The following is a 461373-nucleotide window of genomic DNA, read 5'->3' as shown; positions in this document are numbered from 1 at the left end:
GAGAGTGCGTCGATGGCCGGACCCGACTGCAGCAGGGCCACGCCACCACCGGCGACGATGCCCTCTTCGACGGCAGCCTTGGCGTTGCGCACGGCATCTTCGATGCGGTGCTTGCGCTCCTTGAGCTCGACCTCGGTGGCCGCGCCCGCCTTGATGACCGCAACACCGCCGGCCAGCTTGGCCAGACGCTCCTGCAGCTTCTCACGGTCGTAGTCGGAGTCGCTGTTCTCGATCTCGCCACGGATCTGCGCCACGCGACCGGCGATGGCGTCGGGATCGCCCGCGCCCTCGACGATGGTGGTCTCGTCCTTGGTGACGACGACCTTGCGGGCGGTGCCCAGCAGCTCGACGCCGGCGCCCTCGAGGGTCAGGCCGACCTCTTCGCTGATGACCTCGCCACCGGTGAGGATGGCGATGTCGGCCAGCATGGCCTTGCGGCGGTCACCGAAGCCCGGAGCCTTGACGGCGACGGACTTGAAGGTGCCCTTGAGCTTGTTGACGACCAGGGTCGAGAGGGCTTCGCCCTCGACGTCCTCGGCGATGATCAGCAGCGGCTTGCCGGCCTGGATGACCTTCTCCAGCAGCGGCAGCAGGTCCTTGATGGTCGAGACCTTGCCCGAGACCAGCAGGATGTACGGGTCGTCGAGGACGGCTTCCTGGCGGTCTGCGTCGGTGACGAAGTACCCCGAGATGTAACCCTTGTCGAAGCGCATGCCCTCGGTGAGCTCGAGCTGCAGGCCGAAGGTGTTGGACTCCTCGACCGTGATGACGCCTTCCTTGCCGACCTTGTCCATCGCCTCGGCGATGAGCTCGCCGATCGAGGGGTCGCCGGCCGAGATGCCTGCGGTCTGAGCGATCTGCTCCTTGGTCTCGACCTCCCGGGCGCTCTTCAGCAGCGACTCGGTGACGGCCTCGACGGCCTTCTCGATGCCGCGCTTCAGACCCAGCGGGTTGGCACCGGCAGCGACGTTGCGCAGACCCTCGCGAACGAGAGCCTGGGCCAGAACGGTAGCGGTGGTGGTGCCGTCGCCCGCGACGTCGTCAGTCTTCTTGGCGACCTCCTTGACGAGCTCGGCACCGATCTTCTCGTACGGGTCCTCCAGCTCGATCTCCTTGGCGATGGACACACCATCGTTGGTGATCGTGGGGGCGCCCCACTTCTTCTCCAGCACGACGTTGCGACCCTTGGGTCCCAACGTCACTCGGACTGCGTCGGCGAGGCTGTTGAGGCCCCGTTCGAGGCCGCGACGGGCCTCTTCGTCGAACGCGATTTGCTTGGCCATGGGTAAGTGATCCTCCGAAGGGGGTGACACTAGGTTCGTATGGCCGGAACTCGGTGCCCGCGACGGACGACCGGTGTGTCTCGGTACCGGTCTCACCGTCCCGACCTGGCACTCACAGCTCGCGAGTGCCAACCTTGTTTTTAGCACTCGACCAGTGCGAGTGCAAGGTAGGCTCGTCACCGGCACCGCCACGACCGCATCATTCACCTCGCCGACCTGACTGTCCTGGCGAATCCCGATAGGGTCTGCGGCGTGGAGTATCTGCTGATCATCATCGTCGCGCTGCTCGCGATCATCACGGTGATCGTCGTCTTCAACTTCCTCGGCAAACGCAAGGCGGCGCAGGCCCAGGCCGACGCCCTGCGCGACCGCACCTACCGCCCGGGCGACCCGTTCTCCTCGGCCGATGACGACTCCGTCTACGGCGATCCGCGCAACCTCAAGCCGAGCGACCTCGTCGAGCTGCGCGGTGAGACCTACGCCGTGCGCGGCACGGTGCGGCTCACCCAGGACGGCTACACCTGGACCGAGAACTTTCTCGACACCGGCCTGGGCACCAAGGCATGGATCTCGGTCGAGGACGACCCCGACCTCGAGGTCGTGCTGTGGCAGGAACTGACGGGGGTCGCGGTGACACCGGGGGCCGACACCGTCGAGATCGAGGGACGGAGCTACCGATCCGAAGAGGCCGGGACCGCACGGTTCACCTCGGCGGGCACGACGGGACTCGCGGCGTCGGGCCGGATGGCCTATCACGACTACCAGGCGGGTGATGACCGGCTGTCCTTCGAGGACTACGGCAGCGGCTGGGAATGCGCGCGCGGCGAGGTCCTGCAGCGCGCGGACTATCGCATCTATCCGAGCAACCCGGCGCCCGAGACTCCCTGAGCGCACGCCCGACTCCGCCGCCCATCCCGCACGCACGTCTGATCAGGAAAGACACCCCACCCTCATGTCAGACCTCCCCGAAAACGCCGAACACCTCGGTGACCCGGCCGCCACGCTGGCCGTCACCTACGCCGACACCAGTGCCGCGCAGCTCGGCTTCTCCCTGAGCGCGCCACTGCAGGAGCCCCTCGCCCAGGAGGACGGCGAGATCGACGGCATCTCGGTGTCGGTGCGGCTACTCGGCGCCAGCCACCAGGTTCTCGTCGAAGATGGTTCGCAGCGGATCTGCGAGACGGTCGCCTGCCTCCCCGAGGTCACCTCGGCCCTGCCGCAGAGCTTCCAGGAGAGCGGTTACTACTTCAGGTCCCGCATCGAGCAGGCCACGCCGGATCAGTTCGCCGCGCTGGTCGAGCAGCTCGCGGCGCGGGTGACCGAGCAGATGGCGACCGGGCATCCGAGTGTGATGGGACGGTTCCCCGGTGAACCGCTCGCCGTCACCGTGATCGTGACCGAATCGTCGGACAACACGGTCACCTGGCACACGTGGCACACCTATCCGCAGGCCGGCGAAGTGGTGATCACCTCCAGCCGGATCGACCGGGGGCCGATCGACCGCGGCCCGGCTGCCCGTCCATGACCCAGCCGCCGCCCGGCGGTCCGACCCCGGACCCACGTCGCCGCCTGAACAGAATCCGCAACATCATCATCGGCGTCATCGTCGTGGTCACGATCTTCGCGCTCCTCGGCGCATGCGGCACCCGCGCACTGCGCGGCGACGGACTCGGCGGGTCGGCGCGGGACCACATCACGCAGAACTATCAGCGTGAGACGGCCCTCGACGACGGTGACGTGGACGCCTACATCGCCGACGGCACACCGGCCGAGGTCGCCGACGAGCTCCGCGATGCCGAGCGGCCCGCCGACCAGCGAGGGGGTGCGGCAGGTGCAGGCAACGTCGCCGGCACACAGTTCCTGCAGTACCCCGACTACCTCGTCGGCCTGTTTCCCTACGCGGCCGGTCAGACCCGCGTGATGCTCAGCCGCGACTACCGGTCGGGCTACAACCACTACCACAGCTACGTCGGCGCCTTCTGGGTCCCGACGCCGCGATATTCCGGCAGCGGCAGCGGAAATCGCGGCGGCGGCAGCGGAGGCGGCGGCAAATGACCCAGCCCGATCCGGCAACCGGACACCAACCCCCTCGATCAACCCACGGAGATGATGATGCTCGCTGATATCGTCGAGAACGCCTACGCCGCAGGCGCTTACGCCGGTGTCGGCGTGATCCTGATGATCGTGTCCTTTGCGATCATCGATCTGCTGACGCCCGGCAAGCTGCGGCATCAGCTGTGGGCCGACCGCAATCGGAACGCCGGAATCCTCGTGGGCTCCAACCTGTTCGCCGTGGCGATCATCGTCACCGCGGCGATCGTCGCCAGTGAGGGCCGCCTCGTCGAGGGCCTCACCTACACCGTCGTGTACTCGGTGATCGGCCTCGTGGTGATGGCGGTGACGTTCCTCGTCATCGACCTGCTGACCCCCGGCAATCTCGGGGAACTGCTGGTCCATCCGGAGAGTCACCCGGCGGTCTGGGTCCAGGGCATCGCGCACATCGGCGTGGCGATCATCGTCGCCGCGTCCATCTTGTGACACCGGCACCGCACTCCCCCGTACCCGTATGACCGTCGACGACGCCACCGGCGAACCAGCCGCCGAAGCATTCGACGCCGCAGCATCCGACGCGCCCGTCGACGCGCTGGCCACACGGCCGCGGTTCGCCCGGACCGCACTGCTGGCCGTCGTGTTCGTCTGTGCCGCCTGCGGTCTGGTGTACGAGCTGGCCCTGGTGTCGCTGGGTTCGTTCCTGATCGGCAACACCGCCACGCAGGCGTCGATCGTGCTGGCCGTGATGGTCTTCGCCATGGGTATCGGCTCGCTCGCCGCCAAACCCCTGCAACCGCACTCGGTCACGTCGTTCGCCGTCATCGAGTTGCTGCTCGCACTGCTCGGCGGATTGTCGGTGATGGCGCTGTACGCCGCCTTCGCCTACCTCGAGCTGTACACGCCGGCCCTGATCGTGGTGGCCTTCGTGCTGGGTCTGCTCATCGGTGCCGAGATCCCGCTGCTGATGGTGCTGCTGCAACGGATCCGACGGCAGGAGGCCGGCGCGGCGGTCGCGGACATGTTCGCGGTCGACTACATCGGCGCGCTGATCGGCGGCCTGTGCTTCCCGTTCCTGTTGCTGCCGTTTTTCGGGCAGCTGCGCGGTGCCCTGGTGGTGGGACTGGTGAATGCGGCCGCGGGATGCTTCCTCGTCTTCGTGATCTTCCGGAAGTCGTTGCGTCGCACTCAGCTGGTACTGCTCTCCGCGGCGGCGATCGGTGTGGTCGCCGCTCTGATCGCCGGTCTGGCGCTGTCGTCCCGGTTCGAGGTCACCGCCCGGCAGGCCCTCTACCGCGACCCGATCGTCGCCGCGCAGCGCAGCGCCTACCAGGACATCGTGATCACCGAGAGCCGTAACGGCGCGGGGGCCGACACCCGCCTCTACCTCAACGGCGATCTGCAGTTCTCCTCGGTCGACGAGCACCGCTACCACGAAGCCCTCGTACACCCGGCGATGGCGGGCAGGCACTCGTCGGTCCTCGTCCTCGGCGGCGGTGACGGACTCGCGCTACGTGAGGTTCTCACCTACCCCGGCGCCACCGACGTGACCCTCGTCGAGCTCGACGCGGAGATGATCCGGCTGGCCCGCACCGACTCCCGGCTCACCGCCCTCAACCGGGGTTCGATGACCAGCCCGCGCGCAGATGTGGTGACCGCCGACGCCTTCAACTGGCTGCGTGGGTCGGATGAGCGATTCGACGTCATCGTCGTCGACATGCCCGACCCCGACGATTCGGCCACCGCCAAGCTGTACTCCACCGAGTTCTATGCCATGGTCCGCGCCCATCTCGCGCCCGGAGGACGCGTCGTGGTGCAGGCGGGATCGCCTTACTTCGCGCCGAAGTCGTTCTGGTGCATCGCATCCACGATGCGCGCAGCGGGCCTGCCCGCCACGCCGTATCACGTCGACGTCCCGGCCTTCGGCGACTGGGGCTTTCACCTGGCCGGAACCGACGGGCCCGTCGCCCCGATGGTGGACGCCCCGACCCCGTTACGATTCCTCAGCCCCGAGCAGCTCAGCGCGGCAACGGTGTTCCCCATCGACCGCCAACCCCTGGACCTGCCACCGTCAACCCTGATGGACCCGCGCATACTGCGCTACGCCCAGGGCGAGTGGGCCACCTACTGAGATCGGGTGCGGTTGCCTCCGCCCGGCGACCGGCGTTCGGTCGCCCACCGCCGACGGTATGGTTGGGCGATGACCTCCCCCGAGGCAGCGGTGCGCACCGCCGTGGTCTCGACGATCACCCCGGTCTCGACGATCGCCGCTCCGTCGAGGCGCGCCGATGTCTAGCGGCGTGGCCATCGCGCTGGCGGTGCTCGGCGCGCTCGCGTGTGCCGGTGTGGTCGTCCTCATCCGCACCCGCCGGGTCGTAAGGACCCCGACCGAGCGGGCCGTCCATTCGGCCCTGCACACGGCGTCGCTGGCTGCGCGTTCACTACGGACCGGGCTGTCGGCGGAGTCCGCCCGTGAGGCGCTTCCCCATCTGCACACGCTGACCGGCGCCGACGCGGTCGCGCTCTACGACGGCGAACCCGATCGCCTGGCCCACAGACCCGACGGCGAGGACATCTGGGACGCCGAGATGCTGGCGCATGCCGATCGAGCGGCGGCGTCGGCGCTGGGAGACCTGCGACGCGTCCTGCTCACCGACCCGAGCGGCGCCGACTCCCCGGTGCGCGCCCTGGTGGCGCAACCCCTCGTGGCCGACGAGGCAGGCGTCGGTGTGCTGGTGGTGGCGACGACGCACCGCCCCGGCCCCGGCATGCTGGGCGCCATCGCCGAAGTCGCGCGGTACGCGTCGAGCCAGATCGAACTCGCCGACCTCGACGCCTCACGTGCCAGACTCAACCGCGCCGAGGTTCTCGCCCTCCGCGCCCAGATCAGCCCGCACTTCATCTACAACGCGCTCAACACCATTGCGTCGTTCGTGCGCACCGATCCCGACCGCGCCCGCGAACTCGTCCTCGACTTCGCCGACTTCACCCGCTATTCGTTCCGCGCCGCAGGCGAATACACGGTTCTGGCCGACGAGTTACGCAACATCGACCGCTACCTGACGCTCGAACGCGCGCGATTCGGCAACGCTCTCGATGTCAGACTTCACGTGGCGCCCGAGGTCCTGAACGTCGCCGTGCCGTTTCTGGCACTGCAACCGCTGGTCGAGAACGCCGTGCGCCACGGCCTCGCGTCGAAGGGCGGGGGCACCATCACGATCGTCGCCGCCGACGAGGGCTCCGACTGTCTGATCACCGTGGAGGACGACGGCGTGGGCATGGACCCCGAAGTCCTGCGCAGCGGCGCGCTGGACGCACTCGACCACAGCGAGGGCGCGCACGTGGGCCTGACCAACGTCGACCACCGGCTGCGCGCCGCGTTCGGCAACGACTACGGACTCGTCGTCGAGACCGCCGTCGGCGCCGGCACCAAGGTCGGCATGCGCGTGCCGAAGTTCCGTGCGGGCATCCGGGCGTGACCACGGCACCGCCCCGTGCACCCCGTCCCGGGCCGCGCGAGATGAATGGACCGAACGGCTCGGCGCCGTTCGGTCGTGACGGTAGGCTCCCAGGTGTCGATCGGGACGCAGGTGGCCCGTAGAGGTCGGGAGGTGGCAGATGACCGCGATGGTGGTCCTCGCCGTCGACGACGAACCGCCCGCCCTCGACGAACTCCGCTACCTGCTCGACCGGCAGGACGACGTCGGTGAGGTGCTCGTCGCCTCCGACGCGACCGGCGCGCTGCGCGAACTGAACGAGCACCGCGTCGATGCGATCTTCCTCGACATCAACATGCCCGGTTTGTCGGGCCTCGAGCTCGCCGGAGTGCTCGCCAATTACGCCTCACCGCCGGTCATCGTGTTCGTCACCGCGCACGACGACAAGGCTGTCGACGCCTTCGAGGTCGGGGCCGTCGACTATCTGCTCAAACCTCTTCGCGAGCAACGTCTCACGCAGGCGATCGTCCGGGTTCGGGCCGGCCTGGACCGGCGCGGCCACACCCGTGACGAGTCCGGCCCCACCACGCAACCACGACCGGCGACCCGCGCCGATCAGCGCGGCGGGCCCGACGAGGTCATCCCGGTGGAGATGAGCGGCGTCACCTCCCTGGTCCGACGCGACTCGATCTCCTGGGTCGAAGCGGTGGGCGACTACGCCCGCCTCCACGCCGAGTCCGGCGCCCACCTCGTTCGCATACCGTTGTCCACCCTCGAATCACGCTGGCAGGAAGAAGGGTTCGCGCGGGTTCACCGCTCCTACCTGGTCGCCCTGTCGATGGTCACCGGCCTACGCACCTCGGGCAACGCCACCGTGGTCTGCGTCCGATCCAACGGCGCGTCGGAGGCCACCGAACTCCCGGTGAGTCGACGCCAGGTCCGCGAGCTCAAGGACCGGCTGATCCGTGACCCGTTGCGCAACTACCGGTCCGCCGCCGGCCGGGGCGATGACTGAGTACCCACCCCAGCGCGAACGCGTCGTGCTCTCCACCCGCCGCGGGGCGCGCATGGTCCGAACCCGCGTCGAGGTGCAGGAACAGACCGAAGTCGGTGACGCACTGGTCCGCGGCCTGATGCGCGCCCAGCTCGGGCTGGCGCTGCGCCTGGGCGGCAGCGCGCTCGTACTGTTCATGGCGCTCCCCCTGGTGGCGTACGTGTTTCCCGGTATCGCGGAGGCGACGGTCTTCGGGATACGCCTGACCTGGATCAGCCTGGGCCTGCTCGCCTTTCCGGTCCTCTACCTCACCGGCGCGCTGTACGTGCGCCTCGCCGAACAGGCCGAACGCGACTTCATGGGACTCGTGGACGACGACATGACCGATTCCGCGGGCGACGACCCGGCCGCCCCGGCCGACGGGTCCGGGCTCGACGGGTTTGGGCGGTCGTGACAGGCGGGGTCGACCCACTCACCGCCGTGGGTCTGTTCGCCGCCGCGATCACCACGATCGCCGTCGGCGCATGGGGCGGACGCTTCTCGCGGACCACCTCGGACTTCCTGGTGGCCTCACGCACCGTCGGCTCCCGCTGGAACGCCGCGGCCGTGTCCGGCGAGTATCTCTCGGCGGCATCGTTTCTCGGCGTGGCCGGCCTCGTGGCCAAATACGGCACCGACGCGCTGTGGTATCCGGTGGGTTTCACCGCCGGATACCTGGGCCTGCTGCTGTTCGTCGCGGCCCCGCTGCGTCGTTCCGGGGCGTACACGGTGCCCGACTTCGCCGAGTTCCGGCTCGCCTCGCCCGCGGCGCGCAAGACCGCGATGGTCGTCGTGGTGATCGTGTGCGTGCTGTACCTCATCCCGCAGTTCCAAGGCGCGGGCCTCACTCTCAACATCCTTCTCGGCGCACCGGTCTGGGCCGGCGCGGTGGGTGTCGGGCTCATCGTCGTGGTCAACGTGGTGGGCGGCGGGATGCGGTCGATCACCTTTGTCCAGGCATTCCAGTACTGGCTCAAGCTGACCGCGATCGCGGTGCCGGCCTTCGTGCTCATCGGGGTGTTCGCCAACGACCCCGCCCCCGTCGGAGAGCCTGCGCCGCCGCGCATCACAGCCGCCACCACCGTCGACGTCACGACCGACGTGTCGGTGACGGTCGCGGAGACCGACGGTGTGCGGGTCACCGGCACCCTCGACGGCGTCGCGGTCCACAACGCGCCGATCGCCGAGCCGGGACGACACGACATCGGCGCGCACTCCACGATCTTCCTCGATGCCGGCGCCGCGACCCCCGTGGTCGCAGGCGCCCCCACACGCGGCTCGGACTGGATCTCCCCCGGCGGCGGTTTCGGCGGCGATCACCCACTGTTCCAGGTGCTCTCGCTGATCATCGCGACGTTTCTCGGCGTGATGGGCCTGCCCCACGTACTCGTGCGCTTCTACACCAATCCCGATGGCCGGTCGGCGCGTCGAACCGCGCTCGCCGTGATCGCGTTGCTCTCGCTGTTCTATCTGTTCCCCATCCTGCTCGGGGTGTTCGCCCGGCTCTACATACCCGAGTTGCTGATCACCGGCACCGCCGATGCCGCGGTCTTGTTGTTGCCCAGCGCCGCTGTCGGCGGCCTGGCCGGTCAGATCCTGGCCGCCCTGGTGGCCGCGGGCGCGATCGCGGCGTTCCTCGCGACGTCGTCGGGCCTGCTGGTGTCGGTCGCCGGCGCACTGGCCACCGATGTCCTGCGCGGTCGCGTGCGGGACTTCCGGGTGGCCGCCGTCATCGGCGGACTGATCCCGATCGGACTGTCACTGGCGGCGTCGTCGCTGGAACTTTCCCGGACCGTCGGACTGGTGTTCGCGGTCGCCGCGTCGACGCTGTGCCCGCTACTGGTGCTGGGTATCTGGTGGCGCGGCCTGACATCCGTCGGGGCGATCGCCGGGCTGGTCGTCGGCGGGGTGTCGTCGGGATCGGCGACGATGCTGGCCATCGCCGGCGTCGTCGACGACGACGCACTGGGCGGCTGGCTCGCCGTCGTGATCGGCTATCCGGCCGCCGTGACCGTGCCCCTCGCGTTCGGGACGATGGTGCTGGTCAGTGCGGCCACCCGGAGTCGTGTGCCCGGCGACCTCGCCCGCACGTTCGCGCGGATGCACGTACCCGAACGGGTCGGCATGGGCCTGGACCGTACTCCAGGACGACCCCCGGAGAACCCGGGAAGCGACTGACCACTCGCCGTTCGTCGGATCTGATCGACCGTCCGTCGCACAGTCGGCGATCTTCACCGTGTGACCCAGGACACCTTCTTGCGGTGTGATCTGTCACTCAACGACGCTTTCCTCCGAAGTGCCATCACAAGTGGCCCCATCACTCTGGGAGGAAATGTGTCGACCACCGACCAACCACCACCGGCGCCGCACGCGCCGACCGGCGAGGAATTCGTCGACATGCAGGCGAGCCCGGAGTTCCAGGAACTCCGGCGCGCCCTGCGCAGGTTCGTGTTCCCGCTGACCGCGTTCTTCCTCATCTGGTACTCGATCTACGTACTGCTCGGCGCGTTCGCCCATGACTTCATGGCGATCGAGGTGTGGGGCAACATCAACCTCGGCCTGATCCTCGGCCTCCTGCAGTTCGTGACCACCTTCGTCATCACCGGCCTGTACGTGCGCTTCGCCAACCGCGAGCTCGACCCCCGCGCCGAGGCCATCCGCACCGAGATGGAAGGCGGCCCCTCGCTGTGAACACCACTGGAGTAACCAACCTCGCGGCGACCGTCGGCAGCCCCGTCGCCAACATCGCGATCTTCGCCGCCTTCGTCGCGGTCACCATGTTCGTGGTGATCAAGGCGAGCAAGAACAACAATTCCGCCGCCGACTTCTTCACCGGAGGACGCGGATTCACCGGTCCGCAGAACGGTATCGCCATCGCCGGCGACTACCTCTCGGCGGCCAGCTTCCTCGGCATCGCCGGCGCCATCGCGGTCTACGGCTACGACGGCTTCCTCTACTCCATCGGCTTCCTCGTGGCCTGGCTCGTCGCCCTGCTGCTCGTGGCCGAATTGCTGCGCAACACCGGCAAGTTCACCATGGCCGACGTCCTCAGCTTCCGCCTGAAGCAGCGTCCCGTGCGGCTGGCCGCGGCCATCTCCACCCTCACTGTGTCGCTGTTCTACCTGCTCGCCCAGATGGCCGGAGCCGGTGGCCTCGTGGCCCTGCTCCTCGACATCGAAGGTCGTGTGGGGCAGTCGATCGTGATCGCGGTCGTCGGTGCGCTGATGATCGTCTACGTCCTCATCGGCGGCATGAAGGGCACCACCTGGGTGCAGATCATCAAGGCCGTTCTGCTCATCGCCGGCGCCGGCATCATGACCTTCATCGTCCTGGCGAAGTTCGGCATGAACCTGTCGTCGATCCTCGGTGCGGCGCAGGATGCGGTCACCAGCTCGTCGAGCGAAAAGGTCGCTTCCCGAGACGTTCTCGCACCCGGTGCGCAGTACGGCGGTTCGATGACGAGCCAGATCAACTTCATCTCGCTGGCCATCGCCCTGGTCCTGGGTACCGCGGGTCTGCCGCACGTGCTGATGCGTTTCTACACCGTGCCCACGGCGAAAGAGGCTCGCAAGTCGGTGGTCTGGGCCATCGCACTCATCGGCGCCTTCTACCTGTTCACCCTCGTCCTGGGTTACGGCGCGGCCGCCCTGGTCGGACCGGACAAGATCCTCGCCGCGGCCGGCGGACAGAACTCCGCAGCACCGTTGCTGGCGTTCGAGATCGGCGGCGTCGTCCTGTTGGGCGTCATCTCGGCGGTCGCCTTCGCGACGATCCTCGCCGTGGTCGCCGGCCTGGCCATCACCGCGTCGGCGTCGTTCGCCCACGACATCTACGCCTCGGTCATCAAGCGCAACAAGGTGAGTGAGGACGACCAGGTCCGGGTGTCGCGCTACACCGTCGTGGTGCTCGGCATCCTCGGCATCGTGCTCGGCATCCTGGCGAACGGCCAGAACATCGCCTTCCTGGTGGCGCTGGCCTTCGCCATCGCCGCCGCGGCCAACCTGCCGACCATCGTGTACTCGCTGTACTGGAAGCGATTCAACACCCGCGGTGCGCTCTGGAGCATGTACGGTGGCCTGATCTCCACGATCGTGCTGATCATCTTCTCCCCGGCGGTGTCCGGGTCGTCGACCGCGATGCTCTCCGGCGCCGACTTCGCCTGGTTCCCGCTGGCCAACCCGGGTATCGTCTCGATCCCGCTGGCCTTCGTCCTCGGCATCGTCGGCACCCTGACGAGCCCGTCGGACAACGGTACGCCGGAACGCAACGCCGAGATGGAGGTTCGCTCCCTCACCGGTATCGGCGCGGAGAAGGCCGTGCAGCACTAGCGGATTCCGCACGCACCACCATCGACACACCCACTCCCTGATTTCGGGAGTGGGTGTGTCCATCCCTGTGGGGCGTGCGGCCATGAGCGGTCAACATAGGTTGACATGCGCGACGACCACGGGCACCCTGGATCGTATGCGCACCGCAGTGGATTCAGACGATCAGGGCGAGACACCCATCGACGCCCTGCTACGCGTAGCCGCGCATCGACGCGAGGTCACCCGCGACGAGGAGGTGGCGGTCCGCCGCGCCCGCCTCGCCGGCATGACTTGGGCCGAGATCGGCACGTTCCTCGGGGTGTCGAAGCAGGCGATGCACAAGAAGTACCGGAAGGTCGGCTGACCCTACCCGCCGGCGCCGTCCTGGATCCGCGCGAAAGGTTGCGCCGCTTCGAGTTCGAAGGCCAGCTCGAGAAGTGTCCGTTCGTTGCCGAGGTCGGCCGCGAAGTGGACCCCGATCGGCATACCCGACGTCGACTGTCCCAGAGGCAGACTGATGGCCGGGGTGCCGGCGGTGTTGTTGGCGGGGGTGAACGCGATGAAGCGGATCAGGCGATCCATCGCCTCGTCGAAATCGAGTGCCGGATCGAGGTATCCGAGTTCGGGTGTGGCGTGCACGACGGTCGGGGTGAGGATCACGTCGAACCGATCGTGCAACGCGCGGAATGCGGCCGTCGAACGGCGCAGCCCGCGGATCGATCCCGGCATACGGTAGAAGTGCCGCACACAGTTTCGCGACAGTCCGCGCGTGAACGGGTCGAGCTGCGAGCGGTCGAATCCCTTGTCGATGACGCGTTTGCCGAATCGGTCGAGCGCGAATGCCAGCAGCGACCAGTAGTCGACGAACTGCTGGACGTAGGCGCGGTCCACCGGCGGCGGGACCATCTCGGTGCGATGGCCCAGTGATTCGACCAATTCGGCCGCCGCGGTGACACATCGCTGTGTGTCACGATCGAGGAGTCCGCCGGTCAGCGGTTCGGTGATCAGCGCGATGCGGAGACGTGTGGTTCCCGGGCCCTCGACGAGGCCAACGGGAGGCAGGTCGGGAGCCGGATGGAAACCCTGCGTGTCGGCGAGGAAGTGTGCGGTGTCCCGTACCGACCGGCTCACGATTCCGTTCGAGATGAGGTCGATGGGCGCATCCCTGCCCTCTTTCGACGGTTCGACGCGGCCGCGACTCGGCTTGAGGCCCACCAGGCCGCACATGGCAGCGGGGATCCGGATCGACCCGCCGCCGTCGTTGGCGTGCGCGATCGGCAGGGCGCCGGCGGCGACGAGCGCAGCCGACCCGCCCGACGACCCGCCGCTCGAGTAGTCGGTGTCCCAGGGGTTGCGTGTCGGTTCGCGGTCGACGAACTCCGTCGTCGAGGTCAGCCCGAAGGCGGGCATCGTCGACGCCCCGACCACGTTCACCCCGCTGGCCAGGAACTGGTTGGTGAAGGCCTCGTTCGCCTGTGCCGGGTGAGCGGGCACCGCGGCCGATCCGTGACGGGTGGGCAACCCGGCGAATTCGGTGTTGTTCTTGATGATCGAGGGCACACCGATGAACGAACCCAGCGGGAAGTCGTTCTCGACGGCGCGTTTGCGCGCCCGTTCCCGATCGTCGAAGGCGACCGCGTTCAGGTGCGGGTTGACGGCGTCGATCCGGGCGATGGCCGCCTCGGCCGCCTCGGCCGCCGAGATCTCACCGGAGGCGATCGCGGCCGCGATGCCGACGGCATCACGATCGCCGAGCGCGTCGTCGCCGAAAGCGTGGACGTTCTTCATGTCCGGAGACCCTATCGTTCCCGGGCTCGCCCCCGGGCGCCTTCGGACATCGACAGGACATCGCCGATCAGCACGGAGACGTAGTCGGAGTCGAGGGCCAGGCCGAACACCGCGTGGTGATAGAGCGGAGCGATCACGTGGTCGAGGAGCTGCTGCACCGTCGGCGTCGTCTCGCCGCGCGCCTGCGCCCGCTCGATCATCTCCGCGGCCTGCTCGCGGCGGATCTCCCAGCACGGGCACACCTCGACGAGGCCGTCGCGGGCCGCGACCATCGCCCGCAGATAGGCGCGGCGCTTCGGACGACCGATGTCGGCGGCGATGATCTGTGCCCACTCGGCCAGGTCGGCGTCGAGCGCGCCGTTGTCGGGGAGCGGTTCCCCCTGCGTCAGGGCCGCGACGGCGACCTCGCCGAGCAGGTTGTCGATCGATCCCCAGCGCCGGTAGATGCTGGTCGGGTTGACCCCGGCCAGGTCGGCGACCTCGGGGATGGTCATCGTGTCGCGCTGACCGGCGCCGACGAGTTGCCCGACCGCCGCGTAGACCGCGGACTGCACCCGGGCACTGCGACCGCCGGGCCGCTTGGGCCGGGACGCAGGTGCGTCGGCACTGCCGGGCGCGGGTGTGCTCGCCGTCGTCATGCGTGCCATTATTGCAAAGACAATTGCTTTTGCGCACAGACTCCCGTTAGCTTCTTAATGCAACAGTGCTTGCGTTAAGGAGACGAACTTTGGCACCGCTTCATCCGCACCGCGCATTCTGGCTGATCGCGGCGACCTACCTGATGGTCCTGTTCGCCTCCGCGGCGCCATCCCCGCTGTACCCCGTCTATCAGGAGCTGTGGGGATTCTCCGCCCTGACCCTGACGCTCGTCTTCGCGGTCTACGTGGTCACGATGCTGATGAGCCTGTTGACCGTGGGGTCGCTCTCCGACCACATCGGCCGACGCCCCGTCCTCGCCGTCGCGCTGGTGCTGCTGATCGGCAGCATGATCCTGTTCGTCGTGGCCGAGGACGTGGGCACCCTGATGGCCGCCCGCGCCCTCCAGGGACTGGCGACCGGCGCGGCGATGGGCACCCTGACCGCGACCACCGTCGACCTGCAGCCCACCGTGCGCCTCGGGTCGGCCACCGTCGGCGCCGCCCCGGCGCTCGGTCTGGGTTCCGGGGTGGCCGTCGCCGGGCTGCTCGTCCAGTACGCACCCGCGCCCCGAATCCTGATCTACGAGGTCATTCTCGGCCTCTTCGCCGCGCTGCTGATCGCACTGCTCGTCGTCCCCGAGACCCGCGAGCGGGTCGGCTTCGACTCCCGGCGCCACCTCGCGTCGACGATCGCACCGCAGGTCGCCGTCCCGCGACCGGTTCGACGCGTGTTCCTGGCCGCGGCCCCCGCGCTGGTCGCCACCTGGTCCCTCGGCGGGCTGTACCTGTCGCTCGGCTCGTCGGTGGTCTCGCGCGTCTTCGGCGTCACCAATCACGCCACGGCAGGCGTGCTCCTCGGCACGTTCTTCGCCTGCGCGGCGCTCACCTCGCTGCTCATCACCGGCCGTCCGTCGACCACAAAGCTCGCGTTCGGTTACCCGGCGCTGGCAACCGGTGTCGTCCTCTCATTGGCCGGCGTCCTGGTCGAGTCGCTGCCGTTCTACGTGCTCGGATCGATCGTGGCCGGATCCGGTTGGGCGGCCACGTTCCTCGGCGCCATGGACAGCATCACCGCCGCGACCCCGCCCACGCAGCGCGGTCAGGTCTACTCCTCGGTGTTCGTCGCGAGCTACCTGGCCTTCAGCGTGCCGGCCGTGATCGCCGGAATCCTCGTGTCCCACATCGGCTTACGCGACACCATCGTCGGATATGTCTGCTACGTACTCGCCGTGGCGGTGATCGGAGCGGTGGCCGCCGCGGTGGTCAGCCGACGCCGGGGAACACCGGAGACCCTCACCGACATCGCCGCGGACACCCCACCGCGTCGACCGGTGCCGTCCGGCGAGGTGTGACGGCGCGCGTTCGCCGCGCCGGTGCTCACCCGTCCGACGGCGCGGGCCCCGGTCGCCAGCCGACCATCCGGATCGCGAGATCGGCGTAGAACTCCCCCATCTGATCGGGAGACAGCGAGCCGCGGGAGCCGTACCACCGGGCGACATCGATCCCCATCGACAGCATGGCGTTGGTGGTGGCGTGGGCGTCGACCACATCGAACTCGCCCGACACGATGCCCGCGTCGATGATCTCGCGCACGCGACGGGTGATCTCGCGCCGCAACGCCATCACCGTGTCGAGATGGTCGGGCGCCAGCGACGCCAGCTCGTAGTTCACCACCCGGGCCCGGACGTGCTCACTGGCGTGGTGTGAGGTGAACGCGCCGACGACCGCACGCAGCCGATCGGCGGGCGCGGCGGCCGGGTCGTCGGCGTCGTCGATGATGCCGAGGATCGCGCGATGGCCGGTCTCGGAGATCTCGAAGAGCAGCTCTTCCTTCGACCGGAAGTGCACGTACACCGCCGCCGAGCTCATCTGCGCGCGGCCGGCGATGTCCCTGGTCGTCGTCGCGTTGAAGCCCTTCGCCGCGAACGCCTCGACCGCGGCGCGCAGAAGTCGCGGCCGCGCCGCCATCGGCTGCACGCCGGGCGTCGAAGACGCTGATGAGACCACGTTCACCCCTCGGTTCCGCTCGGACAGCACCCGCACCACGGACGTTGACAGCGTCCGGGCAGCGGGGCATAGTGCAACCTATCACTAAGCAAGCGCTTAGTCAGCGGTCGTTCACGTGGGCTTTCACCCGTACGAGCGCCGCGAAAGTTGCCGCTGTCACCGGCAAGCCCCGACAGGAGTAGAGAAGAACCCATGCACCTGAAGTTCAGCCCGGAAGAAGAGGCGTTCCGCGAGGAACTGCGCGGCATCTTCGCAAAGGTCCCCGAGGACGTCCGCAATCGGAACGAGGAAGGCAACCTCAAGTACCCCGATGACGTCGTCGCCTCGGCACGCGTTCTCAACGAGCACGGCGTGCTCACCCCCAGCTGGCCGAAGGAGTGGGGCGGCAAGGACTGGACCCCGATCCAGCACCACATCTACCGCGAGGAGATGAGCCTGGCGTTCGTCCCCGACCCGCTGCCGTTCAACATCAGCATGATCGGTCCGGTCATCGCCCAGTTCGGGTCGCAGGAGATGAAGGAGAAGTTCCTCCCCAAGACCGCCAACCTCGACATCTGGTGGTGCCAGGGCTTCTCCGAGCCCGAGGCCGGCTCCGACCTCGCCTCCCTCAAGACCCGCGCGGTGCGCGACGGCGACCACTACGTCATCAACGGCCAGAAGACCTGGACGACGCTGGGCCAGTTCGCGGACTGGATCTTCCTGCTCGCCCGCACCAACCCCGATGTCAAGAAGCAAGCCGGCATCAGCATGTTCCTCATCCCGATGGACACCCCCGGCATCGAGCTGCGCCCCATCCAGCTCATCGACGGCAGCTACGAGGTCAACGAGGTCTTCTTCAACGACGTCCGCGTGCCCGCCGAGAACATGGTCGGCGAGGAGAACAGCGGCTGGACGCAGGCCAAGTTCCTGCTCGGCAACGAGCGCAACGGCATCGCGCGCGTCGGCTACACCAAGTCCAAGCTCGCGCGCGCCAAGGAGCTGGCCAGGCAGACCCGCACAGCCAAGGGCACACTGCTCGACGACCCGCTGTTCGCCACCCGCCTCGCGGAACTGGAGAATCAGCTGCTCGCCCTCGAGATCACCCAGCTCCGCGTCGCCGCGTCGTCGGCCGACGGCAAGCCCAACCCGGCGTCGTCGCTGCTCAAGCTCACCGGCAGCCAGCTGCAGCAGGCCGCCATGGAGCTCATCGCCGACATCGCCGGCCCCGACTCGCTCCCGGTCGCCGAGGTCGACGCGGAGGCCGCGAACGGCACCGCCCAGGTGAGCTCCCCCGAATGGGCACAGCTCTCGGCACCGACCTACCTGAACTACCGCAAGGTCTCGATCTACGGCGGCTCCTCGGAGGTCCAGCGCCAGATCATCGACAAGGCCGTCCTCGGTCTCTGACCGTCGGCTCCGGCCCGCCAAGACCTTCCAGACGACTTCATAACGCAAGGAACACAATGGATTTCGAGCTTTCCGAAGAACAGGGGATGCTGCGCGACACCGTTCGCGAGGTCCTCACCAAGACCTACGACGTGGAGACCCTCCGCAAGGTGACCGACACCGACCTCGGCTGGAGCGAGAAGGTGTGGAAGTCCCTGGCCGAGATCGGCATCCTCGGCCTGACCTTCCCCGAGTCCGAAGGCGGAATGGACGCCGGCCCGGTCGAGTTCACCAGCGTGATGACCGAGCTCGGTCGCGCGCTCGCCCCCGAGCCGTACCTGGATTCGGTTCTCGTCCCCGGCTCGCTCCTCGCCATCGCCGACGACGAGACCCGCGCCGAGCTGCGTGGCGGCCTGGCGTCGGGCGAACTGCTGATGGCGTTCGCGCACACCGAGGCCGGCGACCGCTGGCCCGAGGCCAAGGTGGAGACCACCGCGACCGCCGAAGGCGTTCTCAACGGCACCAAGACCCTTGTCGGACATGGCGATTGCGCACACAAGCTGATCGTGTCCGCTCGCGTCGACGGCGAGGTGGGACTGTTCCTCATCGACGCAGACAGCCAGGGCGTCACCCGTACGCCGTACCGCACGCATGATCGTCGGCGCGGCGCAGAGTTCACCTTCAACGACGCACAGGCCACGCGCCTGGGCACCGGCGACGCCTCACAGCTCATCGCCGACGCCGAGGTCGGCATCCAGACCGCGCTGTGCGCCGAGGCCGTCGGAGCCATGGAGCGCAGCCTCGACCTGACCGTCGAATACCTCAAGTCGCGCAAGCAGTTCGGCGTTCCCCTGTCCACCTTCCAGGCACTCACCCACCGCGCTGCGGACATGTACGTCCAGCTCGAGCTGGCGCGCAGCATGAACCTGTACGCGACGACGGCACTGTCCGACGGCATCGCCGACCCGGCCATCGCCTCGCGGGCCAAGCTCCAGATCTGCCGCTCGGCGCGTCTCGTCGGCCAGGAGGCCATCCAGATGCACGGCGGTATCGGCATGACCGCCGAGTACCCGATCGCCCACTACGTGAGCAGGCTGACCGCCATCAGCCACACCCTCGGCGATGCGTCGGATCACCTCACCCGGCTGGCAGCGGATCTCGACTCCTACGAGATGCTCACCGTCGGCTGAAGCAGGGCGCGCGTCCCGCGTTCGACGCCGGATGACAGACACGCGGTAGCGGGCTCTCCGGGCTCGCTCACCGATACTGTTCTTCAGCGAAGGTCGGCGAACGAGAGGGACTCGGATGGAACTGTTGCGGAACAACCTGGCCGCTGGAGCCTCTTTCAGCCTGGTCGGGATCACCCTGCTCGTCGTCGGTTTCGTGGCGCTCGACGTGGTGACTCCCGGCCGGCTGCGGCGGCTGGTCTGGATCGACCACAACCGCAACGCCGTCATCCTGACGACCTCGATGGTGATCGGACTGTCCATCGTCCTGGTCTGTTCGGTCGTCGACACCGAACTGCTCGAGTTGTGGCGGGCACTGCTCTACACCGTCGCCTACGCGGTCCTGACGATCGCGGTGATGATGTGGTCGTTCGTCCTCATCGACTGGCTCACCCCGGGCAAGTTGGGCACCGTCCTGCTCGACGACGACGAACACCCGGCCGGCTGGATCACGGCCGCGGTGTTCGTCGGCGTCGGCGCGGTCATCGGGATGACGTTGCTGGTCTGACGCGTTTTCGCCGGCGGGCACGACGCCGGGACGCCTTATTGACTGTCCGCCAACAAGCTATTGACGGTCCGCCAACAAGCCCATAGGGTGAGCGACCATGACCGCAGCACTCATCGAAGAGTCCATCGACATCGACGCCACCCCCGAACAGGTGTGGTCGGTGATCTCCGACCTCAAGCGCATGGGCGAGTGGAGCCCGCAGTGCAAGAAGATGATCATCCGCGGCGGCTCCGTCGGGTTGGGCACCAAGACGATCAACATCAACCGCCGCGGGCCGCTGGTGTGGCCGACGACCTCGAAGGTCATCCGGTTCACCCCGAATCAGGAACTCGGCTTCCGCGTGGTCGAGAACCACACGGTGTGGAGTTACACCATCACCCCGAAAGACGGGGGCGTGACCGTGACCGAACGCCGCGAGGTCAACGGGTCCACCACCAAGGTGTCCTCGGTCCTCGTGGACAAGCTCTTCGGCGGCGCGGACTCGTTCGAGGCCGAACTCAAGGTCGGGATGGCCGAGACGCTCGGCAAGATCAAGCGCGCGGCCGAGGCCACCAACCGCCAGGCCGCGTAGGCGTCCGAGAGGTTCAGGTTCCGCTGATCTTCGCGATCAGTTCGGGGAGGTCGGCGATCGAGTCGATGACGTGGTCGGGATAGGGCCCGAACTCGTCACGCTGCAATGCACGCAGCGCCTCCTCGCGGAACTTGCCGGTGCGCACCAGCACACCGATCAGCGCCGCGGCCTGCGCACCGAGGACATCGTTGTGCATGTCGTCGCCGACCATCACCACCTGGGTCGGCTCGAGCCCCAACAATTCGGTGGCCGACCGGAATCCCACCGGCGACGGTTTGCCGATCGCCTTGATCTTCTTGCCCGACGCCTTTTCCAGACCTTCGAGGTAGACGCCGGTGTCGATGCACAGACCGCCGGACGTCGCCCAGGTCATCGACCGGTGCATGGCGATGACCGGCACGTCGGCGAGCATCATCTCCAGCACCTTCGACAGGGTCGCGTGGGTGAACACCGGACCCGCACCGCCGAGCACCACGACCTCCGCGGCCGACGGATCTTCGGTGAGTTCGACGCCGCTCATGTCCTCGGCGATCGGCCCCTCGTTGAGCACCCACACGCGTTTCCCGGGATAGGTCGACGCGACGTACTCCGCCGTCAGCTTCGCCGCGGACAGGATCTCCTCCGCATCCACGTCGAACCCGCATTCGCCGAGGGCCTGCGCGATCTCGCCGCGCGAGCGGGACGTCGTGTTGGTCAAGAACATCCGCGGAATCCCCAGCTCGGCGAGTTCGGTCACCGCCTCCACCGCGCCGGGCAGCGCCTTCCACGAGGTGACCATCACCCCGTCGATGTCGAGCAGCAAACCCAGTGCCATGGGCACGAATGTAGTCCGCGAGTTGCCGGGCCGCAGAACGGCCTCACCGCGGTCTGGGCCGACGGCGGGGGCGGAACCCGAGCACCTGGCATGCTGAGCGCATGCGTTCCGTCGTAGAGCATCAGGCCGTCGTCGCGGCACTGTTCGACACTCCCCGGCCCGTGCGGGTGTCCCTGCCCGAGGCGCTCGGCCTGGCATCACTGGCCGATGTCGAGGCGCCGCTCTCGCTACCCGGTTTCGACAACTCGGCGATGGACGGATTCGCCGTGCGCGCCGCCGATCTCGCGGACGCGACCGAAGCCACCCCGGTCACCCTGCCGGTCGCCGCCGACATCCCGGCCGGCCGCACCGACGACCTCACTCTCGCACCGGGTACCGCGCATCGCATCATGACCGGCGCCCCGATGCCCACGGGCGCCGATGCGGTGGTTCCGGTGGAGCTCACCGATGCCGTCGTCGGCCCGGTCGCCGCGGCCGCGACGGTCACCTTCACGGCCCCCGTCGAGGCGGGCAGGCACATCCGCCGCGCCGGCTCCGACATCGAACGCGGCACCAGGGCACTGCCCGCGGGCACCGTGATCGGCGCACCGCAGATCGGACTGCTCGCCGCTCTGGGCATCGCCGACATCACCGTCGCACGGCCCCTGCGGGTGGTGGTGCTCTCGACCGGTTCCGAGCTCGTCGAACCCGGAAACCCGTTGCGGCACGGGCAGATCTACGAGTCCAACGGTGCGATGCTGACCGCCGCCGCCACCGAGTCGGGCGCGCTCGGACGTCACGTGCACTTCGTCCCCGACGACACCGGCGACTTCCTGTCCCGCCTCGGCGAGGTGGCCGACTCCGCAGACCTGATCATCACCTCCGGCGGCGTCAGCGCCGGCGCGTTCGAGGTCGTCAAGGATGCGCTGTCGGCGACCGGTTCCGTGGACTTCGTGAAGGTCGCCATGCAGCCCGGCATGCCGCAGGGCTGCGGCCACTTCGCCGGCCCGCGGGGGTCACGGGTCCCGATCATCACCCTGCCGGGTAACCCGGTGAGCGCGCTGGTGTCCTTCGAGGTGTTCATCCGGCCCGCGCTGCGCGCCGCCATGGCTCTGCCCGCCCACCGGGAGCGGGTGTCGGCCCGACTCGGCGCCGACATCCGATCGCCCAGGGGCAAACGGCAGTTCCTGCGCGGAGTGCTCGGGGAGGCACAGCCCGGGTCCGGCATCGTCGTGAACCCGATCGGCCCGCCGGCGTCGCACCACCTGCGCTACCTCGCCGAAGCCGACGCCCTCATCGACGTGCCCGCCGACGCCGACGGGGTGGCCGCGGGTTCGCAGGTCGACGTGCTGGTACTGCGCTGACCGGAGGGCGCCGGCCGGAGGTCGACGGCCCGGGCCTCTAGAGTGGACGCCGATGCACCAGGCGATGTGGTGCACTCCGTTCCCATCCGGCCGTCACCGGCCAGAGGAGGTTGATCGTGGCCCGACGTCCGCGTCCGGACGGCACCGGCGACACCGGCCGTGTCGTCCATTTTCTCGACCTGGCCCGTGAGACCATCCCACCGATCCACCCCGCAGGGGTGCCGTTCGTCGCGGCGCCCGCCGCGGTGGCGCTGCTCGGTCGCAAGCACAGCTGGATCGCGCGGCCGGCCGCGCTGACCGCAGGCGCGTGTGCCGCGTTCTTCCGCCATCCCAAGCGGGTGCCCCCCACCGAGCCGGGCGTGGTCGTCGCCCCTGCCGACGGGACGATCGCGCTGGTCGACGAGGCCGTTCCGCCGGCCGAGGCCGGACTCGGGACCGAACCGCTCCCCCGGGTCTCGACCTTCCTCTCGATCTTCGACGTGCATGTCCAGCGCGCGCCGATCGCCGGAACCGTCACCGGGGTCACGCACACGCCGGGCGCTTTCCTCTCCGCCGACCTCCCCGAGGCCAGCCGCGACAACGAGCGCACCACCATGACCATCCGCACGACGAGCGCCGACGGCGCGCCGGGACCCGAGCTGGCGGTCGTCCAGATCGCCGGACTGATCGCCCGTCGTATCGTCTGCAAGCCGCAGGCCGGGGATGCGCTGCGTATCGGCGACACCTACGGTCTCATCCGATTCGGGTCGCGCGTGGACGTGTACTTCCCCGCGGGCACGCGGCCCCGGGTGTCGGTCGGACAGCGCGCGGTGGGCGGCGAAACACCGTTCGCCCACCTGGACCACTAACCCGAGCCCGCGGTGACCCCTCCTTCGATGAACCCACCCGGACCTGCCGCCGGGCGCCGGTCGAATGCGCGTACCTCGCGGACCCCGACGGCGCGCTCGGCGCGACGCCAGGCCCAGTCCACCCAGTCCGCCGCGCCGGAGGTGCCCGAACGCCGGCGTCTGCGTCGGCAGGCGCAGGCCGGTCGCATCCTGGTGCCGTCGTCGTTGACGATCCTGGCCATCTGCGCCGGCCTGACCGCGATGCGAATGGCCACCACCGGCGAGATCGCCGCCGCGATGGGACTTCTCGTCGCGGCCGCGTTCCTCGACGGCATCGACGGCCGGGTCGCGCGGCTCATGGGCGCGACCAGCCGCATGGGCGCCGAGATCGACTCGCTGGCCGACGCCATCAACTTCGGCGTCGTCCCCGCGATGATCATCTACTTCCATCTGCTCGACGGCCATGACCTCGGGTGGGCGCTGGCCCTGGTCTACTGCTGCGCGATCGTGCTGCGTCTGGCCCGGTTCAACACCCTGCTCGACGACGACGAGGCACCGGCCTACACCCGCGATTTCTTCGTCGGCGTCCCGGCACCGGCCGCGGCGATCTGCGCACTGTTGCCGATCGGCCTGGAACAACAGTTCGGCGAGGGCTGGTGGACGTCGCTGCCCGCGGTCGGCGGCTGGCTGGTGCTGCTCGCCTACCTGGCGATCAGCCGCATCCCGACGTCGTCGTTGAAGACGGCGAAGATCCCGCCGGGCGCGATCGCCGGACTCATGGTGCTCGTGGCCGTCTGCGCTGCTCTGCTGGTGACCTTCCCTTACGTCCTGATGATGATCGTGATCGCCGGGTACGCGATCCACATCCCGTTCGCGTGGCGCGCACGACGCTGGGTGGCGTCCCGGCCGGAGTTCTGGAACGACAAACCGGCCGAACGCCGCGCCCAGCGTCGCGAGCTCGCCCGCACATCCCCGGGCGGCCGGCGCCGCCGACCGGTGCTCAATTCGATGGGACGTCTGGGCCTCAACCGCCCGACGGGAGCGTCCGCCCAACGGCCGGGAACCGAGAGTGATCGCGGATGAGCTCACCGGTCTCGCTGACCCTGACCGCGCGCCACAACCCGTCGGCCGCCGAGGCCCGCCGCGGCATCATCCGGGTGCATCCCGAGGTGCTGACGGCGTTGTCGTTGCGCGAGTGGGATGCGGTGTCGATCACCGGTGCCCGCGTCACGGCCGCGGTGGTCGCGGCGACCGACGCGTCGGCGCCGACCGGCGTGGCGTTGCTCGACGAGATCGCCTTCTCCAACGCCGGTGTCCGCGAGAACTCGCCGGTGGTGCTGGCGCCGGTCGTCGTGCAGGGTGCGGGTCGTGTGGTCGTCAGCGGTTCGATCCTGGCCACACAGTCGATCACCGAGTCGACACTCCGCCGCGCGTTGCTGGGCAAGGTGCTGTCCGTCGGCGACGCGGTGTCGTTGCTGCCCCGCGACCTCGGTCCCGAACTCGCGGCGACCGAGGCGACCCGCGCACTGGCCCGTTCGGTCGGAATCACCTGGACCACCGAACTGCTGACCGTCACCGCCACCGATCCCGGTTCTCCCGTCAGCGTGCAGACCAACACCGCCGTGTTGTGGTCGACGACGGCAGGTGAGGTCCCGCCGCTGGTCGACCGTGCCCGCCCCGGCTCGCCCGGAATCCCCGGCGCCCTCGGCATCGTGCCCGACGCCGGGCCCGGCCGTTCGGTCTCCACCGCGTCGACGCCGACTCCCGCCCCCCGTCCGGCCGACGACGTCCCGGTGCGGCCGGTCGCGGAGCTGGTCGGGGTCGACTCGCAGGTCACCAAGCTGACCGAATGGCTCGCGATCACCCTCGACGAGCCCGACGTCCTGCGCGCCCTGGGAGCCGCGCCCCGTCTCGGCGTGCTGGTGACCGGGCCGGCGGGCGCGGGCAAGGCCACGCTCGTGCGATCGGTGTGCGCCCCCCGGACGCTGGTGACGGTCGACGGCCCGACGACGGGAGCGACCGAGCCGAACGCTCGGCTGCGGACCGTCGCCGACGCGGTGGCCCGTGCACGCTCGGCCGGCGGGGTCCTGCTCATCACCGACGTCGACGCACTGCTGCCGTCCGAACCGGAGCCGGTCGCCACCCTCATCCTCGACGAGCTGCGGGCCGGCATCGCCGACGGTCGTATCGCGCTGATCGCGACCACCGCCGAGCCGGTCCGGCTCGACGCCCGGCTGCGCGACCCGGCGCTGTGCGACCGCGAACTCCTGATCGGGCTGCCCGATGCCGCCACCCGCGCGCGCCTGCTGTCGGCGATCCTGTCCGCGGTCCCGACCGAGGGCGACCTCGACCTGACCTCGGTGGCGGCACGTACGCCGGGCTTCGTCGCCGGTGACCTCGCCGCGCTCGCCCGCGAGGCGGCGCTGCGCGCGGCCACCCGGGCCAGCAGTGAGAAGTCGAAGCCGTCGCTGCGCACCGAGGATCTCCTCGGGGCGCTCGATGTCATCCGTCCGGTGTCGCGGTCCGGTTCCCCCGAAGTCGCGTTGGGTTCGATCACCCTCGACGACGTCGGCGACATGGTCGAGACCAAGCAGGCGCTCACCGAGGCCGTGCTCTGGCCGCTGCAGCACCCCGACACCTTCGCCCGGCTCGGCGTCGACCCGCCCCGCGGTGTGCTGCTGTTCGGTCCACCCGGCTGCGGCAAGACGTTTGTGGTGCGCGCGCTCGCGGCGTCGGGTCAGCTGTCGGTGCACACCGTCAAAGGTGCTGAGCTGATGGACAAATGGGTCGGATCTTCGGAGAAGGCGGTCCGCGATCTGTTCGCTCGCGCCCGGGAGTCGGCGCCGTCGCTGATCTTCCTCGACGAGGTCGACGCGCTCGCCCCCCGGCGCGGTCAATCCAGCGATTCCGGCGTCGGCGATCGCGTGGTCGCTGCGCTGCTCACCGAACTCGACGGCGTCGAGCCGCTCCAGGACGTCGTCGTGCTCGGTGCCACCAACCGTCCCGATCTCATCGATCCGGCCCTGCTGCGTCCCGGACGGCTCGAGCGGCTCGTCTTCGTGCCACCGCCGGACGCCGCGGCGCGCGGCGACATCTTGCGCGCCACCGGCCGTGACGTCCCCCTCGACGGCGTCGATCTCGACGAGCTCGCCGCCGATCTCGACGGGTACTCGGCGGCCGACTGCTCGGCGGTGTTGCGCGAGGCCGCGCTCTCGGCGATGCGTCGCGACATCGACGCCGCCGCGGTCACCGCCGTCGACGTCGAGGAGGCCCGCCGCCGGGTCCGGCCGTCGCTGGACGCCGCCCAGGTGGAGAACTTGCGAGCCTACGCCGACAAGCGACTCGACTGAGCCTGCGCTCGCTGCGGCCGCCCGGCTGGAATAACCCTCGATAGTTGTCGGTTGCAACCAACACCTATATAGTTGCACCGTTCAACAAATCGGACGTCGCCCGACGCGCGTGCCGGTTGCCGGAGGCCCGCTCGCACGGGCTTCCCCACATCCCGGAGGTAGTTTTTCCATGAGTTCACCCGCCTCGGTGGCGGCGCCGGCCGTAGACGTGCCGATGACCCACCGGCAGCGCATCGAGGCCCTCATCGGCCTGCTGCTCGGCATGTTCGTCGCATTCCTGTCGTCGACCATCGTGTCCAACGCCCTCCCGACGATCATCACCGACCTGCACGGCACCCAGGACCAGTACACGTGGGTCGTCACCGCCACCCTGCTCGCATCCACCGCGACGACCCCGATCTGGGGCAAGTTCTCCGACCTGGTGAGCAAGAAGCTGCTGGTCCAGGCCGCCCTGCTCCTGTTCACGCTCGGATCGGTCCTCGCCGGATTGGCCCAGTCGGTCGACATGCTGATCGGCTTCCGCGTCATCCAGGGCCTCGGCCTCGGCGGCCTCCAGGCGCTGGTCGTCATCGTCGTGGCGACTATGTTCAGCCCGCGCGAGCGCGGCCGCTACCAGGGCCCGATGGCCGCGGTCATGTCGGTCGCCACCGTCGCCGGCCCGCTGATCGGCGGCGTCATCGTCGACACCAGCTGGCTCGGCTGGCGTTGGACCTTCTACGTCTGCGTGCCGTTCGCCGTCATCGCCCTGTTCGTCATCCAGCGCACGCTGAATCTCCCCGTCGTCCGCAAGAAGGTCGCCATCGACTACGGCGGCGCACTGCTCATCGCCTCGGGCGTGAGCACGCTGCTGATCTGGGTCACCCTGGCGGGCAAGAACTTCGACTGGGCATCACTCACCTCGTACGGACTCGTCGCGCTCGGCGTCGTCCTGCTGGTCGTGGCGGTGATCGTCGAGTCGAAGGTGTCCAGCCCGATCATCCCGCTGTCCATCTTCCGGGACCGCACGACGACGCTGGCCACGCTGGCGAGCATCGCCGTCGGCGTCGCCCTGTTCGGCGGTGCGGTGTTCCTCGGCCAGTACTTCCAGATCGCCCGCGGCTACTCCCCGACGGCGGCGGGCCTGCTGACACTGCCGATGGTCATCGGCTCGCTGCTGTCGGCCACGGTGTCGGGAAGTCTGATCACCCGGTTCGGTCGCTGGAAGCGGTTCCTGGTCCTCGGCGCGGCCTTGATGACAGTCGGCTTCGGACTCCTCGCCACGATCGATGCGCACACCGACATGGTCGTCCTCGGGGTCTTCCTGTTCATCCTGGGCGCCGGCATGGGCATGACGATGCAGAACCTGGTCCTCGCGGTGCAGAACAACGTCGGTCCGGAGAACCTCGGCGCGGCGACGTCGACGGTCACCTTCTTCCGCTCGCTCGGCGGCGCAGCGGGTGTGTCGGTGCTGGGCGCGGTGCTGTCCAACCACGTCACCGACCTCATCGCCAAGGGGCTGGGCGCCCTCGGCATCGGTACAGGGCAGACAGGCGGCTCGGCGGCCGGGCTGGCGAACCTCAACGAGCTCCCCGCCCCGATCGCGGCCGTCGTCCGGGGCGCCTACGGCGACGGCACCGCAAGGCTCTTCCTGGTCGCAGCGGTGATGTCCGCGCTGAGCTTCATCGCGATCGCCTTCATCAAGGAGGTCGCACTGAAGACGATGAGCAGCGACGAGGAGCGGCGGGCGCAGGCCGCCGCCGCGGTCACGCCGGATGCCACGGCCGTCACCGGCATCTCGACCGATGACCGGGTCACCGCAGGCGCGGCCCGCAGCACCGCACCGGGCGGCACCGACGGGGGCAGCACCGACGGCGGCAGGGGCAGCATGGGCGCAGTCGACCCACGTCCGCGATGACCACCATCGCCGTCGGGGTGGACCTGAGCGACGAATCCGAGGCGGCCGCCCAGTGGGCGGCCGCCTCGGCCCCGCATGAGCACCTGCTGCTCGTCCACGGGTACGCGGCGTCCATGGCCCTCGCGCCGCTCACCGAGTTCGACATCGACTCCACCCGTGACGCCACGGTCGCCCACGTGGCCGGTATCGCCGATCTGCTCCGCGCCGAGCATCCCGGGCTCGAGGTCAGCACGGTCGTCGAGCACGATTTCGCCATACCCCTGCTGACCCGGCTGTCGCAGCACGTCGACATGCTGGTCCTCGGCCATCACCGGCCGGGCCTGATCGAACGACTGACCACCGGCAGCATCAGCGCCGCGCTGTCGGCACGGGCGCGGTGCCCGGTCGTGACCGTTCCCTACGGCAATCTCACCGCGCGCGGTCCGGTCGTCGTCGCCGTCGACGTCGACGCTCCGTCGGATCTCGCACTGGACGCCGCATTCGAGTTCGCCCGTACCACCGGACACCCGATCTCCGTGATCTGCGCGATCCCCGACGCGGCGACGCCTGCGAGGATCGCCGACATCTACGCCCGGGCCGAGGCGGTGGTCGAGCCCTGGCGTCGACGGTTCCCCGAGTGCACCGCCACGCTGCAATTGGTCAACGGTGCCCCTCATCGTGCGGTGGTCCGGGCCGTCCCCCAGGCCTCACTGCTGGTGGTGACCCGGCCGCGCGGCGGGACCTCATTCCCGGTGTGGGGCAATTCGGTGACGCGGGCCGCGCACGGCGCCTCGTCGTGCCCGATCGCGGTGGTCGATCACAGCTCGTAGCCGGCCCGGCGACCCGGCGCCCACGTGGACATAGACTGGGCCCGAAACTACGCTTGTTAGGTCAGATGACCGGCGCCGAGAGGGGCAGAAATGGCACGGCCGTCCAAGCCGTTGATCAGTCGCGATGCCGCCGTGACGGCATCGATCGAGATCATCGACTCCGAAGGGCTCGACGCCTTCAGCCTCCCCAAGCTCGCCAAACACCTCGGGGTGCGCGCTCCGTCGCTGTACCACCACTTCGACGACAAGAACGAGATCCTCACCGAGGTCGCCCGCTACATCGCCGGTACCGCGGTCCGACGCCCCCGGATCAAACCCGGACCGGACTGGCCGGAGTTCTTCGTGAGCCTGGCGCTGAACTTCCGGCAGTCGATCCTCCGTCACCGCAACGCCGCGCCGGTTCTGCTGCAGTACCTGCCCCGCGACCTGTTCACCGCCACCTACGAGGACACCGCGAAGTTCCTGCTGGAGTCTGGAGTGCCGGTCGATCTCCATGTCCGCATCCTGGACGGCATGGAGACACTCGCCATCGGCGCGGTCCTCATGGAGGCGACGCGGCCGCCGCGTCCCCGTTCGGCGATCTTCCCCAACGTGTCGGCCGACTCGCAACCGCTTCTCGCAGAGGCGTTGTCGAAGAACGAGCTCACCCAGAAGCAGCTGTTCGAGACGATGGTCCGAAGCTTCCTGCACGGCATCATCCGGGACCACGGGCTCCCGGGGGCGGAGGGGCGCTTCTCTGCTCCCTGAGTAGCCCCGGAGCTTGCGGAGGGGCGTATCGAAGGGACGTCAGAGATCGAGCACCAGCCGCGCCGAGCAGCTGCGTGACACACACACCATCATGCAGTCGTTCGCGGCCTGTTCGTCGTCGTCGAGCACGGAATCCCGATGGTCCGGGACGCCCTCGAGAACCGGCTGTTCGCAGGTGCCGCAGGTGCCCTCGCGGCAGGAGAAGTCGACGTCGACGCCGTCCCGCAGCAGCGCGTCGAGCACCGTTTCGTGGGCCCCGACGGTGACCGTTCGTCCACTACGGTCGAGAACCACGTCGAATGTTGTTGCCTCTGAATCCGACCCCTCCGGCACGGCCTTGGGTGCGAAGCGTTCGAGGTGGAGTTCGATGCCGCTGCGAGACCCGCACTTGTCCTCGATCGCCGCCAGCAACGGTTCGGGACCGCAACAGTAGACGGCGGTGCCCGGGCTCGCCGCGTCGAGCGCTCCGTCGAGGTCGAGCAGACCGAACTCGTCCTGCGGTCTCACCCGGACGCGATCGGAATATCGTTGCGCCAGCACATCGGCGAAAGCCATTCCCGACGCGGTCCGACCGCCGTAGAGCAACGTCCACTCGGCACCCCGCGCGTCGACCTCGGCGATCATCGGCACCAGCGGGGTGATGCCGATGCCGCCGGCGACGAACAGATACGACGGCGCATCGACGAGCGGGAAGTTGTTCCGGGGTCCCTTGACCGCGATCAGGTCCCCGACCGAAACGTCCTCGTGCACACTTTGCGAACCGCCGCGACTCGCCGGTTCGCGGAGAACCGCCACCCGGAGACAGCTTCGGTCGTACGCGTCACCGCACAGGGAGTACTGGCGGATCAGGCTCTCGCCGAGTACCAGGTCGAGGTGGGCACCCGGGGACCACTCCGGCAGATCGCCGCCGTCGGGCTCGGCGAGGACGAGTGACACGACCCCCTCGGCCGCAACCTCTTTCGCAACCACGCGCAGCTTGTGGTTGTCGAGCGCGGCTGCCTCGGTCCGGTTGTCGTTCATCAAGGCCTTCTCACATATCGGAAGTCGTGTCAGCGAAACGTCGGCGGCGGGCTCGAGCTCTCGCCGAGCTGGTAGCAGGAGTGCACATCTTCCTGCTCGTAGCCGAGCAACCTGCACATCCGGACCGCCCCCGCATCGTCGGGATCGATTCGTAGCGTGGACACCTTGACGCCGGCGTCGAGTTGGTGCCAGAGCGCACCGAGCAACAGGGCGGTCCCGATGCCTCCGCCCCGCGCGGCCGAGGTGAGCACCAGCGCGTCGACCGGTGCGGCACGCAGTTCGAGGTGGCGGCGATGCTCGGTCGAGAACCACACGAACCCGAGAACTTCCCCGTCCTCGTTCCGCGCGTCGACGACCAGCCCGCCACCGAGGCGCAGGTCGTCGGAGATGCGATCACGATGCCGCGGTGCGAGTTCCGAGGACGCGAGGACGCCGGCGATCACCTGATCGTCGGCGGCGAGCTCCCGTGGCTCGGCGACGCTGACCCCGGCCGGGACCTCGGGCTTGTCGAGCGGCAGCGCGAAGGGGCCGGTCAGGTGCCGGACCAGCGTCCACTGGCGGCTGACCGCCGGTATCCCGAAGCGGCGCGTGAGGCGTCCCGACGCGGGGTGCGTCGAATACGCCCAGCAGCGAAGTGCTCTGGCCCCGGTGTGGTCCCAGCCGGCCACTCCGTCGGTCTCGAGACCGATCTCCTCGACGAGCAGTGTGGTGATGCCCCGGGACCGATACTCGGGGTGGACCACATAGGCGACGGTGCCCAGCCCGTCGGCGTCGACCGCAAGATGCAGGTACGCCACGATCACCATCGGGGCATCGTCGAGCGGGCTGAGGTCGCGCCGCGCCTTGATGGGCAGGTGCGCGACGGTGCGGCTGCCGTCACCGACCTCCCGGACGGTGGTGGGATCGATATGCGAGAACCCTGCCTCCTCGTCGTATTCGGCTGCTGCAGTGACGAGTTCGATCACTTCGTCGAGCTCGTCACCCTCGAGGCGAGGCCGCCATTCATACGTGATCATCGTGCACTCTCCTCGAGTGGCTGGAGGATACCGGCGGCGACGCATCGCTCGTACTCGGCTTCGTCGAGGCCGAGCAACCCGACCGCGACCTCATGCGTGTCGGCACCGGGCAGGGGTGCCGGGTGCAGCGGCGCATCGGGGATCGACGTGAACCGTGCGACACGCACCGCCGTGGGCAGCGGCGCCGGGAGCAACGGATGTTCGAGCGAGGTGTAGGCATCCCGCGCCACCAGATGGGGGTCGGTCAGCAACTCGGGTAGGCGGACCATCGCACCGGCGGGGACGCCTGCCTCCTGGAGTGCGGTCATCGCCTCGGTGGGCGTCCGCTCCGACAACCATTCCGTCAGGACCTTGTCCGCCTCGTCCCGATTCTCGATCCGCCTGTCCGCGAGCCCGAATCGGACGTCCTCGGCAAGATCGTCACGCCCGATGACACGGGTGAGGTTGCGCCAGTCACGATCGTCGCGGACCGCGACCACGCACCACTCGTCGTCGCCGGTACACGGGTACACGCCGGCCGGTGCGGCGAACGGATCGGTGTTACCCACGGCCGACACCGATCCCGGTGCCAACGATTCGCGGACGAGCTGGCCCCCGAGCGCGACGAGAGCCGTATCGGCCTGTGCCACCTCGATCTCGGCACCGCGTCCGTGCGCCAGCCGGGCGATCAGGGCGGCGAGCACGGCCACCGCGGCCACCTGTCCGCCGATGTGGTCGGGGTACACCGTCGAGCCGTCGCTCAGTCCCGTGTCGGAGCCGGAATACCGCCACAGCGCCGAGACGCCGCAGGCCGCACGTACGAGAGGACCGTAGCCGAGTCGGGTGTTCCACGGGCCGGTGCTACCGAAGGCGCTGCCGTCGGAGACGATGATGCGCGGATTGATCTCGCGCAGTTCTTCATAGCCGATCCCCATCGAGTCGAGGGTCCCGGGTTTGAAGTTGGCGAGGACCACGTCGGCGTCCGCGGCGAGCTGCCGGAACAGCTTTCGGCCCTCGTCGGTACGGAGGTTCACACCCAGAGAGCGGCGGTTGCGGTGACCCCAGGCGACCGACGCGGCGAGCGAGGACGCCTTCTTCGACTGCCGCAGACCATCCGGGAAGTCTCGGTTCTCGACCTTGATCACGTCGGCGCCGTGGTCGGCGAACTGCCGTCCGAGTTCGGCCCCGAACACCACGACCCCGAGATCGAGCACGCGCAGTCCGGTGAACGGATGGGTGCCGGGCTCGCCCGCGTCCGGTGTGAGATCGCGGGCGTCGGTCGTACCGGACCAAGCGTCCACGACCTCGACCGCCTGCGCATGGTGCCGGAATCCCGCTCGCTGTCCATCGATCTTGACGTAGCCCGACGGGATGCGGGCCGTGACACCGGGTGCGAGCTCGGCGTCGACGAGTGTCCCGGCGGCGGCGAAGTGGTCGTTGTCGAGCACCTCGGAGGGACGCAGCACGCCGCCGATCGGAATGCCGCGCACGGCACCCTCGGCGACCAGCTCGTCGCGCGTGTGTCCGGCGAACAGTTCCTCGATCAGCGGATGCAGGCGGTCCGCGGCCGCGAAACGTGCCGGGATGGTGTCGAAGGCGGGATCAGCGAATTCGGCGGGCTCGCCGAGCCAGGAGAACATGGCGCGCCACTGACGCTTCGCCAGCAGGCAGATCCGCACCTGTCCGTCCGCACAGCGCAGCACCGGGTAGAAGTTCGCGGCGTCGGGGCGGCCGCGCGGGAAGTCGTCGCGGCGACCCGCCGCGGCCGAGCCCTGCACACCGAAGCCGGGATCGAAACCGTGGACCACCGCCTCGAACGCCGAGATGTCGACGAGTTGTCCACGGCCGGTGCGCAAGCGGTCGTAGTACGCGAGCAGCGCCGACCAGGCCGCGTGCACCCCCACCGACTGTTCGACGAGTCCGGCCGGGGGCAGCAGCGGCTCCCGGCCCGGCTCGCCGGACCGCGACAGCACTCCGCTCATCGCGTAGATCACCGATTCGGTTGCGGCCCAATCGCTATAGGGGCCGGTCTGACCGAATCCGCTGATCGAGACGGCGACGAGTTCACGGTGGCGATCCAGGTGCTCGGTCGGCGACAGTCCCAGTCCGGCAGGCGATCCGGGCGGTGTGGTCTCGATGAGGATGTCCGCATCCCCGACCAGATCGACGAATCGGGACCTGTCGGCGTCGGAATCGAGGTCCAGCACGACGACCCGCTTGTTCGCGTTGTTCAGTGCGAAGGGAATGCTGATCCCGGACTCGATCGGCTCGTTTCGACGCGACGCCGAACCCCCCGGAGGTTCGACACGGATCACCTCGGCGCCCAGGTCGGCGAGGAACCGTCCGCACGACTCGCCGAGACCATCGGTCACGTCGACGACCCGTACTCCGTTGAGGGGCAGACCCAACATGTCACTCCTGTCGAAACTCAGATGATCAGCGGGTGGCGAAATACACCGATTTGGGGGCGAGGTAGGGCGCGAGGCCCTCCGGCCCGAGTTCGCGTCCGAGACCCGACGCCTTCACGCCGCCGAACGGTGCGGTGAGCTCGAGGGCGTAGTGGTTGACGCCGACGGTCCCCGTCCTGATCCGGCGGGCCAGTTCGAGGCCGCGCCCCTCGTCCGTCGTCCACACCGTGCCGCCGAGTCCGTACACGGAGTCGTTGGCGATGCGCACCGCGTCGTCGATGTCGGAGTACTCGGTGATCGTCAGCACCGGACCGAAGATCTCCTCCTGCGCGATGGACGCAGAATTGTCGACGCCGACGAACACCGTCGGTTCGACGAACCAACCCTGCGGGAGATCGCCGGGAACACCGCCCCCCGTCGTGATCTGGTAACCGTCGGCCCGGCCCGCCCCGATGTGGCCGAGGACCCGGTCGCGCTGTGCAGCGCTGACGAGCGGACCGATGGCGGTCGTCTTGTCGAGCGGGTCACCGACGCGTAGAGCGCGGACGGTCTCGGTGACCGCGTCGACGACCTCGCCGTAGCGTGACCGCGGGGCCAGAATTCTTGTGCTGGCGTGGCAGGTCTGCCCGTTGTTCACGAGCGACACCTCCAGCAGGTGACCGGCGAACACATCCAGATCGGCGTCGTCGGCGACGATGGCGGCCGACTTCCCGCCGAGCTCCAGGGTCACCGGACGCAACAGGCGGCCGCACACCTCTCCGATCGCACGTCCGGCGGCGGTCGACCCGGTGAACGCCACCTTGTCGACGCCCGAGTGCTCGACGAGGTGCGCTCCGGCCTCACGGCCGCCCGGGACGACGTTGAGCACACCGGCAGGCAGACCGGCTTCCTGTGCCGCGTCGGCGAAAACGAAAGCGTCGAGCGCGGTTTCGGGTGCGGGCTTGAGGACGACCGTGCAACCCGCCGCGAGGGCGGGCGCGATCTTCATCGCGGCGAGCGGCTGCGGGTAGTTCCACGGCGTGATCGCCGCGACCACCCCGACCGGCTCACTACGGACGACGGTACGACCGCCCAACGCACCGGGTCGCACCTCTTCGTCCTCCGCGGCCCGGATCAGGCCCGCGTAGTAGGAGAGCATCGCCGCGGGACCGTAGCCGTTCGTCGGCTTCGCCAGGCTGATGGGCATCCCGTTCTCGCGACTGACCAGCTCGGCGGTGTCGCGGGCCCGGGCGGTCATCGCCGCGGCGAACCGGTCGAGGACATCGGCGCGCTCGGCCCTGCTCATCGATCCCCACGGCCCGTCGAGCGCGGCCCGTGCGGCCGCGACGGCGGCATCGATGTCCGCGGTCCCCGCCATGGCACTACGGCCGAGCACCTTCTCGGTGGCGGCCTCGATGACGTCGCCGTACTCCCCCGACGACGGCGGAGCCCAGTTCCCGTCGATGAACAGCTCGTTGCGATCCAACATGATGACCCTTCGGTGTCTGCGTGCCTGGCTAGAGCGTGTCTTCGTGGCCGAACAACACCGAGCTGACCAGCGGCGCCATCGGACCCCCGATGAAGAGCGAGCACTTGGCGTCGGAGACCTGGTTGGTCGAGGTGCCGCGGATCTGGCGCACGGCCTCCGCCGCGAGGTTCAGACCGTTGATGAACGAGTCCGCCAGGTTGCCGCCGCTGGTGTTCACCGGGAGCTTCCCGTGTGGTGCGGTCAGGTTCTCCACCGTCATGACCGTGCCTGCCGCTTCTCCGGGCGGACACAGGCGATGGTCGATGAGTGCCGCGACCGCCGGGCCGCTGAAGTTCTCGTAGACCTGCACGACGTCGACGTCGTCGGGGACGATCCCCGCGGAAGACCAGAGACGTTCGGCGACACCGGGTTTGCCGTTGTTCGCCGGGCCGAAACCGGCGGTCGAGTACTGCTCGTCGTTGTCGACGCGCTCGCAGTAGCCTCCCGGCGCGCCCTGCGCACCGGCGATGACATACGCCGGGTCGGAACGGAGTTCGCGTGCCCGGTCGGCGGAGACCAGGACGAGTGCCACCGCACCGTCACTCTCCCGCGAGCAGTCGTACAGATGGAACGGTTCGGCGATGAGCCTCGACGATTCGTAGGTCTCCTCGTCGAGCGGTCGACCGTGCCCCTGGGCCGTGGGGTTCTGTTGCGCGTGCTGATACGCCGCCAGCACGAGCGAGCGCATCGCCGATCGCGGAACCCCGTCGTGCTCGAGCATCCGCTGCGTCCGCATCGCACAGATCTGTGCGGGCGAGCCGACGCCGTGCGCCAGGAAGTGCGGGCCGTAGTGGTACTTGGCGTAGCCGAGTCGTCCGGTGTCGGCCTGCGACATGGCGCGGTACACGACGACGCAGTCCGCCTGCCCCGACGTGATCGCAACGGCCGCGTTGGTGATGGCCGCGGCCACGCTGCCTCCACCGCCGCCCCACATCATGTTCGACCACCGCAGCTCGTCGACCATCAGAGCCGCGCCGAGGATGGGGCCGTCGTTGGAACCGCCTGCGTACGAGACGAACCCGTCGATCTCCCGAGGCGATACCCCGGCGTCGGCACACGCATCGAGGATGGCCTTGATGGTCATCTGCTGCTCGGTCATCGGCGATTGGCCACGCTTGTAATGCATTTCGGCGACCCCGACGACGGCGGTCGCGCCGCGAATCGATCCGGACATCAGCGTCCTCCCCGCATCGAATCGGCTGCGGCCGAATCGTTCCGGCGCCACCTCAGCAGCGGCCAGGGTTCGCCTTCCTTGTGCTCGAAGACACCGATGACGGACTCACCGATCCTCGGCGTCCGCTCCACATCGTCGACGAGCAGGCCGAGGACACGGCGGCCACCGGCGTCGGCGAGTTCGACGAGAACGCTGATGTAGGGCATCCGGTCGGAGAGTTCCTCGATGTACGGATACCAGCTCCGACTCCAGCTGTAGACGGTGCCGACCGGTTCGACGCTGCGCCATTCGAGGTCGAAGCCGTGGCAGTTGCTGCACACCGACTGCGGGCTCCAGATCCAGGTCCGACACGTGCCGCAACACTGCAGACGCAGTTCACCTGCGAGGAGACCCTCCCAGTACGGTGCGTCGATACCATCCACAGCAGGACCCCACGGGACGTCGGTCGTCGTGGCGGTCATGCCCCATCACCCGGCGGGAAGTTCTCCAGGGCGGCGGCCAGCCAGGTGCCGTCGCGGCGTTCCCAGACCGAGCGGAGCCCGACCCGACGGCCGTCGAATGTGTAGACGGCCTCGCCGATCATCCGGTCGCCATCCGCACGGACACCGACGATTCGATGGTCCTCGATCGCGCCACGGGGCACGTCGACGCCCTCGAACACGGTCGGGAGGTTCTCCTGGACCATCTCCGCCAACGCGGATTTCATGTCTCCGGCGGCGACGTGGCCGACGTGCTGCGCATAGCGCGCACGAAAGTCATCGATCTCGCTCATCGCGTCTCTCCTTCACCGCCGGATGCCCGGCGTCTGTGCAATAAACCTTACGTCGTTAGGTATGTCGGGTCAATCGAGCCGGGCCGTCCCGGACTCCTCGACCCGCAGCGAGCGGCCGGCCATCTCGGCGTCGGCGAACTCGTCGAGGTCCCCCCGGTCGGTGACCACCGCCAGCGTCCGCGCACCGCCCGGCACCCGCGCCGCGACAAACGCCTTGTCGGGCTCACCCTCCCGGCCGAAAGCGACTGTCCAGGATTCGATCTCGGCTCCACCGTGATGGGTTTCGGCCACCGCCGTCGTGGGCTCGGCGTCCACCTCGGCCTGGACGTTCTCACGCCGGAAGCCGCCTTCCGGAGGCTCGGTGCTGTACACGCCGAAGGCGTGCTTGGTGAGGTACCCGCTGTTCGCGGTCACCAGACCGTAGGTGCCCGGCGATTCCCGCAGCCGCGACGCCACCGTGGCGATGGCGTGCGTGCTGTAGTTGTTCCACGGTCCACCGGCGAAGGTGAGGCCACCGGTGCAGGTGAGGGGTCGCTGAGTACCACTCGGATCGAGCCCCAGCTCGATGGCGGCCACCTGCACCGCGGACGGGAAGCAGGAGTAGATGTCCAGGAACGAGACGTCGTCGATCCCCAGGCGGGCCAGTTCCAGGGCGCGGTGTGCGCCGATCCTGATCGCCGCCGACCGGTCGAGCGCTCCGCGTGCCGCGACGGCGTCGGTATCCTTCGATTCGGTACCGCTGTGCGGGAACACCCATTCCGAGCGAGGCACACCGAGTCGCTCCGCGGCCCCGGCCGAGCACAGGATCAGGGCGGCGCCCTGGTCGACCATGTTGTTGGAGTTGAGCAACTTCAGGTAGGGAGTCGAGATCCAGCGGTTGTTCTCCGACGCCGTCGCCAGTTCGGTGGCGACGTAGGACCGCTGCGTCCAGGCGTACGGGTTCGTCGTGGCCACCTCACTGAACGACGACCAGAGCGCGCCGAGGTGCTGAGCATGCTCGACGATGCCCCGACCGGCCGAGATCCTCAGCGCCTGCTCGAACAGCGGATAGACGAACGACGGGCGGTCCAGCCCGATCCGACGCTCGCTCTCGGCCTCCATGGGCACGTCGGGCACGACGATCTCGGCCGGCGGCACCGAGTCGTCCTGCCTGGTCCACGCCGGACGCTCACCCCTGGCACGCAACTTCATCCGCGTCCGCCAGGACTCCGCACCGCCGATCAGGATGACGTCGGCCCGTCCCGCGGCGATGTCCTCGGCGGCGTCGTTGACCAGCACCTGTGGAGTACTGCCACCGTTGCCCGTGTAACCGGTGCGCTTCGGTGTCGCGCCGATGCGGTTCGCCACGAGCGCACCGGGATCGCGGTAGCGCCAGGAGAGCAAACCCACCACACGCACCGCGTCGACGACCTCGAGCAGCTTGGGCGCGCCGGCCTGCGCTGCGGCCTCTCGTGCGGCACGCACGATCAGATCGACGGGTTCGACCCCACCGTCTCGTTCGTTCACCTGCCCACCCCCCACGAGGACAGGTGTACGGGGATCAATTCTCATGAACGATTCGCCTCCACTTCAGGCATGGGTACTCGTGAGGAGTTCACGGCCCGGCACGGAACCTAAAACCTAACATCTATAGGTAGCGGGCGTGCGCGGGCCGCGACGACGACGCTGCGCCGGACGCGCTCTCAGACCCGGGGCAGGACCTGAGTGGGTCCGTCCTGCCAGTCCCGCCCCCTCGGCCCGGCGACGCCGCCGGCCACATCCGCCGCATGGGCGTCGCCCTCGGCACGGATGCGGTCCTCTTCCTCCATGCTGCGGCGGACCGCTTCCTGCGCGTGCGGCGGGAGCTCCGGCAGCAGTGCGTGCACCCGCTCGCGGTGGCGGGCGACGGCCTTGCGTTCGGGCATACCAGGATTGGGCTGCACCTGCGGGATGATCTCGGTGAAGTCCTCCTTGGTACCGCCACCGGAGATACCCGCAGCCTGCATCGCAGCCTCCTGCGCGGCAACCGCGTCGTCCTTCTCCTCCGACATACCGATCGGACCGAACCGGTCACCGGAGAGGAACTGCTTGACCACCGGCTGCTCCGAGGTCAACAGCTGCTCACGCGGACCGAACATCACCAGCTCCTTGCGGAACAACATGCCGATGTTGTCCGGGATGGTCCGGGCGATGTTGATGTTGTGCGTCACGATCAGGATCGTCGCGTCGATCTGCGCGTTGATGTCGATCAACAACTGCGAGATGTAGGCCGTACGCACCGGATCCAGACCCGAGTCCGGCTCGTCGCACAGGATGATCTGCGGATCCAGCACCAACGCCCGCGCCAGGCCGGCACGCTTGCGCATACCACCGGAGATCTCACCGGGAAGCTTGTCCTCGGCACCGGTCAAACCGACCAGGTCGATCTTCTCCATCACGATGTCGCGGACCTCGTTCTCCTTCTTCTTCGTGTGCTCACGAAGCGGGAACGCGATGTTGTCGAACAAACTCATCGAACCGAACAGCGCACCATCCTGGAACAGCACACCGAACAGCTTGCGGATCTCATAGAGCTCCTTGGCCGAACACTGCGTGATGTCGGTGCCATCGACGATCACCGAACCCTGCTCCGGATGCAGCAACCCGATCAACGTCTTCAGAAACACCGACTTACCGGTACCCGACGGACCCAGCAGCGCAGAGACCTCACCCTCCGGGAGTGTCAACGACACGTCCCGCCAAATGTTCTGGGAACCAAAAGACTTCGTCAGATTCTCGACACTGACCTCAACACCCATGGCGATTCACCTCCTCCTCAGTCGTGTTCAGTTGCCCGGGACCGCGGGTGCGGGCTGACCGGGTGCCTGCTGTGCCGGGGCCTGCTGTGCCGGGGCCTGCTGTGCCGGGGCCGGGGCTCCACCCTCGTTGGCGTCCAGGTTCGAGCCCGTGCTGCTGATGGCGGTGATGAGCCAGTCCTGACTCTTGTCCAGGGTCATCCGGTAGGTCGCCGTCGACTCGATGCCCGACGGTGCCTGCACGTTCTTGGTGCGCACGTTGACGAAGGCCACCACCTGGTAGGAGTCACCGTCGACCGATTCGACCTTCGCCGCAATGGGTTCCGCGGTCGATGACCACTGCAGCGGACGCAGCAGCTGTTCCATCTGGGTCGACGCCTGGCGCAGGCGTTCGGACAGTTCCGGCGAGGTCCCCTCGGTGAGGCGACTCCGCCAGTCCTCCGGGTTCTCGAAGCTCATGTTCGCGGCGCCCTGCGCGTAGTCGAGGGCGACCTGCTCTGCCTTCGCCTGATCCGCCGAGGCCGCCTTCAGGTCGTCGACCTCGTTCGAGGTGCTCCACAGCTGCCAGCCCATCAGCGCCAGGGCGGCCACCACCAGGACGGCGATCGCGCCCACGAGGACGGAGCGCAGCGACACCGAACGCCCGGCCAGACGGGACTTCGGCTCATGCGTCTTCGCAGCGGACTTCTTCGCAGCGGACTTCTTCTCGGCGGACTTCTTCGCAGCGGACTTCTCGTCAGCCGTCGTATCGGTGACGTTCTCTTCGACCACCGGATCGTCCGCGGCGGAGTCGGTCTGGTCGTTGGCGGGGCGAGCGTCGGTCTTCATGGGATTCTCATTTCAGATCAGGGGTTTCGACGTGGCTGCGGAGGATGACGGGGCTACGCCCGTCTGTGACATCGAGGCGACGGAGCCGAGGCTACGCCCGTCCCGCCTGTCTTCGACGCGGCATCATCGACCTCCCACCGGGATCTTGACGTCGATCGCTCCGGAATCCGTTGCGTTCAACAGGTTGTCGAGGAACCGGCCCATGTCGACGGTCCGCAGCGAGGCCGCACCGGACTGGGCCGCGGGCAACAGGTTGTCGCCGATGACCTTCAGATCCGCTCCGCTGTCATCGAGGAACTTCTGCAGAGCCGCCACGAGAGGCGATGCGCCAGTGGTGATGCCGGTGTACATCGGACCGCTCCAGTCGACGGCATCCTTGGTGCCTGATGCCATCGCCGAGAACCCCAGACCGAATCCCTCGAGGTTCGGCGCGGTCGCGCGCAGCAGGCCGGGGAGCGGTGTGGACCGCATCAGCAGCGGCTGCATCGTGGCCAGCAGCGTGGTGAGTTGATCGGCCTGCTGGATGAACTCGGACGTCAGGAGCCGTCCGGCGCGATTGAGGTCCTCGATGACCTCCATCCCGTCGGGCAGACCCAGGTCGAGTTCGGCGAACACCCGCTGAACCTTCTCCGGGTCGGTCTGGCCCAGCACCTCGGTCACCCGCTCGGAGAGTTCCTTGAACGTCGCCGAACTGGAGACGCTCTCGCCGTCGACCAGAGCGTTGTCCTGCAGGTACGGTCCGCCGGCCGTACTCGGCATGACGGCCACGTAGGCCTCGCCGAGCGCCGAGAGGTTGTCGACCCGGAACTCCGACTCCACCGGAACATTCTCCGATTCGTCGTAGTCCCAGGTGATCTGGGCTCCGTCCGCGGACTGCCGGATCGAGGTGACGTGCCCGATCTCGATACCGCGGAGCAGCACACGCGAACCGATGAGGATGCCGTTGGTGTCGGGGACGGTGATCGTCGCGTGCTTCGCCGACGGCGACTTGACGTGCAGTCCGACGTTGAGGATGTAGGCGATCGACAGGACGGCCAGCGCCAGCATGGCCACCACCGACACGCAGGTCTTCGTGATCATCGGATTGCTCCCAGCATGCTCAGCAGCAGCTTGGTGTCCCCGAGGAGCTGCTTCTTACCCGCCGTTCGCACCGAACCGCTGTCCGTGGCGGTGACGCGAACCGACGAGACGTTGACCGAGGGGTTCTTGGCGAACGGGATCAGCGTGTTCTCGAGGAACTTCGCCATCGCGGCGCCGGTGGACGGCGCCTGATCCCACATCCCGCGGCCGGCCTCGCCGGTGTCGGCGAGGGAGTTCAGCAGCGGCACGAGGAACAGCCCACCGGTGAACACCGACCCCACCGACGGGAGCAGCGTACTGATGTGGGCGACCAGCGATTTGGCCACGGTCTTCCAGTAGTGCAGGCCCTGATCGGAGAAGACGTGGTCGATCTGGACCCGGCTGTCGTCGAAGGACTGGGACACGGCGTTGAGCGAGTTGATCGTCCGCTCGAGCTCGTCGGTGTTCCGCGACAGGTCGTCGAGGTCCTTCGACACGATCGCCGCGAGCTTCCGGACATCGCCGACCGGCGGCATCGTGCGGTTCAGGGTCGCCATCGTGTCCTGGACCTTCTGGATGCTGCCGCCGTTGACGAAGTACGCCAGGACGGCGATGGTGTCCTCGAGCGGCGGAGGCGAGGTCGTCCGATCGACCGGGATGACGCTGCCTTCTCGGAGATACTCGCCGGAGCTGTCACGGGCCGGCGGTTCGATGGCGAGGTAGGTGTCGCCGAGGGGGGTGTTCTGCCGGATGATCGCGGACGAACCGGCCGGCACCGCACGGTCGTCGGTCAGTCCGACGACGACATCGATGCCATCGGGAGTGGGCTTCGTCGACTCCACGCGGCCGACCTGGATTCCGTTCATCATCACGTCGGCGCCGTCGGGGAGGTTCAGAACACTGGTGAACTGCAGGGTCACCCGGTAGTCGAGCGGCACGCTGCTCTTCACCGACGGAAGGCGATTCGGGCTCAGCGACGAGCATCCGGTCAGGCCGACGACGATCGCGCAGACCGCGATCGCCGCGACGAGGATTCGTTTCGCGCTCATCTAGAAACCAGCCTTCTGCAGCAGGATCGACAACGGATTGACCGAGGTGGTGCCCTTCTCCTGATCGCAGGCTCCGCCGAGGGCCTTGCACTCGGCCTTGCTGACCGTGACCTCGGGTACCTGATACGGCACGGACAATGCACCGGCGGCCGACTCCTGCTCGCGCATCGCCGCCGCGATCGACGGCGTGACGCCGAGGAGCTCGGAGAGTTCCGGCGCGCGCTGCGCACCGTAGGCGACGATGTCCTCGACCGGCCCGTGTAGCAGCGGCCACAGGATGTCGTCGCCGTAGTTGCGCTGGATGTCGTACAGAAGGGCGATGGTCCAGCCGACGCCCTGACAGAACCGGGCGACGTCGTAGAACAGCGTGGTGCCCAGCGCCGAGACGTTCGGCGCCTGGTTCATGATCGACATGATCTGATCCCAGTTACGCACCGCGGAGTCGGTGAGCGGGGCCATGTCCCGGATCGACGTACCGATGTCGGCGATGAACGAGTCCGGGTTCTGCGCCGCGCGCGCAGCATTCTCGAACATTTTCGCCGCCTGCGTCCCGGTCCCGGCGAACGCACGGTCGGCGCCTTCGAGAACCTTCTCGAGGTCGTCACCGCCGTCGTCCGACAGAGCCTTCAGGAAGTCCGACGCCGAGCCGGCGACCTCGGAGATGCTCTTGGGCGTGAAAGAGTTGTCGACACCGATGCATCCGCCCTCGACGAGTGTGGGCCCGCCCTGGTAGTTGCCGACGAGTTCCAGGCTGCGGTCGGCGAGCAGCGACTTGGATCTCGTCACCGCCTTGACGCCGGCGGGATACTTGCGACCCGGATCGAGCGAGAACGTCACGCGCACATGGCTTCCGCGGTTCTCGATCTTCCCGACCTCGCCCACCGGGATACCCATCTGCGTGACCGGGTTCCCCTTGTACAGACCGATCGTGTCCGGGATGTCGGCGCAGAAGCCGTCACCACCGGCCATGTCCGGACCGACATCACGTGCGGAGGCCGCGCTCAGCCCGACCGTCGTGATCACGGCGGCCACCGCCACGACCGTTCCGAACGCGATGGCGGCCCGGCGACGCTTGCCGGCACGGTCGGCCCCGAGGCCGGAGATGATGCCCCTCATCAGCAGTTCCTTCCCGGAATCGGAATGCACACGTTCTCGGTCCACAGCGCGCCGCCACCGATCTCGCGCATGCCCTGCGGAGTGATCCACTGCGCCAGCTGCTTCCGCGTGGAGACCAGGCCGTCGATGGCCGGCCCGAGCTGCTGCTGGAGCCGGATGATGGTGTCCTTCATCTGGTTCACGTGCTGGGCGACCAGATCACTGTGGCCGAGGTAGAAGCGCATGAACGGGGACAGCTTGTACAGCACGTTCGCGAACAGCTTGTAGGCGTAGTTGAAGCCCGCCGAATTCACGTGATAGGTGCTCACCACCATGTCTATCTTGCGAATCAGCTCGAAGACGAATTCACGGTTGCCGTTGAAGGTCTGGAGGTACTCCGCGGCCAGCCCGGCGATCTGATGGACCTGCCCGCGCTGTTTGTCGAAGACCTCGGTGACCGACTCCAGACCGTCGACGATGCCCCGCAGGGAGGTGTCGTTGGAGCCGAGCGCTTTCGCGACCTGGTCCAGGTTCGAGTTGACCTCTCCGGCGTCGACCTCGTCGGTGGTGCTCGGCACCGCCTGGATGATGTCGCCGATCGAGTAGGGCACGGTGACCCGTTCTGCCGGAATGGGTGTGGCCAGTTCTTCCCGCCCCATCGGGATCATCGTGATCGCGTAACCACCGACCGGCGTGAGCATCCGGACTTCGAGGCGGGTCCGGTCGCCGACGAAGATCTCCTCGTCGATCCTTGCCGTCACCGTGACCCGGTCCGGCGCAAGTGCCACCTCGCTGACCTTTCCGACACTGACGCCGGCGACGCGGACGTCTTCGCCCGGTTCGATCGCCGACGCGTCGGTCACCTCGAAGGTGATCGACTTCTGACCCGGCGGCCTCAGGTAGATGACCACGAGGGTGCCCAGCAGCGCTGCGACGACCAGCAGGACCACCGCGCCGATCACGCCGTCGTGTGTCGAGAACCGGTGCAGCCGGCTCTTCTTCATCGCTGGCACAGGACCACCTCACTACCACTCATGAGCACACGGACATCGGCGGGGAGCTGCGCACGCCCGTTCGTGCACTGCTTCGAGAACGACGCGCGGGTGTCGATCCCCCGCAGGCCGGCCAGTGCATTCGGCATGAGCTGGAACGAGTTCAGCGCCTCCTGCATCGACTTGAACGAGGTCTGGAGGAACTCGTCGACATTGAACTGCTCATTGATGCCCAACGCCACCAGGAGACGCTCGACGGGTTCGAACAGGGCCGGGCCGGCACTCGCCGTCACAGCGAACTCGTCGAGCACCGTCATCGCATTGCTGATGGGCAGGTCCACGGCCTCCAGGAACCCCATCACCTGAGGTGAACGGCCACCCATGGTGTCGGCGATGCGCGCGAGATTCGCGGTGAGGGTGGAGATCAGCTGCTGCCGGTTCTTCGCGTACTCCGCCAGTTTCTGGGTGCTGTCGAGCATCGGTCCGAGACCGGAACCGTCGCCCTGCAACAAGGCGATCGCGTTCTCGCTGAACTGGTTGACCTCGTCGGCGTCCATGGTCGTCAGCACCGGTTGGAGTCCGTTGAACAGACCGGTGATGTCGAAGGACGGCACGGTCTGGGAGGTCGGCGCGTGGCTGACCATCTGGCCGGGGGCGTCCCCCGGCCGGACATCGAGGTATCGCACGCCGGTGAGGTTCTGGTACTTGATCGCGAGCGTGGTGGTCGACGTCAGCTTCTGCTGGTCTTCCATCGTGAATTCGACTCGGGCAAAGGGCTTTCCGTCGGCATCGCGCTGCAGATCCACCGAGGTGATCTTGCCGATGCGCTTGCCGCGGAAGCGAACGTCACCGTTCTCGTGCAAGCCGGATGCGTCGGTGAAGTCGGCTCGGTACTTGATCACCTGGGCGTCGACGGGGTTGCGCATCGCGTTGATCACCAGGATGAACAACAGGACGGTGATCACCGCGACGACCGCGACCTTGATGCCGGCGAAGAGCGTGTTGCGTGAGGTCAGCATCAGTTGCCTCCGGTGCGCGGGCCGTCGACGACACCCATGCGGGCCAGCGGACCCGCGACGGCGGGCACGGTGTCGAGGAGCAGACGGATCTGCACGGTCTTGGCCTTCTCGTCGCCCTTGAACGTGTTGCGCAACTGTTCGATTGCCTTTCGTGTCTTTGCCATCGACGCACCGCTGCCGATCATCTGCGGCACCGGGTCGACCAGGTACTTGATCGAGGTGACCACCGGGGTCAGATCCGTGGCATGCGAGCCCAGCAGGGTGCCGATGGCACCGAACAGTCCGTCGGCGGCGACGGTGAGCGAGCGGTCCATCAGGTCGTGGTAGGCCTCGTCCACTCCGCGTGAACCATCAGGCAGCTTGTTGAGGACGTTGTTGCTGATCGCATCGAGGCTCTTCATCGCCTCCCGGTTGAAACCGGGAAAGGCCTCGGCGAGGTCGTTCATCTTGCCGAGCAGCGTGCTCGGCATCTGGCGCTGCGTACGCGCCACCTTGTCGGTGAAGATGATCGCGGTCTCGATCAGCGGCGACAGGCCGTTTGCATAGCGCATCACCTCGTCGAGGCTGTCGATCATGTCGCGGGTCAGCGTCCCGTCCACGACGATCGAGCTGCGTTCGATCATGGTCGACATGGTGAAATCCGGTGCGGCCTCACGGCGTACGGTCTGACCGCTGCGCAGGCTCTCCCCACCCGGCATCGCCACGAGATTGACCGCGGTGACACCGAAGTAGTTCTGCGGCCGGTAGTCGAGCTGGAATGAATCCGTGAGGCTGCCTGCGGCCTGCTCGTCGAGGACCACGTCGACGTGGACGACGCCGGGCTCGGTGGAGTCGATGCCCGTCACCTCGCCGACCTCGGCCCCGCGGAGCAGGACCCTGCTCCCGTTCTCGACGCCGGGTCCCAGTGCCGGGAGAACCAGGTGCAGATCGGTTCCCCGGGGCGCGGTCGCGCGGGGGTAGACCACCGCGAACACCGCGATGACGACCACCAACACCACCAGTGCCGAGAGACCGGCGGTGACGAGCGTCCGGGACTGGCCCCGGACATCTCCTCTGATGAAGTCCTGACTGCTGTTCACTGACACGTCAACCCCTGAACGGAAGGACCGGATTGAGGCCCCAGATGGCCACGGTCATGAGGAAATTGAGAACGACGATGGCGACCAGGCTCGCGCGGATGGCGCGCCCGGATGCGGCGCCGACACCTGCCGGCCCGCCGGATGCGAAATAACCGTAGTAGCAATGGATGATGGTGATCACCGCGCAGAAGATGAGTGCCTTGGCGACCGATGCGAGAAGATCCGGTATCGAGATGAACTGCGCGAAATAGTGGTCGTAGGTGCCTTCGGGTTGATCGTGGAAGAGCTTCACGATCAACCCGCCGGTGATGAAACTGACCACCAGCGCCATGAGATAGCTCGGCAGCACCACGAGCATTCCGCCGATGAGGCGGGTTCCCACCACGAACGGGATCGCCCGCAGACCCATGGTCTCGGTCGCGTCGATCTCCTCGGAGATTCGCATGGCGCCGATCTCCGCGGTCATCCGGCAGCCGGCCTGCGCCGCGAAGCCGATGCCGGTGATGATCGGCGCCACCACGCGGATGTTGCCGAACGAGTTGATGATTCCGGTCAGCGCTCCGAACCCCAGGAGATCGAAGGCCATGAAGGCCATGATCGCGACCACCGAACCCACCGCGATGCCAAGGAAGAACATCAGGCTGACCACACCGCCGTCGACGATGATCGATCCACTCCCCCAGGCCATGTCGTTCATGGTCTTGAGCGTTTGCTTGCGATAGTGGCGAATCGTCGTCGGCAGCAACGCGAAGGTCTTGCCGACGAACACCACGATCTGACCGAAGGTCGCGATGGCCGCGGTCACGCGCTCGTTCAACGCCCGGCCCAGGCGGGTGATCCCCGGGGTGGCCGTAGCACTCTCTGTCGTCATCTGAGCCTCACGCCAGTTGGGCCGGGAAGAACATGGCCTGCAGCTGACTGACCGCCATGTTCGTCATGAAAATACACAGGACACTGAGGACCACCGAGGCGTTGACCGCGTTGGCCACACCCTTGGGACCGCCTTTGGCCTCGAGGCCGCGCAGGCTTGCGATGACCACGACGATGAAGGCGAACAACACGGCCTTCAGCACCGAGAACATCAGGTCGGTCGGGGTCGCGAAGGTACCGAAGGACTGCCAGAAGCTGGCCGGGACAACGTCGTTGACGTTCGCCGCGATTGCCAGGCCCGCGCCCACACCGGACGCGATGATCATCACGCAGAGCGCGGGCGCGATGGCGAGCATCGCCAGGAACCGCGGCACGATGAGCCGCTGGACCGGGTTGACGCCGATCACCCGCATCGCCTCGATCTCCTCGCGGATCGACCGCGCACCGAGGTCGGAGGCGATCGCCGAGGCGGCCGCGCCGCTCATCAGGAGGCCGGCGGCCATCGGCGCGCCCTGGCTCACCACGCCCAGACCCGACGCCGCTCCCGCGAGGGAGTTCGCGCCGACCTGATCCATGACGCCACCCACCTGCACCGACACCTCGGCACCGATGGGAACCGCCATCAACAGAGCGGGAAGTGCGGTGACCTTGAACAGTTTCCACATCTGATCGATCACCTCACCGCCGGCCAGGCGGAGTGTGAACGTATCGGTGATCGCGAACATGATCATCTCCGCGGCCAGCCGCGCCGAACGCCCGATGGTCGCCAGACTGCGGCTGATCCGGTCGGTCACACCGGCGCCGACCTTGCGTAGCGCCTCGGCCGATCTGATTCCCGGACTGCGCTCTCCCAGAGCACTGACAGTCATCACGGTCCTCTCGAATTCTTTGGGAGTGGTGACACGTTCGGGCTGATGCCGACACGAATCCCACGACCCCGGAGCGGGTCCTTTGGGCTGAGCCGCGCGCCGGTGTCGTCCAGAGGGCCTGGAAGCCTCCCCCGACGTAGGGCGTCACCCTATGGCCTAAACCTGTTAGGCGTATCGGTGTGATGCCCACCACTTGAAGCTTGCTCAGGTTAGCAGACATGAGACGTTACCTGTCAAGTGTCAGCAGCTCGAAATTCGCCAGACCGGCCAAAATGCCTGCTCGTCGCGTGACTTGAGCCAGAGTCACCATCTACTACCGTTAGATTAATTCCGACTGAATCCAGACAACCACGGCGACACCGCGCATTCTGGGCCCACCCGAGAACCACGAACCGACTCCCACGATGAAACTCAAGCGCCGCGCCGCCGCCGACAAATGCACCGCGGTGATCGGCGAAATCTACTCGGAGAGTCTGCCGTAACCGAAAGCGCCCCTGAAAACTACCCTCGGCAGCCGCGCCGGACACAGTGTCATCGGGCGGTCTGTGGAGGATGGATTTCAGGGGCGCACTTGGTTTTCGGGTCAGCGCTTGGCTGCAGCGGCCGGCACCGCACTCGGTAAAAACGACGGAAGTACGAAGTTCCGCAACATCTCTCGATGTTCCGGGTCGTCCGGGCGGTCGAAATCCAAACGGCCGACGAGGATGAACTGGACGAGTGCGATCCACTCGGCCATCTTCTCCTTGTCGAGATCCCGACGGATCTCGCCGCGCTCCATCGCCTGTTCGATGACCGGATCCCACATCTCCGCGGTCAGCCGGGCGGCAAGCCCCGACGCTCCGACGAGGGGTTCGGCCATCTGCATGTGTTCGGGACTGACCAGGATGCGGATCAACGGATCGCGGCGTCCGCGGTCGACCAGGAAGATGAGACCCTCGACGAGCTGGTCGGCGAAGGACTCCTTCTCCAGCAGGAACTTTCGCGCCTTGGCGAACAGCATGCGCGACCGTCGTTCGATGATGGCCGAGATGAGAGTGTCGCGGTCGCCGAAATAGCGGTAGACAGTCGGACGGGACACGCCGGCCTCACGACCGATGTCGTCCATCGTCGTCTTGGATACGCCGAATCGCTGGAAAACCTTCTCGGCAGCGACCATGATCTGTTTACGGGCCTCGTCGACGTCCTCGCTCAGGACGTTGCCCGTCTTCCTGCGTGCCACGTGAGTGCACCTCCCGAAAGCCATGCTACAACGGACAAACTGTGTCATATGTCCGCGAGGCTCAAAAAACGAGACAGCCTCGTCGGCCGTCGCGCCGAGCAGGCCGGCAAAGAAAAACGGCCGAGGTGCGGATGTCCTCCGCACCTCGGCCGCCTCACAACCAGCGCGTACCCGTCTAACCCGCGCGCACCCCTCAGCGCACGCGCTCGAAGCGAGTGTCCACATCCTTGTACTCGTCCCGGATCACCGTCTTGGCGATCTTCCCGCTGGGGAGACGGGGCAGCGGGTCCTGACGGATCACGACGTAGCGGGGCACCTTGAAGTCGGCCAGGACCTTCTCGCAGTGCTCGACGATCGTCTTCTCGTCGACATCGGCGGCGGCCGTCACGATCGCCGCCGGGGTCTCGCCGAACCGGTCGTCGTTCGCCGCGATCACGGCAACCTCCTGGACACCGTCGATGGCGCCGATCGCGATCTCGAGTTCCACCGGCGAGATGTTGATGCCGCCGGAGATGATGAGGTCCTTGAGGCGGTCGACGAACTTCACCCGGCCGTCCTCGTCGGCCTCGCCGAGGTCGCCACTGTGCAGCCAGCCATCACGGAGGGCCTGCGCGGTCGTCTCGGGGTCGTTCCAGTAGCCGGGCGTGACGCCAGGGCCGCGGACAACGAGTTCGCCCGCTTCTCCGGGAGCCGCTTCCTCACCCTTGTCGTTGAAGACCTTGACCTCGGTGAAGATCGACCCCGTGCCGCACCGATCCGGGAACTCGAAGGCCTCCTCGCGGATCGTCGCGGTCGCGACACCGCCGGCCTCGGTCATGCCGTAGATCTGGCGCAACAGGACACCCTTGTCGGCCCAGCGCTTCAGCAGCGGCACCGGTACGGCTGCGCCGCCCACGATCGCGGTCTTCAGAGCGCTCAGGTCCGCGTCGGCGAACTCCGGGGCACGCGAGATGGCCTCGAAGATCAGCGGGACGCCGAAAATTGCCTCCACCGAGTGCTTCTCGAGGAGCTTCACCGCGTTCGAGGGATTCAGTTCGGGTTCGACAACCAACGTGCCGCCCAGAACCGTCGTGATGAGGAGGCCGTACACCAGGCCCGGGGTGAAGGCGAGCGGCAGGACCAGCAGCGTGGTGGTTCCCGGCCGGAAACCCTCCTCGGTGAGGGTGTTCTCGAAGACGATCGACATGAGCGTCCGGTTGGTGAGGATCACGCCCTTGGACAGCCCGGTGGACCCGCTGGTGAACAGCACGGTCGTCGGCTCGTCGGGTTCGAGATCGACGCGGAAGCTGTCCGCGCCGCCGGCGCGCAGCGCCTCGAGCTCGGCGTAGGTGACAACGCCGAACGGTTCACCGATCGCCGCGGTGTCCTCGGCCAGCTGCTCGAAGCCCGGGGCCACGATCACGACGCCGATACCGGCGTCGTCGGCGATCTTCCGGAGCTCGGCGGGACGGTAGCGACTGTTCAGCGGAACCAGGACGCCGCCGGACTTCAGCGCACCGAGGGCCGCGACCGGCCACTCGAGCGAGTTCGGCCCGAGCAGACCCACCCGGGCGCCGGGAGCGACACCCTTGGCCTCCACGAGGAGACGGGCGATGCGACTGCTCCAGTCCCGCAGCTCACGGTAGGAGATCTCGGAATCGGAGAAAACCACAGCGGTGGTATCGCCCTTGGTACGGGCCCACCAGTCGAGCGCCTTGCCGATGGTTGTGGTCATGATCGTACTTTCTTCTCTGTCAACAGGTTCGATACGGCCGAGGGGTGCGGCCGCCGCAGGCGCAGAGCCGGCGGATCAGCCGGCCCCCACCCACCTAACGGTTATAGGATAAATCGGACTTTGCGGTCGCGGGCCGGTTCCGACGAACCCGGCATCCCGGACATCACGAGCCTGCGGCACGACCTTCGGCCACGAGTCGCTTGGTCTCACGCCGGAAGACCTGGTTGGCGATCTCGTTGCGGCCGAGCAACATGTCTCCCGCGTCGGCACTGCCCATGCCCTGCTGCGAATCCCGCAGCAACGGGAAGTCCTCCTGATGCAGGACCGCGAGCAGGATCTCCCAGTTCTTGTTCCACAGTCGCTCCCAGCGCTCCTGCTCCATGCCGCTGTCCTCGACGGTCGGCACCATCAGGCGCTGTTCCATCCGGGACTTGGTCGGGTCGGTGGGATGCGGCCGGAACGTCAAGAGCTGGAAGTGATCCGGTTGACGAAGCAGGGTGCTGTTCGGGCCGAGCCAGTGTGTCTCGGTGACGTACTTGTCCAGCGGGATGTCACCCGGATCCTCTTCGAGGAAGCGGTCGATCGACTTACGCGGCGCGATGAATCGACAGTGCCGACCGAAGTCCTCGAAGGCCATCACGTTGGTGTGGATGATCTTTCCAGCTGTGTTCGGGTGCGCGTACTGGATGTGGTAACCATCCAGGAACGCATCCTGCATTATCTTCCAGTTCGTGGGTTCGTCGAAACCCGCAGCCCGGAAACAGACCAGCTTGTCCAAGTTGTACTCGGCGAGCATCGGGTCGATCTCGGGACCGAGCCAGGCCGCGACGTCGATCTCGGCCGAGGCATTGTCGACGACCCAGATGAACCCGTGACGTTCCTCGGTCGGGATCTCGATCAACCCGTGGTCGGAACGGTCCACATCGCCGAAAGTCGAATCGCGCGTGATGGTCCGCAGCGATCCGTCCGGGTCGTAGGACCAGCGATGGTAACCGCAGGAGAAGATCCGGCAGCGCCCCTTCTCACTCTTCTCCAGCATCGCCCCGCGATGCCGACAGAGATTGACGAAGGAGCGGACGCTCCCGTCCTTCTGCCGCACCACGATGATGTTGTTCCGCGGCATCTGGACAGTCACGAAGTCGTTGGGCCGCGAGATCTCGCTACCGTGCGCGACGATCGAGGGGACGCGGCCGAAGATGTGGTCGCGCTCCTCCTTGGCGAGCGCCGAGTCGGTGAACTCCTCGGGCTCGAATTGCACGATCTCGTCGAACTTGTCGGTCGTCTCGTTGCGCAGGAGGTCGAGCGCACGCCGGATTCGATCTTGCCGGGGAAGCGAAGTGGTCATGATTCCCTCCGTGGAGGAGCGGTTGTCTACGAGTTGGGACGCACCCGTCCGGGCCTGGGCTGGTGCTCCAGTAAACCTACAGCAATAAGTTTTATGTGGCAATGACCCGGCCGCTCCTGGGACCGGTGCGGCGGGCGGGAACACAACCCGCCACACCGGTGGTCAGGGCACGCCGGGCCCGGTCAGGGCTCCGGGGTGAACCGGATCGGCATGCGGACGCAGCCGCGCACCTGACTGGAGTGGAACACCGGCGGATCCGATTCCACGAGCTGGAAATCGGGGATGCGGCGCAGGATCTCCTCGAGGGCGATCGTGAGTTCGATACGCGCCAGGTGCGAACCCAGGCATCGGTGCGGACCACCGCCGAAGGACAGGTGACGGTTCGGCTTGCGGGCGATGTCGAGCGCGCCCGGGTCCTCGAACTCCTTGTGATCCCGGTTGGCCGAGCACAGCATCAGGATCAGCTGCTCACCCTCGGAGATCTTCATCCCGCCCAGTTCGACGTCACGGGTGGCACGACGCCCGGGGACCACCGCGGCCTCGATGCGAAGGATCTCCTCGACCGCGGTCGGGACCATCAGCTCCGGGTCGTCGATGATCGCCTGTCGCTGCTCGGGATTGTTCACCAGGTGGACGATCGCCCAGGCCAGCGAACCCTGCACTGTGTGCAGGCCGGCGATGAGCAGCAGGAAGAACATCCGGTTCAGTTCTTCGTCGGTCAGCAACCGCAGACCGTCCTCGAGCTCCACCTCCGTGTGGATCAGCTGCGAGGTGACGTCGTCACCCGGAGTCGCGCGACGTTCGTCGACCATCTTCTGGAAGTAGCCCAGCATCTGCATACCCGCGATCGCGCGGGCTTCCAGCGACTCCTGTTCGGTCCCACCGGGCTTGCCGAACAGCACGACGTCGGTGGCCTCGGTGAACAGCGGCGCGTCCTCGACCGGCCAGTCCATCAGTGCCAGGAAGATACGGGCGGGGAGTTCATGGGCGAACGCCGAGATGTATTCGGCCTCACCCTTCTTCGCGAAACCGTCGAGCAGGTCGTTGACCACGCCGCGGATGTCTTCGGACAGCTTCTTCATCCGGGCCGGTCCGAACAGCGGCTGCAGCGCCTTGCGGTAGCCGGCGTGCTCCGGAGGATCGAGTTCGATCGGGATGAACTTGCCGAAGGCCTCGTTCGTCACCAGGTTGTTGGGGTAGCTGGAGAAGGTCTCCGCGTCGCGCAGGACCTCATGTATCTCGTTGTAGGAAGTGACGATCCAGTGCCCGCCGTGGGCGGTCGAGTAGACGACCGGCCCCTTCGCGGCGAGTTCTGCTGCGTACTCCTGGAATCGATCGATCGGGGCTGCGATGGACGGGTCGTACACGTCGAAGTCGACGGTGACGTCCTCGCGGGATCGTTCCGCTGTTGTCATTACTGGTCCTTGGTGGTCGTGGAGTTGGTGGTGAGCAGTGCCAGTGCCCGCTCGGGACACATCGACACCGCCTCGCTCGCCTGAGCCGCCTCGTCCGGCGTGAGAGTGCGCTCCGGGATCACGGGGTCGCCCTGATCGTCGGCGTCGATCAGATCAGGGGCGACCCCGTAGCAGAGTCCGTGTCCGGCGCACGCCACGCGATCCACAGTGAGAGTGGTGGGCTGCGGGGAGGACATGGTCAGACGTTCGGGTTCTTCTGGTCGAGGTCCTCGGGGAACCACATGCCGACACGCGACAGGGTTCCGCCGTCGCCGGAGGCGATGACCTGGCCGGACATGTAGGCCGAGTCGTCCGAGGCCAGGAACAGTGCGATCTTGGCGTTGTCGACCAGTGACGGCGGGCGGTTCAGCTTGAGCGGGATCGGCGAGACGAACGGATCCCACGGACCGGACACCTCTTCGTAGGACTGACCGACGACCGGCGAACCCGCGGGCATCAGGAAGTTCGGCGACATGCCGTGGACGGGCGCGATGCCGTTGACCCGGATCCCGTAGGGGCCGAGATCCAGGCTCAGGCCGCGCACCAGGCCGTTGACGCCGGCCTTGGTGGCCGAGTACAGCGCGATCTGGTGGTAGGCGAGGAGCGAAGCGGCTGACGAGGTGGCGATGATGGTGCCGCCACCGTTGCGCTTGAGAGCGGGGACCGCGGCCTGAGCGGTGAAGATGACTCCGGAGAGGTTGACGCCGAGGACGTTGTTCCAGTCCTCCTCGGTCAGGTCCTCGAAGTTGACCTGCTCACCGCCGGCGACGGAGGGAACGCCTCCGCGCGAGACGACTCCCGCGTTGGCCCAGGCGATGTCGAGCTTGCCGAACTGCTCGACCGTCTGGTCCACCGCGGCCGTGATCTCGTCCTTCTTGGCGACGTCGGCGGTGATGGCGATCGCCTCGCCACCCTGCTGCTCGACGAGCTTCACCGTCTGCTCGGCACGGTCACCGTCGATGTCGACGACCGCGACCTTGGCACCCTCCGCCGTGAACAGCTGCGACGACTGGCGGCCGAGACCCGAGCCCGCTCCGGTGATCAGTGCGACTTTGCCTTCGAGTTTCATGTTCGATCCTTGCTCTGGGGTGAGTGGCGAGTACCCGCCGGAGTGCCGGTGACGCCGGGACATCAGGGGCAGGCCGACTGACGCCGTGAAACGAGGTGATCCGCATCGTGACGGGTTGAGTCGATGTGATGACCGCCACCTTCATCACCCACCGTAAAGCGTTGAACATGAGACGTCAAGTGATATTTGTCAGCAGCTCGGAGATTCTTCTTTCGTTGTAGCGCAGCGGTTCTCAACGACGACGACCAGGCGTGACAGTGTCACGCCTGGTCATCCTGACTCGGTCGCACGCCGCTGTGGCGCCCACGGAGGGTCGCCACAGCGGCGTCGTTTCAGTTGTCCGCCATGCAGGTGTGGATGGGGTCGACCCCCATCCGCATCAGGACGGCTGGGGCGCCGGCAGGTGCACGGTCTTGATCTCGAAGAACTCCTCGAGACCCTCTGCACCACCCTCGCGGCCGACACCGGACTGCTTGTAGCCGCCGAACGGAAGCGTGAAGTCGAGCACCGAGGTGTTCACGTTGACGGTTCCGGTCCGGATACGTTGTGCAAGTTCGAATCCGCGCTCCACATCGGCGGTGAAGACGGCGCCGGACAGGCCGTAGACGGAGTCGTTGGCGATGGCCACCGCATCGTCCTCGTCCTCATAGGTGATGATCGAGATGACCGGACCGAACACCTCTTCCCTGGCGATCGTCATGTCGTTGCGGACGTTGTCGATGATCGTGGGCTGCACGAAGAAGCCCTGATCCCCGACGCGACCGCCGCCGTAGACCACCTCGCCGCCTTCGGCCTTGGCGGTCTCGATGTAGCCCTCGACGCGGTCACGATGACGTGCCGAGGTCAGCGGCCCGAGGAAATTCGTCTGCTCCCAAGGGTTTCCGATCGGGATCATGTCCAGTGCCGCCTTGTACGCCGCGACGATCTCGTCGTGGCGCTCACGCGAGACGAGGACGCGGGTCAGTGCGACACACGCCTGACCGGACTGCATACAACCGGCCATCGGCAGGTTGGCCATCACCGTGTTGAGGTCCGCGTCGTCGAGGATGATCGCCGCCGACTTGCCGCCCAGCTCGAGCGAGACCTTCGCGACGCGGTCGGCCGCGAGGCTCATGATCCGCTTACCGACCGAGGTGCTGCCGGTGAAGGTGATGTGGTCGACCTTCGGGTTGACGACGAGCGACTCGGAGACCTCGCGGTCGGCGACGAGCACGCTCAGGACGCCTTCGGGGATCGCACCCTCCGAGACGAGTTCGGCGACCACGTCGGCGAACACCGACGGCGACAGCGGCGCCTCCGGCGAGGTCTTGAGGACGACCGAACAGCCGGCGGCCAGCGCCGGGATCACCTTGAAGGCGATGCTGCCGATCGGGCCGTTCCACGGGATGATCGCGGCGACCACGCCGGTCGGCTCCTTGACGATGCGCGAGACGCCGCCATCGGCACGCGGCCGCTCCTCCACGACGTTCACGGCACGCGCCTCGGCGGCGACGGCACGGAACAGGCCGAGGACCATCTGCTGGGTCATGGCGCTGACCGGGGTGGTGACACCGACCTCGGCGATGCCGAGCGTCGTCAGCTCGGGAACGCGTGCCTCGAGACGGTCGGCGATGGTGTCGATGACGTCGGCGCGCTCGGCGGGCGACTTACGCGCCCACACACCGCGATCGAACGAGGCCCGGGCCACGTCGACGGCGCGGGCCACATCCTCGGCGGTGGCGGCGCGGACTCGGGCCGCGATGCGCTCGGAGTACGAGTCGATCACCTCGATCCATTCGTCGCCACTGGATTCCACCCAGCGTCCGCCGATGAAGACTCGGTCTCGGTCGGCGATGGTGGCGAGGGGGTCGGTCACCTGTTCGGTCGTCGTCATGGAGCAACTCCTCGATCCTGGTTGTGCATCGCTGCGATCCATCGCGGTCGACACGGTGGCGCAGTTCTGTGAAGCGGGTCACAGAGGAGAGTAATAACCGAATGGCTTTAGGTCAACACCTGACATGTTCTGTCATTTGTATCGCAGCTCTGGGCATGAAGCAGCCCCCGCCGCAGCGGGGGCTGACGCGGTCAGTTATTCGACGTTGACAAGGTAGAACACCGACGAACCACCACCGGCGGCCTGCGGGGAGGCCCCGATCTGAACCCAATAGGTCGATCCGCCCTTGGCGGCGGACAACACCACCACCGACTGACCGCCTTCCGACGAGCGATGCGACTCGACGTAACCGTCCTCGGTGAGCTTTTCCGCGGCGGCGTCGAGCTGGTTGCCTGCGTTCACCGGCCCCTGCACGGTGACCTCCCAGCCGTCGGTGCGGGTGCCGCTCGCCGAGAGGACGTGACCGTCGATCAGCGGCACCTGTGTGACGGGGAAATCCGACGGCAACGGCACCCCGTCCGGACCGGCCTGTTCCTCGCCGCCGCAGCCCGCGAGGAGACCGAGAACCAACAGAGCTGCAGCGATGAGCACGGCGGGACGCCGGAGCCAGTCGAACCGGGACATAGGGGCAACGGTAAGGTAATGACGCGGGTGATCGCCCGTGACACCCCGCCGGGAGAAAGACGGAGTGCCCTTTTGATTTCCGTGTTGGCTGCGTTGGCAGTGTGCGCACTGGTCGCGCCCGCGGTCATTCATTGGATGGGCACGAGGGGTTTCTACGTCCTCGCACTCGCCCCGCTCGGCGCGCTGATCTGGGTGCTGACCCATTGGCCGGCCCCCGAGTCCGACCGCGCCGTCGTCGAGACCGTGCGCTGGGTCCCGTCGCTCGAGATGGACATCGTCACCCGCTTCGACACCCTCGCGGCGATCCTGTCCGTGCTCATCCTCGGTGTCGGCTCACTGGTGCTCTGCTACTGCGCCCACTACTTCGACGACGCCCGCCCCCGCGTCGCGGTCTTCGGCGGCGAGATGGTGGCCTTCGCCGCGGCGATGTTCGGCCTGGTCATCTCCGACAACATGCTGGTGCTCTACGTGTTCTGGGAGCTCACCACCGTGCTGTCGTTCATGCTGGTCGGCTTCTACGGCGTGCGCGCCACCGCCCGGCGCTCGGCCACGCAGGCACTGCTCGTCACGACCTTCGGCGGCCTGGCGATGCTCGTCGGCATCATCATGCTGGGCGAGCGCAGCGGCACCTACCTGCTTTCCGAGATCATCGCGACCCCGCCGACCGGCGTCTACGTCGACATCGCGATCGTCCTGCTCCTCATCGGCGCACTCAGCAAGTCGGCCATCGTCCCGTTCCACTTCTGGCTGCCCGGCGCGATGGCCGCCCCGACCCCCGTGAGCGCCTACCTGCACGCGGCCGCGATGGTCAAGGCCGGCATCTACCTCATCGCCCGTCTCGCGCCCGCGTTCTCGGTGACGGTCAGCTGGCAGGTCGCCGTGATCGGCCTCGGCTCGCTGACGATGGTCCTCGGCGGCTGGCGGTCCCTGCGCGAACTCGACCTGAAACTCATCCTCGCGTTCGGCACCGTCTCCCAGCTCGGTTTCATGGCGGTGCTGGTGGGCATCGGCGACGCCAATGTCGCGATGGCCGGGCTCACGATGCTGGTCGCACATGCGCTGTTCAAGGCGTCGCTGTTCATGACCGTCGGCATCATCGACCACGCGACCGGTACGCGCGACGTCCGTAAACTCGCCCGGCTCGGCCATCGTCTCCCGGTGCTGGCCGTCACGGCCGCGATCGCCGGCGCGAGCATGGCCGGCATCCCCTTCACGCTGGGCTTCGTCGGCAAGGAGACCGCCTTCGCGTCGGTCTGGGACACCGGCGCGCTCTCGTCGTGGCAGGCGCACACCGTCGACATCGTGCTGCTGGTCGGCTCGGTCCTCACGTGCGCGTACACCCTCCGATTCCTGTGGGGCGCGTTCGGCCGCAAGGTCCGCCACAAGCCGAGCCCGGCCGTCGCCAAGCTGCACCCTCCGTCGTGGGCCTTCTACATCTCGCCGGTGGTCCTCGCCGTGGCCGGTGCTGCCGCGGGCCTGCTCAGCCCGCAGATCGGCAGTCTCTTCGAGCCCTACGCCGAGACCCTCGACAGCTACGGCCACAAGATCGAACACCTCGCGCTCTGGCACGGCTTCGGGCTGCCGGTGGTGTTCTCGATCATCGTCGTCGTCGGCGGCGTGATCGTGTTCTTCGGCGTCCGCCGCGTCCGCGACCGCGTGTTCGGTTCCCCGCCGCTGCTCAACGCCGACCGCATCTACGACGCCGCGCTGCGTTCCGCGGACACGATCTCGCTGCTGCTGACCCGCAACACCCAGCGCGGATCGCTGCCGGTCACCCAGGGCGTCATCCTGTGCACGGCCATCCTGTTCCCGACGATCGTGCTGTTCGTCGGCGCCCGGGACCAGCTGAACATCGACTACACCAACTCGCCGGTCCAGATCGTCATCGGCGGCATCATGGTGGCGTCGGCGATCGCGGCGGTCATCCTGCGCAACCGTCTCGCGGCGACACTCGTCGTCGGTATCACCGGCTACGGGTGCGGCATGCTGTTCGCGCTCTACGGCGCCCCCGACCTCGCTCTCACCCAGTTCCTGGTCGAGACGCTGACGCTGGTCATCTTCGTCCTCGTGCTGCGCAAGCTGCCCGCCGAACCGGAGAAGCGCCACGCCACCGGCTTCAAGCCGCTGCGGGCACTCATCGGCATCGCGTTCGGCGCGTCGCTGGTCGTGATCGGCCTGTTCGCCGCGTCGGCCCGCTCGACCGAACCCCTGCACGTCGACCTCGCCGAGGCGGCCTACGAGTTCGGCCACGGCGCCAACGCGGTGAACGTGCTCCTCGTCGACATCCGCGCCTGGGACACCCTGGGCGAGGTGTCGGTGCTGATCGCCGCGGCCACCGGCGTCGCGTCCATGGTGTTCCGCAACCGCCGTTTCGGTGCCGCTCCCCGAGTCGCCGACGCGGCTCGCCTGCAGGCCGGGATCGGCGGCGGCGACACCAACGGCGATGACGACGACGATCCGATCCCGCCCGACCGCACCACCTGGTTGCTCGGATCGGGACTGCGCGATCCGCGCCACCGGTCGATGGTGCTCGAGGCCACCACACGGTTGCTGTTCCCGACCATGGTCGTGCTGTCGATCTACTTCTTCTACGCAGGCCACAACGCTCCGGGCGGCGGCTTCGCCGGCGGACTCACGATGGGTCTCGCGCTGGTGCTGCGCTACCTCGCGGGCGGCCGCTACGAACTCGGCGAGGCGCTGCCCATCGAACCCGGCCGCATCCTCGGCGCCGGCCTGGCCGTCTCCGGCATCACCGCGGTGGTGTCGTTGTTCCTGGGCGCACCGGCGCTGTCGTCGGCGGTCTTCGAGATCACCGTCCCCGTGCTCGGCGACATCAAACTGGTCACCGCACTGTTCTTCGACCTCGGCATCTACCTCATCGTCGTCGGCCTGGTGCTCGACGTGCTGCGAAGTCTCGGCGCGCGCCTCGATGTCGAGACGACGATCGCCCGCGACGCCGAACGCGTCGTATCAGCCAGATCCCTGCCGTTGAAGACGGCGGACACGAGCGGGAAGGAACAGGTGGCACGATGAGCACCAATCTCTCGCTCCTGCTGGTCGTCGGCGTGATGGCCGCCTGCGGTGTCTACCTGCTGATGGAGCGCAGCCTGGTCCGGATGCTGTTCGGGCTGCTGCTGTGCGGCAACGCAATCAACCTGATGATCATCGTGATCTCCGGCGGCATGGGTAATCCGCCCATCATGGGCCGGTCGTCGGAGAACCGTGCGGCCGACGCCGACCCCCTCGCCCAGGGCATGGTGCTCACGGCGATCGTCATCACGATGGGCGTCGCAGCGTTCGTACTCGCCCTCGTCTACCGGTTGTTCGTGATCAACCGCGACGACGACGACCTCGAAGACGACGTCGAGGACCGCAAGATCCTGGCCCAGTCGCTGGGGTCTGCACCCGACCGCGACCGCAGCGACGACCCGGTCACCCTCTCAGACACTCTGACCGGCGACTACTTCGACGACAAGGGCAACCCCATGACGCCCGAGGAGGTCGCGGCCAGGCATTCCGCCCTCTACGAAACCGACATCATGCCGACCGACTCCGATGTCATCGACGAGGTCGGGGGCGGGGACGAGGAACCCGACTCCGACAGTGCCGCGGAGACCGCGTCGCGAGAAGCAGGCCCGGACGTGCACGGCCCCGGCGAACTGGGTCCGGACGAGGTGGGCCCCAAGGGCAGCGACGCGGACGCGGCCCCGACCATCGAGGCCGACACCGACGACACCGCCGAAGACGCAGACGAGACCACCGACGACACGACCGAGGGGGATGGCCGATGACCCCCCAGCCGTCGTGGATTCCGGTACTGATCGCACTGCCGACGCTGGTCCCGCTGCTCTCCGCCGCGCTGTCGCTGCTGCTGGGTCGCAGCCCCAGGGTCCAGCGGTTCGTCGCCATCGCCGCGATCTCGGTGGCGTTGGTCGCATCCTGCCTGATGCTCTACCTGACCAGTGAGCACGGCACCTTCGCCGTCGCGATCGGAGGATGGGGCGACAAGGGATACCCCAACGGGCCGCTCGGCATCACGCTGGTCGTGGACCAACTGGCTGCACTGATGCTGGTCGTGTCGACGATCGTGCTGCTGTGCGTCGTCGTGTACGCGATCGGTCAGGGTATCCGCGACGGCACCGCGCAACAGCCGACGTCGATCTTCCTGCCGACGTATCTGATCCTGACCGCGGGAGTGTGCAACGCCTTCCTCGCCGGGGACCTGTTCAACCTGTACGTCTCCTTCGAGGTGCTCCTCACCGCGAGCTTTGTGCTGCTCACGCTCGGCGCCAGCGAGGAACGTGTCCGCGCCGGTGCGTCGTATGTGATGGTCTCGATGGTGTCGTCGCTGATCTTCCTCGCGGGGATCGCCTTCGCCTACGCCACCACCGGCACGCTCAATCTCGCCGAGATGGCCATCCGCCTCGACGACGTGCCCGACGGCACCCGCAACGCGCTCTTCGCGGTACTGCTCGTCGCGTTCGGGATCAAGGCGGCCGTCTTCCCGCTGTCGACGTGGCTGCCCGACTCCTACCCCACCGCGCCCGCCCCGATCACCGCGGTGTTCGCGGGCCTGCTGACCAAGGTCGGTGTGTATGCGATCGTTCGGGCGCACACGCTGCTGTTCCCCGGTGGTTCCATGGACACGGTGTTGCTGGTCGCGGGTCTGCTGACCATGCTCGTGGGCATCTTCGGTGCGATCGCCCAGTCCGACATCAAACGTCTGCTGTCCTTCACCCTGGTCAGCCACATCGGCTATATGGTCTTCGGCATCGCCCTGTCCTCCGACCTCGGGATGTCGGCGGCGATCTACTACGTCGCCCACCACATCCTCGTGCAGACGACGCTGTTCCTCGTCGTGGGTCTCATCGAACGTCAGGCCGGGTCGGCGTCGTTGCGGCGCCTCGGCGGCCTGATAGCCAGTCCGGTCCTCGCGGTCCTGTTCCTCGTCCCCGCACTCAATCTGGGCGGTATCCCACCGTTCTCCGGGTTCATCGGGAAGGTCGCCCTGCTCGAGGCGGGCGCGCAGAACGGTTCGGCGCTCGCCTGGATTCTGGTCGCGGGTTCGGTCGTCACGAGCCTGCTCACCCTCTACGTAGTGGCGCGCATCTGGACCAAGGGGTTCTGGCGGCCCCGCGCCGACGCGCCCGAGGGCGAGCTGGCCGATCAGGGCCCGTCCGCGCTCATCGACGAACGTGACGACGGCGCCTACTCCGACCGTGAGGACGTCGGCCGGATGCCCGCGATGATGGTTGTCCCGACGCTGGCGATGGTCGTCGCCGGTCTGGTCCTGACACTGTGGGCCGGCCCCATCTTCGACTTCACCGACAGCGCCGCGACCGACGTCGTGGACCGTGGCGTCTACCTCGAAGCCGTCCTCGGCGCCGGGGGCACCCGATGAGCGCGAAGCCGGGCACCGGCACGGGCAACGCGGGCGATCCCGCCGGCGCCCCGAAACGACGCGCTCCCGTGGTCTCCACCAAGGGACCGGTGCTGTCCCTGCTCATCAACGCCTGGCGCCTGGCCCTGCTGTTCGTCTGCTGGCACCTCATCGGGGGTCTGGTCTGGCTGCGTTCGCACATCCGGTTGCCTGCCTGGCTCGGCAGCGACAGCCGCGAGGTCGCGGTCAGGTTGTGGACCATCGGCTGGCTGGCCTTTGTCTGGGTGCTGTTGTGGGGCACCGTCTCCTGGGCCAACATCCTCGGCGGGGTGGTGCTGGCGATGGCGGTGGTGACCCTGTTGCCGCTGCCCCGCGTGCCGGTCGAGGGGCGTATCCACCCCCTGTCGGTGCTGCAGCTGCTCGTCCGCCTGATCTACGACTTCATGGTGTCGAGCGTCCAGATCGGTTGGATGGCCATCCGCCCCGGGCGTCCCCCGCTCGGCGCCGTGGTGCGCGTGCGCGTCGCGATCAAATCCGACATGGTCCTGACCCTGGCGGTCGACTACCTCAATCTGGTGCCCGGCACGATGGTCCTGGAGATCGATCACCGGCGTCGTATGCTCTACGTCCACGTCTTCGACGTGCGGTCGGAGAAGAAGGTGCGTGCGTTCTACGAGCAGGTCGCCTATGTGGAGCGCATGTTCGTCAAGGCCTTCGAGCGCGACAGCGAATGGCACCCGAGCCCGTACCACGGCATCGACGAGGACTTCCACCACGTGCGGCCCATCGAGCCCGTCGACCGGGCACCGGCACAGGCGTCCACCGACTCCGCCGCCGAGCCGGAGGAGATCGCGGACGTCGAACCGGATGGGAGGCGGCCATGAGTGTCGTGTGGACGATCGCGGCGGCGATGCTGCTGATCTCCGCGGTCCTGACGACGGTGCGCATCCTGCGGGGACCGACCACGCTGGACCGTCTCGTCGCGCTCGATGTCCTGATCGCGCTGTGCATGTGTGGTCTCGGCGTGTGGGCCGCCTACAGCCGTGATTCGACGGTGGTCCCGGCGATCGTCGCGCTCTCGCTGTTGAGTTTCGTCGGGTCGGTCTCGATCGCCCGTTTCCGAGTACGGGATGACCAGACATGATCACCGACATCATCAGCGCCACACTGCTCCTCATCGGCTGTCTCATGGCGGTCACCGCGGCCATCGGCCTCGTCCGGTTCCCGGACACGCTGAGCCGGATGCACGCGGCCACCAAACCGCAGACGTTCGGTCTGCTGCTCATCCTCATCGGCGCGATCCTGCGACTCGGCGACAATGTCGACGTCGGCATGCTCGTCCTCGCCGGCCTGTTCGCGATCATCACCGCGCCGGTGGTGGCGCATCGCGTCGGTCGGCTCGCCTATCAGGAACAGCGCGCCCGCGACGGCCTCGTGGACAAGCGCGACACGGAGGCACCCGAGCGCGACTGACCCCTTCATGCCCCTGGGGTCGGCAGCTACGGGGCGGGCGGTCGGCGGGTCAGGGATGCGGGCGGTGCAGCTCGTCGACCACCGAGGCGACCACGTCGCGCATGGATCGGGTGCTGCGGTACACGGCACGCTGACGCTGGTAACTGGCGCCCCGAGCGATGATGCGCGCGACCCCGGCCAGTTCGTCGACGCAGTCGAGTTGGCGCGCAACGGGTTCGAGTCGTTCGAGTAAGTCGTGGAGGTCCTCGGTGACGAGCCTCTCCGTGCAGGCGGAGTCGAGGATGACGATGGCGTCGAGACCGTACCGGGCGGCCCGCCACTTGTTCTCCTGCACCAGCCACGGCGCCATCGTGGGCAGCTTCTCACCGGCGGTGAGCCGCCGGTCGAGGTCGACGACCAGGCAGTGGATGAGTGCGACCACCGCCGACAGTTCGGTCGGGTTGGTCATGCCGTCGCAGACACGGACCTCGATGGTGCCCAGATGCGGGGACGGGCGGATGTCCCACCGGATCTCGTTGAGATGGTCGATGATCCCGGTCGTCATCTGGTCGGCGACGAAGCTCTCGAACTGCTCCCAGGTCTCGAACTGGAACGGCAGGCCCGCGGTCGGCAGCTGCTGGAACATCATGGCCCGGTTGCTCGCGTAACCGGTGTCCGCGCCGGCCCACATCGGCGACGACGAGGACAGTGCCAGCAGGTGCGGATAGTAGTTCAGCAGCGAATCGAGGATCGGGAGGACCTTGTCGCGATGGCTGATCCCGACGTGCACGTGCACACCCCAGATGAGCATCTGCCTGCCCCACCACTGGGTTCGTTCGATGAGTTCGGCGTAGCGATGCCCCTCGGTGAGCAGCTGCGTCGAATACTGGGCGAACGGGTGCGTGCCGGCGCCGTAGAGGTCGACGCCGAGCGGCTCGGTGAGCCCACGGACGATGCCGAGGGTGTCGGTGAGGTCGGCGATGGCCTCGCCGGTGGTCCGGCAGATCCCGGTGACCAGCTCGACGGTGTTGCGGAGCAGTTCCTTGTGGATCTTGCCCGCGTGATCGGGATGGTGCTCGCCGACCGCGGCGAACAGCGCGGCCGCCGAGTTCGACAGGTCGCCGGTGACCTTGTCGGTCAGGGCGAACTCCCACTCGACCCCGAGGGTGGGATCGGGCGACCCGTCGAACTCGATCGGTGACACGTGTGGCCGCAGCCGTGGCGGGACCAGGACTCGCTCTAGTTCTGCTCTTCGATGACGCCACACGCGATGCGCGAGCCGGCGTCACCGGTCTTCAGGGTCTCGGCGTTGGGTCCGCCCGGGTACTTGTCGGCCGGGATGTTCCCGAAGTTGTCCGCCTTCTCGTGGATCATGATCGACTTGCCGAACAGCTGCTCGAGCTTGACGGTGTCGGTCGTGGTGACGGTGCGCCCGGTGTGATCTTCGAGGATGTTGATCGAGATGAGGTCGCCGCTGGCGGGATGGCTGGTGTTGCCGTCGACCTGCAGGTGGCCGCCGGCCGAGGTGAAGGCCTGCGCCCCACCGGATCCGGCGTCGCAGGTGCCGTTCTCGTGGATGTGCATGCCGTGGAATCCTGCCGGCAGGTCGCCGGAGGTGACGCGCACGCTGACGGTGACCGGCTCGTCGCTCTCGGTGGGTGCGGTGAAGGTGGCCTCGCCGACGACCTTGCCGGAGGTGTCCTTGATCTCGGCGGTCGCGATCTGACCGGTGGGCTCGTCGTCGACGTCGTCCACGGCACCCGGCGGCAGCGGCTGGTCGCTGATGACCGACGGGGTCGTGCCGGGCACGTCCGTGGGGTTCTGGTCAGGACTACACCCGGCCAGCGCAACCCCGATCAGGCCCGCGGAAGCCAGTGCGGCGAGGGCGCGCGACGCGGCGAGTTTGGAACGTCCGGACATGTCACTCCTTGTTTCGCAAAACTGTTTTTCTGGAAAGCGGATCTGCTCCGAGGCGCCTCGCACCGCGGGTGCACTGTTCATTTGTCCGAACGGGCAGGACCGGTCGACGCGGCTCACGAGCCGCTGACCGCAGTCACCATGATCACCGGGATGCCGCCCTTGCAGCGGGTGAAGCTCGAGGGTCGTTCCTCGACGGAGACCTCGCCGCCGAGCGCTTCGGCGACCTCTTGTGCCTGACCCCTGTCGGCTTCGGCGTCGTAGAAGACCGTGTTCTCGCTGAAACCGCCGGCGGTGTAGTTGCCGGGCTGCGCCATCTGGTAGCCCTTGGCCTTGAGCAGGTCGGTCACGTCCGCGGCCAGGCCGACGACCTGACCGGCGTTGATCACGCACACCCGCTTGCCGGTCGAGGCCGGTGTCGACGACGATGCGGCGGAGGTCGAGGGGGTCGGCGACACCGTCGAGGCGGCCTCACCGGCCTGCGGATCGTTGCCCGCGGTCGCCGCGGAATGCCAGCCGAGTCCGATGAAGACAATGGCAACGGCGAAGAGCAGCATCGCCCCCGCGCGGAGCGGCAGGCGATTGGGCTCACGGTCTGCATTCATCACCGACGACCTTAACGCACACGGAGAGGGCGACCGGGGTCAGCGTCTCAGGTGACCTCGAAGCCCAGACGGCGCGCGGCACGAGCCTTCTGCCGCGACGCCCGCAGACGACGAAGACGCTTGACGAGCATGGGATCCGCGGCCAGCGCCTCCGGCCGGTCGACCAGCGCGTTGAGCACCTGGTAGTACCGCGTGGCGGACAGGCCGAAGAGTTCCTTGATGGCCTCTTCCTTGGCCCCGGCGTACTTCCACCACTGGCGCTCGAACGCCAGAACATCGTGTTCGCGGCGCGTCAGGCCGTCAGCACCCACTTCGTGCGGGTCCGGCGCGGCCCCCGCCGTGGCGTCGGATGTTCCGTTGTCGGGGGTGGGTTGCTCGCCCTGCTTCTGGCTACGCGCAGCTGCGCTGTCCATCTCACTCCCTCACCGATAAATCTCGACGACCCTCACACCACCGCTGACGTGCGCCGATCGAAGTGGATTGCGGGGCAATCGTCCCCGACGCAGCGAACAAATGACAACGGTGTGGTTCGCAGCCAATCTAACCACGGCTGCCCATCGGATCGCGCTGTGACTCGCCACGGCGCGAAGTCGGCGAACACATCGTGACCGCGCCCACTGTTAGCGTTGCCTGACCACTCCAGGTCTACTTCGCGGGGGTAATCGGATGGGTACAGGCACGTCGCGGTGCGGCACGGGACGCCGTGCACTCGTCAGGAGCTTCACGAGGGCCACCCTTCCGATGGCGATGGCGATGGCGATGGCCGCCCTGTCGCTGCCGGCCACCCTGTTCGCCGCACCCGTCCAGGCCGCGCCCGGCAAGCGGATCGTCGTGATCGTTCCCGGCCAGCAGCTCTACGCGGGCGATCGCCAGAACGAGGAGACCTTCCGCCCCTTGGCCGATGCCGTTCGCGCAGCCGGCCACACGGTGATCTACGCACACGCCGGCGGTCGGGACGTCGAGTCGGACGCCCACCTGATCGACAGGGTCATCGACGCGGTCGCCGGGAACGCGGAGTTCATCGGCATCGTCGCCCACAGTGCGGGCGGTCTGGGCGCGCGGCACTACCTGAAGTTCCTCGGCGGTTCCGCCGTCGTCGACGAGTACGTCGCGATGGGCACGGCGCAGTACGGCTCACCTGGTGGGTGTTCGCAGCCGCGAGACGCCGGTTACGACACCTGCATGTACGCCGATGCGATCACCGGGCTCAACCTCGGTCCCGACGCCCCCGGGCCCACCCGCTACTCGGTGGTGCAGAGCGACGGCGAGTGGGCCGACGGCCGGCTCGACGGGACACCGCAGTGCCGGACATATTCGCCGGTACCGCTGGCCAACACAGGTGTCGATCACGCCATCGAGATGCGTGACCCGACGATCATCTCGGGGGTCGTGACCTCGCTGCGCGGTGAGTGTGCCGGCCGGGTCGTCACCGACCGGGTCGACGGTTTCGGTTGGCAGTCCACGCTGTTCCCGGGTATCCCCGGCGCGGCGGGTGACGCCATCCGCGACGCCGTACCCGGCGTCGTTCCTGCGCCCTGAGCAGCGCTAAGGTGATCGCCATGGCGATTCTCCCGATCTGCATCGTGGGCGAGCCGGTGCTGCACCAGCCGACCACCCCGGTCCCACTCGACGCGGACGGCCGTCCCTCGGATGAGGTCATCACCCTCCTCGACGACATGTACGAGACAATGGATGCCGCGCACGGCGTCGGTCTGGCCGCCAATCAGGTGGGCGTCGGCTCGCGCATGTTCGTCTACGACTGCCCCGACGGCGATCGCACCGCGACGCGCCGCCGCGGCGAGGTGATCAATCCGGTGCTCGAGACGTCCGAGATCCCCGAGACCATGCCCGATCCCGACGACAACGACGAGGGCTGCCTGTCGGTGCCGGGTGAGCAGTTCCCCACCGGCCGCGCCGACTGGGCCCGCGTCACCGGCGTCGACCGGACCGGCGCCGAGGTCGTCGTCGAGGGCAACGGCTTCTTCGCCCGCATGCTGCAGCACGAGGTCGGCCACCTCGACGGTTTCCTCTACGTCGATGTCCTCGTCGGCCGCAACGCACGTGCCGCGAAGAAGGCGATCAAGAGGAACAACTGGGGCGTGCCGGGTCTTTCGTGGTTGCCGGGCACTGTCGAGGATCCGTTCGGCTACGACGACGAAGACGACTGACACCCCAAGGATGTCGTGAACGTTCCGCTGTCTGGTGCAGTCGTCGGCGACCGCGTCGTCGTGCGCTATCTGCGCGGCGAGGCGACGCCCGCGGACTGGCGCGGGAATCCCGATGCCGCACAGTCAGATGTGACAGGCGTGTTGATCGACGACACCGACCCGCTGCGGCTCCGACGGAACGGCGAGGACGTCTCGATCCCGGCGGGCGCCATCACCTCGGTGCGCCTGCTGTCGGCGAAACCGGTGCGCAACAGCGAGATCCGCTCTCTGGAGCATGTCGCTGCCCGCTCCTGGCCCGGTGTCGACACGGACTGGATCAGCGGTTGGTTCGTCCGCGCCGGGCACGGTTTCAGCCGGCGCGCCAATTCCGCTGTGCCGCTGGACAGGTCCGCACATCCGGACGCGACCACACTGCGCCGGATCGACCGGTGGTACGCCGACCGGGGCCTCCCTCCCCTGATGGCCCTGCCGGAGAGGTTGATGCACCCCTCGACCGTCGCCGGCGTCGAGGGGATCGAGGTGCAGATGCTGACATGCGACACCGCGATGCTGCGCGAACGCCTCGCCCACCCGGGTTCCGGCCGGGTACGGATCGCTGAGCGGCCCGATGACGACTGGCTCGCCGCATACGCCGGCGAGCGCTCCGCTCACACCGACGTCGACGCCGTGCGAGCCGTGGTGACCTCGGGTGAGCCACCCCTCGCGTTCGCGAGCATCTCCAATTCGCCCGGGGCGGGCCCGGTGATCGACTCGAACGGAACGAACCCGGCGGGTCTCGCGGCGATCGGCCGTGGGGCGGTGACCGAATCCTCCGACGGCAGGCGGTGGTTGGGGCTGTCAGCACTGTGGACCGACCCGGCGCGGCGTCGCACCGGACTGTCCGCCGCGGTGGTCGCCGAGCTCGTGGCGTGGGGCGTCGAACAGGGCGCCGACGCCGCCTACCTCCAGGTCGAGACGACCAATCGTCCGGCCGGAGCGTGGTATCGCCGGCTCGGTTTCGGTCTGCACCACAGCTACCGTTACCTCACTCCCGGCATCCCGCCCGCCGACTCCGAGGGGGATCGCTGATGAGGATCGCCACATGGAACGTGAACTCCATTCGCGCACGATCGGAGTCGGTCGTCGCGTGGGCGGAGAACGCCGGCGTCGACGTCCTCGCGATGCAGGAGACCAAGTGCCATGACGACGCCTTCCCGCTGATGAGCTTCCTCGCCGCCGGATACGACGTCGCCCACGTCGGGCAGGGTGCCTACAACGGCGTCGCGATCGCATCGCGGGTCGGGCTCGACGAGGTCGAGATCGCATTCGACGGGGTCCCCACCCAGCTTGTCGACGGACAGCCGATCCGGGAGGCCCGCGCGATCTCCGCACGGTGCGCGGGAATCCGGGTGTGGAGTCTGTACATCCCCAACGGTCGAACCCCCGACGACCCGCACTACACCTACAAACTCGCCTGGCTCGACGCGCTGAGCAGTCACATCGCATTACGTATGGCCCACGACCCGGCGGCCGAGACCATGCTCGCCGGCGACTGGAACGTCGCACAGACCGATGACGACGTCTGGGACCGGGAGTATTTCGAGGGACGGACCCACGTGACGGCCCCGGAACGCGCTGCCATACAGGCATTCCTCGACGGCGGGCTCGTCGACTCCGCGTTGCCGTACGCCCCTGGATACACGTTCTGGGATTACACGCAGCTGAGGTTTCCCCGCAACGAGGGCATGCGCATCGACTACGCCCTGTGTTCGCCCGCGCTCGATACCCGCGTGATCGGTGCGCAAGTCGACCGAGACGCCCGAAAAGCCAAGGGCGCCAGCGACCACGCACCGGTCGTGTTCGACCTCGCCGATTGACGTCGACGCCGGCCCGGTCGGCCCCGGAATCGCGGGGACGACGGGCCGCGCGTTGCCCTACCCACTTCGGCGAACGTCTCTGTCGCCCCGCCACCTTCTTGCCCGGTTCCGCCGATCGCCCGAATTCACCCGAGGAGATGAATCTCCGTCTGCGCAGTGGTGCGCCTTCTGACAATTCCAGGCCCGTTCCTGTTGCAGTTGGTTACTCCTGTGACGAAAACGGACAAATCGAAGGTGTTTGTCTCACTTCCTGAGATTCTGAACCTGCTGTGGCGCAACGGATTCCCTGTGGATAGGTGTGGTGATCGCCGAGATGTTTCGATTACCTTGGAGTCATGCCCGATCTCAGCCATCTTCTCGACTCGCTCATCGAGTTGGAATTGCCCGCGGACGACTTCACCGGTCGCGCGACGTTCACCGAACTCGACATCCTGCGCCTGATGCGCAACGCGCTCGAGCACCAGATCGTGGTGCGCGCAGCCGAACTCGCACGATTGCGCGTTGCCGAACGCAGCCACTCGACACTGCCGAAACTGTTGATCGAGATGGGATTCGCACCCGCGGTCGCTGCACGCATCGTGCGTATCGTCGACGGGCTGGGCCGGTTGCCGAAGGTTGCCGGTCACGCCGCCGATGGCCGCCTGTCTGCCGAGATCGTCGACGCCGTTGTACGCGGCATGACGCACATCGAGAAACGTTCCCCTACAGAGCGCTCCGACGACGAGGTGTCGGCTTTCGAGACCGAACTGCTCACCCAGGCGCTGTCTGGGGCCACGCCCGCCGAAGTGCTGGCGCGAGCACACACACTCGGCAACATTGTCGCCGACGCCGACGGCGGGATTCCTGCCGCCGAGGACCGCGCACTCAACAGCGTCTCTCATACCCTCACCGACGACGGCCGCGTGGAGATTGCCGCTGACCTCACCCAGGTCATCGGGGAGAAGTTCATCGCCATGATCGACGAACGTTCGATTCCTCGCCCCGAACCCGACGGCGCCGAGGATCGCCGCTCACCCGAACAACGACGCGCCGACGCTTTCGAACTGATCCTCGACCACGCCGTACTCGGTGCCACCATCGACACCGCCGGAGCACCACGCACCCAACTGATCCTGACCATTCCTGCCGAGGCAACCGACCTGGGTGCGTTGCCGTGGACCGGGACCATCACCGACGCCACCGCCCGCTCACTCTCCTGTGACGGAACGCTGACCGAAGTCATCATCGACGCCGACACCGTGCCACTGCAGATGGGGCATGAGAAACGGATCTTCCCGCCTCACCTGCGCAAGGCTGTCGTCATCCGGGACCGATGCTGCATCAAATGCGGTGCCCCACCGTCACATACCCAGGTACACCATCTGCGACATTGGGCCGACGACGGGGACACGTCCCTCGATAACGGATGTCTGCTCTGTCAGCGCTGCCACACCCAGGTCCACCACAACGGCTGGGACGTCGTCCTCGGATTCGACCGGCATCCGTGGCTCATCCCACCGGTCGACATCGACCCACAACGCCGACCACTGCCCGCCTACAACCGCCGCACCATGCGACTCGACGACGCCGCCTGACAAACCACCACTCTTGCGGCAATTTGAACCGCATACCGGACCATACTGCCGCAACAAGCGGCCCCGAAACCGGGACCGCGCACGATCATTGACAACTCCACAGCGTGAGGTTCGCGGGCCTGGGGCCGGGTCACCGAAGTGGCCTCGATCAGGCGAAGGACTTGCCGACTATCCAGTAGGCCTGCGATTTCAGCGACTTCTTGGGCAACCCGTAGTCAGTTTTGAATACTCCGCACACCGCCCGGGTGGACACCGAATCCAATGCGACCCAACCGAAGTGCCCATGTGCGTCGAAGGCCGCGGAACGAACCGCGTCGACGAGGGCCGCGCCGTCACGTTCTCGTGAGATCCAGTGAACGGTGTCCTGTTCGCGTGCGCGCAGCGGAAGGGTCTTGTCGCTCTCGTGCTGATACTCGAACCAGATGGTGGCGCCGGCATCCGATGTCTCGCCGATGGCGTCGAGCAACGAGTTGACGGCCGGGAGCGAGGCAGTGTCTCCTGCGATCAGCCAACCCACCGGTGCGGGTTCGGGTATCGCGAACTTCGAGCCCATCAGTGTGGCGGCGATGGTGTCGCCGGGTTGCGCCTGCTGCGCCCACCGCGCGGCCGTGCCGTCGTGGATCGCGAACTCGACGGCGAACGTGTCGGTCGCCGGGTCGGGATCGACGAGTGTGTAGCCGCGTTGGTGCAGCTTGCCGGCGTCGGCGAACCAGAGCCGCACCCACATCGTCGGATGCGGCGCGACCGCGGTGAGCAGTCCCCCACCGGTGAACCACAGCCGCACATAGTGATCGGTCACCGGCTCGGTGGCGGCCACGGTGAAGGAGTAGTCGTCGGCGCCCATCAGTTTCATGACCGCGCCCTGCCAGCCGCGCCCCTTGGTCGAGACCGGATTCATCTGCGGTGCCTCCTCTACCGGGCTCGAACGTGCCGACCGCTCCTACTTGAACTCGCCGTTCTCGACCATCTGGCGGGTCTCGAGGCGGCGGATCTTGCCGGACGTGGTGCGGGGGACCGAGTCGGGCGCCACGAAGATCACCTCGGCGGGCATGATCCCGCACGCCGACGCGACCTCCGAGATGACCTCGGCGCGGGCCTTGTCCTGGTCCGCACCCTTGTACTCGGCGAGGATCACCAACCCGGGACGCGCCGATCCCTCACCGCGCGCCATCGCGACGACGCCGCCGCGTCGGACGCCCGCGACCTCGGCGGCAGCTCGCTCGATCTCGATCGGGAACAGGTTGCGTCCGGCGACGATGATGACTTCCTTGGCACGCCCACAGATGACCAGCCGGTCATCGACCAGGTAACCGAGATCTCCTGTCGAGAACCATTCGCCCGGTGCGAGATCGGTGTCGCCGAGGTAGCCGCGCATCATCGACGCCCCGCGAATTTCCACGTGCCCGACGGCGCGGCCGTCGATGACCGGGACGTCGACGTTCGGCTCGACGATCCGGATCTGCATGCCCCCCAACGGCTTCCCCAGAATCGCATAGCGGCGCCGGATGGGCTCGCCACCGCCGGGCGGGGTGAGGGTGACCTCGTCGTAGTGCGCACCCTCACCGACGGCCGGCATCGTGACCGCGCAGGCGGATTCGGCCATGCCGTAGGCGGGCGCGGCGGCCGACGGGTCGAATCCGAACGGCGCCGTGGCCTCGAGGAATTTGTCGAACGCATCGGCGTCGATGGGCTCACCACCGCTGATCGCCACTCGCAGGCGGGACAGATCGATGTCGCGCAACAACTTTCCGTAACGACCGAGAATGTCGTAGGCGAAGTTGGGTGCCGCGGTCACCGTCGTCTCGGTCTCGGTGAGCCATTGCATCCACTTGAACGGCGCGGCCGCGAAAGCCGTGTTCGGTACGATGTAGGTCGAGATTCCCGTCGTCATACCTGCGAGCAGGAACATGAGCCCCATGTCGTGGTAGAGCGGCAGCCAACTGAAACCGGTGTCGCGGGTGCGGTGGAGGCCGAGGCGACTGACGAGCTCGATGGCGTTGGAATACACCGCGGACGCGGGGAGCACAGCGGTCTTCGGTTCACCGGTCGACCCCGCGGTCCCCTGCAGGACGGCGACGGTGTTGCCGTTGACATTTCGCGCCACAAAGCCTGCGGTGTCGGCCGAGAGACCGTATTCGCCGGCCCGCGCGATCTTCAGCTGCCCGTCGACCTTCGTCAACAGATCCAGTTGCGACCCGCTGCCGAGCACGGTTCCGACGCCGATGGACACGAAACGGGTGTAGGTGTTCTGCGCCCAGCGCTCCTCGTCGGCGCCGCGGATCGGTCCGGGCAGGATGCTGACGGGTACGCCGGCGAGCCATGCGCCCTGGATCGAGGCGATCAGGTCCACGGTGGGGTCGCCGATCAAACCGAGTGCCAACGGCTCGTGGCGCTCGCTGTCGGCGAGAAGCTGGACCGCGACCTGCTCGGCGCGCAGGTGCACCTCACGCCATGGGGCCGTCACCCATTCCCCGGTGTCCGAGTCAAGCACGGAAAGACTGGTGTCCCCCGCGAGCATGGCCTCGCGCACCATCGCCGCCAGGGCATTGGTGGAGCCCGACTCTTCCAGGATCACGCTGTTCTGCGGCATTCTCGTTCCGTCCTCGCCATGGTGGTGGCGTCGGCCTGCGGGTCTTGGTGCGCTACCGAACACGTTCGGAGTGTCACCGACAAGTTGGTCTCGGCGAACGAAAACCGTTCGCGCCATTTGGGTAGGGTAGCCTAATATTCACCGGACACAAGCCTCGCCGTTCGAGCCGGCTGGTCCGTGATTCACGTCATTCGACGGAACCACAAGCGCTGACTTAGGCTAGCCTAACTCGCAACGGTCCCGAGGGCTCGGGGGATGTGGGCCCACGATATTGGGCGGAGCGACTAGTTAGTATAACCTACCCTAAATGCGGGTTCCCCAGGCCTGAGTAACCACGACCCCGATCTGCGAGAGGCGCCCTGGCTGATGGCCATGAATTCCCAGACCACGGACCTCGACACCCCGGCGCACATCCGCGCCGAGGTCGCCGCGGCCCTCGGCCTGTCGCCGGAGTCGATCGACCCCGACCAGGACCTCATCACCCAGGGACTCGACTCACTGCGCATGATGCGACTGGCCGGCACCTGGCGCAAACGGGGCATCGACATCGACTTCGCACGTCTCGCCGCCAACCCGACGATCAACGCCTGGGCCTCCCTGATCGGAACGTCATCCGCAGAGAACGGCGTCGCCGAGAACCCGAGCAGCGAGGCGCACACCGGTGCCGCGCAGCGCAGCGGCAGCACCCAGAGCACCGGTGTCCATGCCGACGACATCCGGGCGGAGGTCGCCGCGGCCCTCGGCCTCTCGCCGGAGTCGATCGACCCGCACCAGGACCTCATCGCCCAGGGGCTCGACTCGCTGCGCATGATGCGACTGGCCGGCACCTGGCGCAAACGGGGCATCGACATCGACTTCGCGCGTCTCGCCGCAGCGCCGAGCGTCACCGACTGGGCGACGCTGCTCGGCGGCGGCGCATCGACTCCCCCAGCCGAAGTACCCGCCACGTCTGAAACAGCCGATCCCGCAGCACCTTTCCCGCTGGCACCGATGCAGCACGCGTACTGGATCGGCCGGTCGAACAGCCACGCCTTCGGCAATGTCGCCGCCCACCTCTACATCGAGTTCGACGGCCGCGACATCGATCCCGGCCGATTCTCCTCGGCGATGACCGCACTGCTGGAACGCCACCCGATGCTCCGCGTGCGAGTACTGCCCGACGGCACCCAGCAGGTCGGGCCCGCACACCCGGAAGCCATTGCGGTACACGACCTCCGGTCGCAGTCCCCGGAGATGGTGGAGCAGATCCTGGCCGAGAAGCGCGCACACGGGACGCATCGCACCCTGCCGGTCGACGAGGGCGCCGTCATCCGGGCCGAGCTCAGCCTCCTCCCCGACGGGTGCACGCGTGTCCACCTCGACGTCGACATGATCGCGGCCGATGCCATGAGCTACCGGGTGCTCGTCGACGACTTCGCCCGCCTCTACCGCGGCGAGCGCCTCCCCGAGCTGGGGGTCACGTTCGCCACGATCACTGCCGACCGCACCGGCCGGGAGATCAGCGACGCCGACCTCGCCTGGTGGCGCGAACGCATCCCGCATCTGCCCGGTGCCCCCGAACTGCCCCTCGACGAGCGTGCCACGCGCGGCGAGGCCGAGCCGCACAGTGTGCGGCTACACCATTCGGTCTCCGCGTCGGACTGGAAGCGTCTCGAAGAGCACGCACATCGTCGCGGGGTAACGCCCGCGGCCGCGGTGGCCGCCGTCTTCGCCGAAGCCGTCGGCACCCATTCCGCGAGTCCACGCTTCCTGCTGACCGTCCCGTTGTTCGATCGGCCGCAGATCCACCCCGACGTCGAGCAGGTGGTCGGCGACTTCACCTCCTCGATCCTCATCGGCGTCGATCTCGGCGAGCGCGCCACCCTCGCCGAACGCGCCCGTCAGATGCGGACGTCGATGCACGAGGCCGCCGCCCACGGTTCGATGAGCGGCCTCGATGTGTTGCGCGAACTCAGCCGTGACCGTGGCGAACCGGTCGTCTCACCGATCGTGTTCACCAGCGCCCTCGGCCTCGGCGACCTGTTCTCGCAGCAGGCCACCGATGTCCTCGGCGACCCGTCGTGGATCGTCTCCCAGGGCCCCCAGGTACTGCTCGACGCCCAGGTCACCGAGGTGGCCGGCGGTCTGCTCCTCAACTGGGACGTGCGCGCCTCCGATCTCGAACTGAACACCGCGCGTGCGATGTTCGACTATTACGTGCTGCTCCTCGGACTGCTCGTCGACGGCGAGTGGGATGTGCCGGCGCCCGACCCGCTTCCCGCTGAGGTTCGCGCGCAACGCCTTTCGGTGGAGTCCGCACTACCCGAGACCGACACCTTCGACGGAACCCTGCACGGCACGGTGTTCGCACGCGCCGCCGAGCGCGCCGACGCGCCCGCCGTCATCACCGACGACCGCACCTGGACCCACGCCGAGCTCGCCGACGAGGCGCGCAGGGTGGCCGGCGCCCTCACCGCATCCGGGGTCCGCGCCGGCGACACCGTGATCACCCATCTCCCCAAGGGCGGCGATCAGGTCGTCGCTGCACTCGGTGCCCTGGCCGTCGGCGCCGCATACGTTCCCATCGCACCGACGCAACCCGCTGCCCGACGCGAGCGGATCGTCACCGTCGCGACGCCCGCCGCCGTCCTCACCCGCGACACCTCGTCCTGGATCGGCTGCGAGGCAAACGTTCTCGACATCACGGCCGCGCGCGGCGCGGCACCCGCCGACCCCGTCGAGGTCACCGGTGACGCGCTCGCCTACGTGCTGTTCACCTCCGGGTCCACCGGTCTGCCGAAGGGCGTGCAGGTGCCGCACCGCGCCGCGGTCGCGACCATCACCGACCTGGTCGACCGTTACGACCTGGGCGCCGATGATCGCAGCCTGCAGGTGTCGTCGCTGGAGTTCGATCTGTCCGTCTTCGACATCTTCGGACTGCTCGCCGTCGGCGGTGCCGTCGTGGTGCCCGGTGACGACGAGCAGACCAAGGTCGACGACTGGGCACGCCTGCTCACCGAACACTCGGTGACCGCGCTGAACTGCGTACCGTCGATCCTGGGCATGATCCTCGACATCGCCCCGCTGCCCTCGTCGTTGCGCATGGTCATCATGGGTGGCGACAAGGTCGACGTCTCGCTGCTCGATCGAGTCCACGCCCAGCTCCCGGACTGCCGTGTCGCGGGCCTCGGCGGTACCACCGAGACCGCGATCCACTCCACGATCTGTGAATCCGCCGACGTACCCGCCGGGATGGCGTTCGTGCCCTACGGGATTCCGCTGCGCGGCGTCCGTTGCCGCGTCGTCGACGAGACCGGTCGCGACCGCCCCGACCTCGTGCCCGGCGAGTTGTGGATCGGCGGTGCAGGGGTGGCCGACGGCTACCGCGGCGACCCCGAACGCACCGCCGACCGCTTCGTCGTCCACGAGGGCCAGAAGTGGTATCGCACCGGCGATCTCGCCCGCTACCTGCCCGGCGGATTCCTCGACTTCCTCGGTCGCGCCGACCACATGGTCAAGGTGCGGGGCTATCGCGTCGAACTCGGCGAGGTCGAGGCCGGCCTGCTCGGCCTGCCGGAAGTGGCTGCCGCCGTGGCCTGGTCGGACGGACGTGACCTGCGGGCGGCCGTGGTCCTCGCCGATTCGGTGGCCGCCGATCCGGTCACCGACGAAGCAGCTGTCCGCTCCGCCCTGGCGCACACGCTTCCGCCGCACATGGTCCCGCGCTCCGTCACCGTCCTGGACGCCCTGCCGCTCACCTCGAACGGCAAGTACGACCGCAAGGCGATCGCCGCACTCGTCGACACCTCAGACGATGCGGCCGACGCCGTGGCACCGCGCAATGCGGTCGAGGAAGCGCTGGTCCTGATCTTCGGCGAGGTCATCTCGGCCCGGCCGATCGGCGTCACCGACGATTTCATCTCGCTCGGCGGCGACTCGGTACAGGCCACCCGCGTGGTGGCACTGACACGGCGGTGGCTCGACGCCCCGGGACTGTCGGTGGCCGACATCTTCACCCACCGGACCGTCGCCGGTCTCGCCGACCGGCTCGTCGAACTCGACGGTCCGCGCGCGACACACGTCGCCCAGACGCTCCTCGACATCATGCAACTCACCGACGAACAGGTCGACGCCGAGATCGCGCGCGATCAGACGCAACGGACACCGGCGTCCACGGCAGCAGACATCACCACAGCGAAGGCACCATGACCACTTCTTCCGCACCCACCTACGACCTGAGCTCGGTCGAACTCGACGACGTGTCGCACGCCGCGACGGTCCACGGGTGGCTCACCCACCCCAAGGCCAAGTACTGGGACATGCTCAACAGCTCGGTGGCCGACGTGGAGAAGATGATCGCCGACACCGCCGCGGCCACCGCCGGAACTCCGTACGGGATGCGCCTGGGGTATCACGACGGTGTCCCGCAGTTCCTCTTCGAACTCTACGACCCCACCACGAGCGAACTCGCCGACCCCGCAAGCGGATACGTCCCGGCCGAGGGCGACATCGGCATGCACCTCCTGGTCGCTCATTCCGAGCAGTCACTGCCCGGCTTCACCGGCGCGGTGATGCTGCACATCATGCGGACCGCGATTCTCGAGGTCGGCGCCGCACGCGTGGTCGTCGAACCCGATGTCCGCAACACCGCAGTACACCGGCTGAACGCGAGCGTCGGCTTCCGCGTCGACGGCGACTACCCGGTCGGCAACAAAACCGCCCACCTCAGCTACTGCACGCGCGCGGACTTCCTCGAGGTCACCGACAACGGACAGTCCGTCGGCGCCGTCGAGGTCACGGATCTGGGGGCGTAAGACCGTTGACCATCCAGGAATTCGCGGTGCGCTCGCCCGGCGAACCGACCGGCACGTCGGCCTCCGGGAACCACCGGCAGACCTATCACACCAGGATCGCCAAGAAGATCCTCGCCGAGTTCTCCCACGAACGGGCCTTGCATCCCACCGAGACCGGCGACGGCAACTACGTCGTGACCTCGGCCGACGGTTCCACCGCATATCACTTCCGCGCCGACCGGTTGTCCCTGGACAGCTGGGCGATCGACGAGTCGTCGTTGCGTCGCGTGCGCGACGGTGCCGAACTCCCGGTCGACGCGATCACACTCGTCATCGATCTGGCGCCGATGCTGGGAATCTCCCCGCAGGCCCTGCCGGACTACCTCGAGGAGTTCATCAACACCCTCGCCATCAGCACCGATCGTCCCGACGAACGACGCATCGCCGCAGCCGATCTCGCCCGCGCCGACTTCCAGACCATCGAGAAGACGATGACCGAGGGTCACCCGTGCATCGTCGCCAACGCCGGACGTCTGGGTTTCAGCGCCGACGACATCGACCGCTACGCCCCGGAGGTGGGCAACCGCTTCCGGCTCGTCTGGGTTGCCGCGCGCCGCGAGGACTGCGATGTCGCGACGGTCAGCGACGTCGACTACGACGCCATGCTCGTCGAGGAACTCGGCGAACACACGCTGGCCGACTTCGATGCCACTCTGCGTGAGTCGGGTTGCGATCCGGCCGATTACCGCTACCTGCCGGTGCACCCGTGGCAGTGGGTGGAGAAGGTCCAGAAGCTGTACGCCGCCGACATCGCCGAGCGGCGCATCGTCGCGGTCGGTGAGAGTCCGGACCTGTACCAGGCCCAGCAGTCGATCCGCACCGTCTTCAACGCCTCGACCCCGACCCGCAACTATGTGAAGGTCGCCCTGTCGATCGTGAACATGGGCTTCACCCGGGGAATGTCGGCGGACTACATGCGCACGACGCCGCTGATCAACAACTGGGTCCGTGGACTCGTCGCCGACGATCCGTACCTCACCGCCATCGGGTTCGAGATGATCTTCGAGGTCGCCGCGATCGGTTACCGCAGCCCCACTTTCACCCCCATCACGCAGCCGGGGTCGGAGTACCGCAAGATCCTGTCCGCGCTCTGGCGTCAGAGCCCGGTCACCTTGGCCACCGCCGACGAACAGCTCTCGACGATGGCCGCGTTGCTCCACGTCGACCATCACGGCGCACCACTGGTGGGTGCCTTCATCGAGCGCTCCGGAATCCCTGCGTCGGAATGGGTTCGGCGCTACCTGCGGACCTACCTGCACCCGATCACCTATCTGCTCTACCGGTACGAGCTGAAGTTCTCCCCCCACGGCGAGAACCTCATCCTCATCCTCGACGACGGCATCCCGGTCCGCGCCATCCTCAAGGACATCGGCGAAGAGGTGTCGGTGTTCGGTGAGCCCGAAGGACTTCCGGCGAACTGCGCGCGCGTGCTCACCACCGAACCCGACGAGATCCGCAATCTCGGTGTGCTCTCGGATGTTTTCGACGACTTCCTGCGGCCGCTCGCCGAGGTGCTCCACACGCAAGGTCTCGTCGACGACGCCGAGTTCTGGTCGCTGGTGGCGCAGAGCCTGCGCGAGTTCGTCACCGCGCACCCCGATCTCGAGGACAAGTTCGCCAAGTGGGACCTGTTCGCACCGGAGTTCGGGGCGGTGCACATGAACGGCCTGCAGTTGCGCAACAACAAGCGGATGGTCGACATCGAGGACTCCTACGCCTCGCTGATCGACGCCGGGCACCGGCTGACCAACCCAATCGCCGAACGCGAACAGGTGGCCCCGAGATGACCGGTACCCCCACGGGGACCGTCCCGGCGTCGGAGATCCTCCGCGACGCCCACGGAATCCCCCACGTGCTCGCGGCCACCCCGGTCGGCGCACTGTACGGACAGGGTCGTGCGTGCGCACAGGATCGCCGGTGGCAGATCGAGTTCATGCGACTGCGCGCCGAGGGGCGTACCGCCGAGGTGTTCGGCGAATCCTGCGTCGAATGGGACACTTTCGCCCGTCGCGCGCAACTCGACGCGGTGGCGAAGAGGATCTTCGGGGCATCGTCGGACCGGACGCGCGCCCTCATCACCGCATACGTCGACGGCGTCAACAGCACCCTCGGAGACTTCGGAGACCGCGGGGCTGATTCGGACGCACCGGAACTCGCCGCGCTGAACCACCGGCCGGAGGCCTGGCAGCCCTGGACCCCGATCTCGGTGTTCATCATGCATCACGTGCTGTTCGGCCGGTTCACCACCAAGTTGTTCCGACTGCACGCGTGCCGGACGCTCGGTCTGGATGCGTTGCGGTTCTGGGATTTCGAGACCAGAGATCTCGACCCGACGATGCCGCCCATGCCGGACCAGGCGTTCCTCGACGAGATTCTCGCGCTCACCGAGCCCTCGGCGCCGCGAGACCCGGCGCCCGCCGTCGACCTCGGTGATCCGATGTCGGGCAGCAACGCCTGGGGAGTGGGCGCTGCGCGCAGCAGCACCGGTTCCCCGATCGTCGCAGGCGATCCCCATCGGTTCCTCGAGTTGCCGGGGATCTACCAGCAGTTCCACCTGGCCGCGACCGAATCGGACCCGGCTGGCGACATGGCGCCCTTCGACGTCGCGGGTTTCGCCTTCGCCGGTGTCCCCGGTGTGCCCCACTTCTGCCAGGGCGACGAGATCGCCTGGGGCATCACCAACGCCATGGGCGACTACCAGGATCTCTACCTCGAACGGCTGTCCCGGGACGACGCGGGCGTCCTGGTCGTCGAAGTGCCCGGTGGCGGCCGCGTCGAGGCCGCGGTCCACACCGAACAGATCACCGTCCGGAACGCCGAACCCGTTGCGGTGGAGGTCATCACCACACCCAACGGTGCGATCGTCTTCGGCGGTCCGGACGAGTCGTTCGCGATGAGCCTGCGTTCACCGATGCTGTCGGAGGACGTCACCTTCGACGCCCCGCTCGACCTGCTGTTCGCTCGGACGATGGCCGACGTCGAAGCAGCGTTGTCCTCGTGGACCGAGCCGGTGAACCGCGCCGTCATCGCCCACGCCGACGGCAGCGTCGCAACCCATGTGGCCGGCCGGGTCCCGGTCCGCGCGTCCGAGAACTACTGGCTCCCGGTACCCGGGTGGGAGGCCCGGCACCAGTGGCAGGGCTACGAGGCGGGTTCGCTCGGTGACCCGGACTTCGACGCCACCACCCCCGGTGCGGGCGTCACCGTCACGGCCAACCAGCGGATGTCCGACGTCCCACCGCTGCAACCGATGACGAGCGAATGTGTGGAACCGTTCCGCTCGGTCCGGATCACCGAACTCCTGGACGGGCTCGACTCGGTGAGTCCGCAGGACTGCGCCGACATCCACGCCGACATCCGCCTCGAGCAGGCCGAGGTGGTCCAGGAGCTGCTCTCGCGGATTCGTGGCACCAATGCCGAGGCCGAGGAGATCCGTCGACGCCTCGTCGCCTGGGACACGACGATGGCCGCCGACAGCACCGATGCCTACCTGTACGCCGAGTTCCGCACCCAGCTCGTCCTCGGCGTCGCGCGCACCGATGTGCTGGCCCCGCTGCGCGGACCGCACGGCTTCCCGGCCGTGTTCCAGCCATGGTTCGTGCCCGAGCCCCGCCTGGCCACGGCACTGACATCAGTGGTCGCCAACACCGACAGCATCGGCATCGACATCGAGGCCGTGGCGGTCGAGGCACTGACCGCGGTCCACGCGCGCATCGAGGCGCTCGGGACCATTCCCACGTGGGGCAGCGTGCACGTGCTCGCGCCGATCCACGGCTTCGATCTGGTCGGCGCCTCACCGCACCATCCGGAACTGTTCGCCGGTCTGCGCCCGGTGCCGTTGCCGCTGGCGGGTGACGCCGAATGCGTCTTCGCCAACGCCGCCGCGGTGGGCTCGCACATGTGCATCACCGGTGCGGCCGCGCGCTACGTGTGGGACCTCGCCGACCCGGGTGCGAGCCGCTGGGTCGTGCCTCTGGGCGCCTGCGGAGATCCACGTTCCGACCACTTCCAGGACCAGGCCCCGCTGTGGGCCCGGGGGGAGCTCATCGACGTCGTACGCGACTGGGACACGTTGCGTGCGCAGGCTTCCGCCGACCACACCGACCGCCAACTCGAGGGGGACCCATGCCGGAGTTGACCGAAGCGCGATACACGCTGCTGCGGCAGCGTCTCTCCCGCGCCGGCACCGGAATTCCCGATCAGGTCACGACCGCCGAGCCCGCAACCGGGGGTGTGCCGTTCGGGGAGTTCGGCATCGCCGAACGCCGGATGTGGAAGATCTATGAGCTCGACCCGCAATCGTTGTCCCACAACATCGGTCTCGTCCTCGAGTTCGGCGGCACCCGCACCGTCGGCTCGGTGGTCGCCGCGGCCGAGCTGCTCGTCGAACGCTTCGACGTGCTGCGTTCGGTCGTCGAGGTCGACGACTCCGGGGTGCCGCGTCGCCGTCCCGTGCAGCGCGCGGGCGCCTGGGATGCGTCGGGTTCGGTGTGGACGTGGGGCGGCGGCGCGACCGATGGCCCGGAGCCCGCCCACGCCGAAGACATCGACACCGACATCGACGTCGACATCGACACCGTCGCCACCCGCCTGACCCGCACCGCCTTCGACCTGTTCACCGAAACCCCGCTGCGACTGCGGGTCTCCGGCGTCGACGGCGCCGTGACGATGATCCTCGTCGTCCATCACCTCGCAGTGGACGACACGTCCTGGCCGCTGCTGTTGGGAACCCTGGTGTCCGGGTCGTGGCCGGGCGACCTCGGTGCCGACGCCCGGCCGGGTACCCCGGATACCGCCACGGCAGCCGATGCCGCCGAACGCGCTGTGCGCCACGCACTCACGACGTGGGCAGCCGACGACGTCCGTCATCCGCTGTCGGGAGAGCTGCCCACCGAGAGCGCCGAGGAGAGCTGGCTCTCCCCGATGGACGACCGCGAGGGCATCAAGGCCGCCGTCCCGGTGGCGCACGACTCGCTCACGGCCTTCACCCGGGTCGCCCAGACCGTCGGAGCGACACCGAACGCTCTGCTGATCGGCGTCTGCTCACTGGCCACGTACGCGCTGACCGGAGCCGCCGACCACGTCCTGGTGGTCCCCGCCGACAACCGGCACCGAGCACAGTCGCCACAGCACATCGGCTACTGCGGCAACATCATTCCGATGCGCTTCGGGATCGACCCGTCGGCCACGGTCGAGCAGAACCTGCGTGAGGCCGGTGCGGTCATCTACCGCGCGATGGAGCACGCCGGCACGGACTTCGGGCCGATCCTGACCGCACTGCGGCAGCAGGGTGGCCGCTTCCCGATCATGGAGATCATGGCGTCGGTGCGTCCGGCGCCGCTGCGCGGCATCCCGCAACCCGCCGACGCCCCGGTGACCTGCCGGTCGGTGTTCAACGGGATCGCCAACTACCCCCTGTCCATCGCCTTCGAGGCCGACGACACCACCACGCACGTGGAGGTCGATCACCAGCCGGGCGTCGTCGCCGACGAGGTGGCCGCACGCGCCACCGTCGTGCTCACCTCGCTCGTCGACCTGATCCCGGCCTCGTTGACCGACACCGTCTCCGCGCTGATCGGAACCGTCGAGCAGCGCGTCGCACAGAAACTCACCGTCGGATGACCCGCCGTTCATCCCGACCCACCGCATCAGAGGCAGCAGAGGGGAACTCAGTGATCGAAGACCGCCAGTCGACTTGGGGTGCTTCACGATTCGCTCGGCCGGGAGGCGGCTGGGCCGATGTCGGTCGCAGTCTCGCCGAGGCGGCGGCCGCGGTCACCGAGCACCACCACGGCGCACCCCTGCCCCCGGGCGACCCCGTCGCGGTCCTCGCAGCGGTCACCGCGTTGCTCGGCCCGCACGGGGTCCCCGAATCCGGCATCGGCGAATCCGAGGCCCTCACCCGGCTGGCGCATCTGGTCGCGGAGTACGGCCTCGACCTCACCCATCCCATGGCCGCTGCGCATCTGCAGCCTGCCCCGCTGTCGGTGGCGGTCGCCGCAGACGCGCTGGCCAGCGCGACCAACGCCTCGCTGGACACCTACGATTCCGGGCCCGCGACGCTCGCGCTCGAGACCTGGACCGTCCAGTCGCTCGCGCGCATGGCCGGGTTCGGTGAACGCGCCGGCGGAGTGTTCAGTCCCGGTGGTTCGATCTCGAATCTGCTGGCGCTCATGATCGCGCGCGATCACACCGCCGCTCGCAGGGGAATCGACGTCCGCCATGACGGGGTCGGCGCACTGCGCCGTCCGGTGGTGTTCTGCTCGCGCGTCGCCCACTTCTCGGTGCACCGCGCATGCGCCGCACTGGGACTCGGCGAGTCCGCGGTCATCCCGGTGGACGTCGACTCACAGCACCGGATGATCCCCGAGGCCCTCGAGGCAGCGATACGCGACGCCGGTGCGGCCACCCCGCTGGCGATCGTCGCCACCGCCGGAACCACCGACTTCGGCACCGTCGACCCGCTGCCCGAGATCGCCGACATCGCCGAACGTCACGAGATCTGGCTGCACGTCGACGCCGCCTACGGATTCGGTGCGCTGTTCTCCGACCGGCTGGCCGGCCTGCTGACCGGCATCGATCGCGCCGATTCGGTGACCCTCGACCTGCACAAGGTCGGCTGGCAGCCCGCCGCGGCGAGCGTCATGCTGCTGTCGGACGCCAATCGCTTCGTCTCGCTGAACCGTTCGGTCGCCTACCTCAATCCCGACGACGACGTCGAAGCCGGCTACAACGGCCTTCTCGGCCAGACCCTGCAGACGACTCGCCGCCCCGACGTACTGAAAGTCGCCGCAACGCTGTTGGCCTACGGCCGGAACACACTCGGAGAGATGCTCGAGCAGTGCAACGACCTCGCGGTCTACGCCGAGCAGCGCATCGCGACCGAGCTCCAGCTCGAGCTGATCGCGCCGGTCTCGCTGACCACCATCGTGTTCCGCTACCGTTGCGCCGACCTCGACGCGGTCAACGGTGAGCTGCGACGCCGCCTGATCACCGACGGCAAGGCACTCATCGGGCGCACACAGGTGCGCGTGCCCGGCGAGGACGAACCCCAGACCTGCCTGAAGCTGACACTGCTCAATCCGGAGACCTCCGAGAGCGACATCGACGAACTGTTCGATGAACTCCTGCGAGTTGCTCTCGAGGTGGAATCCGAAGGCACCGCCACCCAAGGCGACACAGTCCAGCGCGAAGAAATGCTGCGCGAAGAGATGATGAGAGTACCCGAATGAGCCCTGTTGAGAATGTAGACGTACTCGCGATCGGTTGCGGCCCCTTCAATCTGGGACTCGCCGCGCTCGCCTCCACCCTCGACGACGTCGACGTGCTGGTCGTCGACTCGCGCGAGGAGTTCCGGTGGCATCCGGGCCTGATGTTCGACGACGCGACACTCCAGGTGAGTTTCCTGTCCGACCTGGTGACGCTGGTCGATCCGACGCACCCCCTGTCGTTCCTGAACTACATGGCCGACATCGACCGCATGTACCGCTTCCTGGTTCGGGAGGACTTCTTCCCGACCCGCATCGAGTACGAGGCGTACCTGCTGTGGTGCGTGAATCGTCTCGACTCGCTTCGATTCGCCACCACCGTCGAGGAGGTCGTGTGGGACGCCGGGGCCGACGCCTTCCGCGTGACCATCCGCGTCGGTACGACGACCTCGACGGTGCTCGCCCGCCACGTCGTGGTCGGCATCGGCACCGAACCATTTGTTCCGCAAGCACTGTCGTCGGACTCACCGTCGGTGATCCACAGCTCGGACTACCTGTTCAACCAGGAGAAGGCGCTCGCCGCCGACACCGTCACGGTGATCGGTTCCGGGCAGTCGGGCGCCGAGATCGTCGTCGACCTGCTCGAGTCGAACCTGCGTGGCGGCCCCGCCGTCCGCTGGTGGACCCGCACCCCCTGGTTCGCTCCGCTGGACTTCACCAAACTGTCGCTGGAGATGACCACGCCCGCGTACATGGACTACTTCCACAGCCTGCCCGAGGCCGCACGGGACCGGGTTCGCCCGCAGCACTGGCAGTTCCACAAGGGCATCTCCACCGACACCCTTGACCGGCTCCACGATCTGCTGTACCGCCGTCAGCTGCAGGACAAGCTGAACCCGGTGCAACTGCGGATCTCCGTCGAGGTCGACGGTGTGGACACCCTCGCCGACGGCAAGCTGCAGGTACGCGGACGCCACCTCGACACCGGTTCCCAGCTGGCGCACACCACCGACATGGTCATCGCGTGCACCGGTTACCAGGCCCGCAAGGCTCACTTCCTCGGCCCCGTCGAGTCGTTCCTGCACCGTGATTCACGCGGACGGCTCGTCATCGGCGCCAATCACGAGATCGAGACCGAGCCCGCACTGACCAACCGCATCTTCGTGGCCAACGCCGAAGAGCACGCCCACGGCGTCTCGGCCCCCAACCTCGACATCGGTGCGGTCCGCAACGCGCGCATCCTCAACACCGTCCTCGGTCGTGAGGCCTACCGCCTGCCCAAGCAGACCGCGTTCACCAGCTTCGGTGCCACGGACGACGACGACGTCGTCGCGCCCTAGCCCCCAGACCGGAAGCCGAACGGCCGATTCGCATCGCGGATCGGCCGTTCATCTGTGTGGGAGCGGGCTGCTCTGAATCGGTCTGGTCGCCAGGTGGTTTCGACACGGCTCGACCAGCGGGGGCCTCCCGCCGGCCGAGTAGGTCCGAGCCATCGCACCCCACGCCGAACCGCCCGGGCCCAAGCAGCGCACCCCACGCCGGCCGAGTAGGTCCGAGCCCCCAGGGCGAGGGCCGCGATCGAGGCCCCGGAACCACAAACCGGCCCCGGCGTCGCACTGGCGACACCGGGGCCGGAATGGTCTGGGATGGGCGGGATCAGGCCGCGGCAGCCGCGAACGAGGGCTCGAGCAGATCCAAGACGTACGGGATCGAGTTCGGCGACGGCGCGTTGAGCCCGGTGATCTGCGACTGGGTCATGAACGTGACGGCGTTGCCTTTCACCGCTTTCAGGTTCTTGTATCCCGGCAGGCCACGCAGGGTCTCGGCCTGCTGCGGGGTGGCGGTCGCGACGACGAGCACATCGGCGTCGAGCATCGGGATGTTCTCCGTGCTCAGCCCGAAGCGCGGCTGGCCGGTGCGCTGGTACTCGGCTGCCAGCTTGGGCGCCATCTTCAGGCCGAGCTCGCTGAACAGCTTTGCCGCACCGTCGTTCTCGTCCCCGAGAACAGACAGCTGATCGTTGCCGTACATGAAGGCGAATGCGTAGGTCTTCCCGTTGAGCCCGGGGTTCTCCTCGCCGACCGCGGCGATCTTCGCCTTGGCGCCGTCGATGATCTGTTTCGCCTTCTCGGGCTCGTGCAGCACGGTTCCCATGACGGTGACCATGTCCTGCCAGGGGTCGATCTCCTGGCCGCTGATGGAGTTGACCGTCGGGGCGAGCTTCTCGATCTGCTGGAACTCCGGGCTGTTCGACGCGAAGCCGGGCGCGAAGATCAGGTCCGGGTCGAGCTTGGCGATGGTCGTCGCGTCGTCGCCCTTGGTGGGGTCGACGAAGGTGGCGTCGGCGAGTTTCTCGCCGTACCAGGGCTGCATCTCCCCCGTGGCCGACTTGGAGTAGTCGTAGTAGCCGACCGGGGTGACACCGAACGACAGCACGACGTCGGTCCACTGATCGCCCAATGTCACGATCCGCTCGGGAGTCTCCGGAATGGTGACCGACCGCCCGTCGGGCAGGTTGAGCTGCACCTGGCCGCCGGCCTCGTCATCCGAACTCGAGCAGCCGGCCAGCAGGCCTGCGAACATCAGCGCACTGGCGATGAGCGCGCCGAGGCGAAGTCGTGAAGTCACGGTGAAGATCTCCCAGTGGGTTGTTCGGTGTCGTCAGAGCAAGTGCCAGTCAGGCAAGTGGCCGCAGGGCAGGTCAGAGCGAGCAGGGAAGCAGCAGGAAGCCGGCGATGGTACAGACGCTCTTGTTGGACAGCTGCCACTTGGTGCCGTTCCACACCCACGTCATGGAGCGGTTCTGGCTGCCGCGTCCGACGATGCTGATCTGCAGCGGAGCGGTCATCGTCGTACCGCTGACCTGGACCGGATTGATCATCTGGTAGCTGAGGCCGACGTTGCCGTAGGTGGTGATCGCGGCCGCGACGGCGTCGATCTGGCGCAGCGCGCGCTCCCCGCCCTCGAGTTCGGCGATCCGCGCGGCACGGCTTCCGCGGGCGTCCATGATGATCTTGACCTTGGTGTTGAGTTGTCCCGGCGTGAGTGCCGTCGGCGCGGCGGCCGCCGCGGGTTGCTGCTGCTGCGGCGCGGTGGCCGCTCCCGGTGCGGGCGCCGGAGCCGGGGCCGGGTTGGCGGCCGGCGGAGCTCCGACGGTGCCGCCGCTCTCGGGTACGTTCTCGGCGGCCGGCGCGGGGGCCGGTGCCGCTGCGGGAGCCGGCTGACCGGGGACGGCGCCGGGCTGGTTGGCGCCGGCGACCGCCTGCGGCTGCATGGGATTCGCGGCGGCACCGAGGTTCATGACGGTCGGCTGGGCCGAGGTCGACGAGTCGTTCCGCTCGCTGACCACGAGACCGACGACGCCGATGGTGACGATGAGTGCGGAGATGACGGCAGCGACGCCTGCCGACGCCAGCACGGTGGGGATGTTGATCCCGCGCGACCGCTTCTCCGAACCCGCGTCCGGTTCATGGGTGTCGCCCACGGTCTCCGGGTCCTGGTAGTTGACGTCGTTGCGCATGGTGTTGTCTCCGTTGTGATGTTTTCGGTCGCCGGTGGTGTGGCCAGGTAGTGCATCGCGGCCGGGAACCCCCGGGTTACTAGGTGAGCCTAAGCTCGGTCGTCCGTCATGCTGACGGTAGGGCCTCCCGAAGGACTTCGTCGAGTGTCTCGACGAACTTTTCGGCGTACCCCGGTAGGGCTTCGGAGTCGGTGACGATCCCGAAGGTGGTGGTGTGTCCGAGGATGAGTGCGGTCACCGACAGCGAGTAACCCGCGAGCGGCGACAACGGCGTCAGGGTGACGATCGACTTGCCGAGCACCGATCGCACCCGCGAGAAGCCGGGATTGATGCCGACGTGGATGTCCGGGTGCATGTGCGACATCGACGCGTTCACGATGGCGCGCTGCAGGCCCCACAGCGGCGCGCGCGGCAGATCGTCGGCGGCGGCCAGGTAAAGCTCCGGCTTGCGTTCGGCGATGGTGCCCAATTCGCTTCGCGCCCGGTCGATCTGGCGAGACAGGTCTTTCTCGTTGCCCGGCAGGTTGAGGAGCGCGACAGACACTGCGTTGCCGGTGTGGCGGAACTCGTCGTCGAGAGTGACCGGCAGTGTCACACGGACGACCTCTGCCTGCGGTGCGGCGGGTGGGTTGATGCTGAGGGTGCGTCCGATGGCCGCGAGCAGGAACTCGTGGACGGTGGCGTCGTTGCGTTTGGCCGCCTTGCGCAGCGTGCGGGTCGACGCGGTGAACAGGGCGTGTTCGCGTCTGCCCGACTTCGTCAGGGCGGGCCATGCCCGCTTCTTGCCGCCGCCGGCGGCATGCTGGTCGGCGTAGGCCGCCTTCGCCTCCTTGAGCTTGTCCGGGTCGATGCCGCTGATGCGGAACCGGGGACTGGTGGCGAACCGCTCGAACTCGGCCAGATCCTCTTCCTCGCCGTCGGCGAGGAGCGCCGCGAACGCCGCGCCCGCGATGCCGTCGGAGATGCTGTGGTGCACACGCAGCAGAACCCACTGGCCGATGCCCTCGGCGCCGGCGGACGGGGTGAACAGCGTGATGTCCCAGAACGGGCGCGGCCGCGGCAGCGGGGTCTCCAGCAGCTTGGAGACCCTGCGGTTCAGGTGTGCGCGATCGGTGAAACCGAGCTCCGAGACGTGCTCGCCCGCATCCCAGCCCGCATCGGCGAGCACCACCTCGGGCTTACGCCACCGGCCGTTTCGAACGCCCATCCGGAAGATGTCGAACAGCCCGGCGCGTTCCCGCACACGTGCCCGCACCTCGTCGAGGCCGAGCAGCTCGCCGCCGGTGTCGAGTTCGAGGATCATCGACCAGTGCATGGGGGCACTGTCGGAATCCATGTGGAGATACGTGAAGTCCGGAGGCGCGAGTTCGGTCACGCGGGCATCTACCGGGGTGCTGACTGGACTGTTCATGGTGACCTCTGGTCGCGACGCCGGGGCGTCTGTGTGTCGGGGTGGACGCTCAGGGCGTCTGGTTGTCGGAACCGGAAAGCAGGGAACGGTAACGCTCGGTGTCGGGTTTCATCGCCGCGGCGACCAGTTCCCACAGGACCTCGTCAGTGCCGCCGCCGACCCGCGCCAGCTTCATGTCCCGCCACCAGCGTCCGATCGGTACGCCGGTGTCCAGGTAACCGATGCCGCCGAAGATGTGTAAGCACTCCGAGGCGACCTCCTCGCCGAGGTTGGCCGCCGTCGCCTTGAGGGCCGCCGCGGTCCGCAAGTTGATCTTGCCCTCGGCGGCAACACCTTTCAACGAATAGTCCAGCACGTCGACGCGGGCCTGCAGGTCGGCGATCCGCAGACGCAACGCCTGGTGGTCGTAGAGCTTCTTGCCGAACTGGGTACGGTCCATCATCCGGGCGAGGGTCACCCCGATCATCACCTCACAGGAGGCGGCGATCTGCGCGGCCACCGAGTAACGCTCGTGCGCCAGGCCCCAACTGATGATGGCCAGACCCGTTCCGGGGCGGGCGATCAGCGCCTCCTCCGGAATCCAGGCGTCGATCGTGACGGGCGCGGTGTCGAGGGGGCCGGCACCCAGCTTCTGGTATGGCTCGCCGACCTGGACCGAGTCGATGGGCACCGCGGCGAGTGCCACGTTGCCGCCCGCGTTCGCCAGGCCACCGTCGGGGCCGTCCTCGACGCCACGGCACACCACGAACATGTGGTCGGCGATGGGCGAGAGCGACACGAACTTCTTGTGCCCGACGACGCGGTATCCGCCGTTCTCGGGCGCGATCCGGGTCTCGGAGTTCTGCAGGTCCGAGCCGCCCTGCTCTTCGGAGGCACCGATGCACAGCACCGCCTCGGCGGTCATCGCGCGCTGGGCGAGGTCTTTGAGGTAGTCGGTACGACCGAAGCGGCGGAGGATGGCGATGGCCGAGTCGTGCAGGCTGACACCGACCCCGATGGCGCCCGAACCCAGCGCACCGAGGTGGCGTCCGAGCGCGAAGTGGTCGTGCAGGTCGGTGAGCTTTCGGTCCTCCCACTTGCGGGTGAAGACCCCTGCCTCACCGAGGTGCTCGAGGAGCGGCCGCGGGAAGCGGTGATCGCTCTCGGCCTGCGCGGTCCACGCGGTGACCCTCTCGTCGAAGGCCGCGTCGAGCAACTCTGCGTACGTCTGCGCTGTCGTGTTCGCGCTCTGGGCGGTGTCCACGCTCATCTGGGAGTTGCTGCGTCGGCCTTCGACCGGATCAGATCCTCGAGATCGCCGACCGTCTTGGACTCGAAGAGCTCGCGCTCGGACAGCTTCACGCCGAGACGCTCTTCGATGGCCACCACGCCGATGGCGAACGCCACCGAGTCCAGACCGAGGTCGTCGATCAGCTGGGAGTCGCGGCTGATGTCACCGAGCGCGAGGTCGAGGTCTTCCTCGAGGATGCCGCGCAGGGCTTCGGTGATGTTGTCGGACATGTGGTGACTCCTGAGATGGTGATGGTCGAAGGAACGTATCCGGTGATCAGCGTGCGATCACATAGGGGGCGACGCTGCCGAGCTTCTCGCAGGTCTCGGTGAACTCGCGCTCGGGCGTCGACTCGGCGACGATGCCGGCGCCGGCACGCAGCCACGCCCCGTCGACGGAGGAGAAGATGGTGCGCAGGGCGAGGGTCGCCTCGAGTTCTCCGGTCGACGACGCGGTCAGGATCGCGCCCGAGTACAGACCGCGGCGACGCGACTCGAGGCGGTCGATCGCCTCGACGGCCGGGGTCTTCGGTATGCCCGACGCGGTGATCGACGGGAACACGACCTCCAGTGCGCGCCAGGGTGTTTCGTGGTCGGCGAGGGTGCCCTGGACGGTGGATGCGAGGTGCTGGACGCTACCGCGCTCACGCACCTCCATGAACTCGCTCACCGCAGTGGTGGCGTCGACGGCGATCGAGGCGATCTCGTCGAAGCAGGCGCGCACCGACATGGCATGCTCGGCGATCTCCTTGGAATCGGAGAGCAGCTCGGCGCGGGCAGCCGCATCGCGTTCCACCGAGACCCCGAAAGCCCTTGTCCCGGCGAGCGGCTCGGTGACCACGGTGCGGTCGCCGTGCACCGCGACGACGAGTTCGGGACTGAAACCGGCGGCCTGCAGGTCGCCGAGGGAGAGCAGGTAGGAGCGTGCCGGATTGTTGTCGGCGCGGCCGCGCGCATAGGTCGCGGGGATGTCGACCTCGAAGGGGATGTCGACGGCGCGCGAGAGGATGACCTTCTGGTACCGCCCGCTGTGGATCTCGGCGATGGCCGTGGCGACGCGGCCGCGGTAGTCGTCGGGGTCGGCACTGACATCGACCGGCCGGGACTCGCCGGAAAGCTCTGCCGCCGAGGCGATCTCGAGGAGTCTGCGCGCACGGTCGGGGTCGGCGGTGCCGGTGTCGACGCCGTTCGCGTCGACGACCGCCTCGATTTCGGGGACGATCAGGTGCGCGAGCACGGTGTCGGCGGGAACGCGATCGAGGATGCCGTGGTACGGCGCACAGAAGTCGAAGCCGACCCAGCCGTACACGCGCCAGTCGGAGTCGGACAGCGCCGCGGTCGCGGCGGCGAGGGCGTCGGCCGGGTCTCCGTGCCATGCGGTGGTCGTGCGGTTGCCCTGGTCGTCGACGATGACCTCGTCCCGGGTGATCACGACTCGGGCGCGAACACCGGCCGCGAAGGTCCAGCGCCGGTTCCGCTCGTAGACGACGTGGTCACCGAACTCCCCGGAGCCCGCCCAGGCCGCCGTGATCCGTGCGGCGTCGGCCTCACTCAGCGGCGACGCGGGCGCCGGCAGGTCGACGAACCCCGCGGCGTGCGATTCGGTTGTCAGCGACATGTCCTTCGTTCCTCCGGTCGTGATGCGGTGAGGCACCGATGATCCTAGGGATCTTAGGGCAGCCTAATCAAGGTATCCCCCTGGGTCGACAGCGGAACGAACCCCCACTCGCGACGACCAGTAAGGTTACCCTACCCTGCGGCGTGTTTGAATGAACTCATGCCGACGCACCTCGACCACGTGACCGACCTGCTCGACGGCTTCACCCCGTATGCCCAGGCCGAGGCCCAGCGATACCGGGACGCCGGGATCTTCCGGGGCCTTCCGCTGTTCGCGGGCCTCGACCTCGCCACCGAACGCACACCGGACTCCCCCGCGGTCACCGATGCCACCGTCGACGGACCGCGGACACTCACCTACGCCGAGTTCCGCCGCGCGACGCTCCGGCGGGCGGCAGGCTTCGTCGACGCCGGGCTGCGTCCCGGCCTGCGCGTGGTCCTGCAGCAGAACAACTCCCTCGACTTCGCCGTCACCCTCGTCGGCCTGCTCCGCGCGGGCGTCGTGCCGGTGATGACGCTGCCCGCCCACCGGATCACCGAGATCGCCCATCTGGCCGCGGGCGCCGACGCCGTCGCCTACATCGGCGAGGACGGCCGCCGCGGATTCGACTTCCGCGACCTGGCGACCGAGCTGCAGGCCCGCGTCCCCGGCGTCGCCCAGATCTTCATCTCCGGCGATCCCGGACCGTTCGCCGCGATCCCCGACGCCGACCCGTCGGCCGTCGAACTGCCGGCCGACCCCGATCCGACGATCCCCGCGCTGTTCCTGGTGTCCGGCGGCACCACCGGGCTGCCCAAGCTCATCGCGCGTACCCACGACGACTACGACCTCAACGCCCGCCGGTCCGCCGAGGTCGCACGCCTGACCGCCGACGACACCTACCTCGTGGCGCTGCCCGCGGCGCACAACTTCCCGCTGTGCTGCCCGGGAATCCTGGGGACGTTCCTCGTCGGCGGCCACGTGGTCTTCACCGACAATCCGAGCCCGGACAACACCTTCGACCTCATCGAAGCCCACCGCGTCACGGTGACCGCCCTGGTCCCGGCCCTGGCACAACTGTGGTGTGCGGCGACCGAATGGGAGCCCGCCGACATCAGCTCGCTGCGGCTGCTCCAGGTCGGCGGCGCCAAACTGGCCCAGCCCGACGCCGTCGCGCTCGATGCGGCACTCGGCGACGTCGTACAGCAGGTGTTCGGCATGGCCGAGGGCCTCATCTGCTACACCCGGCCCGACGAACCCCGCGATCTCGTCCACGAGGTGCAGGGTTCACCGATGTCGGAGTTCGACGAGGTTCGCGTCGTCGACGAGGACGGCGCCGACGTGCCCGATGGCGAGGAGGGCGAGCTGCTGGTGCGCGGGCCGTACACGATCCGCGGGTACTACAGGGCCGCGGCCCACAACGAGAAGTCCTTCACACCCGACGGGTTCTACCGCTCCGGCGACAAGGTCACCCGCCTGCCCTCCGGCCACCTCGCGGTGACCGGGCGCATCAAGGACACCATCGTGCGGGCCGGCGAGAACGTCGCCGCCGACGACGTCGAGGAGAACCTCCTCGCCCACTCGTCGATCCGTCAGGTCGCGGTGGTCGGCTTACCCGACGACGCCCTCGGCGAGAAGATCTGCGCGGCCGTCGTGCTCTCCCACGAGCACCCGTCGGAACGGCCGCTGGAGCTGAGAACGCTTCGCACGTTCCTCGCCGAGCGCGGACTGGCGTCGTTCAAACTTCCCGACGTGGTCCGCGTGGTCACGACACTCCCGGTCACCGCGGTCGGCAAGATCGACAAGAAGGTGCTGCGGGAGACACTGCTGGCCACCGCCGACTGAGCGCGCCGAAGCTGCTACCTCGGCCACTCACACCGGCGCGAGGTCGACCACTCCCGGGTGCGTGTCGAGGTAGCGCTTGGTGAACGTGCACACCGGCCTCATCCGCGCACCCTGGTCACGGGCGTAGTGGATGACGGTGCGGGTGAGTCGCGTGGCGAGACCATGGCCGCTGTACTCGTCGTACAGAACCGTGTGCAGCACGGTGATCGTGGTTTCGCCGTCGACGGTCTCGGTCGAGTAGCCGGCGACTCCGACGAGGTCGCCGGCAACCCAGAGTTCGAAGCGGTCGCGGTCTCGGTTGTGCACCACCTGCGAGATCTGCTGCAGAATCGACTTCGCCGATTGCGGTGGCCGGTGACGATACTTGCGCCGCACCTACCCCTCCTCACCTCTGGGACACGTTGTCCGATCACGTTGCCCGGTCACTGTGTGCGCCGCCGCTTCTCGCGATGGGAGCCCACTTGTGACACGGATCACATAGTACCTTACGGAACCGTAACCGCTGTCTTTCGCACCCGATCGCGCGAAACACCTCCCCGGCGCACGCCGAGCGCGATGGATCTCGCAGCAGCAGGATGTATCGTGGCTGACGCACGACAACAACTACACACCGCGGGGGCTCTCACGATGACCGAGGGCTGAGATGGCGACGGGCGGTCGCCGACCGCTCGAACCTGTCCGGGTAATGCCGGCGTAGGGAGACAGCCATGGGCACACGTGTATCCGGCACTCGCAAGACCAGCGCACCAGCCGATTCGGGGTATCTCACCCTCGGCCCCATCGAGGGCAGCACCAAGCACTACCTCACCGTCGACCACCTGCGCGTCCCGAAACGACGCGTGCATCTCACGAACGGCGAGCACCTCGATGTCTACGACACCTCCGGTCCGTACACCGACGCCTCCGCCGAGATAGATCTCGCTCGCGGCCTGCCGCCGACGCGGCGGACCTGGAACTGTCCGGAACCCGTGGACGGGGCGAGTACCCAGCTCGCCTGGGCACGTGCCGGGATCGTCACCGACGAGATGAGATTCGTCGCCGCCCGGGAGGGCGTCGACGCCGAGCTCGTCCGGTCGGAGGTGGCGATCGGACGCGCGGTGATCCCGGCGAACCACCGTCACCCGGAATCCGAGCCGATGATCATCGGCAAGCGGTTCGCGGTGAAAGTCAATGCCAACATCGGCAATTCGGCAGTGCGCAGTTCCATCGCCGACGAGGTGGAGAAGATGGTGTGGGCCACCCGCTGGGGCGCCGACACGATCATGGACCTGTCCACCGGCGCCGACATCCACACCACCCGCGAGTGGATTCTGCGCAACTCCCCCGTCCCGGTGGGGACCGTGCCGATGTACCAGTCGCTGGAGAAGGTCAACGGCGATCCGGCCTCACTCACCTGGGAGATATACCGCGACACCGTGATCGAGCAGGCCGAGCAGGGCGTCGACTACATGACCGTGCACGCCGGGGTCTTGCTACGGTACGTCCCGCTGACGGCGCGGCGGGTCACCGGCATCGTCTCGCGCGGCGGTTCCATCATGGCCGCCTGGTGTCTGGCGCACCACCAGGAGTCGTTCCTGTACACCCACTTCGACGAGCTGTGCCAGATCTTCCGCCGGTACGACATCACCTTCTCCCTCGGCGACGGCCTTCGTCCGGGATCCATCGCCGACGCCAACGACAAGGCGCAGTTCGCCGAGCTCCGCACCCTCGGCGAACTCACCTCGATCGCGAAATCGCATGGCGTGCAGGTCATGATCGAGGGGCCAGGGCATGTACCCATGCACAAGATCGCCGAGAACGTGCGCCTGGAAGAGGAGCTGTGCGAGGAGGCGCCGTTCTACACACTCGGGCCTCTCGCCACCGACATCGCGCCGGCCTATGACCACATCACCTCGGCCATCGGCGCCGCGATGATCGCCCAGGCGGGCACCGCGATGCTCTGTTACGTGACACCGAAAGAACATCTGGGACTACCCGACCGCGACGATGTGAAGGTCGGCGTGATCACCTACAAGATCGCCGCGCACTCGGCCGATCTCGCCAAGGGACATCCGCGCGCCCAGGAACGCGATGACGCACTGAGCAAGGCGCGCTTCGAGTTCCGCTGGACCGACCAGTTCAATCTCGCGCTCGATCCCGACACCGCACGCGAGTACCACGATGAGACGATGCCCGCCGAACCGGCGAAGACGGCACACTTCTGTTCGATGTGCGGCCCCAAGTTCTGCTCGATGCGGATCTCGGCGGATGTGCGCGCCTACGCCGAGGAGAACGGACTCGTGACCGCCGAGGACATCGACCGCACCATCGCCGAGGGCATGGCCGCCAAGTCGGCGGAGTTCGCCGAGGCCGGCAACCGCGTGTACCTGCCGCTCGAGGCCAGTTCCGGAGGTGCTGTATGACCAGCAGGCCGGTGGCGAACGGGTTCGAGTTGCTCCCTGTCGCCGCACCGGGTCTGACGCCGGTGCGTGTGCTCACCATCGCCGGTTCGGATTCCGGCGGCGGCGCCGGGATTCAGGCCGACATGCGCACGTTCGCTCTGCTCGGATTGCATGGTTGTGTCGCGGTGACCGCCGTGACGGTCCAGAACTCGCTGGGCGTCAGCGGGTTCCAGGAGATCGCGCCCGAGACCGTGGCCGCGCAGATCGATTCGGTGGCAGGTGACATCGGTGTCGGTGCGACCAAGACCGGGATGCTGGCCTCGGCGCCGATCATCGACGCGATCGTCGACCAGTGCGCCCGGAGCGGGATCGGCCGGGACACCCCGGTTCCGCTGGTCGTCGACCCGGTGTGCGCCTCCATGCACGGTAATCAGCTGCTCGCCGATTCCGCACTCGACACACTGCGCCACCGACTCTTCCCGCTCGCCACCCTGGTGACCCCGAACCTCGACGAGGTGCGGCTCATCACCGGCATCGACGTCGTGGACGCCGCCACCCAGCGTGACGCGGCGAAGGCGCTGCTCGATCTCGGTCCCCGGTGGGCGCTCGTCAAGGGCGGTCACCTGCGTTCATCCGCTCAGTCACCCGACCTGCTCTCCGACGGCGAGGACTTCATCGAGCTCAGTCATGAACGCATCGACACCGCCCACGACCACGGCGCCGGGGATACCCTCGCGGCGGCGATCACCTGCGCTCTGGCGCACGGGTTCTCGGTACCCGATGCGGTCGGTTTCGGAAAGGGTTGGGTCACAGCATGTCTCGCCTCGGCATACCCGTTGGGTGCGGGACACGGCCCGGTGAACCCGCTATGGCGGGTCGGTGGCCCGGTCCCCGACGCTGCAACCGGTCCGTAGGAGTCCGAGACCACGTCGCAACCACCACCCGCCGGGGCGAACGACGTCCCCGGTGAGCGGCGCTGCGCAGCAATCAGACTCGGGTGAGGAGTTCTTCGAGGCGTTTCTCGATGACCGACGATGCGGGAGTCGTAGGAGTCGGCTGGTCGGCTGGGCCGGCCATGATGAATCGTTGGTCGATGATGCGGCGGGCGTACAGGCGTGGAGCATTGCCGGACGTCTGGGGTCCGTGGATGTCGTTGCGCACCTGTGCCAGGTGGCTGGCCAGCCGATCCGGGATATCGGGGCGCCGGTTGATGTGTTCGGGGTTGGGTGGTGCTCCTGGCTCGGCGTTGAGCCGCCACACGCAGCGGCCTTCGTCGGGGCCGGAGCGTTGCATTCGGGTGGTCCATTGGCCGGGTCGGTCACCGACCATGCGGTTGTGTGTGGGGCATGCGGGGGTGAGGTCGTCGATGTCGGTGAGTCCACCGGCGGCCCAGTCGAGTTGGGCGTGATGGATCTCGACGTGGGCGGCGGGTTGGCCGCAGCCGGGGGCCGAACACACCTCGCCGTCGGGCCGGGCGAAGGAGACCAGTCTCTGCTCGCGGGTCGCGAGGCGTTTGCCCTGGCCGAAGTACAGCGGGACGGCGGTGGCGTCTTTGAAGATCGCCAGCCATGGCTGCACGGTGGTGTTCGCGGCCATCTCGATCAGGTCGGGGATGGGGATGAGGGTGCCGGTGACGGTGGTGGCCAGTCCGGCTTCGCGGATCAGATCGGTGAGGTCGGCTTTGACGATCACTTGCACGGGCAGTCCGCGGTGGCTCTCACCGAGCAGCCCGTCGTCGAAGACCGCGGTCAGCAGGGCGTTGAGGGCGTCGTGGTTGATCTGGGCCGGGGTGCGGTCGTCGCGGGCCGCGGCGGTGTCGAGTTGTGCGGGGTCGGCATCGGTGTAGGCCCCGTGTGGACTGAGCGGGTCTTGGGGGTTGTTCATTCCGGGTTTGGCCCACACCGCCAGCAGCATCGTCACCCGGGCGGCGAGTTCGGGGGTGAGGGTGGCGGTCATCTTGGCGGTGCCGTCGGCGCGTTGGCGGTTGACCCACAGTTGGCGGCGGCGTTGGCGGTCGGTGTCGTCGGCCAGGGTGCCGTCGGGGTCGAGGTGGGCCAGGAGTCGGGCGCCGAGGTTGGTGATGTCGGCGGGGGTGTGGGCGATGGCGATCTCGGTCATCTGTCGTTCGGCCGCGACTTTGACGTCGTGCTCGACCGCATGCGGGATCTGGTCGAGCACATCGATGACGGCCCGCACGTGGGCGGTACCGACTTCGCCGTCGGCGAAGGCCTCGGCAAGTGTGGGGTGCTCGGGGTCGAGGGATTCGCCGAGATGATTGGTGAAGGTGGCCAGGGCGTTGCGGTGTGTGGTGCGCCGCAGCGGATCAGACACCCGTAGCCGGTGGGTCATGAACTGCGTGATGCTGCGGTGCCCGGTCTTGCCGGGGATGTCGCGGTCGATGATCGCCACGATCTGCCGGTCGCCGGCGGCAGTGATCCGGGCGATGGCCCGTTCGGTGCCGGCGGCTACGTCGACGAGCTCGGTGTCGGTGCAACGGGACAGGTCGGTGGTCTGCAACTCTGTGGTGATCCGGTGCAGTTCGGCCACCAACTCCGACGCTCGCGACAGTGGAGTGTCGACGTCGTTCACCTCTGCGGTGTCGGACATGACGGTCACCCCCCGGAGCCGATAGTTCGAATGTAGGTTCGATGCTATACCGACTTTCATTGTCCTGCAACGATTACCGCCGAGGCCTTGATCCCCAAAGATGTCAGTGGCTTGTGGTAGACGGCCGGATTGTCACTTCTCCCAGCCGATGTCCTCGATCGGCCCGACGTAGAACTGGCCGGCACCGTAGTTCGCGAGACCGCTCTTCACCGCGACCATCGCCGGACCGTTGAACAACGGCAGGTTGGAGTACTGCTCGAAGGCCTCGTGCTCGACCTTGTTGCCCGCGGCGATCTGGGCCATCGGATCACCGATCCGAGACATCGCGCGGATCCGTGCATCGAGTTCAGGCGTTCCCGCTCCGGCCGGGTTGAACTGTGAATCGCTGCACCACACCTGACAGAAGTACGCCATCCCGAACGGGTCGCTCGATTGGAAACCCATCATGAACAGGTCGAACTCCTTGTTCACCACCACCTTCGAGAAGTCCGACGACGGCCGCTGCTGCACGACCAGGTCGATACCGACCTTCGCCAGAATCGCCTGAAGGGCACGTGACAGGTTCAGGCCGGTGGTGTCGTCGCCCACATTGGGAAGCGTCAGCGACAGACGCCTGCCGTCCTTGGTCCGGATACCGTCGTCGGTGTCGCCGCCTCCGTTGCGCCACCCGGCACGCTCGAGCAACGCCGCGGCCTGGTCGGGGTCATAGGAGACCACCCCTGCCAGGTTGTCCCGATAGCCCGGCTGGAACGGATACAGCGACAGCGAGCCGGGCAGCTCCTCGGTGTAGTTGAGGCCGGTGAACCTGATGCGGGCCAATGTCGCCCGGTCGATGGCCTTCATGACCGCCTCCCGCACAACCGGATCACCGAGGATCGGAGCGTCGAGGTTGAGGACGAGCAACGCCTGTTGCGGTGAGGCGGCGGTTCGGATGTCGACGCCGTTCATCGTCAGCACCCGTGCGCGGGCGTCCTTCGCCGCGACCCCGGTGGCGTCGATCTCGCCGTTCTGGAAGGCGTTCAACGCCGCCTGCGACTCGAGCTGACGGAACACCCGACGATCGAGTTTGCCCGGTTCACCCCACCATTTCGGGTTGCGCTCGAACACCACGGTTCCGGCGTTCTTGTCATACGAGGCGATCGTGTACGGGCCGGCACCGAACTCCGGGTGCGGATTCTGGACGTATCCCTTGTTGTAGGTGTCGGCGTCGGCGGCCTTCGGGTGCAGCACGAGGTTGAAGAGGCCGTCGGGCCAGGCGTAGACGCCGTCGAAGCGGACGACCGCCTGCCGGTCGTCGACTCCGCGGGTCACCGAGTCGATCTGGCTGTATCCGTCGGTCGAACTCACGATGTACCGGTCGTCGAGACCTCTGCTGGTGCGCCACGTCTCGACGAAGGCACGGTAGTCGATCGGGGTGCCGTCGTTGAAGAACGCATCGGGGTTGATCGTGTAGGTGACCACCGTGTCACCGTCGACGGTCTCCGTACGCACATCGGTCAGGTAGTCGGGGTTCGGTGAGTACACACCGTCGGGTGAGAAGTAGGCGAGGACCGGGTTGTACCAGCGCCACAGCGCCAGCGTGTACGCCGACCCGTCGGCGTGGAAGGTGTTCCACTGCGGGGAGACCTCCGTGAGGGCTGTGGTGAGACTCCCTCCCTCCCGCAGGTTCTCGCGTGGTTGGGGATTGAGCGACGCTCCTTCGGTGTGGACCGCCTCGCCGACGTCCACCGCGGCGCCACAACCGGCGACACACGCGACGACCAGCCCCACCGATGCGATCAGGCACCACAGCCGTGTCACAGCTCCGCCTCCTGGAAATGGCAGGCCGCCCGGTGATCGGCGCCGGCGGCTCGCTCCTCGATCGTCGGCTGCAGAAGGGGGATCGTGGTGCGGCAGAGTTGCTGCTGTCCGTCGGCGAGCCTGCTGTACAACGGGCACCGCCCGGCGAAACTGCAACCGAGGATCTCCTCTGTCGCACTGGGTTGTTCACCGCGCAGGACGATCGCACGGCGTTCCCGCTCGATGCGGGGATCCGGGACAGGCACCGCGGACAGCAGGGCACGGGTGTACGGATGCGCGGGCCGGCCGAAGACCGCATCCGTCGGACCGGACTCGACGATCGCCCCCAGGTACATCACCGCGACCCGATCGGCGAGGTGGCGGACCACCGAGAGGTCGTGGGCGACGATGAGATATGCGACATCTCCGGCGGACTGCAGACGGCGGATCAGGTTGACGATCCCGGCCTGGACCGAGACGTCGAGCGCCGACAGCGGTTCGTCGAGGATGATCAGCTCGGGGTCGGCCGCCAGCGCCCGGGCGATCGCGAGTCGTTGTCGCTGTCCGCCGGAGAACGCCGCCGGGAACCGGTCGGAGTGAACATGGTCCAGACCCACCCGGGCCATCAGGTCGGCCACCCGTCTCTCCGTCTCGTCCTTCGGAATCCCCAGGGCTCGCAAGGGTTCGGCGACGATGTCGAACGCGGTGAACCGCGGGTCGAGCGCGTCGGACGGATCCTGGAAGACGATGGAGACCTTCTGGCGGAGTGCACGCGCCTGCCGTGAGCGCACCGACGCCGGATCGACGCCGCCGATGCGCACCACCCCGGCGGGCTGGGCGAACTCCATGATCTCGAGCAGGGTGGTGGACTTACCACTCCCCGACTCGCCGACGAGTGCCATTGCCTCGCCGCGCCTGATGTCGAAGCTGATGTCGTTCACCGCCCGCACCGAGCCGACCCGGCGCTTGAGCAACCCGCTGGTGAGCGGGAACACCTTGGTCATGTTCGCGATGTCGAGCACCGTCTGCCGATCGTCGCGTTCCGCACCGCTCGTGCCGGCCGGCTCGGTCGCGTCGGAATGATAAGCGGCAGCGGATGGTTCAGGAATCTCGAAGACCGGCCTGCCGTCGAGGGTGCCGTCGGCGTCGATCTCACCGACCCGGATGCATGCCACCCGGCGGGCGTCGCCCGCATCACGTAACTCCGGCTCGGTACTGCGACATTCGTCGATCGCGACCGGGCAGCGCGGCGCGAACTGGCACTCGTCGGCCACATCGATGAGGATCGGAGGGGTGCCGGGGATCGGGATCAGCGCGTCGGTTCGCCGGTCCACGCGTGGGACCGCCCCGAGCAGGCCGATCGTGTACGGCATCCGCGGCCGGGCGAAAAGTGTGTCGGCGTCGGCGGTCTCGACCGCGCGACCGGCATACATGACCACGACGTCGTCGGCGCTGCCCGCGACCACCCCGAGGTCGTGGGTGATCAGCAGCATCGCGGCGGAGGTCTCGCGCTGGGCGGTGCGCAGAACGTCGAGGATCTGCGCCTGGATCGTCACGTCGAGCGCGGTGGTCGGTTCGTCGGCGATGATCACCGACGGATCGTTGGCGATGGCCATCGCGATCATCACGCGTTGCCGCATGCCGCCGGACAATTCGTGCGGGAACGCCTTGGCCCGGCGGACCGGATCGCCGATCCCGACGAGGTCCAGCAGTTCCACTGCCCGCCCCCATGCCTGCGTGGAGGTGATCGACCGGTGGGCGCGCAATGCCTCGACGATCTGCGCACCGACGGTGTAGACCGGCGTCAACGACGACAGCGGGTCCTGGAAAACCATGGCGATGTCCTGGCCGCGGATGGCCGACATCTCCTTGTCGGACAAGCCGATCAGCTCACGTCCGCGCAGCGTGACCGATCCCGATACCCGTGCCGATTCGGGGAGCAGCCCGAGAACGGCCATGGCCGACACCGATTTACCCGATCCGGACTCGCCGACGATCGCCGTCGTCCGGCCGGGCCGGAGGTCGAAACTCAGGCCGCGGACGGCGTCGACGATCCCGGCCTCGCTCCCGAAGTCCACCCGCAGGTCCCGCACGGAGAGGAGAGTCGCGTCGGCGGTCATCTGCTCGCCCCTCGTCTCGATGAATTCCGCGCGTTGGCTTTCCTTCTCGATGCGCGGGAGGTCGGGTCGAAGGCGTCGCGCAGGCCGTCGGAGATCAGTGCCATCGAGATCGTCAGCAGCGACAGCACCGCCGCGGGGAACCAGAACAGCCACGGCGACGCCGCCAGCGTGCCTGCCCCCGCCTGCAACAGCGAGCCGAGGGTGACGTCGGGGATCTTGACGCCGAAACCGAGGAACGACAACCCGGTCTCGGCGAGCACGGTGGCCACCACGCCCAGGGCGAAGTTGATCACCAGCAGCGACGCGATGTTGGGCAGGATGTGACGCTGGATGATTCTCAGCGGGGACACTCCGAGATAGCGTGCGGCGGTGACGTAGTCGCGCTCACGCACCGTCAGCGCCAGCGAGTGGATGACCCGCGCCAGCATCATCCACCCGAACACCGTCAGCACGACGATCAGCCATCGCCAGTCGCCGCCGGTGCTGTTGGAGACCAGCGCGAGGATGAGGAAGGTCGGTACGACGAGGAGCAGGTAGACGGTCCCGAGAACGATCCGCTGGACCCAGCCGCCGAAATACGCGGCGAGCCCGCCGAGGAGCGCGGCGATCGCGGTGGTCCCGACCGATACCGTCAGCGCGATGGTCAGGGAGCGCTGAAGACCGTGTACCACTTGGGCGTACAGGTCGTTGCCGGCGTCATTGGTGCCGAACCAGTGTGCCCCCGCCGATCCCTGGGCCCCCGCCGATCCCTGGACCGACGGCGGGAACCCGATGGCCAGGAAATCGGTGTCGGTGTAGGAGTACGAGGTGAACAGTCCGCCGCAGAGGGCGAACAGCACCAGTAGGACGAACATCGCCAGGCCGACGACGGCAGAGGTGTTGCGCGCGTACCGGCCTGCGAAGATCTTGACGCGCCCGACCCGTCGCCGGGCCAGCGGCGTCGTGGTCGCATCGGTCTCGGCCAGCAGCCCACCGGTCTCGCCCATGATGGGTGCGGTCGCGTTCTGATGACCGGACTGTTGACCGCGCGGTTCGGGCGGCATCATCGCCATGTCAGCTCACCCGGACTCTCGGATCGAGGTAGACGACGGCGAGGTCGGCGAGGATCGCCCCGATCGCCGTGGCGAGCGCGCCGAAGGCGGCGACCGCCACCACACCGTGCACGTCGTTGGTGTTGATCGAGGTCACGAAGTAGCGTCCCATCCCCTCCCATCCGAAGATGGTCTCGGTCAGAACGGCCCCGGTGAACACGGCGGGGACCGCGAAGGCGATCCCGACGGCGACCGGGATGATGGCGGTGCGCAACGCATGTCGGCGTACCGCCACGCCGCGGGTCAGTCCCTTGGCGCGTGCGGTGCGGACGTAGTCGGCGTTGATCGTGTCGAGCACCATGGATCGTTGCAGCAGGTGCAGTCCCGCGTACTGCACGATGACGAGCGTGATGGTCGGCAGGATGAGGTGCTGGATGCGATCGAGCAGTACCGGGAAGAAACCCTCGACACCGACGGTCGACGCCCCGGACACGTACACGACGGAGGAACCGGCGAACTGGTTGACGGAGATGGCGGCCAGCACGATGCCGAGGCCGACCACCGGGACGGGCAGATTGATGGTCGCGATGGAGATGAACTGCCAGGCACGGTCGGAGAACTTGTACTGGCGCAACGCGGTGTAGACGCCCAGGGCGATCCCGACGAGCGTGGAGATGATGGTGGCCGCCGCGAGCAATTGCACCGAGGACATCAGGCGGAACCCGATCTCGGCGTTGACACTCTCGCCGACCGGCGTCGATCCCCAATCCCAATGGAGTACAACGCCGGTCAGCCACTCCCACCAACGCTGGAGCAGTGGGGTCTTGTCATTGAGGTTGTAGGTCTCGAGTGTGGCGTCGACGACGCTTTCCGGCAACGGGGGTCGCCGGATCGCGTAGTTCGACCTCGGATCGAGAAACCAGGTGGCCAGGAAGTAGGTGAGGTTGGTCGCGATGAACACCAGGACAGCCCATGTCGCCATGCGCCTGCACAGGTATCCGATCACGCGGGCTCACTCCTGGTCGCTACGCTTCACCTCCGTGGAGCTGACCGTAGCGCGGTTCAGGCGGCTCCGCTGAGCGCTTTGGCCTTCAGGTGTTCGAACTCCTGCGGCGTGATGGCACCGGAATCGAGCAGCGACTTGGCCTCGGTGATCTGCTGGGTCGGCGAGGTTCCGGCGACCGACTTGATGTACTCGTCGGATGCCTGCTTCGCCTCGGTGAAGGCCTCGCGCTGCCGTTCGGCCATCCCCTTGCCCTTGACCAGGAGATACACGATGGCCGTGAGGTACGGGAAGACGATCAGGAAGACCACCCAGACCGCCTTCTGCCATCCCGACGCCGCCTTGTCACGGAACAGGTCGGCGATGATGTGCCAGAGGACGATCAGGTATGCGACGAACGCGAAGATGACGATGGTGTACCAGATGAAGTCCCAGAACGAATCCCACATCGGGGATCTCCTTTGTCTAGAAGACGGGGTCTGCCGAGATGGCCCCCGAACGAATATGAGCATGTCACCCGCACGCCCTCGGGAATGCGACGTTTCCGAAAAATGTTGCCGGTGTGGCACGTCCGTGGCTTGAACGGACACAGATTTGCGCCTTCCCCGACCGATCCCGCCCGACCGATGAGAGAGCCGATGGAATCACCACCCGCACCGCATGACCTCGAGCCGCATGACCTCGAGCCGCATGACCTCGAACTCGGCCTCGACACTTTCGGCGACATCACCGCCGAGTCCGACGGCACCCTGCGCTCGGGCGCACAGACGCTCCGGGATCTGCTGGAACAGGCAGTTCTCGCCGACGAGGTCGGCGTCGATTTCCTCGGTGTCGGCGAGCACCACCGCGCCGACTACTCGGTGTCGGCCCCCGAGGTCGTCCTCGGCGCCATCGCCGCTCGCACACAGCGCATGCGGATCGGCTCGGCGGTCACCGTCCTCAGCTCCGACGACCCGATCCGCGTGTTCCAGCGGTTCTCGACCGTCGACGCCCTGTCGTCGGGGCGCGCCGAGGTGATTCTGGGCCGGGGGTCGTTCACCGAGTCGTTCCCGCTGTTCGGTTATGACCTGGCCGAGTACGAGGACCTGTTCACCGACAAGCTCGCACTCTTCGCGGAGCTGCGGACCGGTGACCCGGTGACCTGGTCGGGATCCACGCGTGGACCGTTGCGCGCGCAGCCGGTTTACCCCGAGCTCGAGAATGCCCCGCTACCGACATGGATCGCCGTCGGCGGCAGCCCGGAGTCGGTGGTGCGCGCGGCGTCGTACGGTCTTCCGTTGATGCTCGCCATCATCGGCGGTGACCCACTGCGTTTTCGCCCCTATGTCGACCTGTATCACCGCGCGCTCGGGGAGCTGGGCCGCTCGCCGCTCCCGGTGGGGGTGCATTCGCCCGGGCACGTCGCCGACACCGATGCGCAGGCCCGCGAAGAACTCTGGCCGCATTACCGCGAGTATGTCGGCCGGATCGGTCGTGAACGCGGCTGGCCGCCGCCGACCCGCATCGAGTTCGAGCGGTCGACCGGCCCCGACGGTTCGCTCTATGTCGGCTCGCCCGAGACGGTGGCCCGCAAGATCGCCGCGACGGCGCGGGCGCTGGGACTGAGCCGCTTCGACATGAAATACTCGCACGGAACACTGGGCCACCAGGAGCAGCTGCGCAGCATCGAGCTCTACGGCACGCAGGTCATCCCGCGGGTCCGCGAGCTCCTCACCGACGCGTGAGCGTCACACCGGGCTCCGACGCGTGAGCGTCAGACACTCCCCCGACGCGTGAGCGTCAGCTGGAAGTCGCCTGCCGGGTCGGTCCATGACGACGCGACTTCCAGCCGGGACTCCTCGAGTTCGGCGCACAGGGCCTGCGGTTGGAACTTGGTGCTGATCTCGGTGTGGATCTCGGTTCCCGCGGCCAGTCTCCACGAACGTCCGAGGACGCCGAAGTAGGCGTCGATGTCGCGGCGCGCACGCAGCCACATCTCGATGCGGTGCTCCGCGGGATTCCAGCGGGCGATGTGCTCGAAATCGTCGGCGTAGAGACCGCGCGCGTCGAGGCCGGTCCGCATCACCTCGATCATGTTGCGGTTGAAATCGGCTGTGACGCCGGACTTGTCGTCGTAGGCGGCGACGAGTCGGCCGGTGTCCTTGACGAGGTCGGTGCCGAGCAGGAAGAAGTCGCCCGGCGTGAGCGACGCCGCGAGACCGCGGTAGAACTCGGCGCGGGCCGCCTGGTCGAAGTTGCCGATGGTGCCGCCGAGGAAGACCGCCAGTCGCGGGCCGTCGGTCTCCGGCAGTGCGAGATCGGGTTCGGTGAAGTCGCCGATCACCGGCACGACGTCGATCCCCGGATAATCCGCGGAGAGCACTTCGGCTGCGGCGGTGAGCGTCTCGGCGCTGACGTCCACGGGGACATAGGTGAATCGGCCGCCGCGGCCGGCGAACGCGTCGAGCAGCAGCCGGGTCTTGGTGGAGGTGCCCGAACCGAGCTCCACCATCATCGTCGCTCCGGTCGCCGCGGCGATCTCGGTGGAACGTGCTCGCAGGATGGCGGTTTCGCGTCGTGTCGGGTAGTACTCCGGGAGCCGGGTGATCTCGTCGAACAGCTTGCTGCCGCGTTCGTCGTAGAGCCATTTGGTCGGCAGCGTCGGCGGGTTGCGCCACAGGCCCGAGAGAGCATCTGCCGCAAGCCCGGTGGTGACCTCGCTGTCGACGGTCATCGAGCGAGCCGCAGTCCCGAGAACACCCACCGCGACGGGGCCGGAAAGAAGTTGCGGTAGGTGATCCGCTCGTGACCGGCAGGCGTCACCGCACTCGCGCCGCGGAGTACGTGCTGGTCGGACATGAACTTTCCGTTGTACTCACCCACCGCGCCGTTGGCCGGCACGAAGCCCGGATACGGCAGGTACGCGCTGGACGTCCATTCCCACACGTCACCGACCATTGCCGAACCCGCGCTGCCGGGGTGACATCGCGTGGGGTCGAGGAGCGTCCCGCGTGCGTCTCCGAGTGCCCCGGCAGCGATCTCCCACTCGAATTCGGTGGGCAGCCGCGCACCGGCCCAGCGCGCGTACGCGTCCGCCTCGTAGAACGACACGTGAACGACGGGCTCGTCGGGTACCACCGGCCGCCGGCCGGACAGGGTGAACGTCGTCCACTCGCCGCCCTCCTCGCGCCAGTAACCCGGTGCGTCCCAACCGGTCTCACCGATTCGGGCCCAGCCGTCGGAGAGCCAGAACTCGTGACGTCGGTAGCCGTCGTCGGCCATGAACTCCAGCCAGTCGGCATTGGTCACCGCGCGGTCGGCGATCTCGAAATCCTCCAGATACACACGGTGGCGGGGACCTTCGTTGTCGTAGGAGAACCCGCTTCCCAGCGCCCCGACCTCGTGCACACCACCGGCGAATGCCCGCCAGCCCATGGGTTTTCCGGCACCCGGTTCGTCCGGTTCACGGTCGAGGAACACCGGATCGAAAGCGTGCGTGGAGAACAGGTGCTTGATGTCCATGAGCAGCAGTTCTTGATGTTGTTGCTCGTGGTTGCAGCCGAGTTCGACGAGATCGAGGCCCGCGTCGTCGAGCCGTCCGCTCTCGAGGACCTCGACCATCGCGGCGTCGACGTGCTCGCGGTAGCGCGTCACGTCGCGGACGCCGGGTCGCGTGACCAGGCCGCGGTCGGGCCGCGGGTGTCGTGCGCCGACCGCCTCGTAGTAGCTGTTGAACAGATACCGGAAGGTCTCGTCGTACACCGCGTAGTCGGGATCCCGACGCAGGATGAACTCCTCGAAGAACCAGGTCACGTGTGCGCGATGCCATTTCGCGGGACTGGCCTCGGTCATCGACTGCGGCGTCTGGTCCTCCGCGGACAGCCGCTGCGCCAGCGCATCGGTCAGCGATCGGACGTCGAGGAACCGGCGCACGGTGTCGGCGTTGGCGCCACCGGCTCCCGGAGTGCTCGTGGCCCCGGGGCGGACGGTGGGTTCGGTGATGCTCACTGGAAAACCTCCCGTGGCAAGGACTGGGTGGGGCACGAACGTCAGTGGGCGGGCGGTGGCGTCTTCGGCGATCTCCGCATCCATCGTCACGACGACCGCCGCTGCTGTCAACGATCGTGACCTTCGCGTCCGACCTCCGACCCGGGTCGGGCCCATCGTCAACCCGGGGTTGACGATGGGCATGCGTCAACCTATGGTTGACGCATGCCCCGGAACCCGCCCCCGATCCGCCTCGACGACCTCATCACCGCGATCCGCACGGTGCACGACGACCCGCTCGACCAGCTGGCCGACGCCGTGCTCGCCGCCCAGCATCTCGACGAGGTCGCCGACAGCCTGATCGGCCACTTCGTCGACCGGGCACGCCGCTCGGGCGCGTCGTGGACAGCGATCGGCGCGAGGATGGGTGTCAGCAAACAAGCCGCTCAGAAGCGGTTCGTCGACCGCGTGTCCACATCGGGCGATGCCGGCGCGCTCGCCGGTGAGGCGAACCCGTTCTCACGCTTCACCCCGCGTGCGGCGAATGTCCTGATGGCCGCCAACAGCGCAGCCGCCGCCGACCACGCCGAACATGTGACCGCAGGCCACATCGCGCAGGCCCTGAGCACCGAACCGCAGGCGCTGGTGTTCGCCGTTCTCGGCGAGTTCGGCGTCGACGCGGACACGTGGTCCGGCGCGACCGCACCACTGGTTCCGGCCCCGCGCGACATCCCCGCTGCCGAGGCGTCCACAGTGGTGCCCTACGACGATCCGGCCAAAGCAGTCCTGGAGGCGACGGTCGGCGCCGCCATCGACCTCGGGCACAACTACGTCGGCACCGAACACCTACTTCTCGGCCTGTTCGCCGACGAGAAGGTGGCCGAGGTCCTCACCGGCCTGGGACTGGCGAGCGACGCCATCCGCGACACGATCGTGGCCGCGCTCGCGCAAGTCACCACGCAGGCGCCGGAGTAGGTCCGGCGCAACCGAAGTGGCCTCGGGCCCGCCGACTACCGCTCCGGCTCCCCATCCGGCTCCCGCTCCGACTCCGGAATGAGGTGCACGGCAGCCTCCTCGGCGGAGGCGCCGGCGCCATCGATGCCGGCGTCACTGGCGACGGCATCGGGCTCGGTGTCGATGCCCGACCCTTCGTCGGGCGCGATCAGCCTCCCGGCGCGCCGGTCCCCGACCTCGTCGCCTGTGTCGAACTCGTCATCGGTGTCGGAATCGTGTGCGCGCCAGTCGGTTCGGCTACGCTCCTCGGCGGTGATCTCGTCGAGCGGATCCACCGCCCCGACGTCGGGTTCCTCCTCGGCCAGTCGCTCGTCGAGCGTCTCGCCGTCGGCCTGCTCGCGGGCGGTCAGTCCGTGGACCGCGCCCTTCGGCGCGTAGTCGGGCGGTGAGTAGCCCTCGTCGAGGACGTCGTCGATGCCACGGTCGTCGAGGGTGTCCTCAGGCTGCAGTTGATCGTCCTCGTCGAGGCTGAACTCGCCGTCTGAACCTTCCGGGGTGCTGCCGATGTCGTCCTTCACCCCTGCCACGATGCCAGTCCGTCGGGACCGCCGCCAGGATTGTGCGACTTCGATCAAACAGCGCATGGCGGGGACGCCGATCGAGGACAATGTCGAAGGTGATCGAGGAAATGCAGGCCGAGGCCCAGGCCCTGCTCTCGGCCGGTGAATACGACCACGCGCTGGCCGAGTTCTCCGTGCTTCGCGAGATCAGGTCACGCCGCGAGGGACCGTACTCGGCGATGTACCTGTCCAATGTGCACGACTGCGTCCGGTGCATGTCGCACCTGGCGTTGTGGTCGGACTCCAGCCATCTGTGCCGCGAGTTGCACGGCAAGTACGTGCGCACGCACGGCCGGGGCGAGTCCGACACCGTCGACGTCGCCAAACACTGGGCGTGGGCGATGGTGAACCTGCACGACTACCCGCCCGCCATCCGACTCTATCTCCTCACCGCCGACGCGCTCTGGGACTCCGACCCCGGTCAGGCGCAGCGTCTGCTCGGCGCCGCGGTGATCCACCGCCACGAGACCGACCCGCTCGCCCTGATCGGCCCCGGGCTCATCGACGGTGTGTGCCTGCGTCACGCCGACGAGGAACGCGCGATGATCACCGGCCTGGTCGCCGCACTCGACGACGCCCGCACGGCATCGAGAAGTGCGACGACCATCGACGGTCTCGCGATCGTCTGAGACGTCGAAGCCTCAGACGACTTCCCGACGCCGCCGGGGCATGATGTAGCTGTCGGCGGCCGCACGACCGGCCGTGGTGAAACCGACCGCGAGGAGTCCGGCGATCAGTGCGAGGGGCCATTCGTAGCCGCTGTCGGCGTTCCAGAATCCGGCGTCCCAGTGCACGAACACGATGGCACCGATCATGTCCGCGATCAGCAATGTGGCAACTATCGGCAACAGCAGCCCGAGGATCAGCAGGATGCCACCCACCAGCTCCACCCAGGTGGCGTAATACGCCGCCAGCTCGGGGTACGGCACGTCCATTCCGGCCGGCCCGAAGGCCACCTTCGTGGCGTCCATCCCCTGGGTGACCAGCTTCTGCCATCCGTGGGCGATGAAGATGATGCCGAGTATGAGTCGAGCGAGAAATTGCGTCACACTGCTGATTCCAGTCATTCCCTGCTCCTCGCATTGATCGGGCGGGCCGGTTCTACCGCCGCCAGGTACTCTCACAGTGTCCGTGACGGCATCGTCGTCGCGGGCGATACGACGAAATCGGGACATCGCCATTCAACCGCAACCGCCTCGTAACCGCTCACACAACGTCTGCGGCGCGGTTCGACGAGGTGAGCCGGCCGGCACATGACCAGCCGAGTAGCGCGGAACGGAGTAGGAGTCGAGAGTGCCGGGAAAGTCTGGCCTGGGTTCGCGAGGGAACTCCCGGCAGCCCCTGTTGGGCGCACCGACCGACGTGCTCGATCCGTACCTACCCGACAACGGGAACCTGGGCTTCCGCATCTCCCGGTACGACCTCGAACTCGAGTACAAGGTGTCGAGCAACCGGCTCGAGGGCACCGCCGTCCTGACCGCGACGTCGTACGCCGAGCTCAACCGCTTCACCCTCGATCTCGCGAACTCGCTGTCGGTGCAGCGAGTGTCGGTCAACGACAAGCGCGCCCGCTACAGTCACCGGCGCAACAAGCTCACCGTCACACCCGACACACCTCTCCCGCCGGGCGGAGCGATGACGATCACGGTTCGCTACCACGGTTCGCCGCGGCCGATCCGCGGACCTTGGGGTGAGGTCGGCTGGGAGGAACTCACCGACGGCGCGTTGTGCGCCAACCAGCCCAACGGTGCGGCGTCGTGGTTTCCGTGTGACGACCATCCGAGCGCGAAGGCGCCCTACCGCATCGCGATCACCACCGACAGCCCCTATCACGCTCTGGCCAACGGGGTTCTGGAGTCCAAGCGGGTCCGCGCGGCCCAGACCACCTGGGTCTACCAGCAGGTGGAGCCGATGCCGACCTACCTGGCGTCGATCCAGATCGGCCAGTACAAGCAGATCTCGTTGTCCGCCAAGCCGATTCCCGTCACCGGACTCATCCCGTCGCATCTCGAGGAGAACTTCACGATCGACTTCGGGCGACAGACCGAGATGGTCTCGGCGTTCGTCGAGATGTTCGGGCCCTACCCGTTCCCGCAGTACACGGTGGTGGTGACCGACGACGAGCTCGAGATCCCCATCGAGGCACAGAGTTTCTCCACCTTCGGCGCCAATCACTGTGACGGCAGCGAGCACGCCGAGCGACTCATCGCCCACGAACTCGCACACCAGTGGTTCGGCAATTCGGTGACCGCGTCGCGGTGGCGCGACATCTGGCTGCACGAGGGCTTCGCCTGCTACGCCGAGTGGTTGTGGAGTCAGCGGTCGGGTGGCCGGAGCGCCGACGAGTGGGCTCGCCACTACTACGAGAAGCTCGCCGCGACACCGGTACGCGTGCCGCTTGCCGACCCCGGCCCGCGCAAGATGTTCGACGACTGGGTGTACAAGCGGGGAGCCCTCACCCTGCACGCTCTGCGACTGACCATCGGCGACGGCGACTTCTTCGCCCTGCTGCATCGTTGGACCGACAAGTACCGCTACGGCTCGGTGAGCACCGAGGATTTCATCGCACTCGCCGCCACCCACTCGTCCGAGCCGCTCAGGAGCCTGTGGGACGACTGGCTCTTCACCCCCGAGTTACCCCCGTTCCCGGGGCCGTCCTGACCGGTTCGATGGCCACCGGCGCGACACCGGAGAGGCCGGACGCGGTTCGGCCCGGCGAGGCCAACGACCTCGATGCGGGTTCGCTCGGGCGCGTCACCGTCGCAACCGTCGTCGCCGCGGCGTCGGGGTATGTGGTGTTGCTGTTGGCCGCACGACATCTCGGCGCCCTCGGCTACGGCGTCTTCGCTGTCTTCTGGGCAGCGTACGGACTGGTCACCGGCGCGCAGAACGGCCAGCTGCAGGAGACGACGCGGACCGTGCGCGCGGCGGCGTCCGATGGGGTCGCGCGGTCGCGGCCACTCGTCGTCAACGTATGGATCGGAGTCGGACTCGCCGCGGTCGTGGCGGTGACGTCCCCGCTGTGGAGCGGTCACGTCTTCACCGACGAACGCGCGCTGTCGGTCGTGTTGCTGGCGATCGGTGTCGCGAGCTTCGCCGTCTACGCGCACCTGTGCGGTGCCCTGTCGGGGACGCTGAACTGGTCGTCGTTCGCGATGCTGCTGTCGGTCGACGCGGTGATCCGGCTGGTGGGAGCCGTGATCGCGGTGGCCGCGGGATGGGGTACCACCGCCTTCCTGATCATCACCGTCGCAGGTTCGGCGTCGTGGTGTGTGCTGCTGCTGACGTCGTCCGCCGCCCGACGCGCGGTCGGCGTCGGCGGCGACGTCCCCCGGCGTCGACTCACCACCAACACCTTGACCGCGATGGCCGCGGCCGCCGCGAGCGCGGTCCTGGTCATGGGGTTTCCGGTGCTGATCAACCTGACCACCTCCCTGCGGGGAACCCCGGACGCCGACGAGGCGCGGGTCATCGGTGCGCTGATCCTTGCCGTCACGCTCACGCGCGCACCGTTGCTGGTGCCGCTGAACAGCTTTCAGGGTGTGTTGATCTCCCGGTTCGTCGACCGTCGGGACCACCGGGTCGTATCACTCGCCGCACCACTCGGGATCGTCGGGGTCATCGGCGGCATCGGGGTACTCGGCGCGTGGCTGCTGGGCCCGTGGTTGCTGCGCGCGGTCTTCGGCGCCGACTTCGATCTCGCCGGCGGCGTGGTCGCCATGCTGATGGTCGGGGCGACGTGCCTGGCGCTGCTGACCGTGACGGGCGCCGCCGCCGTCGCCGCGGGCGCGCACCGCTGGTATGCGGCGGGCTGGTGGGTGGCGACGCTCGTGGCGGTGGCGATGATGCTGCTGCCACTCGACGTCGAGACCCGCACCTGTCTGGCACTCGTCGTCGGACCGCTCGTGGGACTCGGCGTGCACGTCGTCGGCATACTGCGAGCCGGCCCGGTCGAAGCCCTCTGAAACCACCCTCCAGAGGACGACCGACGACATGTCGGTCGGAACCGTTCTGGAGGGTGGTCTTCGGGGGGTTGATCTCGGGGGTGGATTGCGGTGGCTCAGCCCCGCAGCCGCCCCAGGCCTGCCCCGACGCGGGCCTGCAGGTGATTCAGTCTCGACGTCGCATGGAGTCGCGCCGCGCGCTCGGCCTTGCGCCAGCCGCGGGCGGCGCATCGTTCCGCCTCCCCGGCGAAGAACCGGTTCTCCTCGGCGAACCGCCGACCGTCGACCGCCTGCACCGAACTCACCGAGGCGCGGTGCCTGCGGTAGGAGAAGACCACCTCGGGGTCGAAGACCAGGGAGCCGCCCTCGCCGGCCAGGTCGACGAGGAGCGCCAGGTCCAGCACGATTTCCAGCCCCGGCCGGAACCCGACCTCCCGCACTGCCTCCGTCCGCCACAGCAGCGACGGGAAGTACGTCCAGTTCCCGCGGTAGAGGCTCGTCGCGAGCCGCTCCCCCGACAGCACGGTCGCGCGATTCGGCGCGAGGACCGACTTCATCCGGTCCCCCAGCGGGCGGACCGGCTGCCCGTTCTCGTCGATCACCTCGACACCGGGAGCGATGACCGACGCGTCGGGATGATGTCCCGCCAGCGTCCGCACCGTCGCGAGATAGTCCGGGTGCATGATGTCATCGCACCCCATCACCACGAACCAGTCGGCGGTGACGAGTTCGACGCAGCGCCGGAAGTTGCCGTTGACACCCAGGTTCGCGTCGTTGCGCAGGTAGTGGATGCGCGCGTCGCGCAGCGAGGTCAGCCATTCACGCGGCTCGGGATCGGGATAGCAGTCGTCGACCACCACCAGGCGCAGCTCGGGGTCGCTCTGCTCGATGACGCTGGTCACGGCCTGCTTGAACTGTGCGACATCGCCGTAGAAGGGCATCATCACGTCGATCGGCACCCGACAAGACTAGCCGGGCCGGGGAGGTCCGGTCGGCGTCAGGAGTGCCGGGCGACGAGGCGCGCCGCTCACCGGGTTAGGGTTGTTCACCATGGCCGACCCCATCACCAATGCCGACGTGTGGCTGGTGGTACCCGTCTTCAACGAGGGTCAGGTGATCCGCGAGGTCGCGGCCAAGGCACGCGAGACCTTCCCCAACATCGTCTGCGTCGACGACGGCAGCTCCGACGACTCCGCCGACGAGATCCGCGCCGCCGGAGTGCACCTGGTGCGTCATCCGGTGAACCTCGGCCAGGGTGCGGCGATCCAGACCGGCGTCGAATATGCCCGCAAGCAGCCGGGCGCCCGGTTCTTCGTCACCTTCGACGCCGACGGACAGCATCAGGTCGACGATGTGTCGGCGATGATCGCCCGGCTACGGACCGAACCGGTCGACATCATCGTCGGGACGCGCTTCGCCGACGGCCGCAGCGAATCGGTGCCGCTGCTGCGCCGGATGGCGTTGCGCACCATCGTGTTTCTCAGCCCGCGGACCCGTCGACTCGGATTGTCCGACGCGCACAACGGACTTCGCGCCTTCAACAAGACCGTCGCCGACGATCTCGACCTGCTGATGAGCGGCATGAGTCACGCGTCGGAGTTCATCGCGCTGATCGATCACCACGATTGGCGCGTCGCCGAACAACCCGTCACCATCCTCTACACCGAATACTCGCGCGCCAAGGGACAATCGCTCATCAACGGGGTCAACATCGTCGCCGACGGGCTCTTCCACACCCGGATGAGGAAGTGAGGACACGGTGATCTGGTTCCAGGTTCTCGCGATCATCGGCCTGGTCGCCCTCGTCGGCTTCTTCGTCGTGAATCGCGGTACGGCCCGCTCGTCGGCGGGCGTCAAACTGTTGTTCGTCGCGTTCGTCGGCTTCGGCCTCTACGCGATGCTGCGCCAGGACGACGTCACGTGGGTGGCCAACAAGATCGGCATCCAGCGCGGCCTCGACCTCGTCCTGTTCCTGCTGGTCATCGCGTTCGCGTTCACCACGGTGTCGACGTATCTCCGGTTCCGCGATCTCGAGGTCAAGTACGCGCGCCTCGCGCGGGCAGTCGCGTTGCAGAACGCAGAGGACCAGAACCGGCCCGGGCGCGACGACACGACCCACAGCTGACCTCGACCGACCCATTCGAGGTGGCCTCCAGAATCCGGACGTGAACTGCACGCAGCCATTGCGTCTACGTATACGTCTACTTATAGTGGGTTCATGCCCAACAAGACCATCTACGTCTCCGACGACGACGTCGCAGTCCTCGAGCGCGCCCAGCAGGTGTCGGGCGGCAACCTCTCCGGCGCCGTCGTCGAGGCACTGCGCGCCTACGTCCGCGCCGCCGATTACCGCGACGCGGGGTACGACGAGGTCGTGCTCCGGGACGGACCCGACGGCGTGCGGCGCAAACGGTTCTTCGGGCGCCTCCTCGCCGAGGAGACCGCGTACGACGAGAACACCGGCAACGCCACCAAACTCGCCGCATACGAGGGCCGCACCGGCAAGATCGTGCTGTCCGTCCACTTCGTCGACTGGGCCAACTACGGGGTGACGCACCGGCAGAAGACCGGCCACTGGCTCAAGGACCTGACCGGAATCCCCAGCGTCCGAAGTCTTTTCAGCTCCGAACTCCCCGACTGGGGCGACTACACCGTCGAGATCGTCGATGACATCGACGATCTCCGGAAGTTGGTGCCGCAGCGGTTCTTCGAACGTGCTGCCGCCGCACTGGCACCCGACGTCGAAGACCTCGACGTGTAAGCCACCCGAGAGACCCATTCCGACGACGTCCGCAAGACGTTCGTCTACCGAAACATGCATATATGCGCATACATTGATGCACTCTCCGAAAGGAAACCCCATGATCCGACCACCCGTCATCAGCGCGTCCGGGCTGATGAAATCGTTCGGCGACACCACTGTCCTCGACGGCATCGACATCTCCGTGCCCGCGGGCAGCGTGTTCGCGCTGCTCGGCCCCAACGGGTCCGGCAAGACCACGACGGTCAAGATTCTGTCGACGCTCGCCCAACCCGACGCCGGCGAGGTACGGATCGCCGGGCTCGACCCCGGATCCGACCGCGACGCGATCTGCGCCCAGATCGGCCTGACCGGTCAGTTCGCCGCCGTCGACACCCTGATGACCGGTCGCGAGAACCTCGCGATGGTGGCCCGCCTCCGGCATCTGCCCAGGCAGCAGGCACGCGAGCGGGTCGAGCGGCTGCTCGCCGACTTCGACCTCGTCGACGCCGCCGACCGCCGGGCCGGCGAGTACTCCGGCGGCATGACCCGGCGTCTCGACCTGGCGATGACACTCATCGGCGAACCGTCGATCATCTTCCTCGACGAACCGACAACCGGGCTCGACCCGCGGTCGCGGCGGGCGGTGTGGGACACCGTGCGCGAACTCGTCAGAGGCGGCACGACGATCTTCCTCACCACCCAGTACCTCGAGGAGGCCGACCATCTCGCCGATCGGATCGCCGTTCTCGACCGCGGACGAATCGTCGCACAGGGCACCGCAACCGAGCTCAAACGGCTCGTTCCCGGTGGTCACATCAGGATCGCTTTCGCCGACGCGGACGACCGTCAACGGGCACGGCGCGTGTTCCCGTCGTCGGTCGACAGCCAGGAGGAGAACACCATCGCGGTCCCCGGCGCGGCCGGCATCAACGCCATCCGTGAGGTTCTCGCGACTCTCGACGACGCCGGAATCGAGGCGACCGGCATCTCTGTGCACACCCCCGACCTCGACGACGTGTTCCTCGCCATCACCGGCCGCTCGGCCGCCACCCACTAGGAGACCCGATGTCCACCACTCTCGCCCACACGCTGTCCGATTCGTCGGTCATGGTGCGCCGCAATCTCATCAGGCTGCGGCGCTACCCCACCATGATGTTCTCCACCATCGCGATGCCGGTGGTCATCCTGTTGATGATGACCTTCTTCTTCGGTGGCGCGATCGAGAGCGCCCTCGCCGCCGGCGGCCCGCTCGACGGCAAGTACATCAACTACCTGCTGCCGGGCCTGCTCCTCTTCGTGCCGTCCTTCCTCACCGTCGCGGTGGCGGTGGCGGTGAACCAGGATGTCACCGAGGGGATCGTCAATCGCCTACGGTCGCTGGCGACCCCACCGACGGCCATCCTGGCCGGCCACTTCGTCGGCGCGTTGATCCAGGGGGCTGTCGCCGTGCTCGTCCTGCTCGGTGCGGCCTTCGCGCTCGGCTTCCGTTCGGACGCGGGCGGTCTCGACTGGCTGCTGGCCGGCGGGCTGCTCCTGCTGCTGACGGCCGGTCTGGTCTGGATCGCCGTGGCCATGGGAGTGGTCGCACCGAACCCGGAGAGCGCCAGCAACATGCCGCTGCCCCTGCTGTTCCTGCCCTACCTCGGCAGCGGGCTCGTGCCGACGGACAGCATGCCCGACGGCGTCCGGCAGTTCGCCGAGTATCAGCCGTTCAGTCCGATAGCCGACACACTGCGCGGCCTGCTCATGGGGCTCGACATCAGCGGTCGCTGGCCGTGGGCCGTGGGCTGGTGCGTCGTGTTCCTCGTCGTCGGCTACCTCTGGGCCGTCACCGCGTTCCGCCGATCCACCACCGGCTGACCCTGGTTGCGGCTCACCCCTGAACTGCTCGGTCGCGAACTCCCCAGTCACGAACTCCCCAGTCACGAACTCCCCGGTCACGAACTCCCCGGTCACGAACTTCCCGGGCACGAACTCCTCAGTCGCGCTGCGGGTCTGCGAGTGAGCGCAGATACGCGGTCACCTCGTCGTGGCGCGGGAGCAGCCCCGACGCCGCGGCTTCGTGCAATCCTGGTGCGGCAGTGTCCTTCTCGGAGAGCTCGAACTCCAGCGTCGAACCGTCCCGTCCGACGGTCGGCCACTCGATGCCGAGGTCGGGGTCGAGCGGGTTGATACCGTGCTCGGCACCCGGGTTGTAGCCGGTGGAGCACAAGTAGGTGACCGTCGAATTGTCCGCCAACGAGCAGAACGCGTGGCCGAGCCCTTCGGACAAGTACACCGCGCGACGGTCCACGTCGTCGAGGACGACGGTGTCGTAGGTGCCGAAAGTCGGTGAGCCCACCCGGATGTCGACGATGACGTCGAGGATGGCACCTGACGGGCAGGTCACGTACTTGGCCTGCCCCGGGGGCACGTCGGCGAAATGCACGCCGCGCAGCACGCCGGCCGCCGAGACCGACAGGTTGACCTGCGCGAGGTCGAAGCGGTGACCGATCACCTCGGCGAGAAGATCGGCCTTGAACGCCTCGGTGAACAGCCCGCGCGCATCGCCGTGCAGTACCGGGGTGAACTCCCAGGCACCGTCGATGGTGAGGGGTCGAACCTTCATGAGAGAGCCTTTCGCGCCGGGAGTCGGGTCTTGCGCATCAGAACCCCTTGCCGCGCTCGAGGAGCCCGAGCAGATAGTCACCGTATCCGGATTTGCGCAGTTTCTCGGCGCGGGCACGGACTTCGTCGTCGTCGAGGAATCCTCGCCGCCAGGCGATCTCTTCGGGGACGGCGATCTTGAGGCCTTGGCGTTGTTCGACGGTGCGGACGAAGTTGCCTGCGTCGAGGAGGCTGTCGAAGGTCCCGGTGTCGAGCCAGGCGGTGCCGCGGGGCAGCACGGTGACCGACAGTTTGCCGCGTTCGAGATAGTGGGCGTTGATGTCGGTGATCTCGTATTCGCCTCGGGCGCTGGGCTTCAGAGTGCGGGCGATCTCGACGACATCGTTGTCGTAGAAGTACAGACCGGGTACCGCGAAGTTCGACTTCGGTTGCGCGGGCTTCTCTTCCAGCGAGATCGCGGTGCCGTGGGCGTCGAAGTCGACGACGCCGTAGGCCTCCGGGTTGGCGACCCAGTAGGCGAACACCGCGCCGCCGTCCACGTTCTCGAACCCCTGCAGCCGGCTGCCCAGGCCGGGACCGTAGAAGATGTTGTCGCCCAGCACCAGCGCCACCGATTCGTCGCCGATGTGGTCGGCGCCGAGGGTGAAGGCCTGTGCCAGGCCGTCGGGTGAGGGCTGGGTCTTGTAGGTGAGGTTGATGCCGAACTGGTCGCCGCTGCCGAGCAGCCCCTGGAAGGCCGGGGCATCGTGCGGGGTGGTGATGACGAGGATGTCGCGGATGCCGGCGAGCATGAGCGTCGAGAGCGGGTAGTAGATCATCGGCTTGTCGTAGACGGGCACCAGCTGTTTGCTGACCCCCTGCGTGATCGGGTGCAGGCGCGTGCCCGTGCCACCGGCCAGAATGATCCCTCGCATGCCGCCCAGACTAGTGCCCGGGGCCCGGTGACACGCGTCCGGCCGATCCGGCCACCGGTGGTGGGGCACGCGCACGCCCGGCGCCGATATGCCTCTCGTCGGTAGAGTGATCTCCGACCACGGCCCTGACGGAAGGTTCGACGTGCGTGTTCTCGTGACCGGTGGTGCCGGTTTCATCGGCGCCAACTTCGTGCTGCGCACCCTGGCCACCCGCCCCGACGTGTCGATCCGCGTGCTGGACAAACTCACCTACGCCGCCAACCCCGAGACCCTGGCCCCGGTCGCCGACCAGATCGAACTGATCGAAGGCGACATCGCCGATGCCGCCCTGACCGAACGCCTCGTCTCCGACTCGGACCTGGTGGTCCACTTCGCCGCCGAATCCCACAACGACAACTCCCTGGCCGACCCGTCGGCGTTTGTCCACACCAACCTCGTGGGCACTTACACCCTGCTCGAAGCCGTACGCGCCCACCGGGTGCGCTACCACCACATCAGCACCGACGAGGTCTACGGCGACCTCGACCTCGACGACCCCGCCCGCTTCACCGAGGCCACCCCCTACAACCCGTCGAGCCCCTACTCCTCGACCAAAGCAGGCAGCGACCTCCTCGTCCGCGCCTGGGTGCGCTCGTTCGGCGTCGCGGCCACCCTGTCGAACTGCTCCAACAACTACGGCCCGTACCAGCACATCGAGAAGTTCATCCCCCGCCAGATCACCAACGTCCTCTCCGGTGTGCGCCCCAAGCTCTACGGCGACGGCCGCAACGTGCGCGACTGGATTCACGTCGACGACCACAACGACGCCGTCTGGACCATCATCGACAAGGGCCGGATCGGCGAGACCTATCTGATCGGCGCCGACGGCGAGGTCGACAACCGCACGGTCGTCGAAACCATCCTCGAACTCCTCGGCCAGCCCGCCGACGCCTTCGACTTCGTCACCGACCGCCCCGGCCACGACCGCCGCTACGCCATCGACTCCACCCGCCTGCGCACCGAACTCGGCTGGACCCCCGCCTACGTCGACTTCCGCGCAGGCCTGGCCGCCACCATCGACTGGTACCGCGACAACCCCGCCTGGTGGCAACCCGCCAAAACCGCCGTCGAAGAGAAATACGCCGCCACCGAACGCGTCACCGGCTGACCTCGATACGGACCTCGGGTGGCCCCTCGGCCCTACTCGGCCGGCATGACGGACGTCTCCCGCTGATAACCCCGGGTCCTACTCGGCCGGCCGTGGTGACACCCCTTCGCTGGTTGAGTAGGCGAGGAGCCTGCGACGAGCCGTATCGAAACCAGGACCAGCGCCGACGAAACAGACCCATCCCCTCGTTTGGCGTTCTCCCAGCTCCGCCGCCTACGGTGTTCACATGCGCGTACTCGTGAGCGGCGGCGCGGGCTATATCGGCTCGCACACCGTCATCCAACTGGTCTCGGCCGGACATGACGTCGTCATCGTCGACGATTTCAGCAATGCCAAGCCGACCGTCGTCGGCCGGCTGGAGGCTCTGACCGGGAGGTCCATCCCCGTCCACGCCTTCGATCTCGCCGATGTCGACAAGACCGAGCACTTCTTCGCCCACGAGGACGTCGACGCGGTGATCCACTTCGCCGGCTACAAGGCGGTCGGCGAGTCGGTGGCCAAGCCGCTGGACTATTACCAGAACAACCTGGGCACCACCTTCGCGCTCTTGCGTGCGATGGAACGCCACGATGTCCACACGCTGGTGTTCTCCTCGTCGGCGACGGTCTACGGCGCCGAGCCGCGGCTCCCGATGACCGAGGACCTCCCGACGTCGGCGACCAACCCCTATGGCTGGACCAAGGTGATGATCGAGCAGGTGCTGCGCGATGTCGCGGCCAGCTCCGACGCCTGGCGCATCGCCGCGCTGCGCTACTTCAACCCGGTCGGTGCGCACCCGAGCGGGCAGATCGGTGAGGACCCGTCCGGCATCCCCAACAACCTGATGCCGTTCGTGGCGCAGGTCGCGGTGGGTCGGCGCGAGAAGTTGTCGGTGTTCGGTGACGACTACGACACCCCCGACGGCACCGGCGTGCGCGACTACATCCACGTCGACGACCTCGCCGCCGGACACGTCGCCGCTCTCGCCCGGATCAGTACCGGCGACACCGGTATGTCGACCTGGAATCTCGGTACGGGTCAGGGCGTTTCGGTCCTCGAGGTGGTGCACGCCTTCGAGAAGGCAAGCGGACAGCCGATTCCGTACGAGGTCGCTCCGCGCCGCGCAGGTGACATCGCCGCCTCCTACGCCGACCCGACCCGCGCCAACGCCGACCTGAACTGGCACGCCACCAAGACCATCGACGACATGTGCGCCGACACCTGGCGCTGGCAGTCGGGAAATCCGACGGGCTATCCGGACGCCTGACCGCTGGACGTCAACTCGACTGCCGGACTTCGATCGAGGTCTGGTGGTCGGATCGACGTCCAGCGGTGACGTGGCGGGTCACCGGGGCGAGTGCGGATCGTCGGGATCGACGATCTCGTCGGTGACCCATCCGATGTAGCGCTGCGCCGACGACTCCACCACCGCACGGGCATCTTTCTCGACGACAACCCCGAAAGCGTCGTAGAGACGGTCGAATCGGAGATCGGTGACGCGGTCGACGATCTGCCGAACGAGCCTCGGAGACAGCGGGATCATGTTCGGGTAGCTGCGCATGAACGTCACCATGCCCGGCTGCAGAACGCCTTTGATGGTGTCTCCGGTCAACAGCGCTCCCCGCCCGTCAGCGGCGTTCGGCAGGTGCAGTACCCCGCTCCCGGGGAAATGCCCGCCGCACTGGACGATCCGCACACCGTCGAGGACCTCCGCACTCCCGGACCAGAATTCGAGCACCGGGTCGGGGCGGGTCACCCATCGGCGATCGAGATCGTTGTAGAACACCGGAACCCGCCCGAAGCGGTGGCTGAGTGAAATGCTCGCACCGACGAGATGCGGGTGGCTCGCGGCGATGGCCGCGACACCGCCGTTGCGCTCCAACCAGTCGACGAGCGACGGCCCGATGAAACCCGGCGGCTCCCACAGAATGTTCCCGGCGGGCCTGGTGACGACGAAGCCCTGCTGCCCGATGCCCACCGATGGTCTCAGCGACAGCCTCGTCAGGCCGGGTTCGGCCTCCGTCGCGGTGAGGGTGTTGTCAGCGTTGCCGTCCAGGCGGGTCCAACTCGGGCCGCTGACCGGAACCCACTGGCGGTCGTCGTCGCAGATCGGGCAACGGTCAGGCGGGGATGCGCTCGCGGGAAACTCGTTTCCGCAGAACACACAGATCCAAGGCTGCATGAATCAAACGCTAGCCTGACTGCCACTCCCTGCGATCGTGTTGCGTTTTCACCCGCAAACCGGGTCAAAACGCAACGCGATTCACATCGCTGCGCTCGTCAGGAAGGGGCGGGAACCGGCTCGGCGGGCGGGTACACCAGGTCGTTGACCCGGTAGATCACCGCATCACCTCGGCGGAAGACCTCGGTCAGGCCGGGCGCACCGTTCTCACGGAGCGACAGGAACGGGTCGCCCTGATGGCCGCGCTCCGGGTCGGGCCTGCCGCGCTGGAACTCCCAGTAACTGGGCGGGGAGTCGATGACGTAGTGCACGTTCATGTCTCGGACGATCTGATCGATCGCCGGGTTGGCGCCGATCTCGGCGACACCCCAGAACAGGTCGCGCTGGCGCTCGGAGAACTCGTTGGCCCGATAGAACGGGAACATCGGGGTGACGCCGGTGACCGGGTACAGCCACCCGGTTCCCTGGTCGAGGTTGTTGAGTACGAGCACATTCTGGGCGTCGGGTTGGGAGGCCAGCCACTCGTAGGCCGCCAGATCGTCGGGCCCGACGTACTTGCCGCCCCGCTCCTTGGACGCGATCTGGGCGTCGGGCGGGTAGCGCACGACCCCGGCACCGGCGATCAGCGCGAGCAGCACCACGTACGTCGCCGCAGCCAGCCACCGCCGGCGCGTCGTCGACGAGGTACCACCGGCCGTGTTGTCGGCGTCTGCTTCCGGGAGGTCTGCTTCCGGGAGGTCTGTTTCCGGGGCATCTGATTTCTGGACGTCTGCTCCGCCGGCGCCCGACGACCCCATTCGACGCCCGATCAGCCCGATGAGGGCGAGCGCCGCCACGCCGATCGCGACTCCCGCGGCTGCCGCCGAGACGATCGCGACGACGAAAGTGAGGCGGTGCGGAGAATTGTAGAAGTATCCGCCTATCGCGCCGAGGGGATAGGACAGCGGACCGAGAGAGACCATCGCGTTCGCGGTGACCAGTGCGAACACGACCCAGGTCGCGAGCCCCGCCCAGCATCGCAGCCACACGAGGACACCGAGCCCGAGGATGGTGACGATGATCAGCGGCCAGATCGGGAAATGGTTGAGCTCCAACGGGATCGTTCCGTTGAACGCACCCCTGGCGAGGCCGTCGAGGACTCCGATCGTGTCCTCACGGAAGTCGAAGAACGGCAGTTCGTTGGTGTCGGCCACCCGGATGGTCCCCAGGACGACCGGCGCGACGAGTACAAGTGTGACGACGGCGGCAACGGAAAGGGTCGCGAGATCGGCAAGTCGGCCGGCCACCGGGCGCCACAATCCCTCGCACAGCCACCACAGTGCGACGATGAGACCGACCACGATCAGGCCCGACGGGTGCGTGGCCGTCACCCCGGCCACCGCGAGAGCCGCGGGCAGCACTCGCGATCGATCGCGCAGGACGCTCAGCACCAGCACCGCGGCCACCGGAGCCAGGCTCACTCCGACGGCGTTGGGCACCGAGGTCAGCTGCACCTCGACATAGGGCAGCGACGGGAACAGCGCGCTGACCGCACCGGCGGTACCGGCGATCAGGGCAGACGCATCGACGTCGTAGCGATGCCGGGCAAACCAATAGGCCAGCGCCGCGACACCCAGCGGGACCGTGACTGCCAGCACCGCAGGTGAATACGTGTTGTACAGCTCCACCGGGGTGGCACCGGTCAGGGGAAACAGCAAGGCGCCGAGCGCATGCCAAGTGTTCGGGTAGTAGTTGAAACCGTGGGTGTCGTAGTTCATCAGCTCGCCCATGCGCATCGCCGAGCCGATCCCCGTCTCGTGAATCCAGCGCAGGGAGCTGGCGTGCCACAACGAATCCCACACCTGCGAGATGTTGCCCAGCCCGGCGAACGCGGTGTTGGCGACCGGACGGATGCACGTGATCGCGATGATCAGACCACCGAGCCCGAGGCCCGCCGCCACCCGCAGCATCGCGGTGAACCCGACGCGCGGTTGCCCGGAATCCGCGGGCACCGGCGCAAGGCGTCGACCGATCCCGGTGCGCAGCAGCGCCGAGTAGATCCAGGCACCACCGAAGACGAAGAGCAGGCCCACCAGAGCCGACACGGCGTTCCACTGGAAGCCGACGGCGGAGTAGAGCACGGTCAGGATCGACACCAGGGCGAAGGTGATGGGCGGCCCCGACGCCAGCGCGACCGGCCACGGCAGATTCATGCGGCGACCGACGACAGCCCCGGGCAAGATCAGCATCAGTGCGGTCACGACGACGACCCACGCCCCAAGCATCATCGCCCGCGCCTTTCCACACTCGCCTGCTGCACTCCACGATCGGGCCCGCATCGACCCCGCCGACTGCGACCGATCAAACCCTCAGCAGGGTACCGGGTGCGCTCACCCCGGCGTCGTGTCACCGTCGCCGCCCGGCGGCGATGTCCTCCTCGGCGGACAGCGCGTCGCCCGTGACGGTCTGCTCGATCGCCGGGCCGTGGCGTCGATGCCCGGCCAGCGCCACCGCCAGACACACCGCGGCGGCGACCCCGCCGAAACCGAACATCATCGGGTAGGTGATCGACACCCAGGTCTCCGAGATCCAGGCCAGCAGCGCAGGCATCGCGAATCCCAGGTAGGTGACGCTGTAGAACACCGCGGTCAGGCCGGCGAGGTCGTCTGGACCGGCGATGCGCTGCACCTCCAGCAACGCCACGATCAGCGCCATGCCGTACCCGCAGCCGAGCAGCGTCGCCGCCACCAGCGACACCCAAACGGTGAGGATCTGCGCGGCGATCGCGGCGACCACCATGCCGGCGATGAGCGTCGTCAGTGCGATGACCACGCCGCGCGGGCTACCCGGGCGGTCGATGCGTCGGCCCACCGACTGGATGGCGAAGCCTGCGCTGAGGCCGAGCACGCAGCACAGCGCCGCGAACGCGATGGGTGCGCCGGCCGTGCGCGCCGACATCAGCGCCGGGATGATCGCGTACGCCGACGCCGCGGCCCCGAACACCCACGGCGCGAGCGGCACCACGACGAACAGGAATCGACGTTGCCCGGCGGCCGGGATGCGCAGGTCGTCGCGCAGTCGGCCCGGCGTGGCCTGTCGCGGCCTGGTCTCCGGGACCAGCGCGATCAGGTTGCCCGCGATCACCGCGAGCACGATGTTCACCACGTAGGGCAGCACATGCGGCCACGGGCCCCACTCTGCCAGGACACCCGCAACGCCCGCGCCGATGCCGAATCCCGCGGTGAGGCTCATCGCGGCCCGGCCCGCCCCGGCACCGGTGCGCGCACCGTCACGGTCGGACAACTCCTTGATCCAGCTTCCGCCGACCGCCATCGACAGCCCCAGCGCGATCCCGCTGCACACGCGCCCCGCCGTCAGCAACGCCGCCGAATCGGCCCCCGCGGCCAGAAGCCCCGAGCCGACCGCGGCGAACACCGGCGCGGGCAGCATCAGTGGGCGTCGGCCCAGGCGGTCCGACAGCGGCCCTCCGACGAGGAGAGCAGGCACGATGCCGAGCACGTACGCGAATAGCAGTGCGTCGATGACGACCGGTGACAGGTCGGTGATCTGGCGGTACATCACCAGCAGCGGCGTGAACTCGTTGCCGCCCCATGCGGTCGCGAAGACGGCGAGGGCCACGGCAGGCCAGCCGAAGCGGGTGCGGTCGGCGCTCATGCGGATGCTCCCGGGAGATCGTGCCCAGAAAGATCCTGCACAGAAAGATCCTGCACAGAAAGATCCTGCACAGAAAGATCCTGCACAGAGAGATCGTGCCCAGAAAGATCGTGGACGGAAAGATCGTGGACGGCGGCGAGATGCCCGGCCAGCAGTCGGTCGAAACGGTCGGCGTCGGCGGCTTCGATGGCGTCGAGGAGTTCGACGTGGTCGGCGATGATGCGCGCGGCGACTCCCGAATCACGGTGCACCGACGCGGTCGTCATCCGACGATGCCGCTCCCCCAGCGTCGTGAAGAAATCGGCGAGCAGGGGGTTGTCGCCCGCGGCGGCGATCAGCTGATGGAACTGCGCGTCGACCTTCGAGAACGCGGCGAGATCGGCGGTGTCGGCACGGCGATGGGCGTCGAGGTTCTCGCGGAGCCGGGTGACGAGGTCGTCGAGCGCACCGCTCCGCGTCACGACCGAACGCACCGCGTGCCCTTCGAGGAGTCGGCGTGCATCGACGACGTCGCGCTTCTCACGCTCACCGATCGGCACCACGAGCGCGCCGCGCTTCGGGTACAGGCGCATCCAGCCCTCGGTCTCCAGGCGCAGGAACGCCTCCCGCACCGGAGTGCGGCTCACCGCGCACTGCGCGGCGATCTCACCCTCACTGATCAGCTCACCACCGGCGATCTCGTTTGTGAGGATTTGCTCTTTGACCTCGGCATATACCCGCTCAGCAGCGGATTCAGAGGTCGGATGCAACATAGACACGAGATGCATCCTAACAACGCCCATTGGGCCCCTCACCTGGGCCGACCCACCTGGTACCCGCATCCCACTCGGTGAGACACTTAATGCGGCCGTAACGAGCGTCACCCCGCTCACACGCCCTGATCGCGTCCGCTGAGCCACCAGCTCGCGTCGATGCTGATCACCAGCTCGCGGGCAGCGTGGCCGGCGAGACGATGCAATCCGCGTTTCGCGGCATTCAGGAGGACCCGACCGTGACGACCACGGAGGACAAGTCAGCTATGGGGGACAAGACAGCGATGAACCAGAATCCCCACACCGAACCGACGATCGCCGATGTCCCCATCACCGACGAAGAGATCTTCTCGGCTCACGTCGGCGGCAAGCTGTCGGTGGAATTGCGCGCCCCCATCGACACCAAGCGCGATCTGTCGATCGCCTACACCCCGGGCGTTGCGCAGGTCTCCCGCGCCATCGACACCGACGCCACACTCGTGAACAAATACACCTGGACCGAACGCCTGGTCGCCGTGGTCAGCGACGGATCGGCCGTCCTCGGTCTCGGCGACATCGGTCCGCGCGCCTCACTGCCTGTCATGGAGGGCAAGTCCGCACTGTTCCGCAGCTTCGCCGGGCTCAACTCCATTCCGATCGTCCTCGACACCAAAGACCCCGACGAGATCGTCGAGACCCTCATCCGACTCCGTCCGAGCTTCGGTGCGGTCAACCTCGAGGACATCTCGGCTCCACGCTGCTTCGAGATCGAGCGTCGTGTCATCGAGGCCCTCGACTGCCCGGTCATGCACGACGACCAGCACGGCACCGCGATCGTCGTCCTCGCCGCCCTCAAGGGAGCGACCACCCACCTCGGACGTGACCTCACCAGTCTGCGCGTGGTCATCTCCGGCGCCGGCGCCGCGGGCGTCGCATGCGCGAACATCCTTATGGCAGTGGGCATCTCGGACGTCATCGTGCTCGACTCGAAGGGCATCGTCTCGCAGGGGCGCGACGGGCTCAACGAGTCGAAGACCGATCTCGCCGCGCGCACCAACCCGCGCGGACTGGCCGGGGGCGCCGTGGAGGCACTCGCCGGAGCCGACGTCTTCATAGGCGTCTCCGCGGGCCTCATCCCGGAGGAGATCATCGCGTCGATGAACGACGACTCGATCGTGTTCGCGCTGTCCAACCCCGACCCGGAGATCCACCCCGAGGTGGCCGCCAAGTACGCGGCCATCGTCGCCACCGGACGCAGCGACTTCCCGAACCAGATCAACAACGTGCTGGCGTTCCCCGGCGTCTTCAAGGGCGCCCTCGACGCCGGGTCGCGTCGCATCAGTGAGGGCATGAAGATCGCTGCGGCCGAAGCGATCTTCTCGGTGGTCGCCGACGATCTCCGCGCCGATCGCATCGTGCCCAGCCCGCTCGACGACCGGGTTGCCCCGGCCGTCGCCGCCGCTGTCGCCGAGGTCGCCCGCGCGGAGGGTCACTGCTCGTAGCTGTTGATCCGTCGCCGTTCCGGCGCCGTCACGTTTCTCGTGGCGGTGCCGGGCCGGAGTCACCCTGCTCGAATGGCGGGCCTCGGTTGATCCGCCACCGAAAAACGCCCTAGCCCAAACGTTTACCGCACATTCGTCGTCACCGCCCGCAGGGAGGGCGGTTTCCCGGGGCGGACCCCGGTGAGTGTCAGTCTGCTCGGGACTGCCAGGTGCACAGACAGACCTCGTTTCCCTCCGGGTCGGCGAGTACCCAGAACGACGGCGCATGGTCATCGGAGAGCAGTTGTCCGCCTGCGGTGATCGCCGCCCGCAACCGCTCGTGGACAACGTCGTGCGGCACCCACAGATCGACGTGCATTCGGCTTCTCTCGGGACGGGCTTCGTCCATCTGCTGGAACCAGACGCCGGGGAGGCGGCCCGACGGATCGGTCAGGTCGACCGGTTCCTTCTCGTCGGCCTCTTTGTAGCCGAGGACCGCACTCCAGAACGGCCGGACGGCGGCGATGTCGAGGGCATCGATGGCCAGATCGAACTGCGAGACCGGCGCAGGTAACGGTTCCAGCGCCATCTCGGCGGCGATGCCGGTGATCCGGTTCGCGAGCGCCACATCGGCTTCGGTGAGTTGATGTGCACTGTGCGTGGTGAGCACGAGATGCACTGAGCCGTAACGCAGGTCGACATCGGGATGATGGTCCGCCTCTTCGGCGGCCGCGATGATCCTGGTGACGAACTCGCCGCCGGTGACCATCGATCCGGTGCGATAGGCGGCGACGAGTTTGTCGGCGATGACGCGCCAGGGATCGGCGACGACGTCGGTGGCTTCTGCAGCGGTGAGCGGTGCGCGCGTTGACCCGGTCATGAGGCCCATGCTGCCCCGTCCGCGGGGAATCCGAAAGGGCTTACGGTCCCGGCCGCCCCTGCTGCACTCGTTGGTTTGCCGTCGGCGTTGGTTCGTCGTCAGCGTTGGTTCGTCGTCAGCGCGGCGAGCTTCGTGATCGCCTCGTGTGTTCCGGGCAGGAATGCGCGCCGGGCCTCCGAATCCAGATAGGTCCCTGCTCCGATGACGGGGTCGTAGTCGAGGCCGATCACGCCGCCGACCGACCCAGACACCACGCCGACCAGCATCTCGGCCAATCCGTCGCGCTGCAGAGCCGGCACCTGCGAGGCGATCACGACGATGGTCTGCTCGAGTACACCCGCACGGTCCCACTCGGTGAAGATGACGCGCGACCGGTTCAGCAGGTCCGGCCGGGGTGAGATCACCAGGACGGGTGTGAGATTGGGGAGGTCGTCTTCGGCGAGCTCGGGCAGCAGGGTGAGCGGGTGAGCACCGGCGTCGACCACCGGGACCGCACCCTGACGCCACGCCTCCACCACCGCGTCAGTCGTCGTCGCATCGTCGGGCGGCAACCACAGCCCGGTCCCCGAAGACGTGCGGAGCAGTTCAGGATTGCCGGAACCGCGCAACCGGAGTTCGATGTCGCAGTCGTTACCCGACGCGTCGACCCACCACGACAACAAGCCCAGCGTCGACGACGCACGCTGCTCGGCAAGCAGCGCCGAGATCACCGACGTACCGACTCCGCCGGCGGTTCCACAGACGACGACGGCCCGCTCGGTCCAAGACTGCGGGTCACCGTCGCGTGGTCGCGTGGGGTCGGTCATCGACGATCAGGGAACCGCCAGGAAAGCACCGAAACCCGCCGATTGCTGGTTGATCAGCTCGCCCTTGGCGTGCGTCGTGTTCACCGTGAACGACACGACGCCGGAACCGGTGTGCACATCCCAGGTGCGCTTCTCACCCGGACGAGGACCGAAGGACGCCGGAGTCCAGTGGTGAAGCAGGTATCCGCGTGCACTGGTGAAGATGGTCCGAAACACCACCTTGCATCGCGGGGTGCGCTTCCAGGAGGTTCCATCTCCGGTGAAGCCATGCGACGTGGCGGTCACGCGGACGACACCGGGCTTGCGCGCCGGCGCCTGCAGACCGATGTGCACAGACCCGCGGCAGAACGAGTGGTTGCCGAACGTTCCGAAATCATTTCCGGTCGTGGTCAACTGGGCAATCGGCGCCGCCGACGCCTGACCCATGCCGAGCAGGCCCGTCAGACACGTGACTGTCGCGACAACTGCAGCGATCGTCGTCAACGTGAGCTTCCTCATGTGAATCCTCTCTCTGAACGCGTGAGTGTCGCGAATGCCTCTGAACCCGAACGCGCTGGGGAGTCAAACAACCCCGAGCATCCTTGCCAGGCCCTGTGACTACCTGGCACTTTCCTCGGCCGGCCAGAGCACTTCGCTCCCCGGGATCGCGTTCTTCAGACCGTCGGACTGCGCTCGGGTCCAATCGCGCACCGACTTCTCGGCCTGCGGACCGAACACCGCATACGGCGAACGTGCCTGGGCACCCGACCATGTGAACGCTGACGCCCCGACCGTGACGCCGACATCGCCACGATGATTGACGACGTAGTCGACAGCGGGCAGTCCCGACCGACGCGCCTCCTCAGGCGACAGATGGAACTCGAACTGATGTGACCCGTCGACGTCGGGCGCGGCGTGACGCGGACCGTTCTGGCGCCACGGCTCAACCGGATTCGCGCCCGGGTCGCCCGCGCCGAGCGCGTAAGCGACGAGTCCGCCGGCGGTTCCGCCGATCGCAAAGCCGACCACGGCCCCCGCCGCACCGGCACCGGCACCTCCGACCGCTGCGCCGATGAGCGCGCCTGTGCCTGTGTGGAGCAGCATCGGCGGGACTGCCGCACCGATCGCAGCACCGACCCCGGCACCACCGACAGCACCGATCACCGCCGACGGGATACCCAGTGCGACAGCACCTGCCGTGCCTCCGGCCATCACCCCGATGATCGTCGCCGCTGCCCGACGAGAAGCCTCGTCTTCGGGCACACCGAGCGACAACAACCCCTGAGCGATCTTCGCCTCACCATAGGCCGACCAGGCATTGATCGAGTTCACATCCTTCGTCGACAATCCCTCCGGGATGTCGGAGACGAAGTTGCCCACCCGGATCTTGTCCGGCGGCGGCGCGATCGGACGGACCGGAGGCGCCACGCGCGGCGCCGCACGATTGTTGATCAACGGGGTGTACGGCTGCTCATAGCCCTGCGATTCCGGTGCGGTGTACGCCCGATACGGCGCCTCCACCGGCGGACCGGGAACACTGCCCGGTCCGGGAACGACGATCGGTGCCACAGTGGCATCCGGACCCGCCGAACCGGGAGCAACATCACTCGGGCTGGTGCCGCCTTGGCCTGGTGCGCTGTCACCCGGGTCGGTGCCGCCCTGCTCCGGCACCGCGAACGCCACCCCGGCGCCGGCGGTGATCGACATCGCCACCACCGCCGATGTCACCGACAACAACGGCCCACTCGGCACACGACGCCTACGATGCCGCCCCCGACTCGAACTCATCTGCAACTGCCTTTCTGTGACCCCTACAGCGGGGGCCCGACTGGTATTCATCCGACGGACCGGATGGACTGGATGTAGGTCTTGTCGCCCGACGTCGTCGTGCGGATGACCTGGCGGTAGGTGATGGGTGCGGCGTCGGGCTGCAGTTCGGTGAGGACCACGGAGTACTCCTCGGGCGCACGCTCCGCGATCGTCAGGCAGTGACGCGTCCCCATCGGCCGCTGGTCGATGTACTGCTGCATCACATACTCGGAGGCGACCGCACCCGGTGTGGTCACTGCGCGTGCCGCTCTCGCCGATCGCAGGGCGTAGTAGGCGTGGTTGAACGCGCGGATGGCGCCCGGACCGGATCGCTGATCACCGGTCCCGTTTCCCTTGGACCCCGTGCCGCCCGATCCTTCGGGACGCTGCGTGCAGGCCGGTTCGCGAGCCGCGGAGGACGTCGACGCAGCGCCGGGGATCGTCGTCGACCCGGTGGCCGGCGTATCTGCCGCGTCCGGTTCGGGATCACCGCCGCCGACCAGCGCCAGCGCCCCGATGAGTGTGGCGACAATCACACTGATGGCGGCTGCCGCGCCGGCGATTCGCCGTGGCGGGCCGAGCCGCGTGCGCCATCCCGCCCCGTTTCCCGAAACTGCCTTCCGCTTGGCGCGCACCGCTTGTTCGGCCTCGGCGAGAAAGGAATCGAGATCCGACGACGGTCGCACGACAGCAGGTTCGACGGCTCGCACAGCAGCGGGACCCGGCCGCTGGAACGGGACCGCCGGGCGGCCGAGGACGGCGACTGCCGACCCGGCCGACAGCCCGTGAGCAGCGGAGACCGATCGGGAACGGCCCAGGTGAGCCGCAAGATCTGCGGCAGGAGTGGCGTCGGTCGCCGGCCACGGAGCGACGTCGGGAAACCAGAGAGAGGGCACGCGCGGCGGCACCAGAGACCCCTCCCCCCGGCTGGTGGTCATGCGTCGACCTGAACTTGTTCGAACGACGTTGCGACGCAGCGGGTTCCCCCGATGGCGTCGGCATTGCCGCTGCTGATGCCGGTCACCCTACAACAGCTCTCAGCTTTGTCTCAGATGTCACCCACACGGGTGACACAGCCTTGGGCGCCGCCCTCGCTGCACCGCACCGACGCCGCGACTAGGGTCGCGAATGTGCTTCTCACCGCTGCCGTTGTCCGTGGCGTCGCCGATGGGACAGTCGACCTCGCATTCCGCCGGTGGGGGCAACCCCGCATCCGGCCGGGGTCGAGTTTCATCGCATTGACGTATGTCATCGAGGTGACGTCCCTGGCGCGGGTGGACCCGTCCCGAATCTCGGCTCTCGAGGCTCGCCGGGCAGGTTTCGAGGATGCCGACGCGGTGCGTGCAACGCTCTGCGTCAACACCCACAACCCGACCTATCGGATCGGACTCCGATGTATCGGTGAGGACCCGCGTATAGCGCTGCGCGCCGACGACGACCTCTCCGACGACGACGTGGACGACATCCGGAAACGACTCGACCGCCTCGACGCGCGGTCCAAGCACGGCGCGTGGACGCGCGAAGTTCTCGATGCCATCGCGCGACGGCCGGGTGTCGTGTCCACCGAGTTGGCCGCCGAACTCGGACGAGATCGTGCCGCCGTGAAGCTCGACGTCACAAAGCTGAAGACCCTGGGTCTGACCGAGAGTCTCCCCATCGGTTACGAGTTGTCTCCGCGGGCCGTCGAATTTCTTCGGCGGGACGCCGTCACCTGAGACCAGCCCCCCGGTGGGCCGAAGCAGCTGAAGGAGAGCTGTCGAACGAACAGTACTCAGAAGCGTCGCACAACCACTCTCACCTGGGCATAATCGATCCATGCCCAGCGCCCATCCCGCGCGCCATCTGTTGCGGGCCAAGGATCTCGCCGACGTCCGGTTCGCCGAACCACTCACCGTCGACGACATGGCCGCCGCCGCCAAGCTGTCACGCGCCCACTTCTCGCGGACGTTCAGCGCGGCGTTCGGTCAGTCACCGCACACGTATCTGCAGACCCGGCGACTCGAGCGAGCTGCGGCCATGCTCCGGTCCACGGACCGATCCGTCGCAGACATCTGCATGGGGGTCGGCCTATCGAGCGTCGGATCGTTCACCACGAGCTTCACGCGGGCCTTCGGCAAGACCCCGACCGCCTACCGGGAGTCATTCCCACCCGCGGTCACCTACGCACAGGTCCCCGCGTGCGTACTGCGTGCCCACTCGCGGCCGGGGCCGACGAGCCGCGTGCACGCCGAGCGACGCGACAACACAGCACACGGGAAGAAGACCGCCCCGTCGCGGCGGACGTAGTTTGGGTTCACCACCGGGGCACAGGACCTCGACGAGACACTGAAAGTGATTGGTGAACAACATGATTCGTATTTCAAGCGCCCAACTGTGGGTGCACGACCAAGACGAGGCGCTCGAGTTCTGGACCACCAAGGTCGGGATGGAGGTCCGCTCGGACGTCACACTTGCCGAGCTGGACGACTTTCGCTGGCTCACCGTCGGGCCACCCGGTCAGGACGACGTCACGATCGTCCTGATGGCGATCCCCGGACCACCGGCCCTCGACGCCGAGATCGTCGGTGAGATCCACAGTCTGATGTCGAAGGGGTTTGCCGGGACGGTGTTCCTCACCACCAGCGACTGCCGGGCCGACTACGAGGCGCTCTCGGCCCGTGGCGTCGAGTTCACCGAGGTTCCCGAGGAGCGTCCCTACGGCATCGATGCCGGGTTCCGGGACCCGTCCGGCAACAGCATCCGCCTCACCCAGCCAGCCGAGATGTTCGTCTGAGTCGCTCTGACGGTGGGTTCGCCGGTTCCGTCGAACCCACCGCATCGCGCTGCCGCAGTCGGGACAATTGGCCCATGTCCCGAGCCCGATTCGGCTTGGCCGCCGTGGCCACCGCACTCGCGTCCGCCTGCGTCGTGCTCGGCGCGGGCGGCGCACAGGCCGTCCCGTTCCCGGTCACCACCGACGCGGCGAGCGCCATCGCCACCCGGTACCTCAGCCCGGCGTCGGAGTCGCCGCCGGGCGCCAACCGCTTCGCGTGCCGCGACCGCGAAGGCCGCGATCCGGTGCTGCTGCTGCACGCCACCGCGATGAACCAGAGCGCCAACTGGGCCTACCTCGCGCCGACCCTGGCGAACGCGGGCTACTGCGTCTTCAGCCTGACCTATGGCCAGACCAGCTGGAGCGGCAACACCGGCGGGCTGGGCAACAAGGAGAAGTCCGCGCGGCAGGTCGCGGCCTTCCTCGACCGAGTGCTCGACGCCACCGGCGCCGCCAAGGTCGACTTCGTGGGACACAGCCAGGGTGGGGCGATCGCCCAGCTGGTCACGCAGCTGACGGGGCGTGCGGAACAGGTCGACACGATCGTCGGGCTCTCGGCGTCGAACCAGGGCTACTCCCGCGTGGGGGCGCTCACCGACCGATTACCCGCCCGAGCCCCTGGCCAGAGCTACTGGGGGCCGAGACGCCCGTCGATCCGGTACGTCAATCTCGCAACCCGGTACGACGAGATATCCACGCCGTACCAGCTGACCCTCATGTCGCCCGGCGGCCCCAACGTCGTGAACTCGGTGATTCAGGAGGTGTGCCCGGCGTCGACGATCGGTCACGTCGGCATGGCCTACTCCCCGACCGTCGCCGCGCTGGTCCGCAACGCCCTCGACCCGAGGCACCGGACACCCGTCCCCTGCGGTCAGGACTATCCCCTCTGAGAGCACGGTCCGTGCAGGATCTCACCCTCCGGGGAGCCGGTTTTTGCTGCCGGCCGCGGACTCGCTAGACTCATCTGCGCTGCCTCGCGTAGCACGCCGCCCTAGCTCAGTCGGTAGAGCAATTCACTCGTAATGAATAGGTCAGGGGTTCGATTCCCCTGGGCGGCTCCATCTCGACCCGGCGTTCTCCCCGACCCGGTCGCCAGGCCGCAGGCCCGGGGATCCACAGCCAACGCTCTCGCGGACCGGGATCTGGCAAGGTCGTGATCGGTCCACGGATGGCGATCGCGGCAGACGCCATCCGCCCCACTGTTGCGGCACCGTTCGCCGGATGAACCGGCAGGGCGTCTCAGCTTGCGGGAACTCCGACGGGTCGACGGCCGACGACTGTTCATTCTCGAGCAGAGCGGTCCGCACATTGAGGGAAAGAACAGCCGCACCGTCAGCATCACTAACAATTAGTGTTATCCACTTCATGGCCCCGGCGCATCGGATAGTCAGAGAAAGAACAACTCATCAGACCGGTCAGCCGTGCCCTCTCCGACGCCCCATCGTCGCCATAGGATCGCCACTCCTGTTGCTGCCCAGCCACTTCGAGCCATCGTTTGATTAGTCCGTTAGACGAACTGAGCACGGTTTGTCTGAATTGATTCGTTCAGAGGACAGTGGGCCACACTTCGGTCGCTTACGCTTCGACCGACTGAGGGGGCCACGCGTGGCAGCACACCGGCGCGGTAGACACCGCGCCCGCAAGAATGACGTCGCTCGGCAGACCACCAGGTCGTCGCGACTGACCGCGACTTCGGTCACCCTGGGCGCTCTGGCGCTCGGCACCATCGTTCCGACCGCACTGGCCACGACCAACGTCGCCGAGGTCGTCGACGCACTCGTCGAGAGCGCGACGGTGTACGACGCGACTCAACCCGACAACGTGCGCGACGGGTTCGGCGGACTTCCCGAGGGCACCGTCATGGTCCTCACCCCGGGGACCGACGACGGCACCCTGATCGCACGCAATCTCCCTGTCATCGGCGACCGCACCACCTTGGTCGTCAACTATCCGCAGGCCTTCGGTCCGATCATCGCCGGCCGATCCGGCAAGCCGTCGCTGCTGTCTCCGAGTTACGATGTCTCGAAAGCCGTTGCGATGGAGCAGAATCTCGCCGTGATGACGGCGTTCGCCGGGATGGGTGACGATCGGCCGTTCGTCGTCTACACCGGCTTCTCGCAGGGCGCCGACGCTCTCGGCGATGCGGCAGAGGATGCGTTCGAGACCGGACTGATCCCGGCGGAGTCGACGGCGATCATTCTCGTCTCCGACCCGCGAAATCCCTGGGGAATCAAGGCCTGGCTTGCGACGACGCCTGTCCTGCCCGAGCTGGCAGGTCTGATCGGGATCGAATCCAACGGCGCACGCGATCCTCGGGGAACCGGCGACGTCGAGGTCACGTCGATCATCATCGTCGGCGACCCGATCGGCAACTTCCAGTGGGTGTGGTACCGCCCGGCCACTTCCGCCGCCGTCAATGTCGCGGGCTTCCTGACCATCCACTCCGGCAACGGAAGTCAGACTTACGGCGAGATCGACAGCCTCGGCACTCCGACACTGCTCACGAGCCGCAACACCACCTACGCGGTGTACGACGCCGCTCATCCGTTCGCCCTGCTCTTCCAACTCGTCCACGACGAGCTCGGAATCCCCTATTCCTCAGATGATTTCGACAAGTGGGATCGTCTGGCCGAGGCGTACTATCCCACCCATGCGCCCACCCCGGCGACCGCGGCGCCCGGCGTCTCGGTGACCGCCGGTACCGTTGCCGGTTCGGCCACAACGACAGCGGATGGTTACAGCGTGACCGTGCCGGCCGCCGTCGCGACCGGAACGGACTCCGCGCTCCCCCAGCCCGACATCATTGCACCCGGACCCGTCGATGGAGACGCAGCGTCGGACGCCGGTGACGACCCGGCCGGAGAAGTACCCTCCGACAACTCACCCTACGATGTCGATGATGCTGGGGCACCGTCGGATTCGGGATCGTCCGGCGATGGCGACCCCGGAGATCCCGCCGGTGACAGCTCGGACGGGACCGACGCAGACAACACCGACTCACACAGCGCCGACACCGCCGACACCGACTCGTCGAGCGGGTCCGACGCCGGCTCCGCCTCCGAGCCTGACTAGGGTTCCCGACCGACGACCCCTACTGACGGTCCGGTGTCACGTGGGTCCGTCACGGGATGTCGACCGCGCGGTTTCCTGACTCAGAGTCCGGGGATGAGTGAGCCCAGACTGCCGGTAGAGCCGGGGGCATCGACCGGCTCACCGGTCCCGGTGACGGTGTAGACCTGAGCTGCGCCGACGCCTGTCGGCAGGCCCAGAAGGGAGTCGGTCGAGGCGCAGTCCTGGTAGATCACATACGAGGAGTCGGTGCGCCCGGAGTTCCACGACGCGGACGACGTCGCCGACGCTTCGATGGTCTTGTCGGTCCAGAGCGTCGCGAGGGCGCCCGCCGCGACACTCGAGCGCAGCGCGGCGAGGTTGGCGGCACCGGCAGCAGTGAGCACCGTTCGGGCGAGTTCCGCGTTGACGGCATCGACGGTTGTGGTCAGCTGCGTACTGTCGGCCTCCCGATGGACGGACAGCTGGCAGCGCACCGAACGGGCCGTCGAGTTGGTCACCGCGACGGAGAGGACGCCGGCGGTCAGCGACGCGGTGTGACCGAACTTGCTGGGGTCCACCGTCAGGGCCGACGCGTCGCCGGCCCCGGCACCCATCAACAGCGTGACCGCCGAGGCAACCGCAGCCGCAGCCACGCCGATGTGTCGAGGTATCCGCATCTCGTTCCCTTCATCATCCGAGCACCGCAACCGATGACATCGACACGCCGACTTCGGATTTCAGTGAATATCGAGGCAACATTAGCAGCACTAAGTAGATCGGGCTGTCCGAATTGCCGGAAAAAAACGACCCGCTACCCCATCGCCTGATCGATCAGCACCCGAGCGGCCGAACGAGCATCGTCGGCCGGCTGCGTCGAGCCCACGATGGCGGCAGTCGTCTGCGCCCCCTCGGCGAGAATGGACAGCTGCGCGGCAAGACTCGGCGGACCACCGAGTTCGCCGACGAGTCCGGCCACATATTCCTGGAAGTCCGCCTTCTGCCTGCGGACAGCGTCGGCGACCGACGGCATCTCGGCGCCGAGCTCTCCGTAGGCGTTGATGAACGCACATCCCCGGAACTCGTCGGCGCCGAACCACCCGAGCAGGAAGTCGAAGATGGCCAGCAGTTTCTCCCGCGGCGCCGTCTTGCCGTCAGCACATTCGGCGATCCCGGCATTCCACTGCCGGCTCCGATCGTCCAGCACCGCGAGGATCAGCGCTTCCTTGGACGGGAACATCGAATAGATCTTCTTGAGCGATACTCCCGCCGCATCACGCACCTTGTCCATTCCCACGCTGTGGACACCGTTGGCGTTGAACAGCTGATCCGCAACACGTATCACCAGGTCACGCGGATCGGCCACGTCGCTCACAAAGCACCTTCTCTCTCAGATGTCATCCGACCCTTGCGCGGGGAACGATCGTTCTCTACTGTAGCAACCACCGTAGAGAACGATCGTTCTCCCGGCCAGGACCCACACCGGCCCGATCGGGTCGCCTCAGAAGAGAGAAGTGATCGCAATGGGTTACATCACCGTCGGCACCGAGAACACCACCGACATCGAGCTGTACTACGAAGATCACGGGGCCGGTCAGCCCGTCGTACTGATTCACGGCTACCCACTCGACGGCAACAGCTGGGAGCTTCAGGCCCGCGAACTGATCGACGCCGGTTACCGGGTCATCACCTACGATCGCCGCGGCTTCGGAAAGTCCAGCAAGGTCGGCACCGGCTACCACTACGACACCTTCGCCGCGGACCTGAACACCGTCCTGGAAACGCTCGACCTGCGCGATGTCATCCTTGTCGGATTCTCCATGGGGACAGGAGAACTCGCTCGATACGCCGGCAGGTACGGTACCGAGCGCATCGCCAAGTTCGCGTTCCTGGCCTCGCTCGAACCGTTCCTGGTCAAGACCGACGACAACCCCGAGGGCGTCGACCGGTCCGTCTTCGACGGAATCGCCCAGGCCGCCAAGGACAACCGCTACTCCTGGTACACCCAGTTCTACAAGGACTTCTACAACCTCGACCAGACCCTCGGCAGCCGGATCACCCAGGAGGTCGTCGACGCCAACTGGATCACCGCCGTGAGCAGCGCGCCGGTCGCCGCATACGCAGTGGTCCCGACGTGGATCGAGGACTTCCGCGGAGACGTTGCCGCGGTGCGTGATTCAGGGAAGCCGACGCTGATCCTGCACGGCACCGGCGACAACATCCTGCCGATCGATGCCACCGGCCGCCGCTTCCACGAGGCATTCCCGGAGGCCGAGTACGTGGAGATCGAGAACGCCCCGCACGGCCTGCTGTGGACGCATGCAGCCGAGGTCAACGAGGCGCTGTTGGGGTTCGTCAAGAGCTGAGCACATCTGGCACAACGGCCGCCGGGTGGAGTCACTGCCCGGCGGCCGCCCGTGGAGTTGTTCGACTACTTCGGCGACTCGGTCTCGGCTCGAGAAGCGTCATCGGCGGCGTCGACGTCCTCTTTGTCGTCAGTGTTGTCATTGTCGTTGTCATTGTGGTTGTCGGCGAGCGGGTCGTACCCCGGGACACCTTCGAGGACCGTCAGCTCCTGGTCGATGGCCGCCGACACCGCTTTGGCCTCGTCCTTGATCTTGCGGATGAAGTCCGACATGCGCGCTCCTTTGCTCATCGACCCCGGTCACTGCCCGGCACCGTGGACCCATGATAGGTCGCAGACGCGGGGTCACCTCTTGAGATCGGGGTTCTCCTCGTAGACCTCTTTGATCAGTGACATGTCGAAGATCTGCGCCGGCTTGATGTCGTAACCGGCCTTGGCCAGGGCTTCGATGTTCTGAGCGATGAGTTCGTCGGTCATCGTGAGCAGGCCGTTCGCCTTGGTGTCGTCGGAGACGACGAGTGCGTTCTGCGCGATCGCCTCCTTCGTCTGCTCGGCCTCGTCGAGTCCCAAGTCCTTGCCGTATTCGGTCACCGCCAGACGTGCCGAACCCGCGGGGTCGGCCACCGCGTCGTACCAGCCCTTGATGTCGGCCTTGAGGAAGGCCTTCAGCTTGTCGCGTTCGTTGTCGATGGTCTCCTGCCGCACCACCAGTGTCTCGGCGACGAGTGGCAGGTTGAAGTCGGCGAACAAGAAGTTGGCGTTCGGGAAACCGCTCTCCTCCAACGTGATCGGCTCGTTGGTCACGTAGCTGACCCAGCCGTCGACCTCGCCGTTCTTCAGCGGTGTCGGGTCGTACTGGACGGTGATCTTCTGGACGTCGGATTCGGTCATGTTGTTGGCCGTCAGCAGCGCCTTGAAGACGTTCTCGTTGGACGCCTGCACACCGATCTTGCGGCCCTTCATCTCTTCCGGGCTGAGGATCGGCCTGCCCGCCGACGACACGATGCAGAACGGGTTGCGCTGGAACGTCGCCGCGACCGTCATCAGCGCGGCGCCCTGCAGGATGACCGGTGCGGTCAGCTGCGGTGCGGTCATGCCGATCCACACCTTGTTGGCCGTCAGACCGGTTTCGACGCCGGTGCCGGCACCACCGCCGGTGATGAGCTCCGGCGTACCGAGCCCCTCGGCGTCGTAATAGCCGTTCTCGATGGCGAAGTACTCCCCCGCGAACTCGATGTTTTTCTGCCAGGACAACTGCACTTTCGGGTTCATCGACGAAGCGCCGCCACCGGAACCGCTGTCGCTGCTGCACGACGACAGCGCACCGGTGAGGCCCAGCGCGCCCGCGGCGCCACCGGCGATCATCGAATAGCGCAGAAAGGACCGTCGGTCGAAGGAGTTGGACATGTGAGAGTTCCCTTCCGAGATGACAACTGGGTCGTGCAGGCGCCCGACCTCAGGTTTGTTGCATTCCCATCTGTGCCAGCACGACCGTCTCGAAAACGCCGACAATCGCGTACAGGACGATCGAGGCCACCGTGATGACCAGTACCGAGGCCCACAGTTCGTCGTAGGCGGCGGCGGGCAGGGCCTGCTGCAACGACGCACCGAGACCCTTGTTGGTCCCCAGCCACTCGGCGACGGTCGCGCCGATGAGCGCGCCCGGTACCGACACCTTGGCCGCGCTGAACAGAGCGGGCACCGCAGACGGAATGGCCGCCCGGCGCAACGCGGTCCACCGGCTGCCGCCGTAGACGCTGATCACGTCGGTGATCTGCCGCGGCGCGTTGGCCAGGCCCGTCATGATCATCACGAGCGCGGGAAAGAACACGACGATGCCGCCCATCACCGCGACCACGGCAACACCACGTCCGACGATGACGGTGATCAGCGGGGTCATCGCGACCAGCGGCACCGACCGCAACAGCATCGCGATCGGCATGAAGGTCTGCGCCGTGGACCGGGACACCACGAACACCGACGCCGTCGCGACAGCGGCCAGCATTCCTGTCGAGAAGCCGATCGCCGCGTCCTGCAACGTGATCCACAGGTTGTCCAGGATCTCCGCACGCGATTGCGGTGCACCGGGGGCGACGAACAGATAGTCGAACACGTCGACCGGCGTACGTCCGATTATCGGCCCGATGTCGGGAAACGCCAGCAGGAACAGCCACCAGATCACCAGGATCAGCACGAACGACAACAACAGAGACCCGAGGAAACGCGCTGTGGCCCACAGTCCGCCGACCCGGATGCTCCCGACTGTGGCGCTCATCGGCCCATCGCCGTTCCGGTCGACCAGGTGGTCGCATACCTCGCGACCACCGCGACCACCGCGTACCCGAGACCGGCGACGGCACCACTGATGAGCGCGATCGCCCAGACCTGCGGAATGTTCCCGCTCTGCTGAGCGATGATCATCGCCGGACCGGCGCCGGTCTCGGGCATCGCGAGGAACTCACCGAGCACCGCGCCGAGAACGGCTGCCGGAGCGGCGATCTTGATCGCCGCGAGAGTGTTCGGGAGTGCGGCCACCGAGCGCACCCGCCACAACTGCGCGAAGCGGCCGCCGCCGTAGACCTTGACGAGGTCGATGCTGCCCGAGTGCGGTGACCGCAATCCCGACAACGCACCGATCATCGTCGTGAAGAACACCGAGATCGCCGCGAGGAAGACGATCATCGTCGACACCTCGGCGAACGCGACCTGGATGATCGGCGCGACCGCGATGATCGGCGTGCAGTACGACAGGATCGCGAGCTGGGTGGCGAGGCCCTCCGCCGGCGGCACGAGGATCACGACCACCGCCAACGCGATCGCGAGGGCGTTTCCCCAGATGAATCCGCGGAGAGCGAGTTCGATTGTGAGAGAGAAGTTGTCGATGTAGTATGCCGAGCCGGTCTCACCGATCTGCGCGAGAACGGACCACGGGGTCGGAATGGTCCCGCCGAACCACTCCAGCGCACCGGCGATCCACCAGAGCGCGACGAGTCCGGCGATCCCTCCGAGCCCGGCCAGCCATCGGCCCGCCCCGAATCTAGCCACCCACGCCCTCCGCGATCTGCGCCTCTCCGGCAGCTCTACCGAAGAGCAGCCCCGACAGATGGTCGTGGATCTCGTGGAACTCGGGCGTGCGCATCATCTCCGGTACGCGGGGTCGCGGAAGGTCGATCGTCACCGTCTCGACGACCCGCCCCGGACGCGGGCTCATCACCGCCACCACGTCGGAGAGGAACACCGCCTCGGCGATCCCGTGGGTCACCATCAGGGTCGTGGCCGGTTTCTCGGTCCAGATACGGAGCAGTTCGACGTTGAGCCGCTGACGGGTCATGTCGTCGAGCGCGCCGAACGGTTCGTCGAGCAGTAGTGCCGTCGGTTTCACGACGAGGGCGCGTGCGATCGAGACACGTTGGCGCATACCGCCGGACAGGGTGGCCGGTTTGGATTTCTCGAAGCCCTTGAGTCCGACGAGGTCGATGAGGTCGGCGATGAGGTCGTCGTCGACGGGCAGGCCGCCGACCTGCAGCGGCAGCTTGATGTTGGACTCCACCGACCGCCAGGGCAGCAACGCAGAATCCTGGAAGGCGATGCCCAGCTCCCGATTTCGCTGCAGGTCCTGCGGCGAGTGGCCGTTCATCAGTGCCGTTCCCTCGGTCGCCGACTCCAGGCCGGCAAGGATGCGCAGCACGGTGGATTTGCCGCAGCCCGATGGTCCGAGCAACGACAGGAACGAGCCTTCGGACGTGGTCAGCGAGACATCCGACAACGCGGTCACAGTCGAGCTGCCACGCAGCGAGCGAGAGGCGAACGTCTTGGTCAACCCGGAGACGTTGATCCCCGTACCCAGGGGGCGTGTCATGATCGGAGACGTTAGAGAGGCCGTGTTGCTGAAGCGTTAAGGATGCGTAACCCTCGTCGGCCCTGGCGCATTGGGCTCGCTCGGAGGACTCTGCACCGCCCTGCTCGGGCTCACTTGCCCTTGAGCGCCAAGCCGATGGTGGCCACGAGATCGTCGACGGCGAACTTCGGTTTCACATTCATGTCGAGGGCTTCTCGGCACGCGAGAACGGCCTCCACACACTGCAGCAGCTGCTCGGGTCTGGCGTATCCGGCGAGCGGGATCGCGATGTCGTCGGCCTTGTCCGGATGCATGGCCGTCACCTGCGCACCGACACCGACGACCAGGGCGTCGCGGAACAATGCGGCGAGGTCGACGAGAGCGCGGTCGAGGACGTCGCGGCCGACGCGGGTGGCCCTGGATTTCTGGCGCTTCTCCAGTTCCTTGAGCGCACCGGCGGTGCCGCGCGGCATCCGTGCGGTCCCCTTGCCGGTGCCGCCTGCACCGAGCGCGGTCCTCATGTCGTCGGTCTCGGCCTCGTCGAGTTCGGCACTGATGGCCTTGGCGGCCTGTTCGGCCGACCGCACCAGCTCCTCGGCTGCCGCGTACGCGGTCGAATCCCGAGACGCCGCCCGCGCCAGGCCCAGAGCCTTCTCACGCTGCGCCCGCGCGTCCGGATCGGTGGCGAGGCGACGGGCGCGGCCGATGTGGCCGCCGCACACCGAGGCAGCCCACCGAGCCTGCTCGGGGTCGAGCCCGTCGCGTTCGGCGAGGACCCGTTCGATGTCGGCGGTCGTCGGCGTCACCAGCGCGACGTGCCGGCACCGCGATCGCAGCGTCACCGAGATGTCCTCGGGATCGACCGACGGCGCGCACAGCAGGAACACCGTCCGCGACGGCGGCTCCTCGACGACCTTCAGCAACGCATTCGCCGCCTGCTCGGTGAGCCGGTCGGCGTCCTCGACGATGACGATCTGCCAGCGACCCGTGCCAGGGCGACGCGCAGCGGCCTGGACGATGTCGCGCATGGCCCCCACCGCAAGGCTCAACCCCTCCGGGACGACGTGGCGGACGTCGGCGTGGGTCTTGGCCATCACCGTCACGCACGCGCGGCACTCGCCGCAGCCGACGTTCGCGGCGTCGGGCGTCTGGCACTGCAGGGCAGCCGCGAAGCACATCGCCGCAACCGAGCGTCCGCTCCCGGGAGGCCCGGTGAAGAGCCAGGAATGGGTCATCGACGCGCGCGTCCATCCCGCGTCGACGCCCGGGATCTCGTCGTCGGGCAGGAACATCTCGCGCGCCGAGCCCGCGTCGAGACGCTTGGAGAGGACCCGCGCGGCCCGCGCGGCGGCACGCAGATCGTCGGCGATCGCCTCTTGCCCGGTCAGCCGATCAAAGACATTGGTCACAGCAACACCCTAATCCGCAGTTCGGACACGCCCCGGGGCCGGAACCATGTTTAACGATTGCAAGCAGGCAGCTACCGTGGTCCCGTGGTTGAACAACGGTCGCGGTGGTCAAAGGGCCTGCATCTGGCCCGATGGCTGATTCATACACCGTGGCCGATCCTCGCGCTCGACATGTTGCGCGCGAACCTCGTCGGCGCGCTGTTCACGTTCGCCTTCCTCCGGTTCGGCATGCCGATCCAGGATTCGATCAGCCTCGACGAGATCACCGCGCTGAACCAGGCCATCTTCGCGGCCTACCTGTTGATCGCGATGGTCATCGGCGGGTTCGCGAGCATCCAGTTGTCCCTGCCGGTACTCATCTGGCATCGCCGACGCACCCGGCTCGACAATGAGGCCGCACGACGCCGCGCCCTCGCCCTGCCGGTGCTGCTGACGCTCGTCAACGCCGCACTCTGGGGAGTGGGCGGCACGCTGTTCACCCTCGTCAACCTGACCGTGTCGTCGAAGAATGCGTTCATCGTCGCGATCGCGAGCGCGATCGGCGCGATGGTGACCTGCGCGCTGAGTTTCATGCAGGCAGAGAAGGTGCTCCGCCCGATCACCGTCGCCGCGATGGCCAACAATCCCGACAACGCCATCGCCCCCGGTGTCACCACCCGCATCACCGCGTTCTGGGTGATCAGCGTCGTCGCGCCGATGCTGGTGATCATCGGCATGATCGTCCTGCACCGGCTCGGCATCATCGAGGCCGATTCCACCGGCCTGGAACGACCGATCCTCTGGATGGCGGTCTCGGCGCTCGCCTTCAGCGTCATCGCGATCGTGCGGGTCGTCGCGGCCATCAACGACCCGATCAAGCAGCTGCGGCGCGCGCAGTCCAAGGTCAGTGCGGGCGACCTCAACGTCGCGGTGAAGATCTACGACGGCAGCGATCTCGGCCTGCTGCAGGCGGGTTTCAACGACATGGTCGCCGACCTGCGCGAACGCCAGGAGCTGCGCAACCTGTTCGGCCGGTACGTGGGCGAGGACGTCGCCCGCCGGGCCATCGAGACCGGAACCGAACTCGGCGGCGAGGAACGCTATGTCGGCGTGCTGTTCGTCGACATCGTCGGTTCGACGCGCCTCGCGGTCAACCGCCCCCCACACGAGATCGTCGAGTTGCTGAACGAGTTCTTCCGCGTGGTCGTGGGCGTCGTCGGACGCCACGGCGGCTTTGTCAACAAGTTCCAGGGCGACGCGGCACTGGCCATCTTCGGCGCCCCCCTCGACCTCGACGACTTCGCCGGTCGCGCTCTCGCGTCCGCGCGTGAGCTGCGGGCCGAACTGTACGAGACCCTCGGCGACACCGACATCGGGATCGGGGTGTCGGCCGGCAAGGCCATCGCCGGTCACATCGGCGCCGAACAGCGCCTCGAGTACACCGTCATCGGCGACCCGGTCAACGAGGCCGCCCGTCTCACCGAGCTCGCCAAAGACGAACCGACCCGGGTTCTCGGTTCGGCTCGCGCGGTGTTCCTGGCCTCGAATGAAGAGGCCGAGCACTGGGAGATCGGCGAGGGCGTCGAACTCCGCGGCCGCGGGATCGAGACGCTGCTCGCCCGGCCCCACATGGCGCCGTACAAGCACGACTGAGTCGTCGTCTCGGCTTCGGTGGCCTCGATCGCGGCCCTCGGGCCTACTCGACCACCCGAGGTTCAGCTGACAGGTTCTGCTGAGCGCCAGAGATTCAGCAGCCCACCAGAGGTTCACTCGACCACCAGAGGTTCAGCTGACCGGCCCGGCGGGTCACTCGTCCGCCGGGGCCGCCTTCTCGGGCGCGGTCTTCTTGGCCGCGGTCTTCTTTGCTGCAGCCTTCTTGGCCGTCGTCTTCTTGGCTGTGGTTTTCTTCGCTGCAGCCTTCTTCGCCGGGGCCTTCTTCGCGGCAGTCTTCTTGGCGGTGGTCTTCTTGGCCGCCTTCTTCGCCGTCTTCTTGGCCGGGCCACGCGCCCGACGGTCCGCCAACAGCTCCATCGCGCGCTCGGGCGTGATCGTGGCGACCTCGTCGCCCTTGCGCAGACTGGCGTTGGTCTCGCCGTCGGTCACGTACGGGCCGAAGCGGCCGTCCTTGATGACCATCGGCTGGCCGCTGACCTCGTCGTTCTTGCCGAGCTCACGCAGCGGCGGCGCGGCGGCCGCACGACCACGACGCTTGGGCTCGGAGTAGATCTTGAGCGCATCGTCGAGGGTGATCTCGAAGAGCTGCTCCTCGCTGCCGAGCGACCGCGAATCCGACCCCTTCTTGAGGTACGGCCCGTACCGACCGTTCTGCGCGGTGATCTCGTCACCGGATTCCGGGTCGACGCCGACGACGCGCGGCAAGGACAGCAGCTTGAGCGCATCGTCGAGGGTGACCGTGGAGATGTCCATGGTCTTGAACAGGGACCCGGTACGCGGCTTGGGTCCGGCCTTCTTCGCCGCCTTCTTGGCGGTCTTCTTGGCAGCCGGTTTCGTCTTGGTGGCGGTACCGCCGCCAGGCGCGTCGAGCGGGACCACGTCGGCGTCGGGCGACTCGGAGCCGCCTGCGCCGCTGCCGCTTGACGAACCGCCGTCGCGAGGCGTGGGTCCGGCGGGGATCGTCGCCGGCGCGGCACCGTCGTTCCCACTCTCACCGTCGTCATCGTCGTCATCGTCGGAAGGCAGGATCTCGGTCACGTACGGACCGAAACGTCCTTCCTTGGCGACGATCTCGTGTCCGGTCGCGGGATCGACACCGAGCGAACGGCCCTCTTGCGGTGTGGCGAAAAGCTTTTCGGCGACCGCCAGCGTCAGCTCGTCCGGGGTGATGTCGGCCGGCAGATTCGCTCGCTGCAGATCCGGTTCGGCGTCGGGTCCGGTGGCGACGTTTCGCTCGAGGTACGGCCCGAATCGGCCCACTCGCACATAGATCGGGCGCCCCTGCTCGTCGTCGAACAGGCGGATCGAGTTGACCTGCCGGGCGTCGATCTCCTCGAGATTGACGCCGACGAGCTTCTTGAGTCCGCCGTACTGTGCGATTGCCGAATGGGCAGAACGACTCTCGCCGTCGGCCCCGGCTTTCTCGTCACCGAAGTAGAACTCCGTCAACCACTTCGTGCGGTCCTCGTTACCGTTCGCGATCTGGTCGAGGTCGTCCTCGAGGGTCGCGGTGAAGTCGTAGTCGACGAGGCTCTGGAAGTACGCCTCGAGGAGTCCGACCACCGCGAACGCGATCCACGACGGGACCAGGGCATTGCCCTTCTTCACCACGTAGCCGCGGTCCTGGATGGTGCCGATGATCGAGGCGTAGGTCGACGGGCGGCCGATCCCGAGCTCTTCGAGCACCTTGACCAGTGACGCCTCGTTGAAGCGCGCGGGCGGATTGGTGGAGTGGCCGTCGGCGGAGAGATCGGTCGCGGTCAGCGACTGCCCCTCGGTGAGCTGCGGCAGCCGGTTCTCGGCATCGTCGGCCTGACCGCCGGTCTGCTCGTCGACCGTCTCGACGTAGGCGGACAGGAAGCCGGGGAACGTGATCGTGCGGCCCGACGCCGCGAAGGTGCAGCGCTCCCCCGAAGAAGCGGTACCGGCGATACGCAGACTGAGCGTGGTGCCCTTGGCATCGGCCATCTGCGACGCGACGGTGCGCTGCCAGATCAGCTCGTAGAGACGGAACTCGTCGGCCTCGAGCTGCCCGGCGACCTGACCCGGGGTGCGGAACGTCTCGCCCGCCGGGCGGATCGCCTCGTGCGCCTCCTGAGCGTTCTTGACCTTGCGTGTGTACTGCCGCGGTGTCGGATGGACAAAGCTGTCGCCGTAGAGCTCACGGGCCTGTGCGCGGGCGGCGTTGATGGCCGACTCACTCAGGCTCGTCGAGTCGGTACGCATGTAGGTGATGAAGCCGTTCTCGTACAGCCGCTGAGCGATGCGCATCGTGCGGTCGGAGGTGAACCGCAACTTGCGGCCGGCCTCCTGCTGCAGCGTCGACGTCATGAACGGGGCATACGGACGACGGGTGTAGGGCTTCTCCTCGACCGAGGTCACCGTCATCGCCGCGCCGCGCAGGCCTGCTGCCAGGGCCTCGGCACGGTCGGCGTCGAGGATGATCACGCCGTCGGACTTCTTCAGAGCACCCGACGGGCCGAAATCCCGACCCGTGGCCACACGGGCGTCGTCGACGTTGACCATCCGCGCCCGGAACGTCTGCGGATTGCCGTCGCCGCCGTGTGCGGTGCCTGCGTCCATGGTGGCGGCGATGTCCCAGTACTCGGCGGACACGAACGCCATGCGTTCACGTTCGCGTTCGACGATGATGCGCGTCGCCACCGACTGCACACGACCCGCCGACAGCTTCGGCATGACCTTCTTCCACAGCACCGGCGACACCTCGTAGCCGTACAGGCGGTCGAGGATGCGGCGGGTCTCCTGGGCATCGACGAGATCGATGTCGAGGTCACGGGGGTTCTCGGCCGCCGCGCGGATGGCAGGCTCGGTGATCTCGTGGAACACCATGCGCTTGACGGGGATCTTCGGCTTCAGCGTCTCGAGGAGGTGCCAGGCGATGGCCTCCCCCTCGCGGTCACCGTCCGTGGCGAGGTAGAGCTCGTCGACGTCCTTCATCAGCGCCTTGAGTTCGCTGACCGTCGCCTTCTTGTCCGGCGAGACCACGTACAGCGGTTCGAAGTTGTCGTCGACGTTCACGCCGAGGCGGGCCCACGGCTGGCCCTTGTACTTGGCGGGGACGTCGGCGGCGCCGCGCGGGAGGTCGCGGATGTGCCCTCGCGAGGACTCGACCACATAGTTCGACCCGAGATACCCGGCGATCTTGCGCGCCTTGGTCGGGGACTCGACGATCACGAGTCGTCTGATTCCCCCACTCGAGCGGGATGCGGTGCTGGTCTCTGCCACCGGGGCGTCCTTTGGTTGACTGGGTGGAGAACTTCCCTGCGTGTCAGTTCAGGTGTGTTCGATGGGTTTGTACCTTATGTATAGCGTCGATTGCACATCTGCATTCCGCGTCACACCGGCCGGTGTGACCAAAACGGCGCCCCTGAACTGCGTTTCACCAGGTCAACTGGGTGGGCAAAAAAATCACTAATGCAAATCGGCCGGTGGCCAATCCGCAACTGCCGCGGCGCGGGGCGGTGCACCGACGTACTCGTGCAAACGTGCCAGACGCCGATGCCCGGCGATCCGCAGAACCGGTGACTGGCCACGCGTACCGACGAGGGTAGGTGCGATCCCCACCCGCATCAAAGCCGTCGCGAGCTCGGCGTGCGATTCCGGGGCATGCGGATCGAGCCCGAGCTGGTAGCGCCCGTCATCGGAATGCCCGGCGGCGATCACCCACAGCCGCAGGGCACGATAGGTCGGCACCCAGCCCTTGGGCATCGCCTTCACCGCACCCGAGGACCAGGCCCGGTGCAGCGAATCGAGCTCATGGCACGACGCGGTGCGCGCCAGCGGGGTGCCCTCGTCGGAGGTGGTCAGCTCCGCGTCGAGCCCGGCCGCGTACATCTCCGCGACGATCTCCTCGGCACGCCATGGCTCGGCGACCACGATCGACACCCGCGTACCGGATTCCGAGCGGGCGGCCTGCCCATGAGCGGCGAGCAACCCCGCCAGATCGGAGTACGCGGGCTGTTCGGTCTCCGCAGAGAAGAAGGACAACTGACCCACGAGATCGAGGTTACTGTTCCGGGCCCCGCAAACCGACCTTTCCGCCGGCGGTTCGCACAGTGGGTGTTCGGAGCGGGACCGTCGGGGCAGGGGTGTCGGGGCCAGGGGTGTCGGGGCAGCGGTGGCGGGCGAGCGGTGTCGCCGGCCTCACCGGCGGCTGTCACTCGCCGGCGCCTCTACGACAAACCGCTCCCGCCTCGACGAGCGAGACGGGAGCGGTTGTCGGCAAGTGCGCATACGCAGTTGCGCGGGTGTTCTGAGCGAGTGTGCTCAGATGGCGCGAACGCCGGTGGCCTGGGGGCCCTTGGTGCCCTGCCCGACCTCGAACTCCACCCGCTGGTTCTCTTCGAGGGTGCGGAAACCGGCCCCCTGGACCTCCGAATAGTGGACGAACACGTCGTCGGAACCCTCATCAGGCGCGATGAAGCCGAAGCCCTTTTCCGCGTTGAACCACTTCACAGTTCCCTGTGCCATTCTCAGAATCCTTACTATCAACTGTCGCGACGCGATGGGTCACCGCGTCGTGGCCGGTTGACCGCCATACCTCAAAGAGCCCCGCGAAGATCTGCATCGATCCGCCAAACTAACCTCAGTACCACGGCTGCAACACGCTTGCCGCCCACCGTGGGAGATGGGGCGCGAAAGCTGCGGCCGCAACCAGTCAATCATGTCCGGAGCGTCAGCGATAGTCACAGCAACCAAAGAGAGCGAAAACCTCGTCAAACTTCAGACGGCAGTCACCAGTCGGTAACATCGCCGCCGGTTCCAGGCCCCAGGCATCATCATTTTGAATAGTTCTCACCAGAAAATGCAGTACTCCACATTCGGGACAGGTTTGCTGGCCCGAACTCTCGCGGGCACGGACACCGAGCCGTCGCCCCTCACCCATCTGTCGGTAATCCCGTCGCGCCCAGCAGCTTTCGCCGAGTGGCCGCAGTGGGTACCGCAACCGCTGCTCGACGCCTATGCCGACAACGGCATCGAACGGGTGTGGACGCATCAGGCGCGTGCCGCCGACGAGGCATTTCACGGTAATCACGTCGCCATTTCCACGGGCACGGCGTCGGGGAAATCCCTGACGTATCAAATGCCGATTCTCTCGGCGCTGCTGAACGAGAAGAATGCGACGGCGCTATATCTCGCGCCGACGAAAGCGCTCGGTGCCGACCAGATCCGTGCGGTCTCCTCGCTCATCGCGGGCCGGCCCGGCTTCGGACACCTGCAGCCCTGCGCCTATGACGGCGACACCGACCCCGAGATACGGCAATGGGCGCGCGCCCACTCCCGGTGGATCTTCACCAACCCGGACATGCTGCACATCGGCATCCTGTCCCACCACGCGCGCTGGCGACAGTTCTTCCGGCACCTGCGATACATCGTCGTCGACGAATGCCACCACTACCGGGGAGTGTTCGGCTCCCACACCGCGCTGGTGATGCGGCGGCTGCTGCGGATCGCCCGAGCGGCGGGTGCCGATCCGATCGTCATCGGTGCGAGCGCCACCGTCGCCCAACCGGCAGCGGCGCTCAGCCGTCTGATCGGTGAGCCCGCGGTCGAGGTCACCGAGGACGGGTCGCCGCGCGGCGAGCGGACCGTCGCACTGTGGGAACCGGACTTCCTGCCGGTCGTCACCGGCGAGAACGGCGCCCCGGTACGACGCTCGGCCGGCGCCGAATCCGCCCGTCTACTGGCCGATTTCGTGGTGGAAGGTGCCCGTACGCTGTGCTTCGCACGCAGCCGGCGCGGCGTCGAACTCACTGCGCTGAGCGCACGGCACCTGTTGTCGCAGAGCGCCCCCGAGCTCGAGTCCAGAATCGGCGCGTACCGCGCAGGCTACCTCGCCGACGATCGGCGACGCCTCGAGAGGGCGATCTCCGACGGGGAACTGCTGGGGGTCGCGACGACCAACGCGCTCGAATTGGGCGTCGACATCAGTGGTTTGGACGCGGTCATCGTCAGCGGATACCCCGGGACGGTCGCGTCGTTCTGGCAGCAGGCCGGCCGCGCGGGACGTCAGCGTGAGTCCGGCGACTCCCTCGTCGTGCTCGTCGCCCGCGACGACCCGCTCGACACCTACCTCGTGCACCATCCCGACTCGCTGCTCGGCAAACCCGTCGAGGCGACGGTGACCGACCCGGCCAATCCGTACATCCTCGGACCGCATCTGCTGTGCGCGGCGATGGAGAAGCCGCTGTCGGACACCGAGATCGACACCTGGGAAGCCCGCGACGTGGCCGAAGAACTGGCGGCCGACGGTCTACTGCGCAAACGCAAGTCCGGCTGGTACGTCACCGCCGGCGTCGAACCGCACGCCGACGTCGACATCCGAGGCGGTATCGGTGGACAGGTGCTGATCGTCGACACCACGACGTCGCAGCTGCTCGGTACGGTCGACACCGGACGTGCCATGTCCACGGTGCATCCCGGCGCGGTCCACATCCATCAGGGAGAGACCTACCTCGTCGACGAGCTCGACCTCGACGACGGACTCGCACTCGCCCACCCCGAAGATCCCGATTGGACGACGTCGGCCCGCGAGACCACCGACATCACGATCACCTCGGTCCTGGAGAGCGCGACGTTCGGCCCGCTGACCGTCGCGTTCGTCGGGGTCGACGTCACCCACCAGGTGGTCGGTTATCTGCGCACGCTGCGATCGGGCGAGGTGCTCGATGCCGTGGAGCTCGACATGCCCGAGCAGACGTTGCACACCCGCGCCGTGATGTACACGCTCACTCCGGAAGCCCTCGCCGACGCCGGGATCGACGAGACCCGTCTTCCCGGGTCGTTGCACGCGGCCGAACACGCGGCCATCGGTCTGCTGCCCCTCGTCGCGACGTGCGACCGCTGGGACATCGGTGGCCTCTCCACCGACGTCCACCCGGACACCGGGTTGCCGACGGTCTTCGTCTACGACGGCTACATGGGCGGGGCAGGCTTCGCCGAGCGCGGCCACTCCGCTTTCCTGACCTGGATCAACGCCACCCGGGACGCCGTCGCCAGCTGCGGATGCGAGAGCGGCTGCCCGTCGTGTGTGCAGAGCCCCAAGTGCGGGAACGGTAATGATCCCCTGGACAAAAATGGTGCAGTGGCCGTCCTGGACCTCCTACGTCGGGAATACTCGGGTCATGCATGACGAGGCATCCGACCGGGGACTCCACACACGACGGCAGATCATCCGGCCGTCGCGTGCCTTCTTCCTGCTCGCACGCCCGACCCTGAACACCGACACTCTGCCGTCGTCCATCGGCGAACGCGACGTGTTCTTCTCCGAGGAGGAGGCACTCGACGCCCTCGACCTGCACTACGGCTGGTGCGCAGCGCGGTCCGGCGGTTTCACCGATGTGGTGACCACCGCCCAGTGGTACCTGCAGACCGCCATGGTCGGGCCACGGATCACCGCGTCCCTCGGCGAGGTGTACCTGGCCTGCGCCGATGCCCAGTCCGGCGAGACCTGGGCCGCCGCAGGTGGATTCCTCACCGAGGGTGAGCTGATCCACTGGTCGTCGTTCGTCCGGTCGGTACGATCGTGGATCCCGATCAACACCGGCACCGAGACCCTCGAGCTCGCCTACCGCGGCGACACCGATGTTCACTTTCACCAATTGTGGTTCGCACCAATTCAATCGGTCCGCGTGTATCCCAAGAGGATCGTCGTCGAGAGTGGCGACGCGTAGTCGCCGGCTCTGCGGCCCGAGGCACGGTTCACTCGACCGGACCGGCACGTGCCTTCGCGGTGGCCGCGCGTACGCCGAAGGTGCCGAGGTCCACCGGTACCCGGACCGACACCACCACGTCTTCACCATCGACCCGGCACTCGACGAGATCGGCCCGCGGCTGCTGCGCCGCGGCCGACTGCCGCGCGGCAGCACACGGATCGGGCTCCCCACCGACGTGGTCGACGGCCGCGGCCAGCGCGGACAGATCCGCCGCCGATTGCGCACGATGGCGAGCGAGTACCGCGGCACCGACGTAGATCACCAACACCAGGATCGCGGCCAGCGCGGCAACGGCGAACGCCCCCAACAGGGTTGCGTTACCGCGATCGTCGGCGATCAGGCCGATACGACGACTCATGGGCCGACACCGGGCGCGAAGACCACCTGGTCCTCACCGCGCGGTTCCTTCGCGGCGATCGCTCGAGCCGACAACGTCAGCCCCGGCAGCAGGGGTACCGTCGTACGCACATCGACGACGACCCGTTCGCCGTCTTCGGAGATCGACACGCGCGCACCATCTCCGACGATCCTCTCCGCAACATGGCGTGCCGACGCATCGCCGGATGCGGTCAATCGCGCGCCCTCGCGGGCGGCGTCGGTGCACCGGATCTGCGCGGTCACCCCGGCGATCGCCCCGACAGCAAGCAACACCGCGACCACGATCGCCGAGATGGCATATGCTGCCTCGACAGTCACCATCCCGGCATCGTCGGCGCCGACGCGTCGATACGAACTCTTCGCCCGGGCAATCACTTTCGTCAGTGCACACGGTGTGGAAGCCGGCAGCGTCGGTGCGCACATCAGCCGACCGAGGTGTTGAGGGCCTTCCCGATGATCCCCGTCAAGGCACTGACGATGTTGTCACCGGTGACCACGGTGTAGAGGATGGCACCGAACGCGGCTGCCGCGATCGTCCCGATCGCGTACTCGGCGGTCGACATTCCCGCTTCGTCGGTGATGAGGCGGGTCATGTGGGCGCCGAGGCGATCGGCGAGTCCGATGTTCTCGGCTGCAGCGGGCTCACCCGCCCCAGCGGCGCGATCGTCAGCAGCGCGGGTGTCTGCACTCTGAACAGAGTTGTGGGTCATGGCTTCTCCTACGGGAATCGGCGGGATGACGAGATCGGTGAGCTATCAGCAATCACGTACTTGGACGCAGCGGGACTCCGATCGGATCCCTCCGATTTCGGCCGCCCCGCCGGCCCGGCCGCCTAGGAGGTCGCCCAGACCCCGAGTTCGTTGCCGCTCGGGTCGGTGAAATGGAAGCGGCGTCCACCGGGGAAGGTGTACGGCCCCTGGATGATCTGTCCTCCCGCCGCCCGGACCCGGTCCGCAGTGGCGTCGAGGTCGTCGGAGTAGAGCAGGACCAGGGGTCCGCCGCCGGTCGTCACCGAACTGGTGACCGCCAGGCCTCCGACCTCCGGGGCCTCTCGGCCCGCCGGGTTCACGACGCCCGCGTAGGTGGGGCCGTAATCATTGAACTCCCAGCCGAAGGCGCTCGCGTAGAACGCGCACGCGGCCGCCAGATCGGTGACCGCGAACTCCACGTAGTCGATCGAATGGTGTCGGTGCTTGTCGGTGTCACCCATACGTGCCAGTCTGCACCGTCTCACCGACGGCGGAGCGGCATCGGCTGGTCAGACCGACCCCAGCACCGTCGACGCCAGACCCACGACGACGGGAACGATCCCGAGGCAGATGAACGCAGGCAAGAAACACAGTCCCAGCGGACCGCTGATCGCGACACCCGCACGCTCGGCGGCTGCGAGGGAGTCGTCGTGGGCGCGGCGTCGAACGTCCTCGGCAAGCTCGGCGAGGCCGCCGGCGAGCGACGAACCCGCACGAGCAGTGCGGCGGGCCATCGCGCCGAGCGACTCCAGATGATCCACCGACGATGCACCCTTGGTGTCGGAGTCGGCGAGCAGCGCCGACCAGGCCGTGTCCGGGTCGGCGCCGAGCTGCAGCAGATCCGCGACGCGTGTCAGCGGTCCCGCCAGCGATGCCGGAGCGCGATCGGCGACAACAGACGCGGCGGTCCCCACCGGCAACCCGGCGCGCAGACACACCGCGAACAGATCGAAGGCCGACGCCACAGCGAAGGGGTCCTCCCGCGGCGGCCCCGCGCCGAGCCAGCGTGGCGAGCGGTCCGGTCCGGGCGGCGGGTCGATGACCCGGTACAGGTTCCACCGTGGCTGCGGCCAGATCCACACCGCGACCACGAGCAACCCGAGTGCCACCACGATCTCGGTGGCATCGATACCTGCCGGCCAGTTCATCGCGCCAGGACCTTGCCGGTGATCCGCTCGGACCAGGCGATCCCCGCAGCGGCCAGCGCGCACCCCACCACCAGCAGGATTCCGCCGAGTCCACCACCGAGCAGCACCTGAATCGGACCGGCACCGGTGGCCTGGCCCAGTGCGATTCCGAGCAGCGGCAGTCCCGCCAGAACCATCGCGGTCGCGCGTGGGCCCGACAGACCCGCGCGGGTGCGCTCGGTGAATCCTCGCCGCGACGCCAGGTCCGAGCGCAGCGCGGCGAGCATGTCGACCATGGGCAGTCCCTGACGTTCGGCGGTCTGCCAGGCGATCCCGATCCGCCGCCATGACGCGATGCCCGACGACGCTCCCCCCTGCCCTAGACCCACCGCCCCGGGACCCACCACCCCCGAACCCACCGCGGGAGCATCGATCACCGAGCCGCCGAGTGACGCCCGCCAGGCCATCGACTCCAGGCCGTCGGCGATCTCCGACCTCGTGCCGGGTGCGTCGCGTTCGCGCCGGCGGAGTTCGGCGACGGCGACCTCGCAGGCCCGCACCGGGGGCGCACCCACCGAGAGCTCGGCGACCATCAGCGACAACGCCAGCAACAGATCTTCCATCTGTTGATCGAAGCGTCTCTCCCACTGCCGCTTTCGGCGCACCCAGACCACGACCGCGACGATGATCCCGGCCGCCGTCGCGGCCGCGACACCGCCGATGAGGAATCCCGCAACCGGGACGGCCACCGGGATCGCGAGCACCGGATTCGACGACCGGCCGGTACCCGAGCGGCCGCAGACGGCGAGCATCCGAGATCTGGCCGGCAGCGGTGTCCACAGCAGCGTCGCGATCGCCGAGGCACCGAGGACAGGTGCGAGTGCCGCGAGCGGACTCAGCATCGCGGTACCGGATCATGTTGTTCGCGAACGGTTCCGCGTCCATCTCGCGCGACGCCCGGCAGCGGGTCCGGCCGCGGAGCCTCGGCCAGCGGCGGGACGCGCACCATCGTGTCGGCCACCAGGGCGTCGAAGTGGCGCATGTCTTCGGTGAAACCTCTGCCGCGCAGCCAGATCGATTCGATCGCGACCCGACCGTCCCGGCCTCGCCGGACGACGCCGATCTCCACGAGGCCACGTGCGCCGTCGGCATGGCGGGCGACTCCGAGCACCACCTGGAGCGCGGCGCCGAGCTGACTGTGAAGTGCATCCCTGCCCATACCTCCGAGCGCGGCAAGAGCTTCCATCCGTGCGGGAACCTCCGACGACGAGTTCGCGTGAACGGTGCCGGCGCTGCCGTCGTGCCCGGTGTTCAGTGCGGTCAGCAGATCGATGACCTCCCCGCCCCGAACCTCCCCGACGATGATCCGGTCCGGTCGCATACGTAGCGCCTGCCGGACCAGCGTCCGCACCGGAACCTCCCCCACCCCTTCGACATTCGATGTCCGCGCGACCAGGCGGACCACCTGCGGGTGACGAGGGTCGAGCTCGAGTGCGTCCTCGACGCACAGGACCCGCTCACGCGGGTCCATCGCACCGATCAGCGCGTTGAGGAGCGTCGTCTTCCCCGACCCCGTGCCTCCGATGACCAGGAAGGCCAGGCGGTGACGCAGGATGTCGGCGATCACCGGCACCACCTCCTGCGGGATCGCGCCGCCCGCTATCAGGCTGGGCAGGTCCTTCGACGCCGATCGCAGCACGCGCAACGAGATGCAGGTCCCGTCGGCGGCGAGCGGCGGGATGATCGCGTGCAGCCGGACCGTGTGGCCGCGACGGCCCACGTTCGACAGCTGCCCGTCGACCCACGGCTGGGCGTCGTCGAGGCGTCGGCCCGCGCTCAACGCCAGGCGTCCGGCGAGGCGACGCACCGATGCCTCGTCCGGGAACCGGATCGTCGTCGGTTCCAGGCCGTGGCCACGGTCGACCCACACCTCCTCGGGTCCGGCGACCAGGATGTCGGCGATGTCGGGTTCGGCGAGAAGTTGCTCGAGTTTGCCCGCCCCCGTCAGCTCGGTCTGCAGAAACCGAAGAGCCGCAAGCAGATCGGTGTCGCCGAGGACACCACCCGCCTCCGCGCGGATCGCCTCGGCGATGACCGCCGGGCTCGGGTCGGCGGCGTCGGCGGCCAGCCGGGAACGCACCCGATCGAGCAGTTCGTCGTCGGCACGGCCGGTTCCGCGCTGCCGACTCATGCCGCGTGCCGCCGGCCCGCAGTCGCGCGAGCGTGCACCGCGAGCGCGGCACGCCCGAGCGGGCTGCGGGGCTTCACCCTCAGCGGTCCACCTTCGAGGCGGCTCGCGAGACGCGGGTCGGGCCGGTAGGCGGCGACAAGCGGAAGCCCGATCGCATCGGCGACCTGCTGCGGGCGCAGACCACCCGGCGACGGCCCACGGACGGCGAGTTCGACGGCCACCTCGTCCCCGACGATCCGGCTGACGACGCGTCGAGCGGCCGCGCACCCCGCGACCGTGGGGCTGGTGACCACCACGACCAGGTCCACCGAGGAGATCGCCGCTCGTACCACCGGTCCGTCGGATCTGGGCAGGTCGATGACGACCAGGTCGCCGTGTGTGTGGCCGGCATCTATGACGGCGGTGACCGCGTCGGCCCGCAACGCGAGAGTCGGGACCCGCTCCGAGGTCAGGACCGCGAGCCCGTCGTTCACCCGCGGCAGCGCCTGGTGCAGAGCGGTCCCGCCGACGACCCCTCCGTCGAGTGAGAGGTCCTGCCAGCGCAGACCGGGACGCTGTTCGACGCCGAGTAGCAGGTCGGCGCCCGATCCGATGTCGTCGAGATCGAGCAACAGCGTGGGTGAGGCGCGCTGCGCGCTGGTCAGCGCGACCGCCGCGGCGAGGGTCGAGGCACCGGCACCGCCGTGGGCACCGACGACGGCGACGACACCCGACGGGTTGCGGCGCGGTACCCGCGACTCCGTCAGGGCTCTCACCAGGCGACTCTCGTCGGCGGGCAGTGTTGCGGCGTCTTCGGCGCCGAGATCCATCGCCAGTCGCCAGGTCTCACCGGCGGGATCGGTGCCGCTCACCAGGACCACCCCGCCACGGCGGGGAGGGTGGAGTCGCGAGAGGACGGCGATGGCGTCGGGATCCGCCACGACTGCACGGGCGGTGAGCCATTCCCGGCGGCAATCGTCGGCTCGGGCGGTGACCGTGCGGTACCCGGCCGCAGCCGCACATCGGGCGACGTCGTCGGAGAGGTCGGGATGGACGAGGACGAGTAGGTCGTCGGGCATGGCGTCGATGATGACGCCGACTGGCCGCCCCGGACGTCAGGTGGGACACCGCTGTGGAGACAGTGACGACCTGTGGACAACTTCGGAGAGGGTCCGGCGATCAGGGGTAAAAAAGACCCCAGACAGAGGACAACCCCGGCCAGGGGGGGAGGAGGCCGGGGTCGTCACGTTTCAGCCCCGGGGGGTCGGGCTGAAACGCACCGGTATCAGAACCGGGTACGGATGACTATACACACGCTTTCTGATTCTTCGCAAGCACAACAATCCCTTTCCGCAAATGCCCATTCTACCGATCGGTAACAAGAGCGACCAGTGAGACATCGCCCCCGATTCGGTATCCGACAGGTCGATTTCAGACATCGAATCGCTGCGCTCAGGGCCCTCTCGACCGAGACGCCGGGCGGCGCCGCGCCCGCCGGCCCCGGCGCACGCTCCGCAGACGTTCACGCGTCCCGGGGTCCGTGAGCCGATGCGGGACAACATCTCTCACTCCCCTGTCCATGTCATTCGACATTCAGACCCGGAACGCTTGATGTGACCGGCGTCACGGTGTAGAACAGTGGTTACGGAAACTCGGAGGGCCAAGCCCGATCCGGAAGAGAAGGAACGGACCCCCCGCCGAGCACTTCCCAGCACGGGCGGCAAGCACCCACGCGGAGCACGCCGCATATGGCAAAAGCGTTGTGCGCCTGCGACATCACAGCCAGGAGGATCGATCGCCATCACTCGATGCGCCACCTGCCTTCCCCTACGAGGCGCCAGGCCCGGGGAGGACGGCTCACAGTTGGCAGCACGTGGACGGTCGAGAGTCCTGACTCGTGGTCAATCGCCGAGGCGATACCCACAACCCACCAAGCACGCTTGGTAACTTGAGTCCGTGCTACGCGGGCGGCAACCTCGTCGGACACGACAGGGAGGCCGCCCGCAGTGCTGCTCCGGGGCGGTCGACTAGCCGGCCCGGGCGGCGTCGGCGATCGACTTGGCTTCCGCCGCACCGGCTTCCAAGGCCTCGCAGCAGAACACGATCCACCTTGCGAGGCCCGACGGTGAGCCCGTCGCGAATCCGGCGGCCAGTTCGCGATACTCCGCGACGCGCTTGAACCACGTCACCTCCGGCACTCCGAGGCAGTGCGGGTCCAGGCCGGTCGCGGCCCCGACCAGCCGCGACGCGGCTCGCGCGACAACTCCGTTCGCCGTCGGGAACGCCTCGAGCCCCAGGAGCTCCCCGTGGATCACGGCGGTAACCACCGGCGCGGGCACCGCCGTCGCACCGGTTATCAACTGCCCCAACAAATTGAGACGATTTGCCACATCTGTCCCACTTCGCGGCCGCCCCAGCTGATCAGGGTCGTCGACGAGGTCGGCCGCCGCCAGGGTGTGAAGTCGAGCAAGGGCCTGAGCCGGCGCCCGGCGTATCACCGCGGTCAATGTCTCCAGGGATTCACCGTCGAGCGCCTGGGAGACCCGCATCGCGCCGGCGAGAATCGGCTCGTCGAAGTCGCCGTCCCGACGCAGCTCGACGCTTCCGCCGTCGATCGCAGCCGACGATCGCCCCGCACGCCACGAGGCCTCGGTGGCCGTCTTGTCCCATCCGCGCAGGTTGGCCGGGTGTCGGTGCACCGCGGACAGGGCGTCACGAGCCCGGCCGGCGGCATCGGCGACGCCGGGAAGGTCCAGCAGGGGCGCCAGGGGATCAGTGGTCACACACCGACGATAGTTGCGTCGCCCGTCGTGGTCGGCCGCCGACCCGGGACCGGCCGCACCGACAGCGCAGTGACGTAGTGCGGAACCGAATGCTCGGGCGAACACATTGTTAGTGGCCGTTTCGAAAATGCGGACCGGATTGATGCGCGCCGCCTTTCCAGCGGCGTCGGAAACGAAGGGCACGACCGCTCGTCGTCCCGCGGATACCGCTCGTCGCGAATCACGCGCGCTCGTCTGGGAGCCGGTTACACCCGATCCGCCGCGGTGACTACGCTCACAGTGATTGCCCCTCCCGACACCGGGTCACCTCAGTGTGTTCGACCCCCGTCGACAGCGAAAGGCTCATGTCACCCATGTCCTCCACGACCGTCCAGGCTTACCCACCCTCCGACGAGTTCGCGGCACAGGCCAACGCCACCGTCGAGATGTATGACCGTGCCGACGCCGACCGTCTCGAGTTCTGGGCGCAGCAGGCCCGGCGCCTGGACTGGGCCACCGACTTCACCGACACCCTCGACTGGTCGAATGCGCCGTTCGCCAAGTGGTTCGTCGGCGGCAAGCTCAACGTCGCGGTCAACTGCGTCGACCGGCACGTCGCGGCAGGAAAGGGCGACCGGGTGGCCATCCACTGGGTCGGGGAGCCCGGCGACACCCGCGACCTGACCTACAGCCAGCTCCTCGCCGAGGTCAGCAAGGCCGCCAACTACTTCGCCTCGATCGGTCTGGTCGCCGGTGACCGCGTCGCGATCTACATGCCGATGGTCCCCGAGGCGCTGATCTCGATGCTGGCCTGCGCCCGACTCGGACTGACGCACTCGGTGGTCTTCGCCGGCTTCTCCTCGGGCGCGTTGCGCTCCCGGGTCGACGACGCCGAGGCAAAACTCGTCATCACCACCGACGGCCAGTATCGGCGCGGCGAACCCGCACCCCTGAAGACCCATGTCGACGAGGCGCTCGGCACCGGCGACGACGCCGCGAAGTCGGTCGAGAAGGTCCTCGTGGTGCGTCGCACCAATCACGACCCGAACCTGAACTGGGTGGAGGGTCGTGACGTGTGGTGGGACGACACCGTCGACGAGCAGTCCGAGACCCACGAGGCCGAGGCCTTCGACGCCGAGCATCCCCTGTTCCTGCTGTACACCTCGGGAACGACCGGCAAGCCCAAGGGCATCGTGCACTCCTCGGGCGGCTACCTCACGCAGGTCAGCTACACCTTCCACTACGTCTTCGACCACAAGGAAGGCAGCGACGTCTTCTGGTGCGGCGCTGACATCGGCTGGGTGACGGGCCACTCCTACCTCGTCTACGGACCGCTCTCCAACGGCGCCACCGAGGTGGTCTACGAGGGCACGCCCAACTCCCCCAACGAGCACCGCCACTTCGAGATCATCGAGAAGTACGGGGTGACGATCTACTACATCGCACCCACCCTGATCCGCACGTTCATGAAGTGGGGACGCGAGATCCCCGACGCCCACGACCTGTCCAGCGTGCGGCTGCTCGGCAGCGTCGGCGAGCCGATCAACCCCGAGGCGTGGAAGTGGTATCGCGAGGTCATCGGCGGGAACAAGGCGCCGATCGTCGACACCTGGTGGCAGACCGAGACCGGCGCCATCATGATCTCGCCGCTGCCCGGTGTGACCGCGACCAAGCCGGGCTCGGCGATGCGTCCGCTGCCCGGCATCAGTGCCAACATCGTCGACGACCAGGGCAACCCGGTCGGCGCGGGCGAGCAGGGCTACCTCGTGCTCGACGAGCCGTGGCCGGCGATGCTGCGCGGCATCTGGGGCGACGAGGACCGTTTCCGCGAAACCTACTGGTCGCGGTTCGCCGAGCAGGGCTGGTACTTCGCCGGCGACGGCGCCCGCTATGACGAGGACCACGCCCTCTGGGTGCTGGGTCGCGTCGACGACGTGATGAACGTGTCGGGTCACCGCATCTCCACCGCCGAGGTCGAGTCCGCGCTCGTCGGGCACTCCGGAGTCGCCGAGGCAGCCGTCATCGGCGCCGCCGACGAGACCACCGGCCAGGGCATCGTCGCCTTCGTCATCCTGCGGGAAGGCATCGAGAACACCGGCGACACGCTGATCGCCGAACTGCGTCAGCAGGTGGCGATCGAGATCTCCCCGATCGCCAAACCCCGCGAGATCAACGTGGTGCCCGAACTGCCGAAAACCCGCTCCGGCAAGATCATGCGTCGCCTGCTCAAGGACATCGCCGAAGGACGCGAGCTCGGCGACACCTCCACCCTCGTCGACCCGTCGGTCTTCGAGGCGATCCGCGCCAAGAAGGTCTAGACCCGCAGCCTCTGGCCCCGGACGGGGACCGACGCCAGGTGCGCCACCGGCAACCCCTCGCCGGTGGCGCACCGTTCGTTTCGACGCCCCCTGCCGGTGTGTACAGCGCGCCCTCGACGCCGCATCGACGGGTGGCTCGCCACCTCTCCGGCGCCCGCATGGCAACATATGGCCCATCAGCCGAACAACGGAGGATTCTGTGAGCCCCAACGAGCACGGCCTGCCCGAGGCGGGCCGGGACTCCGTCCCGTCGATCCCGCTCTCCGACGCCAACGCAGGCAAGAACGGCGAACCGTCCATCGGAAGCCTGGTCAAGGACGCCACCACGAGCGTCTCGACCCTGTTCCGGTCCGAGGTCGCCCTCGCCAAGGCCGAGCTGGTCGGTGAGGCGAAGAAGGCAGGCGCCGGCACGGGATTGCTGATCGTCGCCGGTGTCATGGCGCTGTATTCCAGCTTCTTCTTCTTTTTCTTCCTGGCCGAGCTGCTCGACGAGTTCGTGTGGAGGTGGCTGGCCTTCCTGATCGTGTTCCTCATCCTCGTGGTCGTGACCGTGATCGCCGCGTTCGTCGGCTATCTCTTCTTCAAACGGGTCCGCGGGCCGAAGAAGACGATCGAGTCGGTCAACGAACTGCCGACCGTGCTGCCTCACCGCACCCCACACGGTCAGGATGCGATCCATCCGAGGATTCCCCCGGCCCGCGAAGGCTGACCTGTGAGTGTGGCTCCTGACCCCTCGAGCGTTCGTCTTCCCGGCGACTGGGAGCACTTCGACGTCCGCGCGAACGGAGTCCGGTTCCACGCCGTCGAACCCCCCGGTGTTCCCGCGGACGGCCGGCCGCTCGTGTTACTGCTGCACGGCTTCGGCGAGTTCTGGTGGAGCTGGCGACACCAGCTGACCGCGCTGACCGCCGCCGGGTTCCGCGCGGTGGCCGTGGACCTGCGCGGCTACGGTGACACCGACAAACCCCCCCGCGGCTACGACGGATGGACGCTCGCCGGAGACACCAACGGCCTCATCCGGGCGCTCGGGCACACCAGCGCCACCCTCATCGGACACTCCGACGGCGGCCTGGTCTGCTGGGCGACGGCAACCCTGCATCCCCGCGTCGTGGACCGCATCGTCGTCATCGCGTCCCCGCACCCCCGGGCCCTGCGTCGACGCGTGTTGCGCGACAAGGCCCAACGGTCGCGGTTCCTGCCGGCGTTCCTGCGCGATCAGGTCCCCCGGCTGGGTGAACGTCAGGTCACCCGCGACGACGCCGCATTCATCGCCGACTACTTCGCACAACGGGCGTCGTCGGCCTGGCGAGGCGAACCCGACTACGCGCACACGGTCGAACTGAACAGGTCGGCCATGCTGATCCCGAACGTCGCGCACTGCAGCCTGGAGTATCGCCGCTGGGCGTTCCGATCCCAGTTCCGGCCCGACGGTGCACGATTCATGGACCTCATGGACCAGCGGCTGCACCTGCCGGTGCTGGCGCTGCGAGGCCACGACGACCCGTACATACTCCACGACGCCATCGCCGACGGACATCGCTGGGCCGCCCACCAGACCTACCGGCAGATCGAGCGCAGCGGGCACTTCGTCCACCAGGAACAACCCGCCGCGGTGAGCGGGCACATTCTCGACTTCCTGCGATCCGAGCCGGAGGCGACCTCCGACACCGTGCGTCCCTCGGCGCGCCGGATCAGGCGAGCACGCAGCGCTTGGTACTCACCCGGTCGTTTTGTCGCTCGGATTCGTCGAAGTCGGGCCGTACCTGACGCGCAGTGAGGACAAAGCCGGTCTCGTCGGCCGCGTTCTCGGCGGCACCGAAGACGACGCCGAGCACCTCACCCTCCGAATTCAGCAGTGGCCCACCGGAATTGCCCTGTCGGATCAGTCCGCGCACGGCATACACCTCACGGGTGACCTGCCCCGTGCGGTATATGTCGTCGCCGGTATGGGTGAACACCGACCGCACGCGCAGCGGACTGACGTAGAACGGGCCCGCCTCGGGGAAGCCCAGCGCGATGGCGTCGTCGCCGGTCGAGGCCGGCCGGGATGCGAACTTCAGGGCCGGTGCACGCAGACCCGGGACGTCGAGGACCGCGATGTCGTTGTCGCTGTCGAAGTGGACGACCTTCGCGGGGAGCCGAGCGCCGGTCGAGGTCTGGACCTCGAGGCGTTCGGTGCCCGCGACGACGTGCGCGTTGGTCATCACCCGTTCGGGCGAGACGACGAAGCCGCTGCCCTCGAGCGCCTGACGGCAGCTGGGCGCCACGCCCTCGATCTTGACGACGCTGGGGCGCGCCTGGGTCACCACAGGGAGGTCGGCGAGCGCCTGGTCGGGCGGGTCCACATTGGTCGACGGGGTGCTGACGAACGGGAACTTCGGCAGTCCCGAACTGTCGAGGAGCGCCTTGAAGTCCTCGGGAATGTCGCGAACCCACTGCGGCGACAACACGTCGACGCCGGTCAGCACCTTGGAGTCGCGGACCGGTCCGGCGATGGCCGGGTCGGCGGACTCGCGCAGCGGGATCGCGAGCAGGCCCGCAGCCAGCAACACCGCGACCACCTGGAGCAGCGACCCGACACCACTGTCGATCGCACGCAGACCCGGTGACCGGATGCCACCGCGGGCGGCACGTCCGAGGATCATGCCCGCGACCTCGCCGATGACCACCAACACCACCAACACCAGGATTCCGACGAGCACACGCATCCGGAGGTCGTCGAACTGCTCGATGAGATGGGGTGCGAGCAGCAATCCGGCGACCGCGCCGAGCGCGACACCGATGAACGCGAGGGCCGAGGCGACCGCACCCGATCGGTAGCCGCTCGCCGCGGCCAGCAGCGCGATCGCGATGACGATGATGTCCACCCACGTGGAACCTGCCATCAGGCACCGCCCGTCTCGGCACGCTTGTTCAACTCCACCGACTCCGGGTCTTCGGGACCCAGCACGTCGAACCCCGATTCCTGGCGACTGCCGGCCAGTTCGATCATCTTCTCCAGCGAACGCACGTCGTCGGGGTCCCACGGCCGATCCCAGCCGGACACCTCGCTGATCGCCGCGATCAGGCCGCCGGTGAAACCCCACACGAGCAGGCCGTCGACAAAGAAGGCGGGACCCTTGTACACGGTGCCCACGGCTTTTCGTCGAACCTGGAAGCGGTTCTCCGGCGCCAGCAGCTCCCGGAGGTTGACGCGGTCGACGCGGGCGGTCTCCCCTTCGTCGACGACACGCACGGAACTCGGGCGGTGCCAGTAGCCGATCACCGGCACGACGTCGAAGCCAGACACCCCCACCGGAAAACTCGGCAGACACGCGACGACATGCACGCCCGACGGGTCCAGACCGGTCTCCTCCGCGGCCTCGCGCAGCGCGGTGCCGACCGGGAAGTCGTCCCCCGGATCTTCGACGCCACCGGGGAAGGCGACCTGACCGCTGTGCTGACGCAGCGTCGAGGCGCGTTCGGTCAGCAGGACCTCGGCGTCGGCGGGCACCCCGCCGGGATGGTCGTCGGCGGCATCCCAGGAACCCGAGAACAGGACGAGTACAGCGGCCGAGCGCTTGCCCGGCACCAGCATCGACGCCCAGCGGGACCGGTCGCCGCCGCGATTCTCGACGCTCCTGCGGACCGCGGTCACGTCGGCCGTCAGGGTGTGCAGCCAGGGCGGGATCCGATCCGCCGGCACGAGCGGCCCCGCGTGGCCATCGTCCCGCGCGCTCACACCTTCACGCCCAGATACTCCGACACCGCATCGGCGATCTCCTCCGGGCTGTCGAAGACACCCGGATACACCTTGGCGACGGTGCCGTCGGGGCGGATGAAGACGGTCGAGGGGAACACGCGCGGCGCGTTGATGGCCGCGGCCACCCGACCGTCGGGATCGAGCACGGACGGCAAGCGAACTCCGATCTCGGTGAGCAGTGTCAGCGGGAAGAGCGGATTGCTTCCGCCCTCCTTGGCGTGCAGGGCGAGAACCGTGACTCGGTCACCGGCCCGGGCGGCGAACTCCTCGAAATAGGGCAGCTCGGTCTTGCACGGACCACACCACTGCGCCCACACGTTGATGACCAGGGGTTTCCCCGCGGTCGCGGCACCCAGGTCATAAGGGGCGCCGGTACCCAGGCACGGTTCGACGATCCCGGTCAGCGCCGAGCCGGGGGCGGCCGGAAGGCCGGTGACCGGGCAGTCGGCGAGCGCCGCGTCGACCCGCGCCTGCGCCACACGCGCCTCGTCGACCGGAGCGTCCAGCGGACGGGCCCCGCTCGCCGTCGGCGGCGCGCTCGTCATCGATCCCGGGGCATCATCGCGCGGCCAGATCGCGACGATCAGCGCGATCATCACGATCACGAAGACGACGGTCCAGCGCGCGGCGGGCGGAAACCGGGAGGCCTGAGGGGAGGGCGGGCTCCCGGCGCCGGTGTCATCCGGCCCGCTCGCTTCGCTCCCGGCGCCGGTGTCATTCGGCCCGCTCGCTTCGCTCCCGGCGCCGGTGTCATTCGGCCCGCTCGCTTCGCTCCCGGCGCCGGTGGTGTCAGTTGAGTCGTTCACGGGGCAGCGAGTCCCGCCAACGCCAGGAGATGCTCTGTCTCCGGTCCCTTCACCAGGGCGGCCGCCTCGGCCTTGTCCATCGGTCCGGTGCCCACCGAGGGGCAGTCCTTGGCGAGGACGCACACTCCGCACGCGGGTTTGCGCGCGTGGCAGACGCGTCTCCCATGAAAGATGATGCGGTGCGACAGGTCGGTCCACTCCTTTCGCTCGATCAGTTCACCGACGGCGTGTTCGACCTTGACCGGATCGGTTTCCTCCGTCCACTGCCAGCGGCGGACCAGACGACCGAAGTGGGTGTCGACGGTGATGCCGGGGACCCCGAACGCATTACCGAGCACCACGTTGGCGGTCTTCCGGCCGAAACCGGGCAGCGATACGAGGTCCGCGAGTGTGTTCGGGACCTCGCCGTCGTAGCGCTCCACCAGTGCCTGGCCGAGCCCGATGATCGAGTTCGCCTTGTTCCGGTAAAAGCCGGTCGAGCGGATCATCTCCTCGAGTTCTGTCCGGTCGGCCTCGGCGTAGTCACGTGCGGTCCGATACTTCGCGAACAGCGCGGGCGTGGTCTGGTTGACCCGGACGTCGGTGCACTGCGCCGACAGGATCGTTGCCACCGACAGCTCGAGCGGATTGGTGAAATCGAGTTCGCAATACACATGCGGAAACGCGATCTTGAGTGTCCGGTTCATCCGCCGCGCGCGCCGGACCAGCCCGAGATGGGTCTCCTGCTTGCGGCCCGCGACCGGCGTCGCGGGCACAGCCTTGCGTGCGCTCACCTGATTCAGGTTAGCGATGTGGTGGGAGAGTGCTCCCCACCACAGCCGCGGCCGACCCGACCCGCCACCAACGACGGGACGTCGTCGCAGGTCACAGGCCTGAGCCCGGTGTCGCCAGCCGCCGCGGCAACCGGTGGATCCCACTTCCCCCACAACTTACGGTCAGGTAACAAGTCAGTGACGTCGGGCGTTCCGATGGGGATTCCCGGGTGCAGATTGTGTTTACTGGTCCCCATGCATGGTCTCGCAGCGCTGCTATTCCCGGCTGTACTCATGCTCTTCGCGATGGGCATGGACAAGGTTCAGGCCAGGATCGACCGCTCAGCGGTCACCCGTGACGACGTGGAGGACTTCCTCGAATCCGCCGACTCCACGAACGTCGACACCCTCGCCCGCGAGGGAATGCCCGCGGCTCTGGACGAGCTCCGTACGCGTCGGGTCACCCGGCACGAGCCCGTCCTGCCCGAGGCGGTCCAGTCGCCGCAACGCGCAAGCTGACCACGACCGCCCCCCACACCGACGACGACGCCTCACGACAGCGCTCGCTCATTAACATCTGATCGGCGGGACACTCGCACAATGAGCCATCAGTGACCCATTCAACACATATGCTGGTGCGCGGGGTAGCGTATCCAAGGGCGCGATCTCAGACGTCGCTATAGCAAAGTTTTCGAGAAAGGTTCCCTAGGTGGAAGAAGTACTGGCGCGGGCGGGCATATTCCAAGGCGTCGAGCCTTCCGCTGTCGCGGCGCTGACCAAGCAGCTTCAGCCCGTCGACTTCCCTCGCGGACACGTGATCTTCCATGAGGGCGAGCCGGGTGACCGCCTCTACATCATCATGTCCGGCAAGGTGAAGGTCGGTCGACGCTCACCCGACGGCCGCGAGAACCTGCTGACGATCATGGGTCCGTCCGACATGTTCGGCGAACTCTCCATCTTCGACCCGGGCCCCCGCACGTCGTCGGCGACGACCGTGACCGAGGTCCGCGCGGTGTCGATGGACCGCGACGCGCTGCGCGCCTGGATCAAGGACCGTCCGGAGATCGCCGAGCAGTTGCTCCGCGTGCTCGCACGTCGCCTGCGCCGGACCAACAACAACCTCGCCGACCTGATCTTCACCGACGTTCCCGGTCGTGTCGCCAAGCAGCTGTTGCAGCTCGCACAGCGCTTCGGAACCCAGGAGGGTGGCGCGCTGCGCGTCACCCACGACCTGACCCAGGAAGAGATCGCCCAGCTCGTCGGCGCCTCCCGCGAAACCGTCAACAAGGCCCTGGCCGACTTCGCCCAGCGCGGCTGGCTGCGCCTCGAGGGCAAGAGTGTCCTGATCGCCGACTCCGAACGTCTGGCACGCCGGGCCCGCTGAGCCCACAAGCCGTTCCTTCAGGGAGCGGAAGAGGACCTTTCGACTTCACCCGCTCCCCCATCAGGAGCGGGTGAAGTCGTTTACTTACTCACCCCTCGCGCAGGTACTCCAGCTGGGCCTTCACCGACATCCGCGCGGCGGGCCACAGCTTCTTGTCGACGTCGGAGTACACCTTGCGCACCACCTTCATCGGCTTCGCGTCGTGTGCCGAGACCCCCATGGCGTCGAGCGCGGCCACGATCTGGTCGATCCGCTCCTCGCGATGAGCCTTGTAGAACCGGGCGACAGGCCCGAGGTCGGGATGGTCGGGACCGTGCGCCGGGAGCAGCGCCGCCCCCTCACCCTCGACGATGAGTCGGTTCAACGAATTCAGGTAGTCGCGGAGTCCACCGTCGGACGGGTCGAGGACCGTCGTCCCGCTCCCCAGGATGGTGTCGCCGGTCAGTACGGCACGCTCGCCGTCGTGTTCGACGACGAAGCTCACCGAGTCCCCGGTGTGGCCAGGGGTGTACAGCACCGTGATCCGAAGCCCGGCCACCTCGATGACCTCACGGTCACGCAGGGGTGACGCCTTACGGCAGTGCGCATCCAGTCGGGCCCGTACAGGGGTGCCAGTTCGCTTGTGCAGCCGCGAGACGCCGCCGACGTGATCATGGTGACGATGCGTGACCAGCGTGAGAGCAAGGCCGGGCAGTTCCGCGAGCCGGCGGGCGTGGTGCTTGTACTTGGGCGGACCGGGATCGACCACCACGCATTCGGCGCTTCCCGGTGCCCGCAGCACGTAGGTGTTGGTGCCGTCGAGCTCCATCATCCCGGAGTTGTCACACAGCAGGACCGACGCGAACGGCGTGACCTCCCGCAACACCCCGTACGCGGGATGGGTGGGCGCCTGCGCGGCAACATTGCGTGAGTTCATGGTGTCCGAGCCTATCGACCCCGGCCACTGCGTGAGTGAACGCCCGACGATCGACATCGCCACCACGCCGGTGCACCCGATGAGCGGCGAAGATGCCCATCCCTAGGCCACCGTCGCGGCACGGCGACCCCGAGCGCCGTCGACGACGACGTAGGCCGCGGTGATCACCGCGATCACACCCGCACCGAGAACGAGGGTCGGGTAGCCGAACGCCCCGACGACGACGCCGGCGAGCGCACCGGCCGCGGCACCGGCAAGGCTCATCGACGTGTCCGAAACCCCCTGTGCAGGTGCGCGTTCGTTGATGGCGACGCTGTCGGTGAGCAGTGTCGACGCGGCGACGGTCGACGCCGACCAGCCGACACCGAGCAGGATGAGGGCGACGACGAGCCCGCCCTGCGAATCGACGAACACGAAGCCCAGTACGCAGCTCACGAGGAGTACCGCCTGGCCGCCCAGGATCACCGGGATGCGCCCGGTCCGGTCGGCGAGCACCCCCATCACCGGTGCGAGTGCGTACATCCCGGCGATGTGCGCACTGATCGACAGGCCGACGAACGTCACCGATGCGCCGCCGTGGTGCATGTGCACCGGGGTCAGTGCCATGACGCCGACCATCACCGCATGTGCCGACACCACCGCCGCCATGGCCGCACGCGCCGACGGTGAGCGCCGGATCGCCGAGAACCCCTCGGACAGTGACACCTTCGACCGGCCACCCGTCACGTGTCCGGTGGCCACGACGAGCGGATCAGGTCGCAGGCAGACGACGAGTAGCGCTGCCGCGCAGCCACATCCGACGGCACCCAGCAGGAAGGGGCCCGAGAGGTCGGCCATACCGAACCACCCCGCCACCTCCGCCCCCAGCGGGACGAGTGCCGGCCCCACGACCGATCCGACCATCGTCATCCACACCACGAGCGACAGGTCTCTTGCCCGCGTCCGCGTCGATGAGAGATCCGTTGCCGCGAACCGTGCCTGCAGGCTCACCGCGGTCCCCGACCCGATGCCCGCCATCCCCGCCAGCATGAGGAGGAACCACCCTCGATCGACCCCGAACGCCACCACCAGTGCACCGGTTGCCGCGACCAACAGGCCGGTGCTCAACGCGGGTCGCCGACCCCGCGCCGATGCCAGCGCCGCCAGCGGGAGCCCCGCAGCGGCCGCGCCCAGCGTGAGCACCGTGGTCGGCAGACCGGCCAGCGACGAGGTCCCCGACAGTTCCTCGCCCAGGATCGCGCCCAGCGCCAGCGCCCCACCCAGCGACACGCCGCCCAGAATCTGGGCCAGACACAGCAGAAAGATGGTGCGCCGCTGCAGGGCTGCCCGGACGTGGGCGGCGTCGTCGATGTTCATTCAGACAGCATCGACGCCGGCGGACGCGTACGCAGTGCAGATCCATCAATCCCCCGGTCGGTCGTTTGCGGAAGTGCTGCCACGCCTCCCGTCATGCTCGGCGCTCGAGTAGTCACCTGATGGCGCGTCGGCGCGGTCCGGCGTCAGCCCGTGATCAGGTCGTACCCGAGCTTGCCGACCATCACCACGACCACCGCCAGCAGCACCCACCGCACGAATGAACTGCCCCGGCCGATCGCCATGTGCGAACCGATCTGGGCGCCAACGACATTGGCGACGGCCAGCCCCAGACCCAACAGCCACAGCACGTTTCCCTGCAGGCCGAACACCGTCAGCGCACCGAGGTTGGTGGCGGTGTTGATGACCTTGGCCATCGCCGAACTCTCGAGGAAACTCGTCCCCACCAGAGCGGTGAGGCTGATGATGAGGAATGTCCCGGTGCCGGGGCCCATCACCCCGTCGTAGAAGGCGACGACCACGCCCGCCATCACGAGCCCCGCGATGGTCGAGACGCGCGAGCGCGGTCCCGTCGAGGCGTCACCGCCGAAACCGGGATTGAGCGCGACGAACAACCCGACGCCGACCAGCATGACCAGCACGACCGGGGTGAAGATCTCGGTGGGCAGCGAGATCGCCACCATCGCACCGAGTGCGGAGAACCCCAGCGCCGCGACGAACACCGGGATGAGGCGCCGCAGATCGATCCGGACGTGCCGCACATACCGCACCGCCGCCGACGCGGTGCCGAAGACCGCCGCGAGTTTGTTGGTGCCCAGCGCGGTCGCCGTCGGCAGGCCGGGTTGCGCGATCAGCATCGCGGGGATCAGTACGAGTCCCCCGCCGCCGACCACGGCATCCACCCACCCGGCCGCGGCGGCCGCGGCGATGAGTAACGCGACGTCCAAGGCGGACGTCAGGCCACTTCGACGATCAGTTCGACCTCGACGGGGGCCCCGAGCGGCAGTTCGGCGACGCCGACGGCCGACCGGGCGTGCACCCCGGCCTCGCCGAAGATCTCACCGAGCACGTCCGACGCCCCGTTGATGACCTGTGGCTGACCGGTGAACCCGGGCGCCGAGGCGACGAAGCCGACGACCTTGATCACCCGAACCACCGAGTCGATGCCGACCAGCGAGTCGACGGCGGCCAGCGCGTTCAGAGCGCACACGCGTGCGGCGGCCTTCGCCTCTGCCGGACGGACGACACCTTCGGCGCCCTCGTGCACCTTGCCGTGTACCGAGAGTTCGCCGTCGACCATCGGCAGCTGACCCGAGGTGTAGACGAGGTTCCCGACCCGTACTGCGGGCGTGTAATTCGCCACCGGCGGCACCACGGTGGGCAGCATGATGTCGAGTTCGGCGAGCTGATCGCTCCAGGTGTTCGGCATCGTCAGCCCTTCGGTCGCTTCAGGTAGGCAACGTGCTGTTCGCCGGTGGGGCCGGGCAGCACAGAGACGAGCTCCCAGCCGTCGGCACCCCACTGATCGAGGATCTGTTTGGTGGCATGAGTCAGCAGTGGCACCGTCACGTACTCCCACGCGGTCAATTCAGTCATGGAGTCACCCTATCTGCCGGCGATGAATGGATAAGGTGTTGCGGTGGCCAATGAACAGGGCTCACGTTCCGGGTCGGGTGAGGCGATCGATTCCGGCGTGACAGACAACTCTTCCGTCAGAGCTATGCCAGGGAGCTCCACCCTCGCGGGCGACAACGAGTGGCCGGACGCGGCGTCACGCGCACGTCTGCACTTCGTGTCGGGCAAGGGCGGGACCGGCAAGACGACCATCGCCGCGGCGCTCGCGCTCGCGCTTGCCGCCGACGGCAAGAAGGTGCTTCTCGTCGAGACCGAGGGACGCCAGGGCATCGCACAGCTATTCGACATCCCCCCGCTGCCCCCGACCGACACGCGCATCGCCACCGCCGAAGGCGGCGGTGAGGTGTCCGCGCTGGCCGTCGACATCGAACATGCGCTGCTCGAATACCTCGACATGTTCTACAACCTCGGCTTTGCGGGCCGGGCGATGAAGCGGATCGGGGCGATCGACTTCGTCACGACCGTCGCTCCAGGTCTCCGCGACGTGCTGCTGACCGGCAAGATCAAAGAGCGCATCATCCACACCGACAAGCAGGGCAACCGGGTGTACGACGCGGTGGTCGTCGACGCTCCGCCGACCGGCCGGATCGGCAACTTCCTCGACGTCACCCAGGCGATGGCCGACCTCGCCAAGACCGGCCCGATCCGCAATCAGAGCGAGGGCGTGGTCCGTCTCCTGCATTCGGAGGAGACGATCGTCCACCTCGTCACCCTGCTCGAGGCGATGCCCATCCAGGAGACCGTCGAGGCGATCGACGAGCTACGTGCCAAGCATCTCAACCTCGGCAGCCTCATCATCAACCGCGTCAGCGCACCGCACCTGCCCGCCGAGGCGGTCGACGAGATCGCCGAGGGCGTCATCGACGCCCAGCGCGTCGAGCAGAGTCTGCGCGAAGCCGGCCTCAAGCTCGGCGAGGGCGACCTGTCCGGTCTGCTCACCGAGACGATCGAACACGCGACCCGCCTGCAGGCGCAGCAGATCGCGAAGGCACAGCTCGACGAGGTCGAGTTGCCGATGCTCGAACTGCCGTCCCTCGGCGATGGCATCGACCTGGGTTCGATCTACGAGTTGGCCGATCTCCTCCAGAAAGCGGGTGCATGATGCCACTCGATCTCAAGATGGGCGCTGTCCTCACCGACCCGGCGACTCGCGTGGTGATCTGCTGCGGTGCGGGCGGTGTCGGCAAGACCACCACGGCCGCGGCGATGGCGATGTATGCCGCCGAACAGGGCCGCACCGTCGCGGTGCTCACCATCGACCCGGCCAAGCGTCTCGCACAGTCGCTCGGGATGTCCGAACTCACCAACGATCCGCAGCCGGTGAAGATCGACGGCAAGGGCACTCTCGACGCGATGATGCTCGACATGCGACGCACCTTCGACGAGATGGTGCTCGAGTACTCCACTCCTGAACGCGCCGAGGCGATCATGGAGAACACCTTCTATCAGACGGTCGCATCGTCGTTCTCCGGCACGCAGGAGTACATGGCGATGGAGAAGCTCGGCAAGCTGCTCGAGCAGGACCACTGGGATCTCATCGTCGTCGACACCCCGCCGTCGCGGAATGCGCTCGACTTCCTCGACGCCCCACAGCGTCTGGGCTCGTTCCTGTCCGGCCGGCTGATGAAGGTGCTGGTCGGCGGCGGTCGCGGGGTGGGTCGGATGGTGACCGGCGCGATGAGTCTGGCGATGCGCGGTGTCTCGACCATCATCGGCGGTGACATGCTGCGCGACGTCGCCATGTTCGTGCAGTCACTCGACTCGATGTTCGGCGGGTTCCAGGATCGGGCCGCCAAGACCTACGAACTCCTCAAGCAGCCCGGGACGCAGTTCGCCGTGGTCGCCGCGGCCGAGGCCGACGCCCTGCGTGAGGCGGCGTTCTTCGTGGACAGGCTGTCCGAGGAGTCGATGCCACTCGCCGGACTCATCCTCAACCGGACCCACCCCAACCTGACGGCGATCCCCGAGGAGGCGGCTCTGGTCGCGCTCGAGTCGGTCACCGACAACCTGACCCGGGGCGTACTCCAGATCCACGCGGACCGCGCCGCCACCGGCAAGCGCGAACTCCATCTGCTGCAACGTTTCACCGCGTCGCACCCGCGGGTTCCGATCGTCGGTGTGCCGGCGCTGCCCTTCGAGGTGGCCGACAGGACTGCACTCCGCGCGGTCGCCGAGCAGATCACCGGCCGGGGCTGACGCCTCCGGCCGGTGGATGGGGTGATGTCAGACGGCGTCTCGATGCCGACGACGCTGGGCGGCGAAGAATGCCGACCAGGAGGTCACTTCCGGGTGTTGGCGCAGCAGAGCTCGACGCTGACGCTCCGTCATCCCGCCCCAGACCCCGAACTCGACGCGATTGTCGAGGGCGTCGGCACCACACTCGAGCTGCACCGGGCAGTGGCGGCAGATCGTCGCGGCCTTGCGCTGGGCCGCACCCCTCACGAACAGATCATCAGGGTCTCCCCCTCGACAACGCGCCTGAGCAACCCACGCCAGGCGATCTTCCTCGTTGGACACTGCCGCTGTCGCCATCGCCACCCCTACCTGTCGTCATCCGCGTCACTCCGAAAGGACTCAACCACGCTGCTCAAGACACATTTTCAGCGCACTGTTAGGTGAGTCACATTCTGCACTCAATCTAGGGTTGTGTGCATGGGGATGCAACCCCTGGAGCCGATAAAGTGGGACAACCGTGCAAACTCATCCGTTCGGAGGGGTTTGCTCCCGGGCCTTCCCCGCCCCGGACCTCGCCGGATACCCGACGGGCGAGGGAGGGCGATGTTCTTCCCGATCGCACGTATCCTGTCGGGGTGATGTCGAAGAAGCTGTGGTCGCTGGCCTGGGCGAGCCTGCTGGCCGGAGTTCTCGTCGCCGGCCTGATGTATCCGGTGGCCAGCGGAGTAGGGGTGGTCTCCAACCGGGCTGCCGCCGCTGTCGAGAACGTGTCCTCCGAGCTCCTCAACGGGACGTTGCCGGAGGTCACGACGATGACCGACGTCGACGGCAAGCCGTTCGCCGTGCTGTTCGACCAGTACCGCTATCAGGTCGGTTACAACGACATCTCGCCGGACATGATCCGCGCCATCATCTCGGTCGAGGACCGCCGGTTCCTCGAACACGACGGCGTCGACTGGAAGGGCACCATCCGTGCCGCGCTGAAGAACTCGTCGTCGGGCGAGGTCCAGCAGGGTGCGTCGACCCTCGACCAGCAGTACATCAAGAATTATCAACTCCTCGTGCTCGCCCGGACGGAGGCCGATCGCCAGGCGGCGGTCGAGACCACCCCGGCGCGCAAGCTGCGCGAGGTGCGCATGGCGCTGACCCTCGAGCAGAGCCTCATCGACCAGGCCAAGCGCGACAAGGGACTCGACGACGCCGCCGCCAAGCAGGAGGCGAAGAAGCAGATCGTCACCCGGTACCTGAACGTCGTGCCGTTCGGCAACAACGCCTACGGCATCGAGGCCGGCGCGCAGACCTACTTCGGCATCCCGGCCAAAGACCTCAGGGTCGAGCAGGCGGCATTGCTGGCGGGCATGGTGCAGTCGAGCTCCGCGCTGAACCCGTACTCCAACCCCGAGGGTTCGCTGGCTCGTCGAAACGTCGTGCTGGACACGATGATCGCCAACTTCCCGGAACGCCGCGACGAGCTCGTCGCAGCCAAGGACAAGCCGCTCGGCGTCCTCCCGCGCCCGCGAACTCCGACGCAGGGTTGTATCGCCGCGGACAACAACGGCTTCTTCTGCGACTACGCGCTGCAGTACCTGGCCGAGAACGGCATGTCGCGTAACTCGGTGCTGCGCGGCGGTTACATCATCCAGACCACACTCGATCCCGAGGTCCAGCGCTCCACCGTGCGCGCGGTGAAGGCGCAGGCCAGTCCCACGGCCGACGGCGTGGCGGATGTGATGAGCACTCTCCGGCCGGGTAAGAAGTCCCACGACGTGCTGTCCATGGCGTCGAGCCGCGACTACGGCCTGGATCTCGCCCGAGGCGAGACCATGCAGCCACAACCGTTCTCGACGGTCGGCGACGGCGCGGGTTCGGTGTTCAAGATCTTCACGGTCGCCGCGGCCATGGAGAAGGGACTCGGCGCCGGGTCGAACATCCCGGTCCCCGGATCCATCGCGGTCGAGGGCATGGGTAACAGTGACGGCGCCAACGGCTGCCCCGCGAACTCCTACTGCGTGAAGAACGACGGCCGGTACCCGGCATCGCTGTCGGTCACCAACGCGCTCGCGCAGTCGCCGAACACCGCGTTCGTGAAGCTGCTGCAGCAGGTCGGCGTCAAACCGGCTGTCGACATGGCCGTTCGCCTCGGCCTGCGCTCGTACACCATCCCCGGGTCGTCGGGCTACGGCGAGAAGAGCATGGCGCAGTACGTCAAGGACGGGAACTTCGGCTCGTTCACCCTCGGCCCGCTGCCGCTGAACGGTCTCGAACTCGCCAACGTGGCCGCGACGCTGGCCTCCGGGGGCACATGGTGCCCGCCCAATCCGATCAAGTCGATCAGCCGCGTCAAGCGCGATCAGTACGGCAATCCGGTGATGGGTCCCGACGGGCGACAGGCCCTCACCTCCATCCCGTTCAACTCGCCTCCCTGCGAGCAGGTCGTCGACGAGGGTCTGGCCAACACCCTCGCCAATGCGATGAGCAAGGACGACGTCGGCGGCGGCACAGCGGCCGGTGCTGCCGGAGCGGCGGGCTGGACGCTGCCGATGGCGGGCAAGACCGGAACCACCGAGGCCCACCGGTCGTCGGCTTTCGTCGGGTTCACCAACCAGATCGCCGGTGCGGCATACGTCTACAGCGACGGACCCAACCCGCAGGGCGTGTGCAGCAGCCCGCTGCGATCCTGCTACGACGGTGACCTCTACGGCGGTATGGAGCCCGCCCGCACGTGGTTCCAGGCGGTGAAGCCGGTCGCCACCAAGTTCGGGCCGGTGCGCCTGCCCCCGATCGACCGTGAGTACTGGAATGGCAGTGACCGCGGGCGTATCCCGCAGGTCAGCGGTCTCAGCGCCAGCGAGGCCACCTCGCGTCTGCAGAAGGCCGGCTTCAAGGTGAGCCAGCTCGACGTCGACAGCGGACGTCCGCAGGGCACGGTCGTGTTCACCGCGCCGTCGGATTCGGCGATGCCCGGCAGCACCGTGACGATCTATGTCAGCAACGGCCGCCGCGCAGGCGGTGGTGAGGGCAACGGCCCCACCGAGACCACCGTGGTGGTGCCCGGCGTCGGACCGGTCGTGATCCAGCTGCCCGGCTGAGGTCCGGCCGTACCGCCGTCGCCCCGTACCGCCGCCTCCTCGTACCGCCGTCGCCTCGTACTGCCGTCCCCGCGTACCTATTCGACGGCCCGCGGGCGAAGGCAGCTTGGCAGGCAACGGGCGTTGCGTATCCTGGGGGGATGCAGCACTCCGAACTCGACCCCCCACGCCTCGGCATCCCCCGCCTCGGTACGTCCGGTTCCGGGGTTCCCGCACGTGCGCTGGCCGGCGTCGCGGGACTCGCCGCCGCCGGGCTCTTCTATTCGACGGTCATCGAGCGCAACGCATTCACGCTGCGACACACCACGCTGTCGGTGCTCGAGCCCGGCGCCTCACCGCTGCGGGTGCTCCACATCAGCGACCTGCACATGATGCCCAACCAGCGGCTCAAGCAGGCCTGGATCTCCGAGCTCGAGGCCCTCGAACCAGACCTGGTGGTCAACACCGGTGACAACCTGGCCCATCCGCAGGCGGTGCCGGCGGTGATCCAGGCACTCGGCGGCTTGCTGTCGCGTCCCGGCCTGTTCGTGTTCGGGTCCAACGACTATTTCGGCCCCAAGCCGAAGAACCCGTTGAAGTACTTCAAGAAGGATCATCAGCGCACCCACGGTGAGCCGCTTCCCTGGCAGGACCTGCGCGCGGCGTTCACCGAGCGCGGCTGGCTCGACGCCACCCACACCGTCCGCGAACTCGAGGTCAGCGGAGTGCGAGTGGTCGCCGCGGGCGTCGACGATCCGCACATCGAGCGCGACCGCTACGAGACGATCGCCGGGCGCCCCAACCCGCTGGCGCATCTACGTCTCGGCCTCACGCATTCGCCCGAGCCGCGCGTGCTGGACAGTTTCGCCGCCGACGGTTACGACCTGGTCATGGCGGGCCACACGCACGGCGGTCAGTTGTGCCTGCCGTTCTTCGGCGCGCTGGTGACCAACTGTCAGCTCGATCGCTCCCGTGTGAAGGGCGCGTCGAGCTGGGGTTCGACGATGAAGCTCCACGTCAGCGCGGGCCTGGGCACGTCGCCGTATGCGCCGGCACGCTTCTGCTGCCGCCCCGAGGCGAGCCTGCTGACCCTTACACCGGTCTCCCACGGCGACGCCGACTACGACGCCGATCAGTCACTGCCGCAGCTGGCCCGCGAGACCCTGTGACACCTGACCTTCCGCTCGGCGTGAAGGTCCTGGCGTTCGACACGTTCGGCACCGTCACCGACTGGTTCACCGGTATCTCCGGAGCCGTCGGTGAGTCGGTGCCCGACGTCGACGCCGCAGAGTTCACCAAGGAATGGCGGCGGCGCTACGCACCCATCCTCGCGCGTGTGGAGTCCGGTGAGTTGCCGTGGCGGGGTCTCGACGACCTGCAGACCGAGACCCTGCACGACGTCGCGACGATGTTCGGTGTCGCGCTCACCCCGGGCCAGGCTCACACGCTGGTGCGCGCGTGGCGGCGGATCCCCGGCTGGCCCGACGCGTCCGAAGGTCTCCGCCGCCTCAAGCGGGATTTCATCGTCTGCGCCCTGAGCAACGGGAGCGTCGCGCTGCTGACCGAGATGGCCCGCCACAACGACTTCCGCTGGGACGTCATCGGCGGCTCGAACCTGTGGGGGCACTACAAGCCCGCACGCGAGACCTACTGCGGCCTGGCCGATCTCCTCGAGGTCGCGCCCGGCGAGGTGATGATGGTCGCGACGCATCAGAACGACCTCGACGCCGCCCGTTCCTTCGGGCTGCGTACCGCGTTCATCGAGCGGCCGGACGAATGGGGCGGGGACGCCAAAGACGATTCCGGCTCACCGGAGAACGACGTCCACGCAACCGATCTACTGGATCTGGCCCGGCAGCTGGGCTGTCCGGACAGCTGAGGGGCGCCACCGGCGACCGGCAGTCGTCCGAGGAACCGGTGGCCTGAGCCGACGGGAGATCCCCTCCGTCCGAAGCACTGTCGCGGGCCGGGTGGCCTGGTCCCGTTCGGACGCGAGTCACCCCGGTCATCGGCCGCTCATCCGCTCCTCCGCCGGAGTCTTCACCTGCGCCTTGGCGATCTTGCCGCCCGCGCCCACGCGCCACCAGGCCGGCTGCCTCCAAGCGCTTCAACCGGGGGATGATCGGTGGAGACAACATCCGCGCCGACCACAAGGATCCACCTGTGAAACTGTCGATCATCGACCTCGGAACAGTTGCTCCCGGAACCACCGAGACGGAGGCCCTCGCGGATTCGCTGGACACAGCACGCCACGCGGAAGACGCCGGATTCCACCGCATCTGGTTCGCTGAGCACCACCTGAGCCGATCAGGCGCCTCACATCACCCCGAGCTGCTGATCGCGGCCGCGGCAATGCAGACCTCCCGGATCCGTCTTGGTTCCGGTGCCGTGCTGATGAATCACTACAGCCCGTTCAAGGTCGCCGAGATGTTCCAGCAACTCGAAGCGATGGCCCCCGGCCGCATCGATCTGGGCATGGGCCGCGCGACCGCGGGTCCCGTACTGGATCTGGCCCTGCAACAGAACCGTGTACACCCCGCCCAGGTGGACCATCAGCAGCAGGTACTCGAGACCCTGTCGTGGTTGTACAACACCTTCCCCGACAAACACCCCTTCGCCGGTCATCAACTCATGCCGTCGGTGACATCGAACCCGCAGACGTGGCTGCTCGGGTCGAGTCCCAACGGGTCGAACCTCGCCGCCGGACTCGGCATCGGCTACACCTTCGCCGGGTTCATCCGCCCCACCGCCGCAGCGTCGGCACTACGCCGGTACCGCAAGAACTTTCAGGCCCAGGGCTTCGGACTCGAGTCCCCGCGCGCCATCCTGGCCGTCAACGTCTCCGTCGGGGAGACAAAGGCCGAGGGCGAATACCTTGCAAACTCCGCGAAGGGGTTTTATGCACGCCTGGGCCGCGCCGGACGCGGCGCCGGGTCGGTGACAGTTCCCTCCCCCGACGACGCGGCGCGGGAGATGACCGATGCCGAAAAAAGCGAGCCCACAAGCATCGTCGACGGCCGGTGGCCCCGGTTTGTAGCCGGCGGTCCGGACGATGTGCGCGCAACTCTGGAGCAGATGGTCGAAGAGAGTGGAGCCGACGAGTTGATGTTCCAAGACCTCATCGCCGACCCCACGGCCCGCCGCCACTCCCACCACCTACTTGCCCGGGTGTTTGGCCATTCGGCGCGGCAAGGTTCCATCAACGCGCCGGCGGGAGAGGCTGTTCGTTGAGGTTCGAAGACCATGTCGCCACCATGCAAACGACAGTCCGCTACGGCCATGCCCTCGATTCGGCAGGCACACCCTTCTACACCGTGGTCACCCAGGATGTCGTCTTCGATATGAGCAGGAGCGGCTGTGGGCCGTGCTGTCGCATGCTCGTGTCACAGCACCTCGAGGCCCGGAAAACGAGGAAGCCCTGACCGGATTTCTCCAGGTCAGGGCCTCTACTGCTTCTCAACCAAAGCGTCGGGGTGGCGGGATTCGAACCCACGACCTCTTCGTCCCGAACGAAGCGCGCTACCAAGCTGCGCCACACCCCGTGTGTAGCCTGCGATAGCTTATACCGGCGCCGTCCCGAGTACTAAATCGCCTGGTCACAGATTGACCGGAAGTGCGCAAAACGCTTCCCGACCGCCATCCGCCGTTAGATCCTTGGGATGGTCCAGCGCTGTACTGCCGTCGCGCCGTCGGCTGCGGACCTCGATGTCGGCGTCCACCAATCGAAAGGACACGCCAGTCATGAGCGCTCCCCCCGATCGACAGGCCAACACGTCAGCCAAACAGGGTTTCGCATTCGGCATCTCGATCGTCGCCGCCGCACTGCTGTTCGTGGCGGCCCTGGTCTCGATCTTCCAGGGCATCTCGGCGATCGCCAACGACGATCTGTTCGTCGTCGGCACCGACTACATCTTCGAATTCGACCTCACCACCTGGGGCTGGATACACCTGATCCTCGGCATCGTGGGCCTCCTCGTCGCCGGCGGCCTCGCCTTCGGCGCCGACTGGGCTCGGATCTGTGCGATCGTGATCGCCTCACTGTCGATCATCGCGCAGTTCCTGTGGCTGCCCTATTACCCGGCGTGGGCCATCCTGATCATCGTCCTGGACCTCATCGTCATCTGGGCGGTCTCCACCTGGAGCCCGAACAGCGTCTACAACGGCTGACCCCGGCGACAGGGGCTGCGGGGTCGTTCGCACAACCCCATCCGCGAGGCGCATCCGATCCGAATCATCTCCGTGGCCCACACCGGTGGGCCAGGAGACGGCCAAGCAACACCGACGGCCCGGAAAGGAACATCATGCGCGTCACTCGCACCCTCGCAGCCCTTGTTGCCGGCATCGTCGTCGCACTCGGATTCGCCATCGGGACGGGACCGGCACAGGCAGCACCGCTGGCGCCGGTGGCGAAGGTCGACGTCGATCGTTACCTCGGAAAGTGGTGGCAACTGGCCACTGTGCCGTCGTTCTGGGGTGTCACGTGCGCGCGCGACACCAGCGCGTTCTACACCCGGATCGACGCGAAGACCATCGGGGTCGACAACCGATGCACCGGCCCCACCGGGTTGCCGGGCGGCGTCGTCGGACGCGCGACCGTGGTGGACCCGCAGACGAATGCTCAACTGAGCGTTCGGTTCCCGCAGACCCCGGCGAGCATCAATCCCAACGGCGCACCGAACTACATCGTCGCCTACCTCGAAGACGGCACGACGCCCGACGCTCCGTACCGCTACGCGATCGTCGGCGATCCCACTCGCGCTTCGGGATTCCTGCTCTCCCGCGACAAGGTGGTGCCGAACTCGGAGTTGCGGCGGCTGACCAGGGAGATCGAGAAGGTCGGATTCAACCCCTGCACGTTGCTCGTCTCGCCGACCACCGGCGGACGCAGCGACTATTCACCGTTGTGCACCGTGTGACCAGCGGCCTGTGGGGGGCGGCCAACCGCGGTGAGCCGCCGAGTCGGCGCAAGTACCAAAGTACTTGCGCCGGCGTCGTTTCAGCTGGCCGCAGCGTCCTGAACCGGGGCCGGCGCCGCGCGACGGAACTCGTCGGGAGTGAGTCCGAATTTCGAGCGGAAGCGGTTACGCATGGTCGCCGTCGAGGCGAACCCCGACGCGTGGGCGACGGCCTCGAGTTTGAGGTTGCCCGGACCGGTGAGCAGGCCGCGCGCCCACTCCAACCGACGATCGGCGATCATCTCGGCGAGCGACGTGGTGCTTCCGGAAAGCACCCGGTACAGGTGCCGGCGGCTCACGTGCAGATGCCGGGCGACGACTTCGACACTGAAATCCGGGTCGCGGAAGTTGCGCTCGATGAGGTCGGTGACAGCGGCACGCAGATACCGCTCACTGGTTCGCACGTCCGACAACGATGTTCCCGAAACCTGTTCCGGCACACAGTGTATGACCTGCACGTCACGACCATTGGGACCCACGCCCACCTGTTTCCTTCCGCAAGAGAGATTGCTCCCACCCGCGCCTGAGTTTATCCGCGGTCACATTCGCGGTCTTGGGCCTTTGGTCCCAAATCCTCGGGTCCTCGTCCCAGGATTGTGCTGCGCGACGCGTATTCGGCGGGGGCGAGTCGACGCCGAAGTGGGCCACCTGTCCAATTCGTGGTGCGTCGTAGTGTGAACACGTGACCACCCCGGATCCCTTCGCCCGCCGTGCCGCGCTGCGGGCGGCCGCTCTCCGGATCGCGGACGAGGTCCTGTTCCCGTCGGCGGCGACGGTCGATCGGACGGGCGTCATCCCGGCCACACACTGGCAGCTCCTGGCCGACGCCGGGCTGTACGGTATCGCCGCCCCCGTCGAGGACGGCGGCCCCGACCTCCCGTTCGGTGAGCTCACCGAGATCCTGGAGGTCCTCACGAGCGGCTGCCTGGCCACCGCCTTCACCTGGATCCAGCATCACGGAGTGGTCATCTCGCTCGCGCGGACCACCAACCACTCCCTTCGCGAGGAGCTGCTCGACGCGGCCGTGGCCGGCACCCTTCGCGCCGGGGTCGCCTACGCCGGCGTCGTCCCCACACCGCCCCGGATGACCGCCACACGAGTCGACCACGGGTGGGTCTTCTCCGGACACGCACCGTTCGTCAGTGGGTGGGGCATGCTCGACCTCCTGCAGATCTCCGCCCGCGACGCCGAGACCGACGACGTCGTCGCCGCGATCCTGCCGGCGAGCGATCTGGCGGCATCCTCCGCCGCAGGACGGGTCCGTGTCACACCGATCGATCTCGCCGCGGCAGCCGCGACGCAGACGGTGTCCCTGGACGTCGACTCCCTGCCGATTCCCGACGGCCGGGTGGTCGGCCGGGTCTCCCTCGAGGAGTTCTCCGCCAACCAGAACGTCGGCGTCCGGCTCAACGGCACCCTGCCCTTCGGGCTGTTACGACGCTGTTCGGCACTCCTCGATGTGGCCGGCCGCCCCCACGAGGCACGGCGTCTCCGTGAACGCGCAGACGTCGCCCGCACGGCGCTCGACGACGCGATGGACGACGCCGCCGCGCTGCTGTCGGCAAGGGCCGATGCCGCCCAGCTCGCCGTGGACGCGACCGCGGCGCTGGTCGCCGCGACCGGCGGCCAGGCTCTCATCCGGGGTGCCGATGCCGAGCGCCTCTACCGCGAGACGTCGTTCGTCCTGGTCGCGGCCAGCCGACCGGAGCTCAAGCAGGCTCTGCTGCAACGATTCAGCGGAACCTGAGTCGACTCAGCCCGCACCGACTCAATCCGGTGCGCCTGCAGCCGGGGTCCCTGCGGTCCCGGCCACGCGGGCGGCCCGGTCGGCAAAGTCACGCAGGAAGATCGCCTCGGCCAGTGCGATCCGCTCGATCTCCGACGGGTCGACGCTCTCGTTCGGCGCGTGGATCAGGCACTGCGGTTCCTCGACCCCGAACAGCATGATCTCCGCATCGGGGAAGGTCTCCTGCAGGACGTTGCACAGCGGAATCGACCCGCCCTGGCCTTGGATCAGGACCTCACTGCCGTACGCCGTCGAGAGCGCGTCGGTGAGCGTCTCGTACGCAGGGCCGCTGGTGGAACCGACGAACGGCGAGCCGATCGCCTCGCGTTCGAAGGTCACACGGGCGTGCCACGGCGTGACCGCGGTCAGGTGGTCGATGAGCGCATCCTGCGCGTGGGCGGCGTCCATACCCGGTGGCACACGGAGGTTGATCCGGGCTCGCGCGCGCGGCTGAACAGCCGCCGACGATCCGACCACCGGCGGACAGTCGATGCCGAGGACCGTGGCTGCCGGGCGGGCCCACACCATATCCGACACCGACCCCGATCCGACGAGGTCAACACCGTCGAGAACGGTTGCGTCCGAACGGAACTGCTCCGGCGGGTAGGCGACGCCCGGCCACTGCGCGTCGGCGTCGAGTCCGGCGATGGTGGTGTTGCCGTGTTCGTCCCGCAGGGTGGCGAGCATCGAGATCAGCGCCGCGAGCGCGTCGGGCGCGGCACCGCCGAACATCCCGGAGTGCATCGCCGATCCCATGGTCTCGACCGACACGTCGATGTTCGCGATCCCGCGCAGGGTTGTCGTCAGACTCGGTCGGCCGACCGCGAAATTGCCGGAGTCGGCGATCAGGATCGCGTCGGCGCGCAGGAGTTCCGGGTGGTCGACCGCGAAGTGTTCGAGTCCGCCGGTCCCCTGCTCCTCCGAACCCTCACCGATGATCTTCACCGTCACTCCGGCCTGGCCGGCGAGCGCTCGGAGTGCGGTGAGGTGCACGGCGATGTTGCCCTTGCAGTCGGCCGCCCCACGGCCGTACCAGCGTCCGTCCCGTTCGGTGAGTTCCCAGACCGGAGAATCCCATTCGTCGTCACCGAGGGGCGGTTGCACGTCGTGATGGAAATACAGCAGCACGGTCGGCGAGCCCTCGGGGCCGGGGATGTGACCCGTGACCGCCTTGCTGCCGTCGCTGGTCACATGGGCGGCCACATCCTCGACGCCGAGCTCGCCGAAGGTCCTCAGCAGCCAGTCGACCATCCGGTCGCACTCCTCCGGGGGGAACTGTTGCGGGTCGTGCACCGATCGGAACGCCACCATCTCCGCGAGGTCCGACTCGGCCCGCGGCATCAGCTCGCGTACCCGCCGCCGCAGCGTCGCATCATCCATCCACGCACTCCCGTGTGTCGTCGTGACCCGGCTCAGTTCTTCGCGTCGCCGGCGAGGTCGTACACGTCCAGCTTGCCACGCTCGATCGCGGCCATCATGGCGGTGTGGTCACCGTCGTTGAGGTCGGCGTACTTCACCGAGAACTCGGCGATCGCATCGCTGAAACCCTTTGTCCCTTCCAGATATCGGGCGATGTCGAAGCGACTCGCGGTGCGCGCGTGCGCCTGCGCGAGTACCAGCCCGCACAGCTGCGCGTAGAGCTTCATGCCATCCGGCTCGAGCGCTTCGACCACCACGGACCCCTTGCCGTCACGCAGCTGACGCACATAGAAGTCGCGCCGTTCGCCGTTCTCGTCGGTGCCTGTCGACCAGCCCAGGAACAGGTCGCTGGCCGCCTGCAGGAGGCGCTGCCCCTCCACCACCCGCTGACCCTGATTGTCGAAACCGGACGCGGGCACGTGATCCGACAGAACCGATCGCTGGGCCTCCTTCACCTGGAGGACGAGCGGGTCGTCGAGGTTGCGACCTGTCATCAGCACGATCCACGCGCGGGTTCCGACGCTCCCCACGCCGACGACCTTGAAAGCGATGTCGACCATCGAGAACTGGGCGAGCAACGCCTGCACGTGCAGCGGGAGCGTGTCGCGGTAGCTGTCGACGCGTTCGCGGACGCGGGCTTCGACGACCTCGGCGGTCTCGGCCGGGAAGCGTTCGCTCAGCGGGACCAACAGCGGCGGGTCGCTTCGGATGTGGGCGGTGCCGTCGTCGTCGATCACGCAGAGCTTCGCCAGTGCCTGAGCGCTGTCGCGGTGGCGCGCCTTCTTCAACGCCTTCTGCGTCCGCTCACCCATGGACGTGTCGAGCCTGGGCCCGAACTCGGCCAGGAACGCCTCGACGTCGATCCCGTCGTACCAGCACTCGAGTGTCGTCTTCCCGACGCTGCGCGCGATCGCACGCCGATACGCCTTGGCCACGGTTTTCGCGATCTTGCGGTTGACCGCGTCGTCGAAGCCGTTGTTGCGCCCCGCGATCGCGAAGCTCGCCGCGAGCCGCTTGAGATCCCACTCGAACGGCCCGACGTGGGTTTCGTCGAAGTCGTTGAGGTCGAACACCATTCGACGTTCCGGACTGAAGAACAGCCCCAGGTTGCTCAGGTGCGCGTCGCCGCACAGCTGCGTGATGATGCCCGTGTCGGGGGTCTTCGACAGATCGTCGGACATCACCGCCGCGGCACCTCGGTAGAAGGTGAAGGGCGTGGCGGCCATGCGGGCGTGCCGGACCGGGATGAGGTCGGCGACGCGCGACTCCGCCTGTGTCGCGAGGATCTGTAGTGGGTCTGCCCGTTGCGCCGGCGTCGGGCACGCGCCCAGCTCGTCGGCGGTCGGACGGGTTGCCGTAGGTGTCCTCACCGATAGCCCCCTCGGTTTCGGCGCCCCCGGCTGCGCGCGGTTCCCCGGACGCCGGTCGGAACCCGGTGCGAAGGACCCGGTCGCGATCACCCGCGAGGATGGCCTTGTCCTCCGTGGAGGAATTCTCCCAGCCCGACCACACTCGCGTGGCGGATCGGTGACCAACGTGCGGCATGTTCGGCGTCGTTCTGCCCACGACAACGATTGCGCCCACAAGTGGCCGCGAGCAGCGCGACCACCGCGGGCTGTGACCTGGTTCACGAGCACGGACCGTCGGCTTGTACCGTGTGTCCCGTGGACTACTGGGGTGTGATGGTCGGGTTGGGACTCCTCGCGGCGTCGTTCGGGGTGATCGCCTTTGTGCGATATCGGGAACGGGAGGCGTCGACGCTGCAACGGCAGACGGTTCTGGCCCGCGAACTCCGCGACCTCGCCGGCGATGACGAGGTCCGGCTGGCCGCGGTCGACGAATTCTCTCTCGCCATCTACCAGCGACTCTTCTACGCCTCGGTGGTCGCGCCCTGGATCCGCAGCGCCGCGTGGGCGCTGCTGGGGACGGTCCTCGCGGGCGCGGGCGCGTTGGCGGTAGAACCACTCGACGGCGTGTTCGCCACCATCGCCTACATCTGCGCGATCGGCGTCGCCGCGATCTTCGCCGTCGCCACACTCGTGTGCGCGGGTACCGCGCTCTACCACTCGGCCACGACGCCGCGGGTCTCGTTCAGCGACTCCTACGCGGCCCAGGAGCCCGGCGACATCGTCCCTGCCGAAGCTCGCGGTGACACCCCCGCCGCGGACACCCCCGCCCCCGCGACCCCCACCGCAGACACCGACACCCCCGAGGTCAGCGCACCCAAGGTCGGCACGTCCAAGGACTGATCACCCACTTCCACTGACGCAGACGAACCCCGCCGGCCGGAGCCGACGGGGTTCGTCTGTGTGAGAGGGTCTTCGCGAGACGGGTCAGGCGACCTGCGCCTGCCACATCCAGTGCAGCTGCTCGAGCTTGGAGGCGAACGAGATCAGCAGGTCCTGGGTGACCGGGTCGGCCTCCTCGGTGATCTCGATGCGCTCGCGCAGACCGGACACGACGGACTTGAGGTTGGCCACGATGGCCTCGACCACGTCGCTGTCCTTGGTCCAGCCACCACCGATTCCCTTGGTGTGGGCCGTCTTCGCCACGGTCTCGGCCCGGCCGTCCGGGCTGACGCCGATGGCGGTGGCGCGTTCGGCGGCCGAGTCGGTGAACTCACGGGACACCGTGACGAGCTCGTCGAGTTCGAGATGCACCGAACGGAACTGCTTGCCGACGACGTTCCAGTGCGCCTGCTTGGCGATGAGTGACAGGTCGATGAGGTCGACCAGGGTCTCCTGCAACGCCTTTCCGGCAACGGACTGCTGCTCGTCGGTGAGAGTACTGGTGATGGGGTTGGTCATGAGCAAGAACTCCTTCTTGTCATATCTGTGAACACAGCAGCCGGGTGGCTGTGACTGCTGTTCTGCCGCAACACTTCTGCTTCGACGTGTCAGTTGAAATCAGCTGTGGCAACGAGTACTCGGTCAACAATTGTAGACAAATCACCGGCCGCGGGTCACGTCAGGCCGCGGACCACATCAGACGGCGACGGTGACCTTCGAGTCGATGTTGCCCCTGGTGGCCTTGGAATACGGGCAGACGGTGTGCGCGAGATCCGCGAGTTCCTTGGCCTTGGCCTCGTCGAGGCCGGGCAGCGAGACCTCGATGGCAACGGTGAGACCGAACCCGCCGTCGGCCGGATCCTTGCCGATGCCCACGGCCACGTTCACGGTGGCGGCATCGGGCACCGTCGCGTCCGCCTGCTTGGCGGAGGCGCGCAGCGCGCTGAGGAAACATGCCGCGTACCCCGCGGAGAACAGTTCCTCGGGATTGGTGCCCTCGCCGCCACCGCCCAGCTCTTTCGGTGGCCGCAGGTCGAGATCGATCTGGCCGCTCGCCGAGACGACCTCGCCGTCGCGCCCGCCGCCGGACGCCTTCGACGAGATGGTGTACACCGGTTCAATCGCCATTTCGAGATCCTCCGTCGATGTGTCGGTGCCGGGGTCGGGCCAATGGACTGTCCAACCACCCCGGGCCGGGAATCATTCCGGTCGGCACTCGGCGGCGACGCGGATTGTCGCGATACCGATCATCGCCCGCGCAGCACGCGGGTGGGCTTCATCCTCGTCGAATCGGGCAGCCAGCGGTTGACCGGCCGACGCAGCGTGAGGAGAGCCGCCACGATCAGCAGACCGAACTGGACGTAGCTCAGGACCACCATGCTCGACGAGACATCGGGATAGCGGAACAGCAGGTCGACGCCGACCGGGATACAGAGGAGATGCACCACGACTGCGGCGAGGAAGAAGTTGCGCAGGTGACGACTGTGATGAGTTGCCGCGTTGACCAGGAGCACGTACTCGATCACCAGGACGACGACGATCATCAGCAGCATGAACGGCGGGAAGAAGCCCGCCAGGGTGTCCACCTGTTCCTCCGGCGCGGAGTTGGCCGGATCGGAGACCACCCCTTCGAGGAGCCGATCGCGCAGATCGTCGGTGATCGTCCCCAGATTGAAGAAGCCGTAGATCGTCAGGACGAGACCGATGACGGCGGCTCCCCACCAGGCGACCCGAGCGTGCACCGCCAGCGCCAGCGGCGGCGCGCCCGGGTCGGCGGGGCGCGGCGGGTAGAGCGTGGCATGGTCACGGTCGCGGGACGACCGCTCGAGAGCGGCCATGTCCTCGGCGTCGAGCTCGGCCTGGGTGGGGATGCTCTCGGGTTCACGATCGGCGGGCTCCCCGAATGCGCCGCCCCCCGGTCCTTGCGGATCATTCATGCCCCGATCCTGCCACCCGGGCCGCCGGACGCACAGATGCGGCACCGCAGGCTTTCGCCCGCGCGGTTGCGCGTGCCGACAACGATCGCGACCTGCCGGGACCCGGTCAGCGGTTGAACTCGCTCAGCATGAACTCCATACCCGGGAGGAACGTACCCAACATAGGGACCACGTGGTTGATGATCGATTTCGGGAGTATCGACGGTGTCGGATCGGTGACGAACCGGACATCGGCACCCTTCGCACGCCAGTCGGCGGAGAGCTGCGCCACCTGACCGTGCGGGATCACGTCGTCGTTGAGCCCACCTTCGAGGAAGACCGGGGCGTTCGGCGTGAGCCGTCCGATCCGTTGATCGTCGACCACCTTCTGCAGGACCGGTGACCGCGCGATCAGCGCCGCCAAGGTCTCACCGGTGCGGGTCCATGTCTGCGTGCGCTGAAAACCGAAGGCCGGGATGATGTCCCCGATGCAGCTGCCCGCGATCTGCTTCAGCGCGGCCTTGCCGATCGGGTTGGTCTCCCGCACCACGAGGCGGTCGACCGTCGGGTACCGCTCGGTCAGACCGTTGATCGCGAAGCCGATGGCACCGGCGATGGTGCTGCCGTCGATGGCCGGGATCACCTTGCGCAGGTCCGCGGGCGGCGCGCCGGCATAGGTCGCGCGCACGTTCAGTTCGGGCGCGTAGGTTTCGGCGAGTTCGGCGGCCGATGCCGCGGCGCCGCCGCCCTGCGAGTAGCCGGCGAAGCCGACCGGCGCGCCCGCGGGTGCACCGGAGATCGCGAGAGCGGCACGGGCGCCGTCGAGCATCGCCTGCCCGGTCTCGGCCCTGTTGACATACGTGTGCACACCCGGGGTGCCCATGCCGATGTAGTCGGTGACGAACACCCGGATGCCGTTGACCAGCATGTAGTACATCTCGGGGGCGGTGTAGTTGACCGCGATGCTGGGTCTGGTGATGTCGACCGACAACGGGGAGGACAGCAGCTTCGACGGGGCGCACTGGTCGCCCTGGCCGATGGTTCCCGACCCCAAGACAACCGTCGGACGCGGCCCCTCACCGCGCCACGGCGCGGTCGGTTCGACGACGGTCCCGGTGACGGCCGCAGGCTTTCCGTCCTGGTAGCGCGAGGTGTACATGACCTTGCGTGCCGTTCCCGGCCACTGCCCGGTCATGCCCGGGATCTGCAGGAGCAACGGACTGGCCTGGCTCCGGATGACCGATCCGGGATCCGTCGCGAACGTCGACGGCGGAGTGTAGAAGTCTGCGGCGTGAGCGCCACCGACCGCCGCCGGCACGACGGACACCGCACACGCGGCCGCCACGCCCGTCGCGACCCCTGTCACCCGCAGCCCGAACCTGCGCTTTCCACTGCCACTAGTCACCCACTTGCGCCTCATGGCCGGGTAACTTACCGCACAGTAACTTGAGTCGGGTGACTGGGCTCTCAGCGTCCGCCGCTCAGACCACGAGGCCGAGTCCCATCACACGATCAGCCCCGAGGAGCGTGGGTGTCGCTGACATCATCGGTTTCCCTCTTCGGGCGGAAGATCGTCGGGCAGAACGTCGGCCAGCCCGACGGCCAGATCGTCGACGACGGCGTCCACGCTCTGGTCCACGTCGACGGTCAGGCCACGCTCGTCGGCGGCCAGGGGTTGGAGTGTCTCGAACTGCGAGGTGAGCAGCGCCGGGGGCATGAAGTGGCCCGGCCTGGACGCCTGGCGCCGCGCGATGACCTCGACCGAGCCGTCGAGATGGGCGAACACCACCGACGGCGCGTGCCCGCGAAGACGGTCACGGTACTCCCGCTTGAGCGCGGAGCAGCTCATCACCCCACCGTCGCCGTGCTCGGCGAGCCAGGTGCCGATGGCTTCGAGCCAGGGCCGGCGGTCGGCGTCGTCGAGCGGCTGACCGGCCGACATCTTGGCGATGTTCGCCGCCGAGTGGAAATCGTCGGCGTCGGCGAACGGCACGCGCAACCGCTGGGCCAATGCCGCGCCCACGGTTGACTTCCCGGATCCCGAGACCCCCATGACGACCACCGGTGATCGCATGTTCATCCTCACCTCCGCGCTGTGCTGCTGACCACGGAGACTCGGTGGCGGCTCGACGGCACCGACCGCGCCGAGTTCCTGGCGACCATGTCGGGGCGGTGAGACCGAGTCGGTGGTCGCCGCCTGGCGGAGACGACAGCGACCACCGCACTCACGAACTCAGACCAACAGCTCTGCGATCTGGATGGTGTTGAGGGCAGCACCCTTTCGGAGGTTGTCACCCGACACGAACAACGCGAGGCCACGACCGTCGGGCGCACCCGGATCCTGGCGAATCCGACCGACGAGGGAGGCGTCCCCGCCGGCAGCCGCCAGCGGCGACGGCACGTCGACGAGCTCCACTCCGGCTGCGGCGGAGAGGATCTCCTGCGCGCGGGCCACCGACAACGGATTGGCGAACTCTGCGTTGATCGACAACGAGTGACCGGTGAAGACCGGTACGCGTACACAGGTGCCGCTGACGAGCAGCTCGGGAAGGCCGAGGATCTTGCGCGACTCGTTGCGCAGCTTCTGGTCTTCGTCGGTCTCACCCGATCCGTCGTCGACGAGCGAACCGGCAAGCGCCACAACGTTGAACGCGATCGGCGCGACGTACTTCTCCGGCGCCGGGAAGGTCACCGCGGAGCCGTCGTGGACGAGCTTCTCGGCGTCGTCGGCAACGGCGCGCACCTGGGTGGCCAGCTCCTGGACACCGGCGAGGCCGCTACCGGAGACCGCCTGGTAGCTCGAGATGATGAGTCGCCGGAGTCCGGCCTCGTCGTGGAGCGGCTTGAGGACCGGCATCGCGGCCATCGTGGTGCAGTTGGGGTTGGCGATGATGCCCTTGGGCGGATTCTTCGCCAGTTCGCCGTTGACCTCCGAGACCACCAGCGGAACATCGGGATCCTTGCGCCACGCCGACGAGTTGTCGATGACGGTGACACCGGCGGCGGCGAATCGCGGCGCCTGCTCTCTCGACATCGTGGCGCCCGCGGAGAACAGGGCGATGTCGAGGCCGGCCGGGTCGGCGGTCGCCGCGTCCTCGACCACGATCTCCCCATCACCCCACGGCAGTTTCTTGCCCGCCGACCGCGACGACGCGAAGAACCGCACCTCGTCTGCGGGGAAGTTCCGTTCCGCCAACAGGTTTCGCATGACAGCGCCGACCTGACCGGTCGCGCCCACCACTCCGATACGTACACCCACGGTTATCGCCCCGTCCCGCCGTAGACCACGGCTTCTTCTTCGCCACCGAGGTCGAAGGCCGCATGCAGCGCGCGCACGGCGTCGTCGAGTTCGGTGTCGCGGCACAGCACCGAGATGCGGATCTCCGAGGTGGAGATCAGTTCGATGTTGACCCCGGCCTCGCTGAGCGCCTCACAGAACGTCGCGGTGACGCCGGGATGCGACTTCATTCCGGCTCCGACCAGCGACACCTTGCCGATGTGATCGTCGTAGAGCAGATCGGTGAACCCGATCTCGGCCTGGAGCTTGGTGAGCTTTTCCACGCCGAGCGGACCCAGCTCGCGCGGGAGGGTGAAGGTGATGTCGGTCTTACCGGTGTCGACCTTCGAGACGTTCTGCAAGACCATGTCGATGTTGATCTCGGCGTCGGCGACGGCGCGGAACACCCGGGCGGCGTAACCGGGCTTGTCGTCGAGGCCGACGACGGTGATCTTGGCCTCGCTACGATCATGTGCGACGCCGGTGAGAATGGCTTCTTCCACGGGAATGTCCTCCATCGATCCGGTCACCACGGTGCCGGGTTTGGTCGAGTACGACGAGCGCACGTGAACGGGAACGTTGTACCGGCGGGCGTATTCGACGCAGCGCAGCATCAGCACCTTCGCACCGCATGCCGCCAGCTCGAGCATCTCCTCGAAGCAGATCGTGTCCAGGCGGCGCGCATTGGGCACGATGCGCGGGTCGGCGGAGTAGACGCCGTCGACGTCGGTGTAGATCTCGCACACGTCGGCTTCCAGTGCCGCGGCGAGCGCGACCGCGGTGGTGTCGGAGCCGCCGCGGCCGAGGGTGGTGACGTCCTTGGTGTCCTGTGAGACACCTTGGAAGCCGGCGACCAGCACGATCTTGCCCTCGTCGAGCGCGCTGCGGACACGTCCGGGCGTGACGTCGATGATCTTGGCCTTGCCGTGGCTGCTCGTCGTGATGACACCGGCCTGCGAGCCGGTGAACGACTGCGCCTGTGCGCCCATCGAGCTGATGGCCATGGCGACCAGCGAGTTGGAGATCCGCTCACCGGAGGTGAGCAGCATGTCCATCTCACGCGCCGGTGGGGCCGGGTTGACCTGCTGGGCGAGATCGAGCAGTTCGTCGGTGGTGTCACCCATCGCCGACACGACCACTACGACGTCGTTGCCCTGCTTCTTCGTCTCGACGATGCGCTCGGCAACGCGCCGGATGCGCTCGGCCGTTGCGACCGACGATCCGCCGTACTTCTGCACCACGAGGGCCACGTCGAGTAATACCTCCCGCCGGCCAGCGTGCCGGTCGATAGACGTCAGCTTGCCGGGACAACCTTACCGGGGGGTCCGTGCGGACTCCGACCTGGTCACTGCGCGACCCGGGGACGGCGGGGTCCGCTCGGCTCGGACGATCCGATCTGGCCCTAGGATCGCTGACGTGGCCATCCCTACCGACGTCGGCGACTCGGGCCGTCGTCCTGACGATGAGCCGACCCGACCGGAAGGCGCCGGGTCCGGACGGACGAGCCGCGCAGCCGTCGGGGCGGGATCACGGGTTTCGACGCCGCGCCCGCTGTCCGGTCTGACGACACCGGTGCAGCGGTTTCTCCGCCGCCACCGCTGGTGCGTCGATGCGCTGCTCGTGTTCCTCGTGGTTCGGGCCATCGGGATCCTGACGCTCGCCCGGTTCGCCGATCTGCGCGACACCACTCTCGGGAACTCGCTGACCGTCTGGGACGGGCAGTGGATGCTCGCGATCGCCACCTACGGCTACGACGCCGTGCCGTTCACCCTGACCGACGCCCGCGGCCTGCACACCCTCGACACCGCCTACGCCTTTTTCCCCGGCTACCCCTACCTGGTCGGCGCGATCGCGAAGGTCCCCGGCGTGACCCCCTTCGGCGCCGCCATCTCGATCAACGTCGTCCTGGGCTGTGTGGCCGCGGTCGGCGCCGCCCGCCTGGGCATGGTGTGTGCACGGCTGATGGCGCGGCGCTCGCCGATCGGTCCGGCACCCGAACGGGCCACCGGTTTGTTCCTCGTCGTCCTGTTCGCCGCCACCCCGATGTCGATCGTGCTGAACATGGCCTACACGGAGGCACTGTTCTGCGCACTCGCGACGTGGGCCCTGGTCGGCATCCTCGAAAGGCGCTGGCTTCTCGCCGGCACGATGGCCGCGGTGTGTGGGCTCTGTCGCCCCACCGCCGCCGTCGTCATCGGCGTCGTCGTCGTCGCGGCGGCCTTGTTTCTCTGGAACACCCGGAAGTCCGACGCCGCGACCGCCGCGCGCGTCCGGGCGGGCGTGGCGATCGCCATCAGCCCGCTGGGCTACCTCACCTATCTCGGGGTCGTGTGGGCACACACCGGGTCGCCGACGGGCTGGTTCCGCATCCAGACCGAGGGATGGGACACCGGATTCGATTGGGGCGCCGCCGCTTTCGCCTTCGTCAACGAGATGCTGGCGCACTCCGCGGAGATCGCGCCGGTGGCGACGTCGTGGATCGTCCTGAGCACGCTGGTGATGCTCGGCGTCGCGGCGTGGTCACGATTGCCGTGGCCGGTACTTCTCTACGGTGCGTTACTGGTCGCACAGATCGTGCTGTCCAGCGGCTTGATGATGAGCAGGCCACGCCTCCTGCTGCCCGCATTCGTGCTGTTGATCCCGCTTGCGATGGCGCTGGCCCGGATGCGGCCGGCGGTCGCCGCTCTCCTCGTCGTGCCGATCGTCGTGGGCAGCTCCTGGTTCGGGGCGCACATGCTGACGGTGTTCCCGCACGCCATCTGAGGGCGGTCGCCCGCCTCAGCTCGCCGCCGCCCCGTCGGTCGCCGAGGCCGCGAAACCTTCGCACAGATACCCGACGCCCGCGTCGAGCCGGGCCCGTGGGTTCAGCAGTCGTGCCGCATCGGGACGTCCGGCGAGACGAGCGAGGTGCGGCGGGACCTCGATCTCGGACTCGCCGGAGATCACGTCGGCCAATCCCGCCGATGGTTCGAGTGCGTCGTCGTGGAGCAGCTCGTCGCTGACCATCACCAGCGCCACACCGTGTACGAAGCTCCAGACGGTCAGGGCCATGTCGGTGGCGCGTTCGATACCCACGCCGAGTTCCAGGAACCCGGCGGCGAGCCAGTCGAGACATTCCAGCGATTCCTCGCCGTAGCTGTGCCTCGGCGACGAGTAGGCCAGCACCACCCACGGGTGCTGGCGATACAGCTCCCAGTCGACGTCGACGGCGATCCGCACCCGCTCACGCCAGTCGGCGGCGGAGTCGACGGGGTAGGGAAAACGGCGCCCGACCTCGGTCGACATCGCTTGCAGGAGCGCATCCTTGTCCGCGACATGCCGGTAGAGCGACATGGCCCCCACCCCGAGTTCCTCGGCGACCCGGCGCATCGACAGCGCGCCGATCCCGTCCGTGTCGGCGACGACGATCGCCGCGTCGACGATGCTCGCCGGCGACAGCTTTGAGGTGTCGGACGTCACGTGGAGGTTCCTCCTGAACAGAGCGGGAATAAATCGATTGCGTACAGCGTACTCACACCCGTAGGCTGGTCCGCGTACGCCGTACGCGCGGTCGCTCGCGCCGGTATCCCGTCGCCGCACACGGTTGCGAGTCCGTGTAGCGCCGCCAAGTGTCGAATCCCAGGAGAACACCATGTCAACCCAGCTCGGCTCGCCGCATCGGCAACCCCGGAACTCCCCGGGTGGCGCCGACCGACGTGCATGGCTCGGACTCACGGTGCTCACCTTGCCGGTGTTCCTGGTGTCGATGGATGTCTCGGTGCTCTATCTGGCCATCCCGTCCATCACCGACGCCCTTGCCCCGTCGGCTGCCCAGCAGCTCTGGATCCTCGACATCTACGGCTTCCTGATCGCCGGACTCCTCATCACGATGGGCAATGTCGGCGACCGCGTCGGTCGTCGGCGCATTCTGCTCGCCGGGGCGGCGCTCTTCGGTTTCGCGTCGGTGCTGGCCGCGTTCGCACCGACCGCGGGCGTCCTGATCGCCGCGCGCGCCCTCATGGGCATCGGCGGCGCGACCCTGCTGCCCTCGAGCCTGTCGCTGATCGCCAACATGTTCCCCGACGCCCGCGACCGCGGTCGCGCGATCGGCGTGTGGACCGCGGCGTTCGCCGGCGGCAGCGCGGTCGGTCCGGTCATCGGAGGTCTGCTGCTGCACCACTTCTGGTGGGGCGTGGTGTTCCTGATCAACGTGCCGGTCCTGGTGATGCTCTTCGTCTTCGGTCCTCGACTGATCCCGGAGTACCGGGCTGCCACGACCGACCCGTTCGATGTGGTCGGAGTCGTGCTGTCGATGGGCGGCATTCTCCCGCTGGTCTATTCGATCAAGACACTGGCCAGCGACGGCGCGAGTGTGGGCGTCGTGGCGCTCGGTGTGGTCGGCGCTGCACTGCTGGTGGCGTTCCTGCTCCACCAGCGACGCGTCGCCGCTCCCCTGCTCGATCTCAAGCTGTTCACCAACGCCCAGTTCAGCGGATCGGTCGCGGTGGCGCTGATCGGCATGATGGCCCTCGCCGGGATGTCGTACCTGACCGGCGTCTACCTGCAGTCGGTGATGGACCACGACGTCCTCGCCGCCGCCATCGCCGGACTCCCCATGGCCGTCGCGGTCGCGGTGTTCTCCATCGGTGCCACGAAGGTCGCGGCGCTGGTGGGTACCCGTTTGGCTTTCGTCGGATCGATCGCGCTGGCCGCCGCGGGCAACCTCGGGCTCCTCGCGCTCGGCACCGGATCCCCGGTGTGGGTCTACGTGCTGTGCACGACGATCGCCGGCGTCGGTTACGGCATCCAGTTCAGTCTCGTGTCCGTCGTGGTGGTCGGTTCGGTCCCGCCCGAGCGTTCGGGAGCCGCGTCGGGGATCTCCGAGACGTGCTTCGAGCTCGGCACGGCGATGGGTCTCGCACTCCTCGGTTCGCTGGCGACCCTGATGTTCCGGGACGGCAACGACGGCTGGGTGTTCGGCGACACCCTCGGCGAGACGCTGCATCGCGCGACAGACATGGGCGCGGCGGGCGAGGGCCTGGCCACCGCCGCCAAACAGGCTTTCGTCGACGGCATGCACGCGGCCTCGCTCGTGAGCGGCATCGCCCTCGTCGTCCTCGGGGTGGTCCTGCTCATCGTGATGCGAGACGAGCCGGCCGATCCCGAAGCCGCACGGGCAGAGGTGAAGCTCCCCGACGCCGAGGAGGCCGCCGCCGCGCGCGCCGAGTCATGACGAACCTCGCGCGGCTACCCTCGGCCGGGTGCATGAACTGATCTCGACCCGCTGGAGTGCTCGTGGCTACGATGCGGCGGCTTCGGTGTCCGTCGACGACGTCACCACCATCGTCGACGCCGGTCGGTGGGCACCCACCTGGGGACGCGTGCAGCCGGTGCGGTTCATCGTCGGACTGCGCGACGACGCGACCTTCACCGCGCTCACGAGCATCCTCACCCGCGGCAATGCGGGCTGGGCGCCACGCGCGGCGGCATTGATCCTGGTGTGCACCACCAATGATCCCGACGACGAGAAGGCCCACACCTACGGCGCCGTCGACTGCGGGCTGGCCGTGGCGCAGATGATCCTCCAGGCAGAAGCGCTCGGCTTCAACGGACATCCGATGGCCGGATTCGACGCCGCAGCCGCCACCGCGCTGTTCGACATCCCGGCCGACAAACGCCCCCTCGTCCTGCTGGGGATCGGAGTGCTCGCCGCCGACATCGCGTCGGTGCCCGAGGAGATCCGCGCCCGCGACGAGAAACCGCGCACCCGCCTGGACCTCGACGAGGTCGCCTTCGCCGACCGCTGGGGACACCCGGCGTTCACCCACGACTCGTGACGCCGACCATCTCCGCCGCGGACACGCGCGGCGGAGACCGTCGAGAGATGTTGCGTCCCAACACGTCAGCCGACGAGCGACGGACTCCTGGAGTGGGCGTCGACATACCTACCCGAGATCGAGCGGGCCCGGGAGATCTTCGACGACGAGACACTCGGCCCACCCTCTTGACACCAGCCGAGACACCCCGCGACGGGGCCACACCGCAAGTCCCGAAAACGCCTCGACCTGCAGTTTTGGCTTGCCAGACGCCGAGGAGTACAGTCGTGCGCATGCAGCGTGCACTCCTTCTCGGTTGCCGCGGCGGGGTCTGAACCGACCGGCCCTCCGTCGCGGGGCCCAATCACGCGCCGGTCACTTTCCTTCCACACACGGAGAATGACCACCATGGCACCAGCAGACACCTTCACTTCCGGGGCGAGCCGAATCGTCGAGCCCTCTGGCCCGATTCCCGCCGACCAGCCCGTCTGGAATCCGCAGCGCAGTTCGGCAATGCCCGTACATCGGTATCGGCAGTTCGCCGACGAGGTCGAGACCGTCTCGCTTCCCGATCGCACCTGGCCCGACAAGGTCATCACCAAGGCCCCGCTGTGGTGCGCCGTCGACCTGCGTGACGGCAACCAGGCCCTGATCGACCCGATGAGCCCGGCACGCAAGCGCCGCATGTTCGACCTGCTGGTTCGTATGGGCTACAAGGAGATCGAGGTCGGCTTCCCGTCGGCCAGTCAGACCGACTACGACTTCGTCCGCGAGATCATCGAGGACGGGGCAATCCCGGACGACGTCACCATCCAGGTCCTCACCCAGTGCCGTGACGAACTGATCGAGCGCACCTTCGACGCCTGCCGCGGCGCGTCGAATGTGATCGTGCACTTCTACAACTCCACCTCGGTGCTGCAGCGCCGCGTGGTGTTCCGCGCCGACAAGGCCGCGATCACCAAGATCGCCACCGACGCCGCACACAAGGTGCTCGAGGTGCAGAAGAACTACCCCGACACCAACTGGCGCTACGAGTACTCGCCGGAGTCCTACACGGGCACCGAGCTGAGCTACGCCAAGGAGGTGTGCGACGCGGTCACCGAGATCATCGCGCCCACCCCGGAGCGCCCGATGATCATCAACCTGCCGGCGACCGTCGAGATGGCCACCCCCAACGTCTACGCCGACTCGATCGAGTGGATGCACCGCAACCTCGCCCGTCGCGACTCGATCATCCTGAGCCTGCACCCGCACAACGACCGCGGAACCGGCGTCGCCGCAGCCGAATTGGGCTACCAGGCCGGCGCCGACCGCATCGAGGGCTGCCTGTTCGGCAACGGCGAGCGCACCGGCAACGTCTGCCTGGTGACGTTGGGCATGAACCTGTTCAGCCGTGGCGTCGACCCGCAGATCAGCTTCTCCGACATCGACGAGATCCGCCGCACCGTCGAATACTGCAACCAGCTCAACGTCCCCGAGCGCCATCCGTACGGCGGCGACCTGGTCTTCACCGCCTTCTCCGGCAGCCACCAGGACGCGATCAACAAGGGTCTCGATCAGATGAAGATCGACGCCGACGCCGCGGACGCCGATGTCGACGACATCGTCTGGGCGGTCCCCTATCTGCCGATCGATCCCAAAGACGTCGGTCGCAGCTACGAAGCCGTCATCCGCGTCAACAGCCAGTCCGGCAAGGGCGGCGTCGCCTACATCATGAAGGCCGACCACGGCATGAACCTGCCGCGGCGCCTGCAGATCGAGTTCAGCCGTGAGATCCAGAAGATCACCGACGGCGAGGGCGGCGAGGTCAATCCCAAGGAGATGTGGGATGTCTTCGCGGAGAACTACCTTCACCCGGTCTGGCCGCTGGAGCGCATCCGCCAGAAGGTGGACGCCGCCGAGGTCGACGGCGGCGAGGACCACATCACCGCGGTGGTGAAGGTCGAGGGCAACGAGCGCGAGATCAGCGGCGCCGGCAACGGTCCGCTCGCCGCCTTCGTCGATGCGCTGGGCACCGTCGGCTACGACGTCCGCGTCCTGGACTACAGCGAGCACGCCCTGACCGCCGGCGGCGACGCCAGCGCTGCCGCGTACGTCGAGACCGAGGTCAACGGCGAGACGGTCTGGGGCGTGGGTGTCGCATCCTCGATCACCACAGCAAGCCTGCGGGCAGTGGTGTCGGCGGTCAACCGCGCCCACCGCGTCACCTCGGCCGCACCGGCCGCGCCGGCCGACGACGCCACCGCGCCGCGCACCTGGGCTCCGTAAGCCACCGCGACGCACACCACCTTCGACGCCGTGTCCGGGATGGGCCGGGTCCCGCGACGGGACCCGGCCCGTCCTGTCGTCGTCGAGAGCACCGGCAGTCCGCCGGCACCCCCAGTAGAGTTCACGTGTGCGCCACGGCATCTGCATCCTGCCCGATCAGCCCTGGAAATCGGCACGTCCGCTCTGGGTGCGAGCCGAGGAGATGGGCTTCGACCACGCGTGGACCTACGATCACCTGGTCTGGGGTGGTCTGCCCGATTCGCAGTGGTTCTCGTGCGTGCCCATCCTCTCGGCCGCGGCGGAGGCGACCAGCCGAATCGGTCTCGGTACTTACGTGGCGTCGCCGAACTTCCGTCATCCGGTCCCCTTCTCGCGCGAGGTCCAGACCCTCGTCGACATCTCCGACGGGCGGTTCCTGCTGGGCCTCGGGGCCGGTGGCGCCCCGGACGACGCCATCCTCGGTGAGTCCGAGCTGAGCGCGCGCCGCAAGGTCGACCGCCTCCAGGAATTCACCGATCTCCTCGCCCGCACACTGCGCGATGACCACGTCGACGCCGACGGCGAGTACTACACGGCGCGCGACATGCGCCTGGTCGGTGGATCGGTCCGCGATCGCGTGCCGCTGATCCTGGCCGGCAACGGGCCACGCACGGTCCGGTTCGCCGCGCGACACGGGGACGGCTGGGTGACGACGGGCCCGCGGGTCGACTCCCTCGACGAGTGGTTCGCCGGCCTCGCCCATCTGCGCGACGTACTCGACGACGAGCTGACTCGGCACGACGGGAGAACCGTCGACCGTTACCTGAACCTCGACACGGCACCTCGCAAACCACTGGAGAGCGTCGCGGTGTTCGACGACATGGTCGGCCGCGCAGCAGAACTCGGGTTCACCGACGTCGTCGTGCACTGGCCTCGTGAGACCGAGCCCTATCGTTCTCCGCCCGACGTGCTCGAACAGATCGCCAGTCGCGGACTGAACTCGGGATCGTCGCCGTGAGCGGGCCCGTGGTGCCGCACGGGAACAAAACGGACCGTGGTTTCATTTACGGATCATGAAGAAGATCGGTTTCCTGTCGTTCGGCCACTGGTCGGACGCGCATGGTTCGCAGGTCCGCTCGGCCTCCGACACGCTGCTCCAGTCGATCGACCTGGCGGTGGCGGCTGAGGAACTCGGCGTCGACGGCGCCTACTTCCGCGTGCACCACTTCGCGCGACAGCTCTCCTCTCCGTTCCCACTGCTGGCCGCCATCGGCGCCAGGACCAGCACCATCGAGATCGGCACCGGCGTGATCGACATGCGCTACGAGAACCCCCTGTACATGGCCGAGGACGCCGGTGCCGCGGACCTCATCTCCGAGGGCAGGCTCCAGCTCGGTATCAGTCGAGGGTCGCCCGAGCAGGTCATCGAGGGCTACAAGTACTTCGGCTACGTCCCGCCGGAGGATTCCACCGACGCCGACATGGCCCGGCAGCACACCGAGGTGTTCCTCCGCGTCATCGAGGGTGGCGGGTTCGCGCGGCCAAACCCCCGTCCGATGTTCCCGAACCCTCCCGGGCTGCTCCCCGTCGAACCACAATCACCCGGCCTGCGGAACCGCATCTGGTGGGGCGCAGGCTCCCGCGCGACCGCCGAGTGGACCGCCCAGCAGGGCATGAACCTGATGAGTTCGACGCTGCTCACCGAGGACACCGGCGTGCCCTTCCATCAGCTGCAGGCAGAGCAGATCCAGCGTTTCCGTAAAGCCTGGGCCGACGCAGGACACCCCCACGAGCCACGGGTGTCGGTGAGCCGCAGCATCTTCGCGCTCGTCGACGATCGGGACCGGGCCTACTTCGGGCGCGGCGGGGCCGAGACCGACCAGGTGGGGGTCATCGACAACACCGTCGCGAGGTTCGGGCGGAGTTATGCCGACGAGCCCGACAAGCTCATCGAACAGCTACGCGAGGACGAGGCGATCGCCGCCGCCGACACCCTGCTGCTCACCGTGCCGAATCAGCTCGGCGTCGAGTACAACGCCCACGTCCTCGAGTCGATCCTCACGCACGTGGCGCCCGGTCTCGGCTGGCGCTGAGGCTCTGGCCGACCACTCCGTCACCGGCATCTGCGACAGTGCCGCCGAGAAGCCGGAGCTCACCCGGACGGAGTAACGGCATGACGGATCTGTTGCGGTCATGACGTTCTCCTTGACGTGGCGGGAAGGTTTGGTGCGGCAGAGCGCCACGGTCATGATGAAACCCAGTGGTGCCAGGAAACCCAGTTCGCATCTCGTGCGATTGCCGGACACCGCGAACTCGGCCGTCAGAGCTCTGAGCGGTCGAACTGTCCGATAATCCTCAATGCCTGGTCCGTGGTTATCCGTTGGTATGACTGCGTGCGCGTTGATCCCGGACTGACGCGCGCCCGCTCCGCAGCCAGCAACAACCGCTCGTCACGACCGCATTCGTCCTTTCGACCGAAGGCGATGTCCGACCACCGTCGCAGATCTGACACGCTGCTCGGTCCGATCTCCATGTCGAGGAGCTCTTGGTCCGAGCGCGCGTCGAAGTAGTCCTTGGTGCCCTCGACGTCGAGTGTCCAGGTCGTCATCTTCTCGAGTTCGGCGTCGTCGCTGCGTATCACGACATCGCCTCCGTCGACCTGGCCGCTCGGCGAGTAGGTCAGGACGCTACGAAGTCGATCCTCGGCGGCGTAGCGGTCCGTCCACCCGCTGGGATGTGCGTATATGTAGTCCAGGGACGCGGAGTCGCTGTGCGGCAATAGCAGACGCGTGATGGCCCGGTCGTTGATTGCACCGAGTAGGTCGTACCCGCTGTCGACCCGGACCTCGTGGCGCTCCGGCCAGAAGTCGAAGTTGCTGTGGTCGCCGTGCAGGCGCCGAACGTGGAACAGATAGATCTGGGGATACTGCGGTGCTTGGTCTCGCCGGCTCGGTCTGGCGTCGTAGAACAGCGTCGTGGCGAGTTGCATGAGCAGACTCGCGCCCAAGGACCCAAACGGCTCGGAGACGGCGATCCCGATTCGGTCGTACTGGCTCCACTCGGGGAAGACGTCTTCGGAGCTCGCCGCAGACCCGGCGACCTCGATCTCGAACAAGCCCTGGTTCAGCTGGTTGGCGACATGCATGTGTGGTCCTGGTTCTGATCGGTGATGATATCGATGACGCGTTCCCTGTCCACAACACCAAGTTGTATTCCTTTCTCACACACAGGAATAGGAAGGTTACAGCCGAGAACCTGCTTGGCTGCATCGATCACCAGCATGTCCGGGGGAAGGTGGTCGCCCGACAAGTGTTCACCCGGCTCGGGGATACGCATCGCATCGCCGATCGTCAGCACCCGTGATTTCTGGACGTCACTGACGAACCTACGGACATAGTCGTCGGCGGGCGAAGAGACAAGCTCTGCACCCGTACCGATCTGAGCGATCTCACCGTCCCGCATGATCATGATCCGGTCACCGAGTTTCAGTGCTTCCTGCAGATCGTGGGTGACGAAGACCATCGTCTTTCCCACCACCTTGTGCAGGCGCTTGACCTCGTTCTGCATCTCGCGGCGAATCAATGGATCAAGCGCGGAGAACGGTTCGTCGAACAACAGCACGTCGGGATCGCCGGCGAGCGCCCTGGCGAGGCCGACGCGCTGTTGCATTCCGCCCGAAAGTTCTCCTGGATAGGAGTTTTCGTACCCGGTCAACCCCACGAGGTCGATGACCTCTCGCGCGCGCTTCGTGCGGGAGGCCTTGTCTTGACCGCGAACCTCGAGGCCGAATGCGACGTTGGCCAGGACGGTGCGGTGCGGTAGAAGTCCGAAGTGCTGGAAAACCATCGCCACCTTGGCGCGGCGAAGTGTTCGGAGCTGATCATCGGTTGCCTGCGTGATGTCCTCACCCGCCATCAACACGGCACCGAGTGTGGGCTCGATCAGCCGGGTGAGGCATCGGACCAGAGTGGATTTGCCGGAGCCGGATAATCCCATGATCACGAACATCTCACCCGAGGCAACTTCGAAGCTGACATCGCGCACCGCCACGGTGCATTGGGTTCGAGCCAAGAGTTCCGCCCGGCTCAATATCGACAGTGATTTGTCGTTCGGGATGCGTTCTGCCCCTGGGCCGAACAGCTTCCACAGCTTTCGCACATGGATCGACGGTCGCTCCGGCTGGGAGACGGCGGACGTGGCAGCGGTCTCGGCGGGCAGCGTCTCCGAAGGTGTTGTGTGCTGATCGTTTTCGTTCACATAGGTCTTGGCCACAGTGATACCACCATTCGTCATGAGATGGATTCGAGTGATTTTTCGATACGGCTTCGCGAAATCGAGGCCCGGAGCATCCGGTCTGCGACGAGTGCGAGGACAAGCATGCTCAGGCCTGCTTCGATCCCGGTGGCGAGGTCCACACGTGCAACCGAGACCAGGATCTCGGACCCGAGGCCTGGGGTACCCACGAACGCGCTCACCACGGCCATGGCCATCGCGAGCATGATCGTCTGATTGACGCCTACGAGGATGGTGGGCGATCCGAGCGGTAGATCAACCTTGCTCAGCATCTGCCACCGGGATACTCCGAGGCTCTCTGCCGCCTCGGACACACCAGGGTCGACCTCGCGGATGGCAACATTGGTCAGTCGAATGACGGGCGGCATACAGTAGAGAATCGTTGCCAGGACGCCGGCGACCGACCCTGAGCCGACGACGATCACGGCCGGTATCACCACCAGATAGATCGGCAGGGTCTGCATGGTGTCCAGCACCGGTCGAAGCGTCGCGGCGACGCGATCACTGGCGCTCATCGCGATTCCGATCGGCACCCCGATGGCAACGGCGCACACCACCGAGACGCCCAGAATCGAGATGGTCGCGATTGCCGCATGCCACATTCCGAGCAGACCGATGAACACCGCGCCCGCGGCGATGAGGATTCCGCCTTTCACGCCCAGCAGTACGCAACCGATGAGACCCAGCAGCACGACGACGACGGGCCACGGAAGCCATGTGAGCGTGCTCACGATCGGATCCAGGCCGAAGCTCTGGATTGTGTCGACGAGTATGTCGAAGGCACCGCCGAGGTTCACGTTCAACCACCCGACGGCACTGTCGACCGTGCCACGTAACGACATTCGCATGAAGTCGGGTGCCGGTGAGAAGTCGGCGGCCTGCAAGCTCGGCATCGCCAACACTGGAACGCACACCACGACAAGCGCGCACGCGGCGTGGATGGATCGCTTTCGGAGCTCGCCCTGCTGTGCGTTACCTACGCTCGCGCTCGACCTGTCCAACAGAATCGCCAGCAGGATGAGTGCGATGCCACCCTCGAGGGCGGTGCCGAACTGCAGCTGATTGAGACTTCGCCACACCGGTTGTCCGAGGCCGGACGCGCCGATCATGGCGGCGATGACGGCCATCGCCATCGCCGCCATGATCGTTTGGTTCGCACCCGCCAAGATGCTCGGACGGGCCAGCGGCAGTTGCACTTTGAACAGGAGCTGCCACGAGGTCATCCCGAGGGACTGTGCGGACTCGATCGTGTTCGCACCGATCGACCGAATACCGAGATCGGTCAGCCGTGCAGCGGGCGGAACCGCGTAAATGACGGTCACGAGCAGTGCGGAGGTGTTCCCCGGCCCGAAGACGAGGAGAACGGGCAGCAGATAGACCAGCACCGGAATCGCCTGCATGCCATCCAATACGACCGACACCACCGCCCGGGTCTTCGTTCCGCGTGCGCTCGCCACTCCGACAGCCACCCCGATCACGGTCGCAACGAGCGCAGACAACCCCATCAAGACCAAGGTCTCCAGTAGTGCGACCCAGAGGTCGAACGCAAGGACCCATGCGATCAATGCGACCGCGAGAGCTGCGATCCATTTCCCGGCGGCAAGGTAGGCGATCAGCACGATCGTTGCGGCCACCAAGGGTGCGGGGAAAACCTGTAGCCACAGCACGGTTTCGGTGAAGACCGTGGTGAACGCATCCCCCACCGGTTCGTACAGCCACCCGCCGCCGGCGACAAACCAGTCGGCAGCACTTTCGACCACGTCCCCGAGGGGAAGGCGAAAACGATCGGGGAACGTGCCGATGTTGGTGAAGAGCGTCGTGAGCAGCAGGGCAACCAGACCGCTCAGCAGAATCACCAAGGCTTGGGGTCGCCTTGCTGCTCTTGACACCGTCAATCCGCCTGAACTTGCGGAATCCAGGCCTGCCAGACGTCGGGGGACGCCTGCATCCACGCGTCCACGGCCTCGTCGACACTCATCCCGCCTTCGTCGACGTTCACCATCATCTCGTCGAGCGCCTCGATCGAGAGGGTGTAATTGTCGAGGAACTCGGCTGCGACGGGGTGCGCCGCGGCGAACCCGGCCGACGCCATCTTTCGGAGACTGATGTCTCCCCAGTTGCACGCATACGTGGTGCCCCAGCATTCGTCGGAGTATGGGGGGAACTCGACGCGAGTGAGATCGTACTTCGCGGTGAGGAAGTGGGGTGACCACATCAAACCGAGGACCGGTTCGCCACGCTCATAGGCACGGGTGAACTCGGCACCCAGCGCGGCCTCCGACCCGGCGAACGATATCTCGTAATCGAGGTCTAGGTTCTTGATCCGCTGAACGTCGCCGTACTGCTCACCCCACGCGACGTCGCCGGAGAAGTAGCGCCCCTTGGCTCCCGGCGTGGGTGCGAACACGTCCACGCAATCGTTAAGCGCTTCCCAATTCGGGAGTCCGGGGCACGTCGCCTCGATCCCACGCTCGGGGTCACCCTTGATGACGTAGGTCGGTACGTACCAGCCCTCCTCGGCAGTGGGACCTGTGTCACCGAGATCCACCACTGTTTTGTCGTTCTCGACGTAGTTCTCGATCAGTTCCTGCGATGTCAAGTCCCACAACTCCATGAGTACTGTGTCATCGGAGGTGGCCATTGCAGGGAAAGAGGCAGCCCAATCCACCGGGCTCAGTTGCACTTCCGCGCCCATCTCTTCGAGGACGCGATAGGCGAGCCGCGACTGGATGAGCTGACTCGTCCAGTTGTTCTGGATGAGCACCACCGGATCCTCCTCGGCGATGGCAGCTCTGACCGAGCTGGGGACCACGCCGTCGAACTCGCTGGACGCGTCGTCGCGTGGTGCCGCACAGCCTGCAGCCACCACTGTGAGCGCCGCCGCAGCCAAGGCGATCGCGGTCTTCGCCGTAAGGAAACTTCGCTTCTGTCTCAATGTAGGTCCGTTTCTCGGATTTCACACCGGCCCCCACGCTGTGATGCGCGTATTCGGAACCGGCAAAGGGCAGTCGGAATAGTTGCGGGAGTAGCAAACGCTGCAACACGAGCATCCACTGGGGGTGTTCGGTGTCAACTGCAAGGAAACCGAATAATGATGTCCACGAAGTTACAGTCGCGTCAGTACGTTGTGACGCGAGCTTCCGAAACATCCCGCGTGACCGCCGCCCAGAGGATTCCGAACAAGCGGGCAGGACGACGGCGATCGCCGCCACGGCACCGGGCGCGATGAGTGGTCCACGTGGGGGCGACCCTCCTTCCCGGACCCCTTCTTTGACTTCGCACCCTCCTTGCCGCCCTTCCCCGAGTTCCTCTTCGTCACTTTCGATTTCGACGCCTTCAGCTTCTTCGGCTTCTTGGGCTTCGCCGGATCGACGGAGTCGTTGTCACCGACGACCGACCCTCGGCTTCACTGGTGTCACCAGCGGCGTCCACGTCGGCGCGGGCGTCATCCACCGCGGTGGATACACCGGAGGCCGGGTGTCGGTCGCAGCTCGCGGGAGGTGAAGAACAGGTACTCGTAGGAGATGCCCAGAGAGTTTGCCGAGCGCATCGAGCTGCGGCGGGTCGGACATCATCGCCCGGCTTCAACTCGTCCGTCTTGGAGAGCATGTCGGTCATGTGGTCGGCCAGGGCGTCGAGGTGCCTCTGTCGCGAGGTCAAGGTGAGCAACAACAGATCTGCTTTGCCGGACGCGGACGCCTCCTGCCCGCCCGGTGACCCCCTCGACCCGACCGATGTTCACTCCGCGGTAGACGACGTCGGAACCCGATGTCAGACCGGAGGAGTCGGCGAGATCGACCGTGATGCTCGTGTGCTTCCGGATCGGGTCGACCGCCAGAACGCCGATGACGAGGTAGCCCACACCGAGCACCATCGTCATCATGAGCGCACCCGCCGACAACCATCCAGGGATTCGACTCATCGAACCGCTCCCGCCACACGGGCACGGAAATCCGGCATCAGCTGTAGTCGCATTGATACTTCGACTGTGTTTTGGCGTCTCACTTTCATCGTCCGGCGTCCCGGTGGTCCGGCACGCCCCGGTCGTCAGAACGGGGCACCCGACCCGAATGGGCAAACACCCCCGCCGGACGGGTCGCTCCCCTAACGTCACCGGAGGAACCGTCGCCGTGCGCCCACGGCAGCCGGACAGCCAACCAGAGTCCACGCACCACCCAGTCCACGTACAGAGGAGAAGTCCGACCATGGCCGAAGTGATCGTCGTCGCCACCATCTCGCCCAAACCCGGTGAGGAGCAGGCCGTGCGCGATGCCGTCCTCAAGGCGATTCCCCAGGTGCACGATGAGCCGGGGTGCGGCAAGTACGCGCTGCACGAGGCGACCGGTGACTCGACCGACCTGGTGATGATCGAGCGCTGGGAGTCGATGGAGGCCCTGGGCACCCACGGCGCCGCCCCCGCCCTCACCGAGCTCGGCAAGACGATCGGCAGCCTGCTGGCCGGTCCGCTCGACGTCAAGACCTTCACCGCGGTCCCCGCTGGTCACGCCGACAAGGGCACCATCTGACCCGAGTGCCGAGAGGGCCCTCGACCCGGCGCCACCGGGTCGAGGGCCGGCCCGTCCATCACCACATCGAGGCGACGGTGTTGATCCCCGGACATCGGCGTGCTAAACCGGTATAACGATCGTTAGATACAGTGACGGGCGTCATGCTGCGCTCAGCACTTCGCGATTCCACATGCCTCGAGAGGAATTCCATGCCTGAAGCCGTCATCGTCGACGTCGTCCGACTCGCATCCGGAAAGGGCAAGCCCGGCGGCGCGCTCTCTGCGACCAAGCCCGTCGAACTGCTCGCGCATGTTCTCCGCTCGCTCGTCGAGCGCAACGACCTCGACCCCGCCCTCGTCGACGACGTGATCGGCGGTTGTGTCGGCCAGGCCGGTGAGCAGGCCCTGAACATCTCCCGCTCGGCGCTCCTGTCGGCCGGCTTCCCCGAGTCGGTGCCCGCCACCACCGTCGACCGCCAGTGCGGGTCGAGCCAGCAGGCCGCGCACTTCGCCGCGCAGGGAGTCATCGCCGGGGCCTACGACATCGTCATCGCGGCAGGCGTGGAGTCCATGAGCCGCGTACCCATGGGCTTCTCGACGCAGGGACAGAGCCCCCACGGCCCGAGCATGGCCGCCCGCTACCCCGAAGGCCTGGTCAACCAGGGCATCTCGGCCGAACTGATCTCGGCCAAGTGGAAGTTCGACCGCGACACCCTCGACGCCTTCGCCGCGCAGTCGCATCAGCGGGCCGCGGCAGCAGCCGCCGACGGCTTCTTCGACCGTGAGGTCCTGCCGATCGACGTCGCCGACGCCGCCGGCGAGATCGTCACCCACCGCGTCGACGAGACGGTCCGCGCGTCGACCACCGCCGAGGGCCTGTCCGGTCTCCGTCCGTCCTTCTACACCGAAGAGACCGCCGCACGCTTTCCCGACATCAACTGGCTCATCACGCCGGGCAACTCCTCGCCGCTCACCGACGGCGCATCCGGTGCGCTCATCATGAGCGACACCATGGCCTCCAAGCTGGGCCTGACCCCGCGTGCGCGTTTCCACTCGTTCTCGGTGGCCGGCGACGACCCGATCTTCATGCTCACCGCACCGATCCCGGCCACCCACAAGGTCCTCAAGCGGGCCGGGTTGAGCATCGACGACATCGACACCTACGAGGTCAACGAGGCGTTCGCACCGGTGCCGCTCGCCTGGGCACACGAGTTCGGCGCGGACCCGGCCAAGCTGAACCCGCGCGGCGGTGCCATCTCACTCGGCCACGCACTGGGCTCGTCCGGCACCCGTCTGCTGTCGACGATGGTCAACCACCTCGAGGCCACCGGCGGCCGCTACGGCCTCCAGACCATGTGCGAAGGCGCGGGCATGGCCAACGCCACCATCATCGAACGTGTCTGAGGCCGCCAAGGCTGCCCCCGGCAAGAGGCTCACGATCGAGACCGAGGGATTGGACTGGCGGCGGCGCGAACCCGTGCCGCTGCCGGCCACCCTGGTCGCGGCCAAACACGCCTTCTACGAGCGCGGCTACCACGGCACCTCGATACGCGACATCGCCTCGCGTGCCGGGGTCTCGTTGCCGACGCTGTACTACCACCACGACAACAAGCTCGGCATCCTCGTCGAGTTGCTCGAAGCCGCGATGACCTCGGTTCTCGCGTGGGTCGGTGCGGCCATCGACCAGGGCAAGACCCCGAGCGAACAACTGTCGAATGCCATCGAGTCGATCGTCCTGCACATGACCAGCGACCTCGAACTGGCCAGTGTGGCAAGCGAGTTCCGGCATCTCGACACCGAGGACCCGCGACGTGAGCCCTACGTCGCCATGCGCACCGAGACCGAGAACCTACTGGCCGACGTCATCGCGAGGGGCGTCGAGACAGGCGAGTTCCGCTTCGACGAGGACCCCAAAGACGTCCTGCGCTACCTCTTCGGCGCATGCCAGGCGGTCACCACCTGGTACCGCCCGTCGGGTGCCCGCACGCCGGCCGAGGTCGCGGCGTCGTACGCGCTGATCTCGCTGCGGGTCGTGGGCGCCACCCCCACCGACAACACCGACAACAGCTGAACGACCAAGAACTGACGAAAGGGAGAAGCCATGAAACGCACCATCTTCGAAGACGAGCACGAGGCCCTGCGCGAGACCGCGCGGCAGTTCCTCATCCGCGAGTGCGGCCCGTACACCGAGGAGTGGACGCGCAACGGTCAGGTCGATCGCATCGCGTTCAAGAAGGCCGGTGACGCAGGTCTTCTCGGGTTCAACATCCCCGAGGAGTACGGCGGCGGCGGCGCGATGGACGACTTCCGCTTCAATGCGGTCGTCGTCGAGGAGTTCGCCAAGTTCGACGGCGCGGCACCCGGCCTCAGCCTGCAGAACGACGTCGTCGCACCGTACTTCGTGCACCTGGCGAACGACGAGCAGAAGAAGCGCTGGATGCCGGGCATCGCCAGCGGCGAGACGATCCTCGCCGTCGCGATGACCGAGCCGGGTGCGGGCTCGGACCTCGCGGGCATCAAGACCTCGGCCAAGCTCGAGGGCGACCACTACGTCCTCAACGGCAACAAGACCTTCATCTCCTCCGGCATCAACTCCGACCTCGTGGTCGTGGTGTGCCGCACCAATCCCGATCCCGAAGCCGGCCACAAGGCGTTCTCGCTGCTCGTCGTCGAGCGCGGCATGGAGGGCTTCGAGCGCGGCCGCAAGCTCGACAAGATGGGGCTCAAGGCGCAGGACACCGCCGAACTGCACTTCAACGACGTGCGCGTACCGGTCGAGAACCTGCTGGGACAGGAGGGCATGGGCTTCTACCACCTGATGCAGAACCTGCCCTCCGAGCGTCTGTCGATCGGCATCGGCGCGATCGCCGGTGCGCGCGCGATCTTCGACGAAACCCTGCAGTACACCAAGGACCGCAAGGCATTCGGGCGTCCGATCGGCACCTTCCAGGCGAACCGCTTCACCCTCGCCGAGATGTCCACCGAGCTCGACATCGCCGAGGTCTACATCGACCGTTGCCTGCAGGCCGTGCTCGACGGCGAACTGAACGCCGTCGACGCCTCCAAGAACAAGTGGTGGTGCACCGAACTCGCCAAGCGGGTCATCGACAGCTGCCTTCAGCTGCACGGCGGCTACGGTTACATGAACGAGTACCGCGTGGCCCGCGCCTACACCGATGCCCGCATCCAGACGATCTTCGGTGGCACCACCGAGATCATGAAGGACATCGTCGGCAAGAGCCTGGGCGTCTGACCGAGAGCCCCTGTCTGACAGACAATTCCGACCACAGATGATGGCCGGCAGCGCGGAGCGCGACTCCGGACTGTCGGCCTCATCTCTGCTCGGCGCCCGCCGACAACAGATACTCGACGACCCGCTGTGCCGCCGCGCGTGAACGCGGCCGGGTCAATGCCTCGTAGACCCGGGCCGCGCGAACCCCTTTGATCACGAGTCGTCTCACCCCGGGGTGGCGCACCGCGAAGCGCGGCATCAACGCGATCCCGTGACCTCCGGCGACGAGCGCCTCGATGGTGGTGAAGTCCAGCATTCGCTGCGTCACCCGGGGCGCGACGCCCGTCACCGCCGAGATCGACTGCAGCACATCGTCGACCGGGAACCCACCCTCGACGCTGATCCAATCGTGATCGGCCAGTTCGGTGACCGCGACCTCGTCACGAACGGCGAGCTCGCTGTCCGCGGCAACGATGACGTCGACCGGCTCGCGCATCAACTCGGTGACCCGCACCCGCGGCACGTTGACCGCGGGCGTGCGTTCGTCGCGGTGGGTGACGACGACGTCGAAGTCGGCGAGAGCCGGTGCCGCGCCCTGGTATCCGACGTCGAGATGAAAGGCGTGCACGTCGATACCGGTGGCGGCGGCCTGGTCGAGCACGGCGGGTAACAGCAGCGTCGAGCCCGACGGGAACATCGCGAGCCGCACTCTGGCCTTGCCGGACCGGTACGACGCCATCTCCTCCTGCGCCCGCTCCACGGCCGCGATGACATCGTCGGCACGAAGCACCAGGGCACGTCCCGCCTCGGTGAGGCGGATTCGCCGTCCGTCCGGCTCGAACAGATCGACACCCGCCTCGTCGGCGAGCACCTTGAGCTGTTGCGACACCGCAGAGGGGGTCATGTGCATCGCCTCGGCGACCGCGCCGATGGATTCCCGATCGGCGAACTCACGAAGCAGTCGCAGGCGCCGGATCTCCATTCGGCAAAGGTACTCAGAACCGCTCCGTACTGCGTGCTCGAGACCCGCCCGACCACCACCGTCCGATCGCCGACCTCGCGCCGGCGGACGGGCCAGGAATGTCCAGGACGCCGACGCCGTTGAGGCAGGCATGGCATCACAAGACATCACTCTCGAGACCTTCGAGGACACCATCTCCGCCGACGGCATCGTGCTGCTCGACTTCTGGGCGAGCTGGTGCGGCCCCTGCCGCAACTTCGCACCCGTCTTCGAGAAGGCCTCCGAGGCGCATTCCGACATCTTCTTCGGCAAGGTCGACACCGAGGCGGAGCAGCAGCTCGCCGGTAGCCTGGGCATCCGGTCGATCCCGACCCTCATGGCCTTCCGTGACGGCATCCTCGTCTTCAACCAGCCCGGCGCCCTCCCTGCCCCTGCGCTCGAGGAACTCATCGGCGCAGTCGAGGCGCTCGACATGGATGACGTCCGCGCAAAGGTGGCCGCCGCGCAGGACTGACGCCCGGAACCATTCAGCAAAACTGAATGGTCCCTCCGTCCAAATTCGATTGTTCTTCATCGGCGACGTGCCGACGATGGGAAGCATGTCCACTCGTGATCGCTGTCTCGCGCTGTTCGTCGTCGTTCTCTGGGGACTGAACTTCATCGCGATCCGTCTCGGGTTGGACCACTTCCCCCCGTTCTTCCTCGCCGCCCTCCGGTTCGCGATCATGGCCGTGCCGGTCGTGTTGTTCGTGCGTTTCCCGAAGGTCCGGCTGAAGTGGTTCCTGCTCTACGTCACCGGCTTCGGGACGGTGCAGTTCATGATGCTGTTCCTGGCGATGGAGCTGGGTATGCCCACCGGCCTGGCGTCGCTGGTGCTCCAGACCTCGGCGCCGTTCACCGTCGTGCTCGGCGTGCTCTTCCTGCGCGAGCGCATGACCTTCGGTCAGGTCGTCGGACTGTGCATCGCCGTCGGCGGTATGGCTCTGATCGCCGTCGACCGCGCACGCGGGAGCGACCTGGGCGGCGCCGCCCTGGTTCCCATCGGACTCACCATCCTCGGCGGCCTCAGCTGGGCGGCGGGCAACATCGGCGGGCGGCTCGCCCGACCCGACGACCCGCTGCGCATGACGCTGTGGATGTCCGTGGTCGCCACGCCGCCGCTGTATGCGGCCAGCCTGATCATCGAGGGGCCCGCCGCCGGGTTCGAGTCCCTGGCCACGCTGGGCACCGAGCCCGGACTCCGCGCACTGGGCGGACTGCTCTACCTGGCGATCTTCGGCACGCTCATCGGGGCGGGGATCTGGACGGCGTTGCTGAGCCGCAATGACGCCAGCCGCGTCTCGCCGATGTCGTTGCTCGTTCCGGTGGTCGGCATCTCCGCGGCCTTCGCATTTCTCGGCGAGGTCCCGACGACGGGCGAGATCGTGGGCGCCGTCATCGTCGTGGCCGGCTGCGCGGCCGGTGTCATGGCGCGCCCCCGGCGTCGAACACGACGCCACGACGAGAACCCGGCGCCCACCGCCGAGAACAACGCGAACCGGCTGGCCGCCGCCGGGGCCAGGTCCCGTTCAGTCCGAGAGTGACGCCGTGCCCGCGGACGGTGCGGCGTCGAGTGCCTTCCGGACCGTCGCGCACATCCGGTCGATGGCGTCCCTCGCCCCGCGGCTGATGAGGGCCATGTTGACGAAGCCGTGGATCATCGATCCCTCGCGCTGCACCGTCACCGGAACCCCGGCGTCCTCGAGACGGCGGGCATAGGCCAGACCCTCGTCGCGCAGCGGATCGAAACCGGCGACGAGAACATGTGCCGGCGGGAGGCCGCTGAGATCCTCGGCCAGCAGCGGCGAGCAGCGCGGATCGCTGCGCTGGGCGACATCGGGGACGTAGTGGCTGTTGAACCAGTCGATCCCGTCGGCGGTGAGGAAGAATCCGGTCGCGAACTCGCGGCGCGAAGGCGTCTCGGTGGTCGAGTCGGTCACCGGGTAGATGAGCAGCTGGTACATCGGCGTCACCTCTTCGCCGCGGACCAGCTGGGACACCACGGTCGCGAGATTGCCGCCCGCGCTGTCGCCGCCGACGACGATCCGCCGGGGATCGAGGCCCCAGCGCGGTGCGACCTCGACCGCGAAGTGCCAGGCCGCCACCGCATCCTCGACGCCGGCGGGAAACGGATGCTCCGGAGCAAGTCGGTAGTCGATGGAGAGGATGTCGAGTCCGGTGCCATGGGCGAGACGGCGGACGAAGGAGTCGTGGCTGATGCGGCTGCCGGTGACGAAACCCCCACCGTGGTAGTAGACGAGCAGACCCGAGGACCCGGTGGACGAGCGGTACCGCGTGGCCGCGATCGGACCGGCCGGACCGTCGAATACGAGGTCTTCCTCCACCGCCATCGGCGGCAGCACCTCGGCCATGGAGACACCGCTCTCGTCGGTGCTCGCGCGCGACTGTGCGACGTCTCCCTGGAACGGCGCCAGGCCGGGAACGTTGTCGTTGGCCCACCCGATGGCGGCGAGCTCCGGGGCAACCCGCTCACCGTCGGAGTTGACCGGTGTCCGCCGTCCGAGCACCTGCAGCGCCGCGTCGGGGATCTTCGCGGCGGCGCGCAGCACGCCTCGCTGGACCCGGGCGGGCAGGGACAGACGCAGTTGGGTGTCACGGCTCACAGCCGGAGAGCCTACGCGTCACCGACCGAAGGCACCGGCACTCCCGCCACTTCGCGCTGTGACACACTCGTGCGCATGCCCGACCGTCCCTCATCCGCCGGTTCCGCAACTCCGAGCACGCGCGTTCCCGTCCGTACCTCGCTCGCACTCGGCGCGGCCGCGGCAGCCCGGTGGGCGTCCCGCACCGCGGGCCGGGGCAAGGGTTCGATGATCGGCGGCCTGGTCGCGGCGAAGATCGATCCCGACATCATGCGGCGCCTGGCCGCGGGCAAGCGCACCGCCATCATCACCGGAACCAACGGCAAGTCGACGACCACGCGCATGACCGCGGCGGCGATGGCCGAACTCGGCGAGGTCGCCACCCAGGCCGACGGGGCCAACATGGACGCCGGCATCATCGCCACGCTCACGCTGACCCGCAACGCGCCGTTCTGCGCACTCGAGGTCGACGAGCTGCACGTTCCGCACGTCAGCGACGCGGTGGATCCCGAAGTCCTGGTGTTGCTGAACCTCTCTCGCGACCAGCTGGACCGGGTCGGCGAGATCAACATGATCGAACGCCGCCTTCGTGAGGGCATCGCCCGGCACCCGGAGACCGTCGTCGTCGCGAACTGCGATGACGTGCTGATCACCTCGGCCGCCTTCGACTCCCCGCACGTCGTGTGGGTCGCGGCAGGCGCAAGTTGGGTCGGCGACTCCGTCAGCTGCCCGCGCACCGGCGAGCCCATCGTCCGTTCCGGGCAGGACTGGAAATCCACCGGCGACGAGAACTTCCGCCGCCCCACCCCGCAGTGGTGGTTCGACGACGAGAACATCTACGGCCCAGACGGGTTCAGCGCACCGCTGGACCTCGCGGTGCCGGGTACGGCCAACCGCGGCAACGCCACCCAGGCCGTGGCCGCGGCCGTCACGATGGGCGCCGACCCGGCGAAAGCGGTTGCCGCCGTGGGCACCGTCGGCGAGGTCGCCGGCCGCTACGGCATCCATCAGGTCGGAAATCACTCCGTCCGAACACTTCTCGCGAAGAACCCGGCCGGCTGGCAGGAGGCCTTGTCGATGATCGACCAGGACGCCGACGGCCTGGTGATCGCGGTGAACGGCCAGGTGCCCGACGGCGAGGACCTGTCGTGGCTGTGGGATGTGCGGTTCGAGGCGTTCGAGACGATGCAGGTCGTCGCGGCGGGCGAGCGCGCCGCCGACCTGTCGGTGCGTCTGCTCTACGCCGGCGCCGAACACACCACGATTCCGGACCCGATGGCCGCGATCGCCTCGTGCCCGCCGGGACGCGTGGAGGTACTGGCCAATTACACCGCGTTCCGCGATCTCGGGATCGCGCTGGAACGGGCGGCACGATCGCGGAGGGCGGAGCAGTGAGCGAGTCGACACTTCGGATCGGGCTGGTTCTGCCCGACGTGATGGGCACCTACGGCGACGGCGGCAACGCGCTGGTCCTCAAACGCCGGGCCCTGATGCGCGGGATCGACGCCGAGGTCGTCCACATCACGCTCGACGACCCGGTCCCCGCCTCCCTCGACGCCTACACGCTGGGCGGCGCAGAGGATTACGCTCAGCGGCTGGCCACCCGCCACCTCACCCGCTATCCGGGCCTGCAGCAGGCAGCGGCCGCGGGCCGGCCGGTGCTGGCCATCTGCGCGGCCATCCAGGTACTCGGCCACTGGTACGAGACCTCCGCGGGCGAACGCGTCGAGGGCATCTCGATGTTCGACGTGACGACCTCGCCGCAGGAGAAGCGCAGCATCGGCGAGCTGCTCGTCGAACCCGCCGTCCCCGGTCTCACCCAGACTCTCACCGGCTTCGAGAATCACCGCGGCGCAACCAGGTTGGGTACCGATGCCGCACCCCTGGGACGCGTGCGTCACGGCGTCGGCAACGGTGTCGGCGACGGCACCGAGGGTGTCGTGCAGGGCAGCGTCATCGGCACCTACATGCACGGCCCGGCACTGGCCCGCAATCCCGAACTCGCCGACCACATCCTGGCAACCGCGTTGGGCGTCGAATCACTTGCGCCACTCGTTCTCCCGGAGGTCGAGCGACTCCGCAAGGAACGGCTCGCGGCGGGTCGGCGGCGGTAGGGGCGCCCGCTCACTCCCCCGTTCCGATCCCGGCAGACCGAGCCGCGGCCGTCAACACCTCGACCACCATCTCGACGGTCAATCTGCCGGTGAAGGTGTTCTGCTGACTGACGTGATAACAGCCGAAGATCTCGAGCTCGGCGCCGTCGCGGACCAGCGTCGTCGAGCTGCCGTGCCCGAACTTCGGGAGCGGTCGCGGAACGGTCCAGCCCAGCGACGAGAACGTGCGAAGCGTTGACTGCCAACCGAATCCGCCCAGCGTGACGACGGACCGGACGGTCGGTGCCAGGAGTTCGAGTTCGGCGTGCAACCACTCCGAACAGCGGTCGCGTTCGTCGATCGTCGGCTTGTTCTGCGGCGGTGCGCAGTGCACCGGCGCGGTGATGCGGGTACCGAACAGTTCCAGTCCGTCGCCGATGGCGACCGAATGTGGTTGGCTCGCAAGCCCGGCGAGGTACAGCGCGGAGAACAGGACGTCGCCGCTGCGGTCGCCGGTGAACATGCGTCCGGTCCGGTTGCCGCCGTGCGCCGCCGGCGCCAGCCCGACGATGAGTAGCCGCGCGTCGTCCGGTCCGATACCCGGGACGGGCCGGCCCCAGTACTCCTGGTCGGCGAATGCACGTCTCTTCTCGCGTGCGACCCGCTCACGCCACTCGACGAGACGAGGGCACGCGCGGCAGCCGATCAGCCGGTCGTCGAGCTCGGCGAGATCGCGGAACCGTTCTCGGGTGGCCATGGTTCGACCCTAACCGGCTGCGCTCGGAGGCGGACCCGCCTCGGACCTCAATCCAGTCCGACGCATCTGTCGCGTGTGCGGTCCACCTCGAACCACCCGTCTTCGAACTGCTGCCACTTCTCGAGCTGTTCCCGTGACTCCTCGCCGTCGCGAGCGACGGCGCGTTCGAGCCGCTCGGCGGCGGTTCCCCCCTCGAGCCACAGCGCGTAGGTCAGTCGATCGGCGATCCGACGACGAGCCGACGACACCCCCTCGATGATGAGCAGCGGCTGCCACTCGATCCACACGCGCGGTCCCGGGCTCGGCACACCGTCGCGCCACACCCGCGGGCGGTACCTGTAGTCGCGGCGTCGGGAAAAGGGATGAAGCACCTCGGCTTCCAGCTCCGGCCACCACGAGACGGGATCGTCCCAGGTGGCGAAGTCATCGGTGCGCACGAGGGTCACGCCCACGTCGCGCCGGCGCAGCTCGGCGACCAGCAGATCCGCCGCCGTCGACTTCCCCGCCCCCGACGGGCCGTCGATGGCGACGATCCCGGAATCGAGCTGACCGGCGAGCTCGACGAGCCGGGCACCGACCTCTGCGGTCACCGGCTCGGTCGGGTTCACCACCGTGTCGCGCCGGACATCGCCGGCGGCATCCGGGTCAGCGGCGCGGTGATCGGCGCCTGCTCGACACTGGTCACCGCGGTCCGGCCGGTCCGCAGGTACTCGACGATCGCGGCGTCGAGCGGTGCATTGGCGCGGCCCAGCTGTCCGTGGTCGCCGCCGCCGACGGTGATGAGGTGACTACCCATCAGCGCACGCATCTTCGCCGCCCCCTGGTAGGGGGTCTGCGGATCGCCCACGCTCTGGATCTGCAACGGCCGCACCTCGAGCCCACGGTTGCGGATCTGGACCGGACGCGTGAGCGGCGGTGCCCCGGCGCAGGCCATGCCCGAGCCGTAGACGAGTCCGGGCGCGTCGAACGGGTCACCGGTGACGAAGTTCGCGATGATCGCCTCGGGGCCGCTCGCCGGATTTGCGGGCACCTGATTCTCGTTGCACAGGATGACCCCCTGCATGTCCTGCGAGATCCGCGACGCCTCGAGCACGGCGGGCGGGGGCTCGGGGAACTTCCCGGCGGTGCCTGCGGTCATCATCGCGACGACCGGCCACGAGTTCCGGTCGGGGGCGAGAGCTCGGGTCAACACCAGCAGCGACGACGTCGCCTGCACGGAACCGGGTTTGAGCAGGGTCGCGACGAAGTTCTCGAATCGCGCCCGCACATCGGCGGTCAGGTTGACCCCGGCGATGTACTGCTCGGCGACGGCCCGCAGTCCCGGCGGCACGTCGCCGACCTGGGCGGGGGGCGCCGCCAGCGACGGCGGCACGCCTGCCTCCGCACTGATCCGGGCGCTCCACTTGCGGTACACAGCAAGCGGAGTGGTGCCCAGGTGGTAGACGTTGTCGTGGCGTGCCATCCACGCCATCATCGCGTGGACGCGGGCCTTGTACCCGGGTGTCTGTGCGGCCAGGAGGCTGTTCCACACCAGCCCGGGATCGAACCCGGAGTCGAGGACCATCCGGTCCACCCGCTGCGGGAACAACGTCGCATAGGTCGAGAACAGCAGCGTGCCGTAGGAGACGCCGTAGAGACTGACCTTCTGTTCGCCCAGCGCGCGCCGAACCACGTCCATGTCGCGCGCGGTGTTCTCGGTGGTCAGTGACGAGGCCAGGCCCGGGCTCTCACGTTCACACCGGTCCCGGTTGAGTTTGCCTACAGCGGTGACCAGTTCCGGCTCTTCACCCGTGATCGGAGCGCACCGGAGCGGGGTGGCCGATGGCAGCCCGCGCGGCTGCACGGCGACGAGATCCCATTCGTCGAGCATCGCCGCGGGCGGCCGCAACTGGCTGAACATCGCGATGGCGTCCCCACCGGGGCCGCCCGGGTTGCCCATCACCACGCCGCGGCGACGGGACTGGTCGCGTGCGAGACTCCGGCTGACACCGATCTCGATCGTCTTCCCGTTCGGCTTGCGGTGGTCCAACGGCACCTCGACTGTCGCGCAACGGACCTCGGCGGGCACGCCGTGAACGGCCGGGCACGTCTCCCACTGCAGCTCGGGGGGTGCGGCCGACGCGGGCGCGGTAGACGCCGCCGGGCCGGTAACGGTGAGGCCCGCCACGACGACGGCCGTCAGTCCCGCTGCGATCCCCCGGATTCGATGATGCCCCCGCTTCAGCGTTATCACCCCCCGACCCTAGCCGGACCGCCCCGGCACGCCGAGCGTGGTGCCTCACGCCAGGATTCGACGTCCCGACAGTGCGCGGCCGAGGGTCAGCTCATCGGCGAATTCGAGGTCGCCGCCCATCGGCAGTCCCGAGGCGAGCCGGGTCACCGACAGCCCGGGGAAGTCCTTGAGCATGCGCTGCAAGTAGGTGGCGGTGGCCTCGCCTTCGGTATTGGGGTCGGTCGCGACGATCACCTCGGACACGTCGACGCCGTCCTCCTGATTCGCCAGACGGCGCAGCAGTTCGCGGATTCGCAGCTGGTCGGGTCCGATGCCCGACAACGGGTCCAGCGCACCGCCGAGCACGTGATACCGGCCGTTGAACTCCTTGGTCCGCTCGATCGCGTGCACGTCTTTCGGTTCTTCGACGACGCAGATCTTCGTGGCGTCGCGACGTGCGTCCGAACAGATCCGGCACAGACGGTTCGCCGACACATTGCCGCATTCGGCGCAGAACACGACGTCGTCGCGCACCCGGCCGAGCGCCGCGATCAAGCGGTCGATGTCGGGCTTGTCCCCGGCCAGCAGGTGGAACGCGATCCGCTGAGCACCCTTGGGACCGAGGCCGGGCTGCTTGGCCAGCTCGTCGATCAGGTCTTGGATCGGTCCTTCATACATCGCGTGCCCGGGTCCCTACTCGTCGTTCACTCGACCTGTTGCCACTGTGTCGCGCGTGATGACTCCTCGCGCGTGCGGGGCGTCTCAGCCGCCGAGCCCGGGGATGCCGCCGCCGAGTCCCCCGGCCAGCGGCCCCATCTTCTCGCTCGCCAGCTGCTCGCGCTTCTGCGACAGATCCGCGAGCGCGCCGAGCAGCAGGTCCTGCAGGGTCTCGACGTCGTCGGGGTCGACGACCTTGGGATCGATCGACACCGCGGTCACCTCGCCGGTGCCGTTGCCGGTCACCGTCACCAGGCCGTTGCCCGCGCTGCCGACGACCTCCGTCGCGGCGATCTCATTCTGCGCGGACAGGAGTTTCTCCTGCATCTGCTGCGCCTGGGCCAGCAGTCCCGCCATCGGGTTCTCCCCGCCCTGGCCGCCGCCGAACAATGCGCTGGGATCGAATGGTTGCGTCACCCGGTCCAGGGTAGTCGCAGCCTCAGCGCAGCAACCGATCGACATGCGCGGCGATGTCGTCGACCGTCGCCTCGTCCACGGGACTGATCTCGAAGGACAGCACCTCGTCGCCGAACAACCGGCCCGCGCGAGGAGTCAGCGCGAACTCGAAACGATCCTCGACGCGCCGCCACTGGGTGATGCCGCCGTAGATCGGCGCGCTCGCCCCGGTCGTCACGCAGTACTCGTCGGCCCGCGGTCCGCCGACCAGGTCGCGCTGGATCTGGAAACAGGCCATCGACTCGTCGTCGATGAACACGACGGCCTCACAGCCCAGGTCAGGATGCCGTTCGTACGACGCTCGAATGGTCACCCGGCCAGGGTAGAGGTTCGCCCTGCACACCTCTCGGGCAAGACGAGATCTTCAGCTCCTCACCCGAGCACCGACCGCCGACTGACGAATCGCCGTTCCTCGCCGGTGAGCGGGTCGGTGAACTCCAGCGCGTGCGCCACCAGCCGCAACGGGGCGGAGAAATCGCCGTGGTCGGGTTTCTCGGCCAGTTCCGGGCGGACGTCGGGATACAGCGGGTCGTCGACGATGGGCACCCCGACCGAAGCCATGTGCAACCGCAGCTGGTGGGTCCGTCCGGTGTGCGGGTTGAGCCGGTAGACGCCGCCGCGGTCGGTCTGATCGATGAGCGTGATGTCGCTGATGGCGTTGACCGGCCCGTCGACGACGCGTGCCCGCAGGTCGCCTGCGGTCTTCTCGATGCGGTCGCGCACGGTCACGGTCTCGGTGAGCGTCTCGTCGACCGGCGCCAGCGCGCGGTACTCCTTGCGCGCGGTGCGTGCGGCGAACAGTTCCTGGTACGCCGATCGCACCCCCGGACGCAGCGTGAACAGCAGTACCCCTGCGGTGAGCCGGTCGAGCCGATGAGCCGGCGAGATGGTGTCGGTGCCGAGTTCGCGCCGCAGGCGCACCAGCGCGCTCTGCGTCACGTGTCGACCCCTCGGCATGGTCGCGAGGAAGTGGGGTTTGTCGACGACGACGATGTTCTCGTCGCGATAGAGCACCGGGACGTCGAACGGGATCTCCACCTCGTCGGGAAGGTCGCGGTAGAGGTAGAGCGAGATGTTCATCTGCGACGCCGAGTCGAGATCCACGGGCCGGCCGCCTGCATCGACGATCTCCCCCGCCGCAGCACGTCGGTGCAGGTCGTCGGCGGTGAGACCGGCCAGACTGGGCGAGCCGAGCAGAGCTTCGCCGACCGTGAACTCCGGACCCGACCGCAGTACGACACGAGTCGCGTCGACGCCGTCGCGGATCGGGAGTGGCGACGGCCGGGCGCGCCCCCTGCGTCGTCGGACGTTGTCCGAGCTCCCGGTCATCGCGCGTTCCCGGCCGGCACCGCCAGGGGTCAGCGTTCGAGGCGCTTCTTGAGGTTGCCGAGCACCTCGGCCTGAATGCGGTTGAGACCCTTGGGCGCAAACGTCTTTTCGAAGAAGCCGCCGATGCCGCCCGCGCCGTTCCAGGTGGTCGTCGTGGTGACCCTCGAGCCGGAGCCCGACGCCACGACCGTGTAGGTGGTCACCATCGTCGAGTTGGCGTCCCGCTCGGTCACGGTGTCGGGAGTCACGCTGACGGTCGCCTGAACGTCGCGCTGACGCTTGGAGGTTGCCTGCAGAATCCAGTGCACGACGGTGCCGTCGCCGTGGCCGCCACTGATGACCTTGTAGTCGCGGTACTGCTCCGGCAGGATCGCCGGACGGGTCTGCTCGTAGTCGGCCAGTGCACCGATCACCTTGTCCGGGGCGGCGGCGATGTCGATCGAATGAGATGCGGAAACCTGACCCACGATGGACACTCCTCAGGACGAAACGATTGGCGACTGAACTGATCAAGTCCTAGGCTAACCGGGTGAGTACTGGGCTGGAGATGGGGGGACAGGCATTCGACCAGGGGGTGTCCACCCTTTTGGCCAGCTATCGTGCCATCCCGCCGCACGCAACCGTGCGCCTTGCCAAGAAGACATCGAACCTCTTCCGCAAGCGCGCCGCGAATCCGTATCCCGGACTGGACGTCTCCGGACTGGACCGCGTCATATCCGTCGACCCCGTCTCCCGGACCGCCGATGTCGCCGGGATGTGCACCTACGAGAACCTGGTCGCCGCGACACTCCCCTACGGACTGGCACCGCTGGTGGTCCCACAGCTCAAGACGATCACCCTGGGCGGCGCGGTCACCGGACTCGGCATCGAGAGCACGTCGTTCCGTTCGGGTCTGCCCCACGAGTCGGTCCTCGAGATCGACATCCTCACCGGCGACGGCGAGATCGTCACCGCCACCCCCACCAACGAGAACGCCGACCTCTTCTACGGGTTCCCCAACTCCTATGGAACGCTCGGCTATTCGGTTCGCCTGCGCATCGAGCTGGAGCCGGTGCAGCCCTATGTGAGCCTGCGTCATCTCCGGTTCTCCTCGATCGCCGAGCTGCAATCGACGATGGACGCGATCGTCACGACCAAGACGCACGACGGCGAGCCCGTCGACTATCTCGACGGAGTCGTGTTCTCCGCCGACGAGTCCTACCTCACCCTCGGTCGCCAGACCGACGAGGAAGGACCCGTCAGCGACTACACCGGGATGGACATCTTCTACCGGTCGATCCAGCAGAAGACGACCGACCGGCTGACCGTTCACGACTACCTGTGGCGCTGGGACACCGACTGGTTCTGGTGCTCACGTGCCTTCGGCGCGCAGAACCCGAAGATCCGCCGCTGGTGGCCCAAGCGCTACCTGCGCAGCAGCTTCTACTGGAAACTGATCGGACTCGATCAGCGCTTCGACATCGGTGACCGCCTCAACGCCCGCAAGGGCCTCCCGGCAGGCGAACGCGTCGTCCAGGACATCGAGGTCCCCATCGAACGGACCACCGAGTACGTCGAGTGGTTCCTCGACAACATCCCGATCGAACCGATCTGGTTGTGCCCGTTGCGACTTCGCGAGCCAGCTCTCCCCGGCTCCGACGAGGTCCGCCCCTGGCCGATCTATCCGCTTGCCCCGCAACGCACGTACGTCAACGTCGGCTTCTGGTCGGCTGTACCGGTCACTCCGGGCGATCCCGGACACACCAACAAGATGATCGAACGCAAGGTCGCCGAGCTCGACGGCCACAAGTCGCTGTACTCGGAGAGTTTCTACTCCGCAGAAGAGTTCGACGAGCTGTACGGCGGAGAGAGTTATCGACTCCTCAAGAAGCGGTACGACCCACGCGGCCGTCTGCTGGACCTCTATGCGAAAGCGGTGAAACGTCAATGACCACGTTCAAAGACAGCGTGCCGTCGAGTGCGGATTCCTCCACCGGCAAGATGACCCTCGCGGAGATCTTGGCGACGCTGCTCGGAGGTGATCTCTCGATCCGGATCACAGCATATGACGGCAGCACGGCCGGACCGGCCGACGCCCGGTACGGACTGAACCTCAAGACCCCGCGCGGCACGACTTACCTCGTCACGGCACCCGGTGACCTCGGTCTCGCCCGCGCCTACATCGCCGGCGACCTCGAACTCATCGGCGCCCACCCCGGCGATCCGCATCCCGCCCTGATGGCGATCGCCAGTAATCTGCAATTCCATCGCCCGTCCCCGCTGGCGCTGGCGCAGATCGCCCGCTCGCTGGGCATCGAACATTTCAAGCCGATCGCTCCCCCGCCGCAGGAGGCAGTGCCCCGTTGGCGTCGGTTCGCCGAGGGCCTGCGGCACAGCAAAGCTCGCGACGCCGAGGTCATCCACTACCACTACGACGTCTCGAACACCTTCTACGAGTGGGTACTCGGACCGTCGATGACCTACACATGCGCGGTCTATCCCGACCACGACGCGTCACTGGAAGCCGCCCAGGACAACAAGTACCGGCTGATCTTCGAGAAGCTGCGTCTCAAGCCCGGTGACCGTCTGCTCGACATCGGTTGCGGCTGGGGTGGAATGGTCCGCTACGCGGCACGACGCGGAGTCCACGCCATCGGCGCGACGCTGTCCGCCGAACAGGCCGAGTGGGCGCAGCGGGCCATCACCGAGGAGGGCCTCGGCGAGTTCGCCGAGGTACGTCACTCCGACTACCGTGACATCACCGAGAGCGGATTCGACGCGGTGTCGTCGATCGGTCTCACCGAACACATCGGCGTCCACAACTACCCCGCCTACTTCGGATTCATGCGCGACAAGCTCCGCCCTGGCGGAATGTTGTTGAACCACTGCATCACCCGGCCCGACAATGCCAGTCGCAGCAAGGCCGGCTCGTTCATCGACCGCTACGTGTTCCCCGACGGCGAACTCACCGGCTCCGGCAAGATCATCTCCAAGCTGCAGGACATCGGTGGCATGGAGGTGATCCACGAGGAGAACTTCCGCGAGCACTACGCGATGACGCTTCGCGACTGGAACGTCAACCTCGTCGAGCACTGGGACGAGGCGGTCGCCGAGGTCGGCGAGGGCACCGCGCTGCTGTGGGGCCTGTACATGGCCGGTTGCCGGATCGGCTTCGACCGCAACATCATCCAGCTCCACCATGTCCTCGCCACCAAGCTCGACGCCGACGGCACTCACCAGGTGCCGTTGCGGCCGTGGTGGCAGGCCTGAGGATCACACCGACCCGAGGCACTCAGGAGACCGGCACATCGATGATCGGCCGGCGGACATCCGCGCCGGGACCGTCGAAGTGCCACCACTCACCGGAGTAGACGGTCAATCCCCCAGCGGCCATGGCGTCCCGAAGCCGCGCCCGCGCGGCGCGCGCCGACGCCGAAACCCCGGCTGTGGCGTAGGCAGTGGCGCGTGGGGTGAACGAGTCGAAGTCGGTACCCATGTCGACGCGGCAACGGTCGGCGATCACACGTGTCGTCGGACAGTTCGGTATGCGGGCAGCCAGGGTGACGTCCACCGACCGGCCCGTTTCATGACTGGTGGAGTACGGCCCAGGCTCGGCCACCCACGCGGGATTCGGCACCTTCTCGAACATTCTCTGCTGCACCGAATGTGGTCGATAGCAGTCCCAGAACACCAGCACCTCGCCGTGTGCGCGTAGCGCGCGGGCGGCAGTCTTCAGACCCGGCGCCATCGACTCGTGGACCAGACAGCGGGCATTCGGTGGGTACAAACGCTCCCCGACGAAGTTGTTGTCGGTCGCGTAACGCAAGTCCAGCAGCGCGCTCGGAATGACGCTCCGGACATCGACGAAACCGACGGCACGAGCTCGCTGATCGACGGGGCGGCGCGGCGCCTGCGTCGACACCGGATGGGCCGCGGCCGCAGTGCTCGTCGCACTCGACGTCGACGATGAGCTGCTCATCGGCGACGGACCGCTCGGTACGGCGGTCGGCGTCGCCGAGGCGCAGGCGATGGACAGCGTGAATGCCGCCGTCACCGACACCATCGACAGGCCAAGGCGAAACGCTGGTGTCTGCCGGAGGCGCGAAGCTCGTGGAGGCCGCATCTGTGTGTTTCTACCACGAACCCCGCTCCCGGCACCTCACTCCAGCGGCCGGGCCCCGAGTTCTGACTTGAGCAACTCCAGCGCGACCAGGTCGGGGTCGAGACGCTGTTCGGGGCTGCCGGTACGTGCGTCGGCCACCATCTCCGCGCGTTCCTCGGCAGGGATGTCCTCGTCGGCTCGTGGCGGCTCGGGTTCCTCCGGCTCGGCAACGGGTTCGGGCGCCGGCGCCGGCGCGGCACCCTGGTCGCGCGCGCGACTCGGACGCGAGAACGACTGCCGCGGCTTTGCCTGCTGCGTGGCCGGTTGCCCCGCCCCACCCGAGGACGGGACGGCAGTGCCCGGCGCCTGGTGCACGGTCCGGACGTCGAGTTCGGTACCGAAGACCTCGGTCAGCGCCTCCCGGATGATGGTCACCGCATGTGGCGCCGACAGCCGGCCGACCAGCACCTCGATCGGGTGCGACAAGACCACCGTCGTGCCGTCGACGTCGGCGATGACGGCCGCCGACAACATCGGTTCGAGGCTCTTCGAGCGTTCCCGCACCGCGGCTCGAATGTCCTGGTAGCGCAGACGAACCGAGTCCACATCGAGTCCGCCATCCACGGCCGGTTCGGGTTGTGACTCCGGTTCGGGTTGGCGAGCGCGGGCCGGCGTCGCATCCGGCGGCGGGACCTCGTACTCGTCGACGGGTTCGTCGGGAAGCGGGATGTCGTCGTAGGGCATCGACGACGCCGGTTCGGGCGTCGGCTCGGGAGCGGTCGCCGCCGGCGCGCGGGACGGCGGTTCGGGGGCGGAGGGCGTGCGATCGGCGCGGGCCGGCGGTTGCTCGGCCGGCTCGATCAGCGTGGGCTCGAGCAGCGTGGGCTCGATCGATGCGGGCTCGAGCAGCGTGGGCTGATCGGGGGCAGACGCCTCGTCGGCGGCCTGTTCGGACGAAACGTCCTCGTCGGGCGCTGCGTGGACGGTGATCGCCTCGTCCTCGGTCGGCGCTTGGTCCTCCGATGTCTCCGACGCGGTGGCGTCGACCTCCGTGACCAGCGCCTCGGCTGCCTCGACCGCCTCGGCCTCGGCGACCGCGTCCTCGAGGGCCGGTCCCTCGACGATGAGCTCGTCGAGCATCTCCTCGTCAGTAACGGTATCGACGGTAACGGAATCGGCGGCAACGGAATCAGCGGCAACGGGCTCGTCGGCAGCAGGCTCGTCGACGATCGACGCGACCGCCGGCACCTGCGCCGCCACGGGCTCGGCGGCTTCGGCAGCAACCTTCTCCGCAGCAACCTTCTCTGCAGCAACCTTCTCTGGGGCCTGCTCCTCGACGGCCGGTGCTGCCGGCGTCGACACCGGCGCGGCGTCGGCCTCGGCCGCCTCCGCTGCGGCCTGCTTGGCGGCTTCCGCCGCCTTGGCCTCTTCCATGGCCTTACGCTGCGACGGACGGAGGAACTTCGGTTCCGGTTCGGGCTCAGCCGGTTTCGCCGGGACCGGGATCGACGTGGTCCCGATCCCCGATTCCAGCCGTTCGAGTCGCTGGAGGAGTGCTGCGTCGTCGGACGAGACCGCGGGCAGCAGCATCCGCGCACACATCACCTCGAGGAGCAACCGCGGTGACGTGGTGCCGCGCATCTCTCCCAGTGCGTTGTGCACGATCTCGGCGAAGCGAGTCAGCGACGCCGGACCGAGGGTCTCGATCTGGGACTGCATCCGTGCGAGCTGCTCCCCGGGGGCCTCGACCAGTCCGCGGTCGGCGGCATCGGGAACCGCTTGCAGCAGAATCAGATCGCGGAGCCGTTCGAGCAGATCGACGGCGAATCGCCGAGGATCGTGCCCGGCGTCGACCACCTTCTCCACCGTGCCGAACAACGCCGACCCGTCGGCGTCGGCGAGTGCGTCCACTGCGGTGTCGATCAGCGCGACGTCGGTGACACCGAGCAGGGCCAGCGCGCGTTCATAGGCGACACCCTGATCGTCGGCGCCGGCCAGCAGCTGGTCGAGGATCGACAGCGAGTCACGCGGTGAGCCACCGCCCGCGCGGATCACCAGCGGGTACACCTCGGGTGCGACCGTGACGCCCTCGCGCTCGCAGATCTTCTCCAGCAAACCCCGCATCACGGGCGGCGCGAGCAACCGGAACGGATAGTGATGGGTGCGCGACCGGATGGTGGGCAGCACTTTCTCCGGCTCGGTCGTCGCGAAGACGAAGATCAGGTGCTCCGGCGGCTCCTCGACGATCTTGAGCAGCGCATTGAAGCCGGCGTTGGTCACCATGTGTGCCTCGTCGACGATGAACACGCGGTAGCGCGACTCGGCCGGGGCGTAGAAGGCGCGGTCGCGCAGCTCGCGGGTGTCGTCCACACCGCCATGGCTCGCAGCGTCGAGTTCGATGACGTCGAGATTGCCCGGGCCGCCCGGGGCGAGCGCCACACACGACGTGCACGTGCCGCAGGGGCGCGACGTCGGGCCCTCGACACAGTTCAGCGAGCGAGCCAGGATTCGCGCCGACGACGTCTTGCCACAACCGCGCGGACCCGAGAACAGATACGCATGGTTGATGCGACCGGAATCGAGGGCGTGGCTCAACGGATCAGTGACGTGCTCCTGACCCACGACGTCGGCGAAGGTAGCCGGGCGATAGGTGCGATACAGAGCCACGCGTTGAGAGTACCGGCGTGCCGTGACATCCGATGCGCCTGCCTCACACTGTGCGCGCGGGCCCCTCATCGGGTGTGTCGGTGACGGCCTCGCCTGCGGTTCCGACCAGGTCATCGGTCACGTCCTGAGGTCCGGACCGGGCCATGGCCCCGGGCTCGTCCGCGCCGGTGCCGTTGTCGGCACCACCGGCCTCGGTGTGTGCGGCGTCATCTCGCGAGCCGCCCGCGGCGCTCTCCCCGACGGCCAGTCCACGGTCGGCGATCACCGCCGCCGCCACCCCCGGTGCAATGATCGGATCGGTCGGTCCCGGCGGGACAGTGGTGCGGCTGCCCACCAGCCGCAGCCCGACGACCGTCGCGACCAGCACCCCGACGTAGGCCCACAGATAGGGGCTCACGGTGAACCAGTTCAGCCAGGTGATCCGCGTCTTGACGTACAACCCGGTGTAGTAGCCGTCGGGGACCAGCGCCGGCACATGCGTCGGCCAGGCAAACGCCAGCAACAGCAGCGCCGTCACGCCCACGCCCGCCCACACTCGCTGCGGACGAGGACGGGCCACGTCGAGGACGAGATGCACACCGATCACCATGATCGGCACGAACCACACCCAGTGGTGTCCCCACGACATCGGCGACACCACGCACGCGGTCATGCCGATGATGCTGACGGCCAGCAACTCCTGGCCCTTGCGATGCGCATACATCGCGACGGCGAATCCGGCGGCGAGCGCGGCGAGGACCAGCGCGAGCCACAGCAGTGTCGGCGGATCGTCGGTGTCGAGATGGTTGGCCAGCATCCCGCGGATCGACTGGTTGCCGCGCAGCTGGGCCGAGCCCACGCGGTCGGACTCGAACAGCTTGCCGGTCCAGTACGACCACGAATCGCGGGGCAGCGCCACGAAGCCGATGAGCATCGTCAACGCGAAGCCGCCGACCACGCCGAAGAAGGCGCGCCAGTTCCGTTGCACCGCGTAGTAGCCGGCGAAGATCAGCGGCGTCAGTTTGATGCCTGCGGCGATTCCGGTTCCCACGCCCCGCAGCCGGCCGGGGTTCTTCCCACTCGCCGGACGGGTGAGGTCGGCGACGATGATCAGCATCAGGAACACATTGATCTGGCCGTACCAGATGGTGGTGCGCACCGGCTCGAACAACATCGCGACCGCCACCAGCGACATCGCGATCACGCGCAACGGCCAGGTCACCGGGCGGCCGAGGCTGCGGAAACTCAGCATGATGACCAGATAGAGGGCGGCCACGATGCCTGCGGTCCACAGTGGACGGGCGAGGTCGAAGGACAGCCAGGCCAGCGGGGTGAACAGCAGCGCCGAGAACGGCGAGTAGGTGTAGTCGAGGTCTTCGACCATCTTCACGTCGTAGAGGCTGACGCCGCCGGTCACCGACCGGGCGCCCGCCTGGTAGACCGCGAGGTCGATCTGGTTGTGCAGCAGACCCCAGAATTGGGCACCCATCGGTACGACGACGTCCTGGAGCGCCAGAGCGATGGCCCCCACGACGGCGAAACCGGATGCGACCAGAACCGGCCTGGGCAGATTCACGATTTCAAAGCCTGTCATATGAGAGCGCGCGTTCCTGCGCACTGACCGTGGATGAGAGCAATCTAACCCCGAAACCCGGCGCGCCACCGGAGTGTCGGCGGCGCGCCGGGGATCGATCGACTAATGGAACCTGGGTGGAATGCCCTCAGCTCTGGCGCGCGAGCAGTGTTTCCGCCGCGGCGAGCAACACGCAGGTGGCGACCCCGTCCATCGCGGCACGCAGGTCGTCGGTGTCCGGGAAGGTCGGCGCGAGCCGGATGTTCCGGTCGTGCGGATCTGTCTTGTACGGGAACGCCGAACCGGCGGCGGTGAGAGCGATCCCGGCTTCCTTGGCCAGTTCGATGGTGCGCCTGGCTGAGCCGTCGAGCACGTCGAGGCTGATGAAGTAACCGCCCTCGGGCTCCGACCAGGACGCGACCTTCGACTCGGCGAGCCGGTCGTCGAGGATGTCGAGCACAAGTGCGAACTTCGGTGCCAGGATCTCGCGGTGTCTCGCCATGTGTGCGCGCACACCGTCGGCGTCGCCGAAGAACTTCAGGTGGCGCAGCTGATTGACCTTGTCCGGGCCGATGGTCTTGAACGAGAGGTACTTGCTGAACCAGGCGATGTTCTCCGCCGACGACCCGAAGAACGAGACGCCGCCACCGGCGAAGGTGATCTTCGACGTCGAACCCAGGACGTACACCCGGTTGGGGTGACCCGCTGCGGCGGCCATCTCGAGAACGGGCAGCGGCGCCGGCGGGGCGTCGACGAGGGTGTGTACCGCATAGGCGTTGTCCCAGTAGATGCGGAAGTCGGGCGCCGCGGGCATCTCGAGCAACCCGCGGGTCACCTCCTCGGAGAAGGTGACGCCGGTCGGGTTGGAGTAGGTCGGGACGGCCCACATGCCCTTGATGGCGGGATCGGACGCGACGAGTTCGGCGCACACGCGGACATCGGGACCGTCGGGGAGCATCGGCACCGGGATCATCTCGATGCCGAAGCTCTCGGTGATCGCGAAGTGGCGGTCGTAGCCCGGCACCGGACACAGGAACTTGATCGTCTGCTCGCCCCACGGCGCGTCGGAATCGGCGGTGCCGTGCAGCAGCCCGAAGACGGTGAGGTCGTGCATGAGTTCGAGGCTGGAGTTGCCGAATGCGATCAGGTTCTTCGGATCCACCGCAAGGAGCTCACCGAAGATCCTCCGCAGCTCGGGCAGGCCGGCGATGCCGCCGTAGTTGCGGGTGTCGGTGCCCGCGCCGTCGCGGTAGTCCTCACCGGGCAGCGACAGCAGTGCGTTCGAGAGGTCGAGCTGAGCGGGAGCCGGCTTGCCACGGGTGAGATCCAGCGTGAGACCGAGTGCGGTGAGCGCGTCGTACTGCTTCTTCAGATCCGCCTGGGTGTCGCGAAGTCGGTCGGCACTCATCGAGTGGAAATTCACGTTGGCCCTCTCGCGGCTCGACGCCGGAGCGAAAGGCCGACGTCGCAGACCTGAAATGTAAATCGGGGATATAGGGGACCCCGCGCACCCGAGAGAGCCCGTTGACCCTTGCTGCCTTCCGGCCCTGGGGGAGTTCACAGGATGCACGCCGCGCGGGATCCGTCGTCCAGTGTAGCGAGGGGTTCCGACGGCCCGCGCGGGGGTCCTCGAAGCGTTCGGACACCGGAAACGACGAAGGTCCGCGGCGTGCGCTCCCGGCAGGGGGCGACACCGCGGACCGTCGGTGGCGGAGGATAGGGGATTCGAACCCCTGAGGGCTGTTAACCCAACCCGCGTTCCAGGCGAGCGCCATAGGCCACTAGGCGAATCCTCCAACGTCGAGATGATAGCCGCCGACGGCGCGCACACCCAAACCGCTTGCGTACGCGATGCCCCGCACTAGGGTCGACGGCATGGCCGAAACCTCTCCCGTCGTCGTCATCGGAGCCACGGGAGGGCAGGGCGGCGCCGTCCTCGATGCCCTGCTCGACGCCGGTTTTCCGGTGCGCGCCGTGATCCGCGACGCGGTCTCGGCGAAGTCGGCGGCGCTCGCCCGGCGTGGCGTGGAACTCGCCGTCGGCAACATCGTCAGTGGCGTCGGTCTCACCGACGCGTTCTACGGCGCGGCGGGCGTCTTCGCGCTGACGACGCCGTTCGAGTCCGGCGTCGACGCCGAAGTCGCCCAGGGTCGCGCGCTGATCGAGGCGGCCACCGCGGCGTCGGTCCCCCATCTGGTGTTCTCCTCGGTGGCGTCGGCGGACCGCGACACCGGGGTCCCCCACTTCGACTCGAAGTACGAGGTCGAGAAGATGCTCGCGGCCACCGACATCCCGCACACCGTTGTCGGCCCGGCCTACTTCTACGACAATCTGCTCGCCGGCACCGATGCCCTCGACGCCGGCGTCATGCCGATCGCGATGCCCGCCGACAAACCGCTGCAACAACTCTCGCGGCGGGATCTGGGACGGTTCGTCGCCCTGCTGTTCTCCGAACCCGACCTCCACGTGGGCGAACGCATCGACATCGCGTCCGACCAGCCGAGCCCGGCGGAGATGGCGCGCATCGTCGGCGAGGTACTGAACACCGCGGTGGCCGCGGAGTCCTTCGACCCCGGGCGCATCCCGTCGCCGGACATGAGTGCGATGTTCACCTTCCTCGGCGACCGCGGTTACGAGGTCGACATCCCCACGCTGCACCGCCGCTTCCCCGGCGTCGGCTGGCAGCCGTTCGCGGACTGGGCGGCCGAGGCCTTCCGCCGCTGAGGGTGCGCGGATACGCCGGTTAGGGTCGTCGTATGGTGACCGACGTCCTGTTCGTGCTGCTCGGACTCGGCGGCCTGGTGGCGGGCGCGGAACTGCTGGTGCGCGGCGGATCGGCGATCGCGAGCGAGCTCGGCGTCTCACCACTTCTGGTGGGGTTGACCATCGTCTCGATCGGCACCTCCATGCCCGAGCTCGCGGTCGGGATCGACGCGTCGTTCAACGACGCCGGAGCGCTGGCCATCGGCAACATCGCCGGCACCAACATCGTCAATCTGCTTCTGATCCTGGGCCTTTCGGCCGCCATGGTGCCTCTCGCGTTGGGTCGCCAGACCATCCGGCTCGACCTTCCGGTGATGGTCATCAGTGCACTGCTGCTCCTCGCGTTGAGCGCCAACGGCACCCTCACCCGACTCGACGGCCTGCTCCTGCTGACATTGGCGGCCGCCTACACCGCCATCGCCATCCGTGCCGAACTCAAGGCGAAGACGACCAGCCTGGTGACCGACGACGAGTTGCCCGCGACCGGCGGACCGATGTGGCAGCGGGTGCTGGAACTGATCGGCGGCATCGCGGTGGTCGTCGTCGGTGCGGACTTGCTCGTGCGCGGTTCGGTGGACGTGGCAACCGATCTCGGCGTCAGCGAGGCGTTCATCGGACTGACGATCGTCGCAATCGGGACCTCGGCGCCCGAGCTCACCACGACGATCATGTCGACGCTCCGCGGCAACCGCGACCTCGCGATCGGCAACCTCATCGGCTCGAGTGTCTACAACATCGCGTTCATCCTCGGCGTGACCGCCCTGGTCAAACCACTCGACGTCACCGACGAACTCATCCGTATCGACATCCCGCTGATGGCCGCCGTTGCGCTGCTGTGCATTCCGGTGTTCATCTCCGGCCGCCGGATCTCGCGACCGGAAGGCCTCGCATTCGTCGCGGGATACTTCCTGTATCTCGGGCTGCTCATCGCCTTCCGGGGCTGAACACCTCCGGGCCTGAACACCTCCGGGCCCGAACACTTCCGCGGCTGAACACTTCCGGGCCTGAACGCATCTTTCGGGGGCCCGAGCTCACCCCTCCGGTCGCCGATTGCCCTTCTCGTCCCAGTGTTCGGCGACCTTCTTGCTCGGCTGTACGCGCGGCGGCTCGCCGGGCATCTTCGGGTAGCTGGGCGGATACGGCATGTCCCCCAGGCCATTCGCGTCGTCTTCCTGGACCATCTCCAACAGCTTCTCGACGCCGCGGCGATGGTCGGCGATGTCGGCCCACGGGTCACCACGATCGGCGAGGAGTTTCGGGACGGTGTCCATGGTGCAGTCGTCGGGGTCGACGTCGGCGAGTTCGGCCCACGTCACCGGCGTCGAGACCCGGCCACGCGCGCTGCGTCGAACCGAATACGGTGACGCCATCGTCCGGTCACGCGCGTTCTGGTTGAAGTCGATGAAGATCCGCTCTCCGCGTTCCTCTTTCCACCACGACGTGGTGACGCGATCGGGATCGCGCCGTTCGAGTTCACGGGCGAGCGCGATGACGCACCGCCGGGTGGCGATGAAGTCCCACCGCGGCTCGATCGGTACGTACACGTGCACGCCGCGGCCACCGGAGGTCTTCACGAAGCCCGCGAACCCGAGCTCGTCGAGCAGCGGCTTCAGGCCCTCGACGGCCACGCGCCGCACGTCTTCGAAAGTGGTTCCCGGTTGCGGATCGAGGTCGATCCGGAGCTGGTCGGGATGGTCGTTGTCGTCGGCCAGCGTCGGCCAGGTGTGAAAGGTGACGGTGCCGAGATTGGCACCCCACACGAGGTCGGCGGGTACGGTGGGCCGGATCGCATCCCCGGTTCGGCCGGACGGGAACACGATTCCCGTCGACTGCACATGTTCGGGACGCTTCTTGGCGATGTGCTTCTGATAGATCTCGTCGCCCTCGACGCCGTCGGGAAACCGCTGCAGGAACGTCGGGCGGTCCCGGGTCGCACGCATCAGCGGGCCGTCGCCGCCGGCGTCGACGCCCAGCGCCACGGTTCGGTAGTAGCCGACCAGATCCCGTTTGCGGCCGCCATCCTCACCGAGCTCCGGAAAGTAGATCTTGTCCGGGTTGCTCATCCGAACGGCGATGCCGTCGACGTCGAGTTCTTCTGCCGGAGAACGAGATGCCATGGGTCATTCCCCTTCGAGGACGTCGTGCAGGTCGTAGGTCAGCGGAACGTCGAGCTGGTCGTAGCCGCAGCTCTCCGGATCCCGGTCGGGACGCCATCGCAGGAACTTCACGGTGTGCCGGAACCGATGGTTCTCCATCTGGTCGTAGGCGAACTCCGCGACCAGCTCCGGCCGAATCGGAATCCACTCCCCCGACTTCTCCGACCGCCACCGGGTCGGCTCACCCGGTGAGGCCTTGTCGGGGTGCAGGCGCATCGGCTCGAACATCTCCTGCAGCTCAACGCGTTTGGCGTCGGAGAAGGCACCCGCCCCGCCGACCATGCGCAACTCGCCGTCATCGCCGTACAGCCCGAGCAGCATGGAACCGATCCCCCTGCCGGACTTGTGGATCCGATATCCGAAGATCACGCAGTCCGCGGTCCGCTTGTGTTTGACCTTCAACATCTCACGTTTGTTCTCGACGTACACCCCGTCGAGCCGTTTGGCGACGACCCCGTCGAGGCCCGCGCCTTCGAAGGCGGAGAACCAGTCCTCGGCGACCGCGGGATCGATCGTCACCCGACTCACATGGCATCGGCGGTCGCGGCCGCCGGGGCCCACCGCCCGCAACAACGCCTCGCGTCGTACCTCGAACGGTTCACCCATCACGTTCAGAGACTCCAGCGCCAGAGCGTCGAATCCGATGAAGATCGCCGGGGTCTTCTCGGCGAGCATGTCCACCCGGGACTGAGCCGGGTGTATCCGCTGAGCCAGCGAATCCCAGTCCAGCCGATGCGTGTCTCCGATGAGCGCGGGCACCCCGATCTCGCCGTCGAGGACCACCTTCTCGGGCAGTTCGGCCCTGGCTGCCTCGACGATCTCGGGAAAGTAGCGGGCCAGGTCCTTGCCGCCGCGCGAACCGATCGTGACCTCGTCGCCATCGCGGAAGATCAGCGCCCGGAAACCGTCCCATTTGGGCTCATAGGACCAGGACTGCGAACCATCGGGTTGCGGCGGGACCGCGGTGACCGCCTTGGCCAGCATCGGCGCGACGGGAGGCATGACCGGGAGATCCATGAATTCATCGTTCCTCACTTCTCGACGCGACCGCAATGACCGCGCCCCGGGGTGTCCCGGGTGGCGTGGAGCGCCGGACACCGGGACAGACCTCCCCCGACACCGTTTCTCATCGCGTCGCCCCGCACTCGCCACGCACCTCCGGAGAGCCCGGCGGTACGCTCGACGCGATGTCGACACAGCTGCGAGCGGGCCGGTACGCGCCGTCCCCGTCCGGCGACCTGCACGTCGGCAATCTGCGGACGGCGGTGCTCGCGTGGCTGTTCGCACGGACCACCGGCCGCGGTTTCCTCATCCGCATGGAGGATCTCGACCGCACCGCCCCGGGCGCCGACGCCGGTCAGCTCGCCGACCTGGCCGCGCTCGGCATCGACTGGGACCCGCCCGTCGTCTACCAGAGCGATCGCCTCGCGACATATCGCGCGATCATCGACGGACTCCACAACGCCGGCGAGACCTTCGAGTGCTTCTGCACGCGCCGCGAGATCCTCGAAGCCCCCTCCGCACCGCACGCACCACAGGGCGCCTACCCGGGCACGTGCCGCGACCTGACCGAGGCGCAACGGGCCGAGCGCCGGTCGACCAGGCCACCGGCGATCCGCATCCGCACCCACGTTTCCGAGTTCGCCGTGTTCGACGAGCTCCACGGCTCCTACACCGGCGCGGTCGACGACTTCGTGATCCAGCGCAACGACGGCACACCTGCCTACAACCTCGCCGTCGTCGTCGACGACGCCGCCCAGGGCGTCGACCAGGTCGTCCGGGGTGACGACCTGCTGTCATCGGCGCCGCGTCAGGCCTACCTCGCGACGCGCCTCGGATCGGTGCCGCCGACCTATGCGCACGTACCGATGGTCCTCAACGCCGACGGGGTGCGCCTGAGCAAACGCGACGGCGCCGTCACCCTCACCGACCTTGCAGCCCAAGGCATTCCGACGACGACCGTCCTGTCCCGGATCGCCTCCTCGCTCGGTCTCGCCGCCCGGGACGAGACCGTCGATCTCGCCACCCTGTCCGAGCGGTTCGACCCCGGAGCGCTCCCCAAGTCGCCGTGGATCCTGGCTCCCACGGAATGGGTGACCAGTCCGCCATGATGGCGAGTCCACCTCCCGGTGGATTCCGCCCGGCGAACACATACGAGGCCGGCACCGGCGGCCGAGGTGCAGACAGTCGTGAATCCTCGTCCCCCTCAGAGCGACTCAAGGGCAATGTGCCCTCGGAGCCCTCTCACGGGGCCGCGAATTCCGCTCCGGACCTGCCGTTCCCGCTTCCGCCGGCGCAACGAACGCCACCACGCTCCCCGAAGGGGGTGTTCCCGGCGACGAGCCGGGCGCCGATCACGCCTCCGGCGTCGCCGTCGCGAGGAGTCGGTGCAACACATCGTTGAGGCTGACCAGCCCGATCGCCACACCGTCCTCGCCGGTCACCAGCGCGAGGTGTGCGCGCTGGGCCCGCATGGTCGCGAGCGCCTCGTACACCGGTTGGTCCGAGTCGATCCGTAGTACCGGTCGCATCAGGTCGGCGGCGGTGACCCCCGGTGCGGCACCCAGGCTGTCGCGCACGTGGACGATGCCCTGGACCCGCGCCCCGGCCTCCTCCCGCACCAGCAACCGGAGATGCCCGGAGGTCCGGCCCGCGGCCTGAATGGCGTCCGCGTCGATATCCGGCGGCACCTCGCCCAGCTGGTCGCGAGGCGTCACGACGTCCCCGGCGGTCAGCGACTCCAACTCCAGCGCACTGGTCAGGTGGGCGTGATAGCGCTCGTCGAGCGTGCCGACCGTGGCGGAGTGCTCCACCAGGTGTCGCAGCGCATCGCTGTCCTGGCCGGTCGCGACCTGGTCCACGGGTTCGACACCCACACGCCGCAGGCACCAGTTGGCCAGGTGGTTGAGCTGCACGATGACCGGCCGGGTCACCCACATGAACGCACGCATCGGCAGCGCCAGCACGATGGCCGACCGCTCGGGATGCGCGATGGCCCACGACTTGGGCGCCATCTCCCCGACCACCAGGTGCAGGAACGTGACGATGATCAACGCCAGCACGAAGCCGACGACGTCAGCCGACCAGTACGGCAGGCCCCAGTCCACGAAGACCGGTGTGAGCCAGTGGTGCACAGCGGGTTTGGTGACCGAACCGAGCGCCAGCGTGCACACCGTGATGCCCAGTTGCGAGCCGGCGAGCAGCACCGACAACTCCGACGCGCTGCGCAGCGCCGCACGGGCGCTGCCACTGGTGGCGGCCGCGTCCTCGAGCCGGTGCCTGCGCGCGGCGATGAGCGCGAACTCCACCGCGACGAAGAACGCGCTGGCCGCGATCAGGGCCACGGTCACCGAAACGACAATCCACGGGTTATCCACGGTCGTCCTCCTGTCCTGCGTCGGAGGAGACGTCGGCATCGTCCGACATGGTCATCGACAGCAGCGACGGCACACGCTTGTCCACCTCGAGCACCGTTGCGCGCACCTTTCGAGGCGGCGCCTCGTCGTCGTCGAGAAGCGTTGCCGGATCGGGTCCGATGGTGATCGTGACCGCGTCCCCGGCCTCGGGCAGGCCCACGAACTCGGCGATCACCAGCCCGGCCATCGTCTCGTAGTCTCCTTCGGGCAGTTCCCAGCCGATGGCCCGCGACACCTCGTCGACGTGCGCGTCGCCGCGCACCAGCCAGCCTTCGGCGGTTTCCTCGACCGCCGCCGACGCCTCCGGGTCGTGTTCGTCGTCGATCTCGCCGACGAGCTCCTCGGCGATGTCCTCGGCGGTGACCACCCCGGCGAAGCCGCCGTATTCGTCGATGACGATGGCCATCTCCTCATGGGCGGCCGCGAGGTTCTCGAGCACCTCGGGCAGCGGCAGGGTGGAGGGCACCACCACTGCCGCGCGACTCAGGTCGACCGCGACGGCCGACGGATCGGCCTGCGGCGGGTGTTGTTTGAGCGCGTAGGACCACTCGAGGAGGTCCTGCAGGTGGATCACACCGCGCACCTCGTCGTCGGCGCCGGCGAGCACCGGGTACCGGGTGTGACCGGTGCTCATCAGGGTGAGCACCTCCGCCGCAGGCAACGCGGCGTCGACGTGATCGGTGTTCGGTCGCGCGATCATGGCATGTTCGGCCGTGCGCGTCGGGAAGTCGAGCACACGGTCGAGAAGCACCGACAGGTCGTCGGGCAGATCCCCGGCGTCGCGGGACTCCGCGACGATGTGTTCGAGGTCGCGCACCGACGCCGAATGCTCGACGTCGTGGACGGGTTCGATGCGCAGGGCATGTAACAGCAGGTTCGAGGCCTTGTCGAACAGTGAGATCAGCCAGCCGAATGCGGCGAGGTAGATCGTGGTGGACCGGGACAGCCACAACGCCACCGGTTCCGGGCGGGCGATGGCCAGGTTCTTCGGGAACAGCTCGCCGAACACCATCTGCACGACGGTGGAGAACAGGATCGCGATGACGGTGCCGATCACCACGCCGACACCCACCGGGATGCCGACCTCGCCGAGCAGGTCACCGACGCCGGAACCGATCAGCGGTTCGGCGACGTAACCGACGAGAAGGCCGGTGACGGTGATACCGAGCTGCGCGCCGGAGAGCATGAAGGAGGTGCGCCGGGTGACGCCGAGGGCGCGTTTCGCGGCGGCGTCGCCGGCCTCGGCGCGGGCTTTCAGGCGGGATCGGTCGACCGCCATGTAGCCGAATTCCTGGGCCACGAAGTAGCCGGTCAGGGCGGTGATCAGCAAGACCACCAGGATTCCGAGTCCGATTCCGAGAACGGTCAGCATGTCGCCGTCCCGGGGTCGGGGGCAGGCAGAACGCCTGCCGTGTTCAGTTCACCGTTGTTCAGTTCACAACTGGGGGCCGACATGTGTCGTCGTCGGCGTTTTCGGCGCTTTCCGCGTCTCATCGTCTCTCTCGCTGGTACTCGACTACCCCTACAGGGTGCCGAGTCTTGGTGGGTGTACGCAACCGCGCCGTACGTGGCGCACAACGTACCGGGATCATGCAACCGGTTCCGTGACGACGGCCACAGCCCGGCCGATCGGCGGCTCAGTCCCGCGACGAACCGTAATAACGCCGCAGGAACTCGTCCCGGTACTCGGTGTAGTTCCCGTTCTCGATCGCCTCGCGGGCACGGTCGACGAGGGTCACGATGAACGACACATTGTGCAGCGTCGCGAGTGTGGCACCGAGGCCTTCCTTCGCCTTGAACAGGTGGTGCAGGTAGGCGCGGCTGTATTGCGAGGTGTAGTTCTCGATCTCGGGGTCGAGCGGACGGAAGTCTTTGCGGTACTTGGCATTGGTGACGTTGTAGCGACCGTCGAGCGAGTAGATGGCACCGTTGCGTGCGACGCGGGTCGGCGATACGCAGTCGAAGGTGTCGACGCCGTTCTCGATGGCGGTGAAGATGTCGTCGGGTTCGCTGATGCCGAGCAGATGTTTCGGGGCGTCCTCGGGCAGTTCGTCGTTGACCCAACCGACGATGGTGCCGAGGTTGTCCTTCTCCAGCGCGCCGCCGATGCCGTAGCCGCCGAAGCCTTTTCCGCCGACCGCGCGGTCGGCGTCGCTGAGCGCGACGAGATCACGGGCCGCTTTGCGACGCAGATCCTCGTACTGTGCGCCCTGGATGACACCCCACAGCGACTGCTGCGGACGGTGCGCCCGCTCGACACTCAACCGGTTGTGTTCGTCGAGGCACCGGATCGCCCACAGGCGGGTCCGCTCCAGCGAATCCTCTTGATACCGACGGGTGTTCATCAGGGTCGTCAGTTCGTCGAAGGCGAAGATGATGTCGGCGCCGAGCTGATGCTGGATCTGCATGGACACCTCGGGGGTGAAGCGGTGCGTCGAGCCGTCGAGGTGCGATTTGAAGGTGACCCCGTCGTCGTCGACGCGTGAGAGTCGCTCCTTGCCGTTGGCGGTGAGGTCGTCGTCGGGGGTGCCGTTGGCCTCCATCGAGATGACCTTCTTGAAACCCGCACCCAGCGACATCACCTGGAATCCACCGCTGTCGGTGTAGGTGGGTCCCGGCCAGTTCATGAACGCGCCGAGCCCGCCCGCCGCGTCGATGATCTCCGGCCCCGGCTGCAGGTAGAGGTGATAGGCGTTGGCGAGCACGGCCTGGGCGCCGAGCGCGGCCACCGACTCGGGCAGAACGGTCTTCACCGTCGCCTTGGTACCCACCGGAACGAATGCCGGGGTCTGGATCACGCCGTGTGGAGTGCTGATGACCCCGGTACGGCCGCGGGTGCCGGCCAAGGTGGTGCCGACGGCATAGGTGGGGTCGGCGACTTCGGTTCCGGTACTGCTCACGCCGAGCATCTTCCCAGGTCGACGCCCGCCGCCCAAACCGGTGGCGATCCGGACGGGGAGCAGGACCCGCCCGGACTCGGCGAACGGGTTCGCTAACGTGGGGAACCATGTCGCGCAGAACTCGCCCCGTCACCGCCGCCGGAACCCGCGTCCGCGGAGCGAGCAGGGTCGCCGGAACTGCACTCGGACTCTCGGTGGCAATGTTCGCGCTGGTCGGGTGCGGCGACGAACAGGACGTGACCACGGCATCCTCGACCGCCGCGACCAGCGTCGCGGCATCATCCGGCCCCACCGAGGATCGCCCGTCGACGTCCCCGCCCGTCGTCGGCGGCCGCAAGCCCGCCACGGACACGACGCGGTCCGAGGTCGCCTCAGACGAATCCGACACCACCTGCGGCACCGTGCCCGGCCCCGACGGCGCCCTGCGCGTCCTGGTCCTGGCCGGCGAGGTGACCTGCGATTCGGCGAAGACGGTCGCCACCCAGTACGCGCCGAAGATCGTGACCGGTCAACAACAGTCGGTGGCGGGGTGGACGTGCGCCCCCTCACAGCTCGAGGGCGTACTCGCCGCCTGCCAGAAGGGCACCACGGTCATCGGGTTCGCGCCCTGAGGCCGTCCGCCGCGACCTGACCCCGACAGCCCCGCTCGGTGTGGGCCGGGCCGTGCGCGCGCGGAGTCTGCGTTACGACGTCGGCCATGTGCCAGATCACCGGCGAGTAGGCCATGTCGGTTGCGCGCCGATAGCGGGAAAAACGTGCCGTTTCCGAGATGATCGGAGCCGCCGTGCTCTCGTGTGGCCGCCATCCGGACGGTGGCCGACCACACGTCTGCTCACGGCGTCAACCCGGACGACACCCCCTGCTAGCGTGAGTTGAGTCACGCGATGACCGGGTTCGAACCTGCAGCAGACACGTTGTTCCGGCGTCCCCCACGAAGGCAATTTCGTGCCATCGGCGCCGGTGAACGCCTTTTCCCGTTTGATGGACATGTCCGATATGACTGGGCTAAGTTTCAGCCATGTCCAGTGCAGCGGCAGTTCACAATCGCACAGTTGCCTGCAATTCCCGGACATACGACATCTCAGATCAGCCGATCGACAACGCCGGACGCCTGGACCAGAACTCGGTGACCACCCCGGCGAGAACCCCCGCAGCAGGGAACACTTCCGTGCCGATCTTTCCGGCCGGCAACGACCCCGGCAGCGATCCCGACGAGGCCGCCGTCTTGTCGGCGTTCGTCCGTCTCGAGACCCGTCCGTCGATCAGAGACGGCAGCGGAGTCGTCCCGACCACCCGGTAATCCCCTGATTCATCGCTGTCGTCCTCCCGCCGGGGGGGACGACAGTTCGCGCGGATCTACCGCACTACTCGCGAAAGTTGGACGATGTTGTCTTCGGATGAGGTGACTCCGGGTCACGAGGGGGTGCCGGAACCGCGCGGCGGTGACTTCAGCACCGCCCAGACGCCCTTGATCGAGGCCCGTGAACTGGGTGTCGACGCGTCGTGGGGACACATTTTCGGCCCTGTGGACCTGCGTATCGCCGACGGCGGCGTCACGGTTCTCGCCGGACCGGGCGGTCGTGGACGAACCGCGCTGCTGCTGACCCTGGCCGGTCGGATGCGGCAGTCGACCGGCGAACTCGTGGCCTTCGGACGTTCGGGCGACGCGCACCACCTGTTCGGCAACTCCGCGGTGGCGTGGATCGACGAGGTCGACGGCATCGAGCAGACCATTCGTGTCAGCGACGTGATCACCGAGCAGCTCCGCTGGTCGGCGCCGTGGTACCGGTGGGTGCGCCCCGCAGACCGGGCCGACCTCGAGCGGATCTGCGCGCCCGTGTTCGGGTCCTACCCCCTGCCCACCCTGGAGTCCTTCGTCGAGGAGCTGCCCGAGCTCACCGCCGCACTGCTTCGCATCGCGATCGGCAATCTCCGACGGCCCCCGTTGCTCGTGGTCGGCGGCGTCGACCGCCTGACGCGGCGCGAGAACCAGATCCACCTCATGGAGCGCCTCGTCGAGCTCGGACGCACCCAGACCGTCATCACCGCCGACATCAACGCGACCACCGCCGCAGGTGGAGTACGCGAGGTGATCCGCATCGACAACCTCACCGACGGCCGGTTCGTCGGCCTCGAAGATCGGATCTGAGACACGATGTTTGCCGCATTCTCGCCGGGCAGTGACTTCAAGCGGTACTACCGCGGCCGGATGCCACGACTGGCCCTCGTCGTCATCATGCTCATGCCATTGCTGTACGGGGCCATGTACCTGTGGGCGTTCTGGAATCCCTTCGCCGCCGCGGACAAGATCCCGGTCGCACTGGTCAACGAGGACACCGGCACGGTGGTCGACGGACAGAAGCTGGACGCCGGAAGCCAGGTCGCACAAGGGCTGATCGATTCCGGACAGCTCGATCTGAAGGAGGTCTCCGCCGACGAGGCCGCCGACGGTGTCGCCCACGGCAAGTACTACTTCTCCATCACCCTGCCCGCCGATTTCAGCGCAGCCATCGCCTCCCCGACCAGTGACGAACCACGTTCGGCACCACTGATTTTCACCTACAACGACGCAAACAACTATCTGGCGACGATCATCGGCCAGGATGCCGCACAGCAGGTGGTCAACAAGGTCGGCGCCCAGGTGGGTGCCCAGACCTTCGACATCGTCCTCAGCGACGTCGGCACCGTGGCGGGCAAGCTCGGTACGGCCGCGAGCGGCGCGGACGAACTCGCCGCCGGACTCAGGACCGCCAACTCCGGGGCGCAGGAGATCGCGACCGACCTCGTGACGGCCAAGAACGGCGCGGCACAGCTCGCCGGTGGACTCGGCACGCTCGACGCCGCCCTTCTCCGGGCGACCGATCCGCTGCTCGCCGCCATCGGCACCGGCGATCGGACCGGGATATCCCCGGCAGAGGTGAACGCCGCGGCCGACCGGCTGTCCCGCAACGCCGCCGCGGCGTCGAACCAGCTGACGGCAGCGGCCCAGCGACAGTCGCAGGCGGGCACCGCCATCGACGCGGTGATCACCCGGCTGAGCGCCTCATCCGATCCCGCCATGCGCGGCCTCGCCGAGGCGTTGTCGCCGGCGCGCCAGTTCCTCCGTACCAACGGACTCGGCCCGGACGCGAACAATCAGCTCACCCAACTGTCTTCGGACGCGACCCTGCTGTCCGAGCAGCTCGGCAACCCGCAGAGTCCGCTTCGGCTGGGCATGACACTCCTCGAGAACGGCGGGCTGCGCGACGACGTGCTCGCCGCGCGCGGTGTCGCAGGCGAATTGAGCAGCGGCTCTGCCGAACTCAGCACGGGTCTCGGCGAATTGAGTGCCGGTGCCACCGAGCTGGCGAGCGGCACCGTGAAATTGTCCGCGGGTGCGGATGAACTGGCCTCCGGGCTCGACGAGGGCGTGAAGGCACTGCCGTCGTGGACGTCCGAACAGAAAAAGAAGATCGCCTCCACGCTGGCCCAACCGGTTGAACTCCAGGAGCAGTACACCCACGAAGCCCCGACCTTCGGCACCGGCTTCGCCCCGTTCTTCATGTCGCTGGCCCTGTTCGTCGGCGGGATCATCACCTGGATGTTGCTGACCCCCTTGCAGTCCCGTCCGATCGTGCAGGGCTTTTCGTCGATGCGCGTCGTGTTGTCCTCTTACGCACCGGCATTCACCATCGGATTCGTCCAGGCCGCGGTTCTCTACTCGGTCGTCACCTTCGCGGTCGGTCTCCGAGCGGTCCATCCCATCTCGACGTTCCTGTTCCTGCTGCTGGTGGTCGCCACCTTCATGGCGATGATCCAGATGTTCAACGCCGTGTTCGGCGTCGCCGTCGGGCGCGTGGTGACGCTGGCGTTCCTGATGGTGCAGCTGGTGTCGGCGGGAGGCATCTATCCCGTGCCGACCACCGCCACGCCGTTCCAGTACATCCACCATGTCGATCCGATGACATACACCGTCGAAGGCCTGAGACAACTGACCGTGGGTGGTATCGACTACAGATTGTGGCTCGCGACAGCCGTACTCGCCGGCATCACCGTGGTCAGCATGCTGATCTCCTCGTGGGCGGCCCGACGCAATCGCCAGTACACGATGGACCGCCTGTACCCGCCTGTCGAAGTCTAGGGAGGCCGAGAGCCGCCACGCCGCGCGGCCGTCCCGTCCGAGATCACCTCGAACCGTCCTTTCACCCCTACCCCAAGCGCTCACCCAATACCCCGAGCGCTGATCAACCGGCACCTCACCAACCACCCCAGGAGGAACCCATGTCATCCGAGCCCTATTCAAGAGCCCGCACGACAACCAACGTCGGCGATTCCATGACTCTGAGCACCGTCTTCACCCGGGCGGGCGAGGCCACCGAACTGCCCAAGTTCGCACTCAACGACGACATGCTCCTGCCCGACACTGCCTATCAGATCGTCCACGACGAGGCCATGCTCGACGGCAACGCGCGACTGAACCTCGCGACGTTCGTCTCCACCTGGATGGACGACGAGGCCAAACGTCTCTACAGCGAGACCGCCGACAAGAACATGATCGACAAGGACGAATACCCCCAGACGGCCGCGATCGAGGACCGCTGCTGGCGGATCCTCGCGGATCTGTGGAACAACCCCGACGTCGACAACTCGATCGGCACGTCGACCATCGGCTCCTCCGAGGCCTGCATGCTCGGCGGACTCGCGCTCAAGCGCCACTGGCAGACCCGCCGCAAGGCCGAGGGGAAGTCCACCGAAACCCCCAACCTGGTGCTCTCGACCGCCGTGCAGGTGTGTTGGGAGAAGTTCTGCAACTACTTCGAGGTCGAACCCCGCTGGGTTCCGATCAGCCCCGAGCACATGGTTCTCGACGGGTACGAACTGGAGAAGTACGTCGACGAGAACACCATCGGCGTCGTCGCGATCATGGGTCAGACCTACACGGGCATGTATGAGCCGGTGAAGGAGATCGCCGCGAAGCTCGACCAGATCCAGGCAGACACCGGACTCGACGTCAAGATCCACGTCGACGGCGCGTCGGGCGCGATGATCGCCCCGTTCTGCCAGCCCGACCTCGAATGGGATTTCCGGGTCGAGCGGGTCGTGTCCATCAACACATCCGGCCACAAGTACGGGCTGGTCTACCCCGGCGTCGGCTGGATCGTGTGGCGTTCCACCGAGACCCTCCCGGAGAGCATGGTGTTCCACTGCTCGTACCTCGGCGGCGACATGCCCACGCTCGCGCTGAACTTCTCGCGCCCGGGTGCGCAGGTCTTGTTGCAGTACTACATGTTCCTGCGTCTGGGCCGTGAGGGTTACCGACAGGTCCAGCAGGGTTCGCTCGATGTGGCCCAGTGGTTGTCGTCCCAGATCGGGGAGATCGACGCCTTCGAACTCGTCAGCAGGGGTGACACCATCCCGGTGTTCGCGTGGCGCCTGAAGTCCGGGCACACCGACAACTGGACTCTCTACGATCTGTCCGATCGCCTCCGGATGAAGGGTTGGCTGGTGCCGGCATACCCGATGGCCGACGACCTCGCGGACCTGACGGTCCAGCGGATCGTGGTGCGCGCCGGGCTGAGTCACGATCTGGCACGGGCTCTCTTGGCCGACATCCGAACCGAGGTCGAGTTCCTCGATCGTCTCGAGGGCCCCATGCCCCGGGAGGACGACCAGCCACACTTCCACCACTGATCGCGGTTCTCCCACCGTGATCGGGGCCCCGGCCCGGCCGCTGTCCGGGCCGGGGCCCCTCGATCCAGAGCTAGGTATGAGATGACTGTCGCTGTCCCGGCTTCGCCCTCGCGGAGCACGATCCTGACTCCGACCCTGCAGAAACAATGCTGGGGATTCATGATCGGGTCCTCCCTGTTCGCGCTGGGTTCGGCGCCCGGCTTCGGCAGTCTGGCCGGCCCGGCGACCGTCAACCTCTGCTTCTTCATCGGTGCCTGGTTCTTCACCGCCGCCGGACTGATCCAGCTGCTGCTGTCCGGTCCGGTCACCACCCGCGTCGACTATGGCAGCGGCGTGATGGTGCGAGCCGACTGGCTCTCTGCCGCAACACAATCACTGGGCACGGTGCTGTTCAACGTGAGCACCACCGCCGCACTGACGGCGCACTCGATCCCCGCTGAGCGCGATCTCGTCTGGTCTCCCGACGCCGGCGGATCCATCGCCTTCCTCGTCAGCGGGTTCCTCGCCGTCCTCGGCTACAAGCACGCCAGGCAGCTCGTCGACCCAGGCTCACGGACCTGGTGGGCCGCCGTTGTCAATCTGTTGGGCTGCATCGCCTTCGGGATCTCGGCGGTCGGCGCGTACATCACCGCCGCCGGAGTCACCGTCGACACCGCGATCGCCAACGTGGGCACCTTCGCCGGCGCACTGTGCTTCCTGCTCGCGGCGTTCCTGCTGCTCCCCCGCTGGGATCGGAGCAATCCGGAGATCGTGGCATGACCACGCGTGACGCAGCACCCGCCCTGCCGTCGGACGTCGTCGACGCCTGGCAGCAACGCATCGGGGTCGCCGAAGCCGAACATCCGCCATCCATCCGGCTCAGCGGACAGGACGGGTTGCGGAGCTACGGCCAGCATGTCGAGGTGCTCACCGACAAGCCCGAGAGCTTCGACTCGGTGATGTACATCCGCAAGCTCTCGGTGATCGGGACGTTCTGCAGCCTGCACACGCCGTTTCAGGTCGTACGGACCCCCAGGCTCATCAGACAGCAGCCATCCGAGGACCTCGTGATCGGCGTCCACACGATGCGTGGCCGGCACACGGTCAAACAGGGTAGCCGCGACTTCGCCTACGGTCCGGGACAACTCGCGTTCGTCAGCAACGCCTCGCCGTACTCCGAACGCACGTATGAGATCAACGACCCTGCGGGACTGGTGATCCCGCTGGAGTTACTGGGCGATCAACGACGCATCGCCGAGCAGGCGATTCGCCCGGTGGCCTCACACACGCTTCTCGCACGATCGACAGCGGCCTTCATCCTGCAATTCGCCTCCGACACGGCGGTCGCCGCGGCCGATCCCGATCACGACACGGAGATGGCCGCGATCGAGCTCGTCCGGGCGGCACTCGGACAGCTGGACTTCGACAATCGCCGGCTCACCGACAACGCGCTCTTCGTGCGTGAGGCCGTGACGCAACTCATCGAGCGACATCATCGCGATCCCTCGTTCTCCCCCGACACCATCGCGCGCCATCTCCACATCAGCCGCCGACAGCTGTACCGCCACTTCGAGGACACCGAGGACTCGTTGGCATGCCGGATCGCCGATCGCCGGCTGAAGTCGGCCAGCGCACTGCTGCGCACACGACCGGAGATGTCGGTCACCGAGGTCGCACGCGCGTCGGGCTTTCCGTCGAGCCCGACCATGCGCAACCGATTCCGCGCGGAGCTGGGCGTCGGCCCGAGTGAGTACCGGGCACGGTTCCGGCAATCGGAGGGCATCGGCCTCACCACCCGCGACCGGAGTCTGGCCACCCCGGTGCGCGCCACGCGCGAGGTCGGGCCCGTACCCACCGGGCACGTCGACATCAGTCCAGCAGCGCCTGGGCCACCCGCTCGAGCGCCGCAACCCGACTGCCCTTGACCAGCACGGCATCCCCGTCACCGACGTCGGAGAGAAGGGAGACCGCGTCGTCGACGCCGGCGACGTGCCGGGCGGTGTCGCCATAGGCCTCCTCGGCGACCGCGACCACCTCGACGCCGAGGTCACGCGCCTCGAGGGCGATCGCAAGGTGCTGCTCGGGCGAGTCGGCGCCGAGCTCGGCCATGGTGCCCAGCACCGCCACCCGGCGCGATGCCGGTAGCGCGGCAAGCGATTTCAGCGCCGCCGACATCGACGTCGGGTTCGCGTTGTAGGCGTCGTTGAGGACGACGACTCCCGACGACGATCGTGCGAGTTCCATTCGCAGACCGGACAGTTGCGCCGACGACATCCCGGCTGCGATGTCCTGAACCGACACCCCGAGGCCACCGCCGGCAGCGGCGGCCGCGAGCGCGTTGGGTACCTGATGCTCACCACGTGCACCGAGTCGGACGTCGGCCGATCCCCACGGGGTGTGCAGGCGGAACGACGCCCGCAGCTCGTCGTCGACGACGATGTCGGATGCGTACACGTCTGCATCCGGGGACAATCCGTAGCGCAGCACCCGAGCCGAGGTGCGGTCGGCCATCGCCGCGACGTAGCGGTGATCGGCGTTCAGCACGGCGATGCCGTCGGCCGGAAGGCATTCGACGAGTTCACCTTTCGCCCGTGCGACGGACTCGATGTCGCCGAAGAGCTCCAGGTGCACGCCCTCGACGCGGGTGATCACCCCGACGGTCGGGCGAGCGATGGAACACAGCAGGTCGATGTGCCCGATGCCGCGCGCACCCATCTCCAGGACCACGGCTTCCACGTCGTCGTCCGCGCCGGCCAACGTGATCGGGAGACCGAGCTCGTTGTTGAAGGACTTCTCGCTCGCGGCGGTGCGGTAGGTGGTCCCGAGCACCCCGGCGAGCAGATCTTTCGTCGACGTCTTGCCGACCGACCCGGTGACCCCGACCACCCGGTCGGGGATGCGGCTGCGTACCGCTCGCCCGAGGTCGGCCAGGGCGAGGGCGGTGTCGGGCACCCGGATGGCGGTGCCGCCGACCGGCTCGTCCTGCGTGGTGAAGTACGCCGCCGCGCCGCTCTCGAGGGCAGCCGGGATGAAGTCGTGACCGTCGCGTTCGGCCACGACCGGCACGAACAGCTGGCCCGGCCGGATGCTCCGCGAGTCGATGCTCGCCCCGTCGATCTGCACGTCGGGGCCGATCAGCTCACCGCCCACCGCCTCCGCGACCTCGCTCGCTCTGAAATGCACGGGTCCACGCTAGTCGACGCCCGTCCACCGCCCCGAGTCGCGGATACATCCCCGCACGCCCGACCCCACACGACAGCCGCGATCGAGGCCCGTGCCACCCGAGCTCCCCGAACGGACCCCGACACACAGAGAACTCGAATGCGGGGGGCCGTATCGTGGCAGGCATGTCTTCTCGGCTGCTGCGTCTGGTGGTTCTCTACGGTGGCGTCTCCGCCGAACACGATGTGTCCCGGGTCACCGCGGCGCACGTCCTCGCAGCTGCCGACCGCACCAAGTACGACCTCGTACCCATCGGGATCGCGAAGGACGGCACCTGGCTGCGCAACGACAAGGCGATTGCCGCCATCACCGACGGCACGCCGCTGCCCGACGCGCTCGAGGTTGACGGAACCGCGGTGGAGCCGCTGACCGAGCTGCGTGGTCACGCGGACGAGGCGATCACGGTCGTCCTCCCGTTGCTGCACGGCCCCCACGGTGAGGACGGCACCATTCAGGGGATGCTCGAGCTGTTCAAGCTGCCCTACGTGGGCGCCGGGGTCCTGTCGTCGGCCGTCTGCATGGACAAGGCCCTGGCCAAGATCGTCGCCGCGCAGGAAGGCATCCCGCAGTGCCGCTGGGTCGAGTTCCGCGACGGCGTCGACGACCCCACCTCCATCACGACCCGCGCCATCGACGAACTCGGTCTGCCGGTGTTCGTCAAGCCTGCGAATCTCGGGTCCTCGGTCGGAATCACCAAGGCCCACGACGAGCCCGAACTAGATGCCGCCATCAACCTCGCGCTGCGTTACGACAACGTGGTCATCATCGAGGAGGCCGTGACCGGACGTGAGATCGAGGTGGCGGTTCTCGGCGACACGGCACCCGAGACCTCGGTGCCCGGCGAGATCAAGCCGGGCAGCGAGTTCTACGACTACGAGGACAAGTACGTCACCGGCGCGGCCGAACTGGTCATCCCGGCGCAGGTCTCCGATGCCGCGACCGCCGAGGTCCGCGAGCTCGCCGCCCGCACCTTCACCGCGATGCGGTGCACCGGCATGGCGCGGGTGGACTTCTTCTACGAGGAGCCCGGGCGTGGCTGGCTACTCAACGAGGTGAACACCATCCCGGGCTTCACCCCCGGTTCGATGTACCCCAAGCTCTGGGAGGCCAGCGGCGTCGCCTACCCGGATCTCATCGACCAGCTGGTGACTTTCGCGCTCGAGGTGCACCGACGCCGCGTCGGGTTCTCCACCGAGCACTGACCGTTTCAGTCTCCGACGACGTCGTAGACCTGGTCGGCCGGTGCGGCGAGCAGCCGGTCGGCCATTTCCTGCTTGAGTGCCGTGAGGCGAACGTCCTCGGCGTCGGTGCGGGACGCCTTGCGCCCCAGCTGGATGAACTCGTCGGTGACGAACCCCTCGCGGATCTCGAGACGGACCAGATTGTCGCGGTACCCGAGCTCGAAGACATAGCGCTCCAATGTTTCTCCGCGGTCGGTGCGTTCGAGCGCGGAGTCGACGGTGAACCGGTCCTCGGTGACCGCGCGTAGCACCATCTCCATCGTGTCCCGCACACCGGGCCCGCGATGCGCGGTGCCGACGCGGACGTCGCGACGCTCGACGGTCCCCTCCTCGCCGAGCAGCGGCAGGGCACGCTCGAGCACCTTGTATGCGTGCGCAACGCCGCCGGGGAAGCCCGGCCCGTGGTAGAGCATCACGTCATCGATGTCGAACGCCAGGATCTTTCCCTGGTCGGCGAGCTTCAGTGTCATCGGATCGACTCCTGTGTGGTGAGGGGGCGCTTCTTGCGTGCCTGGGCGGACGCGAACTCGGGGACCCACGGCATGAACCCGTCGAGGAAGCGTTCGGTGGCGGGCATGAAATAGGCGCCGAAGTGGGACATCGGGTCGAGGGTGGAGATCACCAGTGTGCCCGGCGTGCTCACCTCGTCGACGTAGAGCAGTGTCTCATCGGTCGGCAGGTCGACCAGCGCCTGCGCACCGGCGGGCGGTTCGACGACGCCGTGGTAATGCCATGTGCAGTCCTTCAGTTCGAGGCGCTCGAAGAAGGAGTGGTCGGGGTTCGGGGAACGCAGGCCCATGTCGGCACCGTCCTCGAGCCACCACCAGTAGTTGGTGGGACGATGCGCCCAGTGGACACCGGGCAGGAATTCGGCGAGCGGCTCGCCGCCGCTGAAAGCGATGACGGTGCCGCCGGATTCGAGGAACTCGAGGATCCGGGGTGCGGCCGCGTTCAAGTGTCCGCGATGGATTCGCTCGGGGATGATGAGGGCGTCGTACCCGCGCAGGTCGGTGTCGGCGAGCTCGGGCAGGTACAGCAGGCCGCCGGTGACGTGCTCGCCGTACTTCTCGATGGTCAGCGCCCGGTGGTGATGCGCATTGCCGCCGTAGACGGCCGCGACGCCCGAACCCGTTCCGGTGGAAGGGCTTGCGGGCAGCTTCTCCCACGGCTCCGTCGGCGCGTTGCCCGCCGGTCGCGGGGTGGCGCGCAGGTCGTCGACCTCGTCACACGCCCACTGCGCGAGCTGCGCGGGGATACGCGCGGCCGTGCTGTCCTCGATGCCCGACGAATAGGCGAACAGGTCGGCGGTGGCGTGGACGAGGATTGTGCCCGCGGTCGACACCCGGTCGATGTAGGTGGTCGCCTGTCCGCCGACGAGCCGGACCAGCACTTCGGCGCCCTCGGGTACCGGGTGATGGCCTCGTGCGAAGAAGCCGCGCACTCCGCGCCGGGTGTCCATGTCGAGGGACGTCACCCCGGCGAAGATCGGATGGTCGGCGACCTCGGTGACCTCGTAGGTGGCCCGGCGCTGCGGCATGGCCGGCTCGAAAGGCCTTGTGCCGGGGAGCCAGTCACGGTGCAGGTGGCCGCCGAAGACCACCACGTTCCCGGCGTCGAGGAAGCGACGGATCACATCGCGATTCCGGGCGAGGTGTTCCTGGTCGACGGTCGAGGAGAACACCAGCACGTCGAACGGTGCGAGGGCGGCGTCGTCGAGGGCGTAGCAGTCGATTCCGGTGACGTCGAAGCCGAGTTTCCCCTCGGCGAAGGGCGAGCCCTCCCCCGTCGGGTACATCGTCACCATGGCGAACTTTGTCATCAATCCTTCTCTCACTTGTCCCGCGGGCGACTCGCGGCTGATACGAGTCGCGCAGTGTAGGGGTCTCGGGGTGCCGACAGCACTTCGTCCACCGGGCCTGATTCGACGACGCGCCCGGCGCGCATCACCACGACGCGACTCGAACCGCGTTGTGCGAGAGCCAGATCGTGGGTGATGTGGACGATCGCGATGCCGTCGACGCGGCACAGCCGGTCCATCAGGTCGATGATCTCCATCCGCAGGGAGGCGTCGAGGCCGCTGGTCGGTTCGTCGGCCAGGATCAGCCGCGGTTGTGCCACCACGGCCCGGGCGAATGCGACGCGCTGCCGTTCGCCACCGGACAGCTGATGTTGGAAACGGTTCAGATAGTCCTGCGCCGGTGTCAGATTCACCGCTTCGAGTGCGCGGGCCACCGCATCCGACTGTTCGGTCCGGTTGCCGATTCCGTGGATCACCAAGGGCTCGGCGACGATGTCGGCGACCCTCAGCGTCGGCGGCAGCGAGGCGTACGGGTCCTGGAACACCAGGTGGATGTCGCGCCGCAGTGGGCGGGCCTTGCGGCGGGACAGCGAGAGGATATCGACGCCGTCGAAGGTCACCGCACCCGCGGAGGGGGCGACGAGGCCGGCGACCACTTTCGCGACCGTCGACTTACCTGCGCCCGAACCTCCCACCAGGGCCACGGATTCACCGGCGTCGACGCGCAGATCCACGTCGTCGACCGCGGTGTGTCCACGGAATTCGACGGACAGTCCGGAGATCTCGAGAAGGCTCATGAGCCCACCAGTTCCGTTGCGGCCGGCTGCAGACGGAGTAGTGCGCCGAGCAGATCGCGGGTGTGTTCCTGCTGCGGGTCGGCCATCAGCGCGGCCGTCGGTCCGGACTCGATGATCCGCCCGTCGTACATCACCGCGATGGTGTCGGCGATCCGCTCGACCGCGGCCAGGTTGTGCGACACGAGCAGCACGGTGAGACCCAGCTCGTCGCGGAGACGGGCCAGGAGATCGAGCACCTCCACCTCGACGAGCACGTCGAGGCCGCTGGTCGGTTCGTCGGCGACGAGGACGGTCGGATCGTTGGCCAGGGCGATGGCGATCACGACGCGCTGACGCATGCCGCCGGAGAGTTCGTGCGGGTAGGCCCCGATCCGGCCGGCGTCGATCCCGACCAGTCCGAGGAGCTCGACCGCGCGGGCACGTGCCTCTTCGCGCGTTGCATCACGGTGGACGCAGATGGCCTCGATCAGCTGGTCACCGATGCGTTGCACGGGATCGAGCGCACTCATGGCCTCCTGGGGGATGAGGGCGATGTCGTTGCCGCGCATGGCCCGGAGTTCTCCGGGCCGCATGGCGGCGACGTCCCGTCCGCAGATCTCCACCGATCCCGCGGTGATCTCTCCCGCCGGCGACAGCAGCCCGACGGTGACCGCGGCGACAGTGGACTTGCCGCTGCCGGATTCGCCGACCACGGCCACGATCTCGCCCGCCTTCGCGGTCAGGCTCACATCGTCGACCGTCGGACGCCCGTCCTCGCTGTAGGAGACCGAGAGGTGCGAGATCCGCAGGGGAGGTGCGTCGGCATCGGGCATACCGGCGACGATCCGCTGGGGCACAGACCTTCTCGACAACTTCTTCCGTCGCACCAGCATCGGGCGTGACCGCTCCTCCAGCGCGTTGCCGATCAGGGCGAAACCCAGCACGGTCGCGGCGATCGCGATACCCGGCGGCACCACCCACCACATCCAGGCGTCGGTGAGGAACGCGCTGCGCTGATGCGCCAGGGACAACATCGATCCCCAGCTGGGTGCCGAGATGTCGCCGAGGCCGAGGAACGACAACGACGCCTCGAGGAGCACCGCCGTCTTGGTGGCGAGAATGAACTGCGGGACCACCAGCGGGACCACCGCCGGAAAGACATGGCGTCGAAGGACATACGGTGTGGTTGCGCCCATCGACCGCAGCGCCTGCAGATGATCGCGCTCACGCAGGGACAGCACCTGCGAACGCAGTTCGCGGGCCAGGCCCGCCCACAGGACCGCGGAGATCACCAGGATCTGCGTGGTCAGACCGGGACCGATGAACACCCCGATCACGATCGTCAGCGGCAGGACCGGCAGGGACAGCACCACATCGGTGATGCGCATCAGTACCGCGTCGATCGTCCCGCGGCAGTAGCCGGCGATGATGCCGACCAGTGCGCCGATCACGGTGGCCGCCAGCCCCGCGATGATGCCGACCGTCAACGAGATCTTCGCGCCGTGCAGCAGCATCGACAGCAGGTCGTGGCCTGCGTCGTCGGATCCGAGCCAGTGGTCGCCGGAGGGTCGCGCGAACGGCCGGGTGACGCGCTCGCCGGGATCGTGGGGCGAGATCCACGGTGCGAAGATCGCACACACCGCCAGGACACCGAGAATGCTCGCGCCGACGATGGCGCTGGTCCGCGATCTCGACGAGACGGTGGGCCCGCCCCGTTGCACATCGGTTGCCCGTTTCATGACGAAACCGCTTCCTGTGGAGACGGTTCGGCCGTCTCGGCGCGCCGGCGCCGGACCCGCGGATCGATCAGTGGATAGGTGAGGTCGGCGACGATGTTGGCCGCGATGATGCCGATCGTCGCCAGGAGGAACGCGCCCTGGAGCAGCGGATAGTCGCGGGTGGTCACCGCGTCGTAGGTCAGCTTGCCCAGCCCGGGGTAGGAGAAGACGGTCTCGACGACCACTGCCCCCGACAGCATGGTGCCCACGGCGAGGGTGAGAGTGGTGAAGACCGGTAGCAGAGCGTTGCGCATCGCGTGCCCCATGGCGACCTGCCGTTCGCGCAGGCCCTTGGCCCGGGCGAGACGGATGTACGGCTCGTCGAGCACGACCACCGTCGACGCCCGGGACAGCAGGAAGAAGCCGCCGATGCTGGCGATCGTCAGGGTGGCGACCGGAAGCACAAGCCGCGCGATGACCTCGCCGAACCAGGCCCAGCCCTCGGCACCGATGGTCGCGGCGCCGTACGACGGGAACCAGCCGAGCCCGACGGAGAAGATCGCGATGAGGATCATGCCGACCCAGAAGCCCGGCATCGAGTCGACCGCGAGCGTCGCGGTCAGGGTCGCGGTCTCCCGCTTGGTCCCACGACGCCACGCCGCCCAGGTTCCGAGGAGGGTGCCGAGCACCGCGGCGAACAACATGCCGAGGCCGACCAGCGCCACCGTCCACGGCAGTTTGTCCATCAGCACGTCGAACACCGGCCGGTTCATCGACACCGACATGCCCAGGTCGCCCCGGAGCAGGCCCGCCCAGAAGGACAGGTACTGCTCCGGGATGCTCTGGTCGAGGCCGTATTCGGCACGAATCCGGGCGACGTACTCGGGCGCGAGGTTTCCCTCGGCGCCGCCGTACAGATAGACGACCGGATCTCCCGGCGCCAGGTGCGGCAGCGCGAAGTTGAGGGTCACCGCCGCCCACAGCACCAGCAGATACTGGCCGACTCGCCGGGCGAGCGACCGCAGTCGGTCAGCGGACATCTCAGTCGTTCGGAGCTATCGCGTGCGCCTTCTCGGCGACGTCACGGGGCAGGAACGACCACTTCTGGACGATGCCGTAGCCGGGTGTCACGACCCAGCCGCCGAACTTGTCCGACCGGTAGCCCCAGTACTCCTCGGGGTAGTACAGGCCGATGGCCGTCGGCTGCTTGTTGAAGACGTCCTGGATCTTGTACAGCGCGTTGATCCGGTCCTCGTTGGTCTCGGTGGCCTTCCACTCCTCGTAGAGGGCGTCGAACTCCGGGTAGGGAAGGCTCGGGTGCTTCCACAGGTTGCCGGAGCGGTGCGACATGATGAACTGCGTCGAATCGGCAACGGCGTGCGGCGAATTCGTGGTGATCAGCATGTCGTAGGACTTGTCGGAGCTGACCTCCGAGATGGACCCGGCGTCGAGCGCCTTGATCGAGACGTCGATCCCGACGGCGGCGAAGTCCTCCTGCAGGAGTTCGGCGGCCCGGACGTCGGGGGCGAGCCCGCCGTCGACGTAGAGCGTCAGCGGCAGCTTCTCACCGTTGGGCTTCTCACGCTTGCCGTCACCGTCGACGTCGCGGTACCCGAGTTCGTCGAGGATGGTGCGCGCCTCGTCGGCGTCGTAGGGGGTGTTGGTGTCCGGCTTCGCGTACGGCGCGTCGGGGTGGACGTAACCCTGCGTCGCGGGACGCCCGCGGCCGAGCGCGACGACGTCGAGCAGCTGGTCACGGTCGACCGCACGGCTGACCGCGGTACGGAAGCGGGCCTCGGCGAAGGGCTCCTCGAGGAAGTTCAGCTTGAGCTCCGGGTACTGCAGCGGCGCGGCCTCGATGACACCGATGTCGGGCGTCGACTTGAACTGGTCGACCAGTTCGGGATTCAGCGGGCGAGTGGTCGCATCGATCTCGCCCGAACGCAGCGCGGTGAAGGTGGCCGACGCATCGGGGATCACCGGCATCTTCAGTTCGTCGACGGTCGGCTTGCCCGCGAAGTACTCCGTGTTGGCCTCGAAGCGGTAGCCCGACGTCGGGCTGTAGTCGACGAGCTTGAACGGCCCGGTGCCGATCGGCAGGTCGGTGACCTGCTTGACGTCGGCGGGGTCGACCGCCGACCACACGTGTTCGGGCAGGATCGGGAGATCGGCGAGGGTGACGGTACCCAGCTCGGGGCACGCGTAGTCACAGACGAAGCGGACGCCGCCGTCGTCGGTGGGGACGACGGTCGAGATCGACGGGGTGTCGTTGATGTGGTGGGTGAACCGGCCGGTGGGCGCGGCATGCATGAAGTGGAAACTGAACATGACGTCGTCGGCGGTGAACTTCTCGCCGTCGTGCCACTTCACGTCGTCCCGCAGGCCGACCTCCCACGTCTTCGCGTCGACCTGTTCGACGGAAGTCGCCAGCCACGGCTGCGGCTCCGCCACATATGGCGACGGCGCGAGCAGCTTGTCGTACACCAGCTCGGTCATCTGGTCGGTCTGACCGGCGAAGATGTTCAGCGGTCCGGCGTCCTTGTTGGTCGCGACGGTCAGCGTCGTGGCGGTCTCCGGCCCGGCGGCGCGGTCGGCGTCAGAATCGCCGCCGCCGCACGCGGTCAGGGCGAGTACGGGGACGAGGCACAGCGACAAGGCGGCAACAGACCGCCGCGCCCTCGTGTGGGTGTACGACATCTCGGCAACAACTCTCTATTCAGGTTTGCATTGCCTAACTAAGGCTAGGCTCACCCTAGAGAGCGTCGGAGCGCAATGCAAACCCCGACATTTCGTACATTTGACCCACATCGTGGCCCGTCCGAGTTTCGGAGGATCAGCGCCCGGCCTCAGAACACGCACCGCCACACCGACTTTCCACCGGCCACCGCGCCGGGACACCAGACCGCCACCCGTCAGGTCGCACAAACCCCCCAAACCCCGCCACCCCCGGCGGTAGCATCGCAACCGTGACCGACCCCCAGGCTGCCCGGGCGCTGCGTGTACTGGTCTACTCCGACGATTCCGAGACGCGCGCACAGGTCATCAACACGCTCGGCACCCGTCCCGATCCCGCCATCCCGGTCCTCAGTTTCATCGAGGTCGCCACCGCGCCAATGGTCTTCGCGCAACTCGATGCCGGCGTCATCGACGTCGTGATCGCCGACGGCGAGTCCTCTCCGGCGGGTGGCATGGGCGTGGCCAAGCAGATGAAGGACGAGCTCGACCCCAGCCCCCCGGTCCTGGTCCTCCTCGGTCGCGCCGACGACCGCTGGCTCGCCGACTGGTCCCGCGCCGACGCAGTGGCCACCCTGCCGGTCGATCCCATCGCCCTGCCGCGCGCCTTCGTCGACATGGTCAGAAACGCCGAACTCTAGAAAACAGTGACTCCCGCCAGCCGCTCACCTAGGCTTGTGTTGTAGCTCACATTCGTACTGGCGGGCCCAGATCGGACCGGCGGCACGAGTAGGACGAAACCCGAGCCGGCACCACCCAACAGGTGCGATCCGGCTGCCACAAGCGAGGAGGGGTCCGCGCTTTGAACGCCTACGTCCCGATCATGATCCTCGGGGCAATCGGCGTGGCGTTTGCCGTTTTCAGTGTCTTCGTCGGCACCGCGATCGGGCCGAAACGGTACAACCGCGCCAAACTGGAGCCCTACGAGTGCGGCATCGAGCCGGTCGAGCAGAGCCTGCTGTCGCCACGCGCCGGCGCGGTGGCAACCGGCTCGGTCCAGCGCGTACCGGTGAAGTACTACCTCACCGCAATGCTCTTCATCATCTTCGACATCGAGATCGTCTTCCTCTATCCATGGGCTGTCGCCTTCGACTCGCTCGGCTGGTTCGGACTCATGGCCATGCTCCTGTTCATCGTCAACGTCTCCGTCGCCTACGCCTACGAATGGCGGCGCGGCGGACTGAGTTGGGACTGAGCACCTTTCAACGTTCACCGGCGAGATTTCACCACTGCGAGGAGGTCAGGAGATGGGACTCGAGGAACGACTCCCCAGCGGATTCCTGCTGAGCACCGTCGAGGATCTGGCGGGCTTCATGCGCAAGGGGTCGCTGTGGCCCGCGACGTTCGGACTCGCCTGCTGCGCAATCGAGATGATGTCCACCACCTCGGGCCGGTACGACCTGGCCCGATTCGGCATGGAGGCGTTCCGTGCATCTCCGCGGCAGGCGGATCTGATGATCGTGGCCGGACGGGTCAGCCAGAAGATGGCACCGGTGCTACGCCAGATCTACGATCAGATGCCCGAGCCCAAATGGGTTCTGGCGATGGGTGTCTGCGCGTCGTCGGGCGGCATGTTCAACAACTACGCGATCGTCCAGGGCGTCGATCACGTGGTACCCGTGGACATCTACCTGCCGGGATGTCCCCCGCGACCGGAGATGCTGCTGCACGCGATCCTCAAGCTGCACGAGAAGATCCAGGAGATGCCGCTCGGCGTCAACCGCGACGAGGCGATCTGGGCCGCCGAGCGCGCCGCATTGCAGGCGACTCCGACCTTCGAGATGAAGGGCCTGCTGCGATGAGCACCGGCCCGTCGCCGCACGGCGAGACTCCAGCACACGGAGATACTCCAGCACACAGGGATACTCCCGAACACGGGGAAACCCCCGCACACGGCCCGGCCTCGTCACACCGGGCCGACCTCCCCGACCCCGAGGTGATCGGAGTCCGCCACGGACTCTTCGGACCTCCCGGTACCGGCGACACCTCGGGCTACGGCGGCCTGGTCAAGCCGGTCACGCTGCCGCCCAGCTCCTCTCGGCCGTTCGGGGGCTACTTCGACGACGTCGACGACGCCCTGGCCGCCGCCCTCGGTGACACCTACGACGCGGCCGTCGAGAAGATCGTCGTCTTCCGCGACGAGATGACCATCCATGTGGCACGCGAGTACCTGCCGTCGGTCGCGCTGACGCTGCGCAATGCGGAGGACCTCCGATTCGAACTGTGCCTGGGCGTCAACGGTGTCCACTACCCCGGCGACACGGGCCGCGAACTCCACGCCGTGTACCCGCTCGCGTCGCTGACACACAACCGCCGGCTGCGTTTGGAGGTGTCGGCTCCGGGCACCGATCCCCACATCCCCAGCATCTGCGACATCTATCCCACCAATGACTGGCATGAACGCGAGACCTATGACTTCTTCGGCATCATCTTCGACGGTCACCGATCGCTGACCCGCATCGAGATGCCCGACGACTGGGAGGGCCACCCACAACGCAAGGACTATCCGCTCGGCGGAGTTCCCGTCGAGTACAAGGGAACCCGCGTCGACCCGCCGGACCGGAGGAGGTCGTACAGCTGATGACCGACACGACCACCGGGTCGTCGAAACCCGCCCGCACCTACACCGTCTCCGGCCAGGATTGGGATGCGATCGTCTCCGACGTCCGCACCCGCGCCGAACAACAGCCCGGCGACGAACGCATCGTCGTCAACATGGGGCCGCAACATCCCTCGACCCACGGCGTGCTGCGCCTGATCCTCGAGATCGAGGGTGAGACGGTCACCGAGGCGCGCTGCGGAATCGGCTACCTGCACACCGGCATCGAGAAGAACCTCGAGTACCGCAACTGGATTCAGGGCGTCACCTTCGTGACCCGGATGGACTATCTGTCGCCGTTCTTCAACGAGACCGCGTACTGCCTCGGCGTGGAGAAGCTGCTGGGCATCACCGACGACATCCCCGAGCGGGCCACCGTGATCCGCGTGATGCTGATGGAACTCAACCGCATCTCCAGCCACCTCGTCGCACTGGCGACCGGCGGGATGGAGCTCGGTGCGGTCACCGCGATGTTCCTGGGTTTCCGCGAACGCGAGATGATCCTCGATCTGTTCGAACTCATCACCGGTCTGCGGATGAATCACGCCTACATCCGGCCGGGCGGAGTGGCCCAGGACCTGCCGCCCGACGGGATCGAGCGAGTCGCCGAGGTCATCGGGTTGCTACCCGGGCGACTCGATGAGCTCGGAGATCTGTTGACCGACAATTACATCTGGAAGGCACGCACGCAGGGCGTCGGCTATCTCGACCTCACCGGGTGCATGGCGCTGGGGATCACCGGACCGGTGCTGCGTTCGACGGGCTACCCGCACGACCTCCGCAGGACCGAACCGTACTGCGGTTACGACACCTACGAGTTCGACGTCATCACCGACGACACGTGCGACTCGTACGGGCGCTACCTCATCCGGGTCAAGGAGATGCGCGAGTCGATCCGGATCGTCGAGCAATGCCTGGAGCGGCTGCGCCCGGGCCCGGTCATGGTCGCCGACCGAAAGCTGGCCTGGCCCGCCGACCTCGCCCTCGGTCCCGACGGGCTGGGTAACTCCCCCGAGCACATCGCGAGGATCATGGGCACCTCGATGGAGGCCCTCATCCATCACTTCAAGCTGGTCACCGAGGGCATGCGGGTCCCGGCCGGGCAGTGCTACGTGGCCGTGGAATCCCCGCGCGGCGAGCTCGGCGTCCACATGGTCAGCGACGGCGGCACCCGACCGTACCGGGTGCACTTCCGCGACCCGTCGTTCACGAATCTGCAAGCGGTGGCGGCGATGTGCGAGGGCGGGATGGTCGCCGACGTGATCACGGCCGTGGCCAGCATCGACCCGGTGATGGGAGGCGTGGACCGATGACCGATCCCGTGTTCGTGGACCTGAGCACCTCACCGCCGCCGGAGGGCGCGGCGCCGGCACACGCCATGCCGGTCCCGACGATCACCTTCGACGGCCCGGCCGCCTACCCCGACGGCGTCGCCGAACGGCTGGCCGCCGACGCCGCGCCCATCATCGAGCGGTATCCGCAGGCACGCTCGGCACTGTTGCCGCTGCTGCATCTGGTGCAGTCCGAGGACGGGTACCTGACCCGTGCGGGTATCGAATTCTGCGCGGCCCAACTGGATCTCACCCCGGCGCAGGTCGCTTCGGTGGCCACCTTCTACACGATGTACCGGCGCACGCCCACCGGCGAGTTTCTCGTCGGCGTCTGTACCAACACGTTGTGCGCCACCCTCGGCGGCGACGAGATCCTGCGCGCCGTCTGCGATCACCTCGGCGTCGAACCCGGCGACACCACCGCCGATCACCGCATCACCGTCGAACACGTCGAATGCAATGCCGCCTGCGACTTCGCTCCCGTCGTGATGGTCAACTGGGAGTTCTTCGACAACCAGACACCGGAGTCGACGGTGGAACTGATCGAGGATCTCCGGGCGGGTGTCGCGGTCCGGCCCGCTCGCGGCAGCGGTGCGGTGTGTTCTTTCCGCCAGACCGAGCGCGAGCTCGCCGGCGCCGCACCCTCGCTGGTCGAGCAGGCGACGAGCGCAGCGAGGAGCCGGGTCGGAACCACCCCCGAACCGCCCGAACCCGACCCGCCGGAAACACCGGTACTGTCCCGCCACTGGGATGAGCCAGAGTCGTGGTCCCTGACGAACTACTTGCGGCACAACGGTTATCGCGCGATGGCCACCGCGCTGGGAACACCTCCCGACGACATCATCGAGATGATCAAGGCCTCCGGCCTCCGCGGACGTGGCGGCGCCGGGTTCCCGGTCGGCATGAAATGGTCGTTCATCCCGCAAGACGACTCTCCCCAAGCCGATCCGGCGATCCCCCACTACCTCGTGGTCAACGCCGACGAGTCCGAGCCGGGTACCTGCAAGGACATGCCGCTGATGCTGGCCTCGCCGCACACGCTGGTGGAAGGTGTGATCATCGCGGCGTATGCGATCCGTGCGCATCATGCGTTCATCTACGTCCGCGGGGAAGTCGCGTCGGTGATCCGCAGACTCCGCACAGCCGTCGACGAGGCCTACCGCGCAGGCTATCTCGGCACAGACATCCTCGGGTCCGGCTTCGATCTCGAGCTCGTCGTGCACGCCGGTGCGGGCGCCTACATCTGTGGCGAGGAGACCGCGCTGCTGGACTCCCTGGAAGGCCGACGCGGCCAGCCCCGTCTGCGCCCGCCGTTCCCGGCGGTCGCCGGCCTGTACGCGAGCCCCACCGTGGTCAACAACGTCGAATCGATCGCCAGTGTCCCGTCGATCATCCGCAACGGCGTCGACTGGTTCCGTTCGATGGGTACCGAGAAGTCACCGGGTTTCACCCTGTACTCGTTGTCCGGGCACGTCACGCGCCCCGGCCAGTACGAAGCGCCCCTCGGCGTGACGCTGCGGCAGCTCCTCGAGCGCGCCGGCGGGGTCCGAGCCGGCCACGAGCTGAAGTTCTGGACGCCGGGCGGATCGTCCACGCCGATCCTGACCCCCGAACATCTCGACGTCCCCCTCGATTACGAAGGCGTCGGCGCCGCCGGATCGATGCTGGGCACCAAGGCATTACAGATCTTCGACGAGACGACGTGCGTCGTCGGCGCGGTGCTGCGGTGGACGGAGTTCTACGAACACGAATCGTGCGGCAAGTGCACGCCCTGCAGGGAGGGAACCTACTGGCTGGTGCAGTTGCTGCACCGCCTCGAACACGAGGGTGGCACCGCTGCCGATCTCGACACCCTGGCCGATGTCACCAACAGCGTCGTCGGTAAGTCGTTCTGTGCACTCGGCGACGGCGCGGGCAGTCCGATCATCTCCTCGCTCAAGTACTTCCGCGATGAGTATCTGTCCCACCTCGATCACGGGTGCCCGTTCGATCACTCACTCGCGACCGTCCTCGACCAGCCGGGAGGTGCGCGATGACGCTGACCCACGGAAGCGATCCCGCCACCGAGGGCGACAACCTGGTCGGCATCACCATCGACGGGCGTGAGATACGAGTTCCGAAGGGCACCCTGCTGATTCGGGCCGCCGAGGAGATCGGGATCACCATCCCGCGGTTCTGCGACCATCCGCTTCTCGACCCGGTCGGCGCGTGCCGTCAGTGCCTGGTCGAGGTGGAGGGTCAACGCAAGCCCCTGGCCTCGTGCACGACCGTGGCCACCGACGGGATGGTCGTCGCGACCCAACTGAGTTCCGAGATCGCCGCCGACGCCCAGCGCGGTGTGATGGAACTCCTCCTCATCAACCACCCCCTGGACTGCCCGGTCTGCGACAAGGGCGGCGAATGTCCCCTCCAGAACCAGGCGATGTCCACGGGGCGCAGCGAGTCCCGGTTCGACGGCATCAAACGCACGTTCACCAAACCCGTCCCGTTGTCCTCGGAGGTCCTGCTCGACCGGGAACGATGCGTACTCTGCGCACGGTGTACGCGCTTCTCCACGCAGATCGCGGGCGACCCGCTCATCGAACTCGCCGATCGTGGTGCGCTGCAACAGGTCAGCATCTACGCCGATGAGCCGTTCGACTCCTACTTCTCCGGCAACACGGTGCAGATCTGTCCCGTCGGGGCGCTGACCGGCGCCCAGTATCGGTTCCGGGCGCGCCCATTCGACCTCGTCTCCACGCCGAGTGTCTGCGAGCACTGTGCGAGCGGATGCGCCCAGCGCACCGACCACCGTCGCGGCAAGGTCCTCCGGCGCCTGGCCGGGGACGATCCCGAGGTCAACTCCGAATGGAACTGCGACAAGGGACGTTGGGCGTTCACCTACACCACCGCCGCCGACCGGATCGCCTCGCCGCTGGTGCGCGATCGACACGGCGAGCTGCACGCGGTGTCCTGGGCGCACGCCCTGCGCGCTGCCGCCGACGGTCTGGCAGCGGCGAACGGCGGTGTCGGCGTCCTCACCGGTGGACGGCTCACCGTCGAAGACGCCTACGCGTATTCGCGTTTTGCCCGAACCGTACTGCACACCAACGACATCGACTTCCGTGCGCGCAGCCACAGCGCCGAGGAGGCCGATTTCCTGGCCGCCCGCGTCGCCGGCCGCGGCCTCGAGACCACCTACGACGATCTGTCTGCTGCCCCTGCGGTGCTGCTTGTCGGTTTCGAACCCGAGGAGGAGTCGCCGATCGTCTTCCTCCGGCTGCGTCGTGCCGTACGGTCCGGGGGTCAGCGCGTCGCGACCATCGCGCCCTATGCGAGCCGCGGCGCCCAGAAGCTCGACGCCCGGCTGTTCCCGGCCATCCCCGGCTCCGAGGCAGAGGTCCTGGCCTCCGAGCAGGTTGCCGCCCACCTCGACGCGCCCGGAGCGGTCCTCGTCGTCGGCGAACGACTCGCGACCAGCCCCGGCGCGCTGGTCGCCGCCGTCGAACTGGCCGACCGTACCGGCGCGCGCCTGGCCTGGATTCCGCGTCGTGCGGGTGAGCGCGGCGCCCTGGAAGTCGGTGCGCTGCCCAATCTCCTGCCCGGTGGCCGACCGGTCGCCGATGCCACGGCCCGCGCTGCCGTCGCCGAGGTCTGGGGAGCCGAGATCGGTTCTGGGCCCGGTCGCGACACCGCGGCAATCATCGACGCCGCCCGTTATCACGGCCTCGCTCTCGTCGTCGCCGGCGTCGACCTCGACGATCTGCCCGACCCCGCGGCCGCCGGCGAGGCGCTCGCCGGCGCACCGTTCGTCGTCAGCCTCGAACAGCGCCACAGCACCGTCACCTCCCATGCCGACGTGGTGTTCCCGGTGGCGGCGGCTGCGGAGAAGGAGGGGACCTTCGTCGACTGGGAGGGTCGACCGCGCAGCTTCACCACAGCCCTCACCGACTCCGGTCACCTCCCCGATCATCGGGTGCTCGACGCGCTCGCACGGCAGATGGGCGTCGAGCTCCGGTGCGATGCCGCGCAGACCATTTCCATCGACCTGCGACGCATCGGTGCCTGGTCGGGTGACCGGCCCGCCGTCGGCCCGCACACGCTGCCGCGGCGTGCGCCGGCGGCCGGGCAGGCGGTGCTCGCGACGTGGCACATGCTGCTCGACGACGGTCGGCTGCAGGACGGCGAACCGCATCTGGCCGGAACCGCTCGACGACCCGTTGCCCGTCTCTCCCTCGCCACCGCCGTGGAGGCCGGCATCGCCCCCGAGAACGGCGGTTCGGCCGCGGGCACAGTGGACCGCCTGCGGGTGAGCACCGCCGACGGCGAGATCCGCCTGCCGGTCGAGATCGTCGACATGCCCGACCGCGTCGTGTGGGTGCCGCTGTACTCGCCGGGCTCGCACGTTCACTCCGCGCTTCGCGCCCAGGCCGGAGATCTGGTGGCCCTGTCGCCCGCCCCCGCCGACAGTGGAGGTGATCAGCGATGACCGTCCACCATCCCGCTGAGTCACTCGCCATCGATTATCCGACACTCGGCGACTTCGGACATGACCCGATCTGGCTCATCGTCGTCAAAGCTGTTGCGGTGTTCGCCTTCCTGGTCGCCAATCCGCTCGTCGCCATCCTGCTCGAACGCAAGATCATGGCGCGCATGCAATCACGGCTCGGCCCCAACCGCGTGGGCCCCAAGGGCATCCTGCAAAGCGTGGCCGACGGCGTGAAACTCGCGCTGAAGGAGGGGATCATCCCCAGCGGGGTCGACAAGGTGATCTACCTTCTGGCCCCGATCATCGCGGTGGTCCCTGCCGTGATGGCCTTCGCGGTCATCCCCTTCGGTCCGATGGTGTCGGTGTTCGGTCATCAAACTCCGTTGCAGCTCACCGATTTACCCGTGGGTGTGTTGTATGTCCTCGCCGTGACGTCGGTCGGGGTCTACGGCATCGTGCTCGCCGGGTGGTCGTCGGGTTCCACCTACCCCCTGCTCGGTGGCCTGCGCTCCACCGCCCAGGTGATCTCCTACGAGATCGCGATGGGACTCACCTTCGCGGCGGTGTTCCTCGACGCCGGCACCATGTCGACATCGGGGATCGTTGCCGCACAGGAACATCACTGGTACATACTCCTTCTCCTGCCGTCGTTCGTCATCTACGCGATCTCGATGGTCGGCGAGACCAACCGGGCACCGTTCGACCTGCCCGAGGCCGAGGGCGAACTGGTCGGCGGCTTCCACACCGAGTACTCGTCACTGAAGTTCGCGATGTTCATGCTGGCCGAGTACATCAACATGGTGACCGTCTCGGCGCTGGCCACCACGCTGTTCCTCGGCGGCTGGCAGGCACCGTGGCCGTTGAGTGCCTTCGACTGGGCCAACTCCGGGTGGTGGCCGATCGTGTGGTTCACCCTCAAGGTGTGGGCGTTCCTGTTCGTCTTCATCTGGCTCCGCACCAGCCTGCCGCGTCTGCGTTACGACCAGTTCATGAACCTCGGCTGGAAGGTCCTGATCCCGATCTCGCTGGGCTGGGTGATGGTGGTGGCGATCATCCGCGCATCGATCGGCGGCGACAACGCCGACCTCATCCGGGCGCTGGTGTCGGCGGGCGCCGGTCTGGTGGTCACCGGACTGATCGCGTATGCGATCTGGCGCCTGATGCGCATCCCCGACCTACCGGATGACACCGCGGAGCCAGGCTCGCCCACCCCGGATCGGGACCCGATGGCGGGCGGCTTCCCCGTCCCGCCGATGCCCGGCAGGCTCATCCGTCCCGAGAACCCACCCGTCCCGTCCGACACGTCCGAGGACCCGACAGCGAGCAGGGAGACCACCGATGCCTGACTTCCTGAAGCCGGTCAGCGGTTTACGCGTCACCTTCGGTGGCATGTTCCAGCCGACGATCACCGAGCAGTACCCGGAACAGAAACGGCCGACCGCGCCGCGCTACCACGGCCGTCACCAGCTCAATCGGCATCCCGACGGTCTCGAGAAATGCATCGGTTGCGAACTGTGCGCGTGGGCGTGCCCCGCCGATGCCATCTACGTCGAGGGCGCCGACAACACCCCCGACGAGCGATACTCCCCGGGCGAGCGGTACGGCCGCGTCTACCAGATCAACTACCTGCGCTGCATCGGATGCGGGCTCTGCATCGAGGCGTGTCCCACCCGGGCACTCACCATGACCAACGACTACGAACTCGCCGACGACAACCGCGCCGACCTCATCTATGAGAAGGACCGCCTGCTGGCGCCGCTCCAGCACGGTGTCGAAGCACCACCGCATGCCATGGCGGCGGGGTCGACCGAGGAGAACTACTACCGCGGCGAGGTGACCGCAGACGGACGCGTCATGCTCCCCACACCTACCGTGCGCGTCGATGATGGCCCGGAGTCCCGGCCATGACCGACGCACTCACCACCCTTGCCCTCGCCGACGAGGTGGTGCGCACCTCCACCGGCGAGGCGGTGCAGTTCTGGATTCTCGGCGCGGTCGCGGTGGCCGGCGCGCTCGGCGTCGTCTTCGCCACCAAGGCAGTGTATTCGGCGATCTTCCTGGCGACGACGATGATCGTCCTCGCCGCCTTCTACGTCGCGCAGGGCGCGTTGTTCCTCGGTGTGGTGCAGGTGGTGGTCTACACCGGTGCGGTGATGATGCTGTTCCTGTTCGTCATCATGCTGATCGGTGTCGACTCGTCGGACTCACTGAAGGAGACGTTGCGCGGCCAACGTCTGTCCGCCGCGCTCATCGGTATCGGGTTCGGTGTGCTGCTCATCGCCGGAATCGGCACCGCCACGGTCCAGATCGTCGCCGGGGCGACGGCACCGGGAGCGCTGGCCGCCGACAGCAACTCGGCGATCGAGGCCATTGCCGAACTCATCTTCGTCCGCTACCTGTGGGCCTTCGAACTCACCGGCGCGTTGCTCATCGCCGCGACGCTCGGTGCGATGGTCCTCGCGCACCGCGAACGGTTCGGTCCGCGTCTCACGCAGAAGGAACTGTCACAGGCCCGGTTCCGCAGTGGCGTCAACCTGACACCGCTGCCCACCCCGGGTGTGTACGCGCGACACAACGCGGTCGACGTCCCGGCCCGGCTCCCCGACGGCTCTCCATCGGACCTGTCGGTGAACGCCATCCTCGCCGCACGAACCCTCCGCAAGCCCCGAAACCGCGGAGACGACCGATGAACCCCGAGAACTACCTCTACCTCTCGGCGCTGTTGTTCACGATCGGCGCCGCGGGCGTCCTGCTGCGGCGTAACGCGATCGTCGTGTTCATGTGCATCGAGCTGATGCTGAACGCGGCGAATCTCGCGTTCGTGACGTTCGCCCGGATGAACCAATCCTTCGACGGTCAGGTGATCGCCTTCTTCACGATGGTCGTCGCTGCCGCCGAAGTGGTGGTGGGGCTGGCGATCATCATGACCATCTTCCGATCGCGCCGCTCGGCGTCGGTCGACGACGCGGATCTGCTGAAGCGGTAGAGGAGGATTGGTGAGCGCCGAACTGACTGCGTCACTGCTCTGGTTGATCCCCGCACTGCCCCTCGTGGGTGCTGCGATCCTCCTCCTCGGGGGCCACGCCACGGACCGGTGGGGCCACCTCCTCGGAACCGGACTTGCCGTCGCGTCATTCGCGGTGGGTCTGATCATGTTCACGTCCATGGTGTCGCGCTCCGCCGACGACCGGGCCGTCTCCGACACCCTATTCAGCTGGATACCCGTCGGAGAGTTGCAGGTGGACTTCGGTTTCCGCCTCGATCAACTCTCCATGTGCTTCGTCCTGCTGATCACCGGCGTGGGCTCACTGATCCACGTCTACTCGATCGGTTACATGGCCGACGACCCCGATCGTCGACGGTTCTTCGCCTATCTCAACCTGTTTCTCGCGGCGATGCTCGTGCTGGTCCTCGCTGACAACTACCTCGGTCTCTACCTCGGCTGGGAGGGCGTCGGCCTGGCGTCCTACCTGCTGATCGGGTTCTGGCAGCACAAACCGTCCGCGGCGACCGCGGCCAAGAAGGCGTTCGTGGTCAACCGGGTCGGCGACATCGGGCTCGCCGTCGCGTTGATGATCATGTTCGCCACTTTCGGCGCGGTGTCGTTCACGGCGGTCTTCGACGGTGCGTCGCAGGCCGGTGAGACCACCCTCACCGCACTGGGTTTCATGCTTCTGCTCGCCGCGTGCGGCAAGTCGGCACAGGTGCCGTTGCAGTCGTGGCTCGGGGATGCGATGGAGGGCCCGACCCCGGTGTCGGCGCTGATCCACGCGGCGACGATGGTGACCGCCGGGGTCTACCTCATCGTGCGGTCCGGCCCCATCTTCGACCTCGCGCCGGCCGCCCAGGTGGGTGTCGTCGTGGTCGGCGCGGTGACCCTGCTGTTCGGCGCGATCATCGGCTGCGCCAAGGACGACATCAAGAAGGCACTCGCCGCGTCGACGATGAGCCAGATCGGTTACATGGTCCTCGCCGCCGGACTCGGACCCGCCGGTTATGCCTTCGCCATCCTTCATCTGCTCACCCACGGATTCTTCAAAGCCGGACTGTTCCTCGGTGCCGGCTCGGTGATGCACGGAATGAACGACGAGACCGACATGCGACGGTACGGCGGCCTGCGAACGCTGATGCCGATCACGTTCGTCACCTTCGGCGTCGGATACCTCGCGATCATCGGCGTGCCGCCGTTCGCGGGGTTCTACTCCAAGGATCACATCATCGAAGCGGCCTTCGGTTCCGGTGGCGCCAAGGGCCTCATCCTCGGCGGCGCAGCCCTTCTCGGTGCGGGCATCACCGCGTTCTACATGACGCGCGTGATGCTTCTGACCTTCTTCGGCGAGAAGCGCTGGCATGACGGCACCAGCGGCCCGGCCCCTCATCCGCACGAATCCCCCGGGGTCATGACCGGCCCGATGGTTCTCATCGCGGTGGGATCGGTCGCCTCGGGCGGCCTCCTCGCCATCGGGGGTTCCCTCGAGACCTGGCTCGAACCTGTTGTGGGAGAACATACTGCGCACCACCTGATACCGGTGTGGGCGATGACGGCGATCATCCTGGTGGTGGTCGCCATCGGCGTCGGCGTCGCCTACCGGCAGTACGCGACGCGGCCGTTGCCGGTCGTCGCGCCGGAGGATGTCTCGGTGCTCACCGCCGCCGCCCGTCGAGATCTGTACGGCGATGCGGTGAACGAAGAGCTCCTCATGCGTCCCGGTCAACGGGTGACCGCCGGACTCGTCGCCGTCGAGACCGACGGCGTCGACGGCCTGACCAGTGGCATCGGCGAAGCGGTCACCCGCACGTCGCGTCGGATACGTGGCTGGCAGAACGGCTATGTGCGGTCCTATGCGCTGTCGATGTTCGCGGGCACCACCGTGATCGTCGCGCTCGTGATGGCGGTGAACGCGCTGTGAGCGTCCCCTGGTTGACAATCCTCTGGCTCGCACCCGCCGTCGGCGCGGCGCTGGTCCTGGCGGTCCCCGCGAACCGTCCCGCGGCCGCCAAGTGGTTCGCGTTCGCGGTGTCCGTGGGTGTGCTCGTCCTCGCCGTCGGACTCACCATCGGCTTCGACCCGGCAGGTGAGCGCTACCAGTTCGTCGAAGACCTCAGCTGGATACCGGCTCTCGGCACCCGGTACGCCCTCGGGCTCGACGGCATCGGACTGGTGCTCATCCTGCTGACCGCCGCATTGCTGCCGTTGTTGTTGCTGGCGGGTTGGCACGACGCCGACACCTCCGGGTCGCTGGACCGATCGGGTGGTCGCGCGCAGAAGGGACCGCACATCTACCTGGCACTGTTCCTCGCCACCGAGGGCATGGTGCTGATGAGCTTTGTCGCACTCGACGTTCTGCTGTTCTACATCTTCTTCGAGGCGATGCTCATCCCGATGTACTTCCTCATCGGTGGATTCGGCAACGGGCCCAACCGCTCGGGCGCCGCGGTGAAGTTCCTGCTGTACAACCTCTTCGGCGGTCTTCTCCTGCTCGCAGCCGTCGTCGGACTGTACGTCGTGACCGCGCAGAACGGCGTCAGCGCCGACGGGGCCGGAACCTTCGCTCTGCAGGACATCGTGGCCGCGGTGTCCAGCGGGCAGATCGACGACTCCACCGGCCTCGCCAAACTGCTGTTCCTCGGCTTCATGTTCGCCTTCGCGGTCAAAGCACCACTGTGGCCCCTGCATTCATGGTTGCCCGACGCCGCTGTCGCGGCCACCCCGACATCGGCGGTGTTGATGATGGCGGTGATCGACAAAGTCGGCACCTTCGCGATGCTGCGGTTCTGCCTGCAGCTGTTCCCCGACGCCTCGCAGTACTTCGCACCGCTGATCTGTGCGCTCGCGGTCGTCAGCATCGTCTACGGCGCCATCCTCGCGATCGGCCAGACCGATGTGATGCGACTGATCGCCTACACGTCGATCTCCCACTTCGGTTTCATCATTCTCGGCATCTTCGCGCTGACGAACCAAGGCCAGACCGGTTCGGCGCTGTACATGGTCAACCACGGGATCTCCACGGCCGCACTGTTCCTTCTCGCCGGTTTCCTGGTGTCGCGACGGGGCAGCAGGCTGATCGCCGACTACGGCGGCGTCCAGAAAGTGGCACCGGTCCTGGCCGGTACCTTCCTCGTCGCCGGACTCGCCACGCTGTCGTTGCCGGGTCTCGCGCCGTTCATCAGCGAGTTCCTCGTCCTCATCGGCACATTCACCCGGTACCCGATCGCCGCGGTCATCGCGTCATCGGCCCTGGTCCTCTCGGCGATCTACATCCTGTGGACCTACCAGCGCATGTTCGGCGGACCGCCGAAGCTCAGCGACGTCCGCTCGTCGTCGATGCGCGACCTCAGCGGCCGCGAGCTGGCGGTGGTGGCGCCGCTCATCGCGCTGCTCATCGTGCTCGGGGTGTATCCCAAACCGATGATCGACCTGATCGACCCCGCCGTCCAGAGCACCCTCACCACCGTCGGTGTCACCGATCCCGCACCCGCGGTGGACAACACCATCACCGTCCCTGCCGCCGAGAAACTCCCCGGCCGCGAAGAACACGGGGACGGCGAACACGAGGACGGGCAGCACGGGGCCACACCGATCGCGGACACACCGACAGCCGGCACCGAAGCGGAGGGCCACCGATGACCCCGACGACGCTCACCCCCGGCACGACCACCCTCGCCGCGCTCGAGACCCCCAGCGTCGAATATGCCGCGCTGTCACCGATGCTCATCGTGTTCGGTGTGGGTGTCGTCGGCGTCCTCGTCGAGGCGTTCGCCCCACGCAGGCTGCGCTACCCGCTGCAACTGGGTCTCTCGCTGGGCGGTCTGGTCGTCGCGTCGGCCGCCCTGATCACCGTCGCCGTGGCACAGACCGCGGACGGCGCGAACGGGCAGTTCGCGGTCTCGGGGGCCGTCGTGATGGACCGCCCGACGCTCTACCTCCAGGGCCTGCTGCTCGTCATCGGTCTCATCGGTGTGGGCCTCATGGCGGAACGTCGCCTCGAACGGGTCGTCGCACCGGTCTCCCTTCGTGCGCACGCCGGTTCCGGTGGCGGTGGCGGTGCCGGCGACGATCAGTCCGGGCGCACCGGATTCAACGGCGGTGGCGTCGACGCCGACATGTTCACCCCGTCCGGGGCGTCGGTGCCGAACACCGACGCCGAGTTCGAGGCCACCCGAGCCGGCGCGGTCACCACCGAGGTCTTCCCGCTCACCCTGCTGGCGATCGGCGGAATGATGCTGTTCCCCGCCTGCGGTGACCTGCTCACCATGTTCGTTGCGCTGGAGGTGTTCTCGCTTCCGCTCTACCTCTTGTGCGGCCTGGCACGGCGTCGGCGGCTGATCTCGCAGGAGGCCTCACTCAAGTACTTCCTGCTGGGATCCTTCTCGTCGGCGTTCTTCCTGTTCGGAGCCGCCTTCGTCTACGGCGCAACGGGTTCGCTGAACCTCTCGACCATCGGCGCGTCGATCACCGAGGCCGCCGACACCGGTGGGGACACCACACTCGCCCTGCTCGGCCTGGGCCTGCTGGCGGTGGGGTTGCTGTTCAAGGTTGGTGCGGTGCCCTTCCATTCGTGGATTCCCGATGTGTACCAGGGATCTCCGACGCCGGTCACCGCTTTCATGGCCGCCGCCACCAAGGTCGCCGCTTTCGGTGCACTGTTGCGCGTCTTCTACGTCGGCTTCGACGCCCTGCGCGATGACTGGGAACCAGCACTCTGGGCGGTGGCGATCGCGTCGATGGTGATCGCATCGGTGATGGCGGTGACGCAGAACGACGTCAAACGCATGCTCGCGTACTCCTCGATCGCGCATACCGGCTTCATCCTGCTCGGCGTCATCGCGTTCGACGCCGCAGGCCTCGGCGCGACACTGTTCTACCTCGCCGCCTACGCCTTCACCACGCTCGGCGCGTTCGCCACGGTCGCGGTGATCCGCGAACCCGATACGGACACCACGGTTTCCGCGTCGGTTTCCGCGCAGACTTCCGCGCGCACCACGGCGATCCAGGGTTCCACCGCAGCAGTCCGCAACCCACATCTCAGCGGGCGCGAGGCAACCGATCTCACGCAGTGGTCCGGGCTGGGACGACGATACCCGTTGGTGGGGGCCATGTTCGCGGTCTACCTGCTGTCTTTCGCGGGGATACCCCTGACCAGTGGCTTCATCGCGAAGTTCGACGTCTTCGCCGCCGTGGCCGGTAGCGGCGGTGGCGTGCTGGTGGTGGTCGGTGTGATCAGCAGCGCAATCGCGGCCTACGTCTACATCCGCATCATCGTGGCCATGTTCTTCGACGAGGTCCCCGTCCACGCCGCGCCGCACGTGGTGAAGCCCAGCATCCTCACGACGTCGGGCATTGCACTGTGCACGTTGGCCACAGTGGTGCTCGGCGTCTTCCCGCAACCGCTGTTGGATCTCGCCGACGCCGCGGCGTCGTTCCTCCGCTGATGGGCCCTCTTGTGGAGGCGAGTTGAGCCGGGCCGAAGCCGGGTGGCGCTCGGTGGGCGCCCTTCGAGAGGCCCGCAGCTCCCGAGGAGGTACACACCATGGAGTTGTCAATGTTCGTGCACGGTCCGACGTTTCGGACCGCCTGCTGTCAGGGCAGTCGTCTCCGGTATGCGGCGCAACTGCCCCAAGATCGGGGTGGTGGTCAGGCGGCGGCGTCGTCGTCGAGTCGCATGGTGCGGCGGTTGTAGGCGGGCAGCGGCCTTCGTTGTGGGTCGATCTCAACGGGCGGGATCAGCCAGGGGTGGCGGTCGAAACCCAGGACGACGTCCCAGCCGTTGTGGTGGACCTGGGTGTGGCAACGCTGGCAGAGCAGACATCCGTTGTCCAGGGACGTTTCCCCGTCGTCGGCCCAATGCCGCAGATGGTGCACCTGCGTATGTGACGGGGGCGCACCACATTTGATGCAACACCCGTCCCGGATGACGACAGCCTTCCGAAGGTGAGGCGGGAAGATCCGTTTCTCATGTCCCATCTGCAGCGGCACGGTGTCGCCGTCGATGATCACTTCGGTCAGAGTCCCGTCACAGGAGAGCGCTCTCGCGGTGGCATCGGTGATGATCCCGGTCCACGGCAACGCGCTCATGTCTGTGGCGTCGGCGGGGATGGTCAGGATCAGCTGGGTGCGTGGCGCACCGGCGGTGGAAACCGTGGCGCCGATGGCGGCATCGTCGAGGATCTGTTCGAAGGCATCGGCGAGACGCTCCCCGGTGCTGCGTCGGTCATCGGCGCCGTCGGGTTCGGGTCGGGGTGTGGAGCGTTCGTCGATCATGGCGATGAACTTCTCGCCGATGACCTTGGTGACGTCGGCAGCAATCTCGACGCGACCGTCGTCGGTGAGGGTGTGAGAGACGCTGTTGAGTGAGCGGTCCTCGGCGGCAGGGATGCCACCGTCGGCCTCGGCGACGATATTGCCCAACGTGTGTGCTTGCGCCTTGACTTCGGCGGGCGTGGCACCCGACAGCGCCTGGGTGAGGAGTTCGGTCTCGAAGGCCGATATCTCGTCGTCGGAAAGCTGAGCGGGAGAACGTTTATCGATGTGCGTGACGCCGCGGACAATGGCGTCGACGATCTCGGCCGAGAATCGTCCGTCGGCGGCGTGACCGGCGACCTTCGGCAACCGACCCAGTCCGTCGACGCTCCGCACGATCCGTGCGGCGACGGCGGGTGCGAATCCCATCTCGATCAACAGTCTCGACAGTGTGGAATGACTACGTTCAGCAACGCGGAGTCGTTCGAGTTCCGCTGCGCGCGTGATTATCTGGTGATCGATCGCGTTGCGCATCAACCGCAATGCGTCCAGCTCGACGCACGTCGCGCGACCGGTGAAGTCGTCCGCGGGCAATTCCAACTCGATGAGAGAGTCGAGAAGATGGCTGAGATCTGGCATGACACCAAGCTACTCGAACATCCTGGCGACCGCCACCCCGGTTCGTGCGTAATCCACTGACTGACAGCATATCTCGACTTCGTTCCCGCGGTCTGATTTCCTTCCCGCTCACCCATTTTGTCACCGTAGTTCACAACTGCACCACGAAAACGTCCGAACCTGAGCGCGCTCCGCTCAATCAAATCGGAGAAAGAAAGTCAGAAATCACTCCATCGGGCCACCGCCGGCAAGCAGCAGAAGCCGGTCACCCTGAGCCGGCGCGACCTCGCCACCTCGATGATGACCGTCTCCGACAACGTCGCCGCCGACGTCCTCCTCACCGAGATCGGGCTGGACACCGTGATCGACGATCTCGCCGAACTGGGTCTCACCGAGACACGAATTGTCGGCGGGGTCGCCGAACTCCATGATCGTCTCCGACGCGAAACCGGCCGCGCGCACCACGGCGATCCGGGGTTCCACCGCAGGAGTCCGCAACCCACATCTCAGCGGGCGCGAGGCAACCGATCTCACGCAGTGGTCCGGGCTGGGACGGCGATACCCGTTGGTGGGGGCCATGTTCGCGGTCTACCTGCTGTCTTTCGCGGGGATTCCGCTGACCAGTGGCTTCATCGCGAAGTTCGACGTCTTCGCCGCCGTGGCCGGTAGCGGCGGTGGCGTGCTGGTGGTGGTCGGTGTGATCAGCAGCGCGATCGCGGCCTACGTCTACATCCGCATCATCGTGGCCATGTTCTTCGACGAGGTCCCCGTCCACGCCGCGCCGCACGTGGTGAAGCCCAGCATCCTCACGACGTCGGGCATTGCACTGTGCACGTTGGCCACAGTGGTGCTCGGCGTCTTCCCGCAACCGCTGTTGGATCTCGCCGACGCCGCGGCGTGGTTCCTCCGCCCGACCTATGCCGAAACCCTGAATCGTCGAGGCCATCCGACATGAGTGTGCAACTCATCCACAGGAAGTGCGTCGCCGCTCCAAGCGCTGTCGCGAGTGCCTATGATCACTTCGGGCTCAGTCTTTAGTGAGGAACGCACCAGCATCGGGGGGATTGTGAGCGACAAGGTATCGGTTGATCTCGTCGAGTTGCGGTACGGCGGCCATCAACTCGGTAGTTGGCATGTGGAGACCTCTCACACCTTCGACCGGGGCTTGCGCCGGGTGGCCGAGGCAACCGAGAGTGGCTGGGTGGGCGCCTCAGCCAGAGCGCTCGCCGAGAAATTGGATACCCTGCAAGCCTCTGCTCAGACTGTGACGGCCAGGCTCGGTGCGAATGCGTCGGGGTTCGTCACCGCCGCTGACTCCTTCGATGCGCACGACACTGAAGCCGGCGCGTGGTTGAACGCGCGAAATGCCACGCCAACGAGCCCTGACGATGGTGATGAACGTCGTCTCCTCAATCTGTGATCTCGATCGCCGACATCGACCGCTGGAATGTCGCAGACATCGAGGCGGTGTTCCGTGTCTGCGCAGACCAAGCCGATCACTGCAGCGCCCAATCCTCCAACCTCAAGAATCTCGACACCTTCTCCACGTGGGACGGAGATGCCGCGGCCGCAGCCAGGCGATCAGTAGGACGGACGCGGGTCGACTTCGACGTTCATGGCAACCAGGTTTCGGCCATCGCCCACGCGGCGCGGGCGGCTGCGCAGAACATCGAAACGATCAAAGAAGTACTCGCAAAGATTCGTATCGATGCATTCATTGATCACTTCGCCATCGACGACGACGGAACCGTTGAATCGACCCTTCAGACAGTGATGTCGAAGGAGGATATTGAGAAAAGAGAAGGCAACCGAATCGCTCTCCAGCTCCGCGTGAATCAACTTCTGATCAATGCTGAAGCTGCCGATGATGACTTGGCGGTGGCAATCAGGGCCTCGGATGGCGAGCTGAAGCCGGAGTTGATCCCGCCTGGCGCCTTCGACGGAACCTACGCCGGGGTTTTCGGAATTGCCTCTCTGGGGTTACCGAACTATCCCGATGCATCGCTGACGGATGCGGAGACCCGCAACTATTACGCGGAGGCGGAGAAGCGACTCAGGGTGTTGAACGACACCTTGGCGAAGTCCGACATGCCCACGGAACAGCGGGCCCTCATTGCTCAAGAACTCCGGAACGAGATTCGCACCAAGCCAGGACCCTCATGGCTGATCAGGTGCGTGCAGCGGAACTTTTCCGTACCGAGCCGAACAAGACGATGGAGCAGCTCGTGGAACACAAGTCCCAGAAGTATGGGATGACGCGAGAGCAAGCACTCGAAGACATCATTCGATCCTCGTCAACCAGTCGAGGCTCAGTGAACACCAGCTTGGGGATCGACCCGGACAAGCCGGTCTTACCGAACCTCGAGGAGGTCGAGTCCAGAGCTTCTCCAAGAGCAGGGCCAGTGGAAGTCGCGCCCGAACATTTCGGAGGCACCGCAACCAGGATGGCTGCGAAAGTCGCCCTCCCCGCTGCACTAGCCTTCGAGGTGTACAACGGCTACGACAAGGTGAGTTCAGGCGAAGCGAGCGTTCCTGAGGCCGCAGGTAGCGGCATCGGCGCTGTCGGCGGCGCCTGGGCAGGAGCCGAGTACGGCGCGTTGGCCGGCACCTTCGGCGGTCCGGTGGGTATCGGAATCGGCGCGGTGGTCGGCGGCGTTGCCGGCGGGATAATCGGCGGTAGCTTCGGGAAGCAGATAGGCGGTTGGTTCGATTGAGTAACGAGTGGTCCCTCTACGAGCGTCTTCATCGAATGGCTGTGTCCCACGCCCGCGTGACCGATCCACGAACTGTTGCTGGTGACGTTCGGCTGGACATCGAACCCGCCGGGTTCCGACCCGACCCGTCTGGTTCTCAATTGGGGATGTACGTCCTGTTCACGGCAGTTCAGGGTATCGAGCCCGATTTCAAAGACAACGTGGCCATCGTGCTGACCAGGTTTATCGTCGACTCGACAGTTGATGTCAACGACTTGTTCGACCACGCCTTCGTCGAGGCACGGTCACTCGCCGGCTGGAGCGAACAACGCGCCGATCGGTACCCGATCACGTCGCGAACCCAAGGCGCAAGCGTCCAGGCAGGTAATTATCGCGACTCGGCTGGGCGCTGGTTGTACACGGTGAACAAATACGAGGTATACCAGCGTGCAAATGTTGCGTATCTCCTGCAATGCACCGGCACAACGGTTTCCCAGGACATCTCCACATGGTCCACACTCATCGATGCGGTGAGTTCAGTTCGATTCGACGACTGAGGAGGAAAATTGGTCAACCGAAACTCCGTTGTCACCGATCTCGAGCAAGCACTCTCCGCACGCATCGATTTCGTAGCGGATCCAGAGGACCGCTCGTGGTATGTCGGCCACGCGGCAGGTACCGCCATCTACATCCGGATGGGGAACTTTCCTGACGAGGAGGCGTATTCGTTGTACCTCGGGCACGGCCGGTGGATGGACTTCAGCCGAGTACCGGACAACTGGACGGTAACAACGCCCCCAGAAGGCTGGCCATCGTCCGCGCGACCGCGACTCCCTAAGGGCGAGTTCCATGCTTGACGTGTCGCTCCGAACGCCCTATCTCATCGAAGACGAACGAGAACGCCTCGTCTCCAGATGGCTTGAACCACACCGTCGTTACCACGATCTCGACCATCTAAGCACTGTATTGTCCGCACTGGACACGTTGCGATCTGCAGGCACCATGTTCGACGACGAAGCCGTGACACTCGCGGCTTGGTTCCACGATGCGATATACGAAATCGGGGCACCCGACAACGAGGAACGGTCCGCGGTTCTTGCCGAGAAGATGTTGACGGGCCGACCGTGCGCGACGGAAGTCGCACGGCTGGTTCGTGCCACAGCAGATCACAACATCACACTCGCCGACCTGAACGCGTCAGCACTCTGCGACGCCGACTTGTCGATACTGGCAAGCGATCCGCCACAGTACTCCAAATACTGCGCCGACGTCAGAGACGAGTACTCTCGTTTCGAGGACAGCCTCTACTGCGCAGGACGGAGGCAGATACTCGAGCGTTTACTGCTCCACGAGCGCCTGTTTCACACCGAGTTCGGACACAAGAATTGGGAGTTGCGAGCCCGCCGCAACCTCGAAGCCGAACTTCAGGCCCTTCAGCCGGCTGAAGATCGCAGGTAGCGGGTCCTCGCTCCTGCCGTAACCGGCGACAACGATGATATGAACCCGGGCCCGCGCTGTCGACATGTCCATCGGTGGCTGTGCGGGGGGGTGGGCGGAGCACTAGTGCCATCCTGGAACCCGTGGATCTTCTCAGGCACCTGCAGTTCTTCGTCGCCGTCGCCGAGGAAGGCCATTTCGGTGAAGCGGCCGCACGACTCGAGATGACGCAACCACCGGTCTCGCAGGGATTGCGTCGCCTCGAAAATGAGCTCGGCACCCCACTGATCCGTCGCACGTCGCGCGGTGCCGAACTCACCGACGCCGGCCGCGACCTCCTCCCCCGCGCCCGCCTGCTCCTCGCCGACGCCGCACGGTTCCTCGGCGAGGCCCGTCGACTCCGCGAGCAGACCGAGGTGTTGCGCTGGGGCACGGTGTCACTGGCCGGGACCACCGTGACCGCGAAGGTCGCCGGCCGTCTTGCCGGCGCCGCGCCTGGCCAGGACATGGTCAGCGCATCCGCGGTGAGTCTCGTCGAGCAGGTGAGCGGAGGCGCTCTCGACCTGGCCATCGTCGATGTTCCGTGCGTGACGGGGACACTGCAGACCGGCCCGATCGTCATGCTTCGTCGCAGCGTCGTCGTGCCCGCTGCGCATCCGGTGGCCACCGCGGCCCGCCCCCGTCTGCGTCAGCTCGCCGGACTCGAGTTGTGCATCCACCGCGGGCAGCCAATCCTCCCGCCTACGACCAACTACTCGACCTCCTGGGAGAGGCAGGCCTCGGTCCGCAGACCCTCCCGGTCTCCTCGCCCGACGAAGCCGTCGCACGTGTCGCCGGCGGTGCGGCATTCACCGTGACCGCCGACCCGGATCGCCTCGCCGGGCTGGACGAGGTGCGATGCCTGTCGCTGTCGCGGGACGCCACCGCGCTGCGACTGCGCGTCGTGTTCCGCGCACCCGAGATGGCACCGATCGCCGAGCTCGTCACCGACGAGCTGTGGAAGTTCGCCAAGGCACGCTCGTGACCGACGATTCGACGACCATCGCCCAGACCGTCCGTCGATCGCTGGACCAGAAGGTCGTCGAGATCTTCAACGACGCAGGGTGTTCCGGTTGGATACACGCGCGTTCGTTGGGACCGTCGGGCACCGAATACGACTTCGATGCCGATGCACCCGTCGTGCTCGCGTCCGTCTACAAGCTGGCGGTGCTGATCTCGTTGTGCCGCAAAGCAGATCGCGGAGATATCGACCTGTCGGCCACCGTCACCGTCGACCCGACGCTGTGGGCCGACGGACCCACCGGACTGGCAGCGCTGCACGATCCGATCACCCTGAGCCGGCGCGACCTCGCCACCTCGATGATGACCGTCTCCGACAACGTGGCCGCCGACGTCCTCCTCACCGAGATCGGATTGGACACTGTCCTCGACGATCTCGCCGAACTGGGTCTCACCGAGACACGAATTGTCGGCGGTGTCGCCGAACTCCATGATCGTCTTCGACGCGAAACCGGCGCGAGCACAGTACAAGAAGCGTTTGCCGCCCTCACCGACCCTGACCTCGATAGCGCCGTCACCGCCTACGATGCCGCGTACTCCAGCGCATCGACGCCCCGGGACTGCACCGCAATGCTCGCCGCCGTCTGGCAGGACCGCGCCGCCTCACCATCGATGTGCGACTTCATTCGGCAGACCATGCGCAAGCAGATCTTCACCGGCCGGCTGGCGTCGGGCTTCCCGTGGCGGAACGTGTCGGTGGCAGGCAAGACCGGCACCCTCGTCGCGATCCGCAACGAGATCGGCGTCGTGGAGTTCCCCGGCGAGCACCCGGTTTCGGTGGCGGTCTTCACCACCAGCGCACGGTCGGAGATGGCTCTCCCCGAGGTGGACCGAGCCATCGGACTCGCCGCCCGCGTCATCGTCACCGAACTCCGCGATCCCCGGGATTGACGCAGAGTGTGTCCTCTGACATGCGCCGATAGTAGTTTGCTATCGCCCCAGTGCGCGGCGCGACCTTGCATCTTCGCCCCATGACCGGTTGTGTGCTCGATATGCGACGGCGGCTGGCGATCCTGGGTCTGTGTGCGGTACTCATCGGGACACTGTCCGGGTGCTTCCTGCGTTCGGACTCTCCGGAGGACGCCCTACGGTCGTTCGCGGAGAAGCTGCAGGGCGGCGACGCCGTGGCCGCCGCCGATCTCACCGACGACCCTGCCGCCGCCCGCACAGCGATCACCGCGATGTTCGACGGAGTGGGCCGCACCCCGAAGCTGTCCGTCACCGGCGACCTCGTCGATGACAAGGAGGTCAGCGCAACCCTCGACCATCGGTGGCAGATCCGCGGCAGCACCGTCGAATATCAGACCGCGGCCGAACTCGTCGACACCGACGCCGGATGGCGTGTGCGATGGCGGCCCACGGTTCTGCATCGGCAGTTACAGGCCGGCGAGTCGTTCTCCTACAGCGACGATCGCGCCTATCGGACGCCGGTGAACGACGCCAGCGACCGTCCACTCATGACATGGCAAGCCGTGTCACTGATAAATCTGCAACGCGCACAGCTCAACTCGGCCGAGGCTCTCGCCCGCGCACTCAAGCCCGTGGAGTCCTCGATGACCGCCGCCAGCATCCGGGCGCTCTTCGACGGCAACAACGCCGCCCAGCAGACGGCGATCCGCTTGCGCGAACCCGACCTCGAGCGCGTCGAACAGCGGGTCAAGGCCATCCCCGGCGTCAGCGTGACGGAACAGGGCGCATTGCTCAGCGCCACCAAGCAGCTCCACTCCCCCGCCATGTCCGGGCTCGAGGAGATCTGGCGGAAGAGAATCGACGCGACCGCCGGCTGGTCGATGCAGATCGTCGACGCAGACGGCACACCGACCCATCTCGTCGATTCCGCACAAACGCAACCGACCGCACCCATCCAGACGTCGCTCGATCGTGACATCCAGACGCAGGCACAGAAGGCGGTCGACGGCGAACGACGCCCCGCCATGATCGTGGCCATCCGACCGTCGACCGGCGGGATCGTCGCGGTCGCGCAGAACGACGCCGCGGACAAGTCCGGACCGGCCGCGCTCACCGGCCTGTACCCGCCGGGATCGACCTTCAAGACGATAACCACCGCCGCCGCGCTGAAATCATCTGTGGTGCAGCCGGATTCCACGGTGAACTGTCCCGGACGGGCGACGATCGAAGGCCGGACGATCCCCAACGAGGACGGTTTCGACCTGGGTACAGTCGCGTTGCCGACCGCGTTTGCCCGCTCGTGCAACACCACGATGGGTGCGCTGGCCAACAAGTTGCCGCCGGAGGCGTTGACGTCGATGGCACGCAGCTTCGGAATCGGCGCCGACTACGTGATCCCCGGTCTCACGACCGTCACCGGGTCCGTGCCGCCCGCCGACACTCCCGCTCTGCGCGTGGAGAACGGCATCGGCCAGGGGACGGTGACGGTCAGTCCGTTCGGGTTGGCGTTGGCCGAGGCCAGTCTGGCGCGCGGCGAGACGGTGACACCCACACTCGTCACCGGTGAGCCCACCACCGGTGACACCGAGCCACAACCGATCCCCGACAACGTCACCCGCGCCCTACGGAGCATGATGCGCGACACCGTCACTCGCGGCACCGCAACAGCACTGCGCGACGTGCCCGGCCTCGGCGGCAAGACCGGCACCGCCGAGTACGGCGACAACAAGAACCCGCACGGCTGGTTCGCCGGCATCACCGGTGACCTCGCCTTTGCCACTCTGGTTGTCGGGGGCGGATCGTCGGGTCCGGCCGTGCAGGTCACGGGCGAGTTCCTGCGCCCGCTGACCAATTGACCTGCGCGGTCGCGACCACCGGAATCAGCCGTGCCTCTGTCACAGCGAGCGAACCGCTCGAAGCCATGTTCTCAGCCGCAATGTCGAGCCGCTAGCAGGGGCTCGGCTCACCGATCTTGACAGCCGAGAGGACTGCTTCCCCCTCGTCGAACGGTGTACTGGGACCGGGTGTCTGAGCCACGACGACCCAGTTGCTGTCCACGAGCTGCGATCGTCCCTCACCGCTCGCATCGGTGCTGCGCGAAAAGAACACCCCGGCGGCCTGGATGGCGTTCTGCGCCGCCTGCAAGTTCATGCACACGACATCGGGCATGATCGACACTTGCCGCGTGGTGGTCGTCGCGGGTCGCGGCGGTGGTGCGGGTGTCGAGGTGGACGGCCAACAATCTCCGTACACGCATTCTCGACTCGCTTCCTCAGTGGTGACATGTACTGATCGGAATCGACGGTATGGCCCAGAAGCACTCGCCGACAACGGATCGCGATTGATCGTCCGTTCAGACGAACCGAGACGGGAGTACCGCACGAGGCTCGTCGAACCCGATACCGAGCTCGACGGCCCCGTGCCCATACTTGACCGTTCGGTGTCCATGGGCTCAGATGGACGGATGGGTGACGAACTGTTCGAGCACGAGACCAAGACCACGCTGACCCGCGAAGAGGCGGCACAGCGGCTGCACGACCTCGCCGATGCGATCGCCCGCCACAACGAGGTGTCCTACGTCGAGAACAACAAGACCATCCGGATCGACATCCCGGCCCAGGTGAAGCTGAAAGTAGAGTTCGAACGCGGCGAGAAGTCCGAGATCGAGATCGAGATCTCCTGGTAGCCGCCGGCGAACCGGCTCTTCACTCACTCCCCTTGCGGGGCCTCCCTTTGTCCCCGGCTGTCGGCAACCGCCATCCGAAGGTCGTTGTCGGGGCGGCCTGTTTGGCGAACAGTTTGGCCGGCCGCCCGCCCGCTACACGTGTCTGCGGATTACCGGCACGGTCGATCCGCGGCGAGAGCAGCGGTTGCACCCGCCGGTTGAACGAATCCCGCATGAGTCTGCGCCCCAGGATCGCCTCGTGCAGCTCACGCAGTTCGGTGAGGGTGTACGGCGGTCGCAGAAGGTTGTCCGGATCGGGCCGGTCTTCGTAGCGGTCGCGCAGATTGTCAGTGGCTGCTGCAAGAATCGCGTCATGGTCATAGAGCAACCGTTCTCCTGACGCGAGTCGGCCCTCCGGGGTCACCTCGGCAAGCTCTCCGACCACCCCACCGAGTTCGTCGGCAGGCAGCGCGACGACATGCGCGATCGAGATCGTCCACCCACGGGGATCTCGGTCTGGATCACTGAAGACCGCCAACAGATGCGGCCGAACGTGGTCGGGCGAGAGCCCCAGCTTCAGTTCGAGGACCTCGCGCACCGTCTCGTCCGTACTGCGCCGCTCACGTACGAACCGTCCCGGCAGCGCCGCGCGACCCGTGGCGATATCGCGCTGCACAACGACGCGCAAAGCGCCGGCCACCACGGTCAGCACCGCGATGTCCACAGCGACGTTCGGTCGCGGATAGTCAGTCAGCCGATCAGAGGATTCCGAAGCCACCCCTTGACACTATGCGACACAACGCGCAAAGTTCTAAGCGCATATTCGCGCAAAGGTCTTGCGCGTCTCCCCTCTCCGATCAACGCCTCGTCGGCGATTGCCCACCGGGCGCCGTGTCGGCAGCAGCCAACCGTCTGAAGGAGCCACCATGAAGCCCTCTGCCCTACTCGATGTCGATGTCGTCGCTCTGGAAACCGCCGAGGAGGTGACGGTGCTCGTCGAACTCCAGGCGCCGGAGGCACCGGCAACCGACCGGCCCCCGTCCGCCTTGCAGGTGGTTCTGGACCGCAGCGGGTCCATGTCCGGGGCACCCCTCGACGGCGCGAAGAAGGCACTGTCCGGGGTTGTTGCCGCACTCGATCCAAACGATGTCTTCGGCATCGTCACCTTCGACGACACCGCTCAGGTCGCTCTGCCGGCAGCCGTGCTGACCGACAAGCAGCACGCCCTCGACGCGATCACCGACATCGACACCGGCGGGCGCACCGACTTGTCGTCCGGCTACCTGCGCGGCCTGCAGGAACTACGACGCGCAGGTCGGACCGCCGGAATCCGCGGCGGCACAGTCCTGGTCATCAGCGACGGTCACGTCAACAGTGGCATCCGGGACGCCGACGAACTCGCCGGGATCACAACCCAGGCCGCATCCCAAGGCATTGTCACGTCGACCCTCGGCTACGGCCGCGGCTACGACGAGACCCTCCTATCGGCAATGTCGCGCGCCGGCAACGGGAACCACGTCTTCGCCGACAACCCGGACGCCGCGGGTGCTGCTATCGCGGGCGAGGTCGACGGACTCCTGACCAAGGCTGCGCAAGCGATCACACTGACAGTCCACTACGACCAGCGCGTTCAGGAACTCACGCTGTACAACGATCTACCCGCCCACCAGACCGGTGACGGCGAAGTGATGATCGAGCTCGGCGATCTCCACGCACTAGAGTGCCGAAAACTACTGCTGCGCATGAAGGTCGCTGCGATGGCGACACTCGGCCTGACCCAGTTGGCCACGCTGGAGCTGCGCTACGTCGAGACTGCAACGCTCACCGAGCACACGGTGACGCTGCCGATCTCGGTCAACGTGGTCCCCGGAGACGAAGCCGCCGGACGCGTCTGCAACCCGAGGGTTCACTCGGAGAAGCTGTATCAGGAAGGCCAACAACACAAGCTGAAAGCCTCGCGCGCCTACGAGTCGGGAGACATCGACAGCGGCACGATCCACCTCGCGCGGTCCCGAGACAAGTTGAAGTTCGCCATGGAGACAGCGCTGCCCGAAGACCGTGGCGCCATCACCGACGAGATCAACGCACTCGACGAACTCGGCATCAACGCAGGCGCACTCGGTAGTGAGTTCGCGTCGAAGGAGATGCGAGCGTCATATCACCGAGCCAACCGCAAGCGTGGTCGTCGGGACTGAACGCCGCGGCGGCCCCTGGTGTCCGGCACATTCGACGGCCGGCTCGGTCGTAGACTTTGCTCGTGCCGCTGCCCGTAGACCCGCTGACCCTCGGCCAGAAGCTCGTCGCCATCATCGAAGGCGGGCGCCGGACGGCAACATACAAGCTGGCCGTACTGATGGCGCTGCTCGACCTCGCCATCGAGTCGGTCCCCGACGACCCCGACGCCGAAGTCGACATCGATCTCGACGAGCTCACCGACCGCGTCATCGAGCTCTACTGGCGACAGCTGCGCCCACTCGACGGCCATCAGCTGCGCCAGTCCACAGATGGTCGAGGTGTCATCTTCGCTGCCGTCGCCGGTTTGCGACCAGCGGTGGCGACACCACGCCTCCCCGGCTTCGACATTGTCATGTCGCGGAACTCCGAGGCCTACCAGGAGGCACACAGGACTGTGAAGCGAACTCTCGTGAGGTATCCGCTGAAGTTGTTGCAGAATCTGACTTCTGGCGACATCAACGAGCGCTTCCTCTACGACGACTCCTGGATGGGAACCGACTCACTCAAGGTGATCGCTGAGCACGGCAGCAAGCTCACTCTGTTCCCCGGCGTCTGCGTCACTCTCGCACGTCTGGCACCGCTGCTGAAGCCGACATTCCAACTGGCATGGGCTGACGATGTCCGGCGGATGAACAAAGCCGTCCTCGACGACGGGCCAGACCTGGCACACCACTTGTTCGGCGCCGACAGGGTGTCGCTGCAACGGGCCGGCGACGCGCTCGAAGATCGGTTCGGGTCGTCGTGCTTCTACTGCGACACCACAGTCGGCGGTGGCCGCCGACACGTCGACCACGTACTCCCCTGGTCGCGGGTCGGCATCGACGGACTCACCAATCTCGTTCTGGCGTGCCGGGCGTGCAACACCGACAAGTCCGACCGACTGCCAGCACCCGCCCATGTCCGACGTGCCCTGGATCGTGGACAACCGACACTCGACGCCGTCGCCGCGGAGATCAATTGGCCGAGCCAATACGGCCGGGTCGTCGCCGCGGGACACGGACTGTACGCGACACAACCGTCCAACGCCCCGATCTGGCAGGGCCGCAACGACATCTCGGTGCTCTCGCGCGCCGACATCAACTGGTTCACCTAGTCATCACCGACGAGCCGAGACCCGTACACAGCATCACTCTCGGTGCCCCGCACTCCACACCCCCGCATTCGGCACCTCGCATTCCACGCATCGAGCGCGCTGTGTCACAGCACCGAACACCTTCTCTACGACCACCCCTTGACGCTGATCGCGGGCGAGCGGTGGACGAATACAACCGGTATCAGCTCTGCCTCAGCGACTTCGCCAGTGGCGCAATCTCATCCAGGTAGATGGAGGCGAGCACGTCTGATTCGTCGGCCATGTTCCGCAAGCGATCGCCTTCGGCACGATCCCACTCCGCGTCGACGACGTGCTCGAACTCGTCGATCGCGCTGACTCGGTCGAGCCAGTCCTGCTTCTCGCGACGCCGCTGGATCCTCTCGACGATCTGCCCGTAGTCAGCAAAGGCCTCCAACCGTCGAACCAGCCCGTCGAGGCGCGTGGACAGCAGCCGGGACTTCTCGACGAAGGTGGCGATGACCTCGTCGTCGGCGCCGAGGTGCCCTTCCGGCGTGTCGCCGAGGATGGCGAGTTGGTCACGGAGTGCGGCCGCCGCGGTCGCGAGGGCGGTGACCTCACCGACGAGGTCGACGCGGACTCCATGCCGGTCGAAGAAGTCGAGTTGCCAGGCCGGGTAGCGGCTGATGCGCTCGGCGACGAGTGCCGTGGTCAGGGCGATCTGTCCGACCTGGTCCTTGCCGAACCTCTCGAGCTCCTTACGATCGCCGCGACCGAGCCGAAATCGACGTTCGGCGCGAACCTGGACCGGGTCGTCGGGTCCGCCGGCTCGGTCGTCGAACGACCTTCCGGTCCACAGGTCGAATGCCATCACGACGTACCCGCTGGTCCCCTCGACCGGCTTGTCGGACTCAGCCTCCGATTCCTCGATGTGCGTCTGGATCGATCGGCACGACGACCATCGTCGGGACTGGGCTACGCGCATCACGTCGGCGAGATCCCCGAGGACGTCGGTCGGTGACTGGGCGGTTTCGGGCTCAGCGGACGTATCGGGTCGCTTGCCTTCCCGAGTGGACCGCCGACGCAGGAAGTCGCTCCTCATACCGCTGAACATGGCGGAGAACGCGCCGGCAGCCATCGACACCAGCAGCACCAGCGCCACCACGACCACCACCACAAAGACGGCTATCGCGATGAGCTGGACCATTCATCCAGTACAGCACGATGCATCGACGTGGAGGTCTGTTCTGCGCTGGTCAGCCCGCGCCAGGCGGCGGGCTCGGTCACGGCCGGCGGTGGTTGCGGCCTACGACGGGCGGGTGCCGACTCAGGAACCGGTTGGGGTTCCGCCGAGCAACTCCCGGATGTCGTCGGCACTGATCGCGGCACCGAAGAGGTCACCATCATCGATCACCGCGTTGAACAACTCCCGCTTACGTTCCTGCAGCGCAACCACCTTCTCCTCGATCGTGTTCGCCGACACCAGCCGGTAGACCGTGACCGGGCGAGTCTGCCCGATACGGTGCGCACGGTCGGACGGCCGACGAGATCACCGAGCACGGTGCGCCACGGCAACGACGCGGGTGGCGCACTGTGCTGCGCCCTCCGCAGGTGACCCGACCGGCTCACCGTCAGCACCAGCGCGACGCCGTGCTTGCACCGATAACCAACGGGGCACGTGCAGTCCGTGTCCTGCACGACAAGGTGAGCACCGCCGTTGTCGGCGAAGCTCGCCTGGACGGAGTACGGAGTCGGCTCAGAACCGCGGCAGATCGCGACAGCATGCAAGCGGTTCGGGTCCCAGCCCGTCACCACCACACGGCGCTGCCCTGCATAGATGGCGCCACGTTCGATCGCGCCGGGGTCGAAGCCGGACAGCAGAAAGAGCTCCGCTGGGGAAAGGTGATCGAACAGGGCCCCACGACGAGGCTAGGCCAGGCCGGTGACAGGGGGTGGGTGATGTCCACCGAGTTCTGGGTGGGTCGGGGTTGTCCACAGGGTGCGGGGAGTGCCCCCGAATCCGGCCCAAGCAATCGCTTGGTTTGTTACGTTCACCGACGATGGGATTCCTCAAACAGACCACCCCGGAGATCGACTTCCCCACCTGGAGTCAGGGCACGCGCGCGGAGAAGATCCGGCCGATGGCGCAGCACTGGGCCGAGGTCGGATTCGGCACGCCGGTGGCTTTGCACCTGTTCTACGTCGGCAAGATCGTCGCATTCATCCTCATCGGGTGGGCGGTCGTCATCACGACGCCCGGTATCGACGGCATCTTCGACGTCACCGCCTGGTACAACGAACCGATCGTCTTCCAGAAGGTCGTGTTGTACACGATGCTGTTCGAGGTCGTCGGCCTCGGATGCGGGTTCGGACCGCTCAACAATCGGTTCTTCCCGCCGATGGGTTCGATCCTGTACTGGCTACGGCCGAAGACGATCCGGCAACCACCGTGGCCGCGCATCCCGCTGACCGCAGGTGATTCCCGAGGTCCCGTCGACGTCGCGCTCTACGGCGCGCTGATCGTCGTCGTGCTGATCGCCCTGTTCAGTCCCGGGTCGGGTGCGATCCCTGAACTCGACACCACCGTCGGCGTCCTGCCGGTCTGGCAGATCTGGACGATCCTCGGCCTGCTCGCCGCAGTCGGCCTGCGCGACAAGACGATCTTCCTCGCCGCCCGCGGCGAGGTGTACGGCGCGCTCACCGTGACGTTCCTGTTCACCGGCGTCGACATGATCATCGCCGCCAAGCTGATGTTCCTGTGCATCTGGCTGGGAGCCGCGACGTCGAAGTTGAACCGGCACTTTCCCTTCGTCATCGCGACGATGATGTCGAACAACCCGATCTGGCGGTCCCCGAAGATCAAACGCAAGTTCTTCGAGAACTTCCCCGACGACCTGCGCCCAGGGCGTCGTTCACGATGGATCGCCCACGTCTCCACCGCCGTGGAAGGACTCGTACCCATCGTGCTGTTCTTCTCGCACGGCGGATGGGTCGGCGGCATCGCCGCGGCGATCATGCTCGTCTTCCACTTCGGGATCCTCTCGTCGATCCCGATGGGCGTGCCGCTGGAGTGGAATGTCTTCATGATGTTCGGCATCCTCGCCGTCTTCGTCGGGCATCCCGGCATCGGGCTGGCCGACCTCGAATCACCTTGGCCCGTCGTGCTGTTCGCGGTGTCGGCCACGACCGTCGTCATCGGAAATCTGTTCCCGCGCAAGGTGTCGTTCCTGCCCGGCATGCGGTACTACGCCGGCAACTGGGACACCGGGCTCTGGTGCATCAAGCCGTCGGCGTCGGCGAAGATCGAGCAGGGCATCGTGGCCATCGCCTCGATGCCCGCCGCGCAACTCGAACGGTTCTACGGCAGCCCCGAAGCCGCTCAGATCCCGCTGTTCATGGGATATGCGTTCCGCTCGTTCAACAGTCACGGCCGGGCACTGTTCACGCTGGCGCACAGGGCGATGTCGGGCGTTCCCGAGAACCAGTACGTCCTGACCGACGGCGAGCGCATCTGCAGCACCGCGATGGGCTGGAACTTCGGCGACGGGCACCTCTCGAATGAGCAGCTCATCGAATCCCTGCAGAGCCGTTGCCATTTCGAGCCCGGCGAGGTACGCATCGTCCTACTCGACGCTCAGCCGATCCATCGCCAGACACAGCAGTACCGGTTGATCGACCCGGCGGTCGGAGAGTTCGAGCGCGGATTCGTCCGGGTCGCCGACCTCGTCACCCGCCAACCCTGGGACGACGAGGTTCCGGTGACCGTGACGTGGCGCACCGACGGCCGAGATCCCGGCTGCCTGTGAGATCGACCAGCCGTCGGCCTCAGGGCCGAGTCGGCTCAGGGCGCGGCGACGACCCGCTCCTTCGAGATCGACGGCGTCGCATCCGGCGGCGCTGCCTCACGATTCACCACCCACGTCGCACCGCATGCCATGGCGAGACCGAGAGCCGTAGCCCAGGTGAACGGTTCGCCGTACATCGCCGTACCCCACACCGCGGTCACCGGAGGCATCAGGAACATCAGCGAGTTCACCGAGGTGACGCCTGACCGTCGGAGCAACACCCAATACAGCCCATATCCTCCGAGCGTTGACAGAACCGTCAGCCACGCGATCGACAACCAGAATGCGCCCGCCGCGGGTGGCACCGCGACACCGGCGGCAACGCTTGCCGCGGTGAAGATCACCGCGGAGGCACCGCAGTGGATGGTGAGGATCACCGTCGGCGGCGGGGCGTCGGTCACACGTCGCTCCAGGAACGTCGCGACCACCAGGCTCGCCATGCCGAGCAGCGGCACCAGGTAGGCCCACCAGGGCGCTCCGGCCGACGATGTGGCATCCGACCACGTCACCAGCACGACACCGGCCGCGCCCACCGCGAGGCCCAGCCACTGCTTTCCGTGCGTGACCGCACCGAGCAGGGGTCCCGCGAGCGCGGCGACCACGAGCGGCTGCACGCCGTCGATGAGCGCCGTGGTGCCGGTGCTCACCCCCAGTGAGATCGCCCAGTACACCGTCACCGTGTAGCCGCACTGCGACAGCACGCCGATGACGAGCTGCAGGCCGAACTGCCCGCGGGTCATCGACGGAACCTGCTGCCGTCGCCACATCACCCCGATCACACCGCCGAGCACGATGGCGATGACGAGAAACCGCCACATGAGGATGGTGAGCACCGACGCTTCCGCCGCACCGAGTTTGGCGCCGATGAAGCCCGACGACCAACAGACCACGAATACTGCCGACATCACGACGGTCAGCCACCGCTCCGGTATACCGATCTGTGAAGTCCGCATGCGACCGACCTTACCGATCGGTGTAGTGTTTGTCATGTGACTACTCCGAACGCACAGGTGGACTGGACGCCGAAAGCGCGGATGATCCTCGACGCCGCGTCGGAGTTGTTCTACGACCGCGGTATCCACGCGGTCGGCGTCGACACGATCGCCACTCATGCCGGAGTCACCAAACGCACGCTCTACGATCGCTTCGGTTCCAAGGAGCAGTTGGTCGTCGAGTACCTGCGCGCCCGCAACGACAGGTGGAAGGCGTATCTGCAGGAGCGGCTCGACGCCGCCGGCACGTCGCCGAGCGCACGACTCGGAGCGCTGTTCGACGCCACGCGCGATTGGTCGGCCGAACGCGGGCACAAGGGCTGCGCCATGATCAACGCGCACGCCGAGATCAGCGATCCCAGCCATCCCGCGTACGAGATCATCGTGGGCCAGAAAAAGGAACTACTCGAGCTCTTCGCCTCGATCGCGGGCGATGCGGGCGCCGCGTCGCCGCAGGATCTGGCGCAGCTCCTGCTCATCCTCCACGAGGGCGCAATGGTCAGCGCCGGAATGGGCGTCGCCCCCGCGGCCTTTGACATCGCACGCGGCACCGCCCTCGACCTGCTCGCCACCGAATTGACGAAGTCTTAGCGGCCAGAAGCATTCCGCCGCAACACAACGCGGAGTAGATCTGGTCCGGTGACACTGTTCGATCTGTTGCCTTCCCTGAAAGGGGTCACCGTGACCAGGACATTCGACGCCGCCACATGGGGCACCGATCTCCGCGCCGTCGGCGCCGACATCGTCGCCGGCGAGATCTCGCTGCGCGAGGAGTCGCTGCACCGCAAGATCGCCTTCTACCTCGACGCCGACGGACTTCCCGTGTGCCAGTCGCTGTGCCCGTCGTCGGCATGGTTTCCGACGCTGGTCACCCGAATGACCGCGGTGACCGTCGCGCACGGACGGGCGGTCGTCGCCGTTGACGCCGTCCTCCCCCTGCATTCCTCGGTTCTCGATGTCGCCTTTCCCGGAACCGAGCTCGCCGGTGCACAGTCGGCTGACATCACCGTCGTCGACCTGTCCCGGCATCGTCGGACACTGCACGCCGAACTCCCCCGGCACCTCGTGGTGACCGGAACCATCGCCCTGGCCCTCTCACCGGTGTGCGCGCACCCCGAGAAGTGGACGCGCAGCGGTGACGCTCACGTAGCGACAACCTGACCGGGCCTGTTGCGGTGGCAGGCGTCAGCGAATCCCTCGCCGGCGAACTGGAGCCGTTCGGAATCCAGAGCACCGTCGTCGAACCCGGGGTGTTCCGCACCGACTTCCTCGACGCCAGTTCGCGACAGCTCCCCGCCAACCGGATCGCCGCGTACGACGGAACGCCCGCACATGCGACGCTCGACTGGGCCGACGAGACCAACCACACGCAGCTGGGCGACCCGGTGAAGGGGGCGGCGTTCATCTACCGGATCGTCTCATCCGACGACCGGCTCCCCCTGCAGCTCCCGGTCGACCGGGATGCGCTGGATCGTCGGATCGACGATCACCGAACGGATCGAGAAGGAGATCGCACCGTTGCGGGACGCATCCTCGGCCACCGCCTGTGACGACGCCTGACCCGGCCGCGGCCGGCTCGGCGCATCTACCGCTTCCTCGACGCAGTGACATCTGGGCACCGAGGTCAGTCGGCCAGCACCACCGGACCGAGGAACTCGCACACCGTCAGCGCGAGCGCGAGATCGAGGCGGTCGCGGTCGTCGGGCACCTCGGCGAGAGCCTTGCCCACCCGGTATTTCACGGTGTTGCGGTGCAGGTTCAGCCGTTCGGCGGTGTGTAGGTGGCTTTCCTTGGTGGCGAAGTAGACCGACAGGGTTTCGCGCAGCGTCGCCGCGTTGGCGGTGTCGTGAGCGAGGCTGCCGAGCACCTCGGTGACCCACGCGCGCGTCGACTCGAGATCCTGCGCGAGCAACGACACCACCGCGACACCCCGGTCGCCGAAACCGACGACCTGAGCAGATGAACTCCCCGGCATCGTCGCGACCGAGTATGCGGCTCGTGCCTGCTCGTGCGTCCGGCGGAATCCGCGCGGTCCCGCCGCCGGCAACCCCACCGCGACACGAACTCTCGGGGGAATGTTCGCATCGCCGACGACGTCCACGGGATCGACACTCTGGTCCCGCCCCACCAGCGGCACCCAGACCCACACCGTCGACCGATCGATGGCGGTCACGATCGGTGGTGTCCCGCCGCCGATCGTGCCCGCCACATCGCGCGCTGCCCGGTCGAGCACGCTGAGTTCACGCGGGTCGTCCCGCTCCGACCACAGGATCGCCGCGACATGACACCGATCGAGGCGATAACCGGTTTCGCTCTCGAAGACGCGTCCCGCCGACTCGTCGGCCCCTGCGGCGAGGAAGGAGTGGATGGCCGCCGATTGCACATTGGCCTCGGCGCCCAGCCAGCGTCGTCGTTCGTCTTCATAGGCTTGGAACACATAGAGCGTGATCCAGTCGATGTAACCGAAGAGCACGTCGGAGATGTGCCGGGTCAGGGCCATCGAGTCCTCGGCGTCGAGGTCGAGGTCCTCGACCATCAGGTAGCACTGCCGCATCACGCTGTTCTGACCCAGGTGATAGGCCCGCACAAGGGAGTTCGACGGCACGTCGCGCTGGGCCAGACGGAGCGCGTATTCCACTGCGGCGGTGGTCGGCTGGAGGTGTTCGACGGGAATATCGTTGGCCAGTACGTGGATGATCGTCGAGACGTTGCCGTACACACTGGCCTCGAGGAGTTCCACGAGCTTGGGATCGGAGTCGAGCTGATCGATTTCCCGGGCCATCATCGCACTCAGTTCGGAGACCACCTCGGACACATTGTCCTGCAGCATCTTCGCGATGATCGCGGCATGCTCGAGCAGCGTGGAGTCTGCCCGGGCGGGCACGCCTGCCAGCCGGTCACGGGCGGCATCACCCGCGGCCGTCGACATCGACTGGTAGGCATGCGAACCGGTCATCGATCGGCGGGCCCGTGACGTGTTCGATCAAAGCGCAGCGCGGATTCGGCAGCACGATATCCACACAGGCCGTGCACACCGGCGCCCGGCGGGCTGGCCTGCGAGCAGATGTACACGCCCGGAACGCCGATCGCGTACGGGTCGAGTGCGAGCCGCGGCCGCAGTACTGTCTGCAGACCGTCGTTGGCGCCGCCGATGATGTCCCCTGCCGCGAAGTTGGCGTTGTAGGCGTGCAACTGTTCGGTGCCGGCGCTCGTGGTGGCGATGATGCGATCGCGGAAGCCGGGGGCGAATCTCTCGATCTGCGTGACGATCTGCTCGGTGGCATCGCCGTCGAAGCCACGGGGAACGTGCGCGTAGGCGTAGATCGGATTGATGGTGCCGGCACTACGGGTGGGGTCGGCGACGTACTGCTGACCGAGGAGGACGAACGGCCGTTCCACCATCACCCCCGACGCCCGCTGCTTCTCCGTGTAAGAGACCTCGTCGAAGCTGCCGCCCAGGTGCACGGTCCCGGCGCGCACGCAATCGGGATTTGTCCACGGGATGTCACCGTCGATCGCGAAATCGACCTTGAACGCCGACGACCCGACCCGGTACCGCTGGTAGGAGCGGCGTACGCGAGCGGGCATCGCATCACCGTAGATCGACAACACCTGTGCAGGAGACAGGTCCAGCAGAACAAGGTCGGCGGGAGGGATGTCGGCGCGCGTGCTGACGCGCACCCCGGTCTCGATCTTGCCGCCCGACTCCCCCAACGCGGCCACGACGGCTGCGATGATGGCGCCCGACCCGCCTTCGGCGACGGGCCAGCCGTAACGGTGGCCGCTCGCCGCGATCATCAACCCCAGTGCCGCGGTCAGCGGGCGGTCGAAGCGGGAGAACAGATGCGCGGCTATCCCGCCGTACAGCGCCCGCGCCCGCTCGGTGCGGAACCACCGCGCCAGCAGGGTGGCGGGCAGAACGGCACGAGGACCGAACGCCGCCAGTCGGATCGGGTGCGAGGGGACCCGAAGGATCGGCCCGAGGAGGTCGTCGCCGAGGTCGTCGAAGTGTTCGCCGAGGTCGGCGAACATCGCGCTCCAGCGTTTTCCGTCGTCGCCCAGGGCGCGGGCGGTCGCCTCGACCGACTGATAGAGCAGCCCGGCATCACCCGAATCGAGCGGATGCGCACAGTCGATCTCGGGCCACTTCCACGTCAGGCCGTACCGCTCGAGACCGACCTCCGCCCAGAACGGCGACCCCACACCCAACGGGTGGAACGCCGAACAGTGATCGTGAACGACGCCGGGGACGGTGAGCTCACCCGACCGCGCGCCTCCCCCTACGGTGTCCGCGGCCTCGAGCACCTGCACGTCGACGCCGTTGCGGGCCAGGTGCAGGGCGGCGGCGAGCCCGTTGGGCCCGCCGCCGACCACGACGGCAGTTGTCATGCCTGGTCGCTCAACGGGACCGCCGTCGCGGGTCCGTCGCTGGAACGCATCTTCGGTTCATGCACCACCTCAGGATCGGTGACCGCCCGGCGGGCGTCAACGTCGAGGGTCCAGTCGACCTGGAACGGGATGGGCCCGTTGGGCAGCCAGGGCTGCTCGTTGATCGCGTCGGACACCCGGTACGTTCCGGTTTCGATCACCCCGAGAGCGGCGTCGATCACCTTGAACTGCTGTGTTCCCTTGTGGATCGGCTGGGACTCGATCCAGGCCACGGTGAACTCCCCTGGCGCGAAGTTGCAGCGTCGTTGAAGTGCCGCGATGAGCCGCTCGTCGTGCAGATGGCCGTCGCCGAAGTTGAACGCCACCAACGAGTTACAGGAGAACTCCGCCTCCCGCAGGGTGTAGGTGTCGATGTCGTCGCCCAGGTGGCGCATCATCAGCGAGTACAACGCGCGACCCTGGCTGTGCATCGATCGCCAGGCGAGGAGCTGATGCATCACGATGTCGGCGACCTCCGCGGGGTACATGCTGAGCAGCTGCGTGCGGGTGTTCTTGGCGGGCCGCACCACATGCTGGTCGAGCTTCTCCTCGGCACCGGGCGCGAAGGCCCAGGTCGCCGACGCCCAGTTGCCTGCGTACTGACGCATCGACGGCAGGAACGACACGAGGTCGGGCCGCAGGTTGCCCAGGATCGGGAAGAAGCACAGCGCGACCGCGATCAGGGCCAGCCCCCAGGGCATGGAGGTGTCGGTGAGCGCGTAACCGTTCCAGACCGGGAAGCCCAGGAACAGGAACACCGAGGCGTAGGCGAACAGCAGGTTCCATTCCAGCGGCACGGCCAGCGGGAATGTCGACAGGATGAAGAAGTGGAAGCACACCATCAGCACCACCGCGGCCAGGGTGAGTGTCTTGTTGGTCGAGAACAGCAACACCAGCGGCGTCACGATCTCGACGATGGTGCCCAGCACGTGCCCGACGCCACCGGCCAGCTTCGACGGCCGCATGTCCTCGGGGAAGTTGCGGTAGTGCGCGCGCTTGATCTTCTTGCTCGGCAGCCACGGCGTGTTCGACAGCATCGGCGCGATCACCATCGAGAAGTGGTGCCCCATCTTGGAGACGCCTGCCCCGATCCAGACCGAGACGATGAGCAGCTTGAGCGCGAGGATCATGTCGACGAACGGCAGCACGCCGAAGAAGATCATCGCCGGCAGGTACTGCTCGGATCGCGCCGCGATGAAGATGACCTTGTCGCGCAGGCCGATCACCACGAACAGCGCGATGAGCGGGTACATCAGCACGGGGTTGACCAGTCCCTGGTTGTCGGCGACGACGGTGTCCAGAGAGCTCGACGCCACGCCCGGAAGGATGATCGCGACCACCAGATTCACCAGGATGAGGGCGTAGACCGCGATGTCGAACGGGGTCCGCGTGTCCCCCTTGGTGAACGGCACCTTGTCCGGCCACGGTGGGAGCCGGATGGTCTGGGGCCGTAGCCAGTACAGGAAGCCGCCGGTCATCGGCTTGAAGTGGCCGGCCAGCGGACCCCAGGAGCCGCCGATGCCGAGCACCTCCACCAGCACCGTCCAGAGGATCAACTTCTGGTACACGATGGGCTGGTTCCACCACTCGGTGACGTGGAGCGGGTTGAGACCGGAGGTCAGAGTCGCCAGTGCGATGCCCACTCCTCCGTAGAAGACGAAGACCTTCATCAGGTAGATGATGTGGACCATCTTCTGCGTGCCGAATCCGTAGTCGGCCCAGTGGGCGCCGAGCACCCGGATGCGGTCGAAGAACGGTCTCTGGAGGAAGGTCTCCGGATCGACTTGCGGGAAGTCGGGTTGGGTGAGTCCCATTGGTGTGCACTCCTTCTGGAGATGGTGTGGTGGGTGATTGCGGGTCGGGGCAGGTGCCATCGCCTCCACAGCCGGGTCGTCGGCTGCGGGGCTTCGGTTGCGGGGTCTTCGGTTGCGGGGTCTTCGGTTGCGGGGTCTTCGGTTGCGGGGTCTTCGGTTGCGGGGTGGGACTGCGGGGTGGGCGGTCGTGCCGGTCAGATCGGTTGCGGGCTGCGTAATCCCGATCTCAGGGACGGTTTGTCGATCTTGCCGACCGGGTTGCGGGGCAGCTCGTCGACGACGTGGATGACGCTGGGCAGCTTGATCTTCGCCAGTCTGCCGGCGAGATGACCGGCCAGATCGTCCGCGGTGACCGCCCGGTCCGGGTAGGAGACGACGAAGGCGACGGGCAGCTCCCCGTAGAGTTCGTCGGGCGCGCCGACGACCGCGCATTCGAGGACATCGGGGTGGGTGGCCAGGGCGTTCTCGATCTCCTTGGGATAGATGTTCTCCCCACCGCGGATGATCATGTCCTTGATGCGGTCGACGAGAGTGAGGTAGCCGTCCTCGTCGAGACGTCCGACGTCGCCGGTGTGCAGGCGTCCGTCGACGATGGTCGACGCGGTGGCCTCGGGCCGATTGAGATAGCCGCGCATGACATTCGGGCCGCTGATCACCACCTCACCGACCTCGCCCATGGGAAGTTCGGCGCCCTCGGCGTCGACGATGGCGATGCGCTGTCCGGGAAGCGCGGGTCCGACAGTGCCGAGTTTGCGCACCCCGTCCACCGGGTTGCAGGCCGACGCGCAGGTGCCCTCGGTGAGTCCGTATCCCTCGACGATCGGGATGGCGAAGGCGGATTCGGCGCGGTCGAGCAGCTCTTTGGAGATGGGCGCCGCGCCGCAGATCGCAAAGCGCAGGGACGCAACCGCTTCCGGATTCAGCCCGGGTTGCGAGACCAGGATCGCGTAGATGGTCGGCACCGCCGAGAAGTAGGTGGGTCGCAGTCGGGTCACGTCGTCGAGAAAGCGGCCGGGAGAGAACTTGCCGGTGATGCTCAGCTGACCACCGGCGAGGATCGGAGCGAGGAAGCTGACACAGATCGCGTTCACATGGAACAGCGGCAGCACCAGAAGTGCGTGATCGTCCTCGGTGAGCGAAAAGCGCTGAACCATGGCCGATCCCATGTAGTGGAGGTTGTTGTGGGTCAGCCGGACACCCTTGGGGCGGCCGGTGGAGCCCGAGGTGTAGATGAGAAGAGCGTCGTCGCCGGCAGCCGGCGGCGGTGGTGCAGTCCAGTGATCCCCGGGTGTGGTCGCAAGGTCGTCGACCGAGAGGAAATCCCGATTCTGTTCCGTGCCACCGGCAGTGACGCCGACGACGATCCGGGCGCCCGAGTCGTCGAGCTGGTACTCGGCTTCGTCGGGGGTGAATGCCGGGTTGACCGGTGTGGCGATCGCGCCGAGCCGCCAGGCGGCCATGAGCGTGATCAGCAGTTCCACGCGGTTGGGCAGGAAGGTCGCCACCACCTCACCGGGGCGGACCCCGAGGGTGTCGAGCTGCTCGGCCACGGCTTCGACGCGCCCGGCGAATGCGGCGTAGTCGAGAGTGGTCGCGTCGTCGCGCACACACGGTGCGGATGCGCGGTGGGTCAGATCCCAGGCGAAGTACGTGCTGGTCACTGGTCAGGCCTCCGTGATGGTGTCCGGAATGATCTCGATGATGTGATCCAGAACACTATGGACTCGACCAGGGATGCGGAACGGTCCACGAGGCCAGACTTCCGGCAGGGGTTTGTGCTCGGAGGACAACAGGGACGGGTCTTCGGTGGTCAGGGCCGCTCCGTCGCCCTCCGACCGGCAGACGCCAACTCGACCGCCAGACCTCGATCGAAGTCTGGCAGTCGAGATGAGGTCCGTCGGTGCGCTCGGCCCCGAACGCGAAAATGGCCCCCCGTCCGCGAAGACGGGAGGCCATTCTCTGGCGGTGGCGGAGGGATTTGAACCCTCGGTACGGGGTTACCGCACACAGCATTTCGAGTGCTGCACCTTCGGCCGCTCGGACACGCCACCGCGGAAGACTGTACCGCAGTCGACCGGTCAGCCTTAAATTGGCTGGTCAGAACGGCAAAATCGGGTGCAGGACCGGATCAGTGCCCGGTCAGTTTGTTCTTGACGTTGTCGACCGTGCCCTTGACGGCGTCGGCGGCGTCGGCGACCTTCTGCTTGCCCTTGGCCTGAGCCTGGTCACCCTTGCCCTCGTTCTTGAGGTCGTCGTCGTTGGTGAGGCTGCCTGCGGCTTCCTTGCCGCGGCCCTTCAGCTCTTCGGCCTTGTTCTGTGCGTCGTCAGTGGTTCCCATGAAGCCTCCTCTGGAAGGTCCGGCCGGCAGACCGCCGGCCGGAGTGGAAGAACTCGACGACACCAAAGCCGGGTACTCGACGCCGATGCCGTCGTGCAGGAGCTGACTCCTGCGTTCTACCGTGCCATACCGCGCACCAGCCTGCAGAACCGCAGGTCAGCGACCGGATCAGCGGTTGTTGAACTTCTGGGAGACCTCGTTGAGCTTGTCTTTGGCCGTCGCGAACGCCTCCTGGACCTTGTCGTTCTCCGCCAGTTCGCCGAGCTTGACCTTGGCGGTACCGAGGGCGTCCTGGACCTGCTTGCTCTCCACGACCTCTTCGATCTTGTCGCGCGCGGTGCCGAGGGCTTCTTGCACCTTGCCGCTCTCGGCGAACTCGTTGATCTTGGCTTTCGCGGTGTCGAAGGCCGCGTTCACCTTGTCGGTCGGGTCGGACATGACTTCTCCTCGGGGGTCGGGATCTCTGGTGTCCAATCTGCCAGAACGTCCGGGAGTCGACCATCGGTCACGACCCTGAGATCTCACCGATCTTCACCACAGCCCCAACCCGAACCCGGCCGGGTCACGGTTGCCGGCGCGCCGTGAAGAAGTCGACCATCAGCGAACGGCACTCGTCTTCGAGCACCCCGCCCTTGACCTGAGGTCGGTGCGACAGCCGTGGGTCCCGTACGACGTCCCACAGCGACCCCACAGCGCCGGTCTTGGGCTCCCACGCCCCGAACACCAGAGCGTCCACCCGCGACAGCGTGATCGCCCCTGCGCACATCGTGCACGGCTCGACCGTCACCGCGATGGTGCAACCCGGCAGCCGCCAGCCGTCACCGAACGCCCGGGCGGCGGCCCGCAGGGCGAGGACTTCGGCGTGCGCGGTGGGATCGCCGTCGGCCTCGCGCCGATTGGCGGCGCGTGCGAGTTCGATGCCCTCGGGATCGAAGACGACCGCGCCGATGGGGACGTCGTCGGTGCCGGAGAGCGTCGCCGCGTCGAGCGCCGCGCGCATCATGGACTCCCAGGCAGGCGCACTCATCGGGCGTCGGCGATCTACTCGGTCAGTGGCCGAGAGAGTCGAGGACCTTGCTCAACTCGTCGGCGAAGCCGAGCCTGGCGGCGATCATGCCGAGCTGTTCGTCGGCGTAGAGGTCGGTGTCACCGACGATGATGCTCATGACGGCGTCGGGCAACCCGAGGTCGGCCAGCAGGCCCAGATCGCCCTCTTCCCACGGATCAACCTGGTCGAGTTCGTCCGGATCGATGTCGGGGACCTCGACGTTGAGCGCGTCGAGGGCGTCCACGGCGATGTCGTAGTCGACCGAGGCGGTGGCGTCGGAGATCAGCAGCCGCGCACCCGAAGGCGAGGGGCGCAAGATGATGAAGAACTCGTCGTCGACGTCGAGGAGACCGAACACCGCACCCGCGGAGCGCAGCTGGAGCAACTGGGTCTCGGCGTCCTCGAGATCGGAGAGCGCCGACGGCGTCAACGCGGTGACCTTCCAACCGCCCTCGTCGCGGACCACAGCCACGGCAAAACCGTCAATGTCGTCGTCCACGTCCTGCGCGTTCGACCCCGACTTCCCAAATCCGGCACCTGCCATGCAGCAAACCGTAACCCTTATCACCGGTAGCCCCAAGTCCCGGTACACCGGTCGCGACCGGTATGGGAACGTGTCAGGGTGACCGCCGACCTGCCATCAACTCCTCCCACCCTCACGAGGCCGGTGTGCGTGCTGGGTCTCGGTCTCATCGGGGGGTCGCTGATGCGCGCCCTGCACGACGCCGGACACGAGACGTTCGGCTACAACCGTTCGGCCGCCACGGTCGACGCGGCAACCGCCGACGGTTATGACGCGTCGTCGGATCTCGTTGCGACACTTCGCCGTGTCGCCGACACCGATGCGGTGATCGTCCTGGCGACGCCGGTCACGACGATCGAAACCCTGGTGTCGTCGATCGTCGAGCATGCGCCGGACGTCCTGGTCACCGACGTGATCAGCGTCAAACAAGAGGTCGAGCGGGTCATCACCCGGCTCCATCCCGCCGGGCGGTACGTGGGCGGGCATCCGATGGCCGGCACGAGTCACTCCGGTTGGTCGGCAACCGACGCCACCCTTTTCGACGGCGCGATGTGGGCGGTCACCACGACCGACGAGACCCCCGCTGACGACTGGCTCGCGGTGGCGTCGTTGGCGCTGATGGTCGGGTCCCGGGTGGTCCCGGTGGCTCCCGACGCACACGACCGGGCCGTCGCGGCCATCTCACATCTGCCTCATCTGACCGCCGCGGCCACGGCCTCGGTCGGCGGCGGCGAGAGCGGACTCGCGCTGCGTCTGGCCGCGGGCAGCTTCCGCGACGGCACCCGCGTGGCCGGCACCGCCCCTGCGCTGCAGCGCGCCATGATCGAGGCCAACGGCATCGCCGTCCTCAACGTCCTGAGCGAGACCATCGACCGGCTCATCGCGGCACGCGACGACCTCCGCGACCGCGGGACCGTCGAAGTGCTGGTCGACGACGGGCATCGCGCGCGGTCGGCGTATGAGCAGCTGCACTCCGGCGCCGCCGAGACGATCACCGGGGTGAGGGTCGGCAACGCCGGCTGGCAGCAGGAACTACGACGCCAGGCCCACCAGGGCCGGGTGTGGGTGGGCTGAACGGCCGCCTCAGACGCGTCGGGCGAGCCCGGGGTAATCGATGACGAAACCGTTGTCGTCGACGGTGATGGTGGTGGTCGCCAGCGGCGAGACCAGGCTGAAGCCGCCCTTCTCCGCGGTGTACGACATCGTCGCGGCCTTCACCTCACCACTGGGCAGGTACATGTAGGCCACCGGAACCTCGACTGTCCCGGTCGTCGACTGCAGGTTGCGGCGTCGGATCGGCAGCGCGTTGAACATCGGTGACAGTGCGAGATCGACGTCTTCGGCACCACCGAAGTCCGCGCGGGTGGTCTCACCGTCCGGCCGGCGGATCAGCCAGGTGCCCTCGTCGTCACGGGTGATGCCGAACTGGGTCTCGCCGTTGGTGCGGACCAGATGCACGGTCAGGCGCTTGACGACGCCCGCATCGGTGGTCTGCAGCTCATACGACGCGGAGAACGCCTCGTGGTCGTCTGTCGCTGCCGCGATGATGCGGCCATAGGCCTTGATGCGCGCACCGGACACGACCAGGCGGACCTGCTCGAGTCGGTCGCACTCTTCGCCACGCCACGTGAGCATCGTCTTGAACTCGTCGGCGGAGGCTGAAACCTGCCCGCTGTCGGGGGCTGTTTGCGGGGAACTCACCTGACCAAGGTAGCGAGGTCGACCGCCGATCACACATCGGACGGCCTGGTCGGTCCCCGAACGCACCCCGGCGGAGGTGCCGGTCAGGCGATGCAGGATGCGGTTCGACGCGCCGACGACGAGCTGACGGTGTCCTGCACGACCACTTCCCCGTCGACGCTGATCGAGCAGCGCGCACCGCTGCCGGTTCCGGCAATCACGAGCAGCCGCAACGGGTTCACCCCACCGGTGAACTCGACTGTCCAGGGGTTCGACGGCGCGAACTCGGAGCGCAGCCCGGCATCGTCGACGTAGAGGATGGTGGCCTGACCGTCGATGGTCGCTTCGTAGGTCACCGGCTTGTTCTCGGCGTCGACCCGTCCGCCCGGCTGCCCGGGCGAGGGCGTGCCCGGCTCCGGCGGGGTCAGACGAGGCGGCTCGAAGGTGCGCGGGTCGGGCATGGTGTCGGTGATCAGGGGCGGCTCGGCGACGGGTCGCTCGGGCGCGCTGTTCCGGAGCCCGCTGAGGCCGACGAACGCGATGACCACCAGGACCACGACACCCAGGCCGACCATCAGCGTCGAGGTCGACACCTTCGGGATGCGGGAACCGGACGTGCTGTCCGCGGCCGCCTCGGCACGCGCTTCGGCGTCGCGGGCCTCACGTTCGGCCCGTTCGGCGAGGTTGAGCTCGGTGTTCGTGGGTTGACCGGGCCGGAACAACGCCGTGCCGTCGGGGGCGTAGCCGAGCGGCGGGTAGAGGCCGAGCGAATTGGGTTGACCGTACGGATCGGGTGAGCCCGGTCGCCGGCTCCCGTGGGCCTGCGGGTACGGTGCGCGCCGGTCATCGCGGCGCCCCGGGTCGCGGACGTCCGGGTCGGACCCGTCGTACGGCTGTCCCATCCTCGGCCTCCGGTGTTCTGTCGTCATCGACTGCGACGCCGCGTCGGGCCGGTGCCGTCCGACGCGGCGGCCGCGTCTTCACCTTCGACCTTACGGCCCGCCCCGAGAGCTGTACCCGCAGCCGTCGAGAAGGCGTAGGTTGCGCGCGGGGCCCGGCTCAGAGGCGGCTTTCCCGACGCGCCGAGCGGTGCTTCCCCTGCAGATCGATCCGCTCGAGCATCGCCAGCAGCGACACACCGGAACCCACTGCGAATGCGGTGATGACCACCATCGCCGACCGAGGCCGAGATCGGCGTGATGGTGCGCCCAGAAGTTGAGGAACGAGAATCCCGGTGCAGCCCTGCGGGAGTCCGGTGGATGAACGACACCACAAGCGCGACAACGACGATGATCAGTGCGGGCTACAATCCCTTGCGGTCGGCGACGGCCGGGCCGATGACGCGGGGGCCGCACAGGGTCGGCCCGGCCGCGCTGCCGCCCCACCCCCATCTACGGGGGCGGCAGCCCCCTGACCAGGCCCCACCGAGTCGTTCACCCAGGTGAACTCGAAAAAGCTTCACATACCGGACGGCTCGCTGCAACCGCTGATGTCACGATTTCTTCAAGTAGGACCGGGGTCCGTTTAGCCTGCGCGCCTGCCGATCTCTGTTCCCCTTTCACCATAAGCCCTGGAGGGGGGCTTGCCGCAAGACCCCCACCCGGGGGCAGAATCGCACTTCTCCCGCCGAGATCGCCCCGCTGCCAGCCCAATTCGGAGTCCCGTCTGTGATGCCCACCCCCAACTCCCGTGCCCTCACGTCCCCTCCTCTCACATCCCCCGTCACCGTCTTCGACCTCCCCGGCCGCCTCGCCGCCAAGACCGACCCCACGCTCATCGCCGACGACGAACGCCACTTCGCCGTGATCACCACGAGCCTGCGGCACGCGGTGGGCACCGCGACCGATCGGCTCGATGCGGTACGCCGGGCAGAGGGCGGCAAGGGTCGCCGGGCGATGGACCGCGACATGGAGATCCACCAACTCACCTCGCGCATCCGGACGCTCCAGAGGTTCAGCCTCGACCTCTGCCTTGGTCGCCTCGTCCGGCAGGACGGCGAGATCACCTACATCGGCCGGCTCGGACTGACCGACCCCGAGGGCGCGACCATGCTGGTCGACTGGCGCACACCGCTCGCCGCGCCGTTCTTCGCCGCGACGCACCGTGAACCCATGGGCCTCCTGAGCCGGCGCCGCTACCGCTGGACCAGGGGACGGATCACCGACTACTGGGACGAGGTGTTCGTCGACGACCCGGCGACCCTCGCCCGGCATGCGGCGCTCGACGAGCAGTCGGCCTTCATCGCCGACCTGGGGGCGAGCCGGTCCGCACGCATGCGAGATGTGTTGGGCACCATCGCCGCCGACCAGGACGCGATCATCCGCGCCGGTTCGCACGGCGCACTGGTGGTCGACGGTGGCCCCGGGACGGGCAAGACGGTGGTGGCACTGCACCGTGCGGCCTATCTGGTCTACGCCGACCCGCGACTGGCCGGCAATCGCGGCGGACTGCTCGTGGTCGGGCCGCACCGGCCCTACCTGTCCTATGTCGCCGACGTATTGCCGAGCCTGGGCGAGGAGAGCGTGCAGACCTGCACTCTGCCCGACCTCGTCGTCGAAAGTGATTCGGCGACACCCGAAACCGATACAGCCGTCGCGCGGCTCAAGTCCTCCGCGCGGATGGTCGACGCGGTCGAACCGGCCGTGCGCTTCTACGAACAACCCCCGGCAACCCGTCTCGTCGTCGAAACCCCCTGGGCAGAGGTCACTCTCACGCCGACCGACTGGGCAGAGGCCTTCGACCTCCCGGAGCCGGGCACCCCGCACAACGACGGCCGCGACGAGGTGTGGGAGGAGCTGGTGTCGATCATCGCCTCCAGGCACGACGACGATGTGCCACTCGAACCGCTACGACGGGCCCTGGCGACCAACGAGGACCTCACGACGGCATTCTCGCGAGCGTGGCCCACGCTCGACGCCACCGACATCGTCGGCGACCTGTGGTCGGTGCCCGCCTATCTGCGCATGTGCGCACCATGGCTGACACCCGGCGAGATACGCACACTGCAGCGTGAGACCACCGACGCCTGGACCGACGCCGACCTGCCGATCCTGGACGCCGCTCACCGTCGAATCGGGGACCCACGGGCCTCTGCCCTCCGGCAGCGGCAGCGCGTCACCCTCGGCGCCGAGCACGAGCGGATGGACCAGGTCGTCGAGGACCTGATCGCCGCGGAGGTGCACGATGACGGCGAGGGGCTGATGACCATGCTCCGCGGCGAAGACCTGCGCAACACCCTCGACGACGGTGCGGTGGTCGAGGCTGCCGGACCCGACCGGCTCGCCGGGCCGTTCGCGCACATCATCGTCGACGAAGCGCAGGAGCTGACCGACGCGCAGTGGCGAATGCTGCTGAGTCGCTGCCCGTCGAAGAGTTTCACCGTCGTCGGCGATCGCGCTCAGGCACGTCACGGATTCACCGAGTCATGGGCGGAACGGCTCCGACGCATCGGCTTCGACGACGTCACCCTTGCCGGACTGACGATCAACTACCGGACACCCGAAGAGATCATGGCGGTGGCCGAGCCCGTCATCCGGACCGCGCTGCCGGACGCGAACGTGCCGACGTCGGTCAGGAGTACGGGGATCGCGGTCCGGTACGGACAGCGGTCCGATCTCGACGCGATCGTCGACGAGTGGGCGGCGGGCAACCCGGAGGGGACCGCGTGCGTCATCGGCGAGCCTGGTTTCACGGGAAACGACCGCGTCCGCTCCTTGACCCCGACCCTCGCCAAGGGACTCGAATTCGATCTCGTGGTGCTCGTCGCCCCGCAGTCGTTCGGTCGCGGCATCGAAGGCGCCGTCGACCGGTACGTGGCGATGACACGCGCGACGCAGCGGCTGGTCCTCGACGACGGCACCGTGGGTCCGCGGTGATGCCGGACCCACGGGTGCCGCCGCGTCACATCAGATTCGGCAACCAGAGAACCAGTTCGGGCCACAGGACGAACACGATCGCCACGACCACCATCGCCCCGGCGTACGGCGCCGAGCCCCGGAAGACCTCGACGGTATCCCGTCCCGCAGCCCTCGCGACCACGAAGACGTTGAGACCCAACGGCGGCGTGATCAGGCCGATCTCACCCATGAGCACGACGAAGATACCGAACCACACCGCGTCGTAACCCAGGGACTCCACGAGCGGGAGGACGATCGGGACCGTGAGGGCGATGATCGCGACCTGATCCATGAAGAATCCGAGCACAAGGTACATCAGAAGAAGCATGCCCATGATGACGAGCGAGGGTACGCCGAGCTCCCCCACCCACTCGAGAAGACGTTCGGCGACCTTGGTCTCGGTGAAAGCGTGCCCGAACACGTGGGCGGCAATCACGATCGCGAAGATCATGGCACTGGTCTTCACGGTTTCGATGAGCGCATCGACGAAACCCTGCCAGGTTCCACGTCGCCGTGCGACGACGAGGAGGAAGGCGGCCAGACAGCCGATGGCGGCCGATTCCGTCGGTGTCGCGAGACCGAAATAGATTGCCCCGACCACCACGGCGAAGATGATGGCGATGGGCAGCGCCGGCACGATCTTCTTCAGCTTCTCCGACACCGGAGATGGTTGCCCCGCAGGAACACTGGATGGATCGAAGAGGATCGGGATGAACATGGTGATCATCAACGCAGCCGCGATGATGAGACCGGGGACGATTCCCGCGATGATCAGGTCACCGACGTTGGCTTCCGCTGTCACCGCATAGAAGACGAGGATGATGCTGGGCGGGATCATCCCGGCCAGTGTGCCCACCGACGCGACGATTCCGGTCGCCGTCGTGGGGCGATAGCCTTCCTCGATCATCCTGGTGCTCGTGGTCTTCGCCAGGGTCGCGGCGGCCGCCGTCGACGATCCCGAGACCGCCGAGAAGCCGACTCCCGCAAGCGTCGACGCAATTCCCGTGCCGCCCGGAGTTCGGCCGAAGAACGTACGCCCCGCGTCGAACAAGGAGTCCATGAGCCCAGACATCAGCATGAAATGGGCCATCAGAATGAACAACGGGATCGCCGAGAGCGACAGAGTCTGAACAGAACTCACCGGAATCACTTCCATGATTCCGTTCACCGCGCCGAGCTGGCCCCCGGACATGACGACCAGCCCGACGAGGCCTGCCGCCATGATCGCGAACGACACCGGGACCCGGATGATGATGAGGCCGATCAGTATGACGAGTAGGAGCAGTGCAATCATCGGATCTCCTCCTGAGGCTTCCGGGGATCATGCTTCCGGGGGTCAGCTGACTCGTCCGGATCCGACAGCTCGTTCGGCGACACCACGCCCGCCTCTTCGAGGGCGCTGTCCACAGCGTCACCGGAGTCGTAGTGGGTGGCCGGAAGGTCCCACGGCGAGAACAACTCTCGATAGAGGTCGATGATCACGACGACCAGACCCATCGCCATGGCGATCGGGACGATCGAACGCCACACCCAGCTCGGCAGCGGGATCTCAGATGAACCGGGAACCGGACCTTCACCACTGGTGATCGCGAAGATCGTGGCATCGAGACCCGCGAGCCCGATGGCGAGCATCCCGATGATGACCACCGAATGCGAGACGATCAGACAGACCTTGCGCGCGCGCTCCCCCAGCTTGTTGTACACGCTCACCACGGCGACGTGGGCGCCGCTCCGGTAAGCGGTCACGATGCCGAAGAACGCGGTGGCGGTGAGCAGGTACTGCTCGATGAACCCCACCGACCAGCCGAGGGGGCTCGAGAACGCCGTTCGAGACAGGGCCTCCACGAGCGTCAGGACGACGATCGCCAGGATCGACGCACCGGCGAGGACCGCGCAGATCGCCGAGATCCCGTTCTGCAACCGGTCGAGTCGGGGATGCTCCTCGGTCAGGTAGCCCACGTTCGTGGGCGTTGCCGAACTCCGAAGGGTTCGGTGGACAAGAAACTCGGTCATTGCGACTCCTTTGCCAGACGCCGTTCGAACTCGTCCAGAACCTCGGTTGCGGGCAAGCCGACGGAGGCGAGGTCGTCCACCCACTCGTCACGAACCGGCGCCAGCGCGTCGGTCCATTGCTGCGCCAGCTTTCCCTCGACCTCGGTGAACTTGACGCCGGCCTCTCGGATCTTCGCCACCGCAGCGTCATTGGCATCAAGGACCTCGGTGCACGCACCCGCTTGCGCGGCCATCGACGCGGCCCGCAGAACATCCTGCTGGTCACGTGTGAGGGTGTGCCACAGGGCGTCGCTGATGCTGTAGAGAATCGTCGTCGCACTCAACTTGGCGCCTCGCGTCGAGTAGCTCAACACCTCTTCGAGGCTGTACGACGGCACACTCAATATCGAGAGCATTGCGCCGGAAACAGTCTTGCGAGCAACCCCTTCGTAGAGGTCGGTGTTCGCAAGCGATACGGGCGCAGCCCCGAGGGCGCTGATGATCCGGTCGCCGACACCCCCCGGCGACCTGATCATCAACCCGTCCATGTCGTCGGGCGTCGACACGCGCCGGTCGGCGGTCAGGACCTCATACCCGGGGATCAACACTCCCCACAACGGCAGGACACCCTGGTCCTTGAACTCCGACTCGTAGAGAGTGCCGCCCTCTTCCACCATCGGTAGAAGCGCGTTGATCCCTGCGCACGGATCGTCGATCAGCCCGGGTAGTTCGCTGACACTCGACATCGGGATCGAGTTCGCATGGTAGGAGGGAAAGACCGGCGTGATGTCCACGGCCTGCGACCGCAGAAGATGCAGAGCATCCCTCTGCTTTCCCAACTGTCCCGCGCCGAAGTACTCGACGTCGAGACCGACACCGGGCCCGTGGTCCTCGAGGTATTGCAGGAATGGTTGCGCGCCGCCACGCCCGACCGGGTGGGTGGACGAGAATCCGTCGGAGAAGACAAGGGTCACGTCGGATGGACCGGTAGCCCGCGCGCTGCAGCCGGCGACCGTCGCGACGAGGATCGCCACCGCGGCAAGCGATTTCCAATGTTTGAGCAAGGGGGTCCCCTTTGTTGACAAGAACGTGAGTGAAACCCGGCATCTCGATTGGTGCCGCCGCTGAGTGCCGGTCACCTAGGACGTCGCGCACCATGCGTAATGTTTCTGCACGATATATTATGTGAGCGAGACTACTTCGTCAACGGCGAGATGCATCTGGACACAATTCCGTCGTTGCCCCCGGACAAGGCGCCGTTACCCGACGCAACACACCAGGCCGCCGGGTGGGACCGACGCGACGCGCATGAGTTGTTCTGTGCTGAAGTCATATTGGTGACGAAAGCGCCATAGGAGCCGCCGGCCACGCGCACCTCCTGCGGACGGCGACGACTCGTCAGATCGCCCACGCCCACCAGATCTCGCCCGCACGAGCACGGGCCGCGAAGCGATCTGGATGACCGAACCGATTCGTTCCCAGGCGGACCAGAACACAGACATCGGGCACCGAGCGCGCAGCCAGAGTGCAACGGGTTGCCGGACTAACCCGCCTCGACGTCTTGCTGGCCGCTCCAGAGCCCGCGCTCGTCGAGTAGCTCGATGAGATGGTCGGCGCCGTCGAGGATGTGAGCCTCCATCAGCTGCCTCGCCTTCTTGGACGAGCGCTTGCGCAGGGCCTCGAGGATCGCCGGATGCTCCTCCCGAGTGGTGGTGACGTGGCCTTCGATCGTCGCGTAGAAGCGATTGGGAAGATTGGTTGTCACGGTCTGCAGCAGCCTGGCCAGTCGCGGGGACTCCGCCGCAAGATTGATCTCGCGATGGAAGGAGTGACCCAGCTGTGCGATCTTGTCTTTGTCGTCGGCCTCGATCGCCTTCTCGAGCGAGATGAGGATCGCCTCCAGCGCGTCGAGCTGGGCGGGAGTCAGGTTCTTCGCCGCCCGAGCGGTCAGCTCCCCGGCCAGCTGCGCCTGCGCCCAGAAGAGGTCGCGGACATCCTGCTTCGTGAACGGCGCGACGACGAAACCGCGTCGTGGCACCATCTCGACAAAGCCTTCGCTGCGCAGCATCAGGAGTCCCTCACGCACCGGGGTCGTGCTCACTCCCACAGCGTCGGCGATCCGCTCGATTCGCAGGAACTCCCCGGCGCGCGCCTCTCCGGAGATGATCATCTCGCGGACATACGTTGCGACCTCTTCAGGAAGCTGCTGTCGCTTCGAGCGGTCGTGCAAGGCCATCGGGTCGCACCGTTCTTAGAGTTTCTGGTTTCGACATAATATACCAACCGCTGTGGCAGCGACGTACCCAGAGGTCGGCCCCTGCGCCGGCGGTCCGCAGGCGATCGATGGGGGACGCGACAACACCCCCTGGCCTCTTCCTCGTCCCCGGCGGGAACCGATCCTCGAGGTCAAGGACCAGGGCGTCCGCGCCGGACGCGAGACCCGTGGCGGCCCAGGACGCCTTGTGTCATTTGACGAACAGCATGGAACGATACGGCTTCACGGTCCTCCTTCGGGACGACGTCGGTAGTCAGGCTTCGTCGGCGTAGAGAACGCCGCGCGACAACAGGTCGTCGACCTGATCGTCGGAGAGCACCTCGAGCGCGATCTCGCGTGTATCCGCGCCGACCCGCGGGGCGCGCCCCGTCCGTTCCGGACGTTCGCCGTCGAAGGACCACGGCGGACGGACAAGAGCCAGACCGTCGGGTTCGCGGTCGATGAGGTTCAGGTGTTCGACCTGTTCGTTCTCGAGATATCCCGACATCGTGAGGACCGGAGCAAAGGGAACGTCCTCCTCGGTGAGGAGCTTCTGCCAGTAGTCATTCGGATGTTCGGCGAACCGGGCCTCGACGATCGGCACCAGGTCGGAGAAGTTGACGACGCGCGCGGCGTAGGTTGCGAAGCGCTCGTCCTCGGTCAGGTCGACGCGTCCGATCGCGCGGCACAACGAGGCCCAGAACTTCTGCGACGACGACAGGTGGATCGCCAGGAACTCGCCGGACGACGTCGGAACGCAGAAGTTCTGCGCCTGCGGATGCCGACTGGTGCGCGTCGGGTCCTGTCCCAGCTCGAACGCCTGCGTGATGCCGTCGATGGTGAGGGTGCTCACCGCCTCCATGATCGAGGTCTCCAAGTGCTGCGAACGTCCGGTTCTCAGCCGGCCGACGAGCGCGGCCAGAACCCCCATGGCACAGGTCAGACCCGTGACGAGGTCGGCGCTGATACCGCCCGCCAACTGTGGGCGGCCCTGGTCACCGAAGAGCGAGTAGAGCCCGCCGAACGCCTGACCGATCGTGTCGTACGCAGGCCGGTCGGCCAGCGGTCCCGACGCACCGAATCCGGTGACCGATCCGTATACGACGTCGGACCGCAGGGCACGGCAGGCGTCGGGTCCCAGTCCCAACCCGACGACCTTGCCGGGACGCATGTTCTCCAGCACGACATCGAAGTTCGGCACCAGCTTCTTCACGAAGTCGACACCGGCCTCGGACTTCAGATCGACTGAGACACTGCGCTTTCCCGTGTTGTACTGGCGGAAGTAGGGGCTCGTGTCGTTGGCCTGCCTGCGAAAGTCCTCGCCATGCACCGGTCGCTCGAGCTTGACGACCTCGGCACCGAGCGCGCAGAGGATCGATGTTCCGTAGGGGAGGGAGATGTACCCACCGAGTTCGAGGATGCGAATACCCTCGAGTGGTTTGTGCTGCATGATGGCCTCGCTTGTCCGTCAGGTCAGTCTACGTTTGCCGAAATCCGGGCTGCACCGAACTCGTCGCGGATCGCATCGGTGTGCTCTCCGAGTGCGGGCACCGACCCGTTTCGGACCGGCCAATCCTGGGCAAGTGCCGGTGGTCGGAGTGCCGGCACCGGTCCCGACGGGGTTCCGACGTCTCGCCATCTACCCCGGTCGCGGAGCTGAGGATGATCAGCCAGGTCACGGACCGTGTTGAGCTGGGCGTTGCCGATTCCGGCGTCGTCTGCGGCGGAACGGATCTCCTCGAGGGTCCTGGACGAACACCATGCGCCGACGATGCCGTCGAGTTCCGCACGCACCTCTACACGATCGTCGTTGTGCGCGTATCGCGGTTCGTCAGCCAGTTCCGGACGGCCGATCATCGTCGCCAGTCGCCGCCACTCACGGTCGCTGGTCGTACCCAGCACGGCGGTACGCCCGTCCGCGGTGGTGTACGCGCCGTACGGCGCGACCATCGGCGAGCCCATCCCCACGGGTACCGGCTCCGGAGCACCGTGAAGAACCTGATTCAGTGCGAAGCCCATCATCTCGGCAGCGACATCGAGCATCGCGATCGGGATACGGCCGCCGTTGCCGGTGCGTTCACGGTCGTACAGCGCCGCGAGCACCGCAGAGTAGGCGTACAGGCCGGTGGCGATGTCCGCCACCGGAATTCCCGGTTTTGAGGGGTTGCCGGGTGTGCCGGTGATGCTGCACGACCCGCTCTCGGACTGGATGAGCAGGTCGTAGGCGCGTTTGTGATCGAAGGCGCCGCCCTGCCCGTATCCCGAGATGTCCACCGAGATCAGCTTCGGCCTGCGTGCCAGTTCGGCGACGCCGAGCCCCAGCCGGTCGAGTGCACCGGGTGTCAGGTTGCTGACGAACACATCCGCGGCGTCGAGCATCGCGCCGAACGTGGCCAGGTCCGAGGCGGACTTGAGATCCAGTGCGGCCGACTCTTTTCCGTGGTTCAACCAGGTGAAGTGTGCCGACATCCCGCCGACCACCGAGTCGTAGCTTCGCGTGGTGTCGCCGGAACCGGGCGCCTCGACCTTGATCACCCGCGCGCCGAGGTCGGCCAGATGGCGTGTGCACAGCGGCGCGGAGATGGCCTGTTCGAGGGCCACCACTGTGACGCCGTCGAGCGGTCCTCGATCTCGTCGTGTGTTCACGGGAACTCCGGCTCTCGCTTCTCGCGGTGCGACGCAACACCTTCGACGACGTCCGGGCCGCCGAATCCGTAGAACTCGAGGCCGAGGGAAGCGTCGAAGATCGGCATGGCCTGCCGGTACCAGCCGTTGAGGGCCATCTTCGAACCCTGGATTCCCGAGCGTGAACCCGCAGCAAGCTTTCGGGCGATCTCCATCGCCCGGTCCTGGACCTGGTCGTCGTCGACGCACAACGACACCATCCCGATCCGCTCGGCTTCCTCGCCGGTCAGCACCTCGTTGGTGAGCAGGTGGTACTTGGCCTTCGCCATGCTGGTGAGCAGTGGCCAGCAGATCGCCGCGTGGTCACCTGCCGCAACCCCCAATCGCACGTGTCCGTCCACGATCTTGGTGCGTCGTCCGGCCACGGAGATGTCGGCGAGCAGAGCCGCCACCAGCCCAGCGCCTGCCGCGGGGCCGTTGATGGCGGAGATGATCGGTTGCGGAACCTCGATGATGTTGCGCACGAGATCCCTTGCCTCGCGCATGATCCGGGTCCGCTGGCTGTGGTCACCGATCATCGACTCGATGAGATCGAAGCTCCCACCTGCCGAGAACGCCTTCTCCCCCGCACCGCGGATCACGACGGCTCGGACCGACTCGTCGAGCCCGATGACCGGCCAGATGTCGGCCAACTCACGGTGCGTCTCCGGCCCGACCGCATTCAGGTTCGGCCCGTCGAACATGATGCGGACAATCCCCGTCTCAGGACGATCGATCTTCAGCGCCGTGAAGTCCTCGTAACTGGTCCCCATGATTCCTTCCTCAGAGAGTTCGATGCGACACCTGTCGCGGTTCGGTCAGTTCTCGATGTCCCAGCGGCTCAGCACATCGTCGAAGTCGACGGTCCCGACCCGGGGAGCACTCGGTGCGCGCGCCGGCGTCCTGCTGAATCGCGGCATCGGGACCGGATGCAGCACACCGTCGACGTTCTCGTACACGCCGCGCTCTCGGTTGTGCGGATCGGCGGCCGCCTCGTCGAAGGTCAGGACGGGCGTGGCGCACGCGTCGGTCCCGTCGTAGACCTGCGCCCATTCCGCGCGGGGGCGTTTCGCGATCGCATCGGCGATGAGACCGCGGAGGCGCGGCCACTGCGACTGGTCGTTCTGATCCGGCCAGTCGGAGAGGTCGACGCCGAGGCGTGTCACGAACTCGCGGTAGAAGTCCGGTTCCAGTGCCCCGACCGCGAGATGACCCCCGTCGGCACAACGGTAGGTGTCATAGAACGGCGCGCCCGAATCCAGGAAGTTGGTTCCGGCGTCGTCTGAATAGATTCCGGCGGCGCGCAGCCCGTGGAGCTTCGCGGTCAAGACGGCCACACCGTCGACCATCGCGGCGTCGAGCACCTGCCCCTTGCCCGTGCGCCCTGCCGAAACGAGTGCGCAGACCAGACCGAACGCTCCCAGCGCGCCGCCGCCCGCATAGTCGCCGAGCAGGTTGATGGGCGGCCGGGGTGCCTCGCCCTTGCGGGCCATCGCGTGCAGCGCCCCCGACTGGGCGACATAATTGATGTCGTGCCCGGCGTCCGAGGACCGCGGGCCGTGCTGGCCGTAGCCGGTCAACCGGACGTACACCAGCCGCTCATTTCGCTCGGTCAGGACCTCGGGGCCCAATCCGAGTCGCTCGGCGACCCCGGGTCGATAGCCTTCGATGAAGGCATCGGCGGTCGAGGCAAGACGCATCACGCTGTCGCGTCCGTCCGAACTCTTGAGGTCCAGGGCCACCGACTCGACACCCCGGTTCACGATGTCGAGCTCGTCGGTCAGCGCATCGGTCTGGCTGAGCGCACGCGCCGCCCGGTTCGGCGGCCGCACGACCCTCACGACGTGAGCACCCATGTCGGCCAACAGCATCGACACGTACGGCACCGGTCCCATACCTGCCAGCACCAGCACCCTGACACCCGCCAGCGGTCCGGTCATCGATTTCCTTCCTGTGCAAATCGCAGACGTGGCTCAGTACGAGCGGGGCAGGCCGAGGACCTGCTGGGACACGTAGTTGCGCACCATCTCCTGGGAGAACGGCGCGTTACGCAGCAGTCGCACCTCACGCCACAGTCGCTCGATGTGGTACTCCTTCGCGTAGGCGTAACCGCCGAGGGTCGAGAACGCGCGGTCGCAGGCGTCGAATCCCGCCTCGGCGCCGAGGTACTTCGCGGCCGCGGCTTCCCGGCCGCAGTCCTGCTTCTCGTCGAAGAGACGAGCAGCGTGCATCGCCATCCGCTCGGCCGCCTCGAGTCGGATCCACGAATCGGCCAGGGGGTGGGCCACCGCCTGGTTCTTGCCGATCGGGCGATCGAACACCACCCGGTTCTTCGCGTACTCGGTGCCGATCTCCAGCCCCGCGCGCCCGAGCCCGATCCCCTCCATCGCGACGCAGATCCGCTCCGGGTTCAGCCCGTCGATGATGTAGTAGAAGCCCTTGCCGACCTCGCCCACCACGTCTTCGTCGGCCACGAACAGGTTGTCGATGAACAGCTCGTTGGTGTCGATGGCGGCGCGGCCGAGCTTGTCGATCTCACGGATCGTGAGTTTCGACCGATCCATCTCGGCACAGAACAGGGTCATGCCTGCCAGCGGCTTGGCGTCATCACGCGGTGACGTGCGCGCGAGCAGGAGGATCCGCTGGGCGTTCTGGGCGTTGGTGATGAACACCTTCTGGCCGTTGACCACCCAACCGCCGTCGACCTTCGTGGCCTTCGTCTTGATGCGGGAGGTATCGACACCGGCGGTCGGTTCGGTGATGCCGAAAGCCATGAGCATCTCCCCCGAAGCCAGGCTCGGCAGGTACTTCTTCTTCATCTCCTCCGAGCCGTACCGGACGATCGGCGCGGGCGGGAAGACGTAGAAGTGGATGGCCGAGCCGCCACTCATGCCCGCCCCGGATGCCGCGATCTCATGCATCATCACGGCCGCCTCCTGCAGGCCGAGGCCGATGCCGCCGTACTCCTCGGGGATCATCGCGCCCAGCCAGCCACCGGCCGCGAACACCTTCACGAACTCCCACGGATATTCGTGCTTGTTGTCCTTGTCCAGCCAGTAGTTGTTGTCGAACTTCCGGGCCAGCTCACGCGTGGCATTACGGACGATGTCGATGTTCTCGGTGTCTGACACCTGATTCTCCTACTCTTTGCCCGCGTACACGGGGATGTCTTCCAACGGCGTCGCCGGGTCGAGCGATGACATGTCACCGGTCTGCACCCCCATGAACCGCGACCGGATCGCGCGGCGCATGATCTTGCCGTTCTTCGTCTTCGGCAACGTCGGCACTACGTACAGCTCTGGGGCAAAAGACTTTCCGGCGTTCGTGACCGCGGTGGCCGCCAGATCGTCGTGGTCGGCTTCGTCGCCGCGCAGCACCGCGAAGGCCACCGCGCGTTGTCCGCGCGCCTCGTCCGGGACCCCGATGACGGCCACTTCGGCGATGCGCTCGTCTCGGAGAATGGCAGCCTCGATCTCGGCGGGACCCACCCGTCGCCCGGACAATTTGAGTGTGTCGTCGGACCTTCCGTGAATCCGCCACATTCCGGCGGAGTCGACGCTGGCGAGGTCACCGTGCACCCAGATGCCCTCCCACGTACCCCAATAAGTCTCCAGGTACCGGTCCCGGTCCTGCCAGAACGCATGCGTCATGCCGGGGAACGTGTTGCGAACCGCAAGCTCGCCGATCGCCTGGGTCACCGGCTTCCCGGTCTCGTCGAGGACCGTCGCATCCACACCGGGCAACGGGCCCGAGAACGCCGCGGGGGCTGCCGGCAGGAAGGGATAGCCGACGACGATCCCACCGCCGACCTCGGTCCCGCCGCTGTAGTTGACGATGGGCCGGGTCCGGCCTCCGACCTCGTCGAAGAGCCACCACCACGTGGGCTCGTCCCATGCCTCACCGGTGGACACGAACGATCGCAGACTCGGCATCTGCGGCGGCAGGCCACCGCCTGCCTTGAGCGCACGCGCACCGGTCGGCGCGATGCCCTGCACGGTCACCTGGTTGCGGACCACGATGTCCCACATGCGAGTCGGCGTCGGGTGAGTGGGCAGCCCCTCGATCATCACGATCGTCGCGCCGAGTTGCAGCGGCCCCGTCATGAGCATCGGTCCCACGAGCCACCCCAGATCGGTGATCCACCCCACGACGTCTTCGGCGTGGACGTCGAACGCGTATCCGAAGTCGACTGCGGTCTTCACCGCGAATCCACCGTGCGAGTGCACGATTCCCTTGGGGCGACCGGTGGTGCCCGAGGTGTACACGATCGTCAACGGTTCGTTGGACTCGGTGTCGACGGTCGGGACCGCTGTCGGAGCCGGGGGCAACTCGTCGTAGTAGATGTCGCGACCGGGCTGCATCGGCACCGGCGTACCGAGGTGCCTGATCACGATCACCGACCGGACGGAGGGCGACCGGGTGACCGCCTCGTCGGCGACACTCTTCATGTCCACGGTGTTGCCGCGCCGAGTCGTCCCGTCGGCTGTGACCAGCAGCACTGCCTCGGAATCCTGCAGGCGGGTCGCGAGCGCATCCGGCGCGTAACCGCTGAACGTCGGAACCGACACGGCGCCGATCATCGCGATGGCGAGAAACGCCACCACCGATTCCGGCACCACCGGCATGAACAGGACCACGCGGTCGCCTCGACGCACACCCAGCTCGACGAGTTGAGCGGCGAATCGCTGTACCTCATCTGCCAACTCGCCGTAGGTCAGGGCGCGCCGCAGCCCGGAATCGGCTTCGTAGACGACGGCTGTCTTGCCGGCCAGGTCCCCCCTCCCGTGGCGGAGCGCGGCCAGCTCTGCCACGTTGATCCGACCGCCGGTGAACCAGTTCGGGAACTGTTTCCCGTCCGACTCGTCGAGTACCTGTTGGTACGGCGAGCGGAAGTCGACCCCAAGGTCGGCGGCGGCTTCGCGCCAGAACCATTCGGGATCGGCAACCGCGCGCCGGTTGAGATCCAGCAAGGCCGACGTGTCCTGACCGAATCCCCATCGCCGCATCGCCGCGAGCAGTCTCGACCGCTCCCGCACCGATTCAGACGGGATCCACGCCATCTCGTCATGTCCGTGGGCCTCACCCATTGCGCGCTCTCCTCGTCCTGATATCTGATCGTCCCGATATCCGCTCGTGCACCGCCTACGTCAGGCGTCGTCGGTCTTCTTGAGCATCAGACCGACGCGGACCGCGTCGCACACGACCTCGTCGCGCTGGTTGATGCCCAGGTGACGGAAGGTCACGATCCCGGAATCATTGCGGCTCTTGGACTCCCGCGCGGCAACGATCTCGGTCTGCACACGGATCGTGTCTCCGTGGAAGGTCGGCTTGGGGAACTTCACCGAGTCGAACCCCAGATTGCCCAGGGTGGTGCCGAACGTGGTGTTCTGCATGGAGATCCCCGACACCAGACCCAGGAGGAACAGGCTGTTCACGAGTCGCTGGCCGTGGATCGAACCCGCGCTGTACTCGGCGTCGAGGTGCAGCGGCGCCATGTTCAGGGTCATGGTGCTGAACAGAATGTTGTCCGCCTCGGTGACCGTGCGGCGCACCTCGTGATCGATGACCATTCCCGGCGCGAATTCCTCGAAGTACATACCCGGCATCTGACTGGACCTTTCGTGACGGAGAGACCCGGGGAAGCCCCGGGTGGACAAGCGAGCTGGATCACACAATAGCTGCACAATATATTATGTGCAAGCATCATGTTCGAGATGCTCGAGGCAGCCGCCCTCTTCAACAATAATGCATAATATCCGCAAGGGTCCCGACACCTCCCGGTCCCTGTTACGGAACAACGCGCCGTTGGCGCGGAAAGGATCTGCCACGATGCGTGAAGCAGTTCTCTGCGAACCCGTCCGTACCCCTGTTGGAGCATTCGGCGGAGCATTCCGCGACGTCCCCGTGACCACCCTCGCGGCGACGGTGCTCAAAGGCCTGCTCGCCCGAACATCGTTGACCTCCAGCGATATCGACGACGTGGTGTTCGGCCAGGGCTACGCCAACGGCGAGGCGGCCGCGATCGGTCGCGTTGCCGCCCTGGACGCGGGACTCGACGTCACCGTCCCGGGCATCCAGCTCGATCGCCGGTGCGGGTCCGGCCTCCAGGCCGTGATCTATGGGGCGATGCAGATCCAGACCGGAATGAGTGACCTCATCATCGCCGGCGGCGCCGAGTCGATGAGCCAGACCGAGTTCTATTCAACCGGCATGCGGTGGGGAGCCAAGAGTGCCACCGTGGAGTTCCACGACCGACTTGCCAAGCCGCGCACCAACTCCGGTGGTGCCAACTACCCGGTGGAGGGCGGCATGATCGAGACCGCCGAGAACCTGCGCCGCGAGTACTCCATCAGCCGCGAAGAGCAGGACCTCTACGCCGCAGAGTCGCACGCGCGTGCGATCCGAGCGCAGAATGCCAACCTGTTCGACGCCGAGATGATCCCCGTGGCCGTACCGGGAAAGCGCGGAAAACCTGGCGTCGAAGTACGTTCCGATGAGCACCCACGGCACGACGTGACCGCGGAATCGCTGTCCGCCCTGCGTCCCATCCGCGCGAAGGTCGACCCCGAGGCCACCGTCACGGCGGGCAACGCCTGCGGTCAGAACGATGCCGCCGCGGCAGTCATCGTCACCACCAGGGAGAAGGCAGAACATCTCGGACTGCAGCCCTTCGCGCGGCTGGTGAGCTGGGCGGTCGCCGGTGTGGAACCGCACCGGATGGGGATCGGGCCGGTGCCGGCCGTCGCGAAGGCACTCGCCAGAACCACTCTCACGCTCGACGACATCGACCTCGTGGAGGTCAACGAAGCCTTCGCCGCCCAGGTTCTGGCCTGCGCACGTGAGTGGAAGTTCGGCGCAACCGACATGCAGGAGCGCTTCAACGTCAACGGTTCGGGAATCTCGCTCGGCCACCCGGTCGGCGCCACCGGCGGACGCATCCTGGCCAATCTCCTCCGCGAACTCGAGCGCCGGCAGGCCCGCCACGGCATCGAGACGATGTGCATCGGCGGCGGTCAGGGCATCGCGGCAATCTTCGAGAACCTCCGCATGTGAGATCCCCTACGTGAGAACTCCCCTTACGGCGCAGGTTGTTCGGGAGCTCCTCGCCCGCTCATGAACACGCCGCACCGTCGAGCAGAGCTCGACGGTGCGGCGTCTCATCTGCCGGTCAGATCCGATACTCGCGCATCACACCCTTGCCGATGATCGTCTTCTGGATCTCACTGGTGCCCTCACCGATGAGCAGGAACGGCGCCTCGCGCATGAGTCGTTCGATCTCGTACTCCTTGGAGTAGCCGTAGCCGCCGTGTATGCGGAAGCTCGCCTGAGTGACCTCCGCGCAGTACTCACTGCACAAGTACTTGGCCATCCCGGCCGCGACGTCGTTGCGCTCCCCGGAGTCCTTCAGTCGGGCGGCGTTGACCATCATCAGGTGCGCGGCTTCGACCTTGGTCGCCATCTCAGCGAGCGAGAACGCAATCGCCTGGTGCTCGGCGATCGGCTTGCCGAAGGTGAACCGCTGCTGGGCGTAACGCGCTGCTAGTTCGAAGGAACGAATCGCGACGCCGCACGCGCGGGCGGACACGTTGACGCGACCGACCTCGACACCGTCCATCATCTGGAAGAACCCGCGCCCGGGCACCCCGCCGAGGACCGTGTCGGCCGAGGTCCGGTAGTTCTCGAAGATCAGCTCGGTGGTGTCGATCCCCTTGTAGCCCATCTTGTCCAGCTTGCCCGGGATCGTCACCCCGGGAACGACCTCGCCGAACCCGGCCGGCTTCTCCACGAGGAACGTGGTGAGATTCTTGTGCGGCTTGTCGGCACCCTCGTCGGTGCGGACCAACGCGGCGACGAGGGTGGAACTACCGCCGTTCGTGAGCCACATCTTCTGGCCGTTGATGACGTAGCCGTCGCCCTCCCGCTTCGCCTTGGTGCGGATCGCGGCGACGTCCGAGCCGAGTTCGGGTTCGGACATCGAGAAGGCGCCGCGGACCTCGCCGGTCGCCATCCTCGGCAGATAGTACTGCTTCTGTTCTTCGGTGCCGTGCTGGCGGATCATGTAGGCGACGATGAAGTGGGTGTTGATCACACCGGAGACACTCATCCAGCCGCGAGCGAGCTCCTCGACACACAACGCATAGGTGAGGAGCGACTCCCCCAGGCCGCCGTACTCCTCGGGGATCATCAGGCCGAACAGCCCCATGTCGCGCATCTTGTCGACGATCGCCTGGGGGTAGGTGTCCGAGTGCTCGAGTGCTTGCGCGTTCGGAATGACCTCCCGGTCCACGAAGGTTCGGACGTTGTCGAGGATGTCGGATTGGAACTCGGTGAGACCGAGGGTTTGGGCGAGGCGGGTCACGCAGGTCCTCCAGTGGGTCGTGGGGCTTGTCGGGACGAAAGGTCTCAGGACCGTTCGGGTGAGCTCATCGAGTGGCCGAGCCTGCGGCGCGTTGCGCCTGTTTGACCAATCCGCCACCGATGATGAGCCGTTGGATCTCGCTGGTGCCCTCGTAAAGGCGCAGCAGACGCACGTCGCGGTAGATCCGTTCGACCGGAACCTCACGCATATAGCCGGTGCCGCCGTGGATCTGGACCGCGAGATCGGCCACGTTGCCGACCATCTCGGTGCAGTACAGCTTTGCCACGGATGGCGCGACCCGACGGTCGGTCTCGTCGACCCACGCGCGAGCGGCGTCGCGCACGAGAGCCCGACCGGCCATCACTCCGGTCTGCTGGTCGGCGAGCATCGCCTGGATGAGCTGGAAGTCGCCGATCGGGACTCCGCCCTGTGTCGCGGTCGCCGCGTAGGCGACGGACTCGTCGAGGGCACGTTGGGCCTGACCGACCGACAGCGCGGCGATGTGTACCCTCCCGCGGGCCAATGAGGTCATCGCGGCCTTGTATCCGACGTCCTCGCTACCGCCGACGAGGGCAGTCGCGGGCACCCGTACGTCGTTGAAGTGCACATCCGCGGTCCATGCACCCTCCTGCCCCATCTTGGCGTCTTTGCCGGCGACGCTGACACCGTCGGTGTCGGCAGGGACGAGGAACACCGCGATGCCGGTACCCTTCTCGTCCGCGGGGCGGGTGCGGGCGAACACGACGAACAAATCCGCGAGCGGGGCATTGGTGATGAAGCGCTTCTCCCCGCTGATCACCCACGCGTCACCATCGCGCACGGCCTTGGTCCGCAGCCCCGAGGGATTCGACCCCGCGCCGGGTTCGGTGAGCGCGAACGACGCGACCACCGCGCCGGAGGCGATCCCCTCGAGCCAGCGCTCTTTCTGCTCGTCGGTGCCGAAGTTGACCAGCACCTGGCCGGCGATGCCGTTGTTGGTTCCGAACATCGAGCGCAGGGCCAGGGTGGTGTAGCCGAGCTCCATCGCAAGCTCCGCGTCCTGCGCGAGGTTCAGGCCGAGGCCGCCCCACTCCTGGGGAATGGCGTAGCCGAAGAGACCCATGTCCTTGGCCGCCTGGCGGATGTCGTCGGGAACCGCGTTGGTGTCGGCGATCTCCTGCTCCCGCGGTACGACCACGGTGCGGACGAACGACCGAGTCTGCGCGAGCATGGCCCGGAAGTCGTCGTCGTCGACCTGAGGGGCATTCGGGGTGGGAGCAATAGTCATGGTGTCACTTTCAGAAACGGTCGGCTGGACGTCCATGTCGACTCCGGTCATGCATGGCGGGAGCGACAAGGTACCGTATCGGACATTACCGATGATATATTCTACATGCTTCACTCGCTGGTACCACCTCATCGATGCGCCGCGATTGCGTCATCGGCATCACCGGAAGGACCTTCATGCCCCACGCACCCGCGTCGCTGGAGAACCGCACCGCGGTCATCACCGGCGCCGCACAAGGAATCGGATTCGCCATCGCCCAGACATTCGTGGACGCGGGCGCCCGCGTCGTCATCGGCGACCTGGACGTCGACGCGGCGGTCGCCGCAGCAGAGAAGCTGGGCGGGCGTGATGTGGCCCGTGCGGTCGGAGCCAACGTGGTGGACAGCGACGACTGGGACAACCTGCTGTCCGAGACCGTCTCGTGGACCGGATCGCTCGATGTGGTCGTGAACAATGCCGGCATCACCCGCGACGCCACCATGCGCACCATGACCGAAGCCGATTTCGACCTGGTGATCGGCGTCCATCTCAAGGGCACATGGAACGGCACACGCAAGGCATCGGCGATCATGCGACAAGCCAAGCGCGGCGCGATCGTCAACATCTCATCCCTGTCCGGAAAGGTGGGGATGGTCGGCCAGACAAACTACTCGGCGGCCAAGGCCGGAATCGTCGGCCTCACCAAGGCCGCAGCGAAAGAGATGGCACACCACGGGGTTCGCGTGAACGCCATCCAGCCCGGCCTCGTCCGATCCGCGATGACCGAGGCCATGCCCCAGAAGGCCTGGGAGCAGAAGATGAGCGAGATCCCGATGGCCCGGGCCGGCGAGGTCGAGGAGATCGCCTCGGTGGCACTGTTCCTCGCCTCGGACATGTCCGCGTACATGACCGGGGCCGTACTCGAGGTCACCGGCGGACGTTTCATGTGAGCCACGCAGTGCCGCTGAAACATCCAGATCACGTCACGTTCTGATCAATTCACTGACGCCTACCGAAGGGAGAGTGACCATGAAGGCACTCCGCTCACTGCTTTTCGTTCCCGCCCACCGCGAGGGATGGGCCGAGAAGGCGATCGCCGCCGGCGCCGACGGCCTGATCCTCGATCTCGAGGATTCCGTGCCCGATCACCTGAAAGACGAGGGCCGCGCCCGCGCCGCCGACACCATCGCCCGTGTCCGCGCGACCGGTTCCGACGTGGGGCTGTACGTACGGGTCAATGCGCTGGACACCGGCGTCACCGGTGATGACATCGCCGCCGTCGCGGTACCCGGCCTGGACGGCCTGTTCCTGCCGAAGTTGTTCGGGGCGAACGATGTTGTGAAGGTCGACGCCCTGGTCAGCCACTTCGAACGACACAACGGCGTGGAGCCGGGCACGATCGAGCTGATCTGCTCGCTCGAAACGGCTGAGTCGTATGCGACCTGCGAACAGATCGCCACTGCATCACCCCGGGTGGCCACGCTCATGGCCGGCACCGCACGCGACGCGGACGTCTCCCGCTCGCTCGGCTTCACCTTCACCCCCAACGGCCACGAGACCCTCTACCTACGCAGCCGAGCACTCCTGGCAGCTCGGTCGAACGGCCTCACGCATCCGCTCGTCGGTGTCTGGCAGGACCTGCAGGACCCCGACGGAGCCCGCGCCTTCTCCGAACAGAACCGGGAGATCGGGTTCCGCGGCCAGGTCCTCATCCACCCGTCGCACATCGCGCTGGCCAACGAGGTCTTCAGCCCGTCGGAGTTCGAGATATCCTTCTACAAGGGCATGATCGAGGCGTTCGACGCCGCGGTCGCCGACGGCCGCGCAGCGGTCACCTACGAGGGCATGCACGTCGACTACGCGCACATCAAGACCGCTCGTGAGGTACTCGCCTACGCCGCCGAGTTCAGCAACTCTCCGGCCTGACCGCCGGGCCGGCACGTCCGAACGCCCTCCACCGTGATCGGTGGAGGGCGTTTCGCGTGACGCGGGCGTACGCAACTTCTGATCTGAATCCGTTGCGCTGCCGCTATTTTCACAGCTATGCACACCGCCGACGCACCATAGGTGCTGGTTCACACCGCGTTCGAGTACTCGGAGGAGGCGTACGGATCTGGGCGTCGCCCGGCTGGGAGCCGTTCGACCACCCGGAGAGCGAGCAGTACCACCGGCCTCTGTTCATCCAGTTACGGCGGCACCGGAGTACCGATCGGCGTCGCCGCGGCGTAAGTCGACGAGTTCGAGCAGCACGTCAGTCCTGCAGCTCGAACGTCCGAGGAATAGTACCGGTCGAACTCCCGGCGGTCCCCGATGTCGCTGAGCAGACGCGCCACCGCCAGCTCGCACCGGGTGATGCGCAATGCGCAACCCCTGATGCCCGCCGCCGACCGGAAGGACGCCGCGGGCGCCGTGGACGTGGACGTAGCTGAGTCGGTAGACGAGCGCCTGCGCAGGAAGTCCAATCCCGCCGAGGCAATTGACACACGATCCCCTGCCACTTCCCGGTTCCCGGAGCGACCGATGGAGCCGATGTCTCACTTCAGGATCACAGGCATAGAGAAAACGCCAGGCGAAATGCGATCTCACCTGGCGTTCTCAGAGTGCGCCCGAAGGGATTCGAACCCCTAACCTTCTGATCCGTAGTCAGATGCTCTATCCGTTGAGCTACGGGCGCGTGCTATTCAGTTGTACCGCCGTCGCCGACCGCGGTGGCGGAGGCGAGAGGATTTGAACCTCCGGTTCCGTTTTAAGCGGAACAACTCATTAGCAGTGAGTCCCATTCGGCCGCTCTGGCACGCCTCCTGTGGCGGAGTCCTTTCGAACTGCCGGACGAAAGGTTACACACCCTGCGCTCGAACAAGCAAACCGTTTGGTCAGAGCCACTTTTTGCCCGTTCGAGGGGTACGCCTACATTGGTCTGGTGAGCTTGCGAATCCGCCCCGATCTCGACGACCTCCCCGTGTACGTACCGGGCAAGACGTTTCCGGGTGCGGTCAAGCTGGCCAGCAACGAGGTCACCGACGGCCCGCTGCCCAGCGTCATCGACGCGATCACCGCCGCCGCGGCCGGAGCCAACCGCTATCCCGACAACGGGATGGTCGAGCTGACCGCCTCGCTCGCCAAACGACTCGGCGTCACCGAGGACGAGATCCAGGTGGGCTGCGGGTCGGTGATCCTCTGCCAGAACCTGATCCTCATCACCAGCGGCCGGGGCGACGAGGTCGTGTTCGGCTGGCGATCCTTCGAGACCTATCCGCTCGCGACGCGCGTCGCCGGCGCGACACCGGTCCAGGTGCCGCTGACCGGCGACCTCACCCACGATCTGCGCGCCATGGCCGCCGCCGTCACCGACCGCACCCGCCTGATCTTCGTCTGCAACCCGAACAATCCGACCGGAACCGTCGTGGAGGCCGCCGACCTCCACGAGTTCCTCACCCGGGTGCCGTCGGACGTCATCGTCGCGCTCGACGAGGCGTACTTCGAGTACCAGCGTCTGCCCGCGCCCCAGGCCTACGACGCGCTTCAGCTGCGTCGTGAGTTCCCGAACCTCGTGATCCTGCGGACCTTCTCCAAGGCGTACGGCCTCGCCGGTCTCCGCATCGGCTACGCCGTCGCCGACCCTGAGATCATCACCGCGCTCGGCAAGGTGCATGTGCCGTTCTCGGTGAGCAGCGTCGCCCAGGCCGCCGCGGTCGCCAGCCTCGACGCCGGGGACGAACTCCTGGCGCGCACCGACGCGGTGGTCGCCGAACGCGCCCGCGTCACCGAGCGGCTACGCGCCGCGGGGTACCGCGTACCCGACTCACAAGCGAACTTCGTCTGGCTCGACCTCGGCGCGTCGAGCATGGACTTCGCGCGGGCCTGCGTCGACGCCGGCGTGGTCGTGCGGCCGTTCGCCGGTGACGGTGTACGAGTCACCGTCACCAACTCCGACGAAGACGACGCCTTCCTGCGTTTCGCCGAGAGCTGGGACGGTTCGCGCGGTTGAGCGGCGTCGGGTCACCAGGGGCCTCGATCGCGGCCCTCGGGTAGCCCCTCGGGCCTACTCGGCCGGCGGGGTTGCCCGGCGGGAATTCCGGTTACAGTCCCCGCTCGAGGACCGGCCAGAGCACTTCCAGATCGCGTTCCCAGTAGGCCCAGGTGTGGGTGCCGATGAGTCGGAAGCCGTCGGTGTACGGCACGCGTGCGGCCCGCATGGTGATGGCGAACTCGAGTGAGCAGCGGTAGGCACCGAGTTCCAGCGCCGACGATGACGCCGTCACCACCTCGCGGGGACCTTCCTCCGGCTCGATCCGGCGCTGGAGGTCGAGAGGGCCGACCGCACCCGAACCCGCCGAGATGAAGAGGTTCTTGCCGCGCAGCTTGTCCAGGTGCAGGCTCGGGTCGTGGGCGCGCCAGCCTGCGGAACCGAAGGGCCCCCACATGTTGGTGGCGTCGCCGCCGTCGCGGCCGACCGTGGTGCGCACATAGGCCTCGTTGAGCGGACCGGACACCGGTGGGCAACCGCTGAGCGAGGCGACGCCCGTGTACATCTCCGGGTGGCGGATGGCCAGCGCGAAAGCGGCCTGCCCACCCATCGACAGCCCGATGACGGCGTTCTTGCCGTTACCGTCGAATCTGCTGTTGATCAGCGGCGGCAGTTCCCTGGTCAGGAAGGTCTCCCACATCGGCTTGCCGAGCGCGGCGTCCTTCTTCTGCCAATCGGTGTAGAAGGTGCCCTTGCCGCCCGCCGGCAGCACCACGTTGACGTTCTTGCCGGCGAAGAAGGCGCCCGCGCGACCTTTGGTGATCCAGTCGCTGACGTCGCCTTCGTTGCCGGCGCCGTCGAGCATGTAGACCGTGGACCGCGGTGTCGACGACCCGGCCGGGCTGAGGACCGACAGTTTGATGCGCTGGCCCATCGACGGCGACTGGACCCAGACGTCGGTGCGCAGGGCGCTCTGTTTGACCGTCTTCGCGATCCGTGCGGCCGGACTGGGAGCGGCCTGCGCGACGGCCGGTGACAGCACAGCCGTGACCAGCAGACACACCAAGCCCGCAAGTAACCGACTCGACATCTGGCCAACTCCCTCACCCGGCAGCACCCCGACCGCACCGGAAGTCATCTCACCCCGCTGTGTCCGCGTCGGCCGACGGGTTCGGCGAGCCGGACACCTAGACTGTCAGACTACCTGTCACCCACCGAAGTGTGAGGGTCACAACAACGACCACTCACCGTCGGGTCGCTGTCCCCGAGCGAAAGTCCACGATGCAGAACTCACCGCCCGCTCAGCCTGCAGACCTCGATACACACGACGGACCCGACACAGACGGACTGGGCCCCGGGGAATTCGCCTTCGTCGCCGAGGTCGGGGTCCGGTGGTCGGACATGGACGCCTTCGGCCACATCAATCACGCCCGGATGGTGACGCTGATGGAGGAGGCTCGCATCGAGTGGCTTCTCAGCGCGGGCGAGGACTACGCCCCGCTCATCACCAGCGCGATGATCGTCCACGTCGACATCCGTTACCAGGCCCAACTTCGCCACGACGACTCGCCACTGCGAATCGGCATGTGGATCAAGACATTTCGTTCAGTGGACTTCACCATCGGGTACGAGATCCGCGGCGCCGACGCCGCGCCGGCCGACCGCCCGGCCTGCGTGGCGAGCACCCAGATGGCCGTCGTCGACATCGAGAAGCACACCTTGAGGCGACTCACGCCCGGGGAGAAGAGTTATCTCACCGCGTGGTCACGACGGCTCGTACCGGGCCGGTAGTTCGCGCGGCACCGCGGGCGAGATCCGGGCGATGTTGCCCTGCAACACATCCCGGTAGATCCTGAGCTGCTCCTCACCGCTGCGGACCTGCTCGGTGAGGCGTTTGGCGTTGTCGACCGAGATCTCCCGGTCTCCCGACCGCGCGATCAGGGCGTCGATGCGGTCGTCGAGGGTTGAGGCCTTGTTGTACTCGGCGAGGATCTGCAGTTCGACGGCAGCCGATTCGACCACGTGCGCGACCTCGCCGAGCGCCTGTACCCGGTCGATGAGCTCGGTCCACACCGGACGCAGCGTCGTCTCACGCTGGTCGATCTGAGCCGCGAAGGTGCGGTCGAAGCCCCCGTTGCGTTTCGCACGGTCGAGGTCGATCCGGACGGCGCGCAGGCCGATGACGTCGGCCGCGATCTCGGCGAGTTCGGCATGCAGGTTCACCTGGGTGCGCTGGACCTCGAAATGGTCCGAACGCCACGCCGGATTGTTGAGGATGCGGTCGTAGTAGTGGCCCGCGATGAACAGCAGGGTCTCGTAACCGTCGACGAAGACCGCCGCACGCGGCGCACCCGCCTGGGGTTCGCGGACACCGGCGGACAGGAACTGATCCGCCCACTGCCCGGCCTGCGTATTGCCCGATTTCGAGGCGACCTGCCCGACGACGCCGGCTATCCGGTCGAACGCGGCGGTGCCGGCGCGTCGAACATAGCTCGACGCGTTGACGTTGGGGGTCGGCGTGCACAGCAGGCCCGAGAACAACCGGTCCCGCTCCTCGATTTCGAGGTAGACGTTCTCGCGACGTTCGCGACGAATCGCGCGGGTACCCGACGCGAAGACCCCCTTGGCGGTCACGACCTGTTTGCGCGCGTCCTCCCGGCGACGCTGGAGCCCGTTGAGCCGGTTGCGCATCACCGCACCCACCACACTCGGTACCACCGGGTTCGACAGCTGATGTTCGAGCTGGACGATGGCGCGCTGCAGGCGGCGCAGATCGCCGAATCCGGCGGGCATCGACGGCATCGGACGGCCCGTCGAGATCCGTCGGACCACGATCGCACGCCCGCCCGGGGTGAGGTAGCCGGCGGCGATGAGAAGCGCGGCGGTGTCGGACAGTTCACGCCGCTCACCCGGTACCACGGAGCGGTCGCACCACTCACGGATCTGCTCGCTCGTGCGGGCCGGCATCACCCGATGCCCTCTGGAGCTGCTGTCGACCATGCCACGCCGCCTTAACCTGGGAGAACCGGCATCCGCGCCGAACCACAGACACCGGCATCGATGCTACCCGCGCCCGGCGACCCGCTCGGGTGGTCACGGTCACCTCTGCCTGTCGGACCACCGGATCGCGTCTGCGGTGTCACGATGTGCTCATGACAGAGTCCCTCTCGGAGACCACGGAACCGTGCGGCGTCGAGCGCGTCCGAGGTCAGATATGGCGGGACGGCGAGCCGGTGGACGGGTTCGACCTGGGGGCGATCTCGGACTGCCTCGACGCCGACGGCACCCTCATCTGGGCCGACCTCGAGTGCCCGACCCATGAGACGCTGTCGCGCCTCGCCACCGAACTCGACCTCGATCCGTTCGCGATCGAGGACAGCGTCGCCGCCGCCGAGCGGGTGAAGACGGTGAGCTACGCCGGCCACACGTTTGTCATGGTCTACGCCATCGCGCTGAACGACGGAGACAGTGATTCTACAGCCGGTGATTCAACAGCCGGTGATTCGACAGCCGGTGACTCCGGGCCCGATCCGGACGCGACGCCGACCGGGCTCAGCGCGTCGGGCGGCCGACGTGCGCGCATGTTCGATCTCCACCGCATCTCCGTCTTCGTAAAACGCAACGCACTCATCACAGTGCGACGGACCTCCCTCATGGACATGGACGAGGTGGTCCGGCGCTGGTCGGACAGCGGTGCGATGCAGTACGGCATGGGCGCGCTCGTGCACGGGCTGCTCGACGTCGTCGTCGACGGACATTTCGACGCCGTGCAGCGACTCGACGACGAGATCGAGGACCTCGAGGCACTGCTGTTCGACGAACGTGTCCCCGGCCGCGACCTTCAGCGCCGAACTTACGATCTGCGTAGGGATCTCGTCATCCTGCGCCGTGTGGTGCTGCCGATGCGCGAGGTGATCGCCGGGATCCAGCGGCGTCGTTTCGACAACAATGCGCCACCCGAGCTCGACCCGCATTTCTCCGACCTCTACGACCACGCACTGCGCGCGTCCGAATGGACAGAATCGTTGCGGGACATGATCACCACGGTGTTCGAGACCAGTCTGACCCTCGCCGACGCCCGCCTCAACACCGTGATGAAGAAGTTGACGGCATGGGCGGCCATCATTGCCGTGCCCACCGCCATCACCGGCTTCTACGGCCAAAATGTCCCGTTCCCCGGCTATCTGAACACCTCGGGGTTCGTCATGAGCATCTTGCTGATCATCGTGGTGGTCGTGGCCCTGTACTTCTCGTTCCGACGCCGCGACTGGTTGTGAGGTGGCGATGCAGGCCCCGGCCATCACGATCGAAGGACTGACCAAGCGTTTCGGTGCGGTGACCGCGGTCGACGATCTGTCGTTCACGGTGGCACCCGGTCGCGTCACCGGCTTCCTCGGACCGAACGGCTCCGGCAAGACCACGACGCTGCGCATGCTGCTCGGGCTGGTCGAACCGTCGGCGGGCCGCGCCCTCATCGGCGATCGTCCGTTCCGCCGGATCGCACGTCCCGCCCAACACGTCGGGGCCGCGCTCGAGGCGTCGAGCTTCCACCCCGGGCGCACCGGGCTCGGTCACCTCAAGGCACTGGCCCCGCAAGTGGGGGTGCCGACGTCGCGGTGCCGCGACGTGCTGGACTTCGTCGGACTCACCCCGGCCGCCGACCGGCGGGTCGGCGGGTACTCGATGGGGATGCGTCAACGGCTCGGACTGGCCACCGCACTGCTCGGCGACCCGCAGATCATCCTGCTCGACGAGCCGGCCAACGGCCTCGACCCGCAGGGCATCGTCTGGCTCCGCGGGCTGTTGCGCTCGCTGGCGCACGAGGGCCGGACCGTACTGGTGTCCAGCCACGTGCTCGCCGAAGTGCGCAGCACCGTCGACGATGTCGTCGTGATCGGCAGCGGCAAGCTGGTCCGGGCGTCGACGCTGACCGATTTCGAGGCACTCGCCGAGCGATCCGTCGAGGTCCGGACACCCGCGCGGGCGTCGTTCGTCGCGCTGGCAACCGAACGCGGTTGGCGCCTGGAGGACACGCATGACGGATTCCGTATCCACGACGCCGACGCCGCGACCGTCGGCGCCGCCGCCTTCGCCGCGGGTCTCGAACTCCATCAGCTCGCCGACGTCGGCGCCGACCTCGAATCCGTGTTCCTTCGACTCACGAGTTCCTCGGATGCACCGACCAGCCATCTCGCACCCGGAGGTGGGCCATCGGCGGCCGACCCGGCCCCCGCCGTCGAATCACGGGAGGAGGGCCGGTGAGGGCGGCGCTGATCGCGGAGTACCGCAAGTTCACCTCCACCAGGATGTGGTGGGTGCTGCTCATCGCGATGATCGCCTACCTGGGGTTCATCGGTGCCGCACTGGCCTTCTCGATGACCGCCGACAGTTCAGTGGAACAGCCGACCACCCTGGTCGGTGCTGATCTCGCGCGCTCGATCTACTCGCTCACCAGTCCGATCGGGTACGTCTTCGCGCTGGTGATCGGCAGTCTCGCGGTGACCGGTGAATTCCGGCACAAGACCATCACCGCCAGCCTTCTGGTGGAGCCACGGCGCGGAGTCCTGTTGGTGGCCAAGCTGATCGCCGGCATCCCGATGGGCCTGCTGTACGGCATCCTCGGCACCCTCGCCGTGGTTGCCACGGCCGCGCCGGTTCTCGCCGGACTCGGCGACGGCGCGTTCCTGACCGACGGCTCGACCATCGAGGTCATCGTGCTGTCGATGCTGGTGATGGTGCTGTGGACGGCGATGGGTGTCGCCTTCGGCGCGGTGGTCTCCAATCAGGTTGCGGCCATTGTCATCCTGCTGGCGTTCACCCAGCTCGTCGAACCCATTGCGCGCATCGCCCTGGCGTCGTTCGACGTCACGTCGTCGGTGTCGAAGTTCCTGCCCGGCTCGGCAGCGGACGCCCTGATCGGGTCGAGCTTCTTCGCCTCGATGGGAGACGGCGGTGGCGACCTGCTCCCGCAGTGGGCCGGCGCGGTGGTGATGCTGGTCTACATCGCCGCCTTCGCCGTCATCGGCCGGTACACGACGTTCCGGCGCGACATCGCCTGATCCACTGCACACCGGACGTTCCGCGGCGACTGTCGTGGGGGACCGGTTGCGTGGCTCAGCCGAGCTGATCGGAGATCTTGCGCAGGCTGCTCACCGACCCGAGCGCCTCGGCGAGGTCGATCGGGGTGCGTTGACACCCGACCCGACCCTGACCGGGATCCCTCGAAAGTTGGGGGTCCACTCGGTCTTCTCCCCGATGCACTCGGTGCCCGGCCCTCAATAGCGTTGGGTCAAACCTGGCAATTCGCACCGAAGGCTGGAGCATGACCACCACCGAAACGCCCACCCCACTGCCCACCGACAACCCACAGTCCACCGACGATGCCGCCGAGGACCCGTGGACAGTTCGACCGTGGACAGCGTTCCACCGCATCGGTTTTCGATTCCTGTTCCTGTACACCGCCTTGTTCTGCCTGATCTTCGCGCAGATCACCTTCGTCTACACCGGAATCCTCGGCACTCTGCTGCCCGACGACGCCATCATCTGGCAGATGACCGCTCTCGCACCGGCGTTGAGCTGGGTCGGCCACAACGTCTTCGGCGTCGACGCAACGCTTCGGATGGATTCGGGCAGCGGCGACCAGACCGCGATCTGGATCCTGATGTTCTGCATCCTCGTCGCGGCGGCGGCCCTCACCGCCGTCTGGTCGTTCCTCGACCGCAACCGTCCCGGCTACACACGCCTGAGCGCATGGTGGATGACCTTCCTCCGGTTGTGCCTGGGCGGCCAGATGCTCTTCTACGGCTTCGCCAAGCTCATCCCGTCGCAGATGCCGCCGCCGTCGCTGTCCGCACTCCTGCAGCCCTACGGGGAGTTCAGTCCGGCGTCGGTGTTGTGGCTGCAGGTCGGCAGTTCACCCGTCTACGAGATGCTGCTCGGCGGGGTCGAGGTGCTGGGCGGCATCCTGCTGTTCTGGACGCGGACGACCACTCTGGGCGTCCTCGTCAGCTTCGTCGCGATGGTGCAGGTCTTCATCTTGAACATGACCTTCGACGTGCCGGTCAAGATCTTGTCCGCACATCTGGTGCTGCTGTCGTTGATCCTGCTGGCCCCTCAGTTCAAAAACCTCTTCGCGATGTTCGTACTGGAACGGCCCGCCTCGGCGCCGGTGACACCGCGGCTGTTCGACACCCCGGAGCGCAATCGGTGGTCCACGCGCGTCCAGATCCTGCTCGGCGTGTGGGTGGTGCTCGGCACCGCGCAGATCAGCTGGTCGGGCTGGCACGAGTACGGCTCGGCGGCGCCGAAGACCGAACTGTACGGGATCTGGGAGGTACGGCAGTTCTCACTGGACGGGCGCGAGGTACCGCCGCTGACCACCGATCAGGACCGTTGGCGCCGGGTCGTCTTCGAGGTGCCCGGGGCCGTCACGGTGCAGCAGATGAACGCCGATCTGGTGACACGGCCTGCCGTCGTCGACGTCGACCGCGGGATCATCGAGCTACCCGCGCCGGAGTCGGCCGAACCTGCCGCGTCGCTGCGGTTCGAGCGGCCCGCCGAGGACAGACTCGTCCTTTCCGGGAGCCTCGACGGACAGCAGGCCCTCATCGTTCTCGACCGGTTCGACGAGAACTCCCTGCCACTGCTCGGTCGCGGCTTCCACTGGGTTCAGGAAGAGCCGTATTTCCGGTGAGACCCGACCCTCATGCCGGTCGTGTGACGGTCGACGCCAGGCTCTGCCCGATCCACGACGGCACGTCTCGAGCCACCGAGGCCGACGCCTGGATCTCGATGCGATTGCTGCCGAGCGCGTACCGCCAGTCGATGTCGCCGCGCCAGACCTCGGTCAGAGTTCGCAGATCGGTCAACACGGTGGCGTCGAGGTCGTAGCCGGGGTCGAAGTCGCACACCTGCGCCTCACCGCCGGCCACCACGAGCCACCACGTGCTCGCCTTGCCGACCACATCGTCAAACCTGAACTGCACCATGGTGCGTCGCCTCGGCCACCGGTCCACGGGAACGGTGCGGTGCATGTCCCACAGGAGCAGATGCGGGTCCAGGTCGGCATCGCCGAGCTCGCCGATCCACCGGACACCCCACGCGCTCAACGCTTCCACCACGGTCGCCAGTTCCTCCCCCATGTCCGTCAGCGTGTACACCGAACGACCGCCGATCACGTTCCGGTTGATCACCCCGGCACGTTCGAGACCACGTAACCGCTTGGTCAGGAGTGCAGGCGACATCTTGGGAACGCCTCGTCGAAGTTCATTGAAATGCCTACTGCCCAAGAGGAGTTCGCGGACGACGAGAATAGTCCAGCGCTCATCGAGCAACTCCATCGACTTGGCCACCGGACAGAATTGTCCATACGACGACATCGCAGCCTCCCAGCGTCACTGTTCGGAGTACGCAGCTGCCCCCCACAGCAGTTGATCCGGGTACAGCGGTTGAACCGAGGACCCGGGTGGTCCAAGTACACACCTGTCACTGCGCGAAGACCAGTACAGAATCTGAATCACCACCGGTACAGATCCTGGTCTGGAAGGCGAGGTGCGCGCCGTCGGATGCTGATGGGTGTCCGGCCACGTCGGCCGGGCGGCGACCCGCCACCACGACGAGCACGAGGACTCCTCATCATGACCACGACACAACCCACCCCGATCGACGCCGAGATCAAGGCCCGCCACCGCAAGCTGTGGGCGTCGGGCGACTATCCCGCAGTCGCCGGTCTCATCGCCCCACTGGGTCGACGTCTCGTCGACGCGCTGCACATCGAGCCCAAGCAGAAGGTGGTCGACGTCGCCGCCGGAGCAGGTAACGTCGCGGTCCCGGCGGCGCAGGCCGGTGGGCACGTCGTCGCCACCGACCTCACACCAGAACTGCTCGAGACCGGCGAGTCGCGACACCGCGACCTGGGCATCACCTGGCGCACCGCAGACGCCGAGGACCTCCCGTTCGACGACGACGACTTCGATGTCGCGACCTCCTGCGTGGGCGTGATGTTCGCACCGAACCACCAGAAGTGTGCCGACGAACTCGTCCGCGTCGTCCGACCGGACGGACAGATCGGGCTGATCAACTGGACGCCGACGGGTTTCATCGGCGAACTGCTGGGAGTGCTGAAGCCCTACGCGCCGCCGCCTCCCCCCGGGGCCCGCCCCGGCCCGCTGTGGGGTGACGCCGACCATGTGCGATCACTGTTCGGCGAGCGGGTCTCCGACCATCAGTTCACCACTGCCACTGTGGAAATCGATGATTTCACCGACGGCGCGGCGTTCCGGGACTTCTTCAAGGCGCATTACGGACCGACGATCATGACGTATCGCAACATCGGGGACGACGCCGCACGTGTCGCCGAGCTCGATGCAGCGATCGCCGCCCACGCTGACCGGTACATCACCAACGGGCGAATGGAGTGGGAGTACCTGCAGGCGGTGATGACGGTGGCGTGAGCTCGGCACAGAGTGCGGGATACACATCGCCACACCGATACGAATCCCTCACTTCGACTGTGGACCGAACGCTCTCAACATCGCGTCGACCAGTGCGTCGGCATAGTCATCGGTCAGTGGACCCGCTCGGTGCAGCCACCGCTGGAAGAGTGGCGCATAGAGAACCGCGAGAGCGAGGTCGAGGTCGGCGGCCGAATCCAGCTGCCCGGCACGCTGCGCACTGCGGAGACGCGCCCGCTTCGCCTCCTCCAGCGGCCCGGCCAGCTTTTCGTGGTACTCGGCCGCCAGGTCGGCATCGTTGACGATCTCGGCGTTGACCGCCCGGATCAACCGATCGAAGGCGGGATCGGCGAACTCCGCGACGGTGGCCCGCATGACCGTCTTGAGGTCGGCCTCGAGATCCCCGCTGTCCGGCAACGAAATCGATTGACCGTCACCGTGTTCACTGAGCGCCAGCACCGCGGCGAGGACCACAGCACTCTTCGACGGCCATCGACGATAGATCGTCTGCTTGCCCACCCCCGCCCGTGCCGCGATCGCCTCGACCGTGACCTTGTCGTACGGCGCCTCGGCAACCAGCGCCCGGGCCGCCCCGAGGATCGCCTGCCGGGAGCGTTCCTTGCGGCGTGAATGATCCGGACCCTTCATCTCTGACACCCGTCGAGCCTAGCCAGAAGTAAACGAGACGCAACGTATTGATTAGTCGGGCCGAGGGCGGTAAGTTCCCCTACCGAGACGGATCGTCTCGTTTAGTGGAGGGGAATCCATGTCACACACCCGAGTGTGGTTCGTCACCGGCGCGTCGAGGGGCCTGGGCAGGGCGTTCACCGAAGCCGCTCTCGCGAACGGCGACCGGGTGATCGCGGCGGCCCGCAACGTCGAGCCCCTGGATCGGCTGGCCGAAGCGCACCCGGGTCGACTCGTCCCGCTGGCGTTGGACGTCACCGATCGTCGAGCGGTGTTCACCGGCGTCGAGCAGGCAGTCGCGGCATTCGGCCGGCTCGACATCGTGGTCAACAATGCCGGCGCGATGCTGTACGGGATGGTCGAAGAAGCCACCGAAGAGCAGATCCGGGCGCACCTGGACGTCAACTTCTTCGGGGCGGTCTGGGTGGCACAGGCAGTGGTCCCGCATCTTCGCGCCCAGGGCGGCGGGCGAATCCTCCAGGTCACCTCGATGGGCAGCGGCGTCGGGATGGCCACGGTCGGGTTCTACGGTGCGGGCAAGGCCGCACTGGACTCGGTCAGCGAAGCACTGGCCATGGAGGTCGCCGGCTTCGGGATCGAGGTCACCATCCTGCAGATGGGCGGTTACAACACCGGCCTCTTCACAACCGGCATGACCACCACCGAACCGATGTCGGAGTATCGGGACCTGCGCTCGGAGATGGAGCAGATGTGGGGCGACGACGTGTCGCCGGAGCCCAGCACCGTCGTCCCGACGCTCCTGGAACTGGTCGCACTGCCCGACCCGCCGCGTCGACTGATCGTCGGCAGCGAGTCCTTCGGCCATGTCCTGGCGATGGAACAGTCCCGCATCGACGACTATCTGAAGTGGGAGCACCTCAGTCGGCTCGCACCGGGGTGACAACTCAGACCGCAGATCGCTCGTCCGCATCGGTTCCGGTGCGGGGGCCGGTGCTGTCCAAATCCGTACTGTCGAGCTCCGTGCCGCCGAAATCCGTGTCGTCGAAATCCGTGTCGAAATCGTGGCGAGTGAGCGGAAGCGTGTGAGTGTCCCGCCGGTGCCACCACTCGCAGTCCGGGAGTTCCCGGCGCCACCGCGCCGGCGATCCTGCGTACAGACCGGGACGCCCGTCCGCGCCGATGGCGGATTGGATCACCACCGAACCCATACCCACGTAGGACCTGCTCGGAATGTGAACGCCTTTCGCGACGATGCACGAGCTCCCGGTCAGGCTGTTCTCGCCGACGACGATCGTCCCGATCGTGGGTCGGTTCAACACGATATCGAGTTCGTGAGACTGGAAGATCGACCTGATACCGCCGATCGCCGCCCCGTCCGAGAGCTCGATGCGCCCCGAACAATCAAGATAATGCCGGTTGGTGATACCAGCGGACTCACCGATCCTCAGCGTGCCGGCACGATCGTCGAACCGCTGGTACTCCGGCGATGCGGTGATCGAATTGAACAACCCGATCATGCTTCGAGGACCGACCTCCACCCGGTTCATCCGTCGAAAGGCACTGAACGGCATGAGGCTGACGTCGTCGGCGATCTCGAATCGCCCACAGGACAGGACCAGCACCGGCCAGATCACCGCGCTCGCGCTGATGTCATTGCCGAGCGCGTTCAAGAGCCTGTTCTTGAGACGGCACGGAGGAAAAAGCCACACTCCGACGGACACAACATCTCTCAGAGCTTTCATCCCACGCCAGACCCGACTCATCGCACTGCCCACCCCTGGCGGAGTCTCGTCGATTTCGGCAGCCCGACCGGCAGGGGCGTGCTCAGCATCGTGATCCCCCCGGACGATTCCCGCGATAGCCGCCGCAGTTCCATTACCCTTCATGATTCTCGACCTCCCTCGTTCGAATGACCGCACCCGACGGACCCGCGCGTACTGCGAGCGCCTGTGCGGCCGTCACATGTTGTGTCGATTCCCGGGCCAGCTTCCCCAGACCCGATCTCCCCCGGCCCAACTGCCACGGGCTCTCCCTCCACGGTGTGAACCACACCAGCGCCATCCCGACGGAGAGGATCGTGGCGATGAGATAGAAGGCGCCAAGACCTGCGGGAGAACCGATCACGAGCGCACCGACAAGCGATCCGACGAGTGTGGCGCACACCGCGAAGGATCTCAGCCGCACGACTTCGGCACTTCTGTTCTGCGACCTGAGGTACACCCCGATCACGAGGAGCCATCCGGTCGCCGCGTACTCCGCCGCGACGATCAGGACCACATCGCGAATCACGTCGAACGATTCGCCGAGCACGCGATGACCCAGATGCGCGGGCAGTAGATAAAGAACCAGTCCTGCCACAACCGAGCACATCGAGGTGAAAAGGGCGAGCTTCGTCAGCGATCTCCAGATCTCCCGGGGCTGCTTTCCGGACCGAATGGCAGCCGGGATGACGAGCAGTGGAATCGAACTGCCCAGGATCGCCACCGGCGCCAGGGCGGCGGTGGCCCCCCGAAGCGCGGCGGTCGCGTAACTCCCGATGACCACTGTTCCGATGAGGAGCACCGCGAAGAACGCGACCTGCTCCAGCCCCGCATCGACGCCATACCGGATCCGGCCCCTGAGGTCGGCGCGCACCCACCGCCACGTACCCGAGAACTCCGGGACGACACGCAGTGCCGCGCCGAGGCCGATGAGCGATGCCACCGCGAACACCACCCAGCCCGCCAGTAGCCAGGCCGCAGTCAGCCACACCGGATGCCACCAGGCAAGCAGTAGCGCCGCCACGCTGCCCGCGCACCACAGACCGTCCCAGACAACCGCGACATGCGCACGACCCAAGGCAATCGCGCAGTAGCGCAACGTATCCTGCATCAGGATGATCGGCAGTGCGAGCGCGAGCAACAGACCGAAAGCCGGGTGGCCGAGCGCCGCGCCGGCGACCAGCAGCACCGGCGCACCCAGAACACCGGCCACCAGCGCGGCGACCACAGCGTGCCGCCCGTGGTGTCTTATCGCCGATGTCCCCTCGCCCGCTGACAGAAGCAACGGGGTACCGAGCGCACCGCGGAGTATGCCGATCGCCGCGGCAGCCAACGTGAACAGCAGCGACAGGGTTCCGAAGTCGTCGATGGTCGACACCGCGGCCATGGCGAGGAGAACCACACCGTTGCTGACACTGGACAACAGCTGATCGACCGGTGACGCTGCCGACCTCGCCGCACCCTGGAACTTCATGCGCATGCCCCCGCCGCGGACCGTGGGCCTGGCGTCGGCAGGAGGATCACCTGACGGCACCGCCGGTGATGCCTACACTGTCTGCCGGAGCGAGCCGGATCAATCATCCCATTCATCGCAGACCGCCGACCGCCACGTACTGCAGGTCTTGTACATAGGGCGAGGTCGTCACGGCCGGCCCGCCCCCCGCCGTCGCGACCGTGCGGCCGTCACGCGTCATCTCGATCGTCACGCCGCCCGTGCCCAGCGGGAAGGTGCAGTAGTCGAGTCCCTTGGACACCGTGCAGTGCCGTACCTCTGACCCCATGCGGACCGTGATGGACGACGGTTCCACGCCGTAGGCGGTCACCTCGATCTCGTTCCGTGCCGGCATGCTGTCGGCACTGAGTTGCATGAGCTTCGGTTGCGAGAAGGACGGTGCCGCTTGATATCGCTGCGTTCGGTATGTCGCGAAGACAACGTCTCGGCGAATGGCCGGCGACGACCCGCTCTTGAATTTCGCGATGTGGTAGGCAAGCATGTCGAGGACCCGGTAGCCGTGGCGCAACGAGGGTGCGACAGCCGAGGTCTCGGCATAGTCGTTCCACGTCATGATCTGGACGATCTCGGGTTTGATCTCCTCGGCAGCCGCCCACCCGGAACGCATCGTGAGGCCGTTCATCGCCTCGAAGTACAGTTGCGCATAGGGCCGGTTGTCCTGAAAAGCCACCGGCGACATGATCTTCAACCCGAGCGCTCGGCTGCGTCGGGCCAGATCCGGCCACGCGCCTCGCCTGGTGTCGTCGAGTGAGTACGCGTTGGGGCTGCGTCCGCCCCATGACCCGATCCCATAACTGATGGCGGCGAACTTCTCCAGATTGGCGCTCGTATCCAGGAGAATCGGAAAGAACACCGCCGACACACCGCGGGCAGACAAACCCTCCAGTACCTGCCTCCACCACCCCACTGGTCGCAGCTCCGCACGAAACGCACTGAGTACCAGGCGACCGTCGGACAACCGATATGCTGCGGGCATCTTCGCGTAGTGCACGATGTCGTCGATGAACGACGACATCGGCTGATCCGTGGCCACGGGGCCACCCATGTCCATGGTCAGCATGATCGAGAACCTCCCGGGCGTGCCGGCCGCAGCGAGGATCCCGTCCACGACGTCGGACCGGCTCCTGGGAAGGATGACGTCGACGGCGAAACCGTCGATGCCCACCGATTCGGCCTGGGATATCTCGAGTTCCACGTTCTGTTCGGCCCATTTCCCCTGCTTCGAGGGCTTCCGAGGAAGTGGCCGGTCCCGAAGGTAGCCGCCGTAGGACATGTGAATCCCGTCCTCGCCCGTCGGATCGAGGTACTCGGTGCGGTAGTAGTCCGACTCGGGCGGCTCGTTGTCGATCGACACCGGAAAGTTCGGCATGTAATGCGCGAACACCCTCGGCCCTGTCGAATCCGGCAGGTCGAGCGGGAGGTACTCGGTGGCTACCGACGGTGCGTCGACGGCCGACTCCACAGAGCGGTGGCAACCCGCCAGGGACGACGTGATCAGGATCGCCGAGATGGTGAGCCGCACAGCAACTCTCCGGGTCGAAGACCGGGCGGGCGTCCTCCTGCGCACATCCGTCCCGCCGACGGCGTGCGTCCGGACTTCAGATGTAGACACCGTTGACAGTGGAGGTCTCATGAGCCCTTGTCACCACCACTCCCAGGACGGGTCGTCCGAGCGTCGACACCTTCGCTGCCGCCTCGGCGAGGGCGACCTTGCTCGTCTTGCCGGGCCGCACGACGATCAGCGCGGAACCGCCGCTCTCGATGGCGATATCGCATCCGGCCGACTCCGCCAGCGGTGGAGCGTCGATGAGGGCCAGGTCCACCTCCTTGCCGATCTCGGCGATGCGCTCGCGGGTGGCTTCCAAGCGTGAATCCGCGAACGAGACGAGCACCTCATCAGGATTCACCGGTTCGGAGGTCCGCGGTTCGGGCGGAGGTGAGTCGCCCGGCCTGATCACCACGGTGGCATCGCCCACCGACGCCGATGCGACCGCGAGTACTTCGGTGACCCGCGAGCTGTCAGCTGCGTGGGAATCGCCGAACACGGTGACGATGCTGCGCTTGCCGACCTCGCTCTCCGGCACCAGCGAGAGCCGAGAACGAATACCGACCAGAGCGCGACGAGCCGTGTCAGAGATCGCGGGTTCGTCCGATTCCGCGCGTGCGACCAGTGCGCGGCCATCCCCGTGCGCTGCTCCGTGCGCTCCTCCGGCCGAGTTCGACTCCACGCTCCAGGCGTCGAACACGGCGATCACCGGGGCGCCGGCCAATGCCTCGATCTGCCGTCGCGACCGCACCCGGGTGTCGTATCTCTCCAGCAGGTAGACGATCGACGCCGAGATCAGCAGCGCGAGCAGCACCGCCACCGACATCACGAGTCCGGTGGAATACCCCGACCGGACCGCGGTGTCGCCGCTCGCCGTCTTGACCACCGTGACAAGTGGTTTGACGGCGGGGTCGTACTCCACGTTCTCCATTCTGGCGACGTAGCGGCCGAACACACCGGCATAACCGTTCGCGATGTTCGCCGCCTGCTGGGGATCGGGGTCGGTTGCCGTTACGACGATGATCACCGTGTCCTTGATGTTCTCCGCGGAGACCTTGGACACCAATTCCGTTGTGGAGACCGGAAGTGAGAGTGTGTCGATCACCGATTTGGCCAGATCGTCACTGGAGAACAGGTTCATGTAGGTCTGCGCACGCTGCCGAGAGAACAGGTCACCCTGGTATGCGCTGGCAGATGACTTCACATCCGGTGCCCGCAAGAACATCTGGGCCGATGCCGTGTACGTCGCGGGTTGCGAGTTGGAGAAGATCGTCCCCGCCACGACGCAGAGCGCCAACGACACCAGGACGACGGGCCAACGCCGCCGGATCACGTACCAAGTGAGCCTCAGGAATTCCATTTTCTCGTCCGTTCTCTAGCGCGAATGCCGTCGACGCCACTGTTGCCGGCGCGGTCGCGATGACACCGCGATCGCCACGGCGGCCAACATTCCGAGGGTTCCTCCGACGGCGACGTGTACCAGCACGTTCGGTGCACTCGCGGAGCTGGGCGCCGATGCACCGGCGACCACCACCGGTTGCACCGGCGATGCCGCCGCCGTCACCGATGACGGCGACTCGAGGCTTCTCAGCACATCGATGTAACCGGCAGCCGTCGCGTTGGCCTCGTCGGCAGCTCGTGCCGCCGAGTCCGACGTCACCGTGACGTCGAGCATGACGGTCTCCGGAACAAGCCGACCGGTGACCCGTGAACCCAGGTCTGCCTCGGTGGTCTCGAGTTTCGCCGCCGCCGGTCCCAATACCGCCGGCGTGGTCAAGAGAGCCAGGTATGTCGGCATCCGCTGTTGCGTGAACTGGTTCCCGTATGAGGTCTTGGTGTCACCGCCGGTGAGACTGGCTATCGCAGCACTCGATCCCGAGGCCGCGCTCCCGTCGCCGATCATGTCGTTCCACACCGGCGTGGCGATGAAGATCCGCGCGGTGGCCGCGTAGGTCACCGGCTGAACCATCGAAAACACTGCGCCGAGGGACATTCCGGCCAGCACTCCGGCGAGGACGAGCGCCCAGCGACCACGCAGGGATCTCATCAGCTCCTGGTAGTCGTTCATCAGTGTCCCTCACCGCTTCCGACCGGAAATCCGAAAGCACGTAATCGGTCGATTATCTTATTGGCGTAGAACTGGTTTCCCGGTCCGTTGAGATGGACCCCGTCCGGTCCGAGCAGAGGATTCAGATCGATGCCGACATACCACTCTTCGGCAACCGGATCGATGACCTTGGCCTCGATCTTCTCCGCACTGCTCGTCAGCGCATCGCGGAGTGGTCCGTAGTTCGATGGCGGTTCACTCGTAAGATATGATGGCAGAATTATCACCGTTTTCGCTTGCGGGAACGCAGTTTTCATCCGATCGAAGTAGTCATCGATGGCTGCCGAGACCCGGGTGGGATCCATATCGAGATCATTGCGCCCGGCGTCGACAAGAATGTAATCCGGCCGGTGGATTCTGCGATCTGACTCGAGTCGGTCGATGAGCCTGACCGTCTTCTTGACCCCCGGATTCACAAATCCTGTTCCGCCTTGCGCATCCACCCGAACATGCCACCCGGTGCGCTGCATCAGCACGGCAGGGTATGCGTCGAACTCCGGATTCCCGGTACCGCCGGCGAAGCTGTCGCCGATTATCAACAACGTCGGCGCCGATTGCGACGCGGGAACCTGCCAGGCTTGCGAATCCTGTTGCGGCTCCGGCGCATGTACCCTCATCCACGCTCCCGTCACGGAGGCCAAGGCGACGATCACCGCCGCCACCACCGCCGCTGCCCTGCCGACTCGCGTCGCGTTCGGCCGCCGGCGTCCGCTCTCGCCGGGCGTTCCCTCATATCCGGACAACGTGACCTACCCGGTGATGGCCCGCTGCGCTGGGCACCGCGTGATCCGGCACGAGTCCCGTCGGCGAGTCGGGTACTGATCCGATGTCGGCATCGGCATACCGAAGAGAGTCGGGCAGCCATCGACGGTTGAAGATCCCGCCGGCCGGGGCGGGTTTGGCCCGCACGATGAACGCGAACATCAGGATGAAACTGAGAAACGACATCGCTTGCAGCAGTGATCCTCTGAGGAGGATCAGGAGGTAGAAGGGAAGAATCGTACCGAGCACCGTCGGCATCGCCGTGTGCTGCATCTGCGCATCGATCGCCGAATCGAACCGGTAACAGACATAGCCGAGGATCGCCATCCCGGCCGCCACCAGGATCCAGCCGCCGTTCAGGAGGAACTCGACCCACAACGGTGCCGAGAGGTTGCCGAAGGCGTATCCGCGGTTGTTCGCGATGTATATCCCGGTGTCCAACGGCTTTTCCGGCCACAACGACCGCGGGAACCACCACAGGAGTACGCCGATGAATTGACGTCCCGGCTCCACTCCCTCACGAGCGGCAACCAGCAGTCCGTTGTTGACCTGAGCGAATGAATCGAAGTCGGGCGACAGCAGCGCCTCCATCGGTCCGCTCGCCTTGAACTCCGCGGAGTCGGAGAATCTGAAGGCGTCCGCCAGCGGAAAGATCACCACGAACGCGAGGACAAAAGTCACGACCATCACCCGGAATCGATTGCTGGTGGAGAAGAACCCGAACGCCACCGCTGCCGCGAGCAACGCCGTACCCGAGAGGTACCGCGCATTCGAGATCGGATTCATGGTGTTCGCCAGCAGCAGGCCCAGGACGATGGTGAAGAACAGGCTCACCCGCCACATCGTCGGGGGGAACTGATGTCCTGCCGACGCCATGGCCCGGATCTCTCGTCGAAACCGCATCCAGGCCACCCAGGTCACCAGGAGGCTCATGCACGTCGCCGGGAGGATCAGGATCCCGATCGATCCGGCGGCCCATACCGACCGATAGGCCAGCACCGCTTCGACGCGGCTACTGGTGAACTGGATCACGCCGACGTTGGCCAAGTAGTAGAAGTTCACGAGGACGGTGACGACCGACAGTGCGATGAGCTTGCGGTAGGAGACCGAGACATGTGGTGCGGCGGAGGAGCTCTCCGCATCATCGGCCGCGGTGGACAGGCGCGCTGTCACCCGTGACGCGACGAAGGTCCCGATCAGGAACGTAACGATTCCGAACAGCACCAGGCCTGCGGCACTCGGCACCAGGTCCCACGACACTCTGGCGACCGTGGCAGGCGAGGAGTGATCGCGGATCTGCGCCAGAGGCGCCAGCCCCATGAACGTGTACGTGAACACCCAGAAGGTCATTTCGAGAAGCCGGCGCTCCCCGCGGCGAACCAGCCAGGCCAGGCGCATCGCCGCCACCAGAACGACCGGAACCAACAGGAGCCACAGACCCCCCGCTCTCGCCGGCCCGCTGACGATCACGTAGGCGGGAACCAGAACGCCGAACAGGGCGAAGACGCACAGACCTGCATATGCACGACGAACCGCTGACCCGTCGACGGGTTTCGACGGCGCGTCGCTCTCGGGTTCGCCTTCGGTCGGCGCATGGCGTTGTTCGTCATGGCGGGCGGCAACCGGCCGCATGCCACCGGCCAGTTCTGACGGCGACCACGGGACCAGCAGGAGATACCCACCGATCACCACCAGGAGCGCGCCGATGGCGAAACCGAAGGCGCTCCCGACGAGAGAGCCGAGAACGAGTGTCGAGATCAACGACGTCAGAAACGTGACACCGACGACGAGGGCCGCCAGTCTGTGGGCGACGTTCTGCCGGCCGGTCGCGCTCTGAGCGCGGATGAGCACTCGCAGCCACACCATCGCGCCAAACCCCAAGGCCACCAGGATCGTTGTGCCCCGCGACACGAACACCGCGTCACCGATGGTGCGGCCCTGCGGCCCGACAAACACCGAGATGCCGAGCGCGCATACGCAGATGCCGACCGAAGCGATGGACGCCGGGGGCGCCTCACGACCGACGACAACATACAGATCAGTCGGCGATGCAGTTCTCCGCCGTTGCCGCGCAGTCGAACTCAGCACATCGCTGACCACCAGCCAGGGCGCGTAGACCGTCGCGAGGATCGCAAAACCCGCGGCGCTGCCGAGTCCCGCACAGGACGTAGCCGCGACTGCCACGACTACGGTCAGCGCCGCCCAGATCTGCTGTATGCCCAGCAGTGCCGACGCGGACGTGTTCGGTGTGCCCAGAGCTCGTCTACGAATCACCGGAGGCCGCCCAAATCTCTCGGAAGGCCCCGTTGGCATCTGTGGAACCATGATTGGCAAAGACCTCGAAGGTCGCGAAGTTCCCACTCCACTGGCTGATTCGCGGGTCCTTGACAGTTGCCGAAGTGCCGTCCGGAAGATCGATGGTCGCGGTGCCCTGATCGATCCGGACACCCACGTCGTATTCGGTCTTGCCGTCGGTCTCGAGCTCGGCCTTCAAGAAGCCCTGCCCGACATACTGCAGGCCCTGATCCTGACTCGGATTCTGCACGGCGAGGTTCCAGTTGACGGGCGTGATCACCAAGTGGATCGAGATCGGCGGTGTCAGCGGGGGAAACTGTTCGGCCTTGATGCCCTTCGACACGACGAGCGCGATCGCCCCCATCGTTCCCTTTCCGGGCCGGAACACCCATCTCGCTCGCATCCCGGTCACCGGACTGAGCAGGTCGGGAGTACTGAGGTATCCCGCGACGGTCCCGGGCTCGGTGGGAGTGAAAGTCATGGCGCCGTCGACGATTCGCATTCTGCTCGCGGGCGGTACGTGGTCATTGGAGTTGGTGGCCGGAGCTCCGTCGGCAAAATCTCCTGGCAGGTCGCCATCCGGCAACGCGGTGAAGTCGAGCGACACCGAGGAGGAGGGCACCGGCTCTGCATCGTTGCGGACGAGCCCTGCGTACAGGACAACCGAGATGACCAGGGCACACACCACCACGAGCGCCGCCTTGATCGCCGAGTCCTTCTTCAGCGACATCGGTTTCATCAGCATCGCACTGCTCGATTCGCGTTCGCTGCATCATCATGACCGTGATCCCGACCCGCCGGCGCCTGATACTCCCGCATCAGCACCGTTCCGACATCGGCCATGCAGTACGACTCCGAGACCAGACGACGGGCGTGGGCACCGTGCCGTTCCACCAGCGCCGGATCGCACCGGTACCGATCGATTGCGGCAGTGAGGGCTTCGACCGAGTCATCGACGACGATTCCCGCCTCCCCCTCCGCCACTGCCCGGGCGAGCCCGCAACTGTCGGTGACCACGACGGGAAGACCGATCGACATCGCCTCGAGCACGGTCATCCCAAACGGTTCGTTGACCGAAGGCAGGACATACACGTCGGCCTCGGCCATACGCGGCAGAGTCTTCGACGGCTCGATCGGACCTTCCCATGTGATCCGTGACGCGAAATCCGATTCGCGGATCGCGCGTACCACCTGCTCGCCCTCCCCCTCGTCCGGCCCGACAAGGGCCAGCTCCACATCACCGTCGGTCTCGAGCAGGGCGAGCGCCGCCCGCACCAGGTGCATCGGTCGCTTGCGCTCGTGGAGCCGGGCCAGGAAGAGGACCTTCAACCGGCGGGTCTCCCGCGCCGGTCGCGCACGTAGATGCTGCGGCGGAACCGGCACCCCGTTGGCGAGGATCACCACTCGAGAATCACGCTCCACGACAGCGATTTCGGCAGCCTCGTCGTCGGTCAGGCAGAACACCGCCCGCGCCCGTCGCAGGATCGGCCTGATCAGCAACAGATCGAACGGCCGGCTCAGCAGTCTGTCGGAGGCGTCGATCATGCCATGCGTCTGCACGAACACGGGCTTGCGCAGGATCAACGCGATCGCGGCGATGATGGGTGTCACAAGATCCCGCGCGAGATGGACATGCACCACGTCGAACCGTCGCGCTGACCGCACAAACCACCACACCTGCCGCGGGGATGCCAGGCCTGCGAACCCGACCTTCGGCAGGACCGACACGACCCCGAAGAGCCGTAGAGGCACGGCGCCGACAGAAGTCGGCGGCTGGTCGAAACCTCGCGTCCCGGCGGCGACCTCCACGTCGACGCCCCGTCGGATCAGCTCCTCGGCCACATTCAGCGCGACACGCGTCGGGCCGCCGTACGCACCATCGGGGCTGAGAAGGGTCACCACATGAACAACACGCATCAGAGCCACCTCCCCGCCGGGTCGGTTGCAGCGGATGGCTGTTGCGCACCCGGCGAATACGCCACGGACGCGGACGCGCGTCCGCGCTGAGACGCCAGCCGCTCGCACCACTCCGCATACTGGTCGATCGCCGACCGCACACTCAGCACCTTGTGCGCGTACGCCGGTCCGCATGCGGCGAACTCCGTACACTGGTCTTCGTCATGCCCGAGTCGGCATGCCTCCTCCACCAGTGCGCACGGATCACCCGGCGGTACCACCGTGCCGGCACCCGAACTGAAGATCTCGCCGGCAGTGACACCGTTCGCGTCGACAGCACCGATCACGGGATGGGCGGCCGCGAAGTATGTGGTGAGTTTGCTCGGAACGGCCATCTCACGGACCCCGGGCAACTCATTGACCAGGAGGAGGTCAGCAGCAGCGACGATCGCCCTGAACTCTTCTTCCGGCAACGGATCGATCATGTCCAGATGCCCTCCGCCACCGGCCATCTCCTGAAGCCTGGCGCGCTGGTTGCCGTCGCCGACGAGCACGAAGCGCACCGGCAGATTGCGCGCATCGGCCAGCCGAGCTGCTTCAATGACATTGTCGAGTCCCTGCTTGAGGCCCATGTTGCCGGCGTGCAGGACGACGATCTCGTCTTCCCGCCACCCGTACGCGTGCCTGGTGCGCCGTGACATCTCCGCCGACACACGCTTCGTCCCTGCGGGTGTGAAGTGTGACCAGTTGCGGATCACCGTCACATGCTCTTTGTCGACGCCCATCTCCACGACGCTGTCGCGAAAGTGGTCGTGAATCACCGCCACCCCGGATGCCCGGCGGAACACCGTTGCCTCGAACCGGCTCACCGACGACGCGGCCGGCCCGAACGCCGACCCGGTTTCGCGTACGCCGAGTCCGTAGAGATCCTGGACGATCAATCCCGCCGGCACTCCCCGGACACGGGCACGTGCGATCACCATGGCGCTCGCGATCAGCGCCGGGGTGACGGCAAGGACGAGGTCGGGACGCGGTGCGCGCGCGGCCACGGCGTGCAGACCGAAGCTGACCTCCATCCTGAGTCGGCCCTTGAGCGACGGAACCGATGGGACATGGTGGTGAATTCGCCTGATTCCCACACTGTTCCGGGTCGATGTCGATCCGGATTCGGAGCCCCAGCCGTCGGCGACCCGCCATTCCGGGTAGTGCGGCAGGCCCGTCACGACGTCCACCTGGTGGCCGCGTTCGGCGAGCCCTTCGGCCAGTCCGGTCGTGTAGGGCGCGATCCCCGTCACCTCGGGTGCGTAGTTGATACCGGTCAGAAGTATTCTCATGGTCTCTCGACCTCTCTCCCTGTCGGAGCGATGACCATCGCGTCTCGATCGACGTCGTGGGTGACGAGGGCAGTCGCACCCACCAGGGCGCGGTCGCCGACCCGCACGCCTCGGAGAACTGTTGCGCGCGTGGCGATCCACACGGATTCGCCGATGGTGATGGGAGCGTTGTCGAAAGCGAACGATACCGAGAAGCGATCGTGGCTGCCGGTACACAGCAGAACACCCTGTGAGATACAGGTGTTGGCGCCGATCCGGACAGGTTCCAAGTTGAGGATCCACGCCTGCTCGCCGATCCAGGTGTCGTCCCCGACTGACAGCTTCCACGGCCAGTGGATGCGGACGTCGTGGCGGATCAGCACTCGCTCGCCGATGTCCGCCCCGAAGAGCCGGAGCACGGCGACCCGCGCCCGCGCCGGCACCCACCAGCACATCAGCACCGACCGCACGATGAACCACGCAACCTGGGTCACGGGACCGCGGCCTTTGTCGTAGCCCTCACCGCGGAAGTCCCGCAGTGCGAATCGCCCCGATGTCGACTCTGAGGTACGTGCAGTCATCGCGCTCACCTGTTCCTTCCCCGCCGGTCCGTTACACCCGAAGACCGGCCAGATTGGCGCGGTACCAGGCCACGGTGTCGGCGATGCCACTCTCGATCGATACGGCCGGCTGCCAGCCGATCCCATTCAGCAGCGACACATCCAGCAGCTTCCGAGGAGTGCCGTCCGGCTTGCTCGTGTCCCACTCGGTGACGCCGTCGTAGCCGACCGCGTCGGCCACCATCTCGGCGATACGAGCGATCGTCTGATCCCGACCGGCGCCGACATTCACCTGCGTCGGGCCGTCGTAGCGTTCGAGAAGACACAGGCACGCGCGCGCCATGTCGTCCACGTGGAGGAACTCACGTCGGGGGCGCCCGCTACCCCAGTTCGTCACCCGGCCGGATCCTGACGCGACGGCCTCGTCGTATCGTCGGATGAGCGCCGGCAGCACGTGGGAATTTGTCGACGAGAAGTTGTCGCCGGGTCCGTAGAGGTTGGTCGGCATCGCGGAGATCCAGGGCAGACCGTGCTGACGGCGAACCGCCTGGATGTGCAGTATCCCGGCTATCTTGGCGATCGCGTAGGCATCGTTGGTGGGCTCCAGCGGGCCGGTGAGCAAGGAATTCTCCCGAATGGGCTGCGCCGCATACTTCGGGTAGATGCAGGACGAACCCAGGAACAGCAGGCGTGGAACCCGCTGTTCGACAGCGGCATCCAGAACGTTCAGCTGGATCTGCAGGTTCTCGGAGAGGAAGTCGACCGGGTGGGTACTGTTCGCCATTATCCCGCCGACCCGTGCCGCGGCGAGGATCACGACGTCGGGACGCACCGCGCGTATGAACGAGAACGTATCCCCCCGGTCACGGAGGTCGAGCGCGCTGCTGGTTCGACCGACGAGGTTTCGGAATCCCTGGCTCTGAAACTGCCGCCACAACGCGGAGCCGACCAGCCCGCGGTGTCCGGCGATGTAGACGGTCGCGTCCCGATCCAGCGGCGCGGGGGTGAAGACGGCCATCGGGCTACTTCCAATCCGCGAGCGCCGGACGATCGATCCACGACGTGCCTTCACATCTCAGTGCGGCGATGTCGGCATCGACCATGATCCGGGCGATTTCCGGGGCATCGACCTCGGCCTTCCAGCCGAGCTGATCGCGAGCTTTGGTCGCGTCCCCGATCAGCGAGTCCACCTCCGTCGGCCGCAGGTATCGGTCGTCGAAACGGACATGGTCTTGCCAACACAGGCCGGCATGATCGAACGCTCTTTCCACGAAATCCCGGACAGTGAACGAAAGTCCGGTCGCAAGAACGTAATCGGAGGGTTCGTCGGCCTGCAGCATCCGCCACATACCTTCGACGTACTCGGGCGCGTAACCCCAGTCACGCACCGCCTCGAGGTTGCCCAAGTACAGGTGACTCTCGAGCCCGGCCTGGATCCGGGCGACCGCACGCGTGATCTTTCGCGTCACGAATGTCTCACCGCGCCGGGGGGATTCGTGGTTGAACAGGATTCCGTTGACGGCGAACAGGTCGTACGCCTCGCGGTAGTTGCGGGTGATCCAGTACGAGTAGACCTTCGCCGCCCCGTACGGGGACCTCGGGTAGAACACCGTGGTCTCGCACTGGGGCGGGGGTGACGCACCGAACATCTCCGAGCTGGAGGCCTGGTAGTAGCGGCACTGGACCTTGGACTGCCGCACGGCTTCCAGCAGTCTGATCGACCCGATGCCGGTCGTGTTCCCGGTGTGCTCGGGTTCGTCGAAGCTGACCCGAACATGGGATTGCGCAGCGAGGTTGTAGACCTCGTCGGGTTCGATCGTGCTCAGCAGAGTGACCAGGCGTGCGCCGTCGCTGAGGTCGCCGTAGTGCAGGAACAGCCGCGCGTCCGGCTCGTGCGGATCCTGATAGAGGTGATCGATCCGGGAGGTGTTGAAGGTCGAGCAGCGTCGGATCAGGCCGTGGACTTCATACCCCTTCGACAGGAGCAGTTCGGCCAGGTACGAGCCGTCCTGCCCGGTGATCCCGGTGATGAGTGCCTTCTTCATGCGAACAACTTTCGTAGGAGTCGCGGGGATTGCTGCTCGGCCAGTGCGGATTCGGACTCTGGTTTCTCCTGTTGCCGGGCCTTGCGGCGCTCGCGAGGGAGGTCCACTCTCAGCCGTGTCGTCGGACTCTCCACCCTCTCGAACCAGCTCTCGCCGTCGTCGACCGTGTTGGCCCTGATGAACTCCGCAGGAGTGCCTCCGTAGATCCCCGGCGGTGGATCGAGTTTCCGGGACCTGCTGAGGGTCGACTCCGCGATCAACAGCGAGTATCGCGGCAGTGCAGCGCCTTTCAGCAGTAGGCAGTTGGTCAGAACCAGTGACCGCTCACCGAGGCTGACCAGACCTGCCGACTGGACGTTGATCGGCAGATCGATCTGGTGACTGAGGATCGTGGTTCGCTGACCGCCGATGGCTGACATGTCACCCATCTCGACGATTCCCGAACAGTCGATGTAGTGCCGGCTCGTGATGATCGCGCCGTCACCCATCACCAGCGCGCCCACGTCTATGTGCAGTTCCTGGAATTCGGGCGCACATGAGATGGTGTTCAACGATCCGACCGTGGCACCGGCACCCATGGTCAGTCGACGGAGAGACCGGATGAGGTTCAACGGACCGATCTGTGCGCCGTCCCCCAGGACAACGTGCCCGACGTTCATGGCCAGCACCGGTCCGATGCACGCCGTGGGGGCGATCTCGTGCCCGAACGTCCGCAGCAACCGGTTCTTCCGTGCGCCGGCGGGAAGGAGCCACACGAGCACCTCGATCTTGTTCACGACGGCTTCCTTTCGGTATCAGCGCGCCATTTCTCCTGCCCGGAGACCGGCAAGCTGTCGATGGGGTCGAAGAACGGGTAGACGCGCGACAATGCCTTGTCATCGGCTGCATCCAGCGCGGTCCGGTAGTTCTTGGTCCAGTACGAGATCCCCAGCTCACGGTCGTAATGGACGGCTTGATGAACCCAGCGTTTCCCGACGAACGGCACGTCGCAGACGATCCGCGGTGTGGCGAAGCCTGGCAGGTAACCCAGAATCCCCAGCTGTAGATCCTGCGCCTGTGCGAGCGAGGTTCGCCAATGCTCGGAATTGGGGATCATGTCGCACATGTAGAAGTAGTACGGGAGGATGTTCGCCTCGCCCTGAAGGGCGAAGCACAGATCCAGGAGGTCGTTCACGGTGGCGTTGACGCCTCGCATGAGCACGCCCTGATTGCGCACGTCACGAAGCCCGGCGTCGAGTAGTGCGTGAGTGGCTTCCGCAACCAGCGGGGTCACCGAATTCGCGTGATTGATGTGCGTGTGTAGCGCGAGGTTCACGCCGCGCGCGGCAGCGGTACTCGCCACCCGATGGACACCCTCGACCACATCGGGCTGCAACCAATGCTGGGGAAGTGTCGCCAATGCCTTTGTCGCCAAGCGGATATCGCGTATCGAATCGATAGTCAGCAACTCCATCACGAACGACTCCAGGCGATACCACGGAACATTCGCGACGTCACCCCCCGACACCACCACGTCGCGGACCGATGGTGTGGCACGTAGGTAGTCGAGCATTCTCTGTTGGCGATCGGCAGGGCGGAGGGCGAGTTTCGACTTGTTCACCGTCGGAGTCGAATTCCCCACGAGATCCATTCGGGTGCAGTGCCCACAGTATTGCGGGCACGTCGACAGCAACTCGGCGAGGACCTTCGTCGGATACCGATGTGTCAGACCCTCGACGACCCACATATCGCTCTCGTGCAACGAATCCCGCTCTGCATGCGGGTGTGATCCCCATTCCGATCGTCGATCGCTGAGCGCTGGCACCATGTACCGCCGGATCGGATCCGCGTAGAAGGCGTCGGTGAAAGATCCCGATCCCGGTGTCCACGCCGGCGCGATGGTGTTGAGCATCTGCGGGGGTACCAGCATCGACATCGTGGCCCGTTGCTGCTGGTCGGCGACAAGGTCGGCGTAGAAGCGCTCATCGAGCAAACCTCCCAGCACCGTACGCAATTGCAGGACGTTCTTGACCGAATGGGAGCGTTGCCACTGCGGGTTGTTCCAGTCATGCTCACCCACGTCGGCCCAGCCCGGGTACCGGCGCCAGTCCGGTTCGGTCAGTAGCCTGCGTTCGTAGCGGTAGGGCTGATCGACAACCGTGACGTCGTGATCGATGTGATGCTCGCCGAGTACGCTCATCGCAACGCACCTTCCATGTCGAGGGTCAATTCGGCTGCGGCCCGCTTGCCCGACCTGATCGCGCCTTCCATGAGTCCGAAGAACTCCAGCGAGGTCTCGGTGCCCGCCCAGTGGACGAGGCCGTGCGGTGTGGTCAGGTGGGGCCCCAGCTGATGCCAGTCGCCGGGTCCGAACAGAGCTGCGTAGCAGCCCTCGCTGTACTCTTCGGCCGGCCAATCCGTCACCGAGAAACCCGCCGGTTCGGGCAACTCCGGGAAGAGTCGACCGATGTGGGTCAGCACCGCCGAGCGCTGCTCGGTCGTGGACAGCGCGGTGAAAGTGCGCGCCGCGGCACCGGTGACGAAACCGGTGAGGACACCGACGGAGTCGTCGGCCGGTGAGTCGTCCACGGTGAACTGGACCGGCCCGTCGGTACTGGCCGACCAACCCGAGAGTCCCCGTCTGCGCCACAGCGGCGCGGGATAACCCAGATGCACCTTGATCACGCACCCGGGGGCCGTCGCCTCGGTCGCCCTCGGCTCGCACAGGCCGGGACGAAACTCCATTCGCTGTGCCAGCCGGGGCGGTACGGCGATGATCACGCGGTCGGCACGGAACGTGGACTCGGCCCCGTCGACAACCGAAACAGAGCGCACGACCACTTCATCCGCATCCTGCACGACCGCCACGACGGGTGCGTTCACAACAACGCGGGGACCCAACCGCAGAGCGATCGCCTCGCACAGCCGCTGCGAACCACCGGCGATCCGCCATCGTTGGGCGCCGCCTTCGAAGGCATTCAGGTAGCGCAGTCCGCCGCCCGATCGCAGATACACCGCCATGTGCAGAACAGAGATCGAGTGCGGGTCGGCTCCCATCATCTCGCCCAGGAAGATGGGGAAGAACTCCTCGGCATCCGGATGGAGGCGTAGCCCGGCGAGCCAGCGGTCGGCTGTCAGGTTGTCGAGCCGTTCGGCGTCCGTCGACTCCCACGGCGCGCCCGGATCGACACCGTCGATGACTTCTTGCAGGCAGTCGAACAATCCGCCGAGCGCGATCGGATTGAAGGGTGGCACCCTCCTGCCGGTCGTCGTCCTCTCTGCCGAGATGAGAAAGGCGCTGTCACCGATCATTTCGGTGGAGACGAGCGATAGACCGAACTCATGGACCAGGGCCAGCAACTCGGTATGCCGATCGCCGAGATAGGCGGCTCCTCCGTCTGCAACCGCATCGTCGAGTATCGGCACACCGACGATACGTCCACCCACCCGGTCGCGGGCCTCCACGACGGTGACCTCGACGCCCGCCGAAACCAGTTCACGCGCCGCGGTCAAACCGGCGATCCCCGCCCCGACGACGACCACTCGACGCGGCGCCGCGTTCATCGCTCTACCTCCGGGACGAGTTCGAACAGTCCCTCGGGGGTGGGCTTTTCGATGAAGTCCTCCCAGGTCAGCTCCACACCGAAGTCGCGCGCGATGGCGCTGAGCACCCGGGTGGCGAGTAGGGAGTCTCCGCCGAGCTCGAAGAAGTCAGAACTCGGCTCCACGTCGGTTTCATCGAGAACCCGGCAGAATATCTTGACGATGTGATCAGCACTCATAGGACGTGTTCCGTCGCCTTCTGTTCTGTTGCGGCACGATGGGTTCCAGCCCGATCCACCTTGCCGCTGGCGGTGTGGCTCAGGGCCGGGACGAATCGCACCCTGCTGGGTACGAACTGCTTGGGTAACCGATCGCGCAGATACCGTTTGAGGTCTGCCGGGGTGATGTCCTGCACGACAACCACATAGGCGATCAGGGACGTGCGCTCCAGACGCCGCTCGCCGACCACGACGGCACCGGCGATCGCCGGGTGCGTTCTCAGGTGCATCTCCACTTCGGCCGGGTGAATCCGGACGCCGAGCACTTTCAGCTGCTCGTCGGCACGCCCCCGCGCGTACAGCATCCCGTCGGGTCCGAGGGAGACGATGTCCCCGGTGTGAAACCACCGAGCCCGACCCGAGCCGTGATCTTCGACAGGAAAGCTGTCGGCGGTCACTTCCGGCATCCCCAGATATCCATCCGCCAGCGCCGGACCCGAGATCAGCAGTTCACCGTCGTCGCCGACCCGATCGACCACATGGGGCAGCCTGCGTCCTATCGGCGCCTCGGCGCCGGGGACGGCGATCTCACCTTCGGTACCCGGGCCTGCCAACTGCACGGCGTGGGTGATCATCGTCGTCTCCGTGCACCCGTAGGTGTTGAGCAGCCTGACGTCATCGAGACCTAGGTCGCGCCACTGCCGTAGGCGAGTCTCATCGACCCGTTCACCGCCGATGATCACCAGGCGGAGACCTGTGGGCAGCCCGGTTCGTTCTTCGTGCCCGGTTCGTTGTTCGTGCCCGGTTCGTTGTTCGTGGAGGTAGAGCACCAACTCATGCCAGAACGCGGTCGGCAGATCCACCACGGTGACTCGCTGTTCCGCCAGCATCCGGACGAATGCCGGGAAGGAGCCCCGGTGGGCCGCGTCGTCGAACACGAGGGTTGCGCCGCAGGTGATCGCCGGCATGATCTCCTCCAGGCAGGTGTCCCAGGCAAGAGAGGCGAACTGGAGCACGCGATCGTCGGCGGTCAGCTCGAAGAGCCTGCGCAACTCCCGGACCGTGGCGGAGAGTGCGCGTCGCGACACCACCACCGGCTTGGGCGCGCCGGTCGATCCCGACGTGCAGAAGACATACGCCGGATCGCCTGCCGGTACCCAGGACTCCGGCCTTCCGACGTCCTCGGCAACCGGCCGATCGCCGATGAACTCGACACCAAAGGCTGTGTCGTCCTTCACCATCGGCTCCGATGAGAAGACCTGACGGGCGCCGACCGTGTCGGCGAGGGCTCGCTGTCGTGCACTCGGAAGCGCCGCATCGATCGGGCAGTAGCAGGCGCCGGCCGCGAGCACACCGAGCATGTGCTCCACCACTGCGGGGCGATGGGTGACCAACACGCTGATGAACCCGGCGCGATCGTCGGGCTCGAGCAGGCGGGCCCGGTAGCGTCGCGCCGTGCGTCGTACCCGGTGCGCGAGCTCCTGATAGGTGATCTCCACCCCGTTGTGGACGATCGCTATCCCGCTCGCCTCGTCTCGGGCAATGCGGAGGAAGTCTCCGACCACATCGCCGGCGGAGTCAGCGTCGGCGGAGTCAGCGGCATTGACGTCGGCGACATCGGAAACAGCAGACATGATCTTCCTCCTGCACGTCGTGAGAGACGTAATGCTCTGGTGGAGTGGACTATCGGGATCGAGCACACAGCTGCCGCACAGGGCTGCCCCAGTACGCGCCCTCAGTACGCGCCCTCCTTGGCGACGACCGCCCGGAAGGTGCGCCACAAGATCACGAAATCCTGCATCATCGACCAGTTCTCGACGTAGGACAGGTCGAGTCGCACCGACTCCTCCCAGGACAGATCAGACCGCCCCGACACCTGCCACAGACCTGTCATCCCCGGCTTGACCAGCATTCTCCGCGCCACCCGGCCGTCGTATTTCTCGACTTCCTCGGGTAGCGGCGGGCGTGGTCCAACCAGACTCATGTCACCGGTCACGACGTTGAGCAGTTGCGGCAGCTCGTCGAGGCTGTAGCGCCGGATGAAGTTGCCGACGCGCGTCACCCGCGGGTCGTCGCGGATCTTGAACAACGCACCTGCACCCTCGTCGAGGTTCCGCAGGTCGGCCTTCAGTGCGTCGGCATCCTTCACCATCGATCGGAACTTCCACATCCGGAAGCGCCCGTTGCCGACACCCACGCGGTCGGCGCGGTAGAAGACCGGACCACTCGAGTCGAGCTTGATGGCCACTGCGATCAAGGAGAGGGCCGGCAGCAACGCGAGCAGGATGAAGATCGAACCGGTCAGGTCAAACGCCGCCTTCCGAAAGCGGTTCGCGCCTTCGTAACTGGGTTTGTCGATGTGCAGCAACGGCAGACCCGACACCGGGCGCACCATCATCCGCGGACCGGCCACGTCGAGGATCCCCGGCGACACCACCATGTCGACGTCCAGACCCTGCAGATCCCACGCGAGTTCTTGCATCGCGGTGTGTCCGAGCGCCTCGGCCGATGTGACAGCGACTGTCGTGGCGCCGGATTTCTGCACGGCCTCCCGCACATCGGCGAACGATCCCCAGATCGGAACCTTCGCCTCTCCTACCGACATCTCGCCGCGGCGGCCCTCCTTCATCGGAACACACACGCCGACAACGTGATAGCCGAGTTTCGGATTGATCATCAAGCGGTCCATCAGCGGGACCGCAGAACGCCGGCCGCCGATGACCAGGATGTGCTCGAGATTCTTCGACCGGGTTCGCTGGTGGGCGAGATGTCGTCGCCACAGCCAACGGGACGCGAGAAGCGCCGATGTGCCCAGCGGTAATGCGATGGCGAGGAACCCACGTGCGATGTTCAAGTTGAACAACAGGTCGAGTATCGCCAACACGCCGAAGACGGCGAAGGACGATGTCACCACGCGGCTGTACTCGACCGACCCGGCCCCGAGGATTCTCCTGTCGAATGCCTGAAAGACCTTGAGAGACAACATCCACGTGACAACAAGAGTGACCGAGACGATTCCGGCCGGGATGGCGGACGCACCATTGGGTTGTAGCGTGCTGTCGCTGCCGAAGCGGATCTGCTGCGCGAGCAGAACCGCGACGAGCACGAACAGCGCGTCGGACCACACGAGGCGAGTTGCATATAGGCTCAGCCATCCCCGTGAGTGCTCGCGGGCGGGCCACACCACGCCGAGGCGGAACGCCGGCCGTTCCGGTTGACCGACGGCATCGAATGCTTGACTACGGGCCATCGCTTCCTCCCCAGTGCAGTGCTTCGAGAAAACCGACGAAAGCTCACCGACCGTACGGACCGAAGCTCACCGATCCCGTCCGGAAGAAGGCCCCCCCAATTTCCTGACGAGTGCCCGTGAGCGTATTGGAGATCGAATGAGTCAACAAGGCTTTCGGCAACCCCCACTCCACGTTCGTTTGTTCGGGCTACGCGCATGGACCATTTTGTCCGAATCTGCTGAACAGCATGGTAATTCGTGTGCAAAGGAGAACGATCGTGTGCTGAGACACGCGCTGACTCCGCGATCGAGATCGGTAAACCATGGGTGGGTAAAGAAGTACCAATGAACCTGCGGTACAGAGTTTCTCAATCGTGATCTCCTCTACCCTGGCGGATCTGCCCCGCATCGAGGACGATGCAGAGACGGCATCGCGACAGTCGGACGCCGCGCCCTCGCACGAAACAGTCATCCGTGATTGATAAACCCGGCATCACGGTCGGATCCGCCCCGGTTCAACCACGGTCGCCGGCCAATGCCGGCAGCAGGACTCCTCGAGGAGTGCGCCGCCGATCAGGAAGGGAAACGAGGACCGACGGTTCGTGACAGTCAGTGCAGCGCTGTGCATTTCGGCGCTCCGCGCAGATCTGCCGGTCATGTGCGCCGGCCATTGCGTGTCGGCATGGCCGGGCGAATTCGACTTCCGGTTTCGGTCGCACGCGACCCGGCCAGACCTCGCTATGAACAGATCGCGTTCAGGTCGGCATACCGGATACGCAGTTGCACAACACAATTGGATCAGCTATGGCTGCGGAACGTGGGCTGGGAGGCCCAGGACATCAACGCGCGCGCCATCGTACACGGCGTTGACGATTCAGCGGTCCACGTACTCGACGATGAGCGCTGCGTGGTCGGAGAGCCGGGCGTGCGGTGATGGCTCCTTGTCGACCGTCACCTCGCGAGCCAGCCGGGCCAGCCCGGGAGAGGCGAGCTGGTGGTCGATACGCCAGCCGACATCCTTAACGAACGACTCTCCCGCCCAGCTCCACCACGTCAGCGGTCCGGGACGGTCGCCGTGGAGTGCGCGCACCACGTCCACCAGCCGGCGCGAGCCGGTGATCTCGCCGAACCAGGCACGCTCCTCAGGGAGGAAGCCCTCCATCTTGCGGGCCGCGCGCCAATTGGTGACGTCATGTTCGAGGTGGGCCACGTTGAGGTCGCCGAGCAGCAGGAACTCCCGGCCCGCCCGGCGCGCGGCGAGCCGGTTGCGCTGCAGTTCCCTGGCGAACCCGGCCAGAAAACGTTGCTTACGTGCGTATTTGGCGCCACCGTCGGGCGGCTCCCGCATCGATCCGGGTCGCTGCAACTCGGCCGGCAATCCGCCTTTGGGTAGGTAGATGTTGGCGACAGTCAGGGGCCGGTCGGCCAGGTCGACCTCGACGTAGCGCCCCTCGACTGCGAACGCCGAGAGCCCCCGGGCCTTGGGCGGATGCGTCATCCAGGTACGTACCGCGGCCGGCTCGTGCCGGGTCAGCACCGCCACTCCGTTTCGTCCCGGAATCGTGCCGACGTCGACCGATGCGACGTAACCGTCGAAGTTCCCGACGTGGTCGGCACCGCAGCGCAGTTCCTGCAGCCCCACGACGTCCGGCGACCGTCGCACGAGCCAGTCGTCGAATCCGCGTCGGCGTGCGGCCCGAATCCCGTTGACGTTGAACGACGCAACGGTGAAGCCCGCTCCCGCAACCTCAGACATCGCGCACGATCGGGGTCAGCGTCGGCCGCTTCGGCTCACGCCCGTCGCCGAGCGACACCCCGCGGATTTTGCGGATCAGCCACGGCGTGAAGAACTCCACCGCCCAGCGCGTCTCGCGAACCAGGACGGCCACCGGATGCGGCGTCGGAGCGGGTGGCAGCGGGCTGCCCCAGTCCGGGGTGCTGTCGGGCAGACCGAGGGCGTGCGCGGCGGCGTCGGCGAAACGCTCGTGTCCGAACGGCGAGGCATGCAGGCGATCCGACGACCATGACCGTGGGTCGGTCAGCACCGCCCCGGCATGGAGGTCGACGAGGAGGAAGTCGTAGATCGCGGCGAACTCGCGATTCATCTCGTTCAACTCCATCAAACGGGCTTCCTTGCGGGCCGCGAACGGAATGGTGCGAACGATGTTCGGGAAGGTCGACACGATGACCGTGGCACCTGAACCCGCGAGTTGCCGATAGATCGTGTCGAGGTCGGCGCGGACCTGGTCGAGGCGGGAGCGGCCGATCACATCGTTCATACCGAGCGGTGCGGCGATGAGGTCCGGCTCGAGTGCGAGCGCCGGCTCGAGCTGATCCTCGAGGACCTGCCGCGTCCGCTTCCCCCGAACAGCCAGGTTCGCGTACCGCAGATCCGGGTTGAGCAACGCCATCCGGTCCGCGAGACGATCGGCCCAGCCGCGGAACTCGTACTCCGGGTGCGGGTCTCCCAGCCCCTCTGTCTGACTGTCGCCGATGGCCACGAAACGCGAGTACTGCACGGCGAAGATCTTAGGACGCCGCATGCCGTGTCACGCCTCACGTACGCATTCGTCGAGAAGCCACACAACGAACCTGGCGGAAGCGGAGGGATTTGAACCCCCGGTGGTTTTACCCACGCTCGCTTTCAAGGCGAGTGCATTCGGCCGCTCTGCCACGCTTCCCTGACCAGCAAGGGTACGTCAAACACGGACATCGACCGTCACCACCCCGTGACCCGGAGCCGACAACCCGCTGACCAGCGAGACGGCATCACAGACCGGTTAGCGCTGCGTTGCCCGATCATCACGCGCTTTGCGGACGAAATCCGCGCATTCTGCATTTCGCGTCGCGAGGTCGGGCAATAGCGTTCCCGGCACCGAAGTCAACGTTACGTCCATCACACCGGAGGACCCCTTGCCCGATCTGACCGGAAGAACCGCGATTGTCACCGGTGGCGCCACCCTGCTGGGTCACGGCGTCGTCGCCGAGCTGGCCGCAGCAGGCGCCGCCGTCGTGGTCGCCGACATCGACGTCGAAGGCGGTGAGAAGGCCGCGGCCCAGGCCGCGACCATCACTTTCATCGAAACCGACATCACCGACGACGAGTCACTCGCCCGGACGATCGCCACGGTCGCCGACAGCCACGGCGGCATCGACATCGTGGTCAACCTCGCTGCGATATACCTCGACAACGGCTTCGACACGACGCGCGCGGAATGGCTCACCGCGCTCGATGTGAACGTCGTCTCGATGGTCGAGACCGTCCGCCACGCGTTCGAGCACCTGGCGCGCAGCCCGCACGCGGCGGTCGTCAACTTCTCCAGCGTCTCCGGCAACGTCGCCCAGACCGGACGCTGGACCTATCCGGCCAGCAAGGCGGCCGTCGCCCAGCTCACGCGTTCGATGGCGATGGACCTCGCGGAGCACGGCATCCGCGTCAACAGCGTCAACCCCGGCTGGACCTGGTCGAAGGTCATGGACGAGCTCTCCAAGGGCGACCGCGCCAAGACCGACCGCGTCGCGGCGCCGTTCCACCTCACCCGTCGTGTCGCCGACCCCGCCGAGATCGGCAAGGTCGTCGTCTTCCTCGCATCCGACGATGCCTCGGTCGTCACCGGCGCCGACTGGGCAGCAGACGGTGGCTACTCGGCCATGGGGCCGGAGTCATACGTTCCCGCAATTCCCCAGTTGATGGAGTGACATGAAGATCGCGATCATCGGCGCCGGTTTCGCCGGCCTGTCCAGCGCCAAGGTGCTCGGCTCTCTGGGCCACGAGATCACCGTGTTCGAGAAGGCCCCCGACGTCGGCGGCGTGTGGAGTTCCACCCGCCGCTACCCGGGCCTAACCACCCAGAACAACAAGCAGACCTATCATCTCTCCGAACTCAAGATGCCGCGGCGCTACCCGCAATGGCTCGCGAGCGAACAGGTTCAGGAGTACCTCGAGACCTATGTCGAGCGGTTCGGGCTCGGCGGATGTCTCCGCCTGGGCACCGAGATCACCAAGGTCACACCGACCACCGACGAGGACGGCTGGCTCGTCACCGCAAACGGTGAGACCGAGCAGTTCGATCACGTCGTCGTGGCCAACGGCATCTTCTCGACACCGGTCATACCGGACTACGAGGGTGTCGCCGAACTCGAGGCTGCCGGTGGTCGGCTGATCAGCACGAGCGATCTGCGTTCGCTCGACGAGGTTGCCGGACGGCATGTGCTGATGGTCGGGTACGGCAAGTCGTCCTGCGACGTGGCGGCGGCGGTCGCCGAGGTCGCCGAGTCGACCGACCTGATCGCACGAGACCTCCTCTGGAAGGTCCCGCGAAAGGTGGCGGGCATCCTCAACTACAAGTACCTCCTACTCACCCGATTCGGCGAAGGTCTCTTCCCATACCAGAAGCTGACCGGCGTCGAGAAACTACTGCACGCCAACAACTCCCGCATCGCGCACGGGCTCACCGAGTCCGTCGGCGCCGTCGTCACCCGCCAGCTCGGTCTCGAAAAGCTCGGTCTGGTACCGGAGAAGCCGTTCCATACCATCGCCAAGGCCTCGGTCAGCCTGGCGAGCGAAGGGTTCTATGAAGGCGTACGAGACGGGTCCATCACCGTACATCGCCGGCGCACTATCACGCGCTTCCTGGAGAAGAACTCCAAGCCGTACGCCGAGTTGTCCGACGGCACGGTCCTCCGTGCCGATGTGGTCATCTGCGGCACCGGTTTTCGTCAGGAAGTCCCGTTCTTCGACGACGCGATCCAGCAACGACTCACCGACGCCGACGGCAACTTCCTGCTCTACCGCCACATCTTGCCGCTCGACGTTCCGAACCTGACGTTCGCCGGCTACAACTCGTCGTTCTTCTCTCCGCTGTCGGCGGAGATGGCCGCGGTGTGGACCGGATCGTATCTGGCTGGTGCACACAAACTTCCGACGGCAGACCAGATGCGCGCGTCCACCACCGAACGCATTGCCTGGATGGAGGCCCGCACCGATGGCCACCACGCCCGCGGCACCAACGTCGTGCCGTTCTCGCTACACAACATCGACGAGGTCCTCGACGAAGCGGGACTCAACCTCGGCAAGTTCACCAGGGCCTTGCAGTGGCTTGCGCCGGTCAGTCCGTGGTCGTACCGCAAAGTCAGTCGCAAGCTGGCCAGGCGCATCGCGTCCCTGGAACAACCCCGTGCGGACTGACCAGTCCCGACGCCCCAGATTCGCCACAGGAGAATCCTGTGCCCGGCGGTGGTTCCCCGGGTCCGCTCGCCCTACTGTTACCTCAACCACAGGCGCCGCCTCCGGCCCACGCATCACCGCCGGCGAGCAGGAGGCGACAGTATGCAAATGAGGTGTGAACCCCCTCTGTCCGAACATATTTCCCGATTGTGCCGCCCACATCGGAACACCACGGCGACCATCCGTCGACATACCGCCCGAGTTATCCGAGACAACATACGGAGACCCCATGGTTTCGAACCCTGACGTTTCGACCACCGACACCGAACCCCACGTGGACCCGATCACCGCTTCGGTACTGCAGCGCCGGGTCGACTCGATCACCAAAGAGATGGCGACCATGCTGATGCGCTCGTCGCGCTCGCCCATCTTCAACGAGATCGGCGACCTGGTCACCGTCATCTTCGATCGTGAGGGAAACACCCTCGCGCAGGCCGAGTTCGCCGCCATCATCGCATTCGGCGCGCATCCCTCACTCGAGTACATCATCGAGTACTTCGGCGATGACATCCACGAGGGCGACGTCATCATCCACAACGACGTCTACCACGGCGGAAACCAGAACGCCGACACCGGAATCTACATGCCGGTCTTCTCCGAGGGTCAGCTCATCGGCTGGACCGCGGCCAAGGGCCACCTCGCCGACATCGGCGGCATGACGGCAGGCGGATACAACCCCAACGCCCGCGACATCTGGCAGGAGGCCCTACGCATCCCGCCGCTGAAGGTCGTCGATGCCGGCGTGCTGCGCAAGGACGTCTGGGATCTCCTGTCCGCGAACATCCGCTTCGAGTTCGTCATGGAAGACATCCGCGCGATGATCGGCTGCTGCACCGTCGGCGGCCGCCGCCTCGTCGAGGTCATGACGCGCTACGGTCTCGCCGACTACGAATCACACTGGGCCTACATCCTCGACAGCTCCCGTCGGCAGGTCGAGGCCGAGGTGGGTCGCTGGCCGGACGGCCACTACCACGGCGAGAGCTTCATGACCTCTGACGGCGTCGACAACACCAAGAAGTACAAGATCGCCGTCGACATCGAGATCGCAGGCGAACAGATCGTGTTCGACTTCTCTGGCAGCGACGACCAGGCGCCCGGCATCACCAACATGCCGGCCGCCGCCGCCAAGGGTGCGGTACGCATCGCGTTCCTGATGCTGATGGCGTCCGGCGGTATCCGAATCCCCACCAACCAGGGACTTTTCGAGCCGATCGTGACGAAGTTCCGCAAGGGTTCGATCATCGACCCCCACTTCCCCGCCGCCACGATCTACGGCAACCAACTGTCCGACGAGATCGTCGAGGCCATCATGCTCGCTCTCGCCGACATCCTGCCCGACCGCGTCACCGCCGGCTGGAACAAGTACATGTGCACGGCGACCAACGGCGTCGACCCGCGCACGGGCGAGCCCTTCGGTACCTTCACCGTGTTCCAGCGAACCGGGCCCGGCGGTGTTCAGGGCCAAGACGGTTGGGATGCGCTGGGATTCACCGGTACCGCAGGTCAGATGCGCGCCCCGGACCCCGAGATGCTCGAACTGACCACCCCCCATTTCCTCGAATACCATGAGTACCTGCCGGATTCGGCCGGTGCCGGCGAGTTCCGCGGCGGTCTCGGCACGCGGTCGGCCTGGCGGACCTACGGTGAGGGTCAGATCGGCGTCACCCTGGCCGACAACATGGCCGCCGAGGGCGCCTTCCCGGCACGCGGCCTGTTCGGCGGTCACGACTCCGGCCTGAACGAACTGGTCATCGAGTACCCCGACGGCACCGTCAAGAACTGGGGTTCCAAGGAAATCGTCGACCTCGTCCCCGGGACGCGCATCGTCTCCAACGCCGGTGGCGGGGCGGGTTATGGCGACCCGAAGAAGCGGCCGGCGGAGAAGGTCCGCAGCGAGGTCATCGCGGGTCTTCTGTCCACCGACAGCGCTCGCGAGGATTACGGCGTGGCGATCTCCACCGACGGCGAGATCGATCAGGAGCTGACAGCGTCGCTGCGCGCTTGAACGTCGCAAAACCCGTACCCCACTTCCTCATCCCCGGCACGTCTCGCCGCGAGCGCCGTGCCCCGTCCACACCAGGCAGGAAACTGTGAGTATTCGTATCGGAATCGACGTCGGCGGCACCTTCACCGACTTCCTCCTCATCTATCCCGACGGCCGTCGCCGTATCCACAAGACCAGCTCGGTCCCCTCCGATCCGCCCCAGGCAGTGCTCAACGGCCTCACCGAACTCGCCGAGATCGAAGGGCTCCCCCTCCAGGAGTTCGTCGCCCGCATCGGCCTGATCGTGCACGGCACCACCGTCACGACCAACGCTCTGCTCACCCGGCGCGGCCCCAAGACCGCGATGCTGGTGACCGAGGGCTTTCGCGACGTGCTGCCGATGCGTCACGGCACCCGCGAGGAGCCCTACGACAATCGACTCGCACAACCGGAACCGATCACCCCACGCGCTCTTCGTCTCCCGGTTGCCGGACGCATCGACTACCAGGGCAAAGAGGTCACCGCGCTCTCCGAGGAGGACGTCCGCTCGGCCGCCGCGACCCTGCGTGACGCCGGCGTCGAGTCGATCGCCGTGTCGTTCATGCACTCCCATGCGAATCCCGGTCACGAGCAGCGAGCCGCGGAGCTGCTTCGCGAGGAGCTCGGCGACATCTACATCACCGAGTCGGCCGAGCTGCTGGGACAGGCACGCTACTACGAGCGGTCCAGTGCCGCGGTCCTGAATTCGTATGCGGGACCGATCATCAGCCGTTACCTGTCGACCCTGACCGGCATCCTGGACACGGTGGAGTTCGGCGGCATCCTGCTCATGATGCAGTCCAACGGCGGCGTCGCGACCCCGGACGAGCTCGCCAAGCGCGCAGCACTCTCGTTGCTGTCCGGCCCCGCGTCCGGACCCACCTCGGGTTTGCTCGTCGTCGACGAGCACGGCTGGGACTCATGCATCACCGTCGACATGGGCGGCACCAGCTTCGACGCCGCGGTCGTCAAGGGCGGCAAGCCGCTGATCATGACCGACGGTGAGATCGACCGCTGGTCGATCGCGTTGCCCGCCGTGGACATCCACACGATCGGCGCGGGCGGCGGTTCCATCGCCTCGGTGGACGAAGGCGGACTCCTCAGCGTCGGACCGCAGAGTGCCGGGGCTGCACCGGGTCCGGCCTGCTACGGACGCGGCGGCACGCGTGCGACCACCACCGACGCCGACGTGGTGCTCGGCTACCTCGACCCGGAGAGCTTCCTCAACGGGCAGATGTCGCTGGACCGCAAGGCATCCGAAGACGCCATCCGCCGTGACGTCGCCGAGCCCCTGGGCCTGTCGGTGCTCGAGGCGGCCGCCGGCGTCTACGAGATCGTCAACGTATCGATGGCGACCGGCGTCCGCGACATCACGGTTCGCCGTGGGCTCGATCCCCGCGACTTTCCCATCGTCGTCGCCGGTGGAGCCGGACCTGTGCACGCCGCGGCCATCGCACATGAGCTCGAGATCCCGGTGCTCATCACGCCGCGCGACTCGTCGATCTTCTGTGCGGCAGGAATGCTGGTGTGCGACTTCAAACACGACTACGTGCAGAGCGCCCACGATCGTCTCGACATGATCGACCCGGCAACGCTCGCCGCCACCTGGGCGCGGATGGCCGAGGAGGGGCGCGCGACCCTGCACGGCGAGGGCGTCATCGACGATGCGATCAGCTTCGAGCCTGCGCTGGATCTGCGATACAAGGGCCAGTGGTATGAGCTGACGATCCCCGTCGACCCGGCGGCCGTGTCGGCTGCACCCGACCTCGAGACGATCGCGGCGAGTTTCCATGCCGAGCACGATGGGCTGTTCGGATACAACAGCCCCGAGATGCCGATCGAGATCCTCAACATCCGGCTGTCGGCGGTCGGCCGTACGTCAGATGAGCGCATCAGCCTCAACTCCGAAGTCGCGGTGAACATGCCGGTGGGCGCGGGTCGACGTGAGATCTACTCGCCGCAGCGTCGGGAAATGGTCGAGGTCGACGTCTATCGCGGTGCGGCCATGGGCCCGGGCACCAAGGTGAACGGTCCGGCGGTCATCGAACTCGGCACCACCACGATCGTCGTGCTCGACCAGTACGACTGCGTCGTGGACAAGTCGGGATCTTTCGTGATGTACCTGCGTGATCGCGCCGACGAGGTGACGAGCCGGCTCAACCTCTGACGCTGCAGATTCACCACGGCCGGACCGAATCCACCTCCCGTAAGGGTGGTGGATTCGGTCCATAGGTGGTGGGTTGAGGGTGATGCGGTTCAGCGACCGAGGGTCGCGGAGGGTAGTTCCTGGTAGGTCGCGCGGTACACCTCGGCGAACCGTCCGACGTGGAAGAAGCCCCATCGCGTGGCGATGGTCGTCACCGAGGTGTCTGCGGGCGAGGCGTCGACCAGGTCCTGGCGGGCGTGGTCGAGGCGGATTCGGCGAAGACGCTGCAGCGGGGTGGTGCCGAGCTCCCGGGCGAACAGTTCCTGGAGGGACCGGGTGGAGACCCCGACCTCGTGGGCGATCTCACTCACCTTCCACGGATGGTCGGGGCGGTCCTCGATGAGCGCGAGCGCAGTACGCACCGGGCGTGATAGCGGCGCCGACGACGGTGTGGCGGTGTGGGCCGAGTTGGGCTGGATCGACAGCAGCCCCGAGATGAGGGTCTGCTCGAAGTTCGAGGTGACCAGCGGTGACGACAGAATGCTGCCGGCCGGGCTGGACAGGGCATCAACGGCGAACTGGACGAGACGTACCCAGGACTGGACAGCCAGCGCGGTGACGTCGAACCGGGGATCGAAGATGACCGGTTCGACGTCGTCGTCCGTCCCGGCGACCTCCTGGACGGCGGTTCGGCGGATGTAGACGACGAGCTTCTCGCACCCGTCGCCCCACACCATGTCCAACGGTCGGGTCGGCGACGAGACGGTCCCGGTGCACCGGTCGCTGAGCACCTCGGTGTCGCCGACCCGGATGCGGGCGAACCCGGCCACCGGCACCTGCACGAGGTAGAAGTCGTCGACACGGCCCGGGGTGATGTGCACCTCGGACCCGTAGCGCATGTAGTTGAGTGTCAGGTCGTCGCCGATGGGCGCCGAGTTGTGCACGAGGTCGAGCCTGCCGCCCGCGCTCACGCTGAGCCGGTGGGGGCAGAAGCGGGCGGCGACGGCCGCACGCGCCTGGGCGAGGTCGGTGGTCGCACATGCGCGGTATCCGGTGAGGAGGTCGCTTGGCATCTTTGAATCCTGTCGAGCTGTGATCCAGATGATGGACCAGGGCGTCCATGGTAGGCGGTTGACCGGGCCGGGCACTCCTACCGGATGTGCCCGGCCTCACGAGGCATCCACACAGCTTCCGCGGTGATACCTCTGACATGCGCAGAAGGCCCGGCCGGAATCCCGCCGGGCCTCGTCGTGCTCAGTACTCGTCGACCTCGACGACACCTCGGCTGATCCGGTGCAGGCCGGTCGGGTGTTCGGACAGTTTGCGGCTGCCCTGTTCGTCGACGACGAAGGTGTCGGACATGTAGCCGCTGGCGATCTCGGTGGCGTCGGAGACCATCGGATGCAGGGTGACCACCATGCTCTCCGCCAGGGGCTCCTGCAGGCTCTGGTCACCGTCCTCGACGACGTCCAGACCGATCATCGGGTCCTCGATGACATCAAGACCCAGCGAGTGACCCGACCAGTACGACGACTTGGCACCCTCGCTCTCGACCCCGGCAAGCACACGGCGCTGGATGTCACCGGGTGTGACGCCGCCGCGCAGCACCTCGGCGCCGGCGGCGATGCCCTTGGCCACCGCCCGGCCCATGCGCGCGGTGATCTCGTCCGGGCGGGCGAAGGTGACCATGCGGGACAGCTCGGTCCAGTAGCCGCGGGGACCGATGATCTCGAAGGAGAACGTGTGCACGTCGTGGGCGTTCAGCACCCGGTCGCGAGGGGTGTCGAAGGTCGAGTGGGAGTGGACGTTGTCGAAGTCGGTGTGCATCGACAGGAACAACGGGTCCTCGCCGCCGAATTCGCAACCGACCTTGTACATCTCGGCCGCGACCTCGCGCTCGGTGATCCCCGGCCGGACAATCTCGAGCAAACGGGAGAAGCACTGGTCGAGGATGAACGCCGACTCCTCTGCGCCGGCGATCTCGTATGCGCTCTTGACCGCGCGGATCCGCTCGAACGCGTCGGAGAAGTCGACGAACGCGACGTGCGGGTAGGCCTGCTGCAGGGCCAGGTACTCGCCGACCTTCATCACCTGGTTGAGACCCACGATGCCGACCCGCTGGACTTTGGGACGACGCCGCAGGGCGTCGACCAGCCCCTCGGAGGTGGTACCGGGGAAACGGTAGTCGCTGACCCAAGCGGTGGCGGGCTTGCGCGCGCCGATCAGGCTGCCCGAGAGCACCAGGAACGGCTCGGAATCGCGGAACATAACCGCGTTGCCCGACTTGTGGCAGAGGTTGTAGTCGGCGACGTAGCGCAGCGAGCCCTTGTGACCGCGGTAGTCGTTGGCGGCGAAGATCAGGGCGTCGAGTCCGTGATCGGCCATCGCCTTGTTCAGCAGGGCCCAGCGACGATCCCGCTCGGACAGCGTGTGGGACATTGCGCACCTCTCATCAGGGGAAATACGGGGATATCCGGCGCGCGGACACCGCAGCCGGTCACTGGTTCAGGACATCGGCAATCCTTCGGTCGCCCCGGTCGCCCCGGTCGCCGGTCGATTGCGTCACGATGTCCGCTGACCGTATGCGGGTCCCGACCACGGCCACAACGATCGGCGCTATTTTTTCGGTGTGGCGAATTCCGACCCTGATCCTCGCCGCGTCGGCGAGCCCGACGCGGTTCCACCGATCGATTCGGTACACCGCGCGCTGCGGCTTCTCAAGAGCCTGCGCGACGGGGAGTCGCTCGGGGTGAAGGATGCCGCCGAGATGCTCGACGTGGCACCGTCGACAGCTCATCGCCTGCTGAATGCCCTCTGCTACGACGGTTTCGCCGTCCAGGGCCGCGAGCGGCGCTACCGCCTCGGGCCCGAGTTCCGGCCCGACGAGACCCGGCCGCTGCGCGTCGGTGATCTCCGGGCCGCGGTGCGGCCGGCCATCGAGGAACTCGGCGCGCAACTCGGCGAGACCGTCCACGTGTGGATTCGGCAGGGACCGTTGCTGCACTGGGTCGACGGTGTCGAGGGAACCGCACCCACGCATGTCAGGCCGGACGGCTGGGACCGAGTGCCGGCGTATGCCTCGGCCGCGGGCAAGGCACTGTTGTCGGAACTCACCAACAAACAACTCGAGGACGTCTTCGCCGCCGGCCTCCCACCCGCCCGGGCGTCGCGCATCAGCAACCTGCGCTCGCTCAAGCGTCACCTGACCGCAGTACGCAGTCGTGGTTACGCGATCAGCATCGAGGAGTCGGCCCAGGGCGTCGACGGGGTCGCGGTGTGCGCCAAGGATGCGCTGGGCCGTCCGGTGTTCGCCATCTCGCTGGCGATCCCCAGTTCACGTTTCGACCGTTCCGCCCTGCCGGAGTACGTCGACTCGCTGCGGGAGGCCGTCGAACGCACCGAGGACGCTCTCGACCAGGCCACGGCGAGCGACTGACCGGCGAATACGCGCCAGATATTCGCCAGAGCAGAATCCTGTTCCCAGCGCTGGCTGCGGTGTACCCGACGACCTACTGTGACCACAACGTCCGATCCCGGACCACCTGCCCGACGCGGATCGGAAAGCCAAGCAGTAGTTGCCAATTGACCGCACACCCCATGTGGAGTCCTGTTTCGTCGTGCAGCGAACACGGCCGACGTTCGGCCCGCCGCGTGATCCTGCCGCCCACGGACTCCGCGGGATTCACGACATCGCCGCCCCGGCAACGACGACTGCCGGTACCCGCCGACCATGCTCACCATCACCACGCCATTCCTGAGGAGACACCGTGCCCACGGCCAAGTTCGTCGAGAAGTACGACCTCTATGGTGCCGAGGATCATCGCGACGCCGAGCGCGCGCTCGAGACCATCAACCGTGAGGGCATCGAGATCGTCCGCGTGGTCTGGCCCGATCAGCACGGCCTGCTACGCGGCAAGGCGCTCACCGTACCGGCCTTCAAGGCTGCACTCGCATCCGGCAACGACATCACCATGGCGCCGTTCTTCTTCGACACCGCCAACGCCATCGTGATGAACCCCTTCACCCCCGACGGCGGGTTCACCATCGAAGGCCTCGGCGGTAGCCCCAACGTCAAGATGGTGCCGGACCCGTCGACCTTCACCCTGCTCCCATGGGCGGAGAAAACGGCCTTGGTGTTCTGCGACCTCTACATGTCCAACGGCACACCGTTCCCGCTCGCGCCGCGCACCATCCTCAGGAACACGCTTGCGGCCATGGCCGACAACGGATGTGAGCTGATCGCGGGACTCGAGATGGAGTGGTACCTCACCAAGATCGTCGACGACGGACTGGGCACCTCGTCGCTGGGCGCACCCGGTTCGCCTGCCGACCCGCCCACCGTCGCACCGGTGTCACGTGGCTACAACTACCTGCTCGTGGATCACCTCGACGAGGTCGACGGCATCTTGCGCCCCATACGGAATGCGCTGTCTTCGATGGGTCTTCCCGTCCGTTCCTTCGACGACGAGTGGGCGCCCAGCCAGATGGAGACCACTTTCGACATCCTTCCAGGCCTCGCCGCCGCAGACTCGGCGGCACTGTTCCGCACCACCGCCAAGCAGATCGCCAAGCGCAACGGGCACCTCGCGTCGTTCATGTGCACGCCGGCCATCGAGGGTTTCTACGCGAACGGATGGCACCTCCACACCTCGATCGCGGACCTGGACACCGGCGAGAACCTGATGGTGCCCACCGGCGACGCACCTTTGTCCGACCTCGGATTGCATTACATCGGTGGCACTCTCGAGCACGGCGCCGCAGCGTCGGTGTTCACCACCCCGACGATCAACGGTTACCGTCGCCGTCGCCCGTACTCACTGGCGCCCGACCGTCTGGCCTGGGGCCAGGACAACCGCGCCGCGATGATGCGTGTCATCAGCGCACCGGGAGACACGGCCTCTCACGTGGAGAACCGCGTCGGCGACTCCGCTGCGAACCCGTACCTCTACATCGCCGCGCAGGCCGTCGCCGGACTCGACGGCATCCTCAACCGGACCGATCCCGGTGCTCCGAGCGAGGACCCGTACAGCGCAGACGTGCCGCAGCTGCCCGCGACGCTGGCCGAGGCGATCGCGGAACTGAATCAGAATGCCTTTTACCGCAAGACCTTCGGTGACGGGTTCATCGACTACATGGTCACGATGAAGCGCAGCGAGACCACCCGGTATGACGCCTGGGTCGCCGAGAACCCCGACGAGTCGACCTACGTCAACGGCGTCACCGACTGGGAACACCGCGAGTACTTCGAGATCTTCTGACCCCACACCGATGGAATCCGGCCCCACACCCTGCCGCTTCGAGGAGGAGGGGCGTGCGGTGTGGAACCATCGACAGGGTGAAAGCCATCGTCGTCGAATCCGAGAATCTGTCCGTCACCGATGTGCCCGATCCGACTCCTGCAGCGGGCGAGGTCGTGATCGATGTGGTCGCCGCGGGCGTCAACCGCGCCGACCTCCTGCAGCGAGCGGGTAACTATCCCCCGCCACCCGGCGCCTCGGACATCATCGGCCTCGAGGTGTCGGGACGGATTTCGGCGCTGGGCACCGGGGTCTCCGGCTGGGCCGAAGGCGACGAGGTGTGCGCCCTGCTCGCCGGTGGCGGCTACGCCGAGAAGGTGGCCGTGCCGGTCGAGCAACTGCTCCCGGTGCCGCGTGGCGTCGATCTGGTGTCCGCCGCCGCCCTCCCCGAAGTCGCGTGCACCGTGTCGTCGAACATCTTCGACACCGCGCACCTCAGCACCGGCGAACTGCTCCTCATCCACGGCGGGTCGAGCGGCATCGGCACACATGCCACACAGATCGCGCACGCGATGGGTGCCCGTGTCGCGGTCACCGCACGCACCGAGGCCAAGCTCGAACGCTGCCGCGAGTTCGGCGCCGACATTCTCATCGACTACTCGAGCGACGACTTCGCCGAGATCGTCGGCGACGCGGGAGGCGCCGACGTCATTCTCGACATCATCGGCGCCAAGTACCTGAAGTCCAACCTCAAGGCGCTGCGCACCGACGGACGTCTCGTCATCATCGGCATGCAGGGCGGGGTCAAGACCGAGATCAACCTGGGCCTGCTGCTCTCCAAGCGGCTGTCCGTGATGGGTACGACGCTGCGAGCGCGTCCGGTACACGGACCCGGCGGCAAGGCCGAGGTGGTCTCGGCGACGCTGAGCCGCACCTGGCCGCTGATCGAAGCCGGAACCGTCGTGCCCGTCGTCGACCGCGTGTTCCCGCTCGCCGACGCCGCCGCCGCACACGACCATCTCAACAGCGGCGACGTCATCGGCAAGGTGCTGCTGAGCGTCGCGGACTGACTCGTCGCCGCGATCAGGCCAGCGAACCGAGCGTTCGAACCAGGTGGTCGACTTCGTACGGGGTCGAATACGGTGCGAGTCCCACCGTCACCGCGCCGCCGAAATCGGACGCGCCCATCCGCACGAGGGCCCGGTTGGGGACGTCCGCAAGCGCGCACACCCCGTTGTCGGCGAGTCGCCGGACCACCTTGTCGGCGCCGACCGAGTCCACGGTGAAGCTCACCAACGGCATCCGGTCCTCTTCGGTGCCGACAAGATTGACGTGGTTGAGCTGCGACAACGTCTCGACCAGGTAGTAGGTGAGGCGCTGGAGGTACTCGTAGACGCCGTCCATCGAGGTCATCAGGCGTCGACGCCGCTTGCCGATTCCCTCCTCGTCGAGGCCGGCGAGATGCTCCACCGACGCGACGAGACCCGCCAGCATCGCGCCCTGATGCGGTTCGGGTTCCAGCCGTGCGGGCCCCTTGGCGCCCGGGTCCATCGACATCAGGCGCAGCCGGTCGATGACGTGGGGTTCACGGAAGGCCATCGCCGCCATCCGTGGACCGCCCCAGCGCTCGGCGGACACCACCAGTACGTCGGCACCCAGCTCGTGGATGTCGAGGGTCAGATAGGGCGCGGCGTTCGTGGCGTCGACGATCAGCAGCGCTCCCGCCGCGCGTACGAGCGGTGCGATCTCGCCGATGTCGGTGACCGCCCCGGTCGTCGACGACGCCAGCGTCACCGCGACCACCTCGGTCTCCGGAGTGACGAGCTCACCGAACTGCCACGCCGGCAGCGTCCCCGTCTCCACGTCGACCTCGGCCCAGCGGACCCGGCCGCCGTACCGATCCGCCGCGCGCAGCCACGGCACGATGTTGGATTCGTCGTCCTGACGGGTCACCACCACGTCGCCACGCAGCCACGCGTGCGGCGCCAGTGCTTCGGCCAGACAGGCCAGCAACGAGTAACGCGAGGGTCCCAGTACGACGCCCGCGGAATCTCCGCCGACGAGATCGGCGATGGCGCGGCGAGCACCGTCGAGGACGTCGGCACTGGCCCGCGCCGCGGGGTACACCCCGCCGGGGGCTGCTGCGAGATGGCGAAAACTGGTGGTCACCGCGGTGGCCACCGAATCCGGGACCTGCATACCTGCCTGCGGGTCGAGGTGGATCCAGCCGTCGCCGAGCGATGGAATCAATCCACGCACATAGGCGACGTCGAATGCCATGGGCACGAGGATAGACGTCGTCGATCCGCCGTTCCCCGCCGTCCGGGCACAATGGAGCTCATGGCTATCGAAGGCACCCCAGGACCGAGTTCGACACCAGCACCGTTCGGCCCCGCCGGCGACGACAACGTGGTCGTCGTGGGCACCGGCGCGGACGCTTCGGCGGGTGAGGAGAACTCGTCGGAACCGACAAGCCTCACCGACATGGTGGAACAGCCGGCCAAGGTCATGCGGATCGGCACGATGATCAAACAGTTGCTGGAGGAGGTGCGCGCAGCACCGCTCGACGAGGCCTCACGCAACCGGCTGCGTGAGATCCACCAGTCGTCGATCCGGGAGCTCGAGGAGGGTCTCGCGCCCGAGTTGCGCGAGGAACTCGAGCGACTCGCCCTCCCGTTCTCCGACGACACCACGCCCTCGGATGCGGAGCTCCGGATCGCCCAGGCGCAGCTCGTCGGCTGGCTCGAAGGCCTGTTCCACGGCATCCAGACCGCCCTGTTCGCCCAGCAGATGGCCGCCCGCGCCCAGCTCGAGCAGATGCGTCAGGGCGCCCTGCCCCCGGGCATGCCCGCACCGGGCGGTGCACACAGCAACAGCCCCGGGCAGTACCTCTGAGAGCAGCGGTTGATCTCGACTCGGCTCGTCGCTGCGCCCCTCACCGGCAACCGGCACCATGGCCGACGGGTACGCTGACTCCTCGTGTCAGCGGTAGTGGACGACGACGCGATACCCGCGCGTCCGGAGGGTTCTGATTCGCGCAGCTTCGCGCGTGCGGTCATGGACCTCGGTGAAGGTCTGGCCAGCCGGGAGCTGTGGTTCCACCTGGGCTGGCAGGACATCAAGCAGCGCTACCGCCGTTCGGTGCTCGGTCCGCTGTGGATAGTCATCGCCACCGGCGTGACGGCCATCGCGATGGGACTGCTCTACGGCGAGCTGTTCGGCATGGACATCAAGGTGTTCCTGCCCTACGTCGCGTTGGGCTTCATCTTCTGGAACTTCATCCAGAGTTCCATCCTCGACGGTGCCGAGGTGTTCTCCAAGAACGAGGGCCTGATCAAACAGCTGCCCGCACCGGTGAGCGTGCACGTCTATCGCGTGGTGTGGCGCGCGCTGATCATCTTCGCGCACAACGTGGTGATCATCGTGATCCTCTTCGTGATCTTCCCGCCGCCGCTGACGTGGGCCGTCGGCCTCATCGTCCCGGCCATCGCGCTGTACGTGCTGAACTCGATCTGGGTGACCATCGTGTTCGGCATCCTGTCGACGCGTTTCCGCGACATCGGGCAGCTCCTCACCACGATGGTTCAGCTGGTGTTCTTCATGACACCGATCATCTGGACCACCCAGAGCCTGGGCAACGCGTCCGGCGAGACGTCGTCGCGGTTGAAGCTCGTCGAACTCAACCCGATGTACCACTATCTCGAGATCGCGCGCGGGCCGCTGCTGGGCGAGCACGTGGAGTTCTACCACTGGGCGATCGTCCTCGGCTGCACCGCCGTCGGCTGGGTGTTCGGCATGCTGGTGATGCGCAACTACCGGGCCCGCGTGGCCTACTGGGTGTAGGGACGGACCGAATCATGGCCAGAAACAACAACGGCGCCGACAACCGCGTCCGCGTCGACACGTGGGACGCCTGCGTGGACTTCCCGATCTTCGACGCCAAGACGCGCTCGCTGAAGAAGTCGGTGATCGGCGCGGCGGGCGGGGTGATCGGGTCCAACTCGTCGAACGTGGTGGTCGTCGAGGCACTCAAGAACATCAACCTGCACCTCAAGCACGGCGACCGCGTCGGACTCGTCGGACACAACGGCGCAGGCAAGTCGACGCTGCTGCGGCTGCTGTCGGGCATCTACGAACCGACCGCGGGCGCCTGCCGCGTGCGGGGACGCGTCGCCCCGGTCTTCGACCTCGGCGTCGGCATGGATCCGGAGATCTCCGGCTACGAGAACATCATCATCCGCGGCATGTTCCTGGGGATGACCCGCAAGGAGATGCTCAAGAAGATCGACGACATCGCGGAGTTCACCGAACTCGGCGACTACCTGCAGATGCCGCTGCGGACCTACTCCACCGGTATGCGGGTGCGCATCGCGCTCGGTGTGGTGACCTCGATCGATCCCGAGATCCTGATCCTCGACGAGGGTATCGGCGCGGTGGACGCCGACTTCATGCGCAAGGCCCGCGGCCGCCTGCAGGCCCTCGTCGAACGCTCCGGCATCCTCGTCTTCGCCAGCCACTCCAACGAGTTCCTCGCCCAGCTCTGCGATCGTGCGTTGTGGATCGATCACGGCCAGATCCGGATGGAAGGCGGTATCGAAGAGGTCGTCGGCGCGTACGAGGGTCCCGGCGCGGCGGCGCATGTGCGCAAGGTGATCGCCGACCTCAAGAAGGACGACAGTCGCGGAAGCGACAGGACTGCTGACCGTCGCGGAAGCGACAAGACAGCTGACCGTCGCGGAAGCGACAAGACAGCTGACAGTCGCGACGGGTCGGGGTCGGTCGAGTGACCGGTACACCGAAGGTCGTCGCGGTGGTGGTCACCCACCGTCGTGTCGAACTGCTGGCAGAATCGCTTGCCGTGGTGTCCGGGCAGGACCGTGCCGTCGACCATCTGATCGTCGTCGACAACGCCGACGAGCCCGAGGTCGCCGAACTGGTTGCCGCACAGCCGGTTCCGACGACGTATCTGGGATCGAAACGCAATCTGGGCGGGGCCGGCGGTTTTGCGCTGGGCATGCTGCACGCGCTGGCGCTCGGCGCCGACTGGGTCTGGTGCGCCGACGACGACGGCCGGCCCGACGGGGCGTCGGTGTTGTCGACGCTGCTCGATTGCGCACAGCGCCACGGCCTCGACGAGGTGTCCCCGGTGGTCGCCAACCTCGACGACCCGGACACCCTCGCGTTCCCGCTGCGTCGTGGACTCGTGTGGCGCCGTAAGCGATCCGAGCTCTTCGCCGACGGCGAGTCCCAGGCGGATGATCTGCTGCCGGGTATCGCGTCGTTGTTCAACGGCGCATTGTTCTCCGCGCATTGCCTGGAACAGGTGGGTGTTCCGGATCTCCGTCTGTTCTTCCGCGGCGACGAGGTCGAGATCCATCGTCGCCTGGTGCGTTCGGGCGTGCGGTTCGGGACCTGCCTGCGGGCCGGATACCTGCATCCGGACGGGTCGGCGGAGTTCCGCCCGATCCTGGGCGGACGCATGCACACCCAGTATCCGGACAATCCCACCAAACGGTTCTTCACCTACCGCAACCGCGGTTATCTGATGAGCCAGCCCGGCCTGCGCAAGCTGGTACCGCAGGAGTACGCCCGGTTCGGCTGGTTCTTCCTTGTGCAGCAACGTGACCCGAAGGGTTTCGTCGAGTGGGTACGCCTGCGCGGGCTGGGCCGCCGGGAGCGGTTCACCCGGCCGTAGCGGAAGTCCGCGGTGTCATCCCGAACGCGGCCACCGCACCCAGCGCGGCGATACCGGTGAGGACCCACCACGCCGTGACGAAGGCGTCGTGCACGTCGTCGTAGATGAGTGACGCGCTTCGACGAGTTCTCGACGCTCGGGATCGCGCGCAATGTGCTCACCCAGCGCCTGGACACCCTCGTCGAGCACGGCATCATGACCAAGGAGCCCTATCAGGACAATCCCGTGCGCTACGACTATCGGCTCACCGAGAAGGGCCGCGACCTCTGGACGGTGATGACCGCCCTGCGGCAATGGGGCGACAAATGGACCGCCGACGATGGCGCGCCGGTCGTCTCCACGCACTCCTGCGGTTCCACGATGACGGTCGATCCCACCTGTTCGGCGTGCGGCGAGAAGGTCCGTCGCGAGGATCTGCGCGTAGGTCCAGGACCAGGCGCGACCGCGGACAATCCATTGAACGGCATTGTCTGACAAAGCCTTCCGCCGCGCCGTCGGACCTCGATGCCACGTCGAACCGCAGGTTGCGGGACGAGCATCGGTGCCGCTTACCACAGAGCACCGACAAGAACAGCGACGCGAGAACTTCTCGATATCCATTGCGGGACAGTCGAATACGATGTACCCTTGATCAAGTATTCGTGCCGTAGGTTTCCGGGGGGTGACCGTCATGTCCGACACAGCGCAATTGTCCGGCGACACTGACACGCCACTGTCCCGAGCCTCAGAACTCGCCGCTGAGCTACACCGGATTGTCGACGAGCTGCAGACGGTGGACCTCGCCCCGTGCACCAGCAGCGAGCTCATCGACATTGCCGCCGCGACCGAGCGCGCCATCGCACGAGTGACATACGCCGGGGACCGGCAGATGGTCGAGATCATCAACCGTGACCTTTCCGGCACCACCGGACACCGCAGTATCACCTCGTTCATGACCCACCGGCTGCGCGTATCTGATCCGTTGCGGCGCAACAAACACCGGAACGCCCTCGCCACGTTTTCCGATCATCTCGGCGAACCACTCGAACCCGACCACCCCACACTGGCCAAGGCGTTCGCCGACGGCGCCGTCGGCACCGCACACGTGCGAGCCGTCGTCGATGTGCTGGATGACATCCCCTCGGCCGTCGAACACGACGTCAAGGTCGCCGCCGAACGACAGATGACCGAGATCGCCATCGCCCACACCCCCGCCGACATCACCGACCTCGGGGCGCGACTCCTGGCCCATCTCGACCCCGACGGCACCCTGGCCGACGACACCGACCGCCAACGACGCCGCAACCTCTGGGTGAATCGGCAGCGTGCCGACGGGACCGCAAAGATGTCGGCCACCCTCACCCCCGAGCTGGTCGCGCGGGTCACGATGCTGCTCGCCGTGTGGGCCAAACCCGGTATGAACAATCCCGAGGACCCGGACAGTCCGCACGGCTCGTTCGAAGACGCCGACCCCGAGGTGGTCAAGGTTGCCGCCGCGCGCGACCTGCGCACACCCGCCCAGATCAACCACGACGCCTTCAACGCGCTGCTGAAAGCCGTGCTCGAAGACGGCCTCCTCGGAGAGACTCACCGCGGCCTACCGGTCCAACTCATCATCAAAGCCGACCTCAACGACCTCATCCGCGAAGCCGGCCTCGCCACGACCGTCACCGGAACAGTCATGCCGATCGCCGACGTCATCGAGCTCGCTGCCGACGCCCAGCCCTACCTCGCGGTCTTCAAGGACACCACCGCCGTCCCGCTGTACTTCGGACACGGCAAACGCCTCGCCACCCGCGATCAGCGCCTCGTCTCCTTCGCCCGCCCCGACGGCGAGGTCTGCTCCACACCCGGCTGTGGGCAACCCGCCTCCCAGGTCGAGATGCATCACGCCCAACTCGACTGGAGCCTGGGCGGACTCACCGACATCACCGACCTGACTCCCGCCTGCCCGCGACACAACCGGATGGTCGGCGACAAACCCGGCCAGTACACCACCTGGATGCTCCGCGACGGACCCGACGAAGGCCGCTGCGTCTGGCGACTCAACGCCGAGCCGGGAGCACCACCCAACCCCGCACGCATCAACCGACGGCCCGACGTACCCGACCGGCTGAGCGCCCACCTCGCGCAGGTGCGCCACGAGATCCACGGACCCGACACCGCGTCCGGCGATACCGCACGCCTCGCCATGCGTGAGGTCATCAACCCACGCCCCGCCATCGCACCGGCGGGCACCGCAACGTCGAGCACCGCAACGCCGGTCCCCGCAACGTCGGTCGTCGAAACCCGGCTCGAGGAACTCCTCAGCCACCTCTGACCGCGACACGGGTGTTGTGCGAACCAGTGAAGATCGTCGACTCCTTCCCCGGAATTAGAACGTGTTCTAGTGTGTGGTGAAGTTCCATCGCCCGTTCCTGAGGAGCACAATGCGGTTCACCTTCGCCGAGGCCATGACCGATCCGATGTACTACGCGCCGCTGGCGCAGGCCGCGGAGACGGCCGGGTACGCCGGCTTCACCATCCCCGACTCGCTGGCCTACCCGCAGGAGTCGGACGCCAAGTATCCGTACACCCCCGACGGTGACCGCGAGTTCCTCGACGGCAAGGCGTTCATCGAGACCTTCATCCAGGCTGCGGCGCTCGGCGCGGTCACCTCGACGATCCGCTTCACACCTTTCGTCCTCAAGCTGCCGGTGCGTCCGCCCGCCCTGGTGGCCAAGCAGGCGAGCTCGGTCGCCTACCTCACCGGCAACCGGCTCGCGCTGGGTGTCGGCACCAGCCCGTGGCCCGAGGACTACGACTTCATGGGCGTCGATTTCAAACGCCGTGGCAAGCGCATGGACGAGTGCATGGACATCATCCGCGGCCTGACCACCGGCGACTACTTCGAGTTCCACGGCGAGTTCTACGACATCCCGAAGATCAAGATGACCCCGGCGCCGACCGAACCGATCCCGCTGCTCGTCGGCGGGCACGCCGACGCCGCCTTGCGTCGTGCGGTCATCCGGGGCGACGGTTGGATGCACGGCGGCGGGCCGCCGGAGGAGCTCGACACCCTGCTGGATCGGATCGGCGAGATCCGCAAAGCCGAGGGCAAGGCCAACGAGCCGTTCGAGATTCACGTGATCTCCATGGACGCCTACACCGTCGACGGTTGTAAACGGCTGGAGGACAAGGGGATCACCGACGTCATCGTCGGCTTCCGCCTGCCCTATGTCATGGGAGACGACACCGAGCCGCTGCAGACCAAGATCGACCATCTGAACTGGTACGCGGACAACGTCATTGCCAAGGTCAACGCCTGACCGCACCACCCGAGCCGGACACGTTCGGCGCGTCGTTCGGCACCCGGGTCACCGGGACGCCAAGGCCGCGAGGCTCAGCGGATCTTGAAGATCACCATCCGCTGGACCACGAAGTTGATGACGGTGGCCGTGCCCTGCGCGACGACGAAAGCGATCGCGGAGTACAGCACCGTCTCCTCCCACAGATGCGACAGCCAGCTGTAGAGACCGACGTTGACCACGAAGGTGACCAGGTAGAGGACAACCACGGCGATGAAACGCGCGGTGCTGGGCTCCGCGCGGAACGTCCAGCGGCGGTTGACGAGGTACGCCGTGGTGGTGCCGAGGATGAATCCGCCGGCCTTCGCCACACCTCCGGGGACGCCGACGACGTACTGCAGGAACATCGTGAGCGCGTAATCGAGGACCGCGGACCCCGCGCCGGTCACGACGAAGCGGATCAGCTGCGTCTTCAGATCGGCGTCGGTCGAGGCCTCTTCGTCGTCGAGGGGCAGCTCGATCGGCATCGGCGCATGCCGGGTGGCGAAATCCTCATGGTGCGGGTGGGCACCTTGGCCGAGGTGTTTGTCAGCGCCGACGGCGTTCTCGTCGTGGTCACCGGGATCGGGTCGAGACACGCTGACACCCTAGCCGACGGACGGTCCGGTCGATGTCGCGGCGACGTGAGTGTGACCGCGGGCGTCGCCGGGCGTCAGCTCAGAACTCCTCGTCGACGTCGGAATCGCGGGCCGCGCGTTCCCCGCGGTCGAGTGACGCGAGATCGGCGATGTCGGCGGCGTCGAGGACGAAGTCGAACAGGTCGGCGTTCTCGATCTGACGGCCGCCGTGTGAGGACTTCGGCACGACGCTGATGTCGTTCTGGACCGCCCACCGCAGCGCGATCTGCGTGGGCGACTTTCCGTACTTGCGGGCGATCCGCAGGACGACCGGGTCGGCGAGGAGCCCTTCCTTGCGCCCGGTCGGATGCCAGGCCTGCGCGTGGATACCGTTGCCGGCCATGAACTCTCGGAGTTCGGTACGCGGGAGGGCGGGCGAGCACTGGATCTGGTTGAGAGCGGGCCAGCGTCCGGTCTCGTCGAAGAGCATCTGCAGGTGGTGCTGTTTGAAGTTCGAGACGCCGGGTGTACGTACGTATCCCTCGTCGGCCAGCGTCAGCAGGGCTTTCCAGGAGTCGACGGTCCGGCCGAGGCTCGGGCAGGGCCAGTGGATGAGATAGACGTCGATGTGGGCGACGCCCAGGCGTCGCGCGCTCTCCTTGGCCGCGGTGATGGCCTCGTCGAAACCGTGGTCGCCGCCACCGAGTTTGGTCTGGACCACCACGTCGTCGCGTGGGACCCCGGAGCTGTGCAGACCCATCCCGACGCTGAGTTCGTTGCTGTATCGGGGTGCTGTGTCGAGAAGGCGGTATCCCGCCTTCACCGCCGAGCTCACCGCTCCGGAACACGGCCGGCCGAGCATGTTGTACGTGCCGAGCCCCACCATGGGGATCGAGTGACCGCTGTTGAGCTCGACCGAGGGGATGTCCACGGCTTCAGGATAGGACTGCGGAGGCCGCAGATTGCCTCGCCGAGACCAAGTGGCAACCGAATCGACGACAGACGTTCGGCGTTCGCAGGCACGAAATCGTTGCGAGGTCGGCACGAACCTGCCGCCGGCCCGCGCCCGCCCGAGGTGCGACAGTGCCTATTCTCCTGGACATGCATGCCGCCGAATCCCGCCTGACACGGATCCCCATTGCCGTGGTGACAGCCCTCCTGGTCGTGACAATGCTCGGCACCTCCGCCACCGCGCGCGCCGATGATGCTGTCTCCGTGGGTATTCCGAACTGGTCGGGGTTGGACGTTACCGACTACCGGGGCGCCGTCCCCGAGCGTGCCGGCACGTTGATGGCACAAGTACCGCTCGCGGAGTCACTCAACCTCCCGGCAGCCGGGGATGCCTACCGTATCCAGTTCTCGTCGCTGAACCAGCACCAGAAGATGGCCACGGGCACCGGTGCCGTCTTCTTGCCGAAGGGCACACCTCCCGCCGGCGGGTGGCCGGTGATCTCCTGGGCGCACGGCACCGTCGGCATGGCCGACGACTGCACCCCGTCGGCGTTCGCCCGCAGCGAGCGCGATCAGACCTACCTCGGCCATTGGCTGGACCAGGGCTATGCCGTCGTCGCCGCCGATTACGTCGGACTCGGCACCCCAGGTCTCATGGCCTACCTCAACGGCGTCACCGCGGCGCACTCCATCGTCGACATCGTCGTCGCGTCGCATCAGATGGATCTGCCGCTGGCCAAGCGGTGGGCGATCATCGGGCAGTCCCAGGGCGCGGCTGCCGCCCTCAACGGGGCGCGCTACGCCACCGAGTTCAGTCGCGGCTCCGGCCTCGACTATCGCGGCGTGGTGGCGACCGGCATCCCGGCGAACCTCGAGTACCTCTACCAGAACCTGGGTCCGGTGGTTCCGCCCGTGACGCTGCCCGGCGGACTCAACGCCTACACCGCCTACATCCTGGCCGGTTTCGACGACACCCGCCCCGACCTGAAGGTCACCTCGGTGATGACCCCCAAGGGCGTCGCCCGTCTGGCTCAGGGCCGAGTCACCTGCTACCCGGTCCTGAAGAAGGAACTGGCCGGTGACGACGTGCGGACCTGGTTCCGCGCGCCGCTGATGTCGATCCCCGGCCTGAGCCCGGCGCTGCACGAGTACATGGCCACGCCGTACAAGGGATACGACCGGCCGATCTTCCTCGGTCAGGGCCTGCGCGACGTCGACGTGCCTGCCCCGTCGGCGCTGTCGCTGTACGCCCAGATGCGGGCGAACAACCAGCCCGTCGAACTGTTCGTCTACCCCGAAGACGATCACTCGAGCGCCGTTCTCGCCTCGATGAAGGATTCGACGCCGTTCGTCGCGCGCATCCTGCGCTGACCCGTATTCCCCCGACCCCCGCTGCGGTGCGCGTCGATCTGACAACCTTGGATCGATGGGCACCGCAGTTGCTTTCTACGACGACGTCATCATCGGGGCGGGACACAACGGGCTGACCGCCGCGGCCTACCTGGCGCGCGCCGGACGCCGGGTCCTCGTCCTGGAGAAGGCCGATCACGTCGGCGGCGCCACCGTCTCGGCGACGCCGTTCCGCGGGCTGTCCGCACGGTTGTCGCGCTACTCGTATCTGGTGTCTCTGATGCCGCGGGAGATCATTGCCGAGCTGGGCCTCGACATCGAACTCATCCGCCGCCGCCACTCCTCGTACACGCCGCTACCGGCCGATCCGGCGCGCGGGCTCCTCATCGACACCCTCGACGACGAGGCGACCGCGGCGTCGTTCCAGCGGGTCACCGGCTCCGACATCGGGTTCACCGCCTGGCAGTCGTTCTATCGCCGGGTCGGCACCGTCGCCGAGCGTGTGTTCCCGACGATGATCGAGCCGCTGCGCACGGCCGCCGACATGCACGACCTCGTCGTCGGTACCGACACATCCACCGCCGAACTGTGGGAGGCGCTCACGACGCTGCCGCTCGGCACGCTGCTGGGCCAGTACTTCGACGACGACCTCGTGCGCGGGATCGCCGCCACCGACGGCCTGATCGGCACCTTCGCCGACCTCGACGACCAGACCCTGCGTCAGAACATCTGCTTCCTCTACCACGTGATCGGCGGGGGAACCGGGGACTGGGACGTGCCCGTCGGCGGGATGGGCGCGGTGTCGGGGGCGCTGTACCAGGCGGCGTCGGCTGCGGGTGCGGAGATCCGGACCGGCGTCGAGATCACCGGCGTCGACCCGGCCGACGGGACCGTCGAGACAACTGCCGGAACCACGCGCGGTTCGGTGCTGTACGCCGCTTGTGCGCCGCAGGTGTTCAACACCTTCCTCGACGGCACTCCGATCCCGTGCGAGGCGGACACGCGTGGCTCGCAGCTCAAGATCAACCTGCTGCTCGACCGGCTGCCCCGCCTGCGGGACGAGTCGGTGGCACCCGCAGCCGCCTTCTCGGGGACCTTCCACATCAACCAGACCGCCGCCCAGCTGCACGACGCGTGGCGACAGGCCGCGCGCGGCGAGGTTCCCGAACTACCGCCGTGCGAGATCTACTGCCACACACTCACCGACCCGTCGATCCTCGGGCCGGAACTAGCGGGAAAGCACACGCTGACACTCTTCGGCCTGCACATGCCGCCGGACGTGTTCGACGAGCCGGGCGCCATCGAGCACGCTCTCGGCGCGACGTTCGCCTCACTGAATGCGGTGCTCGGTGAGCCGATCCAATCGGTTATCGCCCACGACCTCGACGGCCGGCCGTGCATCGAGGCCAAGACGCCGCACGACCTGCACGACGCCCTCGGGCTGCCCGGCGGCAACATCTTCCACCAGTCGTTGCGGTGGCCGTGGGCCGAGACCGCGTCGGAAGTGGGCCGCTGGGGCGTGGAGACGCCGCATCCGCGGCTGCTGCTGTGCGGTGCGGGGGCGCGGCGCGGGGGTGGGGTCAGCGGCATCCCGGGACGTAACGCGGCGGCGGCGGTGCTGGGTGCGGAGGCAGTCGCGTCACCCCGGTAGAAGTCCCACGCGCTTTTTTCGGCGGGGCCGTTCGCGCCGGGCCGTCAGAGCATGTGTACCTTGCGGTAGATGCGCGCCGCGGGCCGGGTGAGCAGACCCACCTCGTCGAGAAAGCGCATCAGGTGTGCGCAGCCCGAGCGGATCATCGACTGGAAATGGTGGTTGCGGCGCATCTCACCCACGGCTCGCCGGTGGTCCAACCCGGCATCGGCATAGGCCTGAGGTCGGACGAGGCTGATGAGAATGTACGACACCGACATGGCGATGATCACCGAACTGAACTGTCGCCGAGCCCAGTTGGCCTCTCTCATCGACTGGCGGACCTCTTCGCGAGCGAACCGCATATGGCGGGACTCTTCGAGCACGTGGATCTCGTTGACGGTGCGCACGAGCGGCAGCACGCGCTCATCGCGCATACACCCCCGCTGCAACACGTCCAGGACTTCCTCCGCCGCAAGGATTCCGGCGTAGGCGACTTCACTGCCCGCGACCCGCATGAACATCTTGCCGAAGCGACCCAGGCGCGGATGCGGGGTGTAGCTGGTCCCGGTCAGCTTGTACGCGGTCTTGGCGAACATGATCGAGTGCCGGCACTCGTCGGCGACCTCGGTCAGTGCGAACTGAAACTCCGGGCGGTGATAGTCCCCGAGGTACTGATCACGGATCACCATTTCCTGCAGCATCATCTCGAACCAGATGCCGATGCTCATGATCGACGCGGTCTCATGCCGGGTGAGGCTGATCCGCTGCTGCTCGGTCATCTCGTCCCAATAGGCGGTCCCGTACAGCGTCGACCATTCCGGGCTGCAGCCGTACTTGTCCGACTCGAGCGGCGCATCCCAGTCGATCTCGGTCAGCGCATTACGCGACAGCCGCGCCGACGACGTCAGCAGGCGCCGGGCCACCTCGTCGATCCCGTCGTCGGGACGGCTCACATCTCTGAGCGCTTCCATGCCGGGCTCCTTGTCGTCCGCGGGACTGCAACTGTGATACACACCACCACAGATCGTGCCATCGGTCAATGGTGCGTTATTCGATGGCAACGATGGTCACGTCCCCTCGGATGAACCTCCTCCAGCACCCGGCCCCAGCATCACGGTCGGTCCGGGCACCTTGCCCAGGTACCCTCTCTAGCGATGTCTACTGAAGAGTTGCTGCCGATCACGACCCGCAAGCTCGTGGGCTGGTCTCGCACCACCCCGATCGAGGGCCACGTCCTGTCCACGCCGTACCCCGAGGTCATCGCCGAGGCGGTGGCACGGGTCGCCGACGACAACGCGGACAAGCCGGACTACCTCAAGCGCGGCGTCATCGCCCGCGGCCTGGGCCGCTCCTACAACGAGTCCGGCCAGAACAGCGGCGGGCTGACGATCGACATGACCCCGCTGACCAGGATCTACTCCATCGACGACGAGTCGGCGACGGTCGACGTCGACGCCGGCGTCTCGCTGGACACCCTGATGCAGGCCGCGCTGCCCCACGGCCTGTGGGTCCCGGTGCTGCCGGGTACACGGCAGGTCACCGTGGGCGGCGCGATCGCGCACGACATCCACGGCAAGAACCACCACAGCCAGGGCAGCTTCGGCAACCACGTCGTCGAGATGCAGCTCCTCGTCGCCGACGGCCGCGTCCTGACCCTGACACCGGACGGCACCGCCGACGATCCGGCGGGCGAGCTGTTCTGGGCGACGGTCGGCGGCATCGGACTCACCGGCATCGTGCTGCGCGCGAAGATCCAGATGAAACGCACCGAGAGCGCGTACTTCATCGCCGACACCGCGCGCACCGGATCGCTGCAGGAAACCCTGGACCTGCATCTCCAGGACGGCTTCGAAGACGGCTACGAGTACGCCTCGGGCTGGTTCGACACCATCAGCGCACCGCCGAAGCTCGGCCGCGGCACCTTCTCGCGCGGCAACCTCGCCCGCGTCGACGAGCTGCCCGAGAAGTACCGCGACAATCCGTTGTCGTTCAACAACAAGCCGCTCGTCCGGTTCCCGGACGTCTTCCCGCGCGGGCTGGCCAACAAGCTCAGCTTCTCCGCGGTCGGCGAGGCGTACTACCGGATCGGCCCGCCCAGCGAGGGCAAGGTCAAGAATCTGGCGCAGTTCTACCACATGCTCGACGTGTTCGGTGACTGGAACAACGCCTACGGCCGCGGCGGCGGTTTCTGCCAGTACCAGTTCATCGTCCCGACCGGAAACGAGAGCGAGTTCACCGCGCTCATCGAACACATCCAGGCGTCGGGCCACGTCAGCTTCCTCAACGTCATCAAGCTGTTCGGCGAGGGCAACAAGGCACCGCTGAGCTTCCCGTTCAAGGGCTGGAACGTCTGCCTCGACTTCCCGGTCAAGGCCGGCCTCGCCGAGTTCCTGAATGACCTCGACCGCCGCGTCATGTCGATGGGCGGACGCCTCTACACGGCCAAGGACTCACGCACCTCCGCGGCCAGCTTCCACGCGATGTACCCGAAGATCGACGAGTGGATCGCCACGCGGCGTCGTATCGACCCCAACCGGGTGTTCATGTCGGACATGGGCCGGCGACTCGAACTCGCCTGAGCCACAAAACCTTCGACGAACACCCCCTGACCTGCACGTCACCGAAAGCGAGAACACACATGCTGAACGCCGTGGGCGCCCCCCAATCCATCCTGGTCCTGGGCGGGAGTTCGGAGATCGGGCTCGCCATCACCGCCGAATACCTGAGCAAGGGACCGGCGCGGGTCATCCTCGCCACCCTGCCCGGTGACCCGACCGCTGCTGCCGCGGTGGAGAAGGCCAAGGAGGCCGGGGCCACCGAGGTCACCCAGATCGACTTCGACGCCCGCGCCACCGACACCCACCGCGCTGTCATCGACAAGGCCTTCGCCGACGGTGACGTCGACGTGGCCATCGTCGCCTTCGGCATCCAGGGTGACGACGAGCAAGCCTGGCAGGACCACGCCCTCGCGGTCGCCGAAGCCGAGATCAACTACACCGCAGCCGTTTCCGTGGGAGTTCTGCTCGGCGAGAAGATGAAGGCCCAGGGCCACGGCCAGATCATCGCGATGAGCTCGGTCGCCGGTGAGCGCGTGCGCCGCAGCAACTTCGTCTACGGTTCCACCAAGGCCGGACTCGACGGCTTCTACCTCGGACTCGGAGAGGCGCTGCGCCCCTTCGGGCCTCGTGTCCTGGTGATCCGCCCCGGCCAGGTTCGCACCCGGCTGTCGGCGCACGTCAAGGAAGCGCCGCTCACCGTCGACAAGGAGGACGTGGGGCGCCTCGCGGTGGCCGCGGCCACCAAGGGCAAGGAGATCGTCTGGGTGCCCGGGCCGTTCCGCTACATCATGATGGTCCTGCGCCACATCCCGCGCCCGATCTTCCGTAAGCTGCCGATCTGATCGCTGACCGATGACGTCCTCCACCAGCGCCGACCGGACCGCCACCACAACCGGCCCCGATCCGAGCCCCGCCGCCGAACCCGCGAGACCCCGCGGTCACGGTCGCACCGCTTTGTCGTTGGTGGCCGGCGTCATCGTCGCCGGCGTCGTGTCGTTCATCGGCCTGGCCGCGATCGGGACGGTCGACTGGCCTGCCTTCAACTCGTCGAACGTGACCCGGTCGCTGACGACCGCCGGGCAGGTCATGGCGATCGCCGTGCTGGTCGGCATGGCGCTGCTGTACCGATACGGCAAGGGCCGCCTGGCTGTACCGCTGGTGTCGGCGGCGGCGATCTCCGGGTTCGTGACGGTGACGCTCGGGATGCCGTTGGGCGCAACACGTCTCTACTTGTTCGGACTGTCGGTCGACCAGGAGTTCCGCACCGAGTACCTGACACGGATGACGTCGAGTCCCCATCTGGCGGACATGACCTACATCGACCTGCCGCCGTACTACCCCGCCGGCTGGTTCTGGTGGGGCGGACGCTTCGCCAATCTCATCGGCCAGCCGGGCTGGGAGGCCTACAAGTCGTGGGCGATCGTCTCGATGGCGGTCGCGGCGGCGGTCGGCGTCCTGCTGTTCATCCGCATGTTCGGCGCCGACCGCGGGATCGCCCTAGGGCTCGCCGTCACCACCGTGACCCTGCTGTACGCCTCGCCGGAGCCCTATGCCGCCGTCCTCGTGCTGATCGGCGTGCCGATGATGGTCACGCTGACCTACGCGCTGCGGGGACGGACCAGAGCCGCCGATGGCCCGGCCGGTCCACTGTTCGGGGCCACGAGCTGGCCGGCGGTGGTCGCCTCCGGCGTGTTCCTGGGTGTCTCGGCGGCCACGTACACCCTGTTCACAGGCGTCTTCGCGCTCACCGCGATCCTGCTGGCCTGCTACTTCGTCGTGCAGGGCTGGCTGGCGGCCGGCAACAAGTCGACGCCGTCCACCACGGTCAGGGCGCGGCGCCGCGAGATCGTGGGTGCGGTGATCGGCCGCCTCGTCGCGATCGGCGTGGTCTCCGGGCTGATCGCACTGCTCGTCTGGGCGCCCTACCTGTTGGCACGGTTGAGCAGCGAACCGGCCAGCGGCGGAACCGCTCAGCACTATCTGCCCGAACGCGGCTCGGTGCTCCCGCTGCCGATGTTCGGACTCAACCTCGTCGGCGCCATCACGATGATCGGGCTGCTCTGGATCCTGCTGCGATTCCGCACCCGCACCGTGGCGCTGGCGATGGGCGCCACCGTCGTCACCATCTACGTCTTCTGCCTGCTCTCGATGCTGATGACGGCGATGGGCACCACCCTGCTGTCGTTCCGGCTCGATTCGGTCCTGGTGGCCGTGCTGAGCGCCGCGGGCGTGTTCGGCGTCGTCGACATCGCGCACTGGGCGGTCCGCCGTTTCGGTGACATCCGCGTCGTCGTCGGGGCGGTCGCCGTGCTGGCCGCGATCGGTATGGCACAGAGCATCCCGGGTCACCTCGGCACCGAGATCACGACCGCATACACCGACACGGACGGGTACGGCGAACGGGCCGATGCCCGGCCGGCCGGCGCGGAATCGTACTTCGGCGAGATCGACAAGCTCATCACCGCACAGACCGGCAAGCCGCGGACCGAGAACGTCGTGCTCACCGCAGATTTCGGGTTCCTGTCGATCTATCCGTACTGGGGCTTCCAGGGATTGACCTCGCACTACGCCAACCCGCTCGCCGAGTTCGACAAGCGGGCGGCAGCCATCGCCAGATGGGCCGAGTCGGAGAACCCCGACCAGCTGGTCACCCACCTCGAGGACTCCCCCTGGGTACCGCCGAACGTCTTCCTGTTCCGTTACGGCGCAGACGGATACACGCTGCGACTGGCCGAGGACGTCTACCCGAACGATCCGAACGTCAAGCGCTACACCGTCACCTTCGATCCAACGGTCTTCGACGACCCGCGCTTCGAGGTGACCGAGGTCGGCCCGTTCGTCCTCGTCATCCGGAAGTGAGCTCCTCGTGCGACTCCCCCACGTCACCCGCCCGATGGAGATCACGCGCGTCGAAGGTGAGTCGTCGACAACGCACTTCGTGCACACCGACGTCGTCAACTGGGTCCTGCTCGAAGAAGGAGGTGACCTCACCGTCATCGACGGCGGTTACCCCGGCCAGGCGGCACAGGTCGTCGAATCCATCGAGCGCATCGGCCGCCGGCCCGAAGACATCCGCGGCGCACTACTGACCCACGCTCACGTCGACCACCTCGGCGGGCTGGCAAAACTGCAGTCGCGGTACGGCTTCGAGGTGTACATGGATCCCGTCGAAGTCGATCATGCGCTGCGCCATCACCTACAGCAGGCCAACGCGCTCGACCTCGCACCGCTCGCCGGCCAGCTGCGAATGTGGTCGTGGCTCGCCAAGACCACTCCGCTGGGGGTGCTGAGCAAGGCCGGTTTGGGCACGGCGGCACCGTTTCCCGGGTCCGGCGCGTCCCGGAAAGAGGCCGGGACGGCGGCACTCGACCTGCCCGGATCGCCGGTACCGGTGGCCAGCCACGGGCATACCGACGGTCACAGCGCCTATCTCGTCGCCGACGGTCGGGCGCTGGTGTCCGGCGACGCCCTCGTCAGCGGGCACGAGGTGTCGGCGATCATCGGACCGCAGTGCATCCCGTCGGTGTTCCAGCACGACGAACCCACCGCACGCCTCAGCGTGGAACGGTTCACCGAACTCGACGCCGATCTACTGCTGCCCGGCCACGGAGAGTTCCGGGAGGGCAGCGTCGCCGACGCTGCCCGCATCGCCCTCAGCCGGTAGCCGGCGCCGTCTCGACCCAGTTCGCGACCCGGCCGCGCATCACTTCGCCGTGCGTCGTCGCGTGTGCGAGGACTGTTAAGCCGCCCACGTTCGATCCTCCTGGCCGTGCCGATCTGCCCGGCAAAGGGTAGGTTTCCTTGACAAGCTGACGGGGCCGGAGGAGGGGCCGAGCCCCGCACGGCGTGGCATCGTCGCCCGGGTCCGAGTCCCGCGGCCCGTCCATGACCGTAGACACTCCCGTCGTCGCGGAAGTTTGAGGACATGACCAGCGAGAACCGACTTGGCACCCATGGCCGATGAGTCCGATTTGACGGGTATCGCCGATCCGGCCGATCTCCCCGGCGTGGTTGACGCGGCCACCGCCGCCGCCCGGTGGCATGCCGTTGCCGCCGCACGTGCCGACGCGATCGCGCTCCGAACGCCCGAGTCCTCGCTCACGTTCGCCGACGCGGCAGCCCGGGTGGACGATCTCACGCGTGAGCTCCTGGCGACCATCGAGCCGGGCAGACCCGTCGCCGTCGAGATCGAATCCGACATCGACTCGGTGGTCGCAATGCTCGCCGTGCAGTGTGCCGGACGGTCGCTGGTCCTGCTCGACCCGTTCCTACCTGCGGACCGGCGTGAGAACGTCCTGCAACGATCGGGCGCCCACCTGCTCACCCCGGCGGGCGGGGTGCGTTCGACACCGCCGCCCGCACCGAAGGATGTCACGCACGAACCCGCGCCGGACGACCCCGCAGTCCTGTTGTTCACCTCGGGCTCCACCGGGACGCCCAAGGGCGTGGTGCTCTCGCAGCGAATGCCGGTCAACCACGCTCGCGACGGTCGACGCTTCCTCGGGATGGGCCCCGAAGATCGTGCGGCGGTGCTGCTCCCACTGAGCTTCGGCGGCGGGCTCGACGCCTTGGCCATGAGCCTGCTCAACGGCGCCACGATGCTGCTCTGGGATGTCCGGCGCCGCACCACCACCGGTCTGCGCGACTGGCTGGCGGCCGAAGGCGCGACCACCGTGCACTGCACGCCGTCACTGCTGCGGTCGTGGCTGGGTGAACTCTCCGCCGACGACGCGCTCGACTCGCTCCGGTTGCTGTCGGTCTGCGGCGAGCCCGCCCACCGGACCGACGTCGAGCTCGCACGGAGCACGATCGCCCCCGCCGGCGTGTTCTGTTGCTGGGCAGGGGCGTCGGAGGTCGGCAACCTGGCCTTCAACCTGTTCCCACCCGAACGGGAGGTGGCGGCCGGCACGATCCCGGTGGGCGTCCCGGCGACGGACAAGCATGTCCGGATCGTCGACGAGGACGACACCGACCTGCCCGTCGGCGCGACCGGTGAGGTCATCGTCGAATCGGCGAACCTCGCGTCGGGATACCACTCGAATCCCGAGCTGACCGCCACCCGCTTCGAGTTCCTCGCAGACGGCCGCACCCGGTATCGAACCGGCGACCTCGGGCGTCTCGACGCCAACGGCGAACTCGCATTACTCGGGCGCGGCGACGACGCGATCAAGATCCGCGGCTACCTCGTCGAACCCCTGGAGGTGGAAACCGCGATCCGTGCGCTCCCCTGGACCGCCGATGCCGTCGTCACCGCCAACCGGGACGAGGCGCGCCTGATCGCACACATCGCCGTCGATCCGGCGAAGTGGTCGCCGTCGCCCGCCGAGATACGAAGCGAGCTCGGTAAGTCGTTGACGCCGTGGATGATTCCACGGGACATCGTCGTGCTGGCCGAACTGCCGCGCAACGAACGCGGCAAGGTCGACCGGGCCGCACTGCCCCCACCGCCCTCGCGACCGGCGCATGAGCCGCCGCGCGGACTGACCGAGATGGCGCTGCACCGCTTCTGGTGCCAGATCCTCGGCCTGGAAACCATCGGCCGCAACGAGGATTTCACCGAGCTCGGCGGCGACTCGCTGGCGGCGGCGAAGATGCTCGCAGAGGTCCAGCACCACCTCCAGCTGGAGGTCAGCACCGCGATGCTCGCGCAGGCGCCCACGATCGCGCAGTTCGCGGCGCACATCGAAGCGGCGGCGAAGCACCGCTCGAAGACGTCGTCCGGCGCGACGCTGATCCCCCTCCGACAGGGCGACGGTGACCCCGTGTTCCTGATCGCCGGCGCGGGAAGCCTCGCCACGAGCCTCACGCAGATCGTCCGCGCCATGGGCACCGACCGCCCGGTCTACGCGATCCAGTCGCGCGGCGTCGAAAAGCGCGGCCGCGCAGACCATTCGGTTCGGGCCGCCGCACGACGAGCCATCTCCGACATGCGTTCGGTACAGCCGCACGGCCCGTACCAGGTCGGCGGATACTCGCTCGGCGGCTTCGTCGCGATGGAGATCGCGGCGCAACTGACCAGCGCCGGCGAGACCTGCGGCCCCGTACTGATTCTCGATTCTCTCTTCGATCCGGCACTCATACGCCGCGTCAGTGGAGAGAAACCCGGCATCGCCGCACGCCTGTCCGCACGGCGTGGCTCACTCGCCGAGGACGACACCGCGCTACCCGACCGGACAGGCAAGGAGACGGAGCCTCGTCGGGCACCGCTACCGCAGCGGGTGGTCCAGGAGGCGATGCTCGCCGTGCTGGTGCGCACCGCCGGCCTCGTCCGGCTGCCGACGACTCTGCAGTGGGTTGTGTTCTTCCGGTTGGGCACTCGCATGATCCGCCGGTACCGGCCACGTCCCTACGACGGCCCGGTCGCGGTGATCCGCGCGCGCACCAACCCCGACGATCCCGAACTCTGGCACCACCTCACCTCCGGCGAGGTGACCTTCCACGAGATCACCGGGGATCACATCTCGATGATCCGGGCGCCGCACGCCGCCGAGACCGCCCGCGTCATCGACGCGATCCTCGACTCGGCCGATCCCGCAAGCAACTCGGTCGGCCGGCGAACCGGGGAGTGACCTCGACGGACGCGCGGGCACGCTGCGCGTGCACGAGCTGCTCGGCCGGCAGGGGCACACGCGCGATCAGGCGCCTTCCGCACGGCGTTTGATCTCGGCCAGTGGCGATTTCATCCGAGTGCGATCGAACCAGTTGTCGCGCAACGCGGGAGAGGTGCCCGCCCACCGCTTCGTAGCGGATCTCCCGCCCGGAACGGGAGGCGGTGACGAGACCGGCTTCGGTGAGCACCCGCAGGTGCTTGGCTATCGCCTGCCGGCTGATCGGCAGCTCGGTGGCGAGAGTGGAGGCCGACGCCGGTTCGGCTCCCAGACGGGTGAGGATCTGCCAGCGACTCTCGTCGGCGAGCGCCCCGAACACCTCGACGGGCACCACGTCAGGCACGGACACCGCCGCTCGTCAGATGGGTGCGCGGCGCGTCGATGAAGATCTCCTGTTCGACCGCGATGTGCAGCCGCTTGGTTTCAACAAGAGTGTCGCGCTCAGCCCACCAGCTCGGCGAGGCGTCGAATCGCGAACTCGTAACCCCGGATTCCGTAGCCGGCGATCACCCCGGCCGCGAGGGGCGACACATAGGAGTGGTGCCGGAACGCCTCGCGTTTGTGCACGTTGCTGATGTGCACCTCCATGATCGGGACACCCGGCACCACCAGCGCGTCGGCCAGTGCCACCGAGGTGTGGGTCCACCCGCCGGGATTGATGACGATTCCGCTGACCTTCCCGACGGATTCGTGAATCCAGTCGAGCATCTGACCCTCGTGGTTGGTCTGCGCGGCGCGCAACCCGAAGCCGAGTTCCGACGCGGTCCGCTCGGCGAGGTCGACGACGTCGGCCAGCGTCTCCGAACCGTAGATCGCCGGCTCACGAGTACCGAGCGTGTTCAGATTCGGACCGTTGAGCAGCAGAATCGGCAACGGCCCCGGACCGGAGGCCTCGGACGTGGCTTGATCAGCGGCAGCGGCGTCGGACATGGGGTTCACCATACTGTCAGTGGCACCTCTCCCGGGTCCCTCTCCCGGACCCCTCACCCAGCCCCGCGCACGCGATCGGCCTCGGTGCGGCCGGCACCACGGGCCACACCGCCACCGGCCGGGGCGAGACGCCTCAACGGCTACCATCTCTCTTTGTGCCAGCGCAGACCGTTCGACGAGCGAGGATCGTCGCCATCGTCACCGGCCTGCTCGGGTTCTTGCTCGCGCTCGCGACACCGTTGATGCCGGTCGAGCAGAAGACAGCCGAGATCAACTGGCCGCAGGACGGTCAGATCAGCTCGGTCGCCGCCCCGTTGATCGGCTACACCCCCGTCGACCTCGACGTCACGATCCCGTGCAGCGCCATCGGCGACCTGCCTCCCGGCGGTTCGGTGCTGCTGTCCACCACCCCGAAACAGGCACCGAAGTCCGCCGAGCGCGGCCTGTTCATCCGCAAGACCGGCGCCGCCGACGCCCCCGCCGACCAGCAGGGCGTCGAAGTCGTGATCCGCAACGTCCCGCTTGTCTCCGCGACGCTGCAGGACATCCGCGACCAGGGGTGCCGCGAGATCGCCGTACACGCCGATTCCGACGCGGTGACCGCCGAGTTCGTCGGGATGACCAGCGGGGTCAAGAACGACGACGGCGAGGACGAGCCGCTCGCCGGCACCACCGAGGACAAAGAGGCCTTCAAGCACTCGCCCGACCAGCGCCCGCAGATGACCGGGTTGTTCACCGACCTGTCCGGACCGGCCGCCGACATCGCGGGCCTCGACGCCCACGTCACCATCGACTCGCGCTACAACACCGCCCCCACCATCTCCAAGTGGCTCGTCGTCATCGTGGGTGTGGCGACGACGCTGCTGTCCCTCGCCGCCCTCGCCACGCTCGACGCCACCGACGGCCGGCGTCATCGTCGTATCTTCCCGGCCCGCTGGTGGCGCCTCAACGCCCGCGACTACGTGGTCATCGGGGCGCTGATCCTGTGGCACATGATCGGGCCCAACACGTCCGACGACGGGTACCTGCTGACGATGTCGCGGGTCGCGCAGGACACCGATTACACGGCCAACTATTTCCGCTGGTACGGCGCTCCCGAGGCGCCCTTCGGCTGGTACTACCAGGTGTTCGGCCTGCTCAGTCACGTCTCGGTGGCCAGCCCGTGGATGCGTATCCCGGCCCTGCTGTGCGGCATCCTGGTGTGGCTCATCGTCAGCCACGAGGTGTTGCCCCGACTCGGCCGCGCCGCACTCACCCGGCCGATGGTCGCGTGGACCGCCGCGTTCACCTTCCTCGCCTGCTGGTTCCCCTTCAACAACGGCCTGCGCCCCGAACCGATCATCTGCCTGGGTGCGCTGCTGACCTGGTGCTCGGTGGAACGTGCCATCGCCACCGGCCGCATGCTCCCCGCCGCGGTCGCCTGCCTGATCGGCGCCTTCAGCATCGCCGCGGGACCGACCGGCCTGCTCGCCGTGGCCGCACTGATCGCCGGGGCGCGACCCATGATCATGGCGCTCATCAAACGGGCCCGCGTGATCACCGAACTCGCCGGGCCCGATGCGCCCGACGCCGCATCCGGCGCCGGGGCTCCCGGAACCGATGCGACCCGCGTGCGGCGTCGGTCGTCGCGACTGTCCTTCATCGCCCTCATCGCCCCGATCCTCGCCGCCGGCGCGTTCGTCTCCTTCGTGGTGTTCTCCAACCTCACGCTGCGTTCGTTCGCCGAGGCGTCGAGCATGAAGACCGCGCTGGGACCGTCGATGAACTGGTACAACGAGATCGGCCGTTACTCGGCGCTGTTCGCGTTCTCCGCCGACGGCTCGATCGCCCGACGCTTCGCGGTGCTCGCGATGATTCTCGGTCTCGTGGTGTCCGCGGCGGTCCTGATCCGCAAGAACCGCATCCCCGGAACGGCCATCGGTCCGACACGACGCATCGTGGCGATCACCTTCGCGTCGCTGGTGTTCCTCATGTTCACGCCGACCAAATGGACCCACCACTTCGGTGTCTTCGCCGGGATCGCGGCCGCACTGGCCGCCATCGCGGCGATCGCGGCCAGCCAGCAGTCGATGCACTCGCGACGTAACCGCACCCTGTTCTGCGCGCTCGTTCTCTTCATCGGCGGTCTGGCGTTCACGGCCCCGAACTCGTATTACTACTACTCGGCGTGGGGCATGCCGTGGGGTTCCGGTCAGGTTCAGATCGGCGGCATCATGCTCGGCAGCGTGCTGCTCTACGCCGCGCTCGCCCTGCTGCTCGTCGCCCTGTGGTTCCACTTCCGCGAACCCTTCACCGGCACGGACCCGCACACCGGGCCGACCGAACCCGTGGCCGCCACCCACCACCGTTGGTATCGCCGGCTCTTCGCGTCGATGGCCGCGGCGCCGCTGGCCTACCTCGCGATGGCGGTCGTCGTCTTCCAGATCGTCACCGCGATCTTCGCCGGCATCCACCAGAGTTCGTCGTATTCGGTGCCGCGCTCCAACCTGGCCGCACTGGCCGGCAATCCGTGCGCGATGGCCGACAAGGTGTGGGTGGAGTCCGACCCCAACCGCGACATGCTCCGCCCGGTCGATGAGACCCTCGACAACCCCCTCGGCGGACCTTCGCCGGCACCCGGCACGTCCCCGGCGACGCAGGGCTTCTCCCCGAACGGTGTGCCGACCGCCCTGGAGTCCACGGCCAGCGAGGGTTCGCTGGGTGTGCTCGCAGGCAATGTGTGGGCGGCACCGGAGTCCCTGTACTCCAACCCTGGGGGAACAGGTGGCGGCGAGATCGCCGAACCCGGCGTCAACGGCAGCACCGCGGCCCTGCCGTTCTTCCTCGACCCCGCCTCGACCCCGGTCATGGGCAGCTACTCCAAGCTCGACCAGGTACCCGCCCGCCTCACCTCCGGCTGGTACGCGCTGCCGAAGGACTGGCGTGACCGTCCGCTGCTGACGATGTCGGTGGCCGGCGAATACGACAACCCGAACGTGATGCTCGAGTACACCTCCGACCCGATCGGCCCGGACACCCGCGACGCCGACCTCGAGGTCGCAGGCGAGACCGAACTCATCGACCCCGGACCGCGGCCGTCGTGGCGCAACCTGCGATACAACACCGACGAACTCCCCTCCGACACCACCGCCGTGCGGATCGTCGCCACCGACGACAACCTCAACGAGGACCGCTTCATCGTGCTGACACCGCCGCGTGTGCCGCAGATGGACACCCTGCAGGACGTCGTCGGCAGCACCGACCCGGTGCACGTCGACTGGACGTCGGGCCTGGGGTTCCCGTGCCAGCGGCCCTTCATCCACGACGTCGGGGTCGCCGAGATCCCGAAATGGCGCATCAAGCCGGGCTCGGATCTCGCGGCCGCGGTGTCGGCATGGCAGGACCGGTTCGGCGGCGGCCCCCTCGGCTGGATCGAGGTGTCACAGGAGGCGACCGCGCTGCCGACCTATCTGATGGCCGACATCGGACGCGACTGGGGCGCACTGGAGCGCTACGAGCCCTACGGCGGCGTCGGCACGCTCGCCGAGATCGACACCGGCACGTCCACGCGCAGCGGCCTGTGGAGTCCGGCACCGCTCCGGCACTGACCCGTCGAGATAAGCCCGTCGGAACACGGCCCGTCGAGCCGCAGCCTGGCGAGACACAGCCTGTCGGCCGTCGCGGAGGGTGGGAGCTAGGAGGCCCGGGACCCGTCGCTTACGATGAAACACCGTGCCTGTGACAGTTCCTGATGCTCCAGAAGATTCCGCAGGACCTTCGGCGTCGGGACCGTCCGCCAAGTTCTCGGCGGGTACCGTCCGGCTGGTCGCCATCGTCGCCGGTGTCCTCGGCGTCGTGCTGTGTGCGCTGACGCCATTGCTGCCGGTCAAAGCCGTCGACGCGTCGTTCGAGTGGCCGGCCGGCCAGGATCTGGGCGCCGGCACGTCATCGGTGATGGCGCCGCTGATCGCGCAGACGCCGCAGACGCTCGATGCCCGCATCCCGTGTGCGACCCTCGCCGCCGCACCCAACGGCGTGGTCCTCGCGACGATGCCGACCAACGCACCCAAGTCCAAGAGCTCGGCCCTCTGGGTCACCGCCGGCGACTCGGCCGTGACCGTCACCTTCCGGAACAGCGTCGCGGCCACCGCCCCGCGCGCCGATCTGGGTCGATGCCGCGAACTGCACATCTTCTCCGCACCCACCGGCCCGGGCGCCACGTTCGTCGGGCTCGGGGAGTCGACGACGCTGGCACCCGACAAGCGCCCCCAGGTCGACGGCATCTTCAGCAACCTCTCGCCGGACCAGGCCCGCGCCGCGGCGGCCGACGGTATGCGGGTCCGGGTGGACATCGACAACCGCTACGAGTCGACGCCGTCGGTCCTGAAGATCATCGTCATGGTGCTGGCCGCGCTCGCGGTGACCATCGCCGTGATCGCCCTCGGGCTCCTCGACCGCATCCAGGGCTACCACCGGCGGATCGGGGCACGGACCCGCGCCTGGTGGCACTCGCTCAAGCCGCGGGCCACGGACCTGGCGGTCACCGCGATCCTGCTGGTCTGGGGCGTGTTGGGTGCCGGATCGCCCGACGACGGCTACATCCTCAACATGGGTCGCACGGCAGACGGCTTCGGCTACCTCGCCAACTACTACCGCTTCTACGGAATCCCCGAAGCGCCGTTCGACTGGTACTACAGCTTCCTCGCCCTCTGGTCGTCGGTGTCGCCCACGGTCCTGTGGATGCACATCCCGCCGCTCGTCGCCGGCCTGGTGTCCTGGTTCGTCCTCAGCCGAGTGCTGCTGCCCCGGCTGGGGCCCGCGGTGCGTCGGAGCTCGTGGGCGACCTGGGCCGGCGCGATGACCTTCACCGCGTTCTGGCTGCCGTTCTGCAGCGGCCTGCGCAGCGAGGGCATCATCGTGCTCGGCTCGCTGCTGACCTGGTGGGCGGCCGAGTACGCGATCGCGACCCGACGTCTGGTGCCGGCCGCGCTCGCCGCGCTGACCGCCGGGTTCACGCTGGCATTGGCCCCGCACGGCGTGGTCGGCGTGGCCATCCTGCTCGTCGCCGCCCGCGCGTTGCTGCACATCCTGCTCGATCGCCGCAACCGGCTCGGCGGCCCCCGATGGTCGTCGACGCTCGCGCTCGTCGCGCCGATCGCCGCGGCCGCGATGCTGGTCGGGATCGTCGTGTTCCGCGACCAGACCCTCGCGACGGTCCTCGAGGCCATCAAACTGCGCTACACCGTCGGCCCGGTCATCTCCTGGCATTCGGAGTTCCTGCGGTACTACTTCATCTCCGTGGTCACCGACGACGGGGCACTCACCCGGCGGGTGCCCCTCCTGCTGCTCCTCGCGGGACTCTTCGTGACCGTGGCGGTCATGTTGCGCCGCACCAGAATCCGCGGCCTCGACGCCGGACCGGTGTGGCGCCTGATCGGCGCCGTCGGCGTCACCCTCCTGCTGTTCGCGTTCACACCGACCAAATGGACCATCCAGTTCGGCGTGCTCGCCGGTCTCGCCGCGGCGATCGCCGCTGTCGCCACCATCGCGGTGGTGCAGTCGGCGGCCCGCTCGGCGCGCAACCTGACGGTCTTCGTCTCCGGACTTCTGTTCGCCATGGCCGCGGCGTTGGCGGGATACAACTCGTGGCCGTTCCTCTACGAGTACGGCATCTCCTGGTTCGACCGCGCCCCGGTGATCGCGGGCTTCCAGGCGTCGACGTTGTTCCTGATCCTCGCCGTGCTCGCCGCGGCGGTGGCGGTCTGGCAGCATCTGCGCCTGGACTACGTCACCAATCGCGGTCTCGCCCATACCGATACCGGCTCCGGTGAGACCCGTGCGGACCGCCGCCGACTCTTCCTCGCCTCGTCGCCGCTGGCGGTGATCGCCGGCCTGCTCGTCGTCGTGGAGTTGCTGCTGTTCGCCAAGGCCGCGGTGACCCGTTACCCCGCGCCGACGGCCCTGGCGGAGAATCTGGACACACTGCGCGGCAACTCGTGCGGACTCGCCGACGACGTCCTCGTCGAACTCGATCCCAACGCAGGCATGCTCACCCCGGCCGGCGGTGCGACGCCCAGCAGGGCACTCGCTGGGGAGAACCCGGTCGGGTTCTCCCCCAACGGAATCCCCGACGACCTGCAGCCCGAACCCGGCAGCCAGCGCCCGGGACAGATGAACGTGTCGGCAAGCATGTCGCGGCCGTTCGCCATCACCGGCGGCCTCGGCGCCGGGACCACCGGCGGCCGCGGACCGAAGACGGTCAACGGTTCCACCGCCCAACTGCCGTTCGGCCTGGACCCCGCCACCACCCCCGTCCTGGGCAGCCACGGATACATGGGCGAGGCCCGGCTGACCACCGGCTGGTACGACCTGCCCGCCGATCGCGCGGCGTCGCCGCTGCTGGTGTTCAGCACGGCCGGTGCGGTCTCGACGATCGACACCTTCGGCGTCCGCAACTTCGGCCAGACGATGGTGGTGCAGTTCGGTCGTCCCGGCCCCGACGGCTCCTTCGAGCAGGTGGGCCCCGACGTGATGCCCATCGACCCCGGCCCGGTGATCCTCAACCGGCCGTGGCGCAACATGCGGGTGCCCATGTCGGCGGCCCCGCCGCGCGCGACGGTCATGCGACTGTTGCTGCAGGACAACAACCTCGGCGACAAACAGTTCATCGGCATCACGCCGCCGCGGGCGCCGAAGCTGCAGACGCTGCAGGCGGTCGTCGGGTCGAGCGCCCCGACCCTGATCGACTTCGGGGTGGCCTCCCACTTCCCGTGTCAGAGGCCGCTCGGGATCTCCCACGGCGTCGCGCAGGTACCGCAGTGGCGCATCCTCGGTGACTATCCGCTGACCAACTCGCAGTCCAAGACCTGGCAGGCCGGAGTGGACGGCGGTCTCCTCGGTGTCTCCGAGGCCACCACCTCCGCACGTGCGGTCTCGACCTATCTGAAGGACGACTGGGTACGCGACTGGGGGGCGTTGGAGAAGTTGACACCGCTGGTGCCCGGCGCGCCCACCGCACAGATCGACACCGCACCGACGACGCAATGGGGCTGGTCACGTACCGGCTCGATCAGGGTGGAGCCCCAATCCGATGAGTGACAGTCACCGCACGGCCGAGACCCCCGCCCCGGACTCCGGCGGCGCGAGCGCAGACGACCGCAACACAGACGACCGCAACACCAGCGTCTCGAAGACGGTCACCCGGAAGATCCTCACCCCGAAGATCGTCGCGGTGGTCACCGGCCTACTCGGGTTCCTGCTGGCAGTGATCACACCGCTCCTGCCGGTGAATCAGTCCACGGCCGAACTCAACTGGCCGCAGGGAAACGACGTCTCGGATGTGGCAGCACCGTTGGTGGCGTTCGTGCCGGTCGACATGGACATGTCGGTGCCGTGCTCACTGGCCGCGCGCCTGCCCGCCGGAGGCGGCGTGCTGCTGTCGACCACCCCGGAGGGCGGTCAGGACGATTCCGCGCGCGGCCTGTTCGTCCGGGCAACCGCGGACACGATCACGCTGACCGACCGCAACGTCGTGCTGCTGAACGCCGATCGCGCGGCCGCGCAGTCGAATCCGAACTGCCGCATCGTCATGCACGCCGACGGCGAAGGTGTCAGCGGACGCTTCGATGGTCTTCCCGAACCCACTGCCGAGCCCGGCGGCCTGTACCGCTTCGCCCTCCCCGACCATGAGATGCGTCCGCAGATCGTCGGGATCTACAGCGACCTGCCCGCCGACGTGCCGCGGGAGCGCCTCTCCTTGCGGGCCACCATCGACACCCGATACGTCAGCACCCCCACCACGCTGAAGCTCGCCGCGATCATCATCGGCATCCTCATGACGATCGCCTCGCTCATCGCACTGGGCATCCTCGATCGCCGAGACGGCCGGAGCCACAAGCGATTCCTGCCCACCGGGTGGTTCACCATCCGGCCGCCCGATGTCGCGGTGTTCGCGATCCTCGCCTTCTGGTGGTTCGCCGGCGCCAACACCTCCGACGACGGCTACAACTTCACCGTCGGGCGTATCACCGCCGACGCGGGGTATGCCGACAACTACTTCCGCTACTTCGGCGTCCCCCAGGACCCCTTCGGCTGGCACTTCCAGGTCATCTCGGCGATGACCCACGTCAGCGTCGCCGCGCCGTGGATGCGGTTGCCCGCCTTCCTCCTCGGACTCCTCGGCTGGTGGCTCATCAGTCGCGAGGTCATCCCGCGCCTGGGACGCACCGTGCGCCACAGCACGCCCGCGGTGTGGTCGGCGGCCTTCGTGTTCCTCGCGATCTGGCTGCCCTTCAACAACGGTCTGCGGCCCGAACCCGCCGAGGCCGTCGGCGCGCTGCTCACCTGGTGCTGCGTCGAACGCGCCATCGCGACCCGGCGACTGCTCCCCTATGCCATCGCCGTGGTCACCGCGGCCTTCACGCTGGCACTGGCGCCCGGCGGGCTGATGGCCGTGGCCGCACTGCTCGCCGGCATCCGGCCGATCGTGAAGACACTGGTGTCGAGGCGCTCACGCGACGGCCTGCTGCCGATGCTCGCACCGATCCTCGCCGCCGGAACCGCGGTGCTGTTCCAGATCTTCGCCGACCAACCCCTCGCACCGTTGATCGCGGGCAACAAGGTGGCTTCCGACGTCGGACCCACGCTGGAATGGTGGCAGGAGCCGATCCGCTACTACTACCTGATCCTGCCGACCGCCGACGGCACCCTGGCACGACGATTCGGCGTCCTCGCCATGATCCTGTGCCTGTTCGTCGTGCTGCTGCGTCTGCTGCGCCGCGAACATCCCAACGGCATTGCGCGCGCACCGATCTGGCGGCTGGTCGCGGTCACGCTCGGCACCATGTTCTTCATCGCGTTCACCCCGACCAAGTGGACACACCACTTCGGTGTGTACGCGGGCATCGCCGCAGGCCTCGCCGCGGCGGCCGGCGCGATGATGGCCCCGGCGGTGTTGCGTTCCCGCCGCAACCGGACCTTCTTCGCAGCCGCCGTGCTGGCCATCACCGGCATCTCGTTCGCGGGCACCAACGGCTGGTGGTTCGTCGGCAGCTACGGCGTCCCCTGGTGGGACCGTCCCCCGGCTGTCGGCGGTGTCAACATCTCGTGGCTCATCCTGATCGCGGCCGTCGTGACCGCCCTGGTCGGGTTGTACTTCCACTTCCGCGACGACTTCGTCGACGACCAGACCCGCACCCGCGGCGGCGACCACTGGTATTCGAAGCTGAAGTTCTCGCCGCTGCCGGTGATCGCCGGGCTGATGGTGCTGTTCATGGTCGCCTCGTTCGCCAAGGGCGCCTACGAACAACGGGATTCGTGGTCGTGGCTGAAGTCCAACGCGCGCGCGCTGACCGGCAACTCGTGCGGTCTGGCCAATGACGTTCTCGTCGAGGCAGATCCGACCGCGGGCCTGCTGTCACCCGCCTCGATCGGCGGACGGCCTGCACCGAGCATCGCCGACGCCCTCGGCGGCACCGGGTCGCCGGGGTTCACACCCAACGGCGTACCCGACAAGCTCTCCGTGGATGCCACCGAGTCCAGCGACTCCTCGACCACCTCGGGAGCCCAGAACAGTGCCCAGACCGGCGCCGGATCGGATGAATCCGGCGACAGCTCGTCGGCGCAGGGTGGCACCGAGGGCGGTCAGGGTGCGCGCGGTGTCAACGGTTCGACGGTGCGCCTGCCGTTCGGTCTCAACCCGGCCGACACCCCGGTTCTGGGCAGCTACGGCTCGCCGTCGGGCAACGCCTCGCTGACGTCGGACTGGTACCAGTTGCCCGAACGCTCAGACGACGCACCGCTGTTGACCATGGCCGTGGCCGGCTCGGTCGAAGCGGTCGACGGAATCGGGGTGGTCCACGCGGGCCAGAAGGTCACGATGCAGTTCGGCCGCGTCGACGACGCGGGACGGGTGACACCGGTCGGCCAGATGTTCCCCATCGACATCGGTGAGACCCCCACCTGGCGCAACCTGCGCTTCCCGCTCGCCGACGCCCCGCAGCAGGCAACCGTGGTGCGCGTGCAGGTGGCCGACACCGCGGCCGCATCGTCGGAGTGGGTGGCGGTGACGCCTCCGCGGGTCGGCAAGCTGGCCACACTGAACGACGTCGTCGGCCGGACCGACCCGGTGTTCATCGACTGGTTGCCCGGCATGGTCTTCCCGTGCCAGCAGCCGATGAAGGTGCGCAACGGCGTGCTCGAGGTGCCGAAGTGGCGCATCATGCCCGACGCGGAAGCCACCCGGAAGAACAGCCAGACCTGGATGTCGGGGACCGCGGGCGGACCTCTGGGCATCACCGAGGCCATGCTGCGGCCGACTCTGCTGCCCACCTACCTGCGTAACAACTGGGGACGCGACTGGGGCGGCCTGCAGCGGTTCACCGAGATCATCCCGGCACCCCCGGCCGAACTGGACCTGGGGACGGTTCAGCGTTCCGGGCTCTACGACCCGGCACCGATGCGATCGAGTGGTTACTGATCGAGCGGTTACTGATCGAGACCATTGCTGATCGAGGACTCTCCGGAGTGCGGGATGCGTAACGGTTTGGCGATACTCATCCCGCACTCTGACCGGCCACTTCCCTTGGGGGCTGATTCCCCGGGAAGACGCCGACAAACCCGCGGACGCCTTTCCGTTACGGCACCGTGACGTGCTGTCTCGGTTGCGTCACTCCTGGCGACGAGAACTCGCCTCGGCAGCGCAGCGGTCCTAGCGTGAGAACATGCCGAAATTCACCGCACCCGGACTCAGCAACGACGCCGCCGACGAGGTCACAGGCATCCTGCAAGAGCGTCTCAGCGCGCTGAACGACCTGCACCTCACGCTCAAGCACATCCACTGGAACGTGGTGGGCGCGAACTTCATCGGCGTCCACGAGATGATCGACCCACAGGTGGAGCTCGTCCGCGGGTACGCCGACACCGTCGCCGAGCGCATCGCGACGCTGGGAGCGTCACCCAAGGGCACCGCCAAGGCCATCGAGGAGCACCGCAGCTGGAGCGACTACTCCATCGGCCGCGACACCGCGCAGGCCCACCTCGGGGCGCTCGACCTGGTGTACGACGGTTTCATCCAGTCCCATCGCGACGCCATCGCGAAGATCGGTGACATCGACCCGATCACCGAGGACGTCCTGATCGGCCAGACCGCCGAACTCGAGAAGTTCCAATGGTTCGTCCGCGCCCACCTCGAGAGCTACACCGGTGAACTGATCCACACCGGCGCGAGCGGCGAGAAGGAAGCCGCCGATGCCGCGCGCTGAGGCGAACCACCCAGAAACCGAGTAGCGGGCCCGCCCACACCCCTGGCCCGCGCCGGAACCGCGGTCGCGACCACCCGCCCCCCCCTTCGGTCGCGACCGCGGTGTCTTCTGCCCAACATGGGTTGCCGATCCGGCCGAAGACGCTGCGCGCCTCCCGATCACACGATCAAGGAGTCGTCCCTGTTGACCGTCCGCAGTTTGTTACGCTGACCACAGGCTTTATGCCGTGAGCAGGACGTGAAGCGACCGCGTCCACCAGTTCGATCGGGGCGCTCTCCGCTCTGACGGGGAGGCACGTGTGTCCGAAGCGCGATCATTCACCCTGTTCGACGATCTGGAGCTCTCCATGCAGTTCGCGCCGGTCTGCCGGCTGTCCGACGGCGCTCTCGCCGCCGTCGAACTGCAGCTGCGCGGCCCCGCAGGCACCCGGCTCGCCACCGCGTCCGCGCTCAAGCGCGCCGCCCGGCTCGTCGAGGAGCACCCCGTCCTCGACGAACGCAAGCGCAAGATGGCCACGTCCTCGCGCGCACAGTCCATCGCGAAGGTCCTGCCGCTGCTGGTCTCCCTCGATCTCGATCTGATCGACAACCTCGACGCCGAGACCGCGCGCACCCTGGAACGCCACGTCATGGTGGTCCTGCCCGACGCCGTCGAACGCAGCCCGCAACGCACCCTGGCCCGCGTCGCACGTGCCCGCGCCGCCGGAAAGATCATCTGCGTCGACGGACTGGTACGCAGCGAACACGCCGCGACGCTGCTCTCCCTCGTCGAACCCGACATCGTCGTCACCGGCGCCGAGCTGCTCACCACACAGGCAGGCGCCGACACCGCTCATCTGGCACACGCACTCGCCGCCCACACCGAACGCAGCCACGCCGTGGTCATCGCCGAGGGCGTCGACGACGAGTCCAGCCGCGTCACCGCACAGACGATGGGTGCCGTCTTCGGTATCGGCGATCTGTACCCGGCTGTGTCCGACCCGTCGGTACTGGCCGCCCGCACGGTCGTGCCCCTTCCCGACATGCCGGTGTGGACCACTCCCGGCCCCGACAAGTCCACGCCGTACCGCATCGCCTCGACGTCCATCACGCCCCGTACGGGCAACAAGCGGCTGCTCATCGAGATGAGCAAGGCGCTCGAGCATCAGGCCGCCATCGGCGGGGCCGCCATCGTCCTCGGTACCTTCCAGTTCGCCGAGCACTTCAGCAGCCGCACCGCGAGGCGCTGGCAGGAGATGGCCGAGCAGACCGGGCTGGCCGGCGTCTACGGCGTCGGGTTGCCCGACGTGCGCGACGGGAACGTCCATCGCGCCCCCCTCGACCCCGACGACGACCTGATCAACGAATGGAACGTCGCGGTTCTCGGCCCGCACTTCGCAGCCCTGCTCTCCGCACGGGACCAGCACGACGCCGGCCCCGACCTCGAGCGCACCTTCGAGTTCGTGCAGACCTACGACCGGATGACCGTCACCCAGGCGGTCCACTCGATCCTCATGCGGTTCGCCTGACACGCGAGCCGCTGGTTGAGCCGCGTATCTGCTGGTTGAGCCGACCCCCCGCTGGTTGAGCCGGTGACGAGCGCAGCGAGGAGCCGTGTCGAAACCAGAACGCACCCACACCTACGAGCCACCCCATCGACACCGGCTCACCCCGTGACCTCGACGGACGCGACGTCCTCGCCACGCTCGGTCGACGCTGCTCGGCCAGCAGGTAGTCACGCTGCACGGCGGAGCGGCGGCGATTTGGGATTGTCACAGCATGGCTGACTACGATGCGCCTGTGCCGAAGTCGCCTGAAGTGTCCGAGTCAGACGAGGTCGGTGTCGGCGCTGCTGCTCCCGACACCAAGGATGTAGCGCAGCGCCCGTCCGGCGAGCAGCAGTCCCGTCCGGTGGCACTGGTGGCCGCGATCGCCGGGTTGATCGCCGTGGCAGCCGGGGTCCTCACCCCGTTTCTGCCGGTCAGCACGTCGACCGCGTCGATCGCGTGGCCCGCAGGCCAGGACCTCGGCGCCGATTCGGCGTCGATCACGGCACCGCTGGTCGCCCAGACCGCGCAAGACGTGCAGATCACCATCCCGTGCCGGGTACTCGCGGCGACGGGCGACGATACGTCCACCACGGTGCTGTCGACCATGCCCGCCGGGGCGACCAAGGCCCGCGACAACGGACTGTTCGTCGTCGCCGATGCGTCGAATGTGACGGTCACCAATCGCAACAAGACGCTGGCCTCGGCGCCGCGCGAAGCTCTCACACGGTGCGCTGAACTGCGCATCTTCTCCGATGCGACCACCACCGGCACCCAGTTCGTCGGCCTGCCGCCCGGCCCGGCCGCCGCCGGCGGCGGCGATGTGGGCCTGGCGCAGCCGTCGTCGAATCCGCAGATCGCCGGCGTCTTCACCGACCTGAGCACCGACGAGGTCCGCGCGAGCACCGGTTTCGACGTCCGCATCGAGATCGACGACCGGTTCGACTCGTCGCCGTCTGTTCTCAAGTGGCTGGTGATGATCGTCGGCGTCATCGCCGCGATCGTGGCGTTCGTGGCCGTCGGCAGGCTCGACCGCATCCACGGCTACCACCGGCGCGTCGGACGCAGGTTGCGGTGGTGGGCGGTGCTGCGTCCCCGCCCCACCGACGTCGGGGTGACCCTGACGCTGGTGATCTGGCACTTCCTGGGCGCCGGTTCGCCTGACGACGGCTACATCCTCAACATGGGGCGCAACGCCGCCGACTCCGGCTACCTGGCCAACTACTACCGCTTCTACGGCATCCCCGAGGCGCCGTTCGACTGGTACTACAACTTCCTCGCCTACTGGTCGACGATCTCGACGACCGGGATCTGGATGCGTCTGCCCTCGCTGATCGCCGGGCTCGTCGCCTGGTTCATCCTCAGCCGGGTGCTGCTGCCCCGACTCGGTGCCGCGGTCCGCCGATCCCAGTGGGCGATGCTCACCGGGGCCGCGGTGTTCCTCGCGTTCTGGCTGCCGATGTGCTCGGGCCTGCGCAGCGAGGGCATCATCGTCGTCGGCACGCTCCTGACATGGTGGGCTGTGGAGGTCGCCGTCTCGACGCGCCGGTTGCTCCCGGCGGTACTGGCCGCATTCACCGCGGCCCTGACGCTGGCGTTGGCCCCGCACGGGCTGGTCGCGGTGGCGCTGCTCATCGCGAGCGCACGTCCCATGCTGCGCATCCTCGTCCGACGCCGTGTCGAGGACGGGGTGCTGCCGCTTCTCGCCCCGCTTCTCGCCGCCTTCGCCCTGGTGATCATCGTCGTCTTCCGCGATCAAACCCTGGCGACCGTGTTCGAAGCGGTGCGCATCCGCTACTCGGTGGGCCCGACACTCGCCTGGTATCAGGAACTGCTCCGCTACTACTTCCTGGCCGTGAACACCACCGACGGCGCGCTCGCACGCCGAATCCCGGTGCTGCTGTTTGCCGTGTCGATGTTCGTGGTGCTGGCGATCATGTTGCGGCGCAAACGGATCGACGGCCTGGACCCGGGCGCCGTGTGGCGTGCACTCGGGGCATCGCTGCTGACGATCCTGCTGCTGTCGTTCACCCCGACCAAATGGACCATCCAGTTCGGTATCTTCGCCGGCCTGGGTGCGGCACTGGCCGCGGTCGCCTGCGTGGCGATCGGTCAGGCGGCGCGTCGAACACTACGCAACCTCTCCATCCTGATCGCGGGCCTGCTGGTGGCCTGCGCCGCGGCGGCGGCGGGCAAGAACGCCTGGCCGTGGCCGTACAACTTCGGCATCGCCTGGTTCGACAAGGCTCCGGTCATCGCCGGAATGCAGGTGTCGACGCTGCTGCTCGCGCTCGCCGTCGTCGCACTCGCGTTCGCGATCTGGCAGCACCTGCGGATGGACTTCGTGAACGAGACCGGGCTGGCACACGAGCGCGGCGCGGCTCCCTCGGGCTGGCGGGTAGGGATCGCGTCGGCGCCGATCGCGGTGATCGCACTCCTCATCGTCGTATCCGAGGTCGCGGTGTTCGCCAAAGCCGCGGTGAGTCGCTCCGACGAGTTCACGATGCTGTCGGCCAACCTCGACTCCGTACGCGGGAACACCTGCGCGATGGCCGATTCCGTTCTCGTCGAACCCGACCCCAATCGCGGCATGCTCGTCCCCGCGCGCGGCGAATCGGCGTCGAAGGCGCTCGAAGGGCAGTCGAACGGCTTCCGCCCCGACGGCGTGAAATCCGACCTGACCCCGCAGGCCGGCGCGCAGAAGCCGGGTGCGATGAACACCTCGGCGGACCTGTCGAAGACGTTCATCGTCTACGGCTCCAACCCCGGCACGACCGGCGGCGTGGGCCCGCGCGGCGTCAACGGCAGCACCGCCGCACTCCCGTTCGGTCTCGATCCCGCCACCACCCCGGTGCTGGGCAGTAACGAAACCCCCAGCGGCCAGGCGACATTGACCACCGACTGGTACCGCCTCCCGGCGCGCGACGCCTCCCCGTTGATCGTCATCACCGCAGCGGGCGCCGTGTTCACCCTCGACCGCGACGGCGTCCCCGTCTTCGGACAACCGCTCGAGGTGCAGTTCGGGCGCGAGTCGGACGGGAACTTCGTCGAGGTCGGCGCCCCCGCGATCCCGATCGACGCCGACCGCGCGAACCGCCCGTGGCGCAACCTCCGGATCCCGATGGATCGGGTGCCCGCCGACGCCACAGTTCTGCGGATCGTCGCCAAGGACAACAACCTCGATCCCGATCAGTGGCTTGCCATCACGCCGCCGCGCGCCCCGGTGCTGCAGACCCTGCAGAACGTCGTCGGGTCCACCGACCCGGTGCTCATCGACTTCGCAGCGGGCGCCGTGTTCCCGTGTCAGCGACCGATCACGGCGCACGACGGCATCTTCGACATCCCGGACTGGCGCATCCTGCCCGAGTCGTGGATCGCCAACTCGCAGTCCAAGACGTGGATGGCCACCGACGACGGCGGTCTACTGACCACGGTGGAGGCGTTGACCCGCCCCTCGACGGTGGCGACCTACCTCGACAACGACTGGTATCGCGAGTGGGGCAACCTGCAGCGACTGGACCCGCTGGTACCGCAGGCGCGACCGGCGGACGTACTGACCGGGTCGACGACCACCTATGGATGGTCACGACCCGGCCCGATCAGGGTGGTGCCCGAAGATGACTGACCGCGTCGACGCCCACGCCCCGGGACAACCCGAACCGAACCAGCCCGTTCCACCCCAGCAAACAGGGACACCCCAGCAAACAGGCACACCCCAGCAAACAGGGACACCCGCGCAAACAGGGACACCCGAGACCGAGAGGACCCAGCCTGTGGCAGATCGGTCCGGAACAGATCAGGCAGGGTCGGGGCACGCCGGTGAGAGGAACGGCAGCCCAGAGAGTTTCGCCGAACGGCACGCCGGCACCGCCCGGATCGTGGCGATGGTCGCCGGTGCGATCGGCATCCTCCTGGCACTGCTGAGCCCGTTCCTGCCGGTCGACTACACGAAGGCCGAACTGACCTGGCCGCAGCAGGGTTCGGTCGCCAACGTCGCCGCGCCGAACGTCTCGTTCGTGCCGGTGTCGATGGACGTCGCCGTTCCGTGCGCGCTCGGTGCGTCGCTGCCGTCCGGCGGCGGCGTCCTGCTGTCCACCGTGCCCGAGGGCGGCACCGAGGCCAGCAAGGTCGGCCTGTTCATCCGTGCCACCGCCGACTCCCTGCAGGTGGTGCAACGAAATGTCGTTCTGCTCAACACCCCCCGCGCCGCCGCGCAGGCTTCCGCGGACTGCCGAATCGTCGTACACGCAGACACCACCGGCGCGCGCGGCGCCATCGAAGGGCTGCCCGACAATTCGGATGCACAACACAGCTTCGATCTGAGAGACCCCAACGCGCGTCCGCAGATCATCGGCGTCTACTCGAGCCTGCCGTCGAACGTGTCCACCGAAGGGTTGTCCTTCAACTCGACCATCGACACCCGATTCGTCTCCACCCCCACGACACTCAAGTTCTGGCTGCTCGTCATCGGCGTGCTCTCGACGATCCTCGCACTCATCGCCCTGGCGATACTCGATGCCCGTGACGGGCGTGGACATCACAAGATCTTCCCCGCCGGGTGGTGGCGCGTCCGCCCGGTCGACGGCTTCGTCACGCTCGTCCTGCTGATCTGGATGTTCGTCGGCGGGAACACCGCCGACGACGGATACCAGGTGACCGTCGGCCGCATAGCGAGCGAGGCAGGCTACCTCGACAACTACTACCGCTACTTCGGGGTACCGCAGGATCCGTTCGGCTGGCACTACCACTATCTGTCGGCGTGGATGGAGATCAGCACCGCGACACCGTGGCTGAGGCTGCTGCCGTTCCTGTTCGCGATGGCGTCGTGGTGGTTGATCAGCCGCGCCGCGATCCCCCGCCTCGGGCGCGCCGTGCGGGAGTCGACCCCGGCGATCTGGGCGGCCGCACTCGTGTTCCTCGCCGTGTGGATGCCGTACAACAACGGTCTGCGCGTCGAACCACTCATCGCACTGGGCACGCTGTTCACCTGGGTGTGTGTCGAACGCGCGATCGCCACCGGACGATTCTTCCCGCTCACCGTCGGCATCATCTCGGCCGCCTTCACACTGACGATCCACCCGACCGGCGTGATCGCCGCGGTCGCATTGATCGCCGGAATCCGGCCCCTGCTCAAGCGATTGATGGCGCGCCGCAAACGTGACGGCACCTGGCCTCTGCTGTTGCCGATCCTCGCCGCCGGTCTGGCGGTGATGTTCGAGATCTTCGCCGACCAGCCACTCGCACCGATTCTCGAGGCCGTGTCGGTCAACGGTCAGGTCGGTCCCACCAACAAGTGGTGGGAAGAGCCGATGCGCTACTACATGCTGATGAACCCGACCGCCGACGGCGGGATCGCCCGGCGCTTCGGCATTCTCATCGTGTTCGCGAGCTTCATCCTGGTCGTGGTGATGTTGCTCAACCGGCGGCGCCTGCCGGGTATCGCCACCGCACCGACCTGGCGCCTTCTCGCCATGGTGGCGGGTTCGGCCGTGATGATGGCCTTCCTGCCCACCAAGTGGACCCACCAGATGGGTGTGTACGCCGCCATCGGCGGCGCACTCGCCGCAGTGGCCACCGCCTGCGCGGACCGCTCGATCATGCGGCGTCGACGCAACCGGACCCTGTTCGCCGCGGCCTGCGCCTACGTGCTGGCCCTCGCGTTCTCCGGACGAAACCAGTGGTGGTACGTCGGCAGCTACGGAATCCCCTGGCGCGACGCGGTTCCCGATGTGAAGGGCATCCCGCTGTGGACCGGCATCCTGGCGGTGGCGGTGGCCCTGACACTGCTCGGCCTGTGGCAGCACTTCCGCGACGACTACGTCGACGAGACGGTCCGCGCCGGCGCGTCACGATCGGTGTTCACACGGCTGCGCAGCCCCTCGATCATCGTCGTCTCGGCGATCATGCTCCTGTTCACACTGGTCTCGTTCGCCAAAGCGGACTGGACACAACGGAACTCGTGGTCGTGGTTGAGCTCCAATGTCAGCGCCATCCGGGGCGAGCCCTGCGCGCTGGCCGATGCCGTCCTGGTCGAGAGCGACCCCACCAAGGGCCTACTGGCACCCGCACGTGTTGCCGGACAGAACAATCCGTCCCCCGGCGCGGCACTGGCCGGCCAGGGCATGGCGGGTTTCGACCCCAACGGTGTCGCGTCGGACCTGACCGAGGAGTCCGGCGACGAGCCCGAGTCGTCGTCGGGGACCTCGACCGCGGAAGTCGATCGGACCCAATCCGATCCGACCGATGACACCGGCAGCGCAACGGACTCCACCAGCGGCTCGAGCGACACCAGCGGTGGAAGCACGGCGCAGGCCGGGGTCAACGGTTCGACGGTGAAGCTGCCGTTCGGCCTGTCGCCACAGCAGACCCCGGTGCTCGGCACCTACAACTCCCCCAGCGGGACCGGGCGGCTCACCTCAGATTGGTACCAGCTGCCCGAAAGGCGTAACGCCGATCAGCCGCTGGTGACCATGTCTGTCGCGGGCCACGTGGAGTACATCGACGACCTCGCCGTCACCCGTCAGGGACAGCGCGTGCGTCTGCAGTTCGGTCGGGTCGCCCCGGACGGAACCGTGGCTCCTGCAGGCCAGATGGTCCCGCTCGACATCGGCGGCGCACCCGAATGGCGCAACCTGCGCTTCCCGCTGGACCGGGCACCCGAGGGCGCGACGGTGGTTCGTGTGCTCGCCCAGGACGACTCGCCGCTCCGCGACCAGTGGCTGGCGGTGACACCACCGCGCGTCTCGTCGATGGTGACCCTCAATTCACTGGTGGGCAGCAAGGACCCGGTCCTCATCGACTGGGAGGCCGGGCTCGCCTTCCCGTGCCAGCGTCCCGCCCAGGTCAAATACGGGGTGCTCGAGACCCCGGAATGGCGGATCTCCCCGGACCGCGAGGGTGAGCGGGTGAACTCGCAGCGGTGGATGGCCGGCGACTTCGGCGGCCCGCTGGGCATCATCGAGAACGAGCTGCGCCCGCGCGTGTACCCGTCGTATCTGCGTAACGACTGGGCCAAGGACTGGGGCATGCTCCAGGGTCTCACCCCGATCCTGCCGCAGACCGACGCCGAGCTGACCATCACCACCGAGAGTCACAGCGGGCTGTGGACCCCCGGGCCGATGAGGGCCAGCAAGAACTGACGCCGCGATGGCGGCATGACGCGGCCACCCCGCTCGAGTTCGGAGGATGTCTCCGAGCTCGAGCGGGGTGGCGTGGCCGGTGACGACCGGGATCAACGTGCTTGCGACGGGATCAGTTGAATCCCGACGACCATCCGCCGTCGATCACCATGTTCTGCCCGGTGACCCAGGATGACTCGTCAGACGCGAGATACGTTGCCAGCGACGCGATGTCATCACCGGTGCCGGCGCGTTTGATCAGATGTAGACCCAACATGTAGTTGCGGCCCTGCTCGTCGACGGCGGCATCGGTGGCGGGTGATGCCACGAATCCCGGAGAGATGGCATTGACACGGAGCCCGTGCTCGGCGCCTTCGGCTGCCAGGGATTTCGTCAACGCGATGATCGCGCCCTTCGCGGCCGAGTGCGCCGCCTGGCCCAGTGGTGCGACGCCTCGGATTCCCGAGATCGAACCGACGTTGATGATGGAGCCCGCACCGGAGGCAACCAGGTGCTTCCACGCCGGGCTGGTCACCGTGAACACGAGATTGAGCTCGACGTCGATGACGTGCTTCCACATCTCATAGGTGATGTCCGGGAACGGTGCGAAGCCGAAACCCGCCGCGTTGTTGTACAACACGTCGATTCCGCCGAGACGTTCGGCGCCCTCCTCCACCCATGCCGCCGCGGCGGCGGGGTCGGTGAGGTCGACGGTGGTGCCCCACGCGTCGTGACCCGCGGATGCCAGCGAGTTCGCGGTGGCCTCTGCACGGCCCGCCTGGACGTCGCATCCGATGACGCGTGCGCCTTCTCGGACGAACATCGCCTGCGCGGCCTCACCCTGCCCGCCGCCGGTCCCCGTGATCAGCACACGTTTGCCCGCAAGGCGTCCCGCTGAGGTGTTCGGCTGCGCCGCCGCCGTTCCCGGCTCCGTAACGGCGCTCATGCGAGAGCCCCGCTTGAGCCGACACGTCGGAGAACCGAGCGCGTTCCCTCCTGGGGCGCCGTGAACGGCGTATGGGACAACAACATCGATGTCATCAGTTCTCCTTCGTGTGGGGACCGGGACTCGCGCCCGTGAAGTGACTTCCGCCGGAGCCGGCCGAAATCATGATGCTGCGCATCCACTGGGATGTGACTGTGGACTGTGGCTCACATCTCATTTCGAAGCCTATGTGGCAGAGCAGTTTTCGCGCAACGAATGTCTGTGTTGCAGAGATTGCTCCGAAACGGCCCGGCACGGCGATCGGCACAGCATCAACACCTGAGAACGCAACTGCCCGTGCGACCCTCACGTGGTGAGGGCCGCACGGGCAGTGGTGAAGGGCGAGACGTCAGTGCGTCGTGTAACCGCCGTCGGCATGGATCGCCTGTCCGGTGACGAACGACGCCGCCGACGAACAGAGCCACAGGGTGACCGCGCCCATCTCCTCGGTCGTGCCCAGGCGTCCGATCGGGTGCATCTGATTCATCAGGGGCAGGAAGCCCGCATCGTGGGCGGCCATCTCCTCGACCATCGGTGTCCGGATCACGCCGGGGCACAACGCGTTGACGCGGATTCCCTGTGCCGAGTACTCCATGGCCGCAGCCTTGCTGAGGCCGACGACCCCGTGCTTGGACGCCACGTACGCGGCCTGATTGGGGAGTGCGACGGTACCCAGTGCCGACGCGGTGTTGACGATCGCGCCGCCACCGGACTCCAGCATGGCGGGGATCTGCGCCCGCATACCGGCGAAGACCCCGCTCAGGTTGACGCTGATGACCTTGTCCCAGTCCTCGCGCGGCAGATCGGCGATCGACTTTCCGGCGATCTCGATCCCGGCGTTGTTGTGGGCCGCATCGAGCCGCCCGAACTTCGAGAGCGCCGTCTCGACCATCCGCTCGGCGTCCTGCTGGTCGGAGACATCCGCGCGGACGAAGCATGCCACGTCGTCCCCACCGGCGAGCTCCACCGTCTTCCTGCCCTGGACCTCGTCGAGGTCGACGACCACGACTCTGGCACCGGCGGCCGCGAAGGCCAGCGCGGAGGCTCTACCGATGCCCGACGCCGCGCCGGTGACCAACGCAACCTTGCCGTCGAATTCGTTCTCGTTCATGTGATTCTCCTGTAGACGGGCCGTGTCGTACGGCGTGGGAATGCTCAGGCCTGCGGGGTGCCGGCCCTCGCGGGCAACCCGATCTGAGTGCGGTAGTCGTCGGCAGAGGCGACCGTGCGGCCGAGTTCGGCCGCGATCGTCTTCGCGCGGGTGAACAGTTCGAGATTGCTGGCGGTGAGTTCATCGCTGTTCGGGTGCTTCCATCCACTGTCCTCGAGTCCGACGCGGATGTTCAGGCCGAGCATCGTCGCCAATGTCGTGATGTAGAGGTTCGCGCGTCCGGCATTGCACACCGTGATCGCCGCATTCGGATCGATCTGCCGGATCTGGTCGACCATCAGCATGAGATGTGTGGCCATCGACCGCGTATCGGTCACCCACGCACCCGAGATCAGGGTGCGGCCCACATCCACCGGGAGGCCGTAGAGGACGATCCAGTTACTTTGTCCCGCAACGAGGCCGGTGTCGAACAGCCGGCGTTTGGCGAACTCGATCTCGCCCGAGCTGTGTACGACGATCTCCGGGCTGACGCCGTGTGCGGTGAGAGTCTTCACCGCCGGGATCACGAACTCCTCGGGATGGCCGGCCGCACACGGCGCAACCTCGGCCTGACCGGAGACGGCCGGACTCATGCACTCCTCGAACGTCTTTCCGTTCAGCACGTTGAGGTTCGCCACGAAGTCGTGACCGAACCGCTTCCGCAGCGGATCGAGGACGAGACCGTAGGCCTCGGTGGGGGGTAGATCCTTGTCGAGTCGGCGCCCCTTGGAGTCGGTGACCCAGGTGAAGTCGATGTGGACCCCGACCGCGCCGGCCTCGATGACCTCCGAGGCGGAATCGATGTACTCCTCGATGTCGACCGGGTAGGCCGCCGAATCGCCGACGCCGGCGCGGCCGGCAACCGCCACATTGATCGCGATCTTCTCCGGCACATCCCACTTCGGCTGCAGCGCAGGATCGGCGACGAAGGCGTAGTCCTCCATCTCGCGGGCTGCGGCTTCCCACAGTGATACATGTTCGGACATCGGGGCTCCTCAAAGGTGTTGTGGTGGTGACGTGGTGGGGGTGATGCGGTAGGGGTGACGCCGCAGGCTCACATCGACAGGTGAGATGGGCGTGTGTCGGGTGTCGACTGCGGTGCGGAGAATGATCGGTCTATTCGAGCGATGTACCGCGGATGGCGAGCGGCGAAGGGGACGAATGACGAAGGGGCCGAACGTCCCACATCTCGAACATACATTGTTTGAACCTTTGGGGCCAGCCCCATGGTCGGGGCGTTTCATTCGAATTCCGCAGCGCGCCTTGGCTATCTGTTCTCCGTCTGTCTACTCTGCAGATTCGCCCAGGCCGGCGATCCACTCCCAGCACCGGTGCACAAGGGGCACTCCAACCCAGACGACGAACGGGACCAGGAGCAATGTGCTGATGAGTGTGGTCACCGGTGTGGGCATCTGAGGCAGACCCGGCATCAGGAAGGTGTTCAGTACCAATGCCGCCGGGAAGAGGGCCGTCCACACCACGACCGCCGTCTTCCATCGCGGTGGGGCGACTGCGACCTGCCCCGGCGAGCCCCCGAAGAGGCCACGGTCGAAGTCTGCGACGGTCAGACCGACGACGGGCCCGTCGGTCACCGAGGAGCCGCCCTCGAGGTGTCCGACCCGCTCCTCGCTGCGCTCCCATGCCGCGAGGCTCTCCGAACTGTCGAAACTGAGACCGATGACGAGCTCGGGTGCATCACCCTGGCCACGCACGCTCAGGTCCGAGCCGATGAATCCCGGGTGCGCGCGCGCCGCCTCACACAACTCCTGAGCCCAGTTCCACAGGGCACCGACCGACTCCGGCTTGGCGCGGCGACGAACCGCGACGGTGACCGGAAACCGGATGTGTCCGGTCATGGCGAATCCTTCCTGACTCAGCCGAGTTGCTCGCCGATCTCTGCAGCGGCCTCGACGAGTACCGCCGCGAGCGGCCTGTAGTGCGACTGGCGAAGGCGGTGCTGCGGCGCCGAGGCGTTCAAGGCCAGCCGTAGCCCTGGAGCACGGGTCACGATCGGCACCGCCACCGAGGCCACATCGTCTTCGCTCTCTCCCTGGTTCGTGGCGAAGCCCTGCTCTCGAATCCGAGCCAGTTCGGCCTCGAGCTCCGACCGGGAAGCGAGCGAGTGGGGTGTGATCGTCTCCAGGTTCTCCGTCGGATACAGCTGCCGGAGTTCCTCGGTCGACAGTCGTGCCAGCAGCGCCTTTCCCGTCGAGGTGCAATGGGCCGGCATCGTCCGACCCAGTCGGGATGCCACGCGCACCGCGGCCGGACTCTCCACCGCGGCGACGAATCGCACGCTCGCACCATCGAGTATTCCCACGTGGACGGTCTCCCGGAGACGCTCACTGAGGTCTCGGAGGACCGGGTTGGCCACGCCCTGGATATCCAGGCGACCGAAGATCGTGAAGGCGACCCACGTCAGCGCCGGGCCCGCCCGGTACACCTTCGACACCGGGTCCTGGCGCATGAATCCGCGGTACTGCAACATCGCCAGCAGACGGTGCGCTGTCGACGTGGCGACCCCGAGGTAGCGGGCTGCATCCGTCATCCGGATCTCGGACTGCTCGCCGAGCAGCAGGACGAGTTTGAGTGCGTTGTCCACCGACTCGATCGGATACTGCGGTGCCGGTATCGAGGGATCTTGAAACCGACGCCCCGGCGGGTTTGTCTGCATACCAGTGACAGTACCCGATGTGCAGACATTCTCGGGGCGGTTTTCGGTGCCCCACAGTGCTTCTCACCGCAGTTCGGGCGGTGAGAAGCACTGCACTCAGCGCTCGGGACCGTCCTCGGCGATTGCAGGCGCCGGATCCAGGAAGTGGTCGTCACCGTAGATGTGCTCCACGGACTCGAGGTGCTCGAGCATGAACGCCCGGAACTCTCGGGCGTTGTTGTCCTCGAGCGCCTTCAGGATTCCGCGGTGCTCCTCGAGGATGTGTTCCCAGTTCGGATTCCGGGTCTGCCGGAACTCCGGAACCCGATCTCCCAGACGGACCAGTGCGCCGAGCACCAGTTCCAACACCGGGTTACCCACCTCCGAGATCAGGATCTCGTGGAAGTCCAACGCCCGAGTCAACAGCAGCCCGTCGGGGGAACCGTTGTCGATCGCCCGCGCGAACTCATCGGTACTCGCCTTCAACCGCTCCCGGTGAGCGCCGTCGCTGAATCTCATGATGTCGTTGAGGACTGTCGGCTCCAGAATCCGCTTGGCATGCAGATAGTCCTCGAACGGCACTCCCCGGTGCCGGAAGTAGTTCTCCAGCGCACGCAGGACCGGCAGCGGATCGGGCTCGGTGACGAACGTCCCGCCACCGGCGCCGACGAGAACCGTCACCAGCCCTTCATGTTCCAGATTCAGGGTCGCCTGACGGACGACTGCGCGACTCACGCCGAACTGCGCGGCCAGCTCGGTTTCGATCGGCAACCGGTCGCCTGGGCGGAACTGCTCGGAGAGGATTGCCTCGCGGAGCTGGTCCGCCACCTCCTGATACAGACGCACCTGGCGCGTCGGCGACGCCCGAAACCCCGTCATACGATCCCCCGATCCCATGCCCGGCAACCGGCCAAGGGCCGATTCACCCCGCCATTATGCACTATTCGGTATCTCGACGGTCAGATCGCGCCAACGGGCCGAGAAGCCCTGCCCGCGCAGCGACACACTGCTGTCGTCCTGGACCGGGTGCAACGTGAACACCCCGAATCCGACCTGCACGCGTTCGGGTACGTCAGCGTCGGCAATCCAGTACACGGGCTGCCCGTCGACCTCCCAGACGACGGTGCGCGCCTCGCGATCCAGTGCCACCGAATACCGGTGTTCGGCACCGGGTTCGGTGTTCAGCCCACTCAGCGGCGCGTCGACGCAGTGGGTGAACGGCGCGACGACGCCGGGAAACGGCAGCCGCTCGTGAATCGCGAAGATCCGATCGGAGGACGCCGCGAGATCGAACACCCAGCCGTCCACCAGGTCAAGGACATTGAATGCCGCGAATCCGTCGCGGTAGTCGTATGCCGTGGTGTTGAGTCCCTCCGCAGACATCCGTACCGAGAACCGTGATTGGCCGACCGCCGGCAATTCGAAGGCCTTGGTGGTGAACAGCAGGTGCTTGGGGTTGTCGATGATCTGGACACCGTGATGGTTGTCGAAGCGCTCGATGCGAACCGCGTATGCACCGTCGCCCACCGACACCTGCGCGTTGGGTTCGGCGCATACATGCGAACTCCCGTCCGGCAGAGGGTATTCGAGGAACATCCACTTGTCGGTGTCGAGCTCGGTCCCGGCGAAGTCGTCGTAGTGAGGAGATGCGATGTCATCGGTGATGGTCATCATCGGTCCTTTCAGGTGACCGCCCTCGCGATGAGGGCGTGGGAGAACGACATCGCAGACAAATCGGCGATGTTCGGAGAGAGTGGGAAGGTCGGGTCAGTTGTTGTCGAACAAGCCGAACATGCCCGTCTCCATCAGCGTGGAGATCGTCTCGCCGGCCGGCGTGAGCCGCAGCGGCGAACGAGTCTCCACCAGGAACGCGCGGTAGCCATGGGGGACATCCTCGGCGGGCCCGTGGTGGACGATCCCCTTGGGGGTCCACATGATCGTCCCCGGCACGTCGACCTCGCCGTACCGGCCGGGTCCGGCCACGTAGAAGATGAGCTCGTCGAAGTCGGCGTTGTGGTGGATGGGCGGGCGCGGGCTCTCCCGGTCACTGAGGTTGAACATGAGGACCCGGCTCGTGGCGTCGTCGAACAGCTTCGGCGGGAAGGGTCCGGTCTGCTCGAACGTCAGGTGGGGCACGTTCTCGAACGAGAACCGGCGCACGACAGGACCTTCCCCGGTCCCGATGCACGGCATCGGGTCCGCGTCGAAGGTGTAGGTCGTGGTGTCGCTCCCGTGCCGGATGATGACCTCGAACGGGCCATCCTCGCGCGCAACGGGATTGGGTGCGGGCACATCGACGTGCCGGGCCACGTCCAGCGCGACCGGCGGCTGCGGGTCCAACACCATCTCCGAACCGGTCACCACGATGATCTCGCGGATCGGGGTACTGATCGACGAGAACCGATAGGTCACCGCCCGGGGCAGGAGCACGAAGTCACCGGCGGTGACGTCGAGGACGCCGAAGTCGGTCTCGAGCCGGCCCGCACCCTCGAGGATGTAATGGATCTCGTCGGCCAGCACGTTGCGCACCGCGGTCGAGGACCCTTCGGTGCGGTAGGCCAGCTCGATGCTCACGTCGTCGGCCTCGAGTACGGCCACGGGAAGCTCACCGGCACTGCGGAACAGCTCCTCGGCAACCGCGTGCACGTCCATTCGACGCGGAGCATAGGTTCCCTTGACCCGCGCGTACGGCGGGGCGTAGTGCGACCGCAGGATGGTCCCCACCGGGCCGGCGAAGCCGTTCCGGGTGTACAGGTCGACAAAAGGCTCGGTCATTGTTCTCCTCAACCGCTCACGGGTAGATGCGCTCTGCTGGCCGCGTGCTGTCAAGCACTTCCCGTCGGCTGCCATGAGCTGAGTCACAGTGAACACTCAAGCCCGGTTGCACACAAGCAACTCGCAGGCTTGTTCTGCTGTACAGACAGGGTCAAATTATTTCTCCGATAACCACCCGGCGCCTCCCGCCGCACTGGTACTAGCCTTCTGACCAGTGCATACAGAGCGACCTCAGCACTCCCGGAAGGAATCGACGACCCTCGGCGCGGAGCGCCTGAATCACCGAATGATTTGGTGTTTACCCAGCTAGGAGGGCAAAACGGACACGACTGCGCCCGCCCAGCAGAGTCATTGACACCAATCGCTCTTCACAGCAGACTCCCCTTAAGTCCAGCTCTCTTCGAAAACGAGGTCCACATGCGCGACGCCGACGACGTTCTGCGGAACGTCCGAAAGGGCATGCTTCCCGCCCACATCTACAACGACGCCGATGTATTCACCGCGGAGAAGGAGCGGCTCTTCAGCCGCTCATGGATGTTCGTGGCACACGAATCGGAGATCCCGGAGGTCGGCGACTACGTGGTTCGCCGCGTCGTGGACAACTCGTTCATCGTCAGCCGTGATCAGTCCGGTGAGATCCACGCGATGTTCAACATGTGCCTTCACCGCGGAATGCAGGTGTGCCGGGCCGAACAGGGCAACGCCTCCCATTTCCGCTGCCCGTATCACGGCTGGTCGTACAAGAACGACGGCAAGATCGTCGGATTGCCCTTTCACAAGGAGGCTTACGGCGGTGAGCAGGGTTTCGCCAAGAAGGGCCAACGACTTCTGCCGGCCCCCAGCCTGGACACCTTCAACGGATTGATCTTCGTCTCGATGGACCCGGACGCACCCCCTTTGCGAGACTTCCTGGGCGACTTCGCGTTCTACCTCGACTACTACACGAAGCAGAGCGCCAGCGGCGTCGAGGTGCTGGGGCCGCAGCGCTGGCGGATCAAGGCGAACTGGAAGATCGGCGCCGAGAACTTCGCGGGCGACATGTACCACACCCCGCAGACGCACACGAGCGTCGTCGAGATCGGTTTGTTCCGTGAGCCGAAGGCCGAAAAGCGCAAGGACGGCAACACATATTGGGCCGGCAAGGGCGGCGGCACCACCTACAAGTTGCCTCCCGGGACGTTCGAGGAGCGGGTCGGCTACGTCGGGTACCCCGACGAGATGATCGCCCGGATGAAAGAGCAGTGGACACCGGAGCAGATCGACGTCATCGGGCGCGACGGCTTCATGATCTCGGCCGCGTCGCTGTTCCCCAACCTGAGTCTTGTCCACAACTGGCCCAAGGTCGGCGAATCCGACGACGTGCTGCCGTTCATCTCGCTGCGGCAGTGGCAGCCCATCAGCGCCGACGAGACCGAGGTGCTGTCGTGGTTCGTCGTGGACAAGGAGGCGCCCGAAGAGTTCAAGAAGCTCTCGTACAAGGCGTACCTGATGTGCTTCGGCAGCAGCGGCATGTTCGAACAGGATGACGTCGAGAACTGGGTTTCGCTGACCAACACCGCGGCGGGCTCGATGGCGCAGCGCCTGCTCCTCAACGGCCGCATGGGCATGCTGCACGACGACAGCCCGGTCGTGGCACCGCTGACCCCCGACGAGTTCGCCGGCCCGGGTGTGGCACACATCGGCTACGGCGAATACAACCAGCGCCACCTCCTCAACGAATGGGCCGACCACCTCGAGAAGGCTCCCCCCGAGATCACCTCCATCGCCGTGGGCGCCCCCGAGACCCCCGCCTCCTGTGACACGACTCCCGTGGAGACATCCGCATGACCACACACATCCCGATCCGTTCCGACCAGTCGCCGCTGGGCCAGGACGCCTCACGCACCGAGGCAACCGGACCGTCCCTCGGCTTCGACGACCCGCGACATCTGTTGGCGCACAAGTGGTTGGTCGATGAGACCTACACCCTCGACCACCAGGACTACGAGACGTGGCTCGACTCGCTGGCCGAGGACATCCACTACTTCATGCCGATCCGCGTCACCACGGCACTGAACTCCGGCTACGACACCGCGAAACGGATGGCGCACTTCGACGAGGACAAGTACTCGCTCAGCCGACGCGTTGCGCGACTCCGGACCGAGCACGCATGGACCGAGGATCCGCCGTCCCGTATCCGCCACCACCTGTCCAACGTTCGGACCTTCGCCACCGGTAACGACCAGGAGCTCGTGGTCGAGTCTGCGGTCCTGCTGTTCCGCAGCCGCGGCGACGTGGCCGAACCGTCGCTGATCTCCGCGGGCCGCACAGATCTGTTGCGACTCGAAGGATCCGGGTGGCGGCTGGCCCGGCGCCACATCGCGGTCGACGAGTCGGTGCTTCGTACCCAGAACCTGGCGATCTTCCTGTGAAGCTCTCGTGGGAAGGGGAGGCCGAGGACGCCGCGGCCAATGCACGTGCCGGCAACCGGCTCTCCGGGCTCCAGGCGAACCAGGAGGGGCCCGCGCTGACGATCGGCAACGAGTTCTCCGAGATCGAGGTCTCGAAGGTGTTGACGCGCAACGGCGCCCGGATTCTGATCCGGTCACCGAAGTCCGGGCAGTGGATCACACTCGATCCGCTCGAGCTCGAAGCGCTGACCTGGCAGAACGCCGCGACCCTCTCCGCGATGGTCGGCAATCCCTTCGCTCCGCTGATCGCCGAGGAGGAGCAGGCATGAGCGGGTGGCTCGAGGGCAAGCGCGCCCTCATCGTCGGCGGCGGTTCGGGTATCGGCCGGGCGGTGATCGACGCATTCGGCGAGGAGGGCGCCCGGGTCGGCGTCCTCGAGATCAGCGAGCACAAATGCGGGGAACTCGCCGCCGAACACCCCGAGGTTCTCGTCGTGCGCGGTGACGCGACCACCGCCGCGGCGAACGAGGCCGCGGTCGCCGCGATGGTCGGGCATGTCGGCGGCCTGGACATCCTGGTCAACTGCGTGGGTGTCTTCGACTTCTACCGCAAGCTGGCCGACATCGACGCCGACGCAATCGATTCCGCCTTCGACGAGATGTTCTCGATCAACGTCAGATCACACCTGCACAGCGTCAAGGCCGCCATGGGCGAGCTGACGAAGTCCAAGGGCAACGTGGTGCTGACCGAGTCGACCTCGTCGTATTATCCCGGTCGCGGTGGAACCCTCTACGTCGCTTCGAAGTTCGCCGTCCGCGGGCTGGTCACCACGCTGGCCTACGAGCTCGCTCCCGACGTCCGGGTCAACAGTGTCGCGCCGGGCGGCACCCTGAACACCGATCTGCGGGGGTTGTCGTCCCTGGGGATCACCGAGCGACGCCTCGACGGCCCCGATCGCGCGGCCGAGCTGGCCGGTCGAACCCCGCTGGCGGTCGCTCTGTCCGGCACCGACCATGCCTGGGGTTATGTGTTTCTCGCCTCGGACCGCGCCCGCGGGATCACCGGTCGGGTGGTCCATTCCGACGGCGGGATGGGAATCAAGGTCTAGTCACGCCCTCGCGTGACCGTCACTTACTGGGAGGACGCACATGGCTGTGCTGAAGGTTGATCTGAGCGCGTGCCAGGGGTACGCGAATTGTGTTGTCGGCGCCGATGACTACTGCGACCTCGATGACGACGGTCTGGTGGTCCTGCTGCAGGCGACCGTCGAGGAGGCCGATCGCGCGCGTGTCGAGGCCGCGGCCAAGAGTTGCCCGGCCTCGGCCCTGTGGCTGGAGGACCGGTGAGCTCCGGAGTCGTCATCGTCGGCGGCTCGGTCGCCGGAATCCGCACCGCCCGCGCCCTACGAGCGCAGGGATACACCGGAGCGGTTCGGGTCTTCGAGGCCGAGGACGAGGTCCCCTACGACAAGCCACCGCTCTCCAAGCTCCCGGTCGGGGCCGATCCGCATGTGCCGTTGCTGACTCCGGCCGAGGCGGCCGATCTCGGTATCGAACTCAACCTGGGGCGTGCCGTGACCGGCGTCCGGCCGGAGGACTCCTCGATCGAACTCGCCGGCGGCGACACCGTCGCCTACGACCATCTCGTCATCGCCACCGGTGCGGGGGCACGGCCCTCCCCGTGGGACATCGACGGAGTCCTGGTGCTGCGCGGTATCTCGGATGCGCGCGCGCTCCGGGACCGACTCGCCGCGTCGAGCGACCTGCTCGTGGTCGGCGCGGGGTTCATCGGGGCCGAGGTCGCGTCGCTGGCACGGAAGAGCGGCATCGCGGTCACCATCGCCGACACTGCCCCGGTCCCCATGGCGCGGGTCGTCGGCGACCGACTCGGCAGACGACTCGTCGATCTCCACCACGCCAACGGCGTCACCACCAGGTTCGGCGTGACGGTGCAGACCATGGAACGCGACGGCGACGTCGTGCGGACCGTGTTCTCCGACGGGTCGGAGACGTCCTCCGACACCGTTCTCGTGGGTATCGGCGCCTCCCTCAACATCGAGTGGCTCCGATCGGGTGGGCTCGCCACTCCCGAGGGCGTCCTCTGCGACGCGCACGGCCGGGTTGTCGGCCGGCAGAACATCTCCGCCGTGGGTGATGTGTCCGCATGGTTCCGCCCGAGCACCGGGTCGCACTCCCGGATCGAGCACTGGACGAACGGCGTCGAGCAGGCGAACTGTGTCGCGGCCCGGCTCGCCGGTGATCTCGCCGTCGCCGCACACGACCCGGTCGCCTATGTGTGGAGCGACCAGTACGACTGGCGCATCCACCTTTTCGGCACCAGGCCCGCCCACGTCGAACCGGAGGTCGTCGAGGAGGCCGAACCCTTCCGCCTCGCCGCCACCTGGCGCGACGATCGAGGAGAGGTGACCGGTGGGTTCACCGTCAACTGGCCTCGCGAGTCGGTTCGCCTGCGGAAGGCGATCGCCGTCCGACACGCATCCCGATCCGCTCTCGGGGACGACGCGAAGGTGGTGCCGGCGTGACCGATCACTCCTATGACGAACTGCGCGAACAGATCGCACTCGGCTGCCGTGTCCTGGCCGCGCGCGAGCTCGCGCCCGGAATCCTCGGACACATCAGTGTCCGCGTCGACGAGTCCCGCCTGCTCATCCGATGCCGCGGCCCCCGTGAACGCGGGCTGGCCCACACCACCGCACGCGACATCCGGCTGGTGGACATGACCGGAGCACCCGGTGCGGCAGGCGAACTCGACGAGTACCGCGCACCAGCCGAGTTGCCGCTGCACACCCGGGTCCTCCATCACCGGCCCGACGTGACCTGCGTCGTCCATGCGCATCCCCGTGACGTCGTCGCGGCGAACCTGGCGGGACTACCGATCCTCCCCATCGTCGGCGCCTACGACATCCCCGGCGCCGCCCTGGCGCACGGCGGGGTGCCGGAGTACCCCCGGTCGGCCTTGATCCACACCGAGCCCCTCGGAGACGAGGTGGCCCGGGCGATCGGGGATCGCCCGGTGGTGGTCATGCGCGGCCACGGCCTGACCTCTACCGGTGGTGGAGTCGCCGAAGCGGTCCTGCGGGCCGCCTCGGTCGCGACGATCGCGTCGTTGTCGCTGTCCATCGCCGCCGCCGGTGGCACGATCCGGCCCATTCCTCCGGAGGATCTCGCCGATCTCCCGGACCTCGGCGGCACGTTGAACCTCGACACCGCCTGGCGGCACGAGATCTCCCGCCTCGATTCCCCGGACTGAGGTCGCGCGCAGCTTCCCGGCCGACGCACAGCCGACCCATCCTCCCCCACCCACGAGAGAACCGGCACCAGAACCCATGTTGCACTTACCTCCTGGTCACGAGCGCCCCACCCACGTCAAGGTCCCGGCCGACTTCGCCGACTACCGCACGACCGCGTTACGCCACCCCAGCCAACCGCTGAGACTCCTCCCCCACAGGCTGACCGAACTGACCGGCCCCGTATTCGGTCACGACCGGCTTCGGCCGGGAGACGACGACCTCACGATCGCGAACGGTGGTGAGGCACAGGGACAGCGGATAGTCGTCCACGGCCGGGTTCTCGACAGCGACCGGAAACCGGTCCCCCACACGCTGATCGAGGTCTGGCAGGCCAACGCCGGCGGCCGGTACCGGCACACCGGCGACAACTGGTCGGCGCCACTCGATCCGTTCTTCAACGGCCTCGGCCGCTGCACCACAGATGCCACGGGCCACTACTCCTTCACGACGATCAAACCCGGGCCGTACCCGTGGATGAACCACGACAACGCATGGCGCCCTGCGCACATCCACTTCTCACTGTTCGGCACCGCCTTCACCCAGCGGCTGGTCACGCAGATGTACTTTCCCGACGACCCGATGTTCTTCCAGGACCCCATCTTCAACGCGGTGCCGGCCGACGCGCGGCACCGCATGATCAGCGTCGCCGACCACGACGCCGACATCGCGAACTGGGCCCTGGCATTTCGGTTCGACATCGTCCTGCGTGGGCGTGAGGCCAGCGTCTTCGAGCAGGAGCACGACAGTGATGACTGACCGTGCGGCACCGATCTACCCGGTCACGCGCGGGGACTTCACCACCGCGTCGTTCGGACCGACGCCGTCGCAGACCGTGGGCCCCTATTGGCACATCGGCCTCCTCTGGGAGGACGGCCCGGACGTGGTCTCCGCCTCGACGCCCGGACGGATCAGCATCGCCATCACCGTGATCGACGGCGGCGGCGAACCTGTCGCCGACGCGATGATCGAGACGTGGCAGGCCGATGCCACCGGCGGCTTCGCCGGTGCCACCGACCGCTTCGCCGGTGACATGGACGGTTTTCGTGGATTCGCGCGGAGTGCCGCGGACGCGTCGGGCACCGCCACCGTCAACACGGTGAAACCCGCACCGCTGCCCGCCGAGTCGGACCTCGTCGAGGCCCCGCACATCAATGTCTCGATCTTCGCCCGTGGGATGCTGGACCGACTCGTCACCCGCATGTACTTCCCGGAGGACGCGTCCGCCCACCGACTCGACCCTGTCCTGGCCACCATGCCGCCGCACGAACGGTCGAAGCTGATCGCCACGAGGGACGGCGATGGCTACCGGTGGACGGTCCGGGTGCAGGACACCGATCCGCTGGGCCGGGAAACCCCGTTCTTCGAGGTCTGAGAAAGGCACGCATGTCCACTCGAGGTGAGCTCTTCGACCCGATCTTCGGTTCGGAGCGTGTGCGAGACGAAGTGTCCGACCGGGCCTGGGTGACCACGATGCTCGAGGTCGAGGCCGCGCTCGCGCGCGCCGCGGCGTCGGTGGGCGTGATCGACGCCGCACACTGCGGCGCCATCGAGCGATCGGTGTCCGAGCTCGCCGCACCCGGCGGAATCGACATCGTCGAGCTGGGCCGCTCCGCGGTGAACGGCGGCAATCCGGTCATCCCGCTGGTCGGACTCCTGCGCGAACGGGCAGCGACACACGGTGTGCCGGGCGACCAGGTCCATCGCGGTGCCACCAGCCAGGACATTCTGGACACCGCGCTGGTCCTGCTGATCCGGCGTGCGGGTGCGGTGGTACTCGAGGACCTGACCGCGGCCGCCGACGCCGCAGCCGAACTCGCCCGCCTCCACCGGACCACCCCGATGGTGGCCCGAACGCTTGGCCAGCAGGCACTTCCGACGACCTTCGGTCTGCTCGCGGCCACCTGGTTCGTCGCGCTCGACACCGCGACCCGCCGCGTACGGTCGGCGATCTCGTCGCTGCCCGTCTCGCTCGGAGGCGCCGCGGGTACGCTGGCCGGCCTCCACCCCGAGGGTCTGCGGATCGCCGACGCACTGGCAGACGATCTCGGGCTCGCCCGTGCCGGCCTGCCGTGGCACACCGATCGAACGGTGGTCGCCGACGTCGCGACGGCGTTCGGGCTCGCGGCCGGTGCGATGTCGAAGCCGGCCACCGACATCATCGCCATGGCCTCGACCGAGTTGGCCGAGGTGTCCGAGAACGATCCCGGCGGATCGTCGGCCATGCCCCACAAGCAGAACCCGACGTCGGCGATCACGGCACGCGCATCCGCTCGTCGCGTCCCGGCACTGGTCGCCACCGTGCTGGCGAACACCGATCACGAGTTCCAGCGCGCAAGCGGGGCGTGGCATGCCGAATGGGAGACGGTCACCACGCTTCTGCGCTGTACCGGTGGCGCCGCGTGCCGACTCTCGGGAAGTCTCGGCGGTCTCGTCGTGCACCCCGACGCGATGGCCCGCAACCTGGAGATCACCGGTGGCCTCATCCTCGCCGAACGGGTCACCGCGGCGATGTCCACCCGAACCGACCGGGCCCGGGAGATCGTCACCCGCGCAGCGAGATCCGGACACCGGCTGGACGAGGATCCCGAGGTGACCGAGCACCTGAGCGCCGTCGAACTCGAGGAACTGACCGATCCCGCCAACTATCTCGGTCATGCGGCCGACCTCGTGGACCGGGCACTGGCCGCACGCAGCGGAGGACCGTCGTGACAGTCGAACTCGACCACGCAGATCTCGGCGACCCGGCCGCTCCCCCGGTGGTCCTGCTCGGCGCACTCGGCACCGACCTGACGGCCTGGGAGCCGCAGATCGCCCCGCTGTCGGCGCGCTTCCGCGTTCTGCCGGTGGACCTGCGCGGCCACGGCCGTTCACCCTCGCCCGCGGGGCCGTATTCCATCGCCGAGATGGTCCGCGACGTGCTCGCGCTGATCGACGCGAACCGCATCGAGTCGACACACGTGGTCGGCGTAGGACTGGGAAGCGTTGTGGGTCAACGTCTTGCGGCGCAGCACCCGACGCGGGTGCGCACGCTGACACTCGTGGACACCTCGCCGACACACACACCGGCCGACGAGTGGGCCGAACGAGCCCGGACGGTCCGCACCGGCGGGACGGAGGCCATCGCCTCGCAGGTTGTCGCGAGCTGGTTCAGCGAGGGGCTGCAGGCGAACGATCCCGACCTGGTCCGCCACCACCGGGGAATCGTTGAGAAGATGCCGGACGAGGGCTACGCGGCCTGCTGCGACGCCCTGTCCGCCTGGGACGGCGGCCGGCACGACCGCGCCCGTATCGTGGCGCCGACCCTCGTGGTGCGTCCCGGCGAAGAGTTCGCTCCGGCTCATGAACCAACCACGACATGGCCTTATGAGATCGCCGGCTGCGTGGTGCGTACCGTCGGCGCCTGCGGCGAACTCGCCAACGTCGAACAGGCCGGGCAGGTCACCGCGCTGCTCATCGAGCACCTGTCCGCGTACTCACGGGCCACCGTCGAGACCGGCATGCGTATTCGACGCGCCGTGCTGGGCAACGCCCATGTGGACCGGTCCATTGCCGAGAGCACCGAATTCACGGCACCGTTCCAGGATTTCATCACGCGCACCGCGTGGGGGGACGTCTGGTCCCGTCCGGGACTCGATCATTCCACCCGGCGGTTGCTCACCCTCGCGATCCTCACCGCGGTCGGCAACGAGCACGAGCTCGACATGCACATCAGGGCCGCACTTCGGGCAGGCACCGATCCGGAGGATCTCGTCGAGGTCTTCCTGCACACCGCGGTGTATGCCGGCGTCCCCAACAGCAACCGCGCATTCGCTTTGGGGAAGAAGGCGATCGCCGATCTCGCGGCCGAGTCGCCGTGAGGCCGTGAGGCCGTGACGCGCACCGCGCCGGAGGTCACGAATCGAAGACCTGCTGGGCGACCTTCATCGCCGACAACGCCGCCGGCGCACCGCAGTAACCCGTTGTGTGCACGATCGCCTCGACGATCTCGTCGCGGGTGAGGCCGTTGTTCAGCGCACCCCGCACATGACCGGCGAGTTCTTCGTGTGCGCGCAACGCGGTCAGGATGCCGATGTTGAGCAGACTGCGGTCACGGCGTTCGAGTCCCGGCCGATTCCACACGGCATCCCAGACGTGTTCGGTGACGAATTGTTGCAGCACAGCCGATTCCGTACCGTCCGTACGATCGAGTGCGCGGTCGACGAAGTCGTCGCCCATGACCTCCCGCCGGACCGTCAGACCATCGTCGAAGGACGCCGAGACATTTTCGAAGCTGCTGTCAGACATGAGCACATCGTCGCAGACCGGGCGTGACGATCACCGGCCCGGGGCGGTATGGACCGGCGGCAGAACAGATCACACCCGGAGCCTGCCGGTCAGCAGATGCGCTTGATCCAGGAGGAGATCACCCATCTCGCGGATGCGATCCGGCCGGAAGCGGGTCTCGACACCGGTGAGACTGAGCGCCCAGGCCGGCCGGCCGGCCCGATCGAAGACCGCGGCACCCAAACCCCAGCTCCCCTCGACGAGCAGCGCGGGGTTGACCGCGTACCCCCTCGCGCGGGTGGCTTCGATCCGGGCGGCGATGGCGCCGCCGGAATGCTCCGGACCCCAACTCTTCTCGAGATCGACCCGCGCCAGATAGTCGTCGATCTCGCGCACCGGGAGGTGGCTCAGGATGGCCAGACCTGCCGACGCCACCCCGAGGGGAAAGCGCACACCCTCGTGCAGCACGTGTGACCTCAGCGGAAAGCTGCCCTCCTCGCTGAGGACGCAGACCGTCTCGTCCCCTCGCCGCGCGGAGAGGAACGCGCTCTCGCCGGTCTCCCGCGCCAGCCGACCCACGATGTCCCTGGCCTGCTCGCTGATGTCGTACCTCCCCGCAGCGCCGGCGCCGAGCAGATAGAGCTCCGGCCCCAGGGTCCACCGCCCGGTGACACGGTCCCGATCGATGAGCCCCTGATCGGCGAGAGACACCAGCAGACGATGTGCAGTGGGCCGGGCAAGCGATGTCGCCACGGCGAGCTCGGTGGTCGACGCACCCGTCGGTTCCGTCGCGCCGACCGCGCGCAACAGGGCACCGATCCGCGCGACGACGTGCGGCCCGGGAGCGGCTGGTGCGTTCATTCAGTGAACGTACCGCACCTGGATGCTCGCCATGCGAGCACTTCTGTGCTGTTTGGCGTTCCCTATTGAGCAGTGCCACACCATCGTTGTTGACTCATGTCCACACAGACGTTGTCTGCGGATCGGACAGTGAGGAGACATGGTGTCGTCGAAGGTGTACGAATCGGTCGCGGAGGCCGTGGCCGATGTTCACGACGGGGCAGCCTTGGCAGTGGGTGGCTTCGGGCTGTGCGGCATCCCCGATGCACTGATCGACGCCCTCGCGGACTCGGGGGTCTCGAATCTCGAGGTGTTCTCCAACAACTGCGGGGTCGACGACCACGGACTGGGAGTACTGCTGTCCCTGGGGCGTATTCGCCGGGTCACCGCCTCCTACGTCGGTGAGAACAAGGAGTTCGCACGCCAGTACCTCTCCGGCGAACTCGAGGTGGAACTCACGCCTCAGGGCACGCTCGCCGAACGACTACGAGCGGGCGGGTCCGGAATCCCGGGCTTCTACACGCCGGCCGGCGTCGGCAGTCCCATCTCCGAGGGCGGGCTGCCGTGGCGGTACGCCGCCGACGGATCGGTCATCGTGTCCTCGCCGCCCAAGGAGACGCGGGTCTTCGACGACAAGCGGTACGTCTTCGAGGAGGGCATCACCGCCGACTTCGCCCTGGTGCACGCCGCGGTCGGCGACACCGACGGCAACCTGGTGTTCCACAAGTCCGCGATGAACTTCAACCCGCTGGCGGCGATGGCCGGGAAGGTGACGATCGCGCAGGTCGAGAGGCTCGTCGAACCCGGCGAGATCGACCCGGGTGCAGTCCATCTCCCCGGCGTGTACGTGCAGAGGATCGTTCACACCGGCCCTCAGGACAAGAGGATCGAGAAACGCACCGTCAGAACACCATCCACGCTGGACCACACGACCTCCACGGATCCGGACCCGGCCCCGGACACTGACACGGTCGGCTGGACCCGCCAGCAGATGGCGGCCCGTGCCGCGGCGGAGATGATCGACGGCGAGTACGTCAACCTCGGCATCGGTCTGCCGACGCTGATCCCGGCCCACCTGTCCGCCGGCGTCCGGGTCACCCTGCACTCCGAGAACGGAATCCTCGGCACCGGAGACTATCCCGGCGACGACGCCGTCGACCCCGACCTGATCAACGCGGGCAAGGAGACGGTCACCGTCAACAACGGCGCGTCGTTCTTCGATTCGGCCCGCTCGTTCGGGATGATCCGCGGCGGTCACATCGACACCGCCGTGCTGGGCGGCATGCAGGTGTCGCGCACCGGCGACCTGGCGAACTGGATGGTCCCCGGCAAGATGGTCAAGGGCATGGGCGGGGCGATGGACCTGGTCCACGGGGCCTCCCGCGTCATCGTCCTGATGGAACACACCGACCGCGCCGGTAACCCGAAAATCCTCGACGACTGCACGTTGCCGCTGACGGGTCAGGGCGTCGTCGATCGGATCATCACCGATCTCGGCGTCATCGACGTCGAACGCGACGGGATTCTCACGCTGCGCGAACTCGCGCCCGGCGTGAGCGTCGAACAGGTCGTCGCGGCCACCGGCACCGACCTGCGGATCGAGCTCGATCCGCCGGCCCAGACCTGACCCAAACCCACCTCCGCTGGACAAGCGCACCCAGAATCTTTGAGTGCGTTTGTCCATGCGTGGTGGGTTTGCGAGACCTAGATCGGCATCAGGAAGTGCTTGCGCGGGGTCTTGAGGACCTCCTTGTCGCGCAACTGCGCCAACGCCTTTCGCAGCTGCAGGCGGGTCTCGGCGGGTTCGATCACCGCGTCGACGTAACCTCGCTCGGCCGCCAGATAAGGCGTGGCCATCATGGTGTTGTAGAAGTCGATGAACTCGCGGCGGACCTTGTCGGCCTCGGCGGCCGAGAGTCCCTCGGTCTGGCGCCGGGTCAGCACCGCCGCGGCGGACTCGGCACCCATGACCGCGATCTTGGCGGTGGGCCAGGCGAAGTTGATGTCGGCACCGAGGTGCTTGCTGCCCATCACCGCGTACGCGCCGCCATAGGCCTTGCGCAGTACCACGGTCACCTTGGGGACGTCGGCTTCGACGTAGGCGTAGAGGAACCGGCCCGAACGGCGGATGGTGCCCTTCTGCTCCTCGGCGAGGCCGGGAAGGATGCCGGGAGTGTCCACCAGGAACACCAGCGGGATGTTGAAGGCGTTGCAGATCCGCACGAAACGCGTTGCCTTCTCCGAGGAATCGGTGTCGAGCACACCCGACATCACGCTCGGCTGATTGGCGACCACACCCACCGAACGGCCGTCGACACGCGCGTAGCCGGTGATGATGTTGGGGGCGAACAGCTCTCCGACCTCGTGGAAGGCGCCGTCGTCGAAGAGCCGGATGATGATGTCGTGCATGTCGTAACCGGCATTGTCGTTGTCCGGCATGAAGTCGTTGAGTGCCAGATCCGACTCGGTGATCTCCGGTTCGAGTCCCGGGTTGATCACCGGCGGCCGCTCGTAGGCGCTCGACGGCATGTACTGCAGGTACTCGCGCACCCAGTCGAAGGCGGCCTTCTCGTCGACGGCCACGTGGTGGATGTTGCCCCACCGGGCCTGGTTGTGGGCGCTGCCCAGATCCTCGGCGGAGATCTCCTCGCCGTTGACCTGCTTGAGTACGTCCGGGCCCGTGACGAACATGTACGACTTGTCCTCGACGGCCACCAGGATGTCGGTGTTGGCCGGGGTGTAGACCGCGCCGCCTGCGCACTTGCCCAGGATCACCGAGACCTGCGGTGCCAGACCGGAGAGCAGGTCATTGCGCCGGCCCATCTCGGCGTACCAGGCGAGGGAGGTGACCGCGTCCTGGATGCGGGCGCCGGCCGAGTCGTTGATGCCGACCATCGGACACCCGATCTTGCCCGCCCACTCCATCAGCGATGCGACCTTGCGGCCGAACATCTCGCCGACGGTGCCGCCGAACACCGACTGGTCGTGTGAGAAGGCCGCCACCGGGCGTCCGTGCACCAACCCGTGTCCGGTGACCACGCCGTCGCCGTAGCCGCTGTCGGCGGCGCCCGGCATCTTCGCGAGCGCGCCGATCTCGACGAAGGTGCCCGGATCGAACAGCATGTTCAGACGCTCACGCGGAGAACAGATCCCCTTCGCTGCGCGCTTGGCGAGTGCCTTCTCGCCTCCCGGTTCGCGAGCTGCTTCCAGCTTCTGGCGGAGATCGGCGAGCTTGCCTGCGGTGGTGTCAGTCACGGTCCTTCACTTTCTACGCGACCCAGTGTCTCGTAACCGGCATCTCGTCACCGGCATCTCGTCCAGCACGGTCTCCCGAGCCCGGCGTCCCCGGCTCATCTCTTGTCCAGCCGGCCGAGTCGGGTGGCCAGGTCGGCGCCGATCTTGGCGATGTAGGGCTCGTCGACGATCGACAGGTGGTCACCACCGATGTGGATGATCTCCAGGTCGTCGACGACCTCGCCCCATCGCCCGTCCTCGTCGATCTCGGCCCACTGGGGTTCCAGTTCGATGGCGCCCGCGTGCATCTTGTCGGCGCGGTAGAGGACGACCTTGCCGTCGTAGGGCTCCGGCGTGATGCTGCTCAGCACCCGGTTCTCGATGAACGAGGTCCGCTGGTGTTCGATGATGCCGCCGGGGATCTTGGTGCCCGACATCGACATCATCTCCATGATGATCGCGAACTGGCCCTCGTCGTCGGCCTCGACGAGCCGATCCATCGGGATCGGGACGTCGGGGTCCAGGTCGTAGTTGCGGATCGCGAAGTCTTTCCAGCGCTCGAGACGAGCCCGCTTGGTGTCGGGGGTCTCGGTCATGTCCTCGCGCGGGCGCACCACGTCGATGAGTCCGACGAAGGCGACCTCTTCACCCGCCTCACGGAGCACCTGGGCGACGCCGTAGGCCAGCGCCCCGCCGAACGACCAACCGACGAGCACATACGGACCGTGCGGCTGGAGCTCGCGCAGGCGCGGGATGTACTCGCGCACACGGTCTTCGATGGAACCCTCGACACCGCGGTCGAAACCGATGACCGGCCGGTCCGCGGGCAGTCGCTTGAGCAACGCCTCGTAGGCCGAGGTGTTGCCGCCCGCCGGGTGGAACAGCAGGATCGGGGTCGGATCACCGGCGGTCGGGTCGTAGACCTTCTTGCCCTCGGGCACCAGGCGCAGGTAGCGCAGGAAGCCGTCGGTCGAGGCGCCCGCATCGAGGTGCTCGCGAACGTAGTTCGACATGTCCTCGATCGTCTCGGAATCGAGGATGTCCTCGACGTCGATGTCGCCGCCGGTCCGCTCGTTGAGCCGATCGGTGAGCTGCTGGGCCATCTCCTCCGACAGCACCGGCAGCTTGTTGAAGATGCCGCCCGCGGACGTCTTGGTGACCACGGCGTACGTACCGAAAGTGAGGCGCTCGGCCGCATCTCGCGGCGGGACGTCCGATCCCGCCGCCTCGGCGACGGCCTTCTGCGAGGTGATGTCGGTGGCAGGCTTCGCCGCCGCTGAGGTATCCGGCGAGGGGGCATCCGGCGAGGTGGCATCCGGCGAGGTGCCCGGAGAGGTGGCGACCGCCTTCTCGACGTCCTCGACGTCCCTGGCGACCTCGAGCTTGCGTTCCGGGGACTGCTCGGGAGGCTGATCGCCGGTCTCGGCGGGCACCTTGTCCGACTCACCGGCCGACGTGGATGTCTCGCCGCCCTGGGAGTTCTGCTCGTCGATGTAGGCGTTGAGCGCCGCGGTGTCGAGTTCGCCACCCGCGGCGGCGTTTCCGGCGAGATCGTCCAGCTGGTCGCGATGGGTCACCGCGAACTCGACGAACTTCTCGACGTCGGCGAGGTTGGCCTGACGCATCGCCTGCAGCTGGAGCTGCGGGATGTCGAACTCGTACTCGACGCGGTTCTTGATGCGCACGGCCATCAGCGAGTCGAGACCGAGTTCGATGAGCGGGATCTCGCGTGGCAGATCCTCGGGGTCGTAACCCATCGACTCACCGACGATGATCGCCAGGCGATCGCCGACGCTCTGACCCGACTCCGGGTTCCACTTGTTGCCGATGTCGTCGACGATCTCGTCCTCGACGACCACCTTGTCGTCGGCGAACACCGCCGCACCGCTCTCCGGCTGTGCCGCAGGCGATACCGAGACCGAATCGCCGGTCTCCTCGAGGTCGCCGGTGACCACGGCCTCGAACAGGAGCCGGAAGTTCTTGTCGTCGCGGGCATGCACCGTCACCGACGCCCCACCCGGATGCGGACTGAGTGTCGTGGTGACGGTTCCGGCGGTCGGGATCTGGCCGTGCGCAACCGCCGCGCCGACGCCCGCATTGTTCAGAACCTGTGCGGCAGCTGCGCGCACGAGTTCTCGGGGGTCGGACACCGCGGCGGCGTTGACCTCCCAGGCGTGCCGGCCGTCGGGCAGCGCGACATGCGAGCCCGGCACCTTCCCCGCCGAGCCGCCCGAGGACAGGTTCGCGGTGAGCCAGAACTCCTTGCGCTCGAACCGGGTACGCGGGATGGCGGCGAAACCACCCGTGCCGAACAGCGAGGCGACGTCGACCCGGTGGCCGTGGACGTACAACTTCATCAGCGCGTTGACCAGACCGAAGCTCTCGTCTTCCTTGCGACGCAGTGTCTCGATCAGTTCCGCGTCGTGCAGTCCGGCCGAGAACGTCACCGCGGCAACGGAGATGAGGACGGCCGGGTTCGGCGAGAGCTCCAGGAAGGTACGGTGCCCGTTCTCCACCGACTTCGCGATCGCCTGGCTGAACCACACGCTGTGGCGCAGACCCTTGGTGAAGTAGTCGATGTTGTGAACCGGCTCGTGACCCGGACGGTAGAACACCTCGCGGTCGACCGAGCTGTAGAAGCCGGTGGTCGGTCGCTGCGGCGTGATGCCGGTGAGCTCATAGGCGAGTTCACCGAGCAGCGGGTCCATCTGCGAGGTGTGGCTCGCACCCTTGGTGGCCAGCTTGCGGCCGAGCTTGCCCTCGGCCTCGGCGCGTTCGACGATGGCGTCGACCTGTGACTCCGGCCCGCCGATGACGGTGTGGGTCGGCGCGGCGTACACGCAGATCTCGAGGTCCGGATAGTCCACGAGGACGTCGTTGATGTCCTCGGCGCTGTATTCGACGAGCGCCATCAGGCGGATGTCGTCGCCGGCCAACATAGACTCGCCCTCGCCCATCAGGCGCGACCGCTGACAGATGACGCGGGTCGCGTCCTCGAGCGAGAGTCCGCCGCTGATGTAGGCAGCCGACGCCTCACCCATCGAATGCGGAACCAGCACACCGGGTTCCGCGCCGTGATGACGCAGCGTGTCGGCCAGTGCGACCTGAATGGTGTAGATGCCGACCTGGCTGGCCTCGATGCCGTAGGTCTGCTCGTCGTCGACGAACATCTCCGCGATCGAGTAACCGAGTTCGTTCTGCACGAGCTCGTCGACGCGGTCGACGTACTTCGCGAAGATCGGGTTCTCGGTGTAGAGCTGTTTGGCCATCTTGCGGTGCTGCGAACCGAAGCCCGACAGCAACCACACCGCAGATGCCGAGTCGGGCGAATCCGACACGTAGACAAGCGGATTGCTCTTGCCGTCGGCGACCGCACGCACACCGGCGACGGCGTCGTCGTGCGTGCGTGCCATCACGACCGCACGCGAACGGCCGTGATTGCGGTGCGCGAGCGCGCGGCCGATGTCGGCCAGCGGGGTCGCCCGCCCCTCGTCGGATTCGAGCCACTCGAGCAGGTCGGCGGCGGTCTTGCGACGACGCGACGGCAGGAAGCCCGAGATGACCAGCGGCACAACCGAACCCTCGACAGCGCACGGCGCGAAACCGTCGGCCGGGTCGGTGGCGACTTCCTCGACGACGGGGGCGTCGTCCTTCGCCTGCGCGGCGAGCACGGCGCGCTCGGCCTCGGTGAGGTAGGCGTCGTCGTCATCGTCATCGGCTTCGAGGGGCGCAGCCGGCACAGCGGGCTCGGCCGGCAGAGACTGCGAGGCCGGCGCGAGATCACTCGGCAGCACCTCGCGGACCACGACGTGCGCGTTGGTGCCGCCGAAGCCGAATCCGGAGACCCCGGCGACGGCGTGCCCGGAATACCGCGGCCAGTCGGTGGCCTCCGGGATCACCTTCAGGTGGGTCTCGTCGAACTGGATGTAGGGGTTGGGTCCGCTGTAGTTCCGCGAGGCCGGGATCTTGTCGTGCTGCATGGCCAGGACGAGCTTGGCCAGCCCGCCCGCACCGGCCGCAGACTCCATGTGGCCGTAGTTGGTCTTCACCGACCCCAGCAGCACCGGCGTGTCGGCGGTGCGGCCGCGACCCACGACGCGGCCCAACGAGTCGGCCTCGATCGGGTCGCCGAGGATGGTCCCGGTGCCGTGCGCCTCGATGTAGTCGACGGTGCGCGGGTCGATCGCGGCGTCGAGGTAGGCCTTCCGCAGCACCTCGACCTGTGCCTCCGGATTGGGCGCGGGCAGACCGTTGGACCGGCCGTCGGAGTTCACGGCGGAACCGGCGATCACCGCGAGGACCTTATCGCCGTCGCGGCGGGCGTCCGACATCCGCTTGAGCACGACGAGCCCGCCGCCCTCGGCGCGGATCATGCCGTCGGCATCGGCGGAGAACGCCTTGATGTGACCGTCCGCCGCCTGCGCGCCGATGCTGTCGAATCCGAGGCTGGCGGCGGGGTTGATGATCATGTTGACACCGCCGGCCAGCGCGACATCGGACTCACCGGTCCGCAGGCTGCGCACCGCCTGATGCACGGCCACCAGCGACGACGAGCATGCGGTGTCGAGCGCGATCGACGGGCCGCGGAAGTCGTAGAAGTAGGAGACGCGGTTGGCGACGATGGCCGTGGAGGTGCCGGTCAGCGCGTAGGCGGCGGTGTCCTGGGCGCCCTCGCCCAGGCCGAGCGTCGCGAGTAGCTGATAGTCGTTGGTCGAGGTGCCGATGAACACGCCGACGGGTTCGCCCTTGAGGTCACTGGGCGGGATGTGCGCGTGCTCGAGTGCCTCCCACGTGAGTTCCAGGGCGAGCCGCTGCTGCGGGTCGACCATCTCGACCTCGCGCGGACTCATCTGGAAGAAGTCGGCGTCGAACGACCGCACGTCGTCGAGGTAGCCGCCCTTGGTGTTGGCCGACTCCAGGATCTCGGCGAGCCGCGGATCGGACCGGAACTCGGTCCAGCGATCCTCGGGCAGCTCGGAGATGCCGTCGACGCCACCGATGAGCGCCTCCCAGGTCGACTCCGGGGTGGTACCGGACTTCGGGAAGCGCGTGGCCAGCCCGACGATGGCGATGTCGTCGTCGGCGCTGCGCTCGCGCTGCCAGAAGGTGTCCGAGTCGCTCTCGAGGCCCTCGTCGGGATCGCCTTCGATGATGCGCTGGGCGAGGTTCGCGATCGTCGGATGGTTGTAGACCACCGTCGCGGTGAGGATGACACCGGTCTTGTCCTCGACGTCGGCGGCCAGCGCGACAGCGTCACGCGAGGACAGACCGAGTTCTTCCATCGGACGGTCCACGTCGATCTGGCCCGCCGGGACGCCGGTGGCCTGCGACACCCACTCGCGCAGCCAGTCGCGCAACTCGTCGACGGAGAGATCGCCGGCCGTCTCGCCCGGAGTCGCCTCGGCGGCCGCCTCCTGGCTTGCACCGTCGACGGAACCAGTTGCCTCGGATGACGGATCGGCGGGCAGATCGGTGCCGCGGGGTTCGTCGGTATTCAGTTCAGACATTGCATCCAGACTATCGTTCTCTCCGGCACCCGAACCGACGCCGGGTGATTGTTGTCGACGCCGACCACCACGTCCGCGAACGCCGCCCGTGGCGCTACTGCGCGTCCGGGAACGCCGTCTGCTTGTATCCGCCTCGCAGGCTGCCGTCGATGTAGGCGGTACGCGCGGCGCGGCGGGCGATCTTGCCCGACGAGGTGCGCGGAATGGAACCCGCCGGGACCAGCAGGACGTCGCGAGCCATGACGCCGTGGCGCTGGGCGATGGCGGCACGCACGGTGTCGGCCACCTCCTGCGGATCGGCCTTGCGACCGGGTCCGCGCTCGGCGACGATGACCAGCTGCTCCGACGCGTCGTCGGCGTCGGGCTTGAGCCCGCTGCCGGCGAATTCGAAGACCTCGGCGGGAAGCTGGTTGGCCGGCACCGAGAACGCGGCGACGAAGCCGGGACGCAGCGCGTCGCTGGACTCCTGCGCGCTGAACTCGAGGTCCTGCGGGTAGTGGTTGCGTCCGTCGATGATCACCAGGTCCTTGACCCGACCGGTGATGTAGAGCTCGCCGTCGAGCCACACGCCGAAGTCGCCGGTGCGCATCCACATGGCGTCGGCGGGTGCGCCGGCGGAGTGGCTGTTCTCCGGGAGCGGGGTGGCGAGCTTGTTGTGGAACGTCTCCTCGGTCTCCTGCTCCTTGTTCCAGTAGCCGGCGCCGATGTTGAGACCGTGCAGCCAGATCTCGCCGACCCGGCCGTCGGGCTGTTCGGCCGCGGTCTCGGGATCGACGATCACCGCCCACTGGCTGACCGCGACCTGGCCGCACGACACCTGCGCGACCGCGTTGGGCGCGTCGGCGTCGACCAGGGTGAGCTGACCCGCGTTGAGGTCCTCACGGTCGACGTAGATGACCTTGGCCTCGTTCTCGCGCTTGGTGGCGGACACGAAGAGGGTGGCCTCGGCCATGCCGTAGCAGGGCTTGATCGCGGTCTTGGGCAGCCCGTAGGGCGCGAACGCGTCGTTGAACTTCTTCATCGAGCTGACGGTGACCGGCTCGGAACCGTTGATCAGGCCGATGACATTCGACAGGTCGAGGCTCTCGCCCTCCTTCGGCAGGCCACGCGCGGCGGCATGCTCGAAGGCGAAGTTGGGAGCCGCGGCGTAGGTCTCGGCACCGTCGGTGACGGCGGCGAGTTCCTTGATCCAGCGACCCGGGCGGCGCACGAACGCCTGCGGGCTCATGATCGTGATGTAACGGCCGCCCAGCGCGGGCAGGATCACGGTCAGCAGACCCATGTCGTGGAACATCGGCAGCCAGGTGACGCCGCGGGCGTTCTTGCCGATCTGGATGGTGTCGGAGATCTGCAGGACGTTGGCCGCCACCGCCTGGTAGGTGATCTCCACACCGGCCGGGACGCGCGTCGAACCCGACGTGTACTGGAGGTATGCCACGGTGTCGCGGTTGTGGTCACGGCCGGCGACCGGGGCCACCCAGCTCGAACCCACCGAATCGGGCACCGCGTCGACGGCGATGACGCGCGGACGCTCCTTCGCCGGCAGCGGCGCGAAGAAGTCGCGCACGGCCTCGGCGGACTTGGTGGAGGTGAGGATCGCCGTCGGCTTGCAGTCCTCGAGGACGGCGTGCAGACGATCGGTGTGGCCGGGCTCGTCGGGCGAGAACAGCGGCACGGCGACGTTGCTGGCGTACAGCGCGGAGAAGAAGCCGATCACGTACTCCAGCGACTGCGGCGCGAGGATGGCGACACGATCGCCGGGTTTGGTCACCTGCTGCAGGCGTGCGGCGACAGCGCGCAGGCGCTTGCCGAACTGCGCCCAGGTCAGGTCCTGGGGCTCGCCGTCGCGCTCGCGGCTGTAGTCGATGAATCGGTACGCCAGCGTGTCGCCCTGGTCGCGTACGTTCTGTTCGACATAGTCGACCAGCGTCGCTTCCTCGGTGAAGGAGATGTTTCCCGACTCATCGAGGAAATCTTCGAGTTCAGTCTTCAGCATTCATTACTCCTGTGGCCCCCTCGTGGACTCCCCCACGCGAGCCAGCCTGTCGGTTGAGGGTCGTGCGTGACACCACCGAACCAAACCTGCCATCCACGTCCTGTGCCGACCGCGGGACACGGTAGCGCACGTCCAGTTACCCAACGAAAAACTTGTGATAGTTCTGCTCAGTTTCGCAAAAGCGCACGTCGTCCCTCGACGCGCGCCCCCGGGTCATTCACCCGTCATCTCGGGAGTTGCCTCTCGAGACCGACGGCCATCCTACTCCCCCTTCAATTGCGCCAGCACAGGCGCAAAGGCATCCATCTGCGTCGGGAAGACCCCCACGTAGGACATGCCGGTGCGACGCCGGACCTCACGGATCTGATCCGCGATCTCCTCGAAGGTCCCCATGGCCAGATACGGCGAGGACAGCACGTCGTCGACGGTGAACTCGGAGTCACGCGCGATGTTGGGCGGGTAGCCCTGATCGAGCGCCTTGAGCGCCATCTCCGCGGTGGCCACCCGGTCGTCGGTGATCACGATGACGGCGATGGTCCAGTTCAGCTCGATGTCGTCGAACCGGTCACCGGCGGCCTGGCGGATGCGGTCGACCCGCTCGGCGGTCTTCTCGATGGTCATGTCCGACAGCTTCATCTTGCCGTCGGCGGTGGTGCCCGGCGCCACGGAGATTATGTCGGCGTGTTTGGCGGCCAGGGCCAGCATCTTGGGCCCGCCACCGCCCACCGCGATCGGCGGACGGGGTCCCTGCCGCGGCCGGGGGCTGCCCTCGAGACCGTTGATCTGGTAGAACTCGCCGTCGAAGTGCACGGTCTCGCCACGCATCAGGCCGTCGAGGACGGTCAGCGCCTCGTCGAGGCGGCGGATGCGGA

404 protein-coding genes, 7 tRNA genes, 1 other RNA gene, 6 pseudogenes and 1 riboswitch (2 of these 419 cut by a window edge) are annotated in these 461373 nt (G+C 67.2%); of the genes and pseudogenes, 195 read left to right on the top strand and 223 right to left on the bottom strand.

Annotated features, from left to right (window positions below):
- Positions 1–1283, bottom strand: partial view of a chaperonin GroEL gene (groL, locus tag H1R19_RS03010; RefSeq protein WP_188329377.1) — the 5' portion only. The gene continues 343 nt to the left of window position 1, outside the view; only the first 1283 of its 1626 coding nucleotides appear in the window; it begins with the start codon at positions 1281–1283; the stop codon falls past the left edge of the window.
- Between the two features lie 252 nt (positions 1284–1535).
- Between groL and H1R19_RS03005 the strand changes: the two genes are divergently transcribed.
- From H1R19_RS03005 to H1R19_RS02950, 12 genes are all read left to right on the top strand, one after another.
- Positions 1536–2171, top strand: a complete 636-nt coding sequence (locus tag H1R19_RS03005; protein ID WP_188329376.1) for a DUF4178 domain-containing protein — start codon at positions 1536–1538, stop codon at positions 2169–2171.
- 64 nt (positions 2172–2235) lie between these two features.
- Complete coding sequence (locus H1R19_RS03000) at positions 2236–2808, top strand: DUF2617 family protein (RefSeq protein WP_188329375.1); 573 nt, start codon at positions 2236–2238, stop codon at positions 2806–2808.
- Positions 2805–3338 carry a DUF4247 domain-containing protein gene (locus H1R19_RS02995; RefSeq protein WP_188329374.1) on the top strand — a complete coding sequence of 178 codons (534 nt, stop codon included), beginning with the start codon at positions 2805–2807 and terminating at the stop codon, positions 3336–3338. The genes H1R19_RS03000 and H1R19_RS02995 overlap by 4 nt, the downstream gene beginning before the upstream one ends.
- A gap of 57 nt (positions 3339–3395) precedes the next feature.
- Positions 3396–3821, top strand: coding sequence for a DUF350 domain-containing protein (locus H1R19_RS02990; protein WP_219850532.1), 426 nt, complete (start codon positions 3396–3398; stop codon positions 3819–3821).
- Between the two features lie 28 nt (positions 3822–3849).
- The gene (locus H1R19_RS02985; RefSeq protein ID WP_219850531.1) at positions 3850–5463 is read left to right on the top strand and encodes a polyamine aminopropyltransferase; all 1614 of its coding nucleotides are present in this window, start codon (positions 3850–3852) and stop codon (positions 5461–5463) included.
- A 157-nt stretch (positions 5464–5620) separates the two neighbouring features.
- Entirely contained in the window at positions 5621–6811 is a 1191-nt protein-coding gene (locus tag H1R19_RS02980) for a sensor histidine kinase (protein WP_188329371.1), read from the top strand.
- 139 nt (positions 6812–6950) lie between these two features.
- Entirely contained in the window at positions 6951–7784 is an 834-nt protein-coding gene (locus H1R19_RS02975; RefSeq protein ID WP_219850530.1) for a LytR/AlgR family response regulator transcription factor, read from the top strand.
- Positions 7777–8217: a DUF485 domain-containing protein gene (locus tag H1R19_RS02970; RefSeq protein ID WP_188329369.1), complete on the top strand. Its 441-nt coding sequence runs from the start codon at positions 7777–7779 to the stop codon at positions 8215–8217. Before H1R19_RS02975 ends, H1R19_RS02970 begins: the two co-directional genes overlap by 8 nt.
- Positions 8214–9980, top strand: coding sequence for a sodium/solute symporter (locus H1R19_RS02965; RefSeq protein WP_188329368.1), 1767 nt, complete (start codon positions 8214–8216; stop codon positions 9978–9980). The genes H1R19_RS02970 and H1R19_RS02965 overlap by 4 nt, the downstream gene beginning before the upstream one ends.
- A 156-nt stretch (positions 9981–10136) precedes the next feature.
- On the top strand, positions 10137–10493 hold the full coding sequence (locus H1R19_RS02960) for a DUF485 domain-containing protein (RefSeq protein WP_188329367.1): 357 nt from the start codon (positions 10137–10139) through the stop codon (positions 10491–10493).
- Positions 10490–12130 carry a solute symporter family protein gene (locus H1R19_RS02955; protein WP_188329366.1) on the top strand — a complete coding sequence of 547 codons (1641 nt, stop codon included), beginning with the start codon at positions 10490–10492 and terminating at the stop codon, positions 12128–12130. The genes H1R19_RS02960 and H1R19_RS02955 overlap by 4 nt, the downstream gene beginning before the upstream one ends.
- 136 nt (positions 12131–12266) lie before the next feature.
- Positions 12267–12473, top strand: coding sequence for a hypothetical protein (locus H1R19_RS02950; protein WP_219850529.1), 207 nt, complete (start codon positions 12267–12269; stop codon positions 12471–12473).
- A gap of 2 nt (positions 12474–12475) precedes the next feature.
- On the opposite strand, the gene H1R19_RS02945 is transcribed toward H1R19_RS02950, so the two are convergent.
- Together H1R19_RS02945 and H1R19_RS02940 are read right to left on the bottom strand one after the other, a co-directional pair.
- Complete coding sequence (locus H1R19_RS02945) at positions 12476–13897, bottom strand: amidase (protein WP_219850528.1); 1422 nt, start codon at positions 13895–13897, stop codon at positions 12476–12478.
- 11 nt (positions 13898–13908) lie between these two features.
- Complete coding sequence (locus tag H1R19_RS02940; RefSeq protein WP_219850527.1) at positions 13909–14535, bottom strand: TetR/AcrR family transcriptional regulator; 627 nt, start codon at positions 14533–14535, stop codon at positions 13909–13911.
- Positions 14536–14624: 89 nt separating this feature from the next.
- Here H1R19_RS02940 and H1R19_RS02935 point away from each other — a divergent pair, with 89 nt between their 5' ends.
- Entirely contained in the window at positions 14625–15887 is a 1263-nt protein-coding gene (locus H1R19_RS02935) for an MFS transporter (protein WP_219850526.1), read from the top strand.
- Between the two features lie 25 nt (positions 15888–15912).
- Here H1R19_RS02935 and H1R19_RS02930 read toward each other — a convergent pair whose 3' ends face one another.
- Positions 15913–16548 (bottom strand): TetR/AcrR family transcriptional regulator, encoded by a 636-nt coding sequence (locus tag H1R19_RS02930; protein ID WP_372631562.1) that lies wholly within the window; start codon positions 16546–16548, stop codon positions 15913–15915.
- A gap of 186 nt (positions 16549–16734) precedes the next feature.
- On the opposite strand from H1R19_RS02930, the gene H1R19_RS02925 reads away from it, so the two are divergent.
- The 4 genes from H1R19_RS02925 (at position 16735) to H1R19_RS02910 (ending at position 20212) form a co-directional block, all read left to right on the top strand.
- A complete protein-coding gene (locus H1R19_RS02925; RefSeq protein WP_219850525.1) occupies positions 16735–17928 on the top strand; it encodes an acyl-CoA dehydrogenase family protein in 1194 nt (397 codons plus the stop codon).
- A gap of 56 nt (positions 17929–17984) precedes the next feature.
- Positions 17985–19097 carry an acyl-CoA dehydrogenase family protein gene (locus H1R19_RS02920; protein ID WP_219850524.1) on the top strand — a complete coding sequence of 371 codons (1113 nt, stop codon included), beginning with the start codon at positions 17985–17987 and terminating at the stop codon, positions 19095–19097.
- A 115-nt stretch (positions 19098–19212) separates the two neighbouring features.
- Complete coding sequence (locus H1R19_RS02915) at positions 19213–19641, top strand: DUF350 domain-containing protein (RefSeq protein ID WP_188329360.1); 429 nt, start codon at positions 19213–19215, stop codon at positions 19639–19641.
- A 97-nt stretch (positions 19642–19738) separates the two neighbouring features.
- Entirely contained in the window at positions 19739–20212 is a 474-nt protein-coding gene (locus H1R19_RS02910; RefSeq protein WP_188329359.1) for an SRPBCC family protein, read from the top strand.
- Positions 20213–20225: 13 nt separating this feature from the next.
- On the opposite strand, the gene H1R19_RS02905 is transcribed toward H1R19_RS02910, so the two are convergent.
- Positions 20226–21026, bottom strand: coding sequence for an HAD-IIA family hydrolase (locus H1R19_RS02905; protein WP_219850523.1), 801 nt, complete (start codon positions 21024–21026; stop codon positions 20226–20228).
- Between the two features lie 101 nt (positions 21027–21127).
- Between H1R19_RS02905 and moeA the strand changes: the two genes are divergently transcribed.
- From moeA to H1R19_RS02870, 7 genes are all read left to right on the top strand, one after another.
- A complete protein-coding gene (moeA, locus tag H1R19_RS02900; protein WP_188329357.1) occupies positions 21128–22369 on the top strand; it encodes a molybdopterin molybdotransferase MoeA in 1242 nt (413 codons plus the stop codon).
- A gap of 116 nt (positions 22370–22485) precedes the next feature.
- Positions 22486–23217 (top strand): phosphatidylserine decarboxylase, encoded by a 732-nt coding sequence (locus H1R19_RS02895; protein ID WP_188329356.1) that lies wholly within the window; start codon positions 22486–22488, stop codon positions 23215–23217.
- A 27-nt stretch (positions 23218–23244) separates the two neighbouring features.
- Positions 23245–24279 (top strand): CDP-alcohol phosphatidyltransferase family protein, encoded by a 1035-nt coding sequence (locus H1R19_RS02890; RefSeq protein WP_188329355.1) that lies wholly within the window; start codon positions 23245–23247, stop codon positions 24277–24279.
- The gene (locus tag H1R19_RS02885; protein ID WP_219850522.1) at positions 24276–26546 is read left to right on the top strand and encodes an AAA family ATPase; all 2271 of its coding nucleotides are present in this window, start codon (positions 24276–24278) and stop codon (positions 26544–26546) included. Before H1R19_RS02890 ends, H1R19_RS02885 begins: the two co-directional genes overlap by 4 nt.
- A gap of 169 nt (positions 26547–26715) precedes the next feature.
- Positions 26716–28440, top strand: a complete 1725-nt coding sequence (locus tag H1R19_RS02880; protein ID WP_244970850.1) for an MDR family MFS transporter — start codon at positions 26716–26718, stop codon at positions 28438–28440.
- Positions 28437–29249, top strand: a complete 813-nt coding sequence (locus H1R19_RS02875; protein WP_219850521.1) for a universal stress protein — start codon at positions 28437–28439, stop codon at positions 29247–29249. Before H1R19_RS02880 ends, H1R19_RS02875 begins: the two co-directional genes overlap by 4 nt.
- Positions 29250–29339: 90 nt before the next feature.
- A complete protein-coding gene (locus H1R19_RS02870; protein ID WP_219850520.1) occupies positions 29340–29996 on the top strand; it encodes a TetR family transcriptional regulator in 657 nt (218 codons plus the stop codon).
- 39 nt (positions 29997–30035) lie between these two features.
- Here the strand turns inward: H1R19_RS02870 and H1R19_RS02865 are convergent, their stop codons facing one another.
- From H1R19_RS02865 to H1R19_RS02740, 26 genes are all read right to left on the bottom strand, one after another.
- A complete protein-coding gene (locus H1R19_RS02865) occupies positions 30036–31016 on the bottom strand; it encodes a PDR/VanB family oxidoreductase (protein ID WP_219850519.1) in 981 nt (326 codons plus the stop codon).
- Between the two features lie 29 nt (positions 31017–31045).
- On the bottom strand, positions 31046–32032 hold the full coding sequence (locus H1R19_RS02860; RefSeq protein WP_219850518.1) for a GNAT family N-acetyltransferase: 987 nt from the start codon (positions 32030–32032) through the stop codon (positions 31046–31048).
- Positions 32029–34422, bottom strand: a complete 2394-nt coding sequence (locus H1R19_RS02855; RefSeq protein ID WP_219850517.1) for a CaiB/BaiF CoA transferase family protein — start codon at positions 34420–34422, stop codon at positions 32029–32031. Before H1R19_RS02855 ends, H1R19_RS02860 begins: the two co-directional genes overlap by 4 nt.
- A gap of 25 nt (positions 34423–34447) precedes the next feature.
- Positions 34448–35887, bottom strand: coding sequence for an aldehyde dehydrogenase (locus H1R19_RS02850; RefSeq protein WP_219850516.1), 1440 nt, complete (start codon positions 35885–35887; stop codon positions 34448–34450).
- Between the two features lie 28 nt (positions 35888–35915).
- Positions 35916–37100, bottom strand: a complete 1185-nt coding sequence (locus H1R19_RS02845; protein ID WP_219850515.1) for a thiolase C-terminal domain-containing protein — start codon at positions 37098–37100, stop codon at positions 35916–35918.
- The gene (locus H1R19_RS02840) at positions 37100–37561 is read right to left on the bottom strand and encodes a Zn-ribbon domain-containing OB-fold protein (protein ID WP_188329346.1); all 462 of its coding nucleotides are present in this window, start codon (positions 37559–37561) and stop codon (positions 37100–37102) included. The genes H1R19_RS02845 and H1R19_RS02840 overlap by 1 nt, the downstream gene beginning before the upstream one ends.
- Positions 37558–37872, bottom strand: coding sequence for a hypothetical protein (locus H1R19_RS02835; RefSeq protein ID WP_219850514.1), 315 nt, complete (start codon positions 37870–37872; stop codon positions 37558–37560). Before H1R19_RS02835 ends, H1R19_RS02840 begins: the two co-directional genes overlap by 4 nt.
- A gap of 69 nt (positions 37873–37941) precedes the next feature.
- Positions 37942–39423: an acetyl-CoA acetyltransferase gene (locus H1R19_RS02830; protein ID WP_219850513.1), complete on the bottom strand. Its 1482-nt coding sequence runs from the start codon at positions 39421–39423 to the stop codon at positions 37942–37944.
- A gap of 131 nt (positions 39424–39554) precedes the next feature.
- Complete coding sequence (locus H1R19_RS02825) at positions 39555–40649, bottom strand: ABC transporter ATP-binding protein (RefSeq protein ID WP_219850512.1); 1095 nt, start codon at positions 40647–40649, stop codon at positions 39555–39557.
- 27 nt (positions 40650–40676) lie between these two features.
- Positions 40677–41474 carry a hypothetical protein gene (locus tag H1R19_RS02820; protein WP_244970849.1) on the bottom strand — a complete coding sequence of 266 codons (798 nt, stop codon included), beginning with the start codon at positions 41472–41474 and terminating at the stop codon, positions 40677–40679.
- A 123-nt stretch (positions 41475–41597) separates the two neighbouring features.
- Positions 41598–42554 carry an MlaD family protein gene (locus tag H1R19_RS02815; protein ID WP_219850511.1) on the bottom strand — a complete coding sequence of 319 codons (957 nt, stop codon included), beginning with the start codon at positions 42552–42554 and terminating at the stop codon, positions 41598–41600.
- On the bottom strand, positions 42551–43582 hold the full coding sequence (locus H1R19_RS02810; RefSeq protein ID WP_188331136.1) for an MlaD family protein: 1032 nt from the start codon (positions 43580–43582) through the stop codon (positions 42551–42553). Before H1R19_RS02810 ends, H1R19_RS02815 begins: the two co-directional genes overlap by 4 nt.
- Positions 43583–44698 carry an MlaD family protein gene (locus H1R19_RS02805; protein ID WP_188331135.1) on the bottom strand — a complete coding sequence of 372 codons (1116 nt, stop codon included), beginning with the start codon at positions 44696–44698 and terminating at the stop codon, positions 43583–43585.
- Entirely contained in the window at positions 44698–45681 is a 984-nt protein-coding gene (locus H1R19_RS02800) for an MlaD family protein (RefSeq protein WP_188331134.1), read from the bottom strand. Before H1R19_RS02800 ends, H1R19_RS02805 begins: the two co-directional genes overlap by 1 nt.
- Complete coding sequence (locus tag H1R19_RS02795) at positions 45678–46688, bottom strand: MlaD family protein (RefSeq protein ID WP_372632539.1); 1011 nt, start codon at positions 46686–46688, stop codon at positions 45678–45680. Before H1R19_RS02795 ends, H1R19_RS02800 begins: the two co-directional genes overlap by 4 nt.
- A complete protein-coding gene (locus H1R19_RS02790; RefSeq protein ID WP_244970848.1) occupies positions 46688–47767 on the bottom strand; it encodes an MlaD family protein in 1080 nt (359 codons plus the stop codon). Before H1R19_RS02790 ends, H1R19_RS02795 begins: the two co-directional genes overlap by 1 nt.
- Before the next feature lie 7 nt (positions 47768–47774).
- Positions 47775–48638, bottom strand: coding sequence for an MlaE family ABC transporter permease (locus H1R19_RS02785; RefSeq protein WP_188331132.1), 864 nt, complete (start codon positions 48636–48638; stop codon positions 47775–47777).
- 7 nt (positions 48639–48645) lie between these two features.
- The gene (locus tag H1R19_RS02780) at positions 48646–49506 is read right to left on the bottom strand and encodes an ABC transporter permease (protein WP_188331131.1); all 861 of its coding nucleotides are present in this window, start codon (positions 49504–49506) and stop codon (positions 48646–48648) included.
- Positions 49507–50089: 583 nt separating this feature from the next.
- Positions 50090–50725: a TetR/AcrR family transcriptional regulator gene (locus H1R19_RS02775; protein WP_219850509.1), complete on the bottom strand. Its 636-nt coding sequence runs from the start codon at positions 50723–50725 to the stop codon at positions 50090–50092.
- Positions 50726–50918: 193 nt separating this feature from the next.
- Complete coding sequence (locus H1R19_RS02770; protein WP_219850508.1) at positions 50919–52439, bottom strand: class I adenylate-forming enzyme family protein; 1521 nt, start codon at positions 52437–52439, stop codon at positions 50919–50921.
- Between the two features lie 163 nt (positions 52440–52602).
- Positions 52603–53784, bottom strand: a complete 1182-nt coding sequence (locus H1R19_RS02765; protein ID WP_188331128.1) for an aromatic ring-hydroxylating oxygenase subunit alpha — start codon at positions 53782–53784, stop codon at positions 52603–52605.
- Between the two features lie 182 nt (positions 53785–53966).
- Positions 53967–55199, bottom strand: a complete 1233-nt coding sequence (locus H1R19_RS02760; protein WP_188331127.1) for a cytochrome P450 — start codon at positions 55197–55199, stop codon at positions 53967–53969.
- Positions 55199–55435, bottom strand: a complete 237-nt coding sequence (locus H1R19_RS02755) for a ferredoxin (protein WP_188331126.1) — start codon at positions 55433–55435, stop codon at positions 55199–55201. Before H1R19_RS02755 ends, H1R19_RS02760 begins: the two co-directional genes overlap by 1 nt.
- Positions 55436–55437: 2 nt before the next feature.
- Positions 55438–56307 (bottom strand): SDR family NAD(P)-dependent oxidoreductase, encoded by an 870-nt coding sequence (locus H1R19_RS02750; protein WP_188331125.1) that lies wholly within the window; start codon positions 56305–56307, stop codon positions 55438–55440.
- A gap of 379 nt (positions 56308–56686) precedes the next feature.
- A complete protein-coding gene (locus H1R19_RS02745) occupies positions 56687–58180 on the bottom strand; it encodes an aldehyde dehydrogenase (protein WP_188331124.1) in 1494 nt (497 codons plus the stop codon).
- Between the two features lie 195 nt (positions 58181–58375).
- Positions 58376–58804 (bottom strand): hypothetical protein, encoded by a 429-nt coding sequence (locus tag H1R19_RS02740; RefSeq protein WP_219850507.1) that lies wholly within the window; start codon positions 58802–58804, stop codon positions 58376–58378.
- A 72-nt stretch (positions 58805–58876) separates the two neighbouring features.
- Here H1R19_RS02740 and H1R19_RS02735 point away from each other — a divergent pair, with 72 nt between their 5' ends.
- From H1R19_RS02735 to mnhG, 6 genes are read left to right on the top strand one after another with little or no spacing between them, the layout of a single operon-like run.
- Entirely contained in the window at positions 58877–61837 is a 2961-nt protein-coding gene (locus tag H1R19_RS02735) for a Na+/H+ antiporter subunit A (protein WP_219850506.1), read from the top strand.
- A complete protein-coding gene (locus H1R19_RS02730; protein ID WP_188331121.1) occupies positions 61834–62595 on the top strand; it encodes a Na(+)/H(+) antiporter subunit C in 762 nt (253 codons plus the stop codon). Before H1R19_RS02735 ends, H1R19_RS02730 begins: the two co-directional genes overlap by 4 nt.
- Positions 62592–64205 (top strand): Na+/H+ antiporter subunit D, encoded by a 1614-nt coding sequence (locus tag H1R19_RS02725; RefSeq protein ID WP_188331120.1) that lies wholly within the window; start codon positions 62592–62594, stop codon positions 64203–64205. The genes H1R19_RS02730 and H1R19_RS02725 overlap by 4 nt, the downstream gene beginning before the upstream one ends.
- Positions 64202–65068: a Na+/H+ antiporter subunit E gene (locus tag H1R19_RS02720; RefSeq protein ID WP_188331119.1), complete on the top strand. Its 867-nt coding sequence runs from the start codon at positions 64202–64204 to the stop codon at positions 65066–65068. The genes H1R19_RS02725 and H1R19_RS02720 overlap by 4 nt, the downstream gene beginning before the upstream one ends.
- Entirely contained in the window at positions 65065–65328 is a 264-nt protein-coding gene (locus tag H1R19_RS02715; protein ID WP_188331118.1) for a monovalent cation/H+ antiporter complex subunit F, read from the top strand. Before H1R19_RS02720 ends, H1R19_RS02715 begins: the two co-directional genes overlap by 4 nt.
- Complete coding sequence (gene mnhG, locus H1R19_RS02710; RefSeq protein ID WP_188331117.1) at positions 65325–65657, top strand: monovalent cation/H(+) antiporter subunit G; 333 nt, start codon at positions 65325–65327, stop codon at positions 65655–65657. The genes H1R19_RS02715 and mnhG overlap by 4 nt, the downstream gene beginning before the upstream one ends.
- Before the next feature lie 49 nt (positions 65658–65706).
- On the opposite strand, the gene H1R19_RS02705 is transcribed toward mnhG, so the two are convergent.
- The 4 genes from H1R19_RS02705 to H1R19_RS02690 form a co-directional block, all read right to left on the bottom strand.
- Positions 65707–66840, bottom strand: coding sequence for a glutamate--cysteine ligase (locus tag H1R19_RS02705; protein WP_188331116.1), 1134 nt, complete (start codon positions 66838–66840; stop codon positions 65707–65709).
- Between the two features lie 35 nt (positions 66841–66875).
- On the bottom strand, positions 66876–67556 hold the full coding sequence (locus tag H1R19_RS02700) for a superoxide dismutase family protein (protein ID WP_188331115.1): 681 nt from the start codon (positions 67554–67556) through the stop codon (positions 66876–66878).
- 113 nt (positions 67557–67669) lie between these two features.
- Entirely contained in the window at positions 67670–68158 is a 489-nt protein-coding gene (locus H1R19_RS02695; protein ID WP_188331114.1) for a LytR C-terminal domain-containing protein, read from the bottom strand.
- 47 nt (positions 68159–68205) lie between these two features.
- Positions 68206–68571, bottom strand: a complete 366-nt coding sequence (locus H1R19_RS02690) for a nucleoid-associated protein NapA (RefSeq protein ID WP_188331113.1) — start codon at positions 68569–68571, stop codon at positions 68206–68208.
- Positions 68572–68824: 253 nt separating this feature from the next.
- On the opposite strand from H1R19_RS02690, the gene H1R19_RS02685 reads away from it, so the two are divergent.
- The 5 genes from H1R19_RS02685 to H1R19_RS02665 all read left to right on the top strand — a co-directional run bounded on the left by H1R19_RS02685 (position 68825) and on the right by H1R19_RS02665 (position 73756).
- A complete protein-coding gene (locus tag H1R19_RS02685) occupies positions 68825–69697 on the top strand; it encodes an esterase/lipase family protein (RefSeq protein WP_188331112.1) in 873 nt (290 codons plus the stop codon).
- Between the two features lie 20 nt (positions 69698–69717).
- Complete coding sequence (locus H1R19_RS02680; RefSeq protein ID WP_188331111.1) at positions 69718–70326, top strand: peptide deformylase; 609 nt, start codon at positions 69718–69720, stop codon at positions 70324–70326.
- 15 nt (positions 70327–70341) lie between these two features.
- On the top strand, positions 70342–71394 hold the full coding sequence (locus tag H1R19_RS02675) for an N-acetylglutamate synthase, CG3035 family (RefSeq protein ID WP_219850505.1): 1053 nt from the start codon (positions 70342–70344) through the stop codon (positions 71392–71394).
- Positions 71394–72182: an exodeoxyribonuclease III gene (locus tag H1R19_RS02670; protein ID WP_188331109.1), complete on the top strand. Its 789-nt coding sequence runs from the start codon at positions 71394–71396 to the stop codon at positions 72180–72182. The genes H1R19_RS02675 and H1R19_RS02670 overlap by 1 nt, the downstream gene beginning before the upstream one ends.
- 335 nt (positions 72183–72517) lie before the next feature.
- Positions 72518–73756 (top strand): HNH endonuclease, encoded by a 1239-nt coding sequence (locus H1R19_RS02665; protein ID WP_219850504.1) that lies wholly within the window; start codon positions 72518–72520, stop codon positions 73754–73756.
- Positions 73757–73904: 148 nt separating this feature from the next.
- On the opposite strand, the gene H1R19_RS02660 is transcribed toward H1R19_RS02665, so the two are convergent.
- Both H1R19_RS02660 and mbtM read right to left on the bottom strand, forming a co-directional pair.
- Positions 73905–74654: a siderophore-interacting protein gene (locus tag H1R19_RS02660; RefSeq protein ID WP_188331107.1), complete on the bottom strand. Its 750-nt coding sequence runs from the start codon at positions 74652–74654 to the stop codon at positions 73905–73907.
- Positions 74655–74696: 42 nt separating this feature from the next.
- Positions 74697–76346 (bottom strand): long-chain-fatty acid--ACP ligase MbtM, encoded by a 1650-nt coding sequence (mbtM, locus tag H1R19_RS02655; protein ID WP_219850503.1) that lies wholly within the window; start codon positions 76344–76346, stop codon positions 74697–74699.
- A gap of 366 nt (positions 76347–76712) precedes the next feature.
- Here mbtM and H1R19_RS02650 point away from each other — a divergent pair, with 366 nt between their 5' ends.
- From H1R19_RS02650 to H1R19_RS02620, 7 genes are read left to right on the top strand one after another with little or no spacing between them, the layout of a single operon-like run.
- The gene (locus H1R19_RS02650) at positions 76713–80534 is read left to right on the top strand and encodes a non-ribosomal peptide synthetase (protein ID WP_219850502.1); all 3822 of its coding nucleotides are present in this window, start codon (positions 76713–76715) and stop codon (positions 80532–80534) included.
- Positions 80531–81139 (top strand): GNAT family N-acetyltransferase, encoded by a 609-nt coding sequence (locus tag H1R19_RS02645; protein ID WP_188331104.1) that lies wholly within the window; start codon positions 80531–80533, stop codon positions 81137–81139. Before H1R19_RS02650 ends, H1R19_RS02645 begins: the two co-directional genes overlap by 4 nt.
- Before the next feature lie 26 nt (positions 81140–81165).
- On the top strand, positions 81166–82965 hold the full coding sequence (locus H1R19_RS02640; RefSeq protein ID WP_372632587.1) for an IucA/IucC family protein: 1800 nt from the start codon (positions 81166–81168) through the stop codon (positions 82963–82965).
- The gene (locus H1R19_RS02635; RefSeq protein ID WP_219850500.1) at positions 82962–85316 is read left to right on the top strand and encodes a penicillin acylase family protein; all 2355 of its coding nucleotides are present in this window, start codon (positions 82962–82964) and stop codon (positions 85314–85316) included. The genes H1R19_RS02640 and H1R19_RS02635 overlap by 4 nt, the downstream gene beginning before the upstream one ends.
- Positions 85304–86800 (top strand): condensation domain-containing protein, encoded by a 1497-nt coding sequence (locus tag H1R19_RS02630; protein WP_219850499.1) that lies wholly within the window; start codon positions 85304–85306, stop codon positions 86798–86800. Before H1R19_RS02635 ends, H1R19_RS02630 begins: the two co-directional genes overlap by 13 nt.
- Positions 86797–88410 (top strand): pyridoxal phosphate-dependent decarboxylase family protein, encoded by a 1614-nt coding sequence (locus tag H1R19_RS02625; protein ID WP_372632549.1) that lies wholly within the window; start codon positions 86797–86799, stop codon positions 88408–88410. The genes H1R19_RS02630 and H1R19_RS02625 overlap by 4 nt, the downstream gene beginning before the upstream one ends.
- Positions 88407–89726: a lysine N(6)-hydroxylase/L-ornithine N(5)-oxygenase family protein gene (locus H1R19_RS02620; RefSeq protein WP_188331099.1), complete on the top strand. Its 1320-nt coding sequence runs from the start codon at positions 88407–88409 to the stop codon at positions 89724–89726. The genes H1R19_RS02625 and H1R19_RS02620 overlap by 4 nt, the downstream gene beginning before the upstream one ends.
- Positions 89727–90042: 316 nt before the next feature.
- On the opposite strand, the gene H1R19_RS02615 is transcribed toward H1R19_RS02620, so the two are convergent.
- From H1R19_RS02615 to H1R19_RS02590, 6 genes are all read right to left on the bottom strand, one after another.
- Positions 90043–91014 carry an ABC transporter substrate-binding protein gene (locus H1R19_RS02615; RefSeq protein ID WP_219850497.1) on the bottom strand — a complete coding sequence of 324 codons (972 nt, stop codon included), beginning with the start codon at positions 91012–91014 and terminating at the stop codon, positions 90043–90045.
- A 73-nt stretch (positions 91015–91087) separates the two neighbouring features.
- Positions 91088–91906 carry an MTB12 C-terminal domain-containing protein gene (locus H1R19_RS02610; RefSeq protein WP_219850496.1) on the bottom strand — a complete coding sequence of 273 codons (819 nt, stop codon included), beginning with the start codon at positions 91904–91906 and terminating at the stop codon, positions 91088–91090.
- 106 nt (positions 91907–92012) lie between these two features.
- Positions 92013–93317, bottom strand: a complete 1305-nt coding sequence (locus tag H1R19_RS02605; protein WP_219850495.1) for a wax ester/triacylglycerol synthase family O-acyltransferase — start codon at positions 93315–93317, stop codon at positions 92013–92015.
- Positions 93318–93366: 49 nt separating this feature from the next.
- Positions 93367–94566: an acyl-CoA dehydrogenase family protein gene (locus H1R19_RS02600; RefSeq protein WP_219850494.1), complete on the bottom strand. Its 1200-nt coding sequence runs from the start codon at positions 94564–94566 to the stop codon at positions 93367–93369.
- Positions 94563–94817 carry an acyl carrier protein gene (locus H1R19_RS02595; protein ID WP_188331094.1) on the bottom strand — a complete coding sequence of 85 codons (255 nt, stop codon included), beginning with the start codon at positions 94815–94817 and terminating at the stop codon, positions 94563–94565. The genes H1R19_RS02600 and H1R19_RS02595 overlap by 4 nt, the downstream gene beginning before the upstream one ends.
- A 46-nt stretch (positions 94818–94863) precedes the next feature.
- Positions 94864–96204, bottom strand: a complete 1341-nt coding sequence (locus tag H1R19_RS02590) for a salicylate synthase (RefSeq protein WP_219850493.1) — start codon at positions 96202–96204, stop codon at positions 94864–94866.
- A gap of 159 nt (positions 96205–96363) precedes the next feature.
- On the opposite strand from H1R19_RS02590, the gene H1R19_RS02585 reads away from it, so the two are divergent.
- On the top strand, positions 96364–98028 hold the full coding sequence (locus tag H1R19_RS02585; RefSeq protein WP_219850492.1) for a (2,3-dihydroxybenzoyl)adenylate synthase: 1665 nt from the start codon (positions 96364–96366) through the stop codon (positions 98026–98028).
- 27 nt (positions 98029–98055) lie between these two features.
- Here H1R19_RS02585 and H1R19_RS02580 read toward each other — a convergent pair whose 3' ends face one another.
- The gene (locus H1R19_RS02580; protein ID WP_219850491.1) at positions 98056–98403 is read right to left on the bottom strand and encodes a GNAT family N-acetyltransferase; all 348 of its coding nucleotides are present in this window, start codon (positions 98401–98403) and stop codon (positions 98056–98058) included.
- Positions 98404–98630: 227 nt separating this feature from the next.
- A riboswitch (TPP riboswitch) is annotated at positions 98631–98745 on the top strand.
- Between H1R19_RS02580 and thiC the strand changes: the two genes are divergently transcribed.
- Positions 98736–100430 carry a phosphomethylpyrimidine synthase ThiC gene (thiC, locus tag H1R19_RS02575; RefSeq protein WP_219850490.1) on the top strand — a complete coding sequence of 565 codons (1695 nt, stop codon included), beginning with the start codon at positions 98736–98738 and terminating at the stop codon, positions 100428–100430. It overlaps the preceding riboswitch by 10 nt.
- The gene (thiD, locus tag H1R19_RS02570; protein ID WP_219850489.1) at positions 100427–101323 is read left to right on the top strand and encodes a bifunctional hydroxymethylpyrimidine kinase/phosphomethylpyrimidine kinase; all 897 of its coding nucleotides are present in this window, start codon (positions 100427–100429) and stop codon (positions 101321–101323) included. Before thiC ends, thiD begins: the two co-directional genes overlap by 4 nt.
- 73 nt (positions 101324–101396) lie before the next feature.
- Here the strand turns inward: thiD and H1R19_RS02565 are convergent, their stop codons facing one another.
- The 6 genes from H1R19_RS02565 to H1R19_RS02540 form a co-directional block, all read right to left on the bottom strand.
- Positions 101397–103016: an HNH endonuclease signature motif containing protein gene (locus tag H1R19_RS02565; RefSeq protein WP_219850488.1), complete on the bottom strand. Its 1620-nt coding sequence runs from the start codon at positions 103014–103016 to the stop codon at positions 101397–101399.
- Between the two features lie 132 nt (positions 103017–103148).
- The gene (locus tag H1R19_RS02560) at positions 103149–104816 is read right to left on the bottom strand and encodes an ABC transporter family substrate-binding protein (RefSeq protein ID WP_188331087.1); all 1668 of its coding nucleotides are present in this window, start codon (positions 104814–104816) and stop codon (positions 103149–103151) included.
- Entirely contained in the window at positions 104813–106915 is a 2103-nt protein-coding gene (locus tag H1R19_RS02555) for a dipeptide ABC transporter ATP-binding protein (RefSeq protein ID WP_219850487.1), read from the bottom strand. Before H1R19_RS02555 ends, H1R19_RS02560 begins: the two co-directional genes overlap by 4 nt.
- Entirely contained in the window at positions 106912–107967 is a 1056-nt protein-coding gene (locus H1R19_RS02550; RefSeq protein WP_219850486.1) for an ABC transporter permease, read from the bottom strand. The genes H1R19_RS02555 and H1R19_RS02550 overlap by 4 nt, the downstream gene beginning before the upstream one ends.
- A 1-nt stretch (position 107968) precedes the next feature.
- A complete protein-coding gene (locus H1R19_RS02545; protein WP_219850485.1) occupies positions 107969–108952 on the bottom strand; it encodes an ABC transporter permease in 984 nt (327 codons plus the stop codon).
- 56 nt (positions 108953–109008) lie between these two features.
- Positions 109009–109398: an SHOCT domain-containing protein gene (locus tag H1R19_RS02540; protein WP_188331083.1), complete on the bottom strand. Its 390-nt coding sequence runs from the start codon at positions 109396–109398 to the stop codon at positions 109009–109011.
- A 189-nt stretch (positions 109399–109587) separates the two neighbouring features.
- Here H1R19_RS02540 and H1R19_RS02535 point away from each other — a divergent pair, with 189 nt between their 5' ends.
- Positions 109588–110673, top strand: coding sequence for an LLM class flavin-dependent oxidoreductase (locus H1R19_RS02535; protein ID WP_219850484.1), 1086 nt, complete (start codon positions 109588–109590; stop codon positions 110671–110673).
- A gap of 29 nt (positions 110674–110702) precedes the next feature.
- On the opposite strand, the gene egtD is transcribed toward H1R19_RS02535, so the two are convergent.
- Positions 110703–111662: an L-histidine N(alpha)-methyltransferase gene (egtD, locus tag H1R19_RS02530; protein WP_219850483.1), complete on the bottom strand. Its 960-nt coding sequence runs from the start codon at positions 111660–111662 to the stop codon at positions 110703–110705.
- The gene (gene egtB / locus H1R19_RS02525) at positions 111659–112936 is read right to left on the bottom strand and encodes an ergothioneine biosynthesis protein EgtB (protein WP_244970847.1); all 1278 of its coding nucleotides are present in this window, start codon (positions 112934–112936) and stop codon (positions 111659–111661) included. The genes egtD and egtB overlap by 4 nt, the downstream gene beginning before the upstream one ends.
- Before the next feature lie 204 nt (positions 112937–113140).
- On the opposite strand from egtB, the gene H1R19_RS02520 reads away from it, so the two are divergent.
- Positions 113141–113890, top strand: a complete 750-nt coding sequence (locus tag H1R19_RS02520) for a Clp protease N-terminal domain-containing protein (protein ID WP_188331080.1) — start codon at positions 113141–113143, stop codon at positions 113888–113890.
- Positions 113891–113925: 35 nt separating this feature from the next.
- On the opposite strand, the gene H1R19_RS02515 is transcribed toward H1R19_RS02520, so the two are convergent.
- Positions 113926–114447: a DUF5709 domain-containing protein gene (locus H1R19_RS02515; RefSeq protein WP_188331150.1), complete on the bottom strand. Its 522-nt coding sequence runs from the start codon at positions 114445–114447 to the stop codon at positions 113926–113928.
- A gap of 89 nt (positions 114448–114536) precedes the next feature.
- On the opposite strand from H1R19_RS02515, the gene H1R19_RS02510 reads away from it, so the two are divergent.
- Positions 114537–115118 (top strand): hypothetical protein, encoded by a 582-nt coding sequence (locus tag H1R19_RS02510; RefSeq protein WP_219850482.1) that lies wholly within the window; start codon positions 114537–114539, stop codon positions 115116–115118.
- 12 nt (positions 115119–115130) lie between these two features.
- On the opposite strand, the gene H1R19_RS02505 is transcribed toward H1R19_RS02510, so the two are convergent.
- Positions 115131–115556 (bottom strand): DoxX family protein, encoded by a 426-nt coding sequence (locus H1R19_RS02505; RefSeq protein ID WP_188331078.1) that lies wholly within the window; start codon positions 115554–115556, stop codon positions 115131–115133.
- 226 nt (positions 115557–115782) lie between these two features.
- On the opposite strand from H1R19_RS02505, the gene H1R19_RS02500 reads away from it, so the two are divergent.
- Positions 115783–117150: a M1 family metallopeptidase gene (locus H1R19_RS02500; RefSeq protein ID WP_219850481.1), complete on the top strand. Its 1368-nt coding sequence runs from the start codon at positions 115783–115785 to the stop codon at positions 117148–117150.
- A gap of 8 nt (positions 117151–117158) precedes the next feature.
- Positions 117159–118454, top strand: coding sequence for a polysaccharide biosynthesis protein (locus H1R19_RS02495; protein WP_219850480.1), 1296 nt, complete (start codon positions 117159–117161; stop codon positions 118452–118454).
- Positions 118455–118549: 95 nt separating this feature from the next.
- Here the strand turns inward: H1R19_RS02495 and H1R19_RS02490 are convergent, their stop codons facing one another.
- Positions 118550–119392: a glycosyltransferase family 2 protein gene (locus H1R19_RS02490; protein WP_219850479.1), complete on the bottom strand. Its 843-nt coding sequence runs from the start codon at positions 119390–119392 to the stop codon at positions 118550–118552.
- A 91-nt stretch (positions 119393–119483) separates the two neighbouring features.
- Between H1R19_RS02490 and H1R19_RS02485 the strand changes: the two genes are divergently transcribed.
- From H1R19_RS02485 to H1R19_RS02465, 5 genes are all read left to right on the top strand, one after another.
- Entirely contained in the window at positions 119484–120185 is a 702-nt protein-coding gene (locus H1R19_RS02485; RefSeq protein ID WP_219850478.1) for a glycosyltransferase family 2 protein, read from the top strand.
- A 7-nt stretch (positions 120186–120192) separates the two neighbouring features.
- The gene (locus H1R19_RS02480) at positions 120193–120558 is read left to right on the top strand and encodes a DUF2304 domain-containing protein (protein WP_219850477.1); all 366 of its coding nucleotides are present in this window, start codon (positions 120193–120195) and stop codon (positions 120556–120558) included.
- Between the two features lie 93 nt (positions 120559–120651).
- On the top strand, positions 120652–121194 hold the full coding sequence (locus H1R19_RS02475; RefSeq protein ID WP_219850476.1) for an EXLDI protein: 543 nt from the start codon (positions 120652–120654) through the stop codon (positions 121192–121194).
- A gap of 100 nt (positions 121195–121294) precedes the next feature.
- The gene (locus H1R19_RS02470) at positions 121295–122233 is read left to right on the top strand and encodes an ATP-binding cassette domain-containing protein (protein ID WP_219850475.1); all 939 of its coding nucleotides are present in this window, start codon (positions 121295–121297) and stop codon (positions 122231–122233) included.
- Positions 122234–122241: 8 nt separating this feature from the next.
- Positions 122242–123036, top strand: a complete 795-nt coding sequence (locus H1R19_RS02465; RefSeq protein ID WP_188331070.1) for an ABC transporter permease — start codon at positions 122242–122244, stop codon at positions 123034–123036.
- 118 nt (positions 123037–123154) lie between these two features.
- Here the strand turns inward: H1R19_RS02465 and H1R19_RS02460 are convergent, their stop codons facing one another.
- Complete coding sequence (locus tag H1R19_RS02460; protein WP_219850474.1) at positions 123155–123784, bottom strand: dTDP-4-dehydrorhamnose 3,5-epimerase family protein; 630 nt, start codon at positions 123782–123784, stop codon at positions 123155–123157.
- Positions 123785–123821: 37 nt separating this feature from the next.
- Positions 123822–124697: a glucose-1-phosphate thymidylyltransferase RfbA gene (gene rfbA, locus H1R19_RS02455; RefSeq protein WP_188331068.1), complete on the bottom strand. Its 876-nt coding sequence runs from the start codon at positions 124695–124697 to the stop codon at positions 123822–123824.
- A 142-nt stretch (positions 124698–124839) separates the two neighbouring features.
- On the opposite strand from rfbA, the gene rfbB reads away from it, so the two are divergent.
- On the top strand, positions 124840–125844 hold the full coding sequence (gene rfbB / locus H1R19_RS02450; RefSeq protein WP_219850473.1) for a dTDP-glucose 4,6-dehydratase: 1005 nt from the start codon (positions 124840–124842) through the stop codon (positions 125842–125844).
- 226 nt (positions 125845–126070) lie between these two features.
- Positions 126071–127090, top strand: a complete 1020-nt coding sequence (galE, locus tag H1R19_RS02445; RefSeq protein WP_219850472.1) for a UDP-glucose 4-epimerase GalE — start codon at positions 126071–126073, stop codon at positions 127088–127090.
- A 78-nt stretch (positions 127091–127168) separates the two neighbouring features.
- On the opposite strand, the gene H1R19_RS02440 is transcribed toward galE, so the two are convergent.
- The 4 genes and pseudogenes from H1R19_RS02440 to H1R19_RS02425 all read right to left on the bottom strand — a co-directional run.
- Positions 127169–128005, bottom strand: coding sequence for an MBL fold metallo-hydrolase (locus H1R19_RS02440; protein WP_219850471.1), 837 nt, complete (start codon positions 128003–128005; stop codon positions 127169–127171).
- A 98-nt stretch (positions 128006–128103) separates the two neighbouring features.
- Positions 128104–130272 carry a DUF6541 family protein gene (locus tag H1R19_RS02435; protein ID WP_219850470.1) on the bottom strand — a complete coding sequence of 723 codons (2169 nt, stop codon included), beginning with the start codon at positions 130270–130272 and terminating at the stop codon, positions 128104–128106.
- A gap of 118 nt (positions 130273–130390) precedes the next feature.
- Positions 130391–131659: an MFS transporter gene (locus H1R19_RS02430; RefSeq protein ID WP_188331063.1), complete on the bottom strand. Its 1269-nt coding sequence runs from the start codon at positions 131657–131659 to the stop codon at positions 130391–130393.
- Between the two features lie 119 nt (positions 131660–131778).
- Positions 131779–132411: pseudogene (locus H1R19_RS02425) on the bottom strand (GntR family transcriptional regulator); the annotation flags it as partial.
- Between the two features lie 284 nt (positions 132412–132695).
- Between H1R19_RS02425 and H1R19_RS02420 the strand changes: the two are divergent.
- Positions 132696–133892 (top strand): NAD(P)-dependent malic enzyme, encoded by a 1197-nt coding sequence (locus tag H1R19_RS02420; protein WP_219851503.1) that lies wholly within the window; start codon positions 132696–132698, stop codon positions 133890–133892.
- Between the two features lie 187 nt (positions 133893–134079).
- Here the strand turns inward: H1R19_RS02420 and H1R19_RS02415 are convergent, their stop codons facing one another.
- From H1R19_RS02415 to H1R19_RS02395, 5 genes are all read right to left on the bottom strand, one after another.
- On the bottom strand, positions 134080–134751 hold the full coding sequence (locus tag H1R19_RS02415) for a VOC family protein (protein ID WP_188331061.1): 672 nt from the start codon (positions 134749–134751) through the stop codon (positions 134080–134082).
- Positions 134752–134849: 98 nt separating this feature from the next.
- A complete protein-coding gene (locus H1R19_RS02410) occupies positions 134850–135557 on the bottom strand; it encodes a hypothetical protein (RefSeq protein WP_219850469.1) in 708 nt (235 codons plus the stop codon).
- A gap of 6 nt (positions 135558–135563) precedes the next feature.
- On the bottom strand, positions 135564–136055 hold the full coding sequence (locus tag H1R19_RS02405; protein ID WP_219850468.1) for an enoyl-CoA hydratase: 492 nt from the start codon (positions 136053–136055) through the stop codon (positions 135564–135566).
- Positions 136056–136154: 99 nt separating this feature from the next.
- A complete protein-coding gene (locus tag H1R19_RS02400; RefSeq protein ID WP_244970846.1) occupies positions 136155–137243 on the bottom strand; it encodes a hypothetical protein in 1089 nt (362 codons plus the stop codon).
- 128 nt (positions 137244–137371) lie between these two features.
- Complete coding sequence (locus H1R19_RS02395) at positions 137372–138283, bottom strand: DUF8176 domain-containing protein (RefSeq protein WP_244970845.1); 912 nt, start codon at positions 138281–138283, stop codon at positions 137372–137374.
- Between the two features lie 192 nt (positions 138284–138475).
- Here H1R19_RS02395 and H1R19_RS02390 point away from each other — a divergent pair, with 192 nt between their 5' ends.
- From H1R19_RS02390 to H1R19_RS02365, 6 genes are all read left to right on the top strand, one after another.
- Positions 138476–139060, top strand: a complete 585-nt coding sequence (locus H1R19_RS02390; protein WP_219850467.1) for a hypothetical protein — start codon at positions 138476–138478, stop codon at positions 139058–139060.
- A 100-nt stretch (positions 139061–139160) separates the two neighbouring features.
- Positions 139161–139631 (top strand): helix-turn-helix domain-containing protein, encoded by a 471-nt coding sequence (locus H1R19_RS02385; protein WP_188331057.1) that lies wholly within the window; start codon positions 139161–139163, stop codon positions 139629–139631.
- 61 nt (positions 139632–139692) lie between these two features.
- Positions 139693–140118, top strand: a complete 426-nt coding sequence (locus tag H1R19_RS02380; RefSeq protein WP_188331056.1) for a VOC family protein — start codon at positions 139693–139695, stop codon at positions 140116–140118.
- A gap of 74 nt (positions 140119–140192) precedes the next feature.
- Entirely contained in the window at positions 140193–141047 is an 855-nt protein-coding gene (locus H1R19_RS02375) for an esterase/lipase family protein (protein ID WP_188331055.1), read from the top strand.
- 95 nt (positions 141048–141142) lie between these two features.
- Positions 141143–141218 (top strand) — tRNA-Thr (locus H1R19_RS02370).
- Positions 141219–141762: 544 nt separating this feature from the next.
- Positions 141763–143229, top strand: a complete 1467-nt coding sequence (locus H1R19_RS02365) for a hypothetical protein (protein WP_188331054.1) — start codon at positions 141763–141765, stop codon at positions 143227–143229.
- An 80-nt stretch (positions 143230–143309) separates the two neighbouring features.
- Here the strand turns inward: H1R19_RS02365 and H1R19_RS02360 are convergent, their stop codons facing one another.
- Both H1R19_RS02360 and H1R19_RS02355 read right to left on the bottom strand, forming a co-directional pair.
- Complete coding sequence (locus H1R19_RS02360) at positions 143310–143885, bottom strand: hypothetical protein (RefSeq protein ID WP_219850466.1); 576 nt, start codon at positions 143883–143885, stop codon at positions 143310–143312.
- A 134-nt stretch (positions 143886–144019) separates the two neighbouring features.
- A complete protein-coding gene (locus H1R19_RS02355; RefSeq protein WP_219850465.1) occupies positions 144020–144580 on the bottom strand; it encodes a TetR/AcrR family transcriptional regulator in 561 nt (186 codons plus the stop codon).
- A 148-nt stretch (positions 144581–144728) separates the two neighbouring features.
- Here H1R19_RS02355 and H1R19_RS02350 point away from each other — a divergent pair, with 148 nt between their 5' ends.
- Positions 144729–145571, top strand: a complete 843-nt coding sequence (locus tag H1R19_RS02350; RefSeq protein ID WP_188331051.1) for an alpha/beta fold hydrolase — start codon at positions 144729–144731, stop codon at positions 145569–145571.
- 65 nt (positions 145572–145636) lie between these two features.
- On the opposite strand, the gene H1R19_RS02345 is transcribed toward H1R19_RS02350, so the two are convergent.
- The 6 genes from H1R19_RS02345 to H1R19_RS02320 form a co-directional block, all read right to left on the bottom strand.
- Positions 145637–145843, bottom strand: coding sequence for a hypothetical protein (locus H1R19_RS02345; RefSeq protein WP_219850464.1), 207 nt, complete (start codon positions 145841–145843; stop codon positions 145637–145639).
- A gap of 72 nt (positions 145844–145915) precedes the next feature.
- Positions 145916–146977, bottom strand: coding sequence for an ABC transporter substrate-binding protein (locus H1R19_RS02340; protein ID WP_219850463.1), 1062 nt, complete (start codon positions 146975–146977; stop codon positions 145916–145918).
- Between the two features lie 49 nt (positions 146978–147026).
- Complete coding sequence (locus tag H1R19_RS02335; protein WP_219850462.1) at positions 147027–147845, bottom strand: ABC transporter permease; 819 nt, start codon at positions 147843–147845, stop codon at positions 147027–147029.
- The gene (locus tag H1R19_RS02330) at positions 147842–148615 is read right to left on the bottom strand and encodes an ABC transporter permease (RefSeq protein ID WP_219850461.1); all 774 of its coding nucleotides are present in this window, start codon (positions 148613–148615) and stop codon (positions 147842–147844) included. Before H1R19_RS02330 ends, H1R19_RS02335 begins: the two co-directional genes overlap by 4 nt.
- On the bottom strand, positions 148608–149429 hold the full coding sequence (locus H1R19_RS02325; RefSeq protein WP_188331046.1) for an ABC transporter ATP-binding protein: 822 nt from the start codon (positions 149427–149429) through the stop codon (positions 148608–148610). Before H1R19_RS02325 ends, H1R19_RS02330 begins: the two co-directional genes overlap by 8 nt.
- Before the next feature lie 110 nt (positions 149430–149539).
- Complete coding sequence (locus H1R19_RS02320; RefSeq protein ID WP_219850460.1) at positions 149540–150817, bottom strand: DNA polymerase III subunit delta'; 1278 nt, start codon at positions 150815–150817, stop codon at positions 149540–149542.
- Between the two features lie 171 nt (positions 150818–150988).
- Between H1R19_RS02320 and H1R19_RS02315 the strand changes: the two genes are divergently transcribed.
- Complete coding sequence (locus H1R19_RS02315) at positions 150989–152449, top strand: adenylate/guanylate cyclase domain-containing protein (protein ID WP_223205567.1); 1461 nt, start codon at positions 150989–150991, stop codon at positions 152447–152449.
- Positions 152450–152602: 153 nt separating this feature from the next.
- On the opposite strand, the gene topA is transcribed toward H1R19_RS02315, so the two are convergent.
- The 3 genes from topA to H1R19_RS02300 all read right to left on the bottom strand — a co-directional run bounded on the left by topA (position 152603) and on the right by H1R19_RS02300 (position 156961).
- Positions 152603–155716, bottom strand: coding sequence for a type I DNA topoisomerase (gene topA / locus H1R19_RS02310; protein WP_188331044.1), 3114 nt, complete (start codon positions 155714–155716; stop codon positions 152603–152605).
- A gap of 186 nt (positions 155717–155902) precedes the next feature.
- Positions 155903–156487 (bottom strand): hypothetical protein, encoded by a 585-nt coding sequence (locus tag H1R19_RS02305; RefSeq protein ID WP_188331043.1) that lies wholly within the window; start codon positions 156485–156487, stop codon positions 155903–155905.
- Between the two features lie 270 nt (positions 156488–156757).
- Positions 156758–156961 carry a cold-shock protein gene (locus H1R19_RS02300; protein ID WP_188331042.1) on the bottom strand — a complete coding sequence of 68 codons (204 nt, stop codon included), beginning with the start codon at positions 156959–156961 and terminating at the stop codon, positions 156758–156760.
- 334 nt (positions 156962–157295) lie between these two features.
- On the opposite strand from H1R19_RS02300, the gene H1R19_RS02295 reads away from it, so the two are divergent.
- Entirely contained in the window at positions 157296–159623 is a 2328-nt protein-coding gene (locus H1R19_RS02295; RefSeq protein WP_219850459.1) for a DEAD/DEAH box helicase, read from the top strand.
- The gene (locus tag H1R19_RS02290; RefSeq protein WP_188331040.1) at positions 159616–160164 is read left to right on the top strand and encodes a hypothetical protein; all 549 of its coding nucleotides are present in this window, start codon (positions 159616–159618) and stop codon (positions 160162–160164) included. Before H1R19_RS02295 ends, H1R19_RS02290 begins: the two co-directional genes overlap by 8 nt.
- A gap of 28 nt (positions 160165–160192) precedes the next feature.
- Here H1R19_RS02290 and H1R19_RS02285 read toward each other — a convergent pair whose 3' ends face one another.
- The 9 genes from H1R19_RS02285 to H1R19_RS02245 form a co-directional block, all read right to left on the bottom strand.
- Positions 160193–160564: an Rv3654c family TadE-like protein gene (locus tag H1R19_RS02285; RefSeq protein WP_219850458.1), complete on the bottom strand. Its 372-nt coding sequence runs from the start codon at positions 160562–160564 to the stop codon at positions 160193–160195.
- A complete protein-coding gene (locus H1R19_RS02280) occupies positions 160561–160905 on the bottom strand; it encodes a TadE family type IV pilus minor pilin (protein WP_219850457.1) in 345 nt (114 codons plus the stop codon). Before H1R19_RS02280 ends, H1R19_RS02285 begins: the two co-directional genes overlap by 4 nt.
- A gap of 101 nt (positions 160906–161006) precedes the next feature.
- Entirely contained in the window at positions 161007–161177 is a 171-nt protein-coding gene (locus H1R19_RS02275) for a DUF4244 domain-containing protein (protein WP_188331145.1), read from the bottom strand.
- A 239-nt stretch (positions 161178–161416) separates the two neighbouring features.
- Positions 161417–161794, bottom strand: coding sequence for a VOC family protein (locus H1R19_RS02270; RefSeq protein WP_188331037.1), 378 nt, complete (start codon positions 161792–161794; stop codon positions 161417–161419).
- A 48-nt stretch (positions 161795–161842) separates the two neighbouring features.
- Positions 161843–162481, bottom strand: a complete 639-nt coding sequence (locus H1R19_RS02265) for a type II secretion system F family protein (RefSeq protein ID WP_188331036.1) — start codon at positions 162479–162481, stop codon at positions 161843–161845.
- Positions 162478–163362: a type II secretion system F family protein gene (locus H1R19_RS02260; protein WP_219850456.1), complete on the bottom strand. Its 885-nt coding sequence runs from the start codon at positions 163360–163362 to the stop codon at positions 162478–162480. The genes H1R19_RS02265 and H1R19_RS02260 overlap by 4 nt, the downstream gene beginning before the upstream one ends.
- Positions 163356–164651, bottom strand: coding sequence for a TadA family conjugal transfer-associated ATPase (locus H1R19_RS02255; protein WP_223205541.1), 1296 nt, complete (start codon positions 164649–164651; stop codon positions 163356–163358). Before H1R19_RS02255 ends, H1R19_RS02260 begins: the two co-directional genes overlap by 7 nt.
- The gene (ssd, locus tag H1R19_RS02250) at positions 164648–165709 is read right to left on the bottom strand and encodes a septum site-determining protein Ssd (RefSeq protein WP_219850455.1); all 1062 of its coding nucleotides are present in this window, start codon (positions 165707–165709) and stop codon (positions 164648–164650) included. Before ssd ends, H1R19_RS02255 begins: the two co-directional genes overlap by 4 nt.
- Positions 165710–166657: 948 nt before the next feature.
- Complete coding sequence (locus H1R19_RS02245; RefSeq protein ID WP_219850454.1) at positions 166658–167413, bottom strand: oxidoreductase; 756 nt, start codon at positions 167411–167413, stop codon at positions 166658–166660.
- Between the two features lie 353 nt (positions 167414–167766).
- On the opposite strand from H1R19_RS02245, the gene acs reads away from it, so the two are divergent.
- The 3 genes from acs (at position 167767) to H1R19_RS02230 (ending at position 171487) form a co-directional block, all read left to right on the top strand.
- On the top strand, positions 167767–169710 hold the full coding sequence (acs, locus tag H1R19_RS02240; RefSeq protein ID WP_188331032.1) for an acetate--CoA ligase: 1944 nt from the start codon (positions 167767–167769) through the stop codon (positions 169708–169710).
- 199 nt (positions 169711–169909) lie between these two features.
- A complete protein-coding gene (locus H1R19_RS02235; protein WP_188331031.1) occupies positions 169910–170419 on the top strand; it encodes a phage holin family protein in 510 nt (169 codons plus the stop codon).
- Between the two features lie 3 nt (positions 170420–170422).
- A complete protein-coding gene (locus tag H1R19_RS02230; RefSeq protein ID WP_219850453.1) occupies positions 170423–171487 on the top strand; it encodes an alpha/beta fold hydrolase in 1065 nt (354 codons plus the stop codon).
- Here the strand turns inward: H1R19_RS02230 and H1R19_RS02225 are convergent.
- Genes H1R19_RS02225 through nth form a run of 4 tightly spaced genes read right to left on the bottom strand, consistent with a single transcriptional unit; the run spans position 171402 to position 174944 of the window.
- On the bottom strand, positions 171402–172595 hold the full coding sequence (locus H1R19_RS02225; protein ID WP_219850452.1) for a MarP family serine protease: 1194 nt from the start codon (positions 172593–172595) through the stop codon (positions 171402–171404). The genes H1R19_RS02230 and H1R19_RS02225 overlap by 86 nt on opposite strands.
- Complete coding sequence (locus tag H1R19_RS02220; protein WP_188331028.1) at positions 172595–173431, bottom strand: NUDIX hydrolase; 837 nt, start codon at positions 173429–173431, stop codon at positions 172595–172597. The genes H1R19_RS02225 and H1R19_RS02220 overlap by 1 nt, the downstream gene beginning before the upstream one ends.
- On the bottom strand, positions 173428–174258 hold the full coding sequence (locus tag H1R19_RS02215; RefSeq protein WP_244970843.1) for a TlpA family protein disulfide reductase: 831 nt from the start codon (positions 174256–174258) through the stop codon (positions 173428–173430). Before H1R19_RS02215 ends, H1R19_RS02220 begins: the two co-directional genes overlap by 4 nt.
- On the bottom strand, positions 174255–174944 hold the full coding sequence (gene nth, locus H1R19_RS02210; protein WP_223205562.1) for an endonuclease III: 690 nt from the start codon (positions 174942–174944) through the stop codon (positions 174255–174257). The genes H1R19_RS02215 and nth overlap by 4 nt, the downstream gene beginning before the upstream one ends.
- Positions 174945–175265: 321 nt before the next feature.
- On the opposite strand from nth, the gene H1R19_RS02205 reads away from it, so the two are divergent.
- On the top strand, positions 175266–175529 hold the full coding sequence (locus tag H1R19_RS02205) for a hypothetical protein (protein ID WP_188331027.1): 264 nt from the start codon (positions 175266–175268) through the stop codon (positions 175527–175529).
- A 190-nt stretch (positions 175530–175719) separates the two neighbouring features.
- Positions 175720–176394 carry a Crp/Fnr family transcriptional regulator gene (locus tag H1R19_RS02200; RefSeq protein ID WP_005194565.1) on the top strand — a complete coding sequence of 225 codons (675 nt, stop codon included), beginning with the start codon at positions 175720–175722 and terminating at the stop codon, positions 176392–176394.
- Between the two features lie 88 nt (positions 176395–176482).
- Here H1R19_RS02200 and H1R19_RS02195 read toward each other — a convergent pair whose 3' ends face one another.
- The 5 genes from H1R19_RS02195 to sp36 form a co-directional block, all read right to left on the bottom strand.
- Complete coding sequence (locus H1R19_RS02195; RefSeq protein ID WP_219850451.1) at positions 176483–177310, bottom strand: MBL fold metallo-hydrolase; 828 nt, start codon at positions 177308–177310, stop codon at positions 176483–176485.
- A gap of 102 nt (positions 177311–177412) precedes the next feature.
- Positions 177413–178666 (bottom strand): MFS transporter, encoded by a 1254-nt coding sequence (locus tag H1R19_RS02190; RefSeq protein ID WP_219850450.1) that lies wholly within the window; start codon positions 178664–178666, stop codon positions 177413–177415.
- A gap of 143 nt (positions 178667–178809) precedes the next feature.
- Positions 178810–179571, bottom strand: a complete 762-nt coding sequence (locus H1R19_RS02185) for a TSUP family transporter (RefSeq protein ID WP_188331024.1) — start codon at positions 179569–179571, stop codon at positions 178810–178812.
- An 8-nt stretch (positions 179572–179579) separates the two neighbouring features.
- Positions 179580–180053 carry a RidA family protein gene (locus H1R19_RS02180; protein WP_219850449.1) on the bottom strand — a complete coding sequence of 158 codons (474 nt, stop codon included), beginning with the start codon at positions 180051–180053 and terminating at the stop codon, positions 179580–179582.
- Between the two features lie 2 nt (positions 180054–180055).
- Positions 180056–180220, bottom strand: a complete 165-nt coding sequence (sp36, locus tag H1R19_RS02175; RefSeq protein ID WP_188331022.1) for a Sp36 family protein — start codon at positions 180218–180220, stop codon at positions 180056–180058.
- Between the two features lie 43 nt (positions 180221–180263).
- On the opposite strand from sp36, the gene bagA reads away from it, so the two are divergent.
- Both bagA and bagB read left to right on the top strand, forming a co-directional pair.
- Complete coding sequence (bagA, locus tag H1R19_RS02170) at positions 180264–181361, top strand: ATPase BagA (protein WP_219850447.1); 1098 nt, start codon at positions 180264–180266, stop codon at positions 181359–181361.
- A complete protein-coding gene (gene bagB, locus H1R19_RS02165) occupies positions 181361–182455 on the top strand; it encodes an ArsA family ATPase (protein WP_188331142.1) in 1095 nt (364 codons plus the stop codon). Before bagA ends, bagB begins: the two co-directional genes overlap by 1 nt.
- Positions 182456–182482: 27 nt before the next feature.
- Here the strand turns inward: bagB and H1R19_RS02160 are convergent, their stop codons facing one another.
- The gene (locus H1R19_RS02160) at positions 182483–182791 is read right to left on the bottom strand and encodes a WhiB family transcriptional regulator (protein WP_188331020.1); all 309 of its coding nucleotides are present in this window, start codon (positions 182789–182791) and stop codon (positions 182483–182485) included.
- A gap of 281 nt (positions 182792–183072) precedes the next feature.
- Between H1R19_RS02160 and H1R19_RS02155 the strand changes: the two genes are divergently transcribed.
- The 4 genes from H1R19_RS02155 to H1R19_RS02140 all read left to right on the top strand — a co-directional run bounded on the left by H1R19_RS02155 (position 183073) and on the right by H1R19_RS02140 (position 188733).
- Positions 183073–185523, top strand: coding sequence for a penicillin-binding protein (locus tag H1R19_RS02155; protein WP_188331019.1), 2451 nt, complete (start codon positions 183073–183075; stop codon positions 185521–185523).
- 140 nt (positions 185524–185663) lie between these two features.
- Positions 185664–186671, top strand: coding sequence for a metallophosphoesterase (locus tag H1R19_RS02150; RefSeq protein WP_188331018.1), 1008 nt, complete (start codon positions 185664–185666; stop codon positions 186669–186671).
- Positions 186668–187381 carry a haloacid dehalogenase type II gene (locus tag H1R19_RS02145; RefSeq protein ID WP_244970842.1) on the top strand — a complete coding sequence of 238 codons (714 nt, stop codon included), beginning with the start codon at positions 186668–186670 and terminating at the stop codon, positions 187379–187381. Before H1R19_RS02150 ends, H1R19_RS02145 begins: the two co-directional genes overlap by 4 nt.
- A 284-nt stretch (positions 187382–187665) precedes the next feature.
- The gene (locus H1R19_RS02140; protein ID WP_219850445.1) at positions 187666–188733 is read left to right on the top strand and encodes an MsnO8 family LLM class oxidoreductase; all 1068 of its coding nucleotides are present in this window, start codon (positions 187666–187668) and stop codon (positions 188731–188733) included.
- Between the two features lie 237 nt (positions 188734–188970).
- Here the strand turns inward: H1R19_RS02140 and H1R19_RS02135 are convergent.
- Positions 188971–189044 (bottom strand) — tRNA-Pro (locus H1R19_RS02135).
- Between the two features lie 199 nt (positions 189045–189243).
- Between H1R19_RS02135 and H1R19_RS02130 the strand changes: the two genes are divergently transcribed.
- The gene (locus H1R19_RS02130) at positions 189244–189669 is read left to right on the top strand and encodes a DUF7144 family membrane protein (RefSeq protein WP_188331016.1); all 426 of its coding nucleotides are present in this window, start codon (positions 189244–189246) and stop codon (positions 189667–189669) included.
- A gap of 134 nt (positions 189670–189803) precedes the next feature.
- Positions 189804–190418 carry a lipocalin family protein gene (locus tag H1R19_RS02125; RefSeq protein ID WP_219850444.1) on the top strand — a complete coding sequence of 205 codons (615 nt, stop codon included), beginning with the start codon at positions 189804–189806 and terminating at the stop codon, positions 190416–190418.
- Between the two features lie 80 nt (positions 190419–190498).
- Here H1R19_RS02125 and H1R19_RS02120 read toward each other — a convergent pair whose 3' ends face one another.
- Entirely contained in the window at positions 190499–190861 is a 363-nt protein-coding gene (locus H1R19_RS02120) for a helix-turn-helix domain-containing protein (RefSeq protein ID WP_244970841.1), read from the bottom strand.
- Positions 190862–191139: 278 nt separating this feature from the next.
- On the opposite strand from H1R19_RS02120, the gene H1R19_RS02115 reads away from it, so the two are divergent.
- A complete protein-coding gene (locus H1R19_RS02115) occupies positions 191140–192204 on the top strand; it encodes an acyl-CoA dehydrogenase family protein (RefSeq protein ID WP_188331013.1) in 1065 nt (354 codons plus the stop codon).
- 21 nt (positions 192205–192225) lie between these two features.
- Here the strand turns inward: H1R19_RS02115 and H1R19_RS02110 are convergent, their stop codons facing one another.
- Positions 192226–193623 carry a dipeptidase gene (locus H1R19_RS02110; RefSeq protein WP_219850443.1) on the bottom strand — a complete coding sequence of 466 codons (1398 nt, stop codon included), beginning with the start codon at positions 193621–193623 and terminating at the stop codon, positions 192226–192228.
- A gap of 32 nt (positions 193624–193655) precedes the next feature.
- Positions 193656–195032: a DUF2252 domain-containing protein gene (locus H1R19_RS02105; protein WP_219850441.1), complete on the bottom strand. Its 1377-nt coding sequence runs from the start codon at positions 195030–195032 to the stop codon at positions 193656–193658.
- Between the two features lie 285 nt (positions 195033–195317).
- On the opposite strand from H1R19_RS02105, the gene H1R19_RS02100 reads away from it, so the two are divergent.
- Entirely contained in the window at positions 195318–195911 is a 594-nt protein-coding gene (locus H1R19_RS02100; protein WP_244970840.1) for a hypothetical protein, read from the top strand.
- An 84-nt stretch (positions 195912–195995) separates the two neighbouring features.
- On the opposite strand, the gene H1R19_RS02095 is transcribed toward H1R19_RS02100, so the two are convergent.
- The 7 genes from H1R19_RS02095 to H1R19_RS02065 form a co-directional block, all read right to left on the bottom strand.
- Positions 195996–196469: a Dps family protein gene (locus H1R19_RS02095; RefSeq protein WP_188331010.1), complete on the bottom strand. Its 474-nt coding sequence runs from the start codon at positions 196467–196469 to the stop codon at positions 195996–195998.
- A 177-nt stretch (positions 196470–196646) separates the two neighbouring features.
- Positions 196647–197078 carry an organic hydroperoxide resistance protein gene (locus tag H1R19_RS02090; protein WP_219850439.1) on the bottom strand — a complete coding sequence of 144 codons (432 nt, stop codon included), beginning with the start codon at positions 197076–197078 and terminating at the stop codon, positions 196647–196649.
- A gap of 119 nt (positions 197079–197197) precedes the next feature.
- Entirely contained in the window at positions 197198–197887 is a 690-nt protein-coding gene (locus H1R19_RS02085) for a hypothetical protein (RefSeq protein WP_219850438.1), read from the bottom strand.
- Between the two features lie 106 nt (positions 197888–197993).
- The gene (locus H1R19_RS02080; protein ID WP_219850437.1) at positions 197994–199286 is read right to left on the bottom strand and encodes a lipase family protein; all 1293 of its coding nucleotides are present in this window, start codon (positions 199284–199286) and stop codon (positions 197994–197996) included.
- A gap of 123 nt (positions 199287–199409) precedes the next feature.
- Positions 199410–199940, bottom strand: a complete 531-nt coding sequence (locus H1R19_RS02075) for a gluconokinase (protein WP_188331140.1) — start codon at positions 199938–199940, stop codon at positions 199410–199412.
- Between the two features lie 159 nt (positions 199941–200099).
- Complete coding sequence (locus tag H1R19_RS02070; protein WP_219850435.1) at positions 200100–201125, bottom strand: aspartate-semialdehyde dehydrogenase; 1026 nt, start codon at positions 201123–201125, stop codon at positions 200100–200102.
- A gap of 2 nt (positions 201126–201127) precedes the next feature.
- Complete coding sequence (locus H1R19_RS02065) at positions 201128–202393, bottom strand: aspartate kinase (protein WP_188331005.1); 1266 nt, start codon at positions 202391–202393, stop codon at positions 201128–201130.
- A gap of 166 nt (positions 202394–202559) precedes the next feature.
- Between H1R19_RS02065 and H1R19_RS02060 the strand changes: the two genes are divergently transcribed.
- Positions 202560–203906, top strand: coding sequence for a mannosyltransferase family protein (locus tag H1R19_RS02060; protein WP_188331004.1), 1347 nt, complete (start codon positions 202560–202562; stop codon positions 203904–203906).
- A gap of 15 nt (positions 203907–203921) precedes the next feature.
- On the opposite strand, the gene H1R19_RS02055 is transcribed toward H1R19_RS02060, so the two are convergent.
- Positions 203922–204602 (bottom strand): TetR/AcrR family transcriptional regulator, encoded by a 681-nt coding sequence (locus H1R19_RS02055; RefSeq protein WP_188331003.1) that lies wholly within the window; start codon positions 204600–204602, stop codon positions 203922–203924.
- A 172-nt stretch (positions 204603–204774) separates the two neighbouring features.
- Here H1R19_RS02055 and H1R19_RS02050 point away from each other — a divergent pair, with 172 nt between their 5' ends.
- From H1R19_RS02050 to H1R19_RS02030, 5 genes are all read left to right on the top strand, one after another.
- On the top strand, positions 204775–206355 hold the full coding sequence (locus H1R19_RS02050) for an MFS transporter (RefSeq protein WP_219850434.1): 1581 nt from the start codon (positions 204775–204777) through the stop codon (positions 206353–206355).
- Between the two features lie 28 nt (positions 206356–206383).
- Positions 206384–206959, top strand: coding sequence for a nitroreductase family protein (locus tag H1R19_RS02045; protein ID WP_188331001.1), 576 nt, complete (start codon positions 206384–206386; stop codon positions 206957–206959).
- A gap of 387 nt (positions 206960–207346) precedes the next feature.
- Positions 207347–209206: a 2-isopropylmalate synthase gene (gene leuA / locus H1R19_RS02040; protein WP_219850432.1), complete on the top strand. Its 1860-nt coding sequence runs from the start codon at positions 207347–207349 to the stop codon at positions 209204–209206.
- 127 nt (positions 209207–209333) lie between these two features.
- Positions 209334–210203 (top strand): LLM class flavin-dependent oxidoreductase, encoded by an 870-nt coding sequence (locus tag H1R19_RS02035; RefSeq protein WP_188330999.1) that lies wholly within the window; start codon positions 209334–209336, stop codon positions 210201–210203.
- A gap of 55 nt (positions 210204–210258) precedes the next feature.
- Entirely contained in the window at positions 210259–211278 is a 1020-nt protein-coding gene (locus H1R19_RS02030) for an LLM class flavin-dependent oxidoreductase (RefSeq protein ID WP_219850430.1), read from the top strand.
- A 227-nt stretch (positions 211279–211505) separates the two neighbouring features.
- On the opposite strand, the gene H1R19_RS02025 is transcribed toward H1R19_RS02030, so the two are convergent.
- The 5 genes from H1R19_RS02025 to H1R19_RS02010 form a co-directional block, all read right to left on the bottom strand.
- A complete protein-coding gene (locus H1R19_RS02025) occupies positions 211506–212330 on the bottom strand; it encodes a hypothetical protein (RefSeq protein ID WP_219850428.1) in 825 nt (274 codons plus the stop codon).
- Positions 212309–213457: a quaternary amine ABC transporter ATP-binding protein gene (locus tag H1R19_RS02020; RefSeq protein WP_244970839.1), complete on the bottom strand. Its 1149-nt coding sequence runs from the start codon at positions 213455–213457 to the stop codon at positions 212309–212311. The genes H1R19_RS02025 and H1R19_RS02020 overlap by 22 nt, the downstream gene beginning before the upstream one ends.
- A gap of 17 nt (positions 213458–213474) precedes the next feature.
- Positions 213475–214983 carry an ABC transporter permease subunit gene (locus tag H1R19_RS02015; protein ID WP_244970948.1) on the bottom strand — a complete coding sequence of 503 codons (1509 nt, stop codon included), beginning with the start codon at positions 214981–214983 and terminating at the stop codon, positions 213475–213477.
- Positions 214984–215369: 386 nt separating this feature from the next.
- Entirely contained in the window at positions 215370–216413 is a 1044-nt protein-coding gene (locus tag H1R19_RS23135) for a glycine betaine ABC transporter substrate-binding protein (RefSeq protein WP_188330995.1), read from the bottom strand.
- Positions 216414–217049: 636 nt separating this feature from the next.
- On the bottom strand, positions 217050–217352 hold the full coding sequence (locus H1R19_RS02010) for an MlaD family protein (protein WP_244970947.1): 303 nt from the start codon (positions 217350–217352) through the stop codon (positions 217050–217052).
- A 331-nt stretch (positions 217353–217683) separates the two neighbouring features.
- Between H1R19_RS02010 and H1R19_RS02005 the strand changes: the two genes are divergently transcribed.
- From H1R19_RS02005 to H1R19_RS01990, 4 genes are all read left to right on the top strand, one after another.
- Positions 217684–218004 (top strand): putative quinol monooxygenase, encoded by a 321-nt coding sequence (locus tag H1R19_RS02005; RefSeq protein WP_188330994.1) that lies wholly within the window; start codon positions 217684–217686, stop codon positions 218002–218004.
- Between the two features lie 191 nt (positions 218005–218195).
- On the top strand, positions 218196–219389 hold the full coding sequence (locus tag H1R19_RS02000; protein WP_219850425.1) for a thiolase family protein: 1194 nt from the start codon (positions 218196–218198) through the stop codon (positions 219387–219389).
- Positions 219382–220056 carry a TetR/AcrR family transcriptional regulator gene (locus H1R19_RS01995; RefSeq protein ID WP_188330978.1) on the top strand — a complete coding sequence of 225 codons (675 nt, stop codon included), beginning with the start codon at positions 219382–219384 and terminating at the stop codon, positions 220054–220056. The genes H1R19_RS02000 and H1R19_RS01995 overlap by 8 nt, the downstream gene beginning before the upstream one ends.
- Positions 220057–220086: 30 nt before the next feature.
- Complete coding sequence (locus tag H1R19_RS01990; protein WP_188330977.1) at positions 220087–221238, top strand: acyl-CoA dehydrogenase family protein; 1152 nt, start codon at positions 220087–220089, stop codon at positions 221236–221238.
- 79 nt (positions 221239–221317) lie between these two features.
- Here H1R19_RS01990 and H1R19_RS01985 read toward each other — a convergent pair whose 3' ends face one another.
- Complete coding sequence (locus H1R19_RS01985; protein ID WP_219850424.1) at positions 221318–222199, bottom strand: LysR family transcriptional regulator; 882 nt, start codon at positions 222197–222199, stop codon at positions 221318–221320.
- A gap of 130 nt (positions 222200–222329) precedes the next feature.
- On the opposite strand from H1R19_RS01985, the gene trxA reads away from it, so the two are divergent.
- Positions 222330–222692, top strand: coding sequence for a thioredoxin (gene trxA, locus H1R19_RS01980; RefSeq protein ID WP_188330975.1), 363 nt, complete (start codon positions 222330–222332; stop codon positions 222690–222692).
- Between the two features lie 85 nt (positions 222693–222777).
- Complete coding sequence (locus tag H1R19_RS01975) at positions 222778–223761, top strand: EamA family transporter (protein ID WP_219850423.1); 984 nt, start codon at positions 222778–222780, stop codon at positions 223759–223761.
- Here the strand turns inward: H1R19_RS01975 and H1R19_RS01970 are convergent.
- Positions 223747–224841, bottom strand: coding sequence for an alpha/beta hydrolase (locus H1R19_RS01970; RefSeq protein WP_219850422.1), 1095 nt, complete (start codon positions 224839–224841; stop codon positions 223747–223749). The two genes, H1R19_RS01975 and H1R19_RS01970, sit on opposite strands and share 15 nt — an antisense overlap.
- A 75-nt stretch (positions 224842–224916) precedes the next feature.
- On the opposite strand from H1R19_RS01970, the gene H1R19_RS01965 reads away from it, so the two are divergent.
- Together H1R19_RS01965 and H1R19_RS01960 are read left to right on the top strand one after the other, a co-directional pair.
- Positions 224917–226215, top strand: a complete 1299-nt coding sequence (locus H1R19_RS01965) for a MurT ligase domain-containing protein (RefSeq protein WP_188330972.1) — start codon at positions 224917–224919, stop codon at positions 226213–226215.
- Positions 226212–226934: a type 1 glutamine amidotransferase gene (locus H1R19_RS01960; protein ID WP_188330971.1), complete on the top strand. Its 723-nt coding sequence runs from the start codon at positions 226212–226214 to the stop codon at positions 226932–226934. The genes H1R19_RS01965 and H1R19_RS01960 overlap by 4 nt, the downstream gene beginning before the upstream one ends.
- Positions 226935–226944: 10 nt before the next feature.
- On the opposite strand, the gene H1R19_RS01955 is transcribed toward H1R19_RS01960, so the two are convergent.
- The 8 genes from H1R19_RS01955 to H1R19_RS01920 form a co-directional block, all read right to left on the bottom strand.
- Positions 226945–227670 (bottom strand): uracil-DNA glycosylase, encoded by a 726-nt coding sequence (locus H1R19_RS01955; RefSeq protein WP_219850421.1) that lies wholly within the window; start codon positions 227668–227670, stop codon positions 226945–226947.
- Positions 227671–227717: 47 nt separating this feature from the next.
- Entirely contained in the window at positions 227718–228278 is a 561-nt protein-coding gene (locus H1R19_RS01950) for a uridine kinase family protein (protein WP_219850420.1), read from the bottom strand.
- The gene (locus H1R19_RS01945; RefSeq protein WP_244970838.1) at positions 228275–229903 is read right to left on the bottom strand and encodes an alpha/beta fold hydrolase; all 1629 of its coding nucleotides are present in this window, start codon (positions 229901–229903) and stop codon (positions 228275–228277) included. Before H1R19_RS01945 ends, H1R19_RS01950 begins: the two co-directional genes overlap by 4 nt.
- 45 nt (positions 229904–229948) lie before the next feature.
- Positions 229949–230560, bottom strand: coding sequence for a recombination mediator RecR (gene recR, locus H1R19_RS01940; RefSeq protein ID WP_188330968.1), 612 nt, complete (start codon positions 230558–230560; stop codon positions 229949–229951).
- An 84-nt stretch (positions 230561–230644) separates the two neighbouring features.
- Complete coding sequence (locus H1R19_RS01935; RefSeq protein ID WP_188330967.1) at positions 230645–231061, bottom strand: YbaB/EbfC family nucleoid-associated protein; 417 nt, start codon at positions 231059–231061, stop codon at positions 230645–230647.
- A complete protein-coding gene (locus H1R19_RS01930; protein ID WP_188330966.1) occupies positions 231039–231368 on the bottom strand; it encodes a hypothetical protein in 330 nt (109 codons plus the stop codon). Before H1R19_RS01930 ends, H1R19_RS01935 begins: the two co-directional genes overlap by 23 nt.
- 59 nt (positions 231369–231427) lie before the next feature.
- Positions 231428–232384 (bottom strand): pseudouridine synthase, encoded by a 957-nt coding sequence (locus H1R19_RS01925; RefSeq protein ID WP_219850419.1) that lies wholly within the window; start codon positions 232382–232384, stop codon positions 231428–231430.
- A 29-nt stretch (positions 232385–232413) separates the two neighbouring features.
- Positions 232414–232851 carry an SRPBCC family protein gene (locus H1R19_RS01920; RefSeq protein ID WP_188330964.1) on the bottom strand — a complete coding sequence of 146 codons (438 nt, stop codon included), beginning with the start codon at positions 232849–232851 and terminating at the stop codon, positions 232414–232416.
- 80 nt (positions 232852–232931) lie between these two features.
- On the opposite strand from H1R19_RS01920, the gene H1R19_RS01915 reads away from it, so the two are divergent.
- Entirely contained in the window at positions 232932–234314 is a 1383-nt protein-coding gene (locus H1R19_RS01915) for an FAD-binding oxidoreductase (protein ID WP_219851498.1), read from the top strand.
- The gene (locus H1R19_RS01910; RefSeq protein ID WP_188330963.1) at positions 234311–235633 is read left to right on the top strand and encodes a class I SAM-dependent methyltransferase; all 1323 of its coding nucleotides are present in this window, start codon (positions 234311–234313) and stop codon (positions 235631–235633) included. The genes H1R19_RS01915 and H1R19_RS01910 overlap by 4 nt, the downstream gene beginning before the upstream one ends.
- Before the next feature lie 22 nt (positions 235634–235655).
- Here the strand turns inward: H1R19_RS01910 and H1R19_RS01905 are convergent, their stop codons facing one another.
- The 6 genes from H1R19_RS01905 to H1R19_RS01880 form a co-directional block, all read right to left on the bottom strand.
- Complete coding sequence (locus tag H1R19_RS01905; RefSeq protein ID WP_188330962.1) at positions 235656–236426, bottom strand: M15 family metallopeptidase; 771 nt, start codon at positions 236424–236426, stop codon at positions 235656–235658.
- A gap of 96 nt (positions 236427–236522) precedes the next feature.
- Positions 236523–239132, bottom strand: coding sequence for a DNA polymerase III subunit gamma and tau (locus H1R19_RS01900; RefSeq protein WP_219850418.1), 2610 nt, complete (start codon positions 239130–239132; stop codon positions 236523–236525).
- A 43-nt stretch (positions 239133–239175) separates the two neighbouring features.
- Complete coding sequence (locus tag H1R19_RS01895) at positions 239176–240687, bottom strand: glycosyltransferase 87 family protein (RefSeq protein WP_219850417.1); 1512 nt, start codon at positions 240685–240687, stop codon at positions 239176–239178.
- A 145-nt stretch (positions 240688–240832) separates the two neighbouring features.
- A complete protein-coding gene (locus H1R19_RS01890; RefSeq protein ID WP_188330959.1) occupies positions 240833–242107 on the bottom strand; it encodes an aspartate aminotransferase type Ic in 1275 nt (424 codons plus the stop codon).
- Between the two features lie 69 nt (positions 242108–242176).
- An RNA gene (ffs, locus tag H1R19_RS01885) (signal recognition particle sRNA small type) lies at positions 242177–242271 on the bottom strand.
- 120 nt (positions 242272–242391) lie between these two features.
- A tRNA-Ser gene (locus H1R19_RS01880) sits at positions 242392–242480 on the bottom strand.
- A 79-nt stretch (positions 242481–242559) separates the two neighbouring features.
- On the opposite strand from H1R19_RS01880, the gene H1R19_RS01875 reads away from it, so the two are divergent.
- Both H1R19_RS01875 and H1R19_RS01870 read left to right on the top strand, forming a co-directional pair.
- On the top strand, positions 242560–243408 hold the full coding sequence (locus tag H1R19_RS01875; protein WP_188330958.1) for an NmrA/HSCARG family protein: 849 nt from the start codon (positions 242560–242562) through the stop codon (positions 243406–243408).
- 32 nt (positions 243409–243440) lie between these two features.
- The gene (locus H1R19_RS01870) at positions 243441–244391 is read left to right on the top strand and encodes a calcium/sodium antiporter (RefSeq protein ID WP_219850416.1); all 951 of its coding nucleotides are present in this window, start codon (positions 243441–243443) and stop codon (positions 244389–244391) included.
- Between the two features lie 87 nt (positions 244392–244478).
- On the opposite strand, the gene H1R19_RS01865 is transcribed toward H1R19_RS01870, so the two are convergent.
- Both H1R19_RS01865 and H1R19_RS01860 read right to left on the bottom strand, forming a co-directional pair.
- Complete coding sequence (locus tag H1R19_RS01865) at positions 244479–245564, bottom strand: DNA polymerase domain-containing protein (RefSeq protein WP_188330956.1); 1086 nt, start codon at positions 245562–245564, stop codon at positions 244479–244481.
- Between the two features lie 3 nt (positions 245565–245567).
- Complete coding sequence (locus H1R19_RS01860) at positions 245568–246620, bottom strand: ATP-dependent DNA ligase (RefSeq protein WP_219850415.1); 1053 nt, start codon at positions 246618–246620, stop codon at positions 245568–245570.
- 170 nt (positions 246621–246790) lie between these two features.
- Here H1R19_RS01860 and gluQRS point away from each other — a divergent pair, with 170 nt between their 5' ends.
- Positions 246791–247714 (top strand): tRNA glutamyl-Q(34) synthetase GluQRS, encoded by a 924-nt coding sequence (gene gluQRS, locus H1R19_RS01855; protein ID WP_219850414.1) that lies wholly within the window; start codon positions 246791–246793, stop codon positions 247712–247714.
- Positions 247715–247957: 243 nt separating this feature from the next.
- Here the strand turns inward: gluQRS and H1R19_RS01850 are convergent, their stop codons facing one another.
- The 3 genes from H1R19_RS01850 to tgt form a co-directional block, all read right to left on the bottom strand.
- Positions 247958–248980, bottom strand: a complete 1023-nt coding sequence (locus tag H1R19_RS01850; RefSeq protein ID WP_219850413.1) for a hemolysin family protein — start codon at positions 248978–248980, stop codon at positions 247958–247960.
- A complete protein-coding gene (locus tag H1R19_RS01845; RefSeq protein ID WP_188330952.1) occupies positions 248973–250391 on the bottom strand; it encodes a hemolysin family protein in 1419 nt (472 codons plus the stop codon). Before H1R19_RS01845 ends, H1R19_RS01850 begins: the two co-directional genes overlap by 8 nt.
- 265 nt (positions 250392–250656) lie before the next feature.
- The gene (gene tgt / locus H1R19_RS01840; RefSeq protein ID WP_188330951.1) at positions 250657–251928 is read right to left on the bottom strand and encodes a tRNA guanosine(34) transglycosylase Tgt; all 1272 of its coding nucleotides are present in this window, start codon (positions 251926–251928) and stop codon (positions 250657–250659) included.
- 98 nt (positions 251929–252026) lie between these two features.
- On the opposite strand from tgt, the gene H1R19_RS01835 reads away from it, so the two are divergent.
- From H1R19_RS01835 to H1R19_RS01805, 7 genes are all read left to right on the top strand, one after another.
- On the top strand, positions 252027–252530 hold the full coding sequence (locus tag H1R19_RS01835; protein WP_188330950.1) for a hypothetical protein: 504 nt from the start codon (positions 252027–252029) through the stop codon (positions 252528–252530).
- Between the two features lie 407 nt (positions 252531–252937).
- Positions 252938–253219, top strand: a complete 282-nt coding sequence (locus H1R19_RS01830) for a hypothetical protein (protein WP_219850412.1) — start codon at positions 252938–252940, stop codon at positions 253217–253219.
- An 84-nt stretch (positions 253220–253303) separates the two neighbouring features.
- A complete protein-coding gene (locus H1R19_RS01825) occupies positions 253304–254068 on the top strand; it encodes a P-loop NTPase family protein (protein ID WP_244970837.1) in 765 nt (254 codons plus the stop codon).
- Positions 254069–254074: 6 nt separating this feature from the next.
- A complete protein-coding gene (locus H1R19_RS01820; RefSeq protein ID WP_219850411.1) occupies positions 254075–256039 on the top strand; it encodes a YhgE/Pip domain-containing protein in 1965 nt (654 codons plus the stop codon).
- Positions 256040–256179: 140 nt separating this feature from the next.
- Complete coding sequence (gad, locus tag H1R19_RS01815) at positions 256180–257589, top strand: glutamate decarboxylase (protein WP_219850410.1); 1410 nt, start codon at positions 256180–256182, stop codon at positions 257587–257589.
- An 81-nt stretch (positions 257590–257670) separates the two neighbouring features.
- On the top strand, positions 257671–258348 hold the full coding sequence (locus tag H1R19_RS01810; RefSeq protein ID WP_188330947.1) for a hypothetical protein: 678 nt from the start codon (positions 257671–257673) through the stop codon (positions 258346–258348).
- Entirely contained in the window at positions 258345–259493 is a 1149-nt protein-coding gene (locus H1R19_RS01805; RefSeq protein WP_219850409.1) for a helix-turn-helix domain-containing protein, read from the top strand. Before H1R19_RS01810 ends, H1R19_RS01805 begins: the two co-directional genes overlap by 4 nt.
- Here the strand turns inward: H1R19_RS01805 and H1R19_RS01800 are convergent.
- A complete protein-coding gene (locus H1R19_RS01800; RefSeq protein ID WP_188330945.1) occupies positions 259438–260751 on the bottom strand; it encodes a UDP-N-acetylmuramoyl-tripeptide--D-alanyl-D-alanine ligase in 1314 nt (437 codons plus the stop codon). The genes H1R19_RS01805 and H1R19_RS01800 overlap by 56 nt on opposite strands.
- A gap of 164 nt (positions 260752–260915) precedes the next feature.
- Between H1R19_RS01800 and H1R19_RS01795 the strand changes: the two genes are divergently transcribed.
- Positions 260916–261992: a D-alanine--D-alanine ligase family protein gene (locus H1R19_RS01795; RefSeq protein ID WP_219850408.1), complete on the top strand. Its 1077-nt coding sequence runs from the start codon at positions 260916–260918 to the stop codon at positions 261990–261992.
- Between the two features lie 5 nt (positions 261993–261997).
- Here the strand turns inward: H1R19_RS01795 and H1R19_RS01790 are convergent, their stop codons facing one another.
- Genes H1R19_RS01790 through H1R19_RS01765 form a run of 6 tightly spaced genes read right to left on the bottom strand, consistent with a single transcriptional unit; the run spans position 261998 to position 269020 of the window.
- Positions 261998–262501 carry a hypothetical protein gene (locus H1R19_RS01790; RefSeq protein WP_219850407.1) on the bottom strand — a complete coding sequence of 168 codons (504 nt, stop codon included), beginning with the start codon at positions 262499–262501 and terminating at the stop codon, positions 261998–262000.
- On the bottom strand, positions 262498–263850 hold the full coding sequence (locus H1R19_RS01785) for a type 1 glutamine amidotransferase family protein (protein WP_188330942.1): 1353 nt from the start codon (positions 263848–263850) through the stop codon (positions 262498–262500). The genes H1R19_RS01790 and H1R19_RS01785 overlap by 4 nt, the downstream gene beginning before the upstream one ends.
- 11 nt (positions 263851–263861) lie before the next feature.
- The gene (locus tag H1R19_RS01780; protein ID WP_219850406.1) at positions 263862–264626 is read right to left on the bottom strand and encodes an ABC transporter ATP-binding protein; all 765 of its coding nucleotides are present in this window, start codon (positions 264624–264626) and stop codon (positions 263862–263864) included.
- Positions 264623–266344 (bottom strand): dipeptide/oligopeptide/nickel ABC transporter permease/ATP-binding protein, encoded by a 1722-nt coding sequence (locus H1R19_RS01775; protein ID WP_219850405.1) that lies wholly within the window; start codon positions 266342–266344, stop codon positions 264623–264625. Before H1R19_RS01775 ends, H1R19_RS01780 begins: the two co-directional genes overlap by 4 nt.
- Positions 266341–267363 carry an ABC transporter permease gene (locus tag H1R19_RS01770; protein ID WP_219850404.1) on the bottom strand — a complete coding sequence of 341 codons (1023 nt, stop codon included), beginning with the start codon at positions 267361–267363 and terminating at the stop codon, positions 266341–266343. The genes H1R19_RS01775 and H1R19_RS01770 overlap by 4 nt, the downstream gene beginning before the upstream one ends.
- 1 nt (position 267364) lies before the next feature.
- Positions 267365–269020: an ABC transporter substrate-binding protein gene (locus tag H1R19_RS01765; RefSeq protein ID WP_188330938.1), complete on the bottom strand. Its 1656-nt coding sequence runs from the start codon at positions 269018–269020 to the stop codon at positions 267365–267367.
- A gap of 269 nt (positions 269021–269289) precedes the next feature.
- Here H1R19_RS01765 and H1R19_RS01760 point away from each other — a divergent pair, with 269 nt between their 5' ends.
- The 14 genes from H1R19_RS01760 (at position 269290) to nuoN (ending at position 285887) form a co-directional block, all read left to right on the top strand.
- Positions 269290–269697 (top strand): hypothetical protein, encoded by a 408-nt coding sequence (locus H1R19_RS01760; RefSeq protein ID WP_188330937.1) that lies wholly within the window; start codon positions 269290–269292, stop codon positions 269695–269697.
- Positions 269698–269858: 161 nt separating this feature from the next.
- A complete protein-coding gene (locus H1R19_RS01755; RefSeq protein WP_188330936.1) occupies positions 269859–270251 on the top strand; it encodes an NADH-quinone oxidoreductase subunit A in 393 nt (130 codons plus the stop codon).
- Between the two features lie 52 nt (positions 270252–270303).
- Entirely contained in the window at positions 270304–270858 is a 555-nt protein-coding gene (locus tag H1R19_RS01750) for a NuoB/complex I 20 kDa subunit family protein (RefSeq protein ID WP_188330935.1), read from the top strand.
- Complete coding sequence (locus H1R19_RS01745) at positions 270855–271637, top strand: NADH-quinone oxidoreductase subunit C (RefSeq protein ID WP_188330934.1); 783 nt, start codon at positions 270855–270857, stop codon at positions 271635–271637. The genes H1R19_RS01750 and H1R19_RS01745 overlap by 4 nt, the downstream gene beginning before the upstream one ends.
- The gene (gene nuoD / locus H1R19_RS01740; RefSeq protein ID WP_188330933.1) at positions 271637–272968 is read left to right on the top strand and encodes an NADH dehydrogenase (quinone) subunit D; all 1332 of its coding nucleotides are present in this window, start codon (positions 271637–271639) and stop codon (positions 272966–272968) included. Before H1R19_RS01745 ends, nuoD begins: the two co-directional genes overlap by 1 nt.
- Positions 272965–275022, top strand: a complete 2058-nt coding sequence (nuoF, locus tag H1R19_RS01735) for an NADH-quinone oxidoreductase subunit NuoF (RefSeq protein WP_219850403.1) — start codon at positions 272965–272967, stop codon at positions 275020–275022. The genes nuoD and nuoF overlap by 4 nt, the downstream gene beginning before the upstream one ends.
- Positions 275019–277454, top strand: a complete 2436-nt coding sequence (locus H1R19_RS01730; RefSeq protein ID WP_219850402.1) for an NADH-quinone oxidoreductase subunit G — start codon at positions 275019–275021, stop codon at positions 277452–277454. The genes nuoF and H1R19_RS01730 overlap by 4 nt, the downstream gene beginning before the upstream one ends.
- Positions 277451–278800: an NADH-quinone oxidoreductase subunit NuoH gene (gene nuoH / locus H1R19_RS01725; protein ID WP_219850401.1), complete on the top strand. Its 1350-nt coding sequence runs from the start codon at positions 277451–277453 to the stop codon at positions 278798–278800. The genes H1R19_RS01730 and nuoH overlap by 4 nt, the downstream gene beginning before the upstream one ends.
- Positions 278793–279362 (top strand): NADH-quinone oxidoreductase subunit NuoI, encoded by a 570-nt coding sequence (nuoI, locus tag H1R19_RS01720; protein WP_219850400.1) that lies wholly within the window; start codon positions 278793–278795, stop codon positions 279360–279362. Before nuoH ends, nuoI begins: the two co-directional genes overlap by 8 nt.
- Entirely contained in the window at positions 279359–280144 is a 786-nt protein-coding gene (locus H1R19_RS01715; RefSeq protein ID WP_219850399.1) for an NADH-quinone oxidoreductase subunit J, read from the top strand. The genes nuoI and H1R19_RS01715 overlap by 4 nt, the downstream gene beginning before the upstream one ends.
- On the top strand, positions 280141–280440 hold the full coding sequence (gene nuoK / locus H1R19_RS01710; RefSeq protein WP_005200546.1) for an NADH-quinone oxidoreductase subunit NuoK: 300 nt from the start codon (positions 280141–280143) through the stop codon (positions 280438–280440). Before H1R19_RS01715 ends, nuoK begins: the two co-directional genes overlap by 4 nt.
- Positions 280441–280450: 10 nt before the next feature.
- The gene (nuoL, locus tag H1R19_RS01705) at positions 280451–282364 is read left to right on the top strand and encodes an NADH-quinone oxidoreductase subunit L (RefSeq protein WP_219850398.1); all 1914 of its coding nucleotides are present in this window, start codon (positions 280451–280453) and stop codon (positions 282362–282364) included.
- Positions 282361–284082 carry an NADH-quinone oxidoreductase subunit M gene (locus tag H1R19_RS01700; RefSeq protein ID WP_372632611.1) on the top strand — a complete coding sequence of 574 codons (1722 nt, stop codon included), beginning with the start codon at positions 282361–282363 and terminating at the stop codon, positions 284080–284082. Before nuoL ends, H1R19_RS01700 begins: the two co-directional genes overlap by 4 nt.
- Positions 284079–285887, top strand: coding sequence for an NADH-quinone oxidoreductase subunit NuoN (nuoN, locus tag H1R19_RS01695; RefSeq protein WP_219850397.1), 1809 nt, complete (start codon positions 284079–284081; stop codon positions 285885–285887). The genes H1R19_RS01700 and nuoN overlap by 4 nt, the downstream gene beginning before the upstream one ends.
- Before the next feature lie 202 nt (positions 285888–286089).
- Here nuoN and H1R19_RS01690 read toward each other — a convergent pair whose 3' ends face one another.
- Positions 286090–287334 carry an HNH endonuclease gene (locus tag H1R19_RS01690; RefSeq protein ID WP_219850396.1) on the bottom strand — a complete coding sequence of 415 codons (1245 nt, stop codon included), beginning with the start codon at positions 287332–287334 and terminating at the stop codon, positions 286090–286092.
- 240 nt (positions 287335–287574) lie between these two features.
- Between H1R19_RS01690 and H1R19_RS01685 the strand changes: the two are divergent.
- The 11 genes and pseudogenes from H1R19_RS01685 to H1R19_RS01645 all read left to right on the top strand — a co-directional run.
- Positions 287575–287766, top strand: a pseudogene (locus H1R19_RS01685) (serine hydrolase); the annotation flags it as partial.
- Between the two features lies 1 nt (position 287767).
- Positions 287768–288268 (top strand): annotated as a pseudogene (locus tag H1R19_RS01680) (proton-conducting transporter transmembrane domain-containing protein); the annotation flags it as partial.
- 111 nt (positions 288269–288379) lie between these two features.
- Complete coding sequence (locus tag H1R19_RS01675) at positions 288380–288733, top strand: hypothetical protein (RefSeq protein WP_219850395.1); 354 nt, start codon at positions 288380–288382, stop codon at positions 288731–288733.
- A complete protein-coding gene (locus H1R19_RS23130) occupies positions 288730–289569 on the top strand; it encodes a hypothetical protein (protein WP_244970836.1) in 840 nt (279 codons plus the stop codon). The genes H1R19_RS01675 and H1R19_RS23130 overlap by 4 nt, the downstream gene beginning before the upstream one ends.
- A complete protein-coding gene (locus tag H1R19_RS23125; protein WP_244970835.1) occupies positions 289539–290027 on the top strand; it encodes a hypothetical protein in 489 nt (162 codons plus the stop codon). The genes H1R19_RS23130 and H1R19_RS23125 overlap by 31 nt, the downstream gene beginning before the upstream one ends.
- Positions 290028–290062: 35 nt before the next feature.
- Positions 290063–290563 carry an LpqN/LpqT family lipoprotein gene (locus H1R19_RS01665; RefSeq protein WP_188330923.1) on the top strand — a complete coding sequence of 167 codons (501 nt, stop codon included), beginning with the start codon at positions 290063–290065 and terminating at the stop codon, positions 290561–290563.
- 292 nt (positions 290564–290855) lie between these two features.
- Positions 290856–291464 carry an HD domain-containing protein gene (locus H1R19_RS01660; protein ID WP_188330922.1) on the top strand — a complete coding sequence of 203 codons (609 nt, stop codon included), beginning with the start codon at positions 290856–290858 and terminating at the stop codon, positions 291462–291464.
- 122 nt (positions 291465–291586) lie between these two features.
- Positions 291587–292300: a LysR family transcriptional regulator gene (locus H1R19_RS01655; protein ID WP_219850394.1), complete on the top strand. Its 714-nt coding sequence runs from the start codon at positions 291587–291589 to the stop codon at positions 292298–292300.
- A complete protein-coding gene (locus H1R19_RS23120) occupies positions 292297–292467 on the top strand; it encodes a hypothetical protein (protein ID WP_244970833.1) in 171 nt (56 codons plus the stop codon). The genes H1R19_RS01655 and H1R19_RS23120 overlap by 4 nt, the downstream gene beginning before the upstream one ends.
- Positions 292464–293393, top strand: coding sequence for a serine hydrolase (locus H1R19_RS01650; protein ID WP_244970832.1), 930 nt, complete (start codon positions 292464–292466; stop codon positions 293391–293393). The genes H1R19_RS23120 and H1R19_RS01650 overlap by 4 nt, the downstream gene beginning before the upstream one ends.
- A 101-nt stretch (positions 293394–293494) precedes the next feature.
- Positions 293495–295267 carry a penicillin-binding transpeptidase domain-containing protein gene (locus H1R19_RS01645; RefSeq protein ID WP_219851496.1) on the top strand — a complete coding sequence of 591 codons (1773 nt, stop codon included), beginning with the start codon at positions 293495–293497 and terminating at the stop codon, positions 295265–295267.
- Positions 295268–295358: 91 nt separating this feature from the next.
- On the opposite strand, the gene H1R19_RS23115 is transcribed toward H1R19_RS01645, so the two are convergent.
- The gene (locus H1R19_RS23115; RefSeq protein ID WP_244970831.1) at positions 295359–295562 is read right to left on the bottom strand and encodes a calcium-binding protein; all 204 of its coding nucleotides are present in this window, start codon (positions 295560–295562) and stop codon (positions 295359–295361) included.
- Between the two features lie 313 nt (positions 295563–295875).
- Between H1R19_RS23115 and H1R19_RS01635 the strand changes: the two genes are divergently transcribed.
- Positions 295876–296097, top strand: coding sequence for an amphi-Trp domain-containing protein (locus tag H1R19_RS01635; protein WP_219850391.1), 222 nt, complete (start codon positions 295876–295878; stop codon positions 296095–296097).
- Positions 296098–296116: 19 nt separating this feature from the next.
- On the opposite strand, the gene H1R19_RS01630 is transcribed toward H1R19_RS01635, so the two are convergent.
- Positions 296117–296854: an NUDIX hydrolase gene (locus tag H1R19_RS01630; protein WP_188330917.1), complete on the bottom strand. Its 738-nt coding sequence runs from the start codon at positions 296852–296854 to the stop codon at positions 296117–296119.
- A gap of 148 nt (positions 296855–297002) precedes the next feature.
- Between H1R19_RS01630 and H1R19_RS01625 the strand changes: the two genes are divergently transcribed.
- Positions 297003–298271 carry a vWA domain-containing protein gene (locus H1R19_RS01625; RefSeq protein WP_219850390.1) on the top strand — a complete coding sequence of 423 codons (1269 nt, stop codon included), beginning with the start codon at positions 297003–297005 and terminating at the stop codon, positions 298269–298271.
- A gap of 62 nt (positions 298272–298333) precedes the next feature.
- Positions 298334–299404 carry an HNH endonuclease gene (locus tag H1R19_RS01620; protein ID WP_219850389.1) on the top strand — a complete coding sequence of 357 codons (1071 nt, stop codon included), beginning with the start codon at positions 298334–298336 and terminating at the stop codon, positions 299402–299404.
- Positions 299405–299585: 181 nt separating this feature from the next.
- Here the strand turns inward: H1R19_RS01620 and H1R19_RS01615 are convergent, their stop codons facing one another.
- The 3 genes and pseudogenes from H1R19_RS01615 to H1R19_RS23435 all read right to left on the bottom strand — a co-directional run.
- Positions 299586–300569: a hypothetical protein gene (locus tag H1R19_RS01615; protein WP_188330914.1), complete on the bottom strand. Its 984-nt coding sequence runs from the start codon at positions 300567–300569 to the stop codon at positions 299586–299588.
- 120 nt (positions 300570–300689) lie between these two features.
- A pseudogene (locus tag H1R19_RS01610) lies at positions 300690–300896 on the bottom strand (hypothetical protein); the annotation flags it as partial.
- A gap of 98 nt (positions 300897–300994) precedes the next feature.
- Positions 300995–301060: pseudogene (locus H1R19_RS23435) on the bottom strand (SWIM zinc finger family protein); the annotation flags it as partial.
- Positions 301061–301422: 362 nt separating this feature from the next.
- Between H1R19_RS23435 and H1R19_RS01605 the strand changes: the two are divergent.
- Complete coding sequence (locus H1R19_RS01605) at positions 301423–303168, top strand: DUF3556 domain-containing protein (RefSeq protein ID WP_219850388.1); 1746 nt, start codon at positions 301423–301425, stop codon at positions 303166–303168.
- Positions 303169–303203: 35 nt separating this feature from the next.
- Here H1R19_RS01605 and H1R19_RS01600 read toward each other — a convergent pair whose 3' ends face one another.
- A complete protein-coding gene (locus H1R19_RS01600; protein ID WP_219850387.1) occupies positions 303204–304160 on the bottom strand; it encodes a DMT family transporter in 957 nt (318 codons plus the stop codon).
- Between the two features lie 81 nt (positions 304161–304241).
- Here H1R19_RS01600 and H1R19_RS01595 point away from each other — a divergent pair, with 81 nt between their 5' ends.
- From H1R19_RS01595 to H1R19_RS01585, 3 genes are all read left to right on the top strand, one after another.
- On the top strand, positions 304242–304790 hold the full coding sequence (locus tag H1R19_RS01595) for a TetR/AcrR family transcriptional regulator (RefSeq protein ID WP_219851495.1): 549 nt from the start codon (positions 304242–304244) through the stop codon (positions 304788–304790).
- Between the two features lie 90 nt (positions 304791–304880).
- A complete protein-coding gene (locus tag H1R19_RS01590; RefSeq protein WP_219850386.1) occupies positions 304881–305360 on the top strand; it encodes a hypothetical protein in 480 nt (159 codons plus the stop codon).
- Positions 305361–305374: 14 nt separating this feature from the next.
- A complete protein-coding gene (locus H1R19_RS01585; protein WP_244970829.1) occupies positions 305375–305749 on the top strand; it encodes a Rossmann-fold NAD(P)-binding domain-containing protein in 375 nt (124 codons plus the stop codon).
- A gap of 74 nt (positions 305750–305823) precedes the next feature.
- Here the strand turns inward: H1R19_RS01585 and H1R19_RS01580 are convergent, their stop codons facing one another.
- The 9 genes from H1R19_RS01580 to H1R19_RS01540 all read right to left on the bottom strand — a co-directional run bounded on the left by H1R19_RS01580 (position 305824) and on the right by H1R19_RS01540 (position 314371).
- Positions 305824–307155, bottom strand: a complete 1332-nt coding sequence (locus H1R19_RS01580; RefSeq protein WP_219850385.1) for a PucR family transcriptional regulator — start codon at positions 307153–307155, stop codon at positions 305824–305826.
- Positions 307152–308588: a phytoene desaturase family protein gene (locus tag H1R19_RS01575; RefSeq protein ID WP_219850384.1), complete on the bottom strand. Its 1437-nt coding sequence runs from the start codon at positions 308586–308588 to the stop codon at positions 307152–307154. The genes H1R19_RS01580 and H1R19_RS01575 overlap by 4 nt, the downstream gene beginning before the upstream one ends.
- Positions 308585–310441 carry a DUF3556 domain-containing protein gene (locus tag H1R19_RS01570; protein WP_219850383.1) on the bottom strand — a complete coding sequence of 619 codons (1857 nt, stop codon included), beginning with the start codon at positions 310439–310441 and terminating at the stop codon, positions 308585–308587. Before H1R19_RS01570 ends, H1R19_RS01575 begins: the two co-directional genes overlap by 4 nt.
- 194 nt (positions 310442–310635) lie before the next feature.
- Positions 310636–312102, bottom strand: coding sequence for a class I adenylate-forming enzyme family protein (locus tag H1R19_RS01565; RefSeq protein WP_219850382.1), 1467 nt, complete (start codon positions 312100–312102; stop codon positions 310636–310638).
- A gap of 299 nt (positions 312103–312401) precedes the next feature.
- Positions 312402–312492: transfer RNA gene (locus H1R19_RS01560), tRNA-Ser, on the bottom strand.
- A gap of 77 nt (positions 312493–312569) precedes the next feature.
- Positions 312570–312779 (bottom strand): CsbD family protein, encoded by a 210-nt coding sequence (locus H1R19_RS01555; protein WP_188330907.1) that lies wholly within the window; start codon positions 312777–312779, stop codon positions 312570–312572.
- Between the two features lie 168 nt (positions 312780–312947).
- On the bottom strand, positions 312948–313217 hold the full coding sequence (locus H1R19_RS01550) for a hypothetical protein (protein WP_188330906.1): 270 nt from the start codon (positions 313215–313217) through the stop codon (positions 312948–312950).
- Between the two features lie 124 nt (positions 313218–313341).
- Positions 313342–313806, bottom strand: a complete 465-nt coding sequence (locus tag H1R19_RS01545) for a nucleoside deaminase (RefSeq protein WP_188330905.1) — start codon at positions 313804–313806, stop codon at positions 313342–313344.
- 22 nt (positions 313807–313828) lie between these two features.
- Complete coding sequence (locus tag H1R19_RS01540; RefSeq protein ID WP_188330904.1) at positions 313829–314371, bottom strand: tRNA adenosine deaminase-associated protein; 543 nt, start codon at positions 314369–314371, stop codon at positions 313829–313831.
- A gap of 78 nt (positions 314372–314449) precedes the next feature.
- On the opposite strand from H1R19_RS01540, the gene H1R19_RS01535 reads away from it, so the two are divergent.
- A complete protein-coding gene (locus tag H1R19_RS01535; RefSeq protein WP_257865694.1) occupies positions 314450–315424 on the top strand; it encodes a prephenate dehydrogenase in 975 nt (324 codons plus the stop codon).
- A 9-nt stretch (positions 315425–315433) separates the two neighbouring features.
- On the opposite strand, the gene H1R19_RS01530 is transcribed toward H1R19_RS01535, so the two are convergent.
- Positions 315434–315985 (bottom strand): putative glycolipid-binding domain-containing protein, encoded by a 552-nt coding sequence (locus tag H1R19_RS01530; RefSeq protein ID WP_223205521.1) that lies wholly within the window; start codon positions 315983–315985, stop codon positions 315434–315436.
- A gap of 149 nt (positions 315986–316134) precedes the next feature.
- Entirely contained in the window at positions 316135–316932 is a 798-nt protein-coding gene (locus H1R19_RS01525) for a hypothetical protein (protein ID WP_219850381.1), read from the bottom strand.
- A 768-nt stretch (positions 316933–317700) separates the two neighbouring features.
- Between H1R19_RS01525 and helR the strand changes: the two genes are divergently transcribed.
- The gene (helR, locus tag H1R19_RS01520) at positions 317701–319905 is read left to right on the top strand and encodes an RNA polymerase recycling motor ATPase HelR (protein ID WP_219850380.1); all 2205 of its coding nucleotides are present in this window, start codon (positions 317701–317703) and stop codon (positions 319903–319905) included.
- A 25-nt stretch (positions 319906–319930) separates the two neighbouring features.
- Here the strand turns inward: helR and H1R19_RS01515 are convergent, their stop codons facing one another.
- From H1R19_RS01515 to H1R19_RS01465, 11 genes are all read right to left on the bottom strand, one after another.
- A complete protein-coding gene (locus H1R19_RS01515; RefSeq protein WP_188330900.1) occupies positions 319931–321220 on the bottom strand; it encodes a TRAP transporter large permease in 1290 nt (429 codons plus the stop codon).
- On the bottom strand, positions 321217–321939 hold the full coding sequence (locus H1R19_RS01510) for a TRAP transporter small permease (protein WP_188330899.1): 723 nt from the start codon (positions 321937–321939) through the stop codon (positions 321217–321219). The genes H1R19_RS01515 and H1R19_RS01510 overlap by 4 nt, the downstream gene beginning before the upstream one ends.
- Entirely contained in the window at positions 321936–322982 is a 1047-nt protein-coding gene (dctP, locus tag H1R19_RS01505; protein WP_223205498.1) for a TRAP transporter substrate-binding protein DctP, read from the bottom strand. Before dctP ends, H1R19_RS01510 begins: the two co-directional genes overlap by 4 nt.
- Before the next feature lie 479 nt (positions 322983–323461).
- The gene (locus H1R19_RS01500; protein WP_188330898.1) at positions 323462–324154 is read right to left on the bottom strand and encodes a GntR family transcriptional regulator; all 693 of its coding nucleotides are present in this window, start codon (positions 324152–324154) and stop codon (positions 323462–323464) included.
- 292 nt (positions 324155–324446) lie between these two features.
- On the bottom strand, positions 324447–325622 hold the full coding sequence (locus tag H1R19_RS01495) for a CaiB/BaiF CoA transferase family protein (protein WP_219850379.1): 1176 nt from the start codon (positions 325620–325622) through the stop codon (positions 324447–324449).
- A 23-nt stretch (positions 325623–325645) separates the two neighbouring features.
- Positions 325646–326818 carry a CaiB/BaiF CoA transferase family protein gene (locus H1R19_RS01490; protein WP_219850378.1) on the bottom strand — a complete coding sequence of 391 codons (1173 nt, stop codon included), beginning with the start codon at positions 326816–326818 and terminating at the stop codon, positions 325646–325648.
- Complete coding sequence (locus tag H1R19_RS01485; RefSeq protein ID WP_188330895.1) at positions 326815–327609, bottom strand: enoyl-CoA hydratase/isomerase family protein; 795 nt, start codon at positions 327607–327609, stop codon at positions 326815–326817. The genes H1R19_RS01490 and H1R19_RS01485 overlap by 4 nt, the downstream gene beginning before the upstream one ends.
- A gap of 45 nt (positions 327610–327654) precedes the next feature.
- The gene (locus H1R19_RS01480) at positions 327655–328776 is read right to left on the bottom strand and encodes a CaiB/BaiF CoA transferase family protein (protein ID WP_219850377.1); all 1122 of its coding nucleotides are present in this window, start codon (positions 328774–328776) and stop codon (positions 327655–327657) included.
- Between the two features lie 33 nt (positions 328777–328809).
- Entirely contained in the window at positions 328810–329967 is a 1158-nt protein-coding gene (locus tag H1R19_RS01475) for an acyl-CoA dehydrogenase family protein (RefSeq protein WP_219850376.1), read from the bottom strand.
- Positions 329968–329976: 9 nt separating this feature from the next.
- On the bottom strand, positions 329977–331923 hold the full coding sequence (locus H1R19_RS01470; RefSeq protein WP_219850375.1) for an AMP-binding protein: 1947 nt from the start codon (positions 331921–331923) through the stop codon (positions 329977–329979).
- Between the two features lie 60 nt (positions 331924–331983).
- Entirely contained in the window at positions 331984–332442 is a 459-nt protein-coding gene (locus H1R19_RS01465; RefSeq protein ID WP_188330891.1) for a MaoC family dehydratase, read from the bottom strand.
- A gap of 223 nt (positions 332443–332665) precedes the next feature.
- Here H1R19_RS01465 and H1R19_RS01460 point away from each other — a divergent pair, with 223 nt between their 5' ends.
- Entirely contained in the window at positions 332666–333889 is a 1224-nt protein-coding gene (locus H1R19_RS01460; protein WP_188330890.1) for an acetyl-CoA C-acetyltransferase, read from the top strand.
- A gap of 115 nt (positions 333890–334004) precedes the next feature.
- Here H1R19_RS01460 and H1R19_RS01455 read toward each other — a convergent pair whose 3' ends face one another.
- Both H1R19_RS01455 and H1R19_RS01450 read right to left on the bottom strand, forming a co-directional pair.
- On the bottom strand, positions 334005–335195 hold the full coding sequence (locus tag H1R19_RS01455) for an acyl-CoA dehydrogenase family protein (RefSeq protein ID WP_188330889.1): 1191 nt from the start codon (positions 335193–335195) through the stop codon (positions 334005–334007).
- 64 nt (positions 335196–335259) lie between these two features.
- Entirely contained in the window at positions 335260–336462 is a 1203-nt protein-coding gene (locus H1R19_RS01450) for an acyl-CoA dehydrogenase family protein (RefSeq protein WP_188330888.1), read from the bottom strand.
- Between the two features lie 176 nt (positions 336463–336638).
- On the opposite strand from H1R19_RS01450, the gene fabG reads away from it, so the two are divergent.
- Together fabG and H1R19_RS01440 are read left to right on the top strand one after the other, a co-directional pair.
- Complete coding sequence (gene fabG / locus H1R19_RS01445; RefSeq protein WP_188330887.1) at positions 336639–337391, top strand: 3-oxoacyl-ACP reductase FabG; 753 nt, start codon at positions 336639–336641, stop codon at positions 337389–337391.
- Between the two features lie 79 nt (positions 337392–337470).
- The gene (locus H1R19_RS01440; protein ID WP_188330886.1) at positions 337471–338367 is read left to right on the top strand and encodes an HpcH/HpaI aldolase/citrate lyase family protein; all 897 of its coding nucleotides are present in this window, start codon (positions 337471–337473) and stop codon (positions 338365–338367) included.
- Between the two features lie 675 nt (positions 338368–339042).
- Here H1R19_RS01440 and H1R19_RS01435 read toward each other — a convergent pair.
- Both H1R19_RS01435 and H1R19_RS01430 read right to left on the bottom strand, forming a co-directional pair.
- Positions 339043–339115: transfer RNA gene (locus H1R19_RS01435), tRNA-Arg, on the bottom strand.
- 35 nt (positions 339116–339150) lie between these two features.
- Positions 339151–339243 (bottom strand) — tRNA-Ser (locus tag H1R19_RS01430).
- 118 nt (positions 339244–339361) lie between these two features.
- Between H1R19_RS01430 and hisC the strand changes: the two genes are divergently transcribed.
- Positions 339362–340429, top strand: coding sequence for a histidinol-phosphate transaminase (hisC, locus tag H1R19_RS01425; RefSeq protein ID WP_188330885.1), 1068 nt, complete (start codon positions 339362–339364; stop codon positions 340427–340429).
- Positions 340430–340520: 91 nt separating this feature from the next.
- Here hisC and H1R19_RS01420 read toward each other — a convergent pair whose 3' ends face one another.
- Positions 340521–341498, bottom strand: a complete 978-nt coding sequence (locus H1R19_RS01420; RefSeq protein ID WP_188330983.1) for an alpha/beta hydrolase — start codon at positions 341496–341498, stop codon at positions 340521–340523.
- 191 nt (positions 341499–341689) lie between these two features.
- On the opposite strand from H1R19_RS01420, the gene H1R19_RS01415 reads away from it, so the two are divergent.
- A complete protein-coding gene (locus H1R19_RS01415) occupies positions 341690–342199 on the top strand; it encodes an acyl-CoA thioesterase (RefSeq protein ID WP_188330884.1) in 510 nt (169 codons plus the stop codon).
- On the opposite strand, the gene H1R19_RS01410 is transcribed toward H1R19_RS01415, so the two are convergent.
- The gene (locus H1R19_RS01410; RefSeq protein WP_188330883.1) at positions 342173–343408 is read right to left on the bottom strand and encodes a hypothetical protein; all 1236 of its coding nucleotides are present in this window, start codon (positions 343406–343408) and stop codon (positions 342173–342175) included. The two genes, H1R19_RS01415 and H1R19_RS01410, sit on opposite strands and share 27 nt — an antisense overlap.
- Before the next feature lie 152 nt (positions 343409–343560).
- Between H1R19_RS01410 and H1R19_RS01405 the strand changes: the two genes are divergently transcribed.
- From H1R19_RS01405 to H1R19_RS01395, 3 genes are read left to right on the top strand one after another with little or no spacing between them, the layout of a single operon-like run.
- Positions 343561–344685: a magnesium transporter CorA family protein gene (locus H1R19_RS01405; RefSeq protein WP_188330882.1), complete on the top strand. Its 1125-nt coding sequence runs from the start codon at positions 343561–343563 to the stop codon at positions 344683–344685.
- A 7-nt stretch (positions 344686–344692) separates the two neighbouring features.
- Complete coding sequence (locus tag H1R19_RS01400) at positions 344693–345670, top strand: ABC transporter ATP-binding protein (RefSeq protein WP_188330881.1); 978 nt, start codon at positions 344693–344695, stop codon at positions 345668–345670.
- Entirely contained in the window at positions 345667–346467 is an 801-nt protein-coding gene (locus H1R19_RS01395; protein WP_188330880.1) for an ABC transporter permease subunit, read from the top strand. The genes H1R19_RS01400 and H1R19_RS01395 overlap by 4 nt, the downstream gene beginning before the upstream one ends.
- 55 nt (positions 346468–346522) lie before the next feature.
- Here H1R19_RS01395 and H1R19_RS23330 read toward each other — a convergent pair whose 3' ends face one another.
- On the bottom strand, positions 346523–346648 hold the full coding sequence (locus H1R19_RS23330) for a hypothetical protein (RefSeq protein WP_257865695.1): 126 nt from the start codon (positions 346646–346648) through the stop codon (positions 346523–346525).
- Between the two features lie 82 nt (positions 346649–346730).
- Between H1R19_RS23330 and H1R19_RS01390 the strand changes: the two genes are divergently transcribed.
- On the top strand, positions 346731–348101 hold the full coding sequence (locus H1R19_RS01390; RefSeq protein WP_223205497.1) for a DoxX family protein: 1371 nt from the start codon (positions 346731–346733) through the stop codon (positions 348099–348101).
- A gap of 10 nt (positions 348102–348111) precedes the next feature.
- On the opposite strand, the gene H1R19_RS01385 is transcribed toward H1R19_RS01390, so the two are convergent.
- Positions 348112–348786, bottom strand: a complete 675-nt coding sequence (locus H1R19_RS01385; protein ID WP_188330879.1) for a winged helix-turn-helix transcriptional regulator — start codon at positions 348784–348786, stop codon at positions 348112–348114.
- A gap of 258 nt (positions 348787–349044) precedes the next feature.
- Here H1R19_RS01385 and H1R19_RS01380 point away from each other — a divergent pair, with 258 nt between their 5' ends.
- Positions 349045–349860, top strand: a complete 816-nt coding sequence (locus tag H1R19_RS01380) for a class I SAM-dependent methyltransferase (RefSeq protein ID WP_188330878.1) — start codon at positions 349045–349047, stop codon at positions 349858–349860.
- Between the two features lie 48 nt (positions 349861–349908).
- On the opposite strand, the gene H1R19_RS01375 is transcribed toward H1R19_RS01380, so the two are convergent.
- A complete protein-coding gene (locus H1R19_RS01375; RefSeq protein WP_219851494.1) occupies positions 349909–350508 on the bottom strand; it encodes a TetR/AcrR family transcriptional regulator in 600 nt (199 codons plus the stop codon).
- 118 nt (positions 350509–350626) lie between these two features.
- On the opposite strand from H1R19_RS01375, the gene H1R19_RS01370 reads away from it, so the two are divergent.
- Positions 350627–351448: an SDR family NAD(P)-dependent oxidoreductase gene (locus tag H1R19_RS01370; protein WP_188330877.1), complete on the top strand. Its 822-nt coding sequence runs from the start codon at positions 350627–350629 to the stop codon at positions 351446–351448.
- A gap of 4 nt (positions 351449–351452) precedes the next feature.
- Here the strand turns inward: H1R19_RS01370 and H1R19_RS01365 are convergent, their stop codons facing one another.
- The 22 genes from H1R19_RS01365 to H1R19_RS01260 all read right to left on the bottom strand — a co-directional run bounded on the left by H1R19_RS01365 (position 351453) and on the right by H1R19_RS01260 (position 375955).
- On the bottom strand, positions 351453–352394 hold the full coding sequence (locus H1R19_RS01365) for an acyltransferase (RefSeq protein WP_219850374.1): 942 nt from the start codon (positions 352392–352394) through the stop codon (positions 351453–351455).
- A complete protein-coding gene (locus H1R19_RS01360) occupies positions 352384–353748 on the bottom strand; it encodes an MATE family efflux transporter (protein WP_219850373.1) in 1365 nt (454 codons plus the stop codon). Before H1R19_RS01360 ends, H1R19_RS01365 begins: the two co-directional genes overlap by 11 nt.
- Before the next feature lie 106 nt (positions 353749–353854).
- The gene (locus H1R19_RS01355) at positions 353855–355303 is read right to left on the bottom strand and encodes an endo-1,3-alpha-glucanase family glycosylhydrolase (RefSeq protein ID WP_219850372.1); all 1449 of its coding nucleotides are present in this window, start codon (positions 355301–355303) and stop codon (positions 353855–353857) included.
- Positions 355304–355379: 76 nt separating this feature from the next.
- Entirely contained in the window at positions 355380–356687 is a 1308-nt protein-coding gene (locus H1R19_RS01350) for a Wzz/FepE/Etk N-terminal domain-containing protein (RefSeq protein WP_257865696.1), read from the bottom strand.
- 15 nt (positions 356688–356702) lie between these two features.
- Positions 356703–357395 carry a YveK family protein gene (locus H1R19_RS01345; RefSeq protein WP_188330872.1) on the bottom strand — a complete coding sequence of 231 codons (693 nt, stop codon included), beginning with the start codon at positions 357393–357395 and terminating at the stop codon, positions 356703–356705.
- Complete coding sequence (locus H1R19_RS01340; RefSeq protein ID WP_188330871.1) at positions 357395–358087, bottom strand: SGNH/GDSL hydrolase family protein; 693 nt, start codon at positions 358085–358087, stop codon at positions 357395–357397. Before H1R19_RS01340 ends, H1R19_RS01345 begins: the two co-directional genes overlap by 1 nt.
- A 76-nt stretch (positions 358088–358163) precedes the next feature.
- A complete protein-coding gene (locus H1R19_RS01335; RefSeq protein ID WP_219850370.1) occupies positions 358164–360380 on the bottom strand; it encodes a hypothetical protein in 2217 nt (738 codons plus the stop codon).
- A 79-nt stretch (positions 360381–360459) separates the two neighbouring features.
- Complete coding sequence (locus H1R19_RS01330) at positions 360460–361236, bottom strand: hypothetical protein (RefSeq protein ID WP_188330869.1); 777 nt, start codon at positions 361234–361236, stop codon at positions 360460–360462.
- Positions 361230–362408 carry a glycosyltransferase gene (locus H1R19_RS01325; RefSeq protein WP_219850369.1) on the bottom strand — a complete coding sequence of 393 codons (1179 nt, stop codon included), beginning with the start codon at positions 362406–362408 and terminating at the stop codon, positions 361230–361232. Before H1R19_RS01325 ends, H1R19_RS01330 begins: the two co-directional genes overlap by 7 nt.
- Positions 362408–363721 (bottom strand): glycosyltransferase, encoded by a 1314-nt coding sequence (locus H1R19_RS01320; protein ID WP_219850368.1) that lies wholly within the window; start codon positions 363719–363721, stop codon positions 362408–362410. The genes H1R19_RS01325 and H1R19_RS01320 overlap by 1 nt, the downstream gene beginning before the upstream one ends.
- Positions 363718–364281 (bottom strand): LbetaH domain-containing protein, encoded by a 564-nt coding sequence (locus H1R19_RS01315; RefSeq protein WP_219850367.1) that lies wholly within the window; start codon positions 364279–364281, stop codon positions 363718–363720. The genes H1R19_RS01320 and H1R19_RS01315 overlap by 4 nt, the downstream gene beginning before the upstream one ends.
- A gap of 31 nt (positions 364282–364312) precedes the next feature.
- Positions 364313–365278, bottom strand: a complete 966-nt coding sequence (locus tag H1R19_RS01310) for a GDP-L-fucose synthase family protein (protein ID WP_219850366.1) — start codon at positions 365276–365278, stop codon at positions 364313–364315.
- Positions 365279–365282: 4 nt separating this feature from the next.
- Positions 365283–366305 carry a GDP-mannose 4,6-dehydratase gene (gene gmd, locus H1R19_RS01305; protein WP_188330864.1) on the bottom strand — a complete coding sequence of 341 codons (1023 nt, stop codon included), beginning with the start codon at positions 366303–366305 and terminating at the stop codon, positions 365283–365285.
- On the bottom strand, positions 366302–367081 hold the full coding sequence (locus H1R19_RS01300) for an LbetaH domain-containing protein (protein ID WP_219850365.1): 780 nt from the start codon (positions 367079–367081) through the stop codon (positions 366302–366304). The genes gmd and H1R19_RS01300 overlap by 4 nt, the downstream gene beginning before the upstream one ends.
- Positions 367078–368484: a KamA family radical SAM protein gene (locus H1R19_RS01295; protein WP_219850364.1), complete on the bottom strand. Its 1407-nt coding sequence runs from the start codon at positions 368482–368484 to the stop codon at positions 367078–367080. Before H1R19_RS01295 ends, H1R19_RS01300 begins: the two co-directional genes overlap by 4 nt.
- Positions 368481–369848: a flavin monoamine oxidase family protein gene (locus H1R19_RS01290; protein ID WP_219850363.1), complete on the bottom strand. Its 1368-nt coding sequence runs from the start codon at positions 369846–369848 to the stop codon at positions 368481–368483. Before H1R19_RS01290 ends, H1R19_RS01295 begins: the two co-directional genes overlap by 4 nt.
- On the bottom strand, positions 369845–370066 hold the full coding sequence (locus tag H1R19_RS01285) for an acyl carrier protein (protein ID WP_188330860.1): 222 nt from the start codon (positions 370064–370066) through the stop codon (positions 369845–369847). Before H1R19_RS01285 ends, H1R19_RS01290 begins: the two co-directional genes overlap by 4 nt.
- A complete protein-coding gene (locus H1R19_RS01280) occupies positions 370063–371679 on the bottom strand; it encodes an AMP-binding protein (protein ID WP_219850362.1) in 1617 nt (538 codons plus the stop codon). The genes H1R19_RS01285 and H1R19_RS01280 overlap by 4 nt, the downstream gene beginning before the upstream one ends.
- 101 nt (positions 371680–371780) lie before the next feature.
- A complete protein-coding gene (locus H1R19_RS01275; RefSeq protein ID WP_188330858.1) occupies positions 371781–373295 on the bottom strand; it encodes a sugar transferase in 1515 nt (504 codons plus the stop codon).
- Between the two features lie 853 nt (positions 373296–374148).
- Positions 374149–375030, bottom strand: a complete 882-nt coding sequence (locus tag H1R19_RS01270; protein ID WP_219850361.1) for an exodeoxyribonuclease III — start codon at positions 375028–375030, stop codon at positions 374149–374151.
- On the bottom strand, positions 375023–375793 hold the full coding sequence (locus H1R19_RS01265) for an SGNH/GDSL hydrolase family protein (protein WP_219851493.1): 771 nt from the start codon (positions 375791–375793) through the stop codon (positions 375023–375025). The genes H1R19_RS01270 and H1R19_RS01265 overlap by 8 nt, the downstream gene beginning before the upstream one ends.
- Positions 375794–375867: 74 nt before the next feature.
- Positions 375868–375955, bottom strand: a tRNA-Ser gene (locus H1R19_RS01260).
- Positions 375956–376187: 232 nt separating this feature from the next.
- On the opposite strand from H1R19_RS01260, the gene H1R19_RS01255 reads away from it, so the two are divergent.
- The 4 genes from H1R19_RS01255 to H1R19_RS01240 all read left to right on the top strand — a co-directional run bounded on the left by H1R19_RS01255 (position 376188) and on the right by H1R19_RS01240 (position 382691).
- Positions 376188–376973, top strand: coding sequence for an SDR family oxidoreductase (locus tag H1R19_RS01255; RefSeq protein WP_219850360.1), 786 nt, complete (start codon positions 376188–376190; stop codon positions 376971–376973).
- Position 376974: 1 nt separating this feature from the next.
- Positions 376975–378462 carry a flavin-containing monooxygenase gene (locus H1R19_RS01250; protein ID WP_219850359.1) on the top strand — a complete coding sequence of 496 codons (1488 nt, stop codon included), beginning with the start codon at positions 376975–376977 and terminating at the stop codon, positions 378460–378462.
- Between the two features lie 268 nt (positions 378463–378730).
- Positions 378731–380506 carry a hydantoinase B/oxoprolinase family protein gene (locus tag H1R19_RS01245; RefSeq protein ID WP_188330854.1) on the top strand — a complete coding sequence of 592 codons (1776 nt, stop codon included), beginning with the start codon at positions 378731–378733 and terminating at the stop codon, positions 380504–380506.
- An 85-nt stretch (positions 380507–380591) separates the two neighbouring features.
- On the top strand, positions 380592–382691 hold the full coding sequence (locus H1R19_RS01240; RefSeq protein WP_188330853.1) for a hydantoinase/oxoprolinase family protein: 2100 nt from the start codon (positions 380592–380594) through the stop codon (positions 382689–382691).
- A gap of 89 nt (positions 382692–382780) precedes the next feature.
- Here H1R19_RS01240 and H1R19_RS01235 read toward each other — a convergent pair whose 3' ends face one another.
- Together H1R19_RS01235 and H1R19_RS01230 are read right to left on the bottom strand one after the other, a co-directional pair.
- The gene (locus H1R19_RS01235) at positions 382781–383743 is read right to left on the bottom strand and encodes an AraC family transcriptional regulator (RefSeq protein WP_188330852.1); all 963 of its coding nucleotides are present in this window, start codon (positions 383741–383743) and stop codon (positions 382781–382783) included.
- 181 nt (positions 383744–383924) lie between these two features.
- Positions 383925–385109 (bottom strand): M24 family metallopeptidase, encoded by a 1185-nt coding sequence (locus H1R19_RS01230; RefSeq protein WP_188330851.1) that lies wholly within the window; start codon positions 385107–385109, stop codon positions 383925–383927.
- Positions 385110–385299: 190 nt separating this feature from the next.
- Here H1R19_RS01230 and H1R19_RS01225 point away from each other — a divergent pair, with 190 nt between their 5' ends.
- From H1R19_RS01225 to H1R19_RS01215, 3 genes are all read left to right on the top strand, one after another.
- On the top strand, positions 385300–386106 hold the full coding sequence (locus tag H1R19_RS01225; protein ID WP_188330850.1) for an IclR family transcriptional regulator: 807 nt from the start codon (positions 385300–385302) through the stop codon (positions 386104–386106).
- A gap of 331 nt (positions 386107–386437) precedes the next feature.
- Positions 386438–387928: a glutamine synthetase family protein gene (locus H1R19_RS01220; RefSeq protein ID WP_219850358.1), complete on the top strand. Its 1491-nt coding sequence runs from the start codon at positions 386438–386440 to the stop codon at positions 387926–387928.
- Positions 387929–388005: 77 nt separating this feature from the next.
- The gene (locus H1R19_RS01215; protein ID WP_188330848.1) at positions 388006–388977 is read left to right on the top strand and encodes an NAD(P)H-quinone oxidoreductase; all 972 of its coding nucleotides are present in this window, start codon (positions 388006–388008) and stop codon (positions 388975–388977) included.
- 13 nt (positions 388978–388990) lie between these two features.
- Here H1R19_RS01215 and H1R19_RS01210 read toward each other — a convergent pair whose 3' ends face one another.
- Positions 388991–390187 (bottom strand): cysteine desulfurase-like protein, encoded by a 1197-nt coding sequence (locus H1R19_RS01210; protein ID WP_188330847.1) that lies wholly within the window; start codon positions 390185–390187, stop codon positions 388991–388993.
- Between the two features lie 60 nt (positions 390188–390247).
- Between H1R19_RS01210 and H1R19_RS01205 the strand changes: the two genes are divergently transcribed.
- The 7 genes from H1R19_RS01205 (at position 390248) to H1R19_RS01175 (ending at position 396889) form a co-directional block, all read left to right on the top strand.
- Complete coding sequence (locus tag H1R19_RS01205) at positions 390248–390802, top strand: bacterial proteasome activator family protein (protein WP_219850357.1); 555 nt, start codon at positions 390248–390250, stop codon at positions 390800–390802.
- A gap of 84 nt (positions 390803–390886) precedes the next feature.
- A complete protein-coding gene (gene wzm, locus H1R19_RS01200; protein ID WP_219850356.1) occupies positions 390887–391750 on the top strand; it encodes a galactan export ABC transporter permease subunit Wzm/RfbD in 864 nt (287 codons plus the stop codon).
- A gap of 14 nt (positions 391751–391764) precedes the next feature.
- Positions 391765–392694, top strand: a complete 930-nt coding sequence (wzt, locus tag H1R19_RS01195) for a galactan export ABC transporter ATP-binding subunit Wzt/RfbE (protein WP_244970827.1) — start codon at positions 391765–391767, stop codon at positions 392692–392694.
- A complete protein-coding gene (glfT1, locus tag H1R19_RS01190; RefSeq protein WP_188330844.1) occupies positions 392691–393602 on the top strand; it encodes a galactofuranosyltransferase GlfT1 in 912 nt (303 codons plus the stop codon). The genes wzt and glfT1 overlap by 4 nt, the downstream gene beginning before the upstream one ends.
- Positions 393603–393710: 108 nt before the next feature.
- Entirely contained in the window at positions 393711–394076 is a 366-nt protein-coding gene (locus tag H1R19_RS01185; RefSeq protein WP_219850355.1) for a winged helix-turn-helix transcriptional regulator, read from the top strand.
- 196 nt (positions 394077–394272) lie between these two features.
- On the top strand, positions 394273–395901 hold the full coding sequence (locus H1R19_RS01180; protein ID WP_219850354.1) for an HNH endonuclease signature motif containing protein: 1629 nt from the start codon (positions 394273–394275) through the stop codon (positions 395899–395901).
- Positions 395902–396010: 109 nt separating this feature from the next.
- Positions 396011–396889: a TIGR03619 family F420-dependent LLM class oxidoreductase gene (locus H1R19_RS01175; RefSeq protein WP_188330804.1), complete on the top strand. Its 879-nt coding sequence runs from the start codon at positions 396011–396013 to the stop codon at positions 396887–396889.
- A 74-nt stretch (positions 396890–396963) separates the two neighbouring features.
- Here the strand turns inward: H1R19_RS01175 and H1R19_RS01170 are convergent, their stop codons facing one another.
- Positions 396964–397506 carry a GtrA family protein gene (locus H1R19_RS01170; protein ID WP_372632129.1) on the bottom strand — a complete coding sequence of 181 codons (543 nt, stop codon included), beginning with the start codon at positions 397504–397506 and terminating at the stop codon, positions 396964–396966.
- Between the two features lie 79 nt (positions 397507–397585).
- Positions 397586–398416, bottom strand: a complete 831-nt coding sequence (locus H1R19_RS01165; RefSeq protein WP_219850353.1) for an aldo/keto reductase — start codon at positions 398414–398416, stop codon at positions 397586–397588.
- Positions 398417–398586: 170 nt separating this feature from the next.
- On the opposite strand from H1R19_RS01165, the gene H1R19_RS01160 reads away from it, so the two are divergent.
- Entirely contained in the window at positions 398587–399807 is a 1221-nt protein-coding gene (locus H1R19_RS01160) for an alpha/beta hydrolase family protein (RefSeq protein ID WP_219851491.1), read from the top strand.
- A gap of 55 nt (positions 399808–399862) precedes the next feature.
- Positions 399863–401437: a phytoene desaturase family protein gene (locus tag H1R19_RS01155; protein ID WP_219850352.1), complete on the top strand. Its 1575-nt coding sequence runs from the start codon at positions 399863–399865 to the stop codon at positions 401435–401437.
- Positions 401438–401481: 44 nt separating this feature from the next.
- Here the strand turns inward: H1R19_RS01155 and H1R19_RS01150 are convergent, their stop codons facing one another.
- Complete coding sequence (locus H1R19_RS01150; RefSeq protein WP_188330801.1) at positions 401482–402390, bottom strand: AurF N-oxygenase family protein; 909 nt, start codon at positions 402388–402390, stop codon at positions 401482–401484.
- Positions 402391–402573: 183 nt separating this feature from the next.
- Between H1R19_RS01150 and dprE1 the strand changes: the two genes are divergently transcribed.
- From dprE1 to H1R19_RS01125, 5 genes are all read left to right on the top strand, one after another.
- On the top strand, positions 402574–403998 hold the full coding sequence (gene dprE1 / locus H1R19_RS01145; protein WP_188330800.1) for a decaprenylphosphoryl-beta-D-ribose oxidase: 1425 nt from the start codon (positions 402574–402576) through the stop codon (positions 403996–403998).
- Positions 403999–404057: 59 nt separating this feature from the next.
- The gene (dprE2, locus tag H1R19_RS01140; protein ID WP_188330799.1) at positions 404058–404819 is read left to right on the top strand and encodes a decaprenylphospho-beta-D-erythro-pentofuranosid-2-ulose 2-reductase; all 762 of its coding nucleotides are present in this window, start codon (positions 404058–404060) and stop codon (positions 404817–404819) included.
- 10 nt (positions 404820–404829) lie between these two features.
- The gene (locus H1R19_RS01135) at positions 404830–406836 is read left to right on the top strand and encodes a galactan 5-O-arabinofuranosyltransferase (RefSeq protein WP_219850351.1); all 2007 of its coding nucleotides are present in this window, start codon (positions 404830–404832) and stop codon (positions 406834–406836) included.
- A gap of 7 nt (positions 406837–406843) precedes the next feature.
- Positions 406844–407641, top strand: coding sequence for an MBL fold metallo-hydrolase (locus tag H1R19_RS01130; protein WP_244970826.1), 798 nt, complete (start codon positions 406844–406846; stop codon positions 407639–407641).
- Between the two features lie 289 nt (positions 407642–407930).
- Positions 407931–410546 (top strand): AMP-binding protein, encoded by a 2616-nt coding sequence (locus H1R19_RS01125; protein ID WP_219850350.1) that lies wholly within the window; start codon positions 407931–407933, stop codon positions 410544–410546.
- Between the two features lie 70 nt (positions 410547–410616).
- On the opposite strand, the pseudogene H1R19_RS23110 reads toward H1R19_RS01125, so the two are convergent.
- Positions 410617–410928: pseudogene (locus H1R19_RS23110) on the bottom strand (ArsR/SmtB family transcription factor); the annotation flags it as partial.
- Positions 410929–411026: 98 nt separating this feature from the next.
- On the bottom strand, positions 411027–411515 hold the full coding sequence (gene aroQ / locus H1R19_RS01115) for a type II 3-dehydroquinate dehydratase (protein ID WP_188330796.1): 489 nt from the start codon (positions 411513–411515) through the stop codon (positions 411027–411029).
- 155 nt (positions 411516–411670) lie between these two features.
- Here aroQ and H1R19_RS01110 point away from each other — a divergent pair, with 155 nt between their 5' ends.
- The 7 genes from H1R19_RS01110 (at position 411671) to H1R19_RS01080 (ending at position 431419) form a co-directional block, all read left to right on the top strand.
- Positions 411671–415102: an arabinosyltransferase domain-containing protein gene (locus H1R19_RS01110; protein ID WP_219850349.1), complete on the top strand. Its 3432-nt coding sequence runs from the start codon at positions 411671–411673 to the stop codon at positions 415100–415102.
- Between the two features lie 124 nt (positions 415103–415226).
- Positions 415227–418592, top strand: a complete 3366-nt coding sequence (locus tag H1R19_RS01105; RefSeq protein WP_219850348.1) for an arabinosyltransferase domain-containing protein — start codon at positions 415227–415229, stop codon at positions 418590–418592.
- Complete coding sequence (locus H1R19_RS01100; protein ID WP_219850347.1) at positions 418585–421971, top strand: arabinosyltransferase domain-containing protein; 3387 nt, start codon at positions 418585–418587, stop codon at positions 421969–421971. The genes H1R19_RS01105 and H1R19_RS01100 overlap by 8 nt, the downstream gene beginning before the upstream one ends.
- Positions 421972–422215: 244 nt before the next feature.
- Positions 422216–422755 carry a Dps family protein gene (locus tag H1R19_RS01095; protein ID WP_219850346.1) on the top strand — a complete coding sequence of 180 codons (540 nt, stop codon included), beginning with the start codon at positions 422216–422218 and terminating at the stop codon, positions 422753–422755.
- Between the two features lie 298 nt (positions 422756–423053).
- The gene (locus H1R19_RS01090; protein WP_188330792.1) at positions 423054–424262 is read left to right on the top strand and encodes a DICT sensory domain-containing protein; all 1209 of its coding nucleotides are present in this window, start codon (positions 423054–423056) and stop codon (positions 424260–424262) included.
- Positions 424263–424512: 250 nt separating this feature from the next.
- Complete coding sequence (locus tag H1R19_RS01085) at positions 424513–427905, top strand: arabinosyltransferase domain-containing protein (RefSeq protein WP_219850345.1); 3393 nt, start codon at positions 424513–424515, stop codon at positions 427903–427905.
- On the top strand, positions 427898–431419 hold the full coding sequence (locus H1R19_RS01080; RefSeq protein WP_372632136.1) for an arabinosyltransferase domain-containing protein: 3522 nt from the start codon (positions 427898–427900) through the stop codon (positions 431417–431419). The genes H1R19_RS01085 and H1R19_RS01080 overlap by 8 nt, the downstream gene beginning before the upstream one ends.
- A 112-nt stretch (positions 431420–431531) precedes the next feature.
- On the opposite strand, the gene H1R19_RS01075 is transcribed toward H1R19_RS01080, so the two are convergent.
- The 8 genes from H1R19_RS01075 to H1R19_RS01040 all read right to left on the bottom strand — a co-directional run bounded on the left by H1R19_RS01075 (position 431532) and on the right by H1R19_RS01040 (position 438961).
- Complete coding sequence (locus H1R19_RS01075) at positions 431532–432344, bottom strand: SDR family NAD(P)-dependent oxidoreductase (protein ID WP_188330790.1); 813 nt, start codon at positions 432342–432344, stop codon at positions 431532–431534.
- A 388-nt stretch (positions 432345–432732) separates the two neighbouring features.
- The gene (locus tag H1R19_RS01070; protein WP_188330789.1) at positions 432733–433494 is read right to left on the bottom strand and encodes an SDR family oxidoreductase; all 762 of its coding nucleotides are present in this window, start codon (positions 433492–433494) and stop codon (positions 432733–432735) included.
- A 44-nt stretch (positions 433495–433538) separates the two neighbouring features.
- Complete coding sequence (locus tag H1R19_RS01065; RefSeq protein WP_188330788.1) at positions 433539–434519, bottom strand: 3-keto-5-aminohexanoate cleavage protein; 981 nt, start codon at positions 434517–434519, stop codon at positions 433539–433541.
- 300 nt (positions 434520–434819) lie between these two features.
- Positions 434820–435389, bottom strand: coding sequence for a putative antibiotic biosynthesis monooxygenase (locus tag H1R19_RS01060; RefSeq protein ID WP_188330787.1), 570 nt, complete (start codon positions 435387–435389; stop codon positions 434820–434822).
- A gap of 17 nt (positions 435390–435406) precedes the next feature.
- Positions 435407–436207, bottom strand: a complete 801-nt coding sequence (locus H1R19_RS01055) for an IclR family transcriptional regulator (protein WP_188330786.1) — start codon at positions 436205–436207, stop codon at positions 435407–435409.
- Between the two features lie 96 nt (positions 436208–436303).
- Complete coding sequence (locus H1R19_RS01050) at positions 436304–437065, bottom strand: FadR/GntR family transcriptional regulator (RefSeq protein WP_188330785.1); 762 nt, start codon at positions 437063–437065, stop codon at positions 436304–436306.
- A gap of 54 nt (positions 437066–437119) precedes the next feature.
- Positions 437120–437857, bottom strand: coding sequence for a DUF6081 family protein (locus tag H1R19_RS01045; RefSeq protein WP_188330784.1), 738 nt, complete (start codon positions 437855–437857; stop codon positions 437120–437122).
- A 96-nt stretch (positions 437858–437953) separates the two neighbouring features.
- A complete protein-coding gene (locus tag H1R19_RS01040; protein WP_188330783.1) occupies positions 437954–438961 on the bottom strand; it encodes an AraC family ligand binding domain-containing protein in 1008 nt (335 codons plus the stop codon).
- 417 nt (positions 438962–439378) lie between these two features.
- Between H1R19_RS01040 and H1R19_RS01035 the strand changes: the two genes are divergently transcribed.
- The 11 genes from H1R19_RS01035 to pcaDC all read left to right on the top strand — a co-directional run bounded on the left by H1R19_RS01035 (position 439379) and on the right by pcaDC (position 448518).
- Positions 439379–440788, top strand: coding sequence for an aromatic ring-hydroxylating oxygenase subunit alpha (locus tag H1R19_RS01035; protein ID WP_188330782.1), 1410 nt, complete (start codon positions 439379–439381; stop codon positions 440786–440788).
- Positions 440785–441372, top strand: coding sequence for a 3-phenylpropionate/cinnamic acid dioxygenase subunit beta (locus H1R19_RS01030; RefSeq protein WP_188330781.1), 588 nt, complete (start codon positions 440785–440787; stop codon positions 441370–441372). The genes H1R19_RS01035 and H1R19_RS01030 overlap by 4 nt, the downstream gene beginning before the upstream one ends.
- On the top strand, positions 441369–441680 hold the full coding sequence (locus tag H1R19_RS01025; RefSeq protein WP_188330780.1) for a hypothetical protein: 312 nt from the start codon (positions 441369–441371) through the stop codon (positions 441678–441680). The genes H1R19_RS01030 and H1R19_RS01025 overlap by 4 nt, the downstream gene beginning before the upstream one ends.
- The gene (hcaB, locus tag H1R19_RS01020; RefSeq protein WP_219850344.1) at positions 441677–442459 is read left to right on the top strand and encodes a 3-(cis-5,6-dihydroxycyclohexa-1,3-dien-1-yl)propanoate dehydrogenase; all 783 of its coding nucleotides are present in this window, start codon (positions 441677–441679) and stop codon (positions 442457–442459) included. Before H1R19_RS01025 ends, hcaB begins: the two co-directional genes overlap by 4 nt.
- 40 nt (positions 442460–442499) lie before the next feature.
- On the top strand, positions 442500–442697 hold the full coding sequence (locus H1R19_RS01015; RefSeq protein ID WP_219850343.1) for a ferredoxin: 198 nt from the start codon (positions 442500–442502) through the stop codon (positions 442695–442697).
- On the top strand, positions 442694–443893 hold the full coding sequence (locus H1R19_RS01010; protein ID WP_219850342.1) for an NAD(P)/FAD-dependent oxidoreductase: 1200 nt from the start codon (positions 442694–442696) through the stop codon (positions 443891–443893). Before H1R19_RS01015 ends, H1R19_RS01010 begins: the two co-directional genes overlap by 4 nt.
- On the top strand, positions 443890–444621 hold the full coding sequence (phtC, locus tag H1R19_RS01005) for a 3,4-dihydroxyphthalate decarboxylase (RefSeq protein ID WP_188330776.1): 732 nt from the start codon (positions 443890–443892) through the stop codon (positions 444619–444621). The genes H1R19_RS01010 and phtC overlap by 4 nt, the downstream gene beginning before the upstream one ends.
- A 76-nt stretch (positions 444622–444697) precedes the next feature.
- Positions 444698–445417, top strand: a complete 720-nt coding sequence (gene pcaH, locus H1R19_RS01000; RefSeq protein WP_219850341.1) for a protocatechuate 3,4-dioxygenase subunit beta — start codon at positions 444698–444700, stop codon at positions 445415–445417.
- Positions 445410–446033: a protocatechuate 3,4-dioxygenase subunit alpha gene (gene pcaG, locus H1R19_RS00995; protein ID WP_219850340.1), complete on the top strand. Its 624-nt coding sequence runs from the start codon at positions 445410–445412 to the stop codon at positions 446031–446033. Before pcaH ends, pcaG begins: the two co-directional genes overlap by 8 nt.
- Before the next feature lie 11 nt (positions 446034–446044).
- Positions 446045–447370, top strand: coding sequence for a lyase family protein (locus H1R19_RS00990; protein WP_219850339.1), 1326 nt, complete (start codon positions 446045–446047; stop codon positions 447368–447370).
- Positions 447367–448518: a bifunctional 3-oxoadipate enol-lactonase/4-carboxymuconolactone decarboxylase PcaDC gene (pcaDC, locus tag H1R19_RS00985; protein WP_219850338.1), complete on the top strand. Its 1152-nt coding sequence runs from the start codon at positions 447367–447369 to the stop codon at positions 448516–448518. Before H1R19_RS00990 ends, pcaDC begins: the two co-directional genes overlap by 4 nt.
- Positions 448519–448552: 34 nt before the next feature.
- On the opposite strand, the gene H1R19_RS00980 is transcribed toward pcaDC, so the two are convergent.
- Together H1R19_RS00980 and H1R19_RS00975 are read right to left on the bottom strand one after the other, a co-directional pair.
- The gene (locus H1R19_RS00980; protein ID WP_188330771.1) at positions 448553–448945 is read right to left on the bottom strand and encodes a carboxymuconolactone decarboxylase family protein; all 393 of its coding nucleotides are present in this window, start codon (positions 448943–448945) and stop codon (positions 448553–448555) included.
- A gap of 69 nt (positions 448946–449014) precedes the next feature.
- On the bottom strand, positions 449015–449785 hold the full coding sequence (locus H1R19_RS00975) for an IclR family transcriptional regulator (RefSeq protein ID WP_188330770.1): 771 nt from the start codon (positions 449783–449785) through the stop codon (positions 449015–449017).
- Positions 449786–449927: 142 nt separating this feature from the next.
- Here H1R19_RS00975 and H1R19_RS00970 point away from each other — a divergent pair, with 142 nt between their 5' ends.
- A complete protein-coding gene (locus H1R19_RS00970; protein WP_244970825.1) occupies positions 449928–451391 on the top strand; it encodes a 3-oxoacid CoA-transferase in 1464 nt (487 codons plus the stop codon).
- Positions 451392–451468: 77 nt separating this feature from the next.
- Here the strand turns inward: H1R19_RS00970 and H1R19_RS00965 are convergent, their stop codons facing one another.
- From H1R19_RS00965 to H1R19_RS00950, 4 genes are all read right to left on the bottom strand, one after another.
- Positions 451469–453019 (bottom strand): acyl-CoA carboxylase subunit beta, encoded by a 1551-nt coding sequence (locus tag H1R19_RS00965; RefSeq protein WP_188330768.1) that lies wholly within the window; start codon positions 453017–453019, stop codon positions 451469–451471.
- A gap of 95 nt (positions 453020–453114) precedes the next feature.
- Entirely contained in the window at positions 453115–458505 is a 5391-nt protein-coding gene (gene pks13 / locus H1R19_RS00960; protein ID WP_219850337.1) for a polyketide synthase Pks13, read from the bottom strand.
- Between the two features lie 94 nt (positions 458506–458599).
- Complete coding sequence (gene fadD32, locus H1R19_RS00955) at positions 458600–460501, bottom strand: long-chain-fatty-acid--AMP ligase FadD32 (protein WP_188330766.1); 1902 nt, start codon at positions 460499–460501, stop codon at positions 458600–458602.
- A 261-nt stretch (positions 460502–460762) separates the two neighbouring features.
- Positions 460763–461373, bottom strand: partial view of an LLM class F420-dependent oxidoreductase gene (locus H1R19_RS00950; protein ID WP_188330765.1) — the 3' portion only. 400 nt of this gene lie beyond the right edge of the window; 611 of the gene's 1011 nt are visible here — the last part of the coding sequence; the start codon falls outside the window, past its right edge; it ends in the stop codon at positions 460763–460765.

This window comes from Gordonia jinghuaiqii, from assembly GCF_014041935.1.
Lineage (GTDB): Bacteria > Actinomycetota > Actinomycetes > Mycobacteriales > Mycobacteriaceae > Gordonia > Gordonia jinghuaiqii.
Note: the sequence above shows the minus strand (reverse complement) of the source record. Positions and strands in the feature narration are given on the sequence as shown.

Excerpts from the sequence above, each read along its gene's own strand:
- H1R19_RS01955 (WP_219850421.1), bottom strand. The coding sequence starts at position 227,670 with ATGGCCACCCGAGAACGGTTCCGCGATCTCGCCGAGCTCGACGACCGG.
- H1R19_RS01570 (WP_219850383.1), bottom strand. The coding sequence starts at position 310,441 with ATGGGACTCACCCAACCCGACTTCCCGCAAGTCGATCCGGAGACCTTC.
- H1R19_RS01915 (WP_219851498.1), top strand. The coding sequence starts at position 232,932 with ATGGGGGGACAGGCATTCGACCAGGGGGTGTCCACCCTTTTGGCCAGC.
- H1R19_RS02745 (WP_188331124.1), bottom strand. The coding sequence starts at position 58,180 with ATGACGACGACCGAACAGGTGACCGACCCCCTCGCCACCATCGCCGAC.
- H1R19_RS01510 (WP_188330899.1), bottom strand. The coding sequence starts at position 321,939 with ATGACCGAGTTTCTTGTCCACCGAACCCTTCGGAGTTCGGCAACGCCC.
- H1R19_RS02730 (WP_188331121.1), top strand. The coding sequence starts at position 61,834 with ATGAGCACCAATCTCTCGCTCCTGCTGGTCGTCGGCGTGATGGCCGCC.
- H1R19_RS01615 (WP_188330914.1), bottom strand. The coding sequence starts at position 300,569 with ATGGTCCAGCTCATCGCGATAGCCGTCTTTGTGGTGGTGGTCGTGGTG.
- H1R19_RS02300 (WP_188331042.1), bottom strand. The coding sequence starts at position 156,961 with ATGGCACAGGGAACTGTGAAGTGGTTCAACGCGGAAAAGGGCTTCGGC.
- H1R19_RS01625 (WP_219850390.1), top strand. The coding sequence starts at position 297,003 with ATGAAGCCCTCTGCCCTACTCGATGTCGATGTCGTCGCTCTGGAAACC.
- dprE1 (WP_188330800.1), top strand. The coding sequence starts at position 402,574 with ATGTCTACTGAAGAGTTGCTGCCGATCACGACCCGCAAGCTCGTGGGC.
- nuoN (WP_219850397.1), top strand. The coding sequence starts at position 284,079 with ATGACCCCGACGACGCTCACCCCCGGCACGACCACCCTCGCCGCGCTC.
- H1R19_RS01060 (WP_188330787.1), bottom strand. The coding sequence starts at position 435,389 with ATGACCGGACACATCCGGTTTCCGGTCACCGTCGCGGTTCGTCGCCGC.
- H1R19_RS02280 (WP_219850457.1), bottom strand. The coding sequence starts at position 160,905 with ATGGTGACTGTCGAGGCAGCATATGCCATCTCGGCGATCGTGGTCGCG.
- H1R19_RS02595 (WP_188331094.1), bottom strand. The coding sequence starts at position 94,817 with ATGTCCGACAACATCACCGAAGCCCTGCGCGGCATCCTCGAGGAAGAC.
- H1R19_RS01080 (WP_372632136.1), top strand. The coding sequence starts at position 427,898 with ATGACTGACCGCGTCGACGCCCACGCCCCGGGACAACCCGAACCGAAC.
- H1R19_RS01690 (WP_219850396.1), bottom strand. The coding sequence starts at position 287,334 with ATGCCAGATCTCAGCCATCTTCTCGACTCTCTCATCGAGTTGGAATTG.
- H1R19_RS02875 (WP_219850521.1), top strand. The coding sequence starts at position 28,437 with ATGACCACCATCGCCGTCGGGGTGGACCTGAGCGACGAATCCGAGGCG.
- H1R19_RS01595 (WP_219851495.1), top strand. The coding sequence starts at position 304,242 with ATGATCCTCGACGCCGCGTCGGAGTTGTTCTACGACCGCGGTATCCAC.
- pcaH (WP_219850341.1), top strand. The coding sequence starts at position 444,698 with ATGTTGCACTTACCTCCTGGTCACGAGCGCCCCACCCACGTCAAGGTC.
- H1R19_RS02385 (WP_188331057.1), top strand. The coding sequence starts at position 139,161 with ATGCCCAGCGCCCATCCCGCGCGCCATCTGTTGCGGGCCAAGGATCTC.
- H1R19_RS01495 (WP_219850379.1), bottom strand. The coding sequence starts at position 325,622 with ATGCAGCACAAACCACTCGAGGGTATTCGCATCCTCGAACTCGGTGGG.
- H1R19_RS01530 (WP_223205521.1), bottom strand. The coding sequence starts at position 315,985 with ATGCTCACGTGGCGTGGCGAAGAGTGCGACCGACTCGAGCAGGTCCGC.
- H1R19_RS02660 (WP_188331107.1), bottom strand. The coding sequence starts at position 74,654 with ATGAATCCGGTCTCGACCAAGGGGCGCGGCTGGCAGGGCGCGGTCATG.
- H1R19_RS02080 (WP_219850437.1), bottom strand. The coding sequence starts at position 199,286 with ATGAGGCGCAAGTGGGTGACTAGTGGCAGTGGAAAGCGCAGGTTCGGG.
- nth (WP_223205562.1), bottom strand. The coding sequence starts at position 174,944 with ATGAACCGGACACTCAAGATCGCGTTTCCGCATGTGTATTGCGAACTC.
- H1R19_RS01555 (WP_188330907.1), bottom strand. The coding sequence starts at position 312,779 with ATGGGAACCACTGACGACGCACAGAACAAGGCCGAAGAGCTGAAGGGC.
- nuoF (WP_219850403.1), top strand. The coding sequence starts at position 272,965 with ATGACCGATCCCGTGTTCGTGGACCTGAGCACCTCACCGCCGCCGGAG.
- H1R19_RS02015 (WP_244970948.1), bottom strand. The coding sequence starts at position 214,983 with ATGGGGTTGTCTGCGCTCGTTGCGACCGTGATCGGGGTGGCTGTCGGA.
- nuoD (WP_188330933.1), top strand. The coding sequence starts at position 271,637 with ATGACCGACACGACCACCGGGTCGTCGAAACCCGCCCGCACCTACACC.
- H1R19_RS01405 (WP_188330882.1), top strand. The coding sequence starts at position 343,561 with ATGACAGAGTCCCTCTCGGAGACCACGGAACCGTGCGGCGTCGAGCGC.
- H1R19_RS01135 (WP_219850351.1), top strand. The coding sequence starts at position 404,830 with ATGACGTCCTCCACCAGCGCCGACCGGACCGCCACCACAACCGGCCCC.
- H1R19_RS02880 (WP_244970850.1), top strand. The coding sequence starts at position 26,716 with ATGAGTTCACCCGCCTCGGTGGCGGCGCCGGCCGTAGACGTGCCGATG.
- H1R19_RS02670 (WP_188331109.1), top strand. The coding sequence starts at position 71,394 with ATGAGGATCGCCACATGGAACGTGAACTCCATTCGCGCACGATCGGAG.
- H1R19_RS01935 (WP_188330967.1), bottom strand. The coding sequence starts at position 231,061 with ATGTCGATCGGTTGCTGCGCTGAGGCTGCGACTACCCTGGACCGGGTG.
- H1R19_RS01175 (WP_188330804.1), top strand. The coding sequence starts at position 396,011 with ATGCGGTTCACCTTCGCCGAGGCCATGACCGATCCGATGTACTACGCG.
- H1R19_RS01645 (WP_219851496.1), top strand. The coding sequence starts at position 293,495 with ATGCGACGGCGGCTGGCGATCCTGGGTCTGTGTGCGGTACTCATCGGG.
- H1R19_RS00980 (WP_188330771.1), bottom strand. The coding sequence starts at position 448,945 with ATGTCTGACAGCAGCTTCGAAAATGTCTCGGCGTCCTTCGACGATGGT.
- H1R19_RS02925 (WP_219850525.1), top strand. The coding sequence starts at position 16,735 with ATGCACCTGAAGTTCAGCCCGGAAGAAGAGGCGTTCCGCGAGGAACTG.
- H1R19_RS01635 (WP_219850391.1), top strand. The coding sequence starts at position 295,876 with ATGGGTGACGAACTGTTCGAGCACGAGACCAAGACCACGCTGACCCGC.
- H1R19_RS02400 (WP_244970846.1), bottom strand. The coding sequence starts at position 137,243 with ATGTCGATCACCGCCGGCGCCGGGGTGGCGTTCGCGGTGCCGGAGCAG.
- H1R19_RS01310 (WP_219850366.1), bottom strand. The coding sequence starts at position 365,278 with ATGGCCGTCTTCACCCCCGCGCCGCTGGATCGGGACGCGACCGTCTAC.
- H1R19_RS02585 (WP_219850492.1), top strand. The coding sequence starts at position 96,364 with ATGCCGACGCACCTCGACCACGTGACCGACCTGCTCGACGGCTTCACC.
- H1R19_RS02155 (WP_188331019.1), top strand. The coding sequence starts at position 183,073 with ATGTCGAAGAAGCTGTGGTCGCTGGCCTGGGCGAGCCTGCTGGCCGGA.
- H1R19_RS02630 (WP_219850499.1), top strand. The coding sequence starts at position 85,304 with ATGCCGGAGTTGACCGAAGCGCGATACACGCTGCTGCGGCAGCGTCTC.
- H1R19_RS01825 (WP_244970837.1), top strand. The coding sequence starts at position 253,304 with ATGTTGTCTTCGGATGAGGTGACTCCGGGTCACGAGGGGGTGCCGGAA.
- H1R19_RS02700 (WP_188331115.1), bottom strand. The coding sequence starts at position 67,556 with ATGTCCGGACGTTCCAAACTCGCCGCGTCGCGCGCCCTCGCCGCACTG.
- H1R19_RS00975 (WP_188330770.1), bottom strand. The coding sequence starts at position 449,785 with ATGAACGCACCAGCCGCTCCCGGGCCGCACGTCGTCGCGCGGATCGGT.
- H1R19_RS02420 (WP_219851503.1), top strand. The coding sequence starts at position 132,696 with ATGAACCAGAATCCCCACACCGAACCGACGATCGCCGATGTCCCCATC.
- H1R19_RS01375 (WP_219851494.1), bottom strand. The coding sequence starts at position 350,508 with ATGAAGGGTCCGGATCATTCACGCCGCAAGGAACGCTCCCGGCAGGCG.
- H1R19_RS01285 (WP_188330860.1), bottom strand. The coding sequence starts at position 370,066 with ATGAGTGCTGATCACATCGTCAAGATATTCTGCCGGGTTCTCGATGAA.
- H1R19_RS02815 (WP_219850511.1), bottom strand. The coding sequence starts at position 42,554 with ATGATCACGAAGACCTGCGTGTCGGTGGTGGCCATGCTGGCGCTGGCC.
- H1R19_RS01380 (WP_188330878.1), top strand. The coding sequence starts at position 349,045 with ATGACCACGACACAACCCACCCCGATCGACGCCGAGATCAAGGCCCGC.
- H1R19_RS02910 (WP_188329359.1), top strand. The coding sequence starts at position 19,739 with ATGACCGCAGCACTCATCGAAGAGTCCATCGACATCGACGCCACCCCC.
- H1R19_RS01540 (WP_188330904.1), bottom strand. The coding sequence starts at position 314,371 with ATGGCAGGTGCCGGATTTGGGAAGTCGGGGTCGAACGCGCAGGACGTG.
- H1R19_RS01780 (WP_219850406.1), bottom strand. The coding sequence starts at position 264,626 with ATGAGCCTTCTCGAGATCTCCGGACTGTCCGTCGAATTCCGTGGACAC.
- H1R19_RS02095 (WP_188331010.1), bottom strand. The coding sequence starts at position 196,469 with ATGACCAACCCCATCACCAGTACTCTCACCGACGAGCAGCAGTCCGTT.
- H1R19_RS02275 (WP_188331145.1), bottom strand. The coding sequence starts at position 161,177 with ATGACCCGCCTCATCACCGACGAAGCGGGAATGTCGACCGCCGAGTAC.
- H1R19_RS02520 (WP_188331080.1), top strand. The coding sequence starts at position 113,141 with ATGCCCCGGAACCCGCCCCCGATCCGCCTCGACGACCTCATCACCGCG.
- H1R19_RS02340 (WP_219850463.1), bottom strand. The coding sequence starts at position 146,977 with ATGTCCAACTCCTTCGACCGACGGTCCTTTCTGCGCTATTCGATGATC.
- H1R19_RS01545 (WP_188330905.1), bottom strand. The coding sequence starts at position 313,806 with ATGAGTGCGCCTGCCTGGGAGTCCATGATGCGCGCGGCGCTCGACGCG.
- H1R19_RS02620 (WP_188331099.1), top strand. The coding sequence starts at position 88,407 with ATGAGCCCTGTTGAGAATGTAGACGTACTCGCGATCGGTTGCGGCCCC.
- H1R19_RS02805 (WP_188331135.1), bottom strand. The coding sequence starts at position 44,698 with ATGAGGGGCATCATCTCCGGCCTCGGGGCCGACCGTGCCGGCAAGCGT.
- bagB (WP_188331142.1), top strand. The coding sequence starts at position 181,361 with ATGCCACTCGATCTCAAGATGGGCGCTGTCCTCACCGACCCGGCGACT.
- H1R19_RS01835 (WP_188330950.1), top strand. The coding sequence starts at position 252,027 with ATGTCGCGCAGAACTCGCCCCGTCACCGCCGCCGGAACCCGCGTCCGC.
- H1R19_RS02255 (WP_223205541.1), bottom strand. The coding sequence starts at position 164,651 with ATGAGTCGGCAGCGCGGAACCGGCCGTGCCGACGACGAACTGCTCGAT.
- H1R19_RS02460 (WP_219850474.1), bottom strand. The coding sequence starts at position 123,784 with ATGAAGGTTCGACCCCTCACCATCGACGGTGCCTGGGAGTTCACCCCG.
- H1R19_RS02325 (WP_188331046.1), bottom strand. The coding sequence starts at position 149,429 with ATGACACGCCCCCTGGGTACGGGGATCAACGTCTCCGGGTTGACCAAG.
- H1R19_RS01715 (WP_219850399.1), top strand. The coding sequence starts at position 279,359 with ATGACCGACGCACTCACCACCCTTGCCCTCGCCGACGAGGTGGTGCGC.
- ssd (WP_219850455.1), bottom strand. The coding sequence starts at position 165,709 with ATGCCCGACGACCTACTCGTCCTCGTCCATCCCGACCTCTCCGACGAC.
- H1R19_RS01605 (WP_219850388.1), top strand. The coding sequence starts at position 301,423 with ATGGGATTCCTCAAACAGACCACCCCGGAGATCGACTTCCCCACCTGG.
- H1R19_RS01470 (WP_219850375.1), bottom strand. The coding sequence starts at position 331,923 with ATGGGTGAGGCCCACGGACATGACGAGATGGCGTGGATCCCGTCTGAA.
- moeA (WP_188329357.1), top strand. The coding sequence starts at position 21,128 with ATGCGTTCCGTCGTAGAGCATCAGGCCGTCGTCGCGGCACTGTTCGAC.
- H1R19_RS01410 (WP_188330883.1), bottom strand. The coding sequence starts at position 343,408 with ATGGTCGACAGCAGCTCCAGAGGGCATCGGGTGATGCCGGCCCGCACG.
- H1R19_RS01180 (WP_219850354.1), top strand. The coding sequence starts at position 394,273 with ATGTCCGACACAGCGCAATTGTCCGGCGACACTGACACGCCACTGTCC.
- H1R19_RS02475 (WP_219850476.1), top strand. The coding sequence starts at position 120,652 with ATGCCCAACAAGACCATCTACGTCTCCGACGACGACGTCGCAGTCCTC.
- H1R19_RS01345 (WP_188330872.1), bottom strand. The coding sequence starts at position 357,395 with ATGAACGACTACCAGGAGCTGATGAGATCCCTGCGTGGTCGCTGGGCG.
- H1R19_RS02485 (WP_219850478.1), top strand. The coding sequence starts at position 119,484 with ATGGCCGACCCCATCACCAATGCCGACGTGTGGCTGGTGGTACCCGTC.
- H1R19_RS01805 (WP_219850409.1), top strand. The coding sequence starts at position 258,345 with ATGACCACGCGTGACGCAGCACCCGCCCTGCCGTCGGACGTCGTCGAC.
- H1R19_RS02985 (WP_219850531.1), top strand. The coding sequence starts at position 3,850 with ATGACCGTCGACGACGCCACCGGCGAACCAGCCGCCGAAGCATTCGAC.
- fabG (WP_188330887.1), top strand. The coding sequence starts at position 336,639 with ATGCCCCACGCACCCGCGTCGCTGGAGAACCGCACCGCGGTCATCACC.
- H1R19_RS02990 (WP_219850532.1), top strand. The coding sequence starts at position 3,396 with ATGCTCGCTGATATCGTCGAGAACGCCTACGCCGCAGGCGCTTACGCC.
- H1R19_RS02625 (WP_372632549.1), top strand. The coding sequence starts at position 86,797 with ATGACCCGCCGTTCATCCCGACCCACCGCATCAGAGGCAGCAGAGGGG.
- H1R19_RS01160 (WP_219851491.1), top strand. The coding sequence starts at position 398,587 with ATGCATGCCGCCGAATCCCGCCTGACACGGATCCCCATTGCCGTGGTG.
- H1R19_RS02995 (WP_188329374.1), top strand. The coding sequence starts at position 2,805 with ATGACCCAGCCGCCGCCCGGCGGTCCGACCCCGGACCCACGTCGCCGC.
- H1R19_RS02470 (WP_219850475.1), top strand. The coding sequence starts at position 121,295 with ATGATCCGACCACCCGTCATCAGCGCGTCCGGGCTGATGAAATCGTTC.
- H1R19_RS01150 (WP_188330801.1), bottom strand. The coding sequence starts at position 402,390 with ATGGAAGCGCTCAGAGATGTGAGCCGTCCCGACGACGGGATCGACGAG.
- H1R19_RS02810 (WP_188331136.1), bottom strand. The coding sequence starts at position 43,582 with ATGAGCGCGAAACGAATCCTCGTCGCGGCGATCGCGGTCTGCGCGATC.
- H1R19_RS02555 (WP_219850487.1), bottom strand. The coding sequence starts at position 106,915 with ATGACCGCCGACGCGACTCTCCTCTCCGTGCGGGACCTGCGGGTGGAC.
- H1R19_RS00990 (WP_219850339.1), top strand. The coding sequence starts at position 446,045 with ATGTCCACTCGAGGTGAGCTCTTCGACCCGATCTTCGGTTCGGAGCGT.
- H1R19_RS02360 (WP_219850466.1), bottom strand. The coding sequence starts at position 143,885 with ATGCGGATACCTCGACACATCGGCGTGGCTGCGGCTGCGGTTGCCTCG.
- H1R19_RS01985 (WP_219850424.1), bottom strand. The coding sequence starts at position 222,199 with ATGGAGATCCGGCGCCTGCGACTGCTTCGTGAGTTCGCCGATCGGGAA.
- H1R19_RS01500 (WP_188330898.1), bottom strand. The coding sequence starts at position 324,154 with ATGGCCTTGCACGACCGCTCGAAGCGACAGCAGCTTCCTGAAGAGGTC.
- H1R19_RS01250 (WP_219850359.1), top strand. The coding sequence starts at position 376,975 with ATGAAGATCGCGATCATCGGCGCCGGTTTCGCCGGCCTGTCCAGCGCC.
- H1R19_RS02495 (WP_219850480.1), top strand. The coding sequence starts at position 117,159 with ATGGCCACCGGCGCGACACCGGAGAGGCCGGACGCGGTTCGGCCCGGC.
- H1R19_RS02780 (WP_188331131.1), bottom strand. The coding sequence starts at position 49,506 with ATGACTGTCAGTGCTCTGGGAGAGCGCAGTCCGGGAATCAGATCGGCC.
- recR (WP_188330968.1), bottom strand. The coding sequence starts at position 230,560 with ATGTATGAAGGACCGATCCAAGACCTGATCGACGAGCTGGCCAAGCAG.
- H1R19_RS02180 (WP_219850449.1), bottom strand. The coding sequence starts at position 180,053 with ATGCCGAACACCTGGAGCGATCAGCTCGCCGAACTCGACATCATGCTG.
- H1R19_RS02845 (WP_219850515.1), bottom strand. The coding sequence starts at position 37,100 with ATGTCCGGATCGATTCGCGGCGCGACCGCCGTCGTCGGGGTCGCCGAA.
- H1R19_RS02565 (WP_219850488.1), bottom strand. The coding sequence starts at position 103,016 with ATGTCCGACACCGCAGAGGTGAACGACGTCGACACTCCACTGTCGCGA.
- gluQRS (WP_219850414.1), top strand. The coding sequence starts at position 246,791 with ATGTCGACACAGCTGCGAGCGGGCCGGTACGCGCCGTCCCCGTCCGGC.
- H1R19_RS01015 (WP_219850343.1), top strand. The coding sequence starts at position 442,500 with ATGGCTGTGCTGAAGGTTGATCTGAGCGCGTGCCAGGGGTACGCGAAT.
- H1R19_RS02005 (WP_188330994.1), top strand. The coding sequence starts at position 217,684 with ATGGCCGAAGTGATCGTCGTCGCCACCATCTCGCCCAAACCCGGTGAG.
- acs (WP_188331032.1), top strand. The coding sequence starts at position 167,767 with ATGTCCTCCACGACCGTCCAGGCTTACCCACCCTCCGACGAGTTCGCG.
- H1R19_RS02030 (WP_219850430.1), top strand. The coding sequence starts at position 210,259 with ATGAAGAAGATCGGTTTCCTGTCGTTCGGCCACTGGTCGGACGCGCAT.
- H1R19_RS02510 (WP_219850482.1), top strand. The coding sequence starts at position 114,537 with ATGTCGAAGGTGATCGAGGAAATGCAGGCCGAGGCCCAGGCCCTGCTC.
- H1R19_RS02610 (WP_219850496.1), bottom strand. The coding sequence starts at position 91,906 with ATGCGCAACGACGTCAACTACCAGGACCCGGAGACCGTGGGCGACACC.
- H1R19_RS02695 (WP_188331114.1), bottom strand. The coding sequence starts at position 68,158 with ATGAATGCAGACCGTGAGCCCAATCGCCTGCCGCTCCGCGCGGGGGCG.
- H1R19_RS01660 (WP_188330922.1), top strand. The coding sequence starts at position 290,856 with ATGCTTGACGTGTCGCTCCGAACGCCCTATCTCATCGAAGACGAACGA.
- H1R19_RS02395 (WP_244970845.1), bottom strand. The coding sequence starts at position 138,283 with ATGACCACCAGCCGGGGGGAGGGGTCTCTGGTGCCGCCGCGCGTGCCC.
- H1R19_RS02410 (WP_219850469.1), bottom strand. The coding sequence starts at position 135,557 with ATGACCGACCCCACGCGACCACGCGACGGTGACCCGCAGTCTTGGACC.
- H1R19_RS02350 (WP_188331051.1), top strand. The coding sequence starts at position 144,729 with ATGGGTTACATCACCGTCGGCACCGAGAACACCACCGACATCGAGCTG.
- H1R19_RS02920 (WP_219850524.1), top strand. The coding sequence starts at position 17,985 with ATGGATTTCGAGCTTTCCGAAGAACAGGGGATGCTGCGCGACACCGTT.
- H1R19_RS01320 (WP_219850368.1), bottom strand. The coding sequence starts at position 363,721 with ATGAGAATACTTCTGACCGGTATCAACTACGCACCCGAGGTGACGGGG.
- H1R19_RS02465 (WP_188331070.1), top strand. The coding sequence starts at position 122,242 with ATGTCCACCACTCTCGCCCACACGCTGTCCGATTCGTCGGTCATGGTG.
- gmd (WP_188330864.1), bottom strand. The coding sequence starts at position 366,305 with ATGAAGAAGGCACTCATCACCGGGATCACCGGGCAGGACGGCTCGTAC.
- H1R19_RS01820 (WP_219850411.1), top strand. The coding sequence starts at position 254,075 with ATGTTTGCCGCATTCTCGCCGGGCAGTGACTTCAAGCGGTACTACCGC.
- H1R19_RS01905 (WP_188330962.1), bottom strand. The coding sequence starts at position 236,426 with ATGGTGTCGGTGACGGCGGCATTCACGCTGTCCATCGCCTGCGCCTCG.
- H1R19_RS01965 (WP_188330972.1), top strand. The coding sequence starts at position 224,917 with ATGCCCGACCGTCCCTCATCCGCCGGTTCCGCAACTCCGAGCACGCGC.
- H1R19_RS02980 (WP_188329371.1), top strand. The coding sequence starts at position 5,621 with ATGTCTAGCGGCGTGGCCATCGCGCTGGCGGTGCTCGGCGCGCTCGCG.
- H1R19_RS01975 (WP_219850423.1), top strand. The coding sequence starts at position 222,778 with ATGTCCACTCGTGATCGCTGTCTCGCGCTGTTCGTCGTCGTTCTCTGG.
- H1R19_RS01420 (WP_188330983.1), bottom strand. The coding sequence starts at position 341,498 with ATGTCGAGTCGGTTACTTGCGGGCTTGGTGTGTCTGCTGGTCACGGCT.
- H1R19_RS01925 (WP_219850419.1), bottom strand. The coding sequence starts at position 232,384 with ATGACCGGGAGCTCGGACAACGTCCGACGACGCAGGGGGCGCGCCCGG.
- H1R19_RS01525 (WP_219850381.1), bottom strand. The coding sequence starts at position 316,932 with ATGGGACAGCCGTACGACGGGTCCGACCCGGACGTCCGCGACCCGGGG.
- H1R19_RS02945 (WP_219850528.1), bottom strand. The coding sequence starts at position 13,897 with ATGAAGAACGTCCACGCTTTCGGCGACGACGCGCTCGGCGATCGTGAT.
- H1R19_RS02050 (WP_219850434.1), top strand. The coding sequence starts at position 204,775 with ATGTCAACCCAGCTCGGCTCGCCGCATCGGCAACCCCGGAACTCCCCG.
- dprE2 (WP_188330799.1), top strand. The coding sequence starts at position 404,058 with ATGCTGAACGCCGTGGGCGCCCCCCAATCCATCCTGGTCCTGGGCGGG.
- H1R19_RS01460 (WP_188330890.1), top strand. The coding sequence starts at position 332,666 with ATGCGTGAAGCAGTTCTCTGCGAACCCGTCCGTACCCCTGTTGGAGCA.
- H1R19_RS02715 (WP_188331118.1), top strand. The coding sequence starts at position 65,065 with ATGAGTGTCGTGTGGACGATCGCGGCGGCGATGCTGCTGATCTCCGCG.
- H1R19_RS01990 (WP_188330977.1), top strand. The coding sequence starts at position 220,087 with ATGAAACGCACCATCTTCGAAGACGAGCACGAGGCCCTGCGCGAGACC.
- H1R19_RS02830 (WP_219850513.1), bottom strand. The coding sequence starts at position 39,423 with ATGAGAATTGATCCCCGTACACCTGTCCTCGTGGGGGGTGGGCAGGTG.
- H1R19_RS02825 (WP_219850512.1), bottom strand. The coding sequence starts at position 40,649 with ATGGGTGTTGAGGTCAGTGTCGAGAATCTGACGAAGTCTTTTGGTTCC.
- H1R19_RS01415 (WP_188330884.1), top strand. The coding sequence starts at position 341,690 with ATGCAGAACTCACCGCCCGCTCAGCCTGCAGACCTCGATACACACGAC.
- H1R19_RS01450 (WP_188330888.1), bottom strand. The coding sequence starts at position 336,462 with ATGACTATTGCTCCCACCCCGAATGCCCCTCAGGTCGACGACGACGAC.
- H1R19_RS02680 (WP_188331111.1), top strand. The coding sequence starts at position 69,718 with ATGGCGATTCTCCCGATCTGCATCGTGGGCGAGCCGGTGCTGCACCAG.
- H1R19_RS01035 (WP_188330782.1), top strand. The coding sequence starts at position 439,379 with ATGCGCGACGCCGACGACGTTCTGCGGAACGTCCGAAAGGGCATGCTT.
- leuA (WP_219850432.1), top strand. The coding sequence starts at position 207,347 with ATGGCACCAGCAGACACCTTCACTTCCGGGGCGAGCCGAATCGTCGAG.
- H1R19_RS01070 (WP_188330789.1), bottom strand. The coding sequence starts at position 433,494 with ATGAACGAGAACGAATTCGACGGCAAGGTTGCGTTGGTCACCGGCGCG.
- H1R19_RS02765 (WP_188331128.1), bottom strand. The coding sequence starts at position 53,784 with ATGACCACTTCGCTTCCCCGGCAAGATCGAATCCGGCGTGCGCTCGAC.
- H1R19_RS02205 (WP_188331027.1), top strand. The coding sequence starts at position 175,266 with ATGCATGGTCTCGCAGCGCTGCTATTCCCGGCTGTACTCATGCTCTTC.
- H1R19_RS01465 (WP_188330891.1), bottom strand. The coding sequence starts at position 332,442 with ATGCCGGGTATGTACTTCGAGGAATTCGCGCCGGGAATGGTCATCGAT.
- H1R19_RS01350 (WP_257865696.1), bottom strand. The coding sequence starts at position 356,687 with ATGGAATTCCTGAGGCTCACTTGGTACGTGATCCGGCGGCGTTGGCCC.
- H1R19_RS02755 (WP_188331126.1), bottom strand. The coding sequence starts at position 55,435 with ATGTCCTCCCCGCAGCCCACCACTCTCACTGTGGATCGCGTGGCGTGC.
- H1R19_RS01485 (WP_188330895.1), bottom strand. The coding sequence starts at position 327,609 with ATGGGGACCAGTTACGAGGACTTCACGGCGCTGAAGATCGATCGTCCT.
- H1R19_RS01270 (WP_219850361.1), bottom strand. The coding sequence starts at position 375,030 with ATGTCTGAGGTTGCGGGAGCGGGCTTCACCGTTGCGTCGTTCAACGTC.
- H1R19_RS01075 (WP_188330790.1), bottom strand. The coding sequence starts at position 432,344 with ATGAGCGCCGTTACGGAGCCGGGAACGGCGGCGGCGCAGCCGAACACC.
- H1R19_RS02865 (WP_219850519.1), bottom strand. The coding sequence starts at position 31,016 with ATGAACGACAACCGGACCGAGGCAGCCGCGCTCGACAACCACAAGCTG.
- H1R19_RS01085 (WP_219850345.1), top strand. The coding sequence starts at position 424,513 with ATGGCTGACTACGATGCGCCTGTGCCGAAGTCGCCTGAAGTGTCCGAG.
- H1R19_RS02665 (WP_219850504.1), top strand. The coding sequence starts at position 72,518 with ATGCCCGATCTCAGCCATCTTCTCGACTCGCTCATCGAGTTGGAATTG.
- H1R19_RS02950 (WP_219850529.1), top strand. The coding sequence starts at position 12,267 with ATGCGCACCGCAGTGGATTCAGACGATCAGGGCGAGACACCCATCGAC.
- H1R19_RS01315 (WP_219850367.1), bottom strand. The coding sequence starts at position 364,281 with ATGACTGCACGTACCTCAGAGTCGACATCGGGGCGATTCGCACTGCGG.
- wzt (WP_244970827.1), top strand. The coding sequence starts at position 391,765 with ATGGCCAGAAACAACAACGGCGCCGACAACCGCGTCCGCGTCGACACG.
- H1R19_RS01750 (WP_188330935.1), top strand. The coding sequence starts at position 270,304 with ATGGGACTCGAGGAACGACTCCCCAGCGGATTCCTGCTGAGCACCGTC.
- H1R19_RS02860 (WP_219850518.1), bottom strand. The coding sequence starts at position 32,032 with ATGATCACGTATGAATGGCGGCCTCGCCTCGAGGGTGACGAGCTCGAC.
- H1R19_RS01440 (WP_188330886.1), top strand. The coding sequence starts at position 337,471 with ATGAAGGCACTCCGCTCACTGCTTTTCGTTCCCGCCCACCGCGAGGGA.
- H1R19_RS02725 (WP_188331120.1), top strand. The coding sequence starts at position 62,592 with ATGACCCCCCAGCCGTCGTGGATTCCGGTACTGATCGCACTGCCGACG.
- H1R19_RS02335 (WP_219850462.1), bottom strand. The coding sequence starts at position 147,845 with ATGAGCGCCACAGTCGGGAGCATCCGGGTCGGCGGACTGTGGGCCACA.
- H1R19_RS01785 (WP_188330942.1), bottom strand. The coding sequence starts at position 263,850 with ATGACAAAGTTCGCCATGGTGACGATGTACCCGACGGGGGAGGGCTCG.
- H1R19_RS02840 (WP_188329346.1), bottom strand. The coding sequence starts at position 37,561 with ATGACCGCCACGACGACCGACGTCCCGTGGGGTCCTGCTGTGGATGGT.
- H1R19_RS01870 (WP_219850416.1), top strand. The coding sequence starts at position 243,441 with ATGGTGACCGACGTCCTGTTCGTGCTGCTCGGACTCGGCGGCCTGGTG.
- H1R19_RS02025 (WP_219850428.1), bottom strand. The coding sequence starts at position 212,330 with ATGCATGTCGCCAACCAGCTGAACCAGGGCTTGTTCGAGATCGAGGTC.
- H1R19_RS02195 (WP_219850451.1), bottom strand. The coding sequence starts at position 177,310 with ATGAACTCACGCAATGTTGCCGCGCAGGCGCCCACCCATCCCGCGTAC.
- H1R19_RS01665 (WP_188330923.1), top strand. The coding sequence starts at position 290,063 with ATGGCTGTGTCCCACGCCCGCGTGACCGATCCACGAACTGTTGCTGGT.
- H1R19_RS02890 (WP_188329355.1), top strand. The coding sequence starts at position 23,245 with ATGAACCCACCCGGACCTGCCGCCGGGCGCCGGTCGAATGCGCGTACC.
- H1R19_RS02835 (WP_219850514.1), bottom strand. The coding sequence starts at position 37,872 with ATGAGCGAGATCGATGACTTTCGTGCGCGCTATGCGCAGCACGTCGGC.
- H1R19_RS02905 (WP_219850523.1), bottom strand. The coding sequence starts at position 21,026 with ATGGCACTGGGTTTGCTGCTCGACATCGACGGGGTGATGGTCACCTCG.
- pcaG (WP_219850340.1), top strand. The coding sequence starts at position 445,410 with ATGACTGACCGTGCGGCACCGATCTACCCGGTCACGCGCGGGGACTTC.
- H1R19_RS01290 (WP_219850363.1), bottom strand. The coding sequence starts at position 369,848 with ATGAACGCGGCGCCGCGTCGAGTGGTCGTCGTCGGGGCGGGGATCGCC.
- H1R19_RS02940 (WP_219850527.1), bottom strand. The coding sequence starts at position 14,535 with ATGACGACGGCGAGCACACCCGCGCCCGGCAGTGCCGACGCACCTGCG.
- H1R19_RS02855 (WP_219850517.1), bottom strand. The coding sequence starts at position 34,422 with ATGTTGGGTCTGCCCCTCAACGGAGTACGGGTCGTCGACGTGACCGAT.
- helR (WP_219850380.1), top strand. The coding sequence starts at position 317,701 with ATGCCCACCCCCAACTCCCGTGCCCTCACGTCCCCTCCTCTCACATCC.
- H1R19_RS02915 (WP_188329360.1), top strand. The coding sequence starts at position 19,213 with ATGGAACTGTTGCGGAACAACCTGGCCGCTGGAGCCTCTTTCAGCCTG.
- H1R19_RS01550 (WP_188330906.1), bottom strand. The coding sequence starts at position 313,217 with ATGTCCGACCCGACCGACAAGGTGAACGCGGCCTTCGACACCGCGAAA.
- H1R19_RS02435 (WP_219850470.1), bottom strand. The coding sequence starts at position 130,272 with ATGATGCTTGGGGCGTGGGTCGTCGTCGTGACCGCACTGATGCTGATC.
- H1R19_RS02785 (WP_188331132.1), bottom strand. The coding sequence starts at position 48,638 with ATGACGACAGAGAGTGCTACGGCCACCCCGGGGATCACCCGCCTGGGC.
- H1R19_RS02260 (WP_219850456.1), bottom strand. The coding sequence starts at position 163,362 with ATGCTGAGTCCGCTCGCGGCACTCGCACCTGTCCTCGGTGCCTCGGCG.
- H1R19_RS02110 (WP_219850443.1), bottom strand. The coding sequence starts at position 193,623 with ATGGATGATGCGACGCTGCGGCGGCGGGTACGCGAGCTGATGCCGCGG.
- aroQ (WP_188330796.1), bottom strand. The coding sequence starts at position 411,515 with ATGTCCGACGCCGCTGCCGCTGATCAAGCCACGTCCGAGGCCTCCGGT.
- thiD (WP_219850489.1), top strand. The coding sequence starts at position 100,427 with ATGACCAGCAGGCCGGTGGCGAACGGGTTCGAGTTGCTCCCTGTCGCC.
- H1R19_RS02265 (WP_188331036.1), bottom strand. The coding sequence starts at position 162,481 with ATGAACTGGCCGGCAGGTATCGATGCCACCGAGATCGTGGTGGCACTC.
- H1R19_RS02685 (WP_188331112.1), top strand. The coding sequence starts at position 68,825 with ATGGGTACAGGCACGTCGCGGTGCGGCACGGGACGCCGTGCACTCGTC.
- H1R19_RS01325 (WP_219850369.1), bottom strand. The coding sequence starts at position 362,408 with ATGCGTGTTGTTCATGTGGTGACCCTTCTCAGCCCCGATGGTGCGTAC.
- H1R19_RS02160 (WP_188331020.1), bottom strand. The coding sequence starts at position 182,791 with ATGGCGACAGCGGCAGTGTCCAACGAGGAAGATCGCCTGGCGTGGGTT.
- H1R19_RS01045 (WP_188330784.1), bottom strand. The coding sequence starts at position 437,857 with ATGACCATCACCGATGACATCGCATCTCCTCACTACGACGACTTCGCC.
- gad (WP_219850410.1), top strand. The coding sequence starts at position 256,180 with ATGTCATCCGAGCCCTATTCAAGAGCCCGCACGACAACCAACGTCGGC.
- H1R19_RS01055 (WP_188330786.1), bottom strand. The coding sequence starts at position 436,207 with ATGCAGACAAACCCGCCGGGGCGTCGGTTTCAAGATCCCTCGATACCG.
- H1R19_RS02315 (WP_223205567.1), top strand. The coding sequence starts at position 150,989 with ATGTTGCGCGCGAACCTCGTCGGCGCGCTGTTCACGTTCGCCTTCCTC.
- thiC (WP_219850490.1), top strand. The coding sequence starts at position 98,736 with ATGGGCACACGTGTATCCGGCACTCGCAAGACCAGCGCACCAGCCGAT.
- nuoH (WP_219850401.1), top strand. The coding sequence starts at position 277,451 with ATGACCGTCCACCATCCCGCTGAGTCACTCGCCATCGATTATCCGACA.
- H1R19_RS02590 (WP_219850493.1), bottom strand. The coding sequence starts at position 96,204 with ATGTCGCTGACAACCGAATCGCACGCCGCGGGGTTCGTCGACCTGCCG.
- H1R19_RS02600 (WP_219850494.1), bottom strand. The coding sequence starts at position 94,566 with ATGAGCGTGGACACCGCCCAGAGCGCGAACACGACAGCGCAGACGTAC.
- hcaB (WP_219850344.1), top strand. The coding sequence starts at position 441,677 with ATGAGCGGGTGGCTCGAGGGCAAGCGCGCCCTCATCGTCGGCGGCGGT.
- H1R19_RS02380 (WP_188331056.1), top strand. The coding sequence starts at position 139,693 with ATGATTCGTATTTCAAGCGCCCAACTGTGGGTGCACGACCAAGACGAG.
- H1R19_RS01040 (WP_188330783.1), bottom strand. The coding sequence starts at position 438,961 with ATGACCGAGCCTTTTGTCGACCTGTACACCCGGAACGGCTTCGCCGGC.
- H1R19_RS01575 (WP_219850384.1), bottom strand. The coding sequence starts at position 308,588 with ATGACAACTGCCGTCGTGGTCGGCGGCGGGCCCAACGGGCTCGCCGCC.
- H1R19_RS01125 (WP_219850350.1), top strand. The coding sequence starts at position 407,931 with ATGGCCGATGAGTCCGATTTGACGGGTATCGCCGATCCGGCCGATCTC.
- H1R19_RS01745 (WP_188330934.1), top strand. The coding sequence starts at position 270,855 with ATGAGCACCGGCCCGTCGCCGCACGGCGAGACTCCAGCACACGGAGAT.
- H1R19_RS02690 (WP_188331113.1), bottom strand. The coding sequence starts at position 68,571 with ATGGACAGCGCAGCTGCGCGTAGCCAGAAGCAGGGCGAGCAACCCACC.
- H1R19_RS02605 (WP_219850495.1), bottom strand. The coding sequence starts at position 93,317 with ATGAACAGTCCAGTCAGCACCCCGGTAGATGCCCGCGTGACCGAACTC.
- H1R19_RS01235 (WP_188330852.1), bottom strand. The coding sequence starts at position 383,743 with ATGCCAAGCGACCTCCTCACCGGATACCGCGCATGTGCGACCACCGAC.
- H1R19_RS02190 (WP_219850450.1), bottom strand. The coding sequence starts at position 178,666 with ATGAACATCGACGACGCCGCCCACGTCCGGGCAGCCCTGCAGCGGCGC.
- H1R19_RS02150 (WP_188331018.1), top strand. The coding sequence starts at position 185,664 with ATGCAGCACTCCGAACTCGACCCCCCACGCCTCGGCATCCCCCGCCTC.
- H1R19_RS01245 (WP_188330854.1), top strand. The coding sequence starts at position 378,731 with ATGGTTTCGAACCCTGACGTTTCGACCACCGACACCGAACCCCACGTG.
- rfbA (WP_188331068.1), bottom strand. The coding sequence starts at position 124,697 with ATGCGAGGGATCATTCTGGCCGGTGGCACGGGCACGCGCCTGCACCCG.
- H1R19_RS02750 (WP_188331125.1), bottom strand. The coding sequence starts at position 56,307 with ATGAAACTCGAAGGCAAAGTCGCACTGATCACCGGAGCGGGCTCGGGT.
- H1R19_RS01845 (WP_188330952.1), bottom strand. The coding sequence starts at position 250,391 with ATGCTGACCGTTCTCGGAATCGGACTCGGAATCCTGGTGGTCTTGCTG.
- H1R19_RS01865 (WP_188330956.1), bottom strand. The coding sequence starts at position 245,564 with ATGGCATCTCGTTCTCCGGCAGAAGAACTCGACGTCGACGGCATCGCC.
- pks13 (WP_219850337.1), bottom strand. The coding sequence starts at position 458,505 with ATGTCTGAACTGAATACCGACGAACCCCGCGGCACCGATCTGCCCGCC.
- tgt (WP_188330951.1), bottom strand. The coding sequence starts at position 251,928 with ATGCTCGGCGTGAGCAGTACCGGAACCGAAGTCGCCGACCCCACCTAT.
- H1R19_RS02820 (WP_244970849.1), bottom strand. The coding sequence starts at position 41,474 with ATGAAGACCGACGCTCGCCCCGCCAACGACCAGACCGACTCCGCCGCG.
- H1R19_RS02290 (WP_188331040.1), top strand. The coding sequence starts at position 159,616 with ATGCATGACGAGGCATCCGACCGGGGACTCCACACACGACGGCAGATC.
- H1R19_RS02075 (WP_188331140.1), bottom strand. The coding sequence starts at position 199,940 with ATGCGATCACCGGTGGTCGTCATGGGGGTCTCGGGATCCGGGAAGTCA.
- H1R19_RS01370 (WP_188330877.1), top strand. The coding sequence starts at position 350,627 with ATGTCACACACCCGAGTGTGGTTCGTCACCGGCGCGTCGAGGGGCCTG.
- H1R19_RS02405 (WP_219850468.1), bottom strand. The coding sequence starts at position 136,055 with ATGAGGAAGCTCACGTTGACGACGATCGCTGCAGTTGTCGCGACAGTC.
- H1R19_RS02430 (WP_188331063.1), bottom strand. The coding sequence starts at position 131,659 with ATGAGCGCCGACCGCACCCGCTTCGGCTGGCCTGCCGTGGCCCTCGCC.
- H1R19_RS02270 (WP_188331037.1), bottom strand. The coding sequence starts at position 161,794 with ATGGGTGACACCGACAAGCACCGACACCATTCGATCGACTACGTGGAG.
- nuoK (WP_005200546.1), top strand. The coding sequence starts at position 280,141 with ATGAACCCCGAGAACTACCTCTACCTCTCGGCGCTGTTGTTCACGATC.
- galE (WP_219850472.1), top strand. The coding sequence starts at position 126,071 with ATGCGCGTACTCGTGAGCGGCGGCGCGGGCTATATCGGCTCGCACACC.
- H1R19_RS01390 (WP_223205497.1), top strand. The coding sequence starts at position 346,731 with ATGACCACCACCGAAACGCCCACCCCACTGCCCACCGACAACCCACAG.
- H1R19_RS02760 (WP_188331127.1), bottom strand. The coding sequence starts at position 55,199 with ATGACAACAGCGGAACGATCCCGCGAGGACGTCACCGTCGACTTCGAC.
- H1R19_RS01730 (WP_219850402.1), top strand. The coding sequence starts at position 275,019 with ATGACGCTGACCCACGGAAGCGATCCCGCCACCGAGGGCGACAACCTG.
- nuoI (WP_219850400.1), top strand. The coding sequence starts at position 278,793 with ATGCCTGACTTCCTGAAGCCGGTCAGCGGTTTACGCGTCACCTTCGGT.
- H1R19_RS02720 (WP_188331119.1), top strand. The coding sequence starts at position 64,202 with ATGAGCGCGAAGCCGGGCACCGGCACGGGCAACGCGGGCGATCCCGCC.
- H1R19_RS01210 (WP_188330847.1), bottom strand. The coding sequence starts at position 390,187 with ATGGCATTCGACGTCGCCTATGTGCGTGGATTGATTCCATCGCTCGGC.
- H1R19_RS02440 (WP_219850471.1), bottom strand. The coding sequence starts at position 128,005 with ATGCAGCCTTGGATCTGTGTGTTCTGCGGAAACGAGTTTCCCGCGAGC.
- H1R19_RS03000 (WP_188329375.1), top strand. The coding sequence starts at position 2,236 with ATGTCAGACCTCCCCGAAAACGCCGAACACCTCGGTGACCCGGCCGCC.
- H1R19_RS02550 (WP_219850486.1), bottom strand. The coding sequence starts at position 107,967 with ATGGCGATGATGCCGCCCGAACCGCGCGGTCAACAGTCCGGTCATCAG.
- H1R19_RS01775 (WP_219850405.1), bottom strand. The coding sequence starts at position 266,344 with ATGAAACGGGCAACCGATGTGCAACGGGGCGGGCCCACCGTCTCGTCG.
- H1R19_RS01770 (WP_219850404.1), bottom strand. The coding sequence starts at position 267,363 with ATGTCCGCTGACCGACTGCGGTCGCTCGCCCGGCGAGTCGGCCAGTAT.
- H1R19_RS02795 (WP_372632539.1), bottom strand. The coding sequence starts at position 46,688 with ATGCTGACCTCACGCAACACGCTCTTCGCCGGCATCAAGGTCGCGGTC.
- H1R19_RS02375 (WP_188331055.1), top strand. The coding sequence starts at position 140,193 with ATGTCCCGAGCCCGATTCGGCTTGGCCGCCGTGGCCACCGCACTCGCG.
- H1R19_RS01065 (WP_188330788.1), bottom strand. The coding sequence starts at position 434,519 with ATGTCCGAACATGTATCACTGTGGGAAGCCGCAGCCCGCGAGATGGAG.
- H1R19_RS02650 (WP_219850502.1), top strand. The coding sequence starts at position 76,713 with ATGGCCATGAATTCCCAGACCACGGACCTCGACACCCCGGCGCACATC.
- H1R19_RS01810 (WP_188330947.1), top strand. The coding sequence starts at position 257,671 with ATGACTGTCGCTGTCCCGGCTTCGCCCTCGCGGAGCACGATCCTGACT.
- H1R19_RS01400 (WP_188330881.1), top strand. The coding sequence starts at position 344,693 with ATGCAGGCCCCGGCCATCACGATCGAAGGACTGACCAAGCGTTTCGGT.
- H1R19_RS01580 (WP_219850385.1), bottom strand. The coding sequence starts at position 307,155 with ATGACCGGTTCGCATGCCTACCAGTCGATGTCGACGGCCGCGGGTGAT.
- H1R19_RS02415 (WP_188331061.1), bottom strand. The coding sequence starts at position 134,751 with ATGACCGGGTCAACGCGCGCACCGCTCACCGCTGCAGAAGCCACCGAC.
- H1R19_RS01275 (WP_188330858.1), bottom strand. The coding sequence starts at position 373,295 with ATGGCCCGTAGTCAAGCATTCGATGCCGTCGGTCAACCGGAACGGCCG.
- H1R19_RS01100 (WP_219850347.1), top strand. The coding sequence starts at position 418,585 with ATGAGTGACAGTCACCGCACGGCCGAGACCCCCGCCCCGGACTCCGGC.
- H1R19_RS01790 (WP_219850407.1), bottom strand. The coding sequence starts at position 262,501 with ATGACACTGAAGCTCGCCGACCAGGGAAAGATCCTGGCGTTCGACATC.
- sp36 (WP_188331022.1), bottom strand. The coding sequence starts at position 180,220 with ATGACTGAATTGACCGCGTGGGAGTACGTGACGGTGCCACTGCTGACT.
- mnhG (WP_188331117.1), top strand. The coding sequence starts at position 65,325 with ATGATCACCGACATCATCAGCGCCACACTGCTCCTCATCGGCTGTCTC.
- H1R19_RS01515 (WP_188330900.1), bottom strand. The coding sequence starts at position 321,220 with ATGATTGCACTGCTCCTACTCGTCATACTGATCGGCCTCATCATCATC.
- H1R19_RS01155 (WP_219850352.1), top strand. The coding sequence starts at position 399,863 with ATGGGCACCGCAGTTGCTTTCTACGACGACGTCATCATCGGGGCGGGA.
- mbtM (WP_219850503.1), bottom strand. The coding sequence starts at position 76,346 with ATGCCGCAGAACAGCGTGATCCTGGAAGAGTCGGGCTCCACCAATGCC.
- H1R19_RS01365 (WP_219850374.1), bottom strand. The coding sequence starts at position 352,394 with ATGAAGGGTAATGGAACTGCGGCGGCTATCGCGGGAATCGTCCGGGGG.
- H1R19_RS01910 (WP_188330963.1), top strand. The coding sequence starts at position 234,311 with ATGACCACGTTCAAAGACAGCGTGCCGTCGAGTGCGGATTCCTCCACC.
- H1R19_RS23115 (WP_244970831.1), bottom strand. The coding sequence starts at position 295,562 with ATGAACTTGCAGGCGGCGCAGAACGCCATCCAGGCCGCCGGGGTGTTC.
- H1R19_RS02010 (WP_244970947.1), bottom strand. The coding sequence starts at position 217,352 with ATGGTGCTCGGTGTGGGCTACCTCGTCATCGGCGTTCTGGCGGTCGAC.
- H1R19_RS01295 (WP_219850364.1), bottom strand. The coding sequence starts at position 368,484 with ATGAGCGTACTCGGCGAGCATCACATCGATCACGACGTCACGGTTGTC.
- H1R19_RS01830 (WP_219850412.1), top strand. The coding sequence starts at position 252,938 with ATGTCCAGTGCAGCGGCAGTTCACAATCGCACAGTTGCCTGCAATTCC.
- H1R19_RS02885 (WP_219850522.1), top strand. The coding sequence starts at position 24,276 with ATGAGCTCACCGGTCTCGCTGACCCTGACCGCGCGCCACAACCCGTCG.
- H1R19_RS02970 (WP_188329369.1), top strand. The coding sequence starts at position 7,777 with ATGACTGAGTACCCACCCCAGCGCGAACGCGTCGTGCTCTCCACCCGC.
- H1R19_RS02740 (WP_219850507.1), bottom strand. The coding sequence starts at position 58,804 with ATGTCCCGGTTCGACTGGCTCCGGCGTCCCGCCGTGCTCATCGCTGCA.
- H1R19_RS02645 (WP_188331104.1), top strand. The coding sequence starts at position 80,531 with ATGACCACTTCTTCCGCACCCACCTACGACCTGAGCTCGGTCGAACTC.
- H1R19_RS02000 (WP_219850425.1), top strand. The coding sequence starts at position 218,196 with ATGCCTGAAGCCGTCATCGTCGACGTCGTCCGACTCGCATCCGGAAAG.
- H1R19_RS02295 (WP_219850459.1), top strand. The coding sequence starts at position 157,296 with ATGCAGTACTCCACATTCGGGACAGGTTTGCTGGCCCGAACTCTCGCG.
- trxA (WP_188330975.1), top strand. The coding sequence starts at position 222,330 with ATGGCATCACAAGACATCACTCTCGAGACCTTCGAGGACACCATCTCC.
- H1R19_RS02975 (WP_219850530.1), top strand. The coding sequence starts at position 6,951 with ATGACCGCGATGGTGGTCCTCGCCGTCGACGACGAACCGCCCGCCCTC.
- H1R19_RS01600 (WP_219850387.1), bottom strand. The coding sequence starts at position 304,160 with ATGCGGACTTCACAGATCGGTATACCGGAGCGGTGGCTGACCGTCGTG.
- H1R19_RS01765 (WP_188330938.1), bottom strand. The coding sequence starts at position 269,020 with ATGTCGTACACCCACACGAGGGCGCGGCGGTCTGTTGCCGCCTTGTCG.
- fadD32 (WP_188330766.1), bottom strand. The coding sequence starts at position 460,501 with ATGCTGAAGACTGAACTCGAAGATTTCCTCGATGAGTCGGGAAACATC.
- H1R19_RS02285 (WP_219850458.1), bottom strand. The coding sequence starts at position 160,564 with ATGAGTCGTCGTATCGGCCTGATCGCCGACGATCGCGGTAACGCAACC.
- H1R19_RS02130 (WP_188331016.1), top strand. The coding sequence starts at position 189,244 with ATGAGCGCTCCCCCCGATCGACAGGCCAACACGTCAGCCAAACAGGGT.
- H1R19_RS01480 (WP_219850377.1), bottom strand. The coding sequence starts at position 328,776 with ATGACCGGACCGCTGGCGGGTGTCAGGGTGCTGGTGCTGGCAGGTATG.
- H1R19_RS02870 (WP_219850520.1), top strand. The coding sequence starts at position 29,340 with ATGGCACGGCCGTCCAAGCCGTTGATCAGTCGCGATGCCGCCGTGACG.
- H1R19_RS02125 (WP_219850444.1), top strand. The coding sequence starts at position 189,804 with ATGCGCGTCACTCGCACCCTCGCAGCCCTTGTTGCCGGCATCGTCGTC.
- H1R19_RS01205 (WP_219850357.1), top strand. The coding sequence starts at position 390,248 with ATGGCTATCGAAGGCACCCCAGGACCGAGTTCGACACCAGCACCGTTC.
- H1R19_RS02800 (WP_188331134.1), bottom strand. The coding sequence starts at position 45,681 with ATGAAGAAGAGCCGGCTGCACCGGTTCTCGACACACGACGGCGTGATC.
- H1R19_RS01860 (WP_219850415.1), bottom strand. The coding sequence starts at position 246,620 with ATGGATCTCCCGGTCATGCCTCCCGTCGCGCCGATGCTGGCCAAGGCG.
- H1R19_RS02505 (WP_188331078.1), bottom strand. The coding sequence starts at position 115,556 with ATGACTGGAATCAGCAGTGTGACGCAATTTCTCGCTCGACTCATACTC.
- H1R19_RS02345 (WP_219850464.1), bottom strand. The coding sequence starts at position 145,843 with ATGTCGGACTTCATCCGCAAGATCAAGGACGAGGCCAAAGCGGTGTCG.
- H1R19_RS01280 (WP_219850362.1), bottom strand. The coding sequence starts at position 371,679 with ATGTCTGCTGTTTCCGATGTCGCCGACGTCAATGCCGCTGACTCCGCC.
- H1R19_RS01050 (WP_188330785.1), bottom strand. The coding sequence starts at position 437,065 with ATGACGGGGTTTCGGGCGTCGCCGACGCGCCAGGTGCGTCTGTATCAG.
- H1R19_RS02850 (WP_219850516.1), bottom strand. The coding sequence starts at position 35,887 with ATGTTGGATCGCAACGAGCTGTTCATCGACGGGAACTGGGCTCCGCCG.
- H1R19_RS01360 (WP_219850373.1), bottom strand. The coding sequence starts at position 353,748 with ATGCGCATGAAGTTCCAGGGTGCGGCGAGGTCGGCAGCGTCACCGGTC.
- H1R19_RS02770 (WP_219850508.1), bottom strand. The coding sequence starts at position 52,439 with ATGACCACAACCATCGGCAAGGCGCTCGACTGGTGGGCCCGTACCAAG.
- H1R19_RS02085 (WP_219850438.1), bottom strand. The coding sequence starts at position 197,887 with ATGAATGATCCGCAAGGACCGGGGGGCGGCGCATTCGGGGAGCCCGCC.
- H1R19_RS02635 (WP_219850500.1), top strand. The coding sequence starts at position 82,962 with ATGACCGGTACCCCCACGGGGACCGTCCCGGCGTCGGAGATCCTCCGC.
- H1R19_RS02090 (WP_219850439.1), bottom strand. The coding sequence starts at position 197,078 with ATGGCGATTGAACCGGTGTACACCATCTCGTCGAAGGCGTCCGGCGGC.
- H1R19_RS01330 (WP_188330869.1), bottom strand. The coding sequence starts at position 361,236 with ATGCTGATGAAACCGATGTCGCTGAAGAAGGACTCGGCGATCAAGGCG.
- H1R19_RS01230 (WP_188330851.1), bottom strand. The coding sequence starts at position 385,109 with ATGTCCCACACGCTGTCCGAGCGGGATCGTCGCTGGGCCCTGCTGAAC.
- H1R19_RS01095 (WP_219850346.1), top strand. The coding sequence starts at position 422,216 with ATGCCGAAATTCACCGCACCCGGACTCAGCAACGACGCCGCCGACGAG.
- H1R19_RS02225 (WP_219850452.1), bottom strand. The coding sequence starts at position 172,595 with ATGGCAGGTTCCACGTGGGTGGACATCATCGTCATCGCGATCGCGCTG.
- H1R19_RS02540 (WP_188331083.1), bottom strand. The coding sequence starts at position 109,398 with ATGTGGGATTCGTTCTGGGACTTCATCTGGTACACCATCGTCATCTTC.
- H1R19_RS01795 (WP_219850408.1), top strand. The coding sequence starts at position 260,916 with ATGTCTTCTCGGCTGCTGCGTCTGGTGGTTCTCTACGGTGGCGTCTCC.
- H1R19_RS02535 (WP_219850484.1), top strand. The coding sequence starts at position 109,588 with ATGGAATCACCACCCGCACCGCATGACCTCGAGCCGCATGACCTCGAG.
- egtD (WP_219850483.1), bottom strand. The coding sequence starts at position 111,662 with ATGACCGTCGACAGCGAGGTCACCACCGGGCTTGCGGCAGATGCTCTC.
- H1R19_RS01385 (WP_188330879.1), bottom strand. The coding sequence starts at position 348,786 with ATGTCGTCGTATGGACAATTCTGTCCGGTGGCCAAGTCGATGGAGTTG.
- H1R19_RS01030 (WP_188330781.1), top strand. The coding sequence starts at position 440,785 with ATGACCACACACATCCCGATCCGTTCCGACCAGTCGCCGCTGGGCCAG.
- H1R19_RS01875 (WP_188330958.1), top strand. The coding sequence starts at position 242,560 with ATGGCCGAAACCTCTCCCGTCGTCGTCATCGGAGCCACGGGAGGGCAG.